Annotated in this window: 387 protein-coding genes, 9 tRNA genes, 1 other RNA gene and 1 pseudogene (2 of these 398 only partly in view); 185 read left to right on the top strand and 213 right to left on the bottom strand. The window is 73.4% G+C overall.

Features of this window, described 5'->3' with window-relative positions; translation table 11 throughout:
* The 6 genes from pulA to ACZ6CZ_RS03000 all read right to left on the bottom strand — a co-directional run.
* Positions 1 to 2,003, bottom strand: the 5' portion of a protein-coding gene (gene pulA, locus ACZ6CZ_RS03025) for a pullulanase-type alpha-1,6-glucosidase (RefSeq protein ID WP_469013829.1). Its footprint begins 3,418 nt before the window's first position; only the first 2,003 of its 5,421 coding nucleotides appear in the window; the start codon lies at positions 2,001 to 2,003; the stop codon falls past the left edge of the window.
* A gap of 307 nt (positions 2,004 to 2,310) precedes the next feature.
* Positions 2,311 to 3,684, bottom strand: a complete 1,374-nt coding sequence (locus tag ACZ6CZ_RS03020) for an alpha-amylase (protein WP_469013828.1) — start codon at positions 3,682 to 3,684, stop codon at positions 2,311 to 2,313.
* 154 nt (positions 3,685 to 3,838) lie between these two features.
* Entirely contained in the window at positions 3,839 to 5,521 is a 1,683-nt protein-coding gene (locus tag ACZ6CZ_RS03015; RefSeq protein WP_469013825.1) for a glycoside hydrolase family 13 protein, read from the bottom strand.
* A 158-nt stretch (positions 5,522 to 5,679) separates the two neighbouring features.
* Positions 5,680 to 6,585, bottom strand: coding sequence for a sugar ABC transporter permease (locus ACZ6CZ_RS03010; RefSeq protein WP_469013822.1), 906 nt, complete (start codon positions 6,583 to 6,585; stop codon positions 5,680 to 5,682).
* A gap of 19 nt (positions 6,586 to 6,604) precedes the next feature.
* Positions 6,605 to 7,609 (bottom strand): carbohydrate ABC transporter permease, encoded by a 1,005-nt coding sequence (locus ACZ6CZ_RS03005; RefSeq protein WP_469013820.1) that lies wholly within the window; start codon positions 7,607 to 7,609, stop codon positions 6,605 to 6,607.
* Between the two features lie 100 nt (positions 7,610 to 7,709).
* Positions 7,710 to 8,984, bottom strand: coding sequence for an extracellular solute-binding protein (locus tag ACZ6CZ_RS03000; RefSeq protein WP_469013819.1), 1,275 nt, complete (start codon positions 8,982 to 8,984; stop codon positions 7,710 to 7,712).
* Between the two features lie 451 nt (positions 8,985 to 9,435).
* On the opposite strand from ACZ6CZ_RS03000, the gene ACZ6CZ_RS02995 reads away from it, so the two are divergent.
* Entirely contained in the window at positions 9,436 to 10,470 is a 1,035-nt protein-coding gene (locus ACZ6CZ_RS02995) for a LacI family DNA-binding transcriptional regulator (protein ID WP_469013817.1), read from the top strand.
* Between the two features lie 176 nt (positions 10,471 to 10,646).
* Complete coding sequence (locus ACZ6CZ_RS02990; RefSeq protein WP_469013815.1) at positions 10,647 to 11,507, top strand: phosphatase PAP2 family protein; 861 nt, start codon at positions 10,647 to 10,649, stop codon at positions 11,505 to 11,507.
* On the opposite strand, the gene ACZ6CZ_RS02985 is transcribed toward ACZ6CZ_RS02990, so the two are convergent.
* Positions 11,486 to 14,497 (bottom strand): bifunctional [glutamine synthetase] adenylyltransferase/[glutamine synthetase]-adenylyl-L-tyrosine phosphorylase, encoded by a 3,012-nt coding sequence (locus ACZ6CZ_RS02985; RefSeq protein WP_469013814.1) that lies wholly within the window; start codon positions 14,495 to 14,497, stop codon positions 11,486 to 11,488. The genes ACZ6CZ_RS02990 and ACZ6CZ_RS02985 overlap by 22 nt on opposite strands.
* Positions 14,498 to 14,690: 193 nt before the next feature.
* Positions 14,691 to 15,749, bottom strand: coding sequence for a DUF72 domain-containing protein (locus ACZ6CZ_RS02980; protein WP_469013813.1), 1,059 nt, complete (start codon positions 15,747 to 15,749; stop codon positions 14,691 to 14,693).
* Between the two features lie 214 nt (positions 15,750 to 15,963).
* Here ACZ6CZ_RS02980 and ACZ6CZ_RS02975 point away from each other — a divergent pair, with 214 nt between their 5' ends.
* Genes ACZ6CZ_RS02975 through ACZ6CZ_RS02965 form a run of 3 tightly spaced genes read left to right on the top strand, consistent with a single transcriptional unit; the run spans position 15,964 to position 19,206 of the window.
* Positions 15,964 to 16,851, top strand: coding sequence for an alkaline phosphatase family protein (locus ACZ6CZ_RS02975; RefSeq protein WP_469013812.1), 888 nt, complete (start codon positions 15,964 to 15,966; stop codon positions 16,849 to 16,851).
* A 1-nt stretch (position 16,852) separates the two neighbouring features.
* Positions 16,853 to 18,190 (top strand): MFS transporter, encoded by a 1,338-nt coding sequence (locus tag ACZ6CZ_RS02970; protein ID WP_469013810.1) that lies wholly within the window; start codon positions 16,853 to 16,855, stop codon positions 18,188 to 18,190.
* Positions 18,187 to 19,206, top strand: a complete 1,020-nt coding sequence (locus tag ACZ6CZ_RS02965) for a TolB family protein (protein WP_469013809.1) — start codon at positions 18,187 to 18,189, stop codon at positions 19,204 to 19,206. Before ACZ6CZ_RS02970 ends, ACZ6CZ_RS02965 begins: the two co-directional genes overlap by 4 nt.
* Positions 19,207 to 19,227: 21 nt before the next feature.
* Here ACZ6CZ_RS02965 and ACZ6CZ_RS02960 read toward each other — a convergent pair whose 3' ends face one another.
* Both ACZ6CZ_RS02960 and glnA read right to left on the bottom strand, forming a co-directional pair.
* Positions 19,228 to 19,581, bottom strand: coding sequence for a hypothetical protein (locus ACZ6CZ_RS02960; RefSeq protein WP_469013807.1), 354 nt, complete (start codon positions 19,579 to 19,581; stop codon positions 19,228 to 19,230).
* A 127-nt stretch (positions 19,582 to 19,708) separates the two neighbouring features.
* Positions 19,709 to 21,070 carry a type I glutamate--ammonia ligase gene (gene glnA, locus ACZ6CZ_RS02955; RefSeq protein ID WP_469013805.1) on the bottom strand — a complete coding sequence of 454 codons (1,362 nt, stop codon included), beginning with the start codon at positions 21,068 to 21,070 and terminating at the stop codon, positions 19,709 to 19,711.
* A 447-nt stretch (positions 21,071 to 21,517) separates the two neighbouring features.
* Between glnA and ACZ6CZ_RS02950 the strand changes: the two genes are divergently transcribed.
* From ACZ6CZ_RS02950 to ACZ6CZ_RS02935, 4 genes are all read left to right on the top strand, one after another.
* Positions 21,518 to 22,198, top strand: a complete 681-nt coding sequence (locus tag ACZ6CZ_RS02950; protein ID WP_469013803.1) for a DUF3105 domain-containing protein — start codon at positions 21,518 to 21,520, stop codon at positions 22,196 to 22,198.
* A 20-nt stretch (positions 22,199 to 22,218) separates the two neighbouring features.
* On the top strand, positions 22,219 to 22,830 hold the full coding sequence (locus tag ACZ6CZ_RS02945) for a DUF305 domain-containing protein (protein WP_469013801.1): 612 nt from the start codon (positions 22,219 to 22,221) through the stop codon (positions 22,828 to 22,830).
* Between the two features lie 243 nt (positions 22,831 to 23,073).
* Positions 23,074 to 25,017: a S53 family peptidase gene (locus ACZ6CZ_RS02940; RefSeq protein ID WP_469013799.1), complete on the top strand. Its 1,944-nt coding sequence runs from the start codon at positions 23,074 to 23,076 to the stop codon at positions 25,015 to 25,017.
* Positions 25,018 to 25,352: 335 nt separating this feature from the next.
* Positions 25,353 to 26,567, top strand: coding sequence for a cytochrome P450 (locus ACZ6CZ_RS02935; protein ID WP_469013797.1), 1,215 nt, complete (start codon positions 25,353 to 25,355; stop codon positions 26,565 to 26,567).
* Here ACZ6CZ_RS02935 and ACZ6CZ_RS02930 read toward each other — a convergent pair.
* Genes ACZ6CZ_RS02930 through ACZ6CZ_RS02920 form a run of 3 tightly spaced genes read right to left on the bottom strand, consistent with a single transcriptional unit; the run spans position 26,557 to position 28,080 of the window.
* Positions 26,557 to 26,952 carry a hypothetical protein gene (locus ACZ6CZ_RS02930; RefSeq protein WP_469013794.1) on the bottom strand — a complete coding sequence of 132 codons (396 nt, stop codon included), beginning with the start codon at positions 26,950 to 26,952 and terminating at the stop codon, positions 26,557 to 26,559. The genes ACZ6CZ_RS02935 and ACZ6CZ_RS02930 overlap by 11 nt on opposite strands.
* A complete protein-coding gene (locus ACZ6CZ_RS02925; RefSeq protein ID WP_469013791.1) occupies positions 26,949 to 27,245 on the bottom strand; it encodes a DUF397 domain-containing protein in 297 nt (98 codons plus the stop codon). Before ACZ6CZ_RS02925 ends, ACZ6CZ_RS02930 begins: the two co-directional genes overlap by 4 nt.
* Complete coding sequence (locus tag ACZ6CZ_RS02920; RefSeq protein WP_469013788.1) at positions 27,217 to 28,080, bottom strand: helix-turn-helix domain-containing protein; 864 nt, start codon at positions 28,078 to 28,080, stop codon at positions 27,217 to 27,219. The genes ACZ6CZ_RS02925 and ACZ6CZ_RS02920 overlap by 29 nt, the downstream gene beginning before the upstream one ends.
* A gap of 133 nt (positions 28,081 to 28,213) precedes the next feature.
* Between ACZ6CZ_RS02920 and ACZ6CZ_RS02915 the strand changes: the two genes are divergently transcribed.
* The 3 genes from ACZ6CZ_RS02915 to ACZ6CZ_RS02905 all read left to right on the top strand — a co-directional run bounded on the left by ACZ6CZ_RS02915 (position 28,214) and on the right by ACZ6CZ_RS02905 (position 31,130).
* Positions 28,214 to 28,441: a hypothetical protein gene (locus ACZ6CZ_RS02915; RefSeq protein WP_469013787.1), complete on the top strand. Its 228-nt coding sequence runs from the start codon at positions 28,214 to 28,216 to the stop codon at positions 28,439 to 28,441.
* Positions 28,438 to 28,812, top strand: coding sequence for an ATP-binding protein (locus ACZ6CZ_RS02910; protein WP_469013785.1), 375 nt, complete (start codon positions 28,438 to 28,440; stop codon positions 28,810 to 28,812). Before ACZ6CZ_RS02915 ends, ACZ6CZ_RS02910 begins: the two co-directional genes overlap by 4 nt.
* Before the next feature lie 272 nt (positions 28,813 to 29,084).
* A complete protein-coding gene (locus ACZ6CZ_RS02905) occupies positions 29,085 to 31,130 on the top strand; it encodes a glycosyltransferase (protein WP_469013784.1) in 2,046 nt (681 codons plus the stop codon).
* Positions 31,131 to 31,207: 77 nt separating this feature from the next.
* On the opposite strand, the gene ACZ6CZ_RS02900 is transcribed toward ACZ6CZ_RS02905, so the two are convergent.
* From ACZ6CZ_RS02900 to ACZ6CZ_RS02885, 4 genes are all read right to left on the bottom strand, one after another.
* Positions 31,208 to 32,425, bottom strand: a complete 1,218-nt coding sequence (locus tag ACZ6CZ_RS02900; RefSeq protein ID WP_469013781.1) for an MFS transporter — start codon at positions 32,423 to 32,425, stop codon at positions 31,208 to 31,210.
* A gap of 97 nt (positions 32,426 to 32,522) precedes the next feature.
* Complete coding sequence (locus ACZ6CZ_RS02895; RefSeq protein ID WP_469013779.1) at positions 32,523 to 33,572, bottom strand: endonuclease/exonuclease/phosphatase family protein; 1,050 nt, start codon at positions 33,570 to 33,572, stop codon at positions 32,523 to 32,525.
* A gap of 201 nt (positions 33,573 to 33,773) precedes the next feature.
* Complete coding sequence (locus ACZ6CZ_RS02890) at positions 33,774 to 34,412, bottom strand: TetR/AcrR family transcriptional regulator (RefSeq protein ID WP_469013778.1); 639 nt, start codon at positions 34,410 to 34,412, stop codon at positions 33,774 to 33,776.
* 74 nt (positions 34,413 to 34,486) lie between these two features.
* A complete protein-coding gene (locus ACZ6CZ_RS02885) occupies positions 34,487 to 36,085 on the bottom strand; it encodes an MFS transporter (RefSeq protein WP_469013776.1) in 1,599 nt (532 codons plus the stop codon).
* Positions 36,086 to 36,400: 315 nt separating this feature from the next.
* Between ACZ6CZ_RS02885 and panB the strand changes: the two genes are divergently transcribed.
* The 3 genes from panB (at position 36,401) to ACZ6CZ_RS02870 (ending at position 39,382) form a co-directional block, all read left to right on the top strand.
* Positions 36,401 to 37,276: a 3-methyl-2-oxobutanoate hydroxymethyltransferase gene (gene panB, locus ACZ6CZ_RS02880; protein ID WP_469013774.1), complete on the top strand. Its 876-nt coding sequence runs from the start codon at positions 36,401 to 36,403 to the stop codon at positions 37,274 to 37,276.
* Positions 37,277 to 37,484: 208 nt separating this feature from the next.
* Entirely contained in the window at positions 37,485 to 38,510 is a 1,026-nt protein-coding gene (locus tag ACZ6CZ_RS02875; protein ID WP_469013771.1) for an ATP-binding cassette domain-containing protein, read from the top strand.
* The gene (locus ACZ6CZ_RS02870) at positions 38,507 to 39,382 is read left to right on the top strand and encodes an ABC transporter permease (RefSeq protein ID WP_469013770.1); all 876 of its coding nucleotides are present in this window, start codon (positions 38,507 to 38,509) and stop codon (positions 39,380 to 39,382) included. The genes ACZ6CZ_RS02875 and ACZ6CZ_RS02870 overlap by 4 nt, the downstream gene beginning before the upstream one ends.
* A gap of 26 nt (positions 39,383 to 39,408) precedes the next feature.
* On the opposite strand, the gene ACZ6CZ_RS02865 is transcribed toward ACZ6CZ_RS02870, so the two are convergent.
* On the bottom strand, positions 39,409 to 42,723 hold the full coding sequence (locus tag ACZ6CZ_RS02865; RefSeq protein WP_469013769.1) for an AfsR/SARP family transcriptional regulator: 3,315 nt from the start codon (positions 42,721 to 42,723) through the stop codon (positions 39,409 to 39,411).
* Between the two features lie 14 nt (positions 42,724 to 42,737).
* Complete coding sequence (locus ACZ6CZ_RS02860) at positions 42,738 to 43,181, bottom strand: DUF6578 domain-containing protein (RefSeq protein ID WP_469013767.1); 444 nt, start codon at positions 43,179 to 43,181, stop codon at positions 42,738 to 42,740.
* 186 nt (positions 43,182 to 43,367) lie between these two features.
* Here ACZ6CZ_RS02860 and ACZ6CZ_RS02855 point away from each other — a divergent pair, with 186 nt between their 5' ends.
* On the top strand, positions 43,368 to 44,168 hold the full coding sequence (locus ACZ6CZ_RS02855; RefSeq protein WP_469013766.1) for a site-2 protease family protein: 801 nt from the start codon (positions 43,368 to 43,370) through the stop codon (positions 44,166 to 44,168).
* On the opposite strand, the gene ACZ6CZ_RS02850 is transcribed toward ACZ6CZ_RS02855, so the two are convergent.
* Both ACZ6CZ_RS02850 and npdG read right to left on the bottom strand, forming a co-directional pair.
* Positions 44,158 to 44,343, bottom strand: coding sequence for a hypothetical protein (locus tag ACZ6CZ_RS02850; protein WP_469013764.1), 186 nt, complete (start codon positions 44,341 to 44,343; stop codon positions 44,158 to 44,160). The two genes, ACZ6CZ_RS02855 and ACZ6CZ_RS02850, sit on opposite strands and share 11 nt — an antisense overlap.
* Positions 44,344 to 44,414: 71 nt before the next feature.
* Positions 44,415 to 45,119: an NADPH-dependent F420 reductase gene (npdG, locus tag ACZ6CZ_RS02845; RefSeq protein ID WP_469013762.1), complete on the bottom strand. Its 705-nt coding sequence runs from the start codon at positions 45,117 to 45,119 to the stop codon at positions 44,415 to 44,417.
* A gap of 200 nt (positions 45,120 to 45,319) precedes the next feature.
* Here npdG and ACZ6CZ_RS02840 point away from each other — a divergent pair, with 200 nt between their 5' ends.
* Positions 45,320 to 45,919 carry a hypothetical protein gene (locus tag ACZ6CZ_RS02840; RefSeq protein WP_469013761.1) on the top strand — a complete coding sequence of 200 codons (600 nt, stop codon included), beginning with the start codon at positions 45,320 to 45,322 and terminating at the stop codon, positions 45,917 to 45,919.
* 48 nt (positions 45,920 to 45,967) lie between these two features.
* Here ACZ6CZ_RS02840 and ACZ6CZ_RS02835 read toward each other — a convergent pair whose 3' ends face one another.
* Complete coding sequence (locus tag ACZ6CZ_RS02835; RefSeq protein ID WP_469013760.1) at positions 45,968 to 46,204, bottom strand: hypothetical protein; 237 nt, start codon at positions 46,202 to 46,204, stop codon at positions 45,968 to 45,970.
* Positions 46,205 to 46,262: 58 nt separating this feature from the next.
* On the opposite strand from ACZ6CZ_RS02835, the gene map reads away from it, so the two are divergent.
* Positions 46,263 to 47,120: a type I methionyl aminopeptidase gene (gene map / locus ACZ6CZ_RS02830; RefSeq protein ID WP_469013759.1), complete on the top strand. Its 858-nt coding sequence runs from the start codon at positions 46,263 to 46,265 to the stop codon at positions 47,118 to 47,120.
* Here map and ACZ6CZ_RS02825 read toward each other — a convergent pair.
* Positions 47,107 to 47,817: a PhzF family phenazine biosynthesis protein gene (locus ACZ6CZ_RS02825; RefSeq protein WP_469013758.1), complete on the bottom strand. Its 711-nt coding sequence runs from the start codon at positions 47,815 to 47,817 to the stop codon at positions 47,107 to 47,109. The genes map and ACZ6CZ_RS02825 overlap by 14 nt on opposite strands.
* A 137-nt stretch (positions 47,818 to 47,954) precedes the next feature.
* On the opposite strand from ACZ6CZ_RS02825, the gene efeO reads away from it, so the two are divergent.
* The 4 genes from efeO to ACZ6CZ_RS02805 are packed head-to-tail and all read left to right on the top strand — an operon-like array spanning position 47,955 to position 52,256.
* Positions 47,955 to 49,091: an iron uptake system protein EfeO gene (efeO, locus tag ACZ6CZ_RS02820; protein WP_469013757.1), complete on the top strand. Its 1,137-nt coding sequence runs from the start codon at positions 47,955 to 47,957 to the stop codon at positions 49,089 to 49,091.
* An 8-nt stretch (positions 49,092 to 49,099) separates the two neighbouring features.
* A complete protein-coding gene (efeB, locus tag ACZ6CZ_RS02815) occupies positions 49,100 to 50,419 on the top strand; it encodes an iron uptake transporter deferrochelatase/peroxidase subunit (protein ID WP_469013755.1) in 1,320 nt (439 codons plus the stop codon).
* A gap of 3 nt (positions 50,420 to 50,422) precedes the next feature.
* Positions 50,423 to 51,295 carry an iron uptake transporter permease EfeU gene (gene efeU / locus ACZ6CZ_RS02810; protein WP_469013752.1) on the top strand — a complete coding sequence of 291 codons (873 nt, stop codon included), beginning with the start codon at positions 50,423 to 50,425 and terminating at the stop codon, positions 51,293 to 51,295.
* Positions 51,255 to 52,256: an SCO2278 family lipoprotein gene (locus ACZ6CZ_RS02805; protein WP_469013751.1), complete on the top strand. Its 1,002-nt coding sequence runs from the start codon at positions 51,255 to 51,257 to the stop codon at positions 52,254 to 52,256. Before efeU ends, ACZ6CZ_RS02805 begins: the two co-directional genes overlap by 41 nt.
* Positions 52,257 to 52,274: 18 nt before the next feature.
* On the opposite strand, the gene ACZ6CZ_RS02800 is transcribed toward ACZ6CZ_RS02805, so the two are convergent.
* The 4 genes from ACZ6CZ_RS02800 to ACZ6CZ_RS02785 all read right to left on the bottom strand — a co-directional run bounded on the left by ACZ6CZ_RS02800 (position 52,275) and on the right by ACZ6CZ_RS02785 (position 56,793).
* Positions 52,275 to 53,009 carry a bifunctional DNA primase/polymerase gene (locus tag ACZ6CZ_RS02800; RefSeq protein ID WP_469013749.1) on the bottom strand — a complete coding sequence of 245 codons (735 nt, stop codon included), beginning with the start codon at positions 53,007 to 53,009 and terminating at the stop codon, positions 52,275 to 52,277.
* Between the two features lie 199 nt (positions 53,010 to 53,208).
* On the bottom strand, positions 53,209 to 54,192 hold the full coding sequence (locus tag ACZ6CZ_RS02795) for a small ribosomal subunit Rsm22 family protein (protein WP_469013747.1): 984 nt from the start codon (positions 54,190 to 54,192) through the stop codon (positions 53,209 to 53,211).
* Positions 54,193 to 54,235: 43 nt separating this feature from the next.
* Positions 54,236 to 55,360 carry a serine hydrolase domain-containing protein gene (locus tag ACZ6CZ_RS02790; RefSeq protein ID WP_469013744.1) on the bottom strand — a complete coding sequence of 375 codons (1,125 nt, stop codon included), beginning with the start codon at positions 55,358 to 55,360 and terminating at the stop codon, positions 54,236 to 54,238.
* A 17-nt stretch (positions 55,361 to 55,377) separates the two neighbouring features.
* Complete coding sequence (locus ACZ6CZ_RS02785; protein WP_469013742.1) at positions 55,378 to 56,793, bottom strand: multidrug effflux MFS transporter; 1,416 nt, start codon at positions 56,791 to 56,793, stop codon at positions 55,378 to 55,380.
* A 144-nt stretch (positions 56,794 to 56,937) separates the two neighbouring features.
* Here ACZ6CZ_RS02785 and ACZ6CZ_RS02780 point away from each other — a divergent pair, with 144 nt between their 5' ends.
* Together ACZ6CZ_RS02780 and ACZ6CZ_RS02775 are read left to right on the top strand one after the other, a co-directional pair.
* Positions 56,938 to 57,957, top strand: a complete 1,020-nt coding sequence (locus tag ACZ6CZ_RS02780) for a Gfo/Idh/MocA family protein (RefSeq protein ID WP_469013740.1) — start codon at positions 56,938 to 56,940, stop codon at positions 57,955 to 57,957.
* Positions 57,958 to 58,160: 203 nt separating this feature from the next.
* Positions 58,161 to 58,919, top strand: a complete 759-nt coding sequence (locus tag ACZ6CZ_RS02775) for an SDR family oxidoreductase (protein WP_469013738.1) — start codon at positions 58,161 to 58,163, stop codon at positions 58,917 to 58,919.
* 266 nt (positions 58,920 to 59,185) lie between these two features.
* Here the strand turns inward: ACZ6CZ_RS02775 and ACZ6CZ_RS02770 are convergent, their stop codons facing one another.
* Positions 59,186 to 60,529, bottom strand: a complete 1,344-nt coding sequence (locus tag ACZ6CZ_RS02770; RefSeq protein WP_469013736.1) for a D-alanyl-D-alanine carboxypeptidase family protein — start codon at positions 60,527 to 60,529, stop codon at positions 59,186 to 59,188.
* Positions 60,530 to 60,728: 199 nt separating this feature from the next.
* Between ACZ6CZ_RS02770 and ACZ6CZ_RS02765 the strand changes: the two genes are divergently transcribed.
* Both ACZ6CZ_RS02765 and ACZ6CZ_RS02760 read left to right on the top strand, forming a co-directional pair.
* A complete protein-coding gene (locus tag ACZ6CZ_RS02765) occupies positions 60,729 to 62,168 on the top strand; it encodes an ABC transporter permease (RefSeq protein WP_469013734.1) in 1,440 nt (479 codons plus the stop codon).
* 98 nt (positions 62,169 to 62,266) lie between these two features.
* Positions 62,267 to 62,950 (top strand): annotated as a pseudogene (locus ACZ6CZ_RS02760) (ABC transporter ATP-binding protein); the annotation flags it as partial.
* 118 nt (positions 62,951 to 63,068) lie between these two features.
* Here ACZ6CZ_RS02760 and ACZ6CZ_RS02755 read toward each other — a convergent pair.
* On the bottom strand, positions 63,069 to 63,395 hold the full coding sequence (locus ACZ6CZ_RS02755) for a nuclear transport factor 2 family protein (protein ID WP_469013733.1): 327 nt from the start codon (positions 63,393 to 63,395) through the stop codon (positions 63,069 to 63,071).
* Positions 63,396 to 63,582: 187 nt separating this feature from the next.
* Here ACZ6CZ_RS02755 and ACZ6CZ_RS02750 point away from each other — a divergent pair, with 187 nt between their 5' ends.
* The 3 genes from ACZ6CZ_RS02750 (at position 63,583) to ACZ6CZ_RS02740 (ending at position 65,133) form a co-directional block, all read left to right on the top strand.
* Positions 63,583 to 64,128: a DoxX family protein gene (locus ACZ6CZ_RS02750; RefSeq protein WP_469013731.1), complete on the top strand. Its 546-nt coding sequence runs from the start codon at positions 63,583 to 63,585 to the stop codon at positions 64,126 to 64,128.
* 23 nt (positions 64,129 to 64,151) lie between these two features.
* Complete coding sequence (locus ACZ6CZ_RS02745) at positions 64,152 to 64,508, top strand: MazG-like family protein (RefSeq protein WP_469013729.1); 357 nt, start codon at positions 64,152 to 64,154, stop codon at positions 64,506 to 64,508.
* A 166-nt stretch (positions 64,509 to 64,674) separates the two neighbouring features.
* Positions 64,675 to 65,133 carry a hypothetical protein gene (locus ACZ6CZ_RS02740; protein WP_469013727.1) on the top strand — a complete coding sequence of 153 codons (459 nt, stop codon included), beginning with the start codon at positions 64,675 to 64,677 and terminating at the stop codon, positions 65,131 to 65,133.
* Between the two features lie 71 nt (positions 65,134 to 65,204).
* Here ACZ6CZ_RS02740 and ACZ6CZ_RS02735 read toward each other — a convergent pair whose 3' ends face one another.
* Positions 65,205 to 66,617 (bottom strand): NucA/NucB deoxyribonuclease domain-containing protein, encoded by a 1,413-nt coding sequence (locus tag ACZ6CZ_RS02735; protein ID WP_469013725.1) that lies wholly within the window; start codon positions 66,615 to 66,617, stop codon positions 65,205 to 65,207.
* 357 nt (positions 66,618 to 66,974) lie between these two features.
* Here ACZ6CZ_RS02735 and ACZ6CZ_RS02730 point away from each other — a divergent pair, with 357 nt between their 5' ends.
* Positions 66,975 to 68,117 (top strand): hypothetical protein, encoded by a 1,143-nt coding sequence (locus ACZ6CZ_RS02730; protein WP_469013723.1) that lies wholly within the window; start codon positions 66,975 to 66,977, stop codon positions 68,115 to 68,117.
* Here the strand turns inward: ACZ6CZ_RS02730 and ACZ6CZ_RS02725 are convergent.
* Both ACZ6CZ_RS02725 and rnpB read right to left on the bottom strand, forming a co-directional pair.
* The gene (locus ACZ6CZ_RS02725) at positions 68,036 to 68,710 is read right to left on the bottom strand and encodes a hypothetical protein (protein ID WP_469013721.1); all 675 of its coding nucleotides are present in this window, start codon (positions 68,708 to 68,710) and stop codon (positions 68,036 to 68,038) included. The genes ACZ6CZ_RS02730 and ACZ6CZ_RS02725 overlap by 82 nt on opposite strands.
* A gap of 331 nt (positions 68,711 to 69,041) precedes the next feature.
* Positions 69,042 to 69,444, bottom strand: an RNA gene (gene rnpB, locus ACZ6CZ_RS02720) — RNase P RNA component class A.
* 139 nt (positions 69,445 to 69,583) lie between these two features.
* Here rnpB and yaaA point away from each other — a divergent pair.
* Entirely contained in the window at positions 69,584 to 70,375 is a 792-nt protein-coding gene (gene yaaA / locus ACZ6CZ_RS02715; RefSeq protein ID WP_469013719.1) for a peroxide stress protein YaaA, read from the top strand.
* 95 nt (positions 70,376 to 70,470) lie between these two features.
* Positions 70,471 to 71,235 carry a bifunctional 4-hydroxy-2-oxoglutarate aldolase/2-dehydro-3-deoxy-phosphogluconate aldolase gene (eda, locus tag ACZ6CZ_RS02710; RefSeq protein ID WP_469013716.1) on the top strand — a complete coding sequence of 255 codons (765 nt, stop codon included), beginning with the start codon at positions 70,471 to 70,473 and terminating at the stop codon, positions 71,233 to 71,235.
* Here eda and ACZ6CZ_RS02705 read toward each other — a convergent pair.
* Genes ACZ6CZ_RS02705 through ACZ6CZ_RS02695 form a run of 3 tightly spaced genes read right to left on the bottom strand, consistent with a single transcriptional unit; the run spans position 71,207 to position 74,082 of the window.
* Complete coding sequence (locus tag ACZ6CZ_RS02705) at positions 71,207 to 72,466, bottom strand: bifunctional RNase H/acid phosphatase (RefSeq protein WP_469013713.1); 1,260 nt, start codon at positions 72,464 to 72,466, stop codon at positions 71,207 to 71,209. The two genes, eda and ACZ6CZ_RS02705, sit on opposite strands and share 29 nt — an antisense overlap.
* 12 nt (positions 72,467 to 72,478) lie before the next feature.
* Positions 72,479 to 73,222, bottom strand: a complete 744-nt coding sequence (locus ACZ6CZ_RS02700; protein ID WP_469014372.1) for a zinc ribbon domain-containing protein — start codon at positions 73,220 to 73,222, stop codon at positions 72,479 to 72,481.
* Positions 73,219 to 74,082: a Nif3-like dinuclear metal center hexameric protein gene (locus ACZ6CZ_RS02695; protein ID WP_469013711.1), complete on the bottom strand. Its 864-nt coding sequence runs from the start codon at positions 74,080 to 74,082 to the stop codon at positions 73,219 to 73,221. The genes ACZ6CZ_RS02700 and ACZ6CZ_RS02695 overlap by 4 nt, the downstream gene beginning before the upstream one ends.
* Positions 74,083 to 74,281: 199 nt before the next feature.
* Here ACZ6CZ_RS02695 and ACZ6CZ_RS02690 point away from each other — a divergent pair, with 199 nt between their 5' ends.
* A complete protein-coding gene (locus ACZ6CZ_RS02690) occupies positions 74,282 to 75,445 on the top strand; it encodes a hypothetical protein (protein ID WP_469013709.1) in 1,164 nt (387 codons plus the stop codon).
* A 96-nt stretch (positions 75,446 to 75,541) separates the two neighbouring features.
* Positions 75,542 to 75,694, top strand: coding sequence for a hypothetical protein (locus ACZ6CZ_RS02685; protein WP_469013707.1), 153 nt, complete (start codon positions 75,542 to 75,544; stop codon positions 75,692 to 75,694).
* Positions 75,695 to 75,818: 124 nt separating this feature from the next.
* Here the strand turns inward: ACZ6CZ_RS02685 and ACZ6CZ_RS02680 are convergent, their stop codons facing one another.
* Entirely contained in the window at positions 75,819 to 76,676 is an 858-nt protein-coding gene (locus ACZ6CZ_RS02680) for a MaoC/PaaZ C-terminal domain-containing protein (protein ID WP_469013705.1), read from the bottom strand.
* A 229-nt stretch (positions 76,677 to 76,905) separates the two neighbouring features.
* Between ACZ6CZ_RS02680 and ACZ6CZ_RS02675 the strand changes: the two genes are divergently transcribed.
* Positions 76,906 to 78,150 carry a sensor histidine kinase gene (locus ACZ6CZ_RS02675; protein ID WP_469013704.1) on the top strand — a complete coding sequence of 415 codons (1,245 nt, stop codon included), beginning with the start codon at positions 76,906 to 76,908 and terminating at the stop codon, positions 78,148 to 78,150.
* Here ACZ6CZ_RS02675 and ACZ6CZ_RS02670 read toward each other — a convergent pair.
* A complete protein-coding gene (locus ACZ6CZ_RS02670) occupies positions 78,128 to 79,699 on the bottom strand; it encodes an alpha-L-arabinofuranosidase B (protein WP_469013701.1) in 1,572 nt (523 codons plus the stop codon). The genes ACZ6CZ_RS02675 and ACZ6CZ_RS02670 overlap by 23 nt on opposite strands.
* Before the next feature lie 230 nt (positions 79,700 to 79,929).
* On the opposite strand from ACZ6CZ_RS02670, the gene ACZ6CZ_RS02665 reads away from it, so the two are divergent.
* Positions 79,930 to 80,574, top strand: coding sequence for a response regulator (locus ACZ6CZ_RS02665; RefSeq protein WP_469013698.1), 645 nt, complete (start codon positions 79,930 to 79,932; stop codon positions 80,572 to 80,574).
* Between the two features lie 176 nt (positions 80,575 to 80,750).
* Here the strand turns inward: ACZ6CZ_RS02665 and ACZ6CZ_RS02660 are convergent, their stop codons facing one another.
* Complete coding sequence (locus ACZ6CZ_RS02660; protein ID WP_469013696.1) at positions 80,751 to 82,244, bottom strand: MFS transporter; 1,494 nt, start codon at positions 82,242 to 82,244, stop codon at positions 80,751 to 80,753.
* A gap of 191 nt (positions 82,245 to 82,435) precedes the next feature.
* Between ACZ6CZ_RS02660 and ACZ6CZ_RS02655 the strand changes: the two genes are divergently transcribed.
* Together ACZ6CZ_RS02655 and ACZ6CZ_RS02650 are read left to right on the top strand one after the other, a co-directional pair.
* Positions 82,436 to 84,178: an MFS transporter gene (locus ACZ6CZ_RS02655; protein WP_469013694.1), complete on the top strand. Its 1,743-nt coding sequence runs from the start codon at positions 82,436 to 82,438 to the stop codon at positions 84,176 to 84,178.
* Positions 84,179 to 84,298: 120 nt separating this feature from the next.
* Positions 84,299 to 84,952: a class I SAM-dependent methyltransferase gene (locus tag ACZ6CZ_RS02650; RefSeq protein ID WP_469013693.1), complete on the top strand. Its 654-nt coding sequence runs from the start codon at positions 84,299 to 84,301 to the stop codon at positions 84,950 to 84,952.
* Here ACZ6CZ_RS02650 and ACZ6CZ_RS02645 read toward each other — a convergent pair.
* Complete coding sequence (locus ACZ6CZ_RS02645; protein ID WP_469013690.1) at positions 84,891 to 86,411, bottom strand: MFS transporter; 1,521 nt, start codon at positions 86,409 to 86,411, stop codon at positions 84,891 to 84,893. The two genes, ACZ6CZ_RS02650 and ACZ6CZ_RS02645, sit on opposite strands and share 62 nt — an antisense overlap.
* 198 nt (positions 86,412 to 86,609) lie before the next feature.
* Between ACZ6CZ_RS02645 and ACZ6CZ_RS02640 the strand changes: the two genes are divergently transcribed.
* The 3 genes from ACZ6CZ_RS02640 (at position 86,610) to ACZ6CZ_RS02630 (ending at position 89,029) form a co-directional block, all read left to right on the top strand.
* Positions 86,610 to 87,608: an N-acetylmuramoyl-L-alanine amidase gene (locus tag ACZ6CZ_RS02640; RefSeq protein ID WP_469013688.1), complete on the top strand. Its 999-nt coding sequence runs from the start codon at positions 86,610 to 86,612 to the stop codon at positions 87,606 to 87,608.
* A 159-nt stretch (positions 87,609 to 87,767) separates the two neighbouring features.
* Positions 87,768 to 88,607, top strand: coding sequence for a hypothetical protein (locus ACZ6CZ_RS02635; RefSeq protein WP_469013686.1), 840 nt, complete (start codon positions 87,768 to 87,770; stop codon positions 88,605 to 88,607).
* 131 nt (positions 88,608 to 88,738) lie between these two features.
* Positions 88,739 to 89,029 carry a hypothetical protein gene (locus ACZ6CZ_RS02630; RefSeq protein WP_469013682.1) on the top strand — a complete coding sequence of 97 codons (291 nt, stop codon included), beginning with the start codon at positions 88,739 to 88,741 and terminating at the stop codon, positions 89,027 to 89,029.
* Between the two features lie 45 nt (positions 89,030 to 89,074).
* Here the strand turns inward: ACZ6CZ_RS02630 and ACZ6CZ_RS02625 are convergent, their stop codons facing one another.
* The 3 genes from ACZ6CZ_RS02625 to ACZ6CZ_RS02615 are packed head-to-tail and all read right to left on the bottom strand — an operon-like array spanning position 89,075 to position 92,357.
* Positions 89,075 to 90,145, bottom strand: coding sequence for a prenyltransferase/squalene oxidase repeat-containing protein (locus ACZ6CZ_RS02625; RefSeq protein WP_469013680.1), 1,071 nt, complete (start codon positions 90,143 to 90,145; stop codon positions 89,075 to 89,077).
* Positions 90,142 to 90,915, bottom strand: a complete 774-nt coding sequence (locus ACZ6CZ_RS02620; RefSeq protein WP_469013678.1) for a class I SAM-dependent methyltransferase — start codon at positions 90,913 to 90,915, stop codon at positions 90,142 to 90,144. Before ACZ6CZ_RS02620 ends, ACZ6CZ_RS02625 begins: the two co-directional genes overlap by 4 nt.
* The gene (locus tag ACZ6CZ_RS02615) at positions 90,909 to 92,357 is read right to left on the bottom strand and encodes a glycosyltransferase family 4 protein (protein WP_469013675.1); all 1,449 of its coding nucleotides are present in this window, start codon (positions 92,355 to 92,357) and stop codon (positions 90,909 to 90,911) included. Before ACZ6CZ_RS02615 ends, ACZ6CZ_RS02620 begins: the two co-directional genes overlap by 7 nt.
* A 230-nt stretch (positions 92,358 to 92,587) precedes the next feature.
* Between ACZ6CZ_RS02615 and ACZ6CZ_RS02610 the strand changes: the two genes are divergently transcribed.
* A complete protein-coding gene (locus tag ACZ6CZ_RS02610; protein ID WP_469013672.1) occupies positions 92,588 to 93,214 on the top strand; it encodes a TetR family transcriptional regulator in 627 nt (208 codons plus the stop codon).
* A gap of 47 nt (positions 93,215 to 93,261) precedes the next feature.
* Here ACZ6CZ_RS02610 and ACZ6CZ_RS02605 read toward each other — a convergent pair whose 3' ends face one another.
* A complete protein-coding gene (locus tag ACZ6CZ_RS02605; RefSeq protein WP_469013670.1) occupies positions 93,262 to 93,855 on the bottom strand; it encodes an XRE family transcriptional regulator in 594 nt (197 codons plus the stop codon).
* A 250-nt stretch (positions 93,856 to 94,105) separates the two neighbouring features.
* Between ACZ6CZ_RS02605 and ACZ6CZ_RS02600 the strand changes: the two genes are divergently transcribed.
* From ACZ6CZ_RS02600 to ACZ6CZ_RS02570, 7 genes are all read left to right on the top strand, one after another.
* The gene (locus tag ACZ6CZ_RS02600; RefSeq protein ID WP_469013669.1) at positions 94,106 to 95,152 is read left to right on the top strand and encodes a hypothetical protein; all 1,047 of its coding nucleotides are present in this window, start codon (positions 94,106 to 94,108) and stop codon (positions 95,150 to 95,152) included.
* Between the two features lie 311 nt (positions 95,153 to 95,463).
* On the top strand, positions 95,464 to 96,699 hold the full coding sequence (locus ACZ6CZ_RS02595) for a prenyltransferase/squalene oxidase repeat-containing protein (protein WP_469013668.1): 1,236 nt from the start codon (positions 95,464 to 95,466) through the stop codon (positions 96,697 to 96,699).
* Positions 96,696 to 97,337, top strand: coding sequence for an SCO2322 family protein (locus ACZ6CZ_RS02590; RefSeq protein WP_469013666.1), 642 nt, complete (start codon positions 96,696 to 96,698; stop codon positions 97,335 to 97,337). The genes ACZ6CZ_RS02595 and ACZ6CZ_RS02590 overlap by 4 nt, the downstream gene beginning before the upstream one ends.
* Positions 97,330 to 98,457: a CbiQ family ECF transporter T component gene (locus ACZ6CZ_RS02585; protein WP_469013664.1), complete on the top strand. Its 1,128-nt coding sequence runs from the start codon at positions 97,330 to 97,332 to the stop codon at positions 98,455 to 98,457. Before ACZ6CZ_RS02590 ends, ACZ6CZ_RS02585 begins: the two co-directional genes overlap by 8 nt.
* Positions 98,454 to 100,154 (top strand): ABC transporter ATP-binding protein, encoded by a 1,701-nt coding sequence (locus tag ACZ6CZ_RS02580; RefSeq protein ID WP_469013661.1) that lies wholly within the window; start codon positions 98,454 to 98,456, stop codon positions 100,152 to 100,154. Before ACZ6CZ_RS02585 ends, ACZ6CZ_RS02580 begins: the two co-directional genes overlap by 4 nt.
* Positions 100,151 to 101,020 carry an ECF transporter S component gene (locus ACZ6CZ_RS02575; protein WP_469013659.1) on the top strand — a complete coding sequence of 290 codons (870 nt, stop codon included), beginning with the start codon at positions 100,151 to 100,153 and terminating at the stop codon, positions 101,018 to 101,020. The genes ACZ6CZ_RS02580 and ACZ6CZ_RS02575 overlap by 4 nt, the downstream gene beginning before the upstream one ends.
* Before the next feature lie 335 nt (positions 101,021 to 101,355).
* Positions 101,356 to 101,769: an aggregation-promoting factor C-terminal-like domain-containing protein gene (locus ACZ6CZ_RS02570; RefSeq protein WP_469013657.1), complete on the top strand. Its 414-nt coding sequence runs from the start codon at positions 101,356 to 101,358 to the stop codon at positions 101,767 to 101,769.
* A 109-nt stretch (positions 101,770 to 101,878) separates the two neighbouring features.
* On the opposite strand, the gene ACZ6CZ_RS02565 is transcribed toward ACZ6CZ_RS02570, so the two are convergent.
* Both ACZ6CZ_RS02565 and ACZ6CZ_RS02560 read right to left on the bottom strand, forming a co-directional pair.
* Positions 101,879 to 102,136: a DUF397 domain-containing protein gene (locus ACZ6CZ_RS02565; protein ID WP_469013655.1), complete on the bottom strand. Its 258-nt coding sequence runs from the start codon at positions 102,134 to 102,136 to the stop codon at positions 101,879 to 101,881.
* Positions 102,099 to 102,944, bottom strand: coding sequence for a helix-turn-helix domain-containing protein (locus tag ACZ6CZ_RS02560; protein ID WP_469013653.1), 846 nt, complete (start codon positions 102,942 to 102,944; stop codon positions 102,099 to 102,101). Before ACZ6CZ_RS02560 ends, ACZ6CZ_RS02565 begins: the two co-directional genes overlap by 38 nt.
* Before the next feature lie 119 nt (positions 102,945 to 103,063).
* Here ACZ6CZ_RS02560 and ACZ6CZ_RS02555 point away from each other — a divergent pair, with 119 nt between their 5' ends.
* The 5 genes from ACZ6CZ_RS02555 (at position 103,064) to ACZ6CZ_RS02535 (ending at position 108,650) form a co-directional block, all read left to right on the top strand.
* Positions 103,064 to 103,423, top strand: a complete 360-nt coding sequence (locus tag ACZ6CZ_RS02555; protein WP_469014370.1) for an ATP-binding protein — start codon at positions 103,064 to 103,066, stop codon at positions 103,421 to 103,423.
* Positions 103,424 to 103,662: 239 nt separating this feature from the next.
* A complete protein-coding gene (proP, locus tag ACZ6CZ_RS02550) occupies positions 103,663 to 105,078 on the top strand; it encodes a glycine betaine/L-proline transporter ProP (RefSeq protein WP_469013652.1) in 1,416 nt (471 codons plus the stop codon).
* Positions 105,079 to 105,311: 233 nt separating this feature from the next.
* Positions 105,312 to 105,983 carry an O-methyltransferase gene (locus ACZ6CZ_RS02545; protein ID WP_469013650.1) on the top strand — a complete coding sequence of 224 codons (672 nt, stop codon included), beginning with the start codon at positions 105,312 to 105,314 and terminating at the stop codon, positions 105,981 to 105,983.
* 102 nt (positions 105,984 to 106,085) lie between these two features.
* Positions 106,086 to 107,231 carry a hypothetical protein gene (locus ACZ6CZ_RS02540; protein ID WP_469013649.1) on the top strand — a complete coding sequence of 382 codons (1,146 nt, stop codon included), beginning with the start codon at positions 106,086 to 106,088 and terminating at the stop codon, positions 107,229 to 107,231.
* 243 nt (positions 107,232 to 107,474) lie between these two features.
* The gene (locus ACZ6CZ_RS02535; protein WP_469013647.1) at positions 107,475 to 108,650 is read left to right on the top strand and encodes a glutathione-independent formaldehyde dehydrogenase; all 1,176 of its coding nucleotides are present in this window, start codon (positions 107,475 to 107,477) and stop codon (positions 108,648 to 108,650) included.
* Between the two features lie 6 nt (positions 108,651 to 108,656).
* On the opposite strand, the gene ACZ6CZ_RS02530 is transcribed toward ACZ6CZ_RS02535, so the two are convergent.
* Complete coding sequence (locus ACZ6CZ_RS02530) at positions 108,657 to 109,049, bottom strand: hypothetical protein (protein ID WP_469013646.1); 393 nt, start codon at positions 109,047 to 109,049, stop codon at positions 108,657 to 108,659.
* A gap of 93 nt (positions 109,050 to 109,142) precedes the next feature.
* On the opposite strand from ACZ6CZ_RS02530, the gene ACZ6CZ_RS02525 reads away from it, so the two are divergent.
* Positions 109,143 to 109,550: a DnaJ family domain-containing protein gene (locus ACZ6CZ_RS02525; protein WP_469013642.1), complete on the top strand. Its 408-nt coding sequence runs from the start codon at positions 109,143 to 109,145 to the stop codon at positions 109,548 to 109,550.
* Between the two features lie 49 nt (positions 109,551 to 109,599).
* Here the strand turns inward: ACZ6CZ_RS02525 and ACZ6CZ_RS02520 are convergent, their stop codons facing one another.
* From ACZ6CZ_RS02520 to ACZ6CZ_RS02510, 3 genes are all read right to left on the bottom strand, one after another.
* Positions 109,600 to 110,340 (bottom strand): hypothetical protein, encoded by a 741-nt coding sequence (locus tag ACZ6CZ_RS02520; protein WP_469013640.1) that lies wholly within the window; start codon positions 110,338 to 110,340, stop codon positions 109,600 to 109,602.
* Positions 110,337 to 110,969 carry a hypothetical protein gene (locus ACZ6CZ_RS02515; RefSeq protein ID WP_469013638.1) on the bottom strand — a complete coding sequence of 211 codons (633 nt, stop codon included), beginning with the start codon at positions 110,967 to 110,969 and terminating at the stop codon, positions 110,337 to 110,339. The genes ACZ6CZ_RS02520 and ACZ6CZ_RS02515 overlap by 4 nt, the downstream gene beginning before the upstream one ends.
* A gap of 162 nt (positions 110,970 to 111,131) precedes the next feature.
* Positions 111,132 to 113,186, bottom strand: a complete 2,055-nt coding sequence (locus ACZ6CZ_RS02510) for an MDR family MFS transporter (protein ID WP_469013635.1) — start codon at positions 113,184 to 113,186, stop codon at positions 111,132 to 111,134.
* Positions 113,187 to 113,373: 187 nt separating this feature from the next.
* Here ACZ6CZ_RS02510 and ACZ6CZ_RS02505 point away from each other — a divergent pair, with 187 nt between their 5' ends.
* A complete protein-coding gene (locus ACZ6CZ_RS02505) occupies positions 113,374 to 114,468 on the top strand; it encodes a peptidoglycan-binding domain-containing protein (protein WP_469013633.1) in 1,095 nt (364 codons plus the stop codon).
* 51 nt (positions 114,469 to 114,519) lie between these two features.
* On the opposite strand, the gene ACZ6CZ_RS02500 is transcribed toward ACZ6CZ_RS02505, so the two are convergent.
* Positions 114,520 to 115,188 carry an HAD-IA family hydrolase gene (locus ACZ6CZ_RS02500; protein WP_469013631.1) on the bottom strand — a complete coding sequence of 223 codons (669 nt, stop codon included), beginning with the start codon at positions 115,186 to 115,188 and terminating at the stop codon, positions 114,520 to 114,522.
* Positions 115,189 to 115,358: 170 nt separating this feature from the next.
* On the bottom strand, positions 115,359 to 115,940 hold the full coding sequence (locus ACZ6CZ_RS02495; protein WP_469013629.1) for a TMEM165/GDT1 family protein: 582 nt from the start codon (positions 115,938 to 115,940) through the stop codon (positions 115,359 to 115,361).
* 396 nt (positions 115,941 to 116,336) lie between these two features.
* On the opposite strand from ACZ6CZ_RS02495, the gene ACZ6CZ_RS02490 reads away from it, so the two are divergent.
* From ACZ6CZ_RS02490 to ACZ6CZ_RS02475, 4 genes are all read left to right on the top strand, one after another.
* A complete protein-coding gene (locus ACZ6CZ_RS02490; RefSeq protein ID WP_469013627.1) occupies positions 116,337 to 116,999 on the top strand; it encodes an HNH endonuclease family protein in 663 nt (220 codons plus the stop codon).
* A gap of 64 nt (positions 117,000 to 117,063) precedes the next feature.
* Entirely contained in the window at positions 117,064 to 118,692 is a 1,629-nt protein-coding gene (locus ACZ6CZ_RS02485; protein ID WP_469013624.1) for an alkaline phosphatase D family protein, read from the top strand.
* Between the two features lie 398 nt (positions 118,693 to 119,090).
* On the top strand, positions 119,091 to 119,543 hold the full coding sequence (locus tag ACZ6CZ_RS02480) for a DoxX family protein (protein WP_469013621.1): 453 nt from the start codon (positions 119,091 to 119,093) through the stop codon (positions 119,541 to 119,543).
* A 209-nt stretch (positions 119,544 to 119,752) separates the two neighbouring features.
* Positions 119,753 to 120,316 carry a DedA family protein gene (locus ACZ6CZ_RS02475; RefSeq protein ID WP_469014369.1) on the top strand — a complete coding sequence of 188 codons (564 nt, stop codon included), beginning with the start codon at positions 119,753 to 119,755 and terminating at the stop codon, positions 120,314 to 120,316.
* A gap of 57 nt (positions 120,317 to 120,373) precedes the next feature.
* Here ACZ6CZ_RS02475 and ACZ6CZ_RS02470 read toward each other — a convergent pair whose 3' ends face one another.
* A complete protein-coding gene (locus ACZ6CZ_RS02470; RefSeq protein ID WP_469013614.1) occupies positions 120,374 to 120,598 on the bottom strand; it encodes a DUF2277 domain-containing protein in 225 nt (74 codons plus the stop codon).
* Between the two features lie 90 nt (positions 120,599 to 120,688).
* Between ACZ6CZ_RS02470 and ACZ6CZ_RS02465 the strand changes: the two genes are divergently transcribed.
* The gene (locus tag ACZ6CZ_RS02465; RefSeq protein WP_469013609.1) at positions 120,689 to 121,033 is read left to right on the top strand and encodes a hypothetical protein; all 345 of its coding nucleotides are present in this window, start codon (positions 120,689 to 120,691) and stop codon (positions 121,031 to 121,033) included.
* Between the two features lie 72 nt (positions 121,034 to 121,105).
* Here the strand turns inward: ACZ6CZ_RS02465 and ACZ6CZ_RS02460 are convergent.
* Positions 121,106 to 121,177, bottom strand: a tRNA-Val gene (locus ACZ6CZ_RS02460).
* Between the two features lie 178 nt (positions 121,178 to 121,355).
* Here ACZ6CZ_RS02460 and ACZ6CZ_RS02455 point away from each other — a divergent pair.
* The 3 genes from ACZ6CZ_RS02455 to ACZ6CZ_RS02445 all read left to right on the top strand — a co-directional run bounded on the left by ACZ6CZ_RS02455 (position 121,356) and on the right by ACZ6CZ_RS02445 (position 123,687).
* Complete coding sequence (locus ACZ6CZ_RS02455; protein WP_469013603.1) at positions 121,356 to 122,774, top strand: hypothetical protein; 1,419 nt, start codon at positions 121,356 to 121,358, stop codon at positions 122,772 to 122,774.
* A gap of 106 nt (positions 122,775 to 122,880) precedes the next feature.
* On the top strand, positions 122,881 to 123,453 hold the full coding sequence (locus tag ACZ6CZ_RS02450) for a DUF4383 domain-containing protein (protein WP_469013596.1): 573 nt from the start codon (positions 122,881 to 122,883) through the stop codon (positions 123,451 to 123,453).
* A gap of 9 nt (positions 123,454 to 123,462) precedes the next feature.
* Positions 123,463 to 123,687 carry an FmdB family zinc ribbon protein gene (locus tag ACZ6CZ_RS02445; RefSeq protein ID WP_469013591.1) on the top strand — a complete coding sequence of 75 codons (225 nt, stop codon included), beginning with the start codon at positions 123,463 to 123,465 and terminating at the stop codon, positions 123,685 to 123,687.
* A 28-nt stretch (positions 123,688 to 123,715) separates the two neighbouring features.
* Here the strand turns inward: ACZ6CZ_RS02445 and ACZ6CZ_RS02440 are convergent, their stop codons facing one another.
* From ACZ6CZ_RS02440 to ACZ6CZ_RS02430, 3 genes are read right to left on the bottom strand one after another with little or no spacing between them, the layout of a single operon-like run.
* Entirely contained in the window at positions 123,716 to 124,531 is an 816-nt protein-coding gene (locus ACZ6CZ_RS02440) for an HAD family hydrolase (protein WP_469013583.1), read from the bottom strand.
* Positions 124,528 to 126,975 carry a phosphoribosyltransferase gene (locus ACZ6CZ_RS02435; protein WP_469013581.1) on the bottom strand — a complete coding sequence of 816 codons (2,448 nt, stop codon included), beginning with the start codon at positions 126,973 to 126,975 and terminating at the stop codon, positions 124,528 to 124,530. The genes ACZ6CZ_RS02440 and ACZ6CZ_RS02435 overlap by 4 nt, the downstream gene beginning before the upstream one ends.
* Before the next feature lie 22 nt (positions 126,976 to 126,997).
* Positions 126,998 to 128,161: an HpcH/HpaI aldolase/citrate lyase family protein gene (locus ACZ6CZ_RS02430; RefSeq protein ID WP_469013577.1), complete on the bottom strand. Its 1,164-nt coding sequence runs from the start codon at positions 128,159 to 128,161 to the stop codon at positions 126,998 to 127,000.
* Between the two features lie 199 nt (positions 128,162 to 128,360).
* On the opposite strand from ACZ6CZ_RS02430, the gene ACZ6CZ_RS02425 reads away from it, so the two are divergent.
* On the top strand, positions 128,361 to 129,152 hold the full coding sequence (locus ACZ6CZ_RS02425) for a TerD family protein (protein WP_469013573.1): 792 nt from the start codon (positions 128,361 to 128,363) through the stop codon (positions 129,150 to 129,152).
* A 24-nt stretch (positions 129,153 to 129,176) separates the two neighbouring features.
* Here ACZ6CZ_RS02425 and ACZ6CZ_RS02420 read toward each other — a convergent pair whose 3' ends face one another.
* From ACZ6CZ_RS02420 to ACZ6CZ_RS02395, 6 genes are all read right to left on the bottom strand, one after another.
* Positions 129,177 to 129,914 carry a TerD family protein gene (locus tag ACZ6CZ_RS02420; RefSeq protein WP_469013568.1) on the bottom strand — a complete coding sequence of 246 codons (738 nt, stop codon included), beginning with the start codon at positions 129,912 to 129,914 and terminating at the stop codon, positions 129,177 to 129,179.
* 119 nt (positions 129,915 to 130,033) lie between these two features.
* Positions 130,034 to 131,173 (bottom strand): DUF475 domain-containing protein, encoded by a 1,140-nt coding sequence (locus tag ACZ6CZ_RS02415; protein WP_469013561.1) that lies wholly within the window; start codon positions 131,171 to 131,173, stop codon positions 130,034 to 130,036.
* Positions 131,174 to 131,249: 76 nt separating this feature from the next.
* Positions 131,250 to 131,825 carry a TerD family protein gene (locus tag ACZ6CZ_RS02410; RefSeq protein WP_469013557.1) on the bottom strand — a complete coding sequence of 192 codons (576 nt, stop codon included), beginning with the start codon at positions 131,823 to 131,825 and terminating at the stop codon, positions 131,250 to 131,252.
* Between the two features lie 108 nt (positions 131,826 to 131,933).
* Positions 131,934 to 132,509, bottom strand: a complete 576-nt coding sequence (locus tag ACZ6CZ_RS02405; protein ID WP_469013555.1) for a TerD family protein — start codon at positions 132,507 to 132,509, stop codon at positions 131,934 to 131,936.
* Between the two features lie 127 nt (positions 132,510 to 132,636).
* Complete coding sequence (locus ACZ6CZ_RS02400; RefSeq protein ID WP_469013551.1) at positions 132,637 to 133,095, bottom strand: peroxiredoxin; 459 nt, start codon at positions 133,093 to 133,095, stop codon at positions 132,637 to 132,639.
* A 155-nt stretch (positions 133,096 to 133,250) separates the two neighbouring features.
* A complete protein-coding gene (locus tag ACZ6CZ_RS02395) occupies positions 133,251 to 133,694 on the bottom strand; it encodes a DUF3052 domain-containing protein (RefSeq protein ID WP_469013548.1) in 444 nt (147 codons plus the stop codon).
* Between the two features lie 459 nt (positions 133,695 to 134,153).
* Between ACZ6CZ_RS02395 and aceE the strand changes: the two genes are divergently transcribed.
* On the top strand, positions 134,154 to 136,901 hold the full coding sequence (gene aceE, locus ACZ6CZ_RS02390) for a pyruvate dehydrogenase (acetyl-transferring), homodimeric type (protein ID WP_469013545.1): 2,748 nt from the start codon (positions 134,154 to 134,156) through the stop codon (positions 136,899 to 136,901).
* Between the two features lie 82 nt (positions 136,902 to 136,983).
* Positions 136,984 to 137,733 carry a potassium channel family protein gene (locus ACZ6CZ_RS02385; protein ID WP_469013542.1) on the top strand — a complete coding sequence of 250 codons (750 nt, stop codon included), beginning with the start codon at positions 136,984 to 136,986 and terminating at the stop codon, positions 137,731 to 137,733.
* Between the two features lie 129 nt (positions 137,734 to 137,862).
* Here the strand turns inward: ACZ6CZ_RS02385 and ACZ6CZ_RS02380 are convergent, their stop codons facing one another.
* Together ACZ6CZ_RS02380 and ACZ6CZ_RS02375 are read right to left on the bottom strand one after the other, a co-directional pair.
* On the bottom strand, positions 137,863 to 138,168 hold the full coding sequence (locus ACZ6CZ_RS02380) for a small hydrophobic protein (protein WP_469014367.1): 306 nt from the start codon (positions 138,166 to 138,168) through the stop codon (positions 137,863 to 137,865).
* Between the two features lie 251 nt (positions 138,169 to 138,419).
* Positions 138,420 to 140,039, bottom strand: a complete 1,620-nt coding sequence (locus ACZ6CZ_RS02375; RefSeq protein ID WP_469013539.1) for an MFS transporter — start codon at positions 140,037 to 140,039, stop codon at positions 138,420 to 138,422.
* A 111-nt stretch (positions 140,040 to 140,150) separates the two neighbouring features.
* On the opposite strand from ACZ6CZ_RS02375, the gene ACZ6CZ_RS02370 reads away from it, so the two are divergent.
* From ACZ6CZ_RS02370 to ACZ6CZ_RS02360, 3 genes are all read left to right on the top strand, one after another.
* Positions 140,151 to 140,777 carry a TetR family transcriptional regulator gene (locus ACZ6CZ_RS02370; RefSeq protein ID WP_469013536.1) on the top strand — a complete coding sequence of 209 codons (627 nt, stop codon included), beginning with the start codon at positions 140,151 to 140,153 and terminating at the stop codon, positions 140,775 to 140,777.
* Between the two features lie 114 nt (positions 140,778 to 140,891).
* Positions 140,892 to 142,097, top strand: a complete 1,206-nt coding sequence (locus ACZ6CZ_RS02365) for an alpha/beta hydrolase (protein WP_469013530.1) — start codon at positions 140,892 to 140,894, stop codon at positions 142,095 to 142,097.
* Positions 142,098 to 142,190: 93 nt separating this feature from the next.
* A complete protein-coding gene (locus ACZ6CZ_RS02360) occupies positions 142,191 to 143,045 on the top strand; it encodes a DUF4429 domain-containing protein (protein ID WP_469013526.1) in 855 nt (284 codons plus the stop codon).
* A gap of 26 nt (positions 143,046 to 143,071) precedes the next feature.
* On the opposite strand, the gene ACZ6CZ_RS02355 is transcribed toward ACZ6CZ_RS02360, so the two are convergent.
* On the bottom strand, positions 143,072 to 143,539 hold the full coding sequence (locus ACZ6CZ_RS02355) for a MerR family transcriptional regulator (protein ID WP_469013522.1): 468 nt from the start codon (positions 143,537 to 143,539) through the stop codon (positions 143,072 to 143,074).
* Positions 143,540 to 143,635: 96 nt separating this feature from the next.
* Here ACZ6CZ_RS02355 and ACZ6CZ_RS02350 point away from each other — a divergent pair, with 96 nt between their 5' ends.
* Complete coding sequence (locus ACZ6CZ_RS02350) at positions 143,636 to 144,136, top strand: GNAT family N-acetyltransferase (RefSeq protein ID WP_469013517.1); 501 nt, start codon at positions 143,636 to 143,638, stop codon at positions 144,134 to 144,136.
* 76 nt (positions 144,137 to 144,212) lie between these two features.
* The gene (locus tag ACZ6CZ_RS02345; RefSeq protein ID WP_469013513.1) at positions 144,213 to 145,034 is read left to right on the top strand and encodes a serine hydrolase domain-containing protein; all 822 of its coding nucleotides are present in this window, start codon (positions 144,213 to 144,215) and stop codon (positions 145,032 to 145,034) included.
* A 22-nt stretch (positions 145,035 to 145,056) separates the two neighbouring features.
* On the opposite strand, the gene ACZ6CZ_RS02340 is transcribed toward ACZ6CZ_RS02345, so the two are convergent.
* Positions 145,057 to 145,710 (bottom strand): pirin family protein, encoded by a 654-nt coding sequence (locus ACZ6CZ_RS02340; protein WP_469014366.1) that lies wholly within the window; start codon positions 145,708 to 145,710, stop codon positions 145,057 to 145,059.
* 73 nt (positions 145,711 to 145,783) lie between these two features.
* Between ACZ6CZ_RS02340 and fasR the strand changes: the two genes are divergently transcribed.
* The 5 genes from fasR to fabF all read left to right on the top strand — a co-directional run bounded on the left by fasR (position 145,784) and on the right by fabF (position 150,734).
* Positions 145,784 to 146,989, top strand: coding sequence for a fatty acid biosynthesis transcriptional regulator FasR (gene fasR / locus ACZ6CZ_RS02335; RefSeq protein WP_469013510.1), 1,206 nt, complete (start codon positions 145,784 to 145,786; stop codon positions 146,987 to 146,989).
* Positions 146,990 to 147,078: 89 nt separating this feature from the next.
* On the top strand, positions 147,079 to 148,005 hold the full coding sequence (locus ACZ6CZ_RS02330) for an ACP S-malonyltransferase (protein ID WP_469013508.1): 927 nt from the start codon (positions 147,079 to 147,081) through the stop codon (positions 148,003 to 148,005).
* A 21-nt stretch (positions 148,006 to 148,026) separates the two neighbouring features.
* Positions 148,027 to 149,058, top strand: coding sequence for a beta-ketoacyl-ACP synthase 3 (locus tag ACZ6CZ_RS02325; RefSeq protein ID WP_469013506.1), 1,032 nt, complete (start codon positions 148,027 to 148,029; stop codon positions 149,056 to 149,058).
* A gap of 78 nt (positions 149,059 to 149,136) precedes the next feature.
* Positions 149,137 to 149,385 carry an acyl carrier protein gene (locus ACZ6CZ_RS02320; RefSeq protein ID WP_018545314.1) on the top strand — a complete coding sequence of 83 codons (249 nt, stop codon included), beginning with the start codon at positions 149,137 to 149,139 and terminating at the stop codon, positions 149,383 to 149,385.
* An 86-nt stretch (positions 149,386 to 149,471) separates the two neighbouring features.
* Entirely contained in the window at positions 149,472 to 150,734 is a 1,263-nt protein-coding gene (gene fabF / locus ACZ6CZ_RS02315) for a beta-ketoacyl-ACP synthase II (RefSeq protein WP_469013502.1), read from the top strand.
* A 97-nt stretch (positions 150,735 to 150,831) separates the two neighbouring features.
* Here fabF and ACZ6CZ_RS02310 read toward each other — a convergent pair whose 3' ends face one another.
* Positions 150,832 to 151,326 (bottom strand): DUF3145 domain-containing protein, encoded by a 495-nt coding sequence (locus ACZ6CZ_RS02310; protein ID WP_469013496.1) that lies wholly within the window; start codon positions 151,324 to 151,326, stop codon positions 150,832 to 150,834.
* Between the two features lie 267 nt (positions 151,327 to 151,593).
* Between ACZ6CZ_RS02310 and ACZ6CZ_RS02305 the strand changes: the two genes are divergently transcribed.
* Positions 151,594 to 152,484, top strand: a complete 891-nt coding sequence (locus tag ACZ6CZ_RS02305) for an SGNH/GDSL hydrolase family protein (protein ID WP_469013492.1) — start codon at positions 151,594 to 151,596, stop codon at positions 152,482 to 152,484.
* 28 nt (positions 152,485 to 152,512) lie between these two features.
* Entirely contained in the window at positions 152,513 to 153,493 is a 981-nt protein-coding gene (locus ACZ6CZ_RS02300; RefSeq protein WP_469013488.1) for an aldose epimerase family protein, read from the top strand.
* Between the two features lie 106 nt (positions 153,494 to 153,599).
* Here ACZ6CZ_RS02300 and ACZ6CZ_RS02295 read toward each other — a convergent pair whose 3' ends face one another.
* The 3 genes from ACZ6CZ_RS02295 to ACZ6CZ_RS02285 form a co-directional block, all read right to left on the bottom strand.
* Entirely contained in the window at positions 153,600 to 156,035 is a 2,436-nt protein-coding gene (locus ACZ6CZ_RS02295) for a glycoside hydrolase family 3 protein (RefSeq protein ID WP_469014364.1), read from the bottom strand.
* A gap of 152 nt (positions 156,036 to 156,187) precedes the next feature.
* Entirely contained in the window at positions 156,188 to 156,994 is an 807-nt protein-coding gene (locus ACZ6CZ_RS02290; RefSeq protein WP_469013482.1) for an EI24 domain-containing protein, read from the bottom strand.
* 67 nt (positions 156,995 to 157,061) lie between these two features.
* Complete coding sequence (locus ACZ6CZ_RS02285; protein ID WP_469013480.1) at positions 157,062 to 157,499, bottom strand: MarR family winged helix-turn-helix transcriptional regulator; 438 nt, start codon at positions 157,497 to 157,499, stop codon at positions 157,062 to 157,064.
* Positions 157,500 to 157,597: 98 nt separating this feature from the next.
* Between ACZ6CZ_RS02285 and ACZ6CZ_RS02280 the strand changes: the two genes are divergently transcribed.
* Complete coding sequence (locus tag ACZ6CZ_RS02280) at positions 157,598 to 158,596, top strand: NADP-dependent oxidoreductase (protein WP_469013477.1); 999 nt, start codon at positions 157,598 to 157,600, stop codon at positions 158,594 to 158,596.
* A gap of 147 nt (positions 158,597 to 158,743) precedes the next feature.
* Positions 158,744 to 159,172, top strand: coding sequence for an organic hydroperoxide resistance protein (locus tag ACZ6CZ_RS02275; protein WP_469013475.1), 429 nt, complete (start codon positions 158,744 to 158,746; stop codon positions 159,170 to 159,172).
* Positions 159,173 to 159,194: 22 nt separating this feature from the next.
* On the opposite strand, the gene ACZ6CZ_RS02270 is transcribed toward ACZ6CZ_RS02275, so the two are convergent.
* Positions 159,195 to 160,073, bottom strand: coding sequence for an SCO2400 family protein (locus tag ACZ6CZ_RS02270; protein WP_469013472.1), 879 nt, complete (start codon positions 160,071 to 160,073; stop codon positions 159,195 to 159,197).
* A 201-nt stretch (positions 160,074 to 160,274) separates the two neighbouring features.
* On the opposite strand from ACZ6CZ_RS02270, the gene ACZ6CZ_RS02265 reads away from it, so the two are divergent.
* The 8 genes from ACZ6CZ_RS02265 (at position 160,275) to ACZ6CZ_RS02230 (ending at position 170,627) form a co-directional block, all read left to right on the top strand.
* Positions 160,275 to 161,432: a mandelate racemase/muconate lactonizing enzyme family protein gene (locus ACZ6CZ_RS02265; RefSeq protein ID WP_469013470.1), complete on the top strand. Its 1,158-nt coding sequence runs from the start codon at positions 160,275 to 160,277 to the stop codon at positions 161,430 to 161,432.
* The gene (locus tag ACZ6CZ_RS02260) at positions 161,429 to 162,433 is read left to right on the top strand and encodes a zinc-dependent alcohol dehydrogenase (RefSeq protein ID WP_469013467.1); all 1,005 of its coding nucleotides are present in this window, start codon (positions 161,429 to 161,431) and stop codon (positions 162,431 to 162,433) included. The genes ACZ6CZ_RS02265 and ACZ6CZ_RS02260 overlap by 4 nt, the downstream gene beginning before the upstream one ends.
* A gap of 109 nt (positions 162,434 to 162,542) precedes the next feature.
* A complete protein-coding gene (locus tag ACZ6CZ_RS02255; protein ID WP_469013465.1) occupies positions 162,543 to 163,526 on the top strand; it encodes a hypothetical protein in 984 nt (327 codons plus the stop codon).
* 85 nt (positions 163,527 to 163,611) lie between these two features.
* Entirely contained in the window at positions 163,612 to 164,721 is a 1,110-nt protein-coding gene (gene chvE / locus ACZ6CZ_RS02250; RefSeq protein WP_469013461.1) for a multiple monosaccharide ABC transporter substrate-binding protein, read from the top strand.
* Positions 164,722 to 164,765: 44 nt separating this feature from the next.
* The gene (mmsA, locus tag ACZ6CZ_RS02245; RefSeq protein ID WP_469013458.1) at positions 164,766 to 166,316 is read left to right on the top strand and encodes a multiple monosaccharide ABC transporter ATP-binding protein; all 1,551 of its coding nucleotides are present in this window, start codon (positions 164,766 to 164,768) and stop codon (positions 166,314 to 166,316) included.
* Positions 166,313 to 167,557, top strand: coding sequence for a multiple monosaccharide ABC transporter permease (gene mmsB, locus ACZ6CZ_RS02240; RefSeq protein WP_469013456.1), 1,245 nt, complete (start codon positions 166,313 to 166,315; stop codon positions 167,555 to 167,557). The genes mmsA and mmsB overlap by 4 nt, the downstream gene beginning before the upstream one ends.
* Before the next feature lie 136 nt (positions 167,558 to 167,693).
* Entirely contained in the window at positions 167,694 to 168,848 is a 1,155-nt protein-coding gene (locus ACZ6CZ_RS02235) for an aldose epimerase family protein (protein WP_469013453.1), read from the top strand.
* Between the two features lie 114 nt (positions 168,849 to 168,962).
* Positions 168,963 to 170,627, top strand: a complete 1,665-nt coding sequence (locus ACZ6CZ_RS02230) for a pyridoxal phosphate-dependent aminotransferase (protein ID WP_469013451.1) — start codon at positions 168,963 to 168,965, stop codon at positions 170,625 to 170,627.
* A 27-nt stretch (positions 170,628 to 170,654) separates the two neighbouring features.
* Here ACZ6CZ_RS02230 and ACZ6CZ_RS02225 read toward each other — a convergent pair whose 3' ends face one another.
* Both ACZ6CZ_RS02225 and ACZ6CZ_RS02220 read right to left on the bottom strand, forming a co-directional pair.
* On the bottom strand, positions 170,655 to 171,311 hold the full coding sequence (locus ACZ6CZ_RS02225; RefSeq protein WP_469013449.1) for a DUF4360 domain-containing protein: 657 nt from the start codon (positions 171,309 to 171,311) through the stop codon (positions 170,655 to 170,657).
* A gap of 226 nt (positions 171,312 to 171,537) precedes the next feature.
* A complete protein-coding gene (locus tag ACZ6CZ_RS02220) occupies positions 171,538 to 171,996 on the bottom strand; it encodes an RrF2 family transcriptional regulator (protein ID WP_469013446.1) in 459 nt (152 codons plus the stop codon).
* A gap of 73 nt (positions 171,997 to 172,069) precedes the next feature.
* Here ACZ6CZ_RS02220 and ACZ6CZ_RS02215 point away from each other — a divergent pair, with 73 nt between their 5' ends.
* The 3 genes from ACZ6CZ_RS02215 to ACZ6CZ_RS02205 all read left to right on the top strand — a co-directional run bounded on the left by ACZ6CZ_RS02215 (position 172,070) and on the right by ACZ6CZ_RS02205 (position 177,014).
* A complete protein-coding gene (locus ACZ6CZ_RS02215) occupies positions 172,070 to 175,036 on the top strand; it encodes a glycoside hydrolase family 35 protein (protein WP_469013443.1) in 2,967 nt (988 codons plus the stop codon).
* 143 nt (positions 175,037 to 175,179) lie between these two features.
* Positions 175,180 to 175,782 (top strand): toxin-antitoxin system, toxin component family protein, encoded by a 603-nt coding sequence (locus tag ACZ6CZ_RS02210; protein ID WP_469013439.1) that lies wholly within the window; start codon positions 175,180 to 175,182, stop codon positions 175,780 to 175,782.
* On the top strand, positions 175,779 to 177,014 hold the full coding sequence (locus ACZ6CZ_RS02205) for an MAB_1171c family putative transporter (RefSeq protein WP_469013437.1): 1,236 nt from the start codon (positions 175,779 to 175,781) through the stop codon (positions 177,012 to 177,014). Before ACZ6CZ_RS02210 ends, ACZ6CZ_RS02205 begins: the two co-directional genes overlap by 4 nt.
* Positions 177,015 to 177,065: 51 nt before the next feature.
* Here the strand turns inward: ACZ6CZ_RS02205 and ACZ6CZ_RS02200 are convergent, their stop codons facing one another.
* Both ACZ6CZ_RS02200 and ACZ6CZ_RS02195 read right to left on the bottom strand, forming a co-directional pair.
* Positions 177,066 to 177,911, bottom strand: coding sequence for an SMP-30/gluconolactonase/LRE family protein (locus tag ACZ6CZ_RS02200; protein WP_469013435.1), 846 nt, complete (start codon positions 177,909 to 177,911; stop codon positions 177,066 to 177,068).
* Positions 177,908 to 178,681: an IclR family transcriptional regulator gene (locus tag ACZ6CZ_RS02195; protein ID WP_469013432.1), complete on the bottom strand. Its 774-nt coding sequence runs from the start codon at positions 178,679 to 178,681 to the stop codon at positions 177,908 to 177,910. The genes ACZ6CZ_RS02200 and ACZ6CZ_RS02195 overlap by 4 nt, the downstream gene beginning before the upstream one ends.
* A 156-nt stretch (positions 178,682 to 178,837) precedes the next feature.
* Between ACZ6CZ_RS02195 and ACZ6CZ_RS02190 the strand changes: the two genes are divergently transcribed.
* Entirely contained in the window at positions 178,838 to 179,407 is a 570-nt protein-coding gene (locus ACZ6CZ_RS02190) for a hypothetical protein (RefSeq protein WP_469013429.1), read from the top strand.
* Positions 179,408 to 179,426: 19 nt separating this feature from the next.
* Here ACZ6CZ_RS02190 and ACZ6CZ_RS02185 read toward each other — a convergent pair whose 3' ends face one another.
* Positions 179,427 to 180,257 carry an oxidoreductase gene (locus ACZ6CZ_RS02185; RefSeq protein WP_469013424.1) on the bottom strand — a complete coding sequence of 277 codons (831 nt, stop codon included), beginning with the start codon at positions 180,255 to 180,257 and terminating at the stop codon, positions 179,427 to 179,429.
* A 101-nt stretch (positions 180,258 to 180,358) separates the two neighbouring features.
* Between ACZ6CZ_RS02185 and ACZ6CZ_RS02180 the strand changes: the two genes are divergently transcribed.
* On the top strand, positions 180,359 to 181,276 hold the full coding sequence (locus ACZ6CZ_RS02180) for a LysR family transcriptional regulator (protein ID WP_469013419.1): 918 nt from the start codon (positions 180,359 to 180,361) through the stop codon (positions 181,274 to 181,276).
* 4 nt (positions 181,277 to 181,280) lie between these two features.
* Here ACZ6CZ_RS02180 and ACZ6CZ_RS02175 read toward each other — a convergent pair whose 3' ends face one another.
* Positions 181,281 to 182,153 (bottom strand): ATP-grasp domain-containing protein, encoded by an 873-nt coding sequence (locus tag ACZ6CZ_RS02175; protein ID WP_469013415.1) that lies wholly within the window; start codon positions 182,151 to 182,153, stop codon positions 181,281 to 181,283.
* 213 nt (positions 182,154 to 182,366) lie between these two features.
* Here ACZ6CZ_RS02175 and ACZ6CZ_RS02170 point away from each other — a divergent pair, with 213 nt between their 5' ends.
* Positions 182,367 to 183,827, top strand: a complete 1,461-nt coding sequence (locus tag ACZ6CZ_RS02170; RefSeq protein WP_469013411.1) for an acyl-CoA synthetase — start codon at positions 182,367 to 182,369, stop codon at positions 183,825 to 183,827.
* Positions 183,820 to 185,175 (top strand): carboxyl transferase domain-containing protein, encoded by a 1,356-nt coding sequence (locus ACZ6CZ_RS02165; RefSeq protein ID WP_469013406.1) that lies wholly within the window; start codon positions 183,820 to 183,822, stop codon positions 185,173 to 185,175. Before ACZ6CZ_RS02170 ends, ACZ6CZ_RS02165 begins: the two co-directional genes overlap by 8 nt.
* A gap of 49 nt (positions 185,176 to 185,224) precedes the next feature.
* On the opposite strand, the gene ACZ6CZ_RS02160 is transcribed toward ACZ6CZ_RS02165, so the two are convergent.
* Positions 185,225 to 188,896 (bottom strand): S8 family serine peptidase, encoded by a 3,672-nt coding sequence (locus tag ACZ6CZ_RS02160; protein ID WP_469013402.1) that lies wholly within the window; start codon positions 188,894 to 188,896, stop codon positions 185,225 to 185,227.
* Positions 188,897 to 189,139: 243 nt separating this feature from the next.
* Between ACZ6CZ_RS02160 and ACZ6CZ_RS02155 the strand changes: the two genes are divergently transcribed.
* On the top strand, positions 189,140 to 189,520 hold the full coding sequence (locus ACZ6CZ_RS02155; protein WP_469013399.1) for a CU044_2847 family protein: 381 nt from the start codon (positions 189,140 to 189,142) through the stop codon (positions 189,518 to 189,520).
* A gap of 140 nt (positions 189,521 to 189,660) precedes the next feature.
* Positions 189,661 to 190,698 (top strand): rod shape-determining protein, encoded by a 1,038-nt coding sequence (locus ACZ6CZ_RS02150; protein WP_469013397.1) that lies wholly within the window; start codon positions 189,661 to 189,663, stop codon positions 190,696 to 190,698.
* Positions 190,699 to 190,995: 297 nt separating this feature from the next.
* On the opposite strand, the gene ACZ6CZ_RS02145 is transcribed toward ACZ6CZ_RS02150, so the two are convergent.
* Together ACZ6CZ_RS02145 and ACZ6CZ_RS02140 are read right to left on the bottom strand one after the other, a co-directional pair.
* Positions 190,996 to 191,499 carry a hypothetical protein gene (locus ACZ6CZ_RS02145; RefSeq protein ID WP_469013395.1) on the bottom strand — a complete coding sequence of 168 codons (504 nt, stop codon included), beginning with the start codon at positions 191,497 to 191,499 and terminating at the stop codon, positions 190,996 to 190,998.
* Positions 191,496 to 193,982: a molybdopterin oxidoreductase family protein gene (locus ACZ6CZ_RS02140; RefSeq protein ID WP_469013391.1), complete on the bottom strand. Its 2,487-nt coding sequence runs from the start codon at positions 193,980 to 193,982 to the stop codon at positions 191,496 to 191,498. Before ACZ6CZ_RS02140 ends, ACZ6CZ_RS02145 begins: the two co-directional genes overlap by 4 nt.
* Before the next feature lie 224 nt (positions 193,983 to 194,206).
* Between ACZ6CZ_RS02140 and ACZ6CZ_RS02135 the strand changes: the two genes are divergently transcribed.
* Positions 194,207 to 194,845, top strand: a complete 639-nt coding sequence (locus ACZ6CZ_RS02135; RefSeq protein ID WP_469014363.1) for a DedA family protein — start codon at positions 194,207 to 194,209, stop codon at positions 194,843 to 194,845.
* A gap of 100 nt (positions 194,846 to 194,945) precedes the next feature.
* Here ACZ6CZ_RS02135 and ACZ6CZ_RS02130 read toward each other — a convergent pair whose 3' ends face one another.
* From ACZ6CZ_RS02130 to ACZ6CZ_RS02115, 4 genes are all read right to left on the bottom strand, one after another.
* Complete coding sequence (locus ACZ6CZ_RS02130) at positions 194,946 to 195,074, bottom strand: hypothetical protein (protein ID WP_469013389.1); 129 nt, start codon at positions 195,072 to 195,074, stop codon at positions 194,946 to 194,948.
* A 164-nt stretch (positions 195,075 to 195,238) separates the two neighbouring features.
* Positions 195,239 to 195,315, bottom strand: a tRNA-Ile gene (locus ACZ6CZ_RS02125).
* Positions 195,316 to 195,494: 179 nt separating this feature from the next.
* A tRNA-Asn gene (locus ACZ6CZ_RS02120) sits at positions 195,495 to 195,567 on the bottom strand.
* A 6-nt stretch (positions 195,568 to 195,573) separates the two neighbouring features.
* A tRNA-Asn gene (locus ACZ6CZ_RS02115) sits at positions 195,574 to 195,646 on the bottom strand.
* A gap of 158 nt (positions 195,647 to 195,804) precedes the next feature.
* Here ACZ6CZ_RS02115 and ACZ6CZ_RS02110 point away from each other — a divergent pair.
* Positions 195,805 to 196,110 (top strand): YtxH domain-containing protein, encoded by a 306-nt coding sequence (locus ACZ6CZ_RS02110; protein ID WP_469013384.1) that lies wholly within the window; start codon positions 195,805 to 195,807, stop codon positions 196,108 to 196,110.
* 40 nt (positions 196,111 to 196,150) lie between these two features.
* Here ACZ6CZ_RS02110 and ACZ6CZ_RS02105 read toward each other — a convergent pair whose 3' ends face one another.
* The gene (locus ACZ6CZ_RS02105; protein ID WP_469013382.1) at positions 196,151 to 196,312 is read right to left on the bottom strand and encodes a hypothetical protein; all 162 of its coding nucleotides are present in this window, start codon (positions 196,310 to 196,312) and stop codon (positions 196,151 to 196,153) included.
* Between ACZ6CZ_RS02105 and ACZ6CZ_RS02100 the strand changes: the two genes are divergently transcribed.
* The 3 genes from ACZ6CZ_RS02100 (at position 196,311) to ACZ6CZ_RS02090 (ending at position 201,556) form a co-directional block, all read left to right on the top strand.
* On the top strand, positions 196,311 to 197,765 hold the full coding sequence (locus ACZ6CZ_RS02100; RefSeq protein ID WP_469013378.1) for a xylulokinase: 1,455 nt from the start codon (positions 196,311 to 196,313) through the stop codon (positions 197,763 to 197,765). The two genes, ACZ6CZ_RS02105 and ACZ6CZ_RS02100, sit on opposite strands and share 2 nt — an antisense overlap.
* Before the next feature lie 129 nt (positions 197,766 to 197,894).
* Positions 197,895 to 199,628 (top strand): ABC transporter ATP-binding protein, encoded by a 1,734-nt coding sequence (locus ACZ6CZ_RS02095; RefSeq protein WP_469013376.1) that lies wholly within the window; start codon positions 197,895 to 197,897, stop codon positions 199,626 to 199,628.
* Positions 199,628 to 201,556 (top strand): ABC transporter ATP-binding protein, encoded by a 1,929-nt coding sequence (locus ACZ6CZ_RS02090; protein WP_469013374.1) that lies wholly within the window; start codon positions 199,628 to 199,630, stop codon positions 201,554 to 201,556. The genes ACZ6CZ_RS02095 and ACZ6CZ_RS02090 overlap by 1 nt, the downstream gene beginning before the upstream one ends.
* A 98-nt stretch (positions 201,557 to 201,654) precedes the next feature.
* On the opposite strand, the gene ACZ6CZ_RS02085 is transcribed toward ACZ6CZ_RS02090, so the two are convergent.
* The 5 genes from ACZ6CZ_RS02085 to ACZ6CZ_RS02065 all read right to left on the bottom strand — a co-directional run bounded on the left by ACZ6CZ_RS02085 (position 201,655) and on the right by ACZ6CZ_RS02065 (position 208,716).
* On the bottom strand, positions 201,655 to 203,076 hold the full coding sequence (locus ACZ6CZ_RS02085; RefSeq protein WP_469013371.1) for an RNA polymerase sigma factor: 1,422 nt from the start codon (positions 203,074 to 203,076) through the stop codon (positions 201,655 to 201,657).
* A gap of 105 nt (positions 203,077 to 203,181) precedes the next feature.
* Entirely contained in the window at positions 203,182 to 205,083 is a 1,902-nt protein-coding gene (dnaG, locus tag ACZ6CZ_RS02080; protein WP_469013369.1) for a DNA primase, read from the bottom strand.
* Between the two features lie 29 nt (positions 205,084 to 205,112).
* A complete protein-coding gene (locus ACZ6CZ_RS02075) occupies positions 205,113 to 206,378 on the bottom strand; it encodes an NAD(P)/FAD-dependent oxidoreductase (RefSeq protein ID WP_469013366.1) in 1,266 nt (421 codons plus the stop codon).
* A gap of 135 nt (positions 206,379 to 206,513) precedes the next feature.
* Positions 206,514 to 207,800 (bottom strand): deoxyguanosinetriphosphate triphosphohydrolase, encoded by a 1,287-nt coding sequence (locus ACZ6CZ_RS02070; RefSeq protein ID WP_469013364.1) that lies wholly within the window; start codon positions 207,798 to 207,800, stop codon positions 206,514 to 206,516.
* Between the two features lie 61 nt (positions 207,801 to 207,861).
* Entirely contained in the window at positions 207,862 to 208,716 is an 855-nt protein-coding gene (locus ACZ6CZ_RS02065; protein WP_469013361.1) for a sirohydrochlorin chelatase, read from the bottom strand.
* Positions 208,717 to 208,916: 200 nt separating this feature from the next.
* On the opposite strand from ACZ6CZ_RS02065, the gene ACZ6CZ_RS02060 reads away from it, so the two are divergent.
* The 9 genes from ACZ6CZ_RS02060 to ACZ6CZ_RS02020 all read left to right on the top strand — a co-directional run bounded on the left by ACZ6CZ_RS02060 (position 208,917) and on the right by ACZ6CZ_RS02020 (position 219,433).
* Positions 208,917 to 209,594, top strand: a complete 678-nt coding sequence (locus ACZ6CZ_RS02060; RefSeq protein ID WP_469013359.1) for a SanA/YdcF family protein — start codon at positions 208,917 to 208,919, stop codon at positions 209,592 to 209,594.
* Positions 209,595 to 209,710: 116 nt separating this feature from the next.
* Complete coding sequence (locus ACZ6CZ_RS02055; RefSeq protein ID WP_469013352.1) at positions 209,711 to 211,876, top strand: molybdopterin oxidoreductase family protein; 2,166 nt, start codon at positions 209,711 to 209,713, stop codon at positions 211,874 to 211,876.
* 305 nt (positions 211,877 to 212,181) lie between these two features.
* Positions 212,182 to 212,703, top strand: a complete 522-nt coding sequence (locus tag ACZ6CZ_RS02050; RefSeq protein ID WP_469013349.1) for a hypothetical protein — start codon at positions 212,182 to 212,184, stop codon at positions 212,701 to 212,703.
* Between the two features lie 112 nt (positions 212,704 to 212,815).
* Positions 212,816 to 213,436: a class F sortase gene (locus ACZ6CZ_RS02045; RefSeq protein ID WP_469013347.1), complete on the top strand. Its 621-nt coding sequence runs from the start codon at positions 212,816 to 212,818 to the stop codon at positions 213,434 to 213,436.
* Positions 213,437 to 213,693: 257 nt separating this feature from the next.
* On the top strand, positions 213,694 to 214,926 hold the full coding sequence (locus tag ACZ6CZ_RS02040) for an NAD(P)/FAD-dependent oxidoreductase (RefSeq protein ID WP_469013341.1): 1,233 nt from the start codon (positions 213,694 to 213,696) through the stop codon (positions 214,924 to 214,926).
* Positions 214,926 to 217,535 carry a nitrite reductase large subunit NirB gene (gene nirB / locus ACZ6CZ_RS02035; protein WP_469013337.1) on the top strand — a complete coding sequence of 870 codons (2,610 nt, stop codon included), beginning with the start codon at positions 214,926 to 214,928 and terminating at the stop codon, positions 217,533 to 217,535. Before ACZ6CZ_RS02040 ends, nirB begins: the two co-directional genes overlap by 1 nt.
* Positions 217,532 to 217,882, top strand: a complete 351-nt coding sequence (nirD, locus tag ACZ6CZ_RS02030) for a nitrite reductase small subunit NirD (protein WP_469013332.1) — start codon at positions 217,532 to 217,534, stop codon at positions 217,880 to 217,882. The genes nirB and nirD overlap by 4 nt, the downstream gene beginning before the upstream one ends.
* Before the next feature lie 116 nt (positions 217,883 to 217,998).
* Positions 217,999 to 218,583, top strand: coding sequence for a TetR/AcrR family transcriptional regulator (locus tag ACZ6CZ_RS02025; RefSeq protein WP_469013328.1), 585 nt, complete (start codon positions 217,999 to 218,001; stop codon positions 218,581 to 218,583).
* A gap of 82 nt (positions 218,584 to 218,665) precedes the next feature.
* Positions 218,666 to 219,433 carry an SDR family NAD(P)-dependent oxidoreductase gene (locus ACZ6CZ_RS02020; RefSeq protein WP_469013324.1) on the top strand — a complete coding sequence of 256 codons (768 nt, stop codon included), beginning with the start codon at positions 218,666 to 218,668 and terminating at the stop codon, positions 219,431 to 219,433.
* 4 nt (positions 219,434 to 219,437) lie between these two features.
* Here the strand turns inward: ACZ6CZ_RS02020 and ACZ6CZ_RS02015 are convergent, their stop codons facing one another.
* The 4 genes from ACZ6CZ_RS02015 to ACZ6CZ_RS02000 all read right to left on the bottom strand — a co-directional run bounded on the left by ACZ6CZ_RS02015 (position 219,438) and on the right by ACZ6CZ_RS02000 (position 222,984).
* Complete coding sequence (locus ACZ6CZ_RS02015) at positions 219,438 to 220,271, bottom strand: carbohydrate ABC transporter permease (protein ID WP_469013319.1); 834 nt, start codon at positions 220,269 to 220,271, stop codon at positions 219,438 to 219,440.
* Positions 220,264 to 221,166 (bottom strand): carbohydrate ABC transporter permease, encoded by a 903-nt coding sequence (locus tag ACZ6CZ_RS02010; RefSeq protein ID WP_469013317.1) that lies wholly within the window; start codon positions 221,164 to 221,166, stop codon positions 220,264 to 220,266. Before ACZ6CZ_RS02010 ends, ACZ6CZ_RS02015 begins: the two co-directional genes overlap by 8 nt.
* Positions 221,163 to 222,419 (bottom strand): ABC transporter substrate-binding protein, encoded by a 1,257-nt coding sequence (locus tag ACZ6CZ_RS02005; protein WP_469013316.1) that lies wholly within the window; start codon positions 222,417 to 222,419, stop codon positions 221,163 to 221,165. The genes ACZ6CZ_RS02010 and ACZ6CZ_RS02005 overlap by 4 nt, the downstream gene beginning before the upstream one ends.
* A gap of 127 nt (positions 222,420 to 222,546) precedes the next feature.
* Positions 222,547 to 222,984, bottom strand: coding sequence for an ATP-binding protein (locus ACZ6CZ_RS02000; RefSeq protein ID WP_469013313.1), 438 nt, complete (start codon positions 222,982 to 222,984; stop codon positions 222,547 to 222,549).
* Between the two features lie 298 nt (positions 222,985 to 223,282).
* Here ACZ6CZ_RS02000 and ACZ6CZ_RS01995 point away from each other — a divergent pair, with 298 nt between their 5' ends.
* Positions 223,283 to 224,080, top strand: coding sequence for a GntR family transcriptional regulator (locus ACZ6CZ_RS01995; RefSeq protein WP_469013310.1), 798 nt, complete (start codon positions 223,283 to 223,285; stop codon positions 224,078 to 224,080).
* A gap of 208 nt (positions 224,081 to 224,288) precedes the next feature.
* Here ACZ6CZ_RS01995 and ACZ6CZ_RS01990 read toward each other — a convergent pair whose 3' ends face one another.
* From ACZ6CZ_RS01990 to ACZ6CZ_RS01980, 3 genes are all read right to left on the bottom strand, one after another.
* On the bottom strand, positions 224,289 to 227,360 hold the full coding sequence (locus tag ACZ6CZ_RS01990; RefSeq protein WP_469013308.1) for an FG-GAP-like repeat-containing protein: 3,072 nt from the start codon (positions 227,358 to 227,360) through the stop codon (positions 224,289 to 224,291).
* A gap of 637 nt (positions 227,361 to 227,997) precedes the next feature.
* Positions 227,998 to 230,718, bottom strand: coding sequence for a pyruvate, phosphate dikinase (ppdK, locus tag ACZ6CZ_RS01985; protein ID WP_469013305.1), 2,721 nt, complete (start codon positions 230,716 to 230,718; stop codon positions 227,998 to 228,000).
* A 463-nt stretch (positions 230,719 to 231,181) separates the two neighbouring features.
* Complete coding sequence (locus ACZ6CZ_RS01980) at positions 231,182 to 232,411, bottom strand: ROK family protein (RefSeq protein ID WP_469013300.1); 1,230 nt, start codon at positions 232,409 to 232,411, stop codon at positions 231,182 to 231,184.
* Between the two features lie 119 nt (positions 232,412 to 232,530).
* Between ACZ6CZ_RS01980 and ACZ6CZ_RS01975 the strand changes: the two genes are divergently transcribed.
* From ACZ6CZ_RS01975 to ACZ6CZ_RS01965, 3 genes are all read left to right on the top strand, one after another.
* Positions 232,531 to 234,216: an MGH1-like glycoside hydrolase domain-containing protein gene (locus tag ACZ6CZ_RS01975; RefSeq protein ID WP_469013296.1), complete on the top strand. Its 1,686-nt coding sequence runs from the start codon at positions 232,531 to 232,533 to the stop codon at positions 234,214 to 234,216.
* Complete coding sequence (locus ACZ6CZ_RS01970; protein WP_469013291.1) at positions 234,213 to 236,150, top strand: amylo-alpha-1,6-glucosidase; 1,938 nt, start codon at positions 234,213 to 234,215, stop codon at positions 236,148 to 236,150. The genes ACZ6CZ_RS01975 and ACZ6CZ_RS01970 overlap by 4 nt, the downstream gene beginning before the upstream one ends.
* 140 nt (positions 236,151 to 236,290) lie before the next feature.
* Positions 236,291 to 238,108 (top strand): alkaline phosphatase family protein, encoded by a 1,818-nt coding sequence (locus tag ACZ6CZ_RS01965; RefSeq protein ID WP_469013288.1) that lies wholly within the window; start codon positions 236,291 to 236,293, stop codon positions 238,106 to 238,108.
* Between the two features lie 48 nt (positions 238,109 to 238,156).
* Here ACZ6CZ_RS01965 and dusB read toward each other — a convergent pair whose 3' ends face one another.
* A complete protein-coding gene (dusB, locus tag ACZ6CZ_RS01960) occupies positions 238,157 to 239,299 on the bottom strand; it encodes a tRNA dihydrouridine synthase DusB (protein ID WP_469013284.1) in 1,143 nt (380 codons plus the stop codon).
* 148 nt (positions 239,300 to 239,447) lie between these two features.
* Here dusB and ACZ6CZ_RS01955 point away from each other — a divergent pair, with 148 nt between their 5' ends.
* On the top strand, positions 239,448 to 240,896 hold the full coding sequence (locus ACZ6CZ_RS01955; RefSeq protein WP_469013282.1) for an MFS transporter: 1,449 nt from the start codon (positions 239,448 to 239,450) through the stop codon (positions 240,894 to 240,896).
* 33 nt (positions 240,897 to 240,929) lie between these two features.
* On the opposite strand, the gene ACZ6CZ_RS01950 is transcribed toward ACZ6CZ_RS01955, so the two are convergent.
* Positions 240,930 to 241,820 carry a helix-turn-helix transcriptional regulator gene (locus ACZ6CZ_RS01950; RefSeq protein ID WP_469013277.1) on the bottom strand — a complete coding sequence of 297 codons (891 nt, stop codon included), beginning with the start codon at positions 241,818 to 241,820 and terminating at the stop codon, positions 240,930 to 240,932.
* Positions 241,821 to 241,920: 100 nt separating this feature from the next.
* Here ACZ6CZ_RS01950 and ACZ6CZ_RS01945 point away from each other — a divergent pair, with 100 nt between their 5' ends.
* Complete coding sequence (locus ACZ6CZ_RS01945) at positions 241,921 to 243,351, top strand: MFS transporter (protein ID WP_469013275.1); 1,431 nt, start codon at positions 241,921 to 241,923, stop codon at positions 243,349 to 243,351.
* 147 nt (positions 243,352 to 243,498) lie between these two features.
* Positions 243,499 to 244,638, top strand: a complete 1,140-nt coding sequence (locus ACZ6CZ_RS01940) for a serine hydrolase domain-containing protein (RefSeq protein WP_469013272.1) — start codon at positions 243,499 to 243,501, stop codon at positions 244,636 to 244,638.
* A 25-nt stretch (positions 244,639 to 244,663) separates the two neighbouring features.
* Here the strand turns inward: ACZ6CZ_RS01940 and ACZ6CZ_RS01935 are convergent, their stop codons facing one another.
* Entirely contained in the window at positions 244,664 to 245,251 is a 588-nt protein-coding gene (locus ACZ6CZ_RS01935; RefSeq protein WP_469013270.1) for a TetR/AcrR family transcriptional regulator, read from the bottom strand.
* 26 nt (positions 245,252 to 245,277) lie between these two features.
* Complete coding sequence (locus ACZ6CZ_RS01930) at positions 245,278 to 246,288, bottom strand: aldo/keto reductase (protein ID WP_469013266.1); 1,011 nt, start codon at positions 246,286 to 246,288, stop codon at positions 245,278 to 245,280.
* A 225-nt stretch (positions 246,289 to 246,513) separates the two neighbouring features.
* On the opposite strand from ACZ6CZ_RS01930, the gene ACZ6CZ_RS01925 reads away from it, so the two are divergent.
* Positions 246,514 to 247,566, top strand: coding sequence for a chitinase (locus ACZ6CZ_RS01925; protein WP_469013264.1), 1,053 nt, complete (start codon positions 246,514 to 246,516; stop codon positions 247,564 to 247,566).
* 161 nt (positions 247,567 to 247,727) lie between these two features.
* On the opposite strand, the gene ACZ6CZ_RS01920 is transcribed toward ACZ6CZ_RS01925, so the two are convergent.
* Positions 247,728 to 249,110, bottom strand: a complete 1,383-nt coding sequence (locus tag ACZ6CZ_RS01920; RefSeq protein WP_469013261.1) for a glycine--tRNA ligase — start codon at positions 249,108 to 249,110, stop codon at positions 247,728 to 247,730.
* Positions 249,111 to 249,271: 161 nt separating this feature from the next.
* Here ACZ6CZ_RS01920 and ACZ6CZ_RS01915 point away from each other — a divergent pair, with 161 nt between their 5' ends.
* The 4 genes from ACZ6CZ_RS01915 to ACZ6CZ_RS01900 are packed head-to-tail and all read left to right on the top strand — an operon-like array spanning position 249,272 to position 252,403.
* Positions 249,272 to 250,231 carry a metal ABC transporter substrate-binding protein gene (locus ACZ6CZ_RS01915; protein ID WP_469013259.1) on the top strand — a complete coding sequence of 320 codons (960 nt, stop codon included), beginning with the start codon at positions 249,272 to 249,274 and terminating at the stop codon, positions 250,229 to 250,231.
* A 20-nt stretch (positions 250,232 to 250,251) separates the two neighbouring features.
* Positions 250,252 to 251,031, top strand: a complete 780-nt coding sequence (locus ACZ6CZ_RS01910) for a metal ABC transporter ATP-binding protein (protein ID WP_469013256.1) — start codon at positions 250,252 to 250,254, stop codon at positions 251,029 to 251,031.
* Positions 251,031 to 251,933 (top strand): metal ABC transporter permease, encoded by a 903-nt coding sequence (locus ACZ6CZ_RS01905; RefSeq protein WP_469013254.1) that lies wholly within the window; start codon positions 251,031 to 251,033, stop codon positions 251,931 to 251,933. Before ACZ6CZ_RS01910 ends, ACZ6CZ_RS01905 begins: the two co-directional genes overlap by 1 nt.
* Before the next feature lie 59 nt (positions 251,934 to 251,992).
* Positions 251,993 to 252,403 carry a Fur family transcriptional regulator gene (locus ACZ6CZ_RS01900; RefSeq protein ID WP_469013252.1) on the top strand — a complete coding sequence of 137 codons (411 nt, stop codon included), beginning with the start codon at positions 251,993 to 251,995 and terminating at the stop codon, positions 252,401 to 252,403.
* A 365-nt stretch (positions 252,404 to 252,768) separates the two neighbouring features.
* Here the strand turns inward: ACZ6CZ_RS01900 and ACZ6CZ_RS01895 are convergent, their stop codons facing one another.
* From ACZ6CZ_RS01895 to leuA, 5 genes are all read right to left on the bottom strand, one after another.
* Positions 252,769 to 253,617, bottom strand: a complete 849-nt coding sequence (locus ACZ6CZ_RS01895; protein ID WP_469013250.1) for an isoprenyl transferase — start codon at positions 253,615 to 253,617, stop codon at positions 252,769 to 252,771.
* 21 nt (positions 253,618 to 253,638) lie between these two features.
* Positions 253,639 to 254,385, bottom strand: coding sequence for a DNA repair protein RecO (recO, locus tag ACZ6CZ_RS01890; RefSeq protein ID WP_362192638.1), 747 nt, complete (start codon positions 254,383 to 254,385; stop codon positions 253,639 to 253,641).
* A 43-nt stretch (positions 254,386 to 254,428) separates the two neighbouring features.
* Positions 254,429 to 254,707 (bottom strand): hypothetical protein, encoded by a 279-nt coding sequence (locus ACZ6CZ_RS01885; RefSeq protein WP_469014362.1) that lies wholly within the window; start codon positions 254,705 to 254,707, stop codon positions 254,429 to 254,431.
* 383 nt (positions 254,708 to 255,090) lie between these two features.
* Entirely contained in the window at positions 255,091 to 255,786 is a 696-nt protein-coding gene (locus tag ACZ6CZ_RS01880; RefSeq protein WP_469013247.1) for a TerB family tellurite resistance protein, read from the bottom strand.
* A gap of 184 nt (positions 255,787 to 255,970) precedes the next feature.
* Positions 255,971 to 257,692: a 2-isopropylmalate synthase gene (leuA, locus tag ACZ6CZ_RS01875; protein ID WP_469013243.1), complete on the bottom strand. Its 1,722-nt coding sequence runs from the start codon at positions 257,690 to 257,692 to the stop codon at positions 255,971 to 255,973.
* Between the two features lie 339 nt (positions 257,693 to 258,031).
* Here leuA and ACZ6CZ_RS01870 point away from each other — a divergent pair, with 339 nt between their 5' ends.
* Positions 258,032 to 259,099, top strand: coding sequence for a M4 family metallopeptidase (locus ACZ6CZ_RS01870; RefSeq protein ID WP_469013240.1), 1,068 nt, complete (start codon positions 258,032 to 258,034; stop codon positions 259,097 to 259,099).
* A 21-nt stretch (positions 259,100 to 259,120) separates the two neighbouring features.
* Positions 259,121 to 259,387 (top strand): protealysin inhibitor emfourin, encoded by a 267-nt coding sequence (locus tag ACZ6CZ_RS01865; RefSeq protein WP_469013237.1) that lies wholly within the window; start codon positions 259,121 to 259,123, stop codon positions 259,385 to 259,387.
* Here the strand turns inward: ACZ6CZ_RS01865 and ACZ6CZ_RS01860 are convergent.
* Positions 259,384 to 259,965: a GNAT family N-acetyltransferase gene (locus tag ACZ6CZ_RS01860; RefSeq protein ID WP_469013234.1), complete on the bottom strand. Its 582-nt coding sequence runs from the start codon at positions 259,963 to 259,965 to the stop codon at positions 259,384 to 259,386. The two genes, ACZ6CZ_RS01865 and ACZ6CZ_RS01860, sit on opposite strands and share 4 nt — an antisense overlap.
* Before the next feature lie 92 nt (positions 259,966 to 260,057).
* Here ACZ6CZ_RS01860 and ACZ6CZ_RS01855 point away from each other — a divergent pair, with 92 nt between their 5' ends.
* Positions 260,058 to 261,371, top strand: a complete 1,314-nt coding sequence (locus ACZ6CZ_RS01855) for a GH1 family beta-glucosidase (RefSeq protein WP_469013231.1) — start codon at positions 260,058 to 260,060, stop codon at positions 261,369 to 261,371.
* 28 nt (positions 261,372 to 261,399) lie between these two features.
* On the opposite strand, the gene era is transcribed toward ACZ6CZ_RS01855, so the two are convergent.
* Positions 261,400 to 262,353, bottom strand: coding sequence for a GTPase Era (gene era / locus ACZ6CZ_RS01850; protein ID WP_469013228.1), 954 nt, complete (start codon positions 262,351 to 262,353; stop codon positions 261,400 to 261,402).
* A gap of 174 nt (positions 262,354 to 262,527) precedes the next feature.
* Here era and ACZ6CZ_RS01845 point away from each other — a divergent pair, with 174 nt between their 5' ends.
* Positions 262,528 to 263,841 carry an ammonium transporter gene (locus ACZ6CZ_RS01845; RefSeq protein WP_469013224.1) on the top strand — a complete coding sequence of 438 codons (1,314 nt, stop codon included), beginning with the start codon at positions 262,528 to 262,530 and terminating at the stop codon, positions 263,839 to 263,841.
* A complete protein-coding gene (locus ACZ6CZ_RS01840; protein ID WP_469013221.1) occupies positions 263,838 to 264,176 on the top strand; it encodes a P-II family nitrogen regulator in 339 nt (112 codons plus the stop codon). The genes ACZ6CZ_RS01845 and ACZ6CZ_RS01840 overlap by 4 nt, the downstream gene beginning before the upstream one ends.
* Positions 264,177 to 264,202: 26 nt before the next feature.
* Here the strand turns inward: ACZ6CZ_RS01840 and ACZ6CZ_RS01835 are convergent, their stop codons facing one another.
* Together ACZ6CZ_RS01835 and ACZ6CZ_RS01830 are read right to left on the bottom strand one after the other, a co-directional pair.
* Positions 264,203 to 264,565: a cytidine deaminase gene (locus ACZ6CZ_RS01835; protein WP_469013218.1), complete on the bottom strand. Its 363-nt coding sequence runs from the start codon at positions 264,563 to 264,565 to the stop codon at positions 264,203 to 264,205.
* Positions 264,566 to 264,642: 77 nt separating this feature from the next.
* Positions 264,643 to 265,518, bottom strand: coding sequence for a helix-turn-helix transcriptional regulator (locus tag ACZ6CZ_RS01830; protein WP_469013216.1), 876 nt, complete (start codon positions 265,516 to 265,518; stop codon positions 264,643 to 264,645).
* Between the two features lie 89 nt (positions 265,519 to 265,607).
* Between ACZ6CZ_RS01830 and ACZ6CZ_RS01825 the strand changes: the two genes are divergently transcribed.
* Positions 265,608 to 267,056 carry an MFS transporter gene (locus ACZ6CZ_RS01825; RefSeq protein WP_469013212.1) on the top strand — a complete coding sequence of 483 codons (1,449 nt, stop codon included), beginning with the start codon at positions 265,608 to 265,610 and terminating at the stop codon, positions 267,054 to 267,056.
* Here ACZ6CZ_RS01825 and ACZ6CZ_RS01820 read toward each other — a convergent pair.
* The 17 genes from ACZ6CZ_RS01820 to hrcA all read right to left on the bottom strand — a co-directional run bounded on the left by ACZ6CZ_RS01820 (position 267,018) and on the right by hrcA (position 284,864).
* Positions 267,018 to 267,377 (bottom strand): MmcQ/YjbR family DNA-binding protein, encoded by a 360-nt coding sequence (locus ACZ6CZ_RS01820; protein WP_469013210.1) that lies wholly within the window; start codon positions 267,375 to 267,377, stop codon positions 267,018 to 267,020. The genes ACZ6CZ_RS01825 and ACZ6CZ_RS01820 overlap by 39 nt on opposite strands.
* Positions 267,374 to 268,684, bottom strand: coding sequence for a hemolysin family protein (locus ACZ6CZ_RS01815; RefSeq protein ID WP_469013207.1), 1,311 nt, complete (start codon positions 268,682 to 268,684; stop codon positions 267,374 to 267,376). Before ACZ6CZ_RS01815 ends, ACZ6CZ_RS01820 begins: the two co-directional genes overlap by 4 nt.
* Positions 268,685 to 268,693: 9 nt before the next feature.
* Positions 268,694 to 269,191, bottom strand: a complete 498-nt coding sequence (gene ybeY, locus ACZ6CZ_RS01810) for an rRNA maturation RNase YbeY (RefSeq protein WP_469013202.1) — start codon at positions 269,189 to 269,191, stop codon at positions 268,694 to 268,696.
* A 12-nt stretch (positions 269,192 to 269,203) separates the two neighbouring features.
* Positions 269,204 to 270,277, bottom strand: a complete 1,074-nt coding sequence (locus tag ACZ6CZ_RS01805) for a PhoH family protein (RefSeq protein ID WP_469013199.1) — start codon at positions 270,275 to 270,277, stop codon at positions 269,204 to 269,206.
* Positions 270,278 to 270,417: 140 nt separating this feature from the next.
* The gene (locus tag ACZ6CZ_RS01800) at positions 270,418 to 271,578 is read right to left on the bottom strand and encodes a carbohydrate kinase family protein (protein ID WP_469013196.1); all 1,161 of its coding nucleotides are present in this window, start codon (positions 271,576 to 271,578) and stop codon (positions 270,418 to 270,420) included.
* Positions 271,579 to 271,662: 84 nt separating this feature from the next.
* Entirely contained in the window at positions 271,663 to 272,952 is a 1,290-nt protein-coding gene (locus tag ACZ6CZ_RS01795) for a glucarate dehydratase family protein (RefSeq protein WP_469013193.1), read from the bottom strand.
* Positions 272,949 to 273,845 carry a 5-dehydro-4-deoxyglucarate dehydratase gene (locus ACZ6CZ_RS01790; protein WP_469014360.1) on the bottom strand — a complete coding sequence of 299 codons (897 nt, stop codon included), beginning with the start codon at positions 273,843 to 273,845 and terminating at the stop codon, positions 272,949 to 272,951. Before ACZ6CZ_RS01790 ends, ACZ6CZ_RS01795 begins: the two co-directional genes overlap by 4 nt.
* 224 nt (positions 273,846 to 274,069) lie before the next feature.
* Positions 274,070 to 275,083, bottom strand: a complete 1,014-nt coding sequence (locus ACZ6CZ_RS01785; protein WP_469013191.1) for an adenosine deaminase — start codon at positions 275,081 to 275,083, stop codon at positions 274,070 to 274,072.
* A gap of 20 nt (positions 275,084 to 275,103) precedes the next feature.
* Positions 275,104 to 276,009 carry a ribonuclease Z gene (locus ACZ6CZ_RS01780; RefSeq protein WP_469013186.1) on the bottom strand — a complete coding sequence of 302 codons (906 nt, stop codon included), beginning with the start codon at positions 276,007 to 276,009 and terminating at the stop codon, positions 275,104 to 275,106.
* Positions 276,010 to 276,015: 6 nt separating this feature from the next.
* The gene (locus ACZ6CZ_RS01775) at positions 276,016 to 276,369 is read right to left on the bottom strand and encodes a histidine triad nucleotide-binding protein (RefSeq protein WP_469013180.1); all 354 of its coding nucleotides are present in this window, start codon (positions 276,367 to 276,369) and stop codon (positions 276,016 to 276,018) included.
* A 58-nt stretch (positions 276,370 to 276,427) separates the two neighbouring features.
* On the bottom strand, positions 276,428 to 279,625 hold the full coding sequence (locus ACZ6CZ_RS01770) for a S41 family peptidase (protein WP_469013177.1): 3,198 nt from the start codon (positions 279,623 to 279,625) through the stop codon (positions 276,428 to 276,430).
* 45 nt (positions 279,626 to 279,670) lie between these two features.
* Positions 279,671 to 280,237 (bottom strand): hypothetical protein, encoded by a 567-nt coding sequence (locus ACZ6CZ_RS01765; RefSeq protein ID WP_469013175.1) that lies wholly within the window; start codon positions 280,235 to 280,237, stop codon positions 279,671 to 279,673.
* 90 nt (positions 280,238 to 280,327) lie between these two features.
* Positions 280,328 to 280,720, bottom strand: coding sequence for a VOC family protein (locus ACZ6CZ_RS01760; RefSeq protein ID WP_469013169.1), 393 nt, complete (start codon positions 280,718 to 280,720; stop codon positions 280,328 to 280,330).
* Positions 280,721 to 280,737: 17 nt separating this feature from the next.
* Positions 280,738 to 281,487 (bottom strand): 16S rRNA (uracil(1498)-N(3))-methyltransferase, encoded by a 750-nt coding sequence (locus tag ACZ6CZ_RS01755; RefSeq protein ID WP_469013166.1) that lies wholly within the window; start codon positions 281,485 to 281,487, stop codon positions 280,738 to 280,740.
* Positions 281,484 to 282,602 (bottom strand): nitronate monooxygenase, encoded by a 1,119-nt coding sequence (locus tag ACZ6CZ_RS01750; RefSeq protein ID WP_469013163.1) that lies wholly within the window; start codon positions 282,600 to 282,602, stop codon positions 281,484 to 281,486. The genes ACZ6CZ_RS01755 and ACZ6CZ_RS01750 overlap by 4 nt, the downstream gene beginning before the upstream one ends.
* A gap of 111 nt (positions 282,603 to 282,713) precedes the next feature.
* Positions 282,714 to 283,847 carry a molecular chaperone DnaJ gene (dnaJ, locus tag ACZ6CZ_RS01745; RefSeq protein ID WP_469013161.1) on the bottom strand — a complete coding sequence of 378 codons (1,134 nt, stop codon included), beginning with the start codon at positions 283,845 to 283,847 and terminating at the stop codon, positions 282,714 to 282,716.
* The gene (hrcA, locus tag ACZ6CZ_RS01740; RefSeq protein ID WP_469013159.1) at positions 283,848 to 284,864 is read right to left on the bottom strand and encodes a heat-inducible transcriptional repressor HrcA; all 1,017 of its coding nucleotides are present in this window, start codon (positions 284,862 to 284,864) and stop codon (positions 283,848 to 283,850) included.
* Positions 284,865 to 285,085: 221 nt separating this feature from the next.
* Between hrcA and ACZ6CZ_RS01735 the strand changes: the two genes are divergently transcribed.
* Together ACZ6CZ_RS01735 and ACZ6CZ_RS01730 are read left to right on the top strand one after the other, a co-directional pair.
* Complete coding sequence (locus tag ACZ6CZ_RS01735) at positions 285,086 to 285,808, top strand: MBL fold metallo-hydrolase (protein WP_469013155.1); 723 nt, start codon at positions 285,086 to 285,088, stop codon at positions 285,806 to 285,808.
* Positions 285,809 to 285,875: 67 nt separating this feature from the next.
* Entirely contained in the window at positions 285,876 to 286,736 is an 861-nt protein-coding gene (locus tag ACZ6CZ_RS01730; RefSeq protein WP_469013150.1) for a DUF3097 domain-containing protein, read from the top strand.
* 25 nt (positions 286,737 to 286,761) lie between these two features.
* On the opposite strand, the gene hemW is transcribed toward ACZ6CZ_RS01730, so the two are convergent.
* The 4 genes from hemW to lepA all read right to left on the bottom strand — a co-directional run bounded on the left by hemW (position 286,762) and on the right by lepA (position 294,242).
* The gene (gene hemW, locus ACZ6CZ_RS01725; RefSeq protein WP_469013147.1) at positions 286,762 to 287,994 is read right to left on the bottom strand and encodes a radical SAM family heme chaperone HemW; all 1,233 of its coding nucleotides are present in this window, start codon (positions 287,992 to 287,994) and stop codon (positions 286,762 to 286,764) included.
* A gap of 40 nt (positions 287,995 to 288,034) precedes the next feature.
* Positions 288,035 to 290,005 (bottom strand): SpoIIE family protein phosphatase, encoded by a 1,971-nt coding sequence (locus ACZ6CZ_RS01720; protein ID WP_469013145.1) that lies wholly within the window; start codon positions 290,003 to 290,005, stop codon positions 288,035 to 288,037.
* A gap of 217 nt (positions 290,006 to 290,222) precedes the next feature.
* Positions 290,223 to 292,097, bottom strand: a complete 1,875-nt coding sequence (locus ACZ6CZ_RS01715; protein ID WP_469013142.1) for an AMP-dependent synthetase/ligase — start codon at positions 292,095 to 292,097, stop codon at positions 290,223 to 290,225.
* Between the two features lie 270 nt (positions 292,098 to 292,367).
* Positions 292,368 to 294,242, bottom strand: a complete 1,875-nt coding sequence (lepA, locus tag ACZ6CZ_RS01710; protein WP_469013138.1) for a translation elongation factor 4 — start codon at positions 294,240 to 294,242, stop codon at positions 292,368 to 292,370.
* Between the two features lie 224 nt (positions 294,243 to 294,466).
* On the opposite strand from lepA, the gene rpsT reads away from it, so the two are divergent.
* Positions 294,467 to 294,733 (top strand): 30S ribosomal protein S20, encoded by a 267-nt coding sequence (gene rpsT / locus ACZ6CZ_RS01705; protein WP_469013134.1) that lies wholly within the window; start codon positions 294,467 to 294,469, stop codon positions 294,731 to 294,733.
* 193 nt (positions 294,734 to 294,926) lie between these two features.
* Here rpsT and holA read toward each other — a convergent pair whose 3' ends face one another.
* From holA to leuS, 8 genes are all read right to left on the bottom strand, one after another.
* Positions 294,927 to 295,916: a DNA polymerase III subunit delta gene (gene holA, locus ACZ6CZ_RS01700; RefSeq protein ID WP_469013130.1), complete on the bottom strand. Its 990-nt coding sequence runs from the start codon at positions 295,914 to 295,916 to the stop codon at positions 294,927 to 294,929.
* Positions 295,917 to 295,988: 72 nt separating this feature from the next.
* Positions 295,989 to 296,234 (bottom strand): hypothetical protein, encoded by a 246-nt coding sequence (locus ACZ6CZ_RS01695; RefSeq protein ID WP_469013124.1) that lies wholly within the window; start codon positions 296,232 to 296,234, stop codon positions 295,989 to 295,991.
* 29 nt (positions 296,235 to 296,263) lie between these two features.
* Positions 296,264 to 297,115 carry an arylamine N-acetyltransferase family protein gene (locus ACZ6CZ_RS01690; protein WP_469013121.1) on the bottom strand — a complete coding sequence of 284 codons (852 nt, stop codon included), beginning with the start codon at positions 297,113 to 297,115 and terminating at the stop codon, positions 296,264 to 296,266.
* Positions 297,116 to 297,119: 4 nt separating this feature from the next.
* Complete coding sequence (locus ACZ6CZ_RS01685) at positions 297,120 to 299,843, bottom strand: ComEC/Rec2 family competence protein (RefSeq protein ID WP_469013119.1); 2,724 nt, start codon at positions 299,841 to 299,843, stop codon at positions 297,120 to 297,122.
* On the bottom strand, positions 299,840 to 301,054 hold the full coding sequence (locus tag ACZ6CZ_RS01680; RefSeq protein ID WP_469013116.1) for a ComEA family DNA-binding protein: 1,215 nt from the start codon (positions 301,052 to 301,054) through the stop codon (positions 299,840 to 299,842). The genes ACZ6CZ_RS01685 and ACZ6CZ_RS01680 overlap by 4 nt, the downstream gene beginning before the upstream one ends.
* Positions 301,055 to 301,190: 136 nt before the next feature.
* Positions 301,191 to 302,036 (bottom strand): DegV family protein, encoded by an 846-nt coding sequence (locus tag ACZ6CZ_RS01675; protein ID WP_469013113.1) that lies wholly within the window; start codon positions 302,034 to 302,036, stop codon positions 301,191 to 301,193.
* 92 nt (positions 302,037 to 302,128) lie between these two features.
* Positions 302,129 to 302,863, bottom strand: coding sequence for a hypothetical protein (locus ACZ6CZ_RS01670; RefSeq protein ID WP_469013111.1), 735 nt, complete (start codon positions 302,861 to 302,863; stop codon positions 302,129 to 302,131).
* A gap of 224 nt (positions 302,864 to 303,087) precedes the next feature.
* Complete coding sequence (leuS, locus tag ACZ6CZ_RS01665; RefSeq protein ID WP_469013105.1) at positions 303,088 to 305,961, bottom strand: leucine--tRNA ligase; 2,874 nt, start codon at positions 305,959 to 305,961, stop codon at positions 303,088 to 303,090.
* 588 nt (positions 305,962 to 306,549) lie between these two features.
* Between leuS and ACZ6CZ_RS01660 the strand changes: the two genes are divergently transcribed.
* Together ACZ6CZ_RS01660 and ACZ6CZ_RS01655 are read left to right on the top strand one after the other, a co-directional pair.
* Positions 306,550 to 307,848 (top strand): cytochrome b/b6 domain-containing protein, encoded by a 1,299-nt coding sequence (locus ACZ6CZ_RS01660; protein ID WP_469014359.1) that lies wholly within the window; start codon positions 306,550 to 306,552, stop codon positions 307,846 to 307,848.
* The gene (locus ACZ6CZ_RS01655) at positions 307,845 to 309,455 is read left to right on the top strand and encodes an NADH-ubiquinone oxidoreductase-F iron-sulfur binding region domain-containing protein (RefSeq protein WP_469013101.1); all 1,611 of its coding nucleotides are present in this window, start codon (positions 307,845 to 307,847) and stop codon (positions 309,453 to 309,455) included. Before ACZ6CZ_RS01660 ends, ACZ6CZ_RS01655 begins: the two co-directional genes overlap by 4 nt.
* Positions 309,456 to 309,603: 148 nt before the next feature.
* Here the strand turns inward: ACZ6CZ_RS01655 and ACZ6CZ_RS01650 are convergent.
* A tRNA-Ala gene (locus ACZ6CZ_RS01650) sits at positions 309,604 to 309,676 on the bottom strand.
* Between the two features lie 139 nt (positions 309,677 to 309,815).
* Here ACZ6CZ_RS01650 and ACZ6CZ_RS01645 point away from each other — a divergent pair.
* Positions 309,816 to 311,036: a glycosyltransferase 87 family protein gene (locus ACZ6CZ_RS01645; RefSeq protein ID WP_469013096.1), complete on the top strand. Its 1,221-nt coding sequence runs from the start codon at positions 309,816 to 309,818 to the stop codon at positions 311,034 to 311,036.
* Here ACZ6CZ_RS01645 and ACZ6CZ_RS01640 read toward each other — a convergent pair.
* From ACZ6CZ_RS01640 to ACZ6CZ_RS01600, 9 genes are all read right to left on the bottom strand, one after another.
* The gene (locus ACZ6CZ_RS01640) at positions 311,015 to 311,248 is read right to left on the bottom strand and encodes a hypothetical protein (RefSeq protein ID WP_003976229.1); all 234 of its coding nucleotides are present in this window, start codon (positions 311,246 to 311,248) and stop codon (positions 311,015 to 311,017) included. The two genes, ACZ6CZ_RS01645 and ACZ6CZ_RS01640, sit on opposite strands and share 22 nt — an antisense overlap.
* Positions 311,249 to 311,251: 3 nt before the next feature.
* On the bottom strand, positions 311,252 to 311,425 hold the full coding sequence (locus ACZ6CZ_RS01635) for a hypothetical protein (protein WP_116151156.1): 174 nt from the start codon (positions 311,423 to 311,425) through the stop codon (positions 311,252 to 311,254).
* A gap of 329 nt (positions 311,426 to 311,754) precedes the next feature.
* Positions 311,755 to 311,827: transfer RNA gene (locus tag ACZ6CZ_RS01630), tRNA-Ala, on the bottom strand.
* Positions 311,828 to 311,992: 165 nt separating this feature from the next.
* Entirely contained in the window at positions 311,993 to 312,661 is a 669-nt protein-coding gene (locus ACZ6CZ_RS01625) for a histidine phosphatase family protein (protein WP_469013089.1), read from the bottom strand.
* On the bottom strand, positions 312,658 to 313,104 hold the full coding sequence (gene rsfS, locus ACZ6CZ_RS01620) for a ribosome silencing factor (RefSeq protein ID WP_469013087.1): 447 nt from the start codon (positions 313,102 to 313,104) through the stop codon (positions 312,658 to 312,660). The genes ACZ6CZ_RS01625 and rsfS overlap by 4 nt, the downstream gene beginning before the upstream one ends.
* A gap of 148 nt (positions 313,105 to 313,252) precedes the next feature.
* Complete coding sequence (locus ACZ6CZ_RS01615) at positions 313,253 to 315,097, bottom strand: LCP family protein (RefSeq protein WP_469013086.1); 1,845 nt, start codon at positions 315,095 to 315,097, stop codon at positions 313,253 to 313,255.
* Between the two features lie 16 nt (positions 315,098 to 315,113).
* Complete coding sequence (gene nadD / locus ACZ6CZ_RS01610) at positions 315,114 to 315,836, bottom strand: nicotinate-nucleotide adenylyltransferase (RefSeq protein WP_469013085.1); 723 nt, start codon at positions 315,834 to 315,836, stop codon at positions 315,114 to 315,116.
* Between the two features lie 55 nt (positions 315,837 to 315,891).
* Positions 315,892 to 316,053: a hypothetical protein gene (locus tag ACZ6CZ_RS01605; protein ID WP_469013082.1), complete on the bottom strand. Its 162-nt coding sequence runs from the start codon at positions 316,051 to 316,053 to the stop codon at positions 315,892 to 315,894.
* 155 nt (positions 316,054 to 316,208) lie between these two features.
* On the bottom strand, positions 316,209 to 316,367 hold the full coding sequence (locus tag ACZ6CZ_RS01600) for a hypothetical protein (protein ID WP_469013078.1): 159 nt from the start codon (positions 316,365 to 316,367) through the stop codon (positions 316,209 to 316,211).
* Between the two features lie 98 nt (positions 316,368 to 316,465).
* Between ACZ6CZ_RS01600 and ACZ6CZ_RS01595 the strand changes: the two genes are divergently transcribed.
* On the top strand, positions 316,466 to 317,557 hold the full coding sequence (locus ACZ6CZ_RS01595) for a M48 family metallopeptidase (RefSeq protein WP_469013075.1): 1,092 nt from the start codon (positions 316,466 to 316,468) through the stop codon (positions 317,555 to 317,557).
* Positions 317,558 to 317,591: 34 nt separating this feature from the next.
* Here ACZ6CZ_RS01595 and ACZ6CZ_RS01590 read toward each other — a convergent pair whose 3' ends face one another.
* The 5 genes from ACZ6CZ_RS01590 to proB form a co-directional block, all read right to left on the bottom strand.
* A complete protein-coding gene (locus ACZ6CZ_RS01590; RefSeq protein ID WP_469013072.1) occupies positions 317,592 to 318,662 on the bottom strand; it encodes an SCO2583 family membrane protein in 1,071 nt (356 codons plus the stop codon).
* A 111-nt stretch (positions 318,663 to 318,773) separates the two neighbouring features.
* Entirely contained in the window at positions 318,774 to 319,346 is a 573-nt protein-coding gene (locus ACZ6CZ_RS01585; protein WP_469013069.1) for an SCO2584 family spore wall biosynthesis protein, read from the bottom strand.
* 86 nt (positions 319,347 to 319,432) lie between these two features.
* Entirely contained in the window at positions 319,433 to 320,719 is a 1,287-nt protein-coding gene (locus ACZ6CZ_RS01580) for a glutamate-5-semialdehyde dehydrogenase (protein ID WP_469013066.1), read from the bottom strand.
* A gap of 80 nt (positions 320,720 to 320,799) precedes the next feature.
* On the bottom strand, positions 320,800 to 321,225 hold the full coding sequence (locus tag ACZ6CZ_RS01575) for a hypothetical protein (RefSeq protein WP_469013064.1): 426 nt from the start codon (positions 321,223 to 321,225) through the stop codon (positions 320,800 to 320,802).
* Positions 321,226 to 321,346: 121 nt separating this feature from the next.
* Positions 321,347 to 322,498, bottom strand: coding sequence for a glutamate 5-kinase (gene proB, locus ACZ6CZ_RS01570; RefSeq protein WP_469014357.1), 1,152 nt, complete (start codon positions 322,496 to 322,498; stop codon positions 321,347 to 321,349).
* A gap of 276 nt (positions 322,499 to 322,774) precedes the next feature.
* Between proB and ACZ6CZ_RS01565 the strand changes: the two genes are divergently transcribed.
* Complete coding sequence (locus ACZ6CZ_RS01565; protein ID WP_469013061.1) at positions 322,775 to 324,130, top strand: polysaccharide pyruvyl transferase family protein; 1,356 nt, start codon at positions 322,775 to 322,777, stop codon at positions 324,128 to 324,130.
* A 67-nt stretch (positions 324,131 to 324,197) separates the two neighbouring features.
* On the opposite strand, the gene ACZ6CZ_RS01560 is transcribed toward ACZ6CZ_RS01565, so the two are convergent.
* From ACZ6CZ_RS01560 to ACZ6CZ_RS01460, 21 genes are all read right to left on the bottom strand, one after another.
* Positions 324,198 to 325,403 carry a glycosyltransferase family 2 protein gene (locus ACZ6CZ_RS01560; protein WP_469013057.1) on the bottom strand — a complete coding sequence of 402 codons (1,206 nt, stop codon included), beginning with the start codon at positions 325,401 to 325,403 and terminating at the stop codon, positions 324,198 to 324,200.
* Positions 325,404 to 325,706: 303 nt separating this feature from the next.
* Positions 325,707 to 327,806 (bottom strand): hypothetical protein, encoded by a 2,100-nt coding sequence (locus ACZ6CZ_RS01555; RefSeq protein ID WP_469014355.1) that lies wholly within the window; start codon positions 327,804 to 327,806, stop codon positions 325,707 to 325,709.
* Between the two features lie 164 nt (positions 327,807 to 327,970).
* The gene (locus tag ACZ6CZ_RS01550) at positions 327,971 to 329,470 is read right to left on the bottom strand and encodes a D-ribitol-5-phosphate cytidylyltransferase (RefSeq protein ID WP_469013052.1); all 1,500 of its coding nucleotides are present in this window, start codon (positions 329,468 to 329,470) and stop codon (positions 327,971 to 327,973) included.
* 343 nt (positions 329,471 to 329,813) lie between these two features.
* Complete coding sequence (obgE, locus tag ACZ6CZ_RS01545; protein WP_469013046.1) at positions 329,814 to 331,253, bottom strand: GTPase ObgE; 1,440 nt, start codon at positions 331,251 to 331,253, stop codon at positions 329,814 to 329,816.
* Between the two features lie 106 nt (positions 331,254 to 331,359).
* Complete coding sequence (gene rpmA / locus ACZ6CZ_RS01540) at positions 331,360 to 331,614, bottom strand: 50S ribosomal protein L27 (protein ID WP_469013040.1); 255 nt, start codon at positions 331,612 to 331,614, stop codon at positions 331,360 to 331,362.
* Positions 331,615 to 331,628: 14 nt separating this feature from the next.
* On the bottom strand, positions 331,629 to 331,949 hold the full coding sequence (rplU, locus tag ACZ6CZ_RS01535) for a 50S ribosomal protein L21 (RefSeq protein WP_030217740.1): 321 nt from the start codon (positions 331,947 to 331,949) through the stop codon (positions 331,629 to 331,631).
* A 246-nt stretch (positions 331,950 to 332,195) separates the two neighbouring features.
* A complete protein-coding gene (locus tag ACZ6CZ_RS01530) occupies positions 332,196 to 336,437 on the bottom strand; it encodes an Rne/Rng family ribonuclease (protein ID WP_469013034.1) in 4,242 nt (1,413 codons plus the stop codon).
* Between the two features lie 263 nt (positions 336,438 to 336,700).
* Entirely contained in the window at positions 336,701 to 337,489 is a 789-nt protein-coding gene (locus ACZ6CZ_RS01525) for a TIGR03936 family radical SAM-associated protein (RefSeq protein ID WP_469013030.1), read from the bottom strand.
* Between the two features lie 46 nt (positions 337,490 to 337,535).
* Positions 337,536 to 338,780 (bottom strand): hypothetical protein, encoded by a 1,245-nt coding sequence (locus ACZ6CZ_RS01520; protein ID WP_469013029.1) that lies wholly within the window; start codon positions 338,778 to 338,780, stop codon positions 337,536 to 337,538.
* An 89-nt stretch (positions 338,781 to 338,869) separates the two neighbouring features.
* Complete coding sequence (locus ACZ6CZ_RS01515) at positions 338,870 to 340,957, bottom strand: restriction endonuclease (RefSeq protein ID WP_469013028.1); 2,088 nt, start codon at positions 340,955 to 340,957, stop codon at positions 338,870 to 338,872.
* A gap of 166 nt (positions 340,958 to 341,123) precedes the next feature.
* Positions 341,124 to 343,085 (bottom strand): TIGR03960 family B12-binding radical SAM protein, encoded by a 1,962-nt coding sequence (locus ACZ6CZ_RS01510; RefSeq protein WP_469013026.1) that lies wholly within the window; start codon positions 343,083 to 343,085, stop codon positions 341,124 to 341,126.
* Between the two features lie 152 nt (positions 343,086 to 343,237).
* Complete coding sequence (locus ACZ6CZ_RS01505) at positions 343,238 to 344,752, bottom strand: CYTH and CHAD domain-containing protein (RefSeq protein WP_469013023.1); 1,515 nt, start codon at positions 344,750 to 344,752, stop codon at positions 343,238 to 343,240.
* A gap of 89 nt (positions 344,753 to 344,841) precedes the next feature.
* On the bottom strand, positions 344,842 to 346,041 hold the full coding sequence (gene rodA, locus ACZ6CZ_RS01500) for a rod shape-determining protein RodA (RefSeq protein WP_469013021.1): 1,200 nt from the start codon (positions 346,039 to 346,041) through the stop codon (positions 344,842 to 344,844).
* Complete coding sequence (gene mrdA, locus ACZ6CZ_RS01495) at positions 346,038 to 348,299, bottom strand: penicillin-binding protein 2 (protein WP_469013019.1); 2,262 nt, start codon at positions 348,297 to 348,299, stop codon at positions 346,038 to 346,040. The genes rodA and mrdA overlap by 4 nt, the downstream gene beginning before the upstream one ends.
* A 139-nt stretch (positions 348,300 to 348,438) precedes the next feature.
* Positions 348,439 to 349,119, bottom strand: a complete 681-nt coding sequence (mreD, locus tag ACZ6CZ_RS01490) for a rod shape-determining protein MreD (protein WP_469013016.1) — start codon at positions 349,117 to 349,119, stop codon at positions 348,439 to 348,441.
* A 14-nt stretch (positions 349,120 to 349,133) separates the two neighbouring features.
* A complete protein-coding gene (gene mreC / locus ACZ6CZ_RS01485) occupies positions 349,134 to 350,075 on the bottom strand; it encodes a rod shape-determining protein MreC (RefSeq protein WP_469013011.1) in 942 nt (313 codons plus the stop codon).
* A 178-nt stretch (positions 350,076 to 350,253) separates the two neighbouring features.
* Positions 350,254 to 351,273, bottom strand: coding sequence for a rod shape-determining protein (locus ACZ6CZ_RS01480; protein ID WP_266514304.1), 1,020 nt, complete (start codon positions 351,271 to 351,273; stop codon positions 350,254 to 350,256).
* Positions 351,274 to 351,587: 314 nt separating this feature from the next.
* Positions 351,588 to 352,001, bottom strand: coding sequence for a nucleoside-diphosphate kinase (ndk, locus tag ACZ6CZ_RS01475; protein WP_469013004.1), 414 nt, complete (start codon positions 351,999 to 352,001; stop codon positions 351,588 to 351,590).
* Between the two features lie 74 nt (positions 352,002 to 352,075).
* Entirely contained in the window at positions 352,076 to 352,462 is a 387-nt protein-coding gene (locus ACZ6CZ_RS01470) for a DUF4233 domain-containing protein (RefSeq protein ID WP_469012999.1), read from the bottom strand.
* Positions 352,463 to 352,470: 8 nt separating this feature from the next.
* Positions 352,471 to 353,985: a bifunctional tetrahydrofolate synthase/dihydrofolate synthase gene (gene folC, locus ACZ6CZ_RS01465; protein ID WP_469012995.1), complete on the bottom strand. Its 1,515-nt coding sequence runs from the start codon at positions 353,983 to 353,985 to the stop codon at positions 352,471 to 352,473.
* A gap of 476 nt (positions 353,986 to 354,461) precedes the next feature.
* Positions 354,462 to 357,086: a valine--tRNA ligase gene (locus tag ACZ6CZ_RS01460; protein WP_469012991.1), complete on the bottom strand. Its 2,625-nt coding sequence runs from the start codon at positions 357,084 to 357,086 to the stop codon at positions 354,462 to 354,464.
* A 137-nt stretch (positions 357,087 to 357,223) separates the two neighbouring features.
* On the opposite strand from ACZ6CZ_RS01460, the gene ACZ6CZ_RS01455 reads away from it, so the two are divergent.
* A complete protein-coding gene (locus ACZ6CZ_RS01455; RefSeq protein ID WP_469012988.1) occupies positions 357,224 to 358,159 on the top strand; it encodes a hypothetical protein in 936 nt (311 codons plus the stop codon).
* A gap of 83 nt (positions 358,160 to 358,242) precedes the next feature.
* Here the strand turns inward: ACZ6CZ_RS01455 and clpX are convergent, their stop codons facing one another.
* The 5 genes from clpX to ACZ6CZ_RS01430 form a co-directional block, all read right to left on the bottom strand.
* Entirely contained in the window at positions 358,243 to 359,529 is a 1,287-nt protein-coding gene (gene clpX, locus ACZ6CZ_RS01450; protein WP_469012986.1) for an ATP-dependent Clp protease ATP-binding subunit ClpX, read from the bottom strand.
* A gap of 168 nt (positions 359,530 to 359,697) precedes the next feature.
* A complete protein-coding gene (locus tag ACZ6CZ_RS01445; RefSeq protein WP_469012983.1) occupies positions 359,698 to 360,363 on the bottom strand; it encodes an ATP-dependent Clp protease proteolytic subunit in 666 nt (221 codons plus the stop codon).
* A 70-nt stretch (positions 360,364 to 360,433) separates the two neighbouring features.
* Positions 360,434 to 361,039 carry an ATP-dependent Clp protease proteolytic subunit gene (locus ACZ6CZ_RS01440; RefSeq protein WP_469014353.1) on the bottom strand — a complete coding sequence of 202 codons (606 nt, stop codon included), beginning with the start codon at positions 361,037 to 361,039 and terminating at the stop codon, positions 360,434 to 360,436.
* A 352-nt stretch (positions 361,040 to 361,391) separates the two neighbouring features.
* Positions 361,392 to 362,807: a trigger factor gene (gene tig, locus ACZ6CZ_RS01435; protein ID WP_469012982.1), complete on the bottom strand. Its 1,416-nt coding sequence runs from the start codon at positions 362,805 to 362,807 to the stop codon at positions 361,392 to 361,394.
* Between the two features lie 178 nt (positions 362,808 to 362,985).
* A tRNA-Pro gene (locus ACZ6CZ_RS01430) sits at positions 362,986 to 363,062 on the bottom strand.
* Between the two features lie 164 nt (positions 363,063 to 363,226).
* Between ACZ6CZ_RS01430 and ACZ6CZ_RS01425 the strand changes: the two genes are divergently transcribed.
* Positions 363,227 to 363,297, top strand: a tRNA-Gly gene (locus ACZ6CZ_RS01425).
* Between the two features lie 195 nt (positions 363,298 to 363,492).
* Here ACZ6CZ_RS01425 and ACZ6CZ_RS01420 read toward each other — a convergent pair.
* Complete coding sequence (locus ACZ6CZ_RS01420; protein ID WP_469012980.1) at positions 363,493 to 363,687, bottom strand: hypothetical protein; 195 nt, start codon at positions 363,685 to 363,687, stop codon at positions 363,493 to 363,495.
* Between the two features lie 448 nt (positions 363,688 to 364,135).
* On the opposite strand from ACZ6CZ_RS01420, the gene ACZ6CZ_RS01415 reads away from it, so the two are divergent.
* Positions 364,136 to 365,332, top strand: a complete 1,197-nt coding sequence (locus ACZ6CZ_RS01415; RefSeq protein ID WP_469012976.1) for an acyltransferase family protein — start codon at positions 364,136 to 364,138, stop codon at positions 365,330 to 365,332.
* Here ACZ6CZ_RS01415 and ACZ6CZ_RS01410 read toward each other — a convergent pair.
* Positions 365,322 to 365,804: an HD domain-containing protein gene (locus tag ACZ6CZ_RS01410; protein ID WP_469012972.1), complete on the bottom strand. Its 483-nt coding sequence runs from the start codon at positions 365,802 to 365,804 to the stop codon at positions 365,322 to 365,324. The two genes, ACZ6CZ_RS01415 and ACZ6CZ_RS01410, sit on opposite strands and share 11 nt — an antisense overlap.
* Before the next feature lie 47 nt (positions 365,805 to 365,851).
* Positions 365,852 to 367,027, bottom strand: coding sequence for a PP2C family protein-serine/threonine phosphatase (locus ACZ6CZ_RS01405; protein ID WP_469012967.1), 1,176 nt, complete (start codon positions 367,025 to 367,027; stop codon positions 365,852 to 365,854).
* A 199-nt stretch (positions 367,028 to 367,226) separates the two neighbouring features.
* Between ACZ6CZ_RS01405 and ACZ6CZ_RS01400 the strand changes: the two genes are divergently transcribed.
* Positions 367,227 to 368,477 carry a GNAT family N-acetyltransferase gene (locus tag ACZ6CZ_RS01400; protein ID WP_469012963.1) on the top strand — a complete coding sequence of 417 codons (1,251 nt, stop codon included), beginning with the start codon at positions 367,227 to 367,229 and terminating at the stop codon, positions 368,475 to 368,477.
* Positions 368,478 to 368,520: 43 nt separating this feature from the next.
* Here ACZ6CZ_RS01400 and ACZ6CZ_RS01395 read toward each other — a convergent pair whose 3' ends face one another.
* Together ACZ6CZ_RS01395 and ACZ6CZ_RS01390 are read right to left on the bottom strand one after the other, a co-directional pair.
* Positions 368,521 to 369,354, bottom strand: coding sequence for an Fpg/Nei family DNA glycosylase (locus ACZ6CZ_RS01395; protein ID WP_469012961.1), 834 nt, complete (start codon positions 369,352 to 369,354; stop codon positions 368,521 to 368,523).
* Positions 369,355 to 369,429: 75 nt separating this feature from the next.
* On the bottom strand, positions 369,430 to 369,915 hold the full coding sequence (locus ACZ6CZ_RS01390; RefSeq protein ID WP_469012960.1) for a ribose-5-phosphate isomerase: 486 nt from the start codon (positions 369,913 to 369,915) through the stop codon (positions 369,430 to 369,432).
* Positions 369,916 to 370,188: 273 nt separating this feature from the next.
* Between ACZ6CZ_RS01390 and ACZ6CZ_RS01385 the strand changes: the two genes are divergently transcribed.
* On the top strand, positions 370,189 to 371,607 hold the full coding sequence (locus tag ACZ6CZ_RS01385; RefSeq protein ID WP_469012954.1) for an amino acid permease: 1,419 nt from the start codon (positions 370,189 to 370,191) through the stop codon (positions 371,605 to 371,607).
* A 100-nt stretch (positions 371,608 to 371,707) separates the two neighbouring features.
* On the opposite strand, the gene ACZ6CZ_RS01380 is transcribed toward ACZ6CZ_RS01385, so the two are convergent.
* Positions 371,708 to 372,289 carry a biotin transporter BioY gene (locus tag ACZ6CZ_RS01380; protein ID WP_469012951.1) on the bottom strand — a complete coding sequence of 194 codons (582 nt, stop codon included), beginning with the start codon at positions 372,287 to 372,289 and terminating at the stop codon, positions 371,708 to 371,710.
* Positions 372,290 to 372,796: 507 nt separating this feature from the next.
* Here ACZ6CZ_RS01380 and ACZ6CZ_RS01375 point away from each other — a divergent pair.
* The 6 genes from ACZ6CZ_RS01375 to ACZ6CZ_RS01350 all read left to right on the top strand — a co-directional run bounded on the left by ACZ6CZ_RS01375 (position 372,797) and on the right by ACZ6CZ_RS01350 (position 379,168).
* Positions 372,797 to 374,008: an ROK family protein gene (locus ACZ6CZ_RS01375; protein WP_469012946.1), complete on the top strand. Its 1,212-nt coding sequence runs from the start codon at positions 372,797 to 372,799 to the stop codon at positions 374,006 to 374,008.
* 292 nt (positions 374,009 to 374,300) lie between these two features.
* On the top strand, positions 374,301 to 375,368 hold the full coding sequence (locus tag ACZ6CZ_RS01370; protein ID WP_469012944.1) for an ABC transporter substrate-binding protein: 1,068 nt from the start codon (positions 374,301 to 374,303) through the stop codon (positions 375,366 to 375,368).
* Positions 375,365 to 376,216, top strand: a complete 852-nt coding sequence (locus ACZ6CZ_RS01365) for an ABC transporter permease (RefSeq protein WP_469012940.1) — start codon at positions 375,365 to 375,367, stop codon at positions 376,214 to 376,216. The genes ACZ6CZ_RS01370 and ACZ6CZ_RS01365 overlap by 4 nt, the downstream gene beginning before the upstream one ends.
* Entirely contained in the window at positions 376,192 to 376,926 is a 735-nt protein-coding gene (locus ACZ6CZ_RS01360) for an ABC transporter ATP-binding protein (RefSeq protein WP_469012935.1), read from the top strand. The genes ACZ6CZ_RS01365 and ACZ6CZ_RS01360 overlap by 25 nt, the downstream gene beginning before the upstream one ends.
* Positions 376,923 to 378,266: an LLM class flavin-dependent oxidoreductase gene (locus ACZ6CZ_RS01355; protein WP_469012931.1), complete on the top strand. Its 1,344-nt coding sequence runs from the start codon at positions 376,923 to 376,925 to the stop codon at positions 378,264 to 378,266. The genes ACZ6CZ_RS01360 and ACZ6CZ_RS01355 overlap by 4 nt, the downstream gene beginning before the upstream one ends.
* An 11-nt stretch (positions 378,267 to 378,277) precedes the next feature.
* Entirely contained in the window at positions 378,278 to 379,168 is an 891-nt protein-coding gene (locus ACZ6CZ_RS01350; protein WP_469012930.1) for a TauD/TfdA dioxygenase family protein, read from the top strand.
* Positions 379,169 to 379,266: 98 nt separating this feature from the next.
* Here the strand turns inward: ACZ6CZ_RS01350 and ACZ6CZ_RS01345 are convergent, their stop codons facing one another.
* Positions 379,267 to 379,929: a mycothiol-dependent nitroreductase Rv2466c family protein gene (locus ACZ6CZ_RS01345; RefSeq protein WP_469012928.1), complete on the bottom strand. Its 663-nt coding sequence runs from the start codon at positions 379,927 to 379,929 to the stop codon at positions 379,267 to 379,269.
* A 135-nt stretch (positions 379,930 to 380,064) separates the two neighbouring features.
* On the opposite strand from ACZ6CZ_RS01345, the gene pepN (ACZ6CZ_RS01340) reads away from it, so the two are divergent.
* On the top strand, positions 380,065 to 382,644 hold the full coding sequence (gene pepN / locus ACZ6CZ_RS01340) for an aminopeptidase N (RefSeq protein WP_469012923.1): 2,580 nt from the start codon (positions 380,065 to 380,067) through the stop codon (positions 382,642 to 382,644).
* A 252-nt stretch (positions 382,645 to 382,896) separates the two neighbouring features.
* A complete protein-coding gene (locus tag ACZ6CZ_RS01335) occupies positions 382,897 to 383,934 on the top strand; it encodes a hypothetical protein (RefSeq protein WP_469012918.1) in 1,038 nt (345 codons plus the stop codon).
* Positions 383,935 to 383,951: 17 nt separating this feature from the next.
* Here the strand turns inward: ACZ6CZ_RS01335 and ACZ6CZ_RS01330 are convergent, their stop codons facing one another.
* A complete protein-coding gene (locus tag ACZ6CZ_RS01330) occupies positions 383,952 to 385,703 on the bottom strand; it encodes a TIGR03767 family metallophosphoesterase (RefSeq protein ID WP_469012913.1) in 1,752 nt (583 codons plus the stop codon).
* Positions 385,704 to 385,912: 209 nt separating this feature from the next.
* Entirely contained in the window at positions 385,913 to 386,413 is a 501-nt protein-coding gene (locus ACZ6CZ_RS01325) for an NUDIX hydrolase (protein ID WP_469012910.1), read from the bottom strand.
* Positions 386,414 to 386,605: 192 nt separating this feature from the next.
* Between ACZ6CZ_RS01325 and ACZ6CZ_RS01320 the strand changes: the two genes are divergently transcribed.
* Positions 386,606 to 389,914, top strand: a complete 3,309-nt coding sequence (locus ACZ6CZ_RS01320; protein ID WP_469012906.1) for a S8 family serine peptidase — start codon at positions 386,606 to 386,608, stop codon at positions 389,912 to 389,914.
* 67 nt (positions 389,915 to 389,981) lie between these two features.
* On the opposite strand, the gene ACZ6CZ_RS01315 is transcribed toward ACZ6CZ_RS01320, so the two are convergent.
* Positions 389,982 to 390,818 (bottom strand): hypothetical protein, encoded by an 837-nt coding sequence (locus ACZ6CZ_RS01315; protein ID WP_469012899.1) that lies wholly within the window; start codon positions 390,816 to 390,818, stop codon positions 389,982 to 389,984.
* A gap of 1 nt (position 390,819) precedes the next feature.
* Entirely contained in the window at positions 390,820 to 391,383 is a 564-nt protein-coding gene (locus ACZ6CZ_RS01310) for a sigma-70 family RNA polymerase sigma factor (RefSeq protein WP_469014351.1), read from the bottom strand.
* 343 nt (positions 391,384 to 391,726) lie between these two features.
* Between ACZ6CZ_RS01310 and ACZ6CZ_RS01305 the strand changes: the two genes are divergently transcribed.
* Entirely contained in the window at positions 391,727 to 392,752 is a 1,026-nt protein-coding gene (locus ACZ6CZ_RS01305) for an aspartate-semialdehyde dehydrogenase (protein ID WP_469012895.1), read from the top strand.
* Between the two features lie 121 nt (positions 392,753 to 392,873).
* Here ACZ6CZ_RS01305 and ACZ6CZ_RS01300 read toward each other — a convergent pair whose 3' ends face one another.
* Complete coding sequence (locus ACZ6CZ_RS01300; protein WP_469012892.1) at positions 392,874 to 393,353, bottom strand: DUF1203 domain-containing protein; 480 nt, start codon at positions 393,351 to 393,353, stop codon at positions 392,874 to 392,876.
* A gap of 112 nt (positions 393,354 to 393,465) precedes the next feature.
* Between ACZ6CZ_RS01300 and pepN (ACZ6CZ_RS01295) the strand changes: the two genes are divergently transcribed.
* Complete coding sequence (gene pepN, locus ACZ6CZ_RS01295) at positions 393,466 to 396,054, top strand: aminopeptidase N (protein WP_469012888.1); 2,589 nt, start codon at positions 393,466 to 393,468, stop codon at positions 396,052 to 396,054.
* 100 nt (positions 396,055 to 396,154) lie between these two features.
* Here pepN (ACZ6CZ_RS01295) and ACZ6CZ_RS01290 read toward each other — a convergent pair whose 3' ends face one another.
* A complete protein-coding gene (locus ACZ6CZ_RS01290) occupies positions 396,155 to 397,144 on the bottom strand; it encodes an EamA family transporter (protein ID WP_469012883.1) in 990 nt (329 codons plus the stop codon).
* A gap of 157 nt (positions 397,145 to 397,301) precedes the next feature.
* Between ACZ6CZ_RS01290 and ACZ6CZ_RS01285 the strand changes: the two genes are divergently transcribed.
* A complete protein-coding gene (locus ACZ6CZ_RS01285; RefSeq protein WP_469012880.1) occupies positions 397,302 to 397,859 on the top strand; it encodes a MarR family winged helix-turn-helix transcriptional regulator in 558 nt (185 codons plus the stop codon).
* A gap of 45 nt (positions 397,860 to 397,904) precedes the next feature.
* Here ACZ6CZ_RS01285 and ACZ6CZ_RS01280 read toward each other — a convergent pair whose 3' ends face one another.
* Complete coding sequence (locus ACZ6CZ_RS01280; protein ID WP_469012877.1) at positions 397,905 to 399,383, bottom strand: FAD-dependent monooxygenase; 1,479 nt, start codon at positions 399,381 to 399,383, stop codon at positions 397,905 to 397,907.
* Positions 399,384 to 399,551: 168 nt separating this feature from the next.
* Here ACZ6CZ_RS01280 and ACZ6CZ_RS01275 point away from each other — a divergent pair, with 168 nt between their 5' ends.
* Positions 399,552 to 400,151, top strand: a complete 600-nt coding sequence (locus tag ACZ6CZ_RS01275; protein WP_469012874.1) for a TetR/AcrR family transcriptional regulator — start codon at positions 399,552 to 399,554, stop codon at positions 400,149 to 400,151.
* Positions 400,152 to 400,340: 189 nt separating this feature from the next.
* Here the strand turns inward: ACZ6CZ_RS01275 and ACZ6CZ_RS01270 are convergent, their stop codons facing one another.
* The 3 genes from ACZ6CZ_RS01270 to ACZ6CZ_RS01260 all read right to left on the bottom strand — a co-directional run bounded on the left by ACZ6CZ_RS01270 (position 400,341) and on the right by ACZ6CZ_RS01260 (position 403,053).
* The gene (locus ACZ6CZ_RS01270) at positions 400,341 to 400,634 is read right to left on the bottom strand and encodes a hypothetical protein (RefSeq protein WP_469012872.1); all 294 of its coding nucleotides are present in this window, start codon (positions 400,632 to 400,634) and stop codon (positions 400,341 to 400,343) included.
* Positions 400,635 to 400,698: 64 nt separating this feature from the next.
* Entirely contained in the window at positions 400,699 to 402,783 is a 2,085-nt protein-coding gene (malQ, locus tag ACZ6CZ_RS01265; RefSeq protein ID WP_469012869.1) for a 4-alpha-glucanotransferase, read from the bottom strand.
* Complete coding sequence (locus tag ACZ6CZ_RS01260) at positions 402,784 to 403,053, bottom strand: hypothetical protein (RefSeq protein WP_469012866.1); 270 nt, start codon at positions 403,051 to 403,053, stop codon at positions 402,784 to 402,786. It lies immediately after the preceding gene.
* Positions 403,054 to 403,265: 212 nt separating this feature from the next.
* Between ACZ6CZ_RS01260 and ACZ6CZ_RS01255 the strand changes: the two genes are divergently transcribed.
* The 3 genes from ACZ6CZ_RS01255 to ACZ6CZ_RS01245 are packed head-to-tail and all read left to right on the top strand — an operon-like array spanning position 403,266 to position 405,885.
* Positions 403,266 to 403,799 carry a PadR family transcriptional regulator gene (locus ACZ6CZ_RS01255; RefSeq protein ID WP_469012863.1) on the top strand — a complete coding sequence of 178 codons (534 nt, stop codon included), beginning with the start codon at positions 403,266 to 403,268 and terminating at the stop codon, positions 403,797 to 403,799.
* On the top strand, positions 403,796 to 404,494 hold the full coding sequence (locus ACZ6CZ_RS01250) for an ABC transporter ATP-binding protein (RefSeq protein WP_469012859.1): 699 nt from the start codon (positions 403,796 to 403,798) through the stop codon (positions 404,492 to 404,494). Before ACZ6CZ_RS01255 ends, ACZ6CZ_RS01250 begins: the two co-directional genes overlap by 4 nt.
* Positions 404,491 to 405,885, top strand: a complete 1,395-nt coding sequence (locus ACZ6CZ_RS01245; protein ID WP_469012853.1) for an ABC transporter permease — start codon at positions 404,491 to 404,493, stop codon at positions 405,883 to 405,885. Before ACZ6CZ_RS01250 ends, ACZ6CZ_RS01245 begins: the two co-directional genes overlap by 4 nt.
* Before the next feature lie 134 nt (positions 405,886 to 406,019).
* On the opposite strand, the gene ACZ6CZ_RS01240 is transcribed toward ACZ6CZ_RS01245, so the two are convergent.
* Positions 406,020 to 406,556, bottom strand: coding sequence for an HNH endonuclease (locus ACZ6CZ_RS01240; RefSeq protein WP_469012850.1), 537 nt, complete (start codon positions 406,554 to 406,556; stop codon positions 406,020 to 406,022).
* Between the two features lie 306 nt (positions 406,557 to 406,862).
* Between ACZ6CZ_RS01240 and ACZ6CZ_RS01235 the strand changes: the two genes are divergently transcribed.
* The 14 genes from ACZ6CZ_RS01235 (at position 406,863) to ACZ6CZ_RS01170 (ending at position 425,937) form a co-directional block, all read left to right on the top strand.
* On the top strand, positions 406,863 to 407,966 hold the full coding sequence (locus tag ACZ6CZ_RS01235) for a mechanosensitive ion channel family protein (protein WP_469014350.1): 1,104 nt from the start codon (positions 406,863 to 406,865) through the stop codon (positions 407,964 to 407,966).
* A 220-nt stretch (positions 407,967 to 408,186) separates the two neighbouring features.
* Positions 408,187 to 409,398 carry an ROK family transcriptional regulator gene (locus tag ACZ6CZ_RS01230; protein WP_469012848.1) on the top strand — a complete coding sequence of 404 codons (1,212 nt, stop codon included), beginning with the start codon at positions 408,187 to 408,189 and terminating at the stop codon, positions 409,396 to 409,398.
* Between the two features lie 84 nt (positions 409,399 to 409,482).
* Positions 409,483 to 410,826 (top strand): ABC transporter substrate-binding protein, encoded by a 1,344-nt coding sequence (locus ACZ6CZ_RS01225; RefSeq protein WP_469012845.1) that lies wholly within the window; start codon positions 409,483 to 409,485, stop codon positions 410,824 to 410,826.
* Positions 410,827 to 410,829: 3 nt separating this feature from the next.
* Positions 410,830 to 411,771: a carbohydrate ABC transporter permease gene (locus tag ACZ6CZ_RS01220; RefSeq protein ID WP_469012840.1), complete on the top strand. Its 942-nt coding sequence runs from the start codon at positions 410,830 to 410,832 to the stop codon at positions 411,769 to 411,771.
* Positions 411,772 to 411,773: 2 nt separating this feature from the next.
* A complete protein-coding gene (locus ACZ6CZ_RS01215; RefSeq protein WP_469012834.1) occupies positions 411,774 to 412,667 on the top strand; it encodes a carbohydrate ABC transporter permease in 894 nt (297 codons plus the stop codon).
* A gap of 6 nt (positions 412,668 to 412,673) precedes the next feature.
* The gene (locus ACZ6CZ_RS01210; RefSeq protein WP_469012831.1) at positions 412,674 to 413,939 is read left to right on the top strand and encodes a 6-phospho-beta-glucosidase; all 1,266 of its coding nucleotides are present in this window, start codon (positions 412,674 to 412,676) and stop codon (positions 413,937 to 413,939) included.
* Complete coding sequence (locus tag ACZ6CZ_RS01205; protein WP_469012829.1) at positions 413,930 to 414,913, top strand: N-acetylglucosamine kinase; 984 nt, start codon at positions 413,930 to 413,932, stop codon at positions 414,911 to 414,913. Before ACZ6CZ_RS01210 ends, ACZ6CZ_RS01205 begins: the two co-directional genes overlap by 10 nt.
* Before the next feature lie 184 nt (positions 414,914 to 415,097).
* On the top strand, positions 415,098 to 416,540 hold the full coding sequence (locus ACZ6CZ_RS01200) for a hypothetical protein (RefSeq protein WP_469012827.1): 1,443 nt from the start codon (positions 415,098 to 415,100) through the stop codon (positions 416,538 to 416,540).
* A gap of 14 nt (positions 416,541 to 416,554) precedes the next feature.
* Positions 416,555 to 417,610 (top strand): glutamate ABC transporter substrate-binding protein, encoded by a 1,056-nt coding sequence (locus tag ACZ6CZ_RS01195; RefSeq protein WP_469012823.1) that lies wholly within the window; start codon positions 416,555 to 416,557, stop codon positions 417,608 to 417,610.
* Between the two features lie 48 nt (positions 417,611 to 417,658).
* A complete protein-coding gene (locus ACZ6CZ_RS01190) occupies positions 417,659 to 418,987 on the top strand; it encodes a hypothetical protein (RefSeq protein ID WP_469012817.1) in 1,329 nt (442 codons plus the stop codon).
* Positions 418,984 to 421,524, top strand: a complete 2,541-nt coding sequence (locus tag ACZ6CZ_RS01185) for a serine/threonine-protein kinase (protein WP_469012812.1) — start codon at positions 418,984 to 418,986, stop codon at positions 421,522 to 421,524. The genes ACZ6CZ_RS01190 and ACZ6CZ_RS01185 overlap by 4 nt, the downstream gene beginning before the upstream one ends.
* Positions 421,525 to 421,527: 3 nt before the next feature.
* Complete coding sequence (locus ACZ6CZ_RS01180; RefSeq protein ID WP_469012806.1) at positions 421,528 to 423,000, top strand: protein phosphatase 2C domain-containing protein; 1,473 nt, start codon at positions 421,528 to 421,530, stop codon at positions 422,998 to 423,000.
* A 99-nt stretch (positions 423,001 to 423,099) separates the two neighbouring features.
* On the top strand, positions 423,100 to 424,443 hold the full coding sequence (locus ACZ6CZ_RS01175) for a vWA domain-containing protein (RefSeq protein WP_469012803.1): 1,344 nt from the start codon (positions 423,100 to 423,102) through the stop codon (positions 424,441 to 424,443).
* A gap of 48 nt (positions 424,444 to 424,491) precedes the next feature.
* Positions 424,492 to 425,937 (top strand): FHA domain-containing protein, encoded by a 1,446-nt coding sequence (locus ACZ6CZ_RS01170; RefSeq protein ID WP_469012801.1) that lies wholly within the window; start codon positions 424,492 to 424,494, stop codon positions 425,935 to 425,937.
* Positions 425,938 to 425,980: 43 nt separating this feature from the next.
* On the opposite strand, the gene ACZ6CZ_RS01165 is transcribed toward ACZ6CZ_RS01170, so the two are convergent.
* Positions 425,981 to 426,958 (bottom strand): methyltransferase domain-containing protein, encoded by a 978-nt coding sequence (locus tag ACZ6CZ_RS01165; protein WP_469012799.1) that lies wholly within the window; start codon positions 426,956 to 426,958, stop codon positions 425,981 to 425,983.
* Between the two features lie 122 nt (positions 426,959 to 427,080).
* On the opposite strand from ACZ6CZ_RS01165, the gene ACZ6CZ_RS01160 reads away from it, so the two are divergent.
* Complete coding sequence (locus ACZ6CZ_RS01160) at positions 427,081 to 427,485, top strand: globin (RefSeq protein ID WP_469012796.1); 405 nt, start codon at positions 427,081 to 427,083, stop codon at positions 427,483 to 427,485.
* A 45-nt stretch (positions 427,486 to 427,530) separates the two neighbouring features.
* Here the strand turns inward: ACZ6CZ_RS01160 and ACZ6CZ_RS01155 are convergent, their stop codons facing one another.
* The 7 genes from ACZ6CZ_RS01155 to ACZ6CZ_RS01125 form a co-directional block, all read right to left on the bottom strand.
* Complete coding sequence (locus ACZ6CZ_RS01155) at positions 427,531 to 428,208, bottom strand: DUF8185 domain-containing protein (RefSeq protein ID WP_469012794.1); 678 nt, start codon at positions 428,206 to 428,208, stop codon at positions 427,531 to 427,533.
* A complete protein-coding gene (locus tag ACZ6CZ_RS01150; RefSeq protein ID WP_469012790.1) occupies positions 428,205 to 428,642 on the bottom strand; it encodes an acyl-CoA thioesterase in 438 nt (145 codons plus the stop codon). Before ACZ6CZ_RS01150 ends, ACZ6CZ_RS01155 begins: the two co-directional genes overlap by 4 nt.
* Before the next feature lie 2 nt (positions 428,643 to 428,644).
* Complete coding sequence (ettA, locus tag ACZ6CZ_RS01145; protein WP_469012787.1) at positions 428,645 to 430,309, bottom strand: energy-dependent translational throttle protein EttA; 1,665 nt, start codon at positions 430,307 to 430,309, stop codon at positions 428,645 to 428,647.
* 228 nt (positions 430,310 to 430,537) lie between these two features.
* Positions 430,538 to 431,971, bottom strand: coding sequence for a Cys-Gln thioester bond-forming surface protein (locus ACZ6CZ_RS01140; protein WP_469012784.1), 1,434 nt, complete (start codon positions 431,969 to 431,971; stop codon positions 430,538 to 430,540).
* 281 nt (positions 431,972 to 432,252) lie between these two features.
* Positions 432,253 to 432,726 carry a single-stranded DNA-binding protein gene (locus ACZ6CZ_RS01135; protein WP_469012782.1) on the bottom strand — a complete coding sequence of 158 codons (474 nt, stop codon included), beginning with the start codon at positions 432,724 to 432,726 and terminating at the stop codon, positions 432,253 to 432,255.
* A 325-nt stretch (positions 432,727 to 433,051) separates the two neighbouring features.
* Entirely contained in the window at positions 433,052 to 435,520 is a 2,469-nt protein-coding gene (locus ACZ6CZ_RS01130) for a YfjP family GTPase (protein ID WP_469012779.1), read from the bottom strand.
* A 3-nt stretch (positions 435,521 to 435,523) separates the two neighbouring features.
* On the bottom strand, positions 435,524 to 437,131 hold the full coding sequence (locus ACZ6CZ_RS01125; protein WP_469012777.1) for a dynamin family protein: 1,608 nt from the start codon (positions 437,129 to 437,131) through the stop codon (positions 435,524 to 435,526).
* Positions 437,132 to 437,451: 320 nt separating this feature from the next.
* Here ACZ6CZ_RS01125 and ACZ6CZ_RS01120 point away from each other — a divergent pair.
* Positions 437,452 to 437,524, top strand: a tRNA-Arg gene (locus ACZ6CZ_RS01120).
* A gap of 268 nt (positions 437,525 to 437,792) precedes the next feature.
* Here the strand turns inward: ACZ6CZ_RS01120 and ACZ6CZ_RS01115 are convergent.
* Positions 437,793 to 438,245 (bottom strand): hypothetical protein, encoded by a 453-nt coding sequence (locus ACZ6CZ_RS01115; RefSeq protein WP_469012776.1) that lies wholly within the window; start codon positions 438,243 to 438,245, stop codon positions 437,793 to 437,795.
* A 256-nt stretch (positions 438,246 to 438,501) separates the two neighbouring features.
* On the opposite strand from ACZ6CZ_RS01115, the gene ACZ6CZ_RS01110 reads away from it, so the two are divergent.
* The 4 genes from ACZ6CZ_RS01110 (at position 438,502) to ACZ6CZ_RS01095 (ending at position 441,163) form a co-directional block, all read left to right on the top strand.
* The gene (locus ACZ6CZ_RS01110) at positions 438,502 to 438,876 is read left to right on the top strand and encodes a hypothetical protein (protein WP_469012773.1); all 375 of its coding nucleotides are present in this window, start codon (positions 438,502 to 438,504) and stop codon (positions 438,874 to 438,876) included.
* 81 nt (positions 438,877 to 438,957) lie between these two features.
* On the top strand, positions 438,958 to 439,437 hold the full coding sequence (locus tag ACZ6CZ_RS01105) for a hypothetical protein (protein ID WP_469012770.1): 480 nt from the start codon (positions 438,958 to 438,960) through the stop codon (positions 439,435 to 439,437).
* Positions 439,438 to 439,749: 312 nt separating this feature from the next.
* Entirely contained in the window at positions 439,750 to 440,709 is a 960-nt protein-coding gene (locus tag ACZ6CZ_RS01100) for a D-2-hydroxyacid dehydrogenase family protein (RefSeq protein ID WP_469012767.1), read from the top strand.
* Positions 440,710 to 440,890: 181 nt separating this feature from the next.
* Positions 440,891 to 441,163, top strand: coding sequence for a chaplin (locus ACZ6CZ_RS01095; RefSeq protein WP_469012763.1), 273 nt, complete (start codon positions 440,891 to 440,893; stop codon positions 441,161 to 441,163).
* Positions 441,164 to 441,245: 82 nt separating this feature from the next.
* Here the strand turns inward: ACZ6CZ_RS01095 and ACZ6CZ_RS01090 are convergent, their stop codons facing one another.
* The 5 genes from ACZ6CZ_RS01090 to ACZ6CZ_RS01070 all read right to left on the bottom strand — a co-directional run bounded on the left by ACZ6CZ_RS01090 (position 441,246) and on the right by ACZ6CZ_RS01070 (position 444,490).
* Positions 441,246 to 442,112 carry a tyrosinase family protein gene (locus tag ACZ6CZ_RS01090; RefSeq protein WP_469012759.1) on the bottom strand — a complete coding sequence of 289 codons (867 nt, stop codon included), beginning with the start codon at positions 442,110 to 442,112 and terminating at the stop codon, positions 441,246 to 441,248.
* Positions 442,096 to 442,656 carry a tyrosinase family oxidase copper chaperone gene (locus ACZ6CZ_RS01085; RefSeq protein WP_469012755.1) on the bottom strand — a complete coding sequence of 187 codons (561 nt, stop codon included), beginning with the start codon at positions 442,654 to 442,656 and terminating at the stop codon, positions 442,096 to 442,098. The genes ACZ6CZ_RS01090 and ACZ6CZ_RS01085 overlap by 17 nt, the downstream gene beginning before the upstream one ends.
* Before the next feature lie 259 nt (positions 442,657 to 442,915).
* Positions 442,916 to 443,212 carry a hypothetical protein gene (locus ACZ6CZ_RS01080; protein WP_469012750.1) on the bottom strand — a complete coding sequence of 99 codons (297 nt, stop codon included), beginning with the start codon at positions 443,210 to 443,212 and terminating at the stop codon, positions 442,916 to 442,918.
* Between the two features lie 148 nt (positions 443,213 to 443,360).
* Complete coding sequence (locus tag ACZ6CZ_RS01075) at positions 443,361 to 443,999, bottom strand: hypothetical protein (protein WP_469012747.1); 639 nt, start codon at positions 443,997 to 443,999, stop codon at positions 443,361 to 443,363.
* A 251-nt stretch (positions 444,000 to 444,250) separates the two neighbouring features.
* Entirely contained in the window at positions 444,251 to 444,490 is a 240-nt protein-coding gene (locus tag ACZ6CZ_RS01070; RefSeq protein ID WP_469012743.1) for a chaplin, read from the bottom strand.
* Between the two features lie 597 nt (positions 444,491 to 445,087).
* Between ACZ6CZ_RS01070 and ACZ6CZ_RS01065 the strand changes: the two genes are divergently transcribed.
* The 6 genes in view from ACZ6CZ_RS01065 to ACZ6CZ_RS01040 are tightly spaced (at most 3 nt apart) and all read left to right on the top strand, a layout consistent with a single transcriptional unit that may run on beyond the window.
* Positions 445,088 to 446,248, top strand: coding sequence for a glycosyltransferase family 4 protein (locus tag ACZ6CZ_RS01065; RefSeq protein ID WP_469012738.1), 1,161 nt, complete (start codon positions 445,088 to 445,090; stop codon positions 446,246 to 446,248).
* Complete coding sequence (locus ACZ6CZ_RS01060) at positions 446,245 to 447,663, top strand: exopolysaccharide biosynthesis polyprenyl glycosylphosphotransferase (protein ID WP_469012733.1); 1,419 nt, start codon at positions 446,245 to 446,247, stop codon at positions 447,661 to 447,663. Before ACZ6CZ_RS01065 ends, ACZ6CZ_RS01060 begins: the two co-directional genes overlap by 4 nt.
* Positions 447,664 to 447,666: 3 nt before the next feature.
* Positions 447,667 to 449,031, top strand: coding sequence for an O-antigen ligase family protein (locus ACZ6CZ_RS01055; protein ID WP_469012730.1), 1,365 nt, complete (start codon positions 447,667 to 447,669; stop codon positions 449,029 to 449,031).
* A complete protein-coding gene (gene murJ / locus ACZ6CZ_RS01050; protein WP_469012724.1) occupies positions 449,022 to 450,860 on the top strand; it encodes a murein biosynthesis integral membrane protein MurJ in 1,839 nt (612 codons plus the stop codon). The genes ACZ6CZ_RS01055 and murJ overlap by 10 nt, the downstream gene beginning before the upstream one ends.
* Positions 450,844 to 451,611, top strand: a complete 768-nt coding sequence (locus ACZ6CZ_RS01045; RefSeq protein ID WP_469012721.1) for a polysaccharide deacetylase family protein — start codon at positions 450,844 to 450,846, stop codon at positions 451,609 to 451,611. Before murJ ends, ACZ6CZ_RS01045 begins: the two co-directional genes overlap by 17 nt.
* Positions 451,611 to 452,266 carry the 5' portion of a glycosyltransferase gene (locus ACZ6CZ_RS01040; protein ID WP_469012718.1) on the top strand. Its footprint extends 502 nt past the window's final position, so the window shows 656 of its 1,158 coding nt (coding positions 1-656); the start codon lies at positions 451,611 to 451,613; its stop codon lies beyond the right edge, outside the window. Before ACZ6CZ_RS01045 ends, ACZ6CZ_RS01040 begins: the two co-directional genes overlap by 1 nt.

The raw sequence follows: 452,266 nt of genomic DNA, 5'->3' as shown, positions 1-452,266 counted from the left end.
ACCTGCGCGGCGAAGACGACCCGGTTGAGCTGTCCGCCGTCGGTGCCGGCGCTGACCTCGACCGTGCCGGTGGCGCCGGCGGCGGGGGCATGGAGGGTCAGGGTGGGCTTCGCGGCGGGGGCGGCGAGGTGTCCGGCCGCCTTGTACACGACCGTCGAGCCGGCCGGGACGGTGACGGTGACCTTGGCGGCGGCGTCCGAGGCGAGGCGGGCGCCGGTGCCGTAGACGCCCCGGTAGGTCATGCCCGGCGAGCCGGTCGCGAAGGTGGCGGTCCGCGCCCCGGTGGCGTTGTTGAGGGCGACGACGTACTCGGTGCCGGTGGCGGCGTCGGTGCGGGTGAAGGCGTAGACGCCGGCGCCGTCGGCCGCGTAGCGCTCGGTCTGGACGCCGTCGGTGAGGGCGGGGTTGGCCTTGCGGAGCTTGGCGAGCGCGGCGATCTGCCGGTAGAGCGGGGCGTGGGTGTCGTAGGCGTCGTCGGCGTGGGTGCGGGCGGTGCCGATCTCGTCGTCGTCGAGGTAGTCGGCGACCTTGGAGGCGAACATGGTCTGGCGGGCGTCCTTGTCGCCGCCGGAGCCGGTGAAGCCCTGCTCGTCGCCGTAGTAGACGACCGGGTTGCCGCGGCTGAGGAACATCAGCTCGTTCGCCAGCCGGTCCTTGGCCAGCAGTTCGGCGTCGGAGGCCTTGGGGTTGTCCTGGTTCAGGAAGTACCCGAGGCGGCCCATGTCGTGGTTGCCGAGGAAGGTGACCTGTTCATAGGCGTTGGCCTTGTCGGTGGTGTACTTGTAGTCGTCACCGAAGAGGGCCGCCAGCGCCTGCGCGCTGCCGCCCTGGGAGGCGTAGGCGCGGGCCGCCTGCTGGAAGGGGAAGTCGAGGGTGGCGTCCAGCCGGCCCTGGGTGACGTAGGGGGCGGTCACCGAGGTGTCGGCGGAGTAGACCTCGCCGAACATGAAGAAGTTCTTCCGCCCGTGCGCGGCCGCGTAGGCGTCCAGCGCCGTCGACCACTGGGTCCAGAAGTCCATGTCGACGTGCTTGACGGTGTCGATCCGGAATCCGTCGATGCGGAAGTCCCTCACCCACCGCTGGTAGATCCTCTCCATGCCGTGCACGACCTCGGGCCGTTCGGTCCACAGGTCGTCCAGGCCGGAGAAGTCGCCGTACGTGGTGGACTCGCCGGCGTAGGTCGAGTCGCCGCGGTTGTGGTACATGGCCGGGTCGTTGAGCCAGGCCGGGACCTTGGCGCCGGCGGCGGCCTTCGGGGTGTACGGGAAGGAGTCCGCGTCGACGGCCGGGAAGCTGCCGCCGCCGTCGGCGTGGCCGCGGCCGTCGGCGTAGTCGGCGTCGTCGAAGGGCTCGCCGTCCTTCGTCAGGTACGGGAAGGCGCCCTTGGAGAGGTAGCCGTAGGACTTCTCGTCGTAGTCGACGACGTCGGCGGTGTGGTTGGTGATGACGTCGAAGAAGACCTTCATGCCCTTGCCGTGGGCCTTGGCGATGAGGGTCTCGAGGTCCTTATTGGTGCCGAAGTGCGGGTCGACCTGGGTGAAGTCGGTGATCCAGTAGCCGTGGTAGCCGGCCGAGGCGTTGCTGCCGGTGCCCTGCACGGGGCGGTTCTTGAAGATCGGCGCCAGCCAGATGGCGGTGGTGCCGAGGTTCTTGATGTAGTCCAGCTTGCCGGTGAGGCCCTTGAGGTCCCCGCCCTGGTAGAAGCCCTTGTCGGTGGGGTCGAAGCCGGTGCTCAGCCGTGAGCCGGTCAGGCCGCCCTTGTCGTTGGCGGTGCTGCCGTTGGCGAAACGGTCCGGCATGACGAAGTAGAACTGCTCGCGGGTGTCGTCGTGCCGGGCGGGCGCGGCGGCCAGCCTGGCGTCCGAGGGCGGTGCGGGCGGAGCGGCCGCGTGGGCGGCGATCGGCTGCACCAGGGCGGCCGCGAGGGCGGCGGCCGTGACGGCTGCGGCCCGTCGAACATGGGGAGTGCGGCGCGTCCGGGGCGCCGGCCATCTCGGTATCACAGGCGTGAACTCCTAGCGAATACGGCTCTGTTGCGTCCGGCCGGGTCCGACCCCGAGCGACGGCTCGGCCACGGTGCCGGGCGCCGGCGTGACCGTATCGCTAACGAAAGCTTTACAGCAAGAGTTGTGCAACTCACAGCAAGAGTTTTCAACAGCGGTGGCCCGGCCCGGTCACGTACCTCTGTCCGGGCCGGGCGGTACGCCGGGCCGCTGTCCGGGCCAGGCGGTACGCCGGGCCGCTGTCCGCGGCGTACCGCCCGGGCCGGTGCGAGCGGGTCACCGCCCCCGCGGCGACCCGCTCAGCGGCTCAGCAGCTCGACTTGCCGGCGTAGACGGCCAGGGCCGAGTCCGCGCCCACGGTGGCGGTGAACTGCCCGCTGGAGTTCACCGTCACCGTCGTGTTGTTCTGCACGTTGCAGTACGTTCCGGCCGGCAGGGACGTCTGGTAGGTCCGGGTGAGGGCGGCGGACTCGTGGTTGACGGCCACGAAGCCCTTGGTGCCCCGGCCGAAGGCGATGGCGTTGTTGCCGTCGTCCCACCAGTTCGTCAGTCCCTGGCCGCGGGTGGCGTTGCGGAAGGCGACCATCGACTTGATCTCCGGCCAGGCGTGCTGGCACTTCCAGCCGTCCTGCCAGCAGGCGTTGACCGTGCCCCCGTTGGGCGGCCCGGCGTCGGCGTCCGTCCACTCGTAGCCGGAGTTGATGTCCGGGGCGCCGTAGGGGTAGGCGAGCATGAAGACGTTGGCGAGGGTGTAGGAGGCGCCGTTCTTGTAGTTGAGGGTGGAGCCGTTGCGCTCGGTGTCGTGGTTGTCGACGAAGACGCCGGCCGACGCGCTGCCGAGGTAGCCCCAGCCCTCCCCGTAGTTCTTGAGGTAGGCGAGCTTCTCGGAGGTGAAGACGCGCTTGAGGTCGTAGGCGTAGCGGAACTCCTGCACGTCGCCGTTGCCCGTGTACTCGGTGGGCTGGACGGCCTCGCCCGCGCCGTAGATGACCTCCTGCTTCCAGTAGGCGCCGGGGTTGGTCAGGCGGGACTTGATGTTCGCCAGGTCGGCGGAGTCGATGTGCTTGGCCGCGTCGATGCGGAAGCCGTCGACGCCGAGGGTGAGCAGGTCGTTCAGGTATCCGGCGATGGCCTTGCGGACGTAGTCCTCGCCGGTGTCCAGGTCGGCGAGGCCGACGAGTTCGCAGTGCTGGACGTTCCAGCGGTCGGCGTAGTTGGTGACCTGGGCGGTGCAGTCGTCGAAGTCGGGGGACGAGTACAGCCCGGGGTAGTTGTACTTCGTGTACGACGAGCCGCCGGTGCCGGTGCCGGAGCCGGCCGCCATGTGGTTGATCACGCTGTCGACGACGACCTTGACGCCCGCCGCGTGGCAGGTGTTCACCATGCTCTGGAAGGCGGCGCGGTCACCGAGCCGGCCGGCGATCCGGTAGCTCACCGGCTGGTAGGAGGTCCACCACTGGGACCCCTGTATGTGCTCGGCGGGCGGGGAGACCTGGACGTAGCCGTAGCCGGCGGGACCGAGGGTGGCGGTGCACTCCTTGGCGACCGAGGCGTACTTCCACTCGAAGAGGACGGCGGTGACGTCCTTGGTGCCGGGCGGGGAAGCCTGTGCGATGGTCGGGGCCATGACAAACGCGGCCGCCGAGAGGGCCAGCGCCCCGGAAAGGATTCTGCGTACCATGTGGGGTTCCTTCTCCGTTGAAGGCCGTTCGCGGGCCGTTGAAGGCCCTTGCTGCAATGTTGCAGAAACTTGCGGTAACGCAGATGTTAAAGGCCCGCTGCCTGAAAGGGCAGCGGGCCGCAGGAAGTTGTCGCAAGAACTTTCGGAGGGGCCGTCAGGCCGTGGTGAACCACACCGTGGTGTCGCCCGGCACCTTCGTCTCGCCGTCGGCCTCCGTCACCTCACCGCTGGTGAGCAGGACGCGGCCGTAGGCCGGGGTGGTCACCGACTCCCCCGTGGTGTTGGCCACGCACACGAAGTCCCCGCGCCGGAAGGCCAGCACGCCCTCGGGCGCCCGCAGCCACTCCACCGCGTCCCCGGCGCCGAGGCCGGGGTGCTCCCGCCGGGCGGCGAGGGCGGAGCGGTACAGCTCCAGCGTCGAGCCGGGCGTGCCCTGCTGCGCCTCCACGCTCAGCTCGCCCCAGTACGCCGGCTGCGGCAGCCAGCTGCCCCCGCTGCCGAAGCCGTACGAGGAGCCGGTGCGGGTCCACGGGATCGGCACCCGGCAGCCGTCGCGGAAGCCGTCCTGGCCCGCGCCGCGGAAGTACGCCGGGTCCTGGCGCACCTCGTCGGGCAGGTCGACGACGTCCGGCAGGCCCAGCTCCTCGCCCTGGTAGACGTAGGCCGAACCGGGCAGCGCCAGCATCAGCAGGGAGGCCGCGCGCGCCCGCCGCAGGCCCAGCGCGCGGTCGCCCGCGGTGCGGATCTGGGTGCCGAGGCCGGGCGGGTTGGCGAAGCGGGTGGCGTGCCGGGTCACGTCGTGGTTGGACAGCACCCAGGTGGCGGGCGCGCCGACCGGGCGCATGGCCTCCAGGGTGCGGTCGATGACCGTGCGCAGCTCGCCGGCGTCCCACTCGGTGGACAGGTACTGGAAGTTGAAGGCCTGGTGCAGCTCGTCGGGGCGCACGTAGTTGGCGGTGCGCTCGACGGTCGGCGTCCACGCCTCGGCGACGAAGATGCGCTCGCCCGAGTACTCGTCGAGGATGCGCCGCCACTGGCGGTAGATCTCGTGCACGCCGTCCTGGTCGAAGAACGGCATGACATCGTTGCCCAGCAGCTTCAGCTGGTCGTGGGCGCCGAGGTCGGGCAGGCCCGGGGCCTTGACCAGGCCGTGGGCGACGTCGATGCGGAAGCCGTCCACGCCCATGTCCAGCCAGAAGCGCAGGATGGAGCGGAACTCGTCGCCGACGGCCGGGTGGTCCCAGTCGAAGTCGGGCTGCTCGGGCGCGAAGAGGTGCAGGTACCACTCGCCCGGGGTGCCGTCCGGCTCGGTGACCCGGGTCCAGGCGGGGCCGCCGAAGATGGACTCCCAGTCGTTGGGCGGCAGTTCGCCGTTCTCGCCGCGGCCGGGCCGGAAGTGGTAGCGCTCCCGCAGCGGGGAGCCGGGGCCCTCGGCGAGCGCCCGCTTGAACCACTCGTGCTGGTCGGAGGAGTGGTTGGGGACGAGGTCGACGATGATGCGCAGGCCGAGCCCGCGGGCGTCGCGGATCAGCGCGTCGGCGTCCAGCAGGTTGCCGAACATCGGGTCGACGGCGCGGTAGTCCGCCACGTCGTAGCCGGCGTCGGCCTGCGGGGAGGCGTAGAAGGGGCTGAGCCACACGGCGTCGACGCCCAGGTCGCGCAGGTACGGCAGGCGGGCGCGTACACCCTCCAGGTCGCCCATGCCGTCGCCGTTGCTGTCGGCGAAGGAGCGCGGGTAGACCTGGTAGATGACCGCGTCCCGCCACCAGTCGCGGTGCTGGGCGACGGTGGCGACGGCGGAGTCGGTGGCCGGGGCTGCAGAGTGCTGCTGGCTCATGGCGTCCTTGGTGAATGACGGAGTTCGGGTCATGGCGTGGGTGCGGCGGATGCGGGCCCGGACGTGCGAGACGGCCGCGGTGCCGGCGGGGTCTGAGGACACCGCGGCCGTCTCACCCGCGCGGACGGCCGCGCGGGAGCCTCGGGCGGGACGGGGCGTCAGCCCTTCGTGCCGCCGGCGGTGAGGCCGGTGACGAGGTTCTTCTGCACGAGGTAGAAGAACACGGACACCGGTATCGCGATCAGCACGGCGGTGGCGGCCATGTAGTTCCACTGGGCGTCGTGCTGGCTGACGAAGGTCTGCAGGCCGACGGCGAAGGTGTACTTCGAGTCGTCCAGCAGGAAGGTCGTCGCGAAGGCGACCTCGCTGACGGCCGTGATGAAGTTGTAGAAGGCGGCCACGGCCAGGCCCGGCCGGGCCAGCGGCAGGATCAGCCGGAAGAAGGTGCCGAAGGGGCTGAGCCCGTCCACGCGTCCGGCTTCGTCGATCTCGAAGGGAATGGTGTCGAAGTAGCCCTTGAGCAGCCAGGCGCTGTAGGGCACGGCCGTGGTGCAGTTGATGACGATCAGCGCCCAGTAGGTGTCGATGAGTCCGAGTTCGCTGAAGATCTCGTACATCGGCACGATCAGGATGGCGATCGGGAAGGCCTGGGTGAGCAGCAGCACCCACATCAGCGACTTGTAGCCGGGGAAGCGCATGCGCGAGACCGCGTAGCCGGTGGTCGCGGCGGCGAAGACACCGATCAGGGTGGTGCCGATGGCCACGATCATCGTCGACTTGAACCAGTCGAAGAACTCGGTGTGCTCCAGCACGAAGCTGTAGTTGGAGAAGGTCAGCTTGTGCGCGATGGCGCCCGGGTGCAGGTAGTCGTCCTTGTCCGGGCCGAGGGACAGGTAGAACAGCCAGACCACGGGGGCGAGGGCGATCAGGCTCGCGACGGTGAGCCCGCCGTGCAGCAGGGCGACGCCGAGCGGGCCGCGCGCGCCCCGCCCGCGGGAGCGGGGCCGGGGTGCCGGGGCGCCGGCGGGTGCGGTCACGGTCTTTTCCAGGGTCGGGGTGCTCATGGCGGCGGCTCCTGCGGCGTCAGACGGCGAGCTGGTCATTGCGCTTCAGCCAGCGGAAGTAGAAGGAGGTGAAGACGGTCAGCAGCGACAGCAGCAGCACACCGTAGGCGGCCGACTGCGCGAAGTCACGCGGTTGCTGTCCGAAGCCCAGGAAGTAGGCCCAGGTGACGAGGATCTGGGCGTCGGGCGCGCCGGTGGGGCCGAACAGCAGGAAGATGATCGCGAACTGGTTGAAGGTCCAGATGATGCCGAGCAGGACGACGGTGGAGCTGACCGAGCGCAGACCCGGCAGCGTGACGTGCCGGAAGCGCTGCAAGGGGCTCGCGCCGTCCATCTCCGCCGCCTCGTAGAGGGAGGGGTCGATGGACTGCAGTCCGCCCAGCAGGGAGAGCATCATGAACGGCACACCGCACCAGGTGTTGACCATGATCGCGGCGAACCGCTGCCAGAAGGTGTCCTCCAGCCACTGCGGCTGGGGCAGGTGGAGGGTGCCGAGGATCTGGTTGAGCACGCCGGAGTCGGAGAGCATGATCCGCCACGAGAAGACGGTGACGAAGGTGGGCACCGCCCAGGGCAGGACCAGCAGCAGCCGGTAGAAGGTGCGGCCGCGCAGCTTCTGGTTCAGCATGAGCGCCAGGCCGAGGCCCAGCGTGTAGTGCAGGAAGACGCAGGCCGCCGTCCAGAACACGGTCCACAGGAAGTGCGACCAGAAGCGGTCGTACGACGTCGGGCCGAAGAGGATGTCCTGGTAGTTGTCCAGACCGATGAACCGGTAGGTGGCGGCGATGTGGTTGACGCCGATCGTGCGCGCCGAGTTCAGGCTGTTGGCGTCGGTGAGGGTGAGGTACAGGCCCCGCACCAGCGGGTAGCCGACGATGACGCCGAGCACGACGACCACCGGGGCGATCATCGCGTAGGCGTACCAGTGCTTCTGGTAGCCGTTCTTGATGCGCTGCCCGAGCCCGGGCCGAGGCGCGCGGTCACCGCGGCGCTTGCCGGACGCGCGGTCGATGGCGACTGTCATGGTTCGACACCTTCATTGGTTCACGTGGTCGGGGCCGGGTACAGGGCGGTGGCCGCCGGAACCTTCCCTCCTGCGGAGAGGTTCCGACGGCCACACGGGCTCACTTGCTGAAGTCGGGCACCAGCTTGGCGATGGCCAGCTCGGCGTTGCTCAGACCCTTGTCCAGCGACTCCTTGCCACCGGCGATCTTCGGCAGCTCGGTGTCCAGCGGGCCCCACAGGGAGCTGTACTCGGGCAGCGCCGGGCGCGGCTGGGCGGCGGGCAGGACGCCCTGGAAGCCGGCGATCCCGGGGTCGGTCTTGACCTGGGCGGTGTAGGCGTCGTCCCGGGTGGGCAGCGTGGAGTTCTTCAGGGCGACGGTCGACTGGGACTTCGCGGAGGTCATGAACTTCACGAACTTCAGCGCCGCGTCCTGGTGGGCCTGGTCCGAGCCGGCGTAGACCGAGAGGTTGTGGCCGCCGGTCGGGGCGCCCGCCTTGCCGCTGGAGCCGGCCGGGACGGTGGCGATGCCGAGGTTGGCCTTGTCCGCGAAGGCGCTGCCCTTGTAGAAGTTGGTGATCTCCCACGGGCCCTGGACGATCGCGGCGACCTTGCCGTTGACGAACGCGTCCTGGATGTGCGCGTAGGCGTCGGCGGTGGTGTCGGCCTTGTGCAGGCCCTTGCCGGAGAAGGTGCTCAGCCAGGTGCCGTAGGCCTTCTTGGCCGCGGGCGAGTTCACGGTGATCTTCTTGGCGGAGGCGTCGACGGTGTCGGCGCCCTCGCCGTAGAGGAAGGACTGGGCGTAGTAGGCCTGGGTGGAACCCCAGTAGCCGTCGACCTTCGTCTTGGCCTTGATCTTGGCGGCGTCGCTCTTCAGCTCGTCCCAGGTCTTGGGGGCCTCGGTGATGCCGGCCTTCTCGAACAGGGCCTTGTTGTAGACGAGGGCGAGGGTGTCGGTGACCAGCGGCACGCCGTAGGTCTTGCCCTGGTACTTGGCCTGCTCGATCAGGTTCGGCTGGAACTTGGCCTGGTCGGCGAGGGCCTCGGTGCCGTCCAGCGGCAGGAAGTAGCCCTTCTTCGCGAAGGCGGGGGTCCAGCCGACCTCGGAGCGCAGCACGTCCGGGGCGCCCTTGGCACCGGCGGCCGTGTCGAACTTGTTCTGCGCCTGATCGAAGGGCACGTTGACGTACTTGACCTTGATGTTCTTGTTGGCCGCCTCGAACTGCGAGACGAGGCCCTTGTACGTCGGCGCCTCATTGGTGGCGTTGGAGGTGTCCCACCAGGTGATGGTGACCGGGCCGTCCGACTTGCCTTCGCTGTCGTCGTTCCCGCCGCACGCCGTCGCCGTGAGGGCGAGGGACGCCACCAGCGCGGAGGCCGCTATGCCACGCCGCATGAGTTCTCCTTGAAGTTCAAAGCCCTGAAATGCAGGATGCGGTCCCGTCCGCCGCCCCTGCGACTGCCGACTGCGCCGTTGCGGCCAGCGGGCGACGTGAACGTAACAGCCATGTAAGCGTTGCGAAAGACCTTGCAGAAAAAAAGTGCAAGACGACCGGGGAGTTACCCGGATGTGACCTGCCCTAGACCCCGCCGCAACCGGGATGCGGGGCCGCTCAGCGGAGTGGGCGGCACTTGTGCAAGACTCTGCAAGCTCTTGCCGCGTGGTGCCGTAACCGCTCTCATTCGTTGCGAAGGACGCCCGCCAGGAGCCGAAAACCGGAGGCCGACATCACGAAGGACGAGGTAGCGCGATGACGCAGCAACCCGCAGCGGGCCGTCTCTCCGCCCGCCGCGCACGGCGTCCGGTCGGTGGGCAAGGCGAGAGACGACCGGTACAGTCCATTGCCGTGACCACACGGCTTGCCGATATCGCAGCGCAGGCGGGGGTGAGCGAAGCGACCGTCAGCCGGGTGCTCAACGGCAAGCCCGGTGTCGCCGCCACCACCCGCCAGTCCGTGCTGGCCGCGCTCGACGTCCTCGGGTACGAGCGTCCTGTCCGGCTGCGCCAGCGCAGCGAGGGGCTGGTCGGTCTGATCACCCCGGAGCTGGAGAACCCGATATTCCCGGCCCTGGCCCAGGTCATCGGCCAGGCGCTGACCCGCCAGGGCTACACCCCGGTGCTCGCCACGCAGACCCCGGGCGGGTCCACGGAGGACGAGCTGACCGAGATGCTCGTGGACCGCGGCGTGGCCGGCATCATCTACGTCTCCGGACTGCACGCGGACACCACCGCCGACATGCAGCGCTACGAGCGGCTGCGCGCGCAGGGCGTGCCGTTCGTGCTGGTCGACGGATTCTCGCCGAAGGTGCAGGCGCCGTTCATCTCCCCCGACGACCGGGCCGCGATGGCGCTCGCGGTGACGCACCTCGCGTCGCTGGGGCACACCACGATCGGGCTGGCGCTCGGTCCGAAGCGGTTCGTGCCGGTGCAGCGCAAGATCGAGGGCTTCGTCCGCTCCATGCAGGACCAGGTGGGCCTCGGCGCCGAAGAGGTGGAGACCAAGCTCGTCCAGCACTCGCTGTACACCCTGGAGGGCGGGCAGGCCGCCGCGACCTCGCTGATCGGCCGCGGCTGCACGGCCGTGGTGTGCGCCAGCGACATGATGGCCCTCGGTGCCATACGGGCGGCCCGGCAGCTCGGCCTGGAGGTTCCCCGGGACGTGTCGGTGGTCGGCTTCGACGACTCCCCGCTGATCGCCTTCACCGACCCGCCGCTGACCACGGTCCGCAAGCCGGTGCCGGCCATGGGTCAGGCGGCGGTGCGCACGCTGCTGGAGGAGATCGGCGGTACGCCCGCCCCGCACAGCGAGTTCGTCTTCATGCCCGAGCTGGTGGTGCGCGGCTCGACCGCCTCCGCCCCCGGGGACCGCACCCGCTCCTGAGCCGCTCCGGGCGGCGCCGCTCCTTCGGGGGGACGGGCCGTGACCACCCCCGCGCGGACGGGGGCGTGAGCGCCTGCCGGGCGGCCTGACACCGGTGTTTCACGGGCGGACGTGCGGCGCCCGGCCGGCCTTGGGATGATCGGTCGAAGACCGCTTTTCTGGCAGACTGCGTGCCTATGACTGATTCGACCGTGACAGAGCAGGAAGGTCGCGAACAGGCGGCCGTTCCGCGCACTGTCACGGGCGGGCGCGGACCCGGCCGGCTGCGCCGGCTGCGCAGCCCGAGCCGGCCCCGGCTCGCCGTCGAGATCCTGCTGGTCGCGGTGAGTTACTGGACGTACTCGCTGATCCGCAACGCCGTGCCGGAGCGGCGGGCCCAGGCGCTGCGCAACGCCGACTGGATCTGGCGGGCGGAGCACCAGCTCGGGATCGCCGTCGAGGCGACGGTCAACCGGGCCGTGAACTCGGTGTCCTGGCTGATCGTCGGCATGAACTACTACTACGCCACACTGCACTTCGTGATCACGCTCGGTGTCCTGGTGTGGCTGTTCCGCAGTCATCCGGGCCGGTACGCGGCGACCCGCACGGTGCTGTTCGCGACCACGGGCGTGGCCCTGGCCGGTTACTGGCTGTTCCCGCTCGCCCCGCCCCGGCTGATGGACGCCGGGCACTTCGTCGACACCGTGATGATCCACCACACCTGGGGCTCGATGGCCTCCGGCGACCTGAAGCACATGTCGAACCAGTACGCGGCGATGCCGTCCATGCACATCGGCTGGTCGCTGTGGTGCGGCCTGACCGTCTTCGCGCTGGCCTCGGTGCCGTGGGTGCGCGTGCTGGGCCTGCTGTACCCGGCGCTGACCCTGGTCGTGATCGTCGCCACCGCCAACCACTTCTGGCTCGACGCGGTCGGCGGCGTCCTCTGCCTCGCCTTCGGCTTCGCCCTGGCCCGGCTCTGGTACGGCGCCCAGCCGTACGCCCTGCCGAGGGCGGCCGCGGCGCCGGCCCCGGCGCCTCAGACCTGCGGCGCCGCGTAGAACAGGTCCTCCACCACCGTGCGCGCCTTGCGGGTGGTACGGCGGTAGACGTCGAGCATGTCGCCCGCGTGACCGGTCCCGTAGCCGAGGTAGCGGCCCACGGCGGCGAGTTCCCGGGGCTCGGTCGGGAAGGTGTCACCGGCCCGGCCGCGCACCAGCATCACGGCGTTGCGCACCCGGGTCGCCAGCACCCAGGCCTCGTCCAGGGTGGCCGTCTCCTCGTCGGTGAGCAGCCCGGCCGCCCGGGCGGCGGACAGCGCCTCACGGGTGCGGGTGGTGCGCAGCCCCGGCTGCGTCCAGCCGTGCCGCATCTGGAGCAGCTGGACGGTCCACTCCACGTCCGACAGGCCGCCGGGGCCGAGCTTGGTGTGCAGCTTGGGGTCGGCGCCGCGCGGCAGGCGCTCGGCCTCCATCCGGGCCTTGAGGCGGCGGATCTCGCGGACCGCGTCCTCACCGAGGCCGTGCGCGGGGTAGCGCAGCGGGTCGATCAGCTCGATGAACCGGTCGCCCAGCTCCGCGTCCCCGGCGACCGGCTGGGCCCGCAGCAACGCCTGCGACTCCCAGCCCAGGGACCAGCGGCGGTAGTAGGCCTCGTACGACCGCAGGGTGCGCACCAGCGGACCCGACTTGCCCTCCGGGCGCAGGCCGGCGTCGATGAGCAGCGGCGGGTCGGCGCTGGGCAGCTGGAGCAGCCGCCGCATCTCCGCGACGACCTTGTTGGCGGCGGCCGACGCCTGCTGCTCGTCGGCGCCCTCCCAGGGCTCGTGGACGAACAGGACGTCGGCGTCGGAGCCGTAGCCCAGTTCGTGGCCGCCGAAGCGGCCCATCCCGATGATGGCGAACCGGGTGGGCAGGCGGTCGCCCCAGCCGTCGCGGACCACCGCGCGCAGGGCGCCGGCCAGGGTGGCCGCCGTGAGGTCGGAGATCGCGCCGCCCACCCGGTCCACCAGGGCGCCCTCGTCGGCCTCGGCCGGGCTGGCCTCGGTGCCGTAGGAGCCGACGATGTCGGCGGCGGCCGTACGGAACAGTTCGCGGCGCCGGACGCCGCGGACCGCGGTGACGCCCTGCGCGGCGTTCGCGGCGCGGCCCGCCGCGGCGAGCGTCTCCTGCTCCAGGTGGGCGCGGGCGCGCGGCTCCAGGCCGCTGCCGTCGCCGTCGCCGAGCAGGGCGACCGCCTCGGGCGCGCGCATGAGCAGGTCGGGGGCGAGCCGGCCGGCCGACAGCACCCGGGCGAGGTTCTCGGCGGCGGCGCCCTCGTCCCGCAGCAGCCGCAGGTACCAGGGCGTCTTGCCGAGCGCGTCGGAGACCTTGCGGAAGTTGAGCAGGCCCGCGTCGGGGTCGGCGGAGTCGGCGAACCAGCCCAGCAGCACGGGCAGCAGGGTGCGCTGGATGGCGGCCTTGCGGCTGACGCCGGAGGCGAGGGCCTCCAGGTGGCGCAGGGCGGCGGCCGGGTCGGCGTAGCCGAGGGCGACCATGCGTTCGCGGGCCGCCTCGGCGCTCAGCCGGGCCTCGCCGGGGGCGAGCTGGGCGACCGCGTCGAGCAGCGGGCGGTAGAACAGCTTCTCGTGCAGGCGGCGCACCACCCCGGTGTGCCGCTTCCACTCGCGGGTCAGGTCGGTCACCGGGTCGGCCCGCAGCCCCAGCGAACGGCCGAGGCGGCGCAGGTCGGCCGCGTCCTCGGGGACGAGGTGGGTGCGGCGCAGCCGGTGCAGCTGGATCCGGTGCTCCATGGAGCGCAGGAAGCGGTACGCCGCGTCGAGCTGCTCGGCGTCGGCGCGGCCCACGTAACCGCCCGCCGCCAGCGCCTGGAGGGCGTCCAGGGTGGTGCCGCTGCGCAGGGAGGCGTCGGCGCGGCCGTGCACCAGCTGGAGCAGCTGGACGGCGAACTCGACGTCCCGCAGGCCACCGGGGCCGAGCTTCAGCTCGCGGTCGACCTCGGCGACGGGGATGTTCTCCACCACCCGGCGGCGCATCTTCTGCACGTCGGCGACGAAGTTCTCGCGCTCGGCGGCCTTCCACACCAGCGGGCCGAGGGCGTCGGTGTAGGCCTGCCCCAGCTCGGCGTCCCCGGCCACCGGGCGGGCCTTGAGCAGCGCCTGGAACTCCCAGGTCTTGGCCCAGCGCTGGTAGTAGGCGACATGGCTGCTGAGGGTGCGCACCAGGGGGCCGTTGCGGCCCTCGGGGCGCAGGTTGGCGTCGACCGGCCAGATCGAGCCCTCGACGGTGGTCTCCGAGCAGATCCGCATCATGTGCGAGGCCAGCTTGGTGGCCGCCCGGATCGCCTTGCCCTCGTCGGCTCCGGCGGCGCCGTCGGCGGTCTCACCGACGAAGATCACGTCGACGTCGGAGACGTAGTTCAGCTCGTGGCCGCCGCACTTGCCCATGGCGATCACCGCAAGCCGGCAGGCGGCGGCGTCCTCGGGGGCGGCGGCGCGGGCCAGGGCGAGGGCGGCGCGCAGGGTGGCGGTGGCGAGGTCGGCCAGCTCGGCGGCGGTCTGGTCGACGCCGGTGGTGCCGCACACGTCCCGGGCGGCGATGGACAGCAGGCAGCGGCGGTAGGCGACGCGCAGGGAGACCGGGTCGGTGACGGCGGCCAGGCCGCGCTCGAACTCCTCCACCCCCGGGTGCAGGTCCCGGGGCTCGTAGGTGACCAGGGCCTCCCAGTCCCGCGGATGCCGGGCGAGGTGGTCGGCGAGGGCCGCCGAGGCGCCCAGGACGCCCAGCAGGCGGTCGCGCAGCGGCTTGGCGGCTATCACGGTGTCCAGCAGCTCGCGGCGGGCGGTGGGGCCGGGCTGCGCCTCCAGCAGCCGGACCAGGCCCAGCAGGGCGAGGTCGGGGTCGGCGGTGGCGCCCAGCGCCTCCAGCAGCACCGGGTCGTCGCGGACCGGGGCCAGCTCGGCGCTGTCCAGCAGCCGCTCGGCGGCGGAGGCGTCGGTGAAGCCGTGCCGCAGCAGTCGCGTGAAGGTGCTGCTCCTGCGCCCCGGCGTCATCCGCGGCCTCCCCTCGATCAAGGTCGTCCTGGCCAGAGCCTAACCGGAGAGTACGGCCGTGGCTCCGGGACGGACGGGCTGTGCTCCGGGCCGGCCGGGGCGCGGGCGGTGCGCTGCGCTGCGCCTGAGGTGCGCTGGGTCCGGGGCGCGGGCGGTGCGCCGGGCCTGAGGTGCGCCGGGTCCGGGGTGCGGATCAGGTGGCCGTCCGGTGGCCTGTGGGCCGGGGCGCGGGTGCCGGGGTGGCCGGCCGGCCCACGCGGTGACCGGGCCCGTCCGCGGGCTCCGTGGGCAGGTCGAAGAGCGGCTGCTGCGAGGCCTGCGGAACCCGTGCGGCCTCCGGGACCTTCCGGACCTGGTGCGGCACCGTCGCGCCCAGCAGGCGGCGCATGCGGGCCGCCGCGTCCACGGCGGCATCGGCGCAGCAGTTGTTGAACAGCACGTGGACCTGGTCCGCGCGGTCGGCGAGGGCGCGGATGCGCGGCAGCCACTCGGTCAGCTCCCGTTCCGTGTAGGCGTGCCGGAAGCGGTCCTCCTTGCTGCCGGTCCCCCAGTGCGGGCTGCGGCCGTGGAAGCGGACCACCGCGAGCCGGCCGGTGGTGACGGGCGCGACGGGCGGCATGGAGGTGGGCAGCCCCTGGGCGGTGTCGACGGCCACGGCGGTGGCGTCGAGGCCGGTGAGCAGCGCGGCCGTGGCCCGCCCCCGGTCGCCCTGCCACCAGCCCGGGTGGCGGAACTCCACCGCGAACGGCCAGTCACGGGCGCGCTCCCGGCACGCCGCGACGAAGGCCTCGGACCGGGGGCCGGGGGTGAGGGAGGGCGGGAACTGGAAGAGCAGGGTGCCCAGCCGCCCGGCCTCGCGCAGGGGGCGCACGGCCTCGGCGTACCGGGCCCACACCTCCGCCAGCAGCCCTCCGTCCACACCGTCCACCCGGTCAGCCCGGTCCGCCCCGCGGGTGCGGGTGAACGCCGGCCGTAAGTCGGCGGGCAGCGCGGCCGGCCGGGTGGGGTGGCCGGTGAGCAGGGAGAACGCCTTGACGTCGAAGCGGAAGCCGGCCGGTGTGCGCTCCGCCCAGAGCCGGGTGGTGCGCGGGCTCGGCAGCGCGTAGTACGGCGAGTCGGCCTCGACCACCGGGAACCGCTCGGCGTAGTGCCGCAGCCGGCCCTCGGCGTCGCGCCGCCCGCGCGGGTACCAGCCGCTCGTCACCAGCGCCCGGTCCGTCCAGCCGCACGCGCCCACGAGGATGTCCGCCATGGGCCGCGGGTACCCGGCGGACCCGGGATACGCACGTGGAGACCGGCATCGGCATACCGGGACCGGCACGCCGTGACCGGGCGCCTCCGGCGGGCGGAGGCCGGCAGTTCACGTGGTCTTCATCCGCCGGGTTGCGTCCCGTGGCGCACGGGAATATTGGCGTGTGCATGCTCTGACCGCACCGCCAGCCCCGTCCCCGACACCGGAGGTTGATGTGTCCGGCAGTTCCGTGTACCGCCGTGCCCGTACCGTCGTTGCGTCCACGACCGCCCTCGCCGCCGCCGCGATCGGGCTGTGGACCGGGCTCGGCAGCGGCTCCGCGCAGGCCGCGGGCGCCGTGCCGACCCCCGCCCACGTGGTCGTCGTCGTCTTCGAGAACCACGCCTACAGCCAGGTCATCGGCTCCTCCAGCGCGCCCTACATCAACTCCCTGAAGGCGGGCGGCGCCAGTCTCAGCCAGTCCTACGCCGAGACCCACCCGAGCCAGCCCAACTACTTCGCCCTGTTCTCCGGCTCCACCCAGGGCATCACCGACGACAGCTGCTACACCCCCGGCTTCTCCTCGGCCGCCAACCTGGCCTCCGAGCAGCTCGCCGCGGGCCGCACCTGGGCCAGCTACAACGAGACCCTGCCCAGCCAGGGCTCGACCACGTGCAGCAGCGGCGACTACGCCCGCAAGCACAACCCCTGGTTCGGCTTCAGCAACGTGCCGACGTCGTCCGCGAAGACGTTCGCCCAGTTCCCGGCGGACTACTCGACGCTGCCCCAGCTGTCCTTCGTGGTCCCCGACCTGTGCAGCGACATGCACGACTGCTCGGTGGCCACCGGTGACACCTGGCTGAAGAACAACCTCGGCGCGTACGCCACCTGGGCGAAGACCCACAACAGCCTCCTGGTCGTCACCTTCGACGAGGACAACCGGCTCAGCGGCAACCGCATCCCGACGGTCCTGTACGGCCAGCCGGTGACGGCCGGGGCCACCTCGTCGACCACCTACAACCACTACGACCTGCTGCGCACCCTGGAGGACTCCCAGGGCCTGACCACGCACGCGGGCAACGCGGCCGGCGCCAAGGACATCACGGGTATCTGGGCGTCCTGACATGTACGTAGCGGACAGCCGCGCGAGCACCTCCCCCGCGCCGGCGTCCGCGCACGGCGCCGTCCGGCCCCCCGCCGGGCGGCGCCGCGCCGCGGTCGCCCCCACCGTGCTCGCCCTCGGAACGGTCAGCCTGGTCACCGACGTGTCGTCCGAGATGGTCACGGCGGTGCTCCCGCTCTACCTGGTGACGGGCCTCGGCCTGTCCCCGCTCGGCTTCGGCCTCCTCGACGGCGTCTACAACGGCTTCTCGGCGGTCGTACGGCTGGCCGGGGGCCACCTCGCCGACCGGGGCGGCGGCCGGCACAAGTGGGTGGCGGGGCTCGGCTACGGCGTCTCGGCCCTCTGCAAGCCGCTGCTGCTGCTCGCGCACACCCTCACCCCCATCGGCCTGGTGCTGGCCGCCGACCGCACGGGCAAGGGCCTGCGCACCGCGCCCCGCGACGCGCTGATCTCCCTCTCCAGCGCCCCGGACGCCCGTGGCCGCGCCTTCGGGGTGCACCGCGCGATGGACACGGCGGGCGCCCTGCTCGGGCCCCTGGCGGCGTTCCTCATCCTGCGGGCTACGGTGGACGGGTACGACGCGGTGTTCACGGTCAGCTTCTGCGTGGCCGTCCTCGGCGTACTGGTACTCGTCCTCTTCGTACCGGGCGCCCGCACCCCGGCACCGGATGCGGCCCCGGACCCGGCCCAGGCAGAGGCTGCTCCCACCCTGCGGGCCGCCCTCGCCCTGCTCCGCCGCCGCGACCTGCGCCGCATCACGCTCTGCGCGCTGTTGCTGGGTCTGGCCACGGTCAGCGACTCGTTCGTGTACCTGCTGCTCCAGCGCCGGCTCGGCGTGCCCGACCGCTGGTTCGCGCTGCTGCCGCTGGGCACGGCGGCCGGGTTCCTGCTGCTGGCCGTACCGCTGGGCCGGCTGGCGGACCGGGTGGGGCGCCGGCGGGTCTTCCTCGGCGGCCACGGCGCGCTGCTCCTCGCCTACGCGCTCCTGCTCACCTCCTGGCACGGCGGCGCCCTGCCCTACGCCGTCCTCGCCCTGCACGGCGGCTTCTACGCGGCCACCGACGGCGTGCTGATGGCCGCCGCCTCGGACAGCGTGCCCGAGGCGCTGCGCTCGTCCGGGCTCGCGCTCGTGCAGACCGGGCAGGCGCTGGCCCGGTTCGCCTGCTCGCTGCTGTTCGGCGCGGCCTGGACGGTGTGGGGCGAGCGGGCGGCGCTGGCGGGCGCGGCGGTCGCGCTGGCCGGGTGCGCCCTGTTCTCGCTCACCCTCCGCACCGAGGGCACCCCGGGCGGCCCCGGCACCCCCGACGTCCCGCACGTGAGAGGCACGACGACCGCATGACCGTACGCAACCGCATCCTCGTCCTCGTGTCGGCCGTCGCCGTGCTGGCGGCGGTCGCCCTGGCGTCCGTCCTGCACGCGTCGGCGCGGGCGGAGCGCCGGGAGCACACCCAGGCGGGCGGCCCCCGGGTCACCGCGGGCACGGTGAGCCTCACGCGCCCCGGCCGCCTGGTGTTCCGCAACATGGCGTGGGGCCCGCACCGCGACGAGCTGACCACGGTCCCCGCGTCCGACCCCGCCGGCCCGCGCACCGCCTCCGGGGTCACGTGCCTGCGCTTCCACGCCGCCGCCGGCACCGGCGTGTGCCTCCAGGCGGTGCACGGGGCCGTCTCGGACACCTACCGGGCGCTGGTCCTCGACGCCCGCCTGCACGAGCGGGCCCGCTACGACGTCCCCGGCATCCCCTCCCGGGCCCGGGTCTCCCCCACCGGTCACTTCGCCGCGTGGACGGCGTTCGTGGGCGGCGACTCCTACGCCGGTACGAAGTTCTCCACCCGCGCGGCCATCGTGGACACCAGGACCGGCGCGCTGATCCCGACCCTGGAGTCCTTCCGCATCGTCAAGGACGGCCACGGCTACCGGGCGGCCGACGTCAACTTCTGGGGCGTCACCTTCGCGGCGGACGACCGCACCTTCTACGCGACGCTGGCGACCGGGGGCAGCACCTACCTGGTCCGCGGGGACCTGCGCGCCCGCACGGTCACCACCGTGCACCGCAACGTCGAGTGCCCGTCCCTCTCCCCCGACGGCACCCGCGTCGCCTACAAGAAACGCGTCCCCGGCCTCCCCGCGGACGCCCCTTGGCGCCTGTACGTCCTCGACCTGCGCACCGGGCGCGAGACTCCGCTGGCCGAGACCCGCAGCGTCGACGACCAGGCGGTCTGGCGCGACTCCCGCACCCTCGCCTACGCCCTCCCCGGCGACTACGGCGCCGACCTCTACACCGTCCCCGCCGACGGCACAGGCACCCCCCGCCGCCTCACCCCCTCAGCCCTCTCCCCGGCCTACCTGGACTGACCCGCGGGCGCCGCGGGCACGTCACCTGGGGGCGCGGCGGTTCCGGCGGAGCTTGTAGGCGACACGGACGGTCACGAGGCCGAGGACCAGCTGGGTGCCGAAGAGCAGGACGTACCAGCGTGGGGCGTCGAACAGGGCGCCCCACACGGCCCAGGCCAGGGCGCCCATACCCATGCTGACGGTGGCGACGAACGTCCAGGACCTGGCGACCGACGGCCCCTGGTCCGTCTCCTCGGCCTGCGCGGTGCCGTCCTGCTTGGCGACGACGCCCTGGCTCACCTGGCTTCTCAGCGCTCTGACCGCTCGGACCTTGGCGTCGCCGGTGAGTTCGGGGTGCTCACGCTCGATCTGCTCCTTGGCGTCCTTGAGATTCATCGTTCCCTTCCTTGGGGCGCATGAGCCGACCGGGACGGCCCGGGGGCCGTGAGACGTCGTGTGGCCGACCGCTGCGAGCGGTCGGCCACACGGGAACGTCAGCGTCTCAGACCGTCCTGACCTGCGACTACAGCACCGGCAGGTTCTTGCGCAGCTCGAACGCGGTGACCTCGCTGCGGTACTCCTCCCACTCCGACTTCTTGTTGCGGAGGAAGAAGTCGAAGACGTGCTCGCCGAGGGTCTCGGCGACCAGCTCGCTGCGTTCCATGAGGGTGAGGGCCTCGCCGAGGTTCTGCGGGAGGGGTTCGATGCCCATGGCGCGGCGCTCGGCGTCGGAGAGGGCCCAGACGTCGTCCTCGGCGCCCGGGGGCAGTTCGTAGCCCTCCTCGATGCCCTTGAGGCCGGCGGCGAGCAGGAGGGCGTAGGCCAGGTAGGGGTTGGCGCCGGAGTCGAGGGAGCGGACCTCGACGCGGGCCGAGCCGGTCTTGCCGGGCTTGTACATCGGGACGCGGACCAGGGCCGAGCGGTTGTTGTGGCCCCAGCAGATGTAGGAGGGTGCCTCGCCGCCGGCGCCGGCGGTGCGCTCGGAGCCGCCCCAGATGCGCTTGTAGGAGTTCACCCACTGGTTGGTGACCGCGGAGATCTCCGCCGCGTGCTTGAGCAGGCCCGCGATGAAGGAGCGGCCGACCTTGGAGAGCTGGTACTCCGAGCCGGACTCGTAGAACGCGTTGCGGTCGCCCTCGAAGAGGGAGAGGTGGGTGTGCATGCCGGAGCCGGGGTGCTCGGAGAACGGCTTGGGCATGAAGGTCGCCTGGACGCCCTGCTCCAGCGCCACCTGCTTCATGACCAGGCGGAACGTCATGATGTTGTCCGCCGTGGAGAGCGCGTCGGCGTAGCGCAGGTCGATCTCCTGCTGGCCGGGGGCACCCTCGTGGTGGGAGAACTCCACCGAGATGCCCATGGACTCCAGCATGGTGATCGCCTGGCGGCGGAAGTCCATGCCGATGTTCTGCGGAGTGTGGTCGAAGTAGCCGGAGTTGTCGGCCGGGGTGGGGCGGGAGCCGTCCAGCGGGCGGTCCTTCAGCAGGAAGAACTCGATCTCCGGGTGCGTGTAGAAGGTGAAGCCCAAGTCGGAGGTGCGGGCCAGGGCGCGCTTGAGGACGTAGCGCGGGTCCGCGAAGGACGGGGAGCCGTCCGGCATGAGGATGTCGCAGAACATCCGGGCGGTGCCCGGTGCCTCGGCGCGCCAGGGCAGGACCTGGAAGGTGGAGGGGTCCGGCTTGGCGATCATGTCGGACTCGTAGACCCGGGCGAAGCCTTCGATCGCGGAGCCGTCGAAGCCGATGCCCTCGTCGAAGGCCTGCTCCAGCTCGGCCGGGGCCACGGCGACGGACTTGAGGAAGCCCAGCACGTCCGTGAACCACAGGCGAACGAACCGGATGTCGCGCTCCTCCAAGGTCCGGAGTACGAACTCCTGCTGCTTGTCCATCTTCCGCTTCCCCATCCTTGCTGGTCAGGCCGCCTGTCCCCGAGACCCCGGAGGCGGTCGGGCACCTGAGCATCCCACCACAACACCATTTCGTGCGCGTTGCGGACCATGATCGACCGGCCGTCCGCGGCCTGAAGGCCAGGCATCCGGGAGGTGTACCGCTCTGCCGCCCATCTTGCCTGCTCGGGCCGCCGTACGTAATGCCGGGCGGCCTGCCGCGTGCGGGAACGGCCGCGGGCCGGTGAGCGGACCCGTGAGCGGAGTCGTGAGCGGGGCGGCGGGCACCGGCCGGGCGGGCCTGGCACCGCCGCATATCGGCCAGTCCTCAGGTCGTGCGTCGGCCATCCGCACGCGGTTTTGCGGACGCGGCCTACGGCACCGCCGCCTGCCCCCACTACGATCAGCTGGCCCCACCCGTCCCGTCCGTTTCCCAGAAGGACACATGCCATGGGTTCCGCCAAGAACACCAGCAGCACCGCGCGCCAGGAGCGCGTGGCGGAGATGCGGCGCGCCGAGCAGGCCCGCGAGCGGCGCACCCGGGTGCTCACCGTCGTCGCGAGCCTCGTGGTCGTCGCCGGTCTCGTGGTGGGCGGTGTCGTCCTGGTGCGGCACCGGTCGGACACGTCGGCCGCCTCGGGCGACTCGGCGGACGCGAAGGGCGCCGGGGACTCGGGGCACTTCACGACCGGCAAGGACGGGGTGCGGACGTGGAGCGGGAAGCTGGGGCGGACCCACGTCACGGCGAAGGTGGCGTACCCGATGCACCCTCCGGTCGGCGGCAACCACAATCCGGTCTGGCTGAACTGCAACGGCGACGTGTACACCTCGCCCGTGCAGGACGAGACCGCCGTGCACGCGCTGGAGCACGGCGCGGTCTGGGTGACGTACACCGCCAAGGCGAAGAAGGCGGACGTGGCGGCGCTCGCGGCCAAGGTGAAGAAGACGCCGTACTCGCTGATGAGCCCGTACGAGAAGCAGAGCGCGCCGCTGATCCTGTCGGCGTGGGGCCACCAGCTGGCGGTGAAGGGCGCGGGCGACCCGGCCGTCGACACGTTCTTCGCGACCTACGTGCAGGGCGCGCAGACGCCGGAGCCGGGTGCCTCGTGCACCGGCGGGGCGATGAAGTGAGGCACCGGCACGCCGGGTGGGTGGCGGGAACGGCGGCGGCGGTGCTGGTCGCGGCCGGCGCGATCACCTACGCGGTCGCCGAGGACGGGCGGTCGGGCGCCGGTACGGCCGTGCCGGGCGCCGAGTCGGCGGACGCCGGGTTCGCCCGGGACATGGCCGTGCACCACCAGCAGGCGGTCGAGATGTCGTACATCGTGCGCGACCGCACGCGGGACGAGGACGTGCGGCGGCTCGCCTACGACATCGCGCAGACGCAGGCCAACCAGCGCGGGATGCTGCTGGGCTGGCTGGATCTGTGGGGTCTGCCGAAGGTGTCGGCCCAGCCGCCGATGACCTGGATGGGCATGGGCGACATGGCCTCCGGCAAGGGCGGCGCGCTGATGCCGGGGATGGCGACGGACACCGAGCTGAACCGGCTGGAGAAGCTGAGCGGCAGGCAGGCGGAGGTGCTCTACCTCCAGCTGATGACGAACCATCACAAGGGCGGTGTCCACATGGCCGAGGGCTGTGTGGCCCGGTGCACGGTGGGAGTGGAGAAGCGGCTCGCGCAGGGGATGGTGGACGGCCAGCAGTCGGAGATCCAGCTGATGGCCGACATGCTGAAGGAGCGCGGCGCCACGGCCGGCCGCTGACACCGCCGGTGTTGCCGAGCGGTGGTTTCCGGCCGTCGGGCGGTGTTGACGAAAGCCCCCAATTCGCCCTGGATGAACGTTCCTTGAGCTTCTCTTGACTCCCGCGTTCCCCTGGCATGAACGGTTCATCGAAAGAGTGACCCCCATCGTGTGATCTTCGCGGGCCGACACCGCCGCGGGCCGGCGCGGATCGCCCGACGTCACGACCACTACATGCATGCGAACCGCATCGCAGGGGGTTACATGAGATCCAACCGCGCCACGCTGCGCGCCGGCGTGAGCATGGCAGCGACACTGCCGATGATCGCCGGTGCGCTGGCGCTCGGCATACCCGCGGCCCACGCCGCGGACCACCCGTCCCGGGACGCGCTCAAGGGCACCAGGCCCACGTGGGCCACGGCCAAGGCGGACAAGGGTGCCACCCCGGACGGTGCCAAGGTCTCCGCCCGGGTCTACCTCGCCGGACGGGACGCGGCCGGTCTGGCCGCCTACGCCAAGGCGGTGTCCGACCCGGCCTCGCCGCTGTACGGGCACTACCTGAGCGCCAAGAAGGTACAGGCCCGCTTCGGCGCCACCAAGGCCCAGGTGGCCGCCGTGAAGTCCTGGCTGGCCTCGGCCGGGCTGACGGTCACCGGGGTCACCCGGCACTACGTCACCGTCACCGGTGACGTGGCGGCCGCCGAGAAGGCCTTCGGCACCCAGCTGCACAACTACGCGAAGGGCGCGAAGACCTACCGCGCCCCGGCCGGAACGGCCTCCGTGCCGGCCGGTCTGAACGGCGCCGTCCTGACCGTCACCGGCCTGGACAACGCCCCGCACAAGGCGACGCACGACGAGCAGCTGCCGCCGCCGGACGCCGTGTTCAAGAACTCCGGGCCGTTCTCCTCGTACTACGGCTCGAAGACCGCGACGTCGCTGCCGGACGCGTACGGCCACAAGATCCCGTACGCGATCAAGGGCTACACCGGCAAGCAGCTGCGCGCCGCCTACGGCGCCGGCAGCTACACCGGCAAGAAGGTCCGCGTCGCCATCACGGACGCGTACGCCTCGCCGACCATCGCCTTCGACGCCGGCAAGTACGCCGTCAAGCACGGTGACGCGGCCTGGAAGACGCGTCAGCTGCACCAGGTGCTGCCGGCGGACTACACGAAGACCGAGGAGTGCGGAGCGGCCGGCTGGTACGGCGAGGAGACCCTCGACGTCGAGGCCGTGCACGCCGTCGCGCCGGCCGCGGACGTCACCTACGTGGGCGCCGCGTCCTGCTACGACGACGACCTGCTCGACTCGCTCAGCAAGGTCGTCGACAGCCACCTGGCCGACATCGTCTCCAACTCCTGGGGCGACATCGAGGCCAACCAGACGCCCGACCTGCTGGCCGCATACGACCAGGTCTTCCAGCTGGGCGCGGTCCAGGGCATCGGCTTCTACTTCTCCTCCGGTGACAACGGCGACGAGGTCGACAACACCGGTACGAAGCAGGTCGACACCCCGGCCAACTCCGCCTGGGTGACGGCGGTCGGCGGCACCTCGCTGGCCGTCGGCAAGGGCGACGCGTACAAGTGGGAGACCGGCTGGGGCACCCGGAAGGCCGCCCTGTCGGCCGACGGCAAGAGCTGGGAGAACTTCCCGGGCGCGTTCACCTCGGGCGCGGGCGGCGGCACCAGCAAGACGGTCGCCGAGCCGTACTACCAGAAGGGTGTCGTCCCCGGCTCGCTGGCCAAGGCCAACAACGCCGCCGGCAACCGGGTGGTCCCGGACATCGCGGCCATCGCCGACCCCAACACCGGCTTCCTGGTCGGCCAGACCCAGACCTTCCCCGACGGCACGGAGAAGTACAGCGAGTACCGCATCGGCGGCACCTCGCTGGCCGCTCCGGTCATCGCGGCGGTCCAGGCCCTGGCCCAGGAGGCGGGCGGCGGCAAGGCGCTCGGCTTCGCCAACCCGTCGATCTACGCCAAGTACGGCAAGAAGGGCGTCTTCCACGACGTCACCGACCACCCGGTCTCGTCCGGTCTGGCCGTGGCCCGCGTGGACTTCGCCAACGGCTACGACGCCGCCGACGGCCTGCTGACCTCGGTCCGCAGCCTGGGCAAGGACAGCTCCCTGTCCGCGGTGAAGGGCTACGACGACGTCACCGGCGTGGGCTCGCCCGCGAACGGCTACGTGCAGTCCTTCCGCCGCCACTGATCCGGCGGCCCGGCGAAGGGGCGTGAGGTCCTGGTGACCTCGCGCCCCTTCGCGCTGCCCGGGGCTGCCGGGGCCCGGTGGGACGACCGGGTGTCCGCGGCGGTTCATTGCCTCAAGCTCCTGTTCTGCGAGCCGGGCCGAACTGACGCATATTGGCAGGTGATGACCTTCCCGTGGGCGGGGGTGGCCCGCTGTGGCGCCACCGCACCGGCGGACCGGCGTGCGCAGGTCGCACGGCCGGCCCTGTCGGTGCCCTTCTACCGCCGCGGGAGCCACACCCGGCATTTCGCACACCCTCGTCAGTGACGCGCCCAGCGGCGCACCAAGGAGGCTGTATGTCGTCCCGTGAGCCGGCAGTGCTCGACTGCCCCTTCGACTTCGCCGACGCGCTGGAGTACGACCCGTCCCTGGACTCGCTCGCGCGGCGCGGCGCGGTCAGCCGGGTCAGGCTGCCCTACGGCGAGTCCGAGGCCTGGCTGGTGACCAGCTTCGCCGGAGTACGCCAGGTGACGACCGATCCGCGCTTCAGCCGGGCGGCGATCATCGGGCGGGACTATCCCCGGATGACGCCGGAACCCATCGTGTCACCGGAGTCGATCAACGTGACGGACCCGCCGTACGTCACCAGGTTGCGGCAGGCGGCGGCCCAGGCCTTCACCCGGGAGCGGGTGGCGGCGATGCGGCCGGCCGTGGACGGGATCGTGGCCAAGCTGCTCTCGGCGGTGGCCGAGACGGGACCGCCCACCGACCTGGTGACGGCCCTGTCGGTGCCGCTGCCGCATCTGACGATCTGCGAACTGCTGGCCGTGCCCGAGGCCGACCGCGAGCGGCTGCGGAGCTACACCATGCGGCTGCTGGCCACCTCCCCGGGCGCCCGCAAGGACGCGGCCGACGCCAAGGCCGCCCTGCGCGACTACTTCACCGGGCTGCTCCCCGACCGGCGCCGCGCACCCGGCGAGGACCTGCTGAGCGCCATGGCCACCGCCCCGGTGCCGGCCGGCGAGGAGCCGCTGAGCGACGACGAGCTGGCGGTCATGGCCGTGACCCTCATCCTCAGCGGCAACGACACCGCGACCTGCCAGATCAGCAACATCGCCTACCTGCTGCTGACCCGGCCCGCGGATCGCGCCGCGCTGACGCGGGACCCCGCCCGGTTCCCCGGCGCGCTGGAGGAGCTGCTGCGGTTCATCCCGTTCCGCAAGGGCGTGGGCATCCCGCGGATCGCGCTGGAGGACGCGGAGGTCGAGGGCACCGCCATCGCGGCCGGCGACTACGTGCACGTGTCCTACCTGGCCGCCAACCGCGATCCGGCCGTCTTCCCCGATCCGCACACCCTGGACCTCGAACGGCCGGTGCGCCCGCACATGACGTTCGGGTGGGGCGGGCACCACTGCCTGGCCGCGCCGCTCGCCCGCGCGGAGCTGGAGAGCGCGGTCACCGGGCTGCTGGCCCGCTTCCCCGAGCTGCGCCTGGCCGTCGCGCCCGAGGAGATCGAGTGGGACACCGGCACCATCCGGCGCTTCCCGGTGCGCCTGCCCGTCACCTGGTGAGACCGGGGCCCGGCGGCCGGGACCGGCGGTCCAGCACGAGGAAGGCCCCGAGACCGACGGCGAGCAGCACCGCTCCGGCGACCAGGAACGGCACCGGCGCGTACGCGTCCGTGCACGCGCTGCCGCTCGCCGTCACGTGGCACACGGTCCCGGGGCCGCCCCGGTTGAGGTAGGCGAGCAGGAACAACGGCAGGGCCACCCCCGCGACGCCGCCCACGACGGCCGTCCGGTGCCCCCTGCGCAGCAGCAGCACCCCGGCCGCGACGGCCACGACGACCAGCACCACGCCGACCGACAGCAGCGCCGCCACCCCGAGGGCGAAGCACCCCCCGACCGCGACCCACGCCAGGAACCAGCCCCAGCGCGCACCACCCCGGCCGGTCACAGCCCTTGCCCTGCGGCCGACTTCAGCGCCGCGACGAAGGGCGCCCAGGCGGCGGCGGTGAGCAACAGGGCGGGGCCCTGCGGGGCCTTGGAGTCCCGGACGGGGACGAGACCGGGGATGTTGGCGGCGACTTCGACGCAGTCGCCGCCGTCACCGTTGCTGTAACTCGACTTGCGCCACAGGGCGGCTCCGGTGAAGTCGCTCGCCACTTCGACGCAGTTGCCGCCGTCACCGTTGCTGTAGCTGCTCCTGAACCAGAGCGCTTCACTCAAGTCGATCCGGTCGCTTGCCATTTCGGTAATCCTCTGCCGCAGCTCTGATCATGGCGAGGGACACGTCCGGTGACGGCGCGACGGCCCTGAGCCGATCGTATGCCTTGCGGTACTGCTTCACGAGGGCCGGATCATCCACGGTGTCCCCGCTGTAGGACGCCTCGGTGTAGACCAGCGGTGGCGCGTCCGGGAAGGTCATCACTTTGATGGATGCGGCCATCAAGGGATACGCGCCGCAGCTCCGCGGGACGATCTGCGGAGTGATTCGCCGCCGCTCGGCCAACTGCACAACCTGGTCAAGTTGTTCGGCCATCTCCTGGGAGGGCAGGATCGGGCTTGTGAGCAGCGACTCGTGAAGGACCGCCCAGTACTCCGGGACGCTGTGATCGTCCTCGAAGAGGCAGGCACGAGCGAGCCGAGCCGTCACCTTGTCCTCTACCCACTCGTCCGCGGCCGCCGGGTGCGCCGACCGGACCAGTGCCCGCGCGTACGGGGCTGTCTGGAGCAGCCCGGGAAAGGTGACGGGACACCATTCCTCAATGCTCTCCGCGTACCTCTCCGCTTCCAGAACCTTCTCGAAGTACGCCGCATGCGGCCCCCTCCGTGCCCTCCGCACATCCTCACAGCACCGCTCGAAGAACCCGTCCGTGCCGAGCACCCGGTCCGCGTGCCGGGCGAGTTCGACCGGCATCCGCCGCTCCCCGCGCTCGATGTCGCTGAGGTAGGTCTTGCCGTAGAAGCTGCCCTCCAGGAACGCCTCCAGTGACAGGCCCGCCGCCTCCCGCTTCCAGCGCAACTCCTTGCCGTAGAAGGTCGGGACGCTCATGGAGCCGTCGATGTCCTTGCTGCGTGCCACTCGCCCACCGCCGTAACTGACCGTGCCGTTTCCGCCGTTCGCGTCGCGGACGCGAATCGGCTTCCACGGTAGCGAGCGGGGCGACAGGCTGTGAGCAGTTCGTCACAGACCGCACGGAAGGCCGACCACCCCCATGCCCGACCACTCCCCCACCACCCCCTACGACGTGACCCTCTGCGTCGAGGAACTCCGCTGCGCCCTCGCGCTGCACGGCATCACGCTGCCGTCCCTGCGGGTCGAACTGCCGGCCTTCGCGGGTACGTACCGGCCGCCCGCCGGGCTGGTCACGCTCGGGAACTGCAACACCACGACCGCGCGTGCGCTCGCCGCCGTCCTGCGCAAGGCGGCGGTCGAGGAATGACGCCCCTGGTGCTCCACCTGCTCGCCACGCCGCAGACGGCACCCGAGTTGCGCCACCACCTGCGCGACCACGGCTTCGACGTACGGCTGTGCGCGACGGAGTTGCTCACGAACGTCATCGCCCACGTCGGGGAGGGCACGCCCGTGACCGTCCGGGTCACCAGCACGGGCGACGACCGCACCCGCGTCGAGGTGACGGATCCGGCCCCGCGCGCCTCACCCGTCCTCCGGCCGGCCACAGACACGACAGAGTCCGGCCGCGGTCTGACGCTGATCGCCGCACTCTCCCGCCGCTGGGGCGTGGACGAGGGGGTGGGCCACAAGACGGTGTGGTGCGAACTGGAGCGTGACCGCCTTGGGCGATGCCCGTAGATATGAGCGGGATGACGATCGCCGACCTCAGGTCGGTCAACCCCCATGCGCAGTGCACGCACACACAGGGCGATCATTTCCGTGCAGCCGGCATGCTTCCCGGGAAACGGGGGAAACAGTCAATCAGCCACGCGGCCGAAACCCGCCCTGAACTGGCACTTCACGAGTGATCCATTCGCAGGGCGCTGTCGGCTCATGGTAAGTTCACAGGAACTTGCCGGTTCACCTTCACGCGGCTTCACGCAATGAAAGCCCTTATGGAAGATGCCGGAATGCTCAATAGCAGCGAGTTCTCCGGTATTTTGGAGCGCACCGCCATGCCCGCCCCCACCGTTTCCGTCATTGTCGCCGCTTATAACGCGATGCCTTATCTGACGCGCTGCATAGCGTCGGTCGCCGAGCAGACCATCGGTGCGGAACGGCTCGAGGTGATCGTCGTCGACGACGGGTCCACCGACGGCACCGCGGCGGAGCTGGAACGCCTTCAGGGGCAGTACCCGGGGCTGCTGCGCGTCCTCCGGCAGCGGAACTCCGGTGGCCCCTCCGCGCCGCGCAACGCGGGGATCGAGCAGGCGACGGGCGAGTTCGTCTTCTTCCTTGACGCCGACGACCACCTCGGTCCCGAGGCCTTGGCCCGCATGGTCGCGATGGCCCAGGAGAACGGCACCGACATCGTGCTGGGCAAGATGGTGGGGGTGGGCGGCCGCACGGCGCCCACGTCGATGTTCAAGCGCAACCAGCCGCGTACGGACGTCTTCTCCTCGCGCGTGTACTGGACGCTCAACCCGATGAAACTGTTCCGGCGGGACCTCCTGGAACGCCACCGGCTGCGGTTCGCGACCGATCTGGCCATCGGCGAGGACCAGCTCTTCGTCGGTGCCGCCTACCTGCACGCGTCCGGTGTCTCCGTCGTCGCCGACTACGACTGCCTGTACTGGGTGCTGCGCGAGGACGAGGGCAACATCACCCGCCGGCTGACCGGCTCCGAGCGCAGGCTGCGGTTCCTCCAGCGCATGGTCGATCTCGTCCTGGGCAGCGTCCCGCCCGGACCCGGCCGCGACCACCTGGCCCACCGGCACCTGACCACCGACGTGTGGAACACCCTCGCCGGCCAGCTCGTCCACGAGCCGCGCGAGACGCAGGAGAAGATGCTGGACCGGCTGGCCGAGGTGATCGAGCCGCTCTGGCACGAGGGCATGAACGACCGGCTCTCGGCCATGGCCCGGCTGCGGCTGCACCTGGTCCGCCACCGCATGCTCGACGAGCTGGTGCGGCTCGTCGAGTTCGAGCAGGAGGCCGCCCGGACCGAGGCGGCCACGCCCCTGCTCATCGAGGGGGGCCGCGCCCTCGCCCGGTACCCCTACCTCCGCGATCCCGCCCGCTCGATCCCCGACTCCTGCTACGACGTCACCGCGCAGCTCGGCTGCCGCCACCACGTCACCCGGGCCGAACTGCTGGGCACCACGGTGCACCTGGCCGGGCACGCCTATCTGCACCGGGTGGAGACCCGTGACGTCAGCACGGAACTGGTGCTGCGCGAACGGGCCGGCGGCACCGAGTACCGCCTGCCCGTCACCCACACCCCCACGGCCGGACTCGGGGCGGCCGAGGACGAGGGCCGGTTCACCTACGACCTCGCCGGGTTCGAAGCCGCCTTCGACATCGCCACCGCCGCCGCGGGCGGGCCGCTCGCCGACGGGCTGTGGGACATCTCCCTCGCCGTCGGCGCCCAGGGTCTGTCCAAGGAGGTCCGGATCGGCAGCAAGCGGGCGGACGGCGTCCCGGGCACGCCGAGTACCCGGGTCGTCGGCACCGGGCCGGGCATGCGGGCCGTCACCCTCTACGCCACCAAGCCGTACGGCAACTTCACCGTCGACCTGGGTGAGGTGAAGCACGCGGTGGCCCCGCACGTCACCCTCGCCGGGGAGGGCCGCTGGGCCGCCGGCGCACCCGCCGAGCTGGAGTTCACCGGCCGCTGCACGCTCGCCGCGTACCCCGAGGGCGCACTCGAGGCCGTGCTGACGAGCGGTCAGGGGGAAACCGCCGCCTTCCCCGTGCGTCCCGCGCCGGGACGGGACGGCCGCTTCACCGTGCGCGTTCCCGTCGCCGCCCTGCCCGCGGGGCTGTGGCGCGGGCACCTGCGGCTCGGGCCCTGGCAGTGGGACCTGCCGGCCCTGCCCGACACCCTCGCCCCCGTGAAGTGGCGCCGCCGCGGACTGCCCTGGTACGCCAGGCCGGTTCGCGACAACGACGGCAGCACCGCCCTGCGCGTCGCCAGGACGGACCTCCTCAAGGCACTCACCCGGCGCCTCGGGTAGCGCGGGCGGGACCGCCCGGGGCCCGGCTCAGCGCCGTACCGGCTCCGGCTCGGTCCCGTGCGGGCTCCGGCTCCGGCTCAGCGCCGTACCGGCTCCGGCTGCTGCGGTACGCCGGAGGCCACCACACGGCCCGCCGGTGAGGCGTCCCGGTGCCGGTCGACCCCGTACGCCACCCCGGCCACGCCCAGGCCGAGCACGGCCAGTGCCGCCCCCGTCAGGGCCGGGGAGGTGACGCCGAAGCCGGCGGCCAGGGCGAGGCCGCCGATCCAGGCGCCGCCGGCGTTGGCCAGGTTGAAGGCCGCCTGGTTGGCGGAGGAGGCGAGGGAGGGGGCGGCGGAGGCCTTCTCCATGACCATCAGCTGGAGCGGGGAACCGGTGACGAACGCGGCCGTGCCGAGCAGGGTGACGGCCAGGGCGGCGCTCCACTGGGCCCGCATCAGCAGCGGGAACGCGAGCAGGACCACGACCAGGGAGACGAGCCCGCCGAGGAGCGTGCCGCGCAGGGAGTGGTCCGCGAGGCGGCCGCCGAGCAGGTTGCCGGCGGTGGCGCCGACGCCGAACAGGGCCAGCAGCAGCGTCACGCTGGCCCCGGCGAAACCGGCGGCGTCCGTCAGCATGGGCGTGATGTAGCTGTAGGCGGCGAAGAGGGCGCCGAAGCCCGCCACCGTCGTACCGAGGGCCAGCCAGACCGGGAGCGAGCGCAGGGCGGCGAGTTCGCCGCGCAGGCCCCCCGAGGCCGCGCCGTGGGTGCGGTCGTGCGGGATCAGCAGGGCCAGGGAGGCGATGGCCATCAGGCCGATCGCGCTGACCCCGAGGAAGGTGGCCCGCCAGCCGAGGTGCTGGCCCATCAGCGTGGCGGCGGGCACGCCCGCGATGTTGGCGACGGTCAGCCCGAGGAACATCAGCGACACCGAACGGGCCTTGCGCTCCGGCGCGACCATGGTGGTCGCGACCACCGCGCCGACGCCGAAGAAGGCGCCGTGCGGCAGGCCGCTGAGGAAGCGGGCGGCCAGCAGCCAGCCCTCGCCGGGGGCGAGCGCCGACAGCGCGTTGCCGACGACGAACAGGGCCATCAGGGCGATCAGCACCGTCCGGCGGGACATCCGGGCGGTGACCGCGGCCAGCAGCGGGGCGCCGATGACGACGCCCAGCGCGTACGCAGAGACCAGGTGACCGGCGGCCGGGATCGAGATGCCCAGGTCGTCGGCGACGTCGGGCAGCAGGCCCATCATCACGAACTCGGTCGTACCGATGCCGAAAGCGCCGACGGCCAGTGCGAGCAGGGCCAGGGGCATGAGGGGCCTGTGCCTTTCAGGGGAGAGCGGGGTCGCGTTCCGTGCAGTCTATGTTCAGCTACGGAACAAAGTCTCCCTGGCGCAGTATTCCGGCAGGTTACGAGGACGTGGCCAGCTTCACGCGGGCCGCCACCGGCAGGTGGTCGCTGCTGGTGCGCGGCAGCGTCCAGGAGGTCTCCGGTTCGACGCCCTTGACCATGATCTGGTCGATCCGGGCCATCGGGAAGGAGGCCGGCCAGCTGAAGCCGAACCCGCTGCCGGCCGCCCCCTGCGTGGAGCGCATCTGGGAGGTGACGGCGTTCAGCGCGCGGTCGTTCATCGTGCCGTTGAGGTCGCCGAGCAGCACCACCTGCCGCACCGGCTCGTCGGCGATGGCCTCGCCCAGCGCGTCGGCGCTCTTGTCCCGCTGCCGGGCGGTGAACCCGGCCTGCATCTTCACCCGCACCGACGGCAGATGGGCGACGTACACCGCGACCCGGCCCTTCGGCGTGGCCACGGTGGCGCGCATGGCGCGGGTCCAGCCGAGCTTGATGTCGACGGCCCGCACACCGGACACCGGGTACCTGCTCCACAGCCCGACGGTGCCCTCGACCGCGTGGTACCGGTACGTCGCCGCGAGCGCCTTCTCGTAGGCGGGCACGGCGGACGCCTTCAGCTCCTCCAGGGCCACCACGTCGGCGCCGGACGCGGCGACGTGCCGGGCGGTGCCGGCCGGGTCGGGGTTGTCGGCGTTGACGTTGTGCGTGGCCACCGTCAGGTCGCCGCCGCCCCCGGACTTGTCGGTGAGCAGCCCGCCGAACAGATTGAGCCACACGATCGCCGGGAGCAGCACCGCGATCAGCGCCGTCGCCGACCTGCGGACCGCGCCGATCACCACCAGCACCGGGATCAGCAGACCCAGCCAGGGCAGGAAGGTCTCGCTGAGACTGCCCAGGTTGCCCACCCGGTTGGGGATGCGGGAGTGCAGCAGCATCACCAGGGCGAGCAGCAGCGCGAGGGCGGCCGACACGAGGCCGCGGCGCCAGATGCGCGGATCTCCGCGCCAGCCGTCCAGCAGGCGGTGCGCCAGGCGTCGGAGCCGGGAGCCTGGTCGCTCGGGCCCCGAGCCTCCGTTGTCCGTCTCCGTCATGTACGCCTGCTGCGCCATACCGCCTGCCTCACTGCCTGCCGTGCACACCGTCGTCCCCCGTGTCCATCCGACCCTAGGGGATGATCGGCGCCGATCCCGCCGTCCATGACGGCCGTACGGAAGACCAGGACGAAGAGATCGGTGCCGTGAGTTCCGGTTACCCGCGGAACAGGCGGTGACTGTGACGAAACGCGCACATTGCTCCACCCGCCGGCGGGCCTACTTCCCGCGCGGGGCGGGCGGGCTGACGGGGCGTAGGCCGGCCAGGACGGTGTCGACGATCTGTTCGGCCAGGCCATCGGGCAGGTCGGCGTCGGGGCGCATCACGGAGCGCACGAGCATGGGGCCGACGAACAGGTCGTTGGCGAGTTCCAGGTCGACGTCCGGGCGCAGTTCGCCGTTGAGCTGTCCCCGGCGCAGTACCTCGAGGCCGAGGTTGCGCCGGGGCGTTATGACGCAGGCGTGGTAGGCGGCCCAGATCTTGGGGCTGCTCTTCATCTCGGCGTGCACGTTGTGCAGGATGACCGAGGAGCGGCTGACCAGTCCCCGCTGCCGCAGCGACTCCAGCAGGACGACGAGGTCGTCGCGCATGGAGGTGCCGGGGAGTTCGGGGTCGGGCGGTTCGGCGGCGCGCATGACGTCGACGAACAGCTCCTCCTTGCCGCTCCAGCGGCGGTAGATGGTGGCCTTGCCCACCCCGGCGGTGCGCGCGATCCGCTCGATGGACAGCTCGCGGAGGGACACGCCCTCCTCCAGGAGTTTCATCGCTCCTTCGAGGATGGCGCGTTCCACGGCTTCGCTGCGGGGGCGGCCCCGGGCGGGACCGCACGGCTGTGGCCGGCTGTCGGCAAGGCTCACGTCGCTTCAGTCCTCTCACTGTGCTGCGGCGATTGTCCCGCAGCGGGCTCCTCTCCCCCGTAGGTTGCGGTCGGTCAGTCGCCCGCGGCGACCAGCTGCTGCTCGGGTTCCTGGCGCTCACCGGCCGGCGGCCGGCCCGGCAGGAACAGCGCCGTGACCACGGCGCCGATCAGCGCGACGCCCGCACCGCACAGGGCGGTGACGTGCATGGCGTGCAGGAACGCGTCGTTGGCCGGGGTGACCAGGGCGGTGCCCCGGGGGCCGAGCTTCTCGGCGACGCCGAGGGTGGCCTCGATGGACTCGCCCGCGGTGTCGCGCAGTCCGGCCGGGAGCGCGCCGAGCTTGCCCTCGATGCCGTTGCGGTAGGCGGTGGAGAGCACCGAGCCGAGCACGGCGATGCCGAGGGCGCCGCCGACCTGGCGGAAGGTGTTGCTGAGCGCGGAGGCGGAGCCGGCCTTCTCCCGGGGCAGCGCCTGCATGATGACCACCGAGGTCGGCGTCATGATGTGGGCCATTCCGGTGCCCATGAGGAAGAAGATGACCTCGAGCAGCCAGATCGGCGTGTCGGCCTCGAACGTGGCGAAGGAGGCCAGGGTCGCGGCGATCAGGACGAGCCCGGCGGTGGTGGTGGCCTTGTTGCCGAACCGGTCGACGACCAGCCGGGCCCGCGGCGCGAAGATCATCTGGGCGGCGGCCAGCGGCAGCATCAGCAGGCCGGACTGCAACGGCGAGTAGCCCCGCACGCTCTGGGTGTAGAAGACCGAGAAGAAGGTCACGCCCATCAGCGCGAAGAAGACCAGCGCGATGGCGCTCATGGCGGCCGAGAAGACCTTGTTCCGGAAGTAGCTCACGTCCAGCGACGGGTGGTCGCTGCGCTTCTCGTGGACGACGAACGCGACGAGGACGACGAGGCCGGCGGCGATGGTGGACAGCACGGCCGTGTCGGTGAAGTCGGCCAGTTCGCCGCCCTTGATGATGCCGTAGACCAGCAGGACCAGGCCGACGACGGAGAGCACGACGCCGACGGGGTCGAGGCGGCCGGGGCTGGGGTCGCGGGAGTCGGGCACCAGCCACACCATCAGCACGAGCGCGACGATCACGATCGGCACGTTGACCAGGAAGACCGAGCCCCACCAGAAGTGGTCGAGCAGCACGCCGCCGGTGATCGGGCCGATGGCGATGGCGAGGCCGACGCCGCCGGCCCAGATGCCGATGGCCTTGGGCTGCTCCTCGCGCTCGAAGACGTTCATCAGCACGGCGAGGGTGGCCGGCATGACGAAGGCCGCGCCGATCGCCATCAGGGCGCGGTAGGCGATGAGCTGGCCGGGAGAGCCGGACTCGGCGGCCAGGGCCGAGCCGATGCCGAACAGGACGATGCCGCCGAGCAGCACCTTCTTGCGGCCGAGCCGGTCTCCGACGAGGCCCGCGGTGAACAGCAGGCCGGCGAAGACGAGGGTGTAGGAGTTGATCGCCCATTCGATCTGGCTCTGGGTGGCGCCCAGACCGGTCGGCGCCGGAGTGGCGATCGTCTTGATGGCGACGTTCAGGATCGAGTTGTCCAGCACCACGATGAGCAGGCTCAGCATCAGCACGCCGAGAATCGCCCAACGGCGCCGGTGCACCGCTTCCGGTATCCGGGAGCCGTGAGGAGCACGGTCGGCAGGAATTGTCATACCGGCGAGTCTAAGCCACTTACGATACGGAACCGTCTCGTATCTGAAATACTTTACCGAGAGCTTACGCGGTCGGAGCGCCGCCGGACCGCCGCCGGACGGGTATCCAGGTGAACGCCCGGCGAACACCGCCAGGACTGCGGTGACACTCCGGCCGGACTCCGGCGAGGCTCCATCCGGACCGCGGCCGGGGGCTGCCGGGAGCCGACGGGATCACAGGGGGGTGCTCTGGCCGTCCGTGGCACGAGGTGCCACCATGGAGGGGATCCGGGGACGCCGTCAGGGCGCCTCGAGATGACTGAAGGAGCCGTTGCCATGACGCAGCTCTCGGCTGCCCGCACCACGCAGCAGACCACCTCCGACGGCAGCAGGGCGCTGTACGGGGGGAAGGGCACCCGCCGCATCACGGTCCGCGACATCGCCCTCGCCAAGGAGCGGGGCGAGAAGTGGCCCATGCTCACCGCCTACGACGCGATGACCGCGTCCGTCTTCGACGAGTCCGGCATCCCGGTGATCCTGGTCGGCGACTCGGCCGGCAACTGTCACCTCGGCTACGAGACGACCGTGCCGGTCACGCTCGACGAGATGACGATGCTCTCCGCGGCCGTCGTCCGCGGCACCCGGCGCTCCCTGATCGTCGGCGACCTGCCCTTCGGCTCCTACCAGGAGGGCCCGGTGCAGGCGCTGCGCTCGGCGACCCGGCTGGTGAAGGACGCGGGCGTGGGCGCCGTCAAGCTGGAGGGCGGCGAGCGCTCGCACGAGCAGATCCGGCTGCTGGTGGAGTCCGGCATCCCGGTGATGGCGCACATCGGCCTGACCCCGCAGTCGGTCAACGCCATGGGCTACCGGGTGCAGGGGCGCGGCGAGGAGGCCGCCCAGCAGCTGCTGCGGGACGCCAAGGCGGTGCAGGACGCGGGCGCGTTCGCGGTGGTGCTGGAGCTGGTCCCGGCGGAGCTGGCGGCCGAGGTGACCCGGGTGCTCCAGATCCCGACCGTGGGCATCGGCGCGGGCCCGGAGACGGACGCGCAGGTCCTGGTGTGGACCGACATGCTCGGGCTGACCGGCGGCCGGGTGCCGAAGTTCGTCAAGAAGTACGCCAACCTGCGCGAGGTCATGGGCGAGGCGGTCAAGGAGTTCGCCCAGGACGTCGTGGGCGGCACCTTCCCGCTGGACGAGCACTCCGTCCACTAGGGCCTGCCGCCCCGTCCGCCTCGCGACACCCGGACCACTGCGGCACCACCACGGCAGCCCCGCCGATCTTCCCCCGTCGGCGGGGCTGCCCCTTTTTCCGGTGCCTGCCGGACGGCTGTCGGGTGTCTGTCGGTGCCGGCGGGCCGCCGCCGCGGTCTGTCGGTGACGTGTCGGTGGTCTGTCGGTGGCGGCTGGAACCGTGATCGGCATGACGCGAATCGACGACAACCCCAGCGGCGCGAGCCACGCGGTACGGGTACGGGGGCTGGTCAAGCACTACGGCGAGACCAAGGCACTGGACGGTGTCGACCTGGACGTGCGCGAGGGCACCGTGATGGGTGTGCTCGGCCCCAACGGCGCCGGCAAGACCACCCTCGTCCGCATCCTGTCCACCCTGATCACCCCCGACGCCGGGCAGGCCACCGTGGCCGGCTACGACGTCCTGCGCCAGCCCCGGCAGCTGCGCCGGGTGATCGGGCTGACCGGGCAGTACGCCTCGGTCGACGAGAAGCTCCCGGGCTGGGAGAACCTCTACCTGATCGGGCGGCTGCTCGACCTGCCCCGCAAGGAGGCCCGGACCCGCGCCGACGAGCTGCTGGAACGGTTCTCCCTGACCGAGGCGGCGAAGCGGCCGGCCGCGACCTACTCCGGCGGCATGCGGCGCCGGCTCGACCTGGCCGCGTCGATGATCGGCCGCCCCCAGGTGCTGTTCCTGGACGAGCCGACGACCGGGCTCGACCCCCGCACCCGCAACGAGGTCTGGGACGAGGTCAAGGCGATGGTCGGCTCGGGCGTCACCGTCCTGCTGACCACGCAGTACATGGAGGAGGCCGAGCAGCTCGCCTCCGAGCTGACGGTCGTGGACCGCGGGAAGGTCATCGCCAAGGGCGGCATCGAGGAGCTGAAGGCGAAGGTCGGCGGCCGCACGCTGCGGGTCCGCCCGCTCGACCCGCTGGAGCTGCGCCCGCTCTCCCGGATGCTCGACGAACTCGGGGTCACCGGCCTCGCGACCACCACCGTGGACACCGCGAGCGGCACCCTGCTGGTGCCCGTGCTCAGCGACGAGCAGCTGACCGCCGTGGTCGGCGCGGTCACCGCCCGCGGCATCACCCTCTCCTCCATCACCACCGAACTGCCCAGCCTGGACGAGGTCTTCCTGTCCCTCACCGGCCACCGCGCCAGTGCCCCGCAGGATTCCCGGCCCGCCGAGACCCGCGAGGAGGTCGCCGTATGAGCGCCCACCCGTCCCCCGCCGCCACCCTGGACGAGACGCCTCCCGCCACCGCGGCGCATCCCGCGTCCGCCGCGGCCGGGAAGGCCGCCGACGCGCCGATCCCGCTGCGCGCCCACCTGCGCCACACCGGCGCGCTCATCCGCCGCAACCTGCTGTGGTTCCGGCAGGACCCGGAGTCGATGTTCGACGCCGTCCTGTTCCCGGTGATCTTCACCCTGCTGTTCGTGTACGTCTTCGGCGGCTCCATCGGCAAGGCGATGGGCGGCGGCCAGGAGCAGTACGTGCAGTACGTCATCCCCGGCCTGATGGCCATGATGGGCATGAACATGGCCCAGGGGGTGGGCACCGGCTTCAACCAGGACTTCAACTCCGGTGTCATGGACCGCTTCCGGTCCCTGCCGATCGGCCGCGGCTCCGTGCTCTTCGCCAAGATAGCGGTGGAGCTGATGCGGATGCTGTTCGCCACCGTGGTCCTGATGGTGGTCGCGGTCCTGGTGGGCTACGACGTCCACCACTGGGCCGGCCTGCTGGCCTCCGTGGGCCTGTCCGCGGTGTTCGGCTCGGCTCTGATGTGGGTGTTCCTCACCCTCGGCGTGATGATGAAGAGCGCGCAGTCCGTGCAGGCCATGGGCTTCCTGGTGCTGATGCCGCTCCAGTTCGGCTCGTCGATCTTCGCGCCGACCGCGTCGATGCCGGGCTGGCTCCAGCACTTCACCGACTACAACCCGCTGTCCGCGCTGGCCGACACCGCGCGCGGGCTGATGGAGGGCGGCCCGGTCGCGCACGACCTGTGGGTGACGCTGATCTGGTCGGTGGGGCTGACGGCGCTGATGGCGCCGGTGGCGATCCACAAGTTCCGCACCAAGAGCTGAGCCGGTCGTCCCGGTCGCCGGGCGCGTCAGATCAGGGCGGTGGCCTCCGCGAGGGAGAGGCCGCCGCCCTCGGCGTGTGCCGCCGCGTAGGCCCGCTCGTCGAGCACGGCCCGCACGGCCCGCTCGGCGTCCTCGCGCACCGCACGCTCGATGACCGTCGGGACGTGCCCGGCGGGCACCAGCGCGTGGGCGGCGCCCAGGCAGCGGGCGGCGTCCGTGGCACGGGTGGAGCCGTCCAGCCCGGTGAGGGCCGTGGCGGCGATGTCGAGGTACATCGCGGGCAGGTGCGGGGCGAGGGTGAGGGTCAGCGGGTCGGCGGCGTGGCCCAGTCCCTGCCGGATCTTCTCCACGGCCTCCGGGAAGCGGCCGTCGGCGGTGTCCAGCCAGGCCTCGTGGCCGAGGATCAGGGCGTCGAAGACGACGAAGTGCGAGATCTTGAAGTCCTGCCGCAGGGCCCGCAGCTGCTCCCGGGCCTCGGGGACGCGGCCCGCCAGGCAGAGCCGGCCGGACAGGAACAGCCGGGCCATCGGCATCGCCTCGCTGTTGCCGCCGTCCTGCCGGTCGAGGATCTCGCGCAGCATGCGTTCGCCCTCCTCGGGCTCGCCCGTCTCCATCAGCACGCTGGCCAGGCGGACGCCGAGCACCTCCGTCTGGGCGCGGGCGCCTATCCGGCCGGCCTGCTCGATGGCCGCCCGGAAGTCCGCGGCGGCGGCGGTGTACTCGCCCTTGCGCTCCCGCGACTCGCCGCGCGCGGACAGCGCCTCGGCGGCGCCCCAGCCGTCCCCGAGCCGCTCGAAGATCTGAAGTGCCTCGTCGGCGTCCCGGGTCGCGGCGCCCGCCCACTCGCTGCGGTTGGCGAGCAGGTTGGCCCGCATCTGCAAGGTGGTGGCCAGCTCCCACTCGAAGCCCGGGGTCCGGCGGCAGGTGCGGACGCAGGCGTCGAGGATGTCGCGCAGCCGCTCCATGCCCTCGGTCAGCAGCACGGCGAAGAACCACAGCATGCCGGGGGGACGGCAGGTCTGGGGCAGGCCGGGCTCGTAGACCTGGGTGATGACGCGCAGCTTGTGCTGGGCGGCGGGGGTCTGCCAGCTGTCCAGCTCGGTGTCCATGCAGGCGAGGTGCGCCAGGTGCAGGCCGCGCCGGGCCTCGGCGAGCAGCTCGCCGGTGAACGGGGGCGGGCTGTCCGTGCAGCGCTGCCAGAGCGGCTCGGCCCGCCGGACGGGCTCGGCGAACGGGTCGGGGCCGAGCGCCATGACCTCGCGGCACAGGTTGCGGGCCTCGATGCGCAGGTCGCGCATCTGCCAGTACCAGGCCAGCGACAGCACCAGGCTGAGCGCCTCCTGCTCGTCGCGGGCGGCGACGGCGCGGCGCACGGCGATGCGCAGGTTCTCGTACTCCAGCTGGAACCGTTCGATGGCGGCGCGCTGTCCCGGGCCGCGCAGCAACGGGTCGGTGGTGCGCGCGAGTTCGCGGTAGTACGTCAGGTGGGCGCGCTCGGCGTCCTTGCGCCGCCCGGACTCGTCGAGCCGTTCGCCCGCGTACTCGGCGACCGTCTCCAGCAGCCGGTAGCGCATCCCGCCCTCCGGTGACGGGGCCGCCACCACGAGGGACTTGTCGACCAGGGAGCCGAGCGCGTCGAGGGCGGCCGGGCCGCAGACGGCCTCCGCGGCGGGCAGGTCGCAGCCGCTCGCGAAGACCGACAGCCGGCCCAGCACGTCGCGTTCGTCCTCGTCCAGCAGGTCCCAGGACCAGTCGACGACGGCCCGCAGGGTCTGCTGCCGGGGCAGGACGGTACGGCTGCCGGAGGTGAGCAGCCGGAAGCGGTCGTCGAGCCGGTCGGCTATCTGACGCGCGGTCAGCATCCGCAGCCGGGCCGCGGCCAGCTCGATGGCGAGGGGCAGTCCGTCGAGCCGGCGGCAGATCTCCGCGCAGGCCCCGGGGTCCTCCTCGACCGTGAAGCCGGGCCGGGCGGCCGCGCCCCGGTCGGCGAGCAGCCGCAGCGCCACCGGTTCCGGCAGCGGTTCCACGGGCCGCAGCAACTCCCCCGGCACGCCGAGGGGTTCGCGGCTGGTGGCCAGCACGGTCAGTTCCGGGCAGCGGGCCAGCAGTTCGTCGGCGAGCCGGGCCGCCGCCTCCACCACGTGCTCGCAGTTGTCCAGCACGATCAGCATGCGGCGCCGGGCGCAGTGCTCGACCAGCCGCTCCACGGGGTCGTCGTGGCGGTCGGCGACGGCCCGCATGCTCTCCGCGCCCGCGCCGTGCAGCACGGTCTCCCGGGCGCCGATCGCGGTCAGCACGGCCTCCGGTACGGCGTCCGGGTCGTCCACCGGCGCCAGTTCGGCCAGCCACACCCCGTCCCGCAGGCCGGCGCGCACCGCCTCGGCGGCCTCCTGCGACAGCCGGGTCTTGCCGGCGCCGCCCGGTCCCAGCAGCGTCACCAGCCGGGCGGCCGTGAGGTCCGCGCGCAGCGCCTCGATGTCGGACTCCCGGCCGACGAAGGAGGTGAGCCGGGTGCGCAGGTTGCCCTGCGCGGGCGCGTCGGCGGCCCGGCCGGCGGGAGGCGTGCGGGGCGCGGGGCCGGCGGGGCGGGCCGGCCGGTGGCCCGCGGGGTCGCCGGGGGTGAGCAGATCGGTGTGCAGCGCCCGCAGCTCCGGGCCCGGATCGGAGCCCAGCCGGTCGGCGAGCAGGCGGCGTACGTCGTCGTAGGCGGCCAGCGCCTCCGCCGTGCGACCGGTGTCGCGCAGGGCGCGCAGCCGCAGCGCCTGGAGGGACTCGTCCAGCGGGTGGCTGTCGCACAGGGCGGTCAGTTCGGGCAGGCAGCGGTCGGCCTGGCCGAGGGCGAGGGCGGCGCCGTGCCGGGCGCGCAGCGCGTCGAGGCGGCGGGCGTCCGCGCGGGCCGCCTCGGCGGTGGCGTCGGGCAGGTCGGCGAGGGCGGGGCCGTGCCACAGGGCGAGGGCGTCGTCGAGGACCGCGGCCGCCTTCGCCGGGTCGCCGTCGGCGAGGGCGCCGAGACCCTCGGCGGTGAGCCGCTCGAAGCGGTGCAGGTCGACGTCGTCGGGGGCGGCGGCGAGCCGGTAGCCGCCCTCGGCGGAGTCGACGGCGGCCGCGCCGAGGGTGCGTCGCAACCGCCCGACCAGCGCCTGGAGGGCGCCGGCGGCGTCGGCGGGCGGATCGGCGGCCCACACCTCGTCGACCAGCAGCCGCACCGGCACGGTCCGGCCGGCCCGCAGCGCGAGCACGGTCAGCAGGGCACGCAGCCGCGCCCCGCCGACGGGGACGGACGTGCCGTCGGGACGGAGGGCCTGGGTGGTGCCGAGGATGCGATAGCGCACGGGGTCCATTGTCTCCGCTGCGGTCAGGGCCGCTCACCGGGTTCCGGCGGCGCGCCGTCCGGGACGTCGAGGGTGACGAGGACACCGAGCGTACGGCGGTCGCGGCGGGGCCCGTGCGGCGGCCCCGGCGCGGGCCGCTGCCGCGGGAACCACTTGGGGCAGGTGTCGACGGGTTCGAGCGAGCGGGTGCCGGGCAGGGGCTGCGGGGCGGCCCCGCGCCGCGCGGGCGCGCACAGCTCGTGCACCAGGTCGACGGCGCGGACCAGGCCGGTGACGGGCCGGTGGCCGTCACCGTGGTTCTCCACCCACCACAGCGCGCCGTGCCGGCGCCACTCCCCCGGCCACTCGGCGGCGGCCCGCGCCGGGTCCATGGCCACCAGGGGCCAGCCGATCCGGTCGCCCACCGCGAACGGGGTGCCGCAGCACTCCATCTGCCAGTCCTCGTAGAACACCCGTAACAGCGTCATGCGCCCACCCTCCAGGAACCCGGCGGCGCCCGCGAGACGTTTTCCCGGCGTCCGCCCGGCCACCCGGTGTGCCCGCGCGGACCCGCGGAGCGGCCGTGCGGGTACGGTCGCTCTCGCCGCCCGCCCCGCCGGCCGCCGCCGGTCCGTCCCGGTGAGCGCCCCGACCACCCGCCAGGAGCCGCCCTCATGACCACCGCCGCCGGCCGCCGCAGCGAGCGCCGGATCAGCCCCGTCTTCCTCGGGATCGCGGCCGTCACCGCGGTCGCCGGGTGGGCGGTGTGGACCGCTTTCGCCGGCCGCACCGGCCCGGCCGTGTTCCTGTTCGTGACGGCGGCCTGGATCGTCTCCCTGTGCCTGCACGAGTACGCGCACGCGCGCACCGCCCTGCACACCGGCGACGTCTCGGTCGGCGCCAAGGGCTACCTCACGCTGAACCCGCTGAAGTACACGCACGCGCTGCTGAGCATCGTGCTGCCGGTGCTGTTCGTGATCGCGGGCGGCATCGGCCTGCCGGGCGGCGCGGTGTTCATCGAGCGCGGCCGGATCCGGGGGCGCTGGCGGCACAGCCTGATCTCGGCGGCCGGCCCGCTGACGAACATCCTGTTCGCGGCCGTGTGCACGGCGCCGTTCTGGCTGGACGCCCTGGCGGGCGTGCCCCGCGACTTCCGCTTCGCGCTGGCCTTCCTGGCGCTGCTCCAGGTCACCGCCGCGATCCTGAACCTGCTGCCGGTGCCGGGCCTGGACGGCTACGGCGTGCTGGAGCCGTGGCTGCCGCACGGCATCCGGCGCCAGGTGGAGCCGTTCGCGCAGTTCGGTCTGCTGTTCGTGTTCGCGCTGCTGTGGCTGCCGTCGGTGAACAGCGCGTTCTTCGACGGCGTCGACGCGGTGCTGCGCGGCCTGGGCATCACGGACGTGGACACCTACTGCGGCCGGCAGCTGTACCGGTTCTGGCAGGGCACCGACGCCTACTGCGCGGTCAGCCGGTGACGGAGCCGCCCCGGGCGGACCGGCCGCGCTTGACGTAGTACCAGGTCATGTTGGACGACAGGCCCGCCAGCAGCACCCAGACGACGCCCAGCCAGTTGCCCTGGACGAAGGAGACGACCGCGGCGGCCACGGCGAGCGCGCAGACGATCAGGCAGTAGACGGCGAGGCGGGGCATGACGGTCGGCTCCTGTCGGGGGACACTGCTTCACTGCTTCGCCACCAGTGTCCCCCATGCGCCGCCGGGGCTCACACGTCGGTGACCCGCAGGCCCGCGTGCGCCTTGTAGCGGCGGTTGACGGAGATCAGGTTGGCGACCAGCGACTCCACCTGGTGGGCGTTGCGCAGCCGCCCGGCGAAGACGCCCCGCATGCCCGGGATGCGCCCGGCCAGCGCCTGGACGGTCTCCACGTCGGCGCGCTCCTCGCCGAGCACCATCACGTCGGTGTCGATCGCGTCGATCTCCGGGTCCTGGAGCAGCACCGCCGACAGGTGGTGGAAGGCGGCGGTGACCCGGGAGCCGGGCAGCAGGGCGGCGGCCTGCTCGGCGGCGCTGCCCTCCTCGGGCTTCAGCGCGTAGGCGCCCTTCTTGTCGAAGCCGAGCGGGTTGACGCAGTCCACGACGAGCTTGCCGGTCAGCTCCTCGCGCAGCGACTCCAGGGTCGCGGCGTGGCCGTCCCAGGGCACGGCGACGATCACGACGTCGCTGCGGCGGGCGGTCTCGGCGTTGTCGGCGCCCTCGACGCCGTGCCCGAGTTCCTCCGCGGCGGCCCGGGCGCGCTCGGCGGCCCGCGAGCCGATGATCACCTTCTGGCCGGCCTTGGCGAGGCGGTAGGCCAGGCCCTTGCCCTGCGGGCCGGTGCCGCCGAGCACGCCGACGACGAGCCCGGAGACGTCGGGCAGGTCCCAGGGGTCCTTGGCGGGGGCCTTCTGTGCGCTGTCGGTAGAGGTCATGGGGCGACTCTACGGCCGCGGGAGCGGCCCCACCGGACGGGGTGGGCCGCGTCACGGGCACCGGGGCGGACGGTGATCGTCCGGCGGGCGCCCGGGTCGGCGTCCCGGGCGGCGGTGCGGGCGGCCGCGGGTCCCCGGCCGGGGGAATTCCGGGGTGAACGGCGCGTCCCGGGCGGGCGGTTGCGGCAGGATGCGAAGCCATGGACGCCGTACGGGTGGCGCTGTTGCGCGAAGTGCTCGCCGGGACCGAGTGGCTGGGGGCCACCCGGCGGTTCGCCGGGGTGCTGCGGGGGTCGGTGGTGGCGCACGGCGGCGGCCTGCTGCTGGTGGGGACGCCCGGGTACGAGCCCTGGCACCTGGCCGCCCACCTGGTGGACGAGGCCGCGTGGTCGGGCACCCCGGAGCTGGCCCCGACCCTGGTGCGGCACGCCGCCCGCCCCTCGGACCCCGCGCACCTGGCCGTCGGCCCGGGCCGCATCGAGGCCGCCGGGCGCGGCGAGACACTGCTGGTGGTGGCCCCGGAGGAGCCGGCGGCGCTGCTGGAGCGGGTGCACAGCGCGCGCCGCGCCGGGGTGACCGTCCTGGCGCTGGGCTCCGGCGCGGGCGAGCTGACGGCGATGGCCCACGAGGCGCTGGCCGTGCCGGACGGCGCGGAGCTGGACCTGGACAGCGTGCAGCACCTGGTCAGCGCGGCGGCCGGGGAGAACGCGGTGCCCTCGCCGCGGACCCGGCGCCGCTTCCGCGACCGCCTGTCGGCCCTGGCCGACCACCTGACCGCACCGCCTCCGACCGTCTGGTAGCGGCGGAGGCGGTGCGGCAGGGAACGGCGTGGCAGGGGGCGGCCGGGGTCAGTCCTCGCCGGGGCCGCTGCCGCCGGCCGGGGAGTCGTGCCAGCGGGGGTCGTTCTCCCACTGGAGGTTGCGGTCCCGGGCGGTGTCCATCGCGCGCTGGGCCTCCGCGCGGTCGGCGTAGGGACCGAAGCGGTCCTTCGCCGGGCACTCGGGGCCCTCCTCGACCTTCTTGTGCTCCAGGCAGTAGTACCACTCGCCCGGCTTGCCGACGGTCCGTTTCTTGAACAGCGCCATGACCAGCTCCTCTCGCCACCGACATGTTCCCCCATGCCCGCTGGTTAGACTCGCTGACATGTCTGGCCAGTCGCTGCTCGTCCCAGGGGAGCTCTCTCCCACCCGTTCGGTGCCCGGGAACATCCGCCGGCCCGAGTACGTCGGCAAGCCCGCGCCGACCCCGTACACCGGGCCCGAGGTGCAGACCCCGGAGACCATCGAGGCGATGCGCACCGCCGGGCGCATCGCGGCCCGCGCGATGGCGGAGGCCGCGAAGCTCATCGCGCCCGGGGTGACCACCGACCAGCTCGACAAGGTCGCCCACGAGTACATGTGCGACCACGGCGCCTACCCGTCCACGCTGGGCTACCGGGGCTATCCGAAGTCGCTGTGCACCAGCGTCAACGAGGTCATCTGCCACGGCATCCCGGACTCGACCGTGCTCCGGGACGGCGACATCGTCAACCTGGACGTCACCGCGTACATCGGCGGGGTGCACGGCGACAACAACGCCACCTACCTGGTCGGGGAGGTGGACGAGGAGTCGCGGCTGCTGGTGGAGCGCACCCGCGAGTCCCTTCAGCGGGCGATCAAGGCGGTCCGCCCAGGCCGGCAGATCAACATCATCGGCCGGGTCATCGAGTCCTACGCCAAGCGGTTCGGCTACGGCGTCGTCCGCGACTTCACCGGCCACGGCATCAACTCGTCGTTCCACTCCGGCCTGATCGTCCCGCACTACGACAGCCCGCACGCGACCACGGTCATCCGGCCCGGGATGACCTTCACCATCGAGCCGATGCTGACGCTCGGCACCCACGAGTACGACATGTGGGACGACGGCTGGACGGTCGTGACCAAGGACCGCAAGCGGACGGCCCAGTTCGAGCACACGCTGGTCGTGACGGAGACCGGCGCCGAGATCCTCACCCTGCCGTAGCGGCCGCGGGACCCGCCCCGGGGCCCGACGGCCTCAGGGCCTGACGCTCCGGCTCGCGTTCCAGGACGACCCGGCCGCCGAGTTCCACCCAGCCCCCGGGCTGCGGCGCCGTCAGCAGCTGGGAGCCGGCGCCCTGGGTGATGTTCAGCGCGCGGCCGAGCAGGGCGGTGAGCTGCATCGCCGCCGCGCCCGTGGCCTCGTCCTCCTCGATGCCGTCGCCGCGGCCCGGGAAGCCGCGGGCACGCACCCGCCCGGCCGCCTCGTCCTGCCAGGCCCAGGCGTAGATCCAGGCACCGGGCGGCGGCACCGGCAGCGCCTCGACCTCGGCCACGTCGGCGTACCGGCGCAGGGTGCGCGGCGGGGCCCACTCCGGGCGGGCCTCGATCCAGCTGAACTCGCCGTCCTGCCGGGCGCCCACCACCCCGGCGGCGGTGACGAGTTCCGGCACGTCCAGCAGCCAGGCGGTGCCGACGCAGGGGTGTCCGGCGAACGGCAGCCGGGTGCCGGGCGTGTAGATGTCGACGAGGCCGCGCTCGGGGTCGTCGACGAACACGGTCTCGCTGAAGCCGAGTTTCCCGGCGAGGGCCTGCCGGTCGTCGCGCCCGGGCAGCCGGGAGCCGTCGCGGACCACGCCGAGTTCGTTGCCGTACCCACCGTCGGGGGCGCAGAAGACGCGCAGCACGTCGTATTCAGTCACCCGGGAATTGAAACACCGCCTCCCGCGCGCGCCGTCCCGACGGTGAGAGCTGAATCACCGCCCCCGCGGGTAGAGGTCAGGTTAGCCTCGGGTAAGTTAGGCGAGCCTCACCACATCGTTTCCTGCTGGGAGCCCGCATGCGAGCCGTCCGACTGACCGTCACCGCCGCCGTCGCCACGGCCGCTCTGACCGCCCTCACGGCGTGCACGGCCAAGAGCGACGCGAAGGACGGCGAAGCGATCCAGGTGACCGCCGCCGACGCGAAGTGCGAGACGTCCACCGCGACGGTGCCGGCCGGCCAGGTCACGCTGAAGATCGAGAACACGGGCTCGAAGGCCACCGAGGTCGAGATCGTCTTCCCCGACGACCGGATCGTCTCCGAGAAGGAGAACATCGGCCCCGGCACCAAGTACACGCTGACCGCCGAGGTCAAGGCCGGTTCGTACGAGATCGCCTGCCGCCCGGGCATGAAGGGCCACGGCGTCCGGCAGAAGCTGACCGTCACCGGCGGCGGCACGGCCGCCAAGCGCGACCCCCGGCTCGACAAGGCCGTCGCCGACTACCGCGCCTACGCCCAGGACCAGGCCGACGAGACGCTGCCGCGGGCCGAGGCCTTCGCCAAGGCCGTCCAGGGCGGTGACCTGGACGCCGCCCGCAAGACGTACGCCCTCTCCCGCCTCGGCTGGGAGCGCACCGAGCCGGTCGCCGAGTCCTTCGGTGACATCGACCCGAAGGTCGACGTCCGCCAGGACGGCCTGGAGGACGGCCAGAAGTGGACCGGCTGGCACCGGCTGGAGAAGGCGCTCTGGCAGGACAAGAAGATCGGCGCCGAGGAGAAGGCCCTCGCCGGTCAGCTCGTCACCGACCTGAAGGACTGGCAGAACCGGGTCGGCAAGGCCGAGATCACCCCCTCCTCCATGGCCAACGGCGCCAAGGAGCTGCTCGACGAGGTCGCCACCGGCAAGGTCACCGGCGAGGAGGACCGCTACGCGCACACCGACCTGGTCGACTTCAAGGGCAACGTCGAGGGCGCCGAGAAGGCCTACGACCTGCTCAGGCCGGTCGCCTCGAAGAACGACCCGGCGCTGGCCAAGGAGCTGGACAAGCAGTTCGCGGCGCTGGACAAGCTGCTGGGCACCTACCGCTCGGGGAGCGGTGACTACGACTTCGTGTCCTACGACAAGGTCAGCAAGGAGCAGCGCAAGGAGCTGTCGGACGCGGTGAACGCGCTCGCCGAGCCCCTGTCGAAGCTCGCCGCCGCGGTCGTGAAGTAGGGATGAGCATGTCCGACGCGCCCACCTCCAGCACCCCCACGTCCGGCTCCGATTCCGGCTCGGGTCCCGCTTCCGGCTCCGGCTCCGGCTCCGGCAGGAGTCCCTCCCGCCGTGCGCTGATCGGCTGGGGCGGCGCCGGGCTCGCGCTCGGCGCCGTCGCGGCCGGCGGCACGGTGGCGATGACCCGGGCGGGCGAGGACGTCGACCCCGCGGCCGCCGACGCGGGCGGCGCGGTGCCGTTCCACGGCGCCCACCAGGCCGGCATCGCCACCCCGGTCCAGGACCGGCTGCACTTCGCCGCGTTCGACGTGAAGACGGACGACCGGGCCGAGTTCGTCCAGCTGATGAAGGACTGGACGGCCGCGGCCCGCCGGATGAGCGCCGGGAAGGCGGTCGGCGAGGGCGCCTACGGCGGACTCGCCGAGGCGCCGCCGGACGACACCGGCGAGGCACTGGGCCTCGCCCCGTCCCGGCTGACGCTGACCATCGGCTTCGGGCCGTCGTTCTTCGAGAAGTTCTCGCTCGCGGACAAGCGCCCGGACGCCCTGGTCGACCTGCCCCGGTTCCCCGGTGACAACCTGGAGGCCGCCCGCACCGGCGGCGACCTGTGCATCCAGGCCTGCGCCGACGACCCGCAGGTCGCCGTGCACGCCATCCGCAACCTGGCCCGCATCGGGTTCGGCAAGGTCGCCATCCGCTGGTCCCAGCTGGGCTTCGGCAAGACCTCGTCCACCACGCCCGGCGCGCAGACCCCGCGCAACCTGATGGGCTTCAAGGACGGCACCCGCAACATCGCGGGCACCGAGACCGACCGCCTGAAGAAGTTCGTGTGGGTCGGCGACGGCGACGGCCCCGGCTGGATGACCGGCGGGTCCTACCTGGTCGCCCGGCGCATCCGGATGAACATCGAGACCTGGGACCGCACCTCGCTCCAGGAGCAGGAGGACGTCTTCGGCCGCGACAAGGGCGAGGGCGCCCCGGTCGGCAAGGCCAAGGAGCACGACGCGCCGTTCCTGAAGGCGATGAAGCCGGACGCGCACGTGCGGCTCGCGCACCCCGACTCCAACGACGGCATCACCATCCTGCGCCGCGGCTACTCCTTCACCGACGGCACCGACGGCCTCGGCCGCCTGGACGCGGGCCTGTTCTTCCTGGCCTACCAGCGCGACGTCCGCAAGGGGTTCATCCCGCTCCAGCGCCGGCTGGCGGCCTCCGACGCGCTCAACGAGTACATCCAGCACGTCGGTTCGGCCGTCTTCGCGATCCCGCCCGGCGTCCGCGACGCGGACGACTGGTGGGGCCGGACGCTGCTCACCGAGGAGGCGTAGCCCGTGTTCTCCAACTACCTGATCGGCCTGCGCGAGGGACTGGAAGCCAGCCTCGTCGTCTGCATCCTGATCGCCTACCTGGTCAAGACCGGCCGCCGGGACGCCCTGCGGCCGGTGTGGACCGGCATCGCCATCGCCGTCGCCATCGCCATGGGCTTCGGCTGCGCCCTGGAGTTCGGCTCGCAGGAGCTGACGTTCGAGGCGCAGGAGGCGCTCGGCGGCTCCCTGTCGATCCTCGCGGTCGGCCTGGTGACCTGGATGGTGTTCTGGATGCGGCGCACCGCCCGGCACCTGCGCGCGGAGCTGCACGGCAAGCTGGACGCGGCCCTGGCCATGGGCACCGGCGCGCTGGTCGCCACCGCCTTCCTCGCCGTGGGCCGGGAGGGCCTGGAGACCGCCCTGTTCGTGTGGGCGTCGGTGCACGCGGCCGGTGACGGCACCCCGCGCCCGCTGATCGGCGTGGCCCTCGGCATCGCCACCGCCATCCTGCTGGGCTGGCTGTTCTACCGCGGCGCCCTGAAGATCAACCTCTCCCGGTTCTTCACCTGGACCGGCGGCATGCTGGTCGTCGTCGCGGCGGGCGTGCTGGCCTACGGCGTGCACGACCTCCAGGAGGCCAACTGGCTGCCCGGGATCGCCTCCCTGGCCTTCGACATCAGCGGCACGATCGCACCGGACAGCTGGTACGGCACCCTGCTGAAGGGCGTCTTCAACTTCCAGCCGGACCCGACCGTGGCCCAGGTCACGGTCTGGGCGCTGTACCTGGTCCCGACGCTCGCGCTGTTCCTCTCCCCGGTAGGGTTCGCCTCCGGAAAGGGGAGGGTGACAGCACCTCATGACCAGGGAACGCAGCCGTCGAAGGCTCCGCAGGCGTGACCGGAACGCACTCGTCGCGGCCGTACTGGCCGCTTGGTCGCTGACGGCGAGCGGCTGTGTGGTGGTGCACGGGGAACGGGTGGTGCTCCCCGCCGCCACCCGCGCCGAGGCCGCCACCGCGCTGGCCCGCTTCACGGACGCCTACAACGCGGCCGACAAGGCCTACGACCGCTCCCTGGACGCCCGTTACGTCACCGGCGCCGTCGCCGCCATCGACTCCGCCAAACTCGCCGCGGGGCACGCCAACAGCCCCTCCGGGAACGCCAACCACAGCCCGCTGCGGCTGACGGACGCGAAGTTCACCATCCCCGAGAAGGCGGGCTGGCCGCGCTGGTTCGTCGCCGACGCCCACGGCAACAGCGGCGGCGACGCCCGCTGGCTGCTGGTGTTCGTCCGGCACAACCGCACCGAGCGCTGGCAGGTGGCGTACCTGACGCTGGTGGCGCCCGGCGACATGCCGCGCTTCCGCACCGGCCCCGACGGCCGCGCCGAGACGGTGCCCGCCGACGCCGACGGGCTCGCCGTGCCGCCGGCCGCACTGAGCAAGGACTACGCGAGCTACCTGCGCGGCGGCGGGCGGACCTTCGCCGACGGCCCGCAGACCAGCCGCTGGCGCGCCGACCGCCGCAAGCGGGCCCGCAGGCCCGGCCTGGTCACGCAGTACATCGACAAGCCGCTCGGCGGCGGCGACTACGCGCCGCTGGCGCTGCGCACCGCGGACGGCGGGGCGCTGGTGTTCTTCACCACGCACCACTACGAGAAGCGGACGGCTGCCGCGGGCGCCACCGTGGCGATCCCCAACAAGGACGTGCGGGCGCTCACCAAGGGCGAGGTCAAGCAGTCGCTGACGATGGAGTTCGTGTCCAACGAGGCCGCCCTGGTCCCGGCCGCCGGCGCGGGCGGCGGCAAGGTGTCCGTGGTGGGCCGGGTGCAGGGGCTGACCGCCGCTCAGGGCGAGTGACCGGCCCGGCGCGGGCGGTCAGTGCTGCACGGGCCAGGCGGTGCCCGCGGGGCCGGGATCGGTGCCTGCGTGGCGGGCGCAGGCGTCGGTGAGGGTCTCCAGGAGGCTGAGCGGGTCGGGCAGGGCGTGCTCGGGGCCGCGCAGCCAGCGCACCTGGCGGTCGTCGCCGGGCAGCCGGGCGGGCGGCACCAGGACGTAGGAGCCCCGGCAGTGCCAGCGCAGGCCCGGATGCTCGTCCATGGTCTCGGGGTGGCAGTCCAGTTCGCACGGCCACCACTCGTCCTCGTCCTGGGGGGTGCCCCGGGTGAGGGTGAAGAACAGCATGCGGCCGTCGTCGCTCTCGGCCACCGGGCCGACCTCGACACCGGCGTCGCGCAGCCGTTCCAGCGCCTGCCGGCCGGCTTCCAGGGGCACGTCGAGGACGTCGTGCACCATGCCGGTGGCGGTGATGAAGTTGGCCTGCGGCTCGTGCCGGGCCCAGTGCTCGACCTGCGCCGGGTCGGTGGTGGACTGCGTCTGCCAGGCGAACGACACCGGGTGCCGGGCGGGGGTGGGACAGCCGACGCGGTCGCAGGAGCAGCGGTAGCCGGACGCGGGGTGCGCGGCGGGCGCCAGCGGGAGTCCGGCGCGGGCGGCGGCGAGCAGCAGGGTCTCCCGGCCGGCGTCGTCGGCGGGGTGCGGCGGGCGGCGTCCGCGCAGCCACCGCGAGAGCCTGCCCTGCCGGCCGGACGGTCCGCCGAACGTCGCGCTCATCGATCCCCTCGCCTCGCTGGTCTGCGGACAGCCAGCATGCCTCATCCGGCCGGCCGGACGCGCCCCGGGGGTCGGCCGCCCGGGTCCGCCGGGACGGCGGCGGGGGCGGTCGGGGCGGATGGCGCGACGGCGGGGGCGGCCGGTGCGGCGGCGGGGCGGTGACCCCGGGGGCGCCGCAACGGGGTGGCCAGGGAGCGCCTCAGCGCGGTGGCCAGGGGTCGCCCCAGTCCGCGTCGCGGGCCGCCTTGTAGAGGTCGCCGTGGCGTTTGGTGACCGTCGTGCGGCGCAGCTGTTCCTCCGCCTCGCAGAGGTCCAGCAGCACCTGGCCCTTGCGGATCTGGGGGCGCCGCACGACGCGGGCGGGGGCCGGGCCCGCCGGGAGGCGGGTGGCGGCGACGTAGCTGAACTTCTCGTCCTCGTAGGCCAGCGAGCCGCCCTTGACCTGCCGGTGCAGGGAGGAGCGGCTGACCCGGGCCGAGAAGTGGCACCAGTCCGTGCCGGGCGCGATCGGGCAGGCGGCGCTGTGTGGGCAGGGGGCGGCGACCTGGAAACCGGCGCCGACGAGACGGTCGCGGGCCTCGATGACGCGGGCGTAGCCGGCGGGGGTGCCGGCCTCCACGATCACCACGGCCCGCGCGGCGGCCGCGGCCGCGTCGACCAGGGCGGCGCGGGCGGCCTCGTCGAGTTCGTTGAGGACGTAGGAGACGGTGACGAGATCGGTGCTCTCTATGGAGAGCGCCGCTCCGATACGTGAGCGCTGCCAGCGCGCGTCCCGCAGGTCCGGGTTGGCGGCGGCGATCTCCCGGCCGAGGGCGAGCGCCGGTTCCGCCCAGTCCAGCACCGTCACCGGCCGGGTCCCGCCCCAGGTGTCGCTGACCGCCCAGGTGGCGGCGCCGGTCCCGCCGCCGACGTCGACATGGCCGGCGGGCGCCCACCCGGGCACCGCGTCCGCGAAGGCCGCCAGCGCCGAGCGCACCGCCTCGAAGGTGGCCGGCATCCGGTACGCGGCGTACGCGACCACGTCCGCGCGGTCGCGCAGGATCGGCGCGTCGGTCGGGGTGGCCCCGCGGTACTTCTCGATCAGCCGGGCCACCGCCCGGGCGGCCTGCGTCGGCGGCAGACCGTCGAGCAGCCCCGCGAGCGCGGAGCGGAGGACGTCGGCCGGGGGCACTGCATCGTTCACCCGGCGATTCTAAGTGCGCGGCGCCCGGTCACCGGTCCCCCGCTCACGGGCCCGACGGGCCGGCCCGGTGGACCGCCCTCGCCAGATGCGTGGCCGCCGCCCGCCTCGGCCCGTTGTCCGGCGGCCGGCGGCGCGGGTGCACGGTGTTGGCCAGCAGGATCAGGAAGGTGTCCGTCGCCGGGTCCAGCACCAGCGAGGTCCCGGTGAAGCCGGTGTGCCCGGCCGCTCCCCGGCCCGCCAGCTCGCCCATGAACCAGTGCTGGTCCACGGCGAAGCCCAGCCCCGGCGGGGCCAGCAGCAGCTCCACGAAGTCGGGGCCGAGGATGCGCGCGGGACCGTACGCGCCGCCCGCCAGCAGGGCCCGGCAGAACACCGCCAGGTCCCGGCCGGTGGAGAACAGCCCGGCGTGGCCCGCCACCCCGCCCAGCGCCCAGGCGTTCTCGTCGTGGACGACGCCCCGCAGCATCCCGCGGTCCGCCTTCGCCCACGGCTTGCGCTGGTCCTCGGTGGCCGCCGCGCCCCGGCACGGCCCGAATCCGGTCGCCGTCATCCCCAGCGGCCGGGTGATGCCCTCGTGGACGAGCACGTCCAGGGTGCGGCCGGTGATCCGCTCCAGCACCGACTGGAGCAGCAGCATGTTCAGGTCCGAGTAGCGGTACGTCCCCGGCTCGGTCACCGGCGCCTCGGCGCGCAGCATCGCCAGCCGGGCGGCGTCGTCCGGGCAGTCGTACAGCGGCAGGTCGGGGCGCAGCCCCGAGGTGTGGGTGAGCAGCTGCCGCACGGTGACGCCGTACGCGGCGGCCGCGCGGAACTCGGGCAGGTAGGCGCCGACCCGCGCGTCGATGCCGAGGGTGCCGCGCTCGATCTGCTGCACGGCGGCGACGGCCGTGCACAGCTTGGTGAGGGAGGCCAGGTCGAAGGGGGTGTCGACGGTCATCGGCACCCGGGCGGCGGGCGGCAGTTCGACGCCCGCGTCGCTCTTGGGGTCGTAGGCGGAGTAGCGCACCGCCCAGCCCGCCGCCTGCGCCACGGCGATGACCGGGCCGCGCCCGGCGATCACCACCGCGCCGGCCGCCCAGGGACGCTCCCCGGTGGTGACGTCGTGGACCAGGCGGGCGAGGTGGCGCAGTTCGGTGTGGTCGAGTCCGGCCCGTTCCGGTGCGTCCACGCGCAGTCGCGGTGTGCTCAGCTCTCCTCCCCCGTGCTCCCGGCCCCGTCCGGGCGGCGGGCGCCCGGGACGTGGGGCGCCGCCGCCGTTCTCCAGGGACGGCACAGTGTCACGAAGCAGGCCGCCGCGACCAGTGCCCCGGCCAGCTGGACGACGGCCATCGGCACCGCGGTGCGCTCCCCGGCGACGCCGACCAGCGGCGAGGCGACCGCGCCGACCAGGAAGGAGGTGGTGCCCAGCAGCGCGGAGGCGGAGCCCGCGGCGTGCCGGGTGCGCAGCAGCGCGAGGGACTGGGCGTTGGGCAGGGTGATGCCCATGGCCGACATCAGCACGAACAGCGCGGCGGCGACGGGCGCGAGACCGACCTCCCCGAAGGTTCCGGTGGACATCAGCAGCAGGGCGGCGGCGGCGAGCACGATCACCGCCAGGCCGGTCGCCAGCACCCGGTCCAGCCGGACCCGGCCGACCAGCAGCTTGCCGTTGACCTGCCCGGCGACGACGAGACCGACGGAGTTGAGGCCGAACAGCAGGCTGAAGGTCTGCGGGGAGGCGCCGTAGATCTCCTGCACCACGAACGGCGAGGCCGCTATGTAGGCGAACAGCGCGGCGAAGGCGAAGCCGCCGGCCAGCATGTAGCCGGTGAAGGGCACGTCGGCGAGGAGGCCGCGCATGGCGTGCAGCGCCTCCCTGACGCCGCCGCGGTGGCGTTCGGCGGGCGGCAGGGTCTCCGGCAGCCGCAGCCAGACGACGGCGGCCAGCACCGCCCCGACCGCGGTGAGCACCACGAACACCCCGCGCCAGTCCGTCACCCGCAGGATCTGCCCGCCGATCAGCGGTGCCACGATCGGGGCGACACCGGAGATCAGCATCAGGGTGGAGAAGAAGCGGGCCATGGCCACGCCGTCGTAGAGGTCGCGGGCGACGGCTCGGGCGATGACGATCCCTGCGGCGCCCGCGAGCCCCTGCGCCAGCCGGAAGGCGACGAGCGTCTCGACGGTGGGCGCGAACGCGCACAGGGCGGTGGCCACGACGTACACGGCCAGGCCGGTGAGCAGCGGGCGCCGGCGGCCCCAGCGGTCGCTCATCGGGCCGACCACGAGCTGCCCGAGGGCCATGCCGGCCAGGCAGGCGGTGAGGGTGAGCTGGACGGTGGCGGCGGGGGCGTGCAGGGAGCGGGTGACCGCCGGCAGGGACGGGAGGTACATGTCCATGGCCAGCGGCGGGGTGGCGGTGAGGCCGCCGAGGACGACGGTGACGAGCAGGCCGGTGCGGCGGGCGGCGCGGACGGCCGGTGCGGCGGGCGCGGCGGGCGCTGCCGCCGCTTCCCTCACGGCGGTCGCATCGGTCACGGCCGTCGCGTCGGACACGGCGGTCGCCTCCGCCGCGTCCGTCGCGCCCGTCTCCGGTGTCGGGGCCGCCGCGTGCTCGGGCATGTCGTCCTCACTGTCCTGGTGGGTCCCGCTCGGTGGGATCGCCGGGTGGGATCGCTGGGTGAGATTCCTTGGTGGGTCCGGGTGAACCGCACCTATGCTCTCAGCTCGTACACACTGCCGAGGGTCGGATGGGTGAGGGCGGGGATGGCGCAACAGACGGTGCGGTGGGGAATCGTGGCGACCGGCGGGATGGCCGCGGCGTTCACGGCGGATCTGGTGGACCTGCCGGACGCGGAGATCGTGGCCGTGGCCTCGCGGCGGCCGGAGCCGGCGGAGGCGTTCGCCGAGCGGTTCGGCATCGGGCGGGCCTACGGCTCGTGGGAGGAGCTGGCGCGGGACGCGGACATCGATGTCGTGTACGTGGCCACGCCCCACTCGGCGCACCGCGCGGCCGCCGGGCTGTGCCTGGAGGCCGGGCGGAACGTGCTGTGCGAGAAGCCGTTCACGCTGAACCTGCGCGAGGCCGGGGAACTGGTCGCGCTGGCGCGGGACCACGACCGCTTCCTGATGGAGGCGATGTGGATGTACTGCAACCCGCTGGTGCGGCGGCTGAAGACGCTGGTCGAGGACGGGGCGATCGGCGAGGTGCGCACCGTGCAGGCCGACTTCGGGCTGGCGGGCCCGTTCCCGCCCGCGCACCGGCTGCGGGACCCGGCGCTGGGCGGCGGGGCGCTGCTGGACCTGGGGGTGTATCCGGTGTCGTTCGCGCAGTTGCTGCTGGGTGAGCCGGCCGAGGTGACGGCGAGAGCGGTGCTCTCGGATGAGGGCGTCGATCTCCAGACGGGTGCGCTGCTCTCGTGGGAGAGCGGTGCTCTCGCGGCGGTGCACTGCTCGCTGGTGGGCGGTACGGGGAACACGGCGTCCGTGACCGGCACCCTCGGCCGGATCGACGTCCCGTCCGGCTTCTTCCACCCCGAACGCTTCGTGCTGCACCGCGACGGCCGCGACCCCGAGGAATTCACCGCCGACCCGGCGGACGGGCCGCGCGGCACCCTGCGCCACGAGGCCCGGGAGGTCATGCGCGCGCTGCGGGCCGGCGAGAAGGAGTCGCCACTGGTCCCGCTCGACGGCACCCTCGCGGTGATGCGCACCCTGGACGCGATCCGGGAGCGGACCGGGGTGCGCTACCCCGGCGACATCGTCACGGAGCCGGTCCCGGCCTGAGCGGCGCCCGGCCTGAGCGGCGCCCGGCCTGAGCGGCGCCCGGCCTGAGCGGCGCCGGGGGTGAGCGGCGCCGGGGGTGAGCCGCGCCGGGGGTGAGCCACGTCCGGGCCGAGGCCCGGTGACCGTATGCCCGGCCGGGCCCGGTAACCGTATGGCGGACACCTGATTCCGCATCGCGGACTCGGCGCCTACGCTGCGGTGGCATGACTGAGACGCATGCGAAGAGCGCGGTGGTGACCGGGGCCGGGTCCGGCATCGGGCGGGCGGTGGCCCTGGAGCTGCTGCGGGCCGGCTGGTCGGTCGCGCTGGCGGGCCGCCGGACCGGGACGCTGGAGACCACCGCCGCCCTGGCCCCGGACGGCGACCGGCTCGTCGTGCGCGCCGACGTGTCCCGGCCCGAGGACGTGGCCGGGCTGTTCGCCGCGACCGTGGAACGGTTCGGCCGGGTCGACCTGCTGTTCAACAACGCCGGCACCTTCGGGCCCGGCGGCGTCCCGGTCGAGGAGCTGTCCTACGACGCCTGGCGGCACGTGGTGGACACCAACCTCAACGGGGCGTTCCTGTGCGCGCAGGCGGCGTACCGGCAGATGAAGGAGCAGGACCCGCAGGGCGGCCGGATCATCAACAACGGCTCCATCTCGGCACACACGCCCCGCCCGCACTCGGCGGCCTACACCGCGACCAAGCACGCGCTGACCGGGCTGACCAAGTCACTGTCGCTGGACGGGCGGCGCTACGGCATCGCGGTCGGGCAGATCGACATCGGCAACGCGGCCACCGACATGACGGCGCGCATGGAAACCGGCGCCCTCCAGGCCAACGGGGAGATCGCGCCGGAGCCGGTGATGGACGTGGCCGACGTGGCACGCACCGTGCGGCACATGGCGGAACTGCCACTGGCGGCGAACGTGCAGTTCGCGACGGTACTGGCGACGGCGATGCCGTACGTCGGCCGGGGATGAGGGGCGCTCGGATCAGGACCTGCACAACGTGCACAAGCGGAGTTTGACGCTCCGTGGGTATTGCGGCCGGTGTCACCCGTATGCTCAACTCTCCTCCACGAGAGCTTCACACTTGGGGCTCTCGGGTTCCGCAGACCATCCCGAGGGGGGATGCGGCAGCCGTTCCCGCGCACCGGGTGGGGGTGGACTTCGCGCGCCGATGGCGGAGTACGCACCGGAGCGCGGGAGCGGCTGCCGCGAGCACCGTCCCGGTCAGCGGTTTTCTGTCAGCGGCTCGCTGAACGGTCATCCGCGTCGGCCGGGGGCGCCGCAGGAACCGGCGGCGCGGGAACGGCTGTGGTGGGAACCGGCGGGGTGACGGCGGGAGTTGCCGGTGCGGGCCGGGCCGCCCTGCGCCGCCGCAGTGCCCAGGCTCCCGCGCCCAGCAGGACGACCGCCCCGGCGGCGCCCTCCAGCAGCCGCCAGGGCGTGGAATCCCCGGTCGCGGCCGCACCCGGCGCGCCCGCCGCCGCGCGGGCCGCCTTACCGGCGGCCGTGTGACCCGCAGTCGCCCCGCCCTCGCTGAGCGGCTCGACCAGCGTGCCGACCGCCGGGGCCGTACCGCCCGCCCCGAAGCCCCAGTCGAGCAGGGCGGCGGTCTCCTCGTAGACGGCGTTGCCGCCGCTGTCCGGGTGCATCACGGTGACCAGCAGCGTGCGGCCGCCCCGGGTGGCGGCGCCGGTGAAGGTGTTGCCGGCGTGGCTGGTGTAGCCGTTCTTCACACCGATGAGCCCGTCGTACGTGTGCAGGCCCCATGCGCCGGTGAGGAGGCGGTCGGTGTTCTGGATCTGGAAGGTCTTCTTCCCGCCCGCCGGGAAGTCGGCGGTCCGCGTGCCGCAGTAGCCGCGGAAGTCGGCGTCCTTCAGTCCGCGCCGGGCGAAGAGGGTGAGGTCGTACGCCGAGGAGACCTGGCCCGGGTGGTCGAAGCCGTCGGGGCTGACGACACGGGTGTCGAGGGCCTGGAGATCGTCGGCCAGGGCCTGCATCTCGGCGACCGTCGCGGCGACCCCGCCGTTGAGGTGGGCGAGCACGTGCACGGCGTCGTTGCCGGAGCGCAGGAACACGCCCTGCCACAACTGCTCGACGGTGTAGGTGATCCCGGGCTTGACGCCGACCAGGCTGGAGCCGGCGGGGACGTCGGCCAGTTCGGCGTCGGTCACCGTGTGCCGCGCGGTGCGGTCGAGCTTCCTCAGCACGGTGTCGGCGAACAGCATCTTCAGCGTGGACGCGGGCGCCAGCCGCCGGTGCGCGTGGAAGGAGGCGAGCACCTCGCCGCTGCCGAGGTCGGCGACGAGCCAGGACCGGGCGGTGAGCTTGGCGGGCAGCCCGGCGGCGCGGCCCGCCTGGACCCCGGCACGGGCCAGCCGCTCCCCACCGACGACCGCGCGCGCCCTGCCGGAAGCGGCGGAGACGGCGGAGACGGTGGAGACGGTGGAGACGGTGGGGGCAGCGGTGGTGGTGGAGACCCGGGTGGTGGTGGAGGCGGCGGACGGGGTGGCCGCGGACAGCGGGAGGGCGGCGGCCGTCAGACCGAGTGCGGCTCGCCGGGTGAGCCGTGAACAATCACGCATCCCGGGACCGTACACCGCACTCAACAGCGGTTTCCTGGCAGCAGGCCCTCAACAGCCCGGGAACGGGCTGTCTCAGGGAAATCTGAATCACCGTCGCGCTTTCTCAGGCCCCGCACACCCTTTCCTCAGTGGGTCGCAAAGGTTCCTCCCTAGCTTGTGGCCGCGCCCACAGCGGGCGCCAAGAACCTCGAGGAACGGGATGTTTGGCATCTATCTCAAGCGCGAGCTGAGCCGGCGCAAGAAGGCGGCTCTGGTCATCGCACTGGGTCTGGCGCTCGGAATCGCCCTGGTCATCACCGTCAACTCGGTGTCGGCCGGCATGACGCAGGCACAGGACAAGGTCCTCAAGTCGCTCTACGGCCTCGGCACCGACATGACGGTCACCAAGGCCCGGACGGCGGCCGCGTCGAGCGGTTCGCGGGGCCCGGACTTCTCGTTCGACGCCAAGTCGGACAGCGGCACCTCGCAGAGTTCGGACCGGGTCATGACGCAGGGCGGCCAGACCCTGAAGTCCTCGCTCGTCCAGCGGGTCGCCGCGCAGAAGGGCGTGGCGTCGGCGGTCGGCGCCCTGTCCCTGAACGTCACCAAGGTCGACGGCTCCTTCACCCAGGGCAAGGCGCAGAGTTCCGGGGGCGGCAGCGGCCGGCAGCCGGGCGGTGACAGCGGTCAGCCGCAGGTGCAGGGCGGCGGCGCCGACTTCGACGTCAACAACTACTCCGTCGCCGGTGTCGACGTCACCCACCAGGACCTCGGCCCGCTCGCCACGATGAAGATCACCTCCGGGAAGACCTTCGCCTCGGCGCAGACGAACGCCAAGGTCGCGGTGGTCAGCGCGTCGTACGCCAAGGAGAAGAAGTACAGGAGCGGTTCGGCCTTCAAGATCTCCGGCACGACGTACACGGTCATCGGCATCGCCACCCCGGACAGCGGCGAGTCCACCACCGATGTCTACCTGCCGCTGAAGCAGGCGCAGACACTCGGCGACGCCAAGGACAAGGTCACCACCATCTACGTCAAGGCGACCGACTCGCAGCGGATCGCCGCCGTCAAGAAGACCATCCAGGACAACATCTCCGGTACGACCGTCACCACCTCCTCCGACCTGGCCTCCACCGTCTCCGGCTCGCTGTCCACGGCCTCCGACCTGGCCTCGAGCGTCGGCACGTGGCTGTCCGTCGCCGTGCTGGCCGCCGCCTTCCTGGTGGCCGCCCTGCTCACCTCCTCGGCGGTGTCCCGGCGGGTGCGGGAGTTCGGCACGCTGAAGGCGCTCGGCTGGCCCAGCCGCAGGGTCACCCGGCAGGTGGTCGGCGAGTCCATGGTCAACGGCCTGATCGGCGGCGCCCTCGGCATCGCGCTGGGCCTGGGCGCCGCCTACGCGGTCACCCTGATCAGCCCGAAGCTGACCGCGCAACTCGGCAGCGGAGGCGGACCGGGCGGCGGCATGGGCGGCCCGGGCGGCGGCCGCGGCGGGCAGTCCGCCGCGAACACCATGGAGATCGCGCTGTCGGCGCCCGTGTCCGTCACCACCATCGCGCTCGCCGTGGGCCTGGCGGTGGCGGGCGGCCTGATCGCCGGTGCCATGGGCGGCTGGCGGGCCTCCCGGATGCGGCCGGCGGACGCCCTGCGCAGCGTCTCGTAGGCGCCCGCCTCCTGTGCCGGGGCGCCGCCTCCACTCCCCCCGGGAGGCGGCGCCCCACCCTCTCCCACGACTCACGACTCACGACTCACGGAGCACCCATGTACCGACTCACCGGCGTCACCAAGCGCTATACGCGGGGCAAGGACACGGTGGAGGCGCTGCGCGGCGTCGACCTCACCATCGAGGACGGCGACCAGCTCGTCATCCAGGGCCCCACCGGCGGCGGCAAGTCGACGCTCCTGCAGATGATCGGCGGCCTCGACCGCCCGTCCTCCGGCAGCGTCGAGCTGGACGGCGTCGACCTCGGCGGCATCGGCGAGGCCCGGCTGACCCGGCTGCGCGCCGAGAAGATCGGCATCATCTTCCAGGCGTTCAACCTCATCCCGACGCTCACCGCGCAGGAGAACGTCGAGACGGCCCTGGTCCCCCTCGGCGTCAAGCCGGCCGAACGCCGCGAGCGGGCGGCGGAGGCCCTGCGCTCGGTGGGCCTGGGCGAACGGCTCGGCCACGTCCCCTCCGAGCTGTCCGGCGGCCAGCAGCAGCGCGTCGCCATCGCCCGCGCGCTGGTGAAGCAGCCGCGGGTCCTGCTCGCCGACGAGCCCACCGGCAACCTCGACGAGGGCACCCGCGACGACATCATGGGCCTGCTGGAGGGGCTGTGGCGGGAGCACGGGCTGACGTTCGTCATGGTCACCCACGACTCCTCCATCGCCCGCCGCGCACCGCGCGTGGCCACGATCGAGGCGGGCCGGATCACGCTGACCGAGCAGGCAGGGGGGCGGCGGGTTCGGCGAGTCCTGACGGTTCGGTCGAGCAGCGGTCGTACGTCCCGTACGGGGCTCAGGGTCACTGAGCCGCGGGCGACGCGCTCCATCCCGCCCCCGGAGCGGCGGTGGCCTCTCAGGCCTGTCCGGTCTCGAAGCGGGCGATGCGGCCCTCGTCGTCGACCGTGAAGGTCCACCGGGTGCGCATCTCGCCCCAGGTGTCGTTGCGGTAGCGGGCGAGCAGGGCGCGGCCGCCGCGGGACTCGTTGTCGACGTCCAGGTGCCCGCGCGAGGCGAAGATCTCGCGGTCGACCCAGTCGGCGAGGTCGCGGTCGGTGCCGTCGTCCGACATGGTGGCGTCCGGGGCCAGGAGGGCCAGGAAGCCCTCGCGGTCACGGGCGTTGACGGCGTTGACGAACGCCCGGACAGCCGGATCGCTCAGCCTGGTGGTCTGAATGGTCATGGCGTCAGATTCACACCGCTCCCCCGCCCCCGCCACCGCACCCGCCCTGGATCCGCCCCGGCCCGGTGACCGACGGGCGTCACCCGGACGGCGGCTGCGGCGGGCCGCGGCGGGGCGGGGGTGCGACGGTGTTGACGCGGGCGGGACGTGTTCCTGCTGCCCACTGTCCTGCGTTGGGAGAGACACCGTGACCTGTTACAACCGGAGTGATCTGGGGCTGCTGCTGCTTCGGCTGGGCACCGGCTCAGTGCTGGCGGCACACGGCGCGCAGAAGCTGTTCGGCTGGTTCGGCGGGGGCGGCATCGAGGGGACCGGCCAGTTCATGGAGTCCGTCGGCTACGCGCCGGGCAAGGTCAGCGCGACGGCGGCGGGCCTCGCGGAGGCGGGCGGCGGGCTGCTGCTGGCGCTGGGACTGGCGACCCCGGCGGCGGGCGCGGCGGCGGCGGGCGCGATGGCGGGGGCGTCGGCGGTCCACGCGCCCAACGGCTTCTTCGCCCAGGAGGGTGGCTTCGAGCACGCGGGGAGCCTCGGCCTGACCGCCGCGGGCCTCGCCGTCACCGGCCCCGGCCGCCTCTCCCTGGACCACGTCCTCGGTCACACCCTGAACCGCGGCTGGATGGTCCCGGCGGCCCTGGCCACGGTGGCCGCGGGAACCGCCCTGGTGATCGGCGCCCGCGCCAAGCGGGTGCGCACGGTGACCCCGGAGGAGCAGGAGGCCCTCTTCGACGGGTGACCGGAGCCTGGCAGGCTGCCGCCATGACCGATCGACCGACGCAAGCCACCGCCGACGCCACGGGCGAGGACATCTGGTCCTCGGTGGACGCCCTGTGGACCTGGCTGGAGGCCAACCGCCCCGGCGACGGCACGGACAGCGTGCTGCTGCGGACGCTGAAGCTGTCGGAGGAGGTCGGCGAGGTCGCCGAGGCGGTGATCGGGGCGCTGGGCCGCAACCCGCGCAAGGGCGTCACCCACACCTGGGACGACGTCCAGGCCGAACTGTGCGACGTCGCCATCACGGCCCTGGTGGCCCTGCGCACCCTCACCCCGCACACCCGCGAGGTCTTCACCCGGCACCTGGAGCGGGTCAGGCAGCGTTCCCTCGAGACCGACTGACGGCCGATCACAGACATGCCGAAGTGGCTCAGCACCCGCGACGCTTCCAAGAGGCTGCCGCTCCTCCTCGATCTCCACGGCCGAGCAACTTGCGTTTCTGCTGATGTGCCGCCCCGCCATCGGCCATGCTGGTCGTGTCCCAGGGCGCACAGTGCGAGGAGGAGACGTGCCCGAGCTGGTCAGCCGTCATGAGTATCCGGTAGAGGTCGACCACGGTGGCTTCGCCCTGCAGGAAGCCGACGACCGGCACGTGCCGGTCCCGTTCCCCGAGGATTTCCGGGACGGTATCTTCCTCGCCGCACATACCGGGCGCCTGGACCTCGCGAGCGCGGGCCACACTCACACCGCCGATGTCATAGTCGAAGTCTGGGATGCCGAACCTCCCGCCCCCTCCGGTACCTGGGAGGAGAGCGCGACAGCCAGGATTTACTGCCCCTCGGGAGAGCTTCGCGCACGGTCGATCACCAGCGGCCCGATGCCGGAGCGGATTCCCTTGTCGGACGGCCCGGGCACATGGTCCGTACGCGTGGTGAGCACGGGGCGACAAGCACTTGCCGCCTTGTCCGAAGAGGGTGCGGTGGACGGGGTCGAACGTTACGTGGCCCAGTTCTGGCCGGAATCCTGACCGGTCGGCGGGCACGAACGGCGGCCGCGGCCGTGCCATCGCGGTCCGCCGGCGAGTCGTGCGTGTTCCCGTCAGGAGACTATTTTGACGATGAAACCATCGTCCGGTCCGTCCAGGACACGATTCTTGTCGTAGAACTGGGCTAGCAGAATTCCACCGGCACCGTTATCCGACTTTTTCACCGGCAGCACGCTGAAATTGTTCGGCTCTGCGCGGGAGTCGTAGTTCGATTGCGCGGCCCCCTCGTAGGTGCTCTGGAAAGGGTACTCGTCACACTCTTTTGTGTTGTGCTCGGTGTAGCCAGCGCCGTAATACTTCTTGCAGTTGTAAACGGACCGGTTGTAATTGGCCTTGCGTCGCCTCGTGTCCCAATACAGGCGGGTCAGCGGCTCGTCGGCGGTCCGTCCCGGGTAGTGCTTCCTCGTGCTTGGCGGTAATGTGCTCGACGGCTTGGTGAAGGCCTTCTTGATGTGGAGTGCCACACCCCGTTCCGGCGCGTTGGCCGCCGTGCTGTACTTCAGCGTGGGCACGACGCTGAATACCGCCGCTCCGGTGGCATCGTGAGGGAGATAACCGGCCTTGTCCCAGCGTGGTGGCAGCATGAACAAGTCGTGCGCTCCCGGGGTGGTCAGGACCCATCCAGGCGGAGCCGTGATGGTGACACTCGGCTGGTAGACGGCGAAGACGGTGTCCGCTCTCATTCCGGGGCTTCCCTGGCCCGCAGCGGCGCCGACCTTGTGCCTGAAGCTCCCCTGCTCCAGCAGCTGCGCCCAGGTCCGGCTGACCGGCATCGCAACGCCGCCTCGGGTGTAGTGGACCGAGGAAGGCCAGCTTTTCGTGACTTTTCCGTTGGTCACGATTCCCAAGCCGGGCGCAGCGTTGGTCCCTGCCGCGGTGAAGGCCGTGAAGTAGTAGGTGACCGTGATCGTGCGGCTGCTCTTCGGAATGGTTCCGATCGCCAGCACGTCGAAACTGCTCGTCCCGACGGGCTCACCGTTCACCAGCCAGACCTGGCTCAGCAAGAGGCCTGAGCAGACCGCGAAGCGTGACTTGAGGTAGAACTTCGACGTCCCGAGTCCGCGGACGCATTCAGCCGGAGTCATGGAGTGGGAGGGCTCCGGAAGAGTCACCACCGGGTCGGCACCTGCGGCGAGAGCATCCGGCTTCGCGAGCTCGGGCACAGCCGAGTCTTCGGTGGACAGCGGCGCATAGGTCCTGGCAGGGCCGACCGCCTCACGTGGCAAGAGTGCCTGCGAGGTTTCCTTGGCTGCCATGCGATGCAGCGCATCGAGGACACCAGGCCGCTTGATCTCGCTGAGGCTGGGCGCCTTGGTACTCAACGGGAGCGCATAGGTGTTCATGATCGCGTTTTCGACGCCATCGGCGTGTGCGATCTCGATCGGTGTGGTCAGTGCGGCCAGCAAGGCGGGGAGCAGTACGGCGGTGGCACGTATTCGTGCTCGCCAGGACGTGCGTGTTTCCATTGATACCCCTTGTTCCAAGACACGCCTTACAGCGTGGGTCGTCACAGAGGTATCAGACGCACAAGCTGCGCATAACTGCTGGATTACCTTCTGACGCGATCACACCAGGCGATGGCTGGAAAACAATGACCATTATCAGGAGCGCCGGCTGTCCGAAAGGTTTCCTCCGAGGGACACCGTGAAGAGAAGCGGATGCGGCGGAGACAGACTCCAGTGACGCCATGCCAGTGGCTGAGAACGATTCCGTAGCCGGGACGCGGCCTTGTGGCCGGCGTTCGGCAGCTCTGACAGTGGGGACCATCGAGGCGGCCTGGTAACCGTGCGGGGACCATCTCGTGTCGCAGAACGGGGGTTGACATGGAGGGTGTCGATGAACTGATGCGGGACCGTTTACTGATCATGGTGAACGGCCGATCGGCTATCGATGTCCTCTCCTACGTTCCGGTCCGTACAGGTGGGCTGGTACTGACGGGCGCTGCCGCACCGCTCAGGTGCAGGGAGATCCGCAATGCCTTGCCCGAGACAGTGGTGGTCGTGGATTACGGCAGCCATACGCAGCGGATGGGCACCCCTGATACTCCTTTCGGGCTGAGTTCCGGTCGAGGCTGGCGCGACCTCGATCTAGCTGGGCTCGATGAATTCCTGGACGGACAGCTTCACCACAAGGCGTCCTACGCCGTGACACCGACGTGCTTCATCCCGGCAAGTGAAGCGGGAGGATCGCCGGTGCTCAATGCTGTGATAGCTCAGACCAACCAACTGAGCCGCGAGGACATGGTGGTGTTGCTGCCGTGCAGCTGGCGATGGTTACGGCGTTCCTCCGTGCCCCTTCTCGCCGAGCAGATCCGGATGAGCCGACATCCGGTGGCGCTGATCATGCAGGCGGACGGCGATCCGCTAGAGCGCGATCAGGCAGCCGAGGGATTACGTCAGTTGTGCCGTTCCTGCCCCCGCCTCGCGCTGTGGCGCACCGACCTGGCCGCCTTCGACGCGATGGCACACGGGGCGCTGGGTGCGGCGGTCGGAGTCTCGGCAGTGCTCCGGCACGGCGTGGCTCCTCGCCCCGACAGTGGGGGAGGCGGTCACAAGCCATACCCGGTTGTCCTGGTGCGGCGTCTGCTGCGCTACCAGCGAGTGGCTACGCTCCAGGACTGGTTCGCCCACGTCGATCCGTGGACCTGCGACTGCGCGGTGTGCCAGGGCGCCGTCCTCACCCGCTTCACAGACCGCGAAACCGACGTGGTCGCCGCCCTGCAGCACAGCGTCTGCGAACTCTACGGGCTTCACCAGGAATTGGACATGACACTTGCCGGTCAGGAGCGCATCGGCTGGTGGCGCCAACAGCTCGCGGACGCCTGGGAGTACCACCGCCTGCTGGCCACCCAGACGGGGGTAGAAGTGCCGTTCCCGAAGGTCCTTCAGGCTTGGCGGCGCCAGAGTCCGGTGGCGTTGCCGGGGGCGCAGGAACAGCGATCGCAGGAGCGGTCGGGGCCGAGCTGACGCCAGGCCTGTTCGTGGAAGAGCCACTGAGCGGCTGAGTGGCGCTCGGGCCGGTAGCGGGCGGGTTCGAGCAGCCAGCGCACTTGCCTCGCCGGTTCACGCAAGACGACGCCGACGCCGTAGAAGCGGGCCTTGAGAAGGAGCAGGCCCATGTCGGAGCGTGGTTCCCGTCCCGGCGCGACAGGCGATACGACGATCGCGCGGGCACAGAACGGCGCGAACTGCGAAGCGTCCCGCACGGCGGCGTCCCAGTCACGGGAGGAGATACCGTCCGGTCCGTGCACGAGGACCAGCTCGACACGGACAGCGGGTACGAGACGCCGTACGACGATGTCCTGCTCACCTTCCCCCAGGTCCACGACGCCCGGCGGCGCGGCGCGCAGCGTCCGTAGGGCGTGGGCATCGAGCGAGGCCTGGGGTACCGCCAAGTCCACGGGCAGGTCGTGGAGAACGGTGAGGAGCGCCCGGCTGTCGACGGCACCGAGGCCGGCTGAGGAACGGCGGCGCTCCTCGTCGCCGATGACGGTGACGGCCGCATGCACCTGCTGTCCGCGCAGCCTGAGCCCGACGAGCGCCTGCTCAGCCAGCAGCATGTCTCTCGTCCTCGTTGTATTCCTCGACCTGGTCTGGTCGTCCGGGCGGGCTGAGGGTGCGGTCGGTGTGGGTGCCTTGTTGTCTATCAGCCCTGCAAGTCGCGAGACAGCCGCCGGGGGAAAATGCCCGCCCAACCCGTCGTTCGCCATAGAATCCGCGCTCGTCAAGCCGCCCTGCGGACGGTTTCCGGGGCGGGCCCGAGGGGTTCCCTCCCCCGTGTCCGGTGAACTCCCCCGGGCTCCGGTGGTCGGCTGGTGCCGGGCTGCTGAAGCTGCTGCGCCCGCTGGACAGTCAGGCGTAGTGGCACCCGGTCCCGGCGAAGTGGAGCGGCAGACGAGTCGGGCTGTACGCCGGGTTCTGTCCCCCGGCTGCCTCGCGGCGTGCCGGGGTGACGGCCATCCATCTAGGGCCGGCGTTGCCGCCGGCCTCGTGCGGTCTACCCGCGGACTCGGGCGGGCAGCCCTCGAACGTCCGCGCAGAGACACCGGGGTGTCTCCTTTTGACCTTGCTCCGGGTGGGGTTTACCTAGCTGCCCAGGTCACCCTGGGCACTGGTGGTCTCTTACACCACCGTTTCACCCTTACCGGGGACCGGAGTCCTCGGCGGTCTGTTTTCTGTGGCACTGTCCCGCGGGTCACCCCGGGTGGCCGTTAGCCATCACCCTGCCCTGTGGAGCCCGGACGTTCCTCGGGAAGCCCCTGGTGGGGCTCCACGCGGCCGTCCGCCCGGCTCGTCTGCCGTGCCGACCATGCTACCGGCCGCACGGACCCGCCGTGCCCGCCCTCCGGGTGCCCCCGGTGCCTTGAGGCGCGGGCCCGGGCCTCCCGGTGGTACGCCGTACGCTGGCGCGGAGGTCTAGAGAAGGAGTACGTGTGCTGGTCCTGCTGCCGCCCTCCGAGGGCAAGGCGCCCTCGGGCCGGGGTGCCCCGCTCAAGCCGGAGTCGCTGTCGCTGCCCGGGCTGACCGCGGCCCGCGAGGCCGTCCTGGACGAGCTGATCGCGCTGTGCGCCGGTGATCCCGGCCAGAACGACAAGGCGCGCGAGGTGCTCGGACTGAGCGAGGGACTGCGCGGCGAGGTGGCGAAGAACGCGGTGCTGCGCTCCGCCGGGGCCCGTCCCGCCGGTGAGATCTACACGGGTGTCCTGTACGACGCCCTCGGCCTGGCCACGCTCGACACGGCCGCCAAGAAGCGCGCCGCGCGGTCCCTGCTGGTGTTCTCCGGGCTGTGGGGCGCCGTCCGGGTCACCGACCGCATCCCCTCCTACCGCTGCTCGATGGGCGTGAGGCTGCCCGGGCTCGGCGCCCTCGGCGCGTACTGGCGTTCGCCGATGGCCGAGGTGCTGCCCCAGGTCACGGGCGACGGACTGGTGCTGGACCTGCGGTCGGCGGCCTACGCGGCGGCCTGGAAGCCCAAGGGCGAGGTCGCCTCGCGGACGGCGACGGTACGGGTGCTGCACGCGCCCACCCGGAAGGTGGTCAGCCACTTCAACAAGGCGACCAAGGGCCGGATCGTGCGCAGCCTGCTGACCGCGGGCCCGGCGCCGAAGGACCCCGCCGAGCTGGTGGAGGCGCTGCGGGACCTGGGGTACACCGTCGAGGCACAGGCTCCCGCGAAGGCCGGGACCGCCTGGGCCCTGGACGTCCTGGTCACCGAGGTGCACTGACAGCGCGGCAGAGCAGCAGAGCAGCAGAGCATTGTGTCGTTGCAGCATGTGCAATGGGCTTTGCGCACACTGCTTCCGCTCGGCACGATGTGCGCATGACCTCACCCCTGCCCTCCTCCCGGGTGCCGGTGCCGGCCGGCTCCGTGCTGGACCTCGCGCCCGTCGTGCCCGTGCTGGTCGTCACGGACGCCGCCGACGCCGTACCGCTGGCCCGGGCCCTGGTGGCCGGTGGGCTGCGGGCGATCGAGGTGACGCTGCGGACCCCGGCGGCGCTGGACGCGATCCGGGCCGTCGCCGGGGAGGTGCCGGAGGCGGTGGTCGGGGCGGGCACGGTGATCGCGCCCGGGCAGGTGCCGGCGTGTGTGGCGGCCGGGGCGCGGTTCCTGGTCAGCCCCGGCTGGACGGAGGCGCTGCTGGCCGCGATGCGGGAGTCCGGGGTGCCCTTCCTGCCGGGGGTGTCGACCACCTCGGAGGTGGTGGCGCTGCTGGAGCGCGGGGTGCGGGAGATGAAGTTCTTCCCGGCGCAGGCGGCGGGCGGTACGGCCTATCTGCGGTCGCTGGCCGGTCCGCTGCCGCAGGCCCGCTTCTGCCCGACCGGCGGCATCGGTCCTGCGAACGCGGCGGAGTACCTGGCCCTGCCCAACGTGGGCTGTGTGGGCGGCAGCTGGATGATCCCGGCGGACGCGGTGGCCGCCGGGGACTGGGGGCGCGTCGAGCAGCTGGCGCGCGCCGCCGCCGGGCTCCGGGACGGGCGCGCGCCCGGGGAAGCCGGCGGGGTCAGGGACGCCGGTGAGGCCAGGGATGCCGGTGAGGCCAGGGACGCCGGTGAGGTCAGGGGCGCAGGTGGGACGTGTCGTTGAACAGCCGTACGCTCGCATTGCCGTCCGCGTAGTAGGCGACCGCCGACAGGGACGCCGCCGACAGTTCCATGCGGAACAGCGACTCGGGCGGAGCGCCCAGCGCGAGCCGGATCAAAGTTTTGATCGGCGTCACGTGCGTGACCAGCAGGACGGTGCGGCCCGCGTGGGCGGCTACGAGCCGGTCGCGCGTCGCGGCGATCCGGGTGGCGGTCTCGGCGAAGCTCTCGCCGCCGCCGGTGGGCCGGGCCGCGGGATCGGCGAGCCAGGCGTTCAGGTCCTCGGGGTGGCGTTCGCGGACCTCGCCGAAGGTCAGCCCCTCCCAGGCGCCGAAGTCGGTCTCGCGCAGCCCGTCGTCGACCGTCACGTCCAGGCCGAGGCGGTCGGCCACGACGCCGGCCGTCTCCCGCGTGCGCGCCAGCGGCGATGACACGACCGCCCGTACGCTCCCCCGCCTGGCCAGCGCCGCCGCGACCCGCTCCGCCTGCTGCCGGCCGGTGTCGGAGAGCGAGGGATCGCTGCCGCCGCTGCCGGAGAACCGCTTCTGCGGAGTCAGCGGGGTCTCCCCGTGCCGCAGCAGCACGAACGTGGCCGGGGCGCCCAGGTCGGGCGCGGCACTCCACCCGGGCGCGGAGGGGGAGGAAGCGGCAGCGGGAGAGGCGGAGGGGGAGGCCTCACGGGTGGTGCGGGGTCTGGTCAGGGCCGCTCTGGCCCGCGCCGCGCCCGCCGCCGCGTCTCCGGGCGGGCCCGACGGCTCGGGCGGCGCGCTCCTCGCGGCGGACGCGTCCAGCGCGGCCCGGGAGGCCGCGGGCGACCAGGTCTCGCCGCGGGCGCCGGCGTCCATGGCCTCGTTGGCCAGGCGGTCGGCGTGCTTGTTGCGCTCGCGCGGGATCCACTCGAAGGTGACCTGGCCGGCCGGGTAGAGGCGGGCCGCCTCGGCCGCCAGCGGCTTCATGTCGGGGTGCTTGATCTTCCAGCGGCCCGACATCTGCTCCACGACGAGCTTGGAGTCCATGCGGACGTGGACCCGGGCGGCGGGGTCGAGGCGACGGGCGGCGCGCAGGCCGGCCAGCAGGCCCCGGTACTCGGCCACGTTGTTGGTGGCCACGCCGATGTGCTCGGCGGCCTCCGCCAGGGTCTCCCCCGTCGCCGCGTCGATCACCACCGCGCCGTAGCCCGCGGGCCCCGGATTGCCCCGTGACCCGCCGTCGGCCTCGACGATGAACTCCCGCACCCCGTACGCCCCTTACAGACCCGACTCGGACGTCCGCACCAGGATGCGGCGGCAGTTCTCGCAGCGGACGACGGTGTCCGGCGCGGCCTTGCGGATCTCGCTCAGCTCGGTGATCGCCAGCTCCTGGCGGCAGCCCTGGCAGGTGCGCTGGTACAGCCGGGCCGCGCCGACGCCGCCCTGCTGCTGGCGCAGCTTGTCGTACAGCTTGAGCAGGTCGGCGGGGACGGAGCCGGCGATGACCTCGCGCTCCTTGGTCACCGAGGCGACCTCGGCGTCGATCTCCTCGAAGGCGGCGTCCCGGCGGGCCGTCGCCTCGTCGATCCTGGTCTGGAAGGAGGAGACCCGCTCGGTCAGCTCGGCCACCCGCTCCTGCGCGGCTTCCCGGCGCTCCATGACCTCCAGGACGACGTCCTCCAGGTCGCCCTGGCGCTTGGCGAGGGAGGTGATCTCGTGCTGGAGGTTGGACAGGTCCTTGGGCGAGGTGACCGCGCCGGAGTCCAGGCGCTGCTGGTCGCGGACGGCACGCTGGCGGACCTGGTCCACGTCCTGCTCGGCCTTGGTCTGCTCGCGGGCGGTGTCGCTCTCCTCGGTCTGGGCGGCCACCAGCAGGTCGCGCAGCTGGGTGAGGTCCTTGGTCAGCGAGTCGATCTCGGCGTGCTCGGGCAGCGACCTGCGCCGGTGCGCCAGCTGCTGGAGGCGTACGTCCAGGGCCTGGACGTCGAGGAGTCGGATCTGGTCGGCGGGCGCGGCGTTCAGTTGGGGGCTCCAGATGGTTGGGTGACGGTGGATGCCGCGTGGGCGGTCCAGGGGTCGGTGACCGTCTTCGAGACGTGGACGCGCAGGTCCCAGCCGTGACGGTCGGAGATCTCGTCGAGCTGGGCTGCGGCCAGCTCGCACCAGGGCCATTCGGTGGCCCAGTGCGCCGCGTCGAGCAGCGCGAGAGGACGGTGGGTGACGGCCGCCGTGAACTCGGAGACCGGGTGGTGGCGCAGGTCGGCGGTGAGGAAGGCGTCGACGCCGGCGGCGCGGACCCTCTCGAAGAGGCTGTCGCCGGATCCGCCGCTGACGGCGACGGTGCGTACGACGGCGTCGGGGTCGCCGGCCACCCTGATGCCCTGCGCGGTGGCGGGCAGCCGCTGGGCGGCGCGGGCGGCCAGTTCGCGCACGGTGACCGGGTGGTGGAGTTCGCACACGCGGCCCAGGCCCCGGCGGCCCTCGGGGTCGCCCGGGTCGGGCACGAGCGGCCGCAGGACCCTCAGGTCCAGGGCGCCGGCGAGCGCGTCGGAGACGCCGGGGTCGGCGGTGTCGGCGTTGGTGTGCGCCACGTGCAGGGCGATGTCGTTCTTGATCAGCGTGTGCACGAGACGGCCCTTGGGCGTGGCGGCCGCCACGGTGGTCGTGCCGCGCAGATAGAGCGGGTGGTGGGTGACCAGCAGGCCGGCGCCGAGCCGCACCGCCTCCTCGACCGTCTCCCGCACCGGGTCGACGGCGAACAGGACCCGCCCGACCTCCTGGTCGGGGTCGCCGACGACGGTGCCGACCGCGTCCCAGGACTCGGCCCGCTCGGCGGGCCACAGGTTCTCCAGCGCGGCGATGACTTCAGACAGACGGGGCACGGGGAAAGGCTACCTGGCTGCTCCGTGGCGCAGAACCGCCTCGGCTCCCCCGCGGCCGGCGCACCGGCCCGCTCAGCACAGCGGCCTCGGCCTCCTCAGGCGAATCGCTTCTGCGCCACCCTTATGTGTGAAGTCCCGGGTGGCCGGTCCCCCGCCCGCGCGTGCGAAAACTAGCTTCGTCGCCGGAGGTGACCGAACGATGACGGCCTGTGCGACCGAACCCTCGGCAGCCGGGGAGGACGAGGTGCCCCGGGCGGGGTGCGTCCTCACGGTGGACGGCGCGTACGCGGCCCGGCTCGCGCGGGACGGCGGCTCCTGGTTCCCGGAGCGCTGGACCCTGGACGGCCCGGAGCCCTACGCGGTGCCGCTGCCCGGCAACCAGCCCGAGGAGCCCGGCACCGAGGTGCAGCCCCTGGGGGACGGGCGGGTCCTCATCCACCGGCTGGTGGAGCGGCGGCACGTGTTCTCACTGCTGTACCCGACCGGCCCCGGCACCGGTGAACTGCCGCTGGGCGCGGTGGAGTGCCCGGAGCCCGGCACCCGGCTCGGCCTGCTCCCGCCGGCCCCGGGCGGCGCCCGCGCCTACGCGCTCGCCGTCGGGTCCCGGTCCACGGCGGTGTGGCTGGTGGCGGGCGGCGCCTTCGGGCCCGAGCACCTCGCCGAGGTGCCGGGGCGCTGCTCGGGCGGGGTCTGGCTGGACCACACCGGGCGCATGCTCGCCGTCGACCGGGAACTGGGCGGGCGCACCAAGACGGTCGTGGTCGACCTGGAGCGGGGCGGCGAGGTCTCCCCGCTGCTGCAGATCACCGACGACAGCGACGACCGGCTGCTGCTGGCCGACCCCGACAGCGGGCTGCTGCTGATCTCCTCCGACGCGCCCTCGCCCGGGCGGCGACGGCTGGGCTGGGGCGTCCTGGGCAGCACCCTGCCGGTCCGCTTCCCCGAGCACCTGCGGCTGCCGGACTGCACGGTGACGCCGTTCGCCGTCCAGCCGGGGCAGGTGCTGACCCCGGAGCACTGCGGGGTGGCGCTGCGCATCGACGGCCCCCTCGGCAGCCGGCTCGGCACCTGGCGGCCCGCCGAGCGGCGGGTGCGCCCTCTCCCGGTCCCGCAGGGGTGGCTGGCCGGTGCCGGGCGGTGGACGCCGGACGGGGTGCTGCGGCTGCCGTACGCCACGGCCGAGGTGCCGTGCGGGGTGACCGAGGTCCGGGTGCCCCGGGGTGAGCCGGGCGGTGCCGGACAGCCGGCGCGCGCGGAGGTCGCGGGGGCGGAAGGGAGTGCTGCCGGAGGGCCCGTGCAGCCCGCCGCCGCCCGGCCGGTGCCGTTGCAGCAGGCGCCGCTCGGGCCTCTTGTAACGAAGTAGCACCACTCGGCGTGCCCGCCTGGATTCGACCCGAGTCGGCCTGGTTACACTCGCCCGGCTGTACGAAAGATCATGTTGACGGGGTGAATTCTTCCGATGAGTGACACCATCACCAGGCAGCCGCTGACTGCCGATTCTCAGGAGGTCGCCGGTCACGGCCGGCACCGGGGGCCGGTCGCGGCCCAGGACAGCGAGACGGCCCCGCGCGGGCGTCACCGCAAGCAGGCCGAGGAGTCCGAGGCGGCCTGACAGCAGGTGCGCACGGCCTGACGGCAGTGCGCGCGAGGGGGTGGTCCGTCGGCCGACGGACCACCCCCTTTCCCTTTGTCCCCACGGTCGCCCCCTGCCCGGGCGGAGTCGACGGCGGGCGGGGTCAGCGGTGGCCGACGACCGTGTCGCCGAGCACCGGCGCGTCGTCCCGCTCGACGGCGCTCACGGCGACCCGCACGCCGCCCTCCTGCCGCCACATCCGGATGCGCAGCGTCTCCCCGGGATACACGACCCCCGTGAACCGCGCCGCGTACGACCGCACCCGGCTCACGTCGCCGTCGAGGAGGGTGTCGACGACCGCCTTCAGCGTCATGCCGTAGGTGCACAGGCCGTGCAGGACGGGGCGGTCGAACCCGGCGCGGCGGGCGAAGACGGGGTCGGCGTGCAGCGGGTTGTCGTCGCCGGTCAGGCGGTAGAGCAGCGCCTGGTCCTCGCGGACGGGCCGCTCCACCGTGCGCAGGGGTCGGCCGGAGGGCGGTTCCAGGCGGGTCGCCGGTCCGCGCTCGCCGCCCCAGCCTCCCGCGCCGCGTACGTGGGTCCGGGCCTCCTCGGTCCACAGCGGGCCCCCGGCGTCGCGGGCCTCGGTGCGCAGGACGAGGACGGCGGCCCGGCCCGTGTCGTGCACGGCGGTGATCCGGTCGGTGAGGGTGGCGGTGCCCGTGACCGGGAGGGGGCGGTGGACGCGCAGCGACTGGCCGGCGTGCAGGACGCGGGCCAGGTCGACGTCGACGCCGGGCATGGACAGGGCCCGGATCACCCCCGGCTGCCCGGAGCCCGCGACGGTGGCGAAGCCGGGCAGGACGTGCAGGCGGTCCTCCAGGGTGTAGCGCAGTTCGGCGGGGTCGGTCGCCGGGATGCCGGCGCCGATGCCGAGGTGGTAGAGCCGCACGTCCTTGGCGGTCCAGGAGACCGAGCGGGAAGGGGGGCGGGCGGCGAGGGCCTTCGCCGCGTCGACGGGCATGGGCGGTCCTCCTCGTTCCTCGGGTGCGGTGACGTCGGCGGCGTGCCGTGGGTGCGGTGACATATGTACTGCCCGGCCGCGTACAACCGCATCTGCCGGGCGGGGCCCCCGGACTCCTACCGTCGTGACGACAGGCATGGCGCGGCGCCGCGAGGTCTGCGGTCCGTACGCTGTGCCGCCCGTCCGCGCCGCCGGGTGCGGGGGAACCGACCGATCGGGGGACCTGGAGATGCAGTGGTGCCGTGTGCGGACGCGCCGGAGAGTACGCGGAGCCGAGGCCGACCCGGTCAGCGGCCGTCCGGGGCCGCCGGCCACCGGCTTCACGCTGCTGCCCTGGCTGCTGATGGGGCTGGGGTCCTTCTCCAATCTCCTCCACGGCGAGACGCCGAACCCGTGGATCGGCGGCCTGGGCCTGTTCACCTTCAACTCGCTGTACATCTACGTCACCTTCCGCTCCTTCGACCGGGACAAGCGCACGGCGCCGTCCACCCGGATCGCGCTGCTGGTGATGGGAGTGATGACCACGGGTCTCGCCCTCGCCTACGGCGGCAGCTGGCTGCTGTTCTTCCCGCTGCTCGGCCTGGCCACGGGCGCCACCCTGCGCGGGCAGCGGCTGGGCCCGACCTCGCTGGCACTGACCGCGCTGGCCGCTGGGGTCGCCGCCCTCCACGAGGGCTGGGAGGCGGTGAACATCGCCTACGGCACCTTCCTGTCCAGCATGGTGACGGCCGCGATCCTCAGCCTGTCGGAGGCGGTGCGGGAGCTGCGGGCGGCCCGTGAGGAACTGGCCCGCCGGGCGGTGGAGGAGGAGCGGCTGCGGTTCTCCCGGGACCTGCACGACCTGCTCGGCCACACCCTGTCGGTGATCGTGGTGAAGTCGGAGGCGGCCCGGCGCCTGGCCCCGCGCGACATGGACGCGGCGCTGACGCAGATCGGTGACATCGAGTCGGTCGGCCGGCAGGCGCTGACCGAGATCCGGGAGGCGGTGACCGGCTACCGCGACGGCAGCCTGGCCACCGAGCTGTCCCGGGCCTGCTCGGCGCTGTCCGCGGCGGGCGTGGAGCCGGTGGTCGGACGGTCCGGCGCACCGCTCACCCCGCAGACCGAGGCACTGCTGGGCTGGGTGGTCCGCGAGGCGGTCACCAACGTCGTCCGGCACAGCGGCGCGAGCCGCTGCGAGATCACCGTGGACAGCGGCCCCGAGCGGGTGCGGCTGACGGTCGGTGACGACGGGACGGGCGCGGCCGGTGACGACGGGAGGGGCGCGGCCGGCGCCCGGCCCCGGCAGGCCGGTGGCATCGGGGGCACCGGCCTGACGGGGCTGACCGAGCGGCTCGCGGCGGCGGGCGGCAGTCTGCGGGCCGGCCCGTCGCCGCGCGGCGGTTTCACGGTGACCGCCGAACTCCCCGCGGAGGGCGGGCCCGCCGTGCGGGAGCCGGAGCCGTCGCCGGTTACGGCGCCCAGGGGGAGGTGACCGCCCAGCTGACGTCGTCGGCCCAGGAGGTGCTGCTGTCCCAGGCGTTGGAGCCGCCGTTGCTCGCTATGTACAGGGCGTGGTTGTAGTGGCGCAGATAACGGGTCGGGTAGTTGTACGACGCGAACGAGGTGCCCGTGCCGCTCTTGCCGGTCTGCGGGCAGAAGGTGGCGTCGGCCCGGAACTGGGCGGTGCCGACCATCGGTTGGCGGTAGAGCCGGTAGTTGGAGTGGCGCAGGAAGTCGCCCGGGTAGTTGCGCGACTCGAAGGAGACGCAGGAGGCCGACGCCAGGCCCCGGCGGACGATCCAGGTGGCGTCGCCCTTGTCCAGGGCCGGACTGCCCGACGTCACGGGGGAGGTGACGGCCGCGTCGTTCTGGTGGCGGACGTACTCGGTGGTGCAGCAGGCGGTGGTGGCGCGCAGCGATATCTCGGAGGCGGCGCCCAGCGTGCCGGCGCTGCCGGTCGCGCCGCCGTAGCCGGCAGAGACGATGTTGGACTGCACGGCGTCGTCGGCGGCGTCGGTCGGGATGCCGGAGGTCATGACGCCCTCGAAGAAGGACCCGATGGAGCCGTTGCTGTTGTCGCCGCCGGTACCCAGGACGATCGCGCCCTCCTGGTGCATGGGTGAGTAGCCGCTCCTGGTGGGTTCACCACCGGAGTAGGTGGTGGTCAGCCCGCCGGACTGGGCGCTGCCGTATTTCAGCGCGAAATGGTTCTGGCCGTTGTTCTTCAGCAGCGCGGTGACGAACGGCATCGCGCCGGTGCCGGTGTTGGCGGTGTTCCTGCTGTACCCGGCGTCCGACTGGAACAGCCCGTTCTCCAGGTCGGCCTGTACCCAGGGCCCCTGTCCGTAGCAGGGGGCGAACCAGCACTCGGTGCCGAAGTTGATGGCGTCCATGTGGCCGTTGCCGGTGTCGAGGTTGTTGGTCTCGGCGTTGCCGTAGTCGAAACAGCAGGCGCCGTTGACATGGGTGCCGGAGGTCACCATGTACATCCCCTCGGCCTGGCCGTTGACGGCGACGCCCGAGGTGGTGTTGTCGCGGTAGCCCATGCCGGCCGAGATCTCCAGGCCGTAGACCTGGTGGCCGCCGACGGTCACCGGCAGGGCGTCGGCCGGCGCGCCGACGTCGGCCGCGCCGGCGCCGCCCGCGCCCTCGATGGTGAGGTCGTTGTGGCGCGCCGACTGGTCGTAGATCTCGGTGATGAGACAGGTCGTGCCGGCGCAGAAGGAGTCCTGCGCGGCCGCGTTGGCGTAGCCGCCGGCCGTCAGCAGGCCGATGGTGGCGGTGGCCCGGTCGGAGGCTCGCTGCACCTGGTAGAGCGGGCCGTTGTACGACGAGTACAGCGCCCGGACCAGGCTGTGGGCGGCGACGCAGGGGGTGCCCGCGGTGGCGTAGACGTCGCAGGGCAGCGTGCCCGCCGCGGCGGCCTGCGGGGCGCCGGAGCCGAGCAGCAGGGCGGCGGCGGTGGCGAGCGCCGCGAGCACGGACAGGACGGTGCTTCGCAGCCGCCGGGGGCGGGAGCGCGGGGGCGGTGTCGGGTACACGGTGCACCTCTTCGGTTCGTCGTAGGCCTGTGCGGGGGGCGGTCGTGACGGTCGGTCGAAATACCGGACGCCGTTCGGACGGCATACCGGACACCATCCGGTCGAAATACCGGACAGTGTTCGGTCGAAATACCGAACCTATTCAGCGCCGTAATGCCGAGCAATTACCGGAAATGCAGAGGCGATTGTTTTCCGGTCCCCGTAGGGCGTCAACCCCGTGGACGAAAAGAATGACGAGAGCTCTGGTTGGCTACCCTGGGCCCGTGCGGAACATCAGGGTGCTGCTCGCCGAGGACCAGGGCATGATGCGCGGGGCCCTGGCCCTGCTGCTGGGCATGGAGCGGGACATCGAGGTGGTGGCCCAGTGCGGCCGGGGCGACGAGATCGTGGACGCCGTGCTGACCCACTGTCCCGATGTGGCCCTGCTGGACATCGAGCTGCCCGGGATCAGCGGCCTGGACGCGGCGGCCCAGCTGCGCGAACAGGCGCCCGGCTGCCGGGTGCTGATCCTGACCACCTTCGGCCGTCCCGGATATCTGCGCCGGGCCATGGAGGCGGGAGCGGCCGGGTTCCTGGTCAAGGACGGCCCCGTGGAGGAGCTGGCGGGGGCGGTGCGGCGGGTGCTCACCGGGGAGACGGTGGTCGATCCGGCGCTGGCCGCGGCCGCGCTCAGCGCCGGTCCCAGTCCGCTGACGACCCGGGAGTGCGATGTGCTGAAGGCGTCGGCGGACGGGGCGACGGTCGCCGACATCGCCGGCCGGCTCCATCTGTCGGAGTCCACCGTGCGCAACTACCTGTCGGCGGCGATCGGCAAGACGGGCACGCGCAACCGGGCGGAGGCGGTGCGGGAGGCCCGGCAGCGCGGGTGGCTGTGACCTCCCGTCACCCCTCAGCCCCCTTTCGTCACCTTCGCGAGAGATGCCGTACGCATCAGCCGCGGCCGGCGGCCGACGACGAAACGCTGGAACTCCTCGTCCGGAGCCCTCCTCCGATCCCCCATGGGCACCTCCGAGATGCCAGAAGGAGTCCGTGAGGGCCCCGGACCGTCACCTCATCCCGCCGACGGCTTTCCCGCCTCTCCCGCGACGGCCTGTCCGGCGACGGCCGGCCCCCCGGCGGCCGGGGGCGTCCGCCGGGGCAGCCACAGCAGCATCAGCGCCGCCCCGCCCAGCAGCAGCACGGCACTGGTGCGGAAGGCGAGCGCGTAGCCCTCGGTCAGCGCCCCGGTCCCGGAGCCGTCGTCCGTGCGCGCCGCGGCGACGGTCGACATGACCGCCAGACCCAGCGAACCGCCCATCGTGCGCGAGGTGTTGACCAGGCCGGACACCAGACCGGCCTCGCCGGGGGCCGCCCCGGACGTGGCCAGCGCCGCCAGCGGGGTCGCCGCGAGGCCGGCTCCGAGCATCATCAGGATGCCGGGGACCATGATCGCCGTGACGTAGGCCTCGTGCGCGCTCATCGTCGACTGCCAGCCGAAGCCGGCGGCCGCGACCAGCGTGCCCAGCACCGCCACCGCGCGCGACCCGGCCGTCCCCATCAGGCGCGGCGCCACCTTGGAGCCGACGACGACCGCGAGCGAGCTGGGCACCAGCGCGAACCCGGCCTCCAGCGGCGAGTAGCCGAGCACGTTCTGGGCATACAGGGTCATGAAGAACCACATGCAGAACATCGCCGAACCGCTGACGAACATCGCCGCGTTCGCCGAGGCCACCGCCCGCCGCCGCAGCAGTCCGAGCGGCATCAGCGGCGCCGTCGTGCGCGCCTCGACCAGCAGGAACAGGGCGAGCAGCGCGAGTCCGGCCGCCAGCGGCAGCAGCGTGGCCGGGGCCGTCCAGCCCCGCGCCTCGGTCTGCACGATGCCGTAGGCCAGCGTCGCGAGTCCCGCCGTCACCAGCAGCGCCCCGGGCAGGTCCAGGCGCCGCCGGTCCCCGGCCCGGCTCTCCGCGAGCCATCTGACGGACCCGGCGAGCACCACCGCGCCGACCGGCACGTTGATCAGCAGCACCCAGCGCCAGGACAGCGCGTCCACCAGCACCCCGCCGACCAGCCCGCCCGCGGCCCCGCCCCCGGCGCCCACCGCGGTCCAGGTCGCTATCGCCCGCGCCCGCGCGGCGCCCTCGGGGACGGCGGCGGTCAGCAGGGTCAGCGTGGAGGGGGCCAGGACGGCCGCGCCCAGGCCCTGCACGGCCCGGGCGAGCAGCAGCTGCCAGCCGTCCTGGGCCAGCCCGCCGCCCAGCGAGGCCAGCGTGAACAGGGCGAGCCCGGTGAGGAACATCCGCTTGCGGCCGTAGAGGTCGCCGGCCCGGCCGCCGAGCAGCATGAACCCGGCGAAGGCGATGGCGTAGGCGTTCACCACCCATTGCAGGCCGGGCGCGCTCAGCCCGAGGTCGGTGCGCATCGAGGGCAGTGCCACGTTGACGACGGACACGTCCAGCACGACGAGGAACTGGCCGGCGCAGGCCAGCGCCACCACCAGCCAGGTGGGCGGCGCGGCGCGGCGGACGGCGGGGGGCGAGGTGTCGGCGGCTTCCAGCATGGGCGTCATGCTCTCAACCCGCTGACGGTCCTTGCACCGGCATTTCGCCCCGTTCCCGGCCGCGGCGGTCACAGGCAGCGCTGACGGTCACTCAGAAACCCATGGAAAGGTCAAGATTTCATTAGAGGCCCGAAGCAACGGAATAGTTGCCCGTGCATACGAGGTTTACCCAGCACTTATCTCACGGGAGGCCTCACGCAATGACGGACACGACGACCGACCAGCCCTCCCGCGGGGCGAGCGGGGCCGTGGTCCCGGTGCTCGCCTTCGCGGGCATCGTGGTGGCGGTGATGCAGACGCTGCTCGTTCCGGTGATCAAGGATCTGCCGCAGCTGCTGGACACCGCGCCGAGCAACGCCACCTGGGTCCTGACCTCGACGCTGCTGTCGGGTGCCGTCGCCACTCCGATCATGGGCCGCCTGGGCGACCTGTACGGCAAGCGCCGCATGCTCATCCTCAGCCTCGCCGTGATGGTGGTCGGCGCCCTGGTCAGCGCGCTCACCAGCCAGCTGCTGCTGATGATCGCCGGCCGCACGCTCCAGGGCTTCGCGATGGGCGCGATACCCCTCGGCATCGGCCTGATGCGCGACATGCTGCCGCGCGAGAAGCTCGGCTCGGCGATGGCCCTGATGAGTTCCTCGATCGGCGTCGGCGGCGGCCTCGCGCTGCCGGCCGCGGCCCTGGTCGCCCAGCACGCCGACTGGCACGCCCTGTTCTACGGCGCGGCCGGCCTCGGTGTGCTCGCCATCGTGCTGACCCTCCTGGTCGTCCCCGAGTCGCCGATGCGCGCCAAGGGCTCCTTCGACGGGCTCGGCGCGGCCGGGCTGTCGGTGGGTCTGGTGCTCCTCCTGCTGCCCGTCACCAAGGGCAGCGACTGGGGCTGGACCTCCGGCACCACCCTCGGCCTGTTCGCCGCGTCGGCGGTCGTCCTGCTGCTGTGGGGCGTGCTGGAGTTGCGCGTGGCGGCCCCGCTGGTCGACCTGCGCACCACCGCCCGCCGCGAGGTGCTGCTCACCAACCTCGCCTCGATCATGGTCGGCGTCAGCTTCTACGTCGTCTCGCTCGTCCTGCCCCAGCTGCTCCAGCTGCCCGCCGCCACCGGCTACGGCCTCGGCCAGTCCATGGTCGTCGCGGGCCTGTGCGTGGCCCCGCTGGGCCTGACGATGATGTTCACCGCCCCGCTCTACGCCCGGCTGTCCGCCCGCTACGGCCCGAAGACCACCCTGATCCTCGGCATGCTGATCATCGCGATCGGCTACGGCGGCGGCCTCGGCCTGATGGACGCGGCCTGGCAGACGATCCTCACCTCGGTGATCCTCGGCGCGGGCATCGGCCTGGCCTACTCCTCCCTGCCCGCGCTGATCGTCGGCGCGGTCCCGGCCTCCGAGACCGGCGCGGCCAACGGCCTGAACACCCTGATGCGGTCGATCGGCACGTCCGTCTCCAGTGCCGTCATCGGCATGGTGCTGGCGAACACGGCGAACGACGTGGGCGGCGTGGCGGTCCCGACCATGCACGGCTTCCGCGTCTCCTTCCTGATCGCCACCGCCGCGGTCGCCGTCGGCCTGGTGCTGGCGGTGTTCCTGCCGAAGCCGGTCCGCCCGGCCGCGCACGCCCAGCTGCGGGCGAGCAGCGAGGAGGACGCCGGCCTGGAGCGCGCCGAGGAGGCGCTGCGCGGCTTCCGCGGCCGGGTGCTGGACGCCGGCGGCGCCCCCGTCGCCCGGGCCAAGGTGACGCTGATCGACCGCCGGGGCCGCCAGGCGGGCGCCACCCTGTCCGCGGCGGACGGCAGTTACGCGCTCACCGTGCCCGCCCAGGGCCCGTACGTCCTCGCCGCCCGGGCCGCCGGTCACGGTCCGCTCGCCTCGTCGGCGACCCACGCCGGGGACGAGCGCGCGGTCGAGCTGGACCTGTCGCTGCCCGGGGAGACGGTCAGCGCCTGAGCCGCCCGGGCCCGCGGGCCCGGACCTGAGAGAGGCGTCACCCGCACCCCCTGTCGCCGCGGCGGCGGGGGGTGCGACAGCATGGGCGGCCGAGACAGCCGTACGACCGAGAGGACCCGCATGCCCGCGGCACCCAAGCCCGAGATCCTGGCCGCGTTCGAGGCGGCGAAGGGGTTCATGCCCGTGGACGAGGGGCTGGCGCTGTACGCGGCCGCCGTGGACGCGGCCGGACGGCTGGGGCTGCCGCTGCTGGAGGTCGGCACGTACTGCGGCCGCTCGACGATCCTGCTCGCGGACGCGGCCCGGCAGGCCGGGGTGACCGCGCTGACCGTCGACCACCACCGGGGCAGCGAGGAGCAGCAGCCGGGCTGGGAGTACCACGACCCGGAGACGGTCGACCCGCACCTCGGCCTGATGGACACGCTGCCCACGTTCCGCCGGACCCTGCACGCGGCGGGCCTGGAGGAGCACGTGGTGGCGCTGGTCGGCCGCTCCCCGCAGGTGGCCGCCGTCTGGAACGCGCCGCTGGCCCTCGTCTTCGTCGACGGCGGCCACACCGACGAGCACGCCGGCGCCGACTACGAGGGCTGGGCGCCGCGGGTGGCGCGGGGCGGTCTGCTGGTCATCCACGACGTCTTCCCCGACCCCGTGGACGAGTTCACCGGTCAGGCCCCGTACCGGGTGTATCTGCGCGCCCTGGCGTCCGGGGCGTTCACCGAGGTGTCGGCGCACGGGTCGCTGCGGGTGCTGCGGCGGACCGGGCCCGGTATCTGAGCAGCGGGCGCGTGTCCCGGCCGGCCGACCGGGCCACCAGGAGCAGGAGGGCGCCGCACGCGGCCACCGCGTACCAGCCGGGGCGGGAGGCGTGCGCGAGGTCCGCCGGGGCGGTGTCCGCGACCAGGCCGCCGGCGAGGGCGACGCCGAGCGCGGCGCCGAGCTGGCGGGCGGTGGAGGTGATCGCCCCGGCCAGGCCGGCCCGGGCGGACGGGAGCCCGCTCACCGCGGTGTTGGTGAGGGGCGCGTTGGCGAAGCCGAAGCCGGCGCCGACGAGCGCGTAGGCCAGCAGCAGCGTCAGCGGGCTCGTGCGGGTGTCGAGGCGGACCAGGCACAGTCCGCCCGCCGCGAGGAGGGCACCGGCCAGGACGAGCGGCGTACGCGGTCCCGTCCGGCCGGTCAGGCGCCCGGACAGCGGTGCGCAGACGGTGGCCCCGGCGGCCATGGGCAGGGTGGCCAGCCCCGCCGACAGCGCCGACCAGCCCCGGGTGTGCTGGAGGTAGAGGCTGTTGAGCAGCAGGGTCACGTTCAGGGCGACGAAGACGGCCACGGCGCCCAGCACCGCGCCGCTGAACGACGGGCGCCGGAAGAGGCCCAGGTCCATCAGCGGCTCCCGGGAACGGGCCGGGGACGCCGCCCGGGTCTCGGCCCGTACGAACGCCGCCGCCGACAGCGCGGTCAGCGCACAGCCGCCGAGCGCGGCGGGCGAGGTCCAGCCGGTGCGCGGGGCTTCGATGAGGACCGCGACGAACGCGGCGACCGTCACCGCCAGCAGCGCCTGCCCCGGCAGGTCGAGCCGCCGGGGCCGGGCGGCCCGGGACTCCGGGACGAACAGCGCGCTGAGCACGAGCGCGGCCACGACGACCGGCGCGTTGATCCAGAACAGCGACCGCCAGCCGAACGCCGCCACGAGCGCGCCGCCGGTGACGGGTCCGGCGGCCATGCTGAGGCCGAAGACCGAGGCCCACACGCCGATCGCCCGGGCCCGCTCCTTCGGGTCGGGCATCATGTTCACCACGATCGCGAGCGCCACCGGGCTGAGCATCGAGGCGCCGGCGCCCTGGAGGGCGCGGGCGGCGACCAGCGCGCCGGCCGAGGGGGCGAGGGCGCACGCCAGCGAGGCGGCGCCGAAGACGGCCAGGCCCAGACGGAACACCCGGCGGCGGCCGAAGCGGTCCGCCAGCGCGCCCGAGGTGATGAGCAGGCCGGCCAGGACGAGGGTGTAGGCGTCCACGGTCCACTCCAGACCGCGGGTGCCGATGTCCAGGCCGCGTCCGATCGCGGGCAGGCCCACGTTGACGACAGTGGTGTCCAGCCCCACCAGGAACATGCTCAGGCAGCAGACGGCCAGCACCGTCCAGCGCCGCCGCGCGCTCGGCCCCGGCGGCCCGGCGGCCGGGGACGTGGAGGGGGAGGGCCCGGGGGGTACGGGCGGCACGGGGTCGGTCGGCGCGGTCATGGGCCGCCTCTCGGGTTCGGGGCGCCCGGGAAGGCGCCGGTGCCGCCATGCTCCGGCCGGGCACCGCCCGGCACCCAGCGGTTTTGCCGGTACGGCAAACGCCTGGCCGTTTTGGCAAGCCGGGCGGGCGCGGGCCCGCGGTGCGGCTCCTGACGGGCGCCCCGCGGGCGGTGGGCGGCAGGCCGTAGGGTGGCAGACGTGTCGTACGTTGGACCGGACTTCGAGCCCCCGCAGCCCCGCCGTTCCCGTCGCGTCCCGCTGACCGTGGCGCTCGCCGCCCTGGTGCCCGGTGCGTTGCTGGGGTGGCTGGTGTACGACAGCGTCGGCCACGCGGGCGGTGCGGATCCCGCGGGCTCGTCCTCGGCCGCGCCCGCGCCGACGGCCTCGGCGTCCGCGCCGGCATCGGGGTCGCCGTCCACGCCGGCCGGCCGGTCCGCGCGGCCGGCCTCCCCCGGCGGCTCCCGCTCCCCCGACGACGGCAAGCGGCCCGGCACCGGCGCCACGCCTCCCGGCGCCTCCGGGCCCCTCACGGGCAAGGTGGTCGTCATCGACCCGGGCCACAACCCCGGCAACGTCCGGCACACCGCCGAGATCGCCCGCTCCGTGGACATCGGCACCAACCGCAAGGAGTGCGACACCACCGGCACGTCGACCAACGCCGGTTACGCGGAGGCCGCGTTCACCGAGGACGTCTCCCGCCGGCTGCGCACGCTGCTGCAACGGCAGGGCGCCACCGTGCGGTTGACCCACGAGGGCGGCGATCCCGCGTGGGGGCCGTGCGTGGACCAGCGGGCCCGGATCGGCAACACCGCCCGGGCCGACGCGGCCGTCTCCATCCACGCCGACGGCTCGGCGCCCGGCAACCGGGGCTTCCACGTGATCCTGCCGGGGTCCGTGCACGCCGGGGGCGCCGACACCCGGCTCATCGTCGCCCCGTCCCGCGCCCTGGGCGAGCGCATCGCGGGCAACTTCGTGCGGGCCACGGGCAGCGCGCCCGCCAACTACCTCGGCGGCGGTACCGGTCTCGTCACGCGCACCGATCTCGGCGGTCTCAATCTGTCAACGGTTCCCAAGGTGTTCATCGAGTGCGGCAACATGCGCGATAGCAAGGACGCGGCACTGCTGACCAGCGGGGCCTGGCGGCAGAAGGCGGCGGAAGGGATCTCTGAGGGAATCGTGAGTTTCCTGCGCGGGTAGCGATCGGCGCTCCGATCCCGGCGGACACCTCGATCGCACGGACGATAGTGTCGTCCCTGCGATCAGGGGCCACCCCCCGCGCTTCACACCGGGGCCGGACGGCGACATGGTGACAGCGACGCCTCTGCCGACGACGAGACGACCTACGAAGGACCTGAAGTGAATATCCGCTCGCTCACTAGAGGCGACGGCGTGGTGATCGGAGCAGCGGTGTTGCTGTTCATCGCGTCGTTCCTCGACAACTACGACTACGACGATCTGCCCGACAGCGTCGACCTCCCGAACCTCTGGGAGAGCGGACCGGTCCTGCTCAGCGTCGTCCTGGCGGGACTCATCGGCGCCGCGCTGGTCGTCGTCTCCCGCGGCCTGCCGCGGCCGGTCAAGGTCGCCGGGCTCGAACTGGGCCCGTTCGGTGTGGCGTTCGCCCTGTTCGCCGCGTGGAGCGCGCTCGGCAACGTGATCGACCCGGTCGGCGGCCTGAACAACATCGGCAGCGGTTCCGACTCGCAGGCGCCCAGCGCCGGCACGGGTCTGATCCTCGCCCTGGTCGCCACCCTGGTCATGGCCGCCGCCGCCATCGCCACCCCGCTGGTGCCGGCCCTCCAGGCCGCTCTCGTCCCGGCCCCCAAGCCGGCCGCGCCGCAGCCCTACGGCGCCCAGCCGCCCGGTGGTTACGGCTACCCGGGCGCCCCGCAGCAGCCCTACGGCGGCCAGCCGCAGCCGGGCCAGCCCGGCCAGCCGGGCCAGCCGTTCGGGCAGCCGCAGCCGCAGGGCGCCCCGGCCGCGCAGCCGGCGGGCGCGGAGTTCTCGCCGTTCTGGTTCGCCGTGCCGGTGGCGCGGCCGCTGTTCGCCGAGGACGGCTCGCCGTCCCCGATCGCCGAACTGGCGCCGGGTACCTGGTACCTGGCCGTCGAGCAGCGCGGCGCGAACCTGATCGCCCAGACCCAGGACGGCCGTCGCGGCGTGCTCCAGGACACCTCCGGAATCCAGCGCGGTTGAGGCCGCCGGACCGTACGGCGAACGGCCCCCGCCCACCCGGGCGGGGGCCGTCGTCATGCCGCCGCGGGCGTGGGTTTCGCCGTGGGTTTCGCCGTGGGTTTCGCCGCGGGGGAAGCGGCAATCCGCAGGGCATGTCTCGCTATCGCAGTAGTGCGAATCAGGCCGGTACGGTCATAGCGGTCGTCGCCGACGTCTTGGCCTTCATCCTCGGCCTGTGGATCCTGATGTACCTGTTGGACGCGAACCGGGGCAACAGCCTGGTGCAGTTCGTCCATGACGCCGCCGCCTGGCTGGCCGGCTGGTCCCACGACCTCTTCACGTTCGACGAGGCCTGGGCCCGGGTGGTCGCCGGATACGGCCTCGCCGCCGTGGTCTACCTCTTCGTGGGCCACGCCATCGCCAACCGGATGCACCGGCACTGACCCACCGCCGGTGGACCCGGCCCCCGGAGCCTGCCGCGGACGCCCCTATCCGCAGCAGTCGGGGTCGAGTCCGGACGGCAGGCGCTCTCCCGAGAACACCGCGCAGGTGGCGTCGTGGCCGCCCAGCGCGGCGACCGCGAGGAGGAGGGAACCTGCCGTCCAGGTGGTGAGTTCGCGGGGCCAGACGGCTCGGTCGTCGAAGACGTAACCCGTCCAGTACAGGCCGCTGTCCGCGTCCCGCAGGTGCTGCACGGCCTGGAGGATCTCCAGGGCCCGGTCGGACTCGCCCACCGCCCACAGGGCCAGGGCCAGTTCGCAGGACTCGCCGCCGGTCACCCACGGGTTCGGCACCACGCAGCGCACGCCGAGGCCGGGGACGACGAAACGGTCCCAGCCGTCCTCGATGCGGGACTTGGCCTCGGCACCGGTGAGGGCGCCGCCGAGGACGGGGTAGTACCAGTCCATCGAGTAGCGGTCCTTGTCGAGGAACCGCTCCGGGTGCCGGCGGATCGCGTGGCGCAGCGCCCCTGCCGCCAGCTCCCAGTCGGGCTGCGGTTCCTCGCGCTGCTCGGCGATGGCCAGGGCGCAGCGCAGGGCGTGGTGGACGGAGGAGCTGCCGGTGAGCAGGGCGTCGGTGGCCGGGGTGCCGTCGTCGTCGCGCCGCCAGCCGATCTGGCCACCGCTCTGCTGGAGTTCGAGCACCCAGTCGACCGCGGCGCGCACGGACGGCCACATGCGGTCCAGGAACGTGTCGTCGCCGGTGGAGAGGTAGTGGTGCCAGACGCCGACGGCTATGTAGGCGACGAAGTTGGACTCGCGGCCGCGGTCGGTGACGTCGTCGTGGGCGCCGTCCGCGTAGGCCGCGTACCAGGAGCCGTCCGGGTTCTGGTGCCGGGCCAGCCAGATGTAGGCCCGTTCGGCCGCCTCGTGCTCGCCCGCCGCGTCCAGCGCCATCGCGGCCTCGGTGTGGTCCCACGGGTCGAGGTGGTGTCCCCGGAACCACGGGATGGCGCCGTCCTCCCGCTGCTCGGCGAGGATGCCGCGGACGGTCGCGGCGGCCTCTGCGGCGGTGAGGACCCCGGGCAGGACGAGGTGTTCTGTCCGGGGAGTGGTCACCGGGTGGCCGCCTCGGCGGAGCCGGCGGCACCGGAGGCGGGCGCGTCGACCGAGGGCAGGTGGGGCTTGGTCGCGTAGGCCACGAAGCTCTTGCCGATCAGCGGGTTCAGCGCCTGCTCGGCGACCCGGGTGGCCAGCGGTTTCTTCATGATGTCCCAGACCAGCAGCTTGTGGTACGCCCGCACGGGCAGCGCCTTGTCGTTGTCGACGCCGAACGCGCACTTCAGCCACCAGTACGGGGAGTGCAGGCCGTGGGCGTGGTGCGTGCCGTAGGGGCGCAGGCCCGCCTCGCGCATCTTCGCCAGCAGCTCGTCCGCCTTGTAGATGCGGATGTGGCCGCCCTCGACCTCGTGGTAGGCGTCGGAGAGCGCCCAGCAGACCTTCTCGGGGCCGTAGCGGGGCACGGTGACGGCGATGCGGCCGCCGGGGCGCAGCACGCGGACCATCTCGGCGAGGACGCCCTTGTCGTCCGGGATGTGCTCCATGACCTCGGAGATGATGACGACGTCGAAGGACTCGTCGGGGAAGGGCAGCGCGAGGGCGTCGCCCTCCATGGCGGTGGCGGTGGCTCCGGCCGGGGCCTCGCCGGCCTCCTTCATCGCCGCGAACCACTTGGCGACCTCGCGGATCTCCTCCGCGTTCTGGTCGAGGGCCACGACCTGGGCGCCGCGCCGGTAGCACTCGAAGGCGTGCCGGCCCGCTCCGCAGCCGAGGTCCAGGACACGGTCGCCCGGGGCGAGCGGGAACCGGGAGAAGTCGACGGTCAGCACGTGGCCCTGCTTTCGCGGTCGGATACGAGTGTGGTGTCGGCTGCGGGCGCGGTCACCGCCGCGGGCGCGGGACGCGCCGGGGTGACCTGCGCGCCGCCGGAGCGGGCGATGGCCTCGCGGTAGCGGGCGACGGTGCCCTCGGCGGCCCGGGCCCAGGTGAAGTGGCGCAGCACCCGCTCGCGTCCGGCGCGGCCGAGCCGGGCGCGCAGCCCGGGGTCGCCCAGCAGCCGGGTGAGGGCGGCGGCCAGCGCGCCGGGGTCGCCGGGCGGCACGGCCAGGCAGGTCTCCCCGTCGCGGCCGGCGACCTCGGGGATGGCGCCGCCGGTGGTGGCGACCAGCGGGGTGCCGGTGGCCATGGCCTCGGCGGCGGGCAGCGAGAAGCCCTCGTACAGGGACGGCACGCAGGCGACCTCGGCGGAGCGGACCAGGTCGACCAGTTCGGGGTCGGAGATGCCCTTGACGAACTCCACGCACCCTTCGAGGCCGTACCGCTCGATCGCCTGGGCGACCGGGCCCTCCTGGGGGCGCTTGCCGACGACGACGAGGTGGGCGGCGGGGTGTTCGGTGCGGACCTTGGCGAGCGCCTCGACGAGGAAGACCAGGCCCTTGAGCGGCACGTCGGCGCTGGAGGTGGTGACGATCCGTCCCGGCACCACGGGCACGGCGGGATTCGGCGCGAAGAGGTCGGTGTCGGCGCCGATGTGGACCACGTGGACCCGGTCGTCGCGGACGCCGAGGTGGTCGGCGATCTCCTGCCGCGAGGTGCCGGAGACGGTGAGGATCTCGGGCAGCCGGCGGGCGACGCGCTTCTGCATGCGGGTGAAGGCGTACCAGCGGCGCACGGACAGGCGGCGGCGCCGGCTCCCGGCGGCGTCCAGCTCCAGCTGCCGGTCGACGGTGATGGGGTGGTGGATGGTGGTCACCAGGGGCGCGCCGACGTCGCCCAGCAGCCCGTAGCCCAGGGTCTGGTTGTCGTGCACGACGTCGAACTCGCCGCGCCGGGCCCGCAGGTGGCGGCGGGCCCGCAGGGAGAAGGTCAGCGGTTCGGGGAAGCCGCCGGTCCACATCGTGGCGACCTCGAGGGCGTCGATCCAGTCGCGGTACTCGCCCCGCCTGGGGGTGCGGAAGGGGTCGGGCTGGCGGTAGAGGTCGAGGCTGGGCAGCTCGGTGAGGCTCAGCCGGTGGCCGTACTCCGCGTCGTCGTCGAGGACCGGGTAGGGCTGGGAGCCGATGACCTCGACGCGGTGGCCGAGGCGGGCCAGTTCGCGGGAGAGGTGGCGGACGTAGACGCCCTGGCCGCCGCAGAACGGGTTCCCCTTGTAGGTGAGCAGCGCGATGCTGAGCGGCCCCTCCGCCCCGCTGCCCGACCCGCCCGGGCGGGAGGGGCCGTCCGCGGCGCCGGGACCCTGTGGGGACCCCGCCTCCCTGGCCTCAGCGGTCACTCCGGGCCCCCTTCTGCCTGCACTGTCCCGCGAGACTACGCCGGGACGCTAATCTAGAACAAGTTTCAGACTTGATCGTTCAAGAGCCTCTGAATCTACCGGCAGGTAGGAGCGCTGGGAGCGGTGGAGCAGGTGATTCACGCCACGGCTCGCGCCGGGACACCGGCCCTGCCATGCTGTGTGATCACTCGCCCTCACCGACTGTGACGACTGTCAGGGAACGGGGTTCGATGCCCGCGCACGCCCAGGGGGACGCCGGCTCCCGGCCGGCCCCGCCGCTGACCGAGCGGCAGGAGGCCCGCCGCCGCCGCATCCTGCGGGCGAGCGCGCGGCTGGCGGGCCGGGGCGGCTACGACGCGGTGCAGATGCGGGAGGTCGCCGAGTCCTCGCAGGTCGCGCTGGGCACGCTGTACCGGTACTTCCCGTCGAAGGTGCATCTGCTGGTCGCCACGATGCAGGACCAGCTGGAGCACCTGCACGGCCGGCTGCGCAGGCGGCCACCGGCGGGCGGGACGGCGGCCGAGCGGGTCGCCGCGACGCTGCTGCGGGCCTTCGACGCCCTCCAGCGCGAGCCGCGGCTCGCCGAGGCCATGGTCCGCGCCCTGACCTTCGCCGACCGCAGCGTCTCCCCCGAGGTCGACCGGGTCTCCCGGCTCACCACGGCGATCATCCTGGACGCGACGGGCCTGACCGACCCCACCCCGGCGCAGCTCTCGGCGGTCCGGGTCATCGAGCACACCTGGTACTCGGCCCTGATCGCCTGGCTCTCGGGCCGCGCCTCCATCGACCAGGTGCGGGCGGACATAGAGACGGCCTGCCGCCTGATCGACCTGCCGGCCCCGCCCCCCGCCTCCTGACGCGGCCGCGCGCCGCACCCGACGCAGGCGGATCGCCCTCTGGCCGCCTAACCGCCGCGGACGCGTTCGGCGTTCTCCGAGGTGATGATCATCTCCGCCAGGTCGGCGAGGGTGGCGAGCTGGCGGGGGTTCATCTGCGGGGCGCGGGCGGCCAGCCGGACGAGTCCGCTCTCGCGCAGCCGCAGCAGCGGGTCGGACTCCGCCTCCAGGGACTTCAGCACCGGCTGGAGCGCCTCGTACAGCGCCTCCGGTTCGTCGGCGGTAAAGAAGCCGGCGGGCAGGCCGAAGAAACGGCGCAGCCGGTCGGCGTGCTCCAGGCTCGGCATACCGCTCTTGCGCCACTCGCTCAGCCACTGCCTGCTGGTGCCGGCGATCCGCGCCAGCTCGTCCAGGGCGTAGCGCTTGCCGTCGGGGCGGCGGCGGGTCTCGCGGATGAAGTCCAGCCGCTGCCGGACCCGTTCGGCCAGTCCGGTCTCGGGTGCGGCGCCGCCCGCGAGCAGGTCGGCGACGACGCCGACGGGGATGCCGGTGCGGTACGACAGGCCGGTCACGTCCAGGACCTCCGACAGCCGGCCCGGCCGCCCGGTCAGTTCCCCCAGACGCTCCAGCAGGCCGGTCAGCGGGGCGTAGGCGTCACTCACCGAGGTCCCCCCTGGGCGCGGTCGTCCGATCCGTGGCTGAGCTGACGCGAGGCTACCCAATCGCCGCTCCGGCGACCAGAGATGACAACGAGGACTGCTGAAAGATGCAGGAATCGTTGACAGTTGACGGCCGTTCAGGCGAGGATCGCAGCGTACGGCCATGATCAGACCCGCCCCGGGTGCTGCCTATGGGGGAGCAGCATCCGGGGTGTCCCTCTGCCGGCCACCTCCCCAGGAAGGTGAGGCGACGATGCCGCAGCCGGTGCTCCTGCTCGGTGCCGGCCGCCATGCCGCGTACAGCGAGTTCTCGCTCGCGAGGATCGCGGCGGCGTGTCCGGTGGTGCTGGTCGACGCCGACCCGCCCGGCTGGGCGCGGCCCTTCCTGGCCGGCCATGTCGCCGCCGACCCCGGCCGGGGCGCGGCCGCCGCCACCGCGGTGGCGCGGTACGCGGCGCGGCACGAAGTCCGCGGTGTGCTGACCTACGAGCGCGAGCACGTGGCGGCCGCCGCTGGGATCGCCGGGCAGTTGGGGCTGCCCGGCCTTCCGCCGCAGGCCGCGGCCTGCGGCGATCCGGTCGCGCTGCGGTCCCTGCTGGCCCGGCACGGCGTGCCGCTGTACGACTCCTCGCTGGACGGCCCGCAGGTCTTCGCCGAGACGGTGGTCATCGACGGCGAGGTCCGCATCGCCGCGATCACCCGTACGACGCTGGGCCCGCCGCCCGCCCGCCGGGTGCTGCGGCACACCGTGCACGCCCACGACGGCCTGCTGCACAACCGGTTCCTGCGGCAGACCGTGGAGCGCACGGCCGAGGCCTTCGGCGTGAGCCGGGGCGTGCTGCACATCGGGATGCGGCTGACCGACCGCGGCCCGCGGGTCACCGACGCGGTCCCGCACCTGCCCGGCGGGCTGATCCCGCTGCTGGTCAAGCGGGCCACCGGGGTGGACCTGCCGCAGGCGGCCGCCGCGCTGGCCACCGGCCGCGTCCCGGACGTCTCCCCCACCCGGCAGCTCGCCGCCGGCATCCAGTTCGCCTACCCGGCCACCACCGGCCTGCTGACCCACCTCGGCCTCGACCCGGCCGCCGCGCACGTCCCCGGCGCCGACCGGATGCTGCTCACCCACCACCCGGGCCGGTACGTCACCGCGGCCGCCCACGCCGGTGTCAGCGACCGCCTCGCCCACTGGGTGGCGCTCGGCGAGGACACGGCCGGGTGCGAGCACGCCCTGCGCCGGATGTCCCGCCATCTGAGCGCCGCGGTGACCCCGGCCCCGGAGGCGGGCTCGGCGGCGGCCTGAGGGCCTCCCGCCCGGCCCGGCCCGGCCGCCCGCACAGCCGCCTCTCAGGAGCGGCGGGGGGTGCCGGTAAGGTGGCGGCGCTGTCATCACACCCGTACGGGGGGAAGCCGGTGCGATTCCGGCGCTGACCCGCAACCGTGAGCCGCCTGCCGGCGGTGAGCCGGACTGCCCCGGGCGGGACGTTGACCGGCTCATGTGCGCGCGGCGGCCCGCCGCGCGCACCGCACCGTCGAGGTCTACGGAGCCCGAGCCGCCCGGGGTGGTTCCCGTGCGCCGCGTCGGCTCCGCCCAGGGAAAGGCAGTCGCCGACCATGAACGTCCGCCGCAGTGCCGCGGCTCTCGCCGCCGTCGGCGTGATAGCCGCCGCCGCGCCCGCCGCGGCCGCCGGCCCCTCCCCCTCCGCGTCGCCGTCGCCGGCGCACCCGGCGGGGCTGTTCGGCAACGCGGACCCGACCTACGACGGTGTCTGGCGGCAGTCGCTCGCGCTGCTCGCCCAGCACACGCTCGGCTACCGCCCGGCCGCCCCGGCGGTGCGCTGGCTGGCCGGGCAGCAGTGCGCCGACGGCGCCTTCCCCGCCTTCCGCGCGGCCCCCGCCGAGCCCTGCGGGAAGACGGTGCAGACCGATACGAACAGCACGGCGGCCGCCGTGCAGGCGCTGGTCGCGCTCGGCGGGCACGACGGCCAGGTCGGCAAGGCGGTGCACTGGCTGAAGGCGGCGCAGAACAAGGACGGCGGCTGGGGGTACGCCCCGGGCGGGCCCAGCGACACCAACTCCACCTCCGTCGTCGTCGGCGCCCTCGCCGCGGCCGGTGAGCAGCCGGCGCGGCTGCGCGCGGCGGGCGGGACGCCGGACGAGCTGCTGGCCGCGTGGTCGCTGCCCTGCGACGGGAAGGACGGCGGCGCGCTCGCCTACCAGCCGGACAAGAAGGGCAGACTGACCGCCAACGCGGACGCGACCGCGGCCGGCGTGCTCGGCGCCCTCGGCAAGGGGTTCGTGACCGGGGCCGCGAAGGGCGGCGAGGACGCCGGGACGGCCACCGGCTGCACCGGCTCCGGCAAGCCGCGCACCGCACGGCAGGTCGCCGGCAACGGCGCCGCCTACCTCGCGTCCGCCCTGTCCCGCACCGGCCACCTCACCTCCGCCCTGCCCGGCGCCGAGAACCAGCCCGACTACGGCAACACGGCCGACGCGGTCGTGGCGCTCGCCGCGCAGGGCGGCACGGGTCGGGCGGCGAAGGCGTACGCCTGGCTGGAGAAGCACGCCGCCGGGTGGGCGGCGCAGAGCGGCCCGGCCGCCTACGCCGAGCTGGTCTTCGCCGCGCACGCGATGGGCGCCGACCCGCACCGCTTCGGCGGCACCGACCTGGTGCGCGCCCTCGACGCGACCGGCCCGGCCCCGCGCGCGGCCGCGCAGGACAGCGCCGACGAGCGGTCCTCGGACGCCTCGCACACCTGGGTGTGGTGGACGGCCGGCGCCGCGCTGGTGGTGGCCGCCGCCCTCGCCTTCCTGCTGGGCGCGCGCGCCAAGAGGAAGCGGCAGCGGTGATCCGCCGCGCCGCCCTCGTTCTCGCCGCGCTGCTGCTCCTGTCGGCCGGGACCGGCGGGGCCCAGGCCGCCGGGTACCGCTACTGGTCGTTCTGGGAGCGGTCGGACGGGCGGTGGGTGTACGCCACCGAGGGCCCCTCGACGGCCCGCCCCGCCGACGGCGCCGTGCAGGGCTTCCGCTTCGCGGTCAGCGCGGACTCCGCCGACGCGACCCGGCCGCGCGGCGCGGCCGGCTTCGCCGCGATCTGCGCGCGGACGCCCGCGCGGGCGGGCGAGAAGCGGGTGGCGCTGGTCGTCGACTTCGGGACGGCGGCCGACGCGCCCCCGGGCGAGACGCCGCCGGCCCGGCGCACCGCCTGCGCCCGGGTCGGCCGGGACGCGACGACGGCCGAGGCGCTCGCCGCGGTCGCCCGGCCGCTGCGCTACGACACCAACGCGCTGCTGTGCGCCATCGCCGGGTACCCGCGCACGGGCTGCGGGGAGCAGGTGGCGGCGGGCGGCGGCCGGAAGGCTCCCGCCGCCGCGCCGCACGGGGACGCCTCCGGCGGGCCCTCGGTGGGGCTGCTGGCCGGTGCGGGCGCGGTGGTGCTGCTGGGCGGGGCCGCGGTGTGGCAGGCCCGGCGGCGCCGGGATGCGTAGCGGTTCCGGTCCGGACCGGGGCGGGCCCCGGTCCGGACCGGGCCGGGCGGGAGGCGCGGGGCGCGGCGCGGTGCACCCGGGAGCGTGGTGGCTGTGGTCGCTCGGACTGGGCACCGCCGCCACCCGCACCACCAACCCGCTGCTGCTGGGCCTGCTGGCGGCGGCCGCGGGCTATGTCGTGGCCACCCACCGCACCGCCGCCCCCTGGTCCCGCTCCTACTCCGCCTTCGCCAGGCTGGCCCTGGCCGTGCTGCTGATCCGCCTGGTCTTCGCCGTCGTCCTCGGCTCCCCGATCCCCGGCACGCACGTCCTGCTCACCCTGCCCGAGGTGCCGCTGCCGCACTGGGCGCAGGGCATCCGGCTGGGCGGCGAGGTCACCGCGGAGGCGCTCGTCTTCGCCTGCTACGACGGCCTCAGGCTGGCCACCCTGCTGGTCTGCGTGGGCGCGGCGAACGCCCTCGCCAACCCGGCGCGGCTGCTGAAGTCGCTGCCGGGCGCCCTGTACGAGACGGGCGTGGCCGTCGTCGTCGCGCTCACCTTCGCGCCGCACCTCATCGCGGACGTGCAGCGGCTGCGGGCCGCGCGCCGGCTGCGGGGCCGCCCGGACCGGGGGCTGCGCGGCCTGCTCCAGGTGGGGCTGCCGGTGCTGGAGGGCGCGCTGGAGCGGTCCGTGGCGCTGGCCGCCGCGATGGACGCCCGCGGGTACGGCCGCACCGCCGAGGTGCCCGCGCGGGTGCGCCGCACGACGACCGCGCTCACCCTGGGCGGGCTGCTGGGGGTGTGCGCGGGCACGTACGGGCTGCTCACCGCGGAGGGCGGCACCTACGGGCTGCCGGTGCTGCTCGCCGGGGTCGCCGCGGCGCTCGGCGGGCTGCGGCTGGGCGGCCGCCGCTCGCCGCGCACCCGCTACCGCCCGGACACCTGGTCCCGGCCGGCCTGGCTGGTCGCCGGGTCGGGCACGGCCGTGGCGGGCCTGCTGGCCCTGGCGTCGGCGCGGGACCCGGCGGCGCTGCACCCGGGGGTGGTGCCGCTGGTGGCGCCCACCCTGCCGCTGTGGCCCGCCGCCTGCGTGCTGCTCGCCCTGCTGCCCGCGTTCACCGTTCCCAGGGAGCCGTCGTGATCCGCTTCGAGGATGTCAGCGTCACCTACGAGGGCGCGGCCGGACCGGTCGTCCGGGGTGTCGACCTGGAGGTGCCGGAAGGCGAACTGGCGCTGCTGGTGGGCCCGTCGGGGGTCGGCAAGTCCACCCTGCTGGGCGCGGTCAGCGGGCTGGTGCCGCACTTCACCGGGGGCACCCTGCGCGGCCGGGTCACGGTCGCGGGCCGGGACACCCGGACGCACCGGCCGCGTGACCTGGCCGACGTGGTGGGCTCGGTGGGGCAGGACCCGCTCGCCCACTTCGTCACCGACACGGTCGAGGACGAACTCGCCTACGGCATGGAGTCCCTGGGCCTCGCCCCGGCCGTGATGCGCCGCCGGGTGGAGGAGACCCTGGACCTGCTCGGCCTCGCGGACCTGCGCGGCCGGCCCATCGCCACGCTCTCCGGCGGGCAGCGCCAGCGCGTCGCGATCGGCTCGGTGCTCACCCCGCACCCCGAGGTGCTCGTCCTGGACGAGCCGACCTCGGCCCTGGACCCGGCCGCCGCCGAGGAGGTCCTCGCCGTCCTCCAGCGGCTGGTGCACGACCTGGGCACGACGGTGCTGCTGGCCGAGCACCGCCTGGAACGGGTGGTGCAGTACGCCGACCGGGTCGTGCTGCTGCCCGCTCCCGGCGCCGCCCCGGTCGTCGGCGACCCGGCCGAGGTGATGGCCGTGTCCCCGGTGTCCCCGCCGGTGGTGGAGCTGGGCCGGCTGGCGGGCTGGACCCCGCTGCCCCTGACCGTCCGCGACGCCCGGCGCCGCGCCGGTGACCTGCGGGACCGGCTGGCGCAGGCCACGGAGCCGGAGGCCCCGGCCGCCGGGGTCACCGCGCCCGCCGCCCGCGTGCCCGCGCCCCGGACCCCCCGGCGCCGCTTCCCGCGCCCCCCGGCGGCCGCCACCGCACTCACCCCCGCTCCCCCTCCCCCGCCCGTCGCCGAGGTCGCCGGTCTCGCCGTCCGGCGCGACGGCGTGGACGCCCTGCGGCGCATCGACCTCACCGTGGCGCCCGGGGAGACGGTCGCCCTGATGGGCCGCAACGGCGCCGGGAAGTCCACGCTGCTGGGCTCGCTGGTGGGGATGGTGCGGCCCGGCGCCGGTACCGTCCGGGTCGGCGGGGCGGTGCCGCACCGCACGGCGCCCCGGGACCTGGTGCGCCGCGTCGGGCTGGTCCCGCAGGAGCCGCGCGATCTGCTGTACGCCGACACGGTGGCCGCCGAGTGCGCGGCCGCCGACCGGGACGCCGGGGCCGAGCCGGGCACCTGCCGGGCGCTGGTCACCCGGCTGCTGCCGGGCATCACCGACGACACCCACCCCCGTGACCTCTCCGAGGGCCAGCGGCTGGCGCTCGCCCTGGCCGTCGTGCTGGCCGCGCGCCCGCCCCTGCTGCTGCTCGACGAGCCCACCCGCGGTCTGGACTACGCGGCGAAGGCCCGGCTGGTGGCCGTGCTGCGCGGGCTCGCCGCCGAGGGGCACGCGATCGTGCTGGCCACCCACGACGTGGAGCTGGCCGCCGAGATCGCGCACCGAGTGGTGCTGCTGGCCGACGGCGAGGTGATCGCCGACGGGCCGACCGCGTCCATCGTCGTGTCCTCCCCGTCCTTCGCCCCGCAGGTGACGAAGATCCTCGCCCCGCGGCAGTGGCTCACGGTGGCGCAGGTCCGAGAGGCCCTGTCATGACGGGCACCCCCGGTCCGGCCCCCGACCGCCCCGGCCGCCAGGCACGCCCGGTACGCCCGGTACGCCCGGTCCGGCTGGGGCCGCGTTCCCTGGCCGCGCTCGGCCTGGTGAGCGCGGTCGGTGCGGTCGCCTTCGGCTGGCCGTTCCTGGCGCCGCCGTCCTCGCGGATCACCGCGCACGCCCAGGACGCGCCCTGGCTCTTCGCGAGCCTGCTGGTGCTGCTGGTCGCGGTGGTCGCCGCGACGATCTCCGAGTCCGGGCTCGGTCCGAAGGCGGTGGCCATGCTGGGCGTGCTGGCCGCGACCGGGGCGGCGCTGCGCCCGCTGGGCGCCGGTACGGCCGGGATCGAGCCGATGTTCTTCCTGCTGGTGCTCAGCGGACGCGTCCTCGGCCCCGGCTTCGGGTTCGTGCTCGGCTCGGTGACCATGTTCGCGTCGGCGCTGCTCACCGGCGGGGTGGGGCCGTGGATGCCGTTCCAGATGCTGTCGATGGGCTGGTTCACGATGGGCGCGGGCCTGCTCCCCGCCCCGGTGCGGCTGCGCGGGCGCGGCGAACTGCTGCTGCTGTCCGCCTACGGCTTCCTGGCCGCCTTCGCCTACGGCACCCTCATGAACCTCGCGGGCTGGCCGTTCATGGGCGCCCTGGCCTCGGGCATCGCCTTCGACCCGGACGCCGCCGTCCCCGCCAACCTGGCCCGCTTCGCCGCCTACTGCGTGGCCACCTCCCTCGGCTGGGACCTCGGGCGGGCGCTGTGCACGGTCGCGCTGACCCTCACCCTCGGCCCGGCCCTGCTGCGGGCGCTGCGCCGGGCCACCCGAAGGGCCGCGTTCGAGACGGCGGTCACGTTCGACGCCCCCGGAGCGTGAGCGGGCGTGAGCGCGGCGTCAGACGCGCGGTGAAGCACCCCACATGACGCACGTCACCTACGATGCGCCATCGTAGGGCGAAATGTCCGTTACGTTCCTCTCTGCACCCCTGCTGACCTGGGGTTTGAGAGCCAGTTCACACACCGGACCAACAGCCCGGATGCGGCCACAACTAGTAAAAGGGGTCATTGCGGACGCGCTCCGAGCCTGTTTCTCTGGAGCAGTCGCCAGGCGCCACGAACCCCCGGGTCCGAGGCGCCGACGTATGCGGCCGAGGCACACCACCCCGGCCCGCGTACCGGCGGCCCACCGTCCCCAACGCAAGAGGTTCACCTGTGTCCGTCTCTTTCATCCGCCGCATCGCTTCTCCGAAGAAGGCCCTCACCGTCGCCGCCGTGGCCGCCGCCACCGCCGGTATGGCGCTGACCGCGGCGCCCGCCCAGGCCGCCACCACCTCGGCCTCCTCCGCCCAGGCGATCGCGCACCAGATGATTCCGGATGCGGCCCAGTACAACGCCTTCAGCAAGATCGTGGAGCACGAGAGCGGCTGGAACCCGGCCGCCACCAACAGCTCCTCCGGCGCCTACGGCCTGGTCCAGGCACTGCCGGCCTCGAAGATGGCGTCCGCCGGTGCCGACTGGAAGACCAACCCCAAGACCCAGATCAAGTGGGGCCTGGACTACATGAACTCCCGCTACGGCAGCCCGGCCGACGCGTGGAACTTCTGGCAGGCCAACGGCTGGTACTGAGCCGCCGGGCACCCGTAGGGGTGGACACCCGCAGGGGTGCGACGACAGACGGAGTCACCTCCGCGTCGTCGCACCCCTTCGGCCGTTCTCCGGCTCCGGTCCGGCCGGATCAGCCGGCGGTCGTCGCGGCCCAGGAGACGAACTCGGCGAACGAACCGGGCCGCAGGCTCAGCGCGGGGCCCTGAGGGTCCTTGGAGTCCCGTACGGCGACGGTGACCCCGGGCAGTTCGGCGACCTCGACGCAATCGCCGCCCTGGTCACTGCTGTACGACGACTTGCGCCAGGTCAGGCCTCCAAGGGCCGCGCACTCGACGCAGTTGCCGCCCTGGTCACTGCTGTAGCTGGACTTGCGCCACTTGCTCTCCATAGCGGTCCTCCATCACGCGGCGGATCAACTCCGCCGAGTCCTTGAGGGATAGAGCGGCGGCTTGCAGATGATCGTAACGGAGCGAGCAATTCTTGATGGTGGCTCGGTCGGCAGTTGGATGCGCGCTGCCATAGCCCTCGGTGTACACGATGGCCGGGTCGCTGTCGAAGCGGTACAGATCGAACGAGCCGGTCAGTCCGGCATGCGCGCCGGCTGAGTAGGGCAGGACCTGAATGTTGATCCGCGGGTCCTCCTCGAACCTCAACAGGTAGGCCAGTTGCTCTCGCATAACCCTGGGCCCGTTCATCTCCTGATACAGCGCGGCCTCGCCGAGGACTGCCCAGAAGACCGGCGGCTCCTTCTTCTCGAAGATGCGCTGCCGAGCCCTCCTCACAGCGGTGCGGTCATCAAGATCGGTGCTGTCCAGGGCGCCGAGTACGGCGCGCGCGTACGCCTCCGTCTGGAGCAGGCCATGCACCATGTGCGCTTCGAAGGAGCAGATTTCCACGGCCCGGGACTGCAACTCGGCCACCTGCCTGAACCAAGCCGGGAGTTGGTTCCGCAGGACCAGCTCGACCAGCCTGGACAGCAGTCCACCCGTGCCCAGCGCCGCGTCCGCCCGTTCGCTGAACTCCGGCGTGGGGACCTTTCTCGCCGTCTCGATCTGGCCCACCAGCGACCCGGTGTAGTTGAGGATGTCGCCCAGTTGCCGCTGGGTCAGCCCGGCCGCCTCCCGCAGGCGCCGTAGCTCGTAGCCGTAGTAGTCGAGCGGTGAGGCGCCCGGGTCGAGGGCGTTGATGTGGGTCACGCACGGTCCCCTCTCACGCAACGCGGCCCACTGCGGGACCCGTTGTATCCGATCCGTAGCCGAGAGTAGTGACACGGCGTCAAGCTCGTGCCGTGAACCTGCATATCCCCCACTACCGCATGAACCTGACCGTCGCCGAGCACTCGGTGCGGCACATCCGCCGCATCGTCCGCTCGCTGGCCGACGACTGGGACGTGCCGGAGCTGACCGAGACGCTGGAGCTGGCCGTGAGCGAGCTGGTGACCAACGTCGTACGGCACGTGCCCGACCGCCGCTGCACCCTGCTGGTCCTGCGGCAGACGTCCGGGGTGCGGGTGGAGGTGACGGACGGGTCGCCGCGGCCGCCGTCGCTGTCGCAGGCGGCGCCGGAGGCGGAGGGCGGCCGGGGCCTGGTGCTGCTGGACGCGGTGGTCGACAAGTGGGGGGTGTCGGGCGGGGCCGGCGGAAAAACGGTGTGGTTCGAGTGCGGGGCGGGGTGACGGTTCGCCGCACGGTTGCGTGCGCGGGACGCGACAAGAATCACACTGTGGGGCCGTGACCTGCACCGACACAGGGGCAGACGTGCCTGCGTACACGGTCTTTAGCTGCTGTATGCAGCTACTCGCGTACGGGACGTGAGGTGCGGAACTCCACCTATCGTCGCTTTTCGGCCTGCCGACGTCATCGCCGCCGTCCGGGCCGAGCCCCTGTCCCCGTCGAAAGGTAGGCGAGCCCCGTTTTGGCGACCGTCACAGCCGGCAGCACGCCCGTCCCCGGTCCCCGGTCCTCCCGGGACTCACGGACCTCCGAGGCCTCCCGCGGCCAGCGGGCCACCGTCACCGACCCCGCGCTCGTACGGCGCGCCGTGAAGGCGGCCGCCCTGGGCAACGCGATGGAGTGGTTCGACTTCGGTGTCTACAGCTACATCGCGGTGACCCTGGGCAAGGTCTTCTTCCCGTCCGGCAACCCGACCGCGCAGCTGCTGTCCACCTTCGGCGCCTTCGCCGCCGCCTTCCTGGTCCGGCCGCTCGGCGGCATGGTCTTCGGGCCGCTGGGCGACCGGGTCGGCCGCCAGAAGGTCCTCGCCGTCACGATGATCATGATGGCGGCGGGCACGTTCGCGATCGGGCTCATCCCGTCCTACGGCACCATCGGCGTCGGCGCGCCGCTGCTGCTGCTCGCCGCGCGCCTGGTGCAGGGCTTCTCCACCGGCGGCGAGTACGCGGGCGCGACCACCTTCATCGCCGAGTACGCCCCCGACCGCAAGCGGGGCTTCCTCGGCAGCTGGCTGGAGTTCGGCACCCTGGCGGGCTACATCGGCGGCGCGGGCCTGGTCACGCTGATGACGGCGCTGCTGTCGTCGGCCGACCTGCTGTCCTGGGGCTGGCGCGTGCCGTTCCTGATCGCCGGCCCGATGGGCGTCATCGGCCTGTACCTGCGGATGCGCCTGGAGGAGACCCCGGCCTTCGCCGCCGAGCTGGAGAAGGCCGAGGCCGCCCGCCCCAAGGTGCCGCTGCGCGAGATGGTCACCGGCCAGTGGAAGGCGCTCCTGCTCTGCATGGGCCTGGTCCTGGTCTTCAACGTCACCGACTACATGCTGCTGTCGTACATGCCGAGCTACCTGACGAGCGAGCTGAAGTACGACGAGACGCACGGGCTGCTGGTCGTGCTCGGTGTGATGGCGCTGATGATGGTCGTCCAGCCGTTCGCCGGCGCCCTCACCGACCGCGTCGGCCGCCGCCCGGTCATCGCCGCCGGCTGCGCGGGCTTCCTGCTGCTGTCCGTCCCGGCCCTGCTGCTGATCCGCCAGGGCAGCCTGCTCGCGGTCGGCCTGGGCATGGGCGCGCTGGGCCTGCTGCTGGTCTGCTTCACCGCCGCGATGCCGGCCGCGCTCCCGGCCCTCTTCCCCACCCGGGTCCGCTACGGCTCCCTGTCCATCGGGTTCAACGTGTCGGTCTCCCTGTTCGGCGGCACGACCCCGCTGGTCGTCACGGCCCTGATCGACCTGACCGGGAACATGATGATGCCCGCGTACTACATGATGGCCGCGGCCGTCGTGGGCGGCTTCGCGGTCTGGCGCATGACCGAGTCGGCCCGCCGGCCGCTCCCGGGCTCCGCCCCCGCGATCGAGGGTCGGCAGACCACTTACGCCTGACGCCTGACGCCTGACGCATGACGCCGGGGCGGGGGCCCACCACGGGCCCCCGCCCTTTCGCGTGCCCGGGCAGGCCGTGCGTCCGCCCCGGCCGGGCAGTGCGCCGATCGGCTGAGATCCGCCGACGCCCCGCAGGCGGTTACGGAAGTCGGCTGACACGGAACCGGAGCGCGACTACCTTCGTTAGGGCAGCTAGTTAGAAGTGCTAACTAAGTATGAAAGGCAGCAGGCGCATGAGCGGGTCGCAGCTCTGGGACGACGTCGACTTCTACTTCACCAGCCACCTCTCCCCCGACGACGAGGCGCTCCAGGCGGCCCTGCGCGAGAGCGAGGCCGCCCAGCTCCCGCACATCAACGTCACCGCGAGCCAGGGCAAGTTCCTCCAGCTCCTCGCCCAGATCCAGGACGCCCGCTCCATCCTGGAGATCGGCACCCTCGGCGGTTACAGCACGATCTGGCTGGCCCGCGCCCTCCCGGCCGACGGCCGGCTGATCTCGCTGGAGTACAGCGCCAAGCACGCCGAGGTGGCCACCCGCAACATCGCCCGCGCCGGTCTGGAGCGCGTGGTGCAGGTGCGGGTGGGCCCGGCGCTGGAGTCGCTGCCCAAGCTCGCCGACGAGAACCCGGCCCCCTTCGACCTGGTCTTCATCGACGCCGACAAGGCCAACAACCCGCACTACGTGGAGTGGGCCCTGCGGCTGACCCGCGCGGGCAGCCTGATCGTCCTGGACAACGTGGTGCGCGGCGGTCGCGTGGCCGACTCCGACAGCGACGAGCCGGACGTGGTCGGCACCCGCGCCGCCATCGAACTCATCGCCGCCCACCCCCGCCTGACCGGCACCGCGATCCAGACCGTGGGCAGCAAGGGCTACGACGGCTTCGCCCTGGCCCGCGTACTGGGCTGACGGCTGCCCCGCGGGCCAGCGTGTCACCCGCGGCGCCGACGCCGTCCGGGGCATCCTGTGGGCACGAGTGGCCGCGGGGCAGCCGACGGAAGGGTCCGGTCGATGCGGGAGTCGTCGCAGGACGTCACGGACGTCACCGTAGTGGCACTCCTGGCCGATCCGGACGCGCCGACGGAGATCGCCCGGAGGATCGCCCGGGTGCTCCCCGACCGGCTCGCCGACCGGTCGGGCCAGGGGCGGCGGTTCGAGGTGAAGGTGGTCAGCGAGCCCTTCACCTCGGAGACGGAGGACCTGTCCACGCTGATGCGCCGGATCGCGGACCGCGCGGGTTCGCAGGACTGGGACGTCGTCGTGGCCCTCACCGACCTTCCGCTGCACGCGCACGGGCGCAAGCTCGTCGTGGACCTGAGCCACGAACACGGCCTGGCGCTGCTGTCCCTGCCGTCGCTGGGAGGCCTGCGCCTGGAGCGAACGGCGCTGCGGGCGGTGGAAGAGGCCGTGCTCAGCCTGGCGGGTCCGCCGGCCGGCGAGCCCGGGGAACCCGCGCGCAGCCGGCCGCTCGGACGCTTCGCCGGCCGTCTCGCGCCCATCCGCGCGGGCCGGGTGGACGCGGAGGAGACCGCCGATCTCCGGTACGTCGTCAGCGGGCCGCGCGGTTACCTCAGGGTGCTCGGCGGCATGGTCCGGGCCAACCGGCCGTGGCGGCTGGTGCCGGGCCTGTCCAAGGCCCTGGCGGCCGCACTCGCCACGGGCGCCGTCGCCACCGTGAACTCCACCATGTGGAGCCTGGCCGAGGTTCTGAGCGCGCCGCGCCTGGTGATCGCCATGGTGGGGTCGATCGCGCTCATGATCGGCTGGCTGATCGTGGACGCGGAGCTGTGGGACCGGCCGTCGCGGGCCTCGCGGGAGGCGCGGCTGCGGGCGGGGCTCTACAACGCCTCGACGATCGTGACCGTGGCCTTCGGGGTGCTCGTCTGCTACGGGGGCCTGCTCGTCATCAACCTGGTGTGGGCGCTGTTCATCATCAACGACCGCGTGTACACCTCCACGACACACGCCCCGCTGCACGCCGCGCAGTACTGGACGCTGTCCTGGTTCGTCGCCTCCGTCGCCACCGTGGGCGGCGCGCTCGGATCAGGCCTGGAGAGCGACGAGGCGATCCGGGCGGCCGCCTACTCCAAGCGCGAGCAGGAACGCCGCCGCATGCTCCGCGACGACGACGGTGACCGGACGGATCGAAACGGCTGATCGATCGGGAGCGGAGTCGTTTCGCACCGGGGCCGACGGGGACCCGGGCGTCGCGCCACCGCAGCGCCGGGGCGCCGCCGGGCGGTCCCGACGGCGACACCCCCGTTCCAGCCCAACCGCGTGAACGGCCCACCGAGGCATACCGGCGCCGGCCCGTCGTACCGACTCCCGCGGGTCTGGCTCATCGCGCCATTTCCGACACCACTGTGCCGCGGTCAGGCCGCGGCGCCGAGGGAAGTCATCATGAGAGCAGCGGTATACGAAGGCCCGCGAACGGTCACGGTGAAGGACGTACCGGACCCGCAGATCGAGCATCCCTGCGACATCATCGTCAAGATCACCACGACCAACATCTGCGGCTCGGACCTGCACATGTACGAGGGCCGCACCTCGTTCGAGTCCGGCCGCACCCTGGGACACGAGAATATGGGCCAGGTCGTGGAGGTCGGCTCGGCCGTCCGCAAGGTCCAGGTCGGCGACTACGTGGTCCTGCCCTTCAACATCGCCTGCGGGTTCTGCAAGCAGTGCGAGCGGGGTCTGACCAACTACTGCCTGACCATGCAGCCGGAACCGGACCTCGCCGGAGCGGCCTTCGGGTTCGCCGACATGGGTCCCTACCAGGGCGGGCAGGCGGAACTGCTGCGCGTGCCCTACGGCGACTTCAACGCCCTGCGCCTGGGCGAGGACGCCGCCGAACGCCAGACCGACTACGTGATGCTGGCCGACATCTTCCCGACCGGCTATCACGCCACCGAGATGGCCCACGTCAAGCCGGGCGACCAGACGATCATCTTCGGCGCCGGTCCGGTCGGGCAGATGGCGGCCTACTCCGCCCTCCTCAAGGGCGCCGGACGGGTCTGGGTGGCCGACCACCAGCCCGACCGGCTGAGCAAGGCGGAGGAGATCGGGGCCATCCCGATCAACACCGCCGAGCAGAACCCGGCGGAGGTCGTCAAGGAGGCCACCCTCGGCCTGGGCGCCGACAACGGCTGCGAGTGCGTCGGCTACCAGGCCCACGACCCCCAGGGCCACGAGGACGCCAGCCTCACGCTCAACGGGCTGATCGACTCGGTCAGGTTCACCGGCGACATCGGCGTGGTGGGCGTGTTCCTGCCCCAGGACCCCGGTGGCGAGGAGGCCCAGGGGGAGATGGAGGCCCACGGCAAGGTTCCGATCGACTTCGGCATGATGTGGTTCAAGGGCCAGCACATGGGCACCGGGCAGGCGCCGGTGAAGAAGTACAACCGGGCGCTGCGGGACCTGATCGCGGGCGGGAAGGCGAAGCCGAGCTTCATCGTCTCGCACGAACTCAGCCTCGACGAGGCCCCCACCGCCTACGAGCACTTCGACGCCCGCGACGAGGGCTGGACCAAGGTGGTCCTGCATCCGAACGGACACGGCAACGGCCACAAGCGGTAGCCGCGGCTACAGCTCGTGGTAGAAGCCGACGTTGACGCTGCGCGGGGCGGTGCGGTCCAGGATGACGATCTCGCCCGAGCCGCCCCGCGGCAGCGGCACGGCCCCGCCGTAGCCGATCCGCTGCGGCTGACCGCCGAGCAGCAGCTGCACCTCGGAGGACGGTTCGGCCTGCGAGCCGCGCAGCCAGGCCACCTGCCAGTCGCCGTCGGGGCCGCACAGGAACTCCAGGTGCACCCGGGAGACGAACAGCCAGTCCTCGGGCGTCACCAGGCGGCACACCGCCTGGTCCCGGCCGACCCGCAGCATGGCGCCCGGCTCGCTGGGCGCGTCGGCCATCGTCATGCCGGCGGTGGCGCCCGCGTCGGCCCCGGAGACGGAGGCCATGGTGAGTTCGAGCACGAGCGTTCCCCCTGCGACTGTGAAGCGTCTGAGCACGTGTGACGAGCCGCATGATAAAACGCCCGGCCCGGCCCCGTCCGGCACAATGGGCTCATGACCGAGCGAAAGCCACCGGGCGTCCCGTTCGAGTCCTTCGCGGACAAGCAGATCCGGGACGCCCAGCGGCGCGGCGAGTTCGACCGGCTGCCAGGAGCGGGCAAGCCGCTGCCCGCCGACGTGGACTCCACGTACGACGAGCTGTGGTGGATCAGACGCAAGCTGGCCCGGGAGGGCCTGGCCGTGCTGCCCCCGGCCCTCGCGCTGCGCAAGGAGGCCGAGGACGCGCTCGCGGCGGCCTACGCGGCGCCCTCCGAGCGGCTGGTCCGCAAGATCATCACCGATGTGAACGTCAAGATCCGCGACATGATGTTCAAGCCCCCGCCGGGCCCGCCGCTGGGCCGCAAGCCGTACGACGTCGAAGAGGTCGTACGGGAATGGCACGCCCGCCGCTCCACGCGGTGACCGGCGCCGGCGGTGCTGCCGCCGGCGCCGGTCCCTGTGGTGCGCGCCGTCAGAGGTGGAGCAGACGGTCCGCCAGTTCGCGGTAGTCGCGCAGCGCAAGCCGCAGCCGCTCGGTGTCGCTGTCCTTGCCCGGCCCGGCCTCGCCCGCGTCCTGCCAGGACGTGCGCAGGGTGCGGCGGCGCCGCTCCACGGCGTCGGTGAAGCGGGCGGCTATCTCCTCCAGCGCGCGGTCCGCCTCCTCGACCGCCTGCCGGGGCTCGTCGACGAACCCGGCCACCGCGTGCTGCACCCGGGACTCCAGCTTGCCGGACTCCTCGTGCGCGATGAGCGGGGAGGCCGAGCTGGACGAAGTGGACGAGGTGGACGAGGCGGACGAGGTGGTCGCCGAGGACGACGTGGACGCCGCGGCGAGCCCCGAGGTGCCCGCGGCCGCCGTCGTGCCGGAGGCGGCCGGGGTGCCGGACGTGCCGTGCGTGCCGGACGTGCCCCGGGTGCCGAGGACGGTCTCGCGTGCCGGTGTCCCGTCGGCGTCGAACGCGGGCTCGCGGCCCGCGCCGGTCACGTCCCGGTCCTGCCCGCGGTCCCGCGTCGGGTCGTACTGCGGGGCCTGCGCGGTGTCGAACGCCGGGCCCTGCGTCGTGTCGCGCCCGGTGCCCCGCTCCGGGGAGCGGGTGGGGTCGTAGTCCGCCGCCTCGCGCGCCGGAGTGCGGGTGGTGTCGCGCTCGGTGCTCCGGGCCAGGTCGTCCCGCCCGGGCGTGCTGCCCGTGTCGTGGTTCATGTCGGACGTCATGACGCCGAACCCCCCATCAGCTGGTGCTTGTGCGTACGGCGGTGCGAGGACGTGTGGTCCGCACCGTCCGTCCCGTGCGGCGCCCGGGACGTCAGATCCTCGAACAGCGCCCGCGCCTCGACCATGGCCTCACGCAGCTCCTCGGTGCCCGGATTGCCGCCGGAGGCGCCGTCGGCGAGGGCGGCGCGGTGCACGCGGCGGTAGCCATGGACGTGCTCGGGATGGTGGACGGACAGCGCGGCGAGCTGCTCCTCGTGCTGGCCGCCGTCCGGGAAACCGCGCACGGCGGCCAGCTCGGCGAGCAGCCGGTCGGCCTCGGCCACCGCGTCGCGGGGCGAGTCGACGAACCGCTCCTGGGCGGCCGTCCAGCGGGCCTCGAACCGCTCCCGCTCGGCGGGCTCCAGCGGCCGCTGCCGCAGGTCCCCGTGGCGCTCGACACGCTCCGTCAGTTCGCGCTCGGCGGCGGCGGTGTCGCCGCCGTGGCGGGCCAGGGTCCGCTCGTACTCGGGCCCGAAGCGGTGCTTCAGGCTCTGTCCGCCCCGGGAACCCCGGCGGCGCAGGATCAGGGCGGCCGCGGCGAGGACCACGACCGCCACGATGATCAGAGCGATGATCATGCCTGTGGACATGGTTGCCTTCCGGATCCGACCGGCCCCAGTGGCCGGCGTACCGGTCGGGTGACCCGGATACCGGCCCGCAAACGGGCGTGCGGCACCCCGGCCCGGCGCCCCGCTCCAGGGGGCGCACCGGCCTCGCGGTCACCGGCCGCCCGGCCGCCGGTCAGCCGGCCATCAGCCGACCCGGGCGCCGGTACCACCGTGCGGGCGCTCCCGTTCCGAGCCGCACATCTCGTCGGTCAGTTCCCGCACCAGGGTGGTCAGGTCGGTGGGCCGGCCGGGCCCCCACCAGTCGCCCAGCAGCGCGGTCAGCGACTCCTCGCGGGCCTTGGCCAGCCGTTCCGCGACCAGCCGGCCCTGGCCGGTCAGCATCAGGTCGAGCCCCTGGCGCTCCGCCAGGCGCCGCTCCTCGACCTGCCGGGCGGCGGCCATCACCACCGACAGCGGCACCGGGCCGCGCTCGGCGAGCAGGGCGGGCTCCACCGAGCCGCAGCGGCGCATCCGCAGCAGCAGCCAGCTCGCGGCGGGCAGCAGGTCGTACCCGGCCCGCTCGGTGGTCTCCCGGTAGATCTCGCGGCGCCCCTCGCGGGTGCCCAGGGTGGACAGCGCGCGGCACACCTCGTCGTGGGAGGAGCGCTGGACGGGATTGGGCGGGATGGTCTCGGAGGCGTCCGGCGCGGTCACCGAGGCGCGCAGCGGGTCCTCCTTGAGGAACCAGGCCAGCACGAACCCGACGACGGCGACCGGGGCGGCGTACAGGAAGACGTCCGTGATGGCGGAGGCGTAGGCGTCCAGCGCCGCCGGGCGCAGCGCGGGCGGCAGGGCGGCGATGCCGCGCGGGTCGGACTCCAGCGCGCCGGGCGTGGCCCCGGGCGGCAGCCGGACGCCCCGGAAGGCGTCGGCCAGCTTGTCGCCGAGGCGGGAGGCGAACACCGTGCCGAAGACGGCGACGCCGAAGGAGGCCCCGATGGACCGGAAGAAGGTGGCGCCGGAGGTGGCGACGCCGAGATCCTCGTACGACACCGCGTTCTGCACGATCAGCACCAGGACCTGCATGACCAGGCCGAGGCCGAGGCCGAAGACCAGGAAGCAGGCGCTCATCACGGCGGTCGAGCTGTGCGCGTCGAGCTGGTGCAGCAGGAGCAGGCCGATCGCGGTGACGGCGGTGCCGGCGACCGGGAACACCTTCCAGCGGCCGGTGCGGCTGACGATCTGCCCGGAGGCCGTGGAGGACAGCAGCAGCCCGGCCACCATCGGCAGCATGTGCACGCCCGACATGGTCGGCGAGACGCCGTGCACGACCTGGAGGAACGTCGGCAGGTAGGTCATCGCGCCGAACATGGCGAAGCCGACGATGAAGCTGATCAGCGCGGCCAGGGTGAAGGTGCGGATGCCGAACAGCTTGAGCGGCAGCACGGGTTCGGCGGCCCGGCGCTCCACGAGGACGAAGGCGACGGCGAGCACGACGCCCAGCACCGCGAGTCCGACGAGCCGCGCCGAGCCCCAGGCCCAGGTGGTGCCGCCGAGCGAGGCGACCAGCACCAGGCAGGTGGCGACCGCCGCGATCAGGAACGTGCCGAGGTAGTCGATGACGTGGTGCGCGGCCCGGCGCGGGATGTGCAGGGCGGTGGCGATCACGGCGAGCGCGACGATCCCGACGGGCAGGTTGACGTAGAACACCCAGCGCCAGCTGAGGTGCTCGGTGAACAGTCCGCCGAGCAGCGGCCCGAGCACGCTGGTCGCGCCGAAGACGGCCCCGAACAGGCCCTGGTAGCGTCCGCGTTCGCGGGGCGGCACGATGTCGCCCACGATCGCCATCGACAGCACCAGCAGGCCGCCGCCGCCGAGGCCCTGGAGCGCGCGGAAGCCGATCAGCTGCGGCATGTCCTGCGCCGTGCCGCACAGCGCGGAGCCGACGAGGAAGATCACGATGGCGGTCTGGAAGAGCTTCTTGCGCCCGTACTGGTCCCCGAGCTTGCCCCACAGCGGGGTGGCGGCGGTGGAGGCCAGCAGATAGGCGGTGACCACCCAGGACAGGTGCTCCAGGCCGCCGAGGTCACTGACGATGGTGGGCAGCGCGGTCGACACGATGGTCTGGTCGAGCGCGGCCAGCAGCAGCCCGAGCAGCAGGGCGCCGATCGAGACGAGGACGTTGCCGGAGACGTGCTCCGCGTCCGCGTCCCTGGCTCCCTCGGCGTCCTTCGCCGGGCCGTGCGTGTCCAGGGCCATGAGACCTCCCGGGCTCTCGTGCGCACTTCCCATCGTGCTTGGAGTCACCCTTTATGGCCTGTCGAGTCCTCTTTGCGGCGAGCGTTTTCCGGGGCGCGGCGGACGGACGGGCGGGGGGTCTGTCTATTCTCTGGAGTCCGCGAGGGGATGCGGGGTTCGCGGGGGGCGCGAGGGGAGGGGACGAACGGTGAGTGATCCGACGGGCCACGGCTGCCCGGAGTGCGGGGCGCCCAGGGAGCCGGACAACTCCCCGTCGTGCGACTGCGCCCGGCGCGCCGCGGACGCCCTGCACGCGTCCCGCACCGCCGAGCTGGCGGCGGCGGAGGACTTCGACCCGCTGCGGATACGGCCGTACGTGGAGTTCGACGGCGCCCGGGGCGACACGGACCACGCCCGGGCGGCGTCCGCCGAGCCCGCCCCGGCCCCCGGGGCACCGGCCGAGCGGGCACCGCACAGCGCCCAGGCACCGCACACCGAGCAGGCGTCGCACACCGGGCGGCCGCCCGCCGCGCCGGCGGCCGCCGACGGCACCCCGGACGCGCCGGGCGCCGTGACGGTGCCGTCGCAGGCGGTGCGGGAGCCGAGCCCGGCGGACCTGGACCTGTTCGCCCCGGGCCCGGACCGGGCCCCCGGCGCGGACCCGGGCGCGCGGCCCGGGACCGGGGAGGCGTCCGGCGGGCGTTCCCGCCGCCGGACCGCGCTGCTGCTGACCGGCGCCGCGGCCGCGGTCGTCGCGGTCACCGGCGTGGCCGCGCTGGCCGGCGGGCTGATCTCCTACGACACCCCCTCCCGCGACCAGGCGGCCCGCCAGGAGGTGCGCGAGGGCGTGCCCGACGTCGTGCCGAGCACGACGTCCGCGAGCCCGGCGGCCCCGCCCTCCCCGGCGCCCTCTCCCTCGGCCTCCCCCTCGCCGTCGGCGAGCGCCTCCGCCTCCCCCTCGCCGTCGGCCTCGGCGTCCTCCGCCACCGCGTCGCCCTCGCCCAGCACCACGGGTGCGGCCACGCCGGTCCGGTCGGCTACGCCTGCGGCCACCCAGGAGCCCGACGCGCCCACCGCCGCGCCCGTGCTGCACCCCGGCGACCAGGGCGCGGAGGTCACGGAACTCCAGCTGCGCCTGCGCCAGCTGGGCATCTACGGCGGCCGGGTGACGGACCTCTACGACCGCCAGGTCGAGGACGCCGTGCGCTACTACCAGTGGGCGCGGGGCGTCCAGGGCGACGAGTCGGGCGTCTACGGCGCGGCGACCCGGACACGCCTGGAGTCGGAGACGACCGAGCCGTGACCGGCTGACCGGCTGACCGGCGCCGCGCCACAGCCCCCGCGGCCCCCTGGCTCAGCCCAGGTGCAGCCGGATGGTGCCGTCCGCCTCCGCTTCGACGCGTACGGCGGTCAGGTCGCGCACCACCGCGTCCGGGCCGTGGCAGGCGGCGCGCGGGCCGATGCCGACCACCCGCATCCCGGCGGCCCGTCCGGCGGCGATGCCGGCGCCGGAGTCCTCGAAGACCACGCAGTCGGCGGGGTCCACGCCCAGCTCGGCGGCGCCCTTGAGGAACCCTTCGGGGTCCGGCTTGCTCGCCCCGACCGACTCGGCGGTGACGCGCACCTCGGGCGGTTCCAGCCCGGCGGCGGCCATCCGGGCACCGGCCAGGGCGGCGTCGGCCGAGGTCACCAGGGCATGCGGCAGGCCGCGCAGGGAGGCGAGGAAGGCGGCGGCGCCGGGCACCTCGACCACGCCCTCCAGGTCGGCGGTCTCCTCGGCGAGCATCCGGGCGTTGTCGGCGAGGTTCTGCTGCACCGGCCGGTCAGGCAGCAGTACCGCCATCGACGCGTGGCCCTGCCGCCCGTGCACCACCTTCAGCACCTCATCCCCGTCCAGGCCGTGCCGCTCGGCCCAGCGCCGCCAGACGCGTCCGACCACCGCGTCCGAGTCGACGAGGGTGCCGTCCATGTCGAGCAGCAGGGCGCGCGCGGTGAGCACGGTGAGTGGGGCGGTGGCCGTCATCGCAGCTCCAGGGCGCGGAAGGAGGGGGCGTGCGGGGCGGGCCCGCGGGGAACAAGGCGGCCCCGCCCGCCGGTCAGGGAGAACGGGCGGGAGCCACTTTGTTTCTCTACGGTACAAAACAGGGACCGGTCGCGCCAGGGCACCCCCCGGGACTTCACCGTGCGTTCAGCTCAGCCCGCCACGGCCTCCCACAGGCTCCACACGCCGAGCGCCAGCATCAGCAGCGCCGCGATGCGCGTGATCAGCTCCAGCGGCACCTTCCTCATCAGCGCCTTTCCGCCGACGATGCCGAGACCGGCCACCGCCCACAGGGCGAGCACCGCGCCGAGGCCGACGGAGAGCGGGTCGTCGTAGCGGGCGGCCAGGTTCGCGGTCATGATCTGGGTCAGGTCACCGAACTCGGCGACCAGGATGAGCATGAAACCGGTGCCGGCGACCTTCCAGAAGGACTGGTCGGCCGGTTTGCGGATCTCCTCGTCGTCGTCGCCCTTCTTCAGCAGCAGCACCGCGGCGCCGCCCAGGAAGAGGACGCCGGTGAGCGCGTGCACGATGCGCTGCGGCAGCAGGGTGAGCACGCTGCCGGCCGCGACGGCCAGCACCACGTGCAGCAGGAAGGCGGCGGCGACGCCCGCGAAGACGTACGAGGCGCGGTAGCGGGTGCCCAGGACGAGACCGGCGAGCGCGGTCTTGTCGGGGAGTTCGGCGAGGAAGACGACGCCGAAGACGAGCGCCGTCACGGTGATGCTGATCAAGGTGTCTCAATCGGTCGGGCTGCCCCACCGAGAGTGCGGTACGTCGGGCGAGACGGCACTTCGGCACGGCAGCGCACACGGCACCCGCGCCGGGAGGCACGGGTGTGCACTGCTTGCCGAAGGTCTCGCTGGCGGTCCCGGACGATGCCGTGGAACCCGCCTCCGGGCGCCGGCTCAGACGAGCTGAGCAGTATGTCGACGGTCCGGCGAAGAGCTACTCCCCTTCTGCGCCGTCCATCCTACGCGATCCGGACCGGCGGAAAAGTTCAGTCGTGAACCTTGTCGTGTCATGCACACGTCACTAGCTTCTTACCGGACGCACACCTCCCCGCAACGCGGCACCGCGAGCATTCCCTCGCCCGCGCCCCAACACCCCCAGTCCCCAAGGGAGTCCGCATGGCTCGCACGACCGGTCCGGCGAAGTTCTACGCGCGTCGACGGCTGAGCATACTCGCGTCGCTCACCGCTCTGACAGCCTCCGTCGCCCTCTTCTGCGCCCCGAACGCCTCCGCCGCCCTGCCGACCCCGGTCAGCGGCGCCACCGCCCGCGGCTACCTCGCCCAGCTGACCGTGGCCACCGAGAACCGCACCGGCTACAACCGGGACCTGTTCCCGACCTGGATCACCATCAGCGGCACCTGCAACACCCGCGAGTACATCCTCAAGCGGGACGGCTCCAACGTGGTCACCGACTCCGCCTGCGCGGCGCAGAGCGGGACCTGGTACTCCCCCTACGACGGCGCGACCTGGACCGCCGCCTCCGACCTCGACATCGACCACCTCGTGCCGCTCGCCGAGGCCTGGGACTCGGGCGCGGGCAAGTGGACCACCGCCCAGCGGCAGGCCTTCGCCAACGACGTCACCCGGCCGCAGCTGCTCGCGGTCACCGACAACGTCAACCAGTCCAAGGGCGACCAGGACCCGGCCACCTGGATGCCCTCGCTCACGTCGTACCGCTGCACCTACGCGCGCGCCTGGGTCCAGGTGAAGTACTACTACAACCTTTCCGTCGACTCCGCGGAGAAGAGCGCCCTGAGCGGGTATCTGGCCCCTTGCTGATCCGGCGGCACGTGTCGAGCCCCTCCGCCGCTGCGTACCGTACGGGGCGACGAAGGAGGCGGACATGGCCGGACTGTGCCTGGGACCACTGCTGAGGTACACGGACGGCTCGTGCGCGACCGTGTGGGTCGAGACGAGCCGGCCGTGCGCCGCCGAGGTGCGCTGCTCCGACGGCGCCGGCGGCACCGCCCGCACCTTCCAGGTGGCCGGTCACCACTACGCGCTGGTGCAGGTCACCGGGCTCACCCCGGGCACCGCGCCGTCCTACGAGGTGTACCTCGACGAGGAGCGGGTCTGGCCGCTGCCCGACTCCCGCTTCCCGCCCTCCGTCATCCGCACGCCCGCCCCCGGCGACGCCGTCCGGATCTCCTTCGGCTCCTGCCGCTGGGCCGCGCCGCCGGCCGACGGCAAGGACCCGGTGGGCGCCGACGCCCTCGACTCGCTCGCCCTGCGGCTGGCCGCCGACCCCGGCGGCGACCGCCCCGACGTGCTGCTGCTCCTCGGCGACCAGGTGTACGCCGACGAGACCTCCGAGCGGACCCAGCAGTGGCTGGCCGGCCGCCGCGACCTCTCGAAGGCCCCCGGCCCGCAGGTCGCGGACTACGAGGAGTACACCCGGCTGTACCACGAGTCCTGGCTGGACCCCGAGGTCCGCTGGCTGCTGTCGACCGTGCCGAGCTGCATGATCTTCGACGACCACGACGTCATCGACGACTGGAACACCTCGGCCGCCTGGCTCGCCGACATGCGCACCACCGACTGGTGGCAGCGGCGGCTGCTGAGCGGCCTGATGTCCTACTGGGTCCACCAGCACCTGGGCAACCTCTCCCCGGCCGAGCTGGCCGCCGACCCGCTCTGGGCGGCCGTGCACGACACCGAGGACGCCACGAGCCTCGTCCGCGACTTCGCCGCCCGGGCCGACGCCGATCCCGAGTCCGTCCGGTGGAGCTACCGCCGCGACTTCGGCCCCGCCCGGGTGGTCATGGTGGACTCCCGGGCGGCGCGGGTGCTGCGCGAGGACGAGCGCTCGATGCTCGACCGCGTCGAGGAGGACTGGCTGCGCGCCGAGGTGCTCGCCGACCGGGACTCCTACGACCACCTCCTCGTCGGCACCTCGCTGCCCTGGCTGCTGCCGCACCTGGTGCACCACGCCGAGGCCTGGGACGCGGCGCTGTCTAGGGGCGAGCGGGGCCGGCGCTGGGCACGGTTCGGCGAGTGGCTGCGGCGCAAGGCCGACCTGGAGCACTGGGCGGCCTTCCCGGACTCCTTCGCGCGCCTGGCCGCGCTGATCGCCGAGGCCGGCTCGGGCCCGCAGGCGCCGGCGAGCGTCGCGGTGCTCTCCGGAGACGTCCACCACGGCTACCTCGCCGAGGCGCACTGGCCCGCCGGCGGACCCGACGCCCGGGTGGTGCAGCTGACCTGCTCCCCCGTGCACAACTCGGTGCCGCGGTCGATACGGGTCGGCTTCCGCTTCGGCTGGAGCGCGCCGGCCCGGTACCTGGGGCGCGCTCTGGCCCGGCACGGCCGCTGCGCCCCGCCGCCGGTGACGTGGCGCAAGGGCGGCGGCCCGTGGTTCGGCAACCAGCTCATGACGCTGACGCTGCACGGTCGTTCGGCCCGGCTGCGGCTGGAGCAGACCCAGCCGGACGGCACCCTGCGGACGGTGAAGGAGTCGGCCCTGACCGACGGGTGAGGGCGCGCGGCGGCCGCGCGGACGGGGTGTGCGGCGGTCGGCGGACGATAGGTGTGCGGCGGTCGGCGGACGAGGTGTGCGGCGCGCCGCGGGCGGCGGACGAGGGGGGGCGGCGGGCGGCGGGCGCGTGAGGGACGGCCGACCGGCGCGCGAGGGTAACGCGTGATCCTGGGTGCCGACGGACACCGACGGGCTCCGACGTGTGCTTTCGGACTCGCTTTCGAAGGCCGACGCGCTCATGGGAGCGCTCCCACCTGCGATCCCCGGCGTGACTGGTGTGTCCGGCGGGGTGGAAGTATGGCCAAATGTTGAACTTGCAAGCAACTATTAGGCACTCCTAACCTCGTTCTCGTTCGGTACCGCCGACCACCGACCGACACCCCCGGAGGAGCCCCCTCATGTCCGCACGCCTCAGTACCGCGCAGCCCTATGCCCTGGGCCTGTTCCGGATCGTCGTAGGCCTGCTCTTCGCCGCGCACGGCGCCGCCTCCCTCTTCGGCGTGCTCGGCGGCGCGGTCGGCACCAACGGCGGCACCATCGACGCCGGCACCTGGCCCGGCTGGTACGCGGCCGTCATCCAGCTCGTCGCCGGCGCCCTGGTCCTGCTCGGCCTCGGCACCCGCGGCGCCGCCCTGATCGCCTCCGGCTCGATGGCGTACGCCTACTTCGACGTGCACCAGAAGGTCGCCCTGTGGCCCATACAGAACGGCGGCGAGCTGTCGGTGCTGTTCTGCTGGTCCTTCCTGCTGCTGGTCTTCTTCGGCTCGGGCGCCTTCGGCCTGGACCGGCTGGTGAGCCGGCGCCCGGCCGAGCAGCGCCGCCCGGCCGAGCAGGCACCGGCGACGGTCTGACCGCCGAACCCCCGCCGGAACCCGCACCCCCACGCCTCCCCCGCTTCTCCCCGTACTCCCCCTTGGCCCCTCGCGCCCCCTGCGCCACCGTTGTCACACGCCGGGCGTACGCTCTATGGCTGTCATCGGGGGAGCGTCACGGGGGAAGCGGGGAAGGCGTCGTGTCCGACAGCCTGGGGGCACTGACGGGCGGCCCATGGATCTACGCCATGGTGGCCGTGTCGGTCCTGCTCGACGTGTTCCTGCCCGTGCTGCCGAGCGGCGTCCTGGTCGTCGCCGCGGCCACGGCGGCGGCCGGCACCGGGGCGGCGGCGGCCGGTGAGGTCCCGCGGCACGTCCCCGACATCCTCGCGCTGATCCTGTCCGCCGCGACCGCCTCCGTCCTCGGCGACCTGGTGGCCTACCGGCTCGCCTGGCGGGGCGGGGCGCGGCTGGACCGGGCCATCGCCCGCTCCCGGCGCCTGACCACCGCGCGGGAACGTCTCGGCGAGGCCCTCTCCCGGGGCGGCGGCGCTCTGGTCGTACTGGCCCGCTTCGCCCCGGCCGGCCGCTCGGTCGTCTCCTTCTGCGCGGGCGCCGCCCACCGCCGGGCCCGCGACTTCCTCCCCTGGTCCGCCCTGGCCGGTCTGAGCTGGGCCGCCTACAGCGCGGCCCTCGGCTACTACGGCGCCCAGTGGCTGGGCGCGACCTGGCTGGCGACGGGCGTGTCCCTGACCGCGCTGTTCGCGGCGGGCGCGGCGGCGGGCTTCCTGGTACGGCGCCGGCCGGCGTAGCGCGGGCGCAGGTACCGGGGCGCAGTACGGGCACGGCGCGCCCGTGGGTCCGCCAGGTCAGGCGCGCGCGCCCTGTCCGCGCACCCGGAGGCCGCCGAGCAGGTCGGCGGTCGCCTCGGTGACGGCGTCCACGGCCCGGTCGAAGACCTCCTGGTTGTGCGCGGCGGGCGCCCGGAAACCCGAGACCTTGCGCACGTACTGCAACGCCGCGGCGCGGATCTCCGCCTCGGTGGCCTCCTCGGCCAGCGCGGGCGGGCGAAGTGTCTTGATGCTCCGGCACATGCTCCCAGTGTCCCGCACGCCGGTCCCTCGTTCCCAGGGAACCCGGTTCTCGACTCGCGTCGCAAATTCGAACAGGCGTACCATTGCCGGGTGGCTACGCCCTATGACTTCCCGAGTGACCTCCTGGCCGGTCAGGAGGAGTTGCATCAGGTACGGGCCGAGCTGTCGGCCCTGCTCAAGCGGCTCCCCTGGTCGGTCGAGCCGCTGGACGGCTTCCGCGACGACGCCGGCTGGCGCAAGGTGGAGCGCCCCGCCTCGCCCGGCTGGACGGACGACGAACAGGCCGAGGTGGAGAAGCTGCGGCGCCGCGAGCACGAGCTGGCGGTCTTCGTCAGCGGTCACCGCTTCTGGGCCGAGGTGAGCGCGGCGGAGCGGGTGGAGGCCCGGATGAAGCTCAAGCACGCCGAGCGGGAGGCCGAGCCGGAGCGGGAGTGACGCAGCGGGAGTGGCCGGGGCGGGACGCGCAGGAGCCCCCGGCCGTGATCGGCCGGGGGCTCCTTCTTCCGGTGGGCGCGGACGGTTTCGAACCGCCGACATCCTGCTTGTAAGGCAGGCGCTCTACCCCTGAGCTACGCACCCGGGACAGGGCGACAGCCTACATGGCGCGGGGCCCGGTCCGGCAAACCGGTGTCACCGCACCGACCAGCCGGGAACCCGCCCGACGATCCGCGAACCGACCGCCTCGTGTGTTCGTCCTCAACGGGTGGAAGAATGACTCGGACACCGCCCAGCGCGACGCACAGCACGGGAGAGGCATGTGACGGCGACACCGGCTACGCCCGCCGCGCGGCCGTCCGCGTCGTCCGCGCCGGGTCCGTCGGCCGCGCGGCCCCGCCGTCGGTCCGTCCGGCCGGGCGCCCGCACCGGCGGGCTGCTGCTGGTGGCCCTGCCGGTGCTCGCGGCGCTGGCGCTGCCCGCAGCCTTCGCCGGCGGCGGTACCCGGCGCTGGTTCGGCGGGCGGGCCGAGGGACACCGCGCCGAGGCCCAGGCCGCTAAGGACGCCGCCGCGGCCGCGTTCTACGAACTGGACACCGCGCAGCGCGACCTGCGGATCTCCGTGGAGACCATCTCGGCCGTCGACGACTCCCCCGCCGCCCGGCGCGCGGTCGCCGACTTCGGGGCCCTGGGCGGCCGGATCGACGAGGTCAGCCGCCGCTACATCGAGGCGGTCGACGCCCAGGACCTCGACCGTGACGACCTGGAGGCCGCCGCGGCCGCGCGGGCGCGGACCGAGCTGACCGCGGCCCGGGACGAACTGGTCCGCGTCAAGCAGGAGCTGGACCGGTTCGGCAGCGGGCTCGAGCCGCTGCTGGGCAAGGCCGAGACCCAGCTGGCCCGGCTGGCGCCGGCCGTGGAACGGGCCCGGCAGTCCCTGCTGGCCGCCAGCGGGGCACTGGACGCCGTGCGCGCGTCGGGCCTGGGCGGCGACGACCTCGCGGCCCGGCTCGCCGCCCTCTCGCCCGAGCTGACCCGGCTCAACCAGGGGGCCGGGCAGCACGGGGTGCCCGCGACGCTGGAGCGGGCCGAGCGGGTGCGGCGGGAGGCCGAGGCGATCCGCGCCGAGGCCGCGCGGCTGCCGGAGAAGGCCGCCGAGATCGACCACCGGCTGGTGTCGCTGCGCACCCGGGCCCAGGCGCTGACCACCCGCGCCGGGCAGGTCGAGCCGGTGCTCAGCGAGTTGCGGCGGCGGTTCTCGGCGGCCTGCTGGCAGGACCTCCAGCAGGTGCCGGCGCAGGCCGTGGAGCACGTCCGCCAGGCCGAGGCCAAGCTGCGCGAGGCGCAGGCGGCCCGGGACGGCCGGCACTGGCCGGACGCCACCTCGCTGCTGTCCACCGCGCGGGCGCTGCTGGACACCACCGACGAGGCCGTGTCGGCCACCCGCGACCGGCTGGAGCGGCTGAACGCCGTGCAGAAGGACCCGCAGCGGGAGATCGAGCGGACCCGGTTCGCGATCCGGGACGCCCAGCGGCTGGCCATGACCGGACGTACAACACCCGATCCGCGCCACGCCCGGCCGCTCGACGACGCGGTGGCGCGGCTGGAGCGGGCGATCGGCTCGCTGGAGGGCCGGCACCCCGACTACTGGCACTTCCTGACCGAGACCGAGGCCGTCCGGCAGAGCGTGGCGCGGGTGGTCGGGCAGATCCGCGACGAGCGCGGAGGCGGCCCCCACTGAGCCGTGTTGCCGGTGCGGGCGGCTGAGCGGATATTGAGTAGGTCGGGTGGGCCGGATACGGCCCTCGCCGCAAACGCACTGGCCCTGGCGCTCGGAGGAGACGGACATGGCCACACACGCAGCGCATTCGCACCGGCGGTCCGGGCGGGCGATCCGGTTCGACGACCACCTCCCCACGGACCACCGGCTGAGCCGGGTGTACCGGATCGGGGCGGCCGTGATGGGCGCGTTCCTGCTGGTCTTCGGCATCCTCGGGCTGATCAACCACATCGGCTGGTTCGACACCGGCGGCGACCGGGTCATCGGCCTGAACACCAACGGCTCGCTCAGCGTCCTGTCGATCTGCGTCGGACTGCTGCTCATGGTGGGCATGGTGATCGGCGGGAACTTCGCGTCGACGCTGAACATGGTGCTGGGCGTGCTGTTCATCCTGAACGGCTTCCTGAACCTGGCCCTGCTCGACACGGCCCACAACGTCCTGGCCTTCAAGATCCAGAACGTGCTGTTCAGCTTCGTGGTGGGCCTGCTGCTGATGACCTTCGGGATGTACGGCCGGGTCAGCCACAGCCTGCCGAGCGACAACCCGTACTGGCGCGCCCGGCACCCCGAGGCGGCCGAGCGGGACAACCCGACCGGTCCGGCGCTGGAGCAGCAGACGTCGGCGCGGGACCGCGGTTAACCTGTGGGCATGCCTCGCTACGAGTACCGCTGCCGTTCCTGCGGCGACACGTTCGAACTGAGCCGTCCCATGGCCGAGTCCGCCGCCCCCGCCGCCTGCCCCGCGGGCCACGACGACACGGTCAAGCTGCTGTCGACGGTGGCCGTGGGCGGCTCCGCCGCCGCCGCGGCCCCGGCGCCCCGCGCGGGCGGCGGAGGCGGCGGCGGGTGCTGCGGCGGCGGCTGCTGCGGCTGACCCGCGGGCGGGCCGATCCGCTCCCGCGTCAGCGCGGGGCGCGCACGGTCCGCAGGAACTCGCGCAGGATGCGCTCGCCCGCGAGCACGCCCCGTTCCGGCAGCGCGGTGACGTGCGGTGCCGTCCAGTCGGTGTCGGCCAGTTCGCCGTGCCCGGGACGCCAGCCGCGGTCGGCGGCGAGCAGCAGGTCCGCGTCCAGCAGGGAGTCCCCGGCGGCCAGCGTGAGCGGGGCGCCGGTGCGGCGGGCGAGTTCGCGGACGGCCGCGCTCTTGGTGAGCGGCCTGGGCACGGCGTAGAGCTTGCGGCCCTGGAGGGACACCGTCCAGCCGCGGGCCTCCGCCCACACCGCGAGTTCCTTCACCCACTCCTCGGGCAGCAGCTCGCGCTCCAGCACGAGGTAGGCGAACAGGTCCTCGGCCACCCGGTGCTTGCGGACCCACACCGGGTCGGCGGTCCGCAGCAGGTGCTCCTGCACCTCGGCGAGCGGCGCGCACTCGCCGGCCAGCCGGCCGGTGACCCGCCGGTGCCAGTCGCCGTCCGTGACGCCGTCCACCAGCAGATGGCCGCCGTTGGCGCAGATCGCGTACTTCGGCGGTGGGCCGGGCAGGTTGATGCGCTGGTACTGCTTGCGGGTCCGGGTCGTGGTGGGCACGAACACGGCCGCGTCGCCGAGGTCGGTGAGCAGCTGCGCCGCGGTCTCGGTGAGGTACGACAGCGGCCTGCTCTCGTGCACCTCCACGCACAGCAGCCGGGGCGCCCGCGGGTCCGGCATGGTCAGCGCGAGGGCCGCGGCGGAGTAGATGAGCGTACGGTCGAGGTCGCTGGCCACCAGCACCGGCGTCACCGGGTCACCGCCGTGCCGTCGGCGCCCGTGGCGCCCCGGGTGTACTCGGGGTGGATCAGCCCGACGCAGGTGTACGGCAGCGCGCCGACCTCCTCCACCGGTACGCCGCGCTGCCCGGCCAGCAGCCGCACGTGGTCCAGGTCGGCGCCCGCGCCGGCCCGGGCGAGGATCTTCCACGGGACCCGGCGCAGCAGCACCCGGGTGGTCTCGCCGACGCCGGGCTTGACGAGGTTGACGTCGTGGATGCCGTACTCCTCGCTGATCCGCTCCACGGCCCGCCAGCCCTCCCAGGTGGGGGTGCGGTCGGCGGCCGCCAGTTCCTTGACCGCCGCGCCGACGCCGTCGGCGACCTCGGCGAACCGGGCGGAGACCGCGTCCAGGAAGGCCACCGACACGTCGGAGCCCGCGAGTTCGCGGTAGAACTTGGCGCCGTGGTAGTCGTGCGGCCCGACCAGGTCGGCGCGCAGGACCGTGCGGGAGATCAGCCCGGAGACGGTCGAGTTGAGGCAGGCGGAGGGGATGAGGAAGTCCTCGCGGGTGCCGTAGGTGCGGACGCAGGAGCCCGGGTCGGCGAGGACGGCGATCTCCGGGTCGAAGCCGGTGATGCCCTCGGCGGCCTCGAACCGGGCGACGGCGTCGGCCAGTTCCCGGGTGATGGCGCCCTTGCCGGTCCAGCCGTCGACGAAGACGACGTCCCGGGGGTCGTGGTGGGCGGCGAGCCAGCGCAGCGCGTTGGCGTCGATGCCGCGGCCGCGCACGATGGAGACGGCGTAGTGCGGCAGGTCCAGGCCGTGCCGGAAGGCGGCCCAGCGGCGCATGAGGACACCGACCGGGGTGCCCGCGCGGGCCAGGGAGACCAGGACCGGGCGCGGGGAGCGCTCCGCGATCACCGTCTCGGTGACCACGCCGACCGCCCGCGCGATCCGGGCCGCGGAGGTCTCCAGCGCCGCGTGGAACAGCTCCTGGTAGCGCTCGCTGGGCTGGTACTCCACCGGCAGGGACTCCGCGTAGTGCGCGCCGCCGCTCTGGATGGCCTCCTCGCGCTCCTCGGTCGGCGCCTCCAGCCGCACGTCCGAGAGGTCCTGGAGCAGCCAGCCGACCTCCTCGGGCGCGTACGAGGAGAAGGCGGGACCGCGCAGGGGCTCGGGCAGCATGGAGGGCCTTTCTGGGACGCGCGCGGGCGCGGGGACGTACGACGGCACGACCGCGAGCAGGACGTGCGGGACGTGGGCCGCGAGCTGGGCCAGCAGTCCGCCGGGGGCGTGCAGGGCGGGGGTGTCGGCGGCCGAGTCGACGACGGCGACGACGGCGTCGAAGCCGTGGCCGGCGACGTTGTAGGCGTAGCGCTCGCCGGGACCGTCGGCCGGGTCGTCGTGGGCGGGGAAGACCAGGCGGGTGCGTATCGCGTAGCCGGGGTGGTCGACGGCGAGGACGGGTGAGCGGGTGGTGGTGGAGGAGCGGACCTCGGCGGACACCGTCCGCTCCAGCTCGCCGGCCAGGCGCAGCGGGACGTACATCAGCTCCTCGCAGCCGAGGACCAGCACGCGCCGGGCGCCGGTGGGCAGGGCCTCGGCGAGCCGGGCGGCCAGGGCGGGCAGGGCGGCCTCCAGGCGGGCCCGGTGGGCGGGGGTGAAGCCGTGCCGGCCACCGTCGGGCAGGCCGCCGGGCCAGGGCAGCGGTACCCGGGTGACGGAGCCGGTCGGGCGGGGCGCGGGCGGTGCGGGCGTCTCGTGCCGGGCGACCAGCTCCTGGCCCTTCTCCAGCACGCCGTCGGGCAGCCGTACGGTCCCGGAGGCGGTCGCGATCAGGTCGACCCGGGCGCCGATCTCCGCGGCGAGGTCCGCGAGCCGGCCGCTGTCGGCGGGTGAGCGCACGTCGACCAGCGCCACCACGACGTAACGTTTCCGCGGATAGCGTGCGTGCAGGTCGCGGATGGTGTTGAGGACCGTGTTGCCGGTGGAGAACTCGTCGTCGACCAGGACCAGCGGGCCGTCGCCGGCCAGCAGCGCCGGGTCCTCGGGCAGCAGCAGGTGCGAGGTGGCGTGCGAGTGGGACTCCTCGAAGCCGCCCGCCCGCGCCGCCCCGGCGACCGGGCGGCGGGTGGAGTGCAGGTACGGGGCGGTGCCCAGGCCGTCGGCGACCGAGTGGCCGAGGCCGGTGGCGGTCTCCGCGTAGCCCAGGACGACCGCCGCGGCCGCCTCCCGCTCCCCCAGCAGCTCCCGCACCCGGCGGCCGAGGGCGACCCCGTGGCCGTGGATCACGGACGGGGACTGGGGTACGTGCTTGCCGAGCACGCGGGAGACGAGCAGGTGGGCCCGCTTGGGGTTGCGGCGCAGCGCCAGGCCCAGCAGGGCGGGCAGGCCGTCGTCGCCGACGAGTTCGACGCCGAGCCGCTCGGCGACCCAGCTGCCGGACCAGACCCGGTCGTTCACTGCCTTGTTCATGCGTTCCTTGGGGTGAGGAGGGTCAGCCGGGTATTCCGGCGGCGAGCAGCTCCACGAAACCGACGTCCTCCTTGGCCACGCCGAACACCTCGGCGCGCAGCAGGGTCCGCTCGGCCCAGGCGCGGTGCGGCTTCACCTCGTTCATCTTGTTCGTGTAGGCCGAGCGCAGTACACCCCCGCCGCCGCGTTCCGGCCGCAGGATGTCCTGGGCGTCGCTGAACTCCTCGTGGCTGACCACGGACAGGGCGTGCACCGGCAGGACGTGGGAGGGGTGGATGCAGGTCTTGCCGAGCAGTCCGTTGGCCTGGTCCAGGGAGATCTCGCGCAGCAGCCCGTCCATGGCGTGCTCGATGAGCCGCTCCCGCAGCTCCACGGCCTGCCCCTCCAGGAAGGGGCTGTGCCGCAGCATCGGCTTGAACATGCGCTCGGAGACCCGGAAGTACTCCCAGACCGGCCCGGTCACGGTGAAGCCGGTGCCGTCGGCGCGGCCCAGCATGTTCACCACGTCCGCGATCACGGAGGCGACGATCTGGACGTCGTAGGCCGTCATGTCGGGGGCCCGGCGCAGTCCGTAGGAGGAGCAGAAGTCGGTGACGCCCAGGCGCAGGGCCAGCACCCGGTCGCGGTACTTGTCGACGGCGCGGAAGATGCCCTCCAGCGTCTCCACCCGCGACTCCCGGTACAGCAGCTCGGGCGACTCCAGCACCGGCATGGCGAACAGCCGGCGGCCGCAGTAGGCCTCCGCGGTGGCCAGGGCCTCCAGGAAGGGCAGGCCGCGCTCCGCGGTGAACTTCGGCAGTACGAAACCGGACAGCAGGCGCACGTCCGGGCCGAGGCGGCGCACCAGGTCCGGTATCTGGGCGGGGACCCGGACCCGGATGAACAGCAGCGGCGGCTCCACGTCGCGGGCGGCGAGGTCGGCGAACTGGCGGACGAGGTTGTCCTCGCCGTGCGCCACGTCCGCGTCGCCGATCGAGTCCTCCAGGCACAGCACCATCGAGACCACGCCGCTCATGGCCTGCTTGACCACGTCGTCGGCCAGGCGCGGCCGGGTGGCCGGGCTGTACAGCGTGGCGCCCAGGGCCGCGGCGAGCAGCCGGGCCGGGGAGTCGGCACCGAAGACGGTCGGCTCCCGGTGGAAGAGGCGCTGCCGCACCTCAGGGGCGATGTGCCCGAAATGACGCATAAATCTCCCCTGGAGCGCGCGAGCTGGGCCTGTGAACTGGGTAAAGGGTGGCCGGTAATAGTACGTAGAGATCCATGTCGCAGGTTCCCGTCGGGCATGAATTCCAGGTAACCCGCCCATGTCGGCACGGGTTCCCCCGCTCGGTGTCCGGTCACCCCCCGCATTGTCGTGACCAGGACCGAGAGGGCAGGATGACCGCATGACGCACGCCATGCTGAAGGGGTCGAACGTCCCGCTCGATGTCACCACGGTACGCGCCGTGCTGTGCTGGACGCCCGGCCAGGGGGTCCCGGACGTGGACGCCTCCGCGCTGCTCCTCGGCCCCGGCGGCCGGGTGCGCTCCGACGAGGACTTCGTCTTCTACAACCAGCCCCGGCATCCCTCGGGGCAGGTGTGGCGGCTCGGCAAGAAGCGGGTGGCCGAGGGCCTCACCGACACGATCCAGACAGATCTCGCCGGTGTCGAGACCGGTGTCGGCCGCATTCTGCTGGTGGCATCGGCGGACGGGGTCCCCTTCGAACACGTACCGTCGCTGCGCATCCTGCTGTACGACGCCGCCCTCGCGGAGGGTGAACCGCTGGCCCACTTCGACATCCGCCCGGAGACCGGCGCCGAGACGGCGCTGATCTGCGGGGAGCTGTACCGGCGGGGCGAGGGGTGGAAGTTCCGCGCCCTGGGCGAGGGCTACTCCAACGGTCTGAAGGGTCTCGCCACCGACTTCGGCATCTCGGTGGACGAGTCGGAGAACATCGACGGCGTGCCCGCGCAGCCCGAGGGCCCGTCCCGGCCGCTGCCCCCGGAGCAGCGGACCGCCGCGCTGCCCGCCCCGGTACCGGCACCGGTGCCCGCCCAGCCGGCCTACGGCTATCCGCAGCCGGCGCCCGCCCCGCCCTCGTACGGCTATCCGCAGCAGGTGCCGCCGACGGCCGCGGCGCCGGCCCCCGACTACGTCCGCCTGCCGCCGCAGGGGCCGCAGTTCATCGGCCGCTGAGACGGGCGCGGCGGGCGGGGCGGGCTACCGCTCGGCCTTGGTCTTGTAGCCGCGACCCCACTGGAGCCCCCAGCCGTACAGCCGGTCCAGCTCGCCCTGGAAGCCGTACACGAACTTCACCTCGCGGCGGACCGTCAGCTCGCCCTTGACGTTCTCGATCATCACGACCGCGCAGGAGCGCGCCTGCGGGTGCCGCTCGTCGAGGCCGATCTCGATCCGCGGCCCGTTGCTGGGGTAGAGGGTGACGACGGCGTGGGTGCGGTCGAAGGCCGGCGTCTGGTCGTAGATGTACACGAAGACCAGCAGCCGCTTGATCTCGTCGCGGTGGTCGAGGTTGACGTACATCGTCTCCCCGGACCCCGACCCGAACCGGTCGTCGCCGCTGAGCTTGACGTACGGCGGGGCGTTGGTGTCCCCGAAGTAGCCGCCGAGGGGCTGCACGACCCCCTTGCTGCCGTCCATCAGCTCGTACAGGCACCCCAGGTCGAGGTCGACGTTGACCATGCTCTGCCCGTGCCCGAGGATCTCCGGCGGCTTCAGCGCCCGGAAGGGGTGGCGCAGCAGGCTGGTGGAGCGGCCGCCGCCGAGGTCGGAGGTGCGCATCCGCCAGGCCAGGTTGACGCGCAGGTGCCCGGTGGCCGCGTCCTGCTTGGTCAGCGACACCTGCTGGTGGCGCCGGGTGAGCTGGATGGAGTTGGTCGCGGCGCTGCCCGAGTCGAAGTCGGCCGCGCGTCCGCCCAGTATCCCGTCGAAGAAACCCATTCCCGCCCCCAGGTGCCCGTGTCCACGCCGAAGGGCGGCCGGCCGCGCCGGCCGCCCCGAACGAAGCGTTCCTCACCGGGGGCGCCGTCACACCCCCGGTCCGCCGCCCGCGAGCGGGATCACACCGCGATCTCGGCCTTGTCGTCCGAGCCCGCGCCGCCCTCGGCGGCCGCCAGCGCGCGGTTGCGGCGCACGGAGGACCAGAAGGACCAGGCGATCAGGACGACGCCGACCAGGCCGGTGATGACCTCGTTGATCTCGTACTGGATGGTGACCATCAGGATCACGGCCAGGGCGCCGATCGCGTAGTGCGCGCCGTGCTCCAGGTAGACGTAGTCGTCGAGGGTGCCCTGGCGGACCAGGTACACGGTCAGCGACCGGACGTACATGGCGCCGATGCCGAGGCCGAGGGCCATCAGGACGATGTCGTTGGTGATGGCGAAGGCGCCGATCACCCCGTCGAAGGAGAACGACGCGTCCAGGACCTCCAGGTAGAGGAACATGAAGAACGCGGCCTGCCCGGCGAGGACGACGGCCGAGCGCTGCTTGCCGCTGCGCTGGGCCTCCTCGTCCGCCTCGTGCTCGCGTTCCTCCTCCGCCTCGAGCCGGTCCTCGAAGAAGCCGGAGAGCCCGCCGACGATCATGTACGTGATCAGACCGGCGATGCCGGCGATCAGCACCGTCTGCGCCTTGTCGACGTGGGCGCCGCCGTGCTGGTGGGCGTGGGCGGCGAAGGTGAAGGAGGTGATCAGCAGGACGATCAGGGCGATGCAGACCGCCAGCATGTCGACCTTGCCGAGCTTGGCCAGGGGGCGCTCGATCCAGCGCAGCCACTGGATGTCCCGGTCCTCGAAGATGAAGTCGAGGAAGATCATCAGCAGGAACATGCCACCGAAGGCGGCGATGGCCGGGTGGGCGTCGGTGACCAGCTGCTGGTACTGGTCCTTGTCGTTGAGCGCGAGGTCGACCGCGTCGATCGGACCGATCTTGGCGGTGATGGCGACGATGACGACGGGGAAGACCAGCCGCATGCCGAAGACGGCGATCAGCACGCCCACCGTGAGGAAGATCTTCTGCCAGAAGGCACTCATCTTCTTCAGGATTCCGGCGTTGACCACCGCGTTGTCGAAGGACAGCGAGATCTCCAGGACGGCCAGGATCGCCACGATTCCGAAGGCGGTCCACCCCCCGTAGAAGACCGCCGCGACCAGACCGAGCGCGGTGACCGCGAACGACCAGCCGAAGGTTTTCAGAAGCACTGGCTACCCCATCGTGTGTTGGGGGCCCCTCCCAGACGAAGTCTGGGGGAGGATCTCCCCCGTGCCGTACGCGGCTTTACGAAACGTTGACTCCGAAGTCTAGAGCGATGCCTCGCAAGCCTGACGCGTACCCCTGACCTACCGCACGGAACTTCCACTCGCCCTGGTACCGGTACAGCTCGCCGAAGATCATCGCCGTCTCGGTGGAGGCGTCCTCGCTCAGGTCGTAGCGGGCCAGTTCCTGGCCGTCGGCCTGGTTGACCACCCGGATGAAGGCGTTGGAGACCTGGCCGAAGGTCTGGCCGCGCTCGTCGGCCATGTGGATGGAGACGGGGAAGATGATCTTGTCGCAGACCGCCGGCACCTTGGGCAGGTCGACCAGGATCGACTCGTCGTCGCCCTCGCCCTCACCGGTGAGGTTGTCGCCGGTGTGCTCCACCGAGCCGTCGGGGCTGGTGAGCTGGTTGTAGAAGACGAACCACTCGTCGCCCATCACCCGCCCGCCCTGGCACAGCAGCGCGCTGGCGTCCAGGTCGAAGGGGGCGCCGGTGGTGGAGCGGGCGTCCCAGCCCAGACCGATCATGACGTTGGTGAGGTTCGGTGCGGCCTTGGAGAGGGAGACGTTGCCTCCCTTGGCGAGCGTGACGCCCATGCTGGTGGTCCTCCCCTAGTGGTGCTTCCCTGGTTGTCCTGCGCGTCCGGCGCCGACCGTAAACGGTGCGGCGCCGGACATCGTCGGAGCGGGGGCGGGTCGCCGGTGTCAGACGTTGACGCCGAAGTCCTGGGCGATGCCGCGCAGACCCGAGGCGTAGCCCTGGCCGATGGCCCGGAACTTCCACTCCGCGCCGTGCCGGTACAGCTCGCCGAAGACCATCGCCGTCTCGGTCGAGGCGTCCTCACTCAGGTCATAGCGGGCGATCTCCTGCTGGTTGGCCTGGTTGACGACGCGGATGAAGGCGTTGCGCACCTGGCCGAAGGACTGCTGGCGGTTCTCGGCGTCGTAGATCGACACCGGGAAGACGATCTTCTCGACGTCGGTGGGGACGCCGGCCAGGTCGACCTTGATCTGCTCGTCGTCGCCCTCGCCCTCACCGGTGATGTTGTCACCGGTGTGCTCGACCGAGCCGTCGGGGCTCTTGAGGTTGTTGAAGAAGACGAAGTGCTGGTCGCTGGCGACCTTGCCCGAGGTGTTCAGCAGCAACGCGCTGGCGTCGAGGTCGAAGTCGGTGCCGGTCGTGGTGCGGACGTCCCAGCCCAGACCGACGATGACGGCCGTCAGACCCGGAGCCTCCTTCGTCAGCGATACGTTGCCGCCCTTGCTGAGGCTGACTCCCACGAGTCCTCCAGTTGGTGTCCGGGGGCGGGAGCCCCGTCGTGCGTCGGATACGGGATCAACGTGTCGATCCTAGTGACGGGTTCCCGGCCTCCGCAGACTCAGAGCCGGGGAAATCACCGGTGTGGCGTCACAGGGTGTCGAGCGCCTTCACGTACTCGTTCAGGTCACGCGCGTCGGGCAGGCCGTTGACGACGGTCCACCGCACGACGCCCTCCTTGTCGATGATGAAGGTGCCGCGCACGGCGCATCCCTTGTCCTCGTCGAAGACGCCGTAGGCCCGCGAGACGTTGCCGTGCGGCCAGAAGTCGCTCAGCAGCGGGTACTCCAGGCCCTCCTGCTCGCCGAAGACGCGCAGGGTGTGGATGGAGTCGTTGGAGACGGCCAGCAGCTGGGTGCCGCGGTCGGCGAACTGGGGCAGGTTGTCGCGCAGCTCGCACAGCTCGCCCGTGCACACGCCGGTGAAGGCGAAGGGGTAGAAGAGGAGCACCACGTTCTGCCGGCCGCGGAAGTCGGACAGCTTCACGGTGCGGCCGTGGTTGTCCTTGAGTTCGAAGTCGGGGGCCTTGTCGCCGACCTGGATCGCCATCGTCCTGCATCCCTTCGGTGGGGCTGTTCGGGTGGCTCCACCCTACGCAGCGATCACCGGGAACCGGCGGACGGGCCGAGCGCTGCTCGGCCCGTCCGGTGCAAAGGACGGGGCCGTCCGGGGGACGGGGCCGGTCCTGGGGGGTGCGAGGCGGCTTACCTCTTGCCGGGCTTGGTGGCGGCCTTCGGCGTCACCAGACGCGAGCCGCTCCAGTCCTTGCCCACGCTGACGCTCTTGGACGCCGACAGCCCTGCCGTCGTAGCGGCCTCCGAGATGTCGCTGGGCTCCACGTAGCCGGATCGGCCTGTCTTCGGCGTGAGGAGCAGGATCGCCCCGCCCTCCTCGATGTACGTGGTGGCATCCACCAGCGCATCCGTCAGGTCGCCGTCATCGTCGCGGAACCACAGCACCACGGCGTCGGCCACGTCGTCGTACTCCTCGTCCACCAGGTCGCTGCCGATGACTTCCTCGATGGACTCGCGGAGGTCCTGGTCGACGTCTTCGTCGTAGCCGATCTCCTGGACCACCTGCTCGGGCTGGAACCCCAGCCTGACGGCAGGGCTCGTCCGCTCCTCCGCGTGGTCCGCGGTCGCGCTCACGGGTTGCCTCCTGATCATGTCTTGGTGAATGTCTCAGCCACGCGCGTGCGCGAAGCATTGGCCGTAGTCCACACGGGCGGGACCGATCGCGCAAGTACCCGGCCGTTCGGACCGCCGAAACGGTGACGATCCCGGCCGTGTCGCCGCAACTCCTGGCACCGTATCGCGAGCCGGCAGGGCTCACACCACACCCATGTGCCCGGTTTGTGCGGTTCGGAATCATTCGGAATCATCCGCGAATACGAGCCTCGAACAACTTTGCCAAGCAGATCACACCCCGGGCGTATCGTTGCGTTTTGGTCGCACCCGGCCGAGCGGCGCTCCAGGGACACCCGACGGGCGCCTCGTTACCTCGCGGTAGAGATGACGTACGCCCCTTCGAGGTACACGATGGGGAACGGTGCAGGCACCAGCAGGTAACACGAGAAAAAAGTGGCCCTCTGACAGGTAAGGAACAGCGTGGCTTCCGGATCCGATCGCAACCCGATCATCATTGGCGGCCTTCCGAGTCAGGTTCCTGACTTCGATCCCGAAGAGACCCAGGAGTGGCTCGACTCCCTCGACGCCGCCGTGGACGAGCGCGGCCGGGAGCGGGCCCGCTACCTCATGCTGCGCCTGATCGAGCGGGCCCGCGAGAAGCGCGTGGCCGTGCCCGAGATGCGCAGCACGGACTACGTCAACACGATCCCCACCCGGGCCGAGCCGTTCTTCCCCGGTAACGAGGAGATCGAGCGCCGGATCCTGAACGCGACCCGCTGGAACGCGGCCGTGATGGTCTCCCGCGCCCAGCGCCCCGGCATCGGCGTCGGCGGCCACATCGCCACCTTCGCCTCCTCCGCCTCCCTCTACGACGTGGGCTTCAACCACTTCTTCCGGGGCAAGGACGAGGGCGACGGCGGCGACCAGGTCTTCTTCCAGGGCCACGCCTCCCCCGGCATCTACGCGCGCGCGTACCTCCTCGACCGGCTCTCCGAGCAGCAACTGGACGGCTTCCGCCAGGAGAAGTCGCGCTACCCGGACGGCCTGTCCAGCTATCCGCACCCGCGCTCGATGCCGGACTTCTGGGAGTTCCCGACCGTGTCCATGGGCCTGGGCCCGCTGGGCGCGATCTACCAGGCCCGGATGAACCGGTACATGCAGGCGCGCGACATCGCCGACACCTCCACGTCGCACGTCTGGGCGTTCCTCGGCGACGGCGAGATGGACGAGCCCGAGTCGCTCGGCCAGCTGTCCATCGCCGCCCGGGAGGGCCTGGACAACCTGACCTTCGTGGTCAACTGCAACCTCCAGCGGCTCGACGGCCCGGTGCGCGGCAACGGCAAGATCATCCAGGAGCTGGAGTCGGTCTTCCGGGGCGCCGGCTGGAACGTCATCAAGCTGATCTGGGACCGCACCTGGGACCCGCTGCTGGCCCAGGACCGGGACGGCATCCTGGTCAACAAGATGAACATCACCCCGGACGGCCAGTTCCAGACGTACGCCACCGAGTCCGGGTCCTACATCCGCGAGCACTTCTTCGGTGACGACCACCGGCTGCGCGCGATGGTCCAGGACATGACCGACGACCAGATCCTGCACCTGGGGCGCGGCGGCCACGACCACCGCAAGATCTTCGCGGCGTTCAAGGCGGCCAAGGAGCACAAGGGGCAGCCGACGGTCATCCTGGCCAAGACGGTCAAGGGCTGGACGCTGGGCCCGAACTTCGAGGGCCGCAACGCCACCCACCAGATGAAGAAGCTGACGGTCGACGACCTCAAGCGCTTCCGCGACCGGCTGCACCTGCCGATCTCCGACAAGGACCTGGAGTCCGGCGCGCCGCCGTACTACCACCCGGGCCGTGACTCGGAGGAGATCCAGTACATGCACGACCGGCGCAAGGGGCTCGGCGGGTACGTGCCCACGCGCGTCGTGCGCTCGCAGCCGCTGGCACTGCCGGACGAAAAGACGTACGCGAGCGTGAAGAAGGGCTCCGGTCAGCAGTCCATCGCCACCACCATGGCGTTCGTGCGGCTGCTGAAGGACCTCATGCGGGACAAGGAGATCGGCCGGCGGTTCGTGCTGATCGCGCCGGACGAGTACCGCACGTTCGGCATGGACTCGTTCTTCCCGAGTGCGAAGATCTACAATCCGCTCGGCCAGCAGTACGAGGCGGTGGACCGGGAGCTGCTCCTGGCCTACAAGGAGTCCCCGACCGGCCAGATGCTGCACGACGGCATCTCCGAGGCGGGCTGCACGGCCTCGCTGATCGCCGCGGGCTCGGCCTACGCCACGCACGGCGAGCCGCTGATCCCGGTCTACGTCTTCTACTCGATGTTCGGTTTCCAGCGCACCGGTGACCAGTTCTGGCAGATGGCCGACCAGCTGTCGCGCGGTTTCGTCCTGGGCGCGACCGCCGGACGCACGACCCTGACCGGTGAGGGTCTGCAGCACGCGGACGGCCACTCGCAGCTGCTCGCCTCCACCAACCCGGCCTGCGTCGCCTACGACCCGGCGTACGGCTACGAGATCGCGCACATCGTGCAGGACGGCCTGCGCCGGATGTACGGCGGCGACGCCGAGCACCCGCACGGCGAGGACGTCTTCTACTACCTCACCGTCTACAACGAGCCGATCCAGCACCCGGCCGAGCCGGCGGACGTGGACGTCGAGGGCATCCTCAAGGGCATCCACCGGATCAGCGCGGGCACGGCGGGCTCGGTGCCGGCCCAGATCATGGCGTCGGGCGTGGCGGTGCCGTGGGCGCTCCAGGCGCAGCGGATCCTCGCCGAGGACTGGAACGTCCGGGCCGACGTGTGGTCGGCGACCTCCTGGAACGAGCTGCGGCGCGACGCCGTCGCCGCCGAGGAGCACAACCTGCTGCACCCCGAGGAGGAGCAGCGGGTGCCGTACGTGACCCGGAAGCTCGGCGGTGCCGAGGGGCCGTTCGTGGCGGTGTCCGACTGGATGCGGGCGGTCCCGGACCAGATCGCCCGCTGGGTGCCCGGCACCTACCAGTCGCTGGGCGCGGACGGCTTCGGCTTCGCCGACACCCGGGGCGCGGCGCGGCGGTTCTTCCACATCGACGCCGAGTCGGTCGTGGTGGCCGTGCTGACCGAGCTGGCCCGCGAGGGCAAGGTCGACCGGTCCGTGCTGAAGCAGGCCATCGACCGGTACCAGCTGCTGGACGTCACGGCGGCGGATCCCGGGGCGGCGGGCGGCGACGCGTGACCTGCTGACGGGGCGGTGTGACGTACGGGCGGTGGAGGAGTTCGACTCTCCACCGCCCTTACGTCTTCTTTACGATGCCGTCATGGCGAGCACCCGGGAAGAGTCGGCGCAGGCGCGGTGGGAACGGCTCACCGAACGGCCGCTGCTGGCGTTCGCCGTCGCCTTCGCCGTGGCGTACGCCGTGCCGATCGTGGACGCGTCGGCGGGCCGCTCGCTGACGGCCGCGTGCACGGTCGTGGAGTGGGTGGTGTGGGGCGCGTTCGCGGTGGACTACCTGGTGCGGCTGTCCGTCGCGGGCCGGCGCCGGGAGTTCGTGCGCCGGCACTGGCCGGACCTGTGCGCGGTGGTGCTGCCGATGCTCCAGCCGCTCAGGCTGCTGCGGCTGGTGTCGACGCTGCTGCTGGTGGGACGGCGGGCCCGGATGGCCCCGCAGATCCGGCTGACGACGTACGTCGTCGGGTCCGTGGTGGGGCTGCTGATGTTCGGTTCGCTGGCGGTGCTCTCCGTCGAGCGGGCGTCGCCGGAGGGGAACATCCGGACCCTGGGTGACGCCGTGTGGTGGTCGTTCACCACGATGACCACCGTGGGCTACGGCGACCACGCGCCGACCACCGGGCTCGGCCGGATGATCGCGGTCGGGCTGATGCTGTCCGGGATCGCGCTGCTGGGTGTGGTCACCGCGAACATCGCCGCCTGGTTCATCGCCCGGTTCGACCACGACGACGTGGAGGAACGCCGGCAGACCGAGGCGATCGCCGCGCTGACCGAGGAGGTCCGCCTGCTGCGCGCCGAGGTCGCCCGCCTGGCCACCCGCGAGGAGCAGCGCAACTGACGGCCGCGCCGGGGAGCGGGGCGGGGCCGGTGGACGCGCCTGTCCCCGGCCCGTGAAGGAGGGCCGGGGACAGGTGGCGTTCCGGGGCGGCGGGCAGGTGCGGCCGGCCGCCGGGGGTGCTCGCGGGGGTTACAGGATTCCGTTGCCCCAGGTGGCCGCGCCCGCCAGGGCGATGACGGCCAGCAGGGTGTCGATGGCACCCAGGATCAGAGCCACCAGGGCCGGGATCTCGTGGTCGGAGGACCACTTGCGGCCCATGGACTGCCAGCCGCAGAACATCGCGACCGGGCCGAGGACGATGCCCAGGGCGAAGAAACCCGCCACCGCGCAGATCGTGCCGATGATCCCGAGCGTCGCGCGGTCCGGCCCCGTCCGCTGCCACGTCCGGCCGCGTGACCGGGGGTACCCGCGCGTTCCGTGCTCGAAGCCCGCCATCATCAACTCCTCGGTCGTCATGGACAGTTCGGCTTCACTGGGCGGGTACCCCGGTTCCAGGCGCACAGACCTGCGCGCGCCGCCCCCCTCCGGCAGCGCGCGCCACGGCCCGGCCGTCCTCCCATGCCCTGCGGAGGACCTGACCCACTGTGACCTGCGGCGCGCGCCGGGGGCGAGGAATCCTGAGCATCCTCACCCTGATAGGGGAAAGCGGCGCGGAGCCGGCCGGGCGGCGGCCGGCTCCGCACGGCTCAGATGTGGCCGACGCCCGCGCCCGCCTCCGCGTTCCGGCCGCGCTTGGTGAGCAGGGCGACGAAGATGGCGACCGCCGCCACGCCCGCCGCGACCAGCGAGGCGAGGCTCATGCCGGAGATGAACGTGTCGTGCGCGACCGAGGTGATCTTGGCGACGAGCGGCGCCGGGGTGCCCGGGGCGATCGGCGCGACGCCGACCTGGACGGCCTCGGAGGCCTGGTCCAGCTGCGCCTGCGGCAGCTTCGGCAGGCCCGCGTCGGCCCAGTTGCCGGGCAGGTCGCCGTCCACCTTGGAGGCCATCACGGCGCCCAGCACGGCCGTACCGAGGCTGCCGCCGATCTGCATGGCCGCCTGCTGGAGGCCGCCCGCGACGCCCGACAGCTCCATCGGGGCGTTGCCGACGATGACCTCCGTGGCGCCGACCATGACCGGGGCGAGACCGAGGCCGAGCAGGGCGAACCACACGGACATCACACCGCTGCCGGTGTCGGCCTCGAGCGTCGACATGCCGTACATGGCGACGGCGGTCGCGGCCATGCCGCCGGCCAGCGGGATGCGCGGGCCGAGCTTGGTGATCATCGCGCCCGCGAGCGGGGAGCCGACGATCATCATGCCGGTGAGCGGCAGCAGGTGCAGACCGGCGTCGATGGGGCTCATGCCGTGGACGTTCTGGAGGTAGAAGGTCACGAAGAACAGGCCGCCCATGAAGGCGATCGCCATCAGGACCATCAGGACGACACCGGCGGACAGCGGCACCGAACGGAACAGGCCGAGCGGGATCAGCGGCTCGGCCACCCTGGTCTCCCAGAAGGCGAAGAAGCCGAACAGCAGCACCGACGCGGCGATGAACGCCCAGGTCCTGCCGTCGCCCCAGCCCCACGCCGGGGCCTTGATGAGCGCCCAGACCAGGCAGAACATCGCACCGGAGAGCAGGGCTATGCCCAGCAGGTCGAAGGAGCGCGGGGCGTTCTCGGCCCGGTGGTCGAGCAGGATCAGCGAGCCCAGCACGAGCGCCAGGACACCCACCGGCACGTTGATGAAGAACACCGACTGCCAGTTGACGTGCTCGACGAGGACGCCGCCCAGGATCGGGCCGCCGGCGGTGGAGGCGCCGATGACCATGCCCCAGATGCCGATGGCCATGTTGAGCTTCTCGGCCGGGAAGGTCGCGCGCAGCAGGCCGAGGGCGGCCGGCATCAGCAGCGCGCCGAACAGCCCCTGGAGCACCCGGAAGGTGACGACCATGCCGATGCTGCTGGACAGGCCGATGGCGCCGGACGCGGCCGCGAAGCCGGTCACGCCGAGCAGGAAGGTCTGCCGGTGGCCGAACCGGTCGCCGAGCTTGCCCGCGGTGATCAGGGAGACCGCGAGGGCGAGGAAGTAGCCGTTGGTGATCCACTGCACCTGGGCGAAGGTGGCCCCCAGGTCCTTCTGGATCGCGGGGTTGGCGATGGCCACGATGGTGCCGTCGAGGGCCACCATCATGACGCCGACGGCGACGGTGATGAGGGTGAGCCACGGATGGCCGCGCAGGCCCGTGGCCGGGACCTGCTCCTGCGGGCCGGCCGGCGTCCCGTCACCCGGTCCCGTGGTGTCGACGGTGGTCTGACTAGTCATACCGCCGAGGCTAGTGTCAGTCGCTGACAGTTGACAAACGGGATCACGGGCCGGTGGCTGACACCACACCGGCGGATACTGTGAGCTGGTACGACGTTCACGGGAGAGGCCATGGAGACGCTGCGCGAGCGCAAGAAGCGGCGTACCCGGGAGGCGCTGCTGCGGGCCGCTCTGGAGCTGTTCACCACCCAGGGGTACGAGCGCACGACCGTCGACGAGATCGCCGCGGCCGTCGACGTCTCGCAGCGCACCTTCTTCCGCTACTTCGCGGGCAAGGAGGACGCCGCCTTCGCCGTGCAGGAGATGACGGAGGAGCACTTCGTGGCGGCGGTGCGGGCCCGCCCGGCGCACGAGGCCCCGATGGACGCCCTGCGCCAGGCCGTGCTGGAGGGCTGGGACGCCATCCGGGAGACGGTCGAGTCGGCGGTGCCGGTCGAGCTGTACCTGCGCATGTACCGCACGATCGAGTCGACTCCCGCGCTGCTCGCCGCCCATCTGCGCCGCTCCGCGGCCACCGAGGAGACCATCGCCCGGGTGCTGGCCGAGCGGGAGGGGGTCGACGCGGCGACCGACCCGCGGCCCCGGCTCGCCGTGGCCGTCTTCGGCGCGGTGATGCGGGTCACCGAGCGGCGCTGGACCACCGGCGAGGACTTCAGCCTGGAGGCGATCCGCGCGCTCACCGCGTCCTACCTCGACCAGGTCGGACCGGCCCTCACCGGGAACTGGCGCACGCCGTGAGATCGGCCTGGCGTTCGCCGGGTACACCGTGAGGTAGACCTCACGGTGGTTGAAACGTGATCCCCGTCACTCGGTCACCCCGAGATCGGCCCGTTCTCCTAGTGTGTCCTCCCAGTGACTTCCTTCGACACCTCCCCGAACCTGAACGTCTGGCGCGCGCTGCTCGCCCTGGCCGTGGTGTTCGTGATGCTGGCGACCACCGGCTGGACCGCCCTGCGCAGCCAGCGGGAGACGACCGCCCTCCAGGCCTCGCTCACCGCGTGGAACCGGGACAGCGTCCACGGCCTGGACCTGCCCGCCGCCGACGCGGCCCCCGCGCGGCTCGCCCGCTTCTTCGCCTCGCTCACCCCGCAGGAACGCGCCCGCCTCGCCCACCGCTACCCGCTCGCGGTCGGCAACATGAACGGCGCCCCGGTCTCCCTGCGCTACCGCGCCAACCGCGTCGCCCTGGACCGGGCCCGCCGGGTCGAGCGCGCCCGCATGCACGACAGCCGGCTCAGCGCGGCCGGCCAGCAGGACGCGGGCCGCCGGATGCACCGCTACGAGGCGCTCATGCGCCCCGGCCGGCACATCCTCGCCTTCGACCCCGCCGGCTCGGGCCGGGTCGCCGAGGTGTTCGGCGCCCTGAGCCGCGCCGAGCGGATCTCCGTCGTCGTCCCCGGTGTCGACACCGACCTGCTCACCTTCCAGAAGACCTACCGCCGCTACACCGCCCCGGTCGGCATGGCGAAGGCGCTCTACGCCGCCGAGCGCGCCGAGAGCCCGGCGACCCGTACGGCCGTGATCGCCTGGGCCGACTACACCGCCCCCGCCGGGCTGGGCGTCGAGGCGGCCACCGCCATGCGCGCCCAGGACGGCGCCGTCCGCCTGAACGCGCTGCTGCGGGCCCTGCCCGGCAGCGCCCCGGTGTCGCTGTTCTGCCACAGCTACGGCTCCGTGGTCTGCGGGGTCGCCGCGCCCGGCGCGCCCCGCCGGGTCACCGACATAGCCGTGGCCGCCAGCCCCGGCATGCGGGCCGCCAAGGCCTCGCGCCTGGGCACCGCCGCCCGGGTGTGGGCGATGCGGGACGCCTCCGACTGGGTGCAGGACGTGCCGTACCTGGAGGTCGGCGGCCTCGGGCACGGGGCCGACCCGGTGTCCGCCGCGTTCGGCGCGCGGGTGCTGTCCGCACGCAACGCCCAGGGCCACAGCGGGTACTTCCAGCCCGGCACCGACAGCCTGCGCAACCTCGCCGACGTCGGGGTGGGCGCGTACCGCGCGGTGACCTGTGCCCGCGAGGGCGACGGCTGCCGGAGCGAGGTGCCCGGCACGAACGCGTGACCCCGGCCCGCGTGGAGGACGCGCGTAGAGGCGCGCGAACGGGGTCGGCACGAGGTGGCGACGGAGCGGCGCGTGCCGCATACGATGAGCCGCATGGGTGACGTGCTGGCCGGATTTCATGCCGTCTGGGAGTTCGAGTCCGACTCCGTGCTCATCCGCTACGAACGGGGGATTCGAACACCCAAGCTGTTCCAGGCACTGGGCGAACGGCGCGTGCCGCTGTCCGCGCTGCACGGCGTGACCCTCTCCCCCGGCAGACGCGGCACCGTCGTGCTGCGCGCCGAGCCGCGTCCCGGCGCCGACCCGCTGATGGAGGCCGCGGCCGGGCAGCTCCGGGAGGGCTGCGACCCCTACCGGCTGGTCCTGCCGGCCGAGCGGGAGACGCTCGCCGAGTACTACGCCGACGAACTGCGCGCCCGCCTCGCCGCGCCGGGCCCGGCCGAACGGCACCTGGTCGCGGCGCCCGCGGCCCCGCTCGCGTTCAAGGCCTACGACGGCAAGGCCTCCTTCGACGGCACCTGCGTGCGGTTGCGGTGGTCCTGGACGGGCGCGTCCTCGGCCAAGTGGAAGGCCGGCGACCAGAGCTTCCCGGTCACCGGCCTCAGCGGGGTGGAGTGGCGGTCACCGGAGGTGTTCGAGGGCCATCTGCGGCTGCTGCCCCGCGACGCGGCTCCCGCCGGGCCGCCCGCCCCGGCCGACCAGGACCCGGCTGCGGTCGTCTTCGGCCTCGGCTACGGACCCGTCCACGAGTCGCTCCCCTTCGCCGCCGCGGTGCTGGCCGCCGTGCGCGCCCGGGGCACGGCGGCCGCCGTGCCCGTCCCGGCCGCGCGCCGCGACCCGGCGGACATCGCCGACCGCATCCGCCACCTCGGGGAGCTGCACCGGGCGGGGCTGGTGACGGACGAGGAGTTCTCGTCGAAGAAGGCGGACCTGCTCGCCGAGCTGTGAGAGGCCGACCGTCGGCGGGGCGGCCGTCAGCGGGCGGAGCGGTCGTCCGCGTAGAAGCTGATCTTCGTGTCGAGGACGGCGAGGGTGTCCTGGAGTTCGGCGATCCGGGCCAGCACGTCCCGGCGGGTGGACTCCAGCAGCCGGCGCCGCTCGGGGTAGGTGCCCTCGCCCTCCCGCACCAGCTCCGCGTACCGGACCATGTCCGCCACCGGCATCCCGGTCAGCCGCAGCTTGGTGACGAAGGTGAGCCAGTCGAGGTCGCGGTTGCTGTAGCGGCGCTGGCCGGTGTGCGAGCGGTCGATGGACTGCATCAGGCCGATCCGCTCGTACCAGCGCAGGGTGTGGGCGGTCAGGCCGGTGAAGTCGACGACCTCGCTGATCGTGTAGCGGTCCTGACCGTCGGGACGCGGGTGCCGCCGGGGCGGGGCGGAGCAGATGTCGGCGGGGGTGGGGGCTTGCTCGATGGCCGCGTGCGTGGTCTGCATCACCGTCATGGCTCCACGCTATGGCCTTGGAGTGCACTCGAAGCAAGCGGAACCGGCGAGAAATCCCGCGACGCGGACGGCCGGGGGTGGTTAGCGTACGGCGCCATGACTCCCGTACGCAGAGCCCGGCCCGAGGACGCCCCCGAAGTGCTGCGGCTGCGCCAGGTGATGATCGACTCGGTCTTCGGGGAGGGCTCCGGGACGGACTGCGGGGCAGGTGCCGCGCAGTGGCACGCCGAGGCCCTGCCCGTGCTGCGGGAGCGGCTCGCCGGCCCCGACCGGGGTCCGGGCGCCTTCGCCGCCTTCGTCGTGGACCACCCGGAGCGGCCGGGGGCCCTGGGCGCGCTGGTGGCCGGGACGCTGGAGTACCGGATCGGGCGGGCCGGCAACCCGCGGGGACGGGCCGGTCACGTCTTCAGCGTGGCGACCGACCCGGGGCTGCGGCGGCGCGGATACGCCCGCGCCTGCATGGAGGCGCTGCTGGAGTGGTTCCGCGAGCGGGGCGTCGCGCAGGTGGACCTCAACGCGTCCGCCGAGGCCGAACCGCTGTACGCGTCCCTGGGCTTCACCCGCAAGCCCGACCCCTCGATGCGCCTGCGGCTGTGAGCCACCCGGAGCCCCCGGGCAGCCGGCGGGACCCGGGCGGCCCGGACGCGCGGCCGCACCCCTTAGGCTCGGCCGCATGTCGTTGCAGAGTCTGGCGTTGATCGAGAACTGGCCCGTGACCACCGCGGCGGCGGGTGTCGTACGGGCCGACGGGACGGTACTGGGCACCCACGGTCCGGCCGGGCGGCGGTTCCCGCTGGCCTCGGTCACCAAGCCGCTCACGGCGTACGCGGTGCTGGTCGCGTACGAGGAGGGGGCCCTGGAGCTGGACGAGCCGGCCGGGCCGCCCGGTTCGACGGTCCGTCACCTGCTCGCGCACACCTCCGGGCTGGCCTTCGACGAGCACCGGGTGACCGCGCCGGCCGGTGAGCGGCGGCTGTACTCCAACGCCGGGTTCGAGCAGCTCGGCGACCACCTCGCCAAGGCGACGGACATCCCGTTCGGGGAGTACCTGCGCCAGGCGGTGCTGGAGCCGCTGGGCATGACGTCGACGTCGCTGGAGGGCTCCCCCGCCAAGGACGGGGTGTCCACGGTGGAGGACCTGCTGCGGTTCGCGGCCGAGGTGCAGGCGCCGCGGCTGCTGGACCCGCGGACGGTGGCCCAGGCGATGAGCGTGCAGTACCCGGGGACCAAGGGCGTGCTGCCGGGCTACGGCCACCAGAACCCCAACGACTGGGGGCTCGGCTTCGAGATCCGCGACTCCAAGTCACCGCACTGGACGGGTTCCGCCTCCTCCCCGCGCACCTTCGGGCACTTCGGGCAGTCCGGCACGTTCCTGTGGATCGACCCCGCCGCGGGCGCTGCCGGGGTGGCCCTCACCGACCGGGCGTTCGGCCCCTGGGCGACCGAGGCGTGGCCGGCGTTCACCGACGCCGTCCTCGCCGAGCTGCGCGGCTGACCGGCCGGTCACCGCCCCCCTCTCACCCGGCCATCTCCCAGACCAGCAGCTCCGCCGCGGTGAGCGCCGCCGCGTCCAGGCCCTCGGCGTCGGTGATCCGGGCCGAGTCGCCGGCGGCCAGGCTCTCCCCGGCCAGCCGGACAGCGCCGCGCACCACGTGCACGTAGAGGCGGGCCGCGTCCGGCAGCGCGGTCCGCTCACCGGACGCCGGGCGGCGCACGTGCAGCACCGCGGACGCCTCCGGCACCGCGTACGGGGTGGAGTCGGCGATACCGCGGACGATCTCGTAGCGGGGGGTGCCGCCGGGGTCGCGGGGCGCCAGCCACATCTGCACGAAGGTCAGCGGGGCCCGGCCGGCGTTGCGCTCCTCGTGCCGGACACCGGCCGCGGAGCTGAGGCGCTGCACGTCGCCGGGGCGGACGGTCGTCTCGCGGCCGGTGCTGTCGCGGTGGGTCAGCTCGCCCTCGACCACCCAGGTGACGATCTCGGTGTGGCTGTGCGGGTGCTCGCCGAAGCCCGCGCCGGGCGCCAGGCGCTCCTCGTTGCAGGCCAGCAGGGCGCCGAAGCGCAGGTTCCCGGGGTCGTAGTGCGGGCCGAAGGAGAAGGCGTGGCGGGAGTCGATCCCGGCCTGGGGATCACCGCCCGGGTAGCGCTGCGCGGCGCGCCGTACGTCCATCACGCGCACCACCGTAGACCGCGGCCGGGACCCGGCGGAGCGGCGGCCCGCCCGGATGAGGCAGTCTTGTCCCGTGCCCGAACCCGAAACCGGCAAGCCCGGACACGCAGCGTATGACGTCCACTCGCACTCCGCGACCCTGAAGCGGCTGGAGAGGTCCTCCGGCAGCCTGGCCGCGCAGGCGATCGCGCGGATGGACGAGACCCTGCCGTGGTACCGGGCCATGCCTCCGGAGAACCGTTCCTGGATCGGGCTCGTGGCACAGGCCGGCATCGCCGCCTTCACCGAGTGGTTCCGGCGCCCGGACGCCCCGCAGGCCATCTCCACCGACGTGTTCGGGACGGCGCCGCGCGAGCTGACCCGGGCCATCACCCTGCGGCAGACCGTGGAGATGGTGCGCACCACCATCGAGGTCATGGAGTCCGCCATCGACGAGGTGGCGGCCCCCGGCGACGAGAGCGTGCTGCGCGAGGCGCTGCTCGTGTACGCCCGCGAGATCGCCTTCGCCACCGCCCAGGTCTACGCCCAGGCCGCCGAGGCACGCGGTGCCTGGGACGCCCGGCTGGAGTCGCTGGTGGTGAACGCGGTGCTCAGCGGGGAGGCCGACGAGGGCGCCGTCAGCCGGGCCGCCGCGCTGGGCTGGAACTCGCCCGAGCACGTGTGCGTGGTGCTCGGCACGGCGCCGGACGGGGACAGCGAGCTGACGGTCGAGGCGATCCGCCGCGCCGCCCGGCACGCCAAGCTCCAGGTGCTCACCGGGGTGCTCGGGGACCGGCTCGTGGTGATCGCCGGCGGCAGCGACAACCCGCTGGCCGTCGCCCGGTCGCTGATCGGCCCGTACGCCGCGGGCCCGGTCGTCGCGGGACCCGTCGTACCGGACCTGCTGGCCGCGACCCGGTCCGCGCAGGCCGCCGCGGCGGGGCTGAAAGCCTGCTCGGCCTGGCAGGACGCGCCGCGGCCGGTGCTGGCGGACGATCTCCTCCCGGAGCGCGCCATGGCGGGCGATCCCGGCGCGCGCGAGCAGTTGGTGGAGGAGATCTACAGACCGCTGGAGGAGGCAGGATCGGCGCTCCTGGAAACCTTGAGTGTCTATCTGGAACAGGCGAGCAGTCTGGAAGGCGCGGCGCGCATGCTCTTCGTCCACCCGAACACCGTGCGCTACCGGCTCCGACGTGTGACTGACGTCACCGGTTGGTCGCCTTCGGATGTACGATCCGCGTTCACGCTGCGGATCGCGCTGATCCTGGGGCGTCTGGCCGATGCAGATTCTCAGCCCTAGGTGTTTGTAGGGAGTCCACAAAACCCCCTCGTGTTCTTCGTCCTTGTCCCCACGGGCGGCCGTGGCCGTCCCCAAGAGAGAGTGTGAGAGTGCTCGTACTCGTCGCTCCCGGCCAGGGCGCCCAGACGCCCGGCTTCCTGACTCCCTGGCTCGACCTCCCCGGTGCCGCGGACCGCGTCGCCGCGTGGTCCGACGTCATCGGGCTGGACCTCGTCCACTACGGTACGCAGGCCGACGCGGACGCCATCCGGGACACCGCGGTGGCGCAGCCGCTGCTGGTGGCCGCCGGACTGCTGTCCGCCGCGGCACTCGGTGACGGCACCTTCCCGGCGGTCGGCGCGGTCGCGGGCCACAGCGTCGGCGAGATCACCGCCGCCGCGTTCGCGGGTGTCCTGGACGACACCACCGCGCTGGGCCTGGTGCGCCGGCGCGGCCTTGCGATGGCCGACGCCGCCGCGGTCACCGAGACCGGCATGTCCGCGCTGCTGGGCGGGGACCCGGACGTCTCGGTCGCCCACCTGGAGAAGCTGGGCCTGACCCCGGCGAACATCAACGGCGCGGGCCAGATCGTCGCCGCCGGCACGCTGGAGCAGCTCGCCGCGCTGGCCGAGGACAAGCCCGAGGGCGTCCGCAAGGTCGTCCCGCTGAAGGTGGCCGGCGCCTTCCACACGCGGCACATGGCCCCGGCGGTCGAGGCGCTGGCCAAGGCGGCCGCGGACCTCACCCCCGCCGACCCCACCGTGACCTACGTCTCCAACAAGGACGGCCGCGCCGTCGCCACCGGCGCCGAGGTGCTGGAGCGGCTGGTCGGGCAGGTCGCCAACCCGGTCCGCTGGGACCTGTGCATGAAGACGTTCGGCGAGCTGGGCGCCACCGCGCTGCTGGAGGTGTGCCCCGGCGGCACGCTGACCGGCCTCGCCAAGCGCGCCCTGCCCGGTGTGCGGACGCTGGCCCTGAAGACCCCCGACGACCTCGACGCGGCCCGCGCGCTCATCGCCGAGCACGTCAACGCCTGACGCTAAGGAGCCGTACCGAACATGGCCAAGATCAGGCCCAGCAAGGGCGCCCCGTACGCGCGCATCCTCGGCGTCGGCGGTTACCGGCCGACCCGGGTGGTGCCCAACGAGGTGATCCTGGAGACGATCGACTCGTCCGACGAGTGGATCCGTTCGCGCTCCGGCATCGAGACCCGGCACTGGGCGGGCCCGGACGAGACCGTCGCCGCGATGGCGATCGAGGCCTCCGGCAAGGCCATCGCCGACGCGGGTATCGCGGCCGATCAGATCGGCGCCGTGATCGTCTCGACCGTCTCGCACTTCAGCCAGACCCCGGCCGTGGCCACCGAGATCGCCGACAAGCTCGGCACGAACAAGGCCCCGGCCTTCGACATCTCGGCGGGCTGCGCGGGCTTCGGCTACGGCCTGACCCTCGGCAAGGGCCTGGTCGTCGAGGGCTCCGCCGAGTACGTGCTGGTCATCGGGGTGGAGCGACTGAGCGACCTGACCGACCTGGAGGACCGGGCGACGGCCTTCCTGTTCGGCGACGGCGCCGGCGCGGTGGTGGTCGGTCCCGCCACCGAGCCGGGCATCGGCCCGACGGTCTGGGGTTCCGAGGGCGACAAGTCCGAGACCATCAAGCAGACCGTCTCCTGGGACCGGTTCCGGTCCGGTGACCTCACCGGCCTGCCCCTGGACAGCGCGGGCGACGTCAAGTTCCCCGCGATCACGCAGGAGGGCCAGGCGGTGTTCCGCTGGGCCGTGTTCGAGATGGCGAAGGTCGCCCAGCAGGCGCTGGACGCGGCCGGGATCACCCCGGACGACCTGGACGTCTTCATTCCGCACCAGGCCAACGTGCGGATCATCGACTCGATGGTGAAGACGCTGAAGCTGCCGGAGCACGTCACGGTGGCGCGTGACATCCGTACCACCGGCAACACGTCGGCCGCCTCGATCCCGCTCGCTATGGAGCGGCTTCTGGCGACCGGCGAGGCGAAGAGCGGCGACACCGCGCTCGTCATCGGATTCGGGGCGGGTCTCGTCTACGCCGCGACGGTCGTTACCCTCCCCTAGGCACTCCGTGCCGGATCATGCGTCCGGTGCGGTGCACACTGCCACCAACCGCTGGATATCGAAGAAGGAGCGCCTGACATGGCCGCCACTCAGGAAGAGATCGTCGCCGGTCTCGCCGAGATCGTGAACGAGATCGCCGGGATCCCCACCGAGGACGTCCAGCTGGACAAGTCCTTCACCGACGACCTGGACGTCGACTCGCTGTCCATGGTCGAGGTCGTCGTCGCCGCCGAGGAGCGCTTCGACGTGAAGATCCCCGACGAGGACGTCAAGAACCTCAAGACGGTCGGCGACGCGACCGACTACATCCTCAAGCACCAGGCCTGAGCCACCCGCTAGGCCCGGCAGGCTGCAAGGCCCCGCCACCCGGCGGTGGCGCCGTTGATCCCGCATCCGTTGGAGAAAGAATTCCCGTGAGCCCGACCAATCGCACCGTGGTCGTCACCGGTATCGGCGCAACCACACCGCTGGGTGGCGACGCAGCTTCGTTCTGGGACGCCCTGCTCGCCGGCACGTCCGGTGTCAGCCCCCTCAAGCAGGACTGGGCGGCCGAGCTGCCGGTCCGCATCGCCGCGCAGATCGCCGTCGAACCCGGCGAGATCATCCCCCGCCCGCAGGCCCGCAAGCTGGACCGGTCGGCGCAGTTCGCGCTGATCGCCGCTCAGGAGGCCTGGAAGGACGCCGGTTTCACCGCCCGGGCCGGCGACGACTCCTCGGTCAACCCCGACCGTCTCGGCGCGGTCATCGCCTCCGGCATCGGCGGCGTGACCACCCTCCTCGACCAGTACGACGTGCTGCGGGACAAGGGCGTACGCCGTGTCTCCCCGCACACCGTGCCGATGCTGATGCCCAACTCCCCGGCCGCCAACGTCGGTATCGAGCTGGGCGCCCGCGCCGGCGTGCACACCCCGGTCTCGGCCTGCGCCTCGGGCGCGGAGGCCATCGGGTACGCCATCGAGATGATCCGCACCGGGCGCGCCGACGTCGTGGTGGCCGGTGGCACCGAGGCCGCCATCCACCCGCTTCCCATCGCCGCGTTCGGCAACATGATGGCGATGTCCAAGAACAACGACGACCCGCAGGGCGCCTCGCGCCCCTACGACTCCGGCCGCGACGGCTTCGTGCTCGGCGAGGGCGCGGGCGTGATCATCCTGGAGTCCGAGGAGCACGCCAAGGCCCGCGGCGCCCGGATCTACGTCGAGGCCGTCGGCCAGGGCATCTCCGCCGACGGTCACCACATCACCCAGCCCGAGCCGTCCGGCAGCGGCATCGCGCACGCGCTCCAGAACCTGCTGGACAACACCGACCTCAAGCCGGCCGAGATCGTGCACGTCAACGCGCACGCCACCTCGACGCCGCAGGGTGACGTCGCGGAGATCAAGGCGCTGCGCAAGGTGTTCGGCGACGACGTCGACCACATGGCGATCTCCGCCACCAAGTCGATGACCGGGCACCTGCTCGGCGGCGCGGGCGGCATCGAGACCGTCGCGTCGATCCTCGCGCTGGTCAACCGCACGGCGCCGCCGACCATCAACCTGGACTCGGTCGACCCGGAGGTCAACGCCGACGTGGTCCGCGACACGCCGCGTCCGCTGCCCGAGGGCCGGATCGCCGCGCTGAACGACTCGTTCGGCTTCGGCGGCCACAACGTGGTCCTGGCGTTCCGCACCCTCTGAGCCCCGCCGTCACGCGAACGGCCCGGTCCCCCTCGGGGGGCCGGGCCGTTCGCGTGTGCGGGGTGCGGAGTGCGTGATGCGGGGTGCGGGGTGCGGGTCAGACCACCTGGTGCAGCCAGCGCACCGGTGCTCCCTCGCCCGCATACCGGAAGGGCTCCAGCTCGTCGTCCCACGGCTTGCCGAGCAGCCTGGACAGCTCGGCCTCCAGGTCCGTCTCGCCGCTGCGGCTGCGCACCAGGGCCGCGCGCAGCCGGTCCTCGGGGATCAGGATGTCGCCGTGGAGGCCGGTGACGGCGTGGAAGATGCCCAGGTCGGGGGTGCAGCTGTAGCGCTCGCCCTCGGCGGTGGGGCAGGGCTCGGCGGTCACCTCGAAGCGGAGCAGGTGCCAGCCGCGCAGGGCGGAGGCCAGCTTGGAGGCCGTACCGGCCTCGCCCTGCCAGGAGAACTCCGAGCGCCAGGTGCCGGGCGCGGCGGGCTGCCGGATCCAGTCCAGGCCGACGCGCGTGCCGAGCACCCCGGCGACGGCCCACTCGACGTGCGGGCACAGCGCGCGCGGTGCGGAGTGCACGTACAGAACTCCACGTGTCGTCACCGGAACCTCCGGGCAGAGCGGGACACCTTGCGGACTGGCGGGGCGGCAGTAACAGGACGGCCGCCCTGATGGCGAGGCTACCGTGCGGCGGTGCAAGGAGTGTGACGTACCGTCGGTCCCGGTGCCAGGAAACCCCCGCCATTCACCCGGGGGGACGCTTGTCCGGGGCCCGGCCGCCGCCGGACGCCCGCCCGGGAACCCCCGCGCGTTGTCATGGGGGGAGGCGGCGGGTACGGCGCCGGGGACGACGAAGGGGATCAGCGGGGCATGCCGAAGCAGAGGTACCGTGCGCGGGCCGTCCTGGGCGCCGCGGCCGCCGCCGTGCTGGCCGTCGCCGGGTGCGACGCGCCGGGCGGCGGGCCGGCGCCGAGCGGCAGCGCGGCGCGGACCACCCGGCCGGCCCCGATGTGGGACCCGCACCCGGCCTCGGTCGCCGCCGTCGGCGACTCCATCACCCGCGGCTTCGACGCGTGCACGGTGCTGTCGGACTGCCCGGAGGTGTCCTGGGCGACCGGCACCGGCGCCCGCGTCGACAGCCTGGCGGTGCGGCTGCTGGGGCGGGCCGGGGCGGCGGAGCACAGCTGGAACTACGCGGTGACCGGGGCCCGGATGGCCGACCTGCCGCGGCAGGTGGCCCGGGCGGTCAGCCGGAAGCCCGAGCTGATCACGGTGATGGCCGGGGCCAACGACGCCTGCCGGGCCACCCCGTCGGCGATGACGCCGGTGGCGGACTTCCGCGCCTCCTTCGAGGACGCGCTGGGCACGCTGCGCGAGGCGCTGCCCAGGACGCAGGTGTACGTGGCGAGCGTGCCGAACCTGAAGCGGCTGTGGTCCCAGGGCCGGACGAACCCGCTCGGCAAGCAGGTGTGGGCGCTGGGCATCTGCCCGTCGATGCTGGCCGCCCCGGACGACCTGACCGGCGCGGCCACGCTGCGCCGGGAGCGGGTGCAGCGGCGGGTGGAGGAGTACAACACCGTGCTGCGCGAGGTGTGCGCCGCCGACCGGCGCTGCCGCTTCGACGGCAACGCGGTCTTCGACTACCGCTTCGGCACCGGTCAGCTCAGCCAGTGGGACTGGTTCCACCCCAGCCGGGACGGCCAGGCCCGGCTCGCCGCCATCGCCTACCGCACGGTGACCGCCCGGACACCGGCCGCCTGACCCTCCGTCACGCTCTAAGGTTTCCCACATGGATGAACTTTTCGGCACACTTCCCGACGGTACCGAGGTCCACCGCTGGACGCTTCAGCGCGCCGGGACCCGGGTGGAGGTCCTCACCTACGGCGGGATCGTGCGGTCGGTGGAGGTACCGGACCGGGACGGCCGTACGGCGAACGTGGTGCTGGGGTTCGCCGGCCTGGACGGCTACCTCGCCCACCCGGAGCCGTACCTGGGCGCCCTGGTCGGCCGGTACGCCAACCGGATCGCCGGCGGCCGCTTCCGGCTGGACGGCCGGGAGTATACCCTCGACCGCAACGACGGGCCCAACTCGCTGCACGGCGGCGAGCGCGGCTTCGACAAGCGGGTGTGGGCGGCGGAGCCGGTCGGGCACGGGGTGCGGCTGTCCCGGGTCAGCCCGGACGGCGAGGAGGGCTTCCCGGGGCGCCTGGAGGTGTCGGCGACGTACACGCTGGACGCGTCGGGCGCGCTGCGGATCGCCTACGAGGCGGTGACCGACGCGCCGACGGTGGTGAACCTCACCAACCACAGCTACTTCCACCTGGGCGGCGCCGGTGCCGGGAACGCCGGCGGGCACGAACTGCGGCTGGCCGCGTCCCGGTTCACCCCGGTCGACGACGACCTGATCCCGACCGGTGAGCTGCGCGACGTCTCCGGCTCCCGCTTCGACTTCCGCACGGCCCGCAAGGTCGGCGCGGGCTACGACCACAACCTCGTCCTGGACGCGGGCGTCACCGGGTCACCGGTGGAGGCGGCGGAGCTGTACGACCCGGCGTCCGGCCGGGTGCTGACGGTGGCCACCACCGAGCCCGGCCTCCAGCTCTACACCGCCGAACACCTCACGGCCCCGTTCGCGCCGGGGGACGGCATCGCCCTGGAGACGCAGCACTTCCCCGACTCCCCCAACCGGCCCGGCTTCCCGACCACCGAGCTGCGGCCGGGCGGGGTGTTCCGCTCGGAGACGGTGTACGGCTTCGGGGTGCGGGAGTAGGCGCGCGGCGGCCGCCTGCGCGGGCGCGGGGGCACCCCGGTGCCGCCACTGGCCCCGGCCCAGGGGTCAGGTCCCGGGCCAGGGCCGGCCGTGGGGGTGTCCCGCCTCAGACCGTAACGCTCGTCGTGAGCCCGCGGTCGGCGATCGAGCGTCCCGCGGTGATCTCGTACGAACCCTTCACAAACGCCCACGATCCCGTCGTCTCGTCCCAGACCTCGAAGGCCCGGCGCGGCAGCTCGATCCGCACCTCGGCGCTCTCGCCGGGCGCCGCCTCCACCCCGGCGAACCCGGCCAGCCAGCGGGCGGGCCGCTCGGGGTCGGACTCGGCCGGGGCCAGGTAGAGCTGGACGACCTCCCGGCCCGGCCGGTCGCCGGTGTTGCGGACCCGGACGGTGACGGCCGTGCCGTCCGCCTCCGCCGTCAGCCGCTCGTACGCCCAGCCGGTGTAGCCCAGCCCGTGGCCGAAGGGGTAGGCGGGAGTGCGTCCGGCCCGCTCCCAGGCCCGGTAGCCGATGAACACGCCCTCGCGGTACTCGAGGCGGCCGTCGGCCGGGGTGACGTCGGTGACGGGGGCGTCGGCGAGGGCGCCCCAGGTGGTGGGGAGGCGGCCGCCGGGCTCGGCCGCGCCGGTCAGCACGTCGGCCAGGGCGGCGCCGCCCTCCTGGCCCGGGAACCAGCTCAGCAGCACGGCGGCGACCTCGTCGCGCCAGGGCAGTTCGACCGGGGCGCCGGAGTTGACGATCACGACGGTGCGCGGGTTGGCGGCGGCGACGGCCCGCACCAGGTCGTCCTGGCGTCCGGGCAGGCGCAGGTCGGTGCGGTCGGCGCCCTCGGACTCGACGCGGTCGGTGGTGGCGACCACGACGACGGCGGTGTCGGCGTCCCGGGCGGCGGCCGCGGCCTCGGCGATCAGCCGGTCGGGGTCGTGCTGCGGGTCCTGGTGGGCGACGGCGAAGACGACCGCCTTCAGGGGGACGCCCTCGGGGAGCGCGACGACGTGGGTGAGGCTCAGCGCGACCGGCTCGCCCGCGGTGAGCGGCACCTCGGCGTACGGCACGGGGTCGTTGAAGAAGGCCGCGAACGGGTCGTCGCCGGTGGGGCGCTGCACCCCGTCGTGGTACGTGGCGCCGCCCACGGTGAGCGTGAAGGCGCCCACGCCCCGGATGCCGAAGGTGTGCGTGCCGCTCTCGCGCGGGGTGAAGGTGCCGGTCAGCTCGACGGTGTGGAGGGTGTCGTAGCCGACGCCCTCGGGCAGGTCGGTGCCCATCCACTGGATCTGGCCGCCGGGGGCGGTGCCGGTGCCGAGGACGTCGCCTGCGGCGTCGCGGCAGACCGCGCGCAGGTCGAAGCCCCGGTCGCCGAGGCCCAGTTCGGTGTCGGGGTCGGCGCCGAGCCGGTAGCTGAGGGTGCCCTCGGGCAGTGCGGCGGTGAGGGCCTCCAGCGGGGAGACGACCCGGGCCGGGAAGACGGTGGCGGAGCCGCCGCCGAGGATGCGGGCGTCGCGGGCGGCGGCGCCGCTGAGGGCGACCGTGCCGGGCCGCAGGGGCAGGGCGGCGCGTTCGTTGCGCACCAGGACGAAGGAGCGGCGGGCGATCTCCCGGGCCAGGGCCTGCCCGTCGACCGGCGCGGGCGGCTCGGTCACCGCGGGTTCGGCGCCTTCGAGGATGCCGACGCGGGCGGCGAGCCGCAGGACGTTGCGCACGGCCGCGTCGACCGCCGCCGGGTCCACCGCGCCGGTGCGCACGGCGCGGGCGAGGGCGTCGCCGTACACGGTTCGCGGGCCGGGCATGGCCACGTCGAGGCCGCCCTCGATCGCGCCGGCGGTGTCGCGGGCGGCCATCCAGTCGGAGACGTTGACGCCGTCGAAGCCCCACTCGCCGCGCAGCACCTCGCCGACCAGGTGGCGGTGCTCGGTCATGGTGGTTCCGTTGACGCTGTTGTAGGCGGTCATCACGCCCCACGGGCGGGCCCCGGCGACGATCGCCTCGAAGGGCGCCAGATACAGCTCGCGCAGAGCCCGCTCACCGATCCGGTTGTCCACGGTGAAGCGGTCGGTCTCGGCGTCGTTGGCCACGAAGTGCTTCACGGTGGTGCCGACCCCGCCGGACTGCACGCCCCGCACGTAACCGGTGCCGATGCGGCCGGTGAGGTACGGGTCCTCGCTGTAGGCCTCGAAGTGGCGGCCGCCGAGCGGGGAGCGGTGCAGGTTGACGGTCGGGGCGAGCAGCACGTGGACGCCCTTGCGGCGGGCCTCCTGCGCGAGGAGCACCCCGGCCCGGTGGGCCAGCGCGGGGTCCCAGGTGGCGGCGAGGGCGGTCGGGGAGGGCAGGGCGACGGACGGGTCGTCGGCGGTCCAGTGCACGCCGCGGACGCCGATCGGGCCGTCGGACATGACGAGGGAGCCGAGGCCGATCTCGGGCAGGGCCGGCAGGGTCCACATGTCCTGCCCCGAGAGCAGCCGGGCCTTGGCGTCGGGTCCGAGCCGGGCCAGGGCCGCCTCCACGACCGTCTCGCGCGCCTGGTCCGCCGGGGTTGCCACCATCACGGTGCCTCTCGTCGAAGTGCCTGGACGGCCCCATCCTGCCCGGGACGGCGGGCCCGGGGGTGCCGTTCGCACCAGCACGGGACACCGGCCCGCGGGCGGGGGCCGGGCGGACGGCGGACGATGCGACGCGCCGGGAGGGGCCGCCTGTGTCAGGGGGTGACCCGGGAGCGGCCGGCGGCGTCGTCCGCGGTCTCGGCGGCCGGTGCGGCACTCTCCTCGCCCAGCAGGTCACGGGCGAGGAGGGTGGCGCCCGCGACCGCGCCGGGCATCAGGAACACCGCGACGAACGGGACCAGGAAGGCCAGCCCCAGCGGCGTGCCGAAGCCCCACACCAGGCTCTTGCGGGCGCGCAGCAGGCTCAGGCGGGCGCGCAGGTCGACGCCCCGGCGCTGGAGGGCGACCGCGGTCAGCTCCTCGGTGAGGAAGAAGCCGGTGACGAAGAAGCCGATGACGGGAACGGCCGTCTGGCCGACGAAGGGCAGGAAGCCCAGCCCGAACAGCAGGACGCCCCAGACGGCGGCGCGCAGCAGGATGCGCAGGCTGTCGCGGGCGGAGATCCACAGCTCGCGCCAGAGGGGCAGGCCGGACTCGGGGGCCGTGCCGTCGGGCGAGACGTCCCGGTCGACGGTCTCGGAGAGGTTCTCGTAGAAGGGCTGGCCTATCAGCAGGGTGACGGCGGTGAAGGTGAGGACCGCCAGCAGCAGGCCGAGCGCGAACAGCAGGACCGTCACGAAGGTGCGGAACATGCCCTGCCAGGGGCTGGACCAGTCGTCGGCGAACGGGGTGGCCCAGGCGACGGCGTCCTCGCCCCACACGGCGAGCGCCACCAGCGCCGCCGCGTACAGGACCAGGGTGATCAGGCCGGGCAGCAGGCCGAAGCCGTAACTGCGGCCGTGCCGGCCGACCCAGCGCTGGCCCTTCAGGAGATAACCGAAACCCACCCCGAGATCACGCATGACCCCGACCCTACCGGGGCGCCGCGCGGCGCCGCCGGGCGCCCGCGGCCCGCTGCCGGGGCGTCGGTCAGTCGGTGAGCATGCGGCGCAGCAGGTCGCGCAGGGAGCGGCGTTCGGCGTCGGACAGGCCGGCGAGCGGCTCGCGGGCGAAGCGCAGGCCCTCACGCAGGTCGCGGGCGACCCGCAGGCCCTCGTCGGTGGCGACGGCGAGCTTCACCCGGCGGTCGGCCGGGTCGGGCCGCCGCTCCACCAGGCCGCGGGCCTCCAGCCGGTCGACTATGCCGGTGACGTTGGACGGCTCGCACTTCAGCTTCTGCGCCAGCCTGCGCATGGGCAGCGGTTCCAGCGCCAGCAGGCTGAGCAGCCGTGCCTGCGGGCCGGTCAGCGCGTGCTCGCCCGCGGCCAGCTCGTAGTCCGCGTAGAAGCGGGCCACGACGTCACCGATCAGCTCGACGACCTCCATGGTCACGGCGTCGGGTGTGCGGGTCCTGGGAGGAGTGGCCATGTCTGGAAGGGTACCCGGTTACTTGACATGCTGAAATATTCAGGAGCATGGTTGTTTCAGGTACTGAACTATTTTTCGCCCCCCATGAAAGGCGCATCATGATCAACCGCGAATGGCACCTGCTCAGCCGCCCCGTCGGCTGGCCGAAGCCCGAGGACTTCCGGCTGGTCGAGGCGGAGGTCCCCACGCCGCGCGAGGGCCAGGTCCTGGTGCGCAACTCCTACCTCTCGGTCGACCCGTACATGCGCGGCCGGATGAGCGCCGCCAAGTCGTACGTCGCCCCCTTCGAGCTGGGCAAGGTCATGCAGGGCGGGGCCGTCGGCGAGGTCGTCGCCTCCAACGCCGAGGGCATCGCGCCCGGCGACCACGTCCTGCACTTCCTCGGCTGGCGCGAGTACGCCGCCGTGGACGCCAGGCAGGCCGTCAAGGTCGACCCCGAGGCGGCGCCCCTGTCGACGTACCTCGGCGTCCTCGGCATGACCGGCCTCACCGCCTACGCCGGTCTGCTGCGCACCGCCTCCTTCACGGAGGGCGACGCGGTCTTCGTCTCCGGCGCGGCCGGCGCCGTAGGCAGCCAGGTGGGCCAGATCGCCCGGCTCAAGGGCGCCTCCCGGGTGATCGGCTCGGCCGGCTCCGACGAGAAGGTCAAGCTGCTGGTGGAGGAGTACGGCTTCGACGCCGCGTTCAACTACCGCAACGGGCCCGTCGCCGAGCAGCTGCGCGAGGCCGCCCCGGACGGCATCGACGTCTACTTCGACAACGTCGGCGGCGACCACCTGGAGGCGGCCATCGGCTCCCTCAAGCAGGGCGGCCGGATCGCCGTCTGCGGGATGATCTCGGTCTACAACAACACCGAGCCCGCGCCCGGCCCGAGGAACCTCGCCCGGCTGATCCAGACCCGCGGCCGCATCGAGGGCTTCCTGGTCGGCGACCACTACGACCTCCAGCCGCAGTTCGTCCAGGAGGTCGGTGCCTGGGTGCGCTCCGGCGAGCTGAAGTACCGCGAGACGGTCGTCGAGGGCATCGAGAACAACCTGGAGGCGTTCCTCGGGGTGCTGCGCGGCGACAACACCGGAAAGATGATCGTCAAGCTCTGACGGTCCGGCGGTCCGGCGGTCCGACGGTTCCGCGGTCCGACGGCTCCGCGAACTGGTGCTGGATTTCCGGCATGCGGTAACTTCTTTCCGAAACCGTCGTCGATCGTGGGCGCGAGTCGCGGCGCAACCGAGGAAGAGGACACCCGCATGCCCAGCACCCCCATCGGACGCTCCGACGTCCTGTACACCGCCGTCGCCACCGCCGAGAACGGCCGCGACGGCCGGGTCGCCACCGACGACGGCAAGCTCGACGTCGTCGTCAACCCGCCCGCGGAGATGGGCGGCAGCGGCGCCGGCACCAACCCGGAGCAGCTGTTCGCCGCCGGGTACAGCGCCTGCTTCCAGGGCGCGCTGGGCGTGGTCGCCCGGCAGGAGGGCGCCGACATCTCCGGCTCGACCGTGACCGCGAAGGTCGGCATCGGCAAGAACGACGACGGCTTCGGGATCATCGTCGACATCACGGCGGACATCCCGAACGTCGACGCGGACACCGCGCGCGCCCTGGTCGAGAAGGCCCACCAGGTGTGCCCGTACTCCAAGGCCACCCGGGGGAACATCACCGTCACCCTGGGCTGACCCCGGCCCGCACGGGTCCGGCTCAGTCGCACCACCACAGGAAGTGGTGGCAGTCCTGCGTGGGCGACGGGGCCGGGGTGGGGGCGGAACTCGCCTGCTGGGACGCCGGGGCGGTCGCCGGTGCGGTGGTGGCGGGCGCGGCGGTCGCCGGGGCCGCCGGGCCCGCGCCGGCGGTGGCCGCCGCCGGCCGCGCCGTGCCGGTGCCCGTGTCGTCCGGCGACGCGGACGGCGAGCCGGTGGCGGACCGGGACGCGGAGGGGGACGCGGAGGCGTGGTCCGTCGCGGTGGCGGTCGCGCCCGGCGAGGGGGCGTCCAGGGGCCGGTCGGTCCGGGCCGGCTCCGCGGACGACGCGCCGCCCTCCGCCGACTCGCGCCCGGCCGCCGCGGGCTCCGGACCCGCGAAGGGCACGGCGTCCATGCCGAGTTCGGCGAAGCTCAGCGCGCCCGCCGCCAGCACGAACCCCGCCGCGATCAGCACGGTACGGCGCCGGCGCCTGCGGTGCGCCGCCGCCTTGCGGTCGCGGCGGCTGCCGTCGGCGGCCACGGCCGCCTCGGCCTCGGGACCGCGCCCCCGGGCCGCCCGCCGGGCCGCCGCCCGCCCGCCCGGGACGGCCCCGGCGCCGGCATCACCGTCAGCGCCGCCGCCGATACCGGTGTCCGCGTCCGCGTCCGCCCGCTCACCCGTACGGCCGTGCGCGTGAACGTCCGGGTGGCTCGCCATGCCGTCGTCCGGGTGGTGCGGGGCCGCGCCCCGCTCCGGGTACGGAGGGACGGCCGCGTCCGCCGGGGCGTACCCCGCCGGCTCACCCCCGTACCCGTGGCGGGCGTCCGCCGGGGTGCCGCAACCCGGGCAGGTGAGAGCGCCGTTGAGGTGGCGGTGACAGGGGAGGCAGTAGTCCATGACGCGGGAAGACTAAGTCGCCCGGTGGTGGCGTTCCTAGGCGCCCCTGTGAAGGTTCTGCGGGGGAGCCGCAGAGTTCCCGGACGCCTTGTCGAAACCGTTACCTGTTCGACCCATTGACACCCCTGCCGTCGCGTCCTTACTGTCACGCCAGCATTTCGAACGTGTGACGAAATCTCGAACAGCTGAGGGGCAACTGCCGTGCGCATCACCGGAATCAGCACGCACGTCGTCGGGACGCCGTGGCGCAACCTGACGTACGTCCAGGTGCACACCGACGAGGGGATCACGGGAGTCGGCGAGACCCGGATGCTCGGTCACACCGACGCGCTGATCGGCTACCTCCGGGAGGCCGAGACCAATCACATTCTCGGATCCGACCCCTTCGCTGTCGAGGACCTGGTGCGCCGCATGAAGTACGGCGACTACGGGCGGGCCGGCGAGATCGTGATGTCCGGCATCGCCGTCGTGGAGATGGCGTGCTGGGACATCAAGGGCAAGGCCCTCGGGGTGCCGGTCTGGCAGCTGCTGGGCGGCAAGGTCACCGACCGGGTCAAGGCCTACGCCAACGGCTGGTACACCACCGAGCGGACCCCGGAGGCCTACCACCGCGCCGCCGAGGGCGTCGTGGCGCGCGGCTACCGGGCGCTGAAGATCGACCCCTTCGGCACCGGGCACTTCGAACTGGACCACGAGCAGACCCTCTACGCCGTCTCGCTCATCGAGGCCGTGCGCGACGCGATCGGGCCGGACGCCGAGCTGATGCTGGAGATGCACGGCCGCTTCTCCCCCGCCACCGCCGTGCGGCTGGCCCGGGAGATGGCCCCCTTCAAGCCCGCCTGGCTGGAGGAGCCGGTGCCGCCGGAGAACCTCAAGGCGCTGGAGAAGGTCGCCGCCAAGGTGGACGTCCCGCTCGCCACGGGTGAGCGCATCCACGACCGGATCGAGTTCCGGGAGCTGTTCGACAGCCAGAGCGTGGACATCATCCAGCCCGACGTCGGCCACCTCGGCGGCATCTGGGAGACCCGCAAGCTGGCAGCGACCGCCGAGACGCACTACATGCTGGTCGCCCCGCACAACGTGGGCGGGTCGGTGCTCACCGCCGCCTCCCTCCAGGTCGGCTTCAGCACACCGAACTTCAAGATCCTGGAGCACTTCAACGACTTCGCCGACGCGGAGATCAAAAAGGTGGTCAAGGGCGCCCCCGAGGTCGTCGACGGGTACTTCCACCTCTCCGAGGCGCCCGGCCTGGGTGTGGAGTTCGACGCCGACGCGGCCGCCGAGTTCCCCCAGCAGCAGGCGCGCTTCGACCTGTGGGCCGAGGGCTGGGAGCAGCGCAGGCCGAAGGGCACTCAGTGAGTTCCGCGGTCGTCGTCGAGGCGCCGGGCGCGCACCGGGTGGTCGCGCACGAGCCGCGCGAGCCGGGCGCGGGCGAGGCGCTGGTCACCGTGCACGCGGTGGGCATCTGCGGCAGCGACCGCGAGCTGTACCAGGGCAACCGGCCCGAGGGGTACGTGCGCTACCCCGTGACGCCCGGGCACGAGTGGTCCGGGACCGTGCGGGCGGTGGGCGCCGGGGTGCCGCCGGAGCTGACCGGCCGCAAGGTGGTCGGCGAGGGCTTCCGCAACTGCCAGGTGTGCGACCGCTGTCACGCGGGCGAGACCACCCTGTGCGGGGCGGGCTACGAGGAGACCGGCTTCACCCAGCCCGGCGCCATGGCCGCCACCCTGACCCTGCCGGCCCGCCTGCTGCACGTGCTGCCGGACACCGCCGACCTGACCGCGGCCGCCCTGCTGGAGCCCGCCGCCTGCGTCGCCGCCGCCGCGCTCAAGAGCGGTGCCCGGCCGGGCGAGCGGATCGCGGTGGTGGGCACGGGCACGCTCGGCATGTTCGCCGTGCAGTTCCTGCGGGCGGTCTCCCCGGCCGAGCTGCTGGTCGTCGGCACGCGCGGCGACCGCGAGGCGCTGTCACGGCGGTTCGGCGCCACCGACTTCCGGCTCAGGCAGCAGCCGCTGCCGGACGACTTCGACGTCGTGATCGAGACCGCCGGGTCCGCGTCCGCCGCGCGCACCGCCGCCTCCCTGCTGCGGCGGGGCGGGCGCCTGGTCCTGACGGGCATCCCGGCCCCGGGCGCCGAGGGCCTGGACCCCACCGGCCTGGTGGTGCGGCAGCTGGAGGTGCACACCGTCTTCGGTGCGCCGCCGGAGGCCTGGGCGCACGCGGTGCGGGTGTTCGGCGCGGGGTTGCTCGACCCGCTGCCGCTGGTCACGCACGAGCTGCCGCTGACCGAGTTCTCCCGGGCCATCGCCCTGGTGGGAGCCGGCGACCCGAAGGTGGGAAAAGTCCTGCTCCGCCCCTAGCCGTACGCCGGTACGGGGGTGACCTGACGACCGCCGTACCGGCGTACACCAGCTTTTCCCGCCCTGAGCCGCGAACCTCGTCCGATATACCGAACACTAAGGACAGCTTGTGACCGACCCTTCCGCCACGGCAGCCCGCAGGCCCGGTGAGCAGGCGCTCGCCGCCCTCGGCCTGGGCGCGCCCGCGCTCGACCCCGCCGACGCCTCGCCGCACAGCTTCCCCGGCGGAGGCCGCTGGCGCACCGAGATCCCCTCGTGCGAGGGCCCCGAGGCGCTGGCGGTCGTGCTGAAGGAGGCCTCGCGGCTCGACGTGCCGATCCACCGGATCAGCCAGGGCAGCGGCGTGTGGATGCTGACCGACGCCGAGATCACCGAGATGGTCGACGCCGCCGCCGAACGGGACATCGAGCTGTGCCTGTTCACCGGCCCGCGCGGCACCTGGGACACCGGCGGCTCGGTGCGCAGCGACTCCCGCGGGGCCGGGCCGCGCGCCCGCGGCCACGACGCCGTGGCCGGCTGCGTCGAGGACGCCGTCCGCGCCACCGAGCTGGGCGTCAGGTGCCTGCTGGTCGCCGACGAGGGCGTGCTGTGGACCCTGCACCGGGCCCGGCAGCAGGGCATCCTCCCGGCCGGCACCACGCTGAAGGTCTCCGCGCTGATCGGCCCGGTCAACCCGGCCGCCTACGCCGTCTACGAGCGCCTGGGCGCGGACTCCGTCAACGTGCCGTCCGACCTGACGCTGGATCACCTCACCGAGATCCGGCGGGTGTCGGCCGCCCCGATGGACATGTACATCGAGGCCCCCGACGACCTCGGCGGCTACGTCCGGATGTACGAGGTCGCCGAGCTGATCCGGCGCGGCGCGCCGCTGTACCTGAAGTTCGGCCTGTCCAAGGCCCCCGGCATCTACCCCTGGGGCACCCACCTGCGGGACGTCACCCTGGACACCGCCCGGGAGCGGGTGCGCCGCGGCCGCCTCGCCCTGGACCTGCTCGCCCGGCACGGCGCGGCCGGCGACATGGCGCCGCTCGGCTCCCGGCTGCCCGGCCCGCTGCACCGCTTCCCCACCGACACCCCACCCACCGACGCCTGACCCACCGGCGCCCGACCACCGACGCCGCCACCAGCGCCGTACGGCGCGCACCTCTTCACGACGAGACGACCAAGGACTGATCACCATGCGCAACCGCAGAGCCGCCCTCGCCGCCATAGCCGCGGCCTCCTCCCTCGCCCTCACCCTGTCCGCCTGCGGGCAGAGCGGGGAGGGCGGCAGCAAGGAGGACAAGGGCAGCAGCAAGGGCGGCACCATCGGCATCGCGATGCCCACCAAGTCCTCCGAGCGCTGGATCTCCGACGGCAAGAACGTCGTGAAGGACCTCGAGGCCAAGGGCTACAAGACGAAGCTCGTCTACGGCGAGGACGACCCGGAGCAGCAGGTCTCGCAGATCGAGAACCTGATCACGCAGGGCGTCAAGGGCCTGATCATCGCGGCCATCGACAACAAGTCCCTCGACAGCGTGCTCCAGCAGGCCGCGGACGCCGACATCCCGGTCATCTCCTACGACCGGCTGATCCTCGGCAGCAAGAACGTCGACTACTACGCGTCCTTCGACAACGAGAAGGTCGGCAAGCTCCAGGGCAGCTACATCGCGCACCGGCTCGGCCTGGACAGCGGCAAGAAGGGCCCGTTCAACATCGAGCTGTTCGCCGGCTCCAACGACGACAACAACACCCGGTACTTCTTCAACGGCGCGATGAGCGTGCTGAAGCCGTACATGGACAAGAAGCAGCTGGTGGTCCGCTCCGGCCAGACCGCGCTCAACAAGGTCACCACGCTGCGCTGGGATGGCGCCACCGCCCAGCGGCGCATGGACGACATCCTGACCTCCTCCTACAAGAGCGAGCACGTCGACGCCGTCCTGTCGCCCTACGACGGCATCTCCATCGGCATCCTGTCCGCGCTGAAGTCCGACGGCTACGGCTCCGGCAGCAAGCCCCTGCCCGTCATCACCGGCCAGGACGCCGAACTCGCCTCCGTGAAGTCGATCATCGGCGGGCAGCAGACGCAGACCGTCTACAAGGACCTGCGCAAGCTCGCCGAGGTCGCCTCGACGATGGTCGACGACGTCCTCAAGGGCAAGAAGCCCGAGGTCAACGACACCACGTCGTACGACAACGGCAGCAAGGTCGTCCCCGCCTACCTGCTGCAGCCGGTCAGCGTCGACAAGACCAACTACGAGGACGTGCTCGTCAAGGGCGGCTACTACACGGCCGACCAGCTCAAGTGAGCCCCGCCCGTCCGACGACCCCACACTGATTGGAAGGCACGACCATGGCGGGACCCGTCCTGGAAATGCGCTCGATCGTCAAGACCTTTCCCGGTGTCAAAGCTCTGTCGGACGTCACGCTGACGGTCCGTCAGGGCGAGGTCCACGCCATCTGCGGTGAGAACGGCGCCGGGAAGTCCACCTTGATGAAGGTGCTCTCCGGCGTCCATCCGCACGGCAGTTACGAGGGGGAGGTCCTCTTCGAAGGAGAGGTCTGCCGCTTCCGGGACATCCGGGCCAGCGAGCAGCACGGCATCGTCATCATCCACCAGGAACTGGCGCTGGTGCCCTACCTCTCCGTCGCGGAGAACATCTTCCTCGGCAACGAGCACGCCAGGCGCGGCCTCATCAACTGGAACGACACGCTCAGGCACGCCACCGAACTGCTGCGGCGGGTCGGTCTCGACGACCACCCGGAGACCCGGGTCGCCGACATCGGCGTGGGCAAGCAGCAGCTGGTGGAGATCGCCAAGGCGCTGTCGAAGAAGGTGAAGCTGCTCATCCTGGACGAGCCGACGGCGGCGCTGAACGACGAGGACAGCGGCAAGCTGCTGGATCTGATCCTGGAGCTGAAGAAGCAGGGCATCACCTCGATCATCATCTCCCACAAGCTCAACGAGATCCGCCGGGTCGCCGACTCGGTGACGATCATCCGCGACGGGCGGTCCATCGAGACGCTCGACGTGCGGGCCGCGGAGACGACCGAGGACCGGATCATCAGCGGCATGGTGGGCCGCGACCTCGACCACCGCTTCCCCGAGCGCACCCCGCACCAGGCCCCGGAGGGCGCGGCGCCGGCCCTGGAGATCCGGGACTGGACCGTGCACCACCCGATCGACCAGCAGCGCAAGGTGGTCGACGACGTGTCGGTGCACGTGCGCCGGGGCGAGATCGTCGGCATCGCGGGCCTGATGGGCGCCGGCCGCACCGAACTGGCCATGAGCGTCTTCGGGCGCTCCTACGGCCGGTACGCGGGCGGCACGGTCCTCAAGGACGGCAAGGAGATCCGCACCCGGAGCGTCGCGGAGGCGATCGGGCACGGCATCGCCTACGTCACCGAGGACCGCAAGCACTACGGCCTCAACCTCATCGACACCATCAACCGCAACATCTCGCTGACCTCGCTGGCCAAGGTGGCCCGGCGCGGCGTGGTCGACGAGCACGAGGAGCGGCAGGTCGCCGAGCGGTTCCGGACGTCGATGAACATCAAGGCGCCGACCGTCTTCGAACCGGTGGGCAAGCTGTCCGGCGGCAACCAGCAGAAGGTCGTCCTCAGCAAGTGGATCTTCGCCGATCCGGACGTGCTGATCCTCGACGAGCCCACGCGCGGCATCGACGTCGGGGCCAAGTTCGAGATCTACACGGTCATCGACAAGCTGGCGGCCGAGGGCAGGGCGGTCGTCTTCATCTCCTCCGAGCTGCCGGAACTGCTCGGCATGTGCGACCGCATCTACACGATGGCCGCGGGCCGGCTGACCGGCGAGTTCTCCCGCGCCGAGGCCTCGCAGGAATCGCTGATGCGCCAGATGACGAAGGACAAAGAGGTAACCCGATGAGCACGGACGTGACCGCCAAGACCCCGGCTCCGGCGCCGCCCGGGAAGGGCGGCGAACCCGCCTCCGGCGGCCTGTTGCAGCTGATGCTGGACGGCCTGCGCAACAACATGCGCCAGTACGGCATGCTGATCGCGCTCGGCCTGATCGTGGTGCTGTTCTCGGTGTGGACCGACGGCGACCTGCTGCTGCCGCGCAACGTCTCCAACCTGGTGCTCCAGAACAGCCACATCCTGATCCTCGCGATCGGCATGATGCTGGTGATCATCGCGGGCCACATCGACCTGTCGGTCGGCTCGCTGACGGCGTTCATCGGCGCCTTCGCGGCCGTGCTGACGGTGCAGCACGGGGTGTCCTGGCCGGTCGCCCTGGTGCTGTGCCTGCTGGTGGGCGCCGTGGCGGGCGCGGCGCAGGGCTTCATGATCGCCTACTTCGGCATACCCTCGTTCATCGTCACCCTCGCCGGGATGCTGATCTTCCGCGGACTGACGGAGATCTTCCTCCAGGGCCAGACCCTCGGCCCGTTCCCGGACGGGCTGCAGAAGATGGGCAACGGCTTCCTGCCGGAGGTCGGCCCGGACACCAACTACCACAACATCACGCTGCTGCTGGGCATCGCCCTGATCGTCTGCACGGTGCTTCAGGAGATCCGTGACCGCAGGCGCCAGCAGGAGTTCTCCCTCGACGTGGCGCCCAGGAACCTGTTCCTGCTCAAGCTGGCCGCCATCACCGCCGCGATCCTCGTCGTCACGATGCTGCTCGCCAGCTACCACGGCGCCCCGACCGTGCTGATCGTCCTCGGCGCGCTGGTGGTCGGGTACGGCTACGTCATGCGCAACGCGGTCTTCGGCCGGCACATCTACGCGATCGGCGGCAACCTGCCGGCGGCCAAGCTCTCCGGCGTCAAGGACAAGAAGGTCACCTTCTACGTCTTCCTGAACATGGGCGTGCTCGCGGCCCTGGCGGGTCTGGTGGTCGCCGCCCGCCTCAACGCGGCCTCGCCGAAGGCGGGCCTCAACTTCGAACTCGAGGCCATCGCCTCGTCGTTCATCGGCGGGGCCTCCATGAGCGGCGGTGTCGGCACCGTCCTCGGCGCCATCATCGGCGGTCTCGTCCTCGGCGTGCTGAACAACGGCATGAACCTCCTCAGCGTCGGCACCGACTGGCAGCAGGTCATCAAGGGCCTGGCCCTGCTGGTGGCGGTCGGGTTCGACGTGTGGAACAAGCGCAAGTCCGGTTCGTAGATCAGCGAGAACGCCCCGCCGCCGGGGCAGTGACGAGGCCGCGGACCGCGGCCGGCCGCACGGCCGCCCGCGCCCCCTTCCGCGGGGCGCGGGACGGCGGCGGGCGCCTTCCCACTCCCGACACAGGAGCCGCCAGATGGAACTGAACAGACGCACGGTCATCGCGGGAGCCGCCGCGGCGGGCCTCGCCACCACCGCACTCGGGGGCACCGCACACGCCGGCCCCGGCAGCGGCCGCAAGCCGCAGCGGGAACTCTTCGGCACCCTCGCCGACGGCACCAAGGTGCACCGCTGGTCGCTGGAGAACGGCGGCACCCGGCTGAAGGTGCTGTCCTACGGCGGCGTCGTGCAGAGCCTGGAGACCGCCGACCGCCGCGGCCGCCACGCCAACGTCGTCGCGGGCTTCGCCTCCCTCGACGACTACGTGGCCTCCAGCCCCTACTTCGGCGCCCTCATCGGCCGCTACGGCAACCGCATCGGCAAGGGCCGCTTCACCCTGGACGGCACCGCGTACCAGCTGTCCGTCAACGACGGCGACAACAGCCTGCACGGCGGCGCCAAGGGCTTCGACAAGCGGGTCTGGGACGTGGAGCCGTTCACCCGGGGCTCCGACGTCGGCCTGCGCCTGTACTACACCAGCGCCGACGGCGAGATGGGCTACCCGGGCACGCTGCGCACCAAGGTGACGTACACCCTGACCCGGCACGGCGACTGGCGCATCGACTACGCGGCCACCACCGACCGGGCCACCGTGGTCAACCTCACCAGCCACGTCTACTGGAACCTGGCCGGCGAGGGCAGCGGCACGATCGAGGACCACGAGCTGACGATCGCCGCCTCCCGCTACACGCCCACCGACCCGGGTCTGATCCCCACCGGTGAGCTGGCCCGGGTCTCGGGCACCCCGTTCGACTTCCGGCACGCCAAGCCGATCGGCCGGGACATCCGCGCCGGGCACGTCCAGCAGGTGCAGGCCAAGGGGTTCGACCACAACTGGGTGCTGGACAAGGGCAGCACGGCGCGGCCCGAGCACGTCGCCACCCTGCGCGACCCCCGCTCCGGCCGCACCCTGAGGATCGCCACCGACCAGCCCGGGCTGCAGTTCTACTCGGGCAACTTCCTCGACGGCACCCTCACCGGCACCGGCGGCCGCACCTACCGCCAGGGCGACGCCCTCTGCCTGGAGACCCAGCACTTCCCGGACTCCCCCAACCAGCCGGCGTTCCCCTCGACCGTGCTGCGGCCCGGGCAGACGTACCGCACGACGACGGTGCACTCCTTCGGCGCCTGACGCCCGCCGGGCGCCACACTTCTTTCACATGAGGTGAACAGCGCCCCACCGGCCTCCGTATCCATGGGTGGCCCGTGCTCCCCCGCACGGGCCACCCACCGACGGAGGTTTCCCTTGGCCGGCAACGTCACCTCGCTGTTTCGCAGCACGGCGGCGCACAGCCCCTCCATGGCGGCGCTGACCCGGGAGGGCGACGGCACGGGCCCGGTGGACTTCTGCATCCCCTGCAACCCCTATTTCCCCACTCCGGCGATGTTCGAGGAGATGGCGGCCCGGCTGCGGGAGATCATCACGTTCTACCCGAGCGGCGCCGACACCATCACCGCCGAGCTGTGCAGCCTGCTCGGGCTGCCGCCGCAGTGCGTGGCGATGGGCAACGGCTCGACGGAACTCATCACCTGGATCGACCACCTGCTGGTGCGCGAGTCGCTGGCCGTGCCGGTGCCCACCTTCGGCCGCTGGACCGACCAGCCCATGGAGACCGGCAAGCGGGTCGACATGTTCCCGCTCCAGGAGTCCACCGGCTTCGCCCTCGACCTCGCCCGGTACGCCGAGTTCCTGCGGGCCCGCGGCACCCGGGTCGCGGTGATCTGCAACCCCAACAACCCCGACGGCGGCTATCTGCCCCGCGAGTCGGTGGTGCGGTTCATGGACGCGATGGCCGATCTGGACCTGGTGGTGGTCGACGAGTCCTTCCTGGAGTTCGCCGACGCCGAGGCGGAACCCAGCGTCGTCCAGGAGGCCATGCTCCGCCCCAACGTGGTGGTGCTGCGCAGCCTCGGCAAGAACTTCGGCCTGCACGGCGTCCGCTTCGGCTATCTGGTGGCCAACCCCGCGCTGGCGGGGAAGATCCGGTCGATGCTCCCCAAGTGGAACCTCAACTCCTTCGCCGAGCACGTGGTCTTCATGCTGCGCGAGCACGGCGCCGCGTACGCGCAGAGCCTGGTCCAGGTCCGCCGGGACCGCCTGGAGATGGCCAGCGCGCTCTCCTCCTTGCCCGGTCTGACGGTCTATCCGTCGCAGGGCAACTTCCTCTTCGTGCGCCTCCCCCTCGGCGCCGAAGGCACCGTGGTCCGGGACCGGATGCTCGGCGAGCACCGGATCCTGGTCCGCGAGTGCGGCAACAAGATCGGTTCGTCCAGCCGCTTCCTGCGTCTCGTGGTGCGCCCCCAGGTCGACGTGCGTCGCCTGGTGTCCGGCCTGGAACAGGTGCTCTACGGGACCGGGAGGGGAGCCGCCGTGACCGGGCCGGGTGCGGGGACGCACTACAGCTCGGGCACGGCGGCCGTGGACCGGCTGGTCAGCCAGACCAACGGGGCGGGACTGCCGGGGCTCGCGGCCCGGGCCGTGACCGCCGCGCAGGCGCCCGGCCCCGGCCTCGCACCGGCCGCGGCGATGCCGCTGCCCGCCGCCGCACCGCCGGCCGGCGCGATGCCGATGCCCGCGGCGGCGCAGACGGCCCCGCACGTGCCGATGCCGGCGCCCGTGCCGGCACCGATGCCGATGCCCGCGGCCGCTCCCGTCCCGGCCCCGATGCCGCTCGCGGCGCCGGTGCCCGCCGCGGCCCCGATGCCCGTCCCGGCGCCGGAGCCCGCCCCCGTACCGGCCGCCGCGGCCACGGGCCCGACCCCACCCGGTGTCCCGGCCCGCGGCGGCCTCACCGCGGCCCAGGTCCGCGGCATGACGGCACCGCCGCCCGACCTGTCCCCCGCACCGGCGACCGGCTGGCCGGACGCGCAGAGCTGGCCGAGCGCGGCGGGCATGGGCCGCACCGGCTGAGCCCGCGGCGCGCGGCCCGCGCCCCGGTTACGCGGGGCAGGTCTTCCAGGCCAGGTGGTACACGGTGCTGATGTCCCCGTCCGTCGAGTCCATCGTCATGAAGCTGACCTTGCCCGGCGACGTGCTGCCGGCGGTGACCCGCAGCTCGGTGTTGATGTTGAAGTTGCGCTGGACCCCGCAGGGCGCCCAGACCAGCTGCGCCCAGTCCGTGCTGTCGGTGGCCTGCCAGTCGTCGTTGTAGGGGCCGTTGAAGGGGTGGCTTGCGGACGCCGTGTTCGGTGAGCCCTGGAAGTAGTACGAGGCCCGCTCGGTGCCGTTGGCGCCGGGCTGGAGCGAGGCGAAGCCCCGGTAGTCCGCGGCGGCGACGGCGTAGGTGAAGCCCTGCGGGACGTGCACGACGAGGTTGAGCTGGCAGTTGCGGCGGAACGCCGTGGGGTCCGAGCCGCCGCCGGCCTGGGCCAGGTAGTCGCTGTAGGTCACGGTGAAGGCGGTGTTGTCCGGGGAGACGGCGACGGCCGCCGTGCCCTGCGGACAGCCCGAGCCGTTGACCGTGGCGACCTTGATGACGATCTTGTCCGGGGGCGGGTCGGTGAACCCGGACGACGGGTCCTGAGCGGGCGTGACGGCACTCGCGGCGGTGAGCAGCGCGGCGAGCGCACCGCCCAGAAGGAGTCCACCGGGCATGGCTTCTCCAGATGTCGAGAGGTGAGTGGGGGGTGACCCCGGCCCGCCCATGAAGAACCTGTGCGCAAGCTGTGAAGGCCGGGGGCGATCGCATCGTAGGAAGCGCCGCACGGGACCGGAAACGCGAACTCCGGCCATTCACACCCGGCGGTTCACAGCGCGCCGCGCCCGCCGCGCCGCACCCGCCGTACCCGCCGTACCGGGCCGCCCGCCGTACCGGGCCGGCTCAGGGGTTCTCCCAGGCCGCCGGTTCCGCGGCCAGCCGCCGTACCGGGTCCGGCAGCGCGTCCGCCGCGAGGTCGGCGACCGTGACGCCCTCCAGGATCTTGCGCACGTTGGCGCGCAGCGCGATCCACAGCGGCAGCAGCGGCTGGGCGGTGCCCGTGTAGGCCAGGCCCGTCGGGCGCTCGCCGCGCACCGAGACGATGGGGCCGTCCACCGCCCGGATGACGTCCGCGACCGTGATCAGCGCCGCCTCCCGGGCCAGCCGGTAGCCGCCGCCCCCGCCACGCCGGCTGTCGACGATCCCGGCGCGCCTGAGATCGCCCAGGATGCCCTCCAGGAACTTGTGCGGGATGTCCTGGACACCGGCGATCTCCTCCGCCTTCACCGGGCCGTCACCGTGCCGTACGGCCAGCTCCAGTGCCGCCCGTACCGCGTAATCCGCCCGCGCCGAGATCCTCATGCGTCCATTGTGGGGCGCCGGTGCGTGGAGAATGGGCCCACCCGCGCCCCGTAAGATCGCCCGGGAGGATCCCTTGGCGCTCAGCAGACGTACCTTCAGTGCCCTGGCCGGCTCGGCCGCGCTCGGCTTCGCCCTGGGCGGCAGCGGCGGCCCGGGGGCGCCTTCGGCGTACGCCGCGCGCACCGTGCCGACCGGCCCGGCGCCCGCCCCGCCGAGCGCCGACGGCCGCCGCCACACCGTCGGCCACGACCGCTACTCGCTGATCGTCGACGGCCGGCGCCTGGTCGTGTGGTCCGGCGAGATGCACCCCTTCCGGCTGCCCTCCCCGTCCCTGTGGCGGGACGTGCTGCAGAAGTTGCGCGCCCACGGCTACAACGCCGTCAGCATCTACGTCAGCTGGAACTACCACTCCCCCGCCCCGGGCCGGTACGACTTCACCGGCGTCCGCGACCTCGGCCTGTTCCTGCGGACCGCCGCCGAGACCGGGCTGTACGTCATCGTGCGCCCCGGGCCCTACATCAACGCCGAGGTCGACGGCGGCGGCTTCCCGGGCTGGCTCACGGCCACCAGGGGCACGGCCCGCACCGCCGACCCGGACTACCTGCGCCACGCCGACGAGTGGCTGGGGGCCGTCAACCGGATCGTGCGCCGCCACCTGTTCACCCGGGGCACCGGCACCGTCCTGCTCTACCAGATCGAGAACGAGTACGACTCCCACGTCGGCGAGGCCACCGGCCGCGACTACATGTCCCACCTGTACCGCACGGTCCGGCGCGACGGCATCGACGTGCCCCTGTTCCACAACGACAAGGGCCGCAACGGCTACTGGGTCCCGGGCTCCTTCGACACGGGCGGCGAGCGGGGCGGCTGGCTGTACGGCTTCGACGGCTACCCCTCCCCGTCCCAGACCCCGCCCGACTGGGGCCGCTTCGGGCCCGGCGGGCCCAAGGGGGGCGCGAGCGCGAGCCCCGGCACGCCCGGGTTCGTGCCCGAGTTCGGCGGCGGCTGGTTCGACCCGTGGGGCGGGTGCTGGTTCGACGGCAAGGGGTACGCCGAGTCGCGGCGCACCCGGGACGCCGCCTACGAGCGGCGCTCCTACCTCACCAACCTCGCCAACGGGCTCACCCTGCACAACGTGTACATGACCTTCGGCGGCACCTCCTGGGGCTGGCTGCCGGCGCCGGTCGTCTACACGTCGTACGACTACGGGGCCGCGCTGGACGAGGGGCGCAACGTCACCGACAAGATCGTGCCGATGCACCAGCTCGGGCACCTGCTGCAACGCGTGCCGGACTTCGCCCGGCTGGACCGGGCCGCCGACGTCACGGCGGACGGGCTGAAGGTGTACCACCTGACCAACCCGGACACCGGCGCGCACGTCTACGTGGCCCGCAACGACAGTGCCCGTGAGGTGACCGCCACCCTGCCCACCGGGGAGGGCCCGCTGGAGATCAGCGTGCCCGCCCGGGACGCCCGGCTGCTGACCACCCGCCTCTCCCTGGGCCGGCGCACGCTGAAGTACTGCACCGCGCAGCCCATGATGTGCCTCAGCCCCGGACAGCGGGACGTCGCGGTGTTCACCGGCCGCTACGGCGAGATGGCCCGCCTGGTGCTGGACTGCCCCGAGGAGCCGTTCGTCAACCGGCTCGACGCGGAGGCCGCCTGGGTGTTCGACCGCGGCGAGCTGCGGGTGAACGTGCCCCTCGGCGAGGGCGGCCTGACCCGGGTGCTGGTGGAACGCGGCGAGAGCGACGTCCCGCTGCTGCTGCTGTTCGCCGACGACGCCACCTCCAGGCGCCTGTTCCCCTACGACACCCCGGCCGGCACCCTGCTGGTCTACGGCCCGGCGCTGCTGCGCCACGCCGAGGTGCGCGGGTCCGAGGTCCACCTGACCGGCGACGTCGTGGCGGAGACCGGCCTGGAGGTGTGGGCGCCGCGCGGCGTCACCGCCGTGGTCTGGAACGGGCGGCCCGTGGCCACCCGGGTCAGCTCCTCCGGGAGCCTGCTGGCCACCGCGCTGCTGCCCGGGGTGCCCGAGGTGCGGCTGCCCGAGCTGGGCGGCTGGCGGACGCGGACGGAGAACCCGGAGGCCGGGCCGGGCTTCGACGACTCGGCGTGGCGGGTCGTGGACCGGACGACGTCGTACAGCGTCACGCCCGTCCCCCGGGGGCAGCCGGTGCTGTTCGCCGACGACTACGGCTTCCACTACGGGGACGTCTGGTACCGCGGCGCCCTCACGGACGCCGCGGGCCTGGAGGAGATCTCCCTCGCCTACAGCACCGGCACGCAGGGGCTGCTGATGGCCTGGCTGGACGGGGAGCCGCTGGGCACCCACCGGATGCCGGTGCCGGACGACAGCACGGTCCGCAAGGGCAGCTGGGCGGCCACGGCCGTCCTCCCGGTGCCGGAGCGGCTGCGCACGCCGGGCCGGCACGTGCTGTCCGTCCTCGTCCGGCGCATGCAGCACGACCAGGACGGCAAGGCGCAGGACACGCACAAGGTGGCCCGCGGGCTGACCGCGGTCACCTTCAAGGGCGCCGCGCCCCGGGTGACGTGGCGCATCCAGGGCGCGACGGCCCCCGACCCGGTGCGCGGGCCGCTGAACAACGGCGGCCTCTTCGGCGAGCGGGAGGGCTGGCACCTGCCCGGCTTCCCGGACCGGGACTGGGAGCCGGTGCGGCTGCCGCGCGCCGAGCGCCGCCAGGGGGTGACCTGGTACCGCACCGAGTTCCGGCTGTCGGTGCCGGGGGACGTGGACGCCTCGGTCGGGCTGGTCCTGGAGGACGACCCCTACCGCTCCTACCGCGCCCAGATCTTCCTCAACGGCTGGAACATGGGCCAGTACATCAACGACGTCGGCCCGCAGCACACCTTCGTCCTGCCCAACGGCATCCTGCGCACCCGGGGCGCCAACACCCTGGCGCTGGCGGTGCTGTCGGAGTTCACCACGCTGTCGGGCCCGGGCACGGTGCGGCTGACCCTGCTGGGCAGGGCGGCCGGCGGAGTGCCGGTGACCCCGGTGCCCTCCCCCGGCCGCTGACGCCCGCGCCGGCCGGATCACCTTCCGGGCGGGTGCCGCCACGGGGGTCCGGGGGGCGGGCGGCGGTCGCCGGATCGCATGACGCGGACACATCCGGGCGCGTACTCTCGTCACCAGCCGCAACCGGCCGGGAGGGAGAGCGGATGAGCATCGCGGGCGCGCGACAGCGGGCGGCCCGGTTCGCCACGCGGCTGCGCCGCTCCCGGCCCGCGCCGGGCATGCGCACCCTGGCCGCCGACCTCGCCGACGCCGTCCTGTCCCGGCCGCGGCCGCCCGCCGACGTGACGCAGGTGTGCCTGGCGCTGTGCGAGGAGATGAGCGCGCGCCGGTCCGGCCGGCCGGTCCGGCTGCGCTTCGAGCGCTTCCCCGACGAGATCGAAGTGACCGGCCTGTGGGTGGAGTTCCAGGACTTCGACCTGGTCATCGTGGAGGAGCGGGCCGAGGCCGTGCAGCAACTGGTCATCCTCGGGCACGAGTTGTGGCATCTGCACGTCGGCCACCGGCATCCCCACCTGTCCGGCGCCGCCGCGGCCCACGCGCTGGCCGCCGAGCCCGGCTGGCGGACCACGGCCCTCACGGTCGCCGCCCGCAACGGCTCCCGGGAGGCCGACGAGGCCGAGGCCGACGACTTCGGGCACCGGCTGGCGACCCGCTTCCGCGCCCACCTCAGCGGGCCGGCCGCCACCCGGCTGGACCCCGTGCAGCGCACCCTCGGCTACCGCGGGCGGGGAGGAGCCGCGCGGTGACCCGGCTGGCGCTGAACCCCTCCGGCACCCTCAGCGAGTTGTACATATCGTTCTGGATCCCCACCGCGGTGCTCTCCACCGCCCTGCTGATCAAACTCCCCAGCATCATCCGGCTCTGGCGCGACCCGCTGCTGCGCGCGGTCGGCGGTCTGCTGCTGCTGGCCTGCGCGGTGTTCGTCTTCTGCACGCCGTCCACGATCGCCGCGGTCAACCGGCTGACCGGGGTGCCCAACATCTCGGCGCCCTGGTGCTACTCGCTGATCACCGCGTTCTGCGGCTGCTGCCTGCTGATGATCATCGCCTGGCGCAACGGCCTGGCCGACCGCTCGGCCGCCACCCGGCGGGCCAGACGCTGGGTCGTGTGCTGCTACGCCGGGGTGATCGCCGCCCTGTGGCTGCTGTTCGCGCTGGCCGACGCGCCCGAGGAGCGGCTGCGGGACCTGGACACCTACTACGCGAACACCCCGTTCATGCGCGAGGAGATCCTGCTCTACCTCTTCGCGCACGCCGTGGCCTGTGTGATCACGTCCCGGCTGATCTGGAACTGGGCGCGGCCCGGGGTCCTGGACGTCTGGCTGCGCTGGGGGCTGCGGCTGCTGGGCGCCGGGTACCTGCTGAACCTGATGTTCGACGCGGCCAAGCTGGGTGCCGTCACCGCCCGCTGGTGCGGCCGGGACCTGGACTGGCTGAGCACCAACCTGGCGCCGCCGGTGGCCGCCCTGTCCGCCATCCTCATCGCGGTCGGCTTCATCCTGCCGCACGCCGGGCAGTACCTGCGCGAGCGCTGGCGGGTCCGGCTCGCCCACCGGGAACTGCGGCCCCTGTACCAGCTGATGCGGTCGGTGAGCGGCGAGGGCGTGCCCCTGATGCTGCGGGCCACGCCCGAACTGCGGCTGACCCGGCGCGAGACGTTCATCCGGGACGTGCTGCTGCCGCTGGCCCGGCACATCGACACCGGCCTGGGCAGGCGGGCGTACGACGCCGCGCTGGGCCTCGGCCACCCTCCGGAGCGGGCCCGGGCGCTGGCGGCGGCGATCGGCATCCTGGACGCCGTGGAGGCGCGGGGCCGCGCCGCCGGGCCGTGCGACGGGGCCGAAACGGCCGGGCCCGACACCACGAACCTGCTCCAGGAGATCGGGGCCGTCTCCCGGGCCCTGCGCCGCCCCGACGACATCGCCGCGGTGAGCGCCCGCACGGCCGGCGCGGCGCAGAGCCTGGCCGTCCGCGACTGAGCCGTTCGCCCCACCGAGCGCCCGGCCGCCCGGCCGCCCGGCGATCCCCCGCTATCCGGCGAACGCCGGCTGCGGCAGCCCCTTGCCCGCGCCCGGGACCACCAGCAGCGAGCCCGCCAGCGGGTGCGGGTCGCGCAGGCCGGTGCGGGCCGTGGTGACGTAGAGGTCGCTCAGGTCCGGGCCGCCGAACGCGCACGCCGTGGTGCGCGCGGCCGGCAGGGTGAGGACGCGGTCCAGGACGCCGGACGGGGTGTAGCGGCGGACCGCCCCGCCGTCCCACAGGGCCACCCAGACGCAGCCGTCGGCGTCGACGGTGAGGCCGTCGGGGAAACCGGCGCCGTCCTCGACGCGGACCAGCGGGCGGCGGCCGGTCAGGCGTCCGTCCTCGTGGTCGAAGACGTCGACGCGCCGGGTCGGCGAGTCGACGTAGTACAGGAGGCGGCCGTCCGGGCTCCAGCCGGTGCCGTTGCTGACGGCCACGTCCGCCAGCACCGTGACGGCCTCCCCGGCGCCGCTCACCCGGGACAGGGTGCCGCCGCCGGGTGCCTCGTCGTAGCGCATCGTGCCCGCCCACAGGGCGCCGTCGGGGGCCACGGCGGCGTCGTTGGCGCGGCGGCCGGGGACCGGCTCGTGGTGCAGCCAGCGGAAGGTGCCGTCGGGGTCCAGCAGGCCCACGCCGTCGCGGAGGTTGAGGACGAGACCGCCGCCGGCGCGGGGCTTGGCGGCGCCGACGTGCTGCTCGGTCGTGCGCACCGTACGGCGGCCGGTGGCGGGGTCGTAGGTGTGGACGCGCGAGCCGAGGACGTCCACCCAGATCAGGCGGCCGGCCGCCGGGTCCCAGGTGGGGCCCTCGCCGAGGGCCGCCCGCGCCCGTACGGCGACCTCGTAGCCGCTCACGCCGCGCTCCGGTGGCCCAGGCGCTCGGAGAGTTCCGCCGCGCCCTTGGCGGCCAGCTCCTCCAGCTCGGCCAGCCGCTCGTCGCTCCAGCGGATCATGGGCACCGAGATGGACAGCGCGGCGACGACCTGGCCGGTGCGGTCGCGGACCGGGGCGGCCACGCAGGAGACGTCCGGGTTGGACTCGCGGCTCTCGACGGCGACGCCCCGCTGCCTGATCCCGGCCAGGACCTCCCGCAGCGCGGCCGGGTCGGTGATGCTGTTGGGGGTCATCCCGGCCAGCTCGGCGCCGTCCGGGATGCGCGCGGCCAGCTCCGGCTCGGGCAGCGACGCCAGCAGCATCTTGCCGACCGACGTGCAGTGGGCGGGCAGCCGGCGGCCGGCGGCCGACACCATCCGCACCGCGTGGGTGGAGTCCACCTTGGCGATGTAGATGACGTCCGTGCCCTCCAGGATGGCCACGTGGACCGTCTCGTCGCAGGTCTCGGCGACCGAGCGGGCCACCTGCTGGCCCTCCGCGGCGAGGTCGAGCTGTTCGGCGTAGCGGCTGCCGAGCTGGTACGGGCGCACCCCGAGCCGGTACCGTCCGGGCTGTCCGGGTACGCCGACGATGTACGACCGGGCGGCCAGCGTGGTGACCAGCTCGTGCACGGTGGTGCGCGGCAGCCGCAGTCTGCGCACGATGTCGGGGGCGGAGAGCGTCCCGTCCCCGTCGAGGAACAGCTCCAGAATGTCGAGAGCTCGGGTCACGGCAGGCACGAGGCGTCCCACGTCCGGCCCCCTCCCTTTGGGTCTCAGCGCCTGCGTTCGAGATTTCAACAGACGATCGGCATGACGAACACAGGCTAGTCATGCGGGGTGGCCCGGGCAATGGGCGGGGACAGGGTACGGCGACAGGGTGACGCGGCCTCGGGCACCATGGCGGTCATGGACCTCGACTTCCAGCTGGTGCTGCTGCGCCGGATGGCCGACCACAACCCGGACCTGGTCGAGGACGCCCGGCGCCGGCTGGGCGTCTCGGCCGCCGACCTGCGGGAGACAAACAAGCGCTGGCAGGCCATGGTCCGCTCGCCGCGGTCGCGGTCGGCCGCCGCCCGGTACCGGTCGGTGCTCGGCGCGCCGGAGTCCGTGACCCGCCGCCGGATCGGCGACCTGGACTGCGAGGCCCGGCAGTGGCGGCTCGCGCTCTGGCCCGACCTGCGCTTCGAGGTGCTGGTCGCCCCGGGCGGCGCCGTCTGGAACGAGTGGCTGGTGCGGGCACCGGGCGCCCCGGCGCCGCCCCTGCGCACCCTGGAGGACCTGCTCCCCTGGTCCTGCACGGTCGACGAGGCCGCCCGCGCCTTCGCCCCCGCCCGGCCCCTGGAGGGCAGCGCCCCCACCCGGTGGGGCCTGGCCCTCACCGCCCCCGACGCGCGGGGCGAACGGCGCGAGGTGGTCGCCGAGTTCACCTGGGGACTGCTCCAGCGGACGGCCCCGCGCCCCGGTGCCGCCGCCTGAGGAACCGGCGCTTGTCCCGTCAGTCGCCGAACCCCGTCGCCCGCGACCGCTTCTCCCAGGCGGTGACGTCCTGGCGGACCTGGTCGAGGTGGCCCAGCACGGCGCCGACCCCGTCGTCGCCGAGCGGCAGCCGCAGCGGGGTGTCCTCGGCCTCCAGCGCGGCCAGGACGACGGCGGCGGCCCTGGCCGGGTCGCCGGGCTGGCTGCCGTCACCGCCGGCGACGAATCCGCGGGTCTCGCTCACCTTGGCGTACACCCCGCTGTCCGTGCTGGATCCGGCCCGGCCGGCACCGAACAGCGAGGTGCGGAAGGCGCCGGGCTCCACGATGAGCACCTTGACGCCGAACTCGCGCACCTCGTCCGCGAGCGCCTCGGACATGCCCTCCAGCGCGAACTTGGTCCCGCTGTACGCCGAGAAGCCCGCGAAGGACAGCTGCCCGCCCATGCTGCTCATCTGCACGATCGCACCCGAGCGCCGCTCCCGCAGATGCGGCAGCACCGCCCGCACCAGCGCGGCCGGACCGAAGACGTGCAGGTCGAACAGGGCCCGCAGCTCCGCGTCGGTGGTCTCTTCGAAGGCGCCGACGTGGGTGCGCCCGGCGTTGTTGACCAGCACGTCGATCCGCCCGTGCCGGGCCAGCACGTCTCGTACCGCGCCGTCGGCGGCGCCCAGGTCGGTGACGTCGAGGCGCAGCGCCTCCACCTGATCGGGGTGGGCGGCGACCAGGTCGGCCAGCGCCTCGGGGCGCCGGACCGCGCCGACCACCACGTCCCCGGCGGCGACGGCCGCCTCGGTGATCGCCCGCCCGAACCCGCTGCTCGCGCCGGTCACCAGCCATACCTTGTTCACGGCAACTCCTGTGACATCCGGTGTTGTTGATCTCCTGACACGCACCATCCTGCGTTCGGGACCGGTTGCCCGTCCAAGACCCCCGGTGATAACCAGTGGGCATGACCAACGACGTGCACGGGCGGGACCTGCGCTACTTCGTCGCCGTCGCCGAGGAGCTGCACTTCACGCGCGCGGCGGAGCGGCTTTACGTGTCCCAGCCCGCGCTGAGCAAGCAGGTCCGGGCACTGGAGCGGCAGCTGGGCACGGAGCTGCTGCGGCGCGACCGGCACGGCGTGGCGCTGACGGCGGCGGGCGAGGCGCTGCTGCCGCACGCCCGGCGCGTGCTGGCCGCGTGGTCGGCGGGTGCGGCGGCGGTGGAGGAGGCCAAGGCGGCGCAGGACAGCACGCTCGTGGTGGGCATGAGCACCAGCCCGGGCCGGGGCGGCCTGCTGCCGGCCGTCCGCTCCCGCTTCACCGCCGCGCACCCCCGGGCCACCGCCCGGCTGCGGCAGGTGGGCTGGCAGGACCCGACGGCGGGCCTCTCCGACGGCGCGACGGACGTCGCCTTCGTCTGGCTGCCGCTGCCCGACGAGGAACGGTACGACTGGACGGTGGTCGTGGAGGAACCCCGCCTGGCCGCCCTGCCCGACACGCATCCGCTCGCCGGCCGCCCGGAGATCGACTTCGCGGACCTCGCCGGCGAGCCGTTCCTCGCCCTGCCCCGCAGCGCCGGCCCGCTGCGCGACTACTGGCTCGCCCTGGACGCCCGCGGCGGCCGCCCGCCCCGCGTCGGCGCGGAGGTCGCCGGGGTCGAGGAGACCTACGAGGCCCTGGTGGCGGGCCTCGGGGTCTGCCTGGTGGCGGCGGGCAACGCGCCGCTGATCACCCTGGGCGGCGTCACCACCCGCCCGGTGCGCGGGATCGGCCCCAGCCGTTACGTCCTGGCCTGGCGGCGCGAGGACGAGCGGCGGCCCCTGGTGCGGGGGTACGTGCAGGCCTGCCGGGAGACCGTCGGTGAGGGCGGTGTCCGGGGCTGAGCGGTCACCGGCCGCCGGCCGCCGCCAGGATCGCCTCCGTCACGCGGGGCAGGGAGCCGGGGTGCAGCCACAGGAACAGGTTGGGCTCGACCAGTTCCAGTTCCATCAGGCGGGGCAGTCCGTCGGGGCCGTCGACCAGGTCGACGCGGCCGTACAGCAGCCCGTCCCCGCCGGGCACGGCCGCCAGCGCCCGCTCGGCGAGCGCCAGTTCGGCCTCGGTGGGCTGCCAGGGCCGCAGGTCGGGGTGGGCCACCTTGTCGGCGTCGTACGGCGTGCCGGGGGCCAGCACCGCGCCCTTGCGGCTGGCGTGCAGCAGCCGCCCGCCGAAGAACTGCAGCGCCCGCTCGCCGGTGACGTCGATGTCCCGCAGGTACGGCTGCACCATCGCGGTGAGGCCCTCGGCGTGCATCCGCGCCAGCTGCCGTACGGCCGTGCCGTGTTCGTCCGGCGTGTAGCGGGCGGCGAAGCGGGCGCCCGCGCCGGAGGTCGGCTTGATCACGAACTCGTGCCCGGGCAGGTCGGCCGGCTCGCCCGGGGCGATGTACCGGGTCGGGACCGTGGGCACCCCGGCCGCGGCCAGCTCGCCCAGGTAGCGCTTGTCGGTGTTCCAGCGCACGATCGCGGCCGGGTTGGCGATGCGCGTGGCCCTGCCGACCCGCTCCACCCACTCGGTGAACTCCCCGGCCCGCCAGCTGTAGTCCCAGGTGGAGCGGATGACGACGAGGTCGTGTGCGCCCCAGTCGGTGTCCGGGTCGTCCCAGGGCCGGGCGGTGGCCGCGGCCCCGGCCGCCTCCAGCGCCCGCACCAGCTCCGGCAGGTCGGTGTCCTTGTTCGGCTCGGCGCCGGGATCGTAGGTGGCGAGTGCGATGCGGGGCACGGATGACTCCCTCGTACGGCTGTGCGGTCCGCGGCGAGGCTAACAACCGCTTCCGTGTGCGGCACACCGTAATTGACCTTCACCTCCGGCGAAGCCCCGGCGGCCTGCCGTGGGGCTCGCGGCGGGCTGGAGGGGCCTCGTGGGAACGCGGCGGCTGGTGTAGGAAGGTGGCTGTCGTCCGGTGAAGATCCCGACAGCCAAGGAGTGCGCCGCGTGTCCTCTCTGTTTCCGGCCCTGGCGGACGGTCCGGGCGAGCGCGTCGCCCTGCGGTTCGGCGAACGCTCCCTGACCTACGCCGGACTCGCCGCCTCGGCGGGAGCCCTGGCCGCCCGGCTGCGCGGCGCGGAGCGGGTCGCGGTGTGGGCGACGACCGACCTGGAGACGGCCGTCGCCGTCACCGCCGCGCTGCTCGCCGGGGTGGCCGCGGTGCCGCTGAACCCGAAGTCCGGCTCCGCGGAACTCGCGCACATCCTCTCCGACAGCGCGCCGTCCCTGGTGCTGGCCGCGCCGGGAGCGGCGCTGCCGGCACCGGTGGACGAGCTGCCGCGCGTCACCGTGGAGGCCGGGGCGCCGGCCGGCGCCCCCGGCACGGCGTGGCCCGAGGACGCCGGCGACGAGGACCCGGCGCTGGTCGTCTACACGTCCGGCACCACCGGCCCGCCCAAGGGCGCCGTCCTGCCGCGCCGGGCGGTCGCCACGACGCTGGACGCGCTCGCCGACGCCTGGCAGTGGACCGAGCGGGACGTGCTGGTGCACGGCCTGCCGCTGTTCCACGTGCACGGGCTGGTGCTGGGCGTCCTGGGCCCGCTGCGGCGCGGCGGCACGGTACGGCACCTGGGCCGCTTCACCACCGAGGGCGTGACGCGGGAGCTGAACGACGGCGCGACCATGCTGTTCGGGGTGCCGACGATGTACCACCGCATCGCCGAGGCCCTCCCCGCCGACCCGGAGCTGGCCGGGGCGCTCGGCCGGGCCCGGTTGCTGGTCTCCGGCTCGGCCGCGCTGCCCGTGCACGACCACGAACGGATCGCGGCTGCCACCGGGCGCCGGGTCGTCGAGCGGTACGGCATGACGGAGACGCTGATGAACACCAGCGTCCGGGCCGACGGCGAGCCCCGCGCCGGGACGGTCGGCGTCCCGCTGCCGGGCGTGCGGCTGCGCCTGGTGGAGGAGGACGGCACCGAGATCACGGCGTACGACGGGGAGAGCGTCGGCGAGATCCAGGTGTGCGGCCCCAACCTGTTCACCGAGTACCTCAACCGGCCCGACGCCACCGCCGCCGCGTTCACCGCCGACGGGTTCTTCCGCACCGGTGACATGGCGGTGCGCGAACCGGACGGCTATGTCCGCATCGTCGGCCGCAAGGCCACCGACCTGATCAAGAGCGGCGGTTACAAGATCGGCGCCGGGGAGATCGAGAACGCCCTGCTGGAGCACCCCGGGGTGCGGGAGGCGGCGGTCACCGGGGAGCCGGACCCGGACCTGGGCGAGCGGATCGTGGCCTGGATCGTCCCGGCCGACCCCGGGGCGCCGCCGTCCGCCGGGGAGCTGGCCGACCACGTGGCCGGGCGGCTCGCCCCGCACAAGCGCCCGCGCGTCGTCCGCCACCTGGACGCCCTCCCCCGCAACGACATGGGGAAGATCCTGAAGCGGGCGCTGGTGGCCGATGCCTGAGCGGCTGTCGGCGCGGGAGGTCCTGGCGCTCGTCGCGGACGCCGCCACCTTCCGCGAACTGCCCACCGCCCCGGCGGACCCGGCGGCGGACGGCCCCCTCGGCTGGGCCGGGTACGACGCCTCGCGGGCCCGCGCCGCCGGGCGCACCGGCGAACGGGAGTCCGTCGTCTGCGGCACCGCCGAGGTCGGCGGCACCCCGGCGGTGCTGATCGCGTTCGAGTTCGGCTTCCTCGGCGGCTCCCTGGGCGAGCGCACCGGCGACCGGCTGGAGGCGGCGTACGTGCACGCGCGGGCGCACCGGCTGCCGGTCGTGCCGCTGGTCGCCACCGGGGGCAGCCGGATGCAGGAGGGCATGCTCGCGCTGACCCAGTTGCAGCGCGTGGCCCGCCAGTCGGCACTCACCCGGGAGGCGGGCCTGCCGCAGGTCGCCGTTGTGCGGGACCCCACGACCGGCGGCGGCTGGGCCACCCTCGGCGCCGGTGCCGACGTGGTGCTGGCGCTGCCGGGCGCCCAGGTGGGCTTCGCCGGTTCCCGGGTCCGGCCGCCGGACGCGGACCCGGCCGCCTACACCGCCGAGGCCCAGGTGGCGGTGGGCTCGGCGGACGCGGTGGTACGGCCGCGGGAGCTGCGCGAGACGCTCGGGCTGTGGCTGCGGCTGCTGACCCGCCCCGCGCGGGAGGCCCCCGTGCCGCGTGCCCTGCCCTCCGGCCCCGCCGAGCCGGGTCTTCCGGCCACCGGCTGGGACGCCGTCCGCCGGGCCCGCGCCGCCGGCCGCCCGCGGGCCCACGCCTACCTGGACGCCTGCTTCACCCGCCGCGTCCACCTCTCGGGCGACCGCTGCGGCGGCACGGACCCCGGCATGCTGTGCGGGTTCGGCGAACGGGACGGCAGCGCCGTGGCGTTCGCGGCGCAGACCGGGGCGGCGACCCGGCCCGCGGGGTACCGGACCGCGGCCCGGCTGATCCGGCTCGCGGACCGGCTCGGCATCCCGGTGCTGACCCTGGTGGACACGCCGGGCGCCGCCAACGACGCCGAGGCGGAGCGGCAGGGGGCCGGGCCCGCCATCGCCGAGGTGTTCGGGGCGGTGGCCGCCGCCCGGGTCCCGGTCAGCACGCTCGTCATCGGCGAGGGCGGCTCCGGCGGGGCCCTCGCGCTGGCCGCGCCGGGCAACACCTGGGCCACCGCGGACAGTTACTTCTCGGTGATCGCCCCGGAACTCGCGGCGGCGATCCTCAAGCGACCGCCCCAGGAGGTGGAGGCCACCGCCGACCAGCTGCGCATCCGCCCGCAGGACCTGGTGGACCTGGGCGTGGTCCGCGGCGTCGTCGACCCCGCGGACCAGCCCTGACCCGTCCCTGATCAGTCCTGACCCGTCCCTGACCAGCACCGTTCGGCCCTCACCGGCTCACGGCCACCGCCCGGACGATTCTCTGGGTGACCGAGCCGCCCCTGTCGTCGCGGGCCGAGGCCCGCAGGGAGACGTGGGCGGCGCCGCGCGGCACGGTCAGCGTGCCGTGCCAGGAGGCGCCCCGGCCGGCCGTCAGCGGCACCGCCCGCCAGGTCGCGCCGTCGTCGTACGACACCGCCAGCCGTCCGCCGCCGAGGGTTCCCGTGCCGGCCGCGCCCGCCAGGTAGGAGGCGCTCAGCCCGACCGGCAGACGCCGGCCGCCGGGCACCGCGCCGGCCAGGTCGGTGGGGACGTCGAAGGCCAGGTTGATCAGCGGCAGGACGGTCCAGTGGTCGGCCGGGGTGGCCGCCGACCGGAAGGTCCACTCGCTGTGCCCGCGGGTGGCGAGCCCCCAGCGCCCGGCGTCCAGGGCGGTGTCGGTGACCACCCGGTAGGTGTGCTCGTCGGCGGGCGCGTCCCGGACGTACGCCGCCGAGCCGGTGCCCCGGTCGACCTCGGTGCCGTCGAGGTGGACCGCGGTGGTCTGGCTCATCCCGCTGTCCTCGCTCCACACGTCGCCGAAGCCGGTGTGGTCGGGCCCGGAGTCGCCCCAGCCGGGGGTGTTCAGCTGGATCTGGTTTCCGGCGCGCTGTTGGCCCCAGCCGAGGCCGGTGCCCAGCCACGGGTGCCACACCGGGCGGAACCAGTCCAGCTCCGGCCGCGATCCGGCGTCGTAGCGGACCAGTCCGCTGCGCTCCTCCAGCGCACCGTCGCGCACGGTGACGGACTCGTGCCACAGCTGGCCGGGGCCGGTGGACACGTAGTCGGTGCGCTCGGCGGGCAGGCCGACGCGCTCCTGGAAGCCGAGGCCGAGCGGGAACCGGTCGGTGATCGCGTACCGGAACTCGCCGCCGCCCACCGGCTGCGCGGCGTGGAACCGCACGTGCAGCGCCGCCAGCCGGCGGCTGCCGGGGGCGTAGGTGAGGTCGCGGTCGGGGACGGCGCCCGGGTGGCCCTCGGACAGGTCGTACACGTAGCGCGCGTCACGGGTGCCGGTCATGTCGGCCGTGCCCGCCGCCCGCAGCCGCGCCGCGTCGGCCCGGCTCACCGTGGCGATCTGCAGCGGCCGTTCCGCGTTGTCGTCCGTGCCCCACCAGGCCGTCAGCCGGCCGGGCGCGTCGTCCGTCACGAACAGCGCCCGGGCGCCCGCCTCCTCGGCGGCACGGGCCAGGGCGGCCGGGTCGGCGCCGTCGGCCAGGTGCGCCAGCACCGCCTTGCCCGCCACCGAGGTGAACGGCCCGTCGCCGACGTCGGCCAGCGGCAGCCGCGTGCGGCCCTCGATCAGCGTGCCGCCCGCCTGGACGGTCGCCTCGCCGATCCCCCGGACCGTGAGCATCGGCTCGGCGAGCCGCCACACGGTCCGGTACTCGAACGCCCCCCGGGTGACCTTCCTCGTGGGCGCGGCGAAGACGCTGTCGTAGGCGAGGGGCACCTGCACGGCCTCGAACAGGTCGGCGCCGTCCCCGGTACGGCGGTACTCCATGAGGAGCTGACGGGTCTCGGTGCGCCGGCTCACGTCCGCCCGCACCTCGCGCAGCGTCCGCCCGTCGAGGGTGACGTCGCGGTCCCGGTCGAGCGTGACCTGGGGGGCGGCGAGGAAGCCGAGGCCGAGCGAGTCGGCGCCGTGGCTGCCGCGCACGTCCAGGAAGGAGGCCACGCTGTAGGTGCCGGGCGCCAGCCGCAGCCGCAGCGTGCCCGTGCCGTCGACGTGTGCCGGCCGGGCGTCCTCACCGGCGGCGAGCCGCTGCACGGTGAGGTCGGCGGCGGCGGGCGCCCCGGCGCGGTCCCTGACGTGGACGGTGAGCGTGTACCGCTCCTCCTCCTTGACCAGTCCGAACACGGTGTGCGCGACCGGCGTGCCGTCCGCCCCGGTGGCCACGATCTGCCCGCTGCTCTGACCGGCCGGGGCCGCGGCGGCGTCACCGGTGACGGTGGTCGACGCGGCGCCGTGCGCGGGGACGGTGAGGGCGGAGTCGGCCAGGGCGGCCGCACCGGCCGGACCGCCCCGCACCGACAGCGCCAGCCGCACGTCCGCGTCCGAGGAGTTGCGGTAGGTCAGGGTCCGGGTCACCGGCCGGTCCGCCTCGTAGGGCCAGCTGTGGAAGCCGAGGTCGGCGCTGCCGGTGGCGGTGATCCGGGCCCCGGCGGCGTCCGGCACGCTCACCCGCCCCGCGCCCAGCCGGTAGGGCGAGGCGTCCAGTTGCCGGGACGTCGACATCAGCGCGTCCTTCAGCCGCGCGCCGCTCCAGTCCGGGTGCGCCTCGGCGAGCAGGGCCGCGACCCCGGCGACGTGCGGGGTGGCCATCGAGGTACCGCTCATGGAGGTGTACGGGCCGGTGCCGGGCGTCAGCCGGGAGCGGGCGGCGAGGATGTCGACGCCGGGCGCCGAGAGGTCCGGCTTCAGGGCGCTGTCGCCGTAGCGGGGACCGGCGCTGGTGAAGTACGCGGCCTCGTCGGCGGAGTCGACGGCGCCGACGGTGAGGGCCGCGTCGGCGGCGCCGGGCGAGCTGATGGAGGACGGGGCGCCGGTGTTGCCGGCGGCGACGACGAAGAGGGCGCCGGTCTCGGCGGAGAGGGCGTCCACCGCCCGGGCCATGGGGTCGGTGCCGTCGCTGGGCTCGGTGGTGCCCAGGCTCATGGAGACGATCCGGGCGCGCACGTCCCGGGCGGCCCACTCCATGCCGGCGATGATCTGGGACTCGCTGCCCGAGCCCTCGTCACCGAGGACCTTGCCGACGGCGAGGGCGGCGCCGGGTGCCACGCCCTTCTCGGCGCCGCCGGACGCGCTGCCGCTGCCGCCGAGGGTGGAGGTGACGTGGGTGCCGTGGCCGTTGCGGTCGGCGGCGTCCTCCCCGTCGACGAAGCTCCTGGTGACCGTCACCCGGCCGGTGAGGTCGGGGTGCCCGGTGTCGGCACCGGTGTCGAGGACGGCGACGGTGACGCCCTTGCCGGTCAGGCCCGCGTCCCAGGCGGCCCGGGTGCCGATCTGGGCGTTGCTCTCCGCCATGTCGGCCCGCACCCGGCCGTCCAGCCAGACCTCGTCGACGGAGGAACCACGCGTGAAGGACCGCCAGAAGGTACGCCCCCGGCCGGCCTCCAGCGCGGCGCCGCCCAGGACGGCCAGGGTGCGGGTGCGCACGGCGCCGGCCGGGGCGGCGGCGCGGACACCCTTGCCGTAGGTCACGATCAGCGGCAGCGCGTCCGCCTTCGCGTCGGCGAGCCCCTGCCGGATCAGCGCGCTCACGTCGAACAGCCGCCGGTCCAGCCGGCCCGCCCGCAGGTACGGCAGTGCCTCGTCCGGTACGACGGTGAGGTCACCGCCGCTCGACCGGGTGCGCACGGCGCCGGTGGCCCCCGGCGGGCGGCGCACGGTGACCGTCCGCTTCCCGTGGCCGAGGCCGGTGACGGTCACCTTGTCGCCGGTGACGAGGGTGACGGTGGTAGGCGCGGTCTCGGCGGGTGATGCGGCGGTGGCGGCCGGGGTCCGCGGTGCGCCGGTGGCGCGGGCGGCGGCCGGGGCCGCCGGGAGCAGGGCCATCACCAGCCCCGCCGACAGCAGGGCCGCCCGGCGCCGGGCCGGCCGGTGCCCGGGTGATACGCGTCCGACTGGTCCTGTGGTCATCCACGCCTCTTCTCGTCCGAGTGGGCCGGGTGCGCCGGTGATCAGGTGCTCGTCAGTGCTCGTCCGTGCTCACCAAGTGCTCGACAGGCGCTGGGAAGAGTGTCACGGGGCTTGTGGTGCACGGGAGTTGCGAAGCGGTGGCGGGAAGGCGTCCTGGCAGGTTTCCGCCAACCCCGGTAGAACAGGGGGGAGTCGGGCACCGATCACGGACAGCCGCGGGTGGCACGGGGAGCGATGGACACCATGGGCAGACTGGTGGAGTTCGAGACCGAGGACGGCGCCCTGGTCGTCGTCGAGACCTCGGACGCCGTGGCCGGCTCCCGCCTGGTCTCCCGCGGCGACGGGCCCGCGGTGACGGCCGTCCGCACCTTCGAGGGCGCCCTGGACGGAGTGCGCGCGGCGGCCCAGTCCGCGCTCCGCGTCTTCCGCGACGGCGCCCTGCGCCCGGACTCCGTGGAACTGGAGTTCGGGGTGAAGCTGAGCGCGGAGGCCGGCGCGGTCATCGCCAAGGGCGCGGCGGAGGGACAGCTGGTGGTCCGGCTGAGCTGGAGCGGGCAGCGCGACGGCCTCGCCCCCGCGGCCGCACCACATCCGGACGCCCCGGGCGCCGACGCCACGCCGTAACGCGCACAAACCCCCCATTCAGCGGTGCCCCGGCCGGCCCCCCACGAAAGGCGCCCCCCGGCCCGCCCCCGGCAGGATGCGAGGAGAAGGCCCGCCGATCCGGCGGCGCCGCTCGGTCTGCGCACTCGGGAGGATCCGCCGTGACCGTCAGTCTGGAGCAGTTGCGCCGCTGCCATTTCGCCGTCGATCTCGGCGCGGCCCGTACCCGGGTGTACGTGCGGGGCGTCGGGCTGGTCGTCGACCAGCCCTCGGCCGCGGCCGTCAACACCCGCACCGGCGCCCTGATCGCCGTCGGTGAGTTCGCGGAGAAGATGACGGGCCGGACCCCGTCCTACATCAGGGTGGTGCGGCCGGTGTCGGGCGGCACGGTCGTCGACATCGAGATGGCCCAGCGCATGCTGCGCCACCTGCTCGGCGACAAGATGCGCCGCACGCTGCGCCGCAAGCCCCGGCTGCGCGCGGCGGCCTGCACGCCGCACGACGCCGATCCGCTGGCCCAGCGCGCGGCCATCGAGACGCTCGTCGGGCTCGGCGCGCGGCGGGTGGAGCTGGTGGACACCCTCATCGCGGCCGCCGTGGGCTGCGGGCTGCCCGTGGAGCGGCCCGAGGCCAGCATGATCATGGTGTGCGGCGCCGCCGCCACGCAGGTCGCCGTCCTCTCCCTGGGCTCGATCGTCACCGCCGAGCGCATCCCGGTGGGCGGCGAGGCCGTCGACCACGCGATCGTGCAGCACCTGCGGCACCAGCACGCGCTCATGCTGCCCAACCAGTCCATACGGCCGCTTCAGGTGGCCCTGTCCGGCAACGGCCTCAGTCCGCACGGACCGGCGTCCACGGAGATCCACGGGCGCGACGTGGCCACCGGGCTCGCCCGCAGTGTGCGGGTCGACACCGCGGCCGTGCGCAACGCCATCCAGACCCCGCTGACGGCCGTCCTCGACGGCATCGGCAAGGTGCTGCGCGCCTGCCCGCCCGATCTGGTGGCCGACCTCGCCGACCGCGGCATCATGATGGTCGGCGGCTCGGCCCTGCTGCCGGGCCTGGACCAGATGCTGCGTCAGGCCACCGGCATCCCCGTGCACATCGCCGAACGGCCCGACGTGTGTGCCGTGCAGGGCCTCGGCGCCATGCTGGAGGGCAGGATCGACCCCCTGGTGCTGAACCCGCTGGCCGCCTGAACGGGCCGCCGGCGGGCCGGGGGCACCCGGTCAGTACGGCAATATGCGCCCGGAGGGCGTTCTGCGGTCGATCTCCTGGCCGCGTGGCGCGGCTGGACGGCGGCTGACTCGAACACGGATCTGGCGTTCCATGACGCCCTCCTGACCCTCTGGTGACCCCGAAGCATCGTTCCGGAGCCATTACCCCGAAGCCGGTGCCCCGAAGCCGCCTTCCAGCCTCGTCGTCGTAGTCGCCGTGCGCATCGCCCGGGCGGAGGCGTCCGTTCTGGTCCCCGAGAGGGAGCCGCGGGGGTCTTCCTAGTCCCCGGGGAGGAGCCCGCCGGTGAGCAGTTGCGGGGCGAGTTCCCTGATCATGGCGTCGGTCCAGCGCATCTGCCGCAGTGTCCGGGGACGGCAGGCGCAGACCAGGTCGAGCAGCCGGGTGTCGTCGGTGGCGTGAGCGGCCTGCGCGAGCATCTGCCAGTAGAGGGAGTTGCCCGTGGCCGACAGATGCAGGTCGTGCAGGTCGTGCAGGAGCAGCAGTCCGGTCTCGGGGCGTCTGGTGAGGGCGCCGGCGGCCAGTTCGCGCAGCGCGGCCGCGACACCGTACGGCGGCCGGGCCGGTCTCGACAGGTCCAGGCCGTAGTGGCGGCCCGTGTCGGCGAGGCGGGCGCCGTGTTCGCGGGACCAGCGGGCGAGGTCGGTCGCGACGTGCAGGACCTCGTGGTCGGTGCGGTGCCGTTCGGCGGTGGCCAGCAGCTCCTTCTCCAGCCGCCGTTCGCCGTGGTGCAGCGCGCGCAGGGTGAGGGTGACACCGTTCACGACCCGCTCCCCTCTTCCCGGACGGGGGCGCCGGTGTCGTGGGTGGCGTACGCCGACGGGCCGCCGGCGGTGGGCGGGATGCCGTCGGGGCGGACGGGGGCGGAGGCGGTGGTGGTGGGGGCCGGTGCGGGGGTGCCGTCGCCGCGCGCGAACAGGCGGACCGAGGCGGCGGCCGCCTTGAACAGGGGCTGCTTGGAGACGGGGTCCCAGACGGTGGGCGTGGTCTCGTTGGCGGCGCGGCCGGTGAACCGGTCCGGTGGGCCGTGGCCGCCGGGGGTGTCCCAGTAGCCGTAGTGGACGGGCAGGAAGACCATGCCGTCGCGGATGGCGGTGACGCGCAGCAGGGCGCGGACCGCGCCGCGCGGCGTGGCCACCTCCACCAGGTCGCCCTCCGCGAGTCCCCGGGCGGTGGCCTCGGCGGCGGACAGCTCGGCCCACATGCCGGGGGCGGCGGCGGCGAGCTGGGGGACGCGGCCGGTGCTGCTCCGGGTGCGCACGTGGTAGAGGGTGTGCCCGGTGATCAGCTGGAGGGGGAACTCGGGTGTGCTGTCCTCGTGCGGCGGCAGGTACTCGGCGGCCCTGAGGACGGCCCTGCCGCCGGGTTCGCGGGAGCGGTACTCCTCCGGTCCGGCGCCGGCCCCGGTGACCAGGTCCTTGCCGTAGCCCTCGCACAGGTCCGGGTGGGTCCAGGGGAAGCCGTCGGTGCCCAGGCGCTCGGTGCCGTCCGGGGCGGCGGCGGTGCAGGGCCACGGGACGGCGGAGCCGTCGCGCAGCCGGTCGTGGCCGAGGCCGCTGTAGTCGCAGGGCCGCCCGGCGCTGCACCGCCGCCACGCCTCGAACGCGCCTTGCGGGTCCCGCCAGTTCACCAGCGGGCCGCCGTCCCGGTCGCGGAAGTCCATGCGGGCCGCGTAGTCGAGCAGGATGTCCAGGTCGGACCGGGCCTCACCGGGCGGCTCGACCGCCTGCTGCGCCAGGTGCACGGTCCGGTCGGCGCCGGTGAAGGTGCCGGTCTTCTCGCCCCAGCCGGCGGCGGGCAGCACCACGTCGGCGAGCTGCGCCGTCTCGGTGAGGAACAGGTCCTGCACGACGGTGAACAGCCGCTCCTGGGAGAGCACGGCCCGCACCCGGGACAGCTCGGGCAGGGACACGGCCGGGTTGGTGCCGGTGATCCACAGCATGCGCAGGGTGCCCTGCTCGGCATGGCGGAACAGCTGCATGACGTGCGTGGGCGGCACGTGGTGCGGGACGGTCCGCGCCTCGACGTTCCAGACCCGGGCCAGGTCGGCGACGTGGTTCTCGTTCCGCCAGTTGCGCAGCCCCGGCAGCCCGCCGTCGGCGCCGCACTCGCGGGTGCTGCGGGCCGTGGGCCGGCCGCTCAGCTGGAGCAGCCCGGCACCGGGGCGGCCCAGCATGCCCCGGACCAGGTGCAGGTTGTTGACCTGGACGGCCGCCGCGGTGGCCTGGTGGGACTGGTGGACACCGTGCAGGACGGTCGACAGCAGCCGCTCGGCGCCACCCAGCAGCTCGGCGGCCTCCTCGATCGCCGCGGCCGGTACGTCGCAGATCCGCGCGGCCCGGCGGGGCCCGCAGTCGCTCACCAGGGCGGCGAGTTCGTCGTAGCCGGTGGTGTGGGCCCGGACGAAGTCGTGGTCGACCCGGCCGGTCCGGATCACCTCGTGCAGCAGGGCGTTGAGCAGGGCCAGGTTGGTCCCGGCCCGGGGGGCGAGGTGGACCGCGGCGCGCCGGGCCACGGGGGTGGGGCGGGGGTCGACGCAGACCAGCCGGGGCGGTTCGGGCCCGGCCAGCCGGTCCAGCACCCGCATCCACAGCACGGGGTGCGTCTCGGCCATGTTGTGCCCGTACAGCGCGATCACGTCGGCGTGGTCCACGTCCGCGTACGACCCGGGCTGCGCGTCGCAGCCGAACGTCTCCTCCAGCGCCTCGGCGGCGGTCGCCGAGCACAGCCGGGTGCTGGCGTCCAGGTGCGGGGTGCGGATGCCGGCCCGGGCGACGACGGCGAGGGTGTAGCACTCCTCCAGCAGCAGCTGGCCGCCGGTGTAGAAGCCGATGGCCCCGGGCCCGCGCCGCGCCAGCAGCTCCCTGCTGCGCCGTACCACGCGTTCCATGGCCCGCTCCCAGTCGCACTCCACCAGCCGCCCGCCGTCGCGCACCAGCGGCCGGGTCAGCCGGTCCGGTGAGCCGGCCGCCTGCCAGCCGAAGAGGTCCGCGGGTCCGAGCCGGCCGCGGTTGACCCGGTCGGCGGCGCGTCCCCGTACGCCGGCGATCCGCCCGCCCTGCACCGCGATGTCCAGGCCGTCGCCGCCCGCGTGCAGCAGCGCGGCGGACGGCACCCACCGCTCCACCTCGTCCTCGGCCACCCCGGCGCGCAGCTGGGTGTCGGTGCGCACGGGCCACGGGGTGCCCGGACCGTAGGGGGTGCGCACCCCCCAGGGCTCCGCGATCCGGTCGGCCGAACCTCTCATCGGCGTACCTCCGTGCTCCTGGTCGTGTCCGGCCCGGGCCGCCGCCCGAGTACCCGGCCCGCCGCACGCCGCAACGTCGCGGGCGTCTGCGCCGGATGTGCCGGGGCGGATGTGCCGGGGCGGATGTGTCGGGGGCGGTCCGGTGGGGAACCCGCGTCGCGGTGCCGGTGGCCACAAAGCCCGCGTCGGGGGCGACGCGACGACACGGCCGGGAGGCGATGCCGGTGATCGCCGTCGATCCGACGGACAGCGCCTCGGTGCTGGCCGCCTTCGGCGCGCTGGGCGTGCTGGCGGTGATCTTCGCCGAGTCCGGCCTGCTGGTCGTCGGCTTCTTCCTCCCCGGGGACACCCTGCTGTTCCCGGCCGGTGTGCTGTGCGCGGCAAGCGGCGGGCAGCCGCCGCGGCTGGCGCTGTGGCAGGTGATGGTGTGCGGGGCCGTGGGCGCGGTGGCGGGAGGCCAGGTGGGCTACCTGCTCGGCCGGCACGGCGGACGGCCTCTGCTGGAGCGCACCTCCAGCCGGCGCCTGAAGGCGGCGACGGCCCGCGCGGAGCGGCTGCTGGCACGCTACGGCTACGGCAAGGCGCTCGTCATCGGCCGCTTCGTCCCGCTGCTGCGGACGGTCCTGCACCCGGTGGCCGGCGCCCTCGGCGTGCCCGTCCGGGCGTTCACCTGCTGGCAGGTCGTGGGCGGCGTGCTGTGGTCGCAGACCCTCATCCTCGCCGGCTACCTGCTGGGCGCGTCCTTCCCGCACCTGGAGAACTACCTGCTCCCGCTGATCGCCGCTGTCGTCGCCCTCTCCCTGCTCCCCCTGCTGGCGGAGGCCCGCCGGGCCAGGCGCGAGCGCCGCTCGGCATCCCGGTGAGCGGCGTGCCCCGCCGGGCCGCCGGTCATCACCTGCGGAGAACGACGCGAAGCGCCCGTACCTCCGGTCGTGCCGGGGGACGGGCGCTCGCGCAGCGGGCTCAGGTGTGGAGCTTCATGCCCTCGGGTGAGGTGAGGCCCTTGTCCGGGTGGGCACGGAACCCCGCCGTCCACGTGATGGGCGGGCGGGACGGGCCGTTGGGGCGCTGCCCCGTCAGTCCGGCGCGCACGGTGGACGCACCATGTCAGTACCTCGCTACTGTGCCGAGGCCGACTCCGCGGCCGGCGCGAGCAGTTCACCCGTCGCCGGGTCGATGCGGGGCGGGGCGACGGCATCGGGGCTGCCGGCCGCGCGGGCCTCTGTGGGCGCCTTCTCTGCATCAGGGACATGCACTGGTGGGGCGGGTGGGACTCGAACCCACGGCCGACGGATTATGAGTCCGCTGCTCTAACCGGCTGAGCTACCGCCCCATAGCGGCGTGTCGCGTACATGTGTGCGCGCCGTCTGCCGCAGCATAGCCGCTCATACGATCTCCTGCTTCGGATGGTCGGCTTCCCGCGGTCCCGCATGACCATGAGGACTGCGCCGCAGGCGGGGGCGGTTCCCGGGGACATGAAAAAGGACCCTCGAAGGGTCCTCGTTCAGCGTGCTCCCCCGACTGGACTCGAACCAGTAACCTGCCGGTTAACAGCCGGCTGCTCTGCCAATTGAGCTACGGAGGACCGAAGCTCCCCCGACTGGACTCGAACCAGTAACCTGCCGGTTAACAGCCGGCTGCTCTGCCAATTGAGCTACGGAGGATCGCTTCGTCTGCATCGAACGCACCTGCCTGGGTATTCGCCAGGGGGCGGGCGTCCGCTGCGACACATACATTAGCGCAAGCAGGGGGGTGCTTCGCCAATCGGTACCCCCGGCGCCGACGCCGCACCAGAGACCTACGCAAGGGAAGGGTGGCCGCCATGCGCTACCGGCTCACGTTCGTCGCCGGACTCGCCCTCGGTTACGTGCTGGGCACGAAGGCCGGGCGCGAGCGCTACGAGCAGCTGAAGAAATCGGCTCGTCAGATCTCGCACAACCCCGCGGTCCGCAACACCGCCGAGACGGCGGCACAACAGGGCCGCCAGTTCGCGGGCAAGGCACTGCACACGGTGAGCGACAAGGTCGGTGACCGCGTCCCGGCCTCGGTCGCCCAGCGCGTACGGTCCCTGCGCGACCGCAGCGTCAACGGCACGCCCGAGGACGACTGGGGCACCAGCACCACCTAACGGCGCCTTCCCGGCGCGAGCGGGTTTTTCCAGGGGCGGTTCAGGGCCGGTCGGCGGCCGTGAACCGCCCCCGCATGTCCGCCTCGAAGCGGGCGCGCAGCGGCGCGACCAGCGATGACGTGCCCGGGAGCGGAGGGCCGGCGACCGCTTGCGGCGCCCACCGGCCGACGCCGGCCCGGCGGTGCGGCAGAATTTCGGACATGGGGATAGTCGCCGGGCTGGACAGTGCGCCCGATTTCACTCGCATCGTCGTCTGTGACACCGACACGGGTGCCGTGCTCCGGCAGGGATACGCGCCGCATCCGGTGGACAGCCCGGAGGGCGGCGGGCGGCCGAGCGACGTGGACCCGCAGGCGTGGCTGCTGTCGCTCGGCGAGGCCGCCGGCGGCGGACTGCTGGAGGGCGTGCAGGCCATCGGGGTGTCCGCGCAGGCGAACGCCCTGATCCCGCTGGACGCCCAGGGCAACACCGTGCGCCCGGCGATCACCGGTGGCGACCGCCGGGCCCAGGTCGCCGCCGCCGACCTGATCGACGCGCTGGGCGGCCGGGAGGCCTGGGCGCAGGCCGTGGGCTCGGTCCCGCAGGCCGCCCAGCCGGTGACCAAGCTGCGCTGGCTGGCCCGCAGCGAGCCGGAGAGCGCCCGGCGGACCGCCGCGCTGCTCCAGGCGCACGACTGGCTGGTGTGGCAGCTGCTCGGCCGGCCGGCCCGCCGGACGACCGACCGGGGCGGGGCCTCGGGCACCGGCTACTGGTCCGCGGCCGGCGGCGGCTACCGCCCCGACCTGGTCGAGCTGGCGCTGGGGCACCAGGCCATGCTGCCGGAGGTGATCGGCCCCTCCGACGCGGCCGGTACGACGCCGGAGGGGCTGCTGATCTCCGCCGGGACCGGCGAGACGATGGCCGCCGCCTTCGGGCTCGGACTCGGCCTCGGGGACGCGGTCGTCTCGCTCGGGGCGTCGGGGTCCGTGATGGCCGTCCACCCGGAGGCGCTCGTCGACCGCTCCGGCATGATCACCTCCCTCGCCGACGCCACCGGGATGCACCTGCCGGTCGTCACCACCCTCAACGCGGTGCGGACCCTGCGCGGCACCGCCGAACTGCTCGGGCTGCCCGACCTGGAGGCGCTGTCGGAGCTGTCCATGAAGTCGACGCCGGGGGCGCACGGACTGGTGCTGCTGCCGTACCTGGAGGGTGAGCGCACGCCCAGCCTGCCGCACACCGCGGGCATGCTGGCCGGGCTGCGCCGGGAGTCGATGCGTCCGGAGCACCTGGCGCGGGCCGCCTTCGAGGGCATGCTGTGCGGGCTGGCCGACGCCCTGGACGTGCTGCGCGGGCGCGGCGTGGAGGTGCGGCGGATCTTCCTGCTGGGGCAGGCAGCCGAGCTGCCGGCCGTGCAGGCCGCGGCGCCCTCGCTGTTCGGCGTCCAGGTCGTCGTGCCGCAGCCCGCCGACTACGCGGCGATCGGCGCGGCTCGGCAGGCCGCCTGGGCGCTCGGTGTGTCGCAGGGCACGCTCGACCCGCGGACCCCGCCCGCCTGGCAGGGCGCGGCCGCGCAGGTCCTGGAGCCGGGCGAGGAGCTGGCGGTGGGTCAGGCGGTGCGGCAGCAGTTCGTGTCCGTGCGCGAACAGACCCATCCCGGGGCGTTCTCCATGTGAGGGACGACACGTATGGCCGTACGGGCGCTGCCGGCGGGTTAATGGGTTGAGGTAACGCGGGTGGAGTGACGGACGATAGGGGCCAGGGGCAGACCGCCCGCCCCTCTCACCCACTCCGAGAGACGTAGCGTGCTCATACGACTTCTGCGGACCTATCTCAGGCCCTACAAGAAACCCATCGCCCTGGTGGTGCTGCTGCAGTTCCTGCAGACCTGCGCCACCCTCTATCTGCCCACGCTGAACGCGCACATCATCGACAACGGTGTCGTGAAGGGTGACACGGGTTACATCCTGTCCTTCGGCGCCCTGATGATCGGCATCTCGCTGGCGCAGGTGGTGTGCAACATCGGTGCCGTCTACTACGGTGCCCGCACCGCCTCGGCCCTCGGCCGGGACGTACGGGCCGCCGTCTTCCACCGCGTCCAGTCCTTCTCGGCGCGCGAGGTGGGCCAGTTCGGGGCGCCCTCGCTCATCACCCGTACGACCAACGACGTACAGCAGGTCCAGATGCTGGCCCTGATGACGTTCACCCTGATGGTGTCGGCGCCCATCATGTGCGTGGGCGGCATCGTGCTGGCGCTGGGACTGGACGTGCCGCTGTCCGGGGTGCTGGTCGGGGTCGTCCCGGTGCTCGGCATCAGCGTGACGCTGATCGTGCGCCGGCTGCGGCCGCTGTTCCGCACCATGCAGGTCCGGCTGGACACGGTGAACCGGGTGCTGCGCGAGCAGATCACCGGCAACCGGGTGATCCGCGCCTTCGTCCGCGACGAGTACGAGCAGCGGCGGTTCGGCCGGTCCAACACCGAGCTGACGGAGATGCAGCTCGCCACCGGCCGGATGCTCGCGCTGATGTTCCCGATCGTGATGACGGTGGTGAACCTGTCGTCGATCGCGGTCGTCTGGTTCGGCGCGCACCGCATCGACAGCGGCGGTATGGCCATCGGCGACCTGACCGCGTTCCTGGCCTATCTGATGCAGATCGTCATGAGCGTGATGATGGCCACCTTCATGTTCATGATGGTGCCGCGCGCCGAGGTGTGCGCCGAGCGCATCCAGGAGGTCCTGAGCACCGACTCCAGCGTGGTGGCGCCCCTGGCGCCGGTCACCGAGCTGCGCCGCCACGGCCACCTGGAGCTGCGCGGGGCGGGCTTCCGCTACCCGGGTGCCGAGGAGCCGGTGCTGCGCTCCGTGGACCTGGTGGCCCGGCCGGGCGAGACCACCGCCGTGATCGGCTCCACCGGCAGCGGCAAGTCGACGCTGCTCGGGCTGGTGCCGCGGCTGTTCGACGCCACCGAGGGCGAGGTGCTCGTCGACGGCGTCGAGGTGCGGGAGATCGAGGCGCACCTGCTGGCCCGGACGGTCGGTCTGGTGCCGCAGAAGCCGTACCTGTTCGCCGGCACCGTCGCCACCAACCTGCGCTACGGCAACCCCGACGCCACCGACGAGGAGCTGTGGCACGCGCTGGAGGTGGCGCAGGCCAAGGACTTCGTGACCAAGCTGGAGGGCGGGCTCGACGCGCCGATCGCGCAGGGCGGCACCAACGTCTCCGGCGGTCAGCGCCAGCGGCTGGCCATCGCCCGCACGCTGGTGCAGCGCCCGGAGATCTACCTCTTCGACGACTCCTTCTCCGCGCTCGACTACGCCACCGACGCGGCCCTGCGCGCGGCGCTCGGCCGGGAGACGGCGGAGGCGACCGTCCTGATCGTCGCCCAGCGCGTGGCCACCATCCGGGACGCCGACCGGATCATCGTCCTGGACGAGGGCCGGGTGGTCGGCACCGGCCGGCACCACGAGCTGATGGCGGACAACGAGACCTACCGGGAGATCGTGCTCTCCCAGCTCACGGAAGCGGAGGCTGCCTGATGGCCGGGCCCATGGGACGCATGATGGCCGGGGGCGGGCCCGACCAGCGCTCGATGGACTTCAAGGGGTCGGGCAAGCGGCTCGTCGCCCGCTTCCGGCCCGAACGGGCCACCATCTACGGGCTGCTGCTGTGCGTGGTGGTCAGCGTCGGGCTGAACGTGGTCGGGCCGAAGATCCTGGGCCGGGCCACCGACCTGGTCTTCGCGGGCATCGTCGGGCGGCAGATGCCGGCCGGGGCCACCAAGGAGCAGGTGCTCGACTCCATGCGGGCGCGGGGCCAGGGCTCCGTGGCGGACATGCTGGGCAGCACCGACTTCACCCCCGGCCAGGGCATCGACTTCACGGCCGTCGGGCACGTCCTGCTGATCGCCCTGGGCACCTTCCTCGTCGCCGGCCTGCTGATGGCGGTGGCGACGCGGCTGGTCAACCGGGCCGTCAACCGCACGATGTTCCGGATGCGGCAGGACGTGCAGAGCAAGCTGTCGCGGCTGCCGCTGTCGTACTTCGACAAGCGCCAGCGCGGCGAGGTGCTGTCCCGGGCGACCAACGACATCGACAACATCGGGCAGACCCTCCAGCAGTCGATGGGCCAGCTCATCAACTCGGTGCTCACCATCATCGGTGTGCTGGCCATGATGTTCTGGGTGTCCTGGCTGCTCGCCCTGGTGGCTCTGGTGACCGTGCCGCTGTCGTTCGTCGTCGCCACCCGCGTCGGCAAGCGGTCGCAGCCGCACTTCGTGCAGCAGTGGCGCACCACCGGCAAACTGAACGCGCACGTCGAGGAGATGTACACCGGGCACGCCCTGGTGAAGGTGTTCGGGCGGCAGGAGGAGTCGGCCCAGCAGTTCGCCGAGCAGAACGAGGCGCTGTACGAGGCCGGATTCCGGGCGCAGTTCAACAGCGGGGTCATGCAGCCGCTGATGATGTTCGTGTCGAACCTCAACTACGTGCTGGTCGCGGTCGTCGGCGGACTGCGGGTGGCGTCCGGCTCGCTGTCCATCGGTGACGTGCAGGCGTTCATCCAGTACTCCCGGCAGTTCTCCATGCCGCTGACGCAGGTCGCGTCGATGGCGAACCTGGTGCAGTCGGGCGTCGCCTCGGCCGAGCGGGTCTTCGAACTCCTGGACGCGGAGGAACAGGAGGCGGACCCGGTAGCGGGCGAGCGGCCGGCGGAGCTGCGCGGCCGGGTGGCGCTGGAGCACGTGTCGTTCCGGTACGACCCCGAGAAGCCGCTGATCGAGGACCTGTCGCTGAAGGTGGAGCCCGGTCACACGGTGGCCATCGTCGGCCCGACCGGCGCCGGCAAGACCACGCTGGTCAACCTGCTGATGCGGTTCTACGAGGTGTCGGGCGGCCGGATCACCCTCGACGGGGTGGACATCGCGCGGATGTCCCGGGACGAGCTGCGCGCCGGGATCGGCATGGTGCTTCAGGACACCTGGCTGTTCGGCGGCACCATCGCGGAGAACATCGCCTACGGCGCCGCGCGGGAGGTCACCCGCGGGGAGATCGAGGAGGCGGCGCGGGCGGCCCACGCGGACCGGTTCGTGCGCACCCTGCCCGACGGCTACGACACCGTGATCGACGACGAGGGCTCCGGCGTCAGCGCCGGTGAGAAGCAGCTGATCACCATCGCGCGGGCGTTCCTGTCCGACCCGGTGATCCTGGTGCTGGACGAGGCGACGAGTTCGGTGGACACCCGCACCGAGGTGCTCATCCAGAAGGCGATGGCCAAACTCGCGCACGGGCGGACCTCGTTCGTGATCGCGCACCGGCTGTCGACCATCCGGGACGCGGACACGATCCTGGTGATGGAGAACGGCGCGATCGTCGAACAGGGCGCGCACGCCGAGCTGCTGGCCGCGGACGGCGCCTACGCCCGGCTGTACCAGGCGCAGTTCGCGCAGGCCGTGGCCGAGGTCGACTGAGCGGACCGCCCCCGGGGCCGGGATGCCGCCCCGTCCGTCCGTGCCGCCCCGCGGCCCGGGCGGACGGGTCCCGGGACCCCGGACCCGCGTCCGGGTTTCTAGTCCAGGTAGCCCCTGAGCTGGTCGGCGAAGGCGTGGTCGCGGAGTTTGTTGAGGGTCTTGGACTCGATCTGCCGTATCCGCTCCCGGGTCACGCCGAAGATGCGGCCTATCTCCTCCAGAGTGCGAGGGCGGCCGTCGACCAGGCCGTAGCGCAGCTGGACCACCTTGCGCTCCCGCTCCCCCAGCGTCGACAGCACCGCCTCCAGGTGCTCGCGCAGCAGCAGGAAGGCCGCGGACTCCACGGGGCTGGTGGCGTCGCCGTCCTCGATGAGGTCACCGAGGGCGACGTCGTCCTCCTCGCCGACCGGGGCGTGCAGGGAGACCGGTTCCTGGGCCAGCCGCAGTACCTCGCCGACCCGCTCGGGCGCCAGTTCGAGGTGGGCGGCGACCTCTTCCGGGGTCGGTTCGCAGCCGCGCTCCTGGAGCATCCGCCGCTGCACCCGTACGACGCGGTTGATCAGCTCCACGACGTGGACGGGGACGCGGATGGTGCGGGCCTGGTCGGCCAGCGCCCGGGACATGGCCTGCCGGATCCACCAGGTGGCGTAGGTGGAGAACTTGTAGCCGCGGGCGTAGTCGAACTTCTCCACCGCCCGGATCAGCCCGAGGTTGCCCTCCTGCACCAGGTCGAGCATGGTCAGGCCGCGGCCGATGTACCGCTTGGCGACGGAGACCACGAGCCGCAGGTTGGCCTCGATCAGGCGCCGCTTGGCCATCCGGCCCAGCACCACGAGCCGGTCCAGGTCGTGGGCGAGCCTGCTGTCCAGGTCGGGCGTGGTGCTGAGCTTCTCCTCCGCGAACAGGCCGGCCTCGACCTTGCGCGCCAGGTCGACCTCCTCGGCCGCGGTGAGCAGCGGGATGCGGCCGATCTCCCGCAGGTACTGGCGGAACAGGTCGGAGGAGGGGCCGCCGGTGTCGGCGGATCGGGCGACGGGCGCCTCGGCCTCGGCGGGCTCGTCCTCGATGACCGGGGTGACCGCGTCGGCCTCAGTGACCTCGGTGACCTCGGCGGCTTCGGCCGGCTCGGCGGGCACCGCCGCCTCGGGCACCGCCGCCTCGGGTTCCGCGGCCTCGGCGGCGTCCGGGGCCTCGCCGGCCTCCGGGTGGCGGGCGGCGTGGCTCTGCGGGGGTACGGCACGGGAGCCGCCGGTCCCGCTGTGCGTGCCGGTGCTGGTGCTCGTGCCGGTGCTGGTGCTCGTGCTGGTGCGGGTGGCGCTCGTACTGCCGTCGGTCTGGCTGAGGGTCCGGGTCTGCACGGGGGCGACCTCCAGGATGATCGCTGCTGAGGCGTGCGGCAGCGGTACGTGGGGGGCGGAGTCGACGGCCTCGCCGCTGTCCGTCCCGTACGCGATGAGGGGCACGGCGGGGGTGTGGGACCCGTGAGGGACGGGCCGGCCGTGCTCCGAGGACTCAGGCACCGCCCCCAGTGTGGGGGACGACGCATCTCCGCCACGAGGGGCGTGCGGTGACTTTTTGCGTCCGGTCCGTGACCGACTGGTGATCCCGGGTGCGGGCGGGAGGGCTCAGAGGGCCGCAGCGCCCCGCTCGCGCAGCGCCTGCCCGTACTGCTGGAGCACCCACAACTCGTTCTGCACCGCGGCCAGATGAGCCGGGTCGGCGCCGGTGCCCAGGCGGGTGAGGGTGGACTGGATGTCCTGGATGCGGCGGTCGACGGCCCGGCGGCGGACCCAGACCAGCTGCTCACCGGCGTAGGCCTCGTCGACCGTGCGGCGCATGATCGCCTCGACCGCCAGCTCGGTCACCATCGCCCGGACCGCGTCGTCGGGCGCCGCCTCCCGGACCCGGACCAGGTACTCCTGGGCGTCCTGGACGCCGTACTCGACGCCGCCGGCGTCCATGACCGCCTGGCGTACGGCGGCGTAGGGGGCGGCGGTGAACTCGTCGATGCCGTACGCGTCGAACGCCGGGCAGACCAGCTCGGGGCGCTGGAGGGCCAGCTTGAGCAGTTCCCGCTCGGTGGCGTAGACGGGGTTGCGGAGGTTGAGCGCCGGGCCGGCGGCGGAGCGCGGCGCCGACGGCTCGTAGCCCTGCCGGGGGCCGGGCGCGGGGGCCGGGCCGCGGCCGCCCCGGTCGCGGGCCCAGCGGGCCAGCTGGGCCACCCGCTTGACCACGAACTGGGTGTCGAGGATGCCGAGCATGCCCGCGAGCTGCACGGCCACCTCGTGCTGGGCGCCGGTGTTCTTGATCCGCGCGACGACGGGCGCCGCCTCGTCCAGCGCGGCGGCCCGGCCGGCGGGGGTGTCGAGGTCGTAGCGGGCGACGATCTGGCGCAGCGCGAACTCGAACAGCGGGGTGCGGGGCACGACCAGGTCGGCGACCGCCTCGTCGCCCTTGGCCAGCCGCAGGTCGCAGGGGTCCATGCCGTCGGGGGCGACGGCGATGTAGGTCTCGGCGGCGAACTTCTGGTCGTCCTCGAAGGCGCGCAGGGCCGCCTTCTGCCCGGCGGCGTCGCCGTCGAAGGTGAAGATGACGCGGGCGCTGCCGTTGTCCATCAGCAGCCGGCGCAGGATCTTGATGTGGTCGGTGCCGAAGGCGGTGCCGCAGGTCGCGATGGCCGTCGTCACCCCGGCGAGGTGGCAGGCCATGACGTCCGTGTAGCCCTCGACGACCACCGCGTGACTCGTCTTGGCGATCTCCTTCTTCGCCAGGTCGATGCCGTAGAGGACCTGGGACTTGCGGTAGATCGCCGTCTCGGGCGTGTTGAGGTACTTGGGTCCGTTGTCGCTGTCGTAGAGCTTGCGGGCGCCGAAGCCGACGACCTCGCCGCCGATGTCCCGGATGGGCCACATCAGACGGCCCCGGAAGCGGTCGATGGGACCGCGGCGGCCCTCCTGGGAGAGGCCGGAGAGGACCAGTTCCTTGTCGGTGAAGCCCTTGCCGCGCAGGTAGCGGGTGAGGTGGTCCCAGCCCTGGGGGCTGTAGCCGACGCCGAAGTGCACGGCGGCGGCCTGGTCGAAGCCGCGCTCGGCCAGGAACACCCGGCCGGCCTCGGCCTCGGCGCCGGTGGCGAGCTGCTCGGCGTACCACTGGGCGGCGACCTTGTGGGCCTCGACCAGGCGGATGCGCTCGCCGCGCTGGTGGGCGGGGTTGTAGCCGCCCTCCTCGTAGCGCAGGGTGATGCCGGCCTGGGCGGCGAGCCGCTCGACCGCCTCGGAGAAGGAAAGGTGGTCGACCTTCATCACGAACGTGATGGTGTCGCCGCCCTCCTGGCAGCCGAAGCAGTGGAAGAGTCCCTTGCCGGGGCTGACCTGGAAGGACGGCGACTTCTCGTCGTGGAAGGGGCACAGGCCCTTGAGGTTGCCGCCGCCCGCGTTGCGCAGCTGGAGGTACTCGGACACCACGGCGTCGATCGGGACCGCGTCCCGTACCGCCTTCACGTCCTCGTCGTTGATCCGTCCTGCCACGCGTGAAGTCTACGGGGGCGGACCGACACTCACGGGACGAGGCTTTCCAGGGGCACGTGCGGGTCCGCCAGGGCGTCGGTGTCCACCCGGGCCCGGGAGCGGACCAGGCGCTGGATGTGCTCGGTGACGTCCCACACGTTCACGTTCATCCCGGCCAGCACACGCCCCTGCGCCACCCAGAACGCGATGAACGCCCGCTTGCCCGCGTCGCCGCGGATCACCACCTCGTCGTACGACCCCGGCGGCGCCCAGCCGCTGTACTCCATGCCCAGGTCGTACTGGTCGGAGAAGAAGTAGGGCACGCGGTCGTAGGTGACCTCCTTGCCGAGCATCGCCCGGGCCGCCGCCGGACCTCCGTTGAGCGCGTTGGCCCAGTGCTCCACGCGCAGCCGGGTGCCGAACAGGGAGTGCGGGAAGGAGGCCACGTCACCGGCCGCGTGGATGTCGGGGTCGGAGGTGCGCAGCCGCTCGTCGACGACGATGCCGCCGCCGTGGGCGCGGTCGGCGATCTCCAGGCCGGCCGCCTCCGCGAGGCCGGTGCGGGGCGCCGCGCCGATCGCCGCGAGCACGTCGTGCGCCGGGTGCTCCTCGCCGTCGTCGGTGCGGGCGGCCAGCACCACGCCGTCCTGGCCGACGATCTCGGTGAGCGTGACCCCGAAGCGGAAGCGGACGCCGTGCTCGCGGTGCAGCTCGGCGAAGACGTTGCCCAGCTCGGGGCCGAGGACGCCGTGCAGCGGGGTCGGCTCCGGTTCGATGACGGTGACCTCGGCGCCGTACTCGCGGGCCGCGGCCGCCACCTCCAGGCCGATCCAGCCGGCGCCCGCGATCACGAGGTGCCCGTTGTCCCGGCCGAGCGCGGCGAGGACGCCTTTGAGCCGCTCGGCGTGCGCGAGCCGGCGCAGGTGGTGCACGCCGGCCAGGCCGGTGCCGGGGATGTCGAGGCGGCGGGGCTCCGCGCCGGTGGCCAGCAGCAGCTTGTCGTAGTGGACGACCGTGCCGTCGTCGCCGAAGCGGACCGTCCTCGCGGCGCGGTCGACGGCGTCGACGGTCTGGCCGAGGTGCAGCTCGATGTCGTGCTGCGCGTACCAGGCGGGCTCGTGCACGAAGACGCTGTCGCGCTCGTCCTTGCCCATCAGGTAGCCCTTGGACAGCGGGGGCCGCTCGTAGGGGTGGTCGCGTTCGTCGCAGATCAGTATCACCCGGCCGGTGAAGCCCTCGGCCCGGAGCGTCTCGGCCGCCTTCGCACCGGCGAGTCCGCCTCCGACGATGACGAATGTCTGGTCCGCGTCGACCACTTGATGCCTCCTCGTAAGGGTGCCGCCACATGCCGCGGGTGCCGCCGCATCGCCTGCCCCAGGCGAGCGTCCCGCACGCAGCGTGATGCGGGAAGAGGGAGTGACCCGATCAGGCCACGCAGGGTCACGTTTCCTTCACGCCCGCCCCGTCAGTCTCGCGTGTGACGAGCGGGCGGCGGCGTCGGTGAGGGAGGCGATCTGGTCGACGATCACCCGCTTGCGGGCGTGGTCGTCGGGCGCCGCGTCGAACAGCGCGCGGAACTGCGGCTCCAGACCGTCCGGGGCGCGGGCGGTGAGCGCCTCGGCCAGCTCGGCGACGACCACCCGCTGGTCGGCGCGCAGCCGCTCCTGCTCGGCGCGCTGCATGACGTAGCGGTCGGCGACCGCCTTGAGGACGGCGCACTCCATGCGGGCCTCGCGCGGTACGACGAGTTCGGCGCCGTACCGGGTGAGCCGGCCGCCGCCGTACGCGGCGCGGGTGGCGCCCTCGGCGGCCAGGCAGAAGCGGCCGATGAGCTGGCTGGTGGCGTCCTTCAGCCGGGCCTGCGCGACGGCCGTGCCGTCGTAGCCGTGCGGCCACCACTCCTGGTCCTGGAGGCGGTCGAGGGCGGCGGCGAGTTCCGCCGGGTCGGTGTCCGCGGGCACGTACCGGCTGACCGCGACCGCGAAGACCGCCTGACGCTCGGGTTCCGCTTGCAGGCAGCCCGGGTCGATGTGCCCGGCGTGCAGGCCGTCCTCGACGTCGTGCACCGAGTACGCCACGTCGTCCGACCAGTCCATGACCTGCGCCTCGAAGCAGGTCCGGGTGCCCGGCGCCTCCTTGCGGACCCAGTCGAAGACCGGGCGGTCGTCCTCGTACACCCCGAACTTCCGCGAGCCGGGGTCGGTGGGGTGGGCGCCGCGCGGCCAGGGGTACTTGGTGGCCGCGTCGAGGGTGGCCCGGGTGAGGTTCAGGCCGACGGAGCCCTCGGCGGTGAACCGCTTGGGCTCGATGCGGGTGAGCAGCCGCAGCGACTGGGCGTTGCCCTCGAAGCCGCCGCAGTCGTCCGCGAACTCGTTCAGCGCCTGCTCGCCGTTGTGCCCGAACGGGGGGTGGCCGAGGTCGTGGGAGAGGCAGGCCGCCTCGACGAGGTCGGGGTCGCAGCCGAGGGCCGCGCCCAGTTCCCGGCCGACCTGGGCGCACTCCAGCGAGTGCGTGAGGCGGGTGCGGGGGCTGGCGTCCCAGGCCGGGCTGCGGGTGCCGGGGGTGACGACCTGGGTCTTGCCGGCCAGCCGGCGCAGCGCCGCGCTGTGCAGCACGCGCGCGCGGTCGCGCTGGAAGGCGGTGCGGCCGGGGCGTTTGTCCGGCTCGGGCGCCCAGCGTTCGGCTGACGCCGGGTCATAGCCGGTACGGGACGAGGGTGCGGTGCCGGTGCCTTCCATACCTCGACAGTAGACGTCGGCGGTGACAATCGGTCGGCGGCGGTCGCGCGCGCGTGGCCGGTCAGGCCGAGGCCAGCGCCCCCGCGGCCGGCTCCAGCGGGGCCGCCAGTGCCTGGTCGTAGCGGTGCAGGACCAGGCGGGCCAGCGCCGGGTGGGCGCCCAGCGGGGCCGCGGCCACCCCGGGGGCGGCCTGCGCGCACTGGGTCGCGAAGCGGCCGGGGGCGGTGAAGCAGGAGGCGACGGCCACCCGGTGGCGGCCGCGGGCGGCCAGGGCGCGCAGGGCCGTGGGGACCGCGGGGGCGGCCGCCGAGGCGTAGGCGGGGATGACCGGCACGCCGAGCCGGGCGGCGAGGAGGCGGGCGGTGCGCCGGGTGTCGGCGGCCGAGTCCGGGTCGCGGGAGCCGGCGGCGGCCAGCACGACCGCGCTCTCGCGTCGCGCGGCCTCGTCCGCCGGGGGGCGCCAGCCCGCCTCGGTCAGGCGGGCGTGCAGGGTCTCGGCGAGCAGCGGGTGCGGGCCGAGCGGGGCGGCCACGCGGGTGCGCGCCGGGGACGCCGCGGCCAGTTCCGGGATGTCGTGCTTGACGTGGTAGCCGCGGGCCAGCAGCAGCGGTACGAGGACGGCGTGGGCGGCGCCGAGCCGGTCGAGGGTGTCCGGGAGCAGCGGTTCGTTCAGCTCGATGTGGCCCAGGTGGACCGGGACGCCGGGGCGCAGCCGCCGTACCCGCTCGGCGAGGGCCCGGACGGTGTGCGGCGCGCGCGGGTCGCGGCTGCCGTGGGCGACCAGGACCAGCGCGGGCGGCGCGGTCCGGCGCCGGCCGGCCGGCGGGACCGGGGCGGTGCCGGTGCCGGGCCGGTGACCGGGGGTGCCGCCGCGCGGGGCGCGGGGGCCGCCGGGGAAAGGGGTGGACGCCGTCATGCGACGATCCTGCCGTGTGCAGGTTGCGCTCCCGTTGCCCGGCCGTCACGGGTGTTTTCCGGGCCTTCACGGCGCCGGGCCGCCCGCTGTGAGGCGCCGCGGAGAACCGGATCACCGCGGTACGCGTCCTCCCTGACCGGACGCGCACCGCCGCCGGCCGGGGGCCGGCGAACCGTTTCGGCAGGACTGGGGGACACGGAATGAGGATCGGCCGACCGCGGCTGCCGCGCACGCGGACCGGGTGGCGCAGGCTGGTGCGGGCCGTGGTCGCGGGGTGCGTGCTGGCACTGCTCCCGGCCACCTGGCTGCGTCTGTCGACGGCCGGCCGGCTGCACTCCGCGGCGGACGTGCCGCGCGCCGACGTCGCCGTGGTGTTCGGGGCGGGGCTGTGGCAGGGCGAGCCGTCGCCGTACCTGGCGCACCGGCTGGACGCGGCGGTGACGCTGTACCGCACCGGACGGGTGAAGGTGCTGCTGGTCACCGGGGACAACAGCCGCCGGGACTACGACGAGCCGGACGCCATGCGCGCCTACCTCACCGCGCGCGGTGTCCCCGCTTCCCGCGTGGTCGGCGACTACGCGGGCTTCGACACCTGGGACTCCTGCGTGCGCGCCAAGCGGATCTTCGGTGTCGACCGGGCCGTCCTGGTCAGCCAGAGCTTCCACATCCGCCGCGCGGTCGCCCTGTGCGAGGCGGCGGGCGTCGACTCCTACGGCGTGGGCGTCGACGACCGGCACGACACCACCTGGTACTACGGCGGCGCCCGTGAGCTGTTCGCGGCGGGCAAGGCGGCCCTGGACGCGACGCTGCGGCCCGGGCCCCGCTTCCTGGGCCCGAAGGAGCCGGGAGTGGCGAAGGCCCTGGCCGACGGCCGCTGAACCGTCCCCTCCCGCCTCACCTCACCGCGCCGCACCGGCGGCGGGGAGGCCGCCGTCCCGGCCGTGTAACAGGATCCCGACACGGCGCGTAACACGGGCGACGCACGCTGAACGGCATGCGGAACACCGTCACGCCCACGCACTGCCCGTACTGCGCCCTGCAGTGCGGGATGAACCTCGCGCCCGCCCCGGACGGGACCGTCGAGGTGCGCGAGCGCCCGGACTTCCCGGTGAACCGGGGCGCGCTGTGCGGCAAGGGGCGTACGGCCGCGCAGGTGCTGTCACCCGCGGTGCGGCTGACCTCGCCGCTGGTGCGCCGCGGCGGCACGCTGGTGCCCGCCTCCTGGGAGGAGGCCCTGGACCGGATCGCCGGAGAGCTGTCACGCGCGCGTGCGGCGTACGGCGCGGACGCGCTCGGCGTGTTCGGGGGCGGCGGGCTGACGAACGAGAAGGCGTACGCGCTCGGCAAGTTCGCGCGGGTGGTGCTGGGCACCTCGCAGATCGACTACAACGGCCGCTTCTGCATGTCCTCGGCCGCGGCCGCCGGCACGAAGGCGTTCGGCCTGGACCGGGGGCTGCCGTTCCCGCTGGAGGACATCCCGCGGACCGGCTGTGTGATCCTGGTCGGCTCCAACCTCGCCGAGACCATGCCGCCGTCCCTGCGCTTCTTCAGCGAACTGCGGGACAACGGCGGCACGCTGATCGTCGTCGACCCGCGCCGGACCAGGACCGCCGAGCAGGCCGACCTGCACCTCGCGCCCCGGCCCGGCACCGATCTCGCCCTGGCGCTCGGCCTGTTGCACCTGATCGTGGCCGAGGGCCGCACCGACGAGGCGTACATCCGGGCACGCACCACCGGCTGGGCGGAGGCCCGGGCGGCGGCGATGGCGCACTGGCCGGAGGAGGTGGAGCGGATCACGGGGGTGTCCGTTCCGCAGCTGCGGCAGGCGGCCCGGATGTTCTGCGAGCCTGAGAACGCCATGGTGCTCACCGCCCGCGGCCCCGAGCAGCAGTCCAAGGGCACCGACACCGTCGGCGCGTGGATCAACCTCTGCCTGGCGACCGGCCGGGCGGGCCGCCCGCTGTCCGGGTACGGCTGCCTGACCGGGCAGGGCAACGGGCAGGGCGGCCGCGAGCACGGCCAGAAGGCCGACCAGCTGCCCGGTTACCGCAAGCTCGACGACCCGGCGGCCCGGGCGCACGTGGCCGAGGTGTGGGGCGTGCACCCGGACAGCCTGCCCGGCCCGGGCCGCAGCGCCTACGAACTGCTGGACGCGCTCGGCGGGGACGTCCGCACCCTGCTGCTCATGGGCTCCAACCCGGTGGTGTCGGCGCCGCGGGCCGCGCACGTCGAGGAGCGGCTGCGCTCGCTGGACTTCCTCGCCGTCTGCGACGTCGTCCTGTCGGAGACGGCGGCCCTCGCCGACGTCGTCCTGCCGGTCACCCAGTGGGCCGAGGAGACGGGCACCACGACCAGCATCGAGGGCCGGGTCCTGCTGCGCCGCCGGGCCGTGTCCCCGCCCGACGGCGTGCGCGGCGACCTGGAGGTGCTGCACGAACTCGCCGCCCGGCTGGGCGTGGAGAAGGGGTTCCCGACCGACCCCGAGGAGGTCTTCGACGAGCTGCGCCGGGCCAGCGCGGGCGGCCCGGCGGACTACTCGGGCATCACCTACCGCCGGCTGGCCGAGGAGAACGGGGTCTTCTGGCCCTGCCCGGCGCAGCCGCACCCCGCACAGGCGCACCCCGCCCAGGCGTACCCGGCGGACGCCGGTCGCGGTGAGCCCGGCGCGGACCCCGCCGCCGCGCACCCGGGCACCCCGCGTCTCTTCCTCGACCGCTTCGCCACCGAGGACGGCCGCGCGCGCTTCGTCGCCGTGAGCCACCGGCCGCTCGCCGAGGAGCCGGACGCCGAGTACCCGCTGCTGCTGACCACCGGCCGGGTGGTGGCCCAGTACCAGTCCGGCGCCCAGACCCGGCGGGTGGCCGAGCTGAACGCGGCCGCGCCCGGCCCCTTCGTCGAGCTGCACCCCCGCCTCGCCGCCCGGCTCGGCGCGGCGGACGGCGACCCGGTGGCCGTCGTCTCCCGCCGGGGGCGTGCGGTGGCGCCGGCCCGGATCACCGCGGCCATCCGCCCCGACACCGTCTTCATGCCCTTCCACTGGCCGGGCGAGGGCCGCGCCAACACCCTCACCAACCCCGCCCTCGACCCCACCTCGCGGATGCCGGAGTTCAAGGCGTGCGCGGTCCGCGTCGAGACGGTGGACGGCCCGGCGGCCGCCTAGGACCTCTCGTCCGGATCGGACCGCCTGCCCCGCGTCCCCGTGTCCTGCCGGGCCGTCACCCGTTCACCGGCGCCGGCCGCTCCATTCGTGTGCTCTTGCGGCCTCCCGTCCGCCGCACCCGGGTGCGCGCCCGTGACCTGGCGCGATCCCCGCGCCGATCGCCCGTGTGGAGGCGGGCCGGTGACACCCGTTCATCCCATTCCTGACGGACCCTCAGCAAGCGGGCCGGGCCGAGTGCCACTTACCTCGGAAGGGCAGGGGCGCGCCCCCTGCACGACTCGGACGAGTTCTAGCTAGGGAGCACCATGCGACGCACCGCCCGTCTGCTGAGCGGTACCGCGCTGGCCGTCGCGGCGGCGGGCCTCGCCACCGCACCCGCGTACGGCGGTGCCCCCGGCCGCCTGGACGTCTACCCCACCACCGCGGTGCCCGGCGCCCAGGTGACGGTGAACACGGCGGACTGCGGCGCCGAGGGCACGGCGCTCGGCGACGCGGGCGCGGTCGGCGCCGGGACGTTCACCCTGGCACCCAGCGCGCACCAGGGCGAGGCGATCGGGCAGTTCCGGGTGCCGCCGAGCGCGCAGCCGGGGACGTACGAGATCGTCGCGCGGTGCGGTGAGGGCGACCGGCAGGTGGCGGGCGACCTGGTGGTGGCGCTGGGCGGGACGCACGAGCAGGTGCAGCCCCGGGGCAGCGTGAAGACGGGGGTCGGTGGCGCTCTTGGCCCCGACTCCGAGCACACCGCGGCGGGTGTGGCGGCTCTGGCCGTCGCCGCCGCGGGCGGTACCTGGCTCCTGCATCGCCGGGCGAGAGGCGACGGGATCTGACGGACACCCTCCGCTGTCCGTCCGCCGGTACCGCAAGCCCCGCCCCCTCCGGGTCCGATGCCCCTCGTGGCCCGGAGGGGGCAGGGGGTTCAGCTCCGTCAGAGGGGTTCGCATGCGCAGGTTCGGGGACACCGCCATAGCCGCCGTCACCCTGGTGGCCCTGACGTCCGGCGTCTGGCTGCTCGGGGCCGGTGCGGGCACCCACGCCCCGCCGCAGCCCTCCGCCGCCGAGGGCCGCCCCGACCCGGCCGAGGAGCGGCTCGCCGCCCCCGCGCTGGCGCCCTCCCTGCCGACCCGCATCCGCATCCCCGCCATCCACGTCGACGCCCCCCTGATGGGCCTCGCGCTGACCGCCGCCGGCAGCCTGGACGTGCCGCCCCCCGAGCAGAAGAACCTGGCCGGCTGGTACCGGGCCGGCACCATCCCCGGCGAGCGGGGCACCGCGATCGTCGCCGGGCACGTCGACAACACCGAGGGCCCCGCCGTCTTCTTCGGCCTCGGCGCCCTCAAGCGCGGCGCGGTGGTGGAGGTGGACCGCAAGGACGGCAGTGTGGCGGTGTTCACCGTGGACGCGGTCGAGGTCTACGCGGCGCGTGACTTCCCCGACGAGAAGGTCTACGGCGCCGCGCACCGCCCCGAGCTGCGGGTGATCACCTGCGGGGGCGGCTACTCCCGGTCGACCGGCTACCAGGGCAACGTGGTGGTCTTCGCCCACCTCACGGGCAGCCGCTGAGCCCGCCCCGACCCGGCCGGGCCGGGCCGTAGCCGCGCGGTCTCCGCGTCGTACACGATGGCCCCTGCACCGACCCGGCGGAACGCGGCCGGTCCCCCGCCGCCCCGCCCCGCCCGGCCCCCGGCGGGGCCTCACCGGCCTCCCCGCGCCGCCCGCAGGTCCCTCACACGCCCGGGCCGCGTCCGCTGAGGGCAGCGTTCCGCGCGGGAAACAACGGTGATGCCGCCGGGTAACCTCGGCACCGCACGCTGCGGTACATGACCTCGAATGCGCGTGTGGTGGTGATCGGCGCCGGCCTCGCGGGCGTACGTCTCGCCCGGCTCCTCGGTGAGCTGGGCACGCCCGCGCTGCTCGTCGGCGAGGAGCGGCACGACCCCTACAACCGGGTGCTGCTCGCCGAGGTGCTGGCCGGCCGGTACGCGCCCGAGGTGATCGCGCTCCCCGCGCCCGCCGACCTGGTCCGCGCCCGGGTCACCGGCATCGACCGCGCCGCCCGCCGGGTGGAGTGCGCGGACGGCTCGGTGATCGGCTACGGCACGCTGGTCCTGGCCACCGGCTCCAACCCGGTGCTGCCGCCGCTGCGCGGCCTGTTCACGCCGGACCACCGGCTCCCCGAGGGCGTCCACGCCTTCCGCACCATGGACGACTGCCTGGGCCTGTCCCGGGCGGTGCGGCCCGGGGTGCGGGCGGTCGTCGTCGGTGGCGGCCTGCTCGGGGTGTCGGCGGCCCGGGCGCTCGCGGTGCGCGGCGCGCAGGTGGTGCTCGCCCAGCAGGGCGAGCGGCTGATGGAGCGCCAGCTCGACCCGGACGCCTCCCGGCTGGTGCTGCGGCACCTGACGGGCCTGGGCGTGGAGGTGCACACCGAGTGCCGGGTGCGGGACGTGCGCTGCGTCGGCGGCGCGGTCCGCTCGGTGGAGCTGGCCGACGGCTACGCGCTCGACGCCGACCTCGTCGTCCTCGCCTGCGGGGTGCACCCGCGCACCGCTCTGGCCCTGGAGGCGGGCCTGGCCGTCCACAAGGGGATCCTCGTGGACGACGAACTGCGCACCTCCGACCCGCACATCCACGCCGTCGGCGACTGCGTCCAGCACGCCGGCACGGTGTACGGGCTGGCCGCCCCGGCCCTCGAACAGGCCGAGGCGCTGGCCCGGCTGCTCGCCGGGGACACCGGCGCCCGCTACACCGGGACCCGTTCGCTGACCCGGCTGACCCTCACCGGCGCCGACGCCGCCCGCTCCGCCCTGTCCCCGTTCGACCTGGCCGCCTTCGGCGAGACCGAGCCGCGTCCCGGCGACGACGTCGTGCGGCTCACGGACGCCACCCGGGGCACGTACCGCAAGGTCGTCGTCCGCGACGACCGCCTGGTCGGCGGGGTCCTCGTCGGCGAACTCGGCACCGTCGGCGCGCTCGCCCGCGCCTGGGAGGGAGCAGAGCCGCTCCCCGGTGACGGCCCGCTGCTCCACCTGCTCACCAACGATGGAGGCTCCTGATGTCCACGACCGCACCCGCCGGCGACCGCTCCCGGCCCACGATCGTGCTCGTCGGCCACGGCATGGTCGGCCAGCGCTTCCTCGAAGCGCTCGCCGAGCGCGGTCTGACCGCCACGCACCGGGTGGTCGTGCTGTGCGAGGAGCCGCGTCCCGCCTACGACCGCGTGCAGCTCACCTCCTACTTCTCCGGCCGTACGCCCGAGGAACTGTCGCTGACGGACGCCGGCTTCATCACCGGCCACGGCATCGAGCTGCACGTCGGGGACCCGGCGCTGACGGTGGACCGGGACGCGCGCCGGGTGACCGCCCGCTCGGGCCTGGCCGTCGACTACGACGTGCTGGTCCTGGCGACCGGCTCCTACCCGTTCGTGCCGCCCGTGCCGGGCAAGGACGCCGAGGGCTGCTTCGTCTACCGCACGATCGAGGACCTCCTCGCCATCGAGGAGTACGCCAGGACCCAGGCCACGACCGGCGCGGTGGTCGGCGGCGGCCTGCTCGGCCTGGAGGCGGCCGGCGCCCTGAAGGGCCTCGGACTCACCTCGCACATCGTGGAGTTCGCGCCGCGGCTGATGCCCGTCCAGGTCGACGAGGGCGGCGGCGCGGCGCTGCTGCGCACCATCGAGGAGATGGGCCTGAGCGTCCACACCGGCGTCGGCACGCAGGAGATCGTCACCGGCGCGGACGGCGCGGTCACCGGCATGAAGCTGTCCGACGGCTCCGAACTCGCCACCGACCTGGTGGTGTTCTCCGCCGGTGTCCGCCCCCGCGACCAGCTGGCCCGCGACTGCGGCCTGAACGTCGGCGAGCGCGGCGGCATCGCGGTCGACGAGCAGTGCCGCACCGTGTCCGACCCGCACGTCTTCGCGATCGGCGAGTGCGCGCTGGCCGCCGACGGCCGGGTGTACGGCCTGGTGGCCCCGGGGTACGAGCAGGCCGAGACGGTGGCCGCGACCATCGCCCGGGACGAGGCGGCGTTCACCGGCGCCGACCTTTCCACCAAACTGAAGCTGCTCGGCGTCGACGTGGCGTCCTTCGGCGACGCGCACGGCGCCACCGCGGACTGCCTGGACGTCGTGTACTCCGACTCCCGCGCCGGTCTGTACAAGAAGCTGGTCATCGGCCGCGACGGCACCCTGCTCGGCGGCATCCTGGTCGGCGACGCGGAGGCCTACGGCACCCTGAAGGCCTTCACCGGCTCGGTCCCGCCGGTGGCCCCCGAGTCGCTGGTGCTGCCCGCCGGCGCCGGCGCCCCGGAGCGGCTCGGCCCGTCCGCGCTGCCGGACGAGGCGGTCATCTGCTCCTGCCACAACGTCTCCAAGGGCACGATCCGCGGCGCGGTCACCGAGCACCACTGCACCACCGTGCCCGAGGTGAAGAAGTGCACCAGGGCCGGCACCGGCTGCGGCAGCTGCGTCAAGGTCCTCGGCCAGCTGGTCACCGCCGAGCTGGAGGCGAGCGGCGTCGAGGTCGACAAGGGCCTGTGCGGCTGCTTCGCGCAGACCCGCGAGGAGCTGTACGAGATCGTCCTCGCCCTGCGCGTCACCACCTACCAGGACCTGCTCGACCGCTACGGCCGCCCGGAGGCGCGGGGCGGCGACGGCTGCGACGTCTGCAAGCCGGCCGTCGGCTCGATCATCGCCTCGCTGGCACCGGCGATCGGCGCCAGCGGCTACGTCCTGGACGGCGAGCAGGCGGCCCTCCAGGAGACCAACGACCACTTCCTGGCCAACCTCCAGCGCAACGGCTCCTACTCGGTCGTGCCGCGCATCCCCGGCGGTGAGATCACCCCGGAGAAACTGATCGTCATCGGCGAGATCGCCCGCGACTTCGGCCTCTACACGAAGATCACCGGCGGTCAGCGCATCGACCTGTTCGGCGCGCGCGTGGAGCAGCTCCCGCTGATCTGGGCGCGGCTGGTGGACGCCGGCTTCGAGTCGGGCCACGCCTACGGCAAGGCGCTGCGCACGGTGAAGTCCTGCGTCGGGCAGACCTGGTGCCGCTACGGCGTGCAGGACTCGGTGCGCATGGCGATCGACCTGGAGCTGCGCTACCGGGGCCTGCGCTCCCCGCACAAGCTGAAGTCGGCGGTCTCCGGCTGCCAGCGGGAGTGCGCGGAGGCCCAGTCGAAGGACTTCGGCGTGATCGCCACCGCCAACGGCTGGAACCTGTACGTCGGCGGCAACGGCGGTGCGACCCCGCGCCACGCCGACCTGCTCGCGCAGGACCTGAGCGACGCCGAACTGGTCCGCCTGATCGACCGGTTCCTGATGTTCTACATCCGCACCGCCGACCGCCTGGAACGCACCTCCACCTGGCTGGAGCGCATCCCCGGGGGCCTGGACCACGTCCGGGACGTGGTGGTGGAGGACTCGCTCGGCATCTGCGAGGAGCTGGAGTCGCTGATGGCGGCGCACGTGGCGGGCTACCGCGACGAGTGGGCCGAGACCATCAACGACCCCGAGAAGCTCTCCCGCTTCGTGTCCTTCGTGAACGCCCCGGACACCCCCGACCCGGTCGTCGGCTTCGTCCCCGAGCGGGACCAGATCAAGCCCGACCTGCCGTTGCTGACCATCGGCCACCGTCCCCTGGAAGGAAGCGCCCAGCGATGACCCTGGCACCCGAGACCACCGACCTCACCGTCCAGCTCAAGCTGTCCGACGACTGGCTGACGGTCTGCGACCTGACCCAGCTGCTGCCCGGCCGGGGCGTGGCCGCCCTGCTCCCGGACGGCACCCAGGTGGCGCTGTTCCGCGACCGCGCGGGCCGGCTGTACGCCGTCGACAACCGTGACCCCTTCACCGGCGCCGCGGTCCTCTCCCGCGGCCTGACCGGCACCCACCAGGGGCGGCCCTTCGTCGCCTCGCCGCTGCTGAAGCAGCGCTTCGACCTGGAGAGCGGCCAGTGCCTCGACGAGGACGCGGTGCGCATCGCCACGTACGAGGTGCGGGCGTACTAGGGCCGGGCGCGGGCCTGCGCGGGCCTGCGCGGGCTGGTCGCGGGCCTGCGGAGGCCGGTCGTTCCCGAAGACGCTTTTCTTGACCGGTCGTTCCATTACTGCCTAGGCTGCGGACCGTGGCCAGGACCAAGGAGTTCGACCCCGAGGCCGCGCTGCAGGCAGCCCTGGAGCTGTTCTGGCGGCGCGGCTACGAGGCGACGTCGGTGTCCGACCTCACCGAGCACCTCGGCATCGGGCGGGCGAGCCTCTACGCGACCTTCGGCGGCAAGCGCGAGCTGTACCTGAAGGCGCTGGAGCGCTACGACCGCGCCGGGCTGCCGCCGATGGTGCGCGAGCTGTCCCGGCCGGGCCCCGCGCTGCCGGCCGTGCGCGCGGTCGTACGGCGGTACGCGGCCGAGTCGGGCGACGAGCGGCTGCGCCTGAACGGCTGCCTGATCACCAACACGGCGGCCGAACTGGCCCCGCACGACCCGGTCGCCGCCCGGCGGGTGGAGCGCAACTGGGACCAGCTGGAGACGGCGCTGCACTCGGCGCTGGCCCGTGCCCAGGCGCAGGGCGAACTGCCCGCCGAACGCGATCCGCTCGCCCTGGCCCGCACCCTGCTGGTGCTGCTGCAGGGCCTGCGGGTGGTCGGCAAGGCGTCCTCGGACCCGGCCAGGGTGCGGGACGCGGCGGAACAGGCGCTGGCGCTGCTCGACTGAGATCCGACCGGGACCGGGGGCGGGCGGCGCCCCCTTTTTTTCGCCGCCATATTGGATCGCTCGGTCAAGAAAAGGGGAGATCATGACCAGCATGCGCTTCGACGGCAGGACCGCCCTCGTCACCGGTGCCGGCTCCGGCATCGGCCGGGCCGTCGCCCTGGCGTTCGCCGCCGAGGGGGCACGGGTCGTCGTCGCCGGGCGGCGGCCGGCGCCGCTGAAGGAGACGGTGGCCCTGATCGAGGCCGGGGGCGGCACGGCGCTGGCCGTCACCGCCGACGTCACCCGGGCCGCCGACGCCGAGGCCCTGGTGGCCGCCGCGGTGGACGGTTTCGGCTCCCTCGACGTGGCGGTCAACAACGCCGGCGTCTTCCGCGGCGGACAGCCCCTCGCGGACCTCCCGGAGGACGACTGGCACACCCAGCTCGCCGTCAACGTCACCGGCGTCTTCCTGGCGCTGCGCGCCCAGGTGCGCCGGATGCGCACCCAGCCGTCCGGCGGCGCGATCGTCAACGTGTCGTCCACCTTCGGCCCGCACACCACCGCCGCCGGGGCCGCCGCCTACTCCGCCGGCAAGGCCGCCGTGACCGCGCTCAGCCGGGGCACCGCACTGGACCACATCCGCGACGGCGTCCGCGTCAACGTGGTCAGCCCCGGCGCCACCGCCACCCCCATGTCCCTGCGCCCCGGCGAGAGCGAGGCGGACCGCGCCGAACGCGCCCGGGCCACGCTGCCGCTCGGCCGGATCTCCGCCACCGAGGAGGTCGCCGCCGCCGTGCTGTACCTGGCCTCCGACGACGCGGCCTCCGTCGTCGGCACCGATCTGGTGGTGGACAGCGGCGGCTCCCTCTGAGCGGTCAGTCGATCCCGGAGCGCTCCACGCCCGCCACGATCCACCGCTGGAAGCACAGGAACACCACCAGCAGCGGCAGCACCGACACGGCCGCCGCCACGAACAGCTCGTGCAGCCGGACCACCTGGGCCGTGGTGAACGACGACAGCGCCACCTGCACCGTCCAGGAGCCCTGGTCCTGCCCGATCACCAGCGGCCACAGGAAGGAGTTCCACGCGCCGAGGAAGACGATCGTGCCGACGGCCGCGAACACCGGCCGGGCGTTCGGCACGACGACCAGCCAGTACGTCCGCCAGTACCCGAGCCCGTCGACCTGCGCCGCGTCCTCCAGCTCCCGGGGGAAGCCGAGGAAGTACTGCCGGAAGACGAAGCAGGCGAAGGCGGAGAACAGGGTCGGCACGATCAGGCCCCGCAGGGTGGAGATCCAGCCCAGCGACGACACCAGCACGAAGCTCGGTACGAAGGTGACGGCGGCCGGGACCAGCAGGGTGGCGAGGATGCCGTAGAAGACCTTGGCCGCGTGCCGGTAGGGGATGCGGGCGAGGCCGTAGCCCGCGAGGGAGGCCAGGAGCACGGTGCCGAGGGTGGTCGCGACGGCGATCAGGGCGGAGTTGAGCAGGGACCGGGCGAAGGGGACGGACGGGTCCTCGAACAGCTCCCGTACGTTCCCCCACCGCACCTCGCGGGGGAAGAACGTCCAGTCGGGCGAGGTGATGTCCCGCTCGCTCGCCAGCCCGTTGCGCAGCAGCAGGTAGAAGGGGATCAGGAAGAGCAGGGCGAGGGCGGTCAGCAGCACCAGCCGCAGCGCCCGCCCGGCGCGGACGAGGGCGTCATCCATCGGGGTCCGTCCTTCCCAGCCGCAGCCAGCGGGCTTGCCCCACCGTCACCAGGGCGATCAGCAGCGCGAGGACGACGGCGCCCGCGCTGCCCAGGCCCAGGTTCTGCCCCTGACCGAGGGCGGTGTAGTAGAGGTAGACCAGGGGCGGGCGGGCGTAGGGCGGGTAACCGCGGGCGTCCGACAGGAGGTTGTAGAACTCGTCGAACGCCTGGAACGCGTTGACGAGCAGCAGCAGGACGACCGCGACGGAGGTGGCCCGCAGCTGGGGCAGCGTGATGTGCCGCAGCACCGTCCAGCCGGGCCGCGCCCCGTCCACCGCGGCCGCCTCGTACAGCACCGGGTCGATCCGCTGGAGCCCGGCGAGGAAGAGGATCATGTAGAAGCCCGCCTGGAGCCACAGCCGCACGCTCACCACGACCAGCCAGTACCAGGGCGGATCGGTGCCGGCCAGCCAGGCCACCGGCTCGCCGCCGAACCAGCCCAGCACGGTGTTGGCCAGCCCGAACCGCACCCCGCTGAACAGCGACATCTTCCAGATCAGCGCCGCGACGACATAGCTGCACGCGGCCGGCAGGAAGAACACCGACCGGAAGAACGCCTGGAAGCGGCGGACCCGGTGGACCATGAGGGCGAGGGCCAGGGACGCCGCGTAGGTGACCGGCACGATGAAGGCGCTGAAGACGGCGAACGTCCGCAGGCTGCCGGTGAACGCGTCGTCGCGCAGCACCGCCGTGTAGTTGTCCAGCCCGACGAAACGGGTCGGCGTGACGGTGTTGTGGGCGTCGAAGAAGCTGAGGGCGACGCTCCACAGCAGCGGAACCCACGTGAACACGGCCAGCCCGAGCGCGAAGGGCCCGACGAAGACCCAGAACCACAGCGTCCCGCGCCGCCTCACGGCTTCTTCTTCACCCGGTCGAGCTCCGCCGACACCTTCCGTACGACGGTGCGCAGCTCGCTCGCGGCGTCGGCGCCGCTCCTGATGACACGGCTGAGCGCGTCCTGGTAGGCGGTCTGGCCGGCCGGGGTCCACAGCAGGGGCTGGGCGTAGCCGTGCTCGGTGGTGAAGCGGACGGCGTCGGCGGCCGCCCCCGAGCGCAGCCGGGTGGCCTTCCGGGCGAGGGAGATCCGGGCGGGGATGTGGAAGCCGTAGGAGAGGGCGAAGTCCTGCTGGTAGTCGGTGCGGTCGACCCACAGCCACTTCACGTACGCCAGGGCCGCCTCCCGGTGCGGGCTGCGCGCGCTGACGGCGGCGCCGTAGGCGCCCACCGGGACCGCCGGCCGGCCGTGCGCGCCGTCCGCGGGGAACGGCAGCACCCCGAAGTCGTCGCCGAGTTCCTTCTGCACCTGCGGCAGCGCCCACAGCCCGCACCACTGCATCGCGGTCAGCCCCTGGAGCAGGGCGGACGGATCGGACCAGTCGGCGGGGGCGCCCAGCAGCAGCGACTTGTCGGTGTACAGCTGGCGCAGCTTGGCGAGGGTGCGGGCGGCGGCGGGATCGTCGAAGCCGACGCGGCCGTCGTCGGTGACCAGGCTGAGTCCCGCCGCGTACAGCGGAGTCCCGCCGAGCACGCCCGCGCCGCCGTCGTTGCCGAGGAACAGCCCCTTGACCTTGCTGCCGGTCAGCGCCTTCGCCGCGTCGACCAGGGCGTCCAGCGTGGTGGGCGGCTCGACCCCGGCGTCCTTCAGCAGGCTCTTGCGGTAGTAGAGCAACTGCATGTCGATGACCTGCGGGACGCCCCAGATCTTCCCGTCGTACGTCTTCGGCGTGAGCACGGCCGGGTTGAAGTCGTCCCGCACGCCCTCCAGCAGCTCCGTCACGTCGGCCACCTGGCCGCCCCGGATCTGGTCCAGGGTGGGCCCGTTGACCTCGAACACGTCCGGCCCGGAGTCGGTCAGCAGCGCGGCCGCGGTCTGCTGGTCGTAGTTGCCCGGCCGCCACTGCACGCTGACGTCGGCCTTCCGGTACGCGGCGGCATACCGCCGCACGGCCTGCTGCGTACCGGCCTCGCCGTACTGGTGGTACCACTGCGACAGCCCCGGCCCCGAACCCCCGCCACCGCCCCGCCCGGTGTTCGACCCACACCCGGTCAGCAGCCCCGCCCCCGCGCCCGCGCTCGCGGCCAGCAGAGTCCTACGGCTGATCGTCATCCTGTGCCCCCTGACGTCCGTCACCGATGCACGGCCCAACGATCAACCATGCGGGGCGATTACGAAAGGGGGGTTGCGGGAGTGTGTCGACCGAGGGGTGTTGGCCGAGGGAGGGGACCCGCGCCCTTCACCCGGGCCAGGCGTCGGCCATCACGAAGGAGACCACCGCTCCCCCGAAACGGCTCGGCCCGCAGTCCCAGGAAGCGGCGACGGCATCGGCCAGAAGCAGCCCGCGCCCGTGCGCGTCCTCGGCCTCCGGCCGGCGCAGGCGCACACTCGCCGGGAGACCCGGACTGTGCACCTCCACACGCAGCGACGTCCCGTCCCGGAACCACTCGACCCTGACGAGCCACTCGTCGTCCGACCGCCCGTGAAGGATCGCGTTGGTCACCAGCTCCGAGATCATCAGCACGCAGTCATCGACCGAACAGAGCGGGTGGTACGGCGCGATGAACTTCCGGAACCAGCGCCGGGCCCGGGCGGCGGACTCCGGAACCGGCTGCAAGATCATCGAACCGAGCCGTGGTGACGGCTCACGGGGACACCGGTCGATCTCGAAGGTCATCCGCGCTCACTCCTTGCCGCTGCCGTCGTAAAGGCGGCAGCGCCGGCTTCGGCCGCCGATCCGTCTCGATCGGCGGCCACGGGACTCGACTCGGTGACGGCATGCAGACACCGCTCATCTGAGAGGCCCGAACGCACCTCTCTATACATCTCAGCATGGCGACAGATCTCTAGAGAAGTCAAGTGAAGCCGTGAGGGCGGAACAGCCCCTCCCGACAAGCCGTGCACCCGACTACGGGCAGACAGCGAGCCCCAGACCTATGGCCTAAGGTGTCTAGAGAAGCGAGGAGGGTTTCGGAATGGCCACTGCCGACGAAGACCGCCGGCCCAAGTACCAGCGGATTGCGGACTCCCTGCGCGAGGCGATCCAGTCGGGCGAGTACGGTCCCGGTGATCGGCTTCCGGGAGAGAACGACCTCATGGCCACGTACGGCGTGGCCCGCATGACAGCTCGCCAGGCACTCGGCGTCCTACGGGATGAAGGCCTGGCCGAAGCCCGCAAGGGCGCCGGCGTGTTCGTGCGGTCCTTCCGTCCGCTGCGACGCCGAGGCATCCAGCGACTGGCGAGCGACCAGTGGGGCAACGGCCGTTCCATCTGGTCGGCGGACATCGAGAACCGGGCCCTTGTGGTCGACCGGATCACCGTGTCCGAGGAGTCAGCGCCTGATCGCATCGGCGCGGTCCTGGACCTGGCGGACGACGAGATGGTCTGCGTGAGGCGCCGGCGCTTCGTCCTGGACGGCAAGCCGGTCCTGCTCGCGACGAGCTACCTCGCCATGTCCGTGGTCGCCGGGTCCGCCATCACCCAGGAGGACACCGGACCGGGCGGCACGTACGCGAGGCTCGCCGAACTCGGACACGAGCCGGTGCACTTCCGCGAAGAGATCCGCTCACGCATGCCGTCGAAGGACGAAGCCGGCCGGCTGGACATGTCCACGGGCACCCCGGTCATCCTCATCTGCCGCACCGCGTACACGCACGACGGTCGCGTCGTAGAGGTCAACGAGATGACCCTGGACGCCGCCTCGTACGTCTTGGAGTACGACTTCGACGCAGCCCCGGGAGCTGCCCCGACCAACGTGTCCGGTACCAGGTGATCGCTTGGCGCTGGGCCTGGACTGGGGCATCGCCGGGAGGCGGGGCGTCGCCTCCGGCTCCTACGGGGTGAACGACCACCTGCGATCCGTACGCTGATCGGCATGACGCGATGGATCGTCGCGGCAGGCGAGGACGCGACGCGGTCGCCTGCCGCGGTGCTTGACGCCGCGCATCACGACGGGTTCGCCGCCGTCGCGGGGCCGGGCCTCAGGACACGCTTTTGTAGCCCTGCCACCCCGAGGCGATCTTCGTGCGGGATCCGAACGACCCAGAGCCGTTCCCGCTGTTGCGCCACAGGTTGCCGGAGGTGTCGCGGGAGACGATGTCCGCCCGGCCGTCGCCTGTGATGTCGCCGACGCCCGCCACGATGTTGTACGACGAGCCCCAGCCGGAGGCTACCTTGACGCGTGACTTGAAGCCGCCGGAGCCATTGCCGTCGTAGCGCCAGAGAGTGTGGGAGCGGTCCTGGGCCAGGAGGTCGCCGCGGCCGTCACCGTTGAAGTCCCCGACACCCACGATCTTCTTGTAGCCCGACCAGTTCGCGGCGATCCGGACCCGTGCGGACAGCTTCCCCGTGCTCGTGGCCTTGTACAGGAACACCTCGCCCGTCGACACCTTGCGCGCGATCAGATCGGGGCGCCCGTCACCGGTGACGTCCCCGGGTGAGGTCAGCACGTCGTACTGGTTCCAGCCGGTGCCCAGCGAGGTGTGCGGGGTGCTCGTGAGGAAAGCCTGCCCCCGCATGGTCCGATACACCCGCAGTTCGCCGCTGCTGAACCGGACGAGGATGTCGTTGCGGCGGTCGCCGTTGACGTCACCGAACGGGACGAGCGTCACGGAGGAGGGCCACCCCGAGGCCGACATGCTCTTGCCGAAGGCGCCCGTACCCGTGCCCGGCCGATAGCTGACGACGCCGGACGAGGTGAGGGTCAGCGCGTCGCCGGTCCCGTCGGGCGCCCACGTGCCGCTGTTGGTGAAGTCATGGCGTACGGCGGCTCCGTCGGACACCTTCACCGTCTGCGACACCGTCAGCGCCGGTCCCGAACCGTCGGCGGGCGGAGCCGTCAGACGGAAGGTGTACGTGCCGTTGGGAACGAGTGCGCCCTTGCTGTCGCGCGTGTCCCACCGCGCGGTCAGGGTGCCGCTCACCTCGCCGCCGGAGAAGGTACGGACCACAGCGCCGGTGGCCTTGCTGGTGAGCGTGGCCGTCCAGGAGGCGGCGGGCTTGGAGAGCAGTCCGCGCCACTGCCACCACGGGGCGCCGGCCGCGCTGCTGTCCCACGCGTTGTCGGTCACCTTGAACTCGACGACGGCGAGCCGCTGGGTGGCGGCCCCGCTGGGGACGAGGTGAATCCGCTCGTTGGCGTCCACGTAGGCCGCGGGACCGCCGAACTTGTCCACGGTCCAGGTCACTCCGCGCAGGCTGGAGGTGCCCGCCGCGAGGTCGCCGATCCTGTGGGTGGTCGCGGTGCCGTCGGAGAAGGCGGTGAGGAGGAGCGCCCCGGCCGAGGTGTCGTGCCGGACGAGGTAGCCGTCACCGAGCAGCGCCTGGCCGGACGGGACGGGGATGCTTCTCCTGGTCGTACGGTCCCAGACGCCGGCCGTCGCGGTCGGGCCGCAGGACCAGTAGATCCAGCGGCCCACCGCCTGGAGTTCCTTGGGGACGCACGGGGCGCCGGTGCTGACGGTGTCGATGGTCTTGCCGGTCTTCAGGTCCTTCGCGGTGACGACACCGGTGCCGGAACCCGGCGTCCAGAGGCTGGTCCCCCAGACGGAGGCGGCCGTCACGGAGCGGGTGACGACGGGTTGCAGGTCGCTGTGGACGCCGAGGTCGCCGACGTACTGCTTGGCGGGAGAGGAACCGTTGACTATCGCGTAGCGGCCGGTGACGTCGAGGACGCTTCCGGAGGCCGAGGGCAGATAGAAGAAGCCGGCCTCGTCGGATCCGTCGAGGGACTGGACGTACGAGCCGGTGGGACCTGACTGAGCGGTGAACGTCACCGCACGGCCGTCCCCGGTGGCGTACGGGCCCACCCCGAGGACGTCCCACTTCCGCCAGGTCGGCGCACCCGGCGTTCCGTCGGCGGCGATCCGCCTCGTGTAGTAGGCGCCCAGGAAGCTGCTGTCGGCCTCTTCGGTGGCCATGGTGCCGTTCTGCAAGGACAACCGGCCGATCTTCGCCGCCGTCGGCGGTACGGCGGTCAGCTCCGTCAGCGCCGGGGTGTCCGTCCCCGTGTCGGTGATCCTGCGTACCGCCCAGTGCCGGGCGTCGGTACCGCCGACGGCCAGCAGACTGCCGTCCGGTGCCGTGACGAGGGAGCTGTTCGCGTGCCGGAGCAGGGTGAGCGGGTCACCGCCGGTGAGGGGGACGGCCATGAGCCGCTCGCCGGACTTGTCGACCGAGTCGTACGGGTCCGACGGCACGGAGCGGGCCACCACCAGCCAGCGCCCGGCGATGCCCACGTACGGGGTGCCCTCCGTGCCGGGCAGCGTCACCGTCGTCGCGGCCGCGGAGAGGTCGGCGCGGCGCAGGACGTGCGCCACCGTGAGGTCGGACCACCAGACCAGCCGGTCGGCGCTCAGGGCGACGCCCGTCGGGGCGACGGGTACGGCCACATCGCCGGTGACCCTCGCGGCGGCCAGGTCCACCAGCGCCAGGTGCCGCGCCCCGTTGGCCAGCGCGTAACCGACGACGGCGGTACCGCTGTCGCCGCCCAGAACGCTGAAGTTGGCCGTGATTCCGGTCGGCCAGCCGTCGACCGGGGTGCCCGCGGCGGGTGCGCCGTCGCCGTACAGCCACAGCACACGATCGCCGTCGGTGTCCCGGGCCTGGGTCAGCACGTGGGCGCCGAAGGTCGCCGCGTACGTGCCGTGGGTGAGGGCGACGTCCGTGGTGGTGCCGGAGGACAGGTCTCTGAGGACCACCTTCTCGGTGGGTGAGACCACATCGGCCACGACGTCGGACGACGATCCCAGGTAGGCGGGGACCTCGAGTCGCGCCAGGTCGCCCAGCGAGGTCGTCGTACCTGTGTCGTACGACGTCCACAGGTAGCCGGAGCGCCCCTCCTGGGCATGCAGGTAGCCATGAGGGCCGGCACTGCGGAGCCGATCCCCGGTCGGGACGTAGCGGTCCGCCTGGAAGACGTTCTCCGCCGTGAGGGCGGTGCTCGCGACGCCATTGTCCGCGTCGGCTGGGACGGCGAGCGGGCCGGGACCGGCGGTCACGGTGAGGACCGCCAGCGCGGCGACGACGCCTCGGGCGGTAGTACGACGGGCCATCGTCGCTCCTGGGCTTCTCAGCACGATGTGCGGACGGGACGGCCGGCGGCCGATCAGGCACGCGACGAGGGCGGTGCGAAGATACCCAGCCCCCAACTGCCCCCCGTGCACAGCGGCAAGAGATTAGCACCAGGCCCAGACCCATCGGGTGCGCGGGGAAAGCGGTGCATGCCGATCGTGGCAGCCCGCGAAGATCGAGCGGGCGGTCGACCGGACGGGCGGAGATGCCCCTCCGTGAGAGTCCGCTGCATGACCGACGTCCCCTCCTGTCCTGAGTGCGGCCGGACCATGACGCCCGGCGGGCTCGTCCTGGCCGGGCGGGAGGACGACGGCCGGCGGGCCTGCCGGGCGCTCTGGAAGTGTGCCGGTCGGCATGTCTGGTGGCGGTGGGCCGACCGGCCGGAGGAGTCCTTGGAGGCCTGTCCGATACCGGAGCTGTACCGCTGAGGAGCCGACGCACGGCAACCGCGGCCGATGCCGTTCCAGACGGTCGGCGACGTGGAGCCGCGCTGCCCGCCCGCGCCGCGCGAAAGGGCGGCACCCCCGCACAGGGTGCCGCCCTTTCCTGGTGCGCCGGAGCCGCCGTCGATCGGTCTGAGGGTCGGGGACCGACGACGGCTCCGGGGCCGGGGTGCGGTCAGCGGTGGTCGCTGCCCGCCGACTCGGTGGCCGCGCGCCCCGCTTCGAGGCGGGCGACCGGGATGCGGAACGGGGAGCAGGAGACGTAGTCGAGGCCGACCTCGTGGAAGAAGTGGACCGACTCCGGGTCGCCGCCGTGCTCGCCGCAGACGCCGAGCTTCAGGTCGGGACGGGTCGCGCGGCCCGCCTTCACCGCCGACTTCACCAGGGAGCCGACGCCGTCGCGGTCGATCGTCTCGAAGGGGGAGACGCCGAAGATGCCCTTCTCCAGGTAGGCGGTGAAGAAGCTCGCCTCGACGTCGTCCCGGCTGAAGCCCCACACGGTCTGCGTGAGGTCGTTCGTGCCGAAGGAGAAGAACTCCGCGGCCTCGGCGATCTGGCCGGCCGTGAGGGCGGCGCGGGGCAGCTCGATCATCGTGCCGATGGCCAGCTTCAGCTCGGTGCCGGTGGCCGCCTGGACCTCGGCGACGACCTGGTCGGCCTCCTCGCGGACGATCTCCAGCTCCTGGACGGTGCCGACGAGCGGGATCATGATCTCGGCGCGCGGGTCGCCCTTGGCCGCCCGGCGCTCGGCCGCCGCCTCGGCGATGGCCCTGACCTGCATGGTGAACAGGCCGGGGATGACCAGGCCGAGGCGGACGCCGCGCAGGCCCAGCATCGGGTTCTGCTCGTGCAGCCGGTGCACGGCCTGGAGCAGGCGCAGCTCGTTCTCGTGCGGCTCCTGCCGGGACTCGGCGAGGGCCACCCGGACGGACAGCTCGGTGATGTCCGGCAGGAACTCGTGCAGCGGCGGGTCGAGCAGGCGGATGGTGACCGGGAGGCCGTCCATCGCCTCGAACAGCTCGACGAAGTCCCGCTTCTGCAGCGGCAGGAGCTGCTTGAGGGACTCCTCGCGCTCGGCCTCGGTGTCGGCCAGGATCAGCCGCTCGACCAGTTCGCGGCGGTCGCCGAGGAACATGTGCTCGGTGCGGCACAGGCCGATGCCCTGGGCGCCGAACCGGCGGGCGCGCAGCGCGTCCTCGGCGTTGTCGGCGTTGGCGCGCACCCGCAGCCGGCGCTTGCGGTCGGCGAAGGCCATCATCCGGTGCACGGCCTCGACGAGTTCGTCGGCGTCGTCGGCGCCCGGGTGCATCCGGCCCTCGAAGTACTCCACGACCGGCGACGGGACGACCGGGACCTCACCGAGGTAGACCTTGCCCGAGGAGCCGTCGATGGAGATGACGTCGCCCTCCTCGACGACGTGTCCGCCGGGGACGGTCATGCGGCGGCGCTTGGTGTCGACCTCCAGCTCCTCCGCGCCGCAGACGCAGGTCTTGCCCATGCCGCGGGCGACCACGGCCGCGTGGGAGGTCTTGCCGCCGCGGGAGGTCAGGATGCCCTCGGCCGCGATCATGCCGTCGAGGTCGTCGGGGTTGGTCTCGCGGCGGACCAGGATGACCTTCTCGCCGGAGCGGGACCACTTGACGGCGGTGTAGGAGTCGAAGACCGCCTTGCCGACCGCCGCGCCCGGCGAGGCGGCGATGCCCCGGCCGACCTGCTCGGTACGGGCCTGCTCGTCGAAGCGCGGGAACATCAGCTGCGCCAGCTGGGCGCCGTTGACGCGCTGGAGGGCCTCGGTCTCGTCGATCAGGCCCTGGTCGACGAGCTGGGTGGCGATGCGGAAGGCGGCGCCCGCGGTGCGCTTGCCGACGCGGGTCTGGAGCATCCACAGCTGGCCGCGCTCGATGGTGAACTCGATGTCGCAGAGATCCTTGTAGTGGTTCTCCAGGGTCTCCATGATCTGCATCAGCTGGTCGTACGACTTCTTGTCGATCTGCTCCAGCTCGGCGAGCGGGACGGTGTTGCGGATGCCCGCCACGACGTCCTCGCCCTGGGCGTTCTGCAGGTAGTCGCCGTAGACGCCCTGGTGGCCGGAGGCGGGGTCACGGGTGAAGGCGACGCCGGTGCCGGAGTCGGGGCCGAGGTTGCCGAAGACCATGGAACAGACGTTGACGGCCGTGCCGAGGTCGTGCGGGATGCGCTCCTGGCGGCGGTAGAGCTTGGCCCGGTCGGTGTTCCAGGAGTCGAAGACCGCCTTGATGGCGAGGTCCATCTGCTCGCGCGGGTCCTGCGGGAAGTCGCGGCCGGCCTCGGTCTTGACGATCTTCTTGAAGCGGGTGACCAGTTTCTTCAGGTCGGCCGCCTCGAGGTCGGTGTCGACGGTGACCTTCTTGGCCGCCTTGGCCGCCTCCAGCGCGTCCTCGAACAGCTCGCCGTCGACGCACAGGACGGTCTTGCCGAACATCTGGATGAGGCGCCGGTAGGAGTCCCAGGCGAAGCGCTCGTCGCCGGCCTGCCGGGCCAGGCCCTGCACGGACTTGTCGGAGAGGCCGATGTTCAGGACGGTGTCCATCATGCCGGGCATGGAGAACTTGGCGCCGGAACGGACGGAGACGAGCAGCGGGTCGTCGGCCTGGCCGAGCTTCTTGCCCATCGTCCGCTCGAGGGCGTCGAGGTGCGCACTCACCTCGTCACGCAGTGCCGCGGGCGCCTCACCGCTGTCGAGGTAGACCTTGCAGGCCTCGGTGGTGATGGTGAAGCCGGGAGGGACCGGCAGGCCCAGGTTGGTCATCTCGGCGAGGTTGGCACCCTTGCCGCCGAGGAGGTCCTTGAGGTCCTTGTTGCCCTCGGTGAAGTCGTAAACGAACTTCGCTACGTGGGGTTCTGTGTTTTCCGACACGGGTCTCGACTCCTTGAGGCCGCGGTGGCTGCCCTGACGGGCAGGAACATACCCAGATCGAAGGTTCCTGGGTACGTCCACTTGCGCGTCATGTGCCTGTAACCACTCGTCCGCCAGCGGATCGAAAGTCACAGCTTGGCAAGCGGAGACGGGCTTGTGTTTTCACTTCTTGAACACAACACGGTTCCGGCAGTGGCTCCATCGCTCAGGTGAGCGGTGGGTACGCACGATTGAGTTCGATCGATGAACGATCAAGGGGTGGCACGCAGTGCCACCCCTTGGAGAAGTGCAGTCGCTCATGATCCGCTCATCTGAGCGCCGCCCTTATCAAGGGTGGCGAGAATCACGCTGCCACAGCGCAGCCGGTTCCACCATGTGGACCCGGTCCCGGACCCGGACACAGGGCCGTCATCCGGCCGTCACCAGCCCGGGAAGGGGAATCCCATACGGGCGCATATGAGCCTCACACCCCCAGCGCCAGCAGCCGTTCCTCCGCCCGGTCCGGCGCGTACAGGTGCTCCACCACCATCGCGCCCGCGCCGATCAGCCCCGCCCGCTCGCCCAGCCGGGAGGTGACGACGTCCAGGTGGGCGGTGGAACGCGGCAGCGCCCGCTGGTAGAGCAGTTCCCGCACGCCGGTGAGGAAGGCGGTTCCGGCCAGATCCCCGGCGATCATCAGCACGCCCGGGTTGAGCAGCGTCACGACCGTCGCCAGCACGTCCCCCACCTGGCGCCCCGCCTCCCGGGCGAGCGCGGCCGCCCCGGTGTGCCCGGACGCCAGCAGGTCGCGCACGTCCGAGCCGGAGGACGCCGGCACCCCGGCCTCCGCCAGCCGCCGGGCCACGGCGCCGCCGCTGGCCACGGCGGCGAGACAGCCGAGGGAACCGCAGCGGCACAGCGCCTCCGCGCCCACCCGGATGTGGCCGATGTCCCCGGCGCCGCCGTCGACGCCCCGGTAGACCGAGCCGCCCACCACGACCCCGGCGCCGATACCGGTCGACACCTTGACCAGGACGAACGCCGAACAGTCCGGGTAGCCGGTGCGCTGTTCGCCGTACGCCATGAGGTTGGCGTCGTTGTCCACCAGGACGGGGACGGCGGGTGCGCCGGTGTGCTCGGTGAAGGCGCGGGAGAGGCGGCCCCGTATGTCGTAGCCGTCCCAGCCCGGCATGATCGGCGGCTGGACGACCCGGCCGGTCTCGCTGTCCACCGGGCCCGGCACCGCGATCCCGATCCCGCACACCTCCCCCGCCCGGTGCCCGGCCTTCTCCAGCAGCTCGGCGAACCACTGCCCGAGCGCCGGCAGCACGGCCTCGGGGCCGTCCTCGACGACCAGCGTGCCGGCGCACTCGGCGAGGATCTCGCCGGTCAGGGTGAGGACGGCGGCGCGGGCGTGCCGGGTGTCCAGGTCGGCGGCGAGCACGATGGCGTGGGAGTCGTCGAACTCCAGGGTGATGGAGGGGCGTCCGCCGAGTGGTGAGTCCACCGGGCCGCCGGCGCCCTCGCGCAGCCAGCCGGCCCGGAACAGCCGGTCCAGGCGATGGCCGACGGTGGCCCGGGAAAGACCGGTGACCTCCTGGAGCGCTCCGCGGGTGGTGGCCCGCCCGCTGCGCACCAGTTCGAGCAGGTCACCGGCGCTCGCCTGGCCGCCTCCCTTGGTCGCCCTTCCGGTCCTTCCCGGCCGCCCGGTCATGCGCACCCCCTTGTGTTTCTCAAGTTTGCATTACATGCTGGGTTTTGCGTGTTAAATAGACGTAACCCTACGGTAGCCGCCGACGAACCGGGCGGCCGGACGTCTTCGGGGAGTCCCGAGTGGATCGCACCGCCCAGCTCACAGCCCGCCAGCACACCGTCCGCGCCGCCCCACCGGCGATTGCATACGATCCTCCGCCCCCCGCCGGGTCCCTGCACGTCAGGGCGGCCCGGGTGCTCGACGCGAACTGGACGGGCGCCTCGACGGTCCCCTCCCGCGGCCTGTACCCGCACCAGTGGTCGTGGGACTCGGCGTTCATCGCCATCGGTCTGCGGCACCTCTCGCCGCTGCGGGCGCAGACGGAGCTGGAGACGCTGTTCGACGCCCAGTGGGCCGACGGGCGCGTCCCGCACATCGTGTTCAACCCCTCCGTACCGCTCGACGCGTACTTCCCGAGCCCCGACTTCTGGCGCTCCTCCACCTCCGGGCACGCCGCGGGCGCCCCGCGCACCGTACAGACCTCCGGCATCGTGCAGCCACCGGTGCACGCGCTGGCCGCCTGGCTGGTGCACCGGGCCGACCCCGGGCTGTCGCGGGCCCGCGGCTTCCTGACCCGTCTCTACCCCCGGCTCGCCGCCTGGCACCGCTACCTGCTGCACCGGCGCGACCTCGGTGGCGGCGGCCTGGCCTGCGTCGTCCACCCCTGGGAGCAGGGCATGGACAACAGCCCCTGCTGGGACGCCCCGCTCGCCCGCGTCACCCCGGCCCCGGCCCGCTCCTTCCGCCGCGCCGACCTCGCGCACGGCGCCTGCGAGGACCGGCCGACGGATCTGGACTACGGGCGGTACGTGCGGCTGGCGGCCGACTACCGGGACGCCGGGTACGCCGACGGGCCGGGCGGCTTCGCCGTCGAGGACCCGGCGTTCAACGCCCTGCTCATCGCCTCCGAGCACGCGCTGGCCCGGATCGCCCAGGAACTCGGCGCCGCAGGCACCGCCCGGCACGCGCGCGCGGAGCGGCTCACGGCCGCGCTGGTGGAGCGGCTGTGGGACCCGGAGCGGGGCGTCTTCCGCTGCCGGGACGTGCGCGGCGGCGGTCTGATCCCCGAGCGCGGTGTCTCCGGGCTGGTCCCGCTGCTGCTGCCGGGGCTGCCCCGGGACGTCGTGCGCGCCCTCGTCGCCACGCTCACCGGCCCGCACTTCGGCGTCGGTACGACGACCCGCCTGGTGCCGAGCTACGACCTGCTCGGCGAGGCCTTCGACCCGCACCGCTACTGGCGCGGGCCGGCCTGGTTCAACACCGCCTGGCTGCTGGAGCGCGGGCTGCGCGAGCACGGGGAGCGGGAGCGGGCGGACGCGCTGCGGGAGGCGGTGCTGGACCTGGCCGCGGACACCGGTTTCGCCGAGTACGTCGACCCGTACACCGGCGAGGCCTGCGGGGCGACCGGCTTCGGCTGGACCGCCGCCCTCGCCCTGGACCTGCTGCACTCGGGGCCCGGGCGGGAGGGGACGCCGGACGCAGGGACCGGCGCGGTCTCGGGGGCCGCCACCGGGGCCGGGGACCAGCCGGGCGGTACGCCGGACGGGGACGACGGCGGGACGCGGGACCACCGGGGCGGCAGCGGCCCGGGCGGCACGGGTGCCACCCGCGAACGAAGCGGCAGCGGTACGCGCGGCAGCGGCAGCGGCAGCGGTGCGGGCGACGACCGCGACCGGAGCGGCAGCGCTCCGCGCGGCAGCGGTACGCGTGACACGAGCGGCAGCGACACGCTCGGCAAGGGCCATCAGGGAGGGGACCGAGGATGACGGACCGGCAGCATCTGCTCGTGCACGGCGCGACCTTCGCCGCCGTGGGAGACCGGGGCGACATCAGCGGCGTCCGGGGCGGCGGCTCCCCGGACGGCCTGTTCGTGCGCGACGCCCGGCATCTCAGCCGCTGGCAGCTCACCGTCGACGGCGCCGTGCCGGAGACGCTCACCCCGGTCGCCGACGGGGACCGGGCGCGCTGTGTGCTCGTACCGCGCGGCGGCCGCCAGGAACCGCCGGCCTACACCCTGTTCCGCGAACAGGCCGTCGGGGACAGCGCGTTCGTGGAGTCCCTGCGGGTGACCAGCAACCGCCCGGTGCCCACCACCGTGCACGTGGCGATCACCGCCGACGCCGACTTCACCGACCAGTTCGAACTCCGCTCCGACCACCGCACCTACGTCAAGCCCGGCGCCGTGCGCTCCCGCCAGGTCCTCGACGACGGCGTGGAGTTCGGCTACCGGCGGGCCGAGTGGCGCTCCTGTACGACCATCACCGCCGACCCCGCCCCCGACGCCGTCGAGGAGACCGGCACCGGCGCCCGCCGCCTGGTGTGGGCCCTGGACCTGGCGGCGCACGGCACGGCCGAGCTGGTGCTGCGCGTGATGGCCCGCCCGCACGGCGAGAAGCGGGCGCTGCGCGTGCCCCGCTCCCCGGCCGCCGTCCAGGACCAGCTGCTGGCGCGGGAGGGCGCGTTCGTGGAGGGCGTCGCCTTCCCGACCGGGTGGCCGGAGCTGGCGGCGGCCTGCGCCCGGGGGCTGGCCGACCTTGCCGCGCTCCAGGTCCCGGCGACCGGGCCGGACGGCGAGGAGCTGCGGGTGCCGGCGGCGGGCGCGCCCTGGTTCCTGACGCTGCTGGGCCGGGACGCGCTGCTGACCTCGCTGTTCGCGCTGCCCTACCGGCCCGCTCTCGCCGCCGCCACGCTCCCCGCGCTCGCCGCCACCCAGGCCGCCACGACCGGCGCGGCCTCGGTCGCCCAGCCCGGCAAGATCGTGCACGAGGTGCGCCACGGTGAGCTGGCCCACTTCGGGCAGGTGCCGTACGGGCGCTACTACGGCTCGGTGGACGCCACCCCGCTGTTCCTGATCCTGCTCGGCGCCTACACCGAGCGGAGCGGGGACACGGCACCGGCCCGCCGGCTGGAGCGGCACGCGCGCGCGGCGATCGGCTGGATGCTCGACCACGGCGGGCTGACCTCGCGGGGTTACCTGGTCTACCGCGCCGACCAGGGCGGTCTCGCCAACCAGAACTGGAAGGACTCCCCCGGCGCGATCTGCTCGGCCGACGGCACCCGTCCGGCCGGGCCGGTGACGGCGGCGGGCGCCCAGGGCTACGCCTACGACGCGCTGCGCCGCACGGCGTGGGTGGCGCGCACGGTGTGGGCGGACGAGACGTACGCCGCGCTGCTGGAGCAGGCCGCCGCCGATCTGCGCGACCGCTTCCAGCACGACTTCTGGATGCCGGAGCGGTCCTTCCCCGCGCTCGCGCTGGACGGCGACGGCCGCCAGGTCGACGCCCTCGCCTCGGACGCCGGGCACCTGCTGTGGTCGGGGCTGCTGGACAAGGAGTACGGGGAGGCCGTGGGGCGGCGGCTGCTGGAGCCGGACTTCTTCTCCGGCTGGGGCGTACGCACGCTGGCGGCGGGCCAGCCGGCGTACCACCCGCTGTCCTACCACCGGGGTTCGGTCTGGCCGCACGACAACGCCCTGATCGCCTTGGGCCTGGCCCGCTACGGCCTGCACGACGAGGCCCGCACGGTGGCGCACGCCCTGGTCGACGCGGCCACGGTCACCGGGCACCGGCTCCCCGAGGTGCTGGCCGGGTACGGCCGCGACACCCATCCCGAGCCGGTGCCCTACCCGCACGCGTGCGTGCGGGAGTCCCGCTCGGCGGCGGCGCCCCTGGCGCTGCTCACCGCGGTCGGCGGCGCTTGACGAGTGGTTTGCCCGGTGTTTGCCGGACGGTGGGCCGGTCCGCTGAACGGGGCCGCCGCGGGGGCCGTACGGGACGGTGGCGGGCACCCGCTCCCCGGCGGGAGCCCTCCTTCGTCACGCCGCGCAGGGAAGGACCCCCGTTGCCTCAGCACGAGACGGTCACCGAAGAGGTGGCAGCAGAGCCCGCAGAGGCCCCCGCCCCGCAGGCAGAGGTTCCGGAGGCCGGCGCGGAGCCCCCGGACGGGGCCGGGGCGGCGGGCGGCGGGGCGCGGCGGCCCTGGCGGCGGCTGCGGGAGGCCCGGCGGGCCTGGCGGGACGGGCATCCCACGGCCGTCCGCGTCCTGTCGGTCGCCCTGAACGTGCTCGCCGCCGTGCTCGTCGTCGCGGCGCTGGTGCTGCCGAACTCGGTGGTCGGGCTGCGGCCGGCGAAGTTCGTGCGGCTGCCCGCGGAGGCGATCCTCGGTGCCGCCCTGGCGCTGGTGCTGCCGCGCCGGCCGCGGCTGGTGGCGGCGGCGCTGGCCGGCACCGCGCTCGGTGCGCTGACCGTGCTGAACCTGCTCGACATGGGCTTCAACCAGTACCTGGGCCGCAGCTTCAACGTCGTGCTGGACTGGAGCCTGCTCGGCGACGCCCAGTCGTACCTGGAGGACTCCCTGGGCCGCACGACGGCCCTCGCCGCCACCGCCGGCGTCATCGCCCTCGTGCTGCTGCTGTGCGCGCTGCTCGCCCTGTCGACGGTCCGGCTGAGCGGTCTGCTCGCCCGGCACAGCGCGACCGCGGGCCGGGGCACGCTGATCGCCGCGGTCGTCTGGATCACCTGCACCTCCCTCGGCCTCCAGCTCGGCGGCGTGCCGCTGGCCTCCGAGCGGACCACGTCGGCGGTGCGCATCCAGGCGCGGCGGGTGACCGACACCCTGCGGGACGAGGCGCGGTTCGCCCAGGTGGCGAAGACGGACGCGTTCGGCGGCACCCCGGGCTCCCAGCTGCTCACCGGGCTGCGCGGCAAGGACATGATCTTCACGTTCATCGAGAGCTACGGCCGCAGCGCCGTCGAGGACCCGATCATCGCGCCCGGCGTGGACCGGACGCTGGACGCGCGCACCAAGGCGCTGGCCGCGGCCGGGTACCACGCCAGGAGCGGCTGGCTGACGTCGGCGACGTACGGCGGCAGCAGCTGGCTGGGCCACTCCACCACCATGTCCGGCCTGTGGATCAACAACCAGCAGCGCTACCGCACGGTCATGGCCAGCGACCATCTGAGCCTGACCAAGGCGTTCGCCAGGACCGGGGCCTGGGACACCGTGGGCGTCATGCCGGGCGTGCAGAAGGGCTGGCCGGAGCAGAAGTACTACGGCCTGGACAAGGTTTACAACGCCTTCCAGCTCGGGTACAGGGGGCCGAAGTTCAGCTGGTCGACGATGCCGGACCAGTACGCCCTGGAGCAGTACCAGCAGCGGGTGCACGGCAAGCCGCACGACAAGCCCCTGATGTCGGAGATCATCCTGACCTCCAGCCACCAGCCCTGGGCGCCGGTGCCGACGATGGTCGGCTGGGACGAGCTGGGCGACGGCTCGGTCTTCAAGGGCATCGAGGCGGCCGGACACCGGCCCGCCGACGTCATCGCCGACACCACCAGGTCCCGGCAGGAGTACGGCAAGTCGATCAGCTACTCGGTGACCGCCCTCACCCAGTGGCTGGAGCGCTACGGCAGCGACGACACCGTCCTGGTCTTCCTCGGCGACCACCAGCCCATCGCCCGGGTCAGCGGCAACCACGCCAGCCGTGACGTGCCCGTCTCGGTCGTCGCCAAGGACCCGAAGGTCCTGGACCAAATCGCCGACTGGCACTGGACGGAAGGCCTGCGCCCCGCCCACGACGCGCCGGTGTGGAAGATGAGCTCCTTCCGCGACCGCTTCCTGACGGCCTACGGCTCCACCCCGCACCCGACGAAGAACTGACCCCGCACCGGCCGCCCCGGCCCCGCCCGCACGGACCGGGCCGGGCGGTCAGCCACCGGAGGTGTCGAGTTCCGCGTCCTCGCCGACGCCGGCGCAGTCGTACGGGTCCTTCAGCCAGCCGTCCGGCAGCACCACCCGGTTGTTGCCGGAGGTGCGGCCGCGGGGCCCGTCGGCGCCGGCCGGCCAGGGCTGGCCGAGGTCCAGCTCGTCCAGGCCCGAGCGCAGCTCCTCCAGCGAGGAGGTGACGGCGAGCCGCTTGCGCATCTCGGAGCCGACCGCGAAGCCCTTGAGGTACCAGGCGACGTGCTTGCGGAAGTCGATCACGCCCCGGGACTCGTCACCGAGCCACTCGCCGAGCAGCGTGGCGTGGCGGACCATGACGTCGGCCACCTCGCGCAGGGCGGGCCGGGCGACGTCCTCGGGGCGGCCCTCGAAGGCCGCCACCAGGTCCGCGAACAACCACGGCCGGCCCAGGCAGCCGCGGCCGACGACCACTCCGTCGCAGCCGGTCTCCCGCACCATCCGCAGCGCGTCCCCGGCCGACCAGATGTCGCCGTTGCCGAGGACCGGGATCTCCGGGACGTGCTCCTTCAGGCGGGCGATGGCGTCCCAGTCGGCGGTGCCGCCGTAGTGCTGGGCGGCGGTGCGGCCGTGCAGGGCGATGGCCGTGACGCCCTCCTCGACGGCGATCCGGCCGGCGTCGAGGTAGGTGATGTGGTCGTCGTCGATGCCCTTGCGCATCTTCATCGTCACCGGCAGGTCACCGGCGCCGCTGACGGCCTCGCGCAGGATGGCGCGCAGCAGGTTGCGCTTGTAGGGCAGGGCGGAGCCGCCGCCCTTGCGCGTCACCTTGGGCACTGGGCAGCCGAAGTTCAGGTCGATGTGGTCGGCCAGGTCCTCCTCCGCGATCATGCGGACGGCCTTGCCGACGGTGGCCGGGTCGACGCCGTACAGCTGGATCGAGCGCGGCTTCTCGCTCGCGTCGAAGCGGATCAGCTGCATGGTCTTGTCGTTGCGTTCGACCAGCGCCCGGGTCGTGATCATCTCGCTCACGAACAGGCCCTTGCCGCCGCTGAACTCCCGGCACAGCGTGCGGAAGGGGGCGTTGGTGATCCCCGCCATGGGAGCGAGCACGACGGGGGGCCGGACGGTGTGCGGACCGATCCGCAACGAAGACACGGGCGTGGGCATTGCTCCATTGTCGCGCACGCCGCGGGGTACCCGGGCCCCCGGGCCGGGACCGCGGGATCTCCTGATCACAGACACCGGGCTCACCGGCCGCATGATCGTGCAGCAGTCATTAGTTAGACGCACTATTGAATCCGGTACCATGGAAACCATGCCCGAGTTGAGCCATCGCCGACGGCTGCTCGTGCTCGCCATCTGCTGCATGAGCCTGCTGATCGTGAGCATCGACGTCACCGTCCTGAACGTCGCCCTGCCCTCGATGCAGCACGAGCTGCACGCCAGTACCGCCGGGATGCAGTGGACCATCGACGCCTACACCCTGGTGCTGGCCTCGCTGCTGATGCTCTCCGGGTCCACGGCCGACCGGATCGGCCGCCGCAAGGTCTTCATGACCGGCCTGGTCCTGTTCAGCGCCGGTTCGCTGCTGTGCTCGCTCGCGCCCGACCTGACGCTGCTGATCGTCTTCCGGATGGTGCAGGCCGTCGGCGGCTCGATGCTCAACCCGGTCGCCATGTCGATCATCACGAACACCTTCACCGACTCCCGCGAGCGCGCCCGGGCGATCGGCGTGTGGGGCGCGGTGGTCGGCATATCCATGGCGGCCGGCCCGCTGGTGGGCGGTCTGCTGGTGGAGTCGGTCGGCTGGCGCTCGATCTTCTGGGTCAACCTGCCGGTGGGCCTGGCCGCCCTGGTGCTGACCCTGCGTTACGTCCCCGAGTCCCGCGCGCCCCGGGCCCGCCGCCCCGACCCGGTCGGCCAGCTGCTGGTGATCGCCCTGTTCGGCTCGCTGACCTACGCCATCATCGAGGCTCCGGACGCGAGCGCCGCCGCGGTCGCCCCGTTCGCCGCGGTCGCCGTCGCCGCCCTGCTCGGCCTGCTGTGGTACGAGCCCCGGCGCACCGAACCCCTCATCGACCTGCGCTTCTTCCGCTCCGCGCCGTTCAGCGGCGCCACCGTGATCGCGATCAGCGCGTTCGCCTCGCTGGGCGGCTTCCTGTTCCTGTCGACGCTGTACCTGCAGAACGTGCGCGGCCTGGACGCCCTGCACGCGGGCCTGTGGATGCTGCCGATGGCGGTGCCGACCTTCCTGTGCGCCCCGCTGTCCGGCCGGCTCGTCGGCACCCGGGGGCCGCGGCTGCCGCTGCTGATCGCGGGCGCCGCGATGACCACGAGCGGCGTGCTGTTCGCGGCGTTCGAGGCGGAGACGTCCAACGGCACGCTGTTCGCGGGGTACGTGCTGTTCGGCATCGGCTTCGGCTTCGTGAACGCGCCGATCACCAACACCGCCGTCTCCGGGATGCCGCGGGCCCAGGCCGGGGTGGCGGCCGCGGTGGCCTCCACCAGCAGGCAGCTGGGGCAGACGCTGGGCGTGGCGGTGGTGGGCGCCGTACTGGCCTCCGGCATCGGCGCCGCCTCGGCGTACCGCACGCAGTTCGTGTCGGCGTCGCGGCCGGGCTGGTGGATCCTCACCGCGTGCGGCCTGGCGGTGCTGGTGCTCGGCGCCCTCACCAACGGGCGGTGGGCGCGGCGCACCGCCGAACGCACCGCCGAGCGGCTGGAGTCGGCCGAGGTCAAGGAGGCCGCGGGCGTCGGCGCCTGAGCGGCGGCCCGGACCCGGTACTCGGCGCGGGAGTCACCCCGCCAGGGCGATGGCGTGCAGCTTCTCCAGCCGCTCCCGCGACTCCTCGTCGACCGGCGCGTACGTCACCATCCGCGCCCCCAGCTCCGGGTTCAGCCACAGGTCGGTGTGGTGCAGGGTGAGCAGGCCGACGTAGGGGTTGAGGAACTGCTTGGTCTTGCTGCGCACGCCGACCACCTCGTAGCGCTCCCAGTTCTCGCGGAACTCCGCCGACTCCGCGCTCAGCCGCTTGACCAGCAGCTTCCAGGCGGGCTCGGCGAGGTGACCGGCCATGGAGGCGCGCAGCTTGGCGGCCATCAGGCGCATGGTGTCGTCGAGGTGGACGATTCCCGCGCGCCAGTCGGGATGGGTGTGGGCCAGCAGCACGCAGTTGCGGTCCTCGGGCGGCACGGCGTCCAGGTCGCCCAGCAGCCGGCCGTAGGTGCGGTTGTAGGCGCGGATGTCGTACCGGCTGTTCTGGATGGAGGCCGGCAGCGGCTCCAGCTGCCGCAGCAGCTCGCGCAGGGCGGGCGTCACGTCCGGGCACGTCGCGGCCGGGGTCGGGTCGGTGGCGCCGGCCAGCTGGAAGAGGTGGGCGCGCTCGCTGGCGTCCAGCAGCAGGGTGCGGGCGAGGGCGTCCAGCACCCCGACGGAGACCTGGATGTCCCGGGCCTGCTCGAGCCAGGTGTACCAGGTGACGCCGACCGCGGAGAGGTGGGCGACCTCCTCCCGGCGCAGGCCCGGCGTACGGCGCCGCGGGCCGCGGGGCAGCCCTACCTGCTCCGGGGTGATCCGCTCGCGCCGGCTGCGCAGGAACGCGGCGAGTTCGTGACGCCGCACGTCCGTGCCGCGGGCGGGCGCGGGGGCGGGCGCGGGGGCGGTCGTCTCCTGGGCCATGGTGGTCATGCCTCCACCCTGCCGTCCCGCGCAGCCTGTTGCCAGGTACTGCCGCTACCAGGATAAGAAGACTCTGGTACCCCTCTGGGCGGCGGCGCAGGCTCGGGGCATGACCGACACCGCCACCACACCGGCCGTCCGCTCCCCGGCGTCCGTCCCGCCCGCCCTCAACGGTCCCGGACTGTTCACCGTCCTGCTGGCCGCCGCGCTCCCGCTGGTCGACTTCTTCATCGTCAACGTCGCCCTGCCCACCATCGGCACCGATCTGCACGCGGGCGAGTCCGTGCTGGAGCTGGTCGTCGCCGGCTACGGCGTCGCCTACGCCGTGCTGCTCGTCCTCGGCGGGCGGCTCGGCGACCTGTTCGGCCGGCGCCGGCTGTTCCTGGGCGGCATGGCCGCCTTCGGCCTGACCTCGCTGGCCTGCGGGCTCGCGCCGGGGGCCGCCGGCCTGGTCGCGGCCCGGGTCGCGCAGGGCGCCGCGGCCGCCGCGATGCTGCCGCAGGTCCTCGCCACCATCCAGGCCGCCACCACCGGCACCCGGCGCGCGAAGGCCATGAGCCTGTACGGCGCCACCGCGGGCCTGTCCATGGTGGCGGGCCAGATCCTCGGCGGGGTGCTGGTCGCCGCCGACCTCGCCGGCACCGGCTGGCGGGCGATCTTCCTGGTCAACGTGCCCGTCGTGGCCCTGGGCATGGTCCTGGCCGCCCGCTTCATGCCGGAGACCCGCTCCCAGCGGCCCGAGCCGGTCGACGGGGCCGGCACGGTCCTGCTCGCCGTCTCCCTGCTCACGCTGCTCGCCCCGCTCACCGAGGGCCGGGCGGCGGGCTGGCCGCTGTGGACGTGGGTGTCCCTGGCCGCCTTCCCGGTCGCCGCGGCCGTGTTCTACGCCGTCGAGCGGCGGGCCGACCGGGCCGGCCGCACCCCGTTGGTGCCGCCCAGCCTGCTGGCGCTGCCGTCGCTGCGCCGCGGGCTGGCGCTGATGGTGCCGTTCTCCATGGGCTTCAGCGGCTTCATGTTCGTCATCGCGGTGGCGTTGCAGCGCGGGGCGGGGCTCGGCCCGGTCCCGGCGGGGCTGGCGCTGGCGCCGATGGCGGTGGCGTTCCTGTTCGTCTCCCTCGCCGGACCGCGCCTGGTCGCCCGGTACGGCTCCCGGGTGGTCGCGGTGGGCTCGGTGGTGCAGGGCGTGGGCGTGGCGCTGATCGCGCTGGCCGTGTGGCGCGGCTGGCCGGACCTGGGGTTCGTCGCGCTGCTGCCGGGGGCGGCGGTGGCCGGTGCCGGGCAGGCGCTGCAACTGCCCGTCGTCCTGCGGATCGTGATGTCCGAGGTGCCGCCCGCGCGGGCCGGCGTCGGCAGCGGTGTGATGGTCACCACCCAGCAGTCCGCGCTCGCCGTGGGCGTGGCCACGCTCGGCACCCTGTTCCTCACCCTGGTCCCGCACCTGGGCATGCGGGACGCCCTCCTCACGGCCCTGCTGGTGCAACTGGGCGCCGTGGTCCTGACCGGCCTGCTCGCCCTGCGCCTGCCGCGCACCGTCCGCTGAGCGGCGGGCGGGCGGGACCGGGTGCCGGCCGCCACGCGGTGCGCCGGGCTTCCGCCGGGGCCGATGAGTCGCGGCCCGGGCGGCAGTCACTCTGTCCGTACGGCGTGTCCGTACGGCCGCGGACGTCAGCACCGGAAGGATCCCGCCATGAGCGCACTGCACGACACCCTGCGCCGTCACGTCGAGGGCGGGGCGGTCCCCGGGGCCGTCGGCCTGGTGGCCCGGGGCGCGGAGGTGGAGGTGGCGGCCGTCGGCGGCGCGGACAGCGCCGGTTCCGCCCCGATGACCCGGGAGTCGATCTTCCGCATCGCCTCCGTCACCAAGCCCGTCACGGCGGCGGCGGTGCTGATGCTGGTGGAGGAGGGCCGCCTCGGGCTGGACGACCCGGTCGAGCGGTGGCTGCCCGAACTCGCCGCCCCGGTGGTGGTGCGCACCCCCTCCGCCCCGGTCGAGGACGTGGTACCGGCCGTGCGCCCGATCACCGTCGAGGACCTGCTCGGCTCCCGCACCGGCTGGGGCTTCCCGTCCGACTTCTCGCTCCCGGCGGTGCGGGCGCTGTTCACGGTGCAGAAGGACGGCCGGCAGCTCCAGCAGTGGCCCGCACCGGACGCCTGGCTGAGCGCGCTGGCCGGGGTCCCGCTGCTGTACCAGCCGGGCGAGGCCTGGCTGTACGGCACCTCCTCCGACCTCCAGGGCATCCTCGTCGCCCGGGCCACGGGCCGTACGCTGCCGGAGTTCCTGGCGGAGCGGATCTTCGAGCCGCTGGGCATGGCGGACACCGGGTTCGAGGTCCCGGCGGCGAAGCGGGACCGGTTCACCAGCTACTACCGTCTCGCCGCCGACCACACCCTGGAACTCGTGGACGGTCCCGACGGCGACTGGAGCCGGCTGCCCCCCTTCGCCTCCGGTGGCGGCGGTCTGGTCTCCACGGCCGACGACTGCCTGGCCTTCGCCCGCATGCTGCTCGCCGGCGGCGAGGCGAACGGCCGCCGTCTGCTCGGCACCGCCTCGGTGAGCCGGATGACCACGAACCACCTCACCGCCCGCCAGCGGGAGACCGGCGCCCTCTTCCTGGAGGGCCAGGGCTGGGGGTACGGCGGCCAGGTCGACATCACCCGGGACGCCCCCTGGAACGTCCCGGGGCGCTACGGCTGGGTCGGCGGCACCGGCACCGCCGCGCATCTGGTCCCCTCCACCGGCGCGGTCACGGTCCTGCTGAGCCAGGTGGCGATGCCCGGCCCGGCGCCCACGGCCCTGATGCGGGACTTCTGGCGCGCGGCGGCGTGAGCGGCGGGCGGGCGGGACCGGCCGTTCAGCGGCGCAGGCCGCGCAGCAGGAGGTCGGTCACGGACGTGAAGTCGGCGTACACACCGGGCTCGGACCACTCCCGCGCGTAGCCCGGGTCGTGGAAGCGGCCGGTGGCGTGGAAGACGGCGCGGGCCGCGGTGTCGGGGTCGGCCGGGGCGAAGGCACCGGCGTCGATGCCCTCCCGCAGGATCCGGGCCAGCTGGCCGGTCAGGTCGGCGACGTGCTCGGCGACCGCGGTCCCGGCATCCTCGACCAGCGCCATGTAGGTGGCGAACAGCTCCGGGTCCTCGCCCGCCTTGCGGCGCTTGGCGTCGAACAGGGCCCGCAGCCAGTCGCGCAGCCGGGTCTCGGGGTCCCGGCCGCGCTCGGCCACGATCACGAACAGCAGCTGGGAGGTACGGTCCAGCCAGCGCTTGGTCACCGCCTCCCGCAGCGCCGACTTCGTGCGGAAGTGCCGGTAGACACTGCCGTGGCTGACCCCGAGCGCGCGGGCCACGTCGACCACGGTGGCCTTGGCCGGGCCGTGCCGGCGCAGCACCTCCTCGGTGGCTTCGAGGATGCGCTCGGCGGTCAGGGTCTCGGTCGGTGCCATGCCGTAGACCGTACCCGGCCGGGGATTCAGCGTTCGCTGTCGAGCATGGCCATCTGCGCCGGTGCGTACCGCTCGCCCGCCGCCGCGTCGGCGGGGACGGCGCTCTCGACGGCGGCCAGGTCGGCCTCGTCCAGGGTGACGTCCAGGGCGCCCAGCGCCTCGCTCAGCCTCTCGCGGGTGCGGGCGCCGATCAGCGGCACGATGTCCTCGCCGCGCGAGAGCACCCAGGCGATCGCGATCTGCGCGACGGTGACGCCCTTCTGCTCGGCGATCTTCCGCAGGGACTCGACCAGGCCGAGGTTGTGCCGCAGGTTCTCGCCCTGGAAGCGGGGCGAGAAGGCCCGGAAGTCGTTCCCGGCGAACTGCGGGTCCTGGCCGAGGTGACCGGAGATCAGGCCGCGCGAGAGCACGCCGTAGGCGGTGACGGCGATGCCCAGCTCGCGCAGGGTGGGCAGGATCTCGCGCTCGGGACCCCGGGAGATGAGCGCGTACTCGATCTGGAGGTCGGCGATCGGGGCGGTGGCGGCGGCCCGGCGGATGGTGTCGGCGCCGACCTCGCTGAGCCCGATGTGCCGCACCCAGCCCTTCTCGACCAGTTCGGCGATGGCGCCGACGGTCTCCTCGATCGGCACGTCCGGGTCGAGGCGGGCGGGGCGGTAGACGTCGATGTGGTCGACGCCCAGGCGCTGGAGCGAGTAGGCGGCGAAGTTCCTGACGGCGGCGGGGCGGCCGTCGAAGCCGGACCAGCCGCCGTCCGGGTCGCGCAGGGCGCCGAACTTGACGCTGATCAGGGCGTTGTCGCGGGCGGCCGCGGGGGCGGTGCGCAGTGCCTCGCCGATGAGCAGCTCGTTGTGCCCCATGCCGTAGAAGTCGCCGGTGTCGAGCAGGGTGACGCCCGCGTCGAGGGCGGCGTGCAGGGTGGCCACGGACTCGGCGCGGTCCGTCTCGCCGTACATCCCCGACATGCCCATGCAGCCGAGGCCGAGGGCGGAGACCTGGGGGCCGGTGGTACCGAGGGATCGGGTTCGCATCGTCATGACCCCACTGTGGCATGACAGCTGACAGATTTCAATATCTGTTAGCTGTCATTCGTCATCCTCACTCGGTGGGTGGACACGGTCCGGCCCTGGCGGCCGCGGAGCTTGGTCCAGACCTATTGACGAGAGGTCTGGACCAGAGGAGTGTCATGCATACGACACATGCGGGAGCGCGAACCCCCGCGCCCGCAGACACCTCACCGCACCCCCACCGGGAGGCTCCGCATGCTCCGCCGCACCCTGCGCCTGCTCACCGCCGCCCTGAGCGCGGCGGTCCTCGCCCCGCTCGCCCTCGCCACCGCCCCCACCGCCTCGGCCGCCGACACCTGCGCGGTGAAGTCCCGCCCGGCCGGCAAGGTGCTCCAGGGCTACTGGGAGAACTGGGACGGCTCCGCCAATGGCGTCCACCCGCCCTTCGGCTGGACCCCGGTCACCGACTCCCGCATCGCCGCCCACGGCTACAACGTGCTCGACGCCGCCTTCCCGGTCATCCGCTCCGACGGCACGGCGCTGTGGGAGGACGGGATGGACACCGGGGTGAAGGTGGCGACGCCCGCCGAGATGTGCGCGGCCAAGGCGTCCGGTCAGACCATCCTGCTGTCCATCGGCGGCGCGGCGGCCGGCATCGACCTGTCCTCCAGCGCGGTCGCCGACCGGTTCGTGGCGACGATCGTGCCGATCCTGAAGAAGTACAACTTCGACGGCATCGACATCGACATCGAGACCGGCCTGGTGGGCAGCGGGACCATCACCCGCCTCTCGCCGTCCCAGACCAACCTGATCCGCATCATCGACGGCGTCCTCGCGCAGATGCCGTCCGGCTTCGGCCTGACGATGGCGCCGGAGACCGCGTACGTCACCGGCGGCAGCGTCACCTACGGCTCCATCTGGGGCGCGTACCTGCCGATCGTGAAGAAGTACGCGGACAACGGCCGGCTGTGGTGGCTGAACATGCAGTACTACAACGGCAGCATGTACGGCTGCTCCGGCGACTCCTACGCGGCCGGCACCGTGCAGGGCTTCACCGCCCAGACCGACTGCCTCGACAAGGGCCTGGTGGTGCAGGGCACGACCGTCCGGGTGCCCTACGACAAGCAGGTGCCCGGGCTGCCGGCCCAGCCGGGCGCGGGCGGCGGCTATCTGTCACCGTCCCTGGTCTCGCAGGCCTGGAAGCACTACGGCGGCGCCCTCAAGGGCCTGATGACCTGGTCGGTCAACTGGGACGGTTCGAAGAACTGGACCTTCGGCGACAACGTCCGCGCGCTCCAGGGCCGTTGATCACGCGAAGTCGCCGGTCCCGGGAAGTCGCCGGCCCCGCGGGGCTCGACGATCCCGCGGGGCTCGCCGATCCCGCGGGGCCGTGACGCACCGCGGCCCCCGGCCCGGGTCCGCTCGGGGACCCGGGCCGGGGGCCGGCCGGTGAGGGAGAGGGTGAGGGACTAGCAGCCGACCAGGCGGCTGGCGAGGTAGCCCTCGATCTGGTCCAGGGAGACGCGCTCCTGCTTCATCGTGTCGCGCTCGCGGACGGTCACCGCGTTGTCCTCGAGGGTGTCGAAGTCGACGGTGACGCAGAACGGGGTGCCGATCTCGTCCTGACGACGGTAGCGGCGGCCGATGGCGCCGGCGTCGTCGAACTCGATGTTCCAGTTCTGCCGCAGCGCCTGGGCGAGACCCTTGGCCTTCGGCGACAGCTCGGCGTTGCGCGACAGCGGCAGCACGGCCACCTTCACCGGGGCCAGCCGGTGGTCCAGGCGCAGCACCGTGCGCTTCTCCATCTTGCCCTTGGCGTTGGGCGCCTCGTCCTCGACGTAGGCGTCGAGCAGGAAGGCCAGCATCGCGCGGCCGACACCGGCCGCGGGCTCGATGACGTACGGCGTCCAGCGCTCGCCGGCCTCCTGGTCGAAGTAGGAGAGGTCCTGGCCGGAGGCCTTGGCGTGGGCGGAGAGGTCGTAGTCGGTGCGGTTGGCGACGCCCTCCAGCTCACCCCACTCGTTGCCGCCGAACTGGAAGCGGTACTCGATGTCGGCGGTGCGCTTGGAGTAGTGGGAGAGCTTCTCCTTGGGGTGGTCGTACCACCGCATGTTCTCCTCGCGCAGGCCCAGGCCGGTGTACCAGTTCCAGCGCTGCTCCATCCAGTACTCCTGCCACGTCTCGTCCTCGCCCGGCTTGACGAAGAACTCCATCTCCATCTGCTCGAACTCGCGGGTGCGGAAGATGAAGTTGCCGGGCGTGATCTCGTTGCGGAAGGACTTGCCCATCTGCGCGATGCCGAAGGGCGGCTTGCGGCGCGAGGCGACCTGCACCTGGGCGAAGTTGGTGAAGATGCCCTGGGCGGTCTCCGGGCGCAGGTACGCGACCGAGCCGGAGTCCTGGGTCGGGCCCAGGTGGGTGGAGAGCAGGCCCGAGAACTGCTTGGGCTCGGTGAACTGGCCCTTGTTGCCGCAGTTGGGGCAGTTGACGTCCGCCAGGCCGTTCTCCGGCAGGCGGTTGTGCTTGGCCTCGTAGGCCTCTTCCAGGTGGTCGGCACGGAAGCGCTTGTGACAGGAGGTGCACTCCGTCAGCGGGTCCGTGAAGGTGGCGACGTGGCCGGAGGCGACCCAGACCTCGGGGGCCAGGATGACGGACGAGTCGATACCGACCACGTCCTCGCGCGACGTCACCATGTAGCGCCACCACTGGCGCTTGAGGTTCTCCTTGAGCTCGACACCCAGCGGCCCGTAGTCCCAGGCGGCGCGCTGTCCGCCGTAGATCTCACTGCAGGGGAATACGAAGCCACGGCGCTTGCTCAGGCTGACGATGGTGTCGATCTTGTCGGCGGCCACGGTGCTCTCTTCATTACGACGACGGGCGACGAAGCGAGGTGCTTCAGAGCGAATGCCTCAGGTTACCGGCGGGGGCTCCTCCTCATCCAATTCGGGATGCCCCTGGGACCGCTCACCCGGCTTGTTGACAACGGTTTCCATGTTAGTTGAAAATGACTCTCATGAACGTACGACGACGCCTCATACCGGGGGCCGCCGCGGCCGCGGTCACCGCCCTCGCCCTCACGGCCCTGACCGGCTGCTCCACCGGGACCGCGGTGGCGGGCGGCACCGACAGGTTCGACGTCGTCGCGTCGTTCTACCCGATGCAGTTCCTCGCCGAGCGGATCGGCGGGCGGCACGTCCACGTCACCACGCTCACCTCGCCCGGCCAGGAGCCGCACGACCTGGAGATCAGCCCGCGGCAGATGGCCGGGCTCCAGCGCTCCGACGCGGTGCTCTACCTCAAGGGCCTCCAGCCCTCCGTCGACGACGCCGTGGCCCAGTCCGGGATCGGCACCGCCGTCGACGCCGCCTCCCTGACCACGCTGGAGCAGCACGGCACCGAGACCGGCGGGCACGCCGACGCGCGCGGCTCCCGAGGGCGCGGGGCGTCCGGCAAGGACCCGCACATCTGGCTGGACCCGGTGAAGTACGCCGAGGTCGCCAAGGGCGTCGGCGCGGCCTTCGCGAAGGCCGACCCCGCCCACGCGGCCGACTACCGCGCGAACACCGCGACGCTGGTCCGGCGGCTCGGCGCCCTCGACACCCGCTACCGCGAGGGCCTGGCGCACACCGGCGGCTCCCGGGTCATCCTCACCACGCACGCCGCCTTCGGCTACCTCGCCGAGCGCTACGGCCTGACCCAGGAGGCCATCAACGGCCTCGACCCCGAGTCGGAGCCCAGCGCGGCCCGGGTGCGGGACCTGGAGACGACGGCCCGCGCCGACGGCGTCACCACCGTGTTCTACGAGACGCTCGTCAGCGACCGGACCGCGAAGACCCTGGCCGCCGACGCGCACCTCACCACCGACGTCCTCGACCCGCTGGAGGGCATCACCAGCCGGTCCCGGGGCACCGACTACTTCTCCGTCATGGACGCCAACCTCAAGGCACTGAAGACCGCCCTGGGGGCCGAGTGACCACCGTGCGGGAGGCCGCCGTGCACGAACCCGTCATCGCCCTGCGGGGCGTCACCGCCGAGCTGGGCTCCCGCCCCGTGCTGCGCGGCGTCGACCTCGCCGTGCGCCGCGGCGAGGTGGTCGCCCTGCTCGGCGCGAACGGCTCCGGCAAGTCGACGGCGATCCGCGCGGTCGTCGGCCAGGTCCCGGTCACCGCCGGCACGGTGGAGCTGTTCGGCACCCCGCGCCGCGCCTTCCGGGACTGGGCGCGCGTGGGGTACGTACCGCAGCGCACCACGGCCGCGGGCGGGGTTCCGGCGACCGTGGCCGAGATCGTCTCCTCCGGCCGCCTGGCCCGCACCCGCTTCGGCCTGTTCCGCGGGGCCGACCGGGACGCCGTGCGCCGCGCCCTGGAGCTGGTCGGCCTGGCCGACCGGGCCCAGGACTCGGTGAACGCCCTCTCCGGCGGCCAGCACCAGCGGGTGCTGATCGCCCGCGCCCTGGTCGCCGAACCGGAGCTGCTGATCATGGACGAGCCCATGGCGGGCGTCGACCTGGCCAGCCAGGAGGTGCTCGCGCACACCCTCGCCGAGCAGGTCGCCCGCGGCACGACCGTCCTGCTCGTGCTGCACGAACTGGGCCCGCTGGAGCCGCTGATCGACCGCGCGGTGGTGCTCCGCGACGGCCGCGTCCTGCACGACGGCCCGCCGCCGGGCGCGGCCGCGGCCGACGCCGCGCCCGGCGGCGCCGCCTCGCACCACTGCCTCGACCCGCACGCACCCGCGGGCGGCGAACCGGACCGCACGGGACTGCTGAGCTGATGGACTTCCTGAACTACGCCTTCATGCAGCGGGCCCTGCTCGCCGCCGTCCTGGTCGGCGTCACCGCCCCCGCCGTCGGCATCTACCTCGTCCAGCGCCGCCAGGCCCTCATGGGCGACGGCATCGGCCACGTCGCCATGACCGGTGTCGGCCTCGGCTTCCTGCTGTCCGCCTCCCCGGTGTGGATGGCCACGGCCGTCGCCGTCCTCGGCTCGGTGCTGATGGAACTGATCCGCTGGTACGGCCGGACACGCGGCGACATCGCCCTCGCGATGCTGTTCTACGGCGGCATGGCCGGCGGCGTGATGCTGATCAACCTGGCGCCCGGCGGCTCCAACGCCAACCTGATGTCGTACCTCTTCGGTTCGCTGTCCACCGTCTCGCAGTCCGACGTCACCACCATCTGCGTGCTGGCCGCCTTCGTGCTGCTGGTCACGCTGGGCCTGCGCCGGCAGTTGTTCGCGGTCAGCCAGGACGAGGAGTTCGCGCGGGTCACGGGCCTGCCGGTGCGCGCGCTGAACCTGCTGACGGCCGTCACCGCGGCGGTCACCGTGACCGTCGCCATGCGGGTGGTCGGGCTGCTGCTGGTGTCCGCGCTGATGGTGGTGCCGGTGGCGGCGGCCCAGCAGCTCAGCCGGAGCTTCGCCGCCACGTTCGCAGTCGCCGTCGCCATCGGCGTGACGGTGACGACCGGTGGCACGATCACCTCGTTCTACGCCTATGTGCCGCCCGGCGCGACGATCGTTCTGCTGGCCATCGCCGCCTTCATGGTGCTGACCGCGCTGGCCGCCCCGCTGGCCCGCCGCCGCGCCCGCGCGGCCGCCGCCGGGCGGCCGGAAACAGGCCCCGCGCAGGCGCCGGTTCCGGCCGCCCGGGCGGCCGCTGACGAGGCCGGCGTCTGACCGGGCACCCCGCGGACTGGCACAATGGCCCGGCAGACGCAGACCTGAGGAGGCAACCGGTGACCACCGCTGGACCGCCCGTGAAGGGCCGCTCGACCCGCCAGCGGGCAGCCGTGGCGGCGGCCCTCGACGAGGTCGACGAGTTCCGCAGCGCCCAGGAGCTGCACGACATGCTCCGGCACAAGGGCGACTCCGTCGGGCTCACCACCGTCTACCGCACCCTTCAGTCCCTCGCCGAGGCCGGCGAGGTGGATGTCCTGCGCACCAACGACGGCGAGTCCGTCTACCGCCGCTGCTCCAGCGGGGAGCACCACCACCATCTCGTCTGCCGCAGCTGCGGCAGGGCGGTCGAGGTGGAGGGCCCCGCGGTGGAGAAGTGGGCCGAGGCCGTCGCGGCCGAGCACGGCTACGTCAACGTGGCCCACACCGTGGAGATCTTCGGCACCTGCGCGGACTGCGCGGCGGGCTGAGCCGCCGCCCCCGGACCCGCGCCGCGGCCTCCGCTAGCCGCGGCCGAAGCAGCGTTCCAGTTCGTCCAGGTCGTAGAAGGCGCTCCCCCGGGTGACCGGCCGGCAGCCGGCCCTGAAGGGGGTCTCCCGCTCGTTGTAGAGCATCCGGACGAGGTAGCGCCCGCCCTTGGCGAAGACGTCCGGATGTTCGCGCCCAGCGGGGAGACGTCCTGCCGTGGCTCTCGCGGTGCGCGGGGTCCTGCGCCGCGTGCGCGGGCAGCGCGGTGAGCAGCAGGGCGCCGAGGGCGACGACAGCGGGGGTGAGACGTCTCATGAGTCCCGTATCCTCGGCGACCCGCGTGAACCGGCGGTGGCCGGCATCTGTACTAGGAGTCGGAGTCGCCCTTCATCGCGGCTTCCATGGCGAGCAGGTCCTCGTTGGGGACGGCGCCGCCGAAGCGCCGGTCGCGGGAGGCGAACTCCAGGCAGGCCCGCCACAGGTCGCGCCGGTCGAAGTCGGGCCACAGGACGTCCTGGAAGACCATCTCGGCGTACGCGCTCTGCCAGAGCAGGTAGTTGGAGGTGCGCTGCTCACCGCTGGGGCGCAGGAACAGGTCCACGTCCGGCATGTCCGGGTAGTACAGGTACTTCTGGATGGTCTTCTCGGAGACCTTGGACGGGTCCAGGCGCCCGGCCCTGACGTCCTCTGCCAGCGCCTTGGCCGCGTCGGCCAGTTCGGCCCGCCCGCCGTAGTTCATGCAGAAGTACAGGGTGAGCAGGTCGTTGTCCTGGGTCTGCTCCTGGGCGACCTGGAGCTCCCGGGCGACCGACTTCCACAGTTTCGGCATGCGGCCCACCCAGCGCACCCGGATGCCGAGGGCGTCGAGCTGGTCGCGGGTCTTGCGGATGAAGTCGCGGTTGAAGTTCATCAGGAAGCGGACCTCGTCGGGCGAGCGCTTCCAGTTCTCGGTGGAGAAGGCGTACAGGGAGATGTTGCGCACGCCGACCTCGATGGAGCCCTGGAGCACGTCCAGGACGCGCTCGGCGCCGACCTTGTGGCCCTCGGTGCGGGGCAGCCCGCGCTCCTTGGCCCAGCGGCCGTTGCCGTCCATGACGATCGCCACGTGGTTGGGTACCAACTCGCCGGGGAGCTTCGGCGCGCGGGCACCGGACGGGTGCGGTTCCGGCGTCCGGTACTCACGGCGCTGGCGCCCCAGGATCCCGCGTACGGCCATGTGCTTCTCGTCTCCCTAGTCCTACTTCTCGACGTACCGAAGGGAGCGCAGTCCGCGCTCCAGATGCCAGTGCAGATAGGCGGACACCAGCCCGCTGCCCTCCCGGACGTGCCGCGGCTCGCACGCGTCCGCGGTCTCCCAGTCTCCCGTAAGCAGCGCCCCGAGCAGCACCAGGGTCTGCGGGGAGGGGACGACGCTGCCGGGCACCCGGCAGTCGGCGCAGACCGAGCCGCCGGAGGCGACCGAGAAGAACCGGTTGGGCCCGGGCATCCCGCACCTGGCGCAGTCGCCGAAGCTGGGCGCGTAGCCGTTCACGGCGAGGGAGCGCAGCAGGAAGGCGTCCAGGACGAGGTGCGGCGCGTGCTCGCCGCGGGCCAGCGTGCGCAGGGCGCCGACCAGCAGCAGGTACTGCTGGACCGCGGGCTCGCCCTCGTGGTCGGTGAACCGCTCGGCGGTCTCCAGCATGGCGGTGCCGGCGGTGTAGCGGGCGTAGTCGGTGACGATGCCGCCCCCGTAGGGAGCGATCGTCTCGCTCTGGGTGCACAGCGGCAGCCCGCGGCCGACCAGCTCGCTGCCGCGCGCGAAGAACTGCACGTCGACGTGGGAGAAGGGTTCGAGGCGGGCGCCGAACTTCGACTTGGTGCGCCGCACACCCCGGGCCACTGCCCGTACCCGGCCGTGACCGCGCGTGAGCAGCGTGATGATCCGGTCCGCCTCACCCAGCTTCTGGGTGCGCAGCACGATGCCGTCGTCGCGGAACAGACTCATGGCCCCATTCTCGCCTACGGCGGCCGGGGCGCGGGCGCACCCGTCAGGGGATCTCGCCCCGGGTGCGCGGACCGGGGTGCGCGCCGGGTCCGGGGCCGCCGTCCGCGCCGCCGTCCGGGCCGCCGCGCCCGTGCGCCGCGCCGAGCCGTTCGGCGGGGGTGGCCGGGCGGACGGCGTCCGGCCGGCAGTCCCACTCCTTGCCGCCGCCGTACGGTCTGAGCTGGACGTACGGTCCCTCGTGCCCCATGACGACGCCCACCTGCCCGGTGCTGGTGTCCACGACGGGCGCGCCGACGGGCGGTTCGGGTAAGCCGCCCCGCAGGTCCTTCACGGTGTCCTCCGCTCCTCGGCACACGACGCCGACCGGTGTGCCTCCACCGTGCTCCCCTTCCTTCCCGGATCTCACGCTTTCCGTCTCCGGGACGCCGCCCCGCCCCTACACTCGGCGGGAGTCCGTCCCGCGCACGCGCGGCGCACCGCGGACCCGTCGCCGTGCCCCGGCGGCCCGTCGGTATTGTCCGGCGCCCGTCCGCGCATCCCCGTCCGCCCCGCAACTCGCCGCGCGGAAACACGTATTCGGGCAGTCCCCCGGCCCTCGGACGCGCCGCGGCCCGGCACCCCCGCTCCTGAGGGTCTCCGCGCCGGGTGGGCGCGGGGAGTGCCGGGGCGGCGTGGGCCGGGCCGTGGGTGCCGGGAGGGGGCCGGTCAGGACGGGGTGCGGGCTGCCGCCAGCAGGCGGGTGACGTCGTCGGAGCAGATGGTGAGGGCGGCGCCCACGGTGCTCAGGACGTCCCGTTCGGCGGGCGTGTAGGGGCCGTCGGCCAGCGCGATGAGGGCGCCCTGGGTCAGGATCGACTCGCGGCCCGCCGGGGCCAGGTGCGCGGCCAGCGGGTCGAGCGCCTCGTGCAGCTCTATGGCCAGGCCGGCGTCGCACGAGCGGCCGAAGACCCGGCCGGTGTCGGCGGCCAGCGCCTCGACGAGGGCGCCGAGCCTGTCCTCGGTGCAGTCCTCGAAGCCGGCGGCGCGGACGGCGGCGGCGGCCGTCTCCAGCGACGGGCGGGCGCAGGTGCCGCCCGCGGCCAGCACGGCCAGCGCGACGGTGTGCACGGCGTCCCGGAGCATGGCGGAGAAGCGGGAGGTGGTGGGGTGGTCGAGGACGTCGGTGCCGAAGTGCCGGCGGCAGGCCGCGCACTCCACGACCGGTCCGGTCACCCCGCGCGGCAACACCGGCACCCCGAGGAGGGTGAAGCGGCGGCGGCCGGTGAGGCGCTGGTAGTTGCGGTCGCCCCCGCAGCCCGGGCAGAAGAACTCGCCGTCTCCCACGGGCGTCCACGCGGTGCGGGTGCCCAGGATCCGGGCAGCCCTGGCGGCACGGCCGTCTCGTCCCCGTACTGGCAGCACGTCGCACCTCCGTAACCCGGCGGCAACATCGCCGCGCTGGCGTGATGTTAGCCACATCGGGAGGCCGGAGTCAGTACCCCGTACGAGACCTTTCCGTGACCTGCACGTGCGGATGGCCGGTATACGACGGTGCCCCGGCCGTCCGGAAGGCGGCCGGGGCACCGCGGGAGGCGGCCGGCGCGGGTCAGCGGGCCGCGCGGTTCACGGCGGAGACCACGGCCTTGAGCGAGGCTCGCGTGGTGTTCGCGTCGATGCCGATGCCCCACAGCACCTTGCCGTCGATGGCGCACTCGATGTAGGAGGCGGCCTGGGCGGAGGCACCCTCGCTCATCGTGTGCTCCTGGTAGTCCAGCAGGCGTACGTCGATGCCGATGGACTCCAGGGCGTCGAAGAAGGCCGAGATCGGACCGTTGCCGGAACCGGTCAGGACGGTGTCCTCGCCGTCGACGCTCGCCTCGACGGTGAGGGTGTCCACGCCGTCGGTGTCGGTGGTCGACTGGCCCGCCTTCAGCTGGACGCGGCCCCAGGGGTTCAGCGGGTTCGGCAGGTACTCGTCCTGGAAGACGGCCCAGATCTCCTTCGGCGTGATCTCGCCGCCCTCGGCGTCCGTCTTGGCCTGGATGAGCCGGGAGAACTCGATCTGCATCCGGCGCGGCAGGTCCAGCTTGTGGTCGTTCTTCAGGACGTAGGAGATACCGCCCTTGCCGGACTGCGAGTTGACGCGGATGACGGCCTCGTAGGAGCGGCCGACGTCCTTGGGGTCGATGGGCAGGTACGGCACCGCCCACTCGATGTCGTCCACCGTGACGCCCCGGGCGGCCGCGTCGGCCTCCATGGCGTCGAAGCCCTTCTTGATGGCGTCCTGGTGGGAGCCGGAGAAGGACGTGTAGACCAGGTCGCCCACGTACGGGTGGCGCGGGTGGACCTCCATCTGGTTGCAGTACTCCCACGTACGGCGGATCTCGTCGATGTCGGAGAAGTCGATCTGCGGGTCGACGCCCTGCGAGAACAGGTTCATGCCCAGGGTGACCAGGTCGACGTTGCCGGTGCGCTCGCCCTGTCCGAACAGGCAGCCCTCGACGCGGTCGGCGCCGGCCATCAGCGCCAGCTCGGCGGCGGCGACGGCCGTACCGCGGTCGTTGTGCGGGTGGATCGACAGGCAGACGTGCTCGCGGCGGGAGAGGTTGCGGCCCATCCACTCGAAGCGGTCCGCGTGCGTGGACGGGGTGGAACGCTCCACGGTGGCGGGCAGGTTGAGGATGATCTCGCGGCCCGGGCCGGGCTGCCAGACGTCCATCACCGCCTCGCAGACCTCCAGGGCGAAGTCCAGCTCGGTGTCGGTGAAGATCTCCGGCGAGTACTGGTAGCCGAACTCCGTCTCCGGGCCCAGCAGCTTCTCGGCGTACTCCATCACCAGGCGGGTGCCGTCGACGGCGATCTGCTTGATGTCGTCGCGGGAGCCGCGGAAGACGACCCGGCGGAAGACCGGGGCGGTGGCGTTGTACAGGTGCACGGTGGCGCGGCGGGCGCCCTTGAGGGACTCCACGGTCCGCTCGATCAGGTCCTCGCGGGCCTGGGTGAGGACGGAGATCGTCACGTCCTCGGGGATCGCGCCCTCTTCCTCGATGATCGAGCGGACGAAGTCGAAGTCGGTCTGGCCGGAGGCGGGGAAGCCGACCTCGATCTCCTTGTAGCCCATCTTGACCAGCTGGTCGAACATCCGGCGCTTGCGCTCGGGCGACATCGGGTCGATCAGGGCCTGGTTGCCGTCGCGCAGGTCGGTGGAGAGCCAGCGCGGAGCGGTGGTGATCCGCCGGCCGGGCCAGGTGCGGTCCGGGATGTCGACCTGCTCGTAGCGGCCGTACTTGTGGATCGGCATGGAGGTGGGCTGCTGGCGGTTGGCCATGGTCGCGTGGGCTCCTCAGGATGTCCGGACGGACGGCCGACGCAACGCCAAAAGCTCCGCGGGGAGGGGGTCGGCCTTTGTCTACAGGCCCTCGCCGCGGCAGCTAAGAAGAAGCAGCCCGAAACGCATGATGCTCCGCAGCCTAGCCGAGCCGCGCCGGGCGCGCGGGCCTGTTCCAGTATGCGGGACCAGCGGAACCTTGGGTATGAAATACCGACCAAAACGACAAAAAGTGCGCCATACCACTCGGTGACGCTGTGCGATGCCGAATGTCCGCGTATTTCACCAATCATGGTTGCGAGTAGTGACAGTGAGGTCACGCAGTGCAAGGGTCGCGATATGACCGACCACGGGGGCTTCGAGCCCGTCTTCTGCACCATCGTGCCGCCGCACGTCCTCGACCGGCTCGCCCGGCACGAGGACCCCGCCCTGTCCGGGCCCGCCCGGCGCACCCTCGCCCGCGACGCCCAGGAGCGCACCCGCCGCCGGATGACGGCCGAGTACGGCCTGGCCGCGGCGGCGCCGGTGAAAGCACCGGCGGACCGGCCGCTGCGCACCGTCTACGACGCCGGGCACCTGACCGGACTGCCCGGCACCCGGGTCCGCGGCGAGGACGACGAACCCGGCGGGGACGCCACCGTCAACCGCGCCTGGTCCGGGCTCGGCGCCACCTTCGACCTGTACCTCACCGCCTACCGGCGCCACTCCGTCGACGGCGACGGACTGCCGCTGGACGCCACCGTCCACTACGACGAGGGCTACAACAACGCGTTCTGGAACGGCGAGCAGATGGTGTTCGGCGACGGGGACGGGGAGATCTTCCTCGACTTCACCAACTCCGTCGACGTCATCGGCCACGAACTCACCCACGGCGTCACCCAGTACACGGCCAACCTGACCTACTACGGCCAGCCCGGCGCGCTCAACGAGTCGATGTCCGACGTCTTCGGCTCGCTGATCAAGCAGTACTCGCTCGGCCAGACCGCCGCCGAGGCCGACTGGCTGATCGGCGCCGGACTGCTAGCCCCGCGCGTCACCGGCAGCGCGCTGCGCTCGATGAAGGCCCCGGGCACGGCCTACGACGACGACGTGCTCGGCCGGGACCCGCAGCCCGCGACCATGGACGGGTTCGTGCGCACCGGCCGTGACAACGGCGGCGTCCACATCAACTCCGGCATCCCCAACCACGCCTTCTACCTGGCCGCCTCGGCCCTCGGCGGCTTCGCCTGGGAGCGGGCCGGGCAGGTCTGGTACGACGTGCTGACCGGCGGCGCGCTGAAGTCCGACGCGCTCTTCGCCGACTTCGCCACGCTCACCGTCCGGGCCGCCCGCGAGCGGTACGGCGCCGGCGACGAACTCCAGGCCGTGCGGAAGGCGTGGGAGCAGGTGGGGGTGCGGACGCTGTAGTTCCGTACTAGACAGTGACCCATGCGTATTCAGGTACGGCGCACGGGCGGGTTCGCGGGTATCGAGCGCCGGGGCGAGGTGGACACCTCGGGCCTGCCCGACGCCGGCGAGTGGCGGGCCCTGGCCGAGCGGGCCGTGGCGGACGGCCACGACGCACCGCCGGCCGGGGTGCCGGACGGCTTCGCGTACGAGATCACCGTGGACGGCCGGACGGTCCACGCCGCCGATCCGCGGCTCACCGGGGACCAGCGGGAGCTGGTCTCCCGGGTGCTGAAGGAGGGTGCCTAGGGTATGGCGGGTGCCTGGTCCGCGGTGCGGGCACCGGCCGCCTCCCACTCCGTGCGGAGCATGCCGAAGCAGACCTCGTCGTACCAGCGCTCCCCGACCCGTACGGCGGCCCGGCGGCGCCCCTCCTCGACGAAGCCGAGGCGGCCGAACGCCCGCACGGCGCGCTCGTTGCCGCTCCAGGTCTCCAGCTCGACCCGTCGCAGCCGGCACGCCCCGAAGAGGTGGCCCAGCAGCAGCCGCAGCGCCTCGGAGCCGAAGCCGCCGCCCCAGCGGTCCCGCTCGCCGATGGTGATGCCGACCGTGGCCCGGCCGGCGAACGGGTCCAGACCGCGGTAGTCGGCCATGCCGATGGCGCGGCCGCTCTCCCGTTCCTCGACGGTGAAGGTGGCGCCGTCACGCGGGTCCTCGCGCAGCCGGCCCTCGTGGAAGCGCTCCAGCGCCTCCCGGGTCACCGGGCCGAAGCCCGGGCTGCCGCCCGTGGCCCAGTGCGCCACCTCCGGGTCGTTGCGCCACCGCAGGTGCGCGTCCACGTCGTCGGCGCGCAGCGCGCGCAGCCGTACCAGCTGGCCTTCGATCATCCGGTGATGATGATGTTCCCGCAACGGCGCCGCAACCCGTTTCCGCGCACGGGCGTTGACTTCGGTTACCGGTGGTACGGATGATCCTGCCCATGGTGACTGACGCGGGCGGTCCGCCGCCCCGGTTCCCGGCCGGCTTCCTGTGGGGCGTGTCGACCTCGGCGCACCAGATCGAGGGGGCCGCCGACGCGCGGGAGCCGTCGGTGTGGGACGAGTTCACGGCCCGGCCGGGCCGGGTGAAGGACGGCTCCACGGCGGCCGTGGCCTGCGACCACTACCACCGCTACCGGGAGGACGTGGCGCTGCTGGCCGGGCTGGGCGTGGACGCGTACCGCTTCTCCGTGTCGTGGCCGCGGGTGAACACCCCGGGCGGGCTGGACTTCTACGACCGCCTCGTCGACGAGCTGTGCGCGGCGGGCGTGCGTCCCGTGCCGACCCTCTTCCACTGGGACCTGCCCGCGCGCCTGGACTGGCTGGAGCGGGACACCGCGTCCCGCTTCGCCGAGTACGTGTCGGTGGTGGCCGCCCGGCTCGGCGACCGCGTCGGCCGCTGGATCACCCTCAACGAGCCCGCCGAGCACACCCTGCTCGGCCACGCCCTCGGCGTCCACGCGCCCGGCCGGCGGCTGCTGTTCGACGCCCTGCCGGCCGCCCACCACCAGCTCCTCGCCCACGGTCTGGCGGTACGGGCGCTGCGCGCGTCCGGCGCCGCGGACATCGGGATCGCCAACTCCCACGCCCCCGTGCGGCCCGCCTCCGCCGCGGCGGCGGACACCGGGGCGGCGGACTTCTACGACACCCTGCTCAACCGCCTGTTCGCCGAGCCGGTCCTGCTCGGCGCCTATCCGGTAGGGCTCGGCGAGCTGATGCCGGGGGACGTGGCGGCGGACCTGGAGGTGATCGCGGAGCCCGTCGACTGGTACGGCGTCAACTACTACGCCCCGGCCCGGGTGGGCGCCCCGCAGGACACCGAGAGCGGGGCCGGCGGCGTCACCGTGCCCGCCGGACTGCCCTTCTCCTTGCGGGAGTTCGAGGACCGCCCGGTCACCGACTTCGGCTGGCCGGTGGTCCCGGAGGGGCTGACCGAGCTGCTCACCGCGTTCCGCTCCCGCTACGGCGACCGCCTGCCGCCGGTCGTCATCACCGAGAACGGCTGCTCCTACCCGGGCCTCGACGACCAGGACCGCATCGCCTACCTGGACGCCCATGTCCGCGCCCTGCATGCCGCGATCGCCGCCGGGGTGGACGTACGCGGCTACTTCGTCTGGTCGCTGCTGGACAACTTCGAGTGGGCGGAGGGCTACACGCGTCGCTTCGGCCTGGTCCACGTCGACTACGCCACGCTCGCGCGCACCCCGAAGGCGTCCTACCACTGGTTCCGGGAGCTGCTGCGGGCGCAGCGGTGAGGCGCGGAAGCGGGCCGGGCGGCGGTGCTCAGAAGCCGAGCTTGCGCAGCTGCTTGGGGTCGCGCTGCCAGTCCTTGGCCACCTTGACGTGCAGGTCGAGGAAGACCGGCGTGCCCAGCAGCGCCTCGATGTGCTTGCGGGACTTGATGCCGACCTCCTTCAGGCGCTTGCCCTTGGGGCCGATGATGATGCCCTTCTGGCTGGGGCGCTCGATGTAGACGAAGGCGTGGATGTCGAGCAGGGGCTTGTCGGCGGGGCGGTCCTCGCGCGGCAGCATCTCCTCCACGACGACGGCGATGGAGTGCGGCAGCTCGTCGCGGACGCCCTCCAGCGCGGCCTCGCGGATCAGCTCCGCGATCATGACCTGCTCGGGCTCGTCGGTCAGGTCGCCCTCGGGGTAGAGCGGCGGGCCCTCGGGCAGCATCGGGACCAGCAGGTCCGCGAGCAGGTCGACCTGCTGGTTCGCCGTCGCCGACACCGGGACGATCTCCGCCCACTCGATGCCCAGCTCCTTGCCGAGCTGGTCGACGGCGATCAGCTGCTCGGCCAGGGTCTTGGAGTCGACCAGGTCGGTCTTGGTGATGATCGCGACCTTCGGGGACTTCTTGATCCCCGCCAGCTCCTTGGCGATGAAGCGGTCGCCGGGGCCGAGCTTCTCGTTCGCGGGCAGGCAGAAGCCGATCACGTCGACCTCGGCCCAGGTGGTGCGCACGACGTCGTTGAGCCGCTCGCCCAGCAGGGTGCGCGGCTTGTGCAGGCCGGGGGTGTCGACCAGGATCAGCTGGGCGTCGGGCCGGTGCACGATGCCGCGGACGGTGTGCCGCGTGGTCTGCGGCTGGTTCGCGGTGATCGCCACCTTCTGCCCGACCAGAGCGTTCGTGAGGGTGGACTTGCCCGCGTTGGGGCGGCCCACGAAGCAGGCGAAGCCGGCGCGGTGGACGGTCTCGCCCGACCGCTCGGATGACTGGGTACGAACGCTCATGGCGACCATTGTCCCTGATCCACCGGGCGCCGCCGTACCACGGGCGCCCACCGTGTTCTCCGGTGAGCTTCCGGAAACCCGCCCGCAACGAAACGTCACGGAAACACACCCGTACGCGACCGGAAACGCGGGCCGGTGACCCTCTGACGAGCCCCCGCATCGCTGGAGACGACCGTGACCCTCGCCGCCGCGCACGCAGACACCGGTGACACCGCCTGGCTGCTCGCCGCCACCGCCCTGGTCCTGCTGATGACCCCGGGCCTGGCCCTCTTCTACGGCGGCATGGTCCGCGCGAAGAGCGTCCTGAACATGCTGATGATGAGCTTCGTGTCGATCGCCCTGGTCACCGTGGTGTGGCTGGTGGCGGGCTACTCGCTCGCCTTCGGCGACGACTCCTTCGCCGGGCTGGTCGGCGGACTGCACGACGCCGGCATGGCGCACCTCGGCCCGGGCAGCCTGCACGGCAGCGTCCCCACGCTGCTGTTCGCCACCTTCCAGCTCACCTTCGCGATCGTCACGGCCGCCCTGATCAGCGGCGCGATCGCCGACCGGGCGAAGTTCGGGGCGTGGCTGGTGTTCGTGCCGCTGTGGGCACTGCTGGTATACGTTCCGGTCGCCCACTGGGTGTGGGGGCCGGGGGGCTGGATCGCGGCGCGGCTCGGGGCGCTGGACTACGCGGGCGGGCTGCCGGTCGAGATCGCCTCCGGCGCCTCCGGGCTGGCGCTGTGCCTGGTCCTCGGGCCGCGGCTGGGCTTCAAGAAGGACGCGATGCGCCCGCACAATCTGCCGATGGTGGTGCTCGGCGCCGGTCTGCTCTGGTTCGGCTGGTTCGGCTTCAACGCGGGCTCCGCGCTCGGCGCGAACGGCCTGGCGGCCGCCGCCTTCCTCAACACCCTCGCCGCCGGCTGCACCGGCCTGCTGGGCTGGCTCTTCGTCGAGCAGCGGCGCGACGGCCACCCCACCACGCTGGGCGCCGCCTCGGGCGCGGTCGCGGGTCTGGTCGCCATCACGCCGTCCTGCGGCACGGTCTCGCTGCTGGGCGCGCTGGTCGTCGGCCTGGCCGCCGGTGTCGTCTGCTCCTACGCCGTGGGCTGGAAGTTCCGGCTGAACTACGACGACTCCCTTGACGTGGTCGGCGTCCACCTGGTCGGCGGGATCATCGGCACCCTGCTGATCGGCCTGTTCGCCGAGAAGGCGATGACCGGCGGCGCCGAGGGCCTCTTCTACGGGGGCGGAGCGGGCCAGCTCGGCCGGCAGGCGGTCGCGGTGGTGGCCGTGGCCGGGTACGCCTTCGCGGTGACGTACGGCATCGGCACGCTGCTGCACCGCACGATGGGCTTCCGGGCGTCCGAGGAGGAGGAGTACACCGGTCTGGACCTTACGGTGCACGCGGAGAGCGCCTACGATCACGGGGTCCTGGGGCACGGCGCCCCGGTCTCCCACTCCGCCCAGAAGACCCCCATCCAGAAGGCCGGCACCCAGGCATGAAGCTCATCACCGCGATCGTCAAGCCGTACCGCCTCGACGAGGTCAAGACCGCCCTGCAGGAGCTGGGCGTGCACGGCCTGACCGTGACCGAGGCGAGCGGGTACGGGCGTCAGCGCGGCCACACCGAGGTGTACCGGGGTGCGGAGTACCGGGTCGACCTGGTGCCCAAGGTGCGCATCGAGGTCGTCGTCGAGGACGCGGTGGCCGAGGACGTGATCGAGGCGGTCGTCCGGGCCGCGCACACGGGGAAGATCGGGGACGGCAAGGTCTGGTCGCTGCCCGTCGAGACGGTGGTCCGGGTGCGGACCGGCGAACGCGGCCCCGACGCGCTCTGACCACGCACCCGGACACCTGCCGGGTGTTACTCGGCCGGGCCCGCCGCCTCGGTCAGCTTCACGGTGCCGTCGGGGCCGGCCAGCAGCACGGGCGTGCCCGGGCCGCCGAGGTCGCCGACGGCGGCCCGGTCCTCGGCGGTGAGGGCGTCGGCCTCGCTGACCACCGCGGCCGCCTCCAGGGACCGCGCGCCGGACGCCACCGCCATGGCCACGGCCGTGCGCAGGGCGCTGAGCCGCAGGGAGGCGAGGTGCACGGTGCCGGCGACATAGGTGCGACCGGTCTCGTCGCGTACGGCCGCGCCCTCGGGCACGCCGTTGCGGGCCCGCGCGGAACGGGCCAGGGTGACGATCTTGCGGTCCTCGGGGTCGAGCGCGTTGCTGTCGGTCATGGACCGAGCATACGGAGACCGCCGCCGCCCGCTCGGCCACGGGGTCCGCACGGCCACCCCGCCCCGGGTGCCGCCGCTCAGCCCGCCACCGGGTACATCGCCCCGCGCCTGCCCTCCGGCGAGGCCAGCCACTCCAGCTTCGCGGCGGTGTTCGCCTCGTCCAGCGGGGTGTGCAGCACGATCGCCAGGTCGGGCCGGGCCGGCACCTTCATCACCGTCGACTCCACCACCAGCAGCCCGACCAGCGGGTGGTCCAGCTCCTTGCGGACCTGCCCCGGGTCCTCGATGTCCCGTTCGGCCCACATCGCGGCGAACTCCGGGCTGAGGGCGCTCACTTCGGCGAGCACCTCCTGGAAGCCGTCGTCGTCGGGCCGGGCGGCGCAGGCGGCCCGGAACTGGGCGACGACCGTGCGCGCGTTCTGCTCCCAGCTCCTGCTGCGCGAGCGGTACAGCGGGTCGGTGAAGAAGTCGACCATGCAGTTCTGCCGGATGTCGGAGCGCATGCCGAGCACCAGCGCGGCCGCGTCGTTGTGCATCACGTAGTTGTAGTACAGGTCCATGATGTGCGCCGGGTACGGCATCCAGGTGTCGATCAGCCGCCGCAGCCCGTCGCACATGTCCCGCTTCTCCGGGGCCACTTCGGGCGCGGGCGGGTTCAGCCCGGCCAGCACGTACAGGTGGCGGCGCTCGGCGTTGCTCAGGCGCAGCACCCGGGCGACGGAGTCGAGAACCTGCGGGGAGACGGAGATGTCCCGCCCCTGCTCCAGCCACTGGTACCAGGACGCCCCCACCCCGGCGAGGACGGCGACCTCCTCGCGCCGCAGCCCGGGGGTGCGGCGCCGGCCGCCGCCGACGGGCAGACCGGCCTCGGCCGGGGTCACCCGGGCGCGGCGGCTGATCAGGAACTCCCGCAGCTCGCGCAGCCGGTGGCTCTTCGCGGCATCCTCAGGCACGTCCCGCTCCCCCTGTCGTGTCTGGTGGTGTCACCACCACCATAAGTTCCGTCTCCCCAGGAGTATTCCGGCCGCCGGATGCTCTTGCCATGGCGATCGACACCTCTCCCTCCCTCCCCGTGACGGACCACCGGCCCGGCGCCCCCCGGCTGACGGCGCGTGACAAGCTGGTCCTCTTCGTGCTGTGCGCGGCGCAGTTCATGGTCGCGCTGGACTTCTCCGTGCTGAACGTGGCACTGCCCCGGCTGGGCACCGACCTCGGTATGAGCCGGTCGGCGCTGCAGTGGGCGGTCACCGCGTTCGCGCTGCCGTCCGGCGGTTTCCTGCTGCTGTTCGGCCGCGTCGGCGACCTGTTCGGGCGGCGCCGGCTGTTCCTGGCCGGCCTGGCCCTGTTCGGCGCCGCCTCGCTGCTGGCGACCCTGGCCTGGGACCCGGCGTCCTTCCTCGCCGGGCGGGCGCTGCAGGGCCTGGGCGCGGCGGCGATCGTGCCGGCCGGGATGTCCCTGCTGACCACCACCTTCCCGGAGGGGCCGGCCCGTGACCGCGCCCTGGGCATCTCCGGCACCCTGCTGTCGCTGGGCTTCACGGTCGGCATGGTCGCGGGCGGTGTGCTGACCGACGCCTTCGGCTGGCGCTCCACCATGGCCCTGCTGACGGTGTTCGCGCTGACCGTGCTGCCGCTGGCGCCCGCTCTGCTGCCGGAGTCGCGCACCCCGCTGCGGCCGCGGCTGGACGTGCCGGGCGCGGTCACCGTGACCGGCGCTCTGCTCGCGCTGATCTACGCCCTGTCCACCGCCGCCGACCGGGGCTTCGGCCACGCCGACGTCCTCACCACGCTGGCCGCGGGCGTGCTGCTGCTGACCGCGTTCGCCGTGATCGAGTCCCGGGCGGCCGCGCCGCTGGTGTCGCTGCCGATGCTGCGCCGCCGTACGGTCGCGTGGGGCAACCTGGGCGGCCTGGTCACCTTCTCGATGATGTCGACCGTCGTGTTCGTGCTGACCTTGTACCTCCAGGAGGTGCTGCGGCTGTCGGCCTTCCGCACGGGTCTGGTGTTCGGCTTCCAGGGCGTGCTGTCGGCGGTCGCGGGCGGATACGCGGCGCGGGTCATCGGCCGCTTCGGCGCCCGCCGGACGCTGGTCGGCTCGCTGGCCGGGCAGGGCGCGCTGGTCGCCGTCCTGCTGGGGCTGAACGCGCACACCTGGTCGGTGTGGACGGCCACCGCGGCCGTGTCGCTGGCCAGCATGTGCCACCTGGGCGCGATCGTCTCCTACGGCCTGACCGTCACCTCCGGCGTGCCCGACGCGGAGCAGGGCCTGGCCACCGGCCTGGTCACGTCCACCCAGCAGGTGGGGATCACGGTCGGCATCCCGCTGCTGGGGGTGCTGGCCACCACCTCGGACGACCTGCTGTCCGGCGTCCGCACGGTCCTCGCCCTGGACGCGGCGATCGTGCTGGCGGCCGCGGTCCTGGTCGGGTTCGGCCTGCGCCGCCGGACGCCGTCAGGGGCGGTCGAGGCGGAGGCGTTCGGCGCGCGGTAGGCCCGCGACGACGAGGTCGTAGGAGTCCTCGATCAGCTCCCGGACCAGCCGGTCCGGGAGCCCGCCGTCGGCGGTGACGGTGTTCCAGTGCCGCTTGTTCATGTGGTAGCCCGGGACGACGAGGCCCGGGTGCTCGCCGCGCAGCCGCAGGGCGTCCTCGGGGTCGCACTTGAGGTTGACGGTCAGGGGCCGCGCGCCGAGGTCGGTCAGGGCGAACATCTTGCCCAGCACCTTGAAGACCGAGGTCTCCGGGTTGAACGGGAAGTCCTCCACCGCCGCGTTGCAGGACAGGCAGAGGGCGCGCAGCTCCTGGGGGGTCATTCCGGCTCCGTCTCCTGCTCCGGGGGGTCCTCGGCCGGGTCGACCGGCTCCACCAGCACCGTCACGATCTTGTTGCGGCGGCCGGCCGCGGCCTCCGCCGTCAGCCGCAGGGTGCGCTCGTCGGGCAGCTCGACCCGGGCGGAGGCACCCGCGATGGGCACCCGGCCGAGCGCCTTGGCGAGCAGTCCGCCGACGGTCTCCACGTCCTCGTCGTCGTACTCCTCCAGGCCGTACAGCTCGCCGAGGTCGGTGATGTCGAGGCGGGCGGTGACCCGGTAGCGGTTGTCGCCGAGGTCCTCCACGGGCGGCAGTTCCCGGTCGTACTCGTCGGTGATCTCGCCGACGATCTCCTCCAGGATGTCCTCGATGGTGACGATGCCGGCCGTGCCGCCGTACTCGTCGATGACGACGGCGACGTGGTTGCGCTGCTTCTGCATCTCGCGCAGCAGGTCGCCGGCGTTCTTGGTGTCGGGCACGAAGACGGCGGGCCGCATGGCCGTGGACACCAGTTCGTTCTCGGCGTCGCGGCTGATGTGCGTCTTGCGGACCAGGTCCTTCAGATACACGATGCCGACGATGTCGTCCTCGCTCTCGCCGCTGACCGGTATGCGGGAGAAACCGGAGCGCAGGGCGAGGGTGAGGGCCTGGCGGATGGTCTTGAACCGCTCGATGACGACCAGGTCGGTGCGCGGCACCATGACCTCCCGCACCAGCGTGTCGCCCAGCTCGAAGACCGAGTGCACCATGCGGCGCTCGTCGTCCTCGATCAGGGACTCCTGCTCGGCGAGGTCGACCAGCGCGCGCAGCTCGGCCTCGGAGGCGAACGGGCCGCGCCGGAACCCCTTGCCGGGGGTGAGCGCGTTGCCGATGAGGATGAGGAGGGACGGCACCGGGCCCATCACCCGGGCCAGCGGCAGCAGCACGTACGCGGCCGCGGTCGCCGTGTTGAGGGGGTGCTGGCGGCCGATGGTGCGCGGCGAGACACCGACCGCGACGTAACTCACCAGGACCATGACGCCGATCGCGACCAGCAGGGCCTCGGCGGTGCCGGGGAACTCGGCCAGGCAGGCGTAGGTCACGAGCGCGGCGGCGGCCATCTCGCAGGCGACGCGGACCAGCAGGGCCACGTTCAGGTAGCGGGTGGGGTCGGCGGCGATCGCGGCGAGTCTGGCGCCGCCGCGCCGGCCGGACTTCACGGCCTCCTCGGCGCGGAAGCTGGAGACGCGCGCGATGCCCGCCTCCGCGCAGGCGGCGAGCCAGGCGACGACGACGAGCGCGATCGCGCCCAGGACGATCTGTGGACTCATCGGCCGCGCTTACGAGACCGTGGGCGCCGGGGAGGGCCCGGTCAGTCCCCGCTCGGCACGCCAGCCGTCCACGATGGCGGCCTGGAGCCCGAACATCTCCGCCTTCTCGTCGGGCTCCTCGTGGTCGTAGCCGAGCAGGTGCAGCACACCGTGGACGGTGAGCAGGTGCAGCTCCTCGTCCATGGTGTGGCGCGTGGGCGCGTCGGCCCCCTGCCGGGCGGCGACCTCCGGGCACAGCACGATGTCGCCGAGCAGGCCCTGCGGCGGCTCGTCGTCGTCCTTCGAGGGCGGCCGCAGCTCGTCCATCGGGAACGACATGACATCGGTGGGCCCGGGCAGGTCCATCCACTGGATGTGCAGCTGCTCCATGGCGTCGGCGTCCACGACGATCACCGACAGTTCGGAGAGCGGGTGGATGCGCATCCGCGCGAGCGCGTAGCGGGCGATGTCGAGGATCGCCTGCTCGTCGACCTCGGTTCCGGACTCGTTGTTGACGTCGATCGACATGGTCGTGCTGGTCTACTTCCCCTTGTGTCCGGCCTTGCCGCGGCCCGGCCCCTTGTGCGTGCCGTTCTCGGTGCCGTTCTCGCTGTCGTACTTCTCGTACGCGTCGACGATACGGCCCACCAGCTTGTGCCGTACGACATCGTGGGACGACAGCCGGGAGAAGTGGACGTCGTCGACGCCCTCCAGGATGTCCTGCACCTGCCGGAGACCGGACTTGGTGCCGTTGGGCAGGTCGACCTGGGTCACGTCACCCGTGATGACGATCTTCGACTCGAAGCCCAGCCGGGTGAGGAACATCTTCATCTGCTCGGGGCTCGTGTTCTGGGCCTCGTCCAGGATGATGAAGGCGTCGTTGAGGGTACGGCCGCGCATGTAGGCCAGCGGCGCGACCTCGATCGTCCCGGCGGCCATCAGGCGCGGGATGGAGTCGGGGTCGAGCATGTCGTGCAGCGCGTCGTACAGCGGGCGCAGATAGGGGTCGATCTTCTCGTAGAGCGTGCCGGGCAGGAAGCCCAGGCGCTCGCCGGCCTCGACCGCCGGGCGGGTCAGGATGATCCGGTTGACCTGCTTGGACTGCAGGGCCTGGACCGCCTTGGCCATGGCCAGGTAGGTCTTGCCGGTACCGGCGGGGCCGATGCCGAAGACGATCGTGTGCTTGTCGATGGCGTCGACGTAGCGCTTCTGGTTGAGGGTCTTGGGGCGGATGGTGCGGCCGCGCGAGGACAGGATGTTCTGCGTCAGTACCTCGGCCGGGGTCTCCTGGCCGTCGCTCGTCCCGTTCTCGCTCGCCTTCAGCATGGCGATCGAGCGTTCCACTGCGTCCTCCGTCATCGGCTGCCCGGTGCGGAGCACCAGCATCATCTCGTCGAACACGCGCTGGATCAGGGCGACTTCCGCCGGGTCGCCGACCGCGCTGATCTCGTTGCCCCGGACATGGATGTCGGCCGCCGGGAAGGCCTTCTCGATCACGCGCAGGAGGGAGTCGCCTGATCCCAGCACGGTGACCATCGGGTGCTGGGCGGGGACCGTGAACTGTGCTCTCGCCTGCTCCTGCGCGGCGGTCCGAGCTGTGGGTGTCTGAGTCATGGGCCGGCGCTTAAGGCCTGCGGTTCCTCCTCGTCACGGCCGCGTAGCTGAGGGCGGCCTCGCACTGTCCAGGGTACGACGGGGGGCTGACAACCCCGTAGGACTTTTCACGCGGCAGTTTCCCGGCGGTCTCCCGGGCCTCACACCGAGCGCCGGAACCCGATCGTCGGCACCGCCCGGCGCAGCGGCCACGGCCGCATCTGCTCCTCGGGGACCAGCCGGTCCAGGAAGGCGTAGCGACGCAGCGCGGCCGGGTCCTGGCCCTCCACCGACTGCACCCGGCGCCACCAGGCGCCGATCTCCGCCCAGCCGGGCGCGGACAGCGACCCGCCGAACTCCTGCACCGACAGCGCCGCCGTCAGCCCCGCGAAGGCCAGCCGGTCCGCCAGCGGCCAGCCGGCGAGGGTGCCGGTGACGAACCCGGCGACGAACACGTCCCCGGCGCCGGTGGGGTCGAGGGCGGCGACGGCGATGGCGGGCACCTCGGCGCTCTCGCCGGTGCGCCGGTCCACCGCGTAGGCGCCCTCCGCGCCGAGGGTGACCACCGCCACCGGGACGTGCTCGGTGAGGGCGTGCGCGGCCGCGCGCGGGCAGTCGGCGCCGGTGTAGCGCATGGCCTCCTCGGCGTTCGGCAGGAAGGCCTCGCAGTGCGCCAGGTCGGCCAGCCCGGCCAGGTCCCAGGCGCCGGTGTCGTCCCAGCCGACGTCGGCGAAGACCAGGGTGCCCGCGCGCGCGGCCTCGGCGATCCAGGGGGCGCGCGCGCCGGGGGTGAGCGAGGCGACGGCGGCCCGGGCGCGGGGGGCGTGGTCGGGGGCGGGCTCCTCCGGGGGCGGCTCGTGGCCGTGGGAGACCATCGTGCGCTCGCCCTCGTAGGCCATGGAGACGGTCACCGGGGAGTGCCAGCCGGGCACCGTGCGCGAGGCGGTGAGGTCGATGCCCTCGCCCTGCTCCAGGGCGTCCCAGCAGTACTCGCCGTAGTGGTCGTCGCCGAAGGCGGCCGCGAGGGAGGTGCGCAGTCCGAGGCGGGCCAGCGCGGTGGCCATGTTGGCGACCCCGCCCGGGCTGGAGCCCATCCCCCGGGCCCAGGACTCGGTGCCGCGCACGGGGGCCGAGTCCAGGCCGGTGAAGATGATGTCGAGGAAGACCGTGCCGGTCAGGTACACGTCGCAGGGCGGGTCGCCGGCCGCGCGCAGGCCTTCCAGGGGGTCGATCCGGGCCCGGCACTGCGGGGCCTCCACGATGTACTCCGCGTACTGCGGAAACTCCGGTTCCTCTCCGGCAATCGCGTTGGACGCGGTCACGGTGCGCTCCCTGACGTGGTGCGGATCTGGCCATTGCACCACATCGCGCTCCCCGTGGGACCGGGTGTGCCGGCTGCCGCCGGGCTACCAGCGCGGCATCGCCGGCGTCACCCATCCCGGCTCGACCGCCCGCATCGCCGCCGCGTCGTCGCGGTCGCGCAGCGTGCCGTCGTCCTCGGCCCAGCGGCGGTGCAGCCGGGCCAGCCGGTCCCGGTCCAGCTCGACGCCGAGGCCGGGCGCGTCGGAAACGGTGACGCGGCCGCCGGTGAAGGCGAGGCGCTCGGTGAGCACGTCCTCCGGCTGCCAGGGGTAGTGGGAGTCGCAGGCGTGCCGCAGCCCGGGCACGGTGGACGCCACGTGGGTCATCGCGGCCAGGCTGATGCCGAGGTGGGTGTTGGAGTGCATGGAGATGCCCACGCCGAAGGTGCGGCAGATCGCGGCGAGGTGCTGGGTGCTGCGCAGCCCGCCCCAGTAGTGGTGGTCGCTGAGCACCACCTGCACGGCGCCGCGGGCGAACGCCTCCGGGATCTCCGCGAAGGTGGTCACGCACATGTTGGTGGCGAGCGGGACGGTGGTGCCCGCGGCGACCTCGGCCATCGCCGGGGTGCCGAGCGCGGGGTCCTCCAGGTACTCCAGGACGCCGGCCAGTTCCCGCGCCACCTCCAGCGACGTCTCCACCGACCAGGCGCCGTTGGGGTCGAGCCGCAGCGGGTGGCCGGGGAAGGCCTCGGCGAGGGCGCGGACGGCGGCGATCTCCTCGTCGGGCGGGAAGACGCCGCCCTTGAGCTTGAAGGAGGTGAAGCCGTGCCGCTCGGTGAACTTCCGGGCCTGCTCGACGACGCCGGCCGGGTCGAGGGCGGCGCCCCAGTCGTCCGGTTCGGCCGGCCGTCCCTCCGGGTGGGCGGCCCACTTGTAGAACAGGTAGGCGCTGTACTCGACCGAGTCGCGGACCTTGCCGCCGAGCAGGGCGTGCACGGGCAGGCCGAGCGTCTTGCCCTGGGCGTCCAGGCAGGCCACCTCGAAGGCGGACAGCACGGACAGCCGCAGTTTGTCGGCGGTCTGCACGCCGCGCAGTCCGCCCACGTCGACCGCGTCCTCGACCCGGGAGGCGTCGACGGCGATGTCCAGGCCGAAGAGGCCGTTCACGTCCGTGACCGAGCGGCCGACGAGCCGGCCGGCCAGGGGGCGGGCGATCTCCAGGTACTTGGTGTCGCCGTAGGTCTCGCCGAGGCCGGTGGTCCCGTCGGCCGTGACGACCTCGACGATCAGCCGCGGGGTGTACGGCTGGTGCACGCCCTGGGTGTTGAGCAGCGGCGGGTCGGCGACCAGGATCGGGGTCAGCCGCACCTCGGCGATGGTCAGGTCGCGGGTCACAGGGTGGCTCCTACGAGGTCGAGTCCGGCGGTGAGCAGGGCGCGCAGCGCGGCGAGGTCGGCGGGCGCGGGGTCGGTGAGCGGGGCGCGGACCGGGCCGACCGGCCGTCCGCGCAGCCGGGCCGCCGCCTTGACGAGGGAGACGGCGTACCCCGGCGCCCGGTCGCGCAGTTCGACGAAGGGGACGTAGAAGTCGCGCAGCAGCGTGTCGGCGGTGGCGTGGTCGCCGTCCCGCAGGGCGGTGAAGCAGGCGTTCGCGATCTCGGGGGCGAAGGCGTGGACGGCGGAGGAGTAGGCGGGGACGCCGACGGCGGCGTAGGCGCGGGCCTGGATCTCGGCGGTGGCGGCGCCGTTGAAGAACAGGAAGCCGGCGGGGGCGGCGAGGGTGAGCCGCTGGAGGCGGTCGAGGTCGCTGTGGCCGTCCTTGAGGCCGATGACCCCGGGGACGCGCGTCAGGCGCCGGAACGCCTCGAGGCCGTAGTCGACCTGTCCGCGCTGGTAGGCGATGAGCGGCAGTGAGGTGCGGGCCGCGAGGTGCGCCAGTTGGGCGACCAGGCCGTCCTGCGGAGCGGCGACCAGGTAGTGCGGCAGGACGAGCAGGGCGTCGGCGCCGGCCTCCTCGGCGATGCGGGCGAACCGGGCGGCCTGCGCCCAGCCGTAGCCGGTGCCGGCGACCACCGGGACCCGCCCGGCGGCCTCCTCGACGGCCGCCGTGACCACCTCCCGGTACTCGTCCTCGTCCAGGGAGAAGAACTCCCCGGTGCCGCAGGCCGGGAAGAGGGCGCCGGGGGCGGCGGCGAGCTGGGTGGCGAGGTGGGCGCGCAGCCCGGCGGGGTCGAGGGAGCCGTCGTCGCGGAAGGCGGTGAGCGGGAAGGACAGCACGCCCGAGGCCATGCCCTCGCGCAGCCGCTCCGCCACGGCCGCCGGGCCGGTGTCGCCGCTCACCTGATCATCTCCCTCACGACCGCCATCCACGTATGAGAACAGAGGTTAGATACGCGAACAGCAGGCGTCAACCGTCACCCCGGGCCGGGGCCGGACCGGCGGGAGCGCGGCACGGTACGGCGAAGCCCCGGCGGGCGGTTGCCGCGCCGGGGCCGTGACCTGCGGGGAGCGTGCTACCGGGAGGCCGGCTCGTCCCGCTCGAACGTGTAGGCGTCCACCTCGGCGAGGCAGCGCGCCCGGCGCTCCTCGTCGTCCTCCAGGAAGGAGGCGAGGAAGGAGTTGCGGGCCAGCTCGCGCAGCCGGTCCTCGTCCAGGCCGAGCACGGAGCGGACCGCGTCGAAGTTGTCCCCGGCGTAGCCGCCGAAGTAGGCCGGGTCGTCGGAGTTGACCGTGCACAGCAGGCCCGCCTCGAGCATGGCCGGCAGCGGGTGGTCGGCCAGGGTGCCGACGGCGCGGAGCCGTACGTTGGACAGCGGGCACAGGGTCAGCGGGACGCGCTCGCGCACCAGCCGCCGCACCAGCTCCGGGTCCTCCAGGCAGCGCAGCCCGTGGTCGACGCGCTCCACGCCGAGCACGTCGAGCGCCTCGGTGATGTACTCCGGCGGCCCCTCCTCCCCCGCGTGCGCCACCCGGCGCAGGCCCACCGCGGCGGCGGCCTCGTACACCTCGCGGAACTTCGCCGGCGGGTGGCCGACCTCCGCGGAGTCCAGTCCGACGCCGGTGATCCGGTCCAGGTAGGGCCGGGCCGCCTCCAGGGTGGCCAGCGCCGACTCGGCGGACTCGTCGCGCAGGAAGCACATGATCAGCCGGGTGGAGACGCCGTGCTCGGCCTCGCTGCGGCCGAGCGCCCGCCACAGCCCCTCCACGACCGTGCCCATCGCCACGCCCCGGGCGAGGTGGGCCTGCGGGTCGAAGAAGATCTCCGCGTGCCGGACCCCCTGGGCGGCGGCGCGGGCGAGGTAGGCGTCGGCCAGGTCGGCGAAGTCCTGCTCGGTGCGCAGGACGGCCATCAGCTCGTAGTACAGGTCCAGGAAGGACTGGAGGTCCTCGAACCGGTACGCCTCGCGCAGCGCGCCGGTGTCCGCGTACGGCAGGCTCACGCCGTTGCGGGCGGCCAGCCGGAACGCCAGCTCGGGCTCCAGGGTGCCTTCGATGTGCAGGTGCAGTTCAGCTTTCGGGAGGGGCATCAAAGCATCGTACGGCCGTTTCACCTGCGCTTCGGAACCGGCACGCGTTGCAGGTCGTGGGCCACGGTCAGCTCCCCGGTGAACCCGGCCGCCCGCGCCTGCCGCTCGAACTCGGCCGGGTCGGAGTAGCGCTGGCTGAAGTGGGTGAGCACCAGGTGCCGTACGCCCGCGTCACGGGCCACTGCCGCCGCCTGGCCGGCCGTGAGGTGGCCGTGGTCGGCGGCGAGCCTGGCGTCCTCGTCGAGGAAGGTCGACTCGATGACGAGCAGGTCGCAGTCCTCGGCCAGGGCGTGCACGCCCTCGCAGAGCCGGGTGTCCATGACGAACGCGAACCGCTGCCCGCGCCGCACCTCGCTGACCTCGTCGAGGCGCACGCCGCCGAGGACGCCCTCACGCTGGAGGCGGCCGACGTCCGGCCCGGTGATGCCGTGCGCGGCGAGCCGCTCGGGCAGCATGCGGCGCCCGTCCGGCTCGACGAGCCGGTAGCCGTAGGACTCGACCGGGTGGGAGAGCCGGCGGGCCTGGAGGGTGTAGGCGCCGGTGACCACGAGGTCGCCGTCGCGCTCGACGGGCGCCTCGGTGAGCCGGACCGTCTCGCGGTAGGCGGTGGCGTACCGCAGCCGGTCGAAGAAGCGCTGCCCCGAGCCCGGGTAGTGGGCGGTGACCGGGTGCGGGACCTGGTCGAGGTTGATGCGCTGGATGACCCCGGCCAGGCCCAGCGAGTGGTCGCCGTGGAAGTGGGTGACGCAGATCCGGTTCAGGTCGTGCGCGGCGACCCCGGCGCGCAGCAGCTGGCGCTGGGTGCCCTCGCCGGGGTCGAACAGGATGCCCTCGCCGTCCCAGCGCAGCAGGTAGCCGTTGTGGTTGCGGTGCCGGGTCGGGACCTGGCTGGCGGTGCCGAGGACCACCAGCTCACGTACGGACACGCCGCCTCACCCGGGGGGCCACTGCAGGCCGCGGCCGCCGAGGACGTGCGCGTGGGCGTGCCAGACGGTCTGGCCGGCGCCGCTGCCGGTGTTGAAGACGGTGCGGTAGCTGTCCAGGTTCTCCTGCTCGGCGACCGCCCCGGCCTCGGCCAGCACGTCGGCGGCCAGTTGCGGGGCCCCGGCGGCGAGCGCGGCCGCGTTCTCGTAGTGCGCCTTGGGGATCACCAGGACGTGGGTGGGCGCCTGGGGGTTGATGTCCCGGAACGCCAGGGTGGTCTCGCTCTCGCGCACGACCGTCGCCGGGACCTGCCCCGCGACGATCTTGCAGAACAGGCAGTCGTCCTGCGGTTCCCCTGCCATGCGGGCGCCTCCTCGCGCTGGTGATCACTGGTACGGGTGCATCGTAGCGAGCCGGGCGTCAGGACAGGTCCGGAAGGCCCGGCGGGGTCTTCGCGGGCGTCCGCTCCAGTGCGGCCAGGGCGAGGCGGACCGCCTCGTCGAGCTGCGCGTCCCGGCCCGCCACCCAGTCCTGGGGCCGCTGGACGACCTCGACGTCCGGCTCGACGCCGCGGTTCTCCACGGCCCAGCCGTGGCCCTCCATCCAGATGGCGTACTTCGGCTGGGTGACCAGCGTGCCGTCGACCAGGTGGTAGCGGCTGTCGATGCCGATGACGCCGCCCCAGGTGCGGGTGCCGACGACCGGGCCGATGCCGAGCACCTTGATCGCGGCGTTGACGATGTCGCCGTCCGAGCCGGAGAACTCGTTGGCGACGGCGACGACCGGGCCCCGGGGCGCGTCCTGCGGGTAGCTGGTGGGCCGCATGCCGCGCGGCACGTCCCAGCCGACGATCCGCCGGGCCAGCTTCTCCACGACCAGCTGGGAGGTGTGCCCGCCCCGGTTGTCCCGCACGTCCACGACGAGTCCCTCGCGGGTCACCTCCACGCGCAGGTCCCGGTGGATCTGGGCCCAGCCGGTGGCGGTCATGTCGGGGACGTGGAGGTAGCCGAGCCGGCCGCCGGAGACCTCGTGGACGTGGGCGCGCCGGTCGGCGACCCAGGCGTGGTAGCGCAGCGCCTCCTCGTCGGCGACGGGCACCACGACCGCGTGCCGCGGCTCGCCCCCGCCGGACGGCGAGACGGTCAGCTCCACGGGCTGCCCGGCCGTGCCGACGAGCAGCGGGCCGGGGCCGGTCACCGGGTCGACCGGGTGGCCCGCAACGGCGACGACGGCGTCCCCGGCGCGCACGGCGACACCGGGCGCTGCCAGCGGGGCGCGGGCGTCCGGGTCGGAGGTCTCCGTGGGCAGGACCCGGTCGATGCGCCAGGTGCCGTCCGGGTGCCGGGAGAGGTCGGCGCCCAGCAGGCCCTGGCCGGGGTCGCCGCCGTGGTGGTGGCCGTAGACGTAGGCGTGCGAGGTGCCGAGTTCGCCGTGCACCTCCCACAGCACGTCGACGAGGTCGTCGCGGGTGGCGATCCGCTCCAGCAGCGGCCGGTAGCGCTCCAGGACGCCGTCCCAGTCGACGCCGCCGAGGTCGGGCCGCCAGAAGTGGTCGCGCATCAGGCGGCCGGTCTCCTCGTACATCTGCCGCCACTCGGCGGCCGGGTCGACGTGCTGGCGGACCCGGGCGAGGTCGACGGTGACGCCGTCGCCGTCGTCACCGTCGCCGGCCCGGCGGTCGCTGGGCACGACGCGCAGCCGGCCGTCGGTCCACAGCAGCACCCGCTTGCCGTCGCCGCTGACCTCGAGGTGGCCGGCGTCGGCGGCGAGGTGCTCCAGGCGCCGCCGGGCCAGGTCGTAGCGCTCCAGGTGGGTGTGCGGGTCGAGGTCGTCGGGGGTGGCCCGGGAGGCGCCGAGGACGCCGCGCACCGGGTGGCGCAGCCACAGCACGCCGTCCTTGGCGGCCCGCAGGTCGGTGTACCGGCCGGCCTCGACCGGGAAGGGCACGATCCGGTCGGCGAGCCCCTCCAGGTCGATCCGGGTGGCCGGGGCGCCCTCGCTGTCGGGGGTCTCGTCCTTGTCGGGGGCCTCGACGGGCCGGCCGTGGCGCTGCGGGCCGAACGGCGAGGGGGTTGCCGCGGCCAGGGTGATCAGGTGCGGGCGGGCGCCGACGACGAAGGCCAGGTCGAAGACGTGCTCGTCGTAGACGGGGTCGAAGGCGCGGTGGGAGAGGAAGACCAGGTGCCTGCCGTCGAGGGTGAAGGCGGGCGCGTAGTCCTGGAAGCGCAGCGGGGTGGCCTCGGTGACGGTCAGGTCGGTGGTGTGGGCGAGCCGCAGCTGGGACAGCGGGCGGGGGCCGGGGTGCGTCCAGGCCAGCCACGCCGAGTCCGGTGAGAAGGCCGGCCCCGAGACCTCGCCGTCCTCGCTGCGGTCGACCTCGCGGACCTCGCCGGTCTCCCGTTCCACCAGCAGCAGCCGTCCGTCGTGGGCGGCGACGGCGACCCGGCTGCCGTCGGGTGCCACGGCCAGCTCCAGCACCCGGCCGAGCCGGCCCGCGGCCAGCCGGCGGGGCGGGGCGCCCGGGGCGAGCCCGGTGGCCGGCGCGAACTCCAGGGCGTCGTCGCCCTCGGCGTCCGTCACCCACACCACCCACTCCTCGCCGTCCACCCGGAAGGCGCGCGGCAGCCGGGCCCGTACCCCGGGCGTGGCGGCGAGGGCGCGGGCGGGGCCGTGGCGGTGGGTGACCCAGTGCACGCCGCCGCGCACGCAGACGGCGCTGCCGCGTCCGGTGTGGTCGGGGGAGGCGGCGCCGAACCAGCGGGCGGCGTCCACCGGATAGGGCCGCAGATCGGTGCGCTGGCCCCCGAGCCGCACCGCCAGCCGCCGGGGCTCGGCGTCCACCAGGTCGTCCAGCAGCCACAGTTCACCGGCCGAGCAGTACGCGACCCGGGTGCCGTCGGTGGCGGCGTGGCGGGCGTAGAAGCCGCCGAGCGGGGTGTGCCGGCGCAGGTCGGAGCCGTCGGCGAGGGAGGAGTACAGCGCGCCGGTGCCCTCGTGGTCGGACAGGAAGCAGATCCGCTCCCCCACCCACCCCGGGCACTCGATGTTCCCGTCGAGTTCCTGGTGGAGCCGGGTGAACTCGCCCTCGCCGTCCCGGTCGATCCACAGCTTGCCGGCCGTACCGCCGCGGTAGCGCTTCCAGGCGGCGGCCTCGCGCCCCATCGACGCCGACAGCAGCACCGTGGCCGGGCCGAACGCGACGTCGCCCACCGGGCCGTAGGGCAGGGTGGTGGCCGGTCCGCCGTCCAGCGGGACGGCGCGCGCCCAGCTGTGCCGGATGCCGGGCCGGTCGTGGGTGCTGACCGCGAGGACCTGTCCGTCGGGCGTCCAGCCGCGCACCCCGGTCTGCCGGCTGCCCCAGTGGGTCAGCCGCTTCGCGGGCCCGCCGGCCACCGGGGCGGTGTACACCTCGGGCGCGCCGTCCCGGCCGGAGGTCCAGGCGACGGCCGTGCCGTCGGGCGAGACACGCGGCCGGGTCACCGGCACGTTGTCGGAACTGACCCGCCAGGCCCGGCCGCCGTCGAGCGGCGCGAGCCACACGTCGTCCTCGGCGGTGAAGGCGACCAGGTCGCCGTGCGGGTGCGGGTAACGGACGTACGACGGGGTGCCCTCGGTCACCCGGTCAGCCTAGGCGGCGGCCGCGACCGGCGCCCCGGGAACGGATCACTTGCCCTCGACCGGCCAGCACGTCGGATCGCCGTGGCACCAGATCGTCCTGGTGACGGTGACGGTGACGGTGGGTCCCGGCCGCTGCCCGCCCCCGGTGGGCCGGTAGGTGACCGGCGGCCGGTACGTGGGCCCGGGCGTGGCGTCGCAGTCGCCGAGCCCGTCGACGCGGAACCATCTGCGGCCGCCGACCACGGCGGTCAGGTTCCCGCGCACGCAGGCGCCGTCGACGGCCCTGGTGACCCGGCCGGTGACGGTGATCCTGCGGCCGTCCCGGGTCCGCCCCTGGCAGTCGACCGAGACGACGGTGGCCGCGGACGCCGAGGAGGACCTGCCGCCCGCGGACCGGTCCTCGCCGTACCTGCCGGTGCAGCTGAGCCAGTCGACGTCGACGTGCTGCCGTTTCAGTTCAGCGGTCGCGGTCACGTCGGTCGTGTACGCGGCCGCCGAGGAGTTCAGATCCCCGGGCTGGCACGCCACCACACCGCCCGCGGCCGCGACCGTGAGCCCCGCGACGGCCGCCATCCGGGCCGGCCGGCGCCGAATACGCCTCAACACCCCCATGCGGGCAGCCTGCCACCGCCTCCCCGGGGGGCGGAAGGGCACATACGGCCACTCATCCGTTCGGGTCGTCAGCCGTGCCCGGCCGCGGCCTCAGGTGCGCAGCAGCAGCCACTGCTGGAGTTCCACCAGGTTGCCCTCGGGGTCCTTGAGGTGGGCGACGCGCAGGCGGTCGGTCAGGGGGGCGGGGCCGTGCAGCAGGGTGGCGCCCCGGGAGGTGATCCGCTCGCACGTGGCGTCGAGGTCGTCGACGCGCAGCACCACCAGCGAGCGGTGGCCGGTGGCCGCCTCGCCCGCCTCGCCCAGCACCTCGGCCATCATCGCCCGGTCCTGCAGCGCGATCCCGGCCGAGCCGACGTGCGGGGAGAACTTCTCGTACGGCCCCTCGACCGCCCCGGACTGCGGCTTCAGGCCGAGGACGTCGGCGTAGAAGCGGTAGCAGGCGGCGAAGTCGCCGACGAGGAGCCGGACCTGGGCGAGTTCCACGCTGTTTCCCCCCGGGGTCAGGACCAGCGGCCGGTGCGGCCCAGGAGCAGGGCCGCCGCCGCGGTCCCGGCGGTCGATGTACGCAACACCGTAGGCCCCAGCACGCAGGCCTTCGCGCCCGCCTCCAGGAACAGCGCCAGCTCGTCCCTGGACACGCCGCCCTCGGGGCCGACGACCAGCACGATGTCGCCGTCGGCGGGGAGTTCGGCGGTGGCCAGGGGCTCGCTGCCGTGCTCGAAGTCGGAGTGCAGCACCACGGCGAGGTCGGCGCCGGCGAGCAGCGCGGCGACCTGCCGGGTCGTCGCCGCGTCCGCGACCTCGGGGAAGCGGACCCGGCGGGACTGCTTGCCGGCCTCCCGGGCGGTCGCCCGCCACTTGCCGAGCGCCTTCGCGCCGCGCTCGCCCCTCCACTGGGTGATGCAGCGGGCCGCCTGCCAGGGCACGATGGCGTCCACGCCGACCTCGGTCATCGTCTCCACCGCCAGTTCACCCCGGTCGCCCTTGGGCAGGGCCTGCACGACGGTGATCCGGGGCCGCTCCCGGGGCTCCTCGCGGTAGGAGTCCAGCTGGACGACCAGCCGGTCCTTGCCCTCGGCGGCGAGCACCACGCATTCCGCCCAGCGCCCGGCCCCGTCGGTGAGGATGACGTCCTCGCCGGGCTCGAGCCGCTTCACGGACACCGCGTGCCGGCCCTCCGGGCCGTCGAGGACGTAACGGCCGCCGGGGCCCGCGTCGAAGTGCCCGACGACGAAGACGGGGGCCGTCATCGCGCGTCACCGGCCGTGCCGAGCGCCGCCCGGGCCTCGGCGAGTTCCGCCGCCAGCACCTCCACCAGCTGCCCGGCGGGCAGCTCGCGGGCCAGCCGGTGGCCCTGTCCGGCCCACAGCGCCATGCCCTGCGGGTCCCCGGCCTTCGCGGCGGCCTTGCGCAGCGGCGCGGTCAGGTGGTGGACCTCCGGGTAGGCGGCCGGGGCGTAGGGGCCGTGCTCGCGCAGGAACCGGTTGACCAGGCCGCGCGCCGGGCGGCCGGAGAACGCCCGGGTCAGCTCGGTGCGGGCGAACAGCGGGTCGGTCAGCGCCCGCTTGTGCAGGGCGACGGCGCCGGACTCGGGCGTGGCGAGGAAGGCGGTGCCGAGCTGGGCGGCACTGGCGCCCGCGGCGAGGGCGGCGGCGATCTGGCTGCCGCGCATGATGCCGCCGGCCGCGACCACCGGGACGGCGACGGCCTCGCGGATCTGGGCGATCAGCGACAGCAGTCCGATGCCGGTGCCGTCGTTCTCGGGGACGTCCCGGTGGGTGCCCTGGTGACCGCCGGCCTCCACGCCCTGGGCGATCACCGCGTCGGCCCCGGCCCGCTCCACCGCGAGGGCCTCCTCGGCGGTGGTCGCGGTCACCAGGGTGAGGGTGCCCGCGCGGCGCAGCGAGTCCAGGACCTCGCGGGCCGGGACGCCGAAGTGGAAGGAGACCACCGGCACCGGGTTGTCGAGAAGGACTGCGAGCTTGGCGTCGTAGCCGTCGTCGCGGCCGCTGTCCGGGTCACCGAGTTCGGTCTCGTACCAGGCGGCCTCCCCGGCCAGCTGGTGGGCGTAGACCTCCACCGCGCCGGAGTGCGGCACGGCGCCCGTCGCCCCCGCGAGGCCGGCGCCCGCACCGGGGTGCTCGGGCTGCGGCATGAACAGGTTCACCCCGAACGGGCGGCCGGTGAGCCCCCGCAGCTGCTTGATCTCCTGGTACATGCCGTCGGCGGTCTTGTACCCGGCGGCGAGGAAGCCGAGGCCGCCGGCCTCGCAGACCGCGGCGGCGAGCTGCGGGACGGAGACGCCGCCCGCCATGGGAGCCTGCACGATCGGGTGGGGGAAGAGATCGGTCAGCGCGGAGGACATGACGGCATGGTGTCACGTCCCGTGAACGAGTCCGAATCCGGCCTTCCGTCGGCATACGCCCCCGGCATACGGGGTGCCGGAGCACCCCGTCCGCGTCCGCGCCCCACCGGGTCAGCGGCCGTTGAAGGCGTCCTTCAGCCGGGAGAACAGCCCCTGCTGACCTGGCTGGAACTGTCCGGTCGGACGCTCCTCGCCGCGCAGCTTGGCCAGCTCCCGCAGCAGGCGCTCCTGCTCCGGGTCGAGCTTGGTCGGGGTCTGCACCTCGACGTGCACGATCAGGTCGCCCCGGCCGCCGCCGCGCAGGTGCGTGACGCCCCGGGCGTGCAGCGGGATCGACTGGCCGGACTGGGTGCCGGGCCGGATGTCGACCTCCTCCAGGCCGTCCAGCGTCTCCAGCGGGACCTTGGTGCCGAGGGACGCGGCGGTCATCGGGAGCGTGACCGTGCAGTGCAGGTCGTCGCCGCGCCGCTGGAACTGCGCGTGCGGCAGCTCGTGGATCTCGACGTACAGGTCACCGGCCGGACCGCCGCCGGGGCCGACCTCGCCCTCGCCGGCGAGCTGGATGCGGGTGCCGTTGTCGACGCCGGCGGGGATCTTGACGGTCAGCGTGCGCCGCGAGCGGACCCGGCCGTCGCCGGCGCACTCCGGGCACGGCGTGGGCACCACGGTGCCGAAGCCCTGGCACTGCGGGCACGGGCGCGAGGTCATGACCTGGCCCAGGAAGGACCGGGTGACCTGCGAGACCTCACCGCGGCCGCGGCACATGTCACACGTCTGGGCGGAGGTGCCCGGCGCGGCGCCCTCGCCGCTGCACGTGGTGCAGACGACCGCCGTGTCGACCTGGATGTCCTTGGTCGTGCCGAAGGCCGCCTCGTCCAGCTCCACCTCGATGCGGATCATGGCGTCCTGGCCGCGCCGGGTGCGCGAGCGCGGGCCGCGCTGCGACGCCGTGCCGAAGAACGCGTCCATGATGTCGGAGAAGTTGCCGAAGCCACCGGCCCCGAAGCCGCCCGCGCCGCCGCCGGACTGCGAGAGCGGATCGCCGCCGAGGTCGTAGACCTGCTTCTTCTGCGGGTCCGACAGCACCTCGTAAGCGGCGTTGATCTCCTTGAACCGCTCCTGGGTCTTCGGGTCCGGGTTGACGTCCGGGTGCAGCTCGCGCGCGAGCCTCCGGAACGCCTTCTTGATCTCATCCTGCGACGCGTCGCGGCGCACGCCGAGAACGGCGTAGTAGTCCGTGGCCACTTACGACTCCGCCAGGATCTGTCCGACGTACCGTGCCACTGCGCGTACCGCTCCCATCGTTCCCGGGTAATCCATGCGGGTCGGTCCGACCACGCCGAGCTTGGCGACTGCCTCGCCGCCCGAACCGTAGCCGACCGACACCACCGAGGTGGAGTTGAGCCCCTCATGGGCGTTCTCGTGACCGATGCGGACGGTCATGCCCGGATCCTGCTGCTCGCCCAGGAGCTTGAGGAGCACCACCTGCTCCTCGAGGGCCTCCAGGACGGGCCGGATCGTGAGGGGAAAGTCATGTCCGAAGCGGGTCAGATTGGCGGTACCGCCGATCATCAGCCGCTCCTCGTTCTCCTCGACCAGTGTCTCCAGAAGTGTGGAGAGCACCGTCGAGACCGTACCGCGGTCCTCGGCCTCGAACGCCTCCGGCAGGTCTTCCACCAGCCGGGGGACGTCCGCGAAGCGGCGGCCCGCCACCCGGCTGTTGAGCCGCGCGCGCAGATCCGCCAGGGACGTCTCGCCGAACGGCGCCGGGCAGTCGACCATCCGCTGCTCGACCCGGCCGGTGTCGGTGATCAGCACCAGCATCACACGGGCGGGAGCCAGCGAGAGCAGCTCCACGTGCCGCACGGTCGAGCGGGTCAGCGAGGGGTACTGCACGACGGCGACCTGCCGGGTGAGCTGCGCGAGCAGCCGCACCGTACGGGCCACGACGTCGTCGAGGTCGACGGCGCCGCCCAGGAAGTTCTGGATCGCCCGCCGCTCGGGCGGCGTCATCGGCTTGACGCCCGCGAGCTTGTCGACGAACAGCCGGTAGCCCTTGTCGGTGGGGATGCGCCCCGCGCTGGTGTGCGGCTGCGCGATGTACCCCTCGTCCTCCAGGGCCGCCATGTCGTTGCGGACCGTGGCCGGGGAGACGCCGAGGTTGTGCCGCTCGGTGAGCGCCTTGGAGCCCACCGGCTCCTCGGTGCCGACGTAGTCCTGGACGATGGCGCGCAGCACCTGCAGCCTGCGTTCACTCAGCATCCGCGCGCACCTCCAGCACTCGTCCCCACGGCCCCTCAGGCCCCCTGCCTGGCACTCTTGGCATGTGAGTGCCAGCATCCTCCGGCCCAGTGTACGGCCGTCGGGTACACACCGGGCAAGGCCGGTGCCCCAGGGCCTGTCGTCCGGATCACGCCGGCGTCGCGGGGCGTGGCACGCCCCTTCGCCGCGTCGTCGCCGGTCGCTGACGCTAGCGTCGCGGTATGACGGTGTCTTGGGAAGAGCTGGGCTGGGAGCGGGTGGCCGAGGGGGTGGGCCGGTGCCGGCTGCCCGGGTGGGACTGCACGGCCGGGCTGGTGCTCGGGGAGGGCACGGCGCTGGTGGTGGACGCGGGCTCCAGCCTCGCGGAGGGCGCCCGGCTGCGCGCGCGGGCCGAGGAACTGGCCGGGCGCCGTGTGACCCATCTCGCGCTCACCCATCCCCACTTCGACCACGTCTTCGGCGCCGCCGCCTTCGCGGGGGCCGAGGTGTACGCGGCGGTGGGCCTCGAGACGGTGTTCGCCCACGAGCGCGAGGCGCTGCGCCTGGACGCCGTCCGCAACGGCCTGCCGGTGGCGGACGCCGACGAGGCGGTCGACGCCCTGGCCGCGCCCCGCCACCTGGTCTCCGGCGAGTGGACCCTGGACCTCGGCGGCGGCCGGCAGGCGCTGCTGGCCAACGTGGGTCCCGGCCACACCGCCCACGACCTGGCCGTCCTGGTCCCCGGCGACCCGGAGACGGTGTTCTGCGGCGACCTCGTCGAGGAGTCCGGCGAGCCCCAGGCGGGCCCGGACGCCGTGCCGTCCCGGTGGCCCGACGCCCTGGACCGGCTGCTGTCGCTGGGCGGCCCGGACGCGCGGTACGTGCCCGGTCACGGCGCGGTCGTCGACGCGGCGTTCGTACGGGCCCAACGCGACGCGCTGGCGGCGCGGTTCGGCGTGAGCTGAGCGTCACCGCGGGCCCGCTCCGGCGTGTCGTGGGTGCGCCGGCGCCGCTTCTCCTATCGTCATCCGAATGCGCCCTCCCGTCTCCCGCCACCGCCCCGCCGACGAGAGCCCCTCGGGCCCGCGCCCCCGCCGGTACTCCGCCGACCTGACCCCGCCGTGGAAGAAGCCGACACCCGTCCCCGAGGTGCCGGCCGAGCCGGGCCTGGTGGTGGAGGAGCCGGGCAGCGGGTTCTGCGGCGCGGTGATCCGCTGCGAAGCGGGCACGGTCACCCTGGAGGACCGCTTCGGCAAGCACCGGGTGTTCCCGCTGGAGCCGCGCGGGTTCCTGCTGGAGGGCCGCGTGGTCACCCTCGTGAAGCCCCCGGCGGGTCCGCGGCGCCCGGCCCGCACGGCGTCCGGGTCGGTCGCCGTGCCCGGCGCCCGCGCGCGCGTGGCCCGCGCCGGGCGCATCTACGTCGAGGGCCGGCACGACGCCGAGCTGGTCGAGCGGGTCTGGGGCGACGACCTGCGCATCGAGGGCGTGGTCGTGGAGTACCTGGAGGGCGTCGACGACCTGCCCGCGGTCGTGGCCGAGTTCGCCCCCGGCCCCGGCGCACGGCTGGGCGTCCTGGTGGACCACCTGGTGCCCGGCTCCAAGGAGTGGCGCATCGCCGAGGCGGTGACCGGCGAGCACGCCCTGGTCGTGGGCCACCCCTACATCGACATCTGGGAGGCGGTGAAGCCGGCGTCCGTGGGCATCCCCGGCTGGCCCCGGGTGCCGCACGGACAGGACTGGAAGACGGGGGTGTGCCGGGCGCTGGGCTGGCCGGAGAACACCGGGGCGGCCTGGCAGCGCATCCTGTCCCGGGTGCGGTCGTACCGGGACCTGGAGCCGGAGCTGCTCGGCCGGGTCGAGCAGCTGATCGACTTCGTGACGGAACCGGCGTAGGCCGCCGGGGCGGTGGCGGCCGGGGTCAGTCGACCAGGTCGCGTACCACCGCGTCCGCCAGCAGCCGCCCGCGCAGGGTGAGCACCGCGCGGCCCTCGTCGTAGGGGGCGCGCTCCAGCAGCCCGTCCGACAGGGCGCGGCGGGCGGCGGCCAGCCCGTCCGGCCGCAGCAGGGACAGCGGCGCCCCCTCGCGCAGCCGCAGCTCCAGCAGGACCCGTTCCACCCGCCGGTCCTCGTCCGACAGCACCTCGCGCCCGGCGCCCGGGGAGCGCCCCGAGGCCAGCGCGGCGGCGTAGGCCCCCGGGTGCTTGACGTTCCACCAGCGCACCCCGCCGACGTGGCTGTGGGCGCCGGGGCCCGCGCCCCACCAGTCGGCGCCGCGCCAGTACAGCTCGTTGTGCAGGCAGCGGGCCGCCCCGGAGGTGGCCCAGTTGGACACCTCGTACCAGTCGAGACCGGCCGCCGTCAGCATCTCCTCGGCGATCAGGTAGCGGTCGGCGTGGACGTCGTCGTCGGTCGGCGCCACCTCGCCGCGGCGGATGCGGCGGGCGAGCTGGGTGCCCTCCTCGACGATCAGGGCGTACGCGCTGACGTGGTCGGGCCCGGCGCCGAGGGCCGCCGCCAGGGAGGCCCGCCAGTCGTCGTCGGACTCACCGGGGGTGCCGTAGATCAGGTCGAGGTTGACGTGCTCGAAACCGGCCGCCCTGGCCTCCGCCACGCACGCCTCCGGGCGGCCCGGGGTGTGGGTGCGGTCGAGGACCTTCAGCACGTGCTGCCGCGCGCTCTGCATGCCGAAGGAGACCCGGTTGAAGCCGCCCTCCCGGAGGGTGGCGAGGTAGGCCGGGTCGACGGACTCCGGGTTGGCCTCGGTGGTGACCTCCGCGTCGGCGGCCAGCCCGAACTCGTCGCGGATCGCCCCCAGCATCCGCACGAGGTCGTCCGCGGCGAGCAGCGTCGGGGTGCCGCCCCCGACGAAGACGGTGCGGACCTCGCGCGGGTCGTCGCCCAGCACCTTGCGGGCCAGCCGGATCTCGTCGGTCAGCGTGTCCGCGTAGTTGTCGCGGGACGCGAGCACCCCGCCGGTGCCGCGCAGCTCGGTGGCGGTGTAGGTGTTGAAGTCGCAGTAGCCGCAGCGGGTGGCGCAGTACGGGACGTGCAGGTAGAACCCGAGGGGGCGGCCGGCGGCCCCGGCGAGCGCGGCGGTGGGCAGCGCGCCGTCGGCGGGGACGGGCTCGCCGTCGGGGAGTGCGGAAGGCATGTCCCCCATTGTCCCGTACGGCCGGACCGCGGGGCGCGGGTCACTCGGCCTGGAGCACCAGCAGGGCCAGGTCGTCCTCCGGCAGGCCGCCGCCGAAGTCGTGCACCAGGCGGCGGATCCTTTCCGCGATCCGCTCCGCGCTCAGCCCCGCGCACCCGGCCAGGGCCCGCGCCAGGCCGTCGCCGTCGTCGAACTGGCGGGAGCCGGAGCGCCGCTCGGTGACCCCGTCGGTGACGCACAGCAGGCTGTCGCCGGGCCGCAGCTCGACGGTCTCGCTGGTGTAGGTCTCGTCCTCGACCACGCCCAGCAGCGTCTGCGGCCGGGCGACGGTACGAACGTCGCCGCCGGGCCCGAGGAGCAGCGGCAGCGGGTGCCCGGCGGAGGCGAGGGTGCAGCGGACGCCGCCGTCGAAGGGGACGAGTTCGCCGTACAGCAGGGAGAGGAAACGCGTCTGCGGGCCGTCCCCGGGCGGCACCGGCCGGCCCCCGGCGGCGACCAGGGCGCGGGCCGCCGCGTCGGCGGCCTCGGTGGCGTCGTCCAGGAGGAGCTGGTTGAGCCGGTCCAGGACGTCGGCGACCCGGTAGCCCTCCCGGGCCAGCAGCCGCAGCCAGGGCCGGGCGAGGCCGATGACGACGGCGGCCTCGGGGCCCTTGCCCTGGACGTCGCCGACGGCGAAGCACCAGCGGCCGTCGCCCGCCGGGAAGAGGTCGTAGAAGTCGCCGCTGGGGCCGCCCTTGTCGCAGGGCTCGTAGACGAGCGCGCTGCGCATCCCGGGGATCTCGGCGACGGCGCCGGGCAGCAGCCCGCGCTGCAGGACGGCGCTGATGGTGGCCTGGCGGGCGTACTGGCGGGCGGCGCCGATGGCGAGCGCCACCCGGCGGCCGAGGTCCTCGACGAGCCCGGTGATCTCGTCGGGGAAGCCCAGCAGCCCGTCGCGGCCGAGGACCAGGGTGCCCAGCGGCCGGCCGCCGGCGATCAGCCGGTAGGCGAGCGCCGTGCCGCGGCCGCCCCGCACACCGAGCGCCTCCCCGGGCCAGGGGTACGGCTCCGGGCCGGAGCGCAGGCCGTCCCGGGGCCGCGGCGGGTCCTTCTCCAGGGCGCGGCGCAGCTCCTCGATGCGGTCCTCGCTGCCGTGCCAGACCCGGGCCGGCCGGGGGCCCGCCGCGCCGGCGCCGTCGCCCCAGCCGCCGCGGGCCGTCGCCTCGTCCTCCAGCCAGATCGCGCACCAGTCGGCGAGGCGGGGCACGATCAGCTGGCCGGTGAGGGCGGTGACCAGATTCTCGTCGAGCTGTCCGGCGAGCAGGTCGGAGGCCTCGGCGAGGAAGGACAGCGCGCCCCGGCCCAGCCAGTCCCGGTCGCGCTCCGCCCGGGGCGGCTCGGGGGCGAGCACCTGGGCGACGTGCAGCGCGGGCGGCTCGGCGGGCCGGCCGGGGTCGGCGCCGCCCCCGGCGGGCAGCCGCGCCCACACCGTCTTGGCGCCGGTGCGGTAGGTGACGCCCCAGGACTCGGCGAGCGCGGCGACCAGCCGCAGGCCGCGGCCGTGATCGGCGGGGCCGTACTCGGCGTGCTCGGCGTACTCCGGATACTCCGGGGGGTCGGCCGGACCGTACCCGGGGTCGCGTCCGTCGTCCGCGTACTCGCCGTAGGGGGGCGTGCGGTACCGCGGCGGGGAGTCGTCGACGGCGTCACGCGGGGCGCGGGAGGGGTGGTGGTCGCCGACCTCGACGACGAAGGCGCCGGTGTCCTCCTCCACCCGCCAGTCCAGCTCCACGTCCGTGCCGGCGTGCACCACGGCGTTGGTGACCAGCTCACTGACGACGACCAGCGCGTCCTCGACGAGCCGCTGCGGGGCCACGACACCCAGGTCGGCCCACTCGGCGAGCGCCGCGCGCACCAGGGCGCGGGCCGCGCCGGGAGCGAGGGGGCCGCCCGGGAGCGCGGCGTGCGCCCGCGCGCGGGCGTCCGCGCCGTCGGGCGCGGGCGCGTCACGCTGCGTCGGTATGACCCCCATGTCCCGCTCCCCGAACAGTCCGGCCGATGGGGACAGGGTGACAGACCGGAAGGGTGCGTAAGCGGTGAGTCAGTGAAGTGGGCAGAAAGCGGTCCGACCCGTGTGCCAACCGGCCACCACCCGCGCGCCAACCGGCCAGCACCCGCGCGCGTACGGGCCGGCGAGCGCACGCCGGGCCGGGGCCCGGGCCGGACCGGCCGGGGCCCCGGTCCGCGGCTCAGCCCTCCCGGGACCCGGCGTACATCTCGTCGATGAGGTGCCGGTACGCCCGCTCCACCGCCGGCCGCTTCAGCTTCAGGCTCGGCGTGATCTCGCCGTGCTCCACGTCGAGGTCGCGCGGCAGCAGCCGGAACTTCTTGATGGTCTGCCAGCGCTGGAGCCCGGCGTTGAGCTGCGCCACGTACCCCTCCACCAGCGCCACCGTCTCCGGCGCGGCCACCACCTCGGCGTACGGCCTGCCGCTCAGCCCGTTCTCCTCGGCCCACGCCAGGATGGCGTCCTCGTCCAGGGCGATGAGCGCGGTGCAGTAGTTGCGGTCGGCGCCGTGCACCAGGATGTTGGACACGTACGGGCACACGCCCTTGAACTGGCCCTCGACCTCGGCGGGCGCGACGTACTTGCCGCCGGAGGTCTTGATGAGGTCCTTCTTGCGGTCGGTGATGCGCAGGTAGCCGTCCGGGGACAGCTCGCCGATGTCGCCGGTGTGGAACCAGCCGTCGCTCTCCAGCACCTCGGCGGTCTTCCCGGGCTGCTCGTGGTAGCCCTCCATGATGCCGGGGCCGCGCAGCAGGATCTCGCCGTCGTCGGCGATGCGCACCTCGCAGCCGGGCAGCGGCTTGCCGACCGTGCCGGTGCGGTAGGCCTCGCCGGGGTTGACGAAGGAGGCCGCGGAGGTCTCGGTGAGGCCGTAGCCCTCCAGGATGTGGATGCCGGCGCCTGCGAAGAACAGGCCGATCTCCGGGGCGAGGGCGGAGGCGCCCGAGATGCAGGCGCGCAGCCGTCCGCCGAAGGCCTCGCGCAGCTTGGCGTAGACGAGGGCGTCGGCCACCTTGTGGCGGGTGGACAGGCCCAGCGGGGCGGTGGCGTTGCCGGTGCGCCGGAAGTTGTCCTGGGTGACCCGGGCGTACTCGCGGGAGACCTCGGCGGCCCACTGGAAGATCTTGTACTTGGCCGGTCCGCCGGCGCGTGCCTTGGCGGCGACGCCGTTGTAGACCTTCTCGAAGATGCGCGGCACTGCGGCCATGTAGGTCGGCCGGACCACCGGCAGGTTCTCGATGATCTTGTCGACCCGGCCGTCGACGGCCGTGACGTGGCCGACCTCGATCTGGCCGAAGGTGAGCACCTTGCCGAAGACGTGCGCCAGCGGCAGCCACAGGTACTGCACGTCGTCGCCGTTGATCAGCCCGGTCGCGGCGATGGACTTGGCCATGTACGACCAGTTGTCGTGCGGCAGCCGGACCCCCTTGGGCCGGCCGGTGGTGCCGGAGGTGTAGATGAGGGTGGCGAGCTGCTCCTTGGTGATCGCGCCGACCTTCTCCTTGATCAGCGCGGGGTGCCGCTCCAGGTGGGCGGCGCCGCGGCGCTCCAGTTCCGCCAGGCTCAGCACGTCCTCGGTGCTCTCCACGCCGGCCGGGTCGATGACCACGATGTGCGTGAGGTGGGGCAGTTCGGCGCGCTTCTCCCGCGCCTTGGCGAGCTGGGTGGCGTCCTCGGCGATCAGGATCCGGCTGTCGGAGTCGGCGAGGATGAAGGCCGACTCGTCGGCGTTGGTCTGCGGGTACACCGTGGTGGTGGCCGCGCCGGAGCAGAGGATGCCGAGGTCGGCGAGGATCCACTCGACCCGGGTGGAGGCGGCGAGCGCCACCCGCTGCTCGGGCCGCACGCCCAGCTCGATGAGGCCGGCCGCGATGGCGAACACCCGCTCGCCGGCCTCGGCCCAGGTCAGCGACTTCCAGTCGTCCGGGCCCTCGCCGGAGGCCGGGGGCACGGGGTAGCGGTAGGCCTCGGCGTCCGGTGTGGCCGCCACTCGCTCCAGGAAGAGGGCCGCCACGGACGGCGGACGGTTCTCGATCAGTGTCTGTGTGTCGCTCACGACGTCCTCCGGGGGCCCGCGCCAGTGCGGCCGGCTCAGTGCGGCTGGGTTCGCTCGCTCGGTTGTTTAACTCACGAGTAACTAGCGAGCAGGCATCAGGGTAAGGCGCGTCCGGCCACCGCGTAAGGGGCTACCGGGCGTCACTTTCCACACAGAGCGACCCCGGACACGCGGCGGGGCCCGCCAGGTTTTGCCTGGCAGGCCCCGGTGACACCCGGATCCTGTCCGGGTTCGGCGCGATATGCCGACGTAACGCGCCGTTACCTCTGGTTACTTCTTGCCCTTGCCCGATCCGGCGTTCTCGTCGCTGGAGAGGACGGCGATGAAGGCCTCCTGCGGAACCTCCACGGAACCCACCATCTTCATCCGCTTCTTGCCTTCCTTCTGCTTCTCCAGCAGCTTGCGCTTACGGGAGATGTCGCCGCCGTAGCACTTGGCGAGGACGTCCTTGCGGATGGCGCGGATGGTCTCGCGGGCGATGACCCGGGAGCCGACGGCCGCCTGGATCGGCACCTCGAAGGCCTGCCTCGGGATCAGCTCGCGCAGCTTGGCGACCAGCCGCACCCCGTAGGCGTACGCCGCGTCCTTGTGCGTGATCGCCGAGAAGGCGTCGACCTTGTCGCCGTGCAGCAGGATGTCGACCTTGACCAGGCTGGAGGTCTGCTCGCCGGTGGGCTCGTAGTCCAGCGAGGCGTAGCCGCGGGTCTTGGACTTCAGCTGGTCGAAGAAGTCGAAGACGATCTCGGCGAGCGGCAGCGTGTAGCGGATCTCCACCCGGTCCTCGGACAGGTAGTCCATGCCGAGGAGGGTGCCGCGCCGGGTCTGGCACAGCTCCATGATCGAGCCGATGAACTCGGTGGGCGCGAGGATGGTGGCCCGCACCATCGGCTCGTAGACCTCGCTGATCTTCCCCTCGGGGAACTCGCTGGGGTTGGTGACCGTGTGCTCGGTCCCGTCCTCCATGACGACGCGGTAGACCACGTTCGGCGCGGTGGCGATCAGGTCGAGGTTGAACTCGCGCTCGAGCCGCTCCCGGATCACGTCGAGGTGCAGCAGGCCCAGGAAGCCCACCCGGAAGCCGAAGCCGAGCGCGGCGGAGGTCTCCGGCTCGTAGACCAGGGCCGCGTCGTTGAGCTGGAGCTTGTCCAGGGCGTCGCGCAGCTCGGGGTAGTCGGAGCCGTCCAGCGGGTACAGACCCGAGAACACCATGGGCTTCGGGTCCTTGTACCCGCCGAGCGCCTCGGTGGCCCCCTTGGCCTGGCTGGTGATGGTGTCACCGACCTTGGACTGGCGCACGTCCTTCACACCGGTGATGAGGTAGCCCACCTCACCGACCCCGAGCCCGTCCGCCGGGAACATCTCCGGCGAGCTGACGCCGATCTCCAGCAGCTCGTGGGTGGCGTTGGTGGACATCATCCGGATCCGCTCACGCCGGTTGAGCTGCCCGTCGATGACACGGACGTACGTGACCACGCCCCGGTAGGAGTCGTACACCGAGTCGAAGATCATCGCGCGGGCGGGCGCGTCGGCGACGCCGACCGGCGCCGGGATCTCCTTGACGACCTTGTTCAGCAGCGCGTCGACGCCCAGACCGGTCTTCGCGGAGACCTTGAGCACGTCCTGCGGGTCGCAGCCGACCAGGTTCGCCAGTTCCTCGGCGAACTTCTCGGGCTGCGCGGCCGGCAGGTCGATCTTGTTCAGCACGGGGATGATCGTGAGGTCGTTCTCCATCGCCAGGTAGAGGTTGGCGAGGGTCTGCGCCTCGATGCCCTGGGCGGCGTCGACGAGGAGGATGGTCCCCTCGCAGGCGGCCAGCGACCGCGAGACCTCGTAGGTGAAGTCGACGTGCCCCGGGGTGTCGATCATGTTGAGGATGTGCGTCGTGCCCTGGTCGGGGCCCTCGGTCGGGGCCCAGGGCAGACGCACCGCCTGGGACTTGATCGTGATGCCGCGCTCGCGCTCGATGTCCATCCGGTCGAGGTACTGAGCACGCATCTGCCGCTGCTCGACCACCCCGGTCAGCTGGAGCATCCGGTCGGCGAGCGTGGACTTGCCGTGGTCGATGTGCGCGATGATGCAGAAGTTGCGGATCAGAGCCGGGGCGGTACGGCTCGGCTCGGGCACATGGTTAGGGGTCGCGGGCACGCAGGGTCCTGTCTCTTGAGGCGCCTTATGCCTCGGGTCGGATCGATACGTAGTCTCCATCGTCCCACGCGCGGCGACCGGGGACCGTTTTGGGCCGCCCGAACGACCACTGGTACTGTGGATGGCTGTGCCTCATGCCCTCTCAGCGCGAGGCACGTCGGAAGTTTTCGAATCGCGGTACGGGACCCGAGCGGACCCGTGCCAGAACCTGAAAAGGCTCCTTCGTGGCGAACATCAAGTCCCAGATCAAGCGGATCAAGACCAACGAGAAGGCGCGGCTGCGCAACAAGGCCGTCAAGTCCTCCCTGAAGACCGCGATCCGCAAGGCCCGCGAGGCCGCTGCCGCGGGTGACGTCGAGAAGGCCACCGAGTACCAGCGCGCTGCCGCGCGTCAGCTCGACAAGGCCGTCTCGAAGGGCGTCATCCACAAGAACCAGGCCGCCAACAAGAAGTCGGCGCTTGCTTCGAGGGTCACGACCCTCAAGGGCTGAACCTCCTACTGATCTGACCGCCGGAAGGACCCAGAGCGGGCCCTCTCTCATCCGCTCCCGACCGGCACCCCGAGCCTGTACGCGGCCTGCGTTCGCCACGCGGGTACGGGCTCAGCGAGCATGACACCGAGAACCCCGCCGCCCCTCCCTTCCCCGGAGGAGCGGCGGGGTTCTCGCCGTTCTCGTCCAGCGGTCAGCCGCGCCCGCGCGACCTGGCCGCCCGGGCCACGGTCACCACGGCCTTCTCCAGCGCGTACTCCGGGTCGTCCCCGCCGCCCTTGACCCCGGCGTCGGCGTCGGCGACGGCGCGCAGGGCCGCCGCGACCCCGTCCGGCGTCCAGCCCCGCATCTGCTGCCGCACCCGGTCGATCTTCCACGGCGGCATGCCCAGCTCGCGGGCCAGGTCGGCGGGGCGCCCGCCGCGCGCCGAGGACAGCTTGCCGATCGCCCGCACCCCCTGGGCGAGCGCACTGGTGATCAGCACCGGCGCCACCCCGGTCGACAGCGACCACCGCAGCGCCTCCAGCGCCTCCGCGGTCCGCCCCTCGACCGCCCGGTCCGCCACCTCGAAGCTCGACGCCTCGGCCCGCCCGGTGTAGTACCGCCCGACGACGGCGTCGTCGATCGTGCCCTCGACGTCGGCCACCAGCTGCGCCGCCGCCGACGCCAGCTCCCGCAGGTCGCTGCCGATGGCCTCGACGAGCGTCTGGCACGCCTCCGGGGTGGCCGAGCGGCCCAGGGCCCGGAACTCCCCGCGCACGAAGGCCAGCCGGTCCGCCGGCCTGGTCATCTTCGGGCAGGCGACCTCCCGCGCCCCCGCCTTGCGCGCCGCGTCGAGCAGCGCCTTGCCCTTGGCGCCGCCCGCGTGCAGCAGCACGAGCGTGATCTCCTCGGCGGGCGAGCCCAGATACGCCTTCACGTCCTTGACGGTGTCGGCCGACAGGTCCTGCGCGTTGCGCACGATCACGACCTTCCGCTCCGCGAAGAGCGACGGACTGGTCAGCTCGGCGAGCGTGCCGGGCTGCACCTGGTCCGCGGTCAGATCGCGGACGTCCGTGTCGGCGTCGGAGGCCCGGGCGGCGGCCACCACCTCCTGCACGGCGCGGTCGAGCAGCAGGTCCTCCTGGCCCACGGCCAGGGTCACCGGGGCGAGGGGGTCGTCGTTCGCAGTCTTCCTGGGCATCGCGACAAGCATCCCACGCCCCGCTGACAACGCCCCGGACCCGCTCCCCTGCCCGGCCTCCGCCCCAGCGGGTCACGGCTCCTCGCGCCAGCCGTCCCACCGCGCCGCGAACGCGTCCAGTTCCGCCGGGTCCAGCCGCCCGGCCTCGTCGCGCAGCACCAGCAGCCACTGGGCGTCCTCGGCGTCGTCCTCCCCGGCCAGCGCGTCCCGGACCAGCCGCGGCTCCTCGTCGGTGCCGAACCGCTCCCCGAGCGCGTGCGCGGCCTCCTCGGCGGCGTCGCGGTCGGGCAGCACCAGTACGTGTCTCACATCGCTCACCGCCCCATTCTCCGGCACCCCGCACCGCTTCAGTGGCCGGTGCCGCGCACCACCGGCACCCGGTCCAGCTCGACCCCGAAGTGCTCCCGGTAGGCGGCCAGCACCTCCTCGTCGCTCTTCAGTTCCCGCTCCGCCCGGGCTCCGTCGGCGGCCGTCGTCGTCAGGACGCGCCCGCCGAGCGTGACGCGTCCGCCGTCCTCCGTGACCCGCGAGCACACCGGCGACCGTGTGAAGTGCGACAGCGGCGAGGTGCTGTGCCACCACGCCCCGGCCACGAAGTCACCGAGCACCCGCGGCCGCGTCTCCAGCCGGTACTGCGGCTCGCCGTCCCGCAGCACGACCAGGTCCCCGGCCCCGGCGTCCGCCCCGTCGCCACCGCCCGCCCCGGCGGCGTCCGGCTCCGCCCGCACCACCCGGAACACCCCCGCGGGGTCGGTCTGTTCGCCGCGTTCCGCGAAGGCCAGCGGCCAGTGGCTGTGCGCCCCGAAGCCGACGTCGGCGAGCCACTCACCGCCGTCCGCCGTCCCCACCCGCAGCGCGAGATGGTCGTACGGGATGCCCAGCCGCCCCTCCGCCCCGTGCACCCGCGCCGCCAGCAGCCGCACCCGGTAACCGAGCGCGGCGAGCAACATCGCGAAGGCGCCGTTGAGTTCGTAGCAGAAGCCGCCCCGCCGCGCGTCCACCACCTTCGCCAGCAGCGGGTCCCGGGCCAGCTCGATCTCCTCTCCCAGATGGATCGACAGGTTCTCGAAGGGGACCGTGCGCAGATGGCGCAGGTGCAGCTCGCGCAGGAACTCGGCGGTGGGCCGCTCCGCGCGCGCGACCCCGATCCGGTGGAGGTAGGCCTCGGTCCGGTCCGGACGCAACTCGGCTGGGTTCATGGGATCAGTCTCGCGCCACCCGTATCCGGCCGCCCGCGCCGCCCGTCCCGCCGACCGCGAGCGCACCGTCCCGGTCCGTGCGCAGCACCACCGCCCCGCCGGCCCGCAGCGCCGCCACGGTGCCCGGTGCCGGGTGCCCGTACGGGTTGCCGGCACCGCAGGAGATGAACGCCACCCGCGGCGCGACCAGCCGTATCAGCTCCGGGTCCTGGTGGGCCGAGCCGTGGTGGGCGACCTTCAGCACGTCCACCCCGGCCAGCCCGGCGGCCTCCGGTGATCTCGACAGCGCCTGCTGGGCCGGGGGTTCGAGGTCCCCGAGCAGCAGCAGCCGCAGGCCGGCCGAGCGGGCGAGCAGGGCGACACTGGCGTCGTTGGGGCCGTCCGGCGGCCATGCCGGATGCGCGGGCGGCCACAGCACCCGCCAGGCGAGCGGCCCCGAGCGCCGCTCCTGCCCGGCCACCGCACGGCCCAGCGGGACGTGGTGCGCGGCCGCCTCCCTCCGCACGAACGCCACCTGGTCCGCGGGCTGCTCGTAGCCGGTGGTCTCGATCGCCGCCACCGAGCGGCCCCGCAGCACCCCGGGCAGGCCCGCGACATGGTCGGCGTGGAAGTGGGTCAGCACGACGAGGGGGACGCGGGTGATGCCCAGCTGCCGCAGGCAGTGGTCGACCGGCGCCGGATCGGGCCCGGCGTCCACGACCACCCCGGCGCCCTCGCCCGCCGCGAGCACGGTCGCGTCGCCCTGGCCGACGTCGCACATCGCGAACCGCCACCCCGGCGGCGGCCAGCCCGTGATCACCCGGGTCAGCGGCGCGGGCCGCACCACCAGGACCAGCAGCAGCGCCGCGAGCAGACCGCACCACCCCGGGTGCCGCGACAGCCGCCGCCCGGCCGTCACGACGGCCACCGTGACCACCGCGAGCAGCAGCGCCCCCGGCCAGGTGCCGGGCCAGTCCACTCCGCCGCCGGGCAGCGCGGCACCGGTGCGGGCGACGCCGGCGATCCATCCGGCGGGCCAGCTCGCGCACCAGGCCAGCACCCGGGCGACGGGCATGGCCACCTGGGCCGCCGCCAGCGCCGCGAACCCCAGCACCGTCGCCGGGGCGACCGCGGCCTCGGCCAGCAGGTTGCAGGGCACCGCCACCAGGCTCACCCGGGCCGACAGCACCACCACGACCGGCGCGCACACCGCCTGCGCCGCACCGGCGGCCGCGACCGCCTCCGCCAGGCGTCCGGGCACCCCGCGCCGGCGCAGCGCCTCGCTCCAGCGCGGCGCCGGCAGGAGCAGGGCGCCGGTGGCCAGCACGGAGAGCAGGAAGCCGTAGCCGCGGGCCAGCCACGGGTCGTACAGCACCAGCAGCAGCACGGCCGCCGCCAGCGCCGGCAGCAGGGAGCGACGGCGCCCGGTGGCCAGGGCGAGCAGGGCGACCGCCCCGCAGGCCGCGGCCCGCAGCACGCTCGGGTCGGGCCGGCACACGGCGACGAAGCCCAGGGTGAGCCCCGCCGCGAGCAGCGCGGTCGCGCGCAGGGAGAGCCGGAGGCGCGGGGCGAGGCCACGGCGCTCGGCCCGCTGGGCCAGACCGGGCGGTCCCAGGAGCAGGGCGAGCAGCACGGTGAGGTTGCTGCCGGAGACGGCGAGCGTGTGCGTCAGGTCCGTCGCCCTGAAGGCGTCGTCGAGGTCGGGCGGGACCCGTGAGGTGTCGCCGACGACCAGCCCGGGCAGCAGCGCCCGCGCGTCACCCGGCAGGCCGTCCGTCGCCTCCCTGAGCCCGGCTCGCAGCCGCCCGGCCAGCCGCTGGGGCCCGCTGGGCTCCCCGGTCACCTCGGGCACCGGCCGCACGTGCACCCGCAGCACGGCGGCGGTGCGGTCACCGGCGGTCAGGGCGGGCGCCAGCCGCCCCGCCACCGCCAGCCGCGTGGACGGCAGCAGCCCGAGCCAGGCCGCCCGGGCCGAGGCCCCCGCGCTCCGGGCGCCGCTGTGCACCGGCGGCGGCACGTCCGCGTCGACGACCAGCAGCACGGGCGTCCGCGTCCGCACGCTCTTCCCGTCGGTCTCCTCGACGCGCCGCACCTCCGCCCGGGCCAGCACGGCCACCGGCGCCGCGTGATCGCCCCGGATGTGCGGCCGGCTCAGCCAGGGGTCACCGCTCAGCTCCACCTTGGCGGTCACGGTCGCGTACCGCCGGGTCAGGTCGGGCACCGGTCCCCGGTGCAGGTCCGCCCCGTGCAGCGCGGCCGAGGCGGCGGCGCCGGCCACGCACAGGAGGACGGCGGCGACCGCGGCGCGGGACGCGAGGAGCCGTCCGCGCGGGGCGGCCGACCGGGTCCGCCCGGTCCCGGGGTTGCGGGTCCCCGGGTGGGCGGTCCGCGGGTGGGCGATTCCCGGGTGGGCGGTCCGCGGGTGGGCGATTCCCGGGTGGGCGATTCCCGGGTGGCGGGTCCCGGCTCGCGCCGGCCGTCGCGCCGGGAGCAGGACGATCCCGGCGAGCAGGCAGACGGCCACGATGCCGGCGCTCCACACCGGGGTGGCGTCCAGCGTCAGCGCCGCCGTGACCCAGGCCGCGAGCGCGGGAGGCACCAGGCGCAGGTCGGCCGGTCCCTCCTGGCGCGGGTGGGCGGCGCCGCGCCGGTTCCCGGACGCGGTGTGCACGGCCCGGCGGGCGGCGGTGCCGGGGGTGATGCGGAGGGCGATGGGAGGGGACGCGTCGTCCGGGTGCGGTCGGCTCATGGCCGGACCAGGTTCCTCAGGTCGGCGAAGCGGCGGCTGCCGATGCCGTTGACCTGGCGCAGTTCGTCCACCGAGCGGAAGCCGCCGTGCTGGGCGCGGTAGTCGAGGATGTGCCGGGCCAGCACCGGTCCGACTCCCGGCAGCGCGTCGAGTTGCTCCACGGTCGCCGTGTTGAGGGCGACCGGGGCCGCGCCCGCCGCGGAGCCCGCCGCACCGGAGCCGGCCGGCCCCGCGGGCGCCGGAGCCGCCTGCGCGGGACCGCCGACGACGATCTGCTCGCCGTCCACCAGGAAGCGGGCCCGGTTGAGCCCCGCGGTGCTCGTGCCCGGGCGCACCCCGCCCGCCGCCCGCAGCGCGTCGGTGACCCGTGAACCGGCCGGCAGGCGCTGGATCCCGGGCTCCCTGACCTTGCCGGTGACGTCCACGACGACCTCGCCGGCGGGCGCCCCCGGGGCACCACCGGCGGACGCATCCGCCGGTGCCTGTCCGGGGGCCGGTCCCGCTGCCGGGCCCGGTCCGCTCTCCCGGCCCGCCTGCTGGCGCCGGCCGTCGTCGGCCGCCGTGTCGTACGGGGCCCGGGCTCCCACCACTTCGGGGGCGCTCACCGTCTGGGTCCGGCCCGCCCAGAAGTGCTGCGCGGCGAACGCCCCGGCCAGCGCGAGCACCGCCGCGAGCGCGACGACGCCGCGCCGCTCCATCCCGCACCGCGTCTGCACCCACACCGGCAGGCGCTCCCGCACCGCGAGCCCGGCCCGCTCCCGCCACCCCGGCCGGAGACCCGGCCCCGCGTCGGCGCCGGCCCCGGCCGCCGCGTCCGGCTCCGTGAACGGCGAGGCGACCGGCTGGGCGAACGACTGAGCGAACGACTGGGCAGCCCCGCGCGGTCCGGCGTCCGCCGGTGACGCGGCAGCCCGGACGGGCAGTCCCGGCGCGGTCCCGGTCACCGTCGTCGTCACGGCCGTCACGGCGGACACGCGCCCGGGCGGCGGCCCGTCCGGCGGGTCCGGCTCCCCGCCCGGCGGCCCGTGTCCGGACTCCCGCCGGGGCACGGGAGACTGACCGAAGATCAGTTCCGCTCGGCGGCGCAGCTCCTCCGCGGAGGCGGGGTCGCGACGGGTGCGGCGGTGGTGCCGGAGGCGGCCGTCGGACCGGGGGCCGCGGCCGGGGCCGCTGGTCGCGGCGGTCGTGCGGGAGCGTGATCGAAGTGCCATGCGACGAGGATCGGACATCCCGCCGGATCGCGATGATCTTGCTGGCTTTCCGGGGACAACTCCACAGGTGTGGAAAACTCCGTCACCCGCACGAGTGAACCCGCGAAGCTGACGACCGGTCACGGACGGGTGGGCGTCACCTCGGTGAGACCACCGCGCCCAGCAGTCCGGGTCCCGTGTGCGCCCCGATCACCGCGCCGACCTCGCTCACGTGCAGGTCGGCCAGCCGGGGGACACGGGTGCGCAACCGGTCGGCGAGCGCCGTGGCCCGGTCGGGGGCGGCCAGGTGGTGGACGGCGATGTCGACCTCGGCGCCGCCCGCCCGGTCGGCGACGATCTCCTCGAGCCGGGCGATCGCCCTGGACGCCGTGCGGACCTTCTCCAGCGGTTCGATGCGCCCGCCGCGCAGCTGGAGCAGGGGCTTGACCGCGAGCGCGGAGCCCAGCAGGGCCTGCGCGGCACCGATCCGGCCGCCGCGGCGCAGGTAGTCGAGCGTGTCGACGTAGAAGTACGCGGAGGTGCCCGCCGCCCGTTTCTCCGCGGCGGTGACGGCCTCGTCGGGGGTGCCGCCCGCCTCCGCCGCCTCGGCGGCGGCCAGCGCGCAGAACCCGAGGGCCATGGCGACCATGCCGGTGTCCACCACCCGCACCGGCACCGGAGCCTCCCGGGCGGCGAGGACGGCCGCGTCGTAGGTGCCCGACAGCTCGGCGGAGAGGTGCAGCGAGACGATGCCGGTGGCGCCGGACCCGGCGACCCTGCGGTAGGTCTCCGCGAACACCTGCGGGCTGGGCCGGGAGGTGGTGACGGAACGCCGCTTCTGCAGTGCCTGGGCCAGGGAACGGGTCGAGATCTCGGTGCCCTCTTCGAGCGCCTGGTCGCCGAGGACCACGGTCAGGGGCACCGCGGTGATGCCGTGACGCTCCATCGTCCGCGGCGGCAGGTAGGCCGTTGAATCGGTGACGATCGCGACATGGCGGGACATGAGCTGGAGGTTACCTGGCGTAGCGCGCGGACGGCAGCCCGGCCCCTGCGCCCCCGCTCAGCGAGGCCGGTCCGGGGCCGGATGACGTGACGTCAGGTGGTCTTCTCGGGGCGGGACTTGCGCTGCCAGGGGTAGTCGGGGCGCCGGCCCGGCGGGGAGATCGCGGGCGACGCGGGTTCCTGGCCGGCGGCGGACCGGGCGGTGCCCGGCGCTGTCCGGTGCGCGGCCGGGGAGTCGGCGGGGGCCTCCTGCCGGGGCGGCGGCGGGGCGGACGCGCGGTCGGTGCGGGTCCAGTGCCGCAGGGCGCCCGCCTCGACGTCGATCTGCGCGCTCAGGGCGTCCAGGTCGTCGTCGGCGAAATGGTGGGCGCGGTCGCGGGCCGCCCAGCGCAGCGCGTCGGCGGACCCGGTGATCCGCTCGGTGCGGCGGCGCAGCTCCGGCAGCCGGGCGGCGAGCGTGGCGCGGTCCGGCTCGGACTCCAGGCGTCTGAGGTCGCCGTCCAGTTCGTGTCCGTGGGCGCTGAGCCGCTCGAAGAGGCCGAGGGACTCCTTCAGCGACTCGTCGTCCGCCGCTCCGGCGTGCAGGGCGTCCTGGGTGGCACGCATCGAGGTGCGCAGGGCGAGCCGCAGCTGGGCGACCTCGCCGGCCGGCCCCGGCTGGACGAGGGACTTGGCGCGCAGCGTGTGGTCCTCGACCGTGCGGCGGGCCTGGGTGAGCGTGCGGTCCACACCCCGCTTGGCGGCGCCCACCGCCTTGACCGTGGCGTACGTGCCCAGGCCGATGAACAGCAGGAACAGGAGGGCGAACACGGTGAGCACCACTTCCACGATGTTCCTCCTCCGTCGTCACGAGCGGGAGCGCTCCGCTCTCCACGGTAAACGCAGCGGGCAGGTCCGGAGTTCCGCCGGAACCCCGAACCTGCCCGTAGGGGACTACCCCGAGGCCGGTTCGCCCAGGTCGCCACACCTCACGCGTCACACCCGGTCACCAGGCGTCACCCGTCACACGTCATCCGTCATCCGTCAATCCGTCATCCGTCATCCGTCATCCGTCATCCGGTGACGATGTTGACCAGTTTCGGCGCGCGCACGATCACCTTGCGCACGGCCGCTCCGCCCAGCGCGGCGACGACCTTGTCGTCGGCCAGCGCCGCCTTCTCCAGCTCCTCCTCGGAGATGGACGGCGGCACCTCCAGGCGTGCCTTGACCTTGCCCTTGACCTGCACGACGCAGGTCACGGTCTCGTCCACCACGTAGCGCGGGTCGGCGACCGGGAAGTCCTGGTGGACGACCGAGTCGGTGTGGCCCAGCCGGTGCCACAGCTCCTCGGCGATGTGCGGGGCCAGCGGGGCGACCAGCAGCACCAGCGGTTCCGCGACCGAGCGGGGCACCGTGCCGCCGGCCTTGGTCAGGTGGTTGTTCAGCTCGGTGACCTTGGCGATGGCGGTGTTGAAGCGCAGGCCCTCCAGGTCCTGGCGCACCCCGTCGATCGCCTTGTGCAGGGCGCGCAGCGTCTCCTCGTCGGGCTCGGCGGCGTCCGCGGTGACCTCGCCGGTCGCCTCGTCGACGACGTTGCGCCACAGCCGCTGCAGCAGCCGGAACTGGCCCACCACCGCGCGCGTGTCCCACGGCCGGGAGACGTCCAGCGGGCCCATCGCCATCTCGTACAGCCGCAGGGTGTCGGCGCCGTACTCGGCGGCGATCTCGTCGGGGGTCACCGCGTTCTTCAGCGACTTGCCCATCTTGCCCAGCAGGCGGCTGACCTGCTCGCCCTGGTGGTAGTAGACGCCGTCGCGCTCCTCCACCTCGGCGGCCGGCACGGCGATGCCGCGGCTGTCGCGGTAGACGTAGGCCTGGATCATGCCCTGGTTGAACAGCTTGTGGAACGGCTCCGCGGAGGAGACGTGCCCCAGGTCGTACAGGACCTTGGACCAGAAGCGGGCGTACAGCAGGTGCAGCACGGCGTGCTCGGCGCCGCCGACGTACAGGTCGACGCCGCCGTGCGGCAGGCCCTCGCGCGGGCCCATCCAGTACCGCTCGATCTCCGGGTCGACCAGCCGCTGGTCGTTGTGCGGGTCCAGGTAGCGGAACTCGTACCAGCAGGAGCCGGCCCAGTTGGGCATGGTGTTGGTCTCGCGGCGGTACTTCTTCGGCCCGTCGCCCAGGTCCAGGGTGACGTTGACCCAGTCCTCGTTGCGCGACAGCGGCGTCTCGGGCTGGGTGTCGGCGTCGTCGGGGTCGAAGGTGCGCGGCGAGTAGTCCTCGACCTCGGGCAGCTCCAGCGGCAGCATCGACTCGGGCAGGGCGTGGGCGACGCCCTCCTCGTCGTAGACGATGGGGAAGGGCTCGCCCCAGTAGCGCTGGCGGCTGAACAGCCAGTCGCGCAGGCGGAAGTTGACCGTGCCCTCGCCGATGCCCCGCTCGGCCAGCCACTCGGTGATGCGCGCCTTGGCCTCGGTGACGCCCAGGCCGTCCAGGGTGATGCCGGCGCCGGTGGAGTTGACGATCGTCGCATCGTAGGAGACGAAGGCGTCGTCCCAGTCGGCCGGGTCCGTGCCCCGGCCGTCGCCCGGCTGGACGACGCAGCGCATCGGCAGCTCGAAGGCGCGGGCGAAGGCGAAGTCGCGGCTGTCGTGCGCCGGGACGGCCATGATCGCGCCGGTGCCGTAGCCCATCAGGACGTAGTCGGCGATGAAGACCGGGATCTTCTCGCCGGTGACCGGGTTGGTGGCGAAGGCGCCGGTGAAGACGCCGGTCTTGTCCTTGGCCTCGGCCTGGCGCTCGACGTCGGACTTGGCGGCGGCCTGCGCGCGGTAGGCGGCGACGGCCTCGGCCGGGGTGGCGTGGCCGCCGGTCCACACCTCGTGGGTGCCCTCGGGCCAGGCAGCCGGGGTGAACTTCTCGACCAGCGGGTGCTCGGGGGCCAGCACCATGTAGGTGGCGCCGAACAGGGTGTCCTGGCGGGTGGTGAAGACGGTGATGCGCTCGCCGTCGAGGGGGAAGTCGACGCGGGCGCCCTCGGAGCGGCCGATCCAGTTGCGCTGCTGCAGCTTGATCGCCTCGGGCCAGTCCAGCTCGTCCAGGTCGTCCAGCAGCCGGTCGGCGTAGGCGGTGATGCGCATGTTCCACTGGCGCAGCTTGGCCTTGAAGACGGGGAAGTTGCCGCGCTCGGAGCGGCCGTCGGCGGTGACCTCCTCGTTGGCCAGCACGGTGCCCAGGCCGGGGCACCAGTTGACCGGCGCCTCGGAGGCGTACGCCAGCCGGAAGCCGCCCAGCACCTCGGCGCGCTCGGCGGCGCTCAGCTCGCTCCAGGCGCGTCCGCCGGGCACGGCGCGCTCACCGGACTCGAACCGGGCGATCAGTTCGGAGATCGGGCGGGCCCGGCCGGCCTCGTCGTCGTACCAGGAGTTGAAGATCTGCAGGAAGATCCACTGGGTCCACTTGTAGTAGGCCGGGTCGATCGTGGCGAACGAGCGGCGCCGGTCGTGGCCCAGGCCCAGCCGGCGCAGCTGGGCCTTCATGTTGGCGATGTTGGCCTCGGTGGACACGCGCGGGTGCGTGCCGGTCTGCACCGCGTACTGCTCGGCGGGCAGGCCGAAGGCGTCGAAGCCGAGGGTATGCAGGACGTTGTGGCCGGTCATCCGCTGGAACCGGGCGTACACATCGGTGGCGATGTAGCCCAGGGGGTGGCCCACGTGCAGGCCCGCACCGGAGGGGTACGGGAACATGTCCATGATGAACTTCTTGGGCCGGGCGGCCAGCTCGGGGTCGCCGGCCAGGTCACCCGTGGGGTTCGGCGCGGCGTAGGTGCCCTCGGCGTCCCAGACGTCCTGCCAGCGTGCCTCGATGTCGGCCGCCATGGCGGCCGTGTAGCGGTGCGGCGCCACCTCCGCCGGGGCGGTGGCAGCGGGGTTCGTCTCGCTCATGATCCTCAAAGCTCCATCGGTCGTCTCTGCCTGCGGAAATGAAAAAGCCCCTCGCACAGGAGGGGACGCCGCGCCGATGCCGGCCACCCGTTTCGCCGGTGGCCGGGACTGATCAGCGCGGCCCGCTAAGCAGAAGGCGTACGGCACGCATGGCGTTAGGGTACCGCAGGCCCCGAGCGGGCCGCGACGCGCGGGCGCGGGCCGTGAGCGGGGCGCGACGGGCTTGGGCCGGCCTTGAGCAGAGCGCGACGCGCGTGCGTATGCCTGGGGGACACGCCACTCACCGGCACCGACCTCGCTGAATCACCGTCAAGGATTACTTCGCGTAACGGCCAGTAAAGGACATCGCACCACGTGCACAGAGCGCACGGCACTACGTGCACCAGGCGCACCGCACCGCGCGCGTCAGGCACATTGTCCTTTGATAACAACGCAATAACCGAAACCTCCTACTGATCGGTATGGCTCCACTTAGAGTTCGGCAGCGGGACCGCTTTCCCGAAACTGCTCGGAGTTGCCCCCATGAACCCTCGTCCCCCTCGTCGCAGTACGACCTCGCTCCCCAGACCTGGCCGCTCGGCCTACGGGGTGGCGACCGCCGTCGTCCTGCTGCTGATACCCGTGAGCGTGCTGGTCGGCGGCAGCCAGTTCCGTGAGTTCCTGAACTTCGGCGCCGGAGTGCTGTCCCTGGTCTCGCTCAGCTGCTCGGTGATCTGGGGCCTGCTCGCCCAGGACCGGATCTTCCTCAACACCCGCCAGCGCATCATCGGCCAGGCCGTGCACCGGACGACCGCGGTCGCCTCGATCGCGTTCCTGCTGCTGCACATCACCTCGAAGATCGCGCTCGACCACACCCGGCTGATCGCCGCCGTCATCCCCTTCTCGCTCGGCGTGACCGGCAGCGGGGGCCTGATCGGACTCGGCTCCGTGGCCGGCCTGCTGATGATCTTCGTGGGTGTCACGGGCGCCCTGCGCAGCAACTTCGCCTCGCCCGCGCCGATCGCCGCCCGCTGGCGCGCCATGCACATGCTGGCCTACCCCGCCTGGTGCGCGGCGCTGGTGCACGGCCTGTACGCGGGCCGCTCCGCCAAGCCGGTCTTCGTGATCCTCTACGGCCTCTCCCTGCTGGGCGTCATGGGAGCCCTGGCCCTGCGGTCCGCGCCGCGCCCGGTCAAGCGCAAGGTCGCCGACCGGCTCGTCGCGCTGCTGGGCAGCTCGGAGCGGGCGGGCCTGGACGAGCTGGACGCGAGCCGCTCCCGGGCGGGCGAGTCCGCGCTGCCGGGGTACGAGGGCCGGCGCGAGGAGCGGCGCGAGGACCGGCGCGGGTCCGGGCGGGGGTCCGCCGACGCCGCCGGCACCCGCCGGGCGCCGCTGTACCAGTCCCCGGTGACCCCCGCGGGCCCCGAGCCCGCCCACGGCTACGCGGCCGCCCCGGACCCCGCCGACGGCTTCGCGGCGGCCTACCGGACCGTCTCCGCGCCCGGGCAACCGCAGCAGCCGTTCGCGCCCGGCCCCACCACGCACATGGAGATGCCGCTGGACCTCCAGGGCACGCAGCCCTTCCCGCGCGTGGACGGCCCTTCCAGCACCTCCGGCAGCTGGCCCGTTCCGTCCCCGCCCCCGGTCGGCGAGGCACCGCCGTCGGCGTACGACCCGCTCCAGGACACCGGGTACACGATGCCGCCCTACGACGCGGGCCCCACCGGGTACGGCGGGTACGGCGGACGTGACATGTACGACACCGGTGAGACGAACGCCCGGTACGGCACGTACAACTCGAACGACACGTACGACGGCGCTCCCGCCGCCGAACCAGCGCCCGGGGCGTCCTTCGACACCCCGGGTCCGGGCGAACCCTGGAACACGCCTTCCGGAGGCTATAGGTGAACGAGGCCCTGCCCGACGTCCCGGAGGTCCGCGTGGTCGGCCTTCCGCAGCTCACGTCGGGTTTCGACCTTGTGGAACGACTGGACCTGCCCATGCACCTGAAGGTGCACGGGCCGCTCGAACCCATGGGCGGCGAACAGCTCGCCCAGCTCGCCGAGCGCATCAACCTCAGGGGCCGCGGCGGCGCGGGCTTCCCCTTCCACAGGAAGCTGCGCTCGGTCGCCGAGTCCGCGATCAAGCGCGGTGTGCGGCCGGTCGTCGTCGTCAACGGCAGCGAGGACGAACCGGCCTGCCGCAAGGACACCGTCCTGATCAACCGCGCCCCGCACCTGATCCTCGACGGCGCCCTGCTGTGCGCCGAGGCCCTGGGCGCCCGCACCCTGGTGATCGGCGTCACCCGGGAGTCCACCCAGCGCTCCATGGAGGCCGCGCTCGCCGAACGCGGCCTCAGCAACAGCCGCAGGTCGGCGCTGCGCGCGTCCGTGCAGCGCAACCCGGTGCGGATGGTCACCGGCGCCGCCGCGTCACTGGTGCGCTCCATCGACGGCGGCCCGGCGATCCCGCCCGGCCGCAAGATCAGCGCCTCGCAGAGCGGCGTCGGCGGAGCGCCCACCCTGCTGTCGAACGCCGAGACCTTCGCCCAGCTCGCCGTCGCCGCCCGCATCGGCCCCGAGCGCTACGGCAACACCGGCCTGTACGACGAGCCGGGCACCGTGATGCTCACGGTGTCCGGCGCGGTCGCCCGCCCCATGGTGCTGGAGGTCCCCACGGGCGTGCCGCTGCGCTACGTGCTGCAGCTGGCCGGTGCCCCGCCGGTGCCGCAGGGCGTGCTGACCGGCGGCTACCACGGCAAGTGGATCGACGCGGCGACGGTCGACGAGGCGGTCGTCTCCCGCAACTCCCTCGACGCGGTGGGCGGTTCCCTCGGGGCCGGCGCGATCCTGCCGATCAGCCAGGACACCTGCCCGCTGGGCGAGTCGCTGCGGGTGGCGCAGTGGCTGGCCGAGGAGAGCGCGGGCCAGTGCGGCCCCTGCTACCTCGGTCTGCCGGCGGCCGCGCGCGGCCTGGAGGACATCCTGAACGGCGGCGGGCCGGCCGCCCTCGAGGCGCTCAAGCAGGTCGCGAAGAACGTGAAGCGGCGCGGCGCGTGCTCGCACCCGGACGGCTCCGCCATGTTCCTGGAGTCGACCATCAAGGCGTTCACCGACGACCTGGCCGCGCATGTCCTCGGCAACGGCTGCGGACGGCCCGTGGCGGGCGTCCTGCCGCTGTTCGAGGGGGGCAGAGGGCCGACGGGGCTGCCGGGCGGGCAGGAGCCCGAGGAGACCGGCGCCAGCCGGCAGAAGATCCACGTCGACTGGACGCTGTGCCGGGGCCACGGCCTGTGCGCGGACATCCTGCCCGAGGTCTTCGAACTCGGCGCCGACGGCTTCCCCACCGTGGCGCAGGCGCAGGTGCCGCGGTACGCGGAGGCCAAGGCGCTGCGCGCGGTGCGCCGCTGTCCGGCGCTGGCGCTGCGCATCGAGGAGGACACCCGCGGCCAGGCACCGGCCCGCAACCTTCCGGTCCTGTCGCAGGGCCGCGGCCGCCGCGCCCTGGGCCGCTGACGCCACGCGCGGCGGGCACCCCGGTCGCCGGGGCGCCCGCCGCGCCGCGCACGCACGCATGGGCACGCGCGCGTACGACGGGCGTACGACTCGGGGCACATACGCCGAAGGCGGACCATCCGTTCGGATGATCCGCCTTCTTCTGCTGTGGAGCTAAGGAGAATTGAACTCCTGACCTCCTGCATGCCATGCAGGCGCTCTACCAACTGAGCTATAGCCCCTCGCGGTCCCGCGGTGGAACCGCAGGTGAACCGTGCCGCCCGGTTTCCCCGGCGGCGACGCCAACATTACACGGTCGACGGGGTGGAGCACCAAATCGGTTTCCGTTCTGTACGGATACCGGCGCTAGTGTCTGGCTTCGTGACCGTGATCGCGTACCCCGGAGCCCGACGTCGCACGTCCGCAGCGCTGGGGGCGTGCCTGGTGTCGTTCACGGTGTTCTGCCTCGCGCAGCACACCGCCCAGGTGTCGATGATCGACCTGCTGGTCTACCGGGCGGAGGGGGCCGCCGTCCGGGCCGGCGGCGACCTGTACGCGCTGCGGGCGACGGCCGCGCGGCTGCCGCCCACCTATCCCCCGTTCGCGGCCCTGCTGTTCACGCCGCTGACCCTGCTGGACACCGCGAGCCTGCGCGCGTCGGCGACCGCGGTGAACCTCGCCCTGCTCGTGGCGTTCGTCCGGCTGTCGCTGCGTCTGGTCGGCCACGCGCGCGCGGAGACCGTCTGGTGGGTCGCGGCGGTGGCCGTGTGGTGCGAGCCGGTGTGGACGACCCTGCGCTACGGACAGGTCAACCTGGCGCTGGCCGTCCTGGTGTTGTGGGATCTGTCACGCCGGCCCGGGGCGCCGGGGCACCGGTGGGCCGGCGCCGGTCTGGGGCTGGCGGCGGCGGTGAAGCTCACGCCCGCGCTGTTCACGGTGTTCCTGCTCGCCACCGGTGTCACGGCCCGGCTGCGGGGCGGCGAGGGCGGCCCGTGGCTGCGGCACGCGCGCGGGGCGGTCGCCGCGTTCACCGCGGCGACGCTGCTGGCGGCGGCCGTGCTGCCGTACGACTCCTGGCGGTTCTGGAGCGGGACGGTGTTCCGCGCGAGCCGGGCCGGGCATGCCGAGGAGACCGCGAACCAGGCCCTGCGCGGCGTCGTGGCGCGCTGGCTGCACGCGCCGGAGCCGGGGGCGGTGTGGGCCGCCGCCGCGGCCCTGACGGCCGTCCTGGGGCTCACGGTGGCGGTCACCGCGGAGCTGCGCGGCCGCCGGGCCTGGGCGGTGGGCGCCTGCGCCGTCACGGCACTGCTCGTCAGCCCGGTGTCCTGGTCCCACCACTGGGTGTGGTGCGTCCCGCTGGTCCTGCTGCTGTGGACGCGCCGGCACCGGGTCGCGGCGGCGGGCACGCTGCTGGTGTTCTGCTCGTACGCCCTGTGGTGGGTGCCGCACGGCACCGGGCGCCCCGAACTGCGCCAGTCCGCCGTGCAGTTGGCGCTGTCGGGGCTGTACGCGGGGGCCGGTGTGCTGTTCCTGGCGCTGGCCTGGACATCGTTGCCGGGACCCGCGGGTCCCGGCGGGAGTCAGGCGGTCACGAAGGAGTAGAACCGCTTGAGCGTGCAGTGCTCCTCCAGGAGGCGGCCGTAGATCGGCTCCCCCTCCAGCTCGCGGTAGGTCTCGATCGGGTCGCCTTTTATGATCAGCGCCCGCGCGCACTCCTCGCACCAGTACTGGTAGTCGGGATTGACCGGCTCCATGTCACGGACGATGGGCGTACCACTGCCGCACCAGTCGCACTTTCGCCTGTGTGCACCCATCGATCAGCTCCAGCTGTGGCCGCAGGCCGTGCACACGTAGGAGATCCCGCCGTTGTCGCCGAGGACTTGGGCCACATGCGCGGAACCGCAGGAAGGGCAGCTGAGCCGGGTGGTCGTGTCCCGTATCAACGCCGCACCGAGGAGGTGGCCGCCCTCCTCAAGGATGCTCGCAGGCATCGCTACTCCCTCCCGTCGGGCCGCGCCCCCTTCCGGCCGTTTGATTCTGCCACGGCCGGGCCGATACGGTCAGCGACGCCTCAGTACCAGTCCGGACACAGCACCCGTGCGGCCGGTCCGGCCGGCGCCCGCGCGCGGGCCGGCGTCGCCTCGCCGAGGTATACGCCCGCGGGGCCCCGATGACTCACGCGCGCGGGGAAACAGTGTGCCGAAGACCACGGCGTGGCCCCCGGCGCGACGGCGGGCCCCAACGCAGAAGATCCCGCCCCCTCGAGGGGACGGGATCTTCTTTCACCGATCTCCTGGCGACTCTTTCGAGTGCCGATCCGTGGAGCTAAGGAGAATTGAACTCCTGACCTCCTGCATGCCATGCAGGCGCTCTACCAACTGAGCTATAGCCCCTCGTGCCACGCGGCGGGCCGCATGGTGTCGCGCCCCGCTCGGCGGGGCGAACAAGAAGAACTTTAGCCTGCGACCTGCCGGAAAGTGAAATCCGCGGCCGGGCCGGGTCCGGCCCGCGCGACGGGCCGCCGCCGGTCGCCCCGCCCGGTCGGTCGTCCCGCCCGGTCAGTCGTCGTCGCCGAGGACCGGCTCGGGCAGGGTGCCCGCGTTGTGCTCCAGCAGGCGCCAGCCCCGGGCGCCCTCGCCGAGGACGGACCAGCAGCAGTTGGAGAGGCCGCCGAGGCTCTCCCAGTGGTGGGCCTCCAGGCCCAGCAGGCGCCCGATGGTGGTGCGGATCGTGCCGCCGTGGCTGACCACCACGAGGGTGCCGTCCTCGGGCAGCTTCTCGGCGTGCCGCAGCACCACGGGAGCGGCGCGGTCGGCGACCTCGGTCTCCAGCTCGCCGCCGCCGCGCCGGATCGGCTCGCCGCGCTTCCAGGCGGCGTACTCCTCGCCGTACCGGGCGATGATCTCCTGGTGCGTCAGGCCCTGCCAGACGCCCGCGTAGGTCTCCCGCAGGGCCTCGTCGAGGGTGACGTCGAGGTCGGTCAGGGCGGCCAGCTCGGCGGCCGTGTACGCGGCCCGCCGCAGGTCGGAGGCGACGATCGCGTCGGGCTTCAGGGAGGCGAGCAGCCGGGCGGCGCGGCGGGCCTGCCCGACGCCCGTCTCGGTCAGCTCGACGTCGGTGGTGCCCTGGAAGCGGCGCTCCACGTTCCACAGGGTCTGGCCGTGCCGCCACAGGATGATGCGCCGGCCCCGGCCCCTGCGGTCGCTCACCTCACCGGTGGCGCTCATCGCCACTCCCCGTCCGGCCCCCCGGCGTCCTCGGTGGCCTTCAGCTTGGCGTGCTCCTCGGCCTTGCCCCGGGTGGCCCTGGCGTCGGCGGGCAGGTCGATCTCGGGGCAGTCCTTCCAGAGCCGCTCGAGGGCGTAGAAGACGCGCTCCTCGCTGTGCTGGACGTGGACGACGATGTCGACGTAGTCCAGCAGGATCCAGCGGGCGTCGCGGTCGCCCTCGCGGCGGACCGGCTTGGCGCCGAGCTCCTTGGAGAGGCGCTCCTCGATCTCGTCGACGATCGACTTGACCTGGCGGTCGTTGGGCGCGGAGGCCACGAGGAAGGCGTCGGTGATCGACAGGACGTCGCTGACGTCATAGGCGATCACGTCGTGGGCGAGCTTGTCGGCGGCCGCCTGGGCGGCGGTGCTGACGAGTTGCAGGGAACGGTCTGTGGCGGTCACTACGTGGCTTTCGGTCGGCGGGCACTTGTCCTCAAGGGTCTCACGGACCGCCGGGCCCACCCACGTGATCGGTGGATCACCGCCCGGCGGCCCCCGCCGGCGCCCGGGCACCGGGTGCCCGGGCGTGCCCGGAGGGGAGCGGGCGTGCTCAGGAGGCCGCGGGCCGGTAGTCCCGGCCCAGGACGACCGAGACGTCGGCGTTGGCGGAGACCGTGCCCTTCTTCACCGCGGCGGCGTCCAGACCCAGCGTCTTGGCCACCTCGGTGGCGTCGGCCTTGCGGGCGGCGTCGGCGTAGATCACCTCGGAGGTGTCCTGGGCGGTGGCGGGGGAGCCGCCCTCCAGGAAGGTGAAGCCGCCGTTGAGGAGCACCACGCGCGCCTTCTCGCTGTCGTCCTTCACGCCGGTGGCGTTCTGCACGGAGACGCGGACGGCCGCGCCCGCCGCGGGACTCTTGGCGGTGCCGCCGAGGATGTCCTTCACCACGCTGGAGCTGGTGTCCGCGCTGAGGGTGCCGTCGCCGCGCACCGGCAGCAGCGCCGTGCGGTAGTCGCCGCCCTTGGCGAGGTCGGCGAGCTTGGCGAGGAAGGTGCCGAGGTCGTGGTCGGTCAGCGACGGGTCGAGGATCTGCGCGAGGGTCCGCACGGTGGTCGTGGCGCCGGCCGGGTCGGAGGACATCTTGCGCAGCACGCCCTGCATGACCTGCCCGAACCGCTGCAACTGCGCGTTCTGCGACTCCCCGGGAGCGCGGTAGGTGGCGTACGCGACGGCCGCCTTGCCGCTGAGGCTCTGCCGCTCGCCCCGGTGGACGAGCGGCGCGGTGCCCTTCTTGCCGGACGGGTCGGGCACGTCGGCGTCGGTGTCCGCCTCGATGCCGCCCACCAGGTCGACGAGGTTCTGCAGGTAAGGGGTGTCCAGGCGCCAGGTGCCCTGGATGTCGGTGCCGAGGACGGTGTCGAGCTGGTCCTGGGTGCCGGAGGAGCCGTCGTCGTCGACGGACTTGGCGAGGGTCGTGGTGGTGCCGTCGTCGCCGGCGAGGGCGAGGGAGTTGGGCAGCAGGACGGTGGTGCCCTGCGCGGTGGTGGTGTTGTCGACGAGCAGGGCCGTGGAGGTGCCGCCCTTGGCGGTGTTGTGCAGGTGGACGACGATCACGTCGCGCTTCTGGGCGGCCACCGGGGTGGCGGTGCCCGTCCTGGAGCCGCCGGAGGACAGGCCGGGCAGCTTCCCGGCGTACCAGAGGTAGCCGGCGCCGCCGGCCACGACCAGGGCGAGGACGACGACGAGGGCGGTGACCCGGCCGCGGGCACGGCGGCGGGCCTCCTCGCGGCGCTCGGTGCGGTTCTCGGTGAACTTCAGCCAGTCGATGACGTCCTCGGACTCGGCGTCCGGGTCCTCGACGAAGGCGAACTGCTCGGTGCGGTAGTCCCGATCGCCGTCCCCGCCGTCCCCGCCGCCCTCACCGTCACCGTCGCCGCCGGGCGCCGGCGGTGCAACGGGTTCCGGGTCCGGACGGGTCTCCGGGCGGCCCTGCTGCGGGATGTACGCGGTCTGCTCCGCGACCCTGGGCTGCCGGCCGCCGGGGGCCGCCTGCCCGTAGGGGTCGTAGGCGGGGGCGGGAGCGGGGGCGCCGCCCTGCCCGGCCCCGTACGGGCCGTAGGAGTCGTAGGAGCCGTACGCGGCCTCACGGGAGTCGTGGGCGGGGTCGTAGGCGGCGCCGGTGGTGCCGTAGGCGGCGTCGGGGGAGCCGTAGGCGGGGGGCGGCTGCTGCCCGCCGGTGCCGTAGGGGTCGTGGGAGGGCGCGGGCTGCTGCGGGCCGGTGGCGTACGGGTCGTAGCCGTGGCCCTGCTGCTGCCCGTAGGGGTCGTAGTGCTGCTGCTGCGGGGCCTGCTGTGCCTGGACCTGCTGGTAGACGGGCCGGCCGTACTCGTCGTAGCCGACGACCTCGTACTGGTCGGCGCCGTACCCCGCGTTCCCCGCGTCGTATCGGTCGTTCACCGGTGCCCCTCTCGGTTCACTCGCCGCGGTACAGCTCGCGCTTGTCGATGTAGCGCACGACCCCGTCCGGCACCATGTACCAGATGGGGTCGCCCTTGGCGACTCTCGCACGGCAGTCCGTGGACGAGATGGCCAGGGCCGGGACCTCGACGAGCGAGACGCCGCCCTCCGGGAGACCGGGGTTGGTCAGCTGGTGGCCGGGGCGGGTGACCCCGATGAAGTGCGCCAGCGAGAACAGCTCCTCCGTGTCGCGCCAGGTCAGCAGCTGGGCGAGGGCGTCGGCACCGGTGATGAAGAACAGGTCCGTGTCCGGGTTCAGCGCGCGCAGGTCACGCAGGGTGTCCACGGTGTAGGTGAGGCCGCCGCGGTCGATGTCGATGCGGCTGACGGAGAACTGCGGGTTCTCGGCGGTGGCGATGACCGTCATCAGGTAGCGGTCCTCGGCCGGGGAGACCGTGCGGTGGCTCTTCTGCCAGGGCTCGCCGGTGGGCACGAAGACCACCTCGTCCAGACAGAAGCGCGCGGCGACCTCGCTGGCCGCCACCAGGTGGCCGTGGTGGATCGGGTCGAACGTGCCGCCCATGACGCCGAGGCGGCGCCTGCCGGTGTGCGCGGGGCCGCTGCCGGGCCGGTGCGCGGGCTCCCCGGCCGGGCCGGCGGCCGGTCCGGGGGCGGCGGCGGCCTCGGTGGCGTCGGTGGCGAAACTCGCCGGACCGGTAGGCATGTCCTGCTCTCCCATGCGTGCAGACCCTACCGGCCCGGTCCGTGGACCCCGTCCGGGGAGGGAGCGCCGGTCAGCGGTCGCGGTTGAAGCGGGTGGTGATCCACAGCAGGAGCAGCAGGACGATGAACGCGCCGCCGCCGGTGACGAGCGGGTCGAGGCTGTTGTGGTTGCCCCCGTGCTCACCTTCGGCGGCGAGGGTGGCCAACTGTGCAGCGGTGCTGTGGAAGCTCATCTTCGGCAGAACCTATCCGATGGGGGTCCCCCGCTCGAGCGGAGCCGGGCGTGGGGAGGGCGGGATAACGACGTCGGCCCATCGTATGCGGGCGGTCCGGCGCCGATCACGCCGACTCCGCCATCGGGGAACCGGGCGGGAACCCGTGAGCCGTCTCAGTCGTCCTTCTTGTAGCCGCGCAGCAGCAACCAGCCGGTGAGCGCGCAGCCCAGGACCATGACGATCAGGACGACCCGGAGCAGGTTCCCCGACCCGTGCTGCTGGACGGCGCTCGCGGCCTCGGTCAGCCAGGCGGCTGCGGGTGGGTGCTGCATGCGGGGGCTCCTTCGCTGTACTGCCCGTCCACGGTAACTCCGCCTAGTCTGGGCCCTGCCTCGGGGGTCAGTGGGCACACACACGCATGGGGGACGACATGTCCGACGACGGGCACGAGCAGACGGAGCACGCGGGTACGCCGGGCCGGCGGCGCAGGCGCTTCCCGGGGATCTCCTCACGCGCGTACGAGCACCCGGCCGACCGCTCCGCCCTGGTGGCGCTGCGGAAGCTGAGCGGCTTCGACACGGTCTTCAAGGCGCTCAGCGGGCTGCTGCCCGAGCGCAGCCTGCGGCTGCTGTTCCTGTCCGACTCGGTGCGGGTCTCGGACGAGCAGTTCGCGCACCTGCACGCCATGCTGCGCGACGCCTGCTACATCCTGGACCTGGCGAAGGTCCCGCCGATGTACGTCACCCAGGACCCCCGGCCGAACGCCATGTGCATCGGCCTGGACGAGCCGGTCGTCGTGGTCACCACGGGCCTGGTCGAGCTGCTGGACGAGGAGGAGATGCGGGCGGTCGTGGGCCACGAGGTCGGGCACGCGCTGTCCGGGCACGCGGTGTACCGCACGGTCCTGCTGTTCCTGACGAGCCTGGCGCTCAAGGTGGCCTGGATACCGCTGGGCAACCTGGCGATCATGGGGATCGTGACGGCGCTGCGGGAGTGGTTCCGCAAGTCGGAGCTGTCCGCCGACCGGGCGGGACTGCTGGTGGGGCAGGATCTGCGGGCCTCGATGCGGGGGCTGATGAAGCTCGCCGGCGGCAACCACCTGCACGAGATGAACGTGGACGCCTTCCTGCGGCAGGCGGAGGAGTACGAGTCCGGGGGCGACCTGCGCGACTCGGTGCTGAAGATCCTGAACATGCTGCCCCGCTCGCACCCGTTCACCACCGTCCGGGCGGCCGAGCTGAAGAAGTGGGCGGAGTCCCGCGACCACCAGCGGATCATGGACGGGCACTACCCGCGCCGCGAGGAGGACAAGGACACCTCGGTCGGTGACTCCTTCCGGGAGTCGGCGGCGAGCTACGCGGGAGACGTGAAGGGGTCCAAGGACCCGCTGATGAAGCTGGTCACGGATCTCGCGGGCGGCGCCGGGGACCTCGGCGGGCGGGTGCGGCGCGGCTTCAACGGCTTCACGAGCCCGCCGCCGCCGAAGACCCCCCGGGAGGACCCGCCGGCCGGCGAGGCGTGACGGACGACGACCTCGGGGACACCGGGCCCGGGGCTCACACCTTCGGCTGGGCCCCCGCGGCCAGCGTCCCGCACACGGGCGTCGCGCCGCCCGCCGCATAGGGGTCGGTGCCCGCCGGACCGCCCGCCTTCGCGCGCTGGCCGGCCAGCAGCGGGCGCAGGTAGCCGGTCGCGTCCTCGGCGCAGGACAGCGGGCCCGCCTGCACGGAGGAGGCGACCAGGCGGGCCTGGTGCAGGCGCAGGTCGTCCTGGTCGAAGCGGAAGGTCAGCTCGCGGCGGACGGTGAACAGCGACACCGCGGCCGTGGCGCCGGCGTGGGCCGGGCGCAGCGCGTAGACGAAGGTGTGGTCCGCGGTGACCTCCAGGGTGTCCGGGTCGCTCTCGGCGGCCCGGAGGCTGCCCTGGACGCGGACCTTGCTGTCGGCCAGCCGCGCGCGGGAGGGGTCGAAGCGCACCAGCCAGCCGGTCGGGGCGTGCCGGCCGTCCGCCGCGGGGTGCCGGAAGCTCTGGTCGAACTGGTCGAGCTGGTCGCCGTCGAGGAGGACGCGGGCGGGGCGGACCTGCCGTCCGGTGAGCACCTCGGGGTAGAGCGAGGAGCGGACGAGGTAGTCCCTGGCGGTGGTCAGGGCGGCCACGACCTGGCTGTCGGAGAAGTGCGCGGTGGAGCGGGAGGCGGGCAGCGGTATCCCCTCGGCGCCGACGGCGTACCCGGCGGCGGGGCTGTGCGCGAACAGCCGCTCGGCGTCGGCCGCGCCGGGCACCGCGCCCCGCGGGGCGAGCGGGACGACGGTCATCCGCAGCGGCTCGGCGGCCGGCCGGGTCCGCGGGGAGCCGTACGGGTGACGGACGCCCAGGTAGATCGCGGTGCCGAAGGCGAGGGAGATCAGCAGGGCGAGGATCAGCAGCTGCCGGGAGAGCCCCCGGTGCAGGGGCGGGCGGCGGCGGACGGCGGGCGCGTGGTCGGTGACCCGCTCGCGCGCGGAGGACTCCTGGAGGCGGGCAGCGCGGACGAACGACTCGTCGAAGACGACGGATCGGTACTCGTCCTCTCCACCGACGGGACCACCCTCGGGTGTCCCCTCAGGTGGGTCTCCAGGACCGCCCATACCTTCAGGGTAGGTCTCGCGGGCCGCGGGTAAACGCCGGGCCGACGCCAAGTTGTGACAGGTTCCCACCAAGTGCGGGCGGGTCCGGTCAGGGTGCGGGGGCGGGTCCGGTCAGGGCGAGTGGGGCAGCACGGAGACGGCCGGCGGGGAGAACTCGGCGGAGGCGGCGGGAGAGGCCGCGCCGCTCTGTTCCGGGCCGGTGGAGGCCGGCGGGGGCAGCCGGTCACGGCTGCCCGAGGAGGCGCCGCGGTAGACCGCCGCGAAGGCCAGGGCGACCATCCCGACGCCCATCACCAGGGCGAGCACCCAGGCGACGGGGCGGTGCCAGCGGACCTGTCTGCCGTAGCCCCCGAGGATGCCGTGGCGGTCCGCGCGGAATTCGGCGCCGTCCTCGTCGTCGAGGCGGGGATAGCGGCCCAGGCCGGCGCTGTCGGCGCGGTAGCGGTCCTCGAACCGCTCGCCCGTCGCGTGGGCCCGGCGGGCCTCGGCCTCGGCGGCCTCGGCTCTGGCCCGCGCGGCGGCCAGGAGGCGTTCGACCGCGCTCGGCTCGTGCACCACGGCCGCGCGTACGAACGCCTCGTCGAAGACCACGGAGGCGAACTCTTCGTCCGACACCCCGCGGTCGTGGTCGTCGTCGGGCTCCCGGCCGTCAGAAAACGGCGTACCCCCCACGTCCTCCGGCACGGTTCCAGAGTAGACCTGGGGGGTCATTTTGGGCAGACGGTACGGAAATTAGTCCGCCGGCCGGGACGGGCGGCGGGCCCGGGCCGTCAGCGGCGTACGTGCCCGTCGCCGGTGACGATGTACTTGGTGCTCGTCAGCTCGGGCAGGCCCATGGGGCCGCGGGCGTGCAGCTTCTGCGTGGAGATGCCGATCTCGGCGCCGAAGCCGAACTGGCCGCCGTCGGTGAAGCGGGTGGAGGCGTTCACGGCGACGGTGGTGGAGTCGACCAGCTGGGTGAAGCGGCGGGCGGCCTGCTGGGAGGTGGTGACGATGGCCTCGGTGTGCCCGGAGGTCCACAGCCGGATGTGCTCGACGGCCTTGTCCAGCGAGTCCACCACCGCGGCGGCGATGTCGTAGGACAGGTACTCGGTCTCCCAGTCCTCCGGGGTCGCCTCGACCACGGTGGCCTTGGAGTCCGCGGCGTGGGCGAGGACGCGCTCGTCGCCGTGGACGGTCACGCCTGCCTCGGCGAGGGCGTCCAGGGCGCGCGGCAGGAACGCGGCGGCGATGTCCTGGTGGACCAGGAGGGTCTCGGCGGCGTTGCAGACGCTGACCCGCTGGGCCTTGGAGTTGACCAGGATGTCGACCGCCATGTCGATGTCGGCGGCCGCGTCGACGTAGACGTGGCAGTTGCCGGTGCCGGTCTCGATCACCGGGACGGTGGACTCGGCGACCACGGTGCGGATCAGGGAGGCGCCGCCGCGCGGGATCAGCACGTCGACCAGGCCCCGGGCGCGCATCAGCTCGCGCACGCTCTCCCGGCTCTCCCCCGGCACCAGCTGTACGGCGTCGGCGGGCAGCCCCGCGCCGCCGACGGCGTCGCGGATGACCCGCACGAGCGCGGTGTTCGACTCGTAGGCGGAGCCCGAGCCGCGCAGCAGGACCGCGTTGCCGGACTTCAGGCAGAGGGCGGCGGCGTCGACGGTGACGTTGGGGCGGGCCTCGTAGATGATGCCGACGACGCCGAGCGGGACGCGGACCTGGCGCAGGTCGATGCCGTTGGGCAGGGTCGAGCCGCGGACCACCTCGCCGACCGGGTCGGGCAGCTTGGCGACGTCCCGCACGTCGGCGGCGATGGCGCGGACCCGCTCGGGGGTGAGGGTGAGCCGGTCGACGACCGACTCGGCGGTGCCGTTCTCCCGGGCCCTGGCCACGTCCTTGGCGTTGGCCTCGACGATCTCGCCGGTGCGGACCTCCAGGGCGTCCGCGATGGCCAGCAGCGCGTCGTCCTTCACGGCGCGCGGCAGCGGCGCGAGGTCGGCGGCGGCGGCCTTGGCGCGGTAGGCGGCCCGGGTGACCGGGGACATGGCGTCGTAGGGCGAGAGCGTGGTCATGGGGAAAGCGTAGTGCGCGGGGCGGGGCCGTTCACGGGCTGTTCCACACCCCGAGACGGCATCAACGGGCCGTCAACGGTTCAAAAGGGGTGCACGCCGACGGGCGTCGCGGGCGCCGGGCCGTAGCCCTCGGCGATGCGCTGGTGGTAGGTCTCCCGGTCGATGACCTCCAGGCCGACGATCTCCCAGGGCGGCAGCCCGGCCGTCTGGCGGTGCTCGCCCCACAGGCGCAGCGCCACGGCGGCCGCGTCGTGCAGGTCCCGGGCCTCTTCCCAGTAGCGGATCTCCGCGTGGTCGCCCGCGTAGCGGCTGGTGAGCAGGAAGGGGTGGTCGTGGGCGAGCTGTTCCAGGGCCCGCCGCAGGTCCGGCAGGGGGACCTTCGGTCCGGAGACGCTGAGGGTGACGTGCCACAGGCGCGGCAGATCCTGCGGCTCCTCGAAGGTGTCCCCGGCCGCGACGCTCGTCAGGGCACCGCGGGACGCCGCCCCAGGGCGTACTCGTCTCACGACGGCCTCCTTCACGCAGCGCTCGGGGGTGTTGCCCTAGAGACAAAGTTGAGCAGGCCGCACGGCTTCGTGTGGCGGTTTCACCGAACGTCCCCCACCGGGGGCCGTCGCCGCACCCCGTTTACGAGTGCAGGATCACCAGGTCGTCCCTGTGTACGACCTCGCGTTCGTACGCCGGGCCCAGTTCGCGTGCCAGCTCTCGGGTCGAGCGCCCGATCAGCTGGGGGATCTCCCGGGCGTCGAAGCTGACCAGGCCGCGGGCCACCGCGTGCCCGGCGGGGTCGCGCAGCTCGACGGGGTCGCCGGCGCTGAAGTCGCCCTCGACGGCGGCGATGCCGGCCGGCAGCAGCGAGGTGCGCCGCTGCACGACCGCGCGCACCGCCCCGTCGTCCAGGGTGAGCGCGCCCTGCGGAGTGGAGGCGTGCTGGAGCCAGAGCAGCCGGTCGGCGGAGCGCTTGCCGGTGGGGTGGAAGTAGGTGCCGGTGTCGCCGCCGCCGAGCGCCTCGGCCGCGTGCACGGCGCTGGTGAGCACGACCGGGATGCCGGCGGCGGCCGCGATCCGGGCGGCCTCGACCTTGGTGACCATGCCGCCGGTGCCGACGCCCGCCTTGCCCGCGCTGCCGATGTCCACGCCCGCCAGGTCGGCGGGGCCGCGCACCTGCGCGATCCGGGAGGTGCCGGGCCTGCCGGGGTCGCCGTCGTAGACGCCGTCCACGTCGGACAGCAGGACCAGCAGGTCGGCGTGGACGAGGTGGGCGACCAGGGCGGCGAGCCGGTCGTTGTCGCCGAAGCGGATCTCGTCGGTGGCGACGGTGTCGTTCTCGTTGACGACCGGCAGGGCGCCCATCGCCAGCAGCTTGTCGAGGGTGCGGGAGGCGTTGCGGTGGTGGGCCCGGCGGCTCATGTCGTCGGAGGTGAGCAGCACCTGGCCGACGCGGATGCCGTAGCGCGCGAAGGAGGCGGTGTAGCGGGCGACCAGCAGGCCCTGGCCGACGCTGGCGGCGGCCTGCTGGCGGGCGAGGTCCTTGGGACGGCGGGACAGGCCCAGCGGGGCGAGGCCGGCGGCGATGGCGCCGGAGGAGACGAGGACGATCTCCCGCGCCGTCCCGCCCTCCCCCGCGGCCTCGGCGGGCGCCCCGCGGGCGGCCCGGGTGTCGCGGCTGGTGGCGAGGACGTCGACGAGGGCGTCGACCCGGTCGGCGTCCAGACCGCCGGCGGCGGTGGTCAGTGACGAGGAGCCCACCTTGACGACGATCCTGCGGGCCTCGCCCACGGCCTGCCTTGCCCCTGTCACTGTGCCTCGCGTCCCCTCGCCCTGCCTCGGCTTCCTCCTGCGCAATCTACGCGTTCGCGCGCGCGGGCCGCCTCCCGGTCCACGTGCCGGACGGCGACCGAAGGCGATCATCCGGTCACACACCGCACAAGGTAAAAAGGTTGTAGTGATTGCCTATGGAAATTAAAACCTGGACAAACGTACGATGCACCTGTGTCGCACAGTATTAACCGCGCCAAGCGGATCCTCCTGAGATCAGGCAAAAGCCCGTATGACGTGGTTTCCGTCGAGGAAGCCCTCCACCGGGACGTCTTCGCCACCAACTCCGGCAACCTGATCTTCAGTGACGCCGCACACAAGATCCTGCAGACGCCGGGCGCCGAGGTGGTCTCCAACGGCATCGGCACCGACGTGGCGGCGGCCGCCCGGATCAACGCGGAGTACGACGCGTTCGTCGTCCCGCTCGCCAACGCCTTCCGGCCCTCCTTCGAGCCGCAGCTGCGGCGGCTGACCCGGCTGATCGGCAAGCTGCGGATCCCGGTGGTGGTGCTCGGCGTCGGCGCGCAGACCGGCCTGAACTACGACCCGGCCCGGCTGAAGCCGATGGAGCAGGCGGTGCGCGAGTTCTGCTCGGCCGTGCTGGAGCGCAGCGCCTCGATCGGCGTGCGGGGCGAGTTCACCGAGCAGTACCTGCGGGACATGGGCTTCCGCGACGTCGAGGTCATCGGCTGCCCGTCGCTGTTCCTGCACGGCGGCACCCTCGACGTGCGCAAGCGGGTGCCCGGGCTGACGGCCGAGTCGCGGATCGCGATCAACGGCTCGCACAACGCGGTGAGCAAGCAGGGCCTGGACCGGATCATCGACCGCACCCACGCGCGCTACCCGCACCTGCGCTTCGTCGGCCAGAACCTCAGCGACGCCCGGCAGCTGCACTGGCGGGACCTGTCGGACCCGAACTCCAAGATCACCGCGATGCCCACGCACCCCGACCACCCGATGTACCGGGAGGACAAGGTGCGCGTCTACATCGACCCGGTGACCTGGTTCGACGACCTGCGCTCCTTCGACTTCTCGTTCGGCTCCCGCATCCACGGCAACATCGCCGCGCTGCTGGCCGGCACGCCCGCGACCGTGCTGTGCGGGGACAGCCGCACCCTGGAGCTGTGTCGGTACTTCGACATCCCGTACCAGCGGCTGGACCAGGCGGTGAAGGACCCCGAGGCGGCCGACCCGGCGCGGCTGTACGAGCAGGCCGACCTCGGCCCGCTGGTCGACGGCCACCCGGAGCGCTTCGCGCGGTTCACCGCGTTCCTGGACAAGAACGGGCTGGAGAACACCTTCACGCACGGTGACGGCGGCGCGGCCTTCGACGAGCGGCTGCGCTCGCTGTCGTTCCCGCCCGGCATCGGCCCCTGGAACGACACCGACATCGCCTCGCTGGCCGCCAAGTTCGGCTGGCTGCACAGCCGGGTCACCGAACTCACCAAGGACAACAAGCAGCTCACCCGGGAGGTGGCCCGGCTGAAGAAGGCCAAGCAGGCCGTCCCGGCGCCCGCCGCCTCCGTCTACCGCCGCGCCCGCAGCGTGGTGGGCCGGCCGCTGCGGCGCGCGCTGCAGCCGGGCAAGCCGTGACGCACCGGGCGTGACGCCGCGGCCGTGACGCGTCCGAGGTGACGCGCACGGCCGGGGCGGCCCCCGCTCAGACCGCCGCCGCGCCGAACCCGCCGATGGGCAGCGCCCGCCGCAGCCGGCGCAGCGCCCGGCGGACGAGGGAGTTGGCGGCGGCCTCCCGGTAGCCCTCGAAGGCCCGGGCCTCGCGGGGCTCGGCGAGGTAGATCCGGTCGGGCAGGCCGGCCGCCGGGGACCGGAAGTGCGGGTAGACCAGGTAGACGCGGGTGCCGCGCTTCTCCAGGACGGCGGCGGCCTGCTTCTTGGCGCGCACGAACCTGACAACGTCGAGCAGCAGGTCGGCGCGCTGCCGGGCCACCAGCTCCAGGCGCAGCCGCTCGTGCACCCGCAGCCGGCGGGCCACCTCGGGGGTCCAGTAGGCGTCCATGAGCGGCGCGGCCAGCTCCAGCTTGTGCCGGCGCACCTCCTCGGAGTCCTTGAGGAACCGCGGGCCGAACTGCGGCAGCAGGGTGACGAGGAAGGGCCGGACCATCAGGGCGTCGCGCCGGGGCCCGGCCGGGACCATCTCGGCGATCAGGCGCATCAGGGCACGCGCGGAGTCGAAGCGCAGGGCGTAGCCGCCGGACTTGGTGACGTGCTTGCCGTCCTCGCGGCCGACCAGGTAGTAGCAGGTGTGGTCGGCGATCACCGAGACGCCGTCGGCCCGCAGATACGCCTCCATCGTGAACAGCGCGTCCTCGCCGGTCCACAGGGACTCGTCGAAGCGCATCCCGTGCCGCTCCAGCAGCGCGCGGCGGAACAGCTTCTGGGCGCTGAGCGTGAACTTGATGTTGGAGGAGAAGACGTCGGTACGGTCCAGGGTCTCGTGCCACATCGACTTCGGCGCGGTGCGGTTGACGCCCTCGACCCGGCCCAGGACCACGTCGGTGCCGTTGCGGTCGGCCATGGCGACCATGCGCTCCAGGGCCTCGGGGCCGAGCCGGTCGTCGGCGTCCAGGAAGAACACGTACCGCCCGGTGGCCTTGCCGAGGCCCACGTTGCGCGGTCCGCTCGGGCCGCCGGAGTTGGCCTGCCGGATCACGGTGACCGGCATGGGAGCGCGGGCGGCGAACTCCTCCAGGTACTCACCGGTGCCGTCCGTCGACCCGTCGTCCACCGCGATGACCTCGATCCGGGCCGGGTCCATGGTCTGCTTCTCGACGGACTCCAGGCACTCCACCAGGTACGGCATCGCCTCGTACGCCCCGATGACCACGCTCACATCAGGCTGCGTCACGGCGTTCACAAATCCCCCTCGGTCAACAGTACATTCCCCCCGTATCACGCTATTCGCACTCCGTTAGACGGACGGCCCCACCGAACGGTTGCCTCCAGGGGTACCTCCCGTGGGACACGTCACACGCGGCGCGGACCCCGGGCGGCACCGGGCGGGAGCGTTCGGCACCGATCGGTACGCGGCGGGGGCCGCGGCCGCTCAACGGCCGGGCGCACGGCGGCCGGTGCGCACCGGCACGGGAACGGCGAAAGGCCCGGCCCCGGGGATCGCTCCCCGGGGCCGGGCCCTCGGCTTCCGCGCGGGTCAGACCGCGGTCACATCGTCCGTCTCACCGGCGCCGGCCACCCGCTGGCCGGGCAGCGCGGTGGTCAGCTCCGCCGCCTCGGCCGGGTCGGCGTTGGCGGCGCCGAGCCGGGTCTCCTGGCCGGCGTTGCGCGCCTCGGCCTTCAGGGCCAGTCCGGCCACCGCGGCGTTGAACTGGTCGATGGACTTCGGCTCGTCGGGGCCCAGGAGGTAGCGCTTCAGCTCCCCGCGGTCGGCCGCCAGCGGGTCCCCGGCCGGGTCGCGTACGGCGGCCAGCAGGCCGTCCAGCTCGCGGGCGTCGTTGGACAGGATCACCGCGGCGCGCACCGCGGTGTTCTGCCGCTTGAACTCCTCGGCGCCGAGTTCCGCCGAGTCGGTGACCGCGTAGGGCTTGCCGCTGGCGATGAAGTCGGAGACGACGGAGGAGATGTCGGAGACCATCGCGTCGGAGACGTTGAAGCAGTCGTACAGACGCGGCTCGGCGCCGGTGACGACCCGGTGCTCGTACGCCGGGAAGGAGCGCCAGTAGGCCTCGTTCCACTCGGTGCGCAGCCGGGCGGTCTCCTCGTGCCTCGCGACGTCGGTCACGCCGTCGCGGGTGGCCTCGGCCTCGTCGCCCTTCACGCCGCCGGCGCCGGCCAGCTCGGCGAGCCGGGCCTCGATGCGGGCCAGCTCGGCCGCGGCCCGCGCCTGGGCGGCGGTGTCGGCGGTGAAGCGGGGGTCGGCGGCGCGCTCGGCGGCGGCCTTCTCGACCAGGGCGGTGATGCGCTGGTGGGCGGCCTTGGCGGCGGCGCTGCGGGTGCCGGTGAAGGGGTGCGGCTTGTACAGGACCCGGACCGGCGGGTCGGCCCGCACCAGGGTGCGGACGATGTTCTCGCCGGCCAGCAGGATGGAGGTGTTGCCGGGGTTGTCGTCCCAGCCCTCCCAGGTGGGCGCGTACAGCACGGTGGGGCAGCGTCCGCCGTCGGCGGCTGCCGGGCCCTGCCAGGGCTGGATGGGCGCCAGCTGCGGGCGGCCGACCTCCACGATGTCGTCGTCGCGGACACCGACGTCGGCGATGGCGTACCGGTCGCGGCCCGCGCGGCCGGCGGTCCACACCTCGTCGTACACCTTGCTGAACGGGTTGACGCTGGCCAGCTTGTCGCTGTCGCCGTGGCCGATGAAGACGTGCTTCATGGTGGGCACGCGCAGCAGGTGGATGTTCTTGCCGACGTTCGCCGCGTACAGCGCGACGCGCACGGTCGACAGGTCCATGTTCATCAGGTGCACGCCGCCGGGCACGCACAGCACCGGGACCGTGGTGGGCGCGAGGTTGTTCAGGATGGCGCGCTCGCGCAGCAGGATCAGCGGCCGGGTGTCCAGCTGCTCCATCGTCTCCAGCCACATGTTGACCTGGTAGGCGGAGTCCCTGGAGCCGGAGAAGTACAGCACCGTCTGCGGCCGGTAGGCGGCCAGCCAGTCGTCGACGGCGGCCAGCACCTTCTCGGCGTTCGGCGGCACCTTGCGGCCGCGCACGTACGGGACGAGCGCGAGGACGTACAGGCAACCCAGACCGATCGTCAGGCCGATGCCGGCGAACCCGGGCGCGGAGGAGTCCACCATCGCCGAGAGCAGGACGCCGGCGACGGCCGCGAGGTCCAGGTGCAGCATCTTCTCGGCGGAGCGGTGCAGCAGGCGGCGCGGCGGGGCGTCCGGGATGCGGATGCGGGACTTCAGGTCCACGTTGCGGGTGGCGACCGGCATCCGGCGCCGGTTGCGGATCAGGGTGACCAGCGCGCCGTGCGGGGCCTGGAGGCCGTAGAAGGCGATGAAGCAGGCGATGGCGCCGTAGAAGACCAGGTGGCCGGAGAGGGAGAGCCGGGCCAGCAGCAGGATCAGCAGCAGCTGCCGGATCAGGAAGCGGATCGACAGGCCGGCGCGCACCTTGCTCAGCCGGTTGATCAGGTAGCTGCCCCTGCGGTGCAGATAGTGGTCCGCCAGGTACGTGACGGCGGCCGCGGCCGCGAAGGCGTACACACTCGGGACGAGCGCGGCCAGCATGAGTGCCGGGTAACCCAGCATCATGAGGGCCGCCGCGGCCAGCTCTGCCGCGCTGCCCACCCGGGCGACGCGAATAGCGGTGGATATCACGGAGAACCTTTTGCTGACAAAAAGGCCGGAATTCAGACCTTGCGGACGCTGGGATTCTTACGGATTCAGGCCTCTGTGAATGCCCGCGAACGGACGGTCACAGAGGCCTGAATTACCGAAGTCTATTGAGGCGATTATGCCACGCCGTCCTGCCGGTCCAGAACACTGGCGAGCGCCTGCTCGAAGCCCGAGGCCTGGCCGGCGGACGCGGTCGGGTCCTGCTGGCGGACGTCGATGACGTGTCCGGTCAGCTCCGACAGCAGCACGTCGAGCGAGGTACGGGCCACGGCCTCGGAGGAGAGCAGGGAACCCGAGGGCTCCTGGCCGAAGGCCTTGGTGCGCATCGGGGTGGCGGTGCGCTCGGGGTTGATGCAGTTGACCCGGATGCCGTCGCCGGCCCACTCGTCGGACAGCGCCTGGGTGAGGTTCACCATGGCGGCCTTGGTGGAGGAGTACAGGCTGTACTCGGCGCGGCCGCGGGTGTAGCTGCTGGAGGTGTACAGCAGCAGCTGGCCCTTGGTCTCCGCCAGGTACTTGTAGGAGGAGCGCGCGATCTGCACCGGGGCCAGGTAGTTGACCTTCAGCGCCTCCTCGATGGTGGCGTTGTCGGTCTCGGCGAGCTTGCCGATGCGCAGCACGCCCGCGGTGTTGACGACGTAGTCGATCCGGCCGGTCTCCGCGTACGCCTTGGACAGCGCGTCGTCGACCTCCTCCGGGTTCTCCACGTGGGTGCCGGTGGTGGAGCGGCCCAGCGCGTAGACGCTCGCGCCGTAGTTGCCGGCTATCTCGGCGATGTCCTTGCCGATGCCGTAGGAGCCGCCGAAGATGACGACCGTCTTGCCGGTGAGCAGCTCGCGGTAGGCGTCCTCGCCGACCTGCTCGGGCGCGGCGGTGGAGGCGAGCTGGAACAGCTTGTCGGCGATGAAGACGTCGACCGGCTGGGTGACCTTCATGTTGTACTCGTCACCCGCGACGACGTGGATCGGCACGTCCGGCAGGTACTTGAGCACGACCGAGCAGTCGTCCGTGGCCTGGAAGTTGGGGTCGTTCGCGGCGACCTCGTAGGCGCGGCGGATCGTCGACAGCTTGAAGGCCTGCGGCGTCTGGCCGCGGCGCAGCCGGGAGCGGTCGGGGATCTCGGTGATGAACTCGCCGTCCCCGCCGTGCGTGCGCGTGACGATGATGGTGTCCGCCGACGGGATCGCCACGTCGACGGCCTGGTAGCGCTCCAGCGCGCTCACGCAGTCGTCGATGACGCGGCGCGACAGCAGGGGGCGTACGGCGTCGTGGAAGAGGACGTTGAGGTCCTCGCCCTGCGCCAGGCCCTCGCCGAGGGCCTCGATGGCGCGCTCGGTGGTCTCGTTCCGCGTGGAGCCGCCCTCGATGACCTTCTTGACCTTGCGGAACCCGGCCTTGGCGACGATCTTCTCGATGTCCGGCACGTACCCCGGGGCCATCAGCACGATGATGTCGTCGATCGAGTCGGCCTTCTCGAAGGTGGCCAGGGTGTGCTCGATGACGGCCTTTCCGGCGATCTTCAGCAACTGCTTGGGGATCGACAGACCCACCCGCTGACCGGTGCCACCGGCCAGGATCACTGCGGTGGTACGGGGCTTGGCTATGTGCTGGGACACAGGTGACCTACCTTGGGGCGTCAGGGAACCTCGAAATGGTCCCACCTCGGGTTACCGCAGTGCAAGGTGACCGATGGCTGCCGCATATGTGCCGGCCACCCGTCATTCACCTTGCACTCCCGGTGCTTGGCGATGTCCTCGGAAGCCCCGTGCAATTGCTGTGAGTAAGTACACAGAAGCCGGACGGAAGACCGATCAGCGCCGCCGTCGCCGCCGGAACCTGTCGTGCGACAGACCCTGGCGGCGACGGCGGCCCAGTACCCGTACGGGTTCCCCCGGCGGCGTCCGGTGAACGGTACGCGTCCCCGCGGCCGCGGCGGACACGGAGGCCGCCGCGCCGGGTCTAACCGAACGGGTCGAAGTCGTCGAACTCCCGCAGCGCCTCGTCCCGTTCGGCCTGCTTGTCCCTGCGCCGCTGGGCCGCGGGCCGGGCCGCGTCCAGGCGGTGGTCCTCGCCGCGCCGGCCGAGCATCTCGGCGCCGGCCATCACCGTCGGCTCCCAGTCGAAGACGACCGCGTTCTCCTCGGGGCCGATGGCGACGCCGTCGCCGGAGCGGGCGCCCGCCTTCATCAGCTGCTCCTCGACACCGAGGCGGTTGAGCCGGTCGGCGAGGTAGCCGACGGCCTCGTCGTTGCTGAAGTCGGTCTGCCGCACCCAGCGCTCCGGCTTCTCGCCGCGCACCCGGTACAGCCCGTCGTCCTCGAGGGTCACCGTGAAGCCCGCGTCGTCCACGGCCTTGGGCCGGATGACGATCCGCGTCGCCTCCTCCTTCGGCCGCGCCGCCCGCGCCTGCGCGATGACCTCACCGAGCGCGTACGACAGCTCCTTCAGCCCCATGTGCGCCACCGCCGACACCTCGAACACGCGGTAGCCGCGCGCCTCCAGGTCGGGGCGGACCAGCTCGGCGAGGTCCTTGCCGTCCGGCACGTCGATCTTGTTGAGCACGACGATCCGCGGCCGGTCGCCGAGGCCGCCGTAGCTGCTCAGCTCCGCCTCGATGACGTCGAGGTCGGAGAGCGGGTCGCGGTCGGACTCCAGGGTCGCGGTGTCCAGCACGTGCACCAGCACGCTGCACCGCTCCACGTGCCGCAGGAACTCCAGGCCCAGGCCCTTGCCCTGGCTGGCGCCGGGGATCAGACCGGGCACGTCGGCGATGGTGTAGACGGTCGAACCGGCGGTCACCACGCCCAGGTTGGGGACCAGGGTGGTGAACGGGTAGTCCGCGATCTTCGGCTTGGCCGCGCTGAGCACGGAGATGAGCGAGGACTTGCCCGCGCTCGGGTAGCCGACGAGCGCCACGTCGGCGACCGTCTTCAGCTCCAGCACGATCTCCTGGGCGTCCCCCGGCTCGCCGAGCAGCGCGAAACCGGGCGCCTTGCGCCGGGCGCTGGCCAGCGCGGCGTTGCCGAGCCCGCCCCGGCCGCCCTGCGCGGCGACGTACGACGTGCCGTGGCCGACGAGGTCGGCGAGCACGTTGCCCGCGCGGTCCAGCACGACGGTGCCGTCCGGCACCGGCAGGACCAGGTCCTGGCCGTCCTTGCCGGACCGGTTGCCGCCCTCACCGGGCTTGCCGCTGGTCGCCTTGCGGTGCGGGGAGTGGTGGTAGTCGAGGAGCGTGGTGACCGACTGGTCGACAGTCAGGATCACATCGCCGCCACGGCCGCCGTTGCCGCCGTCGGGGCCGCCGAGCGGCTTGAACTTCTCCCGGTGTACGGAGGCACAGCCGTGGCCTCCGCTACCCGCGGCGACGTGCAGCTCGACGCGGTCCACGAAGGTGGTCATGGTGGGTGCCTCCAGCACTTAGTACGGTTCGTCTCTTACGTAACACGCGAAAGGCGGACCCGCCTTCCCTCCCGGGAAGTGAGGTCCGCCTCGCGAAAGCGTCCGATCAGGCGACCGGAACGATGTTCACGACCTTGCGGCCACGGCTGCTGCCGAACTCCACAGCACCGGCCTGCAGCGCGAACAGCGTGTCGTCGCCGCCACGGCCGACGCCCGAGCCCGGGTGGAAGTGGGTGCCGCGCTGGCGGACCAGGATCTCACCCGCGTTGACGACCTGACCGCCGAAGCGCTTCACGCCGAGCCGCTGGGCGTTCGAGTCGCGACCGTTCCGGGTGGACGATGCGCCCTTCTTGTGTGCCATCTCTCCTCAGTCCCTTACTTCGCAGCCGCGGGGATCTCAGTGACCTTGATCGCCGTGTACTGCTGGCGGTGGCCCTGACGACGACGGTAACCGGTCTTGTTCTTGTAGCGCAGAATGTCGATCTTCTGGCCCTTGTGGTGGTCCACGACCTCGGCCTGGACCTTGATGCCGGCCAGCACCCACGGGTCACTGGTGACAGCTTCGCCGTCGACAACGAGCAGGGTCGAGAGCTCGACCGTGTCGCCAACCTTGGCAGTGGAAATCTTGTCAACCTCAACGATGTCGCCGACAGCAACCTTGTGCTGGCGACCACCGCTGCGCACGATGGCGTACACGCGGATCTCTCTTTCGCTCGGAGAACGGCACCCCCGCAGGCCAGCCGCCCGTGCGGAAGCACGGGCAACCTCTCCCGGCCAACCGTGTGCCCGGGAGGAAGAGGTTTACGGGGATGTGGCGTGTTCAGTGGACACGCCGACGGTCCAGGTTACGGGGCCACGGGTCAAGGGGTCAAACCGGGCCCCGGGGGCGGAACGCGCGCGGGGCGCGGCCGGTCGCCAGGACCGGTCGCGCCCCGCCCGGTGTCAGCCCTCTTCGCCGGCGGCCGGGACCGCCGTGGTCTTCTTGGCCGTGGCCTTGGCGGCGGTCGTCTTGGCGGTCTTCGCCGCCTTCTTCGCCGTCGTCTTGGCCGCCGTCTTCTTGGCGACGGTCTTCTTGGCCACGGCCTTCTTGGTGGCGGCCTTCTTCGCCGTCGCCTTCTTGGCCGTCTTGCGGGCCGCCGCCTTCTTGGCCGGCGCCGCTTCCTCGGCCACGGCGTCCGGCGCCGCCTCGGGCGCCGGCACCTCCAGCGGTGCCTCGGCGGCCACCGGTGCCTCGGCGGGGGCCTCCTCCGGCGCGGCCGACGGGACGACCACGACGGCCGCCTCCACGGGCGCGGTCGGCGCGGTGGCCTTGCGCACGGCACGGCGGCGCGGACGGGCCGGGGCGGCGCTCCCGGCGGGCGCCTCCTCGGCCGGGGCCGCGGGAGCCTCGGCGGCCGGCTGCTCCACCGGCGCGGCCGGCGCGGCTTCGGCGACCGTCACCACGGCCGCCTCGGCACCCGCCGGGGAACCGGCGGGCGCGGTCGCCTTCCGGGTCGCCCTGCGGCGCGTACGGCCCGTGGGCGCGGCCTCCTCGGCCGCCGGGACCTCCGGGGCCCGCTGGGGCTCCGGTGCCCGCTCGGCCTCGGGCGCCTCGGCCGGCTCGGCCGCGATGACCGGGTCCTCGGCCGCGACCGGCTCGGCGTGCGCCTCGGCGGCCGTCTCCGGCCGCACCGGACGCACGGCCTCCTCGGCGGCGGTGACGGCCTGCGCGGTCGGCACCTCGACGGGCTCGGCCTGCGCCGCGGGCTCCCTGGCGCCCTTCGCGGCCGCGCCCCGCGGCGCGCCCGCCGGAGCGGACGCCCGGCGGCTCGCCCGGCGCCGTGAACGGCCGCGGCCGGCCGCGGCCTCCGCCTCGGCGACGCTGCTGTACAGCTCCTCGTCCGGCGCGAAGTCCGGCGCGGGCAGCTCGACCGGCTCGGCCAGGTCGGCGGCCACCTCGACGGCGGTCTCCACCTCCGGCTCGACGGCCTCGCCGCTCTCGACGGCCACCGCGGCGGTCTCGTGCACGTGCTCCTGCCCGTCACCACCGCGCCCGCGCTTCTTGCTGCGCTTGCCGCCACCGCCGGCGGCGGTCGGCTGCTCCATGTGCACGATGACGCCGCGGCCGTTGCAGTGGACGCAGGTCTCGGAGAAGGACTCCAGCAGGCCCTGGCCGACCCGCTTGCGGGTCATCTGCACGAGCCCCAGCGACGTCACCTCGGCGACCTGGTGCTTCGTACGGTCCCGGCCCAGGCACTCCAGCAGGCGCCGCAGCACCAGGTCCCGGTTGGACTCCAGCACCATGTCGATGAAGTCGATCACGATGATGCCGCCGAGGTCGCGCAGCCGCAGCTGGCGCACGATCTCCTCGGCCGCCTCCAGGTTGTTCCTGGTGACCGTCTCCTCCAGGTTGCCGCCCTGGCCGGTGAACTTGCCGGTGTTGACGTCGACGACGACCATCGCCTCGGTCCGGTCGATCACCAGCGAACCGCCGCTGGGCAGCCAGACCTTGCGGTCCAGCGCCTTGGCGAGCTGCTCGTCGATCCGGTACGTGGCGAAGACGTCGACCTCGGAGGTCCACCGCGACAGCCGCTCGGCGAGGTCCGGCGCGACGTGCGAGACGTAGCCGTGGATGGTCGACCAGGCCTCGTCACCGCTGACGACGACCTTGGAGAAGTCCTCGTTGAAGATGTCCCGCACGACCCGGACGGTCATGTCCGGCTCGCCGTACAGCAGCGTCGGCGCGTTGCCGTTCTTGGCCTTCTTCTGGATGTCCTCCCACTGCGCCTGGAGCCGCTCGACGTCGCGGCGCAGCTCGTCCTCGCTCGCGCCCTCGGCGGCGGTGCGCACGATGACGCCCGCGTCCTCGGGGACGATCTTCTTGAGGATGGTCTTCAGCCGGGCCCGCTCGGTGTCGGGCAGCTTGCGGCTGATGCCGGTCATCGAGCCCTCGGGGACGTACACGAGGTAGCGGCCCGGGAGGGAGACCTGGCTGGTGAGCCGGGCGCCCTTGTGCCCGATCGGGTCCTTGGTCACCTGCACCAGCACGGACTGGCCGGACTTCAGGGCGGACTCGATGCGGCGCGGCCCGTGACCCATGCCGAGGGCCTCGAAGTTGACCTCACCGGCGTACAGCACGGCGTTGCGGCCCTTGCCGATGTCGATGAAGGCGGCCTCCATCGACGGCAGCACGTTCTGCACCTTGCCGAGGTAGACGTTGCCGACGTACGAGGTCGACTGCTCCTTGTTGACGTAGTGCTCGACGAGCACGTTGTCCTCGAGGACGCCGATCTGCGTGCGGTCGCCGTGCTGGCGGACGACCATCACCCGCTCGACGGCCTCGCGCCGGGCCAGGAACTCGGCCTCGGTGATGATCGGCACCCGGCGCCGGCCCTGCTCACGCCCCTCGCGGCGGCGCTGCTTCTTGGCCTCCAGGCGGGTCGAGCCCTTGATGGACTGCACCTCGTCGGACGGCTCGCCGGCCTTGCGGGGCTCGCGGACCTTGACGACCGTGCGCTCCGGGTCGCTGTCCTCCGGCTCGGTGTCGACGGCCGTGTCACCGGCACGACGACGGCGGCGACGGCGGCGGCGGCTGCTGGAGCTGGAGGACCCGGCGTCGTCACGGGCCTCGTCGGCGTCCTCCTCGTCCTGCTCGGCGGTGTCCTCGGCGTCCTGCGCGGCCTGCTCGGCGGCCAGTTCGTCGGCGTCGGCGTCCGGTCCGTCACCGGCCTCGCCGCGGCGGCGGCGACGGCCACCGCGCCGGCGGCGGCGGCGCGAACCGCTGTCGTCCGAGTCCTCGGCCTCGTCCGACTCCTCCAGCTCGTCGCTCTCCTCGGCCTCGTCGGCCGCGTCGGTGTCGGTGAGGTCCTCGGCGGACTCCTCCGGCTCCTCGGCCTCCTCGGCCGCGTCCGGCTGCTCCGCCTCGGCGGCGCGGCCGGCCCTGCGGGCGGCGGGGGTCTCGGTGGCCTGGGTCTCCTCGGCGTCGGCGCCCCGGCGGCGCCGGCGGCGGCGCGTGCCGCTCTCCGCGCGCTCCTGCGGGTACGTCTCGCTCGCCACGGTCTCGGCGCTCTCGGCGGGCTCCACGGCGTCGTCGGGCTCGGTGGCCTCGGCGGCGCGCTCCGCGGCGGCCCGCTCCGGGGTCTGGAACCTCGGCTCGGTGAAGACGGGCGGCTGGAACACGGCCACGGCGGGACGGGCGGGGCGACGCGGCGCCTCGGAGTCGTCGGCGCCGGCGGACCGGGCGGGCTCGGCGAAGCCGGTCGCGGCCTGCCGCACCGCACGGCGGCGGGAGCGGCGCGGGGCGGCTTCCTCGGCCGGGGCCTGCGCGGCCTCGGCGGCGGGCGCGGTCTCGGTGACCTGGGCGGCTTCGGCGGCCGGCGCCTGCTGATCGGTCCCGGGCACCTGGGCGGGCTCGGTGGCCTCGGCGGGCTCGGCGGCTTCGGGGGCGGCCGTGCGGCGGGTGGCCCGGCGACGGCTGCGGCGCGGCGCGGCCTCCTCGGCCGGTGCCTCCTCGGCGACCGCGGCGGTCGCGGCCTCGGTCTCCGGCTCGGCGGGGGCGGCCTCGGCGGCGGCCGGGGCGGCCCCCTCCGCGGCGGACTCGGCGGGCGCGGACACACGCCGGGTCGCCCGGCGACGCGTACGGGCGGCCGGTGCGGCCTCCTCGGCGGCGGGCGCCTCGGCGGGCTTCTCCGCCTGGGCGGGTGCCTCGGGCTCGGCGGCCTGCCGCGTCGCCGGGGTCTCACCGGCCTCGGTGGACGCCGGTGTCACGGACGGTGCGGTGACCCGGCGGGTGGCGCGGCGGCGGGTGCGCGGCGGGGCCGGCTCCTCGGCCGCCTCGGGGGCCTGGGCCGCGACGGCCTCGGGCTCGGCGGCGGGGGCGGCCGCCACGACCGTCTCGGCGGCCTCGGCGTCCGGCGTCGGCGCACCGGCGGGCGCGGACGCGCGCCGGGTGGCCCGGCGGCGGGTGCGGGGGGCCGGCGCGGCCTCCTCGGTGGTGTCCGCGGCGGCGTCGGCGACCTCGGCGGCCGGTATGGCCGGCAGGGTGACCTCGGCGGCGGCCTCGGCGGCCTGGACGGCCTCGGCGCCGGCGGGGGGTCCCGCCGGGCGGGAGGCGGCGCGGCGGCGCCTGCGCGGCGGCAGGGTGTCGCTGGGCGAGTCGGATCCGGAGGCCGTCACGGACTCTGCGGGTTCGGTCGGTTCGAGCATGCGGGCGTTTCTCCCGTCGGGCTCCCGGGCGCCGCACCTGGTACGGCGCCGGTCGCATCGACCGGCCGCCGCTGACGTCCGCGGCCCGCGCGATGCGCGATGGCCGCCGTCCGGGGCGCGAGCGCCGCACGGGAGCTTTCCGTGTCCTGTCTCGCCGGTTCCGTACGCCTTGTTGTGCACGGCCTGGCGAAAGTCTTGTGGTCGGTGCGCTGCCCGACCCAGGTGGCTCCCGAGTACCAGGGCGGCGCTTTCGACGTCCGTCCCTACGCGGAACCTTCCGGCACCGGCGCCGTCGCGGCGGCAGCCGGGGCGGCCCCGGTAAGGGCCTCCGCTGCCTCGCGGTCGGGCGCGAGCGGGTCGGTCACCGTGCCGGTCTCTTCATCGAGCAGCCCCTGCGCCAGCCTGGTCACCGCTGCGGGGACCGGCGGCGCCAGGTCGGCCACGGCGCGGAGACCGGACAGGACGTCGTCGGGTCGTACGGCAGGCGTCACGTGCCGAACAACCAGCCGCAGTATCGCACAGGGCCGGTCGCTGGGCCTATCGGCCCGCTGACCCTGTGTCGCCACGCTCTCGAGGCTGACGACCGCGGGACGGGCGTCGAAGGTGCGGACGCCGTTCTTGGTCATGCGCTGCACCTCGACGGCCGGGGCCCCGGTGAAGGCCTCGACCGCGCGCCGTGCGTCGGCCGGGTCGACGCCGTCCAGCCGCAGCTCCCAGACGGAAGCGGTCAGCCGGTCGGCGAGGCCCGGGGTCCGCGCCTCGACCGCGTCGACGATGTCGAGCCCGGTGGGCAGCGACTCGTCGAGCAGGGCGCGCAGCTTCTCGGGATCGCGTGCCGCGGCGAGCGCGATCTCCAGGTACTCCGCCTCACTGCCCGTGCCGGTGGGTGCGGCATTGGCGTACGACACCTTGGGGTGCGGGGTGAACCCCGCCGAGTACGCCATGGGCACCTCGGCGCGGCGCAGCGCACGCTCGAAGGCGCGCTGGAAGTCACGGTGGCTGGTGAACCGGAGGCGGCCGCGCTTGGTGTAGCGCAGTCGGATGCGCTGCACCGCGGGTGCGGGCGGCGGGCCTTCGGGCTGTCGCTTGCCCAGTGTCCTAGTCCTTCGTGAGAGCGGTCGTACTGCTACCAAGAGTACGTGTTTCGGGCCGCCGGGGTTCCCGCCGGTCCACCGGGAGCGGTTGCCGGGGCTCACCGAACAGTGCCCGCCGGATGTCGGCGCGGGTCTGGCGCACCGTCTGCCGGGCGGCGTCCAGGGCCTCGCGGGCGGCCCGGCCCACCGCGCGCGCGGCCCGGGCGGCGGGCCGCAGCACCACGTCCCGCACGGCGTGCCCGAGCGGGGTGAGCACCGTCCGGTACACCCAGCGCACCGGTGCCACGAAGGTCCACCGCAGGAGGGCGGCGAGGAAGCGGCCCACGGCCCGCGAGACGTGCCCGGCCACCCGCCAGGCGTGCCCGAGCGCCTCCGCCGTCTCCCGCGCCAGCACGCGCAGCACCCGCCCCGCCGGCACCAGCACCCACCGCCACAGGGCGAGCGCCGGCAGTACCAGCAGGACGCGGGCGGTCCAGTACAGGGCGGCGCCCAGGCCGGTGGCGACGGCGCCCAGCAGCCGGCCGAGGCCGTTCGCACACCACAGCAACGCCCGTCCGGCGGGCGCGAGAAGCCACGTCCACAGCCATCGGGCGGGCACGACGAGCAGGTACCGCACCAGCAGGGCGGCCACCGTGTACACGCCGGTGCCGACGGCGGCCAGCACCGCCGCGACGCCCCGCAGCAGCCACAGTGCGGCGTGTCCGACGGGGGTCAGGGCACGCCGGTACACCCAGGCCAGCACCGCCCCCACGCCCCGCGCCACCCACGCGAGCCCGGCCCCCACGCCCCGCGCCACCCACGCGAGCCCGGCCCACACGCCGCGGGCCAGCCAGGCCAGGCCGGCCCACACGCCGCGGGCCAGCCAGGCCAGGCCGGCCCACGCGCCGCGGGCCAGCCGGGCGAGGGCGTGTCCCACGGGGGTGAACACGTACTGGTGCAGCCACACCAGCGGCACCACCACGAGGACGCGCCCGAGCCGGGCGAGCGCCCGGCCGGCCGGCGCCAGCACGTACCGCCACAGGGCGACCGGCGGCACCACGAACACCGCCCGCGCGCACCACAGCAGCGCCCGCCCGAGCGGCCGCAGCACCGTGTCCCGCAGCAGCCGCCCGGCGGCCACCAGCACGTCCCACGCCATCCGCACCGGCACCACGAGCACGAACACGACGATCCGCACCGGTATCCGCAGCGCGACGACGAGACACCCTTCGGGTTGCTGCGGCGGGGGCGGCGGCTTCTGGAGGTCCATACCGGAGGAGACGCACGGACGGCGGGTGCGGATGCCGCTTCTGATTGCGATGCCGTCACGGCTGCCCGCCACCCCGCTGCCGCGCCGCCCTATTCCACGTCGATGCCGTAGTCACCGACGAGTTGCTCCAGGCCGCCCGGATAGCCCTTGCCGCCCGGTACGAAGTCCCAGTCACCGCCGGTCCTGCGGCGGAAGGAGCCGAGCACCAGGGCGGTCTCGCCGGGGCGGCCGTCGCAGACGTCGAGGCGGCCGAGTTCGGTCATCTCCGGGTCCAGCAGCCGGATGGCGGCGGCGGTGAACCCGGTGAGATCGGCACGCGGGTCCGCCTCCGGGTCGACCGCCGCCACCAGCACCAGCCGGTCGGCGGCCGGCGGCAGCGCGTCGAAGGAGACCTGGATCGCCGCCTTGTCCGGCACCGCGGCCGGCACGGTGCGCACCGAACCGTCCGGCGTGCGCCGGTTGTTGTAGAAGACGAAGTGGTCCTCGTCCAGGACCCGGCCGCCGCGGCAGACCAGGGCGCAGACGTCCAGCGCGACCCGGCCGGACCACGTCATGCCCAGGATGTTGTGGGCGCCGGAGGCGGAGTCGTCCGACGCGGAGTCGCCGGACGCGGCGGCCGGCTGTGCCGGTGCGGCGGAGGCGGGCCGCCCGCCGTCCCCCAGGCGCCCGCGCAGGCCGTGCCGGTGCAGCAGGTCGACCAGTTCGGGGCCCGATATCAGCTCCAGCGGCTTGCCGCGGGCGAAGGTGTGCGAGCCCGGGCCGAAGCCCGACGTCGTCACCAGGACGCCCTTGTTGGCGCCCGCGTCCTGGACCGTGCCGTACAGGTCGCGCACCGCCGTGGGCGGCACGGTCGCGCGGTAGCGCTTCACCTGTACGACGATCGTGCCGCCCCGGATGGGCGTGGGGTCCACCGCGTCGACGTCCACTCCCCCGTCGTTGGAGCGCTGCGTGGTCACCGCCTCCATCCCCATGGCGCGGAACAGTTCGGCGACGAGCGCCTCGAAGGCGATCGGGTCCATCTCGTACAGGTCCGGCTCCGCGTCACCGCCGCCGCCGTGGGTGACGACCCGGTCGCCGACGTCCCCGGGCCGCCGGCCCGGCCGTACGGCGGTGAGCTGGTCGGGGCGGGATGCGAGCTGGCCCCGCAGCGCCTCCGTCAGGCAGCTGGTGGGGTCCACCTGCTCCAGGTGCAGCCCGGTGAAGGCCGCGCGCGGCGCCATGACGGTCGCCAGGCAGATCCGGGAGGGCCGGCCGGTCGCGGGGTCGGGTGCGTCGACGAAGCCGTTGACCGCCACCGAGTCCAGGACGCCGTGCTCGTCGGCCGCGAACACCTGGTGCAGGACCAGCAGCAGGCTCTGCGCCAGCACCTCCCGGTACAGCGCCCGGCGCTGCGTCACGGGACGCGCCGTCTCCTTGTCCTCGTCGCTCGCCGGCACGTACCGCACCGACTTCGCCGCCGGCACGACGTCGTACCCGGGCAGCTCCCAGTCCAGCACCAGCTGGCGGGCCGCCGCGTCGAAGGCCGCGGTCACCTGCCGGGGGAAGTCCCCGGGCCAGGCCGCCGACGCGTACAGGGCCGCCGAGAAGTACTCGACGACCGTGTCGGGCTCGCCCCGCCGGACCGCAGCGGTGGCCTCGGCGATGCCGTCGTTGTGCCGTCGGACCTCGTCGCGCACGGCCTGCGCCCGCTGCTCGTACGCATGCTGCGCGGCGGCCAGCCGCTGCCGGCGCTGCGCCTCGGCGGCCTGCGCGGCGTACCAGTCCTGCTCGAAGCGGGCCCGTGCCTCGGCCTGCGCCTGGGCCCGCCGGCCGGCCGTCCAGCCGCTCTGCGCCTGGTACTGCGCCGGGTCCGGCATGCGCACGGGCCAGGCCAGCGGGCCCGGGTCGAACGGCGGTACGTCCGCCACCCGGGTCAGCGAGGACGCCCGGAACGCGGGCGCCCGGCACCCCTCGGCGAGCAGCGTCCGCAACGCCGCGACCTGGGCGTCCAGCTCCGCCGTGCGACGCCTGGCCTCCGCCTGCCGGTACTCGCGCTGCCCCTGCGCGACACGCCGCTCGTGGGCGCGCAGCTCCCGCTCCCGCGCCCGGCGCCGGCGTTCCTCGGCCTCGGCCTGGCGCTGCTGCACGCGCTGCGCCTCGGCCCACGTGTTGACGAATCCAGCAGAGCGACGACTCATCCGCTCAGGCCCTCCCCAGGACGTCGGCACCGCCGACCCACCGCTGGTTGCCCCCTGCAACCGGTTACGACAGAGCGAACTGTATCCAGCGGCAACCGCGGCGAGCCCCCTCCGGGTCGGAGGGGGCTCGCCTGCGGGAGCGCTCAGGGGGCGCCGGCCGGACCGCTCAGTGGCTGTGGCCGCTCGCCGCGGGTGCCGGTGCGGCGTTCTTCACCGTCAGGGGCAGCAGCTTCTTGCCGGTGGGGCCGATCTGGATGGACGTGTCCATGGCCGGGCACACCCCGCAGTCGAAGCACGGGGTCCAGCGGCAGTCCTCGACCTCCGTCTCGTCGAGGGCGTCCTGCCAGTCCTCCCACAGCCAGTCCTTGTCGAGGCCGGAGTCGAGGTGGTCCCAGGGCAGGACCTCCTCGTAGGTGCGCTCGCGCGTCGTGTACCAGTCGACGTCGACGCCGGTGGGGGCCAGCGCCTTGTCGGCGCACCGCATCCAGCGCTCGTAGGAGAAGTGCTCGCGCCAGCCGTCGAAGCGGCCGCCGTCCTCGTACACCTCGCGGATGACGGCGCCGAGGCGGCGGTCGCCGCGGGAGAGCAGGCCCTCGACGATGCCGGGCTTGCCGTCGTGGTAGCGGAAGCCGATCGAGCGGCCGTACCGCTTGTCGCCGCGGATCTTGTCGCGGAGCTTCTCCAGGCGGGCGTCGGTCTCCTCCGCCGACAGCTGCGGCGCCCACTGGAAGGGGGTGTGGGGCTTGGGGACGAAGCCGCCGATGGAGACCGTGCAGCGGATGTCGTTGGAGCCGGAGACCTCGCGGCCCTTCTGGATGACGCGGGTCGCCATGTCGGCGATCTGCAGGACGTCGTCGTCGGTCTCCGTCGGCAGGCCGCACATGAAGTACAGCTTCACCTGGCGCCAGCCGTTGCCGTAGGCGGTGGCCACCGTACGGATCAGGTCCTCCTCGGAGACCATCTTGTTGATGACCTTGCGCATGCGCTCCGAACCGCCCTCGGGGGCGAAGGTGAGTCCGGAGCGGCGGCCGTTGCGGGTCAGCTCGTTGGCCAGGTCGACGTTGAAGGCGTCCACGCGGGTCGAGGGGAGGGAGAGGCCGATCTTGTCGTCGGTGTAGCGGTCCGCCAGGCCCTTGGCGATGTCACCGATCTCCGAGTGGTCGGCGGAGGAGAGGGAGAGCAGGCCCACCTCCTCGAAGCCGGTCGCCTTCAGGCCCTTCTCGACCATGTCGCCGATGCCCGTGATGGAGCGCTCGCGGACCGGGCGGGTGATCATGCCGGCCTGGCAGAAGCGGCAGCCGCGGGTGCAGCCGCGGAAGATCTCCACCGACATCCGCTCGTGGACGGTCTCGGCGAGGGGGACCAGGGGCTGCTTGGGGTAGGGCCACTCGTCCAGGTCCATGACCGTGTGCTTGGACACGCGCCACGGCACGCCCGACCGGTTCGGGACCACGCGGGCGATCCGGCCGTCGGGGAGGTACTCGACGTCGTAGAACGCCGGGATGTACACGGCGCCGGTCTTCGCCAGGCGCAGCAGGACCTCCTCGCGGCCGCCGGGGCGGCCCTGCGCCTTCCACTCGCGGATGATCCGGGTCATGTCGAGCACGGCCTGCTCGCCGTCGCCGATGACCGCCGCGTCGATGAAGTCGGCGATCGGCTCCGGGTTGAAGGCGGCGTGGCCGCCGGCCAGCACGATCGGGTCGTCGACGGTCCGCTCGCGCGCCTGAAGCGGAATGCCGGCCAGGTCCAGGGCCGTGAGCATGTTGGTGTAGCCCAGCTCCGTGGAGAAGCTGAGGCCGAACACGTCGAACGCCTTCACCGGCCGGTGGCTGTCCACCGTGAACTGCGGGACCCGGTGCTCGCGCATCAGCGCCTCCAGGTCCGGCCACACGCTGTAGGTGCGCTCGGCGAGGACGCCGTCCTGCTCGTTCAGCACCTCGTAGAGGATCATGACGCCCTGGTTGGGCAGGCCGACCTCGTAGGCGTCCGGGTACATCAGTGCCCAGCGGACGTCGCAGGCGTCCCATTCCTTCACCGTGGAGTTCAGCTCGCCGCCGACGTACTGGATCGGCTTCTGCACGTGCGGGAGCAGAGCTTCGAGCTGTGGGAAGACCGACTCGACAGTCATCGCGGGGGTTACCTTCGTGAGCTGACTGGGGGGCACCCCCGGCCGGAGGCCGGAGGAAGGGTGACCATCAAGCGTAACCCGCCCGGCGGCCCGCCCCGCACGCCCGCCGGACCGCACCGCTCCCGGCACCCTCCTGCGGGGCCCGGACCCGCTCAGCCGGAGATCCGCGACCGGGCCTTCTTCCACACCTCGGGCAGCCGGTCCTGCGCCGCCGCCGCCCGCTGTTCCTCGCGCCCGTACAGCAGCCCGTACGTGAACGCGCTCTCCCCCGCCGCGTGGGCCACCGCGGACAGCTCGCGCAGGCTCCGGCGGGCCATGACGCTGTCCTGGTGCTCGCCGAGCAGGCTGGAGAGCGACGTCATCGACGTGACCAGGGCGGTGGCGGTGGGACCGAGGGCGCGGGTGGCCGCCTCCGCCGCGTACCGGGTGCGCTTGGCCTTCTTGCGGGCCTCGTGCAGGGCGGTGTCGCGGTCGGGGCCGGGCGGCGTGCCGAGCGCCTCCTCGACGAGCCGGGAGACCCGCCGGAACTCCTTGCGCAGCGCCTTGGCCGGCACCTTGCCCGGTTTGCCGCCGGCGGCCCGGCGCAGCGGCGGATCGGTGAGCAGCCCGTCGAGGGCGTCCAGCAGCGCCAGGTGACGGGCGGAGTCCAGGACGCCGGTGAGCCTGGCGTGCGAGCGGCCGCGCCGGCCCGCGGACCACTGGCGCAGCCGCTCCCCGACCGGACCCTGGACCAGCGCGCCGGGCACCTCGCCGAGGGCCGTGGTCAGGCGCTCGGCCAGCACCTCGGCGTCCCGGTCGGCGCCCAGCTCGCCCGCCAGCCACGTCAGCTCGGCGCCGATCGGGTCGGTGACCGCGCGGTCGAACAGCGCGCGGTGGACGCGCAGGGCGCTGCGGGCGCGGCGGGTGGCGACCCGCATGCGGTGCACGGAGTCCTCGGCGCCCTGACGCACGGCCGGGTCGAGCCGTACGAGGGCGTCGCGCTGGGCGCGGAGGTAGGCGAGGACGTGGTCGCCCGCGGTGACGGGGTCGGCGGCGCGGTCCGCGGGCCGCTCGCCGGGCGGCGCGGTCAGCTCCAGCGCCCGGGCGAGCTTGGACGGTGTGGCGGAGCGCCGCAGACCCGCCTTGCGCAGGCGTTTGTCGACGTGGTCGAGGAAGGCCGGGTCGCCGCCGTCGGCCAGTTCCACCTCGATCTCGGTCCAGCGGGCCGTGCCGCCGTCGCCGGTGAGGCGCTCGGCGGTCACCGCGTCCACACTGGCCTCGGCGAGCAGCCGCCCCTCGGCGTCGAGGAGGTGGCGTACGTCGCGGAGCGAGCGGAGCCGCACGACGGGGACCAGGTCGGCGCCCCGGCTGCGGGAGCGGGCCAGGGCGGCCAGCTCGCCGGGGACGGTCTCGCCGAGGGGAGCGCGGATCTCGTCGCGGACGCCTTCGGCGACGGGGAGCTTGAGGTGCCAGCCGGCGTCCGAGCCGCCGGTGCGGCGCCGCAGCGTGGCGCCCTGGGCGGCCAGGCGCAGGTCGGCGGTGTCGTAGTAGGTGGCGTCCAGTTCCATGACGCCCCGGTCGAGGACGCCGGCCACGGTCCGCGCCCCGGTTCCGGCGCCGGTCAGGTCGGGCAGGGCGCTGCCGTCGGACTCGTACTTGCGCTCGATCTCGCGCTTCGTATCCGCCATATCGTGAATCTAGCCGCGTTTGCCCCGGCCACGCCTGTTTCCGTGCCCTCCTTCGCCGGGCAGCCGCACCCGCGGACCTGCCGTGCCGCCTACGCCGACATGGGCCGCTGCACCTTGATCGACTGGAGCAGGCCGACCGCGATCCAGACCGCGAACATCGAGGAGCCGCCGTAGGACACGAACGGCAGCGGCAGGCCGGTGACGGGCATGATGCCCAGGGTCATGCCGATGTTCTCGAACGCCTGGAAGGCGAACCAGGCGACGATCCCGGCGGCGACGACGGTGCCGTACAGCTCGGTGGAGTCGCGGGCGATGCGGCAGGCGCGCCACAGCACGACGCCGAGCAGCAGGATGATCAGGCCGGCGCCGAGGAAGCCCAGCTCCTCGCCGGCGACGGTGAAGACGAAGTCCGTCTGCTGCTCGGGCACGAACTGGCCGGTGGTCTGCGAGCCGTGGAAGAGACCGGCGCCGCTGAGCCCGCCGGAGCCGATCGCGATCCGGGCCTGGTTGGTGTTGTAGCCGACTCCGGCCGGGTCGAGGTCGGGGTTGGCGAAGGCGGCGAAGCGGTTGATCTGGTAGTCGTCCAGGATGTGCAGCTGCCAGACGGAGATCGCGCCGATCGCGCCGGCGGCGATCAGGCCGAAGACCCAGCGGTTGGAGGCGCCGGAGGCGAGCAGCACGCCCAGGATGATGATGACCATGACCATCACCGACCCGAGGTCGGGCATCAGCAGCACGATCATGATCGGTACGGCGGCCAGCCCGAGGGACTGAAGGACCGTGCGGTGGTCGGGGTACTTCTTGTCGCCGGCGTCGACCCGCGCGGCCAGCATCATCGCCATGCCCAGGATGATCGTGATCTTGACGAACTCCGAGGGCTGGATGGAGAAGCCGCCGCCGAGCACGATCCAGGAGTGGGCGCCGTTGACGGTGGAGCCCAGCGGGGTCAGCACCAGCAGGATGCCGAGGACCGAGAGGCCGTAGAGGATCGGCACGACGTTGCGCAGGGTGCGGTGGCCCAGCCAGACGGTGGCGGTCATCAGGGCGAGCCCGATGCCGGCGTTCATCAGGTGCCGGATCAGGAAGTAGTACGGGTCGCCCTGGTTGATCTCGGTGCGGTTGCGGGTCGCGGAGAAGACCAGCAGGGAGCCGAGCAGGGACAGCGCGAGCGCCGCCAGCAGCATCGGCCAGTCCAGCCGGCGGGCCGGCGCGTCGCGGGCGAAGACCCGGGTCCAGCCGGCCCGCTGGGGGCCGTAGCCGGAGACGGAGAAGGTGTTGGCGCCGGTCATGCGAGCCTCCTGCGGCCGCCTCGTCCGCGTGCGCCCCCGCGGGAGCGCCTGCGGGTGTCGCGGTTGCTCGTCGGCGAGGCGGTGGTCGCGGCGGGCGTCTGCGGGCTGTCGGGGTCGTCGGGGTTCTGCTGGGTGGCCTGGAGGTCCTTCACCGGGTCCTTGGCGACCTTCGGGGAGACGATCGTGCCGTCGGTGCGGACCTTCGGCAGGCTCTTCTGCGGCTGCGGGAGCAGCGCCTTCGCGGTGTCGATGGAGCCGTCGCCCTGGACGCCGTACAGCGCGCTGTAGATGTTGCGCACGGCCTCACCGGAGGCACCGGAACCGGTACCGGCCTGGGCGATCGTCATGATCACCGTGTAGTCCTTCGAGTAGGTGGCCAGCCAGGACGTGGTCTGCTTGCCGTAGACCTCGGCGGTGCCGGTCTTGGCGTGCAGCGCGATCTTGTCCTGCGGCCAGCCGCCGAACTTCCAGGCGGCGGTACCGCGGGTGATGACGCCCGCGAAGGCGTCGTCCATGCCCTGGAGCGTGGCCTGGCTGACCGGGAGCCGGCCGGTCTTCTTCGGCTTGATCTCCTTGACGGTCCTGCCGTCCGCGCTGATGACCGCCTTGCCGACGCTCGGCTGGTACATGGTGCCGCCGTTGGCGACCGCGCCGTAGATCACGGCCTCCTGGATCGGCGTGACGAGGGTGTCGCCCTGGCCGATGGAGTAGTTGATCTCGTCGCCCTCACGCATCTTGTTGCCTTCGAGGCAGTTCTCGTAGGCGATCTTCTCGACGTAACTGCCGTTCTTCTTGCCGCTCTTGCACCAGGCGTCCTTGTTGGCCTCCCAGTACGCCTCCTTCCAGCGGCGGTCGGGGACGCGGCCGGTGACCTCGTTGGGCAGGTCGACGCCGGTCTCCTTGCCGAGGCCGAACTGGTGGGCGGCCTTGAAGAAGTAGTCCTTGGGCCGGCCCTTCTTCGGGTTGATGCCGCCGTCGCGCTTCCACTCCCGGTCGGCGAGACCGTAGAAGACCGTGTCGCAGGAGACCTCCAGGGCGCGGCCGAGGGAGATCGGGCCGAAGTTCTCACCCTCGAAGTTCTTGAAGACCTGGCTGCCCACGGAGTACGAACTGGTGCACGGGTAGCGGCCGTCGAAGGCGTAGCCGGCCTCGACCGCGGCGGCCGTGGAGACCACCTTGAACGTCGAGCCGGGCGCGGCCTGACCCTGTATGGCCCGGTTCAGCAGCGGGTAGTCGGAGTCCTTGCCGGTGAGCGCCTTGTAGTCCTTGGCGGAGATGCCGCCGACCCAGACGTTCGGGTCGTACGTCGGCGCCGACGCCATGGCGACGATCCGGCCGGTCTTCGCCTCCATGACGACGACGGCACCGGAGTCGGCCTTGTAGTTCTCCTGGGTGATCTTGTCGTACTGCTGGCGGGCCTTCTTCATGGCCTGGTCCAGCTCGTACTCGGCGATCCGCTGGACCCGGGAGTCGATGCTGGTGACCAGGTTGGAGCCGGGCTGGGCGGCGTCGGACTCGGCCTTGCCGATGACCCTGCCGAGGTTGTCGACCTCGTAGCGGGTGACGCCGGCCTTGCCGCGCAGCTGCTTGTCGTAGGCGCGCTCCAGGCCGTTGCGGCCGACCTGGTCGGAGCGCAGGTAGGGCGAGTCGGTGTCCTTGGCCTGCTGGATCTCGGCGTCGGTGACCGGCGAGAGGTAGCCGAGGACCTGGGCGGTGTTGGCCTTGCCCGGGGCCGGGTAGCGGCGCACGGCCTCCGGCTCGGCGGAGATGCCTGGGAAGTCCTCGGAGCGCTCGCGGATCTGCAGGGCCTGCTTGGCGGTGGCCTCGTCGGTGATCGGGATCGGCTGGTAGGGCGAACCGTTCCAGCACGGCTGCGGCGTCTTGGCGTCGCACAGCCGGACCTTGCGGATGACCTCCTCGGGGTCCATGCCGAGGACCTTGGCCAGCTTGCTGAGGACCGCCCTGCCGTCGTCCTGCTGCTTGAGCAGGTCGGTGCGGGAGGCGGAGACGACCAGCCGGGTCTCGTTGTCGGCGAGGGCCACGCCGCGCGCGTCCAGGATCGAGCCGCGCACCGCCGGGTCGACGACCTGCTGGACGTGGTTGCCGGAGGCCTCCTTGGCGTAGGCGGCGCCCTCCCGGATCTGGAGGTACCACAGCCGGCCGCCGAGGGTGCCGAGCAGGGAGAGCACGAGGATCTGGATGACGACCAGCCGGATCTGGACCCGCGGGGTCCGTCCGGTCTCCGGGATATTCGTCATGGGCGCGGCCCATTCCTTGGAAGTGTGGTGGGGGGAGACGGCTCGGCGGCGGTCACTGCGGCCGCCGTCGCGTCTCCGGCTGTGTCTGTGTCATATACGACGAAGCTGTGCGGCCGGGTACGGGCCGACCTCCGCGCGGTCACAGCCGCTTGACCCCCTTGATGCGGCCCACCCGGGCGGTGCGGGTGCGGGCCCTGGCCTTCAGGCCGCCGAGGCCGCCGCGCCGGCCGCCGCCCAGGCGCAGACCGGTGCCCGAGGACAGCCAGCCGGAGGAGATGTCGGTGCCCTGGGCCACGGAACCGGACTCGGTGAGCGGGTCGTTGTCGGCGCGGCGGGCCAGGAACATGATGCCGGGGACCACGAACGGGGCGAGCAGCAGGTCGTACAGGGCGGCCGTGAACAGCAGCCCGGTGAGGCCGACATGGCGGGCGGCGGTGTCGCCGACCAGGGCGCCGACGCCGGCGTACAGCAGGGTCGAGCCGACGGCGGCGGCGACCACGACGGCCATCGGGCCGGTGGCGGACTTCAGGCGGCCGTTCTCCGGTCTGATCAGCCCGGCGCAGTAGCCGGTGACGCACAGCACCAGGGCGTAGCGGCCGGCGGCGTGGTCGGCGGGCGGGGCGACGTCGGCGAGGAGTCCGGCGCCGAAGCCGACCAGGGCGCCGCCGACGTGGCCGTAGACCATGGCCAGGCCGAGGACGGTGAGCAGCAGCAGGTCCGGGACGGCGCCGGGCAGGTGCAGCCGGGCCAGGACGCTCACCTGGATCACCAGGGCGACCACGACCAGGGCGCTGGAGAGCAGGATCCGGTTGAGACGCATGGGGGATTCAGCTCCTACTGCTGCTGGCCGGTGGTGTCGGGCGCGCCCGCGGACGGCGTCACCGTCACGGTGACCGTCGGGGTCGGGGTGGGCCGGGGCTTGGCCGGAAGCACCTCGTCGCGCGGGTCCTTCTTCGGGGCCTCGACGACGACGCCCACGATGTCGAGCTTGGTGAAGCTCACGAACGGCGTGACGTAGAGGGTGCGGGTGAGGCCGCCGCCGGAGGGGTCGACGCGGGAGATCCGGCCGACCGGGACGCCGGGCACGAAGGGCCGGTCGGCCTGGGAGCCGAAGGTGACGAGGCGGTCGCCCTTCTTCACCTCGGCCTTGCCGTTGAGGAGTTCGACGCGCAGCGGGCGGTCGCCCTGCCCGGAGGCGAAACCGAGTTCGTCGCTGCCCTCCATGCGGGTGCCGACGGTGAAGTCGGGGTCGTTGGCGAGGAGCACGGTGGCGGTGCCGGGTCCGACGGTGGTGACCCGGCCGACCAGGCCGTCGCCGTTGAGGACGGTCATGTCCCGCTCGATGCCGTCGTCGGCGCCGGCGTCGATGGTGACGGTCCAGGAGAAGCCCTGCGCCGACCCTATGGCGATGACCTCGGCGCCCTTGATGCCGTACTGGCCCTCGCCGGCCACCTTCAGCATCGAGTCCAGCTGCTTGAGGCGGCTGCGGTTGCGGTCGTCGCTGCCGAGGCGCGCCTTGAGGGCCGCGTTCTCCTTCTCCAGCCGGGCGAGCCGGTCGTGGCGGGCGCCGGAGGCGCGGACGGCGGAGACGGCGTCACCGACCGGGTCCACCGCCGACGACATCCCGTTCTCGATCGGGCCGAAGGCGGCGGCCGCGGCGTGCCGGGCCCCGTCGACCGGGGAGTTCTGGCCGCCGCGGATGTCCACCGTGATCAGTGCGAAGGCGATGGCGATCAGCAGCACCAGGAGCAGCCGGCTCTCTTTCGTGTCCCTCACGTGCGGCGGCCGTGCCCTTCCTCGTAGGAATTCGGGTGGCCCCCGGCGAGCGCGGATCCCGCAGCGCACACCCTGGGGGCCGTGGGTGGAAGCTCAAGGTCTCTATATCAACGATCCGCCGTACGAGAGGAGATCATCTCGTACGGCGGAATCGTACGGCGCAATCGAGGGGGTCACGTCACCGGCGCGGCTGGGCGTCCAGAACCTGCTGGAGCGCCTCGAACTCCTCGACGCACTTGCCGGAGCCGAGCGCGACGCTGTCCAGCGGGTCCTCGGCGATGTGGATCGGCATCCCGGTCTCGCGGCGCAGCCGCTCGTCGAGACCGCGCAGCAGCGCGCCGCCGCCGGTCAGCACGATCCCGCGGTCCATGATGTCGCCGGACAGCTCCGGCGGGCACTTGTCCAGGGTCGTCTTGACGGCGTCGACGATCGCGTTGACCGGCTCCTCGATCGCCTTGCGCACCTCGGCGGCGGAGATGACGACGGTCTTGGGCAGCCCGGAGACGAGGTCCCGGCCGCGGATCTCGGTGTGCTCGTCGGCGTCAAGTTCGTAGGCGGAACCGATCGTGATCTTGATCTGCTCGGCGGTCCGCTCGCCCAGGAGGAGGCTGTACTCCTTCTTGATGTGCTGGATGATCGCGTTGTCCAGCTCGTCGCCCGCGACGCGGATGGACTGGGCGGTGACGATGCCGCCGAGCGAGATGACCGCGACCTCCGTGGTGCCGCCGCCGATGTCCACCACCATGTTGCCGGTGGCCTCGTGGACCGGCAGGCCGGAACCGATGGCGGCCGCCATGGGCTCCTCGATGATGTGCACCTGACGGGCGCCGGCCTGGGACGACGCCTCGATGACGGCGCGGCGCTCGACGCCGGTGATGCCCGAGGGCACGCACACCACGACGCGCGGGCGGGCGAGGTAGCGCCGCTTGTGGATCTTGAGGATGAAGTAGCGGAGCATCCGCTCGGTGATCTCGAAGTCGGCGATGACACCGTCCTTCAGCGGCCGCACGGCGACGATGTTGCCCGGGGTCCGCCCGATCATCTTCTTCGCTTCCGCCCCGACCGCGAGGATGCCACCGGTGTTCGTGTTGATCGCGACGACGCTCGGCTCGTTGAGTACGATCCCGCGACCCCTGACGTACACCAGCGTGTTGGCGGTCCCGAGGTCGACAGCCATGTCACGGCCGATGAACGACATTGAGTTCCCCATCAGGATTCGTCTGGCCTTCCCACGAGCTTTTGAGGGCTTTTCAGGTAGGCGAGGTGGGTGCTGTGACGTGAAGGCTTCCATCGTAGACGCGCCTGCACGAACACCGCGCGAGGGTCTCCGCCATTGTCAGCAGATGGCGACCCGCCTCGCTTGTGGAGACGGTCCATCGGGGGCACGCGTTCCCCCGATCGGCCACGCATATGCCGAAGGACGGCCGAAATCCCTCGGCCGTCCCAGGTCAGGCACCCGCAGGGACCTGACAGTCCCTCAGAAAAATCCTCCGTCAGCCCCGCGCGGCCCGCTCAGACCCGGCCCGGGAAGAAGATCTTCACCTCGCGCTCGGCGGACTCCTCGGAGTCGGAGGCGTGGATCAGGTTCTCCCGGACGATGACCCCGAAGTCGCCCCGGATCGAACCCGGTGCGGCGGCGATCGGGTCGGTCGGACCGGCCAGCGCGCGCACGCCCTCGATGACCCGCTCGCCCTCGACGATCAGCGCCACGACCGGGCCGGAGGACATGAACTGCACCAGCGGCTCGTAGAAGGGCTTGCCCTTGTGCTCGCCGTAGTGCTGCTCCAGCGTGTCGTGGTCGAGCGTGCGCAGCTCCAGCGCGGTGATCTGCCAGCCGGCCTTGCGCTCGATACGGCTGATGATCTCGCCGGTCAGGCCTCGACGGACGGCGTCGGGCTTGAGCAGGACGAGGGTGCGCTGGCTCACGGGGGGACTCCTTCTGGCAGTCGTGTGCGGTGGGACGAGATTACAGGGCGTGTCCGTCCCCTTGTCACGCAGCGTCAGCCGCCGGAAGGCCCCGCGGACGCCGGCCCGGAGGACTCCGGTGCGGAGGGGGTGGTCCGGGCGGCGAACCGGGCCTTGGCCTCGTCGACCTTGCGGCCGTAGTGCACCGAGGCCCACCACAGCGCCGCGAACACCACACCCATGAAGTACATCGTCGGGACGAAGACCCCGGAGGCGATCAGCGCCAGCTGGAGCGCCCAGCCCAGGGCCACGCCGCCCGGCCGGGTCACCATGCCGCACAGCAGCACGCACAGCAGCATGGCGACACCGCTGACCAGCCAGACCGTGGACGTCGACAGGTCCGGGTCCTTCATGGCGACCAGCGCCGCGAAACCGATGACGAAGAACTCGCCGATCAAGGTCGACGAACAGAGCGTACGCACGACGCGCCTCAGCCCTTCCCGAGCAGCAGCCGGGCCTCGCCGACCGTGATGACGGAACCGGTGACCAGCACACCGCCGCCGGCGAACTCGCCCTCCTCCTCGGCCAGCGTGATCGCGGCCTCCAGGGCGTCCGGCAGCCGCGGCTCGACCTGGACCCGCTCGTCGCCGAACACCTCGACGGCGAGTGCGGCCAGCTCGTCCGCGTCCATGGCGCGGTGGCTGGAGTTCTGGGTGACGACGACCTCGGCGAAGATCGGCTCGAAGGCCTCCAGCAGCCCCCGCACGTCCTTGTCGCCGCTGGCGCCGACCACCCCGATCAGCCGGCTGAAGTCGAACGCCTCCCGCACCGCCTCGGCGGCCGCCAGCGCGCCGCCGGGGTTGTGCGCCGCGTCCAGCACGACGGTCGGGGAGCGCCGTACGACCTCCAGGCGGCCCGGTGAGGTGACCGCGGCGAAGGCCTTGCGGACGGTCTCGGTGTCCAGGCGGTCCGGGCGCTGCGCGCCGACGCCGAAGAAGGCCTCGACGGCGGCCAGCGCCACGGCGGCGTTGTGCGCCTGGTGGGCGCCGTGCAGCGGGAGGTAGACCTCCTCGTACTCGCCGCCCAGGCCGCGCAGGGTGACCAGCTGGCCGCCGACCGCGACCTGCCGGGCCACGACGCCGAACTCCAGGCCCTCGCGGGCCACCGTGGCGTCCACCTCGACGGCCTTCTTCAGCAGCACCTGCGCCGCGTCCACCGGCTGCTGGGCCAGCACCACGGTGGCGTCCCGCTTGATGATCCCGGCCTTCTCGGTGGCGATCGCGGCGTGCGTGCCGCCGAGCCGGTCGGTGTGGTCCAGGCCGATGGGGGTGACGACCGCGACGGCGCCGTCGATCACGTTGGTGGCGTCCCAGGAGCCGCCCATGCCCACCTCCACGACGGCCACGTCCACCGGGGCGTCCGCGAAGGCCGCGTACGCCATGCCGGTGAGCACCTCGAAGAAGGACAGCCGGTACTCCTGCTGGGCGTCGACCATCTCCACGTACGGCTTGATGTCCTGGTACGTCTCGATGAACCGCTCCGCCGACACCGGCGCCCCGTCCAGGCTGATCCGCTCGGTGATCGACTGCACGTGCGGGCTGGTGTACCGGCCGGTGCGCAGCTCGAAGGCGCCGAGCAGGGCCTCGATCATGCGGGCGGTGGAGGTCTTGCCGTTGGTCCCGGTGATGTGGATCGAGGGGTACGAGCGCTGCGGGTCCCCCAGCACGTCCATCAGGGCGGCGATCCGGCTGACGGAGGGCTCCAGCTTGGTCTCGCCCCAGCGGGTCGCCAGGTCCGCCTCGACCTCGCGCAGGGCCTTGTCCACCTCGGGGTCCGCGGGCCGCGCGGGGACGTCGGCGTCCGGCGGGCCGCCCTGGGTGCGCAGGGTGCGGCTGCCGGCCTCGATCACCGCGAGGTCGGGGTCGCGGTGGGTCTCCTCCGCGATGATCTCTTCGAAGGCGTCGAGGGGGTCGGGGGTGTCACTGGTGCCGGGGTGGTCGCTCACGGGGCCCAGTCTACGGAGTGCCGCCGGCGGTTTGGCGGGGGCGACGGGGGTGGGGGCGGCGTCGGTTCTTGGTGCGCGTGGGTGCGGGCCTTGTGCGCGGTTCCTCGCGCCCCTTCGGGGGGTGGCGTCGCGGCGGTTTTGGGGTGCGGGTGGGTGCGGGCCTTGTGCGCGGTTCCTCGCGCCCCTGGGGGTGGGTGGCGTCGCGTTGGGTCTGGGTGCGGGTGGGGATGCGTGAGTGCGCGGTTCCTCGCGCCCCTTCGGGAGGTGGCGTCGCGGCGGTTTTGGGGTGCGGGTGGGTGCGGGCCTTGTGCGCGGTTCCTCGTGCCCCTGGGGGTGGGTGGCGTCGCGTTGGGTCTGGGTGCGGGTGGGGATGCGTGAGTGCGCGGTTCCTCGCGCCCCTTCGGGGGTGGTCGCTCAGGGGATGGGTAAGGCCCCCGGGCCGTTGGCGGTCCGGGGGCCTTTTGTCAGGGTGGGGGTCAGGACTGGGGGAGGTTGGTCAGCTGGGTCTGGAGGCGGGTGATGTCCTCTTCGGCCTTGGCCAGGCGGGTGCGGATCTTGTCGACGACGTGGTCCGGGGCCTTGCCCAGGAACGCCTCGTTGCCGAGCTTGGCCTCGGCCTGGGCCTTCTCCTTCTCCGCCGCCGCGAGGTCCTTCGCGAGGCGCTTGCGCTCGGCGGCCACGTCGATGGTGCCGGACAGGTCGAGCGCGACCTCCGCACCGGCCACCGGCAGGGTCGCCGTCGCGGTGAAGGAGTCGCCCTCCGGCTGGAGGCGCAGCAGCTGGCGGATGGCGGCCTCGTGCGGGGCGAGCGCGGTGCCGTCCAGGGTGAGCCGGGCCGGGACCCGCTGACCGGGCTGGAGGCCCTGGTCGGCGCGGAAGCGGCGGACCTCGGTGATCACCGACTGGAGGCTGCGGATCTCCCGCTCGGCGGCCGCGTCCCGGAAGCCCGGGTCGGCCGGCCACTCGGCGACGACGACCGACTCGCCGCCGGTCAGCGTCGTCCACAGCGTCTCGGTGACGAAGGGGACGACCGGGTGCAGCAGCCGGAGGGTGACGTCGAGGACCTCGCCGAGGACGCGCTTGCTGACCTCGGCCGCCTCGCCGCCCGCCTGGAAGGTGGTCTTGGACAGCTCGACGTACCAGTCGAAGACCTCGTCCCAGGCGAAGTGGAACAGCGCGTCCGACAGCTTGGCGAACTGGAAGTCGTCGTAGAACGCGTCGACCTCGGCGATGACGGAGTTGAGGCGGGAGAGGATCCAGCGGTCGGTCGCCGACATCGCCGACGGCTCGGGCAGCGGGCCGTCCACCGTCGCGCCGTTCATCAGCGCGAAGCGGGTGGCGTTCCAGATCTTGTTGGCGAAGTTGCGGGAGCCCTGGACCCAGTCCTCGCCGATCGGGACGTCGACACCGGGGTTGGCGCCGCGCGCGAGGGTGAAGCGCAGGGCGTCGGAGCCGTACTTGTCCATCCAGTCCAGCGGGTTGACCGCGTTGCCGAAGGACTTCGACATCTTCTTGCCGAACTGGTCGCGGACCATGCCGTGCAGGGCGATGGTGTGGAACGGCGGGGTGCCGTCCATCGCGTAGAGGCCGAACATCATCATCCGGGCGACCCAGAAGAAGAGGATGTCGTAGCCGGTGACCAGGACGGAGTTCGGGTAGAACTTCGCGAGCGACTCGGTCTGTTCGGGCCAGCCGAGCGTGGAGAACGGCCACAGGCCGGAGGAGAACCAGGTGTCGAGGACGTCGGTGTCCTGGTGCCAGCCCTCGCCGGTGGGCGCCTCGTCGTCGGGGCCGACGCAGACGACCTCGCCGTCCGGGCCGTACCAGACCGGGATGCGGTGGCCCCACCACAACTGCCGCGAGATGCACCAGTCGTGGAGGTTGTCGACCCAGTCGAAGTACCGCTTCTCCATCTCCTGCGGATGGATGGTGACCTTGCCCTCGCGGACCGCGTCGCCGGCCGCCTTGGCCAGCGGGCCGACCTTGACCCACCACTGCATGGACAGGCGCGGCTCGATGGTGGTCTTGCAGCGGGAGCAGTGGCCGACGGAGTGGACGTAGGGCCGCTTCTCGGCGACGATCCGGCCCTCGGCGCGCAGCGCGGCGACGATGGCCGAGCGGGCCTCGAGGCGGTCCAGGCCCTGGAAGGGGCCGTGCGCGGTGATGACGGCGTGCTCGTCCATCACGGCGATGGAGGGCAGGTCGTGGCGCTGGCCGATCTCGAAGTCGTTCGGGTCGTGGGCCGGGGTGACCTTGACCGCGCCGGTGCCGAACTCGGGGTCCACGTGGGCGTCGGCGACGACCGGGATGGAGCGGTCGGTCAGCGGCAGCTTGATGAGCTTGCCGACGAGGTGCTTGTAGCGCTCGTCGTCGGGGTGGACGGCGACGGCGGTGTCGCCGAGCATCGTCTCCGCGCGGGTGGTGGCGACGACGATGCGGTCGTCCCCGTCCCCGTACGCCATGGAGACCAGCTCGCCGTCGTCGTCCTGGTACTCGACCTCGATGTCCGAGATGGCGGTCAGGCACCGCGGGCACCAGTTGATGATGCGCTCGGCGCGGTAGATCAGCTCGTCGTCGTAGAGCCGCTTGAAGATGGTCTGGACGGCCCGGGAGAGGCCCTCGTCCATGGTGAAGCGCTCGCGCGACCAGGCGACGCCGTCGCCGAGGCGGCGCATCTGGCCGCTGATCTGGCCGCCGGACTCGGCCTTCCACTGCCAGACGCGCTCGACGAACGCCTCCCGGCCCAGGTCGTGGCGGGACTTGCCCTCCTTGGCCAGTTCCCGCTCGACGACGTTCTGGGTGGCGATGCCGGCGTGGTCCATGCCGGGCTGCCACAGCGTCTCGTGGCCCTGCATCCGCTTGCGGCGGGTCAGGGCGTCGATGAGGGTGTGCTCGAAGGCGTGGCCGAGGTGCAGGCTGCCCGTGACGTTCGGCGGCGGGATGACGACGGTGAACGGCGGCTTGTCGCTGCTCGCGTCCGCCTCGAAGTAGCCCCGCTCCACCCAGCGCTCGTACAGCGGCCCCTCTACGTCGGCCGGCGCGTACTGGGTCGGCAGTTCGGTGTCGGGCGCTGGTGGCTGCTGCTGAGCGTTCTCGGTCACGGGGCTCAGTTTAGGGGTGTCACGGGGCAGTCCTGAAACGCGTTTGTTCTGTAACGGTGCGCCCCCCGATGCGCTGCGGCCCCGCGGCCTGCGCCAGGATGTCAGGGACACATAAGCGTGTGGAGGGGAACCCAGTAATGAGCAGCAACCAGCCGGGCCCGTACGGCGGGCAGCCCCAGCAGCCCGGTCCGTACGGCCAGCCGGGCCCGTACGGCCAGCAGCCGCAGGCCCCGCAGCCCGGTTACGGCTACCCCCAGCAGGCCCCTCCGCCGCAGCCCGGTTACGGCTACCCGCAGCAGGCGCCGCCCCAGCAGCAGCCGTACGGCTACCCGCAGCAGGGCGTGCCGCCGCAGCAGGGCCCGTACGGCCAGCAGCCCTACGGCGCCCCGCAGCCCCCGGCGCCCGGCGGCGGCAAGAAGAGGACGGGCCTGATCGTCGCGGCGGTGGCCGTGGTGGCGGCCGTGGCGGTGGGCGTGTACTTCGTCGTCGGCAACGGCGGCGGGAGCGGCGGCGGCAGCGTCGCGGACGACGGACCGCACAAGCTGACCACGCCGGCGACCGTGCTCGACGGGGCGTACAAGAAGTCGGACGGCGACACCTCCGGCGGCCTGAGCGACGACGACGTCAAGGACGCCGAGTCGTGGGGCGTGCAGAACCCCAAGGACGTCAGCGCGGGTTACAGCTCGGGGTCCAGCGTCTCGCAGAAGGTCATCGGGTTCGCCGGGGTGTACGGCACCATCGACGACCCGGAGAAGGTCGTCGACGCGATGTTCGCGAGCGCCAAGAAGGACGCGGCGAAGGACTCCTCGTCGTCCGACACCAAGCTGGTCGGCAGCCCGCAGGCGGTGAGCCCGGCCGGTTTCTCCGACGGCGTCATGAAGTGCCAGTACGCCGAGAGCACGGAGTCGGGCAAGACCACGAAGATGCCGATCTGCATCTGGGGTGACCACAGCACGCTGGCCTACGTCGTGTCGTACGACATCGCCGGGCTGATGACCGGCAAGAGCACCACGATCGACGACGCGGCCGAGCTGGCCGCCAAGCTGCGCAACGACGTGCGCGTGAAGGCCTGACCCCCGCGGCGGCGCCGCAGGACGTGCGAAGGGCCCCGGTCGGTCGACCGGGGCCCTTCGCACGTGCGGGTGAGGCGGCGCCGTCACGCCGTCTTCTGCTCCCCCGGGCCGCGGCCGCGGGCGTCGCGGGGGATGAGGGTGGGGTTGACGTTGGAGTGGACGACGTCCGCGGTGATGACGACGCGGGCCACGTCCTTGCGGGAGGGCACCTCGTACATCACCGACATGAGGACCTCCTCCATGATGGCGCGCAGGCCGCGGGCGCCGGTCTGGCGGAGGATGGCCTGGTCGGCGATGGCCTCCAGGGCCTCGCGCTCGAAGTCCAGCTCCACGCCGTCGAGTTCGAAGAGGCGCTCGTACTGCTTGACCAGGGCGTTGCGGGGCTCGACGAGGATCTGCAGCAGGGCCTCGCGGTCCAGGTTGTGCACGCTGGTGATCACCGGGAGGCGGCCGATGAACTCGGGGATCATGCCGAACTTGACCAGGTCCTCCGGCATGACGTCCTCGAAGACGTCCTTGGCCTCCAGCTCGCGCTTGGACAGGATCGTGGCGCCGAAGCCGATGCCCTTGGCGCCGGCCCGGGACTCGATGATCTTCTCCAGGCCGGAGAACGCGCCGCCCACGATGAACAGGACGTTCGTCGTGTCGATCTGGATGAACTCCTGATGCGGGTGCTTGCGGCCGCCCTGCGGCGGGACCGAGGCCGTGGTGCCCTCGAGAATCTTCAGCAGGGCCTGCTGCACACCTTCGCCCGACACGTCACGCGTGATGGAAGGGTTCTCGCTCTTCCGCGCGACCTTGTCGATCTCGTCGATGTAGATGATCCCGGTCTCGGCCTTCTTGACGTCGTAGTCGGCCGCCTGGATCAGCTTCAGCAGGATGTTCTCGACGTCCTCGCCGACGTAGCCCGCCTCGGTCAGCGCCGTGGCGTCCGCGATCGCGAACGGGACGTTCAGCATGCGGGCGAGGGTCTGGGCGAGGAGCGTCTTGCCCGAGCCGGTGGGGCCCAGCAGCAGGATGTTGGACTTCGCCAGCTCGATGGCGTCGTCCCGGCCCTGGGCACCGCCGTTCTCGCCGGCCTGCACCCGCTTGTAGTGGTTGTACACCGCGACCGAGAGCGCCTTCTTGGCCGCCTCCTGCCCGACCACGTACCCCTCGAGGAACTCGTAGATCTCGCGGGGCTTGGGAAGCTCCTCCCAGCGGACCTCGCTGGTCTCCGCCAGCTCTTCCTCGATGATCTCGTTGCAGAGGTCGATGCACTCATCGCAGATGTACACACCGGGCCCTGCGATGAGCTTCTTGACCTGCTTCTGGCTCTTGCCGCAGAACGAGCACTTGAGCAGATCGCCGCCGTCACCGATGCGTGCCACGGTGTGCTTCCCCTTCGCCTGGGAGACGACTGGACACTGAGGTCCAGCGACTCCTGGTGCTGCCTTATGTCCGACGGTACCTTGCCGGGCCCTGTGTTCGGGCCCCCCTTGGCACGGTTCACTTTGACGTGCGCCACGCCAAGGGGGCCTGAGCTTGCCTGGACCGCGTCAGCGGACCGCGTCGTTGTTCATCTTCCGGGTGGAGATGATCTGGTCCACCAGGCCGTACTGGAGCGCCTCGTCGGCGGTGAGGATCTTGTCGCGCTCGATGTCCTCGCGGACCTTCTCGATCGGCTGGTTGGAGTGCTTGGCCAGCATGTCCTCCAGCTGCTCGCGCATCCGGGTGAACTCGTTGGCGATGATCTCCAGGTCGGAGAGCTGCCCGCGGCCGGTGGAGCCGGCCGGCTGGTGGATCAGCACCCGGGAGTTCGGCAGCGCCATGCGCTTGCCCGGCGTACCGGCGGCGAGCAGGATGGCCGCGGCGGAGGCCGCCTGGCCCATGCACACCGTCTGGATGTCCGGCTTCACGAACTGCATGGTGTCGTAGATCGCCGTGAGGGCGGTCATGTCGCCACCGGGGCTGTTGATGTAGATCGAGATGTCCCGGTCGGGGTCCATCGACTCCAGGCACAGCAGCTGCGCCATGACGTCGTTGGCGGAGGCGTCGTCGATCTGGACGCCGAGGAAGATCACCCGCTCCTCGAAGAGCTTCGCGTACGGGTCGTACTCCCGGATGCCCTGGGAAGTGCGCTCGACGAAGCGCGGGATGACGTAGCGGCTGTCGGGCCGGGGGCCTTCGTACTGACCGCTGGCGGCGCCGGGGATGCTGCTCATGTGCGTGTTCACCGTCCTGGTGGCGTTCGGGGGGCTGGAGTGTCGGCGGTGCGGGGCGAGGCCGGGCCGGTCAGGCACCGGTGCCGCCGCCTCCCGGAACACCGGAGGCGTGCGTGATGATCTCGTCGATGAGGCCGTAGTCCTTGGCCTCCTGCGGGGTGAACCAGCGGTCGCGGTCACCGTCGCGGACGATCGTCTCGACGGTCTGACCGGAGTGCAGCGCGGTCAGCTCCGACATCGTCTTCTTGGTGCGCAGCAGGTACTGGGCCTGGATCTTGATGTCCGAGACCGTACCGCCCAGGCCCGCGGAGCCCTGGTGCATCATGATGTCCGTGTGCGGCAGGGCGAACCGCTTGCCCGCGGTGCCGCCGGTGAGCAGGAACTGGCCCATGGAGGCCGCCATGCCCATACCGATCGTGACCACGTCGTTCGGGATGTACTGCATCGTGTCGTAGATCGCCATGCCGGCCGTCACCGAACCGCCGGGGCTGTTGATGTACAGGTAGACGTCCTTGGTCGGGTCAGCGGCGAGGAGCAGCAGCTGCGCGGTGATCTTGTTGGCGATGTCGTCGTCGACCTGCTGGCCGAGGAAGATGATCCGCTCGCCGAGCAGCCGGTTGTAGACCTGGTCGCCGAGGCCACCACCGAAGGAAGGCTCGCCGGCGGCGGAGGGCATCAGATTCGTCACGTATCCACCTGCTCGTCTTACGACGGCGCCGGGCCGTCTCACGTGTTCCTGCGTCAATCCTGCCGGGGGCTTCAGGAGACTCCCGTGCCCCCGTATTCATGGACCCTAACGCGCGGGCCTCGCCGGAGAATCCCGTGGAGAGGGGTGTTCGCCGGGGGCGTAGCTCCCGGGGCCCGGCGCGCGGGCGCGGGCGGGGCCGCGCCGGGGGCCGCCCGCGCCCGCCCCGCGGTCCCGGGAACGCGGCGGCCGCGGCGGCCGACCGTGGCCGCCGTACGACGACGGGCCCCCGGGGTGTGCACCCCGGGGGCCCGTCGCACGTCGTTCACCGGCGCCGGGGGACTCAGCCCTCGGTCTTCTCCTCGGCGGAGCCGGCGGCCTCGTCCTCGGCGGCCGGAGCCTCCGTGGCGGCCTCGGCGGCCGGGGCCTCCGCAGCGGCCTCGTCGTCCTCGTCGTCGAGGTCGATGACCTCACCGTTGGTGTCCTTGACCGTGGCCTTCTCGACCACGACGGCCAGCGCCTTGCCGCGGGCGACCTCGCCGACGAGCAGCGGGACCTGGCCGCCCTCGACGACGGCCTGGGCGAACTGGTCGGGGGACATGCCGGAGGAGGCCGCGCGCCGCATGAGGTGCTCGGTCAGCTCCTCCTGGTTGACGTTGAGCTTCTCCTGCTTGACCAGCTCGTCGAGGACGAACTGGGTCTTGATGCCCTTGACCGCGGCCTCGCGGGTCTCGGTGTCGAACTCCTCGGCCGTCTTGCCCTGGATCTCCAGGTACTTGTCGATGGTGAGACCCATCTGGCCGAGCTGGTGGTGCTCGAGGTTGTGCTTGCGGGTGTTGATCTCGTCCTCGAGCAGCTTCTCGGGGACGGGCACCTCGACCAGCTCGAGCAGCTTCTCCAGGACGCGCTCCTGGGCCTGCGTGGCCTGGTCGTACTGCTTCATGCTCGCCAGGCGCTTGCGGCTGTCGGCCCTCAGCTCCTCGAGCGTGTCGAACTCGGAGGCGAGCTGCGCGAACTCGTCGTCCAGCTCGGGCAGTTCGCGGGCGGCGACCTGGGTGACCTTGACGGTGACCTCGGCCTCCTTGCCCGCGGCGGAGCCGCCCTTCAGCTCGGAGGTGAAGGTGGTCTCGTCACCGGCGGACAGGCCCTTGACGGCGTCGTCGATGCCGTCGAGCAGCTCACCCGAGCCGATGGTGTAGGAGACGCCCTCGGCGACGCCGTCCTCGAGGACCTCGCCGTCGACCTTGGCCTGCAGGTCGAGGGTGACGACGTCGCCGTCCTCGGCGGCGCGCTCCACCGGGGAGGTGGACGCGAAGCGCTCACGGAGCTGCTCCACCGACTTCTCGACGTCCTCGTCGGTGACCTCGACCGGGTCGACCTCGACCTCGATGCCGGAGTAGTCCGGGATCTCCAGGGCCGGGCGGATGTCGACCTCGGCGGTGAAGTTCAGCGTCTCGCCGTCCTTCAGGTCGGTGATGTCGACGTCGGGCTGGCCCAGCGGGCTCAGCTCGGCCTCGTTGACCGCCTCGGTGTAGAACTTCGGGAGCGCGTCGTTGACCGCCTCCTCCAGCACCGCACCGCGACCGAACCGCTGGTCGATGACGCGGGCCGGGATCTTGCCCTTCCGGAAGCCCTTCACCGTGACCTGCTGGTTGATCTTCTTGTACGCCGCGTCGAGGCTGTCCTTGAGCTCCTCGAAGGGCACCTCGACAGTGAGCCGAACCCGAGTCGGGTTCAGGGTCTCCACGGCGCTCTTCACGGTTCGGTCTCCTTGTGGCTGACTTCTTGGTTTCTGCCGGGGCCAGACTGGCCCGGCGGACTTCGCCGCCCGGAGCTGTTCGAGGCCGAGTGGGCCGGGACACACGGGCGCGCAGCTTGCATAGTAACCGCAGCCGCTCAGCGCCCCAAAAGGCGATCATCACGGTGACGTGAGCCGGTGGTCGGGGTGGCGGGATTTGAACCCACGGCCTTCCGCTCCCAAAGCGGACGCGCTACCAAGCTGCGCCACACCCCGTCTGGTGCGACACGTAGGGTACATGCCCGGGCCGTCCGCGTCGGCCGGTTCGCCCGCCGCGTGCGGCGGCGGCACGGCCGCGACCGAACACGTTGGCCTGTGCGGCGTGCGACCCGCTACGATGCCTGCAGTGCCGCGGTCGCCCGACCTGCGGCGCGCTGTGTGCGGGCGTAGCTCAATGGTAGAGCCCTAGTCTTCCAAACTAGCTACGCGGGTTCGATTCCCGTCGCCCGCTCTGCGTACGAAGGCCCAGTGAGCGGAGTCCCGCTCCTGGGCCTTCGGCGTACCCGCGGGACGGCGCGCCGGTCCGCAGGCGCGGCCGGGAGCGGGCGTGACGTGGTGTGCGCGGGCGTGACCGACTGTGCGCGCGCCGGGTGCGTGCCTTGCGCGCAGGGGTGACGCGGCGCGCCGGCGCGCCGGGGCGCCGGGGTCAGAAGCTGATGGAGTTGATCGTCTCGGCTATCGAGTTCATGAACCGGTTGATGGACGGGGCCATCCCGGTCGAGGCGAGGAAGAAGCCGAAGAGGACCGCGACGATGGCCGGTCCCGCCTTGATGTTCCCCCCTCGGATCAGCACCACCAGGATGATCGCCAACAGCAACACCACAGACAGTGAAATGGCCACAACTGATCCCACCCTCGATCGGTCCGCTCTCCCGGCCCAGGGGTACGGCCCGCACCCCCGCCAGAACCATCGTGCCACCAACCGGGCCCCGGTATGCGGGCCGTGACGCATCGTCGGTGACGGGTCCGCCCGGGAACGCCTCCCGCCCAGCAATTCGAAGAGGGGCACCGGTCTGAAGCCCGGTCGCACCACAGGGAATTGACAGGCTTCGTTTCCCTGTCCACACATCACGTTCGCACGTAATTCGAATTGAGGACCGGACGGGGCGTTATGCACCAATTAGTCAGGATCAATCGGGACATCCAGGCCGAAAGTCCGGCTCCTGCTGTGCGTACCATCACGTGGACAGGGAAGCGGACTTCGGGGAATAAGGGGTATCCGAGCGCGATAAGCAGATATGACAGCGCGGGTTTTACGGAATCCCACAGACGACGCTAGGGTGCCTGAGATGTCTGACGCCGCCCCGCCCCCCGGCCAGAACCGCAGGACACTCCCGCCGACACCGTCGCCGGCGAACGGAGTGCCCGCCCCGCGTACCCCGTCGCCCGCTCGGCAGCGGCCCCGGCAGGCGGACGGTCCGGGCCCGCGGCGTGACGCGTTCTTCGACAACGCCAAGTACCTGGCGATCGTGCTCGTCGCGATGGGTCACTCCTGGGAGCCGCTCAAGGGTGACAGCCGCATCCTCGAAGGCCTGTACACGGTCGTGTACTCCTTCCACATGCCGGCCTTCATCGTCATCTCCGGCTTCTTCTCGCGCGGTTTCGACATGCGCCCCGACCGGCTCAAGCGGCTGATCACCGGGGTCGCCGTGCCCTACCTCGTCTTCGAGACCGCCTACCCCCTCTTCAAGCGGTTCGTCGACCACTCCCCCGGCCAGGAGATCAGCGTCCTGGACCCCTGGTACCTGACCTGGTTCCTGTGCGCGCTGTTCATCTGGCGGCTGACCACGCCGATCTGGAAGCTGGTGCGCCACCCGCTGCCGGTGGCCGTCGGCATCGCCATGCTGGCGACCGTCACCCCGGACATCGGCGACGACCTCGACCTCCAGCGGGTCCTGCAGTTCCTGCCCTACTTCGTCCTCGGCCTGTGCCTGAAGCCGGAGCACTTCCGGCTGGTGCGGCGGCGCTCGGTGCGGATCGCCTCGGTGCCGGTGTTCGCCGCGGCCCTCGCGGTGGGCTGGTGGGCGGTGCCGCGGATGAACACCGCGTGGTTCTACCACCGGGACGCCGCGCAGGAGCTGGGCGCCCCCTGGTGGTGCGGTCCGGTGATGGTGCTCGCGATGCTCGGCTGCTCGCTGCTGCTGACGGCGTGCTTCTTCTCCTGGGTGCCGGGGCGCACCCTGTGGTGCACCTCGCTGGGCGCGGGCACCCTCTACGGCTATCTGCTGCACGGCTTCCTGGTGAAGTTCGCCGACTACCGGGGCTGGTTCGACCCGGCCTGGCTGCACCGCCCGCTCGGCGAGATCCTGGTGACCGCGCTCGCGGCCGCCGCCGTCACGCTGCTGTGCACGGCGCCCGTGCGGCGGGTGTTCCGCTTCGCGATGGAGCCCAGGATGGCCTGGGCGTTCCAGCAGGACGCGGCCGAACTGGCCCGCGAGCGGCGCCGCGAGGGCGCCCCGCGGGAGCGCGAGTCGGTCAGCGCCTGACCGCCCCTCCACCGTCCGGACCGAGCAGGGCCCGCATCCGCGCGTACTTCTCGGTCAGCCGCTGCCGGGTCGGCGCGTCGAGCACCGCCAGCCGGCCCGGGTCGGCGTTGTGCGCCAGGTCGGCCTCCTTCACCAGCAGCGCGCCGGGCGTGGCGAGGATGCGCCGCGCGTACTCCTCGGGCGGCTCCCCCGGCACCCTGGTGAGGGCCCGTACGACGGCCTTGGTGCGGGGGCTCAGGGCGGCCCCGTCGAGCCACTCGGCGCTCAGCGCGTCGTCCTCGACGGAGTCGTGCAGCCAGCCGGCCGCGATCAGCTCGTCGTCGCCGCCGCGGGCGCGCACGCCCTCGGCGACGGCGGCGAGGTGCTCGGCGTAGGGCCGGCCCGCCTTGTCCGCCTGGCCCTGGTGGGCGGCGCGCGCGACGGCCTCGACCTCGGCCAGGGTGAGCGGGGTGCGGGTGTCGGTGTCGGTCACCCCTCCAGTGTCGGGGACCCGGGGGCCGGGCGTTCACCCGGGACCGGTCAGCGTGCGGTGGCCGGGGACGCCTCGCGGCAGATCAGCAGCAGCGCCCGGTCGTCGTTGACGTCCTTCGCCACCGACTCGATGAGGTGCCAGGCGGCGCCGTGGAAGCCGCCGGCGACATAGCGGTCGGCCTCGCCGGTGAGGCGGTCCATGCCCTCGACGATGTCCCGCTCGGAGGTCTCCACCAGTCCGTCCGTGAACAGCATCAACACGTCTCCGGGGCGCAGCGAGCCCTTCACGGGGTCGAACTGGGCGCCGTCGTACACACCGAGGAGCGGGCCCTCGGCGGCCTTCTCCTCCCAGCGCCCGGTCCCCGCGCTCAGTTGCAGCCCCGGCGGATGCCCGGCCGAGTACAGCTCGTAGTCCCCGGAGTCGAGGTCCAGGACGAGGTGGATGGAGGTGGCGAAGCCCTCCTCCCAGTCCTGGCGCAGCAGGTAGCCGTTGGCGGCGGGGAGGAAGGCGTGCGGCGGCAGCGAGCCGAGCAGGCCGCCGAAGGCGCCGGACAGCAGCAGGGCGCGGGAGCCGGCGTCCATGCCCTTGCCGGAGACGTCCGTCAGGACGACCTCCAGGGTGCGGCCGCCGTTGGTGCGGGCCGCGACGACGAAGTCCCCGGAGAAGGACTGCCCGCCGGCCGGCCGCAGCGCCATCTCGCGGTGCCAGCCCGGCGGCAGCTTGGGCAGCTTGCTCTGCACCCGGATGCGCTCGCGCAGGTCGAACAGCATGGTGCCGCCGCGCCGCCAGGGCACGCCGACCCGGCTGCGGAACTGGGCGGTCAGCAGCCCGAAGAACCCGCAGGCGGCGACGACCAGGACGACGCCCGGGGTGACCCGGGAGGGGCCTTCGGTGTACGGCCCGAGCCGCACGGACTCCACGATCAGCGCCGTGGCCGCCGCCGCGTAGAGGCCGAGCAGGCTCGCCGGGCGCAGCAGCAGGCCGCCGGCGACGATGGGGAGCACCAGCGCGGCCGGGGAGAACCACACCGAGTTGCCCAGGGTCAGGGCGGCGAGCAGGGGGATGATCACCAGCAGTCCGGCGAACGCGATCCAGTCCGAGCCGTCGCCGCGGAAGTAGTCCACGGCACTTCTGCGCAGGCCGACGCGGGCCCGGTGCCACTGGATCTTCCACCGGGCCGTGAACGTCTCGGCCTTCGAGCGCCGCTGTCGTCCTGCTGCCATCAATTCGGGACCCTATCCATCGGACCAGGTGCTTGGCACGGGAGGTCCTCCTTGTCCCCCGTCCGGGGTCCGGCCCGGCGGCCGGCCACCGGGACCTCGACTCCACAGTGAACGTCACCGGACGCCGTCCCGTCCCCGCCCGGGCAGAACCCGGTGAAAACCGTTCGCTCGCCCCGCGACGCCCTGATAGGCATGGTTCATGGGCACTGACCTGGCGGCCGGACTGCGGGCACTGCGGCAGGACGACGCGGAGGACTGGAAGAACTGGTACGACCACCTGCTGCGCGCCTTCGGCGGGATCGACGAGACGGCCGGGGAGCGGGAGCTGTGGCGCGCGCTCACCGACCCCGGCCGGGCGATCGGCGCCTACGACGACGGGCGGTGCGTGGGCTCGGCCGCGTCCTTCGCCTTCCGGATGACGGTGCCCGGCGGCGCCGCGGTGCCCACCGCGGGCGTCACGATGGTCGGGGTGGCGGCCACCCACCGGCGGCGCGGCCTCCTGACGGCGATGATGCGCCGGCAGCTGGCCGACGTCCGTTCCCGCGGCGAGGCGCTGGCGGCGCTGACCGCCTCCGAGCCCGCCATCTACGGCCGGTTCGGCTACGGCGCCGGCACCTTCGCGGTCAGCGCGGAGATCGACACCGCCCGGGTCCGGCTGTCCGTCCCGCCCGGCACCGATGACGTACGGCTGCGCTACGCCGCGCCGGGCGACGTGCTGGAGCGGACCGAGGCGGTGTACGCCCGGCTGGTGCCCGGCCGGCCGGGGATGCTGGCCCGGGAGCCCGGCTGGGACCGGCGGTGGCTGCTGGACCCGGAGGACGGGCGGGACGGCGCTTCACCCTTGCAGTGCGTCGTCGCGGAACGGGGCGGGGAGGTCACCGGGTTCGCCCGCTTCCGGGTCCGGCCGCGATGGGGGCCCGGCGGGCACGACGGGACCGTGCTGCTGTCGGACCTCGGCGCGCTCGACCCGGTGACGGACGCGGCGCTGTGGCGTTTCCTGCTCGGCATCGACCTCACCACGACGCTGCGGCTGCGCGGCCGGCCGCTGGACGACCCCTGGCTGCACCTGGTGTCCGACACCCGCCGCTGCGAACTGCGGCTGCGCGACGGGCTGTACGTGCGTCTGGTGGAGGTGGGGCGGGCGCTGGCGGCGCGGTCCTACCAGGCGCCGGTGGACGTGGTGCTGGAGGTGGCGGACGACTTCTGCCCCTGGAACGCGGGGCGCTGGCGGCTGACCGGGGACGCCGGGGGCGCCGTGTGCGTGCGCACCGGGGACGCGGCCGACCTGGCGCTGGACGTACGGGAGCTGGGGGCGGCGTACCTGGGCGGGGTGGCGCTGGTGTCGCAGGCGGGGGCGGGCCTGGTGCGGGAGCTGCGGCCGGGCGCGCTGGTCCAGGCGTCGGTGGCGTTCGGCTCGCCCCGGGTGCCCTGGATGCCGTTCGGCTTCTGACCCGGCGGGCGGTGCGCCCGGCATCCGGTGCGAAAGCGGCGGGTCAGGCGGTCGTCGGCCCGGGCGGCTGGCAGGTGGGGCACCAGAAGAGGTTGCGGGCGGCCAGGCCGGCGGTGCGGACCGGGTCGCCGCACAGGTGGCAGGGCAGGGCGGCGCGGCGGTAGACGTAGACCTCGCCGCCGTGGTCGTCGACGCGCGGCGGACGGCCCATCGCCTCCGGGGTGTGCTCGGGGCGGACGGTGTCGATGCGGTTGGCCGCGACGCCGGCGCGCATCAGCGCGACCAGGTCCGCCCAGACGGCGTCCCACTCGGCCGGGGTGATGTCCCTGCCCGGGCGGTAGGGGTCGATGCCGTGCCGGAAGAGGACCTCGGCCCGGTAGACGTTGCCGACGCCCGCGATGACCTTCTGGTCCATGAGCAGGGCGGCGATCGTGGTACGGCTGCGGCGGACGCGGGCGTAGGCGGCGGCCGGGTCGGCGTCGTCGCGCAGCGGGTCGGGGCCGAGGCGGTCGTGCACCGCCCGTTTCCCGGCGTCGGTGATCAGGGCGCAGGTGGTGGGGCCGCGCAGGTCGACGTAGGAGGCGTCGCCGGCCAGGCGGAGGCGGACGGTGCCGGTGGGCGGGGGCGCGGGTGCGGGGCCGGCGGTCACCTTGCCGAAGAGGCCGAGGTGGATGTGGACCCAGGCGGTGTCCTCGGGGTCGCGGAAGCCGAGGAAGAGGTGCTTGCCGTGGGCGTCCGTGCGGATCAGCGGGGCGCCGTCCAGCAGGGCGGCGGCGTCGGCGAACGTGCCCTGCGGGCTGGTGACGCGGGGGGCGGTGCCCGCGAAGCGCTCGGCGTAGTCCCGCGCCAGGCGGTGGATCGTGTGCCCCTCCGGCACGGTGCCGTGTCCTTTCGTGCCGTCCCCCGCCCGGACCGTGCCGGACGGGGCGGACCGCGTCGCCGCGTCGGGCGGCTACTGCTGCGGGTGGTGGGCCGGGATCGGGGGCAGGTCGCCGGTGGTCTCGTAGCCCGCGAGCATGTCGATGCGGCGGATGTGGCGCTCGTCGCCGGAGAACGGGGTGCCCAGGAAGATCTCGACGAACTTGGTCGCCTCCTCCTCGCTGTGCATGCGCGCGCCGACCGCGACGACGTTGGCGTCGTTGTGCTGGCGGCCGAGCGCCGCGGTCTCCTCGCTCCAGGCCAGGGCCGCACGGACGCCCTTCACCTTGTTCGCCGCGATCTGCTCGCCGTTGCCGGAGCCGCCGATCACGATGCCGAGGGCGCCGGGGTCCGCGGCCGTCCGCTCGGCGGCGCGCAGGCAGAAGGGCGGGTAGTCGTCCTGGGCGTCGAAGATGTGGGGGCCGCAGTCGACGGGCTCGTGCCCCGCCGCCTCGAGCCATTCGACGAGGTGGTTCTTGAGTTCGTAGCCCGCATGGTCGGAGCCGAGATACACGCGCATGGGACGAGTGTGTCACGGCCGTCGCGGGGCAGCAGCCTCGGGTGGGACGCGGGCCGGGGCCTGGGAACGCGTGTGAGCCAGACCATAGAACCTCATGGAAACCTCAAGTAACAATCCGGAATCAAAGGTTTCCGAATCCGTTGGCCTCGGATTCACTGGTCCGACTCGTGCACCGCTCGTGCGAGGACCCGTACCGCCCGGTAGCGCGCCGCACAACGGCTTCGCCGCGCGGGGCACGGGACATGGCTCCACAGGCGTAAAGGAATTCCGTCCATGACCCCTGGTTCCGGACTTCAAGCAGGCCTCAAGAACCGGCATCTGTCGATGATCGCCATCGGCGGTGTGATCGGCGCCGGCCTCTTCGTGGGCTCCAGTTCAGGCATCGCCACCGCCGGCCCCGGCATCCTCCTCTCGTACGCCCTCGTCGGCACCCTGGTCGTCCTCGTGATGCGGATGCTCGGCGAGATGTCCGCCGCCAACCCGACCTCGGGTTCGTTCTCCGCGCACGCCGACCGTGCCCTCGGCCGCTGGGCCGGGTTCTCCATCGGCTGGCTCTACTGGTTCTTCTGGGTCGTCGTGCTCGCCGTAGAGGCGACCGCGGGCGCCAAGATCCTCGAGGGCTGGGTGCCCGCCGTCCCGCAGTGGGGCTGGGCGCTCATCGTGATGGCCGTCCTGACCGCGACCAACCTGGTCTCGGTCGGCTCCTACGGCGAGTTCGAGTTCTGGTTCGCCGGCATCAAGGTCGTGGCGATCGGCGCGTTCATCGTCATCGGCGCGCTGGCCGTCTTCGGCGTGCTGCCGGGCGCCCACAGCGACAAGGCGGGCCTGGACAACCTCACCGCGCACGGCGGCTTCCTGCCGCACGGCCCCGGCGCCATCCTCACCGGCGTCCTGCTCGTCGTCTTCTCCTTCATGGGCAGCGAGATCGCCACCCTGGCGGCCGGCGAGTCCGAGGACCCGCAGCGCGCGGTCACCAAGTCCACCAACAGCATCATCTGGCGGATCGGCGTCTTCTACCTGGGCTCGATCCTGGTCGTGGTCTCGCTGCTGCCGTGGAACGACCCGTCGATCAAGGAGCAGGGCTCCTACGTCGCCGCGCTGGACTCCCTCGGCATCGCGAACGCCGGTCAGATCATGAACGTCATCGTGCTGACCTCGGTGCTGTCCTGCCTCAACTCCGGCCTCTACACGGCCTCCCGGATGGCGTTCTCGCTCGGCCAGCGCGGGGACGCCCCGAAGGCCTTCGCCCGCACCACCAGGCGGGGCGTGCCGCGGACCGCGATCCTCGCCTCCGTCGTCTTCGGCTTCGTCGCCGTCTTCTTCAACTACAAGTTCCCCGACTCGGTCTTCCTCTTCCTGGTCAACTCCAGTGGCGCGGTGGCCCTGTTCGTGTGGCTGGTCATCTGCTTCTCGCAGCTGCGGATGCGCCGGATCATCCAGCGCGAGGCGCCGGAGAAGCTCGTCGTGAAGATGTGGCTGTACCCGTACCTGACGTGGGCGACGGCCGCGCTGATCGTGTTCGTCCTCGGTTACATGCTGACCGACACCGAGCACGACGGCCGCGAGACCGTGCTGCTGTCGCTGCTGGTGGCGGCGCTGGTGATCGCCGTCGCCCTGGTCCGGGAGAAGCTGCGCCCCGGCCGTACGGCCCCGGCCGCGGAGACCGGCGTCGACAAGGTGCCCGTCGCCTGACCCACCGGCCGCCCGTGAGCCGCACCCCCGGAACGAGCGTGAGGCCCTGCCGTACTCCGGCAGGGCCTCACGCTCGTTCCGGGTATGTCGCGAGGGATCGTCAGCGCTTGCCGGCGAGCTTCCAGGCGGTGGGCAGCGCGCCCATGGCCAGCGCGGCCTTGAGGGCGTCGCCGAGCAGGAACGGCGTGAGGCCGGCCGCGACGGCCTGGGACGCGGTCATGCCGGTGGCCAGCGCCAGGTAGGGGACGCCGACGGCGTAGACGAGCACCTCGCCGAGGATCATCGTGGCCGCCGTGCGCAGCACGGAGCGGTCGGCGCCCCGGCGGGCCAGCGCGCCCACCACGGTGGCGGCCAGGACCATGCCCAGGACGTACCCGAAGGAGGGGGCGGCCGAGCCGGAGGCGCCGCCGGCGAACCACGGCACGCCCACGACGCCCGCGACCGCGTACAGGGCGAGGGAGAGCAGGCCGCGGCGGGCGCCGAGCGCGGTGCCGACGAGCAGGGCGGCGAAGGTCTGGCCGGTCACCGGCACCGGGGAGCCGGGCACCGGGACCGACAGCTGGGCCGCGAGGCCGGTCAGCGCGGCGCCGCCGAGCACGAGGGCGACGTCGCGCACGCGGGAGGCGGGCAGCAGGTCGGCGAGGACTTCACCGGGGCGGGCGGTGGCGGTGGCGGTGCTCATGGGGACTCCGCGAGAGGTGTGGGCACAGGGGAACACCGCGACGCTATACCGGCGGCCTCGAACCGATCACCGTCAGCGCTCGACAAAGGCTGGAACGGCCCGTTGGTGGGCTCCGGACAAAGATCGCCCGTTACACCGGCCGTGGCGTGATACCGGTCACTGAGGTGACGTGGCCCCGGGTATCCGGGGCGGCGCCGGGGCGTCTGTAGGGTTTCCCCAAACGGCCCGGCCGACGGGTCGTCGGCCCGGGTGACCGGGCGGGCCCGCGCCCCCGGCCGCCCCGGGCGGCGCCCGTCTCGCCCGTCGGTCGCCGTCTGGGCAGCGCGCGGCCGCTTTGCTAGCTTCGACCGCATGGTTGCCCAGGCCCGGAACTTCACGTCGCGTCGCTATGTCGACCTGCGACGCCAGGGCACGGCCACCTGTCGCCGTCCCGCCTGAGGCGGCGGACGGGTTGTCCGCGCGCCTCGACTCCGAGACGTGTCGGCCCCGTTCCGAGGACGGTTTCCCATGCCCCGCACCGCGGCATCCACCCTTGACTCACCCATACCCCGAGCCGCCGACAGCGACCGGCGGCGCACCAGCGCCAGCGTGGTCCTCAGGTCCGTGCTGGAGCACGGGCCGGTGGCCCGCAGCACGATCGCCCGGCTGACCGGGCTCTCCCCGGCCTCCGTCACCGACTACTGCGCCCGGTTCGCCGGGCTGGGCCTGCTCCGGGAGGCTCCCGCGCCCCAGCGGTCAGGCGGGGTCGGGCGGCCGCACGTGCCCGTCGACCTCGACGACACCCGGTTCGTGGTGGGCGGCGTGCACGTCGCCGTGCCGTACACCACCGTCGCGCTGCTCGACCTGCGCGGACGGGTCGTGGCCCGGCGGGAGGTGAAGCACGAGCGCACCGACCCGGGGTGGGTGCTGGCCCACGCCGCCGACGGCCTCGACGCGCTGCTCGCCCGCACGCCGGGGCGCCGGCCGCTCGGGGTGGGGTTCGCGTGCGGCGGCTGGGTGGACGGCGCCTCGGGCACGGTCGTCGAACACGCGCTGCTGGGCTGGCGGGACGTGCCGGTGCGTCAGATGCTGCGGGCCCGCACCGGGCTGCCCGTGCAGACCGACGGGCACGCGCGGGCGCTGGTCAACGGCGAGCGGCTGTTCGGCCGGGCGCGGGGCAGCCGCAGCGTGCTGCACCTGTTCGTCGGCAACGTGGTGGACGCGGCCTTCGCCACCCACGACGAGGTGCACCACGGCCCCCGTTCGCAGGCGGGGCGGATCGCCCATCTGCCGGTGCCGGGCGGCCGCGAGCCCTGCGCCTGCGGGCGCACCGGCTGCCTCCAGGCCGAACTGAGCGAGCGGACGCTGTGCCGGCGGGCCAGGGAGGCCGGCGTGACGGCCGGGTCGAACCCGATGCACGTGGTCGCGGCGGCGGTGGCCGGCGACCCGGTGGCGCACCGGCTGCTGGTGGAGCGGGCGCGGGCGGTGGGACGGGCGGCCGGGATGCTGCTCGACGTGCTCAACCCGGAGACCGTGGTGGTGACCGAGGTGGGCGTCATGTACGTCGAGGGATGCCTTCAGGCGCTGCGGGAATCGGTCGGCGCGCAGCACGCGGCCACCGTGGTGCCGACGAGTTTCCCGGATTCCGTACTGGCCGTGGCAGGTGGTTCGGTGTTTCTGGACGTCCTGTTCCGGGACCCGCTGTCGATGCCGCCCGCCGCGCCACCTGAGCTTAATTAATTCAGAAACTCCGAATGTTGACAGGGGGTGCGCATGACCGGGAACATCCTGTTCATGACCTGTCGCACCCTTTGTTGCTGACGTGTTGACGCGCTGTTGAGCGCGTATCTCCGTTGCGCGAATTCCCCTTCTCCGGCCTTCCGCCGGGTGGAACTCGACCCGCAATGTATCCGCAGCCGCTGTGGAACTCGCCGGTGAATCGCCGCGTATTCCGTTTGCTTCCGTCTGCTTTCCCGTCTCTCTGTTCACGCGCCTGTTCCTGCCGGTTCAGGAAACACCTGGGGGTCCTCCCATGTCTGCTCCGCCCGTTCGCGGTCTCGACCGCCGGCTCTTTCTCACCTCCCTGCTCGGGGCCTCGGCCGCCGTGGCCGGCCTGAGCGGCTGCGCGAACGGCAGTGCCGCCGCCGACATCAAGGGCGCCTCCACCGCCCCGCTCGCCGCGAAGGTCCCGGCCGGCACCAGCCTGAAGATCGCCTCCTACCTGAACGCGCAGCAGCTGCAGTTCAAGCTGGCGAAGCTGCCGAAGCTGCCGTTCACGGTGTCGAGCTGGGTGAACATCGGGGCGGGTCCGGACGTCATCAACGCCTTCCGCGCCAAGTCCCTCGACCTCGCCAACAACGCGGGCATCCCGCCGATCCAGGCGCACTACCAGGGCTTCGACGCCAAGATCGTGGCGATCGACATCACCCGCAAGCCCAACTACCTGTTCGCCACCCGGCCGGGCAGCGACATCCGCACGGTCGACGACTTCAAGGGCAAGAAGCTCGCCTTCTCCCAGGGCCAGGCCCAGGGCGTGGTGCTGCTGCGGGCGCTGAAGAAGGCCGGGCTCGCCTACGACGACGTGAAGCTGGTCCCGCTGACCAGCAACCAGTTCCTCACCGCCCTGCAGTCCGGGCAGGTGGACATCGCCCCGCTCGCCAACAACCAGTCCCCGGCCTACCTGAAGCAGTACGCCGCCAAGGGCGCCCGTGCCATCCCCACCGACGTGGTCGACCTGCTCAACCTGCTGTGGGCGCCGCAGTCCGTGCTGAACGACCCGGCGAAGGCGTCCGCGATCGCCGCGTACATCCCGCAGTGGGCCCGGGGCCAGGTGTGGCAGTACGAGCACCCGGACGTGTGGAACAAGGAGTTCTACGTCGGCACCCAGAACCTGAACCTCGCGCAGGCCCGGTCGATCAGCGCGCTGGCCAACAAGCCGCTGTTCCCGCCGAACTGGGACGAGGCGATCACGTGGGAGCAGGAGACGGCCGACCTGCTGGCGGAGGGCGGGTTCGTCAAGAAGTTCGACGTGTCGTCCCTCTTCGACCACCGCTTCGAGTCGATCGCCGCGCGGGCCGTACCGGCGGAGTACCGGAAGTGAGCGCCGTGACCACGACGACGACGAGCGTCGCCCCGGTGCGGGCGGCCGGGGAACCGGCGCAGGTCCGCCGGCGCCGCCGGCTCTCCCCCGGCCGTTCGCTGCCCGCCGCCCGGCTGGCCGGACCGCTGCTGCTGCTGGTCCTGTGGGCCGCCGCGTCGGCCGCGGGCCGGCTCGACCCGGGTGCCGTACCGGCGCCCTGGACCGTGCTGCGGTCGGCGGTCCACCTGTGGACGGACGGCACGCTGGCCACCGACGTCCTCACCTCCCTGCGGCGGGCCGCCTACGGCTTCGCGATCGGCCTGACCGCGGGGGTGCTGCTCGCCCTCGCCGCCGGTCTGAGCCGTACCGGTGAGGCGCTGATCGACGGGACCGTGCAGCTCAACCGGGCCATCCCGACCCTCGGTCTGATCCCGCTGTTCATCCTCTGGCTGGGCATCGGCGAGACCTTCAAGATCGCCATCATCGCGATCGTCGTCTACATCCCCGTCTACCTGAACACGCACGCCGCGCTGTCCGGCATCGACAGCCGCTACGTGGAACTCGCCGAGGTGCAGGGCCTGTCCCGGTTCGCCTTCATCCGGCAGGTGGTGATACCCGGCGCGCTGCCCGGCTTCTTCGTGGGCCTCCGGCTGGGCGTCACCGCCTCCTGGCTGGGCCTGGTGGTGCTGGAGCAGATCAACGCCACCAGCGGCCTCGGCTACATGATGTTCCAGGCGCAGAACTACGGCCAGAGCGACGTCATCCTGGTCGGCCTGCTGATCTACGGCGTCTTCGGCCTGATCTCCGACAGCGTGGTCCGTCTCCTCGAACGGAGGGTGCTGTCATGGCGCCGCACACTGAGCAGCTGACCCGGCCCGCCGTCCGGCTGCGCGGCCTGACCCGGTCCTTCGGCGACCGCACGGTCCTCGACGGCATCGACCTGGACCTGCCCGCCGGCCAGTTCACCGCCCTGCTCGGCCACAGCGGCTCGGGCAAGTCCACCCTGCTGCGGGCGGTCGCCGGACTGGACCACTCGGTGACCGGGAGCGGACAGCTCACCGCGCCGGAGCGGGTGTCGGTGGTGTTCCAGGACTCGCGGCTGCTGCCCTGGCGCCGGGTGCTGGACAACGTCCTGCTCGGCCTGGACGGCAAGGACGCCGCGCGGCGCGGCCGGGCCGCCCTGGCGGAGGTCGGTCTGGAGGGCCGGGAGCGGGCCTGGCCGGGCGAGCTGTCCGGCGGTGAGGCGCAGCGCGCCGCGCTCGCCCGCTCCCTGGTGCGCGAGCCCGAACTGCTGCTGGCCGACGAGCCGTTCGGCGCGCTGGACGCGCTCACCCGGATCCGGATGCACCATCTGCTGCGCGAGCTGTGGGAGCGCCACCGGCCCTCCGTGCTGCTCGTGACCCACGACGTGGACGAGGCGATCGTGCTCGCCGACCGGGTCCTCGTCCTGGACCGGGGCCGGATCGGCCTCGACCTGACCATCGACCGTCCCCACCCGCGTTCCTACCGCGAGCCGGTGCTGGGCGAGTACCGCGAGCGGCTGCTGGCCGCCCTGGGTGTCACGGAGGACCACGCATGACCCGCCGGCTCCACCTCAACGCGTTCCTGATGAGCACCGGCCACCACGAGGCGTCGTGGCGGCTGCCGGAGAGCGACCCGTACGCCCACGTCGACCTCGCGCACTACGTGAACCTGGCGCGGATCGCCGAACGCGGCACCTTCGACTCCCTCTTCCTGGCGGACAGCCCCCAGCTGTGGGGCGACCTGGCCCAGCGTCCGGCCGGGGCGCTGGAGCCCCTCACCCTGCTCACCGCCCTGGCGACGGCCACCGAGCACATCGGGCTGATCGCCACCGCCTCCACCTCCTACAACTCCCCCTACAACCTGGCCCGCAGGTTCGCCTCGCTGGACATCATCAGCGGCGGCCGGGCGGGCTGGAACATCGTGACCACGGCCGGCGCCGAGGCCGCCCGCAACTTCGGCCTGGCCGCCGAGCCCGCGCACGCCGAGCGCTACGCCCGGGCCGCCGAGTTCCTCGACGTGGCGCTGAAGCTGTGGGACAGCTGGGAGGACGACGCGATCGTCGCCGACAAGGCGGCCGGCGTCTGGGGCGACGACGCCAAGCTGCACCCGGCCCGGCACCAGGGCACGTACTTCAGCGTCGAGGGCGCCCTCAACCTGCCGCGCGCGCCGCAGGGCTACCCGCTGCTGGTACAGGCCGGCTCGTCGCAGGACGGCAAGGACTTCGCGGCCCGGTACGCGGAGGCCGTGTTCACCGCCCAGCAGACGATCGAGGACGCGCGGGGCTTCTACGCCGACCTGAAGTCCCGCACCGCACGGGCCGGCCGCGATCCCGGGCACGTCAAGGTGCTGCCGGGCATCGTCCCGGTGCTCGGCTCGACGCAGGCCGAGGCGCTGGCGGCCGAGCGGGTGCTGGAGGAGCACATCGTGCCCGAGCACGGCAAGGCCCGGCTGGAGAGCCTGCTGCACCTGGCGCCCGGCACCCTGGAGCTGGACGCGCAGCTGCCCGCCGACCTGCCGCCCGAGGACGCCATCGAGGGTGCCAAGAGCCGCTACACGCTCGTGGTGGAGCTGGCCCGGCGCGAGCGGCTGACCGTGCGGCAGCTGATCGGACGGCTCGGCGGCGGGCGCGGGCACCTCACCTTCGCCGGCACGCCCGAGCAGGTGGCCGGCCAGATCGAGGCCTGGTTCACCGGGGGCGCCGCCGACGGCTTCAACATCATGCCCGCCGTGCTGCCCTCGGGGCTGTCGGAGTTCGTCGAGCACGTGGTGCCGATCCTGCGCGCCCGCGGCCTGCTGCGCGACGCCTACGGCCCCCGCCAGACCCTGCGGGAGCGCTACGGCCTGCCCCGCCCGGCCAACCAGTACGTCACCGCCCCCGCACTCGCCACCGTCTGAAAGGAACCGCCATGTCCCTCGAGATCACCAAGGTCACCGCGCGCATCGGCGCCCGGGTCTCCGGCGTCGACATCTCCCGGCCGCTGGACGCGGAGCAGGTCGCGGCGGTCCGCGAGGCCCTGAACACCCACAAGGCGCTGGTCTTCGACGACGTACGGCTGGACGACGCCGGCCAGCAGGCCTTCGCCCGCCACTTCGGCGACCTCACCACCGCCCATCCGACGGTCGGTGCCGTGGAGGGCGCCCCGAACGTGCTGCCCGTGGACAGCGAGCGCGGCCGGGCCAACCACTGGCACACCGACGTCACGTTCGTCCTGAACCCCCCGCAGGCCAGCACCCTGCGCAGCATCACCGTCCCGCCGTACGGCGGCGAGACCCTGATCGCCAGCTCGGCGGCCGCCTACCGCGACCTGCCCGAACCCCTGCGCCGGCTGGCCGACACCCTGTGGGCGGAACACACCAACGACTACGACTACGCGGTGCCGGACGAGGACATCGACGAGGAGAAGGCCGCCCAGCGCGCCCAGTTCACCTCGATCACGTACCGCACCGCCCACCCGGTCGTCCGGGTGCACCCGCTGACCGGTGAGCGGGGGCTGTTCATCGGCGGGTTCGCGCAGCGGATCGTAGGGCTGTCGGCGGGCGAGTCGCGCAAGATCCTCGACCTGCTCCAGACGTACGTCACCCGCCCGGAGAACGTGCTGCGCTGGCGCTGGTCGCCCGACCAGCTGGTGCTGTTCGACAACCGCATCACCCAGCACTACGCCATCGACAACTACGACGGGCAGCCGCGCCGGCTGCACCGGGTGACGGTCGCCGGTGACATCCCGGTCGGCGTCGAGGGCAAGGAGAGCTACTCGATCGAGGGCGACGCCTCCCACTACACGCCGCTCGCCGCGTAAGGCCGGCCCCGGCCGGCTTACGCCAGGACCCCCGCGGCGCGTCCGCGGGGGTCCTTCGCGCCGCCGGGCCGCGTCGCCGCGCCGCCGGGCCGCCGGGCTCAGAGGTTGCTGAAGTCCGGGCCCTTGGTCCGGGTGCGCTTGATCTCGTAGAAGCCCGGCACGGAGGCGACGGCCAGGGTGCCGTCCCACAGGCGGGCCGCCTCCTCGCCCTGCGGGGCGGGGGTGACGACCGGGCCGAAGAAGGCGATCTGCTCGCCGTCGGGGCCGGGGACGGCGATGACGGGGGTGCCGACGTCCTGCCCGACCTTCTCGATGCCCTCCTTGTGGGAGGCGCGCAGCTCGGCGTCGAACTCGAAGTCCTCCTGCTCCGCGTACTCGATCAGGTCGGCCGGCAGACCCACGTCCGCGAGGGCGCCCGCGACGGCCTCCCGGGTCGGGCCCTCGCCGTTGTTGTGGAAGCGGGTGCCGAGCGCGGTGTAGAGCGGGCCGAGGACGTCCGGGCCGTGCTTCTGCGCGGCCGCGGTCACCACGCGCACCGGACCCCACGCCTTGGTGGCGAGCATCTCCCGGTACTCCTCGGGCAGCTCGTCCAGCCGGTTCTCGTTCAGCACCGCCAGGCTCATGACGTGCCAGCGGACCTCGATGTCCCGGACCTTCTCCACTTCCAGCACCCACCGGGAGGTCATCCAGGCCCAGGGGCACAGCGGGTCGAACCAGAAGTCGACGGGGGTCTTGCCGGAGCTGGTCACGGTCTCGGACATGGCTCTCCTCGAAGAAGGTCGTTTCCCCGGGCAACACCCGCGCCGGCCTCCTCATTCCCCGGATGCCCGCGACCCGGGGCGCGTGGCAGGATCACTGCTGATCGGCGTACCGACAACGATGAGGGAGTGCCGCCCGTGCCCGGTGAGAATCTGACCCGTGACGAAGCCCGGGAGCGGGCCGCCCTGCTGTCGGTGGACGGGTACGACGTGTCGCTGGACCTGCGCTCCGCCGTGGGCGAGGGCGACGGCGGCCCGCGCACCTTCCGCTCGGTGACCACGATCCGCTTCCGCTGCAACGAGCCCGGCGCCTCCTCCTTCGCCGACCTGATCGCCCCCGCGGTGACCTCCCTGTCGCTCAACGGCAGGGACCTCGACCCGGGCGAGGTCTTCGACGGCACCCGGATCGCGCTGGAGGACCTGGCCGCGGAGAACGAGCTGGTCGTCGACGCCCGGTGCGCCTACTCCCGCACCGGCGAGGGGATGCACCGCTTCGTCGACCCCGAGGACGGCGAGGTCTACCTCTACACGCAGTACGAGCCGGCCGACGCCCGCCGCGTCTTCGCCAATTTCGAGCAGCCGGACCTCAAGGCCCCCTTCCGCTTCGAGGTGCGGGCGCCGGAGGGCTGGACGGTGTGGAGCAACGGCGCCGGTGAACTCACCGAGGGCGTCTGGCGGTTCGCGGAGACGAAGCCGATCTCGACGTACATCACGTGTGTGGTGGCGGGGCCGTACCACTACGTCACGGACCGCTACACGCGCACCCTCGAGGACGGCACGCGGCTGGAGATCCCGCTGGGCGCGATGTGCCGCAAGGGCCTGGCCCCGTACTTCGAGGCCGACGACATCTTCCTGGTCACCAAGCAGGGCCTGGACTTCTTCCACGACCACTTCGACTTCCCCTACCCCTTCGGGAAGTACGACCAGGCGTTCGTGCCCGAGTACAACCTGGGCGCGATGGAGAACCCGGGCATGGTGACCTTCCGCGAGGAGTACGTCTTCCGGGGCAAGGTGACGCGGGCGTCGTACGAGAGCCGGGCCAACGTCGTCCTGCACGAGATGGCGCACATGTGGTTCGGCGACCTGGTCACCATGGAGTGGTGGGACGACCTGTGGCTGAAGGAGTCCTTCGCGGACTTCATGGGCGCCTTCGCGCTGGTCGGCGCCACCCGCTTCGGCAACGGCTGGATCACCTTCGCCAACCGCCGCAAGGCCTGGGCCTACCGCGCGGACCAGCTGCCCTCCACGCACCCCGTCACCGCCGACATCCGCGACCTGCAGGACGCCAAGCTCAACTTCGACGGCATCACGTACGCCAAGGGCGCCTCGGTGCTCAAGCAGCTGGTGGCCTACGTCGGCCAGGACGCCTTCCTGGAGGGCGCGCGCCGCTACTTCAAGCGCCACGCCTACGGCAACACCCGCCTCGCGGACCTGCTGTCGGTGCTGGAGGAGACCAGCGGCCGGGACCTGGCGGCCTGGGCCCGCTCCTGGCTGCAGACGGCCGGCGTCAACTCCCTCACCCCGCAGGTGCTGCTGGACGCGGACGGCAGGGTGGCCGAGCTGGCGGTGCTCCAGGAGGCGCCGGAGGAGCGTCCCGAGCTGCGCCCGCACCGGGTGGCGGTGGGCCTGTACCGCCGTACGCCGGACGGGGCGCTGGAGCGGTACGCCCGCACGGAGACGGACGTCGAGGGGCCGCGCACGGTGGTGGCGGAGCTGGCCGGTGCCGAGGCGCCCGAGCTGGTCCTGGTCAACGACGACGACCTCACCTACTGCAAGATCCGCTTCGACGAGACCTCGCTGGCCACGCTGCGCGGGCACCTGGGCGCGCTGACCGACCCGCTCGCCCGCGCCCTGTGCTGGACCGCCCTGTGGAACCTGACCAGGGACGGGCTGCTGCCCGCCCGGGACTTCACCGCCCTGGTGCTGCGGTTCGCCGGGCGCGAGTCCGACATCGGCGTGCTGCAGATCCTGCACGCGTGGACCGCCACCGCCCTGGTGCACTACACGGCGCCGCGGTGGCGGGAGACGGCCGGCCGGCTGCTGTCCGAGGGCGCGCTGAAGGAGCTGCGGGCGGCCGGCCCCGGCAGCGAGCACCAGCTGGCCTGGGCGCGGTTCTTCGCGTCCGTCGCCGGGCACGACGACGACCTGCGGCTGCTGAAGGGGCTGCTCGACGGCAGCGAGGAGATCGAGGGGCTGGTGGTGGACCAGGAGCTGCGCTGGGCGTTCCTGGAGCCGCTCGCGGCGCACGGCGTCGCCGGTGAGGCGGACCTCGCGGCGGAGCTGACCCGTGACGACACCGCCTCCGGCAAGCGCCACCACGTCCGCTGTCTGGCCGCCCGGCCCTCGGCGGCGGTCAAGGCGCAGGCGTGGGCGCAGGTCGTCGAGTCCGACGCCCTGTCCAACGCCCTGGCCGAGGCGACCATCGCGGGCTTCGACCGGCCCTCGCAGCGGGAGCTGACGGCGCCGTACGCGCAGAAGTACTTCGAGGTGATCGAGCGGGTGTGGCGGGAGCGCTCGATCCAGATCGGCATGGACGTCGTGCGCGGCCTGTTCCCCTCCCTCCAGGACCGCGCCGAGACGCTGGAGCGGGCCGACGCCTGGCTGGCCTCCCACGCGGACGCGGCGCCGGCCCTGCGCCGGCTGGTGCTGGAGGCCCGCGACGACCTGGCGCGGGCGCTGCGCGCACAGGCGTGCGACGCGGCGGCGGTCGGCGGCTGACCCCCGGCCCGCACGGCCGCCGGGCCGGCTCCCGGCGGCCGCCGAGCTTTGGCCATGGCTGGGCGGGCCGGTGACTGTGACGAAATCCGGTCCGCCGTCGCCGTAACCCCTGGTCCGCACCCGAACGGACCAGGGGTTTCCGGCGCCTACTCGGCATCCGAACACCCGTCCTTTAGTCCCGCCTTGTCCGCATTTATCGACGAGCGTGTAACAGTGGTTAGCGGTGTGGTGCGGCAGGGGAATCCCCAGGCCATGACGCACAACACCCCGCTCTCCCCCCGCCACCTCGGCCACCTCCGCGAGGTCCAGCGCCGCGTCCTGACGACGGCCCAGCTGCGCGCCCACGGCATCTCGCCGGCCGAGCTGGCCGACCGGTGCCGCCCCGGCGGTCCCTGGCGGCAGCTGCTGCCGACCGTGGTCCTGCTCCACCCCGGCCCGCCCACCGGCGAGGAGCGGCTGCACGCGGCGCTGCTGTACGCGGCCCGCGAGCAGAGCGCCGGGGTGCCGCAACAGCCGGCCTGCGACGACCCGCACCGCCCGGTGTACCAGGAGGCGATGATCACCGGGCTGGCGGCGCTGGCGCTGTACGGCTTCGCCTCGGCGGCGCCGTCCGCCGCGCCGGACCACGTCGACGTCCTGGTCCCCCGGCTGCGCCGGCTGCGCTCCACCGGGCACGTCCGCGTCGTGCGCACCGCGTCCCTGCCCACGCCCCGCGCGGTGGGCGGCCTGCCGGTGGCGCCGGTGCCGCGCGCCCTGGCGGACGCGGTGGCCTGCCTCACCGACGCGGAGGCGGTACGGCTGCTGCTGACGGAGGCGGTGCGGGCCGGCCACTGCGAACCGGCGGCGGTGGTGCGGGAGCTGACGGCGGCCAAGCTGCTGACCCGGCCGCACGTGGTCGACGCGGTGGACTCGCTGCTGGCGGAGGGCCGGTCGATCGCGGAGGACCGCCTGTACCGCATGGTCGCCGAGCACGGCCTGCCCGACCCGGTCTGGAACGTGGACCTGCGCCTGCCCGGCGGCCCCCACCTGGGCGGTCTCGACGCCTACTGGCCGGAGCAGGCGGTCGCGGTGGAACTCGACACCCGCGCCCCCCGCCAGGACGAGGACGCGCTGTGGTCGGAGTACGCCCGCAAGCGCGAGCACCTGGAGCGCCTGGGCATCACGGTCGTCCACATCACCCCGCGCAAGCTGCGGGAGGCGGTGGAGCAGCAGGCCGCGGTGGTCCGCACGGCCCTGATGGCCGCCGGTGACCGCGAGCCGGCCGCCCGTGTCGTGGTGCTGCCCCGCTAGTGCCGTGGCCGGACGGGTCAGCCCTTCTTCAGCACCAGTTCGGTGTTGCGGTCGGCCGCGGTGCCCGTCAGGGCCGGGTTGCCGCCGGGGGCGTTGAAGGACAACTCGCGGTAGAGGGCCGACAGGCCGGTCTGGGAGAGGTCGGCGAAGTCGGTGCGGTGGGGTGCGGCGGACTCGATCAGGGTGGTGAGGACGGAGAGCGTGCCGTCCTTGTTGTCCACCAGCTCGATCACCCGGGCGAGCTGGGGGTGGTCGACGTGCGAGGCGGTGGAGATCTCCCAGAAGGCGTGGCCGCCGGAGGCCGCGTGCGGGGTGATGACGTTGCGGTGGATGTGCCCGTTGACCCAGGCGAGCACGTTGCGGTGCGCGGACAGCACGGAGACCACCTCGGCGCCGTCGTGCCGGCGCTCCCCCGGGCGGGCCGGGTCGGGGCGGGTGTTGGTCATCGTCCTGCTGGTGTGGTGGCTGAAGACGACGGCGTAGGAGTCCGCGTTCTCCTTCAGCGTCCTGTCCAGCCAGCTCAGCTGGGCGGTGCCGACGGAGCCCTCGTAGTGGCCGCCGGGGTCGGTGGTGTCGAGGCTGATGCCGATGACGTCGTCGGCGATGCGGAAGCTGTAGTACTGGGTGCCCGCGTCGAGGTTGGCCGACGAGTAGCCGTGGCCGACCGGGCCGTGGCCCGCGTAGGCCGGGTCCAGGTGGGCCTTGAGGTAGTCGGCGGACGTGTAGGGGGCCCGCCTCTCGTCCGGGGTCACCGGGCGCGCGGAGCGGGCGTGGGCCTGGAGGAAGTCCCGGTAGGCCGTGCCCCGGGGGTCGGTGGCCTTCTTGATGGCGCTCTGGAGCTTCTTGGCCTCGGCGGCGGTCACGTCCATCAGCTTCCGGCCGCCGATGGCCGCCTCGGCCAGCCAGGGATCGCCGTGGGAGCCGTAGCAGCCGAGCGGCAGGGCGTCGTGGTTGCCGACGGTGGAGTACCAGGGCAGGCCGAGGCCGGGGCTGCGGGTCTCGCGGACGGCGGCGGCCAGGTAGCCGTCGAGCTGCGGGAAGCCGAGGCTCTTGTCCCCGTCGCGCGCGGCGCTGCCCGGCTGCCAGTACAGCTTCAGGCCGCTGTTCTGGACACCCTCGTAGTGCCCGGGTTCCCCGGTGTCGGGGGTGATGCGGCCGCCGCTCATCACCTTCATGAACCACTCGAGTTCGCAGTGGGCGTTGTTGTCGGTGTTGTCGCCGGTGGTCATCACGAAGTGCAGCGGGGAACCGGTGACGGGGGCGCCGCGCAGCGCGTTGACCCGCTCCACCAGCGCGACGGCGCCCTGCACGGTCAGCGCCTCGTGCGGGCGCCAGGCGTGCGGGTCGGTGGCCCGCAGGTACTCCAGCCGCAGCGGGTGCTGGACGTCCATCAGGTGCAGGTCGGTGAACTGCACGAACGCGGCCAGCGGGGTGCGGCGGGCCTGGCGGCGGGGGGCGGGCTCGGCCAGTTCGCGGCGCACCACCCGCTCCCAGCCGGGGCCGTCGCCGAGGCGGCGGAAGCCCGAGCCGGTGCGGGGCGCGGCGACCGTGGCGAGCGTGGTGCCCTTGGTGTAGGGGAGCAGCGGGGTGACGGCGGAGACCTTGCGGGAGGCGGCGACCGGGGCCTCGGCGGCGGTGGCGGCCTGGCTGTCGGTGGGGCGCAGGGCGTGGCCGACGCCCGCGGAGAGCGAGACGGCCGCGGCGGCGGCGAGGACGGAACGGCGGTCGACCGCCGCGGCGGAGCTGACGACAGAGCGTGTGCGCGACATGGCGCGATCTCCCCGAGTGCGTGACGCGTCGGCAGTGGTCGCGGGCGCCGCCGGTGGCGGCTACCGCTCGCTCTGGATCGTTGGCAGCGGGGATGACCTGTGCGTGAACGAGGCCGCAACGTGCGACGCCGATCACCGTACGTGGATCACGGGCCACCGGGGTGGTCACGGAGTGGATCGCGGACCGCCCGGAGGCGGTTACTCCCCGTTCATCCGGCGGGGAAGGGCGGGGTCCCGGGGGCGCCGTCCACCCGGCCGGCCGCGGGACGCTCGCGCCACAGCCGCAGCGCGGTGTCGACCAGCCGCACCCGGGTCAGTCCGGGTACCGCGGACAGGTCGTGCCACGCGGCCAGGTCGGTGGAGCCCCCGACCTCGGGACGCAGGGCGCCGCCGCTGATGTCGCCCGTGTAGAGGATGCGCACGCTGTGCCGGTCGGTGGCGGTGAGCGGGCCCAGGGCGCCCAGCCGGCCGCGCCGGGGCTCGGTCCGGCGGGCGGAGTCCACGCCGAGCAGTCCGGTCACCTCGATCCGGTAGCCGGTCTCCTCGGTGACCTCGCGGCGGACGGTGTCCCAGGGGTCCTCGCCGTGTTCCGCGCCGCCGCCCGGCAGCACCCACTCCCGGGTGCCGTCGGGGGCCGGGGAGCGGGCCAGCAGGAGCTGTCCGTCACGGACGCACACGGCGTAGGCCGCCACCCTCAACTCTCGCCTCACGCGCCGACGTTACCGCCCGGCGGACGGCGGCGCCGCCGCAATCCCGGATCATCCGGGACGGACACCCGCGAAACACATCGCGGGTTTTCCCCATACATTCATATCGATTCGGTCAACGGTCCGCCAAAAACCATCCTTTCGGTAAGGCTGAGCGGTCTCGTCCGCCCGTTCCTTTACCTACAAGGGATGCCGATGACCCACACCCCTGATCGTGACCCGATATCCGGCCCGAGACGCCTGACCCGCATGGCCGTGGCCGTGGGCGTGGTCGCCGCCCTGTCGGCGGCCGGCCCGGTGCCCGTGGCCCTGGCCGCGGACACGCCGTCCGCCACCGCCGACGCGGGTGTCAAGTCCGCCCACGACAAGCTCGGTTCGGACGACGCCGCACTGCTCGCCGACGCCAAGGCGGCCGGCGACAAGAACGTCACGATGATGATCGCCACCACCCCGGGCCGGACCGAGCAGGTCGCCGGCGAGCTGGACGCGGTCAAGGGCGGCCTGGTCGGCCGTACGTACGACAAGCTCGGTTACGTCCGGGCCACCGTCCCCACCCGCGCCGCGGACGCCGCCATCGCCGCCGCCGCCGACCTCACGTCGGTGCGCGCCATCGACCTGCGGCAGGAGATCAAGCTCGACGACCCGACGCCGAGCGCGGACACCGCCAAGGGCGCCCGGGGCGCGGGGTCGGCGGCCGCGTACGGAGGGCCGGGCAGGAACACCCCGGCCGAGAACCCGTACAACCCCTCCTTCGAGACGGGCGCCGTCGACTTCGTCCACGACCACCCGAAGGCGGACGGCCGGGGCGTCACCATCGGCATCCTCGACTCCGGCGTCGACCTCGGCCACCCGGCGCTGCGCACGACCACCACCGGCGAGCGGAAGATCGTCGACTGGGTCACCGCGACCGACCCGGTCTCCGACGGCGACGGCACCTGGCGGCGGATGACCACCGGCGTGAGCGGCCCCGGCTTCTCCATCACCACCGCCGCGCTGGGCAAGGAGACCTTCAAGGCGCCGGAGGGCTCGTACAAGTTCAACTACATGTACGAGTCCGCCACCACCGGCGGCGACATGAAGGGCGACCTCAACCGCGACGGCGACACCACCGACGCCTGGGGCGTGCTGTACGACGCGGCCACCGGCACCGTGCGCGTCGACACGGACGACAACCTCGACTTCACCGACGACACGCCGATGAAGCCGTACAAGGACGACTACCAGGTCGGCTACTTCGGCACCGACGACCCGTCGACCGACGTCGTCGAGCGCATCCCGTTCGTGGTCGAGATCCGCAAGGACGTCGTCTACAACTCGACGGGCAGCACGGCCGACTACGTCAACATCGGCGTCATCGAGTCCGAGCACGGCACCCACGTCGCCGGCATCACCGCCGCCCACGGCCTGTTCGGCGGGAAGATGAACGGCGCGGCCCCGGGCGCGAAGATCGTCTCCTCCCGGGCCTGCGCCTGGTCCGGCGGCTGCACCAACATCGCGCTCACCGAGGGCATGATCGACCTCGTCACCCACCGCGGCGTCGACATCGTCAACATGTCGATCGGCGGCCTGCCCGCGCTGAACGACGGCAACAACGCGCGCGCCGAGCTGTACACCCGCCTCATCGACACCTACGGCGTCCAGCTGGTCATCTCGGCCGGCAACGAGGGCCCCGGCGCCAACACCATCGGCGACCCCGGTCTGGCCGACAAGGTGATCTCGGTCGGCGCCGCCATCTCCAAGGAGACCTGGGCCGCGAACTACGGCTCCCAGGTGGAGAAGAAGTACGCGCTGCTGCCCTTCTCCTCGCGCGGCCCGCGTGAGGACGGCGGCTTCACGCCGACCCTGGTCGCCCCCGGCGCCGCGATCAACAGCACCCAGACCTGGCTGCCGGGCTCCCCGGTCGCCGAGGCGGGCTACTCCCTGCCGGCCGGCTACTCGATGCTCCAGGGCACCTCGATGGCCTCCCCGCAGGCCGCCGGCGCCTCCGCGCTGCTGCTGTCCGCCGCCAAGCAGCGGGGCATCGAGCTGACCCCCGCCACCCTGCGCACGGCACTGACCTCGACCGCCGACCACATCAAGGGCGTCCAGGCGTACGAGGAAGGCGCGGGCCGCATCAACATCGTGGACGCGTGGCGGTCCATCAGGGACGGCGCCACCGCCCACGACTACACCGTCAAGGCCCCGGTCGACACCGCGATCGACTACGCGCTGAAGACCCCGGGCTACGGCACCGGCCTCTACGACCGCGAGGGCGGCCTGAAGGCCGGGCAGCGCAGGACCTACGAGATCACCCTCACCCGCACCTCCGGTGACGACCGGGCGATCCGGCACGAGCTGCACTTCGAGAACAACGCCGGCGGGACCTTCCGGGTCCTCGGCGACGACGTCGTGAAGCTGCCGCTGAACCAGCCGGTCACCGTGAAGGTGCAGGCCGCGCCCGGCTCCGCGGGCGTCAAGAGCGCCATCCTCGAGGTCGACGACCCGAGGACCGAGGGCATCGACAAGCAGGTCCTCACCACGGTCGTGGTGGCGGCCGACGTGCACTACACCTACTCCGCGTCGGACTCGGTGCAGCGCAACAGCTCGCGGTCGTACTTCCTGACCGTGCCCGAGGGCGCGAAGGCGCTGGAGGTCGCGATCGGCGGGTTGGCGGACAAGAGCCAGACCCGCTTCATCGCCATCCACCCCTACGGCGTCCCGGTCGACGACACCGGCACCCCGTACTGCTACAACAACTACCTCGCCGGCAACGGCTGCAAGCCCGACGTGCGCGCGTACGCCGACCCGCAGCCCGGCGTCTGGGAGGTCGAGGTCGAGTCGCGCCGCACCTCGCCGCTGCTCGACAACCCCTACAAGCTGGACGTCACCGTGCTCGGCGCGGCCTTCGACCCGGAGACCGTGACCGTGCCCGAGGCCAAGGTCGGCGCCCCGGCCACCGTGTCCTGGAAGGTGACCAACGGGTTCGCCGCCCTCGACGGCAAGCTGACCGGCGGCCCGCTCGGCTCCTCGAAGACGGCCCGTCCCGCCGTCAAGGAGGGCGAGACGCAGACCACCACGGTCGAGGTCCCGGCCGGCGCCGAGTCCCTGGACGTGGCGATCGGCGGCGTCTCCGACACGGCCGCCGACCTGGACCTGACGGTGTACGACGCGAAGGGCACCCAGGTCGGGCAGTCCGCCGACGGCGACTCGGAGGAGGCGGTCTCCATCCCGTCGCCGGCCCCCGGCACCTACACCGTCGAGGTCGTCGGCTACTCGGTGCCCTCGGGCACCACCGACTACGACTACCGGGACGTGTTCTTCTCCTCCGCGCTCGGTGCCGTCACCGTCGACGGCTCGGCGCCGGTCAAGCTCGGCACGGGCGCCACGGCTACGGTGACCGCCCAGGTCACCGCGGCCGCCCAGGCCCCGGCCGGCCGGGAGTTCTTCGGCCGGGTCCAGCTGGTGAACGCGCGCGGCACGGTCGCGGGCCTCGGCAGCGTCACGATCGAGAAGGTCACGCCGTAACCACGGGGCGACGCGGCAGGGGGGCGGGTGTCCGGTGGACGCCCGCCCCCTTCGCGTCGCAGCCCGCTCAGCCGGACGGGCAGGCGGTGGGCCCCGGCGTCGCGGTGATCCGGGCCCGGGCCGCGGCCACCGGCGCGTCGCCCACCGCCCACAGGCCGGCCAGCCGCTCGCCCGGGGCCACACCGGCCAGCACGTGCCGGCCGACGCGCGGCCGCGGTGCCGTGTCGTCCCCGAGGAGGAGCGTCACCTCGGACGGGCCGTGCGCGGGCCGGTAGTACCGGGCGACGCGCACCACGACCCGGGTCACGTGCCCGTCCCGCCGCTCCACCCGGGCCACCGTGCCCTCCACGACCAGCCGGGCGCAGGACGGTTGCAGCTCCGGGGCGCGCCCCGGACCGTCCGCCGAGGCGGAACCGGAGGCGGAGGTGCCGGTGTCGGCGGCCTTGGCGTCGCTGGAGGCGTCCGCCTGCCCGCCGCCGCCCGCGTGCGTCAGGACCCAGCCGAACCCCGCGACCAGGGCGAAGGCCCCGGTGGCGGCCAGCGACCCCAGCGCGACGCGCACGGCCCGGCGGCGGCCGCTGGGCCTCCCGGGGCGCGGCGGGTTCTTCGGACGCCTGGCGGCGCCGGGCCGTGCGGCACGGACCGGTTCCGCCGCGGTCGGCGCCGACGGCCGTGCGTCCGCCCCGGTCGGCGCGTCTGCGGTCGGCGTGTCCCCGGTCAGCGCGTCCGCGATCAGCGCCAGCTGCTCCCGCAGCAGCGCCACGTCCTCGCGCGCCGCCCGGTGCTCGGCGGCGAAGGCGGCGTCCCGGCGGGCCTCCGGCGGCACGGGGTCGCCGGTGATCGCCGCCATCAGCGCGTCCACGCCGTCGTACCGGCCGGACGGCTCCTCGTGTTCGGCGGTCACGTCACACCACCTCGTCCTCGTGCAGGCGGTCGCGCAGGGCGCGTACCGCCGTGTGCAGCCTGCTCTTGACCGTGCCCTCCGGTATGCCCAGCTCCTCGGCGATCGCGCGCACCGGCAGATCGGCGAAGAAGCGCAGCACCAGGACCTGGCGCTGGCCGTCGGGCAGCTCGTCCAGCCCCCGGGCGACGGCGAGGGAGAGCAGGCTGGCCTCCTCGCCCGAGCTGTCGGCGGGCTGGCGCAGCGACGCCAGCCGCTCCCCCAGCCGCTCATGGCGCCGCTTGGCCCGGTGCCAGTCCATGGCGAGGTTGGAGGCGACGACGGCCGCCCACGCCGAGACGTCCCGCGGCGCCTGCTCCCCCTTCGCGGCCCGCTCCAGCAGCCGCAGGCGGACCTGCTGCACCCCGTCCGGCAGGTCCGCCTGCGGCACTCCGCCGAGTGCCAGCACCGCTCGCACCCGGCGTTCCTGGGCCGCGTCCAGCGGATCGTCCCCGGCCCGGCCGGCCCGCCCGGACCGTTCCGTACCGGCGTACGCCCGCTGGTCGCGGCGCGCCCTTCCGCGCAGCACAAGCCACCCCCTCACGCTTTTCCCCTACGACGCCGCAGGCACCGGGAACGTTCGGCCCCGGTGCGCCCCGCCCGGCCGAGGCGTACGTCACACCCTCGTGTGCAGGGTGCCGCGACGGGCAGGGGCCGGGCAGCACAGCTTGCGGCGCTGGGCGCCCGCGGAGGGAACAATTGCAGCTCACCGGGGGTGCGGACGGAAGCCCGGGAACCGGACGGCGGCGCCGGGTGTCCCACTCCTCGGGCCGGCTCGGCAAAGAATTGGACACGCGGACCGGGGTCGGCCGCATGATGGGAAGGCTGCGGCCGAGCAGCGCAGCCGCGAAGAACACGCAGAGGGAGTCGCCGTGAGGGTCGGAATCGTCGGAGCCACCGGTCAGGTCGGCACGGTCATGCGCAGGATCCTCACCGAGCGCGCCTTCCCGGTGACCGAGCTGCGGCTGTTCGCCTCGGCCCGCTCGGCCGGCACCGAGCTGGACGGCGTGACCGTGGAGGACGCCTCCACGGCCGACTACACGGGCCTGGACATCGTGCTGTTCTCGGCCGGCGGGGCGACCTCCCGGGCACTGGCCGAGAAGGTCGCCGCCCAGGGTGCCGTCGTGATCGACAACTCCTCGGCCTGGCGGCGGGACCCCGAGGTGCCGCTGGTGGTCTCCGAGGTCAACCCGCACGCCGTCGCCGACCGCCCCAAGGGCATCATCGCCAACCCCAACTGCACCACGATGGCCGCGATGCCGGTGCTGAAGCCGCTGCACGCGGAGGCCGGCCTGGAGGCCCTGGTCGTCGCCACCTACCAGGCGGTGTCCGGCTCGGGCCTCGCAGGCGTGGCGGAGCTGCACGGCCAGGCGCGGAAGGTCGTCGCCGACGCCGACCGGCTCACCCACGACGGCTCGGCGGTGGAGTTCCCCGAGCCGGAGGTCTACAAGCGCCCGATCGCCTTCAACGTGCTGCCGCTGGCGGGCTCGATCGTCGACGACGGTCTGAACGAGACCGACGAGGAGCAGAAGCTGCGCAACGAGTCGCGCAAGATCCTGGAGATCCCCGACCTGAAGGTCTCCGGCACCTGCGTGCGCGTCCCGGTGTTCTCCGGCCACTCCCTCCAGGTCAACGCCCGCTTCGCCCGCCCGCTCTCCCCGGAGCGCGCGACCGAGCTGCTCGGCGGCGCCCCGGGTGTGGCCCTGACCGACATCCCGACCCCGCTCCAGGCGGCCGGCCAGGACCCGTCCTACGTGGGCCGCATCCGCCGCGACGAGACGGTCGAGCACGGCCTGGCGCTGTTCGTCTCCAACGACAACCTGCGCAAGGGCGCCGCGCTGAACGCGGTGCAGATCGCGGAGCTGGTGGCGGCGGAGCTGACCGCGAAGGCCCGGTAGTCCGGTGAACGGTCCGCTCCGGCCCCCGGCGAGGGGCGCCCGGAGCGGCGGCGAGGGGCGGTCACGTACGCGTGACCGCCCCTCGCGCGTGCCCGCCCGCGCCGTGGCGGGCCGGGAGGTCTCAGGCGGGGCGCCGGACCTCGTACAGGAAGCAGCCGTACTCCACCGCCCGCACGTGGACCAGCGCCACCTCCGGGTCGGCGAAGGCCTCCGCGAAGGCGGCCGGGTACTGGGCCGCGCCCTCGACCAGGCGGCCGCCGAGGATGCGCCCGTCGGCGGAGTAGCGGCGCACCGTGCGGTGGGTGTGGGTGAAGGGCAGTCCGTCGGCCTCCGGGCCGGGGCAGTCCCCGGCGTGGATGAAGACGGGGCCCTGCTCGTCGTAGGGGCCCGGGCGGGCGCCGGTGCGGGCCGCCCAGCGGCGCAGCGGGGCGTAGGAGACCAGGGCGATGCGCTCGCCCGGCCGGCTGCGGCCCAGGCAGCAGCGCAGCGGCGCCCCGCCCTCCTCGTCCGTGACGGGCACCGTGGGGCGCCCCGCGTCGTCCTCGGAGCGCAGCTCCTTCAGGGCGGCCGGGTCGATGGGCAGTGCGGTGTAGGTCGTCATGGGCCCAGCCTGGCGCGCGCCGAGCCCGCCGACCGGCGGGAACCGGACATCGCGCTCCCTCCGGCTCGCATGGAAGGATGTCGCAACCCACACATAACGAGGAGATGACCGCGTGCCTGGCACAAACCTGACTCGCGAAGAGGCGCAGCAGCGGGCGGAGCTGCTCACCGTTGACTCGTACGAGATCGATCTCGACCTCTCCGGCGCGCAGGAGGGCGGTACCTACCGGTCCGCGACCACGGTGCGCTTCGACGTCGCCGCGGGCGGCGGCGCGTCCTTCATCGACCTGGTGGCCCCGGCGGTCCACGAGGTCACGCTCAACGGCGACCCGCTCGACCCGGCCGAGGTCTTCCAGGACTCCCGGATCGCGCTGCCGGAGCTGCTGGAGGGCCGCAACGTGCTGCGCGTGGTCGCGGACTGCGCCTACACCAACACCGGTGAGGGGCTGCACCGCTTCGTCGACCCGGTCGACGAGCAGGCGTACCTGTACACCCAGTTCGAGGTGCCCGACGCCCGCCGCGTCTTCGCGTCCTTCGAGCAGCCCGACCTGAAGGCGACCTTCCAGTTCACCGTGCGCGCGCCGGAGGGCTGGACCGTCATCTCCAACTCGCCGACGCCCGAGCCGCAGGACAACGTCTGGACGTTCGCGCCGACGCCGCGGATCTCGTCGTACGTCACCGCGCTGATCGTCGGCCCGTACCACAGCGTGCACAGCGTGTACGAGAAGGACGGGCAGAGCGTCCCGCTGGGCATCTACTGCCGCCCCTCGCTCGCCGAGTTCCTCGACTCGGACGCCATCTTCGAGGTGACCCGGCAGGGCTTCGACTGGTTCCAGGAGAAGTTCGCCTACGCGTACCCGTTCCAGAAGTACGACCAGCTGTTCGTGCCGGAGTTCAACGCGGGCGCGATGGAGAACGCGGGCGCGGTGACCATCCGCGACCAGTACGTCTTCCGCTCGAAGGTGACGGACGCGGCCTACGAGGTGCGGGCGGAGACGATCCTGCACGAGCTGGCCCACATGTGGTTCGGCGACCTGGTCACCATGGAATGGTGGAACGACCTGTGGCTGAACGAGTCGTTCGCCACCTACACGTCGATCGCCTGCCAGGCGTCCGCGCCCGGCTCGCGCTGGCCGCACGCGTGGACGACGTTCGCCAACTCGATGAAGACCTGGGCCTACCGGCAGGACCAGCTGCCCTCCACGCACCCGATCATGGCCGAGATCCGCGACCTGGACGACGTCCTGGTCAACTTCGACGGCATCACCTACGCCAAGGGCGCCAGCGTCCTGAAGCAGCTGGTGGCCTACGTCGGCGAGGACGCCTTCTTCGCGGGCGTGCAGACCTACTTCAAGCGGCACGCGTACGGCAACACGCGCCTGTCGGACCTGCTGGGCGCCCTGGAGGAGACCTCCGGCCGTGACTTGAAGACCTGGTCGCAGAAGTGGCTGCGGACGGCCGGCATCAACATCCTGCGCCCGGAGATCGAGACGGACGCCGCGGACTCGGACGGGGTCGTCACCTCCTTCGCCGTCCGCCAGGAGGCCCCGGCGCTGCCCGCCGGCGCCAAGGGCGAGCCGACGCTGCGCCCGCACCGCATCGCGGTCGGCCTGTACGACCTCGACCCGGCGAGCGGCAAGCTGGTGCGCACCGACCGCGTCGAGCTGGACGTGGACGGCGAGCTGACGGCCGTGCCGCAGCTGGCGGGCCGGCGCCGGCCGGACGTGGTGCTGCTCAACGACGACGACCTGTCGTACGCGAAGGTCCGCCTGGACGAGCGGTCGCTGGCCTTCGTCACCGAGCACCTCGGCGACTTCGAGTCCTCCCTGCCGCGCGCCCTGTGCTGGGCGTCCGCCTGGGACATGACCCGGGACGGCGAGCTGGCCACCCGCGACTACCTGTCGCTGGTGCTGTCCGGCATCGGCAAGGAGTCCGACATCGGTGTCGTGCAGTCGCTCCAGCGGCAGGTGAAGCTGGCCGTCGAGCTGTACGCCGACCCGGCCGCCCGCGAGGCCCTGCTCACCCGCTGGACCGACGCCACGCTGGCCCACCTGCGGTCCGCCGAGGCGGGCGGCGACCACCAGCTGGCCTGGGCGCGGGCGTTCGCGGCGACCGCGCGCACGCCGGAGCAGCTGGACCTGCTGGAGGCGCTGCTGGACGGCTCGCAGACCGTCGAGGGCCTGGCCGTCGACACCGACCTGCGGTGGACGTTCGTGGAGCGCCTGGCGGCGGTCGGCCGCTACGACGAGGCGGAGATCGCCGCGGAGTACGAGCGCGACCGGACCGCCGCCGGTGAGCGGCACGCCGCCACCGCCCGCGCCGCCCGGCCGACGGCCGAGGCGAAGGCGGAGGCCTGGGCGTCGGTGATCGAGTCCGACAAGCTGCCGAACGCCGTGCAGGAGGCGGTCATCGGCGGCTTCGTGCAGACCGACCAGCGCGAGCTGCTGGCGCCGTACGCGGACCGGTACTTCGAGGTCCTCAAGGACGTCTGGGACTCCCGTTCGCACGAGATCGCCCAGCAGATCGCGATCGGCCTGTACCCGGCGATCCAGGTCTCCGAGGAGACCCTGGCCCGCACGGAGGCCTGGCTGGCCTCCGCGCAGCCCGGCGCGGCCCTGGCCCGCCTGGTCTCGGAGTCCCGCGCGGGCGTCGAGCGGGCGCTGCGCGCCCAGGCGGCGGACGCGGCGGCGGCCACCCGGTAGCGGCCCGCCCGGCCGCGGGCAGATCACGAGGGCGAGGGCGCCCGGCATCGCGCCGGGCGCCCTCGCTCGTCGTGCGCCGCCCCGGCAGGGCCGGCGGGGCCTACCGCGGCACCGCGCCGCCCGCCAGGCCGGCGGTGTCCTTCCGCGTGACGTGGCCTGCGGAGCCGAGCGGTCGGCGCCGGGGCCGCCGCCCGCCCAGTTGCCCGGCGAGCGTGGCGCCGAAGGTCAGCGCCAGGCCGGCCAGCTGCACGGGCGTCAGCGTCTGGCCGAGGGCGATCCAGCCGACGACGGCCGCGGTGAGCGGGGACAGCGGGCCGAGGAAGCCGACCTGGGTCGCGGTGAGCCGCCCGATGCCCCGGAACCACAGCCAGTAGGCGAGCGCCGTGTTGGCCAGGGCGAGGTAGAGGTAACCGCCCACCGCGGACGCGTCCAGCGCGGGCGGCGCGCCCTCGGCCAGGAAGGCGACGGGGGCGATCAGCAGCCCGCCCGCGGTGAGCTGCCAGCCGGTGAGGGCGAGCGGACCGACCCCCTCGGGGCGGCCCCAGCGCTTGGTCAGCACCGTGCCGGTGGCCATGGACGCCGTGGAGGCGAGCGCCGCCAGCACGCCGACGGCATCGAGCGCGCCGGCGCCCCGCAGCACCACCAGGCTGACCCCGAAGGCGGCCAGGACCCCGGTGAACAGGGTCCGCGCGGTGGGCCGCTGCCCGAGCAGCAGCGCCGAGAGGCCGACGACGAACAGCGGCCCCACCGAGCCGACCACCGCCGCCATCCCGCCGGGCAGCCGGTACGCCGACACGAACAGCAGCGGGAAGAAGGCGCCGATGTTCAGCGCGCCCAGCACCGCCGCCTTCGCCCACCAGGTGCCGCGCGGCAGCACCCGGGTGAGGGCGACGAGCAGCAGCCCGGCGGGCAGGGCCCGCACCAGGGCGGTGAACAGCGGACGGTCCGGCGGCAGGAAGGCGGTGGTGACGGCGTAGGTGGTGCCCCAGGAGATGGGTGCCAGGGCGGTGAGCACGGCGGCGAAAGCGGGCCCGCCGGCGATGCCGGTGACGCGGGTACGGCTGGTGCGGGTACGGCTGGTGGCGGCCATGGGCTCCATGGGAGAGGCCTTCCGGGAGGTGGATGGACCTGGACGGTACGGAAGTAGCTTAGCGGTAAGCTACTTACTGTCAACCTACTTACTTGCGATCTAGTTGCTCCCGATCCAGTTGCTTGCGGGTGATCCGGCCCGGGCGGATACTCGACGCATGGAGCAGGCCGATGAACAGCGCGGGACTGAGCAGCGCGGAGCTGAGCAGCGCGGGGACGAGCAGCGCCGGGACCCCGTCGACGCGATCGTCGAGCAGTGGGCGGAGGTACGGCCCGACCTCGACACCAGGGCGATGGAGGTGTTCGGGCGGATCTTCCGGCTCTCGCGCGCGATGGGCGACCGGATGGAGAAGGCCTATGAGCCCTACGGCATCTCCCGCGGCGAGTTCGACGTGCTGGCCACCCTGCGCCGCACCGGCGCTCCCCACACCCTCTCGCCGCGGCAGCTGTCGGCCACGCTGATGCTCACCACGGGCGGCATGACCGGCCGCCTGGACAAACTGGAACGGGCCGGGCTGCTGCGCCGCTCCCCCGACCCGCACGACCGCCGCGGCCTCCAGGTCACGCTCACCGAGCAGGGGCTGCGGCTGATCGACGAGGCGGTCGGCGCCGGCCTGACGCAGCAGCGCGACGCGCTGTCCGGCCTGGACGACGAACAGGCCGGCCGCCTGGCCGACCTGCTGCGCGACCTGCTGCGCACGACCGCCGCCGGCTAGGACGCGGGACGGTCCGGAGGGCGCCGCCGGACACGCGGACCGGTGTCAGGGCCGCGCCCCCAGGTGCCGCTCCAGCGCCGCCTCGACGGCCGCGGGGCCGGCGGTGTCGGCCGCCCAGGCCACGTATCCGTCGGGGCGCACCAGGACGGCCGTACGGCGGTCGCTCGCCCAGTGCGCCGTGGCCAGCCGGCCGGAGCGGTCCGCCGCGGCGCCCTGGCCCTGCCCGGTGATCAGCACGAACCGTCCGCCGCGCAGGGCCTCGTACAGGCGGCCGCCGCCGGCCAGCCGGACGTCCGGGACGCGGGTGCCGGTGAGGCGGTGGGCGCCGCGCGGGGCGCGGTAGCGGTAACCGATGCCGGTAACCTGCCCGACGGCGGCGCGGCGGACGGGGCCGACGGTGTCCAGCACGGTGGTGAGCGCGGCCCGCGCCGCCAGCGTCCAGGGCCGCTTGGCCATGGCGAGCCGGACGATCCCGCCACTGCTGCGCAGCACCGCCCGGCCGACGGGGTGGCGCTCGGCCTGGTAGCTGTCGAGCAGCTCCGGGTCCGCGTGCCCGGCGACGACGGCGGCCAGCTTCCAGCCGAGGTTGGCCGCGTCCTGGAGGCCGGTGTTCATGCCCTGCCCGCCGGCCGGCGAGTGCACGTGGGCGGCGTCGCCCGCCAGGAAGACCCGGCCGGCCCGGTAGGCGGGGGCCTGGCGCTCATCACTGTGGAACCGGGACATCCAGCGGGGGTCGTGCATCCCGAAGTCCCGGCCCAGGGCCGTCCGGGTGATCTCCCTGACCTCGTCCAGCCCGACCGGCTCGTGGTCGGGCACGTCGTGGCCGCGGTGCCAGCAGATCACCCGGTGGTAGCCGTCGCCGAAGGGGGCGAGGAAGGCGAAGGCGTCCCCGACGGCGTTGACGGTCAGCAGGGTCTCGGGCGGCTCGGCGAGCAGGACGTCGGCGAGGACCACGGAGCGGATCACCGAGCGGCCCGGGAAGGGCAGCCCGACGGCGTCCCGCACGGCGCTGCGCATACCGTCGGCGCCGACGACGTACGCGGCCCGCAGGCGCTCGGTGCCGCCGCCGGGGACGGTGACCTCGGCCGTGACGCCGTCCGGGTCCTGGGTGAGGCCGGTCAGCCGCGTCTCGTGGCGGAACTCGGCGCCCGCCTCGACCGCCCGGCGCTCCAGGACCTTCTCCACCTCGTACTGCGGCAGCACGAGCAGGTGCGGGAACCGGGAGGGGAGGGTGTCGAGGCGGAGGGTGAGCCGGCCGAACAGGCGCAGCGCGTCGAGCGGGCGGCCCACCGCCTCCAGGTCGTCGGCGAGGCCGCGGGCGTCGAGTTGTTCCAGGGTGCGGGCGTGCAGGACGAAGGCGCGGGAGAGGTTGCTGATCCGGTCGGGCCGCTTCTCCACGACGGTGACCGGCACGCCGGCGGTGGCGAGGTCACCGGCCAGCAGGAGCCCGGTGGGACCGGCGCCCACGACGACGACACGCGGGGTGGCGGCGGACGGGGCGGGGGTGGCGGGAGTGGCGTTCATGAGGGCCTCCGGGGTGCCGGTGCGGGGGCGACGAGGTCGGTGCCGACGCGTGGTAGCCAACGCTTGTGTGCCAACGGTCGTTGTCAACGCTTGTTGGCAACGTTAGGCGCCGCTCCGCCGGGAAGTCAACACTTGTTGGCCTACGACTGTTGGCATACGCTCGCCGCCATGAACGACGCCATGAACGACGGCTCCAGTACACCGGCACCGGCGGGCGCGCGCCGCTCCGACGCCACCCGCTCCGCGATCCTCACCGCGGCCCGCGAACGCTTCGCCGCCGACGGCTACGAGCGGGCCACCATCCGCGCCGTCGCCCGGGACGCGCGGATCGACCCCTCGATGGTGATGCGCTACTTCGGCAGCAAGGACGGCCTGTTCGCCGCGGCCGTCGCACTCGATCTGCGGCTGCCGGACCTGGGCGCGCTGCCGCGCGAGGAGGTGGGGCGCGCCCTGGTCGGCCACTTCCTGGACCTGTGGGAGGCGAACGAGGAGCTGACGGCCGTGCTGCGGGTCGGCGTCACCAACGAGGCCGGTGCCGAGCGGCTGCGGGACATCTTCCGGGAGCAGCTGCTGCCGGTGGCCCGGCAGGTGTGCCCCGACCCGGAGCAGGTGCCGGCGCGGGCCGCTCTGTGCGCCGGGCAGTTGCTCGGAACCGCGCTCACCCGGTATGTGCTGCGCCTGCCGCCGGCCGTGGAGCTGACCCGCGGGGAGCTGGTGGCCTGGCTCGGACCCGCCGTGCAGCGGTACCTGACCGCGCCGAGCCCTTGACCCCGGCCCGGGTCACCCCGCCACCCGAGCCTCCGCTCCGCCCGGCCCCCCGGCGCCGTGGACACGCCGAGGGCGCCGGCCTCCCCGCCGTACGGAGTGTGCGTGTCGGTGCACGCGTCCGTACGGCCGGAGGGGCCGGCGCCCTCGCGGTCGGCAGCGGTGACCGGTCAGCGGCCGGTCAGCGGGCCGTCAGGCCTTCGTCGTCCGGGACTCGGCCTGCTCCTCGCCCTTGATGACGATGTTCGACGTGGTGTCGTCGTGCTTGGCCCGGGACTTGTCCAGCGCCATGACCAGCCCGGTGATGATCGCGAACAGGGCCAGCGGGGCCAGGACGTAGAGACCCAGCGTCTCCACGACGCTCAGGCCGTGGCCGGGGTCGTCGCCGTCGTCGCGGGTGAGCGTGTTGCAGGACGACATCAGCAGCATCATCAGCGTCGTACCGGCGACCAGGCTGCCGGAGCGCAGGGCGTTCTTCTTGTCCACGGTGCCAAGTTAGCGAACGGCCGAACGGGGCGCGCGCCCGGGGTGCCGTACGGGCACCCGGCGCTCACTCCGCGCCGTCGCCGTCCCCCTCTCTCAGTACGTCCAGCAGCGCCCGCAGCCGGGGTGACGCCGCGAGGTCCTCCAGGGCCACCGGCCGGCCCTCGGCGTCGGCGACGGGCAGGCGCCAGTTGGGGTACTGGTCCCAGGTGCCGGGGAGGTTTTGCGGGCGACGGTCGCCGACGCCGTCCGGGAGCCAGACGCCGATCATGCGGGCCGGGGTGCGCAGCAGGAAGCGGTGCACGGCCTGGATCTCGGCCTCCTCGGTGGCGTCCCGGAGCAGTCCGAGCCGGGTGAGGACGGCCAGCCACTCCGCGGTGTCCGCCGCGGCCTCGGCGCGTTCCTCGGCGGCGGGGCGGGTCAGCAGCCCGAGGCTGTCGCGCAGTTCGACGTGCTCGCCGCCCAGCCGGGCGGCGGTGGGCGGCAGGTCGTGGGTGGTGGCGGTGGCCAGGCAGTCGGCCCGCCACGCCTCGGGCGGCAGGGGGTCGCCGCCGCCCGCCCAGTCCCGCTCGAACCACAGCACCGAGGTGCCGAACACGCCGTGGCGCTGGAGCCGTTCGCGCACGCCGGGCTCGACCGTGCCCAGGTCCTCGCCGATCACCACGGCACCGGCCCGGGAGGCCTCCAGGGAGAGCAGCGCGAGCATGGCGTCGGCGTCGTGGCGGACGTAGGCGCCCTCCGTGGGCGGCCGGCCCTCGGGCACCCACCAGAGCCGGAACAGGCCCATGACGTGGTCGATGCGCAGGGCACCCGCGTAGCGGAACAGGGCGCGCAGCAGGTGGCGGTAGGGGGCGTGGCCGGAGGCGGCCAGGCGGTCGGGGCGCCAGGGCGGCAGCCCCCAGTCCTGGCCGCGGGCGTTGAAAGCGTCGGGCGGGGCGCCGACCGACATGCCGGCCGCGAAGTACTCCTGCTGCGCCCAGGCGTCCGCGCCCCCCGGGTGCACGCCGACGGCCAGGTCGTGCACGATCCCGACGGGCATGCCGGCCTCGCGGGCGGTGCGCTGGGCGGCGGTGAGCTGGGTGTCGGTGAGCCAGGCGAGCCGGCAGTGGAACTCGACGCGGTCGCCGAGCGCGGCCCGGGCGCGGGCGGTCTCCGGGGAGCGGGGGTCGCGCAGGCCCGCGGGCCACCGGTGCCAGTCGGAGCCGTGCGTCTCGGCGAGCGCGCACCAGGTGGCGTGGTCGCGCAGGGCCTCGCCGGCCTCCGCGACGAAGGCGTCGTAGGCGGCCTGCCGGCCCGGCCCGAGCGGTACCCGCAGCACCGGCTCCAGCGCCTCCCGCTTCAGCTCCCACACCGCGTCCCGGTCGATGAGGGCGCCCTTGTCGAGGACGTCCGCGCGCAGCCGGTCGGCCCGCTCCAGCAGGGTGCGGACGGTGTCGGCATCCCGGTCGTCGAGGTAGGCGTACTCGGGGACGTCCTGCACCCGCAGATAGACGGGGTCGGGGAAGCGCCGGGAGGAGGGCCGGTAGGGGGAGGGGTCGGTGGGGGCGCCGGGCACGGCCGCGTGCAACGGGTTGACCTGCACGAATCCGGCGCCGGCCGAGCGGCCGGCCCACCCGGCCAGCTCGGCGAGGTCACCGAGGTCGCCCATGCCCCAGGAGCGCCGGGACAGCAGGGAGTACAGCTGGACGAGGAGGCCGTAGGAGCGTCCGGCGGGGGCGGGCAGCCGGTCCGGGGCGACGATCAGGTGGCTCTCGGCGGCGCGCCCGTCGGGGGCGGCGGCGCTCACCCGGTGCACGCCGGGCGGCAGTTCCCCGGGCCGTGGCGGCCCGGTCAGGGTTCCGCCCTGCTCGAGACAGACGGTGACCCGGGTGCCGGACGGCAGGGCGGCCAGGGCGGCGGGCACTTCGGCGGTGGTGCCGGTCCAGTGCACGACGGTCGGCGGCAGCAGCCGGGTCCGCAGCTCGCGCTCCCGGTCGGCGAGGGCGGCGCGGACGGCGTCGGGGCCGCTCGCGTCGACGCCGAGGGCGGCCAGGACGGCGACCACGGCGGCGGCGGAGGCGGCGACCGTGCGGTCCGCGGACGGCTGGTAGGAGGTGGCGACACCGTGCAGCCCGGCGAGCCGGGACAGCTCCTCGGTGAGGGGTTCGCTCATCTACGACTCCGCGCCGTGGAAGTCGGCGACGGGGTCGGCCTCGCTGGTCAGCGCGGCGGCGTCGGCCAGCGGCGGCTCACTGGTCAGCGGCTCGGCGTCCGGCAGCGGCGGCTCGCTGGTCAGCGGCACCTCGGTACCGGCGCTCTCGGAGCCGAGGGCGCCCGGCCGCGGTCCGGGAACGGAGGCGGGGGCGGAGGCCGCGGCGGGGGCGGACGGCTCCGCCGGAGGTTCGGACGGGTCGGGGAACGGAAGGTGAGCCGCTACGGCCACGAGGCCTCCTCGGGGTTTCGGTCCTGTGGGCGGGTCAGGGCAGGCCTACCCCGATGACGCGGCGGCACGCACCGGGGCGGGGTGCACAGGGGTACCCCGGACTTCCGCCGGGACTCATCCGGAAGCGGTTTCGAGATCACCGGTCACGATCACACCACTCGAACCACGATCACTATTCACTCAGTACATGTATCGAGTGCATAATGATCCGCATGAGCACCCGGCACATCCTCCTGGGGCTGCTCGCGGCGGGGCCGAGCCATGGCTACGACCTCAAGCGACGCCACGACGAACGATTCCCGCAGGCCAGGCCCCTGGCCTACGGGCAGGTCTACACCACGCTGCAACGCCTGGTCCGCGACCGTCTCGCGGAGGTCGACGGCACCGACGCCGACGGCGGCCCCGAACGCACCCGGTACCGCTCGACCGACGCCGGTGCGCAGGAGCTGGCGCGGTGGGCGGGCGAGATCGCCCCTCCGGCGCCGTTCGTGGTGAACGAGATCTTCGCCAAGGTCGTCGTCTCGATCCTGTCCGGCGGCGACCCGGCCGCCTACCTCCACGCCCAGCGCGCGGCACACATGGCGCGGATGCGGGAACTGACCGCCCTCAAGACCGCCCCGGACTCCGACCTGGCGACCGTGCTCTCGGCGGACTACGCCCTCAACCACCTCGACGCCGACCTCCGCTGGATGCACACCACGGCGGCCCGGCTGACCACTCTGACCGCGGAGGTCGACACAGCATGAGCCACACGGCGCAGACCCCGGTGCCGCTCCTTGCGGCCCGGGACCTGGTCAAGGCGCACGGCAGGACACCCGCGCTGCGCGGTGCCTCGCTCGACCTGCGGGCCGGCGAGATTCTCGCCGTGACGGGAACCAGCGGCAGCGGCAAGTCGACGCTGCTGCACTGCCTGGCCGGGATCGTCCGCCCGGAGGGCGGCTCGGTCACCTACGCCGGGCAGCGGCTCGACCGGCTGCCGGAAAAGCGGCTGAGCGAGCTGCGCCGCACCGACTTCGGCGTGGTCTTCCAGTTCGGGCAGCTGATCCCCGAGCTGACGGCCGTGGACAACGTGGCGCTGCCGCTGATGCTGGCCGGAACCGGCCGCGCGGACGCCCGGGAACGGGCCGGGGAGTGGCTGGAGCGGTTCGGGGTGCGCGGGCAGGAGGCGCTGCGGCCGGGCGAGATGAGCGGCGGCCAGGCCCAGCGGGTCGCGCTCGCCCGGGCGCTGGTGACCGGCCCGGCGGTGGTCTTCGCCGACGAGCCCACGGGCGCGCTGGACTCGCTGGCGACCGAGCAGGTGATGACCACCCTGGCGCACGCCGCCCGCGACGCGGGCACCGCCGTGCTGCTGGTCACGCACGACGCCCAGGTGGCGGCGTACGCCGACCGCGAGGTGCGGCTGAGCGACGGCGCCGTGGCGCCGGCGGGGGTGGCGGCATGACGCGGCGCGGGCACGACGGCGCCCGGGGCGGCGCGGTGGCGGCCGACGTCCGGCTCGCCTGGCGGCTCACCCGGGGCTCGGACCGGCAGGAGTGGTGGCGGGTCGCGCTGACCGCGGTGGGGGCCGCGACGGCGACCGGGTTCGCCCTCGCGGCCGTCGCGCTGGCCTCCCTGCGGGGCTATCACCGGGTGTCCTTCGGACACGGGCTGCTGGACGGGCCGGGCACCCGCTCCGGGGTCGTCGTCAGCCTGCTGCTCCTGCTCGTACCGGTGCTGGGGTTCCTCGGGCAGAGCGCCCGGATCGGCGCCGTGCACCGCGACCGGCGGCTGGCCGGGCTGCGGCTGGCGGGCGCCACCCCGGCCCAGGTGCGCCGGATCGCCGGGCTGGAGACGGGGCTCGCCTGTCTGCTGGGCTCCGCCTGCGCGACCGCGGTCGCGGTCCCGGTGCTGCTCGGGGTGTGGGCGGGACCGACCGCCTGGACGTGGACCGGGACCGTACTGGTCCTGCTGGGCGTGCCGGTGCTGGGCGCGGTGGCGAGCGCGCTGGCGCTGCGCCGGGTGGTGGCCTCACCGCTCGGCCACGTGCGCAGGGTGCGGCCGGCCGGCGGGCGGGGTCCGGGGCTGCTGTTCGCGGGCGGTGTCGTGGCCGTGCTGGTGCTGGCGCTGCTGGCCGGCGGCAGCCGCTCCGGCGCCGGCCGGGAGCGGCTGCCGCTGACGGTGTTCGGCCTGGTCGTCGCGGTCGGCGCGGGCACGGTGTGGCTGGCCGGCGGCACGGCCCGGCTGGTCGGGCGGTCGCTGGCCGCCCGGGCCCGTACGGCGGCGACGCTGATCGCGGCGGAACGGCTGCGCGACGACCCCTGGGCGGCGGCCCGGACGCACGCGGCGGTGCTGCTGGTCACGGTCGTGGGCACCGGTTTCGTCGGGGTGCGGCGGACGCTCCTGGCCGACCTGCACGCCATGCGCTCCGAGCACCGGCTCGGCACGGACATCACCTTCTACACGACCGGCATCGACCTGACGGCCGCCGCGATCGCCGTCGCCCTCGCCATCACCCTGTCCGGTCTGGCCGTCGGGACCGCCGAGTCGCTGGCCGGCCGGCGCCGCGGGCTGGCCGCCCAGGTGGCCGCCGGGGTCCCGCGCGCGGTGCTCGGCCGGGCGCTGCTGCTGGAGACGGCGCTTCCCCTGGCCCCGGCGCTGCTGCTGGCGGGCGCGGGCGGCATGGCCGTCGGCGTCTGGTACGGGGCGGTGGCCGGGGAGCACGCGGTGCGGAGCGTGCCGTACGCCGCGCTGCTGGTCCCGGTGGGCGTGTACGCGTGCTGTCTGCTGGCGGCGGCCACGTCGCTGCCGCTGCTGCGCCGCTCGGTGCACCCGGCCCAGCTGCGCTACACCTGACGCGCCGGTCCGCTCCGGGGGCGCGAGGGGACTCCCGGAGCCGGCCGGCCCGGCCGCGCCCACGGCGCGTCGTCCCCCGGCGCGCGCCCCTTCCGCCGGCGCGCGCCCGCGGCGCCATGCGAAAGCCCGGACCGTCAGGCGGAGATGCCGTCGATCCGGGCCATGGCGTCCTCCGCGCCGTACGGCTGCAAGTAGGGCAGCCAGCGCGGGTCCCGGTGCCCGGTGCCGATGATGCGCCAGGCCAGACCGGTGGGCGGAGCCGGTTTGTGGCGCAGCCGCCAGCCGATCTCGAAGAGGTGGCGGTCGGCCTTGACGTGGTTGCAGCGGCGGCAGGACGCCACCACGTTGTCCCAGACGTGCTGACCCCCGCGACTGCGCGGGATGACGTGGTCGACGCTGGTTGCGACGCCACCGCAGTACATGCACCGGCCGCCGTCACGGGCGAACAGCGCCCGCCGGGTGAGCGGAACGGGCCCGCGGTAGGGGACCCGCACGAATCGCTTGAGCCGGACCACGCTGGGTGCGGGGAGTGTCACGGTTGCGCTGTGCATGAAGGCGCCGGACTCCTCTAGGCAGACTGCCTTGTTCTCCAGAACGAGGATGAGCGCGCGGCGGAGCGGTACGACGCCGAGGGGCTCGTACGACGCGTTGAGGACCAGGACATGCGGCACGGATGCCTCCTTGGGCGTCGGCGGCGCGTGGCTGGCGCCGGGACGATCTGCAGCCAGTCTCCCCTCTTGCCTGGTGAACGCGCCACCATGTCCCGGTAACGGGCTGGGAGTGTTTTCGACCACACCCGGTTCGTCCCCCGGCCGCGACCTGTTCGGGCCCGGGTGAGCCGGGTCTCTTCGGCGCCGGATCGCACGGGGCACCCCCGCTGCCCCGTTAGTGTGTTTGTCCTGCCCGTCCGGTGACCTTTCCGTGACCTTGACGCCTTGACCGCCCCGCCGGACGGGCTGCACCTGGAGGTACCTGCCGTGTCCTTGCCCGCCGTCCGCTCGGCCGCCGGTGCCTCGCCGACGCCGTCCCCCTCGGGGTCGACCGCGCCGGCGGTCCCCTCGCTCCAGGACGCCCAGGACAGCGCGACGAACGCCGCGAGCTGGGTCGAGCAGAACTGGTCGACGTGGCTCGCCATCGGTCTGCAGATCCTGCTGATCGTGGTGATCGCCGGGGTGCTGCGGGCGGTGGTGCGGCGGTCGATCACCAAGCTGATCGACCGGATGAACCGCACCGTCCAGGCGGTGGACGGCACGGCGCTGGGCGGGCTGCTGGTCAACGCCGAGCGGCGGCGTCAGCGCTCGCAGGCCATCGGCTCGGTGCTGCGGTCGGTGGCCAGCTTCGCGATCCTCGGCACCGCCGCGCTGATGGTGCTGTCCACCTTCAGGATCAATCTGGCCCCGCTGCTGGCCTCCGCCGGTGTCGCCGGTGTGGCGATCGGCTTCGGCGCCCGCAACCTGGTCACGGACTTCCTCTCCGGTGTGTTCATGATCCTGGAGGACCAGTACGGCGTCGGTGACACGATCGACGCGGGTGTCGCCTCCGGCGAGGTGATCGAGGTCGGGCTGCGGGTGACCAAGCTGCGCGGCGACAAGGGCGAGATCTGGTACGTCCGCAACGGCGAGGTCAAGCGCATCGGCAACCTCTCGCAGGGCTGGGCGACGGCGGGCGTGGACGTGACCGTCAGGTCCTCCGAGGACCTGGACCGGGTCAAGGCGACCCTCGACGAGGTCGCCGAGAAGATGACCAAGGAAGAGCCCTGGAACGAGCTGCTGTGGAGCCCGGTCGAGGTGCTGGGCCTGGAGAGCGTCCTGATCGACTCGATGGTCGTGCGCATCTCGGCCAGGACCATGCCGGGCAAGTCGGTGCCGGTCGAGCGCGAGCTGCGCTGGCGGGTCAAGCGCGCCTTCGACGCGGCCGACATCCGCATCGTCGGCGGTGCGACGGCCGTCGTGGACGCGGAGGAGGCCACCGACCCCACGTCCACCGTCGCCGCCCCCTCGGCCTACGCCAACGCCGACTCCCCCCAGACGGCCGCCGCCACCCCCCTCACCCCCCAGCGCACCTCGCCGCCGGGGAAGTAGCGGAGCGGGTCACGGGACCGGCGCCGGCCCCCGGGTAACGACTCCGTTGCCCGGGGGCCGGTCCGCTGCCGGTCTCTTGACGCCTGCTTCGCCACGGCTTACGTTCCTCCCACGCGGTTAGGAAGGTTTCCTAACAGTGGCTGGTGGCCGGTGGCCTCGCTGGACGTGGCGGGGCGGTCGCTGGGAAGCTGGGCAGCCGGAAAGGCAGGTGTCGACCCGCATGGCAGGAACCGCCGGTACGCCGGGCACCCCGCGCGTCCTGCGCGCCATGAACGACCGCGCCGCGCTGGACCTCCTGCTGGAGCACGGCCCGCTGTCCCGTACCCGGATCGGCAAGCTCACCGGCCTGTCCAAGCCGACCGCCTCCCAGCTGCTGGCCCGGCTGGAGGCGGCCGGGCTGGTCCGGGTCACCGGCACCAGCGAGGGCAGCCCGGGCCCCAGCGCCCAGCTGTACGCGGTCGACCCGGGCGCCGCCCACGCCGCCGGCCTCGACGTCACCCCGGGCCGCATCCGGGCCGCGGTCGCCGACGTCACGGGCCGGACGGTGGGCGAGTTCGAGCTGCCCACGCCCGGGCGGCGCCCCGCCCGGCCCGTCGTCCAGCTGGTCACCGACGCCCTGGACGGCGCGGTGAAGGCCGCCGGACTCACCCGGGCCGACGTCCACCGGCTGGTCATCGCCACCCCCGGCGCCTTCGACCCCACCACCGGCCGTCTGCGCTACGCCTCCCACCTGCCCGGCTGGCACTCCCCCGCGCTGCTCGACGAACTCGCCGCCGCGCTGCCGATGCCCGTGGAGTACGAGAACGACGTCAACCTCGTCGCCCTGGCCGAACAGCGGCTCGGCGCGGCCCGCGGGCACGGCGACTTCGTGCTGCTGTGGAACCAGGAGGGCCTGGGCGCCGCCCTGGTCCTCGGCGGGCGGCTGCACCGGGGCTGGACCGGCGGCGCCGGCGAGGTCGGCTTCCTGCCGGTGCCGGGCGCCCCGCTGGTGCGTCAGGTGACCAGGGCCAACAGCGGCGGCTACCAGGAGCTGGCCGGCTCCCAGGCGGTGCCGAGGCTCGCCCGGGAGCTGGGCATCACCGACGTGCCGGGCGGCCCGTACGCCGAGGCCGCCGCCGCACTCGTGGCCAGGGCCGCCGACCACGCCGGCGGCCCGTACCGGGAGCTGCTGCGGGCCTACGCGACCCGGCTGGCCACCGGTCTCGCCTCCCTGGTGTCCGTCCTCGACCCCGAGCTGGTCGTGCTCAGCGGCTCCGCCCTGACCGCCGGCGGCGAGGTGCTGCGCGCCCTGGTCCAGGCCGAGCTGGCGGAGCTGGCGGCGGCCCGCCCGCGGCTGGTGCTCGCCGGCGTCCGCGAACACCCCGTGCTGCGCGGCGCCCTGGAGAGCGCGCTGGCCGCCACCCGCGACGAGGTCTTCGACACCTCCCGCTAGTACCCCCGTCCCTCCCGCCAGTACTCACCGCCCGTCCCTTACGCCCCACCCCTCTCGCCCACCCCGTCCCCGGGAGACCTCGCCATGCCCGACGTCATACCGTCCGCCGTCCGAAAGACGGCTTTTGCCCTGACCGCGTCGCTGGCCCTGCTCACCACCGCCTGTACCGGGCAGTCCGGCTCGGGCGCCACGGACGACCCGTCGAAGGACACGACGATCGCCTTCTGGCACGCCTGGAGCGCGCCGAACGAGGTGAAGGCGGTCAGGTCGCTGGTCGCCGGCTTCGAGAAGGCCCACCCCACCATCCACGTGAACGTCGTCGGCAACATGACCGACGACAAGATCAACCAGGCGCTGCGCTCCGGCGGCAGCAACTCCCCGGACGTCATCTCCTCCTTCACCACCAACAACGTGGGCAAGTTCTGCTCCTCCGGCGCGCTCGTCGACCTCAACCCCTTCTTCGGGAAGGCGGGGATCGACCCGGCGACGACGTTCCCGAAGGCGATGAACGAGTACACCCAGTTCGACGGGAACCGCTGCACGGTCCCGCTGCTGGGCGACGCGTACGGGCTGTACTACAACCGGACGGCGTTCCGGAAGGCGGGCATCGCGCACCCGCCGAAGACGTGGTCGCAGTTCGCGGCGGACGCGGCCAAGCTGACGATCCGGCAGGGCGACGGCTACCGGCAGCTCGGGTTCATGCCGGACTACCACGGCTGGGAGTCCACCACCGAGCACTACTTCGCGCAGTTCTCGCCGTCCTACTTCCGCGCCGACGGCGCGTCCGCCCTCGCCACCGACCCGGCGTTCGAGAAGGGCTTCACCCTCCAGAAGAAGCTCGTCGACGACCTCGGCGGCTTCCGCAGGCTGGAGAGGTTCCGAGCCACGCTCGGCGACGAGTGGGGCCCCAGGCACCCCTTCCACACCGGTCAGGTCGCCATGCAGCTCGACGGCGAGTGGCGGCTCGGGATGGCCGAGGAGGCCCACCCGGACTTCGAGATCGGGGTCGCCCCGCTGCCCGTGCCGGACGACCAGGCCGACCAGTACGGCAAGGGCTACCTCACCGGCACCGTCGCCGGCATCGCCGCCACCAGCCACAAGCAGAACGCGGCCTGGGAACTGGTGAAGTACATGACCACGGACACGGACGCGGTGGTCGGCTTCGCCAACGCCATCCACAACGTGCCCTCCACCCTGAAGGCGCTGAAGTCCCCGAAGCTGACCTACGACCCGCGGTTCAAGACGTTCCTGGACATCGCCGCCGACCCGCACTCCACCACGACACCCGCCTCGATCAACGGCGGTGTGTACCTGGTGACGATCCAGCAGTTCGGCTACGACTACGAGAGCGGCAAGGTCACCGACCTCAAGGCCGGGCTGCGCAGGACGGCCGCGCAGATCGACACGGACATCGCGCAGGCGAAGTAGCCGATGACCACCGTCACCCTCGCCTCCAAACGCCGCCGGGCGGCGCTGCGCACGGCCGCCTTCATGTCCCCCTGGCTGATCGGCTTCGCCGTCTTCTTCGCCTACCCGCTCGTCTCGACGGTCTATTTCTCCTTCATGCACTACGACGGCTTCCGGCCACCGGTGTTCAGCGGCGGGAAGAACTGGACGTACGTCTTCACGCACTACCCGCTGTTCTGGCCCGCCCTGCGCAACACCCTGTGGCTGGTCCTGGTCGCGGTGAGCCTGCGGGTGGTCTTCGGCCTGGGCATCGGCATGCTCATCACCAAGATCAAAACGGGTACCGGCGTCTTCCGCACCCTGTTCTACCTGCCCTACCTGGCCCCGCCGGTCGCGGCCACCATGGCGTTCGCGTTCCTGCTCAACCCGGGCACCGGCCCGGTGAACTCACTGCTGGAGAAGGCCGGCATCCCCGCGCCGGGCTGGTTCAACGACCCCGGCTGGTCCAAACCCGCGCTGACCCTGCTGGCCCTGTGGGGCATCGGCGACCTGATGGTCATCTTCATGGCCGCGCTGCTCGACGTGCCGGCCGAGCAGTACGAGGCGGCCGAGCTGGACGGCGCGTCGGCCTGGCAGCGGTTCCGGTACGTCACGCTGCCGCACATCTCGCCGATCGTGATGTTCGCCGTCGTCACCGGCGTGATCCAGACCATGCAGTACTACACCCAGCCGCTGATCGCCGGGAAGGTCGCCTCCGGAGTCATCCAGGGCGCGGGCACCCAGTTCGAGCCCGGCTACCCGGACAAGTCCACGCTCACCCTCCCCCAGCTCGTCTACAACCTCGGCTTCCAGCGCTTCGACTACGGCTCCGCGTGTGTCGTCGCCCTCGTCCTCTTCGCCCTGTCCATGGCGTTCACCGCGTTGCTGATGCGGCGCCGGGGCGGTCTCATCCAGGCAGGTGACTGAGCATGGCCCAGGTACTCGACCCGCCGGTGCGCGCCCGTGCCGCCGTCTCCCCCGCCGAGCGCACGGCCCGGCGCCGGACGCTGCTGGAGTGGATCGCGGTGCACTCCCTCGGCGTGGCGGCCGCGCTCTTCTTCACGCTCCCCTTCGTGTTCGTGGTGCTCACCTCGCTGATGAGCGACAGCCAGGCCCTCAGCCGGGATCTGGTCCCCGACACCTGGCAGTGGGGCAACTACCGCCAGGTATTCACCACTCCGGGCTTCCTCACCTGGTGGAAGAACACGCTGATCTACGCCGGCCTCGGCACCGCGCTGACGGTCGCGTCGTCGGTCCCGGTGGCGTACGCGCTCGCCCACTTCCGCTTCCGGGGCCGCAACCTGTCACTCATGCTGGTGATCTCGATGATGATGCTGCCGCCGCAGGTGATCATCATTCCGATGTATCTGTTCTGGGCGAAGCAGCTGGATCTGTCGGGCACGCTGTGGCCGCTGATCGTCCCGATGGCGTTCGGCGACGCGTTCTCCGTCTTCCTGCTGCGCCAGTTCCTGCTGACGATCCCGGCCGAGTACCTGGACGCGGCGAAGGTCGACGGCTGCGGTGACCTGCGCACCCTGCTGAAGGTGGTGCTGCCGATGGCCAGGCCGGGCGTCGCGGCCGTCGCCCTCTTCCAGTTCTTCTACGCCTGGAACGACTACTTCGGCCCGCAGATCTACGCCTCCGAGAACCCCGGCGCCTGGACCCTCAGTTACGGCCTGGAGTCCTTCAAGGGCGCGCACCACACCGACTGGAACCTCACCATGGCCGCCACCGTGCTGGTCATGGCCCCCGTGATCCTCGTGTTCTTCTTCGCCCAGAAGGCGTTCGTCGAGGGCGTCACGCTCACCGGAGTGAAGGGTTGACCCTGAATGAAACTCACCGTGGTCGGCGGCGGTTCGACCTACACCCCCGAACTCGTCGACGGCTTCGCCCGGCTCCGGGACACGTTGCCCGTCGAGGAACTGGTGCTGGTCGACCCGGCCGCCGAACGCCTGGAGCTGGTGGGCGGCCTCGCCCGCCGCATCTTCGCCCGGCAGGGCCACCCCGGGCGGATCGTCACCACCGCCGACCTGGAGGCGGGCGTCGACGGCGCCGACGCCGTCCTGCTCCAGCTGCGCGTGGGCGGGCAGGCGGCCCGGCAGCAGGACGAGACCTGGCCGCTGGAGTGCGGCTGCGTCGGCCAGGAGACCACCGGCGCCGGCGGCCTCGCCAAGGCGCTGCGCACCGTGCCCGTCGTCCTGGACATCGCCGAACGCGTCCGGCGGGCCAGCCCGCACGCGTGGATCATCGACTTCACCAACCCGGTCGGCATCGTCACCCGCGCCCTGCTCCAGGCCGGGCACCGGGCGGTCGGGCTGTGCAACGTGGCGATCGGCCTCCAGCGGAAGTTCGCCGCGCTGCTGGGCACCGACCCGGGCGACCTCCACCTCGACCACGTCGGCCTCAACCACCTCACCTGGGAGACCGGTGTGCGCCTCGGCGGCCCCGGCGGCGAGGACGTCCTGCCCAAGCTGCTCGCCGAGCACGGCGCCGCCGTCGCCGCCGACCTGCGCCTGCCCCGCCCGCTGCTGGAGACCCTGGGCGTGGTCCCGTCGTACTACCTGCGCTACTACTACGCGCACGACGAGGTCGTACGGGAACTGGGCACCAAGCCCTCGCGGGCCGCCGAGGTCGCCGCGCTGGAACGGCGGCTGCTGGAGATGTACGCCGACCCGGCGCTGGACGAGAAGCCCGCGCTGCTCGCCGAGCGGGGCGGCGCCTACTACTCGGAGGCGGCGGTGGACCTGACCGCGGCCCTGCTGGGCGGCGCAGGCAGCCCCCACCAGGTGGTCAACACCCGCAACGGGGGCACGCTGCCCTTCCTCCCCGACGACGCCGTCATCGAGGTGCAGGCGGCCGTCGGCCGGGACGGCGCGGCGCCGCTGCCCGTCCCCCGCCTCGACCCGCTGTACGCGGGGCTGGTGGCGCACGTGACGGCGTACGAGGACCTGGCGCTGGACGCGGCCCTGCGCGGCGGGCGCGACCGGGTGTTCCGGGCGCTGCTGGCCCACCCGCTGACCGGGCAGCACCGTCACGCCGACGCGCTCACCGACCGGCTGATCGCACACAACCGGGAGCACCTCGCGTGGGCCTGACCGCACCCGGCCCGCCGTGCGTCCTCGCCGTCGACGCGGGCAACAGCAAGACCGACGTGGCCGTGGTGAGCGCCGCCGGGGAGGTCCTGGCCACCGCCCGCGGCGGCGGGTTCCGGCCGCCCGCGGTGGGCGTGGAGACCGCGGTCGACGCCCTCGCCGAGCCGGTCGCGCGCGCGTACGCCGACGCCGGCGTGACGGCCGTCGCGCAGGTGTCGGCCTGTCTGGCCAACGCCGACCTGCCGGTGGAGGAGCAGCAGTTGGCGGCCGCGCTGCGCGCGCGGGGCTGGGGCGCGTCGGTGGAGGTCCGCAACGACACCTTCGCGATCCTGCGGGCGGGCGTGGCCGAGCCCAGGGGCGTCGCGGTGGTGTGCGGGGCCGGGATCAACTGCGTCGGCATGCGCCCCGACGGCCGCACCGCCCGCTTCCCGGCGCTGGGCCGGATCTCCGGCGACTGGGGCGGCGGCTGGGGGATGGCCGAGGAGGCGCTGTGGCACGCGGCGCGCGCGGCGGACGGGCGGGGGCGGCCGACCGCGCTGGAGCGCACGCTGCCCGCGCACTTCGGGCTGGCGTCGATGTACGCGCTGATCGAGGCCCTGCACCTGGGGCACGTGGCGCACGAGCGGCGCCACGAGCTGGCGCCGGTGCTGTTCGCGACGGCCGCCGCCGGGGACGTGGTCGCGCGTTCGCTGGTGGACCGGCTGGCCGAGGAGGTGGTGGTCATGGCCGCGGTGGCGCTGACCCGCCTGGACCTGCTCGACGAGGAGACGCCGGTGCTGCTGGGCGGCGGTGTCCTCAGCGCCGGGCACGCCCTGCTCGACGACGGCGTACGGGACCTGCTGGCCGCGCGGGCGCCCAAGGCGGTGCCCCGGGTGGTGACGGCCGCCCCGGTGCTGGGAGCGGCCCTGCTGGGCCTGGACCGGCTGGGCGCGAGCCCGGCGGCGCAGCGGCGGGCGCGGGCGTACTGGGAGCGGTGAGCGGCCCGTACGCCGGGGAACCGAACGGCGGCCGGCGGCGTTCTCATGGGCAGGGGACGGCGCGGGCCGCCGCGCCACGCCGCCGGGGGCGCCGCGATCCGATCAAGATCGGGTGAAGGCTGGTGCGGATGCCGTCCCGGACGGCGATACTTGGCGGCGAACGGATGACCATGGGGGAGGTCAAGTGACACACCCGCCGCAGAGCAGCGCGGCGCCACCGGCGGCCGGCCACGGCCGGCCCGCGCTGCCGGCGCTCCCCCGGCAGCCCGGACCGCCCGCCTCCCCCGGCCCGGCGCCGGCGCCGCCCGCGGTCCGCCGCACCGCCTTCGCCGAGGGCGCCGACCGGCTGCGGGCCGCCGCGACCACCGAGCCCGGCCGGCTGCGCCTCATCGGCGCCGTACTGGCCCTGCTCGTGGTGGCGTTCGGCGCGGTCACCGCCTGGCAGGAGACCGACCGCGCGGCCGCCGCCGACGACGTGCTGCACAGCAGCCAGCCGCTCAGCTCCGGCGCGGCGGACATCTACCGCTCGCTGGCGGACGCCAACACGGCCGCCTCCAGCGGCTTCCTGGCGGGCGGCGAGGAGACCCCGGCCGCCCGCGACCTGTACGAGACGGACATCCGCAAGGCCGCCGCCGGCCTGGTGACGGCCGCCGCCAACTCCGAACCGGGCTCGCCCTCGCAGCGGACCATCGCCAGGCTGAACAAGCTGCTGCCGGAGTACAAGGGCCTGGTCGAGCGGGCCCGGACCTACAACCGGCAGGGCTATCCGGTCGGCGGCGCCTATCTGCGGTACGCGAACGACAAGATGCAGAAGCAGATGCTCCCGGCGGCCCAGGAGCTGTACACGACGGAGAACAAGCGGCTGCGCGCCGACTACGCCGGGGCCACGCCCTACCCGTGGGCGGCGATCGCGCTCGGCGTCCTGGCCCTCGCCGCGCTCGGCTGGGCCCAGCACCGCACCTACCGGCGCACCAACCGGGTGCTCAACCACGGCCTGGTCGCCGCCTCCGCGGCCACCGCGGTGGCCCTGCTGTGGCTGGCCACCGGGCACACCCTCGCCCGCTCCGGGCTCGACAGCTCCTACGACCACGGCATCCGCTCGCTGAACGTGCTGCACGACGCCCGCATCGCCTCCCTCACGGCCCGCGGCAACGAGAACCTGAGCCTGGTGGCCCGCGGTGCCCAGACCGTCAAGGTCGGCAACACGGTTTACGACGCGTACTACTACGCTTTCGACCAGGACCTGCGTGACCTGGACAAGGGTCTGGCCCAGGCCGCGAAGCTCGCGGACGACCGGGCCGGCACCGCCCCGGTCGAGGCGGCCCAGGCTGACATGGCGGTGTGGAGCGAGCGGCACGCCGCCGCCCGGCGGGACGACGAGTACGGCAACTACCAGCAGGCGCTGGACAAGGTGATCGGCGGCAAGGGTGCCACCGGTGAGTGCTTCCAGGGGGTCGACGACAGCCTCGACCGTGCCATCGGCCACGAGCAGACCGAGTTCAGGCAGGCGGCCGGAGACGGCCGGGAGGCGATGACCGGACTGCCCGCCGGGGCCGCCGTCCTGGCCCTGCTCGGCGCGGCGGGCGCACTGGCCGGCATCGGCCGCAGGCTCTCGGAGTACCGGTGAAAGGGGGCGTGACGATGCACGCGCGACGTGTGCGGGCCGCCCTGCGTGGCTGGGGCGGGGTCGGGGCGATGGCCGTCCTGTGCGCCCTGACGCTGGCGTTCGCCCTGCTGCTGCCGCTCACCCAGGCACCGGGCGGCGGCGCGGCCGGTGCGGACGGCACCGTCCCGGCGTCCGGCGGCCGGGTGGCCACCGGCAGCCAGGCCCGGGCCGGGGGCTGCAAGGACTCGGAGGCGCACCTGCGGACGCTGCCGCCGTCGAGCGCGGACGGCCCCACCATCGACGCCATCAAGGCCCGCCGGGGCGACCAGCGCAAACTGATCGTCGGCGTCGACCAGAACAGCTACCGCTGGGGCTACCGCAACCCCAACGCCGACGGCGCGGAGCTGGAGGGCTTCGACATCGACCTGGTCCACCGGATCGCCCAGGACATCCTCGGCGACCCCAAGGCCGTGCAGTTCAAGGCCATACCGACCAGCCAGCGCATCTCCGCCATCCAGGACGACCGGGTCGACATGGTCGTCCGCACGATGACCATCACCTGCAAGCGCCTCGACGAGGTGGCGTTCTCCGCGCCCTACTTCAAGACCGGCCAGCAGGTCCTGGCGCCCAAGTCCTCGCCCATCACGGGCTACGACAGCTCACTCGCGCACAAGCGGATCTGCACGGCGGACAGTTCGACCGCCTACGGGAAGCTGATCGAGGACAAGGGGGCCGGCACCACCCTGCCCGCCAGCGCCGTGATCGTCCCGCCCGTGCCCAACCAGCTCGACTGCCTGGTCCGGCTCCAGCTCGGCGAGGTGGACGCGGTCGTCACCGACGGGGCGCTCGCCGCGAGCCAGGCCGCCCAGGACCCGACGGTCGAACTGAAGGGCGACCCGTTCACCACCGAGTACTACGGCGTGGCGATGAAGAAGGACGCCCACGACCTGGTACGCCGGGTGAACCGCATCCTGGAGGACTACCGGGCGAGCGGCTGGCAGGCGTCGTACGACACCTGGCTGTCGGCCACACTGAGGGGACCCGTGGAGGCGTCGAAGCCGCCCCCGCCGAGGTATCTGAACACCGGCTGAACCGCTTCGGCGGCCCCCAGGCAACCACACAGCAGCGAGAGGTGATCGATGGGCGTCACGGACCCCGCCGGGCCGGTGATGGACCGGGACGAGGTGGACCGTGCGCTGGCGCGGCTCGGCGCGGAGCACGAGGCGATCGAGACGTCGCTGCTCGCCCTCCAGGACCACGCGGGCCGCCGGCTCCTCGAAGGAGCCGAGCTGACCGGCGTCACCGAGGAGCGCTGGGCGGCCGCGGAGGCGTCGATCACGCTGCTGTGGGCGTACTTCGACGCCTACTCGGACGCGCTGCGCTGCGCGCGGGACGTCCGCGCCCGGCGCCGCTGGTCCAGCCGCGAGGACCTGGCCGAGCTGACCGAGCTGCTGCGCGGCGAGTCCGTCACGGTCGCCGGCGGCAGCGCGGCGTCCGCCAACGCGCCCGCGCTCGGCGGCTCCGGCAGGCTGAGCCACAGCTTCTCGCTGGCGGGCCTGGTGGAGCGGATGAACGAGCTGTACGCGTCCTCGCTGGACATGGTCGTCGCCGCCGACGCGGTCTGGTCGGCGCTGCCCGCCCGGATCGACCTGCTCGCCGCGGAACTCCAGCGCACCCGCAAGCTCGCGCACTCCGTCGGCGTACGCCCCGGCGAGCACCCGGCCGGCGACGACCTGGAGCGGATCACCCGCACGCTGACCAGGCTCCGCGAAGAGGTGATCTCCGACCCGCTGGCCTTCTGGGCGCGGGCCGAGGGCAGTTCGGCACCCGGCGGCGGCCGCCCGGACACCACGGTGTACGACCGTGAGGCGCGCGCCCTGGAGGAAGTGCGGCGGGAGATCGACGCCGTGCTGACCGTCCGCCAGGACGCCGAGCAGCGGCTGATCCGGCTGCGGGACGTGCTGTCGCGGGCGGACCGCACCCTCGCCGAGGCGCGCACCGCGCGCGGCGAGGTGCTGGCGAAGATCGCCGCCACGGAGGTGCCGGTGGTCAGCGGACCGCCGACCGCGCTCCAGGAGCAGCTGGCGGCGGCCGCGGAGTACCGCAGGCAGGCCCAGTGGCACCGCCTCTCGCCGCTGCTGGAGTCGCTGGAGCAGAAGGCGGAGGACGAACTGCTGCGCGCCCGCGAGTCGCTGACGGCCGTCACCGCGCCGCTCGCGGTCCGCGCCGAGCTGCGCGGCCGCCTGGACGCCTACCGGGCGAAGGTGGCCCGGCACGGCTTCGCGGAGGATCCGCTGCTGGTGGAGCGGTACGACGCGGCCCGCCGCATGCTGTGGAGCGCGCCGTGCGATCTGCGCGTCGCCGAACAGGCCGTGCTGCGCTACCAGCAGGCGGCGGCGGAGGCGTTCGGCGCCCCGCGTGCGCCGCGGCCGGACGAGGACGGGGACGGCGGGGGGGAACAGGCGTGAGTCAGGCACAGCGGGCGTGTCAGCGTCCGGGCTGCGAGGGGGCGTACGAGGACGTCGGCGGCGGCGAACTGTACTGCGACACCTGCGGCCTGGCCCCGGTCGTCGCCGCGACCGGACCGGCGGGCCCCTCGTCCGGCGGGGACACCGGCGACGGACCGGGCTCCGGCGCGCGTGCGTCGTCCGGGGCCGCCCAGCCGGCCTCCTCGGCGCCGTCGTCGCGGTCGTCCCGGTCGTCGCGCACCTCCCAGTCGTCGCAGTCCTCGAAGTCGCGCCGCTCGGTGTCCGGGCGGCTGTCGCGCTCCCTGGCGGGCCCGTCGACCGGCCGGTCGGTGTCGGTGCGCAGCTCCGGTTCGAGCACGGGCTCGACCGGCCGCGGCCGGCTGGGCGCCGGGCTGGTGTCGGTGCCGCAGGTGCCGCGCCCCGACCCGCGCGCGATGGTGCTGGACAACCCCGAGGTGCCCGAGCGCAAACGGTTCTGCTCGCGCTCGGACTGCGGGGCGCCGGTGGGACGCGCCCGGGGCGAACGGCCGGGGCGCACCGAGGGGTTCTGCACCAAGTGCGGACACCCGTACTCGTTCGTGCCCAAGCTGAAGGCCGGGGACATCGTGCACGGCCAGTACGAGGTCGCGGGGTGCCTCGCGCACGGCGGCCTCGGCTGGGTCTACCTGGCCGTGGACCGGGCGGTGTCCGACCGCTGGGTGGTGCTGAAGGGCCTGCTCGACACCGGTGACCAGGACGCGATGGCCGCCGCGATCTCCGAGCGGCGCTTCCTCGCGGAGATCGAGCACGCCAACATCGTGCGGATCTACAACTTCGTCGAGCACCTCGACCAGCGCACCGGCTCCCTCGACGGCTACATCGTCATGGAGTACGTCGGCGGCAAGTCGCTGAAGGAGATCGCCAACGCCCGCCGCACCCCGGACGGCCGCCGCGACCCGCTGCCGGTGGAGCAGGCCTGCGCCTACGGCATCGAGGCCCTGGAGGCGCTCGGTCACCTGCACAGCCGCAACCTGCTGTACTGCGACTTCAAGGTCGACAACGCCATCCAGACTGAGGACCAGCTCAAGCTGATCGACATGGGCGCGGTGCGCCGCATGGACGACGACGAGTCCGCGATCTACGGCACGGTCGGCTACCAGGCCCCGGAGGTCGCCGACACCGGCCCGTCCGTGGCCTCCGACCTGTACACGGTCGGCCGCACCCTCGCCGTGCTCACCTTCGACTTCCAGGGCTACACGAACGTCTTCGCGGACTCCCTGCCCGACCCCGACACCATCGAGGTCTTCCACCGGTACGAGTCGTTCTACCGGCTGCTGGTGCGCGCCACCGACCCCGACCCGGCCCGCCGGTTCGCCTCCGCGCAGGAGATGGCCGAGCAGCTGACGGGGGTGCTGCGGGAGGTCGTCTCGCTGCAGACCGGCCGGGCGCGCCCGGCGCTGTCGACGCTGTTCGGACCGGAGATCAAGGTCACCGACCGGGAGCTGTTCCCGAAGCTGGACGGCGAGGTGTCCCGGCTCGGGGCGCGCCCGGCCCGCGGCGGGAGACCGGCCGCCGGCCCGGCCACCCCGGTCCCGCCGCTGTCACCCGGTCTGGTGAAGTCCGTGGACACGCCCGCGGCCGCGCTCGCCCTGCCCGTCCCGCACGTCGATCCCGGCGACCCGAACGCCGGTTTCCTGGCGGGCCTGATGACCTCCGCGCCGGCCGAGCTGCTCAGCGCGCTGGCGGCGGCGCCCGCGCGGACGGTGGAGACCCGGCTGCGGCAGATCCGGGCCCTGCTGGAGAGCGGCGAGCACCCGGCGGCCCTGGAGGCACTGGCCGAGCTGGAGGACGAACGGCCCGACGACTGGCGGGTGGTGTGGTACCGCGGCGTGGCCGCGCTGGTCACCGGCGACTTCGTGGGCGCCGCCCCGGCCTTCGACGCCGTCTACGACGCCTTCCCCGGCGAGGCCGCGCCGAAGCTGGCGCTCGGCCTGTGCGCGGAGGTGCTGGGCCAGCTGGACAACGCCGCCGAGTACTACCGCCTGGTGTGGGCGACCGACCCGAGCTTCGTCAGCGCCGCGTTCGCCCTGGCCCGCGTACAGCTCGCGGCGGGCGACCGGTCCGCCGCGGTGAGCACGCTGGAGTCGGTTCCGGAGGCCTCCATCCACTACACGGCGGCCCGGGTGGCCGCCGTACGGGCCCGGTTGCGGCAGCGCACGGCGACGGCGGGTGACGTACCGTTCCTGGACGACCTGACCGCCGCCGCGGGTCAGGTCGAGGCACTGGACGCGTACGGCCTGGACCCGGCCCGCCGGGAGCAGTTGTCCGCCGAGGTGCTCGGCAGCGCCCTGGACTGGATACTCTCCGGGGGCCGGAGCAGCCTGCCCGGTGCCACCGCCGGTGGCCGGGCGCTGCTCGGCAGCGGTCTGGACGAGCGGGGCCTCCGCTTCGGTCTGGAGCGCGCCTACCGCACGCTGGCCCGGCTGGCGGCCGGCGGCGAGGAGAGGATCGACCTGGTGGAACGGGCCAACCGTTACCGCCCCCGGACGTGGGTGTAGTTGATGTCGCAGATGCCCCAGCAGGCCGCACTGTCGAAGTGCCCGAGCTGCGCCGAGCCGCTCGAGCCGGGTGACCACTACTGCGGCGCGTGCGGATACGACCTCTCGGTGGTCCCCGCCCCGCCGCCGGTCCCCCCGGTCCCCCCGGCTCCCGCCGTGGACGGCACCGGCGCGCCCGGTGACGCCCCGGCCTGGCCCGCCGCCCCGCCGCCGCCCGCCACGCCCGCGGCGACCCATCTGCCCACCGATCTGCCGGGCACCGACTCCGGCGGCTCCCCGCTGCCGGGACATCCCGCGCCCGCAGCCGCACCCGGTGCGGCCTCCGGGGTCCCGCTGCCCGCCCAGCACGTACCGGCCCCGCCCGCAGCCGCCGTGCCCGGGCCCGCCGTGCCCGGGCAGCACGCGGGGCCGGAGCACGCCGGGCAGGCCTCCGCCGTGCCCGGGGTGCGTTCCGACCGGGCACCGGGGGCCGAGGACTACCCGCTGCAGGCCCCGGACCCGCGCGTCGCCGCCGATCCCGCCGAGGCCGTGACCGCGACCGCGACCGACGGGCCGGAGGCGGCGAAGGTGTGCGTGGCCTGCCGGGCGGGCCGGGTGGACAGCGACGGCTACTGCGAGAACTGCGGGCACGCCCAGCCCCGCGAACGCGACCACATGGAGCGCGAGTCGGGCCCGGTCGCCGCCGTCAGCGACCGCGGCCTGCGTCACCACCGCAACGAGGACGCCTTCGCCGTCGGCCGGACCACCCTGCCCGACGGCTCCCCCGCCTGCCTGGCGGTCGTCTGCGACGGCGTCTCCTCGGCGACCCGCCCCGACGACGCCTCCCTCGCCGCCTCCCGCACGGCCGGCGACACCCTGCTGGCCGCCCTGCCCCGCGGCACCCACCCGCAGCAGGCGATGCACGAGGCGATCGTCGCCGCCGCCCGCGACGTCAACGCCCTGGCGCAGGAGCCCGCCACGGCCCGCGAGCACGCCCCGCACCAGAACGCCCCGGCCTGCACCATCGTCGCCGCGGTGGTCACCTCCGGGCTGCTGGTGGTCGGCTGGGTCGGCGACAGCCGCGCCTACTGGGTGCCCGCGGACCGCGACGCCGCCCCGGCCCGGCTGACCGAGGACGACTCCTGGGCCGCGCAGATGGTCGCCGCCGGCCTGATGAGCGAGGCGGAGGCCTACGCCGACGAGCGCGCCCACGCCATCACCGGCTGGCTCGGCGCGGACGCCTACGAACTGGAGCCGCACACCGCTTCCTTCAAGCCGGACCGGCCCGGCGTGGTGGTGGTGTGCACGGACGGGCTGTGGAACTACGCGGAGGCGGCCGAGGAGATGGCCGAGATCGTCCCGCCGGACGCCGCCGCCCGCCCGCTGCACACCGCCCGGGTCCTGGTCGGCCACGCGCTGGACGGCGGGGGCCACGACAACGTAACAGTGGCCGTCCTGCCGTTCCCGGCCGCGCCGCAGGGGGCAGGATCGGCCTGAGGCCGCGCACCACGGGGAAGCCTCGACGGACCGGAGGGGACCGGTCCGCTCACTGTCGACCCCGCCACGGCGGGGTGTCCAAGGGGGACGCGAACAAGCATGGCCAATTTCTCGAAGTCGAACGTGCCGCAGTTCTCGGTGAACGTCTACCAGAACGAGTACCTGCCGGACGGCGGCCGTGAGGTCAACGCGATCGTCACCGTCACCGCCACGGGCGGCGGCACCGTCGGCAGCGCCACCGCCGCACCGCGGTACACGCCCGGCCACGGCCCGTCCGCGGCGGTGGTGCTCATGGTCGACTGCTCGGGCTCGATGGACTACCCGGCCACCAAGATGCGCAACGCCCGCGACGCCACCGCCGCCGCCGTGGACACCCTGCGCGACGGCGTGCACTTCGCGGTGATCGCCGGCACGCACGTGGCCAAGGAGGTCTACCCCGGAGGCGGCCGCCTCGCCGTCGCCGACGCCACCACCCGCGCCCAGGCCAAGCAGGCGCTGCGCTCACTCACCGCCGGCGGCGGCACGGCGATCGGCACCTGGCTGCGCCTGGCCGACTGGCTGCTGTCCACCGCGGACGTCGACATCCGCCACGGCATCCTGCTCACCGACGGCCGCAACGAGCACGAGGCGCCCGAGGTCCTACGGTCCTCCCTCGACGCCTGCGCCAGACGTTTCACCTGTGACGCCCGGGGCGTGGGCACCGACTGGGACGTGAAAGAAGTCACAGCGATCTCCTCCGCGCTGCTCGGCACCGCCGACATCGTCGCCGACCCGGCGGGCCTGGCCGCCGACTTCACGCGGATGATGGAGACGGCCATGGGCAAGGAGGTCGCCGACGTCGCCCTGCGGGTGTGGACACCGGTCGGCACGACCATCCGGTTCGTCAAGCAAGTCGCGCCCACCGTCGCGGACTTGACCGAGCGCCGGACCGAGGCGGGACCGCGCGCGGGGGACTATCCCACCGGGTCCTGGGGCGACGAGTCCCGTGACTACCACCTCTGCGTCGAGGTGCCCGCCGCCGGCCTCGGCCAGGAGATGCTGGCCGCCCGGGTCTCCCTGGTCGTCCCCCAACCCGACGGCACCGCACGCCCCTTGGGCGCCCAGGGCCTGGTGCGGGCCGTGTGGACGGACGACATGACCGCCTCCACCTCCATCAACCCCCAGGTCGCCCATTACACCGGCCAGGCCGAACTCGCCCAGGTCATCCAGCAGGGCCTCGACCTGCGCAAAGCGGGCGATATGGATGGAGCAACGGCCAAACTGGGCCGTGCCGTTCAGCTCGCCAGTGTCTCCGGCAACGCCGATACTGCGAAACTGCTTGCGAAGGTGGTGGACGTGGTCGACGCCGCGGCAGGTACTGTGCGACTGAAAGCGAGGGTCGCGGAGGCCGACGAGATGACTCTCGAGACACGGTCCACAAAGACTGTTCGTGTAAAGAAGTGACCTGGGAAACACTCAGCAGGACCCTGTGAGAGAGGGGGAAGCGCCGACATGCCGACCTGCCCGAACGGACACCAGTCGGGTTCCGACGACTGGTGCGAGGTCTGCGGTCACCGCATGGCCGGTGCCGTGCCTCCGCCGCCTCCCCCGCCCCCGCCCGGCGGGTACGGCTTCCCCGCGCCGCCCGGACCCGGTGGTCCCGGCGCGCAGGCGGGCCGCCCGCACCTGTCCGCCGTCCCGGACGCGGAGCCGGAGCTGTGCCCGCAGTGCCGCACGCCCCGTGAGGGCGGTGCGCCGTTCTGCGAGGAGTGCCGGTGGAACTTCCTGACGAACACGGCCACCTCGTACACCCCTGCCGCCCCGCGCCAGCCCGCGCCCGGCCCGGCCGCGCCGCGCTTCCAGCCGCCCGGCCCGTCCTACGGCGGCGGTGACTCCTACGAGTACCAGGGCTCACGCCCCTCGCAGATGAACCGTCCCGCCGAGCCGCTCCAGCCCTTCACCAGCGAGCCGTCCGGACCGACCCCGTTCGGCGCCGGCCGCCCTCCGGCCGGTCCCGGCCGTCCCGGTGGCCAGGGCGGCCAGGGCGGCGGTGATTACGGCTACCCGCAGCCCGGGCCCGCCCAGACCTCGGCCGGTCCTTCCGGCTTCGGCGGCGGCCCCGGCCCCTCGGGCCCCTCCGGCCCCCAGGGCTTCGGCGGCGGACAGCACCCGGGCGGCCCGGCCGGCCCGCCGCCCTTCGGCCGCGACCCCTCCGGCCCCGGCGCCCAGACGCCGCCCGGCCCCGGGGGCTTCGGCGCCGACCCGTCGCGGCCGGTCCCGCCCGCCGGTCCCGGTGCCACCGCCGGCGGCCCCCCGCAGGCGTACCAGCAGTCCGGGCCGCCCGCACCGCCCGCCTTCCCGCAGGAGACGGGCCGGCCCCCGGCCGGCGGCCCCGCCTTCGGCGGCGGTGACGACGACTGGGTGCTCTCCCCGCCGTCCTCCGCCGGCCCGAACGCCGCCTCCGGTCCCGGCTACGGCTACCCGCAGCCCGGCACCCCCCAGACCCCGCCCGGCCAGGCCTTCCCGCAGGCGCCGCAGGCGCCCCGGCAGCCGGCGAGCTGGACGGCGACCATCGGCCCGGACCGCGAGTACTTCATGGCGATGATGCAGCGCTCCGGCCCCGAGGCGGCGGGCCTCAACCTGCCCGCCTACTCACCCGAGCAGCAGCGCGCGCTCACCGGCAACCAGGTCACCATCGGCCGCCGCCGGCACTCCACCGGCGACACCCCCGACATCGACCTGTCGGTGCCGCCGGAGGACCCGGGCGTCTCGCACCAGCACGCGGTGCTGGTGCAGCAGCCGGACGGCGGCTGGGCGGTCGTCGACCAGAACTCGACCAACGGCACCACGGTCAACGGCTCGGAGGAGCCGATCCAGCCGTACGTGCCGGTGCCGTTGCAGGACGGCGACCGGGTGCACGTGGGCGCCTGGACGACGATCACGGTCCGCCGGGACTAGGTCCTGGTGCGGGACGGCTGCCACCGGCGGGTCGTCCCGCTCCTCACGCGAGGGGCCAGGCGTACGGCCCCTCGGGGTCGTCCAGCCAGGCCCACTCGCGGCCCTCGGCGACCGTGATGCCGTACCGCTCGCGCTGCGGCGCGCCCTCGCGCTCCCACAGCGCGTAGGCCTCGTGCGGGTCGAGGCTGCCCCGGGTGAGGGCCAGCAGGAAGCGGAACAGGTCGTGCTGGCGGGCCCGGGCCGGCACCCCGCCCAGCGGGACGTGCGCCGGCTCCTCGCGGCCCTCGCCGCGCAGCGGGACGAAGAAGGCGGGCGAGGGCAGGAACCGGCCCTCGGCGTGCCCGGCGTCCCGCACGGTCAGCGCGATCAGCCCGGTGGCCAGCGGGCTCAGGATGCGGGCGCCGGGAGCGCACTGGGCGAGCCAGGCGGGTGGCACCGAGGGCAGGGCGCAGGTGGCGATGACGCGGTCGAAAGGGGCGCGTTCGGGAACTCCGCGCGCTCCGTCGCCGGTGACCACCACCGGATGGTGCCCGGCGGCGGCCAGGTGCTGCCGGGCCGACTCGGTGATCTCCGGCTCCAGGTCGATCGTGGTGACGAGGTCGTCGTCGCCGAGCCGGTGGGCGAGCAGGGCCGCGTTGTACCCGGTGCCCGCGCCCACCTCCAGCACCCGGTGGCCGTCCGCCACCCGCAACTCGACGAGCATGTACGCCATCAGCGAGGGCTGGCTGCTGGAGGAGAGCAGCTCGCCGTCGCGCATCCGGGTCGCCAGCGGCACGTCCTCGTAGGCGCCGCGCACCCAGCGCTCCCGGGCCCGCCGGTCCGGGCTCTGACCCCACCTGCGCTCGTGCCCGCCCGGCCCGCTGACGTAGTAGTACGGCACGAAGAGGTGCCGCGGCACCGCCACGAAGGCCTCCCGCCACACGGGCTCGTCGTCGAAGGCCCCGCTCGCGTCGATCTCCCGCACCAGCGCGGCCCGCGCGGCGGCGGCCAGCTCGTCGGTCTCCGTGTCGTTGACGCCCATGGGTCCACTGTGGGCCCCGGGACGGCGTGAGGCGAGCATGCGCGCGGCGGGGGCGGTCGCGGGGCGGCCGGGGTGGTCCTAGGCCTCGAGTCCTCCGCCCACCGGTCTGAGACCATGGAGGCGTGAAAGAGATTCGGCGCGGCACGCTTCAGGAGCAGACCTTCTACGAGCAGGTCGGCGGGGAGGACACCTTCCGCCGGCTGGTCCACCGTTTCTACGAGGGGGTGGCCGAGGACCCGCTGCTGCGGCCCATGTACCCGGAGGAGGACCTCGGTCCGGCCGAGGACCGCCTCACCCTCTTCCTGATCCAGTACTGGGGCGGTCCCACCACCTACAGCGACAACCGGGGTCATCCCCGGCTGCGGATGCGCCACGCGCCCTTCACGGTGGACCGCGCCGCGCACGACGCGTGGCTCAGGCACATGCGGGCGGCCGTCGACAGCCTCGGCCTGTCCGAGGAACACGAGCAGACGCTGTGGAACTACCTGACGTACGCGGCCGCGTCGATGGTGAACGCCCCGGAGTGACCCCGGCCGGGTGCGGGGATCGGTCGGGCCGAGGGGGTCAGCGGGTCAGCGCACGCTGACGTCGAGCGTCCCCAGCCCCGCCCGCCGCACGGCGACCGACCCGTAGGGCGTCCGCAGCCGCAGCCACGGCCCCGACGCGAACAGCCCGACGGCCGCGGCCGGCACGGCGGGCCGCAGGAAGCCCAGCGACTGCGCCGCGTGCACGGCCCGCACCGGCAGCGGTGTCCGACCCACGGTCCTGGACCAGATGTCCCGCCCGATCCGGTCGAGTTCGGCGCGGGTGCGCAGCTCCGGCGCCAGCTCCGCGCTGCGGCCCCGGAACTCGGCGACCGCAGCGGTGACCATGGCCCGCAGCGCGTCCGGTGCCGGCAGCCCCGGTTCCGAGCGCCAGCCCCCCCGCGGGGGCAGCACGCCCGCCCACGGAGGCCCCGTCACCGCGGCCGGCACCGCGGCCGTGGCCGCCGTCTCGTCCACGGCCTCCAGCAGCTCACCGGCGGACACGGTCACGTCGAGGGTGACCTCGAGACCGTCCTCGTACGGCTTGGCCAGCCGCGCCGCGCGGACGGCGAGCACCTCGAAGGACGGCGGCCGTCCGAAGACGGCGAGCGCCGTCCCGGCCGCCTGGAGGCGTACCGCCGCGCCGCGGTCGTAGTGCAGCAGCCGCGAGAGGAAGGCCGCGAGGTCCGCCGCCTCCCCCTCGTCGACGAGGTGCAGCACCGTCATGCGGCGACGGCCTTCTCCTCGGTGCCGACACCGTCACCGCCGGTGTCGTCGTCCATGTACTCCCGCAGGAACTCCCGCTCCTCCGCGGTGATCCGGCGGGGCCGCTGGGCCTCGAAGTCGAACGGCACGATCACCGTCGAGGCCCGCACGTAGATCTGGTCGCCGTCCTTCACCTCGTAGGCGAGGGTGAAGGAGGCGGCCCGCACCTGCGTGACCCACAGCTCGATGTCCACGGGCGCGTGCCGGTGGACCAGCTGCCGCTTGTAGTCGATCTCATGGCGTGCCACCACGGACCCCTGCTGGAAATCCTTGTCCGGGCGGAACAGGAAGTCGATACGGGCTTCCTCCAGGTACCGGAGGAAGACCACGTTGTTGACGTGGCCGTACGCGTCCATGTCCGCCCAGCGCAGCGGGCAGCGGTAGATGTGCCGCAAGATCAGCCCCGGGTCAGCTTCTTGTAGGTGGCGCGGTGCGGACGCGCGGCGTCGGCACCGAGTCGCTCGATCTTGTTCTTCTCGTACGACTCGAAGTTGCCCTCGAACCAGAACCACTTGGAGTCACCCTCGTAGGCGAGGATGTGCGTGGCCACGCGGTCCAGGAACCACCGGTCGTGGGAGACGACCACGGCGCAGCCGGGGAACTCCAGCAGCGCGTTCTCCAGGCTGGAGAGGGTCTCGACGTCGAGGTCGTTGGTCGGCTCGTCGAGGAGCAGCAGGTTGCCGCCCTGCTTGAGGGTCAGCGCCAGGTTGAGCCGGTTGCGCTCACCGCCGGAGAGCACCCCGGCCGGCTTCTGCTGGTCCGGGCCCTTGAAGCCGAACGCGGAGACGTACGCCCGCGACGGCATCTCGACCTGGCCGACGTTGATGTAGTCCAGCTCGTCGGAGACCACGGCCCACAGGGTCTTCTTCGGGTCGATGTTCGCGCGGCTCTGGTCGACGTAGGAGATCTTGACGGTGTCGCCGACCTTGATCGAACCGGAGTCCGGCGTCTCCAGCCCCTGGATCATCTTGAACAGCGTGGTCTTGCCGGCGCCGTTCGGGCCGATCACGCCGACGATGCCGTTGCGCGGCAGGGTGAAGCTGAGGTCGTCGATCAGGACCTTCTCACCGAAGGCCTTGTTGAGGTTGTTGACCTCGACGACGATGTTGCCCAGACGCGGACCCGGCGGGATCTGGATCTCCTCGAAGTCCAGCTTGCGCATCTTGTCCGCCTCGGCGGCCATCTCCTCGTAGCGGGCGAGACGCGCCTTGGACTTGGCCTGGCGCCCCTTGGCGTTCGACCGCACCCACTCCAGCTCTTCCTTGAGCCGCTTCTGCCGCTTGGCGTCCTTCTGGCCCTCCACCTTCAGACGGGTGGTCTTGGTCTCCAGGTACGTGGAGTAGTTGCCCTCGTAGGGGTAGGCGCGGCCGCGGTCCAGCTCGAGGATCCACTCCGCGACGTTGTCCAGGAAGTACCGGTCGTGGGTGATGGCCACGACGGTGCCCGGGTACTTGGCCAGGTGCTGCTCCAGCCAGTTCACCGACTCGGCGTCGAGGTGGTTGGTGGGCTCGTCGAGGAGCAGCAGGTCGGGCTGCTCCAGCAGCAGCTTGCAGAGCGCGACGCGGCGCCGCTCACCACCGGAGAGCGTGTCGACGGGCCAGTCGCCGGGCGGGCAGCCCAGCGCGTCCATGGCCTGCTCCAGCTGGGCGTCGAGGTCCCAGGCGTTGGCGTGGTCCAGCTCCTCCTGGAGCTTGCCCATCTCGTCGAGCAGCGCGTCGGAGTAGTCGGTCGCCATCAGCTCGGCGATCTCGTTGAAGCGGTCGAGCTTGCCCTTGATCCCGGCGACACCCTCCTGGACGTTCTCCAGGACGTTCTTCGCCTCGTTCAGCGGGGGCTCCTGGAGCAGGATGCCGACGCTGTACCCGGGCGACAGGAACGCGTCACCGTTCGACGGCTGCTCCAAGCCCGCCATGATCTTCAGCACGGTCGACTTACCGGCACCGTTCGGGCCGACGACGCCGATCTTGGCGCCCGGAAGGAAGCTCAGGGTGACGTCGTCGAGGATCACCTTGTCGCCGTGCGCCTTGCGCGCCTTGCGCATGGTGTAAATGAACTCAGCCAAGAGAAACCGTCCGGCAGCTTGAAACTGGCAGTGGGCAGATACACCCCATCTTGCCTGACGGCCACCCCTGGGGGGAAACCCGTGCCCCCGGGGTGCTGTGACCTGGGGGTCCGCCGCTGACGGCCGGGGCGGTGCCGGCCGCGGTGTGCTCCCTGTGGAGATGTCAAGGTGCCGGGCCCCTCGGGGCCGGGGTGGAGCAGCGGGCGGGGCGGGTGGCGGACGGCGTGGTCAGCTGTTCGTGCGGGTCTCGCGGTTGCGGAGGACGACCAGGACGGCGCCGCCGATCACCACGAGGCCGATGGCCACGCCGGCGATCAGGGAGGTCGCGGTGGAGCCGCCGGTGGCGGCCAGGTCGGTTCCCTCGGGAATGCCGCCCACCGAGGCGGGGCTGGGCTCGCTGAGGGTCTGCGTCTTCTCGCCGGCGGAGCTGTCCTGCGTCTTGCAGTCGAGGACCCCGGTGAAGCGCTGCGCGAAGCCGTTCGGGCCGGTGATCGTGAAGTCGTAGGCTTGGTCCTCCGGGAGCGGGACGGTCACCGTCCGGGAGGTTCTCGCCGGGATGGTGTGCTCGGTGCCCATCAGCTCGAAGGTGAAGGGCCGGTCGCCCGTGTTCACCGCGGTGAGGTCCACGCCGCCCCCGGCGCAGTTCTTACGGGCCGACAGGGCCGGTATGGCTCCCTCGGCCGCCCAGGTGGCCGCCGCGGTCGCGGAGACCGTGGACTCGCTGGAGCCCGCCAGGATCTGGGTCTGGCTGCGGCTCTCCGAGGCGAAGGCCCGCCCGACCGGAACCGTGGTCGACGCCTGCACGGTGACCTGCGCCGTCCCGTTCGTCGCGGCCACGGGCACGTCGAAGAACAGCCGGCTGCCGTCCTTCGCCGCCGTGACCGGCTTGCCGGCCCGGTCGACGATGCGGACGCCGTCGGCGGCCGCGTCCGCGGGCGGGGCGACGGTCACGGCGCGCGCGTTGGTGTGCACCGTGACCGGTCCGAGGAGCGCGCCGGGGCGGCCGGAGACCGCGGGCGGGTCCAGGGTCAGCGAGGCCTGCGGCTCCGCGGCGCCCCGGGCGTTCCTCTCCAGGTAGTCGGCGAGCCGCTCGGCCTGCGGGTCGACGGCGTCGACGTCGGCGCCGTCCGAGTAGCGCCAGATGGCCACCTGGGTGCCGGCCGCGGCGTCCTGCTCGGAGAGGCCGCGGACCCCGGCCCGCCGGGCGAGCGCCGCGAGGTCGTTGACCTGGGGGTAGGAGTTCTGCAGGATCCAGCGGATCCTGCCGGCGTCCTTGTTGGCACCCAGCGAGGTGCCGCTCCAGGGCGTCTCGTGGTACCTGGCGTCGCGCTGGGTGGGGTTGTGGATGTCCACGCAGTAGGTCTGCAGGGTGCCGCCGCCGTCCACCGCCATCTCGAACAGGCCCGCCGACACCCGCTGGTCGCCGTCTTCCTGGTGGATCACGGCGTCGCCGTAGGTCCTCAGGCCGCCTATGGTCGCCGTCGCCCCGCCCTGGGTCTGCGGGGCCGCGTCGGCGGCCGCCGCGCCGGCGCCGGCGAGCACTCCGGCGGCCGCGAGGCCGGACACCAGCGTCACGGCGGCGAGCCGGACGGCCCCCCGCCCCGGCGCGGGGCGGGTGGACCTTCCCGAGGACCGGGCGAACCCGGAGAACGCAGCAAGCACAGAATTCCCCTTCGAGCAGGACCCCTTGAACGTGGGGGAGCGGTCCCACCAGCGCAATCAGCAACCCCTGAGGGCACGCCCGGCATCCTATGGATCAGGCGCACCACGCTTCCCGGTGAGATCGTCCGATCAGTGATCCGATCCGCAATCGTTATCGCCATGGCTCCACCTGAGCAGGGCTTATCGACAAATACACCGCAGTGTCGACCCGGCCGTCCGCGGCACGGCGCCGACAGGCCGCACGTCGATCGCCGTACGAGTCAGGCGGGTTGTGGCTGACGTCACGTCACCGACGCCGCTGCGGCCAGCTCTTGTGGCGCCGCCTCGGCGTCGTCCGCCGGTGCCGGTGTCTCCCAGTCGGGTTCCGGGCGCGGCGCCGCGGGTGGCGCCTCCGGTTTCGCCGCGCGCCGGAACACCGCCGTGCCCCGCGAGAGGTCATGGCCGATCGCCACGGCGTCGATGTCGGCGGAGGCCCGGCTCTGCTGCCCGTCGCGGATCTCCGTGCGCACCTTCAGGCGGCCCTGGACGACCACCGGATGCCCGACCTCGAGCGACGCGGCCACGTTCGCCGCGAGCTGCCTGTTGGCCCACACCGTGAAGAAGTTGGTGTGCCCGTCCGTCCAGGCGGCGCGCTCGCGGTCCCAGTAGCGCGAGGTCACCGCCAGCCGGAACCGCGCCGACGGCCCCGTACCCAGCTCCCGGTAGACCGGCGCCGTCGCCACGTTGCCCACCACACAGACCACTGTCTCGTTCATCGCGGGTTCCCTCCCTCTTCCGCCCCTGTGACCGGGCGGACACGGACACGCGTACGGGCCCGTCCCGTACGGCTGCGTCTGCGGCGCGGGCCGCGTACGTCTCCGTACGCCACCGCACGCCCCGCCGACCGCGACGTGGATGTGTCGCGATCGCTGCGGGACCAGACTGCCTCCGCCGGGCCGAGCCCGCCGGGCGCTGTGGACCACCACCGGCCTGTGGAAAAATCCGCCACCCGAACGGGTGACGCATCCTCCCGCCGGCAGACTTCACCCGGCCGTGACGCCGGCGCCTCACCCCACCCCGGCCGCCCTCCCCGCTCCCCCCTCAGCCAACGCCGGCCCCCGTCCGCGCGACCCGGCCGTACTGCTCCCGCACCTCCCGGTAGCGCAGCAGTTCCGCGGCCACCGGGTCCAGCACCCGCGCCCGGCCGCAGCCCGCGGCCGCCTCCCGCAGGCGGCGCTCGGCCTCATGTCCGTACCGCCGGGCCGGCCCCCGCGCCGCGATCCGGCAGCCCCACTCCACCAGCGGGCCACCGATGATGCCGGCCACCATCAGCAGCACCGGCACCCCCAGGTTGGGCGCCATGACGCCGACGATCTGCCCCGCCAGCCACAGCCCTCCGACCAGTTGCAGCAGGGTCATGCAGGCCTGGACCAGCACCGCCACCGGCCACCAGCCCGGCCGGGGCGGCCGCCCGGGCGGCATGCCGGCCTGCACCGTCAGGTCGTCCAGCGCCTCCGACAACCCCTGCGACCCCCGCACCGCCGCCTCGCGCACCGCCTGCGCCCACGGCGCCGGCAGCCCGGCCGACGCCCGGTCGGACACCGTGCGCACCGCCTGTTCGACGCGCTGGCGGGCCGTGGCCTCCTCGTCCGCCTGCGTACGCACCGGGATGCGCCCCGTCTGCGGTTCACCGCGGTCCTGGTACCAGCGCCACAGCCGCAGCCAGGGCGTGCCGCAGGCCCGGTTGGCGTTGCGCAGCCAGGCGCGTTCGGCCGCGTCGCCCGCCGCGGTGGCGCCGACCGCGTCGGCGAGCCGGGCGGCGAACTCGTCCCGCGCGTCCTCGCTGAGCCCGATGCGGCGGCCGGTGGCGTACACGGGCCGCAGCCGGGCCGCGGCGGCGTCCAGGTCGGCGGAGATACGGCGGGCCGCCGCACCGCGCTCGGCGACGAACTCGCCCAGCGCCTCCCTCAGGTCACCGACCCCGTCACCGGTCAGCGCGGACAGGGCGAGCACGGTGGCGCCCGGTTCGCCGAACTCCCCCAGGGCGACTCCGTCCTCGTCGAGCAGCCGCCGCAGATCGTCGAGAACCTGGTCGGCGGCCTCTCCGGGCAGCCGGTCGATCTGGTTGAGGACGATGAACATGATCTCCGCGTGACCGGCCATCGGCCGCAGATAGCGCTCGTGCAGCATGGCGTCGGCGTACTTCTCCGGGTCGACCACCCAGATCACCGCATCGACCAGCTTCAGGATCCGGTCCACCTGCTCGCGGTGCGCGACGGCCGCCGAGTCGTGGTCGGGCAGGTCGACCAGGACCAGCCCGCGCAGCTGCGCCTCGGCCTCGGGGCTCTGCAGCGGGCGCCGGCGCAGCCGTCCGGGAATGCCGAGCCGGTCGATGAGGGTGGCGGCGCCGTCGCTCCAGCTGCACGCGATGGGCGCGGCCGTCGTGGGACGCCGTACGCCGGTCTCCGAGATCGTCACCCCGGCGAGCGCGTTGAACAGCTGCGACTTGCCGCTGCCGGTGGCGCCGGCGATGGCGACGACCGTGTGCTGCCCGGAGAGCTTGCGGCGTGCCGCCGCCTCGTCGAGGACACGGCCCGCCTCGGCGAGGGTGCGGCTGTCGAGACGGGTGCGGGAGAGCCCGACGAGTTCCCGCAGGGCGTCCAGGCGGGAGCGCAGCGGGCCGTCGTACGCCAGCGGGACGGGCACGTGCGAGCCCTTGCCCCGGGTCTCCGCGGCGGAGGTCCGCTCGGCGGCGGCCAGTCCGGCGGCGGTGTTCTCCGTCACCCGCCGGGCGATGAGGCCGTCGTCCCAGACCTCGGAGGAGTCGGCGGCGGCCGGTTCGTCCTCCTTGGGACGGGCCTGCGTCGCCTTCCCGGTGGCGGGGTCGTCCGTGCGGCGGGTGCCGGGCCCCTCGCCGGGGTCGTCGTTCCTCGGGCGGGCGTCCGGCGCCTTGCCGGGGTCGTCGCCCTTGGGGCGCTCGGGCTGCCCGGCGAGGAGGGGCTCACGGTCCTTCACCGCTACGGCCGCGGTGCCGGTGCCGCCCGTACTGCCGGTGCCGCTGCCGCTGCCAGTGCCGCTGCCGCTGCCGCTTCCCGTTGCGTTCCCGTTCACCTTCACGGTCGCGTTCACGGCTCCCTCCGCGTCGGCGCCTGTATCGGCCTCCACGTCCGCGTCCGCGTTGTCGTCCGCGTCCCCGTGCACGTCGGCGTCCGCGTCCCGGTTCACGTCCGCGTCCGCGTCCGCGACCGGGGGCGCGTCGGGTACGCGCGCGTGCCGCTCACCGCTCGTCTCGGTCCTGTCCGCGCCGCCTTCTGCGTCGTCGCGGCTGGTGCTGCCGTGAGTGAGGGGACCGAGGTGACCGCTGTCGCCGCTGTCGCCCTCGTCGTGGCCCTTGCCCTGTGCCATGGCCCTTCCCCTGCCCTCGGCGCCGCCGCTGCGCGGGATGGCCCGCACGGGGACGCCGTTCGTGCCGCGCCCGGCCTCGTTCCGGCCGTCTCTGTGGTCCATGGGCGCGTCGTGGTCCGTGCGGTCGATGTGGTCCGTGTGGTCCTGGTCAGTGACGGCGGTCACCGGTCACCTCTCCTTCTGCAGTACGGACAGCGCGGCGATGAGTTCGGCCTGTTGCTCGGGGTGGACGTCGAGGGCGTCGAGCGGGGCGAGGCGGCGTTCGCGCTCGCTGTGCATGACGCGGTCCAGGTGCTCGCCGAGCAGCCGCCCGGCGCGGTCGCGCAGCCGCAGCGCGCCGTGGGCACCGATCCGCCCGGCGAGTCCCTCACCCGCGGTCCGCGCGCGCCGCCCGCCCAGCAGCGCGGTGGCGACCAGGGCGGCGATGACCTCGGGGTCGGGCGCGGAGTTGCGCTCCAGGTCGCGCACCTCGTCCTCGGCGTACTCCTCCAGCTCGCGCCGCCAGCGCCGTACCGCGAGCCCGATGCGGTGTTCGGCGCTCTCCAGGGACGGGTCCCGGCCGTTGAGCCCCGGTGCGTCCGCGGCGGGCTCGCGCCGCCAGGCCTCGTCGACCCGCTCGTCGGCGGCCGTCACCGCGCACAGCAGCAGCGCGGCCAGGCTCTCCGCGAGCGCGTCGAGCAGCTCGCCGGCGGTGCAGTCGAGGGGAAACGCCCGCCAGCGCTTCAGGGCGTCCCCGGCGAGTACGGCCCCGCCCTGCAGACGTACGCGCACGCGTGCGTGCTCACCGTCGTACGCGCTGTCGACGGCGGAGGTGAGCCGCAGTGCGGCCGCGTACTGGGCGGCGGCGGCTGCGGCCAGCTCGGGCATCCGCGACTTGAGGGAGTCGAGGACGCCGTACGCGGTGCGCGCCATGATGTGCTGGCGCGCCGAGGTGTCCTGCGCCTGCTGGGCGAGCCAGGCGCGCAGGGGGGCCACGGCGGTGGCGGGCAGCAGGCCGCCGCCCCAGGCCGACTCGGGCAGCTCGGGCACGGTGAAACGGGGTACGTCACCGAGCCCGGCCTTGGTGAGGAGGGCACCGTACTGGCGCGAGACCTCGGAGACCACCTGGTGCGGCACCCGGTCGAGGACGGTCACCAGGGTGGCGTCGTACTCCTTGGCGGTGCGCAGCAGGTGCCACGGCACGGCGTCGGCGTAGCGAGCGGCCGTGGTCACCATCACCCAGATGTCGGCGGCGCAGATCAGTTCCGCGGCCAGGACACGGTTGCCGGCGATCAGGGAGTCGACGTCCGGGGCGTCGAGGAGGGCGAGGCCGCGCGGCAGGCTGTCCGCGGTCTCGACGCGCAGCACGCGCTCCGTATGGTCGCCGGGCAGGAGGGGGTCGTCCGCCGGATCTCGGTGGGGCGTCCACACGCGTGTGAGGTCGGGCAGGACGCGCATCCCGCTGAACCAGTGATGGTCCTCCGGGTTGCACACCAGCACCGGGGTTCGCGTCGTCGGCCGCAGTACGCCCGCCTCGCTCACCCGGCGTCCGACCAGCGAGTTCACGAGCGTCGACTTCCCGGCGCCCGTCGATCCGCCCACGACAGCCAGCAAGGGTGCTTCGGGCTCTCGTAGTCGCGGTACCAGATAGTCGTCGAGCTGTGCGAGGAGTTCGTCGCGGTTGGCACGCGCGCGTGGAGCCCCGGCCAGGGGCAGCGGGAAGCGTGCGGCGGCGACACGGTCGCGCAGCGCGGAGAGTGTGTCGAGCAGCTGAGGCCGTACGTCCAAGGTCACCACATGCGAAGAATGCCCAATTTTAGGGGAATTCTGAAGCATATAGACATGTCTGCGTGCCGACAGGACACAACGGGCGGAAGGGATGACCGGGACGCGGGCGCAGTCCAGGCATAACGAGTGCACAACACCCGGTGCGCGGAGCGCCAAAAGCGGTGCGCGATTCGTACCCGCCTGCGATTATCAGGACCGCTTCACCGAACCTCCACATCGAGCCACGGAGGCGAAGCAACAGGGTCAAGGATGCGGGAGCCCTATCCTTGTCCCCGGCAGCGTCACCGTCCGGCCCACACCCGGGCACCACGAACGAGGCCACCACACCGGCCCCCGTAGCTCAGTGGATAGAGCAGGCGCCTTCTAAGCGCTTGGCCGCAGGTTCGAGTCCTGCCGGGGGCGCCCGTCTCCGCCTTCCCTATGGGAGGGCATTTTTGCTGGTCACACACGATGTCATTCGACACAGGTCAGCCCCGGACGTCCTCCTGATGATCAAGGGCGGACTCCGGGGCTGTCCGGCTGTCGCCGGGCTTTCGCGGGTGGCCGTGTCGCATACGTGTCGGGGTTCTCGGGGAGAAACCTCAGCCTGCGTCAACTGGCTCGGGAAGATCTCCGGCGGCCTCCAGCGCCCATTTCAGGTCAGGCAGCCGGCGTCCGGGGTGGCGCCGGGTCAGCAGGCGTCGTACTTCCAGGCACCGCCCTCCACTGTCCACGGCTGTCCCCGCTGATCGAACTTCGGCAGGCCCTTCACCTCGTACGAGACGCGGCCCGTGGCCCCTGAGACGGTGGCGTGCACGTCCGTCGCCGGATGGTCGGGCCCGTAGTCCTTCGTCGCCTGCTCCACGGTGGCCGCGTATGCGGCCGGGTCTGCCTTGGCGCGACAGCGCTTCGACAGGAAGGCGTACGCCCCCTTCCCCTCCCCTGCGAAGTAGAGGTTCACGTACGTGTCCGTGACGCGCTCCAGTTCGACGGCGCCGGGCGGCGTCGGGGTGGTGGTCGGCGTCTCGGCGGCCGCGACGGGACTCCTGTCCGGGGTGCCGGCTTTGTCGTCGCTGGACGAGGTGCAGGCGGCGAGGGCGGCGAGCAGGGCGAAGGTGAGTGTGACGGTGGCGCGGGTACGCATGTGTCCCCCATGAACGGTGTGCCGGAGGGGGCATGGTGCCACGGCGGGCATGGTCGGGGCCCGCCCGGGGGAATGCGGCAGGGGCCGTGGGGACCAGCCTGCTAACGCTGTCTCAGAAGCGGTGCGGTGCGCTCACCTCGCCCGCGCCGGCGTGGAACCAGCCGGGCGAACGACCGCGGATCCGCCGCCCTGTGGGGCCACTCGTACGCCGTCGGACGTTTGACCTCTTCGGAACGCGAGCCCGAACATGGCGCGCATGAGCAGAGATTGCGAAGTCATCGTCATCGCCTTCGGGGCCCGGGAGGTGATGGAGCCTCTTACTCGGCCCGACGAGCATCGCGAGTGGCACCAGTGCTTCGAGCCCATCCCTGGCATGGATGCGTGGGCCATCGACTTCTGGCGACGCAACTGGACAGGACTGCTGCCTCACTTGGAGAAGATGCCCTGGCCGTTCCCGACCTCCGTGCAGGTTCTGCTCCGGGACCAGGACGACGACTGCTTCGGGCTCTGGATGCTGCATGAGGGCAGGCTGGAGGAGGTTCCGCTCCCCTGCACGGTCCGGGAGGCCAATGATGCGGCCCCCCTGGGTTCGATGCTCACCCGTACCGACCGGGAAGGGTGCCCCAGGTAGAGGACCAGCCGGCGTCCACAGGTCCTCCGCAGCAGTGAGACGTACTGGTACCGGTGCGCCCGTTGGGACAAGCTGCCGCGTATGGACTGGATGCCGCTGCTCTCGACGCTGACCGGTGCCGTCATCGGTGTCACGGCCACGTTGGTCGCCGATCGCGACCGGTGGCGGCGGGAGGAGGCCAGGCACGCGCTGGAGGTACGGCGCGAGGTGTACACGGAGTTCGTGTCCGCGCTCAAAGCGGCGGGAGAGGAGATGCGGGCCGTCGCCCTGGGCGATCACCTGTCCGAGTCGGCGCGTGACGCGGCCGTGCGGGAGGCTGTCCGTGGCACCGGTCTCTACACAGCCAGTGAACGCCTCTGGCTGGTGGGCCCGCCGGAGGTCGTGGCGGCGGGCAACGAGGCGTTTCACGGCATGCGCGCGATACGCGACGCCTACGCCCGGGGAGTGGCGGTCGGCTCGGCGGAGGAAGCGCCCCTGATAGTGAGGCGTCGCACGGCCATGGCCCGGATGCGTCGTGTCATGCGCGAGGACCTGGGCTTCGGGCACCTCGGGATCGAGTGATCGTCACCGGACTCGGACCCGGACCCGGACCCGGAGCGCCGGACCCGGACCCGGAGCGGAGGAAGGACAGGCTCGGCCGAGCAGTAGCGGAGAGCAGGCTTCGGGAACCACACCGACGCCGTGCCGTGCCGTGCTGTGCCGTGCCGTGCCGCGTGATCCCCGGGGCGCCGGGAATTGCCCGACCGCCCCCGCTGACCTGCCGGTACAGTCACCGCTCGGAAGCGACCGAGGACAGCCGGGGACAGCCGGGAGCCCCGGAGAGCGCCGGGGAGCGCCGGGGGCGACCGGGTCGGCCGGGGAACGGAGAGGTGTATGCGACTGCGCTGCGCGGTGCTCGACGACTTGCAGGGTGTGGCGACCGAGTTGGCCGACTGGTCGGCTGTGGACGGGGAGGTGGAGGTCGTCGCGCTCCGGGAGCACATCGCCGGGGAGGACGCTCTCGCCGCCGCCCTCGCCGGGTTCGACATCGTCATGACCCTGCGCGAGCGCGTCCCCTTCCCCGCCTCGCTGCTCGCCCGCCTGCCCCGGCTGCGACTGCTGGTCGCCACCGGGATGCGCAACAGCGTCATCGACTACGCCGCCGCCGAGGCGCAGGGGATCACCGTGTGCGGCACGGAGAGTTCGCCGTACCCTCCGGTCGAGCTGACCTGGGCGCTGCTGCTGGGCCTGGCCCGGGGCATCGTCGAGGAGAGCACCGCCCTGCGCTCGGGCGGCCCGTGGCAGTCCACCGTGGGCGCCGACCTGCACGGCCGCCGGCTGGGGCTGCTCGGGCTCGGCAAGATCGGCGGCCGGGTCGCCCAGGTGGGGCTCGCCTTCGGCATGCGGGTGAGCGCCTGGAGCCGCAACCTCACCGCGGAGCGTGCCCAGGAGGTGGGCGTCGAGGCGGCGTCCAGCAAGGAGGAGCTGCTGGCCACCAGCGACTTCGTCTCCGTGCACCTGGCCCTCGGCGACCGCACCCGCGGCCTGGTCGGCGCCGCCGAACTGGCCCTGATGAAGCCGACCGCCTACCTCGTCAACACCTCCCGCGCGGCCATCGTCGACCAGGACGCCCTGCTGGCCGCGCTCCACGAGGGCCGCATCGCGGGCGCGGGCGTCGACGTCTTCGACGTCGAGCCGCTTCCCGCCGGCCACCCGATGCGCAGCGCGCCCCGCCTCCTCGCCACCCCTCACCTCGGATACGTGTCGCGGGCCACCTACGCGACGTACTACGGCCAGGCGGTGGAGGACATCCGTGCCTACCTGGACGGTTCCCCGGTCCGGCGACTGCCCTGACGCCGGCGTCCGGGGCTCCCCCGGCACCCGGGTCCGGCGGCTGCCGCGGCGTGCCGGACCTGCCGCGATGAAAGAGTGATCCCCCCGTGCTCACCGTGACCAGCCCACCGCACCGGCGTTGAACGGGAAGTGCGGCGGCTGGTCCTGCCGTCGCGCTCCTCGAGCAACGAAGGAGAACGTGATGTCTCGCATCGCGAAGGCAGCCGCCATCGCTGTCGGCACGGGTGCCGTGGTGATGAGCGGAGCCGGCCTGGCCATGGCCGACGCGGACGCGCACGGCGCGGCCGTCGGCTCGCCCGGCGTGCTGTCCGGCAACGTGATCCAGGTGCCGGTCCACGTGCCGGTCAACCTGTGCGGAAACACCGTGAACGTGATCGGCGCGCTGAACCCCGCCTTCGGCAACACCTGCATCAACGACGGCGGGCACGACAAGGACGGCGGCTACGGGAACTGATCCCTGCGCCATCCCCACGGCAGAGCCCCGGCACCCTGAGCGCCGGGGCTCTGCCCGTGTCCGTCCGTCACCGGTGCCTCCGTCAGGCGTACCGGTAGACGTGGCCGACGTCCTCCAGCTCGTCCGGGGTCACGTCCCACGGCGGCAGCCGCTGGTGCCGGGCGACGATCCGGTCGTGCTGGGCGCTGCCCCGCCCCGGCGGGCTCGCCGGCAGGTAGCGGTGGCTGCGGTGGCGCTGCTGCCAGCGGTACCACTGGAGGTCGAGGAAGGCGTGGTGCAGCCAGAACACCGGGTCGTTGACGGAGGCCCCGCCGAGCATCGCCCCGCCGACCCAGCGGTGCACGCGGTTGTGGTTGTGCCAGGAGGCGCTGCCCCGGCCGGTCCCCCAGCCCTCCAGCTTGTTGCGGAAGCCCCGGGTGACGGTCGAGTCCCACGGTGAGACGTCGTAGACGGGGTCGGACAGGGCCCACTCGAGTTCGCTGCGGGTGGGCAGCTGGATCGGTGAGCGGGAGCGGCCCAGGTCCCGGGTGAGGAACTCGCCGTCCGTGATGCCCTCGGTGAGGGTCCAGCGGCCCTCGCCGAAGGCGAACGGCCCGGTGGTCACCTGCCGGTCACCGGGTCGCCCGGTGCCGCCGAGCAGGTCCCGCGTCCACGGCACGGACGTCTTCGAACGGTCCCGCGTCCAGTCCCAGTACGGCACGGTCACCGACGGGTCCACGCGGCGCAGCGCCCCCTCCAGCTCCAGCAGGAACCTGCGGTGCCAGGGCAGGAAGGAGGGCGCCATGTGGGCCGTACGCAGGCCGGTCTCGCCGTCGGCGGTGTAGTGGTCGATGTGCATCCGCACGAACTCGTCGTACCGGCCCCGCTTCTTGACCTCCAGCAGCGCGTCGACGAAGCGGCGCCGCTCGCTGCGGGTGAGGGTGCTGACGTCCTTACGCACGTACGCCATGCCGGCCCCCCGTCTCCCCCGCACCCGCCATGGACCCGGCCGGCGGCAGGTGCCCGGTGTGGGGCGCGTGGCCGGCGGGTCCGGGGTCCTCGCGCAGCCGGCGGCCGGGGCCGATCTCGTCGACGGCGGCGCGGGCCGCCGCCAGCGGGGTGGGGTACGAGCTGTAGTGGTCGACCATGCTGAACCAGCTGCCGTCGGCCCGCCGCATCAGGTGCAGCGGGCGGCCGTCCACGGTGACCTGCCAGTGGTCGCCGCCGGTGGCGCCGCGCGCGGTGGCGACCGGCGAGCCCTGGATACGGCGGCCCCGGTAGGTCTCGTCGAAGGAGGCGCCCGCCGCGGTCCCCGCCAGGGCGCCTGCCGGGCGCGGGTGCGCGGGGCGGGAGGCGGCCACGACGGGGGCCAGGGCCAGCACGGTCAGGGCGGCGAACAGCCCCCGCGACACGTCCCGCCGACCGAGCCCGGCCGCTCTCGCCGCCCCGGATCTCCCCCACCGCGCCGCCTCCGCTTCCGTTCCCGCTGTCACGCCACCGATACCGACGGCCATCGCTCACTCCTCGTCCGGGATGGGTTGTCCGCATCCGTAACCGTCCGGCGGCGCACTCGGTCACCGTCGGACGACCGTCGAGGTGACGGCGGTGCGCGCGCGTGGCCCGCAACGGGTCGCGAGTCGGCGGTCTTCGCGGACACGACGAGGGAAGCGGCCTCGAACACGCCGGGAGCCGGCGCCGCGGTGTGCGGTACCGGCCCTCGGGCGGGGATCCGGACGCCGGCCCGGCCGGGCGTGGGCGCCGTGGCCGCGGACGTCAGCTCCGCACGGGGAGGCCGCCGAGCAGCGGGTTGTGCTGGTTGAGGGTGGTGGTCGCACCCTTGACCGTGCTGAGGGCGGAGGCCTTGTTCTCCGTGTCGAGCGCGTTCGACTGGTGTTGCAGGGGCATCAGGTCGCCCACGTTGAGGTGGCCCTCGGAGAGCGTGTTCGCGGCGCCGTTGAGGCTGGTGGGCGTGAGGTCGGCGGTGCCGTGAGCGGCGGCGAACGCGGGCGCGGTGACGCCGGCGAGAGCCACGGCACCGGCAACGACAGCGGCGGCCTTCAGGGGCTTCATCGTGTTCCTTTCTTCGGCAACTCGCGTCACCGCAGGGATTGCTGACGCCCTGCTCAACGAGATCCGGGCGAACCGGAAACCCCGGTCGCAGAAGACATATGAGATCCCGGACGGCTGGGTCACGTCACCTTCGCCCACGCCGCCCCGGTCACGCCGTCGGCACGGTGGCCGTGGCCAGGGCGCTGTCGAGCGCGCTGGAGGTGATCCGGTCGATCAGGTCGGTGACGGCATCGCTGAAGGAAGTGAGCGCCTGGTCGGTGCTGCCGGAGGTGAGGGATGCGATGAGGTCGTCGATGGCCTGATCGAGCGCGGTGAGCAGATCCGAGAGCGGGTCACGGGCCGGCAGCGCCCTGCTCGCCTGCCCCGTCCGACTCGCCTTGCCGTCCTGAGCGCCCTTCGCGAGCGCGACCACGGAGGCGGCGGAGGCCACGGAGGCCGCCGAAGCAGCCGAGCCCGGGGCGGCCGCGGGGGCCGGGATCGAGGCGTCGAGCTTCGCGGTGGCGTCCGTCACGAACTGGAGGAGCTGCCGCGCCCGCTCGGGGCTGAGCTGACCGCGGTTCAGGGCCTCACCGATCGCGTCGACCACCGCGTCCAGGTCTCCCACGACCGTGGCCCGGAATGCCCGGGCGGTCCGCGTGTCCGTGCCGGGAACGCGGGCGGAGGAGACCGCGTGGACGCGCTCCCGGGCCGGGCCGGCGGTGGCGGAAGCGGCGGGGCCGGTGACGGCGACCAGGAGACCGGCGCAGAGAGCGGTGGACGCGACACGCCGTGCGGGCAGACCGGGCATGGGAGTTCCTTTCGACGATCGGCTGAGCTTGAGCCCACCGTCGGATCACCGGTCACCCCGTGCAACCGCGCGGAGGCCGCAGGTGACCACAGACCTACCCCATCCGCGCCAATCGTGCCTGATGAGCGGCCCAGCGGGACGCACGCGTCCGGCGCGCGGGGGTCCCGGCCGTTCGGGGCACGGCACACGACCGGCCGCCCGCCCGCGGGGAAACCGCGGCCGGGCGGCCGGTCGGAAAAACGCCTTCCGCGTCAGTCGTTGACGCAGGTGTTGGCGAACGCCGGGTTCAGCAGCCCGATGACGTCGACGGTGTTGCCGCAGACGTTGACCGGCACGTGGACGGGAACCTGAATGACGTTGCCCGACACGACACCCGGCGACTTGGCGGCGACGCCGTGCGCGTCACTGTCGGCGGCGGCCAGACCGGCGCCACCGGCGACGGCCGCGACGGCGGCAGAGGTCAGGACCAGGCCCTTCGCGATACGCGACATGGAGAAGTGCTCCTTGAAATCGACACAGACATGCGGGCGGGATGCCCGGTGCTGTGTCAACGCGGCGGTGGCCCCGCGGGTTGTGCCGCCAATGGGGTGAATGCCGCCGGAGACCGCCTTCACCCTTCCGACACACGTGCCCGATATATCCAAATTGATGCGCAAAATAGCTAGAGTGCGAGCCTTGTAAGGCTCCCGTACAGCCGGCCGGCCGAGTGCGCTCCCGCCGCCTCCGCCCACGGCAGACCCCGAAGGACATCCGGTCATGCGCCACCCCCTGCCCTCACCGCGCCACCCGGCGCCGGGTGCCCGCACCCGCTGCGCGCCACCCTTCCCCGGTGGTGCGCGGGCCGCCGCGGCCCCCGCCCCGCAGGCGGCCCGGCGGGTGCCGAAGCCCGCCGGCGCGCCGGACGAGGGGCCGGAACCGGCCGATCCCGGCACGGGTCCACGGCGAGGTGGTGACCAGCCGGCCCGCCGGCTCGTTGCCCACCGGGACACGGCGCGGACCGGCGCACGTTCCGTCGCTGCCGACGCACAGGAGTGAAGCCGGTCCGGGCCGCGGTACCGAGCGCCCCCCTTGAGCGAGGAAGCCCGCGCATGCACCAGTCACCCCCCGTCCCCCGGACGCGGGTCCTGCACCTCGCCCAGCCCGTCGACGGCGGTGTGGCCAGGGTGGTCATGGATCTGGCGCGGGCCCAGCTCGGCGCGGGACTGCACGTCACGGCCGCCTGTCCCGGCGGTGAACTGGCCGCCGGACTCACCCGGCTGGGCGCCGACGTACGGCCGTGGCGGGCCGGCCGGTCACCGGGTCCGGGCCTCGCCGGAGAGGTGCGGCGGCTCGTTCACCTGATCGACGAGGTACGGCCCGAACTGGTGCACGCCCACAGCGCGAAGGCCGGTCTGGCCGCGCGTCTGGCCGTGCGCGGGCGCATTCCGACGGTGTACCAGCCGCACGCCTGGTCGTTCGAGGCGGTCGGCGGCGTCACCGGGGCGCTCGCGCTGCGGTGGGAGCGCTGGGGCGCGCGGTGGGCCGCCCGGGTGGTCTGCGTCAGCGACGCGGAACGGGCGACCGGCGAGCGCGCCGGGGTGCGGGCCGCTGTCACCGTCGTCCCCAACGGCATCGACCCCCGGCGGTTCGCCCCCGTCCCCGTCCCCGCCGCCCGGGCCGCCCTGGGCATCGGCCCGGCTGTACCGCTGGTGGTGTGCGTCGGACGGCTGTGCCGGCAGAAGGGGCAGGACGTGCTGCTGTGCGCCTGGGACGACGTCCTGGCCGCGGTGCCCGACGCCCGGCTGGTGCTGGTCGGCGACGGCCCCGACCGCGAGGCGCTGCGCCGGCGGGCCCCCGCGTCCGTGCTGTTCGCGGGTGCCGTCACCGACGCCGCGCCCTGGTACCGGGCGGCCGACCTGGTGGTGCTGCCCTCGCGCTGGGAGGGCATGGCGCTGGCGCCGCTGGAGGCGATGTCCTGCGGCCGGCCGGTGGTGCTCACCGACGTCGACGGCGCCCGCGAGAGCCTGCCGCCCGGCCTCGCCGCGCACTGCCTGGTCCCGCCGGAGAACCCGGCGGCGCTGGCCCGGGCCGTCACCGGGCTGCTGCTCGACACGCCGCTGCGCGCCCGCCTCGGCGGCCAGGGGCGCCGGCACGTCCTGTCCACGCACGACGTGCGGCACACCGCCCAGGCGGTCGCGGACCTCTACCGCGAACTCCTCGGTGCGCGAGCGTCCGTGCCCTCCGAGAACAGGGAGTTCCCTCACTCGTGACTGCGGAAAGCACCGTTCCCTCCCCCGGCGCGCGACCACGGGGCCACGGCTCGCCCGTCTCGGTCCTGCCGCCGCGCACTCCCGGCGGTGTCCGGTTCCCGATGCGGCGGCCGCCCGTGCGGCCCGCCTCGCCGGTGCCGCTGCTCACCGCCGACCTGATCGCCGCGCTGCTGGGCACGGTGGCGCTGGGCGCGGACGCGCGCCACCCGCTGGTGGTGGCCGTCCTGGTGTCCGGCGCGCTGCTGCTGCGCCCGCGCTCCGCGCGGCCCGTGCCCGGCGTGCTCGACGAACTGCCCCTGCTGTGCGGCCGCATCGCGGTGGCCTGGCTGGGTCTGGCCGCGCTGCTGGCCGCCTGGGACCCCGACCGCGCGCTCGGCGCCCGCACCCTGCTGCTGGGCTGGGCACTGCACTCGGCGGCGGCCTGCGCCACCCGCGGCGCCGTACGCCGGCACCGAAGGCTGGCGCTGCTGCGCCGCCCGAGCGCCGCCCTCGTCATCGGCCCCGCGGCGACGGCCCAGCGGGTCGCGGCCGCGGTCCTCAGACATCCGGGCTGCGGGGTACGGCCGGTCGGGATCGTGGCCGGGCACCCGGAGGACACCGGCGGACTGCCCGTCCTGACCACGCACGAGCAGGTCGAACGGGCGCTCATCCAGAACGGGGTGCGGGCCGTGCTGACCGTGGACCCGGCCGTGCGCACCGAACAGGGCCCGCTGCTGCGGGAGCTGGCCGAGGCGGGCTGCGTGGTGTGGGAGGTCGACGCGGACGGGCCGGCGTACGAGGTGCGCGAGCAGCTCGCCGGGTTCTCCTGCCGGCGGCTGGAGACGGGCTCGCCGCGGCCCGGTGGCGCGGCCAAGCGGGCGCTGGACGTGGTGGTGTCCGGGGCGCTGCTGGCGCTGGCCGGCCCGCTGCTGCTGGTGTGCGCGGCGGTGCTCCGCCTCACCGGCGGACCCGGGGTGGTGTTCCGGCAGGAGCGCATCGGCAAGGACGGGCAGCCCTTCACGCTGCTGAAGCTGCGGACGCACCGCCCGGTCGACGAGCACGAGGCGGCCACCCGCTGGAGCGTCGCCGGGGAACGCCGCATGAGCCCCTTCTGCCGCTTCCTGCGGCAGACCTCGCTGGATGAACTGCTCCAGCTGTGGAACGTCTTCCGGGGCGACATGAGCCTGGTCGGTCCGCGCCCCGAACGGCCCTACTTCGTCACCCAGTTCAGCCAGACCTACCCCGGTTACGCGGCCCGCCACCGGGTGCCGACCGGGATCACCGGGCTCGCCCAGATCCACGGGCTGCGCGGCGACACCTCCATCGAGGACCGGGCCCGCTTCGACAACGCCTACATCGACAACTGGTCGCTGTGGCAGGACGTCTGCATCCTGCTGCGTACCGCGGCCGCGGTCGTACGTCCCACGGGGAGCTGACGGATGAACCCGGCCTCACCGCCGCGCTGTCCGCCGCGGCCGTCCCCGGTGCTGCCGGTGGCCGCCGTGCTCGCCCTGCTGGCGCTGCCGCTGCCGTCCGGCGGTGACGGCGGGGCCGGACCGGCGGACGCCCTGTCCGCGCTGGTCGTCGGCTACTGCGCGGTGCGGCTGCTGCGCGGGCGGCGGCGCCCGCTGTCCGCGCGGGCCGCCGTGATCCTCGGGCTGCCCGTGCTGGGCACGGCCGTCGCCGCGATGGGCGCCGTGGCGCCGGGCGAGGGGCTCACCGGGCTCGGCCGCTACCTCCAGGTCTTCGTGCTGGTCCCGGCCGCCGTGGTGCTGCTGGTCCGCGGCCGGGGCGACTTCCGGCTGCTGGCCTGGGCGCTGGTGGGCCTGGCCGGCTGGCAGGGCGCGCTCGGCGTGCACCAGTACGTCACCGGGACCGGCGCCTCCTACCAGGGCGAGGACATCCGCGCGGTCGGCACCTTCGGGGCGCAGGACGTGATGGGCATGGCGACGGTGGTGTCGTTCGGTCTGGTGTGCGCGGTCGGCCTGGCGCTCGGCCGGTCCGCGCCGCGCCCGCGGGCGGTGGCGGCCGCCTGCGCCCTCGGTCTGCTCCTGCCGCTGGCGCTGTCGTTCAGCCGGGGCGCCTGGATCGCGACCGCCGTGACCGTCACCGTGCAGCTGGCGCTGTCCGGACCGCGCCGGGCCCTGCGGGTGGCGGCGGCCGCGGTGGCGGCCGGGGTGGTGCTGGTCGGCGGTCTCGGGGTGGGTACGGCGATGCTCCAGGAGCGGATCAGCAGCATCACCCAGGTCAGCGACGCCCCCGACCGGTCGGTGACCGACCGGTACACCATGTGGGCGGCGGCGACCGGCATGTGGCGCGAACACCCGCTCACCGGGGTCGGGCTGAAGGGCTTCCCCGAGTACCGGGACGGACACGCCTCGCTCGCGCTGTCCTCGGGCAGCGACACGGGGGGCGCGGGCTCGGCCTTCCGCAGGCAGCCGCTGCTGTCCCCGCACAACATGTACCTGCTGGTGCTCGGCGAGCAGGGCCTCATCGGCCTGCTCGCCCTCGCGGGCAGCTGGCTGGCGCTGCTGTTGTGCGCGCTGCGGGGACTGTGGCTGGCCCGGCGGTCGGGGCACGGCACGGACTGCGCCCTCGCCGCCTGCGGGCTGCTCGTCTGGCAGCTGGTCGACTTCGCCTACGCCGACATCGGCGGTCCGTCCACCGTGCTGACCGCCGTCGTCCTCGGGCTGGCCGCCTGGTGGTCGCTGGCGGACGGCACCGGGCCCGAGGGCGCGGGCACGGTGTCGCTCCGCACCGGCGCCGCCCACGGAAGCAGGGAGGCCACCGCCCCATGCCGATGACACCGTCCCGCAGCCCGCTCGGCCCCCGGCCGGGGGGCGACGACCCGGCACCGGCCTCGGCCTCTGTGCCGGGACCCCCGCCCGGACCCGCGCCGCTGCCCGTGCCCGCGCCGTCACCGGCGGCCGAACCGCTGCCGGCCCCGGTCACCGCCGCGGTCCCGGTGACCGGCGCCCCCGCGCCCGTACGCGCGGCGGACACACCGCCGGCAGCCGTGCCTCCGGCAGAGGCACCCCCGCCCGACGGAAGGGGTGCCGGGCAGGCTCAACCCGGGAGCCGGATCCTGGCGAAGGCGGCCCTGGTCACCGCCGCCCTGTCGATCGCGGGGTCGGTGCTCGGTCTGCTGCGGGACCAGTCGCTGGCCCGGCTGTTCGGGGCCGGACGGGACACCGACGCCTTCCTGGTGGCCTGGACCGTCCCGGAGTTCGCGGCCACGCTGCTGATCGAGGACGGGCTGGCCTTCGCCCTGATCCCGGCGTTCAGCGTGGCGCTGGCCCGCCGCGCCCGGGGTACCGGCGGCGACCCGGTCCGCGACCTGGTGGCGGGCACGCTGCCCCGGCTGGCGCTGGCGTTCGCGGCGGTGGGCGCGCTGCTGGCCGCGGGCGCCCCGCAGCTCGTCGGGGTCCTCGCACCCGGCCTCCCCGACCCCGCCCTCGCCGTCGGCTGCACCCGGCTCACCGCCACCTGCGTGCTGACCTTCGGGCTCGCCGGATACTGCAGCGCGGCGCTGCGGGCCCACCGCCGCTTCTTCGCCCCGGCGGCGATCTACGTCGCCTACAACGCCGGCATCATCGCGGCGATGCTCGCGTTCGGCGGCCGCCTGGGGGTGCGGTCGGCGGCGGTCGGCGTGGCGGCGGGCGGCTGTCTGATGGTCCTGGTCCAGGTGCCCTCGCTGCTGCGGCAGCTGCGGCGCCGGACGCCGGACCCGGCCGTGCGCAGCGCGCCCGGCGCGGCCCGGCCGATGGACGTTGCGCTGCTGGCCACCGTGCTGCTGTTCGCGCTGTGCCGCCAGTCCCAGGTGCTGATCGAACGGTTCCTCGCCTCGCGGCTGCCCGCCGGAGCCATCTCGCACCTGAACTACGCGCAGAAGGTGGCCCAGATCCCGATGACGCTGTCGATGATGGTGTGCACGGTCACCTTCCCGGTGGTGGCGCGGGCGCTGGCCGACGGCGACACCGAGCGGGCCCGCTCCCGGGTCGAGCGGGACCTGGTACTCGCCTCCGGTCTGGTGCTGCTCGGCGCCGCCGCGGTGCTGGCCTGCGCCCCGCAGCTCGTCGAACTCCTCTTCCAGCGGGGGGCGTTCACCGCGCGGGACACCTCGGCGACCGCGGCCGTGATGCGGGTCTACACGGTCGGTCTGCTCGGCCAGACGCTGACGGGCGTGTGCGTGCGCTCCTACTTCTCGGCGGCCCGCCCCACCTGGTACCCGGTGTGCGCCATGGCCGGCGGGATCGCCGTCACCTGGGGGATCGGTGTCTGGACGGTGGGCCCGTGGGGTGTCGCCGGCATCGCCGCCGCCAACGCCACCGGCATCACCGTCACCGCCGGGCTGCTCCTCGGCGGCATGGGGCCGCGCAGTGTGCCGGTCGGCGTCCGCCGGGTGCTCGGCGAGCTGAGCCGGCCGCTGGGGGCGGCCGTGGCCGCGGCGTCGGCCGGGGCGTTCGCCGCGAGCCGCCTCACGGCGCCGGCGGCGGGACTGGCCGCCGGGGGCTCGACGGTGACGGCCGTGTTCGTCCTGACCGGCTGGGCCCTGGACGCGCAGGGCTTCCGACCCGCACTCCGTTCCGTACGCACCCACACCCGAAGGCTCGCCCATGCCATCCACCGTTGAACCCGTCGAACCTCCCGCCCCCGCCCCGGCGCGGGCCGCCGGTTCCGTCCCCTGGGTGGCCATGTACCACTCGGTGGGCGACTGCTCCGACGACCCGTACCGCATCACCGTCACCCCCGAGCGGCTCGACCGGCAGCTGGGCTGGCTGCACGGCCGCGGGCTGCGGGGCGTGTCCGTCGCCCGGCTGCTGACCGCCCTCGCCCGGGGAGAGGGCCGGGACCTGGTGGGGCTCACCTTCGACGACGGGTACGCCGACTTCGTCGACAACGCGCTGCCGGTGCTGGCCCGCTGGGGCTGCGGCGCCACCCTGTTCGTGCTGCCCGGTCGGCTCGGCGGCCACAACACCTGGGATCCGTGCGGCCCGCGCAAGCCGCTGCTCACCGCCGACGGCATCCGGCGGGCCGCCGAGGCGGGCGTCGAGATCGGCTCGCACGGCCTGACCCACCTGGACCTGACCCGGGCGGACGACGCCACGTTGCACGCCGAGACCGCCGGCAGCCGGGCCCTGCTGGAGGAGCTGACCGGCGTCCGCGTCGACGGCTTCTGCTATCCCTACGGCACGCTCGACCGGCGCACCGTCGACGCCGTACGGGACGCCGGGTACGGCTACGCGTGCGCCATCGACCCCGGCCCGCTCGGCGGCGTCCACGCCCTGCCCCGGGTGCACGTCGGCCAGGACGACACCGCCGTACGGCTGTTCCTGAAGTACCGGCTGCACCGGCTGCGCCGCCGTCCCGTCGAGGGGCTGTGATGCGGGCGTTGCACGTCATCACCGGGCTCGGCGTGGGCGGCGCCGAGCAACAGCTGCGTCTGCTGCTGCGCCATCTGCCGGTCGACTGCGACGTGGTCACGCTGACCAACCCCGGTCCGGTCGCCGAGGGCCTGGCCGCCGACGGGGTGCGGGTCGTCCACCTCGGCATGCGGGGCAACCGCGACCTGACCGCGCTGCCCCGCCTGGTCCGGCTCGTCCGGCGCGGCCGCTACGACCTGGTGCACACCCACCTGTACCGGGCCTGTGTGTACGGCCGGGTCGCCGCCCGGCTGGCCGGGGTGCGGGCGGTCGTCGCCACGGAGCACTCCCTCGGCGACTCCCAGCTGGAGGGCCGCGCGCTGACGCCGGGGGTGCGCGCGCTGTACCTGGCCGGGGAGCGGCTGGGCCGGGCCACCGTGGCCGTCTCGCCCACGGTCGCCGAGCGGCTGCACCGCTGGGGTGTGCCCGGGCCGCGGGTGGCGGTGGTGCCCAACGGCATCGACCTGGTCCGCTTCCGCTTCGATCCGGAGCGACGGCTGCACACCCGGGCCCGGCTCGGGCTGCCCGCGGACGCGTTCGTGATCGGCGGCGTCGGCCGGCTCGCCCCCGGCAAGCGGTTCGACGTGCTGATCGACGCCCTGGCCGCACTGCCCGG

Source organism: Streptomyces sp. NPDC041135 (genome assembly GCF_055592085.1).
This window is presented reverse-complemented; position numbering and strand designations above follow the sequence as displayed.

Excerpts from the sequence above, each read along its gene's own strand:
- ACZ6CZ_RS02545 (WP_469013650.1), top strand. The coding sequence starts at position 105,312 with ATGAGCGGGTCGCAGCTCTGGGACGACGTCGACTTCTACTTCACCAGC.
- ACZ6CZ_RS03000 (WP_469013819.1), bottom strand. The coding sequence starts at position 8,984 with ATGCGGCGTGGCATAGCGGCCTCCGCGCTGGTGGCGTCCCTCGCCCTC.
- ACZ6CZ_RS01055 (WP_469012730.1), top strand. The coding sequence starts at position 447,667 with ATGAACCCGGCCTCACCGCCGCGCTGTCCGCCGCGGCCGTCCCCGGTG.
- ACZ6CZ_RS01940 (WP_469013272.1), top strand. The coding sequence starts at position 243,499 with ATGAGCGCACTGCACGACACCCTGCGCCGTCACGTCGAGGGCGGGGCG.
- ACZ6CZ_RS01280 (WP_469012877.1), bottom strand. The coding sequence starts at position 399,383 with ATGAACGCCACTCCCGCCACCCCCGCCCCGTCCGCCGCCACCCCGCGT.
- ACZ6CZ_RS02055 (WP_469013352.1), top strand. The coding sequence starts at position 209,711 with ATGCGGAACACCGTCACGCCCACGCACTGCCCGTACTGCGCCCTGCAG.
- mmsB (WP_469013456.1), top strand. The coding sequence starts at position 166,313 with ATGAGCACGGACGTGACCGCCAAGACCCCGGCTCCGGCGCCGCCCGGG.
- ACZ6CZ_RS02865 (WP_469013769.1), bottom strand. The coding sequence starts at position 42,723 with ATGGACCCCGTGCGCTATCGCATCCTCGGCACCACCCAGGCCCTCCGT.
- ACZ6CZ_RS02060 (WP_469013359.1), top strand. The coding sequence starts at position 208,917 with ATGAGGATCGGCCGACCGCGGCTGCCGCGCACGCGGACCGGGTGGCGC.
- ACZ6CZ_RS02235 (WP_469013453.1), top strand. The coding sequence starts at position 167,694 with ATGGAACTGAACAGACGCACGGTCATCGCGGGAGCCGCCGCGGCGGGC.
- ACZ6CZ_RS01080 (WP_469012750.1), bottom strand. The coding sequence starts at position 443,212 with ATGAAGCCCCTGAAGGCCGCCGCTGTCGTTGCCGGTGCCGTGGCTCTC.
- ACZ6CZ_RS02355 (WP_469013522.1), bottom strand. The coding sequence starts at position 143,539 with ATGACGGTGATGCAGACCACGCACGCGGCCATCGAGCAAGCCCCCACC.
- ACZ6CZ_RS02110 (WP_469013384.1), top strand. The coding sequence starts at position 195,805 with ATGCGCTACCGGCTCACGTTCGTCGCCGGACTCGCCCTCGGTTACGTG.
- ACZ6CZ_RS02990 (WP_469013815.1), top strand. The coding sequence starts at position 10,647 with ATGACTGATTCGACCGTGACAGAGCAGGAAGGTCGCGAACAGGCGGCC.
- ACZ6CZ_RS02665 (WP_469013698.1), top strand. The coding sequence starts at position 79,930 with ATGACGAGAGCTCTGGTTGGCTACCCTGGGCCCGTGCGGAACATCAGG.
- ACZ6CZ_RS01155 (WP_469012794.1), bottom strand. The coding sequence starts at position 428,208 with ATGACGGTGCTGCACCTCGTCGACGAGGGGGAGGCGGCGGACCTCGCG.
- npdG (WP_469013762.1), bottom strand. The coding sequence starts at position 45,119 with ATGACCTCTACCGACAGCGCACAGAAGGCCCCCGCCAAGGACCCCTGG.
- ACZ6CZ_RS01320 (WP_469012906.1), top strand. The coding sequence starts at position 386,606 with ATGACCCACACCCCTGATCGTGACCCGATATCCGGCCCGAGACGCCTG.
- ACZ6CZ_RS01840 (WP_469013221.1), top strand. The coding sequence starts at position 263,838 with ATGAAGCTCATCACCGCGATCGTCAAGCCGTACCGCCTCGACGAGGTC.
- dusB (WP_469013284.1), bottom strand. The coding sequence starts at position 239,299 with ATGCCCACGCCCGTGTCTTCGTTGCGGATCGGTCCGCACACCGTCCGG.
- ACZ6CZ_RS01995 (WP_469013310.1), top strand. The coding sequence starts at position 223,283 with ATGGCCACTGCCGACGAAGACCGCCGGCCCAAGTACCAGCGGATTGCG.
- ACZ6CZ_RS01855 (WP_469013231.1), top strand. The coding sequence starts at position 260,058 with ATGGTGACTGACGCGGGCGGTCCGCCGCCCCGGTTCCCGGCCGGCTTC.
- ACZ6CZ_RS02350 (WP_469013517.1), top strand. The coding sequence starts at position 143,636 with ATGACTCCCGTACGCAGAGCCCGGCCCGAGGACGCCCCCGAAGTGCTG.
- ACZ6CZ_RS01085 (WP_469012755.1), bottom strand. The coding sequence starts at position 442,656 with ATGGCCGTCGGTATCGGTGGCGTGACAGCGGGAACGGAAGCGGAGGCG.
- ACZ6CZ_RS02385 (WP_469013542.1), top strand. The coding sequence starts at position 136,984 with ATGGCGAGCACCCGGGAAGAGTCGGCGCAGGCGCGGTGGGAACGGCTC.
- ACZ6CZ_RS02510 (WP_469013635.1), bottom strand. The coding sequence starts at position 113,186 with ATGGCCCTGGACACGCACGGCCCGGCGAAGGACGCCGAGGGAGCCAGG.
- ACZ6CZ_RS01680 (WP_469013116.1), bottom strand. The coding sequence starts at position 301,054 with ATGGCACTTCGATCACGCTCCCGCACGACCGCCGCGACCAGCGGCCCC.
- ACZ6CZ_RS02100 (WP_469013378.1), top strand. The coding sequence starts at position 196,311 with ATGGGGATAGTCGCCGGGCTGGACAGTGCGCCCGATTTCACTCGCATC.
- ACZ6CZ_RS02960 (WP_469013807.1), bottom strand. The coding sequence starts at position 19,581 with ATGAATCTCAAGGACGCCAAGGAGCAGATCGAGCGTGAGCACCCCGAA.
- ACZ6CZ_RS02480 (WP_469013621.1), top strand. The coding sequence starts at position 119,091 with ATGTCCGCACGCCTCAGTACCGCGCAGCCCTATGCCCTGGGCCTGTTC.
- ACZ6CZ_RS02675 (WP_469013704.1), top strand. The coding sequence starts at position 76,906 with ATGCAGTGGTGCCGTGTGCGGACGCGCCGGAGAGTACGCGGAGCCGAG.
- ACZ6CZ_RS02105 (WP_469013382.1), bottom strand. The coding sequence starts at position 196,312 with ATGTCCGAAATTCTGCCGCACCGCCGGGCCGGCGTCGGCCGGTGGGCG.
- ACZ6CZ_RS02190 (WP_469013429.1), top strand. The coding sequence starts at position 178,838 with ATGGACCTCGACTTCCAGCTGGTGCTGCTGCGCCGGATGGCCGACCAC.
- ACZ6CZ_RS01065 (WP_469012738.1), top strand. The coding sequence starts at position 445,088 with ATGCACCAGTCACCCCCCGTCCCCCGGACGCGGGTCCTGCACCTCGCC.
- ACZ6CZ_RS02870 (WP_469013770.1), top strand. The coding sequence starts at position 38,507 with ATGAGCGCCCACCCGTCCCCCGCCGCCACCCTGGACGAGACGCCTCCC.
- ACZ6CZ_RS02015 (WP_469013319.1), bottom strand. The coding sequence starts at position 220,271 with ATGGATGACGCCCTCGTCCGCGCCGGGCGGGCGCTGCGGCTGGTGCTG.
- ACZ6CZ_RS02805 (WP_469013751.1), top strand. The coding sequence starts at position 51,255 with ATGACCAGGGAACGCAGCCGTCGAAGGCTCCGCAGGCGTGACCGGAAC.
- ACZ6CZ_RS01105 (WP_469012770.1), top strand. The coding sequence starts at position 438,958 with ATGGACTGGATGCCGCTGCTCTCGACGCTGACCGGTGCCGTCATCGGT.
- ACZ6CZ_RS02875 (WP_469013771.1), top strand. The coding sequence starts at position 37,485 with ATGACGCGAATCGACGACAACCCCAGCGGCGCGAGCCACGCGGTACGG.
- ACZ6CZ_RS03010 (WP_469013822.1), bottom strand. The coding sequence starts at position 6,585 with ATGAGCACCCCGACCCTGGAAAAGACCGTGACCGCACCCGCCGGCGCC.
- ACZ6CZ_RS01935 (WP_469013270.1), bottom strand. The coding sequence starts at position 245,251 with ATGGCACCGACCGAGACCCTGACCGCCGAGCGCATCCTCGAAGCCACC.
- glnA (WP_469013805.1), bottom strand. The coding sequence starts at position 21,070 with ATGGACAAGCAGCAGGAGTTCGTACTCCGGACCTTGGAGGAGCGCGAC.
- malQ (WP_469012869.1), bottom strand. The coding sequence starts at position 402,783 with ATGAGCGAACCCCTCACCGAGGAGCTGTCCCGGCTCGCCGGGCTGCAC.
- ACZ6CZ_RS02770 (WP_469013736.1), bottom strand. The coding sequence starts at position 60,529 with ATGCGTGATTGTTCACGGCTCACCCGGCGAGCCGCACTCGGTCTGACG.
- ACZ6CZ_RS02775 (WP_469013738.1), top strand. The coding sequence starts at position 58,161 with ATGACTGAGACGCATGCGAAGAGCGCGGTGGTGACCGGGGCCGGGTCC.
- ACZ6CZ_RS02660 (WP_469013696.1), bottom strand. The coding sequence starts at position 82,244 with ATGACGCCCATGCTGGAAGCCGCCGACACCTCGCCCCCCGCCGTCCGC.
- rpmA (WP_469013040.1), bottom strand. The coding sequence starts at position 331,614 with ATGGCACACAAGAAGGGCGCATCGTCCACCCGGAACGGTCGCGACTCG.
- ACZ6CZ_RS02940 (WP_469013799.1), top strand. The coding sequence starts at position 23,074 with ATGAGATCCAACCGCGCCACGCTGCGCGCCGGCGTGAGCATGGCAGCG.
- ACZ6CZ_RS03020 (WP_469013828.1), bottom strand. The coding sequence starts at position 3,684 with ATGGTACGCAGAATCCTTTCCGGGGCGCTGGCCCTCTCGGCGGCCGCG.
- ACZ6CZ_RS01790 (WP_469014360.1), bottom strand. The coding sequence starts at position 273,845 with ATGGCCTCGGGCGTGCTGTCCTTCCCGCTCACCGCCTTCCGCGACGAC.
- ACZ6CZ_RS01600 (WP_469013078.1), bottom strand. The coding sequence starts at position 316,367 with ATGCAGCACCCACCCGCAGCCGCCTGGCTGACCGAGGCCGCGAGCGCC.
- ACZ6CZ_RS02410 (WP_469013557.1), bottom strand. The coding sequence starts at position 131,825 with ATGGGCGTCACGCTCGCCAAGGGAGGCAACGTCTCCCTCTCCAAGGCC.
- chvE (WP_469013461.1), top strand. The coding sequence starts at position 163,612 with ATGCGCAACCGCAGAGCCGCCCTCGCCGCCATAGCCGCGGCCTCCTCC.
- ACZ6CZ_RS02045 (WP_469013347.1), top strand. The coding sequence starts at position 212,816 with ATGCGCAGGTTCGGGGACACCGCCATAGCCGCCGTCACCCTGGTGGCC.
- ACZ6CZ_RS01915 (WP_469013259.1), top strand. The coding sequence starts at position 249,272 with ATGAACGTACGACGACGCCTCATACCGGGGGCCGCCGCGGCCGCGGTC.
- ACZ6CZ_RS02400 (WP_469013551.1), bottom strand. The coding sequence starts at position 133,095 with ATGGCGATCCAGGTCGGCGACAAGGCCCCCGACTTCGAACTCAAGGAC.
- ACZ6CZ_RS01170 (WP_469012801.1), top strand. The coding sequence starts at position 424,492 with ATGCCGACCTGCCCGAACGGACACCAGTCGGGTTCCGACGACTGGTGC.
- ACZ6CZ_RS03005 (WP_469013820.1), bottom strand. The coding sequence starts at position 7,609 with ATGACAGTCGCCATCGACCGCGCGTCCGGCAAGCGCCGCGGTGACCGC.
- ACZ6CZ_RS02850 (WP_469013764.1), bottom strand. The coding sequence starts at position 44,343 with ATGCCCCGCCTCGCCGTCTACTGCCTGATCGTCTGCGCGCTCGCCGTG.
- ACZ6CZ_RS02885 (WP_469013776.1), bottom strand. The coding sequence starts at position 36,085 with ATGACAATTCCTGCCGACCGTGCTCCTCACGGCTCCCGGATACCGGAA.
- holA (WP_469013130.1), bottom strand. The coding sequence starts at position 295,916 with ATGCCCAGGAAGACTGCGAACGACGACCCCCTCGCCCCGGTGACCCTG.
- ACZ6CZ_RS01775 (WP_469013180.1), bottom strand. The coding sequence starts at position 276,369 with ATGGCAGGGGAACCGCAGGACGACTGCCTGTTCTGCAAGATCGTCGCG.
- ACZ6CZ_RS02280 (WP_469013477.1), top strand. The coding sequence starts at position 157,598 with ATGATCAACCGCGAATGGCACCTGCTCAGCCGCCCCGTCGGCTGGCCG.
- ACZ6CZ_RS02500 (WP_469013631.1), bottom strand. The coding sequence starts at position 115,188 with ATGACGGCCACCGCCCCACTCACCGTGCTCACCGCGCGCGCCCTGCTG.
- ACZ6CZ_RS01980 (WP_469013300.1), bottom strand. The coding sequence starts at position 232,411 with ATGACCGGGCGGCCGGGAAGGACCGGAAGGGCGACCAAGGGAGGCGGC.
- map (WP_469013759.1), top strand. The coding sequence starts at position 46,263 with ATGTCTGGCCAGTCGCTGCTCGTCCCAGGGGAGCTCTCTCCCACCCGT.
- ACZ6CZ_RS02290 (WP_469013482.1), bottom strand. The coding sequence starts at position 156,994 with ATGCGTGATCTCGGGGTGGGTTTCGGTTATCTCCTGAAGGGCCAGCGC.
- ACZ6CZ_RS02765 (WP_469013734.1), top strand. The coding sequence starts at position 60,729 with ATGTTTGGCATCTATCTCAAGCGCGAGCTGAGCCGGCGCAAGAAGGCG.
- ACZ6CZ_RS02320 (WP_018545314.1), top strand. The coding sequence starts at position 149,137 with ATGGCCGCCACTCAGGAAGAGATCGTCGCCGGTCTCGCCGAGATCGTG.
- ybeY (WP_469013202.1), bottom strand. The coding sequence starts at position 269,191 with ATGTCGATCGACGTCAACAACGAGTCCGGAACCGAGGTCGACGAGCAG.
- ACZ6CZ_RS01510 (WP_469013026.1), bottom strand. The coding sequence starts at position 343,085 with ATGACTGTCGAGTCGGTCTTCCCACAGCTCGAAGCTCTGCTCCCGCAC.
- ACZ6CZ_RS01230 (WP_469012848.1), top strand. The coding sequence starts at position 408,187 with ATGGCAGGAACCGCCGGTACGCCGGGCACCCCGCGCGTCCTGCGCGCC.
- mrdA (WP_469013019.1), bottom strand. The coding sequence starts at position 348,299 with ATGACGAATATCCCGGAGACCGGACGGACCCCGCGGGTCCAGATCCGG.
- murJ (WP_469012724.1), top strand. The coding sequence starts at position 449,022 with ATGCCGATGACACCGTCCCGCAGCCCGCTCGGCCCCCGGCCGGGGGGC.
- ACZ6CZ_RS02475 (WP_469014369.1), top strand. The coding sequence starts at position 119,753 with ATGGTGGCCGTGTCGGTCCTGCTCGACGTGTTCCTGCCCGTGCTGCCG.
- ACZ6CZ_RS01755 (WP_469013166.1), bottom strand. The coding sequence starts at position 281,487 with ATGACGGCCCCCGTCTTCGTCGTCGGGCACTTCGACGCGGGCCCCGGC.
- ACZ6CZ_RS02540 (WP_469013649.1), top strand. The coding sequence starts at position 106,086 with ATGCGGGAGTCGTCGCAGGACGTCACGGACGTCACCGTAGTGGCACTC.
- ACZ6CZ_RS01215 (WP_469012834.1), top strand. The coding sequence starts at position 411,774 with ATGGCCCAGGTACTCGACCCGCCGGTGCGCGCCCGTGCCGCCGTCTCC.
- ACZ6CZ_RS01990 (WP_469013308.1), bottom strand. The coding sequence starts at position 227,360 with ATGGCCCGTCGTACTACCGCCCGAGGCGTCGTCGCCGCGCTGGCGGTC.
- ACZ6CZ_RS01595 (WP_469013075.1), top strand. The coding sequence starts at position 316,466 with ATGTCCGACGACGGGCACGAGCAGACGGAGCACGCGGGTACGCCGGGC.
- ACZ6CZ_RS02285 (WP_469013480.1), bottom strand. The coding sequence starts at position 157,499 with ATGGCCACTCCTCCCAGGACCCGCACACCCGACGCCGTGACCATGGAG.
- ACZ6CZ_RS01455 (WP_469012988.1), top strand. The coding sequence starts at position 357,224 with ATGAGCAGCAACCAGCCGGGCCCGTACGGCGGGCAGCCCCAGCAGCCC.
- hemW (WP_469013147.1), bottom strand. The coding sequence starts at position 287,994 with ATGCCTTCCGCACTCCCCGACGGCGAGCCCGTCCCCGCCGACGGCGCG.
- ACZ6CZ_RS02575 (WP_469013659.1), top strand. The coding sequence starts at position 100,151 with ATGACGGGCACCCCCGGTCCGGCCCCCGACCGCCCCGGCCGCCAGGCA.
- ACZ6CZ_RS01415 (WP_469012976.1), top strand. The coding sequence starts at position 364,136 with ATGTCTGACGCCGCCCCGCCCCCCGGCCAGAACCGCAGGACACTCCCG.
- ACZ6CZ_RS02020 (WP_469013324.1), top strand. The coding sequence starts at position 218,666 with ATGACCAGCATGCGCTTCGACGGCAGGACCGCCCTCGTCACCGGTGCC.
- ACZ6CZ_RS01730 (WP_469013150.1), top strand. The coding sequence starts at position 285,876 with ATGCGCCCTCCCGTCTCCCGCCACCGCCCCGCCGACGAGAGCCCCTCG.
- ACZ6CZ_RS02630 (WP_469013682.1), top strand. The coding sequence starts at position 88,739 with ATGTCTCGCTATCGCAGTAGTGCGAATCAGGCCGGTACGGTCATAGCG.
- obgE (WP_469013046.1), bottom strand. The coding sequence starts at position 331,253 with ATGACCACCTTCGTGGACCGCGTCGAGCTGCACGTCGCCGCGGGTAGC.
- ACZ6CZ_RS02450 (WP_469013596.1), top strand. The coding sequence starts at position 122,881 with ATGGCCACACACGCAGCGCATTCGCACCGGCGGTCCGGGCGGGCGATC.
- ACZ6CZ_RS02755 (WP_469013733.1), bottom strand. The coding sequence starts at position 63,395 with ATGACCATTCAGACCACCAGGCTGAGCGATCCGGCTGTCCGGGCGTTC.
- ACZ6CZ_RS02535 (WP_469013647.1), top strand. The coding sequence starts at position 107,475 with ATGAGAGCAGCGGTATACGAAGGCCCGCGAACGGTCACGGTGAAGGAC.
- ACZ6CZ_RS02165 (WP_469013406.1), top strand. The coding sequence starts at position 183,820 with ATGCCTGAGCGGCTGTCGGCGCGGGAGGTCCTGGCGCTCGTCGCGGAC.
- ACZ6CZ_RS01390 (WP_469012960.1), bottom strand. The coding sequence starts at position 369,915 with ATGCGCGTGTATCTCGGCTCCGACCATGCGGGCTACGAACTCAAGAAC.
- ACZ6CZ_RS02600 (WP_469013669.1), top strand. The coding sequence starts at position 94,106 with ATGCCGCAGCCGGTGCTCCTGCTCGGTGCCGGCCGCCATGCCGCGTAC.
- ACZ6CZ_RS01825 (WP_469013212.1), top strand. The coding sequence starts at position 265,608 with ATGGCGATCGACACCTCTCCCTCCCTCCCCGTGACGGACCACCGGCCC.
- ACZ6CZ_RS01480 (WP_266514304.1), bottom strand. The coding sequence starts at position 351,273 with ATGTCGTTCATCGGCCGTGACATGGCTGTCGACCTCGGGACCGCCAAC.
- ACZ6CZ_RS01225 (WP_469012845.1), top strand. The coding sequence starts at position 409,483 with ATGCCCGACGTCATACCGTCCGCCGTCCGAAAGACGGCTTTTGCCCTG.
- ACZ6CZ_RS01905 (WP_469013254.1), top strand. The coding sequence starts at position 251,031 with ATGGACTTCCTGAACTACGCCTTCATGCAGCGGGCCCTGCTCGCCGCC.
- ACZ6CZ_RS01370 (WP_469012944.1), top strand. The coding sequence starts at position 374,301 with ATGTCTGCTCCGCCCGTTCGCGGTCTCGACCGCCGGCTCTTTCTCACC.
- ACZ6CZ_RS01765 (WP_469013175.1), bottom strand. The coding sequence starts at position 280,237 with ATGGGGGTGTTGAGGCGTATTCGGCGCCGGCCGGCCCGGATGGCGGCC.
- ACZ6CZ_RS01805 (WP_469013199.1), bottom strand. The coding sequence starts at position 270,277 with ATGACTCAGACACCCACAGCTCGGACCGCCGCGCAGGAGCAGGCGAGA.
- ACZ6CZ_RS02380 (WP_469014367.1), bottom strand. The coding sequence starts at position 138,168 with ATGGCGGGCTTCGAGCACGGAACGCGCGGGTACCCCCGGTCACGCGGC.
- ACZ6CZ_RS01255 (WP_469012863.1), top strand. The coding sequence starts at position 403,266 with ATGAGCACCCGGCACATCCTCCTGGGGCTGCTCGCGGCGGGGCCGAGC.
- ACZ6CZ_RS02490 (WP_469013627.1), top strand. The coding sequence starts at position 116,337 with ATGGCTCGCACGACCGGTCCGGCGAAGTTCTACGCGCGTCGACGGCTG.
- ACZ6CZ_RS01350 (WP_469012930.1), top strand. The coding sequence starts at position 378,278 with ATGTCCCTCGAGATCACCAAGGTCACCGCGCGCATCGGCGCCCGGGTC.
- ACZ6CZ_RS01115 (WP_469012776.1), bottom strand. The coding sequence starts at position 438,245 with ATGCGTACCCGCGCCACCGTCACACTCACCTTCGCCCTGCTCGCCGCC.
- ACZ6CZ_RS01955 (WP_469013282.1), top strand. The coding sequence starts at position 239,448 with ATGCCCGAGTTGAGCCATCGCCGACGGCTGCTCGTGCTCGCCATCTGC.
- ACZ6CZ_RS02685 (WP_469013707.1), top strand. The coding sequence starts at position 75,542 with ATGAGTGACACCATCACCAGGCAGCCGCTGACTGCCGATTCTCAGGAG.
- ACZ6CZ_RS01380 (WP_469012951.1), bottom strand. The coding sequence starts at position 372,289 with ATGAGCACCGCCACCGCCACCGCCCGCCCCGGTGAAGTCCTCGCCGAC.
- recO (WP_362192638.1), bottom strand. The coding sequence starts at position 254,385 with ATGAGTCTGTTCCGCGACGACGGCATCGTGCTGCGCACCCAGAAGCTG.
- ACZ6CZ_RS02935 (WP_469013797.1), top strand. The coding sequence starts at position 25,353 with ATGTCGTCCCGTGAGCCGGCAGTGCTCGACTGCCCCTTCGACTTCGCC.
- ACZ6CZ_RS02610 (WP_469013672.1), top strand. The coding sequence starts at position 92,588 with ATGCCCGCGCACGCCCAGGGGGACGCCGGCTCCCGGCCGGCCCCGCCG.
- ACZ6CZ_RS01925 (WP_469013264.1), top strand. The coding sequence starts at position 246,514 with ATGCTCCGCCGCACCCTGCGCCTGCTCACCGCCGCCCTGAGCGCGGCG.
- ACZ6CZ_RS02980 (WP_469013813.1), bottom strand. The coding sequence starts at position 15,749 with ATGGCGGACATCCTCGTGGGCGCGTGCGGCTGGACGGACCGGGCGCTG.
- ACZ6CZ_RS02690 (WP_469013709.1), top strand. The coding sequence starts at position 74,282 with ATGACGGCCTGTGCGACCGAACCCTCGGCAGCCGGGGAGGACGAGGTG.
- ACZ6CZ_RS02970 (WP_469013810.1), top strand. The coding sequence starts at position 16,853 with ATGTACGTAGCGGACAGCCGCGCGAGCACCTCCCCCGCGCCGGCGTCC.
- efeB (WP_469013755.1), top strand. The coding sequence starts at position 49,100 with ATGTCCGACGCGCCCACCTCCAGCACCCCCACGTCCGGCTCCGATTCC.
- ACZ6CZ_RS02360 (WP_469013526.1), top strand. The coding sequence starts at position 142,191 with ATGGGTGACGTGCTGGCCGGATTTCATGCCGTCTGGGAGTTCGAGTCC.
- ACZ6CZ_RS02485 (WP_469013624.1), top strand. The coding sequence starts at position 117,064 with ATGGCCGGACTGTGCCTGGGACCACTGCTGAGGTACACGGACGGCTCG.
- ACZ6CZ_RS02295 (WP_469014364.1), bottom strand. The coding sequence starts at position 156,035 with ATGGTGGCAACCCCGGCGGACCAGGCGCGCGAGACGGTCGTGGAGGCG.
- ACZ6CZ_RS01385 (WP_469012954.1), top strand. The coding sequence starts at position 370,189 with ATGACCCCTGGTTCCGGACTTCAAGCAGGCCTCAAGAACCGGCATCTG.
- ACZ6CZ_RS02965 (WP_469013809.1), top strand. The coding sequence starts at position 18,187 with ATGACCGTACGCAACCGCATCCTCGTCCTCGTGTCGGCCGTCGCCGTG.
- ACZ6CZ_RS01675 (WP_469013113.1), bottom strand. The coding sequence starts at position 302,036 with ATGTCCCGCCATGTCGCGATCGTCACCGATTCAACGGCCTACCTGCCG.
- ACZ6CZ_RS02210 (WP_469013439.1), top strand. The coding sequence starts at position 175,180 with ATGAGCATCGCGGGCGCGCGACAGCGGGCGGCCCGGTTCGCCACGCGG.
- ACZ6CZ_RS01860 (WP_469013234.1), bottom strand. The coding sequence starts at position 259,965 with ATGATCGAAGGCCAGCTGGTACGGCTGCGCGCGCTGCGCGCCGACGAC.
- ACZ6CZ_RS01195 (WP_469012823.1), top strand. The coding sequence starts at position 416,555 with ATGCACGCGCGACGTGTGCGGGCCGCCCTGCGTGGCTGGGGCGGGGTC.
- ACZ6CZ_RS02645 (WP_469013690.1), bottom strand. The coding sequence starts at position 86,411 with ATGACCGCGCCGACCGACCCCGTGCCGCCCGTACCCCCCGGGCCCTCC.
- ACZ6CZ_RS02525 (WP_469013642.1), top strand. The coding sequence starts at position 109,143 with ATGACCGAGCGAAAGCCACCGGGCGTCCCGTTCGAGTCCTTCGCGGAC.
- ACZ6CZ_RS02325 (WP_469013506.1), top strand. The coding sequence starts at position 148,027 with ATGGCCAAGATCAGGCCCAGCAAGGGCGCCCCGTACGCGCGCATCCTC.
- ACZ6CZ_RS01785 (WP_469013191.1), bottom strand. The coding sequence starts at position 275,083 with ATGCCCCTCCCGAAAGCTGAACTGCACCTGCACATCGAAGGCACCCTG.
- ACZ6CZ_RS02735 (WP_469013725.1), bottom strand. The coding sequence starts at position 66,617 with ATGGAAACACGCACGTCCTGGCGAGCACGAATACGTGCCACCGCCGTA.
- ACZ6CZ_RS02745 (WP_469013729.1), top strand. The coding sequence starts at position 64,152 with ATGACCGATCGACCGACGCAAGCCACCGCCGACGCCACGGGCGAGGAC.
- ACZ6CZ_RS03015 (WP_469013825.1), bottom strand. The coding sequence starts at position 5,521 with ATGAGCCAGCAGCACTCTGCAGCCCCGGCCACCGACTCCGCCGTCGCC.
- nirD (WP_469013332.1), top strand. The coding sequence starts at position 217,532 with ATGACCCTGGCACCCGAGACCACCGACCTCACCGTCCAGCTCAAGCTG.
- ACZ6CZ_RS02445 (WP_469013591.1), top strand. The coding sequence starts at position 123,463 with ATGCCTCGCTACGAGTACCGCTGCCGTTCCTGCGGCGACACGTTCGAA.
- ACZ6CZ_RS02345 (WP_469013513.1), top strand. The coding sequence starts at position 144,213 with ATGTCGTTGCAGAGTCTGGCGTTGATCGAGAACTGGCCCGTGACCACC.
- ACZ6CZ_RS01275 (WP_469012874.1), top strand. The coding sequence starts at position 399,552 with ATGAACGACGCCATGAACGACGGCTCCAGTACACCGGCACCGGCGGGC.
- ACZ6CZ_RS01110 (WP_469012773.1), top strand. The coding sequence starts at position 438,502 with ATGAGCAGAGATTGCGAAGTCATCGTCATCGCCTTCGGGGCCCGGGAG.
- ACZ6CZ_RS01505 (WP_469013023.1), bottom strand. The coding sequence starts at position 344,752 with ATGGCGGATACGAAGCGCGAGATCGAGCGCAAGTACGAGTCCGACGGC.
- ACZ6CZ_RS01355 (WP_469012931.1), top strand. The coding sequence starts at position 376,923 with ATGACCCGCCGGCTCCACCTCAACGCGTTCCTGATGAGCACCGGCCAC.
- ACZ6CZ_RS02470 (WP_469013614.1), bottom strand. The coding sequence starts at position 120,598 with ATGTGCCGGAGCATCAAGACACTTCGCCCGCCCGCGCTGGCCGAGGAG.
- ACZ6CZ_RS01835 (WP_469013218.1), bottom strand. The coding sequence starts at position 264,565 with ATGACCGACAGCAACGCGCTCGACCCCGAGGACCGCAAGATCGTCACC.
- era (WP_469013228.1), bottom strand. The coding sequence starts at position 262,353 with ATGAGCGTTCGTACCCAGTCATCCGAGCGGTCGGGCGAGACCGTCCAC.
- ACZ6CZ_RS01345 (WP_469012928.1), bottom strand. The coding sequence starts at position 379,929 with ATGTCCGAGACCGTGACCAGCTCCGGCAAGACCCCCGTCGACTTCTGG.
- ACZ6CZ_RS02595 (WP_469013668.1), top strand. The coding sequence starts at position 95,464 with ATGAACGTCCGCCGCAGTGCCGCGGCTCTCGCCGCCGTCGGCGTGATA.
- ACZ6CZ_RS01445 (WP_469012983.1), bottom strand. The coding sequence starts at position 360,363 with ATGAGCAGCATCCCCGGCGCCGCCAGCGGTCAGTACGAAGGCCCCCGG.
- ACZ6CZ_RS02425 (WP_469013573.1), top strand. The coding sequence starts at position 128,361 with ATGACGCACGCCATGCTGAAGGGGTCGAACGTCCCGCTCGATGTCACC.
- leuA (WP_469013243.1), bottom strand. The coding sequence starts at position 257,692 with ATGGCCAACCGCCAGCAGCCCACCTCCATGCCGATCCACAAGTACGGC.
- ACZ6CZ_RS02000 (WP_469013313.1), bottom strand. The coding sequence starts at position 222,984 with ATGACCTTCGAGATCGACCGGTGTCCCCGTGAGCCGTCACCACGGCTC.
- ACZ6CZ_RS01685 (WP_469013119.1), bottom strand. The coding sequence starts at position 299,843 with ATGAGCCGACCGCACCCGGACGACGCGTCCCCTCCCATCGCCCTCCGC.
- ACZ6CZ_RS02160 (WP_469013402.1), bottom strand. The coding sequence starts at position 188,896 with ATGACCACAGGACCAGTCGGACGCGTATCACCCGGGCACCGGCCGGCC.
- ACZ6CZ_RS01070 (WP_469012743.1), bottom strand. The coding sequence starts at position 444,490 with ATGTCGCGTATCGCGAAGGGCCTGGTCCTGACCTCTGCCGCCGTCGCG.
- ACZ6CZ_RS01245 (WP_469012853.1), top strand. The coding sequence starts at position 404,491 with ATGACGCGGCGCGGGCACGACGGCGCCCGGGGCGGCGCGGTGGCGGCC.
- ACZ6CZ_RS02225 (WP_469013449.1), bottom strand. The coding sequence starts at position 171,311 with ATGCCCGGTGGACTCCTTCTGGGCGGTGCGCTCGCCGCGCTGCTCACC.
- ACZ6CZ_RS02270 (WP_469013472.1), bottom strand. The coding sequence starts at position 160,073 with ATGGACTACTGCCTCCCCTGTCACCGCCACCTCAACGGCGCTCTCACC.
- ACZ6CZ_RS02585 (WP_469013664.1), top strand. The coding sequence starts at position 97,330 with ATGCGTAGCGGTTCCGGTCCGGACCGGGGCGGGCCCCGGTCCGGACCG.
- ACZ6CZ_RS01405 (WP_469012967.1), bottom strand. The coding sequence starts at position 367,027 with ATGGCAGCAGGACGACAGCGGCGCTCGAAGGCCGAGACGTTCACGGCC.
- rodA (WP_469013021.1), bottom strand. The coding sequence starts at position 346,041 with ATGACCGGCGCCAACACCTTCTCCGTCTCCGGCTACGGCCCCCAGCGG.
- ACZ6CZ_RS02985 (WP_469013814.1), bottom strand. The coding sequence starts at position 14,497 with ATGACGCCGGGGCGCAGGAGCAGCACCTTCACGCGACTGCTGCGGCAC.
- ACZ6CZ_RS02275 (WP_469013475.1), top strand. The coding sequence starts at position 158,744 with ATGCCCAGCACCCCCATCGGACGCTCCGACGTCCTGTACACCGCCGTC.
- ACZ6CZ_RS02180 (WP_469013419.1), top strand. The coding sequence starts at position 180,359 with ATGACCAACGACGTGCACGGGCGGGACCTGCGCTACTTCGTCGCCGTC.
- ACZ6CZ_RS02050 (WP_469013349.1), top strand. The coding sequence starts at position 212,182 with ATGCGACGCACCGCCCGTCTGCTGAGCGGTACCGCGCTGGCCGTCGCG.
- ACZ6CZ_RS01865 (WP_469013237.1), top strand. The coding sequence starts at position 259,121 with ATGCGTATTCAGGTACGGCGCACGGGCGGGTTCGCGGGTATCGAGCGC.
- ACZ6CZ_RS01100 (WP_469012767.1), top strand. The coding sequence starts at position 439,750 with ATGCGACTGCGCTGCGCGGTGCTCGACGACTTGCAGGGTGTGGCGACC.
- ACZ6CZ_RS02220 (WP_469013446.1), bottom strand. The coding sequence starts at position 171,996 with ATGAGGATCTCGGCGCGGGCGGATTACGCGGTACGGGCGGCACTGGAG.
- ACZ6CZ_RS02070 (WP_469013364.1), bottom strand. The coding sequence starts at position 207,800 with ATGGAAGGCACCGGCACCGCACCCTCGTCCCGTACCGGCTATGACCCG.
- nirB (WP_469013337.1), top strand. The coding sequence starts at position 214,926 with ATGTCCACGACCGCACCCGCCGGCGACCGCTCCCGGCCCACGATCGTG.
- ACZ6CZ_RS02300 (WP_469013488.1), top strand. The coding sequence starts at position 152,513 with ATGGATGAACTTTTCGGCACACTTCCCGACGGTACCGAGGTCCACCGC.
- ACZ6CZ_RS02435 (WP_469013581.1), bottom strand. The coding sequence starts at position 126,975 with ATGAACAAGGCAGTGAACGACCGGGTCTGGTCCGGCAGCTGGGTCGCC.
- ACZ6CZ_RS02925 (WP_469013791.1), bottom strand. The coding sequence starts at position 27,245 with ATGGCAAGCGACCGGATCGACTTGAGTGAAGCGCTCTGGTTCAGGAGC.
- ACZ6CZ_RS01285 (WP_469012880.1), top strand. The coding sequence starts at position 397,302 with ATGGAGCAGGCCGATGAACAGCGCGGGACTGAGCAGCGCGGAGCTGAG.
- ACZ6CZ_RS01250 (WP_469012859.1), top strand. The coding sequence starts at position 403,796 with ATGAGCCACACGGCGCAGACCCCGGTGCCGCTCCTTGCGGCCCGGGAC.
- ACZ6CZ_RS01180 (WP_469012806.1), top strand. The coding sequence starts at position 421,528 with ATGTCGCAGATGCCCCAGCAGGCCGCACTGTCGAAGTGCCCGAGCTGC.
- ACZ6CZ_RS01360 (WP_469012935.1), top strand. The coding sequence starts at position 376,192 with ATGGCGCCGCACACTGAGCAGCTGACCCGGCCCGCCGTCCGGCTGCGC.
- ACZ6CZ_RS02340 (WP_469014366.1), bottom strand. The coding sequence starts at position 145,710 with ATGGACGTACGGCGCGCCGCGCAGCGCTACCCGGGCGGTGATCCCCAG.
- efeO (WP_469013757.1), top strand. The coding sequence starts at position 47,955 with ATGCGAGCCGTCCGACTGACCGTCACCGCCGCCGTCGCCACGGCCGCT.
- ACZ6CZ_RS01820 (WP_469013210.1), bottom strand. The coding sequence starts at position 267,377 with ATGACCCCCCAGGAGCTGCGCGCCCTCTGCCTGTCCTGCAACGCGGCG.
- ACZ6CZ_RS01515 (WP_469013028.1), bottom strand. The coding sequence starts at position 340,957 with ATGAGTCGTCGCTCTGCTGGATTCGTCAACACGTGGGCCGAGGCGCAG.
- ACZ6CZ_RS01735 (WP_469013155.1), top strand. The coding sequence starts at position 285,086 with ATGACGGTGTCTTGGGAAGAGCTGGGCTGGGAGCGGGTGGCCGAGGGG.
- ACZ6CZ_RS02140 (WP_469013391.1), bottom strand. The coding sequence starts at position 193,982 with ATGAGAGGTTCGGCCGACCGGATCGCGGAGCCCTGGGGGGTGCGCACC.
- ACZ6CZ_RS02950 (WP_469013803.1), top strand. The coding sequence starts at position 21,518 with ATGGGTTCCGCCAAGAACACCAGCAGCACCGCGCGCCAGGAGCGCGTG.
- ACZ6CZ_RS02650 (WP_469013693.1), top strand. The coding sequence starts at position 84,299 with ATGCCCGCGGCACCCAAGCCCGAGATCCTGGCCGCGTTCGAGGCGGCG.
- ACZ6CZ_RS02305 (WP_469013492.1), top strand. The coding sequence starts at position 151,594 with ATGCCGAAGCAGAGGTACCGTGCGCGGGCCGTCCTGGGCGCCGCGGCC.
- ACZ6CZ_RS01090 (WP_469012759.1), bottom strand. The coding sequence starts at position 442,112 with ATGGCGTACGTGCGTAAGGACGTCAGCACCCTCACCCGCAGCGAGCGG.
- ACZ6CZ_RS02370 (WP_469013536.1), top strand. The coding sequence starts at position 140,151 with ATGGAGACGCTGCGCGAGCGCAAGAAGCGGCGTACCCGGGAGGCGCTG.
- ACZ6CZ_RS01375 (WP_469012946.1), top strand. The coding sequence starts at position 372,797 with ATGCCCCGCACCGCGGCATCCACCCTTGACTCACCCATACCCCGAGCC.
- nadD (WP_469013085.1), bottom strand. The coding sequence starts at position 315,836 with ATGGGAGAGCAGGACATGCCTACCGGTCCGGCGAGTTTCGCCACCGAC.
- ACZ6CZ_RS02520 (WP_469013640.1), bottom strand. The coding sequence starts at position 110,340 with ATGACGTCCGACATGAACCACGACACGGGCAGCACGCCCGGGCGGGAC.
- ACZ6CZ_RS01870 (WP_469013240.1), top strand. The coding sequence starts at position 258,032 with ATGACCGACCACGGGGGCTTCGAGCCCGTCTTCTGCACCATCGTGCCG.
- ACZ6CZ_RS01165 (WP_469012799.1), bottom strand. The coding sequence starts at position 426,958 with ATGGGCGTCAACGACACGGAGACCGACGAGCTGGCCGCCGCCGCGCGG.
- ACZ6CZ_RS02860 (WP_469013767.1), bottom strand. The coding sequence starts at position 43,181 with ATGACGCTGTTACGGGTGTTCTACGAGGACTGGCAGATGGAGTGCTGC.
- ACZ6CZ_RS01520 (WP_469013029.1), bottom strand. The coding sequence starts at position 338,780 with ATGGACCTCCAGAAGCCGCCGCCCCCGCCGCAGCAACCCGAAGGGTGT.
- ACZ6CZ_RS01970 (WP_469013291.1), top strand. The coding sequence starts at position 234,213 with ATGACGGACCGGCAGCATCTGCTCGTGCACGGCGCGACCTTCGCCGCC.
- ACZ6CZ_RS02155 (WP_469013399.1), top strand. The coding sequence starts at position 189,140 with ATGGGCAGACTGGTGGAGTTCGAGACCGAGGACGGCGCCCTGGTCGTC.
- ACZ6CZ_RS01190 (WP_469012817.1), top strand. The coding sequence starts at position 417,659 with ATGGGCGTCACGGACCCCGCCGGGCCGGTGATGGACCGGGACGAGGTG.
- ACZ6CZ_RS01530 (WP_469013034.1), bottom strand. The coding sequence starts at position 336,437 with ATGCTCGAACCGACCGAACCCGCAGAGTCCGTGACGGCCTCCGGATCC.
- mreD (WP_469013016.1), bottom strand. The coding sequence starts at position 349,119 with ATGCGTCTCAACCGGATCCTGCTCTCCAGCGCCCTGGTCGTGGTCGCC.
- ACZ6CZ_RS02835 (WP_469013760.1), bottom strand. The coding sequence starts at position 46,204 with ATGGCGCTGTTCAAGAAACGGACCGTCGGCAAGCCGGGCGAGTGGTAC.
- ACZ6CZ_RS02040 (WP_469013341.1), top strand. The coding sequence starts at position 213,694 with ATGACCTCGAATGCGCGTGTGGTGGTGATCGGCGCCGGCCTCGCGGGC.
- ACZ6CZ_RS01175 (WP_469012803.1), top strand. The coding sequence starts at position 423,100 with ATGGCCAATTTCTCGAAGTCGAACGTGCCGCAGTTCTCGGTGAACGTC.
- hrcA (WP_469013159.1), bottom strand. The coding sequence starts at position 284,864 with ATGCTGAGTGAACGCAGGCTGCAGGTGCTGCGCGCCATCGTCCAGGAC.
- ACZ6CZ_RS01895 (WP_469013250.1), bottom strand. The coding sequence starts at position 253,617 with ATGGCCGTACGCGGGATCCTGGGGCGCCAGCGCCGTGAGTACCGGACG.
- ACZ6CZ_RS02515 (WP_469013638.1), bottom strand. The coding sequence starts at position 110,969 with ATGTCCACAGGCATGATCATCGCTCTGATCATCGTGGCGGTCGTGGTC.
- ACZ6CZ_RS01815 (WP_469013207.1), bottom strand. The coding sequence starts at position 268,684 with ATGAGTCCACAGATCGTCCTGGGCGCGATCGCGCTCGTCGTCGTCGCC.
- ACZ6CZ_RS01300 (WP_469012892.1), bottom strand. The coding sequence starts at position 393,353 with ATGACGACCTACACCGCACTGCCCATCGACCCGGCCGCCCTGAAGGAG.
- ACZ6CZ_RS01210 (WP_469012831.1), top strand. The coding sequence starts at position 412,674 with ATGAAACTCACCGTGGTCGGCGGCGGTTCGACCTACACCCCCGAACTC.
- ACZ6CZ_RS02555 (WP_469014370.1), top strand. The coding sequence starts at position 103,064 with ATGAACCTGACCGTCGCCGAGCACTCGGTGCGGCACATCCGCCGCATC.
- ACZ6CZ_RS01335 (WP_469012918.1), top strand. The coding sequence starts at position 382,897 with ATGACGCACAACACCCCGCTCTCCCCCCGCCACCTCGGCCACCTCCGC.
- ACZ6CZ_RS01690 (WP_469013121.1), bottom strand. The coding sequence starts at position 297,115 with ATGAACCCAGCCGAGTTGCGTCCGGACCGGACCGAGGCCTACCTCCAC.
- ACZ6CZ_RS02680 (WP_469013705.1), bottom strand. The coding sequence starts at position 76,676 with ATGCCCGTCGACGCGGCGAAGGCCCTCGCCGCCCGCCCCCCTTCCCGC.
- ACZ6CZ_RS01590 (WP_469013072.1), bottom strand. The coding sequence starts at position 318,662 with ATGGGCGGTCCTGGAGACCCACCTGAGGGGACACCCGAGGGTGGTCCC.
- ACZ6CZ_RS02565 (WP_469013655.1), bottom strand. The coding sequence starts at position 102,136 with ATGGAGAGCAAGTGGCGCAAGTCCAGCTACAGCAGTGACCAGGGCGGC.
- ACZ6CZ_RS02065 (WP_469013361.1), bottom strand. The coding sequence starts at position 208,716 with ATGACGGCGTCCACCCCTTTCCCCGGCGGCCCCCGCGCCCCGCGCGGC.
- ACZ6CZ_RS01220 (WP_469012840.1), top strand. The coding sequence starts at position 410,830 with ATGACCACCGTCACCCTCGCCTCCAAACGCCGCCGGGCGGCGCTGCGC.
- ACZ6CZ_RS01095 (WP_469012763.1), top strand. The coding sequence starts at position 440,891 with ATGTCTCGCATCGCGAAGGCAGCCGCCATCGCTGTCGGCACGGGTGCC.
- ACZ6CZ_RS01330 (WP_469012913.1), bottom strand. The coding sequence starts at position 385,703 with ATGTCGCGCACACGCTCTGTCGTCAGCTCCGCCGCGGCGGTCGACCGC.
- ACZ6CZ_RS01075 (WP_469012747.1), bottom strand. The coding sequence starts at position 443,999 with ATGCCCGGTCTGCCCGCACGGCGTGTCGCGTCCACCGCTCTCTGCGCC.
- ACZ6CZ_RS01625 (WP_469013089.1), bottom strand. The coding sequence starts at position 312,661 with ATGAGCGCCACCGGTGAGGTGAGCGACCGCAGGGGCCGGGGCCGGCGC.
- ACZ6CZ_RS02895 (WP_469013779.1), bottom strand. The coding sequence starts at position 33,572 with ATGGCGCAGCAGGCGTACATGACGGAGACGGACAACGGAGGCTCGGGG.
- ACZ6CZ_RS02855 (WP_469013766.1), top strand. The coding sequence starts at position 43,368 with ATGACCACCGCCGCCGGCCGCCGCAGCGAGCGCCGGATCAGCCCCGTC.
- ACZ6CZ_RS02905 (WP_469013784.1), top strand. The coding sequence starts at position 29,085 with ATGCTCAATAGCAGCGAGTTCTCCGGTATTTTGGAGCGCACCGCCATG.
- eda (WP_469013716.1), top strand. The coding sequence starts at position 70,471 with ATGACCTCACCCCTGCCCTCCTCCCGGGTGCCGGTGCCGGCCGGCTCC.
- ACZ6CZ_RS02840 (WP_469013761.1), top strand. The coding sequence starts at position 45,320 with ATGGACGCCGTACGGGTGGCGCTGTTGCGCGAAGTGCTCGCCGGGACC.
- ACZ6CZ_RS01605 (WP_469013082.1), bottom strand. The coding sequence starts at position 316,053 with ATGAGCTTCCACAGCACCGCTGCACAGTTGGCCACCCTCGCCGCCGAA.
- ACZ6CZ_RS02785 (WP_469013742.1), bottom strand. The coding sequence starts at position 56,793 with ATGCCCGAGCACGCGGCGGCCCCGACACCGGAGACGGGCGCGACGGAC.
- ACZ6CZ_RS02915 (WP_469013787.1), top strand. The coding sequence starts at position 28,214 with ATGCCCGACCACTCCCCCACCACCCCCTACGACGTGACCCTCTGCGTC.
- ACZ6CZ_RS02725 (WP_469013721.1), bottom strand. The coding sequence starts at position 68,710 with ATGCTGCTGGCTGAGCAGGCGCTCGTCGGGCTCAGGCTGCGCGGACAG.
- ACZ6CZ_RS01045 (WP_469012721.1), top strand. The coding sequence starts at position 450,844 with ATGCCATCCACCGTTGAACCCGTCGAACCTCCCGCCCCCGCCCCGGCG.
- ACZ6CZ_RS01945 (WP_469013275.1), top strand. The coding sequence starts at position 241,921 with ATGACCGACACCGCCACCACACCGGCCGTCCGCTCCCCGGCGTCCGTC.
- mmsA (WP_469013458.1), top strand. The coding sequence starts at position 164,766 with ATGGCGGGACCCGTCCTGGAAATGCGCTCGATCGTCAAGACCTTTCCC.
- ACZ6CZ_RS01400 (WP_469012963.1), top strand. The coding sequence starts at position 367,227 with ATGGGCACTGACCTGGCGGCCGGACTGCGGGCACTGCGGCAGGACGAC.
- panB (WP_469013774.1), top strand. The coding sequence starts at position 36,401 with ATGACGCAGCTCTCGGCTGCCCGCACCACGCAGCAGACCACCTCCGAC.
- ACZ6CZ_RS02730 (WP_469013723.1), top strand. The coding sequence starts at position 66,975 with ATGGAGGGTGTCGATGAACTGATGCGGGACCGTTTACTGATCATGGTG.
- ACZ6CZ_RS01635 (WP_116151156.1), bottom strand. The coding sequence starts at position 311,425 with ATGCCTGCGAGCATCCTTGAGGAGGGCGGCCACCTCCTCGGTGCGGCG.
- ACZ6CZ_RS02900 (WP_469013781.1), bottom strand. The coding sequence starts at position 32,425 with ATGCCCCTGGCCCTGCTCGCACTGGCCGTCGGCGCTTTCGGCATCGGT.
- ACZ6CZ_RS01720 (WP_469013145.1), bottom strand. The coding sequence starts at position 290,005 with ATGGGGGTCATACCGACGCAGCGTGACGCGCCCGCGCCCGACGGCGCG.
- ACZ6CZ_RS02800 (WP_469013749.1), bottom strand. The coding sequence starts at position 53,009 with ATGAGCGCGACGTTCGGCGGACCGTCCGGCCGGCAGGGCAGGCTCTCG.
- leuS (WP_469013105.1), bottom strand. The coding sequence starts at position 305,961 with ATGAGCGAGACGAACCCCGCTGCCACCGCCCCGGCGGAGGTGGCGCCG.
- ACZ6CZ_RS01640 (WP_003976229.1), bottom strand. The coding sequence starts at position 311,248 with ATGGGTGCACACAGGCGAAAGTGCGACTGGTGCGGCAGTGGTACGCCC.
- ACZ6CZ_RS02910 (WP_469013785.1), top strand. The coding sequence starts at position 28,438 with ATGACGCCCCTGGTGCTCCACCTGCTCGCCACGCCGCAGACGGCACCC.
- ACZ6CZ_RS01440 (WP_469014353.1), bottom strand. The coding sequence starts at position 361,039 with ATGCCCTCCGCCGCCGGCGAGCCTTCCTTCGGTGGTGGCCTCGGCGAC.
- ACZ6CZ_RS01950 (WP_469013277.1), bottom strand. The coding sequence starts at position 241,820 with ATGACCACCATGGCCCAGGAGACGACCGCCCCCGCGCCCGCCCCCGCG.
- ACZ6CZ_RS01750 (WP_469013163.1), bottom strand. The coding sequence starts at position 282,602 with ATGTCCTCCGCGCTGACCGATCTCTTCCCCCACCCGATCGTGCAGGCT.
- ACZ6CZ_RS02420 (WP_469013568.1), bottom strand. The coding sequence starts at position 129,914 with ATGGGTTTCTTCGACGGGATACTGGGCGGACGCGCGGCCGACTTCGAC.
- ACZ6CZ_RS01580 (WP_469013066.1), bottom strand. The coding sequence starts at position 320,719 with ATGACCACGCTCTCGCCCTACGACGCCATGTCCCCGGTCACCCGGGCC.
- ACZ6CZ_RS02375 (WP_469013539.1), bottom strand. The coding sequence starts at position 140,039 with ATGACTAGTCAGACCACCGTCGACACCACGGGACCGGGTGACGGGACG.
- ACZ6CZ_RS02655 (WP_469013694.1), top strand. The coding sequence starts at position 82,436 with ATGACGGACACGACGACCGACCAGCCCTCCCGCGGGGCGAGCGGGGCC.
- ACZ6CZ_RS01135 (WP_469012782.1), bottom strand. The coding sequence starts at position 432,726 with ATGAACGAGACAGTGGTCTGTGTGGTGGGCAACGTGGCGACGGCGCCG.
- ACZ6CZ_RS01290 (WP_469012883.1), bottom strand. The coding sequence starts at position 397,144 with ATGGCCGCCACCAGCCGTACCCGCACCAGCCGTACCCGCGTCACCGGC.
- ACZ6CZ_RS02430 (WP_469013577.1), bottom strand. The coding sequence starts at position 128,161 with ATGCGTCATTTCGGGCACATCGCCCCTGAGGTGCGGCAGCGCCTCTTC.
- ACZ6CZ_RS01930 (WP_469013266.1), bottom strand. The coding sequence starts at position 246,288 with ATGACGATGCGAACCCGATCCCTCGGTACCACCGGCCCCCAGGTCTCC.
- ACZ6CZ_RS02780 (WP_469013740.1), top strand. The coding sequence starts at position 56,938 with ATGGCGCAACAGACGGTGCGGTGGGGAATCGTGGCGACCGGCGGGATG.
- ACZ6CZ_RS02090 (WP_469013374.1), top strand. The coding sequence starts at position 199,628 with ATGGCCGGGCCCATGGGACGCATGATGGCCGGGGGCGGGCCCGACCAG.
- ACZ6CZ_RS02005 (WP_469013316.1), bottom strand. The coding sequence starts at position 222,419 with ATGACGATCAGCCGTAGGACTCTGCTGGCCGCGAGCGCGGGCGCGGGG.